The sequence below is a fragment of the Rhodococcus sp. LMD genome (assembly GCF_056108245.1).
The window spans coordinates 1027640-1479284 of record NZ_CM148557.1 but is presented as its reverse complement, the minus strand read 5'-3'; the positions used below and the strand labels follow the sequence as shown (position 1 = coordinate 1479284).

At 71.3% G+C, this 451645-nt stretch carries 430 protein-coding genes, 4 tRNA genes, 6 pseudogenes and 1 riboswitch (1 of these 441 only partly in view); of the genes and pseudogenes, 205 read left to right on the top strand and 235 right to left on the bottom strand.

The window, feature by feature from the left end; genetic code table 11:
* The first annotated feature begins 157 nt into the window (after positions 1-157).
* Together ACWPQI_RS06960 and ACWPQI_RS06955 are read left to right on the top strand one after the other, a co-directional pair.
* The gene (locus ACWPQI_RS06960; protein ID WP_010592497.1) at positions 158-1855 is read left to right on the top strand and encodes a fumarate hydratase; all 1698 of its coding nucleotides are present in this window, start codon (positions 158-160) and stop codon (positions 1853-1855) included.
* Between the two features lie 101 nt (positions 1856-1956).
* Complete coding sequence (locus ACWPQI_RS06955) at positions 1957-2409, top strand: phosphatase domain-containing protein (RefSeq protein ID WP_010592498.1); 453 nt, start codon at positions 1957-1959, stop codon at positions 2407-2409.
* Positions 2410-2418: 9 nt separating this feature from the next.
* Here the strand turns inward: ACWPQI_RS06955 and ACWPQI_RS06950 are convergent, their stop codons facing one another.
* From ACWPQI_RS06950 to ACWPQI_RS06940, 3 genes are all read right to left on the bottom strand, one after another.
* On the bottom strand, positions 2419-2838 hold the full coding sequence (locus tag ACWPQI_RS06950; protein ID WP_010592499.1) for a hypothetical protein: 420 nt from the start codon (positions 2836-2838) through the stop codon (positions 2419-2421).
* A 92-nt stretch (positions 2839-2930) separates the two neighbouring features.
* The gene (locus ACWPQI_RS06945) at positions 2931-3320 is read right to left on the bottom strand and encodes a hypothetical protein (RefSeq protein ID WP_237210994.1); all 390 of its coding nucleotides are present in this window, start codon (positions 3318-3320) and stop codon (positions 2931-2933) included.
* A gap of 96 nt (positions 3321-3416) precedes the next feature.
* Entirely contained in the window at positions 3417-3872 is a 456-nt protein-coding gene (locus ACWPQI_RS06940) for a carboxymuconolactone decarboxylase family protein (RefSeq protein ID WP_026137632.1), read from the bottom strand.
* 75 nt (positions 3873-3947) lie between these two features.
* Between ACWPQI_RS06940 and ACWPQI_RS06935 the strand changes: the two are divergent.
* Positions 3948-4875: pseudogene (locus ACWPQI_RS06935) on the top strand (sigma-70 family RNA polymerase sigma factor).
* Positions 4876-4943: 68 nt separating this feature from the next.
* On the opposite strand, the gene ACWPQI_RS06930 reads toward ACWPQI_RS06935, so the two are convergent.
* Positions 4944-6038 carry a VOC family protein gene (locus ACWPQI_RS06930; RefSeq protein ID WP_010592503.1) on the bottom strand — a complete coding sequence of 365 codons (1095 nt, stop codon included), beginning with the start codon at positions 6036-6038 and terminating at the stop codon, positions 4944-4946.
* 219 nt (positions 6039-6257) lie between these two features.
* Between ACWPQI_RS06930 and ACWPQI_RS06925 the strand changes: the two genes are divergently transcribed.
* The 5 genes from ACWPQI_RS06925 to ACWPQI_RS06905 all read left to right on the top strand — a co-directional run bounded on the left by ACWPQI_RS06925 (position 6258) and on the right by ACWPQI_RS06905 (position 11015).
* Positions 6258-7136 carry an acetaldehyde dehydrogenase (acetylating) gene (locus ACWPQI_RS06925; RefSeq protein ID WP_010592504.1) on the top strand — a complete coding sequence of 293 codons (879 nt, stop codon included), beginning with the start codon at positions 6258-6260 and terminating at the stop codon, positions 7134-7136.
* A 71-nt stretch (positions 7137-7207) separates the two neighbouring features.
* Positions 7208-8194: a 4-hydroxy-2-oxovalerate aldolase gene (gene dmpG, locus ACWPQI_RS06920; protein ID WP_234420198.1), complete on the top strand. Its 987-nt coding sequence runs from the start codon at positions 7208-7210 to the stop codon at positions 8192-8194.
* Between the two features lie 15 nt (positions 8195-8209).
* Positions 8210-9688: an aldehyde dehydrogenase gene (locus ACWPQI_RS06915; RefSeq protein WP_010592506.1), complete on the top strand. Its 1479-nt coding sequence runs from the start codon at positions 8210-8212 to the stop codon at positions 9686-9688.
* A 112-nt stretch (positions 9689-9800) separates the two neighbouring features.
* On the top strand, positions 9801-10553 hold the full coding sequence (locus ACWPQI_RS06910; protein WP_010592507.1) for an SDR family NAD(P)-dependent oxidoreductase: 753 nt from the start codon (positions 9801-9803) through the stop codon (positions 10551-10553).
* A 33-nt stretch (positions 10554-10586) separates the two neighbouring features.
* Positions 10587-11015, top strand: coding sequence for a tautomerase family protein (locus tag ACWPQI_RS06905; protein ID WP_010592508.1), 429 nt, complete (start codon positions 10587-10589; stop codon positions 11013-11015).
* Between the two features lie 447 nt (positions 11016-11462).
* On the opposite strand, the pseudogene ACWPQI_RS06900 reads toward ACWPQI_RS06905, so the two are convergent.
* The 3 genes and pseudogenes from ACWPQI_RS06900 to ACWPQI_RS06890 form a co-directional block, all read right to left on the bottom strand.
* A pseudogene (locus tag ACWPQI_RS06900) lies at positions 11463-11615 on the bottom strand (wax ester/triacylglycerol synthase domain-containing protein); the annotation flags it as partial.
* A 167-nt stretch (positions 11616-11782) separates the two neighbouring features.
* Complete coding sequence (gene nphA / locus ACWPQI_RS06895) at positions 11783-12310, bottom strand: NADH-dependent flavin reductase (RefSeq protein WP_190242367.1); 528 nt, start codon at positions 12308-12310, stop codon at positions 11783-11785.
* Between the two features lie 13 nt (positions 12311-12323).
* Entirely contained in the window at positions 12324-13886 is a 1563-nt protein-coding gene (locus tag ACWPQI_RS06890) for a 4-hydroxyphenylacetate 3-hydroxylase family protein (protein WP_026137634.1), read from the bottom strand.
* A gap of 209 nt (positions 13887-14095) precedes the next feature.
* Here ACWPQI_RS06890 and ACWPQI_RS06885 point away from each other — a divergent pair, with 209 nt between their 5' ends.
* Entirely contained in the window at positions 14096-15118 is a 1023-nt protein-coding gene (locus ACWPQI_RS06885) for an AraC family transcriptional regulator (RefSeq protein ID WP_010592512.1), read from the top strand.
* Between the two features lie 53 nt (positions 15119-15171).
* Here the strand turns inward: ACWPQI_RS06885 and ACWPQI_RS06880 are convergent, their stop codons facing one another.
* Both ACWPQI_RS06880 and ACWPQI_RS06875 read right to left on the bottom strand, forming a co-directional pair.
* The gene (locus ACWPQI_RS06880) at positions 15172-16200 is read right to left on the bottom strand and encodes an NADH:ubiquinone reductase (Na(+)-transporting) subunit F (protein ID WP_010592513.1); all 1029 of its coding nucleotides are present in this window, start codon (positions 16198-16200) and stop codon (positions 15172-15174) included.
* 2 nt (positions 16201-16202) lie between these two features.
* The gene (locus tag ACWPQI_RS06875; RefSeq protein WP_040275355.1) at positions 16203-17417 is read right to left on the bottom strand and encodes a cytochrome P450; all 1215 of its coding nucleotides are present in this window, start codon (positions 17415-17417) and stop codon (positions 16203-16205) included.
* A 132-nt stretch (positions 17418-17549) separates the two neighbouring features.
* Between ACWPQI_RS06875 and ACWPQI_RS06870 the strand changes: the two genes are divergently transcribed.
* Entirely contained in the window at positions 17550-18557 is a 1008-nt protein-coding gene (locus ACWPQI_RS06870; protein WP_010592515.1) for an AraC family transcriptional regulator, read from the top strand.
* Between the two features lie 70 nt (positions 18558-18627).
* Here ACWPQI_RS06870 and ACWPQI_RS06865 read toward each other — a convergent pair whose 3' ends face one another.
* From ACWPQI_RS06865 to ACWPQI_RS06810, 12 genes are all read right to left on the bottom strand, one after another.
* Positions 18628-19893, bottom strand: coding sequence for an acyl-CoA dehydrogenase family protein (locus ACWPQI_RS06865; RefSeq protein ID WP_474738706.1), 1266 nt, complete (start codon positions 19891-19893; stop codon positions 18628-18630).
* A 131-nt stretch (positions 19894-20024) separates the two neighbouring features.
* Positions 20025-20222 carry a tautomerase family protein gene (locus ACWPQI_RS06860; protein ID WP_010592517.1) on the bottom strand — a complete coding sequence of 66 codons (198 nt, stop codon included), beginning with the start codon at positions 20220-20222 and terminating at the stop codon, positions 20025-20027.
* A 2-nt stretch (positions 20223-20224) separates the two neighbouring features.
* A complete protein-coding gene (locus tag ACWPQI_RS06855) occupies positions 20225-21013 on the bottom strand; it encodes a 2-keto-4-pentenoate hydratase (RefSeq protein ID WP_474738705.1) in 789 nt (262 codons plus the stop codon).
* The gene (locus tag ACWPQI_RS06850; protein ID WP_010592519.1) at positions 21010-21804 is read right to left on the bottom strand and encodes a 2-keto-4-pentenoate hydratase; all 795 of its coding nucleotides are present in this window, start codon (positions 21802-21804) and stop codon (positions 21010-21012) included. Before ACWPQI_RS06850 ends, ACWPQI_RS06855 begins: the two co-directional genes overlap by 4 nt.
* A gap of 44 nt (positions 21805-21848) precedes the next feature.
* On the bottom strand, positions 21849-22676 hold the full coding sequence (locus tag ACWPQI_RS06845) for an IclR family transcriptional regulator (RefSeq protein WP_064065824.1): 828 nt from the start codon (positions 22674-22676) through the stop codon (positions 21849-21851).
* A 212-nt stretch (positions 22677-22888) separates the two neighbouring features.
* A complete protein-coding gene (locus ACWPQI_RS06840; RefSeq protein ID WP_255325545.1) occupies positions 22889-23014 on the bottom strand; it encodes a hypothetical protein in 126 nt (41 codons plus the stop codon).
* 64 nt (positions 23015-23078) lie between these two features.
* Positions 23079-24392, bottom strand: coding sequence for an MFS transporter (locus ACWPQI_RS06835; RefSeq protein WP_048771821.1), 1314 nt, complete (start codon positions 24390-24392; stop codon positions 23079-23081).
* Positions 24393-24440: 48 nt separating this feature from the next.
* Complete coding sequence (locus tag ACWPQI_RS06830) at positions 24441-24911, bottom strand: VOC family protein (protein ID WP_010592522.1); 471 nt, start codon at positions 24909-24911, stop codon at positions 24441-24443.
* Between the two features lie 167 nt (positions 24912-25078).
* The gene (xylB, locus tag ACWPQI_RS06825; protein WP_102030857.1) at positions 25079-26500 is read right to left on the bottom strand and encodes a xylulokinase; all 1422 of its coding nucleotides are present in this window, start codon (positions 26498-26500) and stop codon (positions 25079-25081) included.
* Complete coding sequence (locus ACWPQI_RS06820) at positions 26497-27423, bottom strand: carbohydrate kinase family protein (protein ID WP_268965545.1); 927 nt, start codon at positions 27421-27423, stop codon at positions 26497-26499. Before ACWPQI_RS06820 ends, xylB begins: the two co-directional genes overlap by 4 nt.
* Positions 27420-28895 carry a mannitol dehydrogenase family protein gene (locus ACWPQI_RS06815; protein WP_474738704.1) on the bottom strand — a complete coding sequence of 492 codons (1476 nt, stop codon included), beginning with the start codon at positions 28893-28895 and terminating at the stop codon, positions 27420-27422. Before ACWPQI_RS06815 ends, ACWPQI_RS06820 begins: the two co-directional genes overlap by 4 nt.
* Positions 28896-28906: 11 nt before the next feature.
* The gene (locus ACWPQI_RS06810) at positions 28907-29923 is read right to left on the bottom strand and encodes an NAD(P)-dependent alcohol dehydrogenase (protein ID WP_474738839.1); all 1017 of its coding nucleotides are present in this window, start codon (positions 29921-29923) and stop codon (positions 28907-28909) included.
* A gap of 145 nt (positions 29924-30068) precedes the next feature.
* On the opposite strand from ACWPQI_RS06810, the gene ACWPQI_RS06805 reads away from it, so the two are divergent.
* The 6 genes from ACWPQI_RS06805 to ACWPQI_RS06780 all read left to right on the top strand — a co-directional run bounded on the left by ACWPQI_RS06805 (position 30069) and on the right by ACWPQI_RS06780 (position 37053).
* Positions 30069-31073, top strand: a complete 1005-nt coding sequence (locus tag ACWPQI_RS06805) for a sugar-binding transcriptional regulator (RefSeq protein ID WP_010592527.1) — start codon at positions 30069-30071, stop codon at positions 31071-31073.
* Between the two features lie 62 nt (positions 31074-31135).
* Positions 31136-32461 carry an ABC transporter substrate-binding protein gene (locus tag ACWPQI_RS06800; protein ID WP_064065819.1) on the top strand — a complete coding sequence of 442 codons (1326 nt, stop codon included), beginning with the start codon at positions 31136-31138 and terminating at the stop codon, positions 32459-32461.
* On the top strand, positions 32458-33423 hold the full coding sequence (locus ACWPQI_RS06795) for a carbohydrate ABC transporter permease (protein ID WP_040275337.1): 966 nt from the start codon (positions 32458-32460) through the stop codon (positions 33421-33423). Before ACWPQI_RS06800 ends, ACWPQI_RS06795 begins: the two co-directional genes overlap by 4 nt.
* Positions 33423-34304, top strand: coding sequence for a carbohydrate ABC transporter permease (locus ACWPQI_RS06790; protein WP_040275335.1), 882 nt, complete (start codon positions 33423-33425; stop codon positions 34302-34304). The genes ACWPQI_RS06795 and ACWPQI_RS06790 overlap by 1 nt, the downstream gene beginning before the upstream one ends.
* Before the next feature lie 30 nt (positions 34305-34334).
* Positions 34335-35417: an ABC transporter ATP-binding protein gene (locus ACWPQI_RS06785; protein WP_010592531.1), complete on the top strand. Its 1083-nt coding sequence runs from the start codon at positions 34335-34337 to the stop codon at positions 35415-35417.
* Positions 35418-35493: 76 nt separating this feature from the next.
* Positions 35494-37053, top strand: a complete 1560-nt coding sequence (locus ACWPQI_RS06780; RefSeq protein WP_040275330.1) for an ATP-dependent DNA ligase — start codon at positions 35494-35496, stop codon at positions 37051-37053.
* Positions 37054-37057: 4 nt separating this feature from the next.
* On the opposite strand, the gene ACWPQI_RS06775 is transcribed toward ACWPQI_RS06780, so the two are convergent.
* Together ACWPQI_RS06775 and ACWPQI_RS06770 are read right to left on the bottom strand one after the other, a co-directional pair.
* Positions 37058-37717, bottom strand: coding sequence for an enoyl-CoA hydratase-related protein (locus ACWPQI_RS06775; protein WP_010592533.1), 660 nt, complete (start codon positions 37715-37717; stop codon positions 37058-37060).
* Positions 37714-38367 carry a TetR family transcriptional regulator gene (locus tag ACWPQI_RS06770; RefSeq protein ID WP_010592534.1) on the bottom strand — a complete coding sequence of 218 codons (654 nt, stop codon included), beginning with the start codon at positions 38365-38367 and terminating at the stop codon, positions 37714-37716. Before ACWPQI_RS06770 ends, ACWPQI_RS06775 begins: the two co-directional genes overlap by 4 nt.
* 175 nt (positions 38368-38542) lie before the next feature.
* On the opposite strand from ACWPQI_RS06770, the gene ACWPQI_RS06765 reads away from it, so the two are divergent.
* The 4 genes from ACWPQI_RS06765 to ACWPQI_RS06750 all read left to right on the top strand — a co-directional run bounded on the left by ACWPQI_RS06765 (position 38543) and on the right by ACWPQI_RS06750 (position 43176).
* Complete coding sequence (locus ACWPQI_RS06765; protein ID WP_017680253.1) at positions 38543-39358, top strand: mycofactocin-coupled SDR family oxidoreductase; 816 nt, start codon at positions 38543-38545, stop codon at positions 39356-39358.
* A gap of 100 nt (positions 39359-39458) precedes the next feature.
* Entirely contained in the window at positions 39459-40208 is a 750-nt protein-coding gene (locus tag ACWPQI_RS06760; RefSeq protein ID WP_010592536.1) for an ABC transporter permease, read from the top strand.
* A gap of 91 nt (positions 40209-40299) precedes the next feature.
* Positions 40300-41928: a LuxR C-terminal-related transcriptional regulator gene (locus ACWPQI_RS06755; protein ID WP_017680254.1), complete on the top strand. Its 1629-nt coding sequence runs from the start codon at positions 40300-40302 to the stop codon at positions 41926-41928.
* 114 nt (positions 41929-42042) lie between these two features.
* Positions 42043-43176: a flavin-containing monooxygenase gene (locus ACWPQI_RS06750; protein WP_474738703.1), complete on the top strand. Its 1134-nt coding sequence runs from the start codon at positions 42043-42045 to the stop codon at positions 43174-43176.
* A 22-nt stretch (positions 43177-43198) separates the two neighbouring features.
* Here ACWPQI_RS06750 and recD read toward each other — a convergent pair whose 3' ends face one another.
* From recD to ACWPQI_RS06730, 4 genes are all read right to left on the bottom strand, one after another.
* Positions 43199-45067, bottom strand: coding sequence for an exodeoxyribonuclease V subunit alpha (recD, locus tag ACWPQI_RS06745; protein WP_474738702.1), 1869 nt, complete (start codon positions 45065-45067; stop codon positions 43199-43201).
* Positions 45064-48360 (bottom strand): UvrD-helicase domain-containing protein, encoded by a 3297-nt coding sequence (locus tag ACWPQI_RS06740; RefSeq protein ID WP_407040694.1) that lies wholly within the window; start codon positions 48358-48360, stop codon positions 45064-45066. The genes recD and ACWPQI_RS06740 overlap by 4 nt, the downstream gene beginning before the upstream one ends.
* Positions 48357-51650: an exodeoxyribonuclease V subunit gamma gene (recC, locus tag ACWPQI_RS06735; RefSeq protein WP_102030863.1), complete on the bottom strand. Its 3294-nt coding sequence runs from the start codon at positions 51648-51650 to the stop codon at positions 48357-48359. The genes ACWPQI_RS06740 and recC overlap by 4 nt, the downstream gene beginning before the upstream one ends.
* A 114-nt stretch (positions 51651-51764) precedes the next feature.
* A complete protein-coding gene (locus tag ACWPQI_RS06730; protein WP_026137636.1) occupies positions 51765-52262 on the bottom strand; it encodes a DUF2505 domain-containing protein in 498 nt (165 codons plus the stop codon).
* Positions 52263-52328: 66 nt separating this feature from the next.
* Between ACWPQI_RS06730 and ACWPQI_RS06725 the strand changes: the two genes are divergently transcribed.
* Both ACWPQI_RS06725 and ACWPQI_RS06720 read left to right on the top strand, forming a co-directional pair.
* A complete protein-coding gene (locus tag ACWPQI_RS06725) occupies positions 52329-52661 on the top strand; it encodes an ArsR/SmtB family transcription factor (protein ID WP_010592545.1) in 333 nt (110 codons plus the stop codon).
* The gene (locus ACWPQI_RS06720) at positions 52658-53140 is read left to right on the top strand and encodes an SRPBCC family protein (RefSeq protein ID WP_010592546.1); all 483 of its coding nucleotides are present in this window, start codon (positions 52658-52660) and stop codon (positions 53138-53140) included. Before ACWPQI_RS06725 ends, ACWPQI_RS06720 begins: the two co-directional genes overlap by 4 nt.
* A 43-nt stretch (positions 53141-53183) precedes the next feature.
* Here ACWPQI_RS06720 and ACWPQI_RS06715 read toward each other — a convergent pair whose 3' ends face one another.
* Entirely contained in the window at positions 53184-53414 is a 231-nt protein-coding gene (locus ACWPQI_RS06715) for a hypothetical protein (RefSeq protein ID WP_026137637.1), read from the bottom strand.
* A gap of 192 nt (positions 53415-53606) precedes the next feature.
* On the opposite strand from ACWPQI_RS06715, the gene ACWPQI_RS06710 reads away from it, so the two are divergent.
* Both ACWPQI_RS06710 and ACWPQI_RS06705 read left to right on the top strand, forming a co-directional pair.
* Positions 53607-55262, top strand: a complete 1656-nt coding sequence (locus ACWPQI_RS06710) for an alkaline phosphatase D family protein (protein WP_010592548.1) — start codon at positions 53607-53609, stop codon at positions 55260-55262.
* A 25-nt stretch (positions 55263-55287) separates the two neighbouring features.
* Positions 55288-56910, top strand: coding sequence for an FAD-binding oxidoreductase (locus ACWPQI_RS06705; RefSeq protein ID WP_119699544.1), 1623 nt, complete (start codon positions 55288-55290; stop codon positions 56908-56910).
* On the opposite strand, the pseudogene ACWPQI_RS06700 reads toward ACWPQI_RS06705, so the two are convergent.
* The 3 genes and pseudogenes from ACWPQI_RS06700 to ACWPQI_RS06690 all read right to left on the bottom strand — a co-directional run bounded on the left by ACWPQI_RS06700 (position 56897) and on the right by ACWPQI_RS06690 (position 59159).
* A pseudogene (locus tag ACWPQI_RS06700) lies at positions 56897-58120 on the bottom strand (EAL domain-containing protein). The gene ACWPQI_RS06705 and the pseudogene ACWPQI_RS06700 overlap by 14 nt on opposite strands.
* Before the next feature lie 81 nt (positions 58121-58201).
* Positions 58202-58420: a hypothetical protein gene (locus ACWPQI_RS06695; protein WP_244213230.1), complete on the bottom strand. Its 219-nt coding sequence runs from the start codon at positions 58418-58420 to the stop codon at positions 58202-58204.
* Between the two features lie 268 nt (positions 58421-58688).
* On the bottom strand, positions 58689-59159 hold the full coding sequence (locus ACWPQI_RS06690; protein WP_010592551.1) for a nitroreductase family deazaflavin-dependent oxidoreductase: 471 nt from the start codon (positions 59157-59159) through the stop codon (positions 58689-58691).
* Between the two features lie 308 nt (positions 59160-59467).
* Between ACWPQI_RS06690 and ACWPQI_RS06685 the strand changes: the two genes are divergently transcribed.
* The 3 genes from ACWPQI_RS06685 to ACWPQI_RS06675 all read left to right on the top strand — a co-directional run bounded on the left by ACWPQI_RS06685 (position 59468) and on the right by ACWPQI_RS06675 (position 62304).
* Positions 59468-60082 (top strand): class I SAM-dependent methyltransferase, encoded by a 615-nt coding sequence (locus ACWPQI_RS06685; protein ID WP_119699543.1) that lies wholly within the window; start codon positions 59468-59470, stop codon positions 60080-60082.
* A gap of 160 nt (positions 60083-60242) precedes the next feature.
* A complete protein-coding gene (locus ACWPQI_RS06680) occupies positions 60243-61205 on the top strand; it encodes a hypothetical protein (RefSeq protein ID WP_010592553.1) in 963 nt (320 codons plus the stop codon).
* A 121-nt stretch (positions 61206-61326) separates the two neighbouring features.
* The gene (locus tag ACWPQI_RS06675; protein ID WP_474738701.1) at positions 61327-62304 is read left to right on the top strand and encodes a pseudouridine synthase; all 978 of its coding nucleotides are present in this window, start codon (positions 61327-61329) and stop codon (positions 62302-62304) included.
* Between the two features lie 87 nt (positions 62305-62391).
* Here the strand turns inward: ACWPQI_RS06675 and ychF are convergent, their stop codons facing one another.
* From ychF to ACWPQI_RS06660, 3 genes are read right to left on the bottom strand one after another with little or no spacing between them, the layout of a single operon-like run.
* A complete protein-coding gene (gene ychF / locus ACWPQI_RS06670; RefSeq protein ID WP_010592850.1) occupies positions 62392-63471 on the bottom strand; it encodes a redox-regulated ATPase YchF in 1080 nt (359 codons plus the stop codon).
* Between the two features lie 12 nt (positions 63472-63483).
* Entirely contained in the window at positions 63484-64125 is a 642-nt protein-coding gene (locus ACWPQI_RS06665) for a class I SAM-dependent methyltransferase (RefSeq protein ID WP_102030870.1), read from the bottom strand.
* On the bottom strand, positions 64112-64528 hold the full coding sequence (locus ACWPQI_RS06660; protein WP_010592852.1) for a hypothetical protein: 417 nt from the start codon (positions 64526-64528) through the stop codon (positions 64112-64114). Before ACWPQI_RS06660 ends, ACWPQI_RS06665 begins: the two co-directional genes overlap by 14 nt.
* A gap of 130 nt (positions 64529-64658) precedes the next feature.
* On the opposite strand from ACWPQI_RS06660, the gene ACWPQI_RS06655 reads away from it, so the two are divergent.
* Positions 64659-65828 carry an AI-2E family transporter gene (locus tag ACWPQI_RS06655; protein ID WP_010592853.1) on the top strand — a complete coding sequence of 390 codons (1170 nt, stop codon included), beginning with the start codon at positions 64659-64661 and terminating at the stop codon, positions 65826-65828.
* 10 nt (positions 65829-65838) lie between these two features.
* Here the strand turns inward: ACWPQI_RS06655 and ACWPQI_RS06650 are convergent, their stop codons facing one another.
* Together ACWPQI_RS06650 and ACWPQI_RS06645 are read right to left on the bottom strand one after the other, a co-directional pair.
* Positions 65839-68814, bottom strand: coding sequence for an AAA family ATPase (locus ACWPQI_RS06650; RefSeq protein WP_119699542.1), 2976 nt, complete (start codon positions 68812-68814; stop codon positions 65839-65841).
* On the bottom strand, positions 68811-69986 hold the full coding sequence (locus ACWPQI_RS06645; RefSeq protein WP_010592855.1) for an exonuclease SbcCD subunit D: 1176 nt from the start codon (positions 69984-69986) through the stop codon (positions 68811-68813). Before ACWPQI_RS06645 ends, ACWPQI_RS06650 begins: the two co-directional genes overlap by 4 nt.
* An 84-nt stretch (positions 69987-70070) precedes the next feature.
* Between ACWPQI_RS06645 and ACWPQI_RS06640 the strand changes: the two genes are divergently transcribed.
* Together ACWPQI_RS06640 and ACWPQI_RS06635 are read left to right on the top strand one after the other, a co-directional pair.
* On the top strand, positions 70071-71234 hold the full coding sequence (locus ACWPQI_RS06640) for a DNA recombination protein RmuC (protein ID WP_026137639.1): 1164 nt from the start codon (positions 70071-70073) through the stop codon (positions 71232-71234).
* Between the two features lie 53 nt (positions 71235-71287).
* On the top strand, positions 71288-72238 hold the full coding sequence (locus ACWPQI_RS06635; protein WP_474738838.1) for a DUF6542 domain-containing protein: 951 nt from the start codon (positions 71288-71290) through the stop codon (positions 72236-72238).
* Between the two features lie 30 nt (positions 72239-72268).
* Here ACWPQI_RS06635 and ACWPQI_RS06630 read toward each other — a convergent pair whose 3' ends face one another.
* A complete protein-coding gene (locus tag ACWPQI_RS06630; RefSeq protein ID WP_010592858.1) occupies positions 72269-73270 on the bottom strand; it encodes a 4-hydroxy-3-methylbut-2-enyl diphosphate reductase in 1002 nt (333 codons plus the stop codon).
* Between the two features lie 79 nt (positions 73271-73349).
* Between ACWPQI_RS06630 and ACWPQI_RS06625 the strand changes: the two genes are divergently transcribed.
* The 3 genes from ACWPQI_RS06625 to ACWPQI_RS06615 are packed head-to-tail and all read left to right on the top strand — an operon-like array spanning position 73350 to position 75620.
* A complete protein-coding gene (locus tag ACWPQI_RS06625) occupies positions 73350-74105 on the top strand; it encodes a lipid droplet-associated protein (RefSeq protein ID WP_010592859.1) in 756 nt (251 codons plus the stop codon).
* Positions 74102-75349, top strand: coding sequence for an exodeoxyribonuclease VII large subunit (xseA, locus tag ACWPQI_RS06620; RefSeq protein ID WP_017680269.1), 1248 nt, complete (start codon positions 74102-74104; stop codon positions 75347-75349). Before ACWPQI_RS06625 ends, xseA begins: the two co-directional genes overlap by 4 nt.
* 10 nt (positions 75350-75359) lie before the next feature.
* Positions 75360-75620 carry an exodeoxyribonuclease VII small subunit gene (locus ACWPQI_RS06615; RefSeq protein ID WP_010592861.1) on the top strand — a complete coding sequence of 87 codons (261 nt, stop codon included), beginning with the start codon at positions 75360-75362 and terminating at the stop codon, positions 75618-75620.
* 58 nt (positions 75621-75678) lie between these two features.
* Here ACWPQI_RS06615 and ACWPQI_RS06610 read toward each other — a convergent pair whose 3' ends face one another.
* Complete coding sequence (locus ACWPQI_RS06610; protein WP_082170354.1) at positions 75679-76248, bottom strand: DUF4245 domain-containing protein; 570 nt, start codon at positions 76246-76248, stop codon at positions 75679-75681.
* A 178-nt stretch (positions 76249-76426) separates the two neighbouring features.
* Between ACWPQI_RS06610 and glpX the strand changes: the two genes are divergently transcribed.
* The 3 genes from glpX (at position 76427) to ACWPQI_RS06595 (ending at position 80018) form a co-directional block, all read left to right on the top strand.
* Positions 76427-77464, top strand: a complete 1038-nt coding sequence (gene glpX / locus ACWPQI_RS06605) for a class II fructose-bisphosphatase (RefSeq protein WP_010592864.1) — start codon at positions 76427-76429, stop codon at positions 77462-77464.
* Positions 77465-77548: 84 nt separating this feature from the next.
* Positions 77549-78958 (top strand): class II fumarate hydratase, encoded by a 1410-nt coding sequence (locus tag ACWPQI_RS06600; protein WP_342660704.1) that lies wholly within the window; start codon positions 77549-77551, stop codon positions 78956-78958.
* An 85-nt stretch (positions 78959-79043) separates the two neighbouring features.
* Positions 79044-80018, top strand: a complete 975-nt coding sequence (locus ACWPQI_RS06595) for a phosphotriesterase family protein (protein ID WP_124259017.1) — start codon at positions 79044-79046, stop codon at positions 80016-80018.
* A 53-nt stretch (positions 80019-80071) separates the two neighbouring features.
* Here the strand turns inward: ACWPQI_RS06595 and ACWPQI_RS06590 are convergent, their stop codons facing one another.
* On the bottom strand, positions 80072-81589 hold the full coding sequence (locus ACWPQI_RS06590) for an AMP-binding protein (RefSeq protein WP_017680273.1): 1518 nt from the start codon (positions 81587-81589) through the stop codon (positions 80072-80074).
* A gap of 165 nt (positions 81590-81754) precedes the next feature.
* On the opposite strand from ACWPQI_RS06590, the gene ACWPQI_RS06585 reads away from it, so the two are divergent.
* Positions 81755-83122 (top strand): MFS transporter, encoded by a 1368-nt coding sequence (locus ACWPQI_RS06585; RefSeq protein ID WP_010592868.1) that lies wholly within the window; start codon positions 81755-81757, stop codon positions 83120-83122.
* Positions 83123-83188: 66 nt separating this feature from the next.
* On the opposite strand, the gene ACWPQI_RS06580 is transcribed toward ACWPQI_RS06585, so the two are convergent.
* Positions 83189-83665, bottom strand: coding sequence for a MaoC family dehydratase (locus tag ACWPQI_RS06580; RefSeq protein ID WP_010592869.1), 477 nt, complete (start codon positions 83663-83665; stop codon positions 83189-83191).
* A 169-nt stretch (positions 83666-83834) separates the two neighbouring features.
* On the opposite strand from ACWPQI_RS06580, the gene ACWPQI_RS06575 reads away from it, so the two are divergent.
* From ACWPQI_RS06575 to ACWPQI_RS06565, 3 genes are read left to right on the top strand one after another with little or no spacing between them, the layout of a single operon-like run.
* Entirely contained in the window at positions 83835-85085 is a 1251-nt protein-coding gene (locus ACWPQI_RS06575; RefSeq protein ID WP_010592870.1) for an acyl-CoA dehydrogenase family protein, read from the top strand.
* Between the two features lie 2 nt (positions 85086-85087).
* Positions 85088-85885 (top strand): SDR family oxidoreductase, encoded by a 798-nt coding sequence (locus ACWPQI_RS06570; RefSeq protein WP_017680274.1) that lies wholly within the window; start codon positions 85088-85090, stop codon positions 85883-85885.
* A gap of 39 nt (positions 85886-85924) precedes the next feature.
* The gene (locus ACWPQI_RS06565; RefSeq protein WP_010592873.1) at positions 85925-86908 is read left to right on the top strand and encodes an NADPH:quinone oxidoreductase family protein; all 984 of its coding nucleotides are present in this window, start codon (positions 85925-85927) and stop codon (positions 86906-86908) included.
* A gap of 19 nt (positions 86909-86927) precedes the next feature.
* Here the strand turns inward: ACWPQI_RS06565 and ACWPQI_RS06560 are convergent, their stop codons facing one another.
* The gene (locus ACWPQI_RS06560; protein ID WP_010592874.1) at positions 86928-87515 is read right to left on the bottom strand and encodes an LGFP repeat-containing protein; all 588 of its coding nucleotides are present in this window, start codon (positions 87513-87515) and stop codon (positions 86928-86930) included.
* Positions 87516-87769: 254 nt separating this feature from the next.
* Between ACWPQI_RS06560 and ACWPQI_RS06555 the strand changes: the two genes are divergently transcribed.
* From ACWPQI_RS06555 to ACWPQI_RS06545, 3 genes are read left to right on the top strand one after another with little or no spacing between them, the layout of a single operon-like run.
* On the top strand, positions 87770-89383 hold the full coding sequence (locus ACWPQI_RS06555; protein WP_474738700.1) for a serine hydrolase: 1614 nt from the start codon (positions 87770-87772) through the stop codon (positions 89381-89383).
* Positions 89380-89805 carry a limonene-1,2-epoxide hydrolase family protein gene (locus ACWPQI_RS06550; protein WP_474738699.1) on the top strand — a complete coding sequence of 142 codons (426 nt, stop codon included), beginning with the start codon at positions 89380-89382 and terminating at the stop codon, positions 89803-89805. The genes ACWPQI_RS06555 and ACWPQI_RS06550 overlap by 4 nt, the downstream gene beginning before the upstream one ends.
* 52 nt (positions 89806-89857) lie before the next feature.
* Positions 89858-90268 carry a carboxymuconolactone decarboxylase family protein gene (locus ACWPQI_RS06545; protein ID WP_010592877.1) on the top strand — a complete coding sequence of 137 codons (411 nt, stop codon included), beginning with the start codon at positions 89858-89860 and terminating at the stop codon, positions 90266-90268.
* A gap of 102 nt (positions 90269-90370) precedes the next feature.
* Here ACWPQI_RS06545 and ACWPQI_RS06540 read toward each other — a convergent pair whose 3' ends face one another.
* From ACWPQI_RS06540 to ACWPQI_RS06530, 3 genes are all read right to left on the bottom strand, one after another.
* Complete coding sequence (locus ACWPQI_RS06540; RefSeq protein ID WP_172603586.1) at positions 90371-91726, bottom strand: PhoH family protein; 1356 nt, start codon at positions 91724-91726, stop codon at positions 90371-90373.
* A 266-nt stretch (positions 91727-91992) separates the two neighbouring features.
* A complete protein-coding gene (gene glyA, locus ACWPQI_RS06535) occupies positions 91993-93288 on the bottom strand; it encodes a serine hydroxymethyltransferase (RefSeq protein WP_040274567.1) in 1296 nt (431 codons plus the stop codon).
* A gap of 98 nt (positions 93289-93386) precedes the next feature.
* On the bottom strand, positions 93387-94589 hold the full coding sequence (locus tag ACWPQI_RS06530; protein ID WP_010592880.1) for a hypothetical protein: 1203 nt from the start codon (positions 94587-94589) through the stop codon (positions 93387-93389).
* A gap of 172 nt (positions 94590-94761) precedes the next feature.
* On the opposite strand from ACWPQI_RS06530, the gene coaA reads away from it, so the two are divergent.
* On the top strand, positions 94762-95694 hold the full coding sequence (gene coaA, locus ACWPQI_RS06525; protein WP_003935077.1) for a type I pantothenate kinase: 933 nt from the start codon (positions 94762-94764) through the stop codon (positions 95692-95694).
* A gap of 61 nt (positions 95695-95755) precedes the next feature.
* Here coaA and ACWPQI_RS06520 read toward each other — a convergent pair whose 3' ends face one another.
* Complete coding sequence (locus ACWPQI_RS06520) at positions 95756-96523, bottom strand: isoprenyl transferase (protein WP_010592881.1); 768 nt, start codon at positions 96521-96523, stop codon at positions 95756-95758.
* 159 nt (positions 96524-96682) lie between these two features.
* On the opposite strand from ACWPQI_RS06520, the gene trhA reads away from it, so the two are divergent.
* Positions 96683-97351, top strand: a complete 669-nt coding sequence (gene trhA, locus ACWPQI_RS06515; RefSeq protein ID WP_010592882.1) for a PAQR family membrane homeostasis protein TrhA — start codon at positions 96683-96685, stop codon at positions 97349-97351.
* A 62-nt stretch (positions 97352-97413) separates the two neighbouring features.
* The gene (locus tag ACWPQI_RS06510) at positions 97414-98328 is read left to right on the top strand and encodes a mechanosensitive ion channel family protein (RefSeq protein ID WP_010592883.1); all 915 of its coding nucleotides are present in this window, start codon (positions 97414-97416) and stop codon (positions 98326-98328) included.
* A gap of 12 nt (positions 98329-98340) precedes the next feature.
* Here the strand turns inward: ACWPQI_RS06510 and ACWPQI_RS06505 are convergent, their stop codons facing one another.
* Genes ACWPQI_RS06505 through mca form a run of 3 tightly spaced genes read right to left on the bottom strand, consistent with a single transcriptional unit; the run spans position 98341 to position 101529 of the window.
* A complete protein-coding gene (locus ACWPQI_RS06505) occupies positions 98341-100368 on the bottom strand; it encodes a thioredoxin domain-containing protein (protein WP_048771873.1) in 2028 nt (675 codons plus the stop codon).
* A gap of 10 nt (positions 100369-100378) precedes the next feature.
* Entirely contained in the window at positions 100379-100654 is a 276-nt protein-coding gene (locus tag ACWPQI_RS06500; RefSeq protein WP_006940388.1) for a hypothetical protein, read from the bottom strand.
* Positions 100651-101529 (bottom strand): mycothiol conjugate amidase Mca, encoded by an 879-nt coding sequence (gene mca, locus ACWPQI_RS06495; RefSeq protein ID WP_026137642.1) that lies wholly within the window; start codon positions 101527-101529, stop codon positions 100651-100653. The genes ACWPQI_RS06500 and mca overlap by 4 nt, the downstream gene beginning before the upstream one ends.
* Positions 101530-101683: 154 nt before the next feature.
* Between mca and ACWPQI_RS06490 the strand changes: the two genes are divergently transcribed.
* Together ACWPQI_RS06490 and greA are read left to right on the top strand one after the other, a co-directional pair.
* Positions 101684-102115, top strand: coding sequence for a DUF4307 domain-containing protein (locus ACWPQI_RS06490; protein WP_017680284.1), 432 nt, complete (start codon positions 101684-101686; stop codon positions 102113-102115).
* Positions 102116-102338: 223 nt separating this feature from the next.
* On the top strand, positions 102339-102833 hold the full coding sequence (gene greA, locus ACWPQI_RS06485; protein ID WP_003935085.1) for a transcription elongation factor GreA: 495 nt from the start codon (positions 102339-102341) through the stop codon (positions 102831-102833).
* An 87-nt stretch (positions 102834-102920) separates the two neighbouring features.
* Here the strand turns inward: greA and ACWPQI_RS06480 are convergent, their stop codons facing one another.
* The 3 genes from ACWPQI_RS06480 to ACWPQI_RS06470 all read right to left on the bottom strand — a co-directional run bounded on the left by ACWPQI_RS06480 (position 102921) and on the right by ACWPQI_RS06470 (position 107128).
* Positions 102921-104318 carry a bifunctional lytic transglycosylase/C40 family peptidase gene (locus tag ACWPQI_RS06480; RefSeq protein WP_026137643.1) on the bottom strand — a complete coding sequence of 466 codons (1398 nt, stop codon included), beginning with the start codon at positions 104316-104318 and terminating at the stop codon, positions 102921-102923.
* A gap of 198 nt (positions 104319-104516) precedes the next feature.
* Positions 104517-105671, bottom strand: coding sequence for a cystathionine gamma-synthase (locus tag ACWPQI_RS06475; RefSeq protein WP_040274557.1), 1155 nt, complete (start codon positions 105669-105671; stop codon positions 104517-104519).
* 71 nt (positions 105672-105742) lie between these two features.
* Positions 105743-107128 (bottom strand): cystathionine beta-synthase, encoded by a 1386-nt coding sequence (locus tag ACWPQI_RS06470; protein ID WP_040274555.1) that lies wholly within the window; start codon positions 107126-107128, stop codon positions 105743-105745.
* Positions 107129-107261: 133 nt separating this feature from the next.
* Here ACWPQI_RS06470 and ACWPQI_RS06465 point away from each other — a divergent pair, with 133 nt between their 5' ends.
* A complete protein-coding gene (locus ACWPQI_RS06465; protein WP_040274553.1) occupies positions 107262-108224 on the top strand; it encodes an SGNH/GDSL hydrolase family protein in 963 nt (320 codons plus the stop codon).
* On the opposite strand, the gene ACWPQI_RS06460 is transcribed toward ACWPQI_RS06465, so the two are convergent.
* The 3 genes from ACWPQI_RS06460 to ACWPQI_RS06450 form a co-directional block, all read right to left on the bottom strand.
* Positions 108221-109072, bottom strand: coding sequence for a Bax inhibitor-1/YccA family protein (locus ACWPQI_RS06460; RefSeq protein WP_202637511.1), 852 nt, complete (start codon positions 109070-109072; stop codon positions 108221-108223). The two genes, ACWPQI_RS06465 and ACWPQI_RS06460, sit on opposite strands and share 4 nt — an antisense overlap.
* Before the next feature lie 95 nt (positions 109073-109167).
* Complete coding sequence (locus ACWPQI_RS06455) at positions 109168-110313, bottom strand: class I SAM-dependent methyltransferase (protein WP_059174839.1); 1146 nt, start codon at positions 110311-110313, stop codon at positions 109168-109170.
* A complete protein-coding gene (locus ACWPQI_RS06450) occupies positions 110307-110666 on the bottom strand; it encodes a hypothetical protein (protein WP_003935094.1) in 360 nt (119 codons plus the stop codon). The genes ACWPQI_RS06455 and ACWPQI_RS06450 overlap by 7 nt, the downstream gene beginning before the upstream one ends.
* Before the next feature lie 161 nt (positions 110667-110827).
* On the opposite strand from ACWPQI_RS06450, the gene ACWPQI_RS06445 reads away from it, so the two are divergent.
* Both ACWPQI_RS06445 and ACWPQI_RS06440 read left to right on the top strand, forming a co-directional pair.
* Positions 110828-114322, top strand: coding sequence for a protein kinase domain-containing protein (locus tag ACWPQI_RS06445; protein WP_474738837.1), 3495 nt, complete (start codon positions 110828-110830; stop codon positions 114320-114322).
* Between the two features lie 44 nt (positions 114323-114366).
* On the top strand, positions 114367-115383 hold the full coding sequence (locus ACWPQI_RS06440; protein WP_010592899.1) for a magnesium transporter CorA family protein: 1017 nt from the start codon (positions 114367-114369) through the stop codon (positions 115381-115383).
* Positions 115384-115416: 33 nt separating this feature from the next.
* On the opposite strand, the gene ACWPQI_RS06435 is transcribed toward ACWPQI_RS06440, so the two are convergent.
* Positions 115417-115608, bottom strand: a complete 192-nt coding sequence (locus ACWPQI_RS06435) for a hypothetical protein (protein WP_010592900.1) — start codon at positions 115606-115608, stop codon at positions 115417-115419.
* A 111-nt stretch (positions 115609-115719) separates the two neighbouring features.
* Between ACWPQI_RS06435 and ACWPQI_RS06430 the strand changes: the two genes are divergently transcribed.
* The gene (locus tag ACWPQI_RS06430) at positions 115720-115917 is read left to right on the top strand and encodes a CsbD family protein (protein WP_003935098.1); all 198 of its coding nucleotides are present in this window, start codon (positions 115720-115722) and stop codon (positions 115915-115917) included.
* Between the two features lie 66 nt (positions 115918-115983).
* Here ACWPQI_RS06430 and ACWPQI_RS06425 read toward each other — a convergent pair whose 3' ends face one another.
* Positions 115984-117480, bottom strand: a complete 1497-nt coding sequence (locus ACWPQI_RS06425; protein WP_040274540.1) for a DUF4389 domain-containing protein — start codon at positions 117478-117480, stop codon at positions 115984-115986.
* Positions 117481-117838: 358 nt separating this feature from the next.
* Here ACWPQI_RS06425 and ACWPQI_RS06420 point away from each other — a divergent pair, with 358 nt between their 5' ends.
* From ACWPQI_RS06420 to ACWPQI_RS06395, 6 genes and pseudogenes are all read left to right on the top strand, one after another.
* On the top strand, positions 117839-117982 hold the full coding sequence (locus tag ACWPQI_RS06420; RefSeq protein WP_017680289.1) for a hypothetical protein: 144 nt from the start codon (positions 117839-117841) through the stop codon (positions 117980-117982).
* A 331-nt stretch (positions 117983-118313) separates the two neighbouring features.
* A complete protein-coding gene (locus ACWPQI_RS06415; protein WP_010592903.1) occupies positions 118314-119015 on the top strand; it encodes a type 1 glutamine amidotransferase domain-containing protein in 702 nt (233 codons plus the stop codon).
* Positions 119016-119172: 157 nt separating this feature from the next.
* Positions 119173-119721, top strand: a pseudogene (locus ACWPQI_RS06410) (zinc-binding dehydrogenase); the annotation flags it as partial.
* A gap of 16 nt (positions 119722-119737) precedes the next feature.
* The gene (locus ACWPQI_RS06405; protein ID WP_017680291.1) at positions 119738-120313 is read left to right on the top strand and encodes a hypothetical protein; all 576 of its coding nucleotides are present in this window, start codon (positions 119738-119740) and stop codon (positions 120311-120313) included.
* A gap of 54 nt (positions 120314-120367) precedes the next feature.
* A complete protein-coding gene (locus tag ACWPQI_RS06400; protein ID WP_172603545.1) occupies positions 120368-120520 on the top strand; it encodes a hypothetical protein in 153 nt (50 codons plus the stop codon).
* Positions 120521-120647: 127 nt separating this feature from the next.
* Entirely contained in the window at positions 120648-120827 is a 180-nt protein-coding gene (locus ACWPQI_RS06395) for a hypothetical protein (protein ID WP_017680292.1), read from the top strand.
* Positions 120828-120859: 32 nt separating this feature from the next.
* On the opposite strand, the gene ACWPQI_RS06390 is transcribed toward ACWPQI_RS06395, so the two are convergent.
* From ACWPQI_RS06390 to ACWPQI_RS06355, 8 genes are all read right to left on the bottom strand, one after another.
* Positions 120860-121030: a hypothetical protein gene (locus ACWPQI_RS06390; protein ID WP_017680293.1), complete on the bottom strand. Its 171-nt coding sequence runs from the start codon at positions 121028-121030 to the stop codon at positions 120860-120862.
* A 132-nt stretch (positions 121031-121162) separates the two neighbouring features.
* Positions 121163-122002 carry a hypothetical protein gene (locus ACWPQI_RS06385; protein WP_238424125.1) on the bottom strand — a complete coding sequence of 280 codons (840 nt, stop codon included), beginning with the start codon at positions 122000-122002 and terminating at the stop codon, positions 121163-121165.
* A gap of 132 nt (positions 122003-122134) precedes the next feature.
* Positions 122135-122211: transfer RNA gene (locus ACWPQI_RS06380), tRNA-Leu, on the bottom strand.
* A gap of 126 nt (positions 122212-122337) precedes the next feature.
* Entirely contained in the window at positions 122338-123294 is a 957-nt protein-coding gene (locus ACWPQI_RS06375; RefSeq protein ID WP_102030877.1) for a Ppx/GppA phosphatase family protein, read from the bottom strand.
* A complete protein-coding gene (locus ACWPQI_RS06370) occupies positions 123291-123818 on the bottom strand; it encodes a DUF501 domain-containing protein (RefSeq protein ID WP_102030878.1) in 528 nt (175 codons plus the stop codon). The genes ACWPQI_RS06375 and ACWPQI_RS06370 overlap by 4 nt, the downstream gene beginning before the upstream one ends.
* The gene (locus tag ACWPQI_RS06365; protein ID WP_010592909.1) at positions 123815-124477 is read right to left on the bottom strand and encodes an FtsB family cell division protein; all 663 of its coding nucleotides are present in this window, start codon (positions 124475-124477) and stop codon (positions 123815-123817) included. Before ACWPQI_RS06365 ends, ACWPQI_RS06370 begins: the two co-directional genes overlap by 4 nt.
* Before the next feature lie 10 nt (positions 124478-124487).
* On the bottom strand, positions 124488-125774 hold the full coding sequence (gene eno / locus ACWPQI_RS06360) for a phosphopyruvate hydratase (protein ID WP_017679539.1): 1287 nt from the start codon (positions 125772-125774) through the stop codon (positions 124488-124490).
* 152 nt (positions 125775-125926) lie between these two features.
* A complete protein-coding gene (locus tag ACWPQI_RS06355; protein WP_474738698.1) occupies positions 125927-126688 on the bottom strand; it encodes a lytic transglycosylase domain-containing protein in 762 nt (253 codons plus the stop codon).
* A gap of 139 nt (positions 126689-126827) precedes the next feature.
* Between ACWPQI_RS06355 and ACWPQI_RS06350 the strand changes: the two are divergent.
* From ACWPQI_RS06350 to efeB, 3 genes and pseudogenes are all read left to right on the top strand, one after another.
* Positions 126828-126962 (top strand): annotated as a pseudogene (locus ACWPQI_RS06350) (iron transporter); the annotation flags it as partial.
* Between the two features lie 210 nt (positions 126963-127172).
* The gene (efeO, locus tag ACWPQI_RS06345) at positions 127173-128312 is read left to right on the top strand and encodes an iron uptake system protein EfeO (RefSeq protein ID WP_474738697.1); all 1140 of its coding nucleotides are present in this window, start codon (positions 127173-127175) and stop codon (positions 128310-128312) included.
* Positions 128309-129574, top strand: coding sequence for an iron uptake transporter deferrochelatase/peroxidase subunit (gene efeB, locus ACWPQI_RS06340; RefSeq protein WP_342660683.1), 1266 nt, complete (start codon positions 128309-128311; stop codon positions 129572-129574). The genes efeO and efeB overlap by 4 nt, the downstream gene beginning before the upstream one ends.
* Before the next feature lie 16 nt (positions 129575-129590).
* On the opposite strand, the gene ACWPQI_RS06335 is transcribed toward efeB, so the two are convergent.
* The 5 genes from ACWPQI_RS06335 to ACWPQI_RS06315 form a co-directional block, all read right to left on the bottom strand.
* Positions 129591-131447, bottom strand: a complete 1857-nt coding sequence (locus ACWPQI_RS06335; protein WP_010592915.1) for a putative bifunctional diguanylate cyclase/phosphodiesterase — start codon at positions 131445-131447, stop codon at positions 129591-129593.
* A gap of 45 nt (positions 131448-131492) precedes the next feature.
* Complete coding sequence (locus tag ACWPQI_RS06330) at positions 131493-133625, bottom strand: Rv1355c family protein (RefSeq protein WP_010592916.1); 2133 nt, start codon at positions 133623-133625, stop codon at positions 131493-131495.
* Positions 133622-134305, bottom strand: coding sequence for a hypothetical protein (locus ACWPQI_RS06325; RefSeq protein ID WP_474738696.1), 684 nt, complete (start codon positions 134303-134305; stop codon positions 133622-133624). Before ACWPQI_RS06325 ends, ACWPQI_RS06330 begins: the two co-directional genes overlap by 4 nt.
* 174 nt (positions 134306-134479) lie before the next feature.
* Positions 134480-134905, bottom strand: a complete 426-nt coding sequence (locus ACWPQI_RS06320) for a hypothetical protein (RefSeq protein WP_010592918.1) — start codon at positions 134903-134905, stop codon at positions 134480-134482.
* Positions 134902-135363, bottom strand: a complete 462-nt coding sequence (locus tag ACWPQI_RS06315) for a GyrI-like domain-containing protein (RefSeq protein ID WP_064065919.1) — start codon at positions 135361-135363, stop codon at positions 134902-134904. Before ACWPQI_RS06315 ends, ACWPQI_RS06320 begins: the two co-directional genes overlap by 4 nt.
* Positions 135364-135611: 248 nt before the next feature.
* Here ACWPQI_RS06315 and ACWPQI_RS06310 point away from each other — a divergent pair, with 248 nt between their 5' ends.
* The 4 genes from ACWPQI_RS06310 to ACWPQI_RS06295 are packed head-to-tail and all read left to right on the top strand — an operon-like array spanning position 135612 to position 139351.
* A complete protein-coding gene (locus ACWPQI_RS06310) occupies positions 135612-136868 on the top strand; it encodes a class I SAM-dependent methyltransferase (protein ID WP_017679531.1) in 1257 nt (418 codons plus the stop codon).
* The gene (locus ACWPQI_RS06305) at positions 136865-137659 is read left to right on the top strand and encodes a glycosyltransferase family protein (protein ID WP_010592921.1); all 795 of its coding nucleotides are present in this window, start codon (positions 136865-136867) and stop codon (positions 137657-137659) included. Before ACWPQI_RS06310 ends, ACWPQI_RS06305 begins: the two co-directional genes overlap by 4 nt.
* Positions 137656-138309 (top strand): PIG-L deacetylase family protein, encoded by a 654-nt coding sequence (locus ACWPQI_RS06300; RefSeq protein WP_029539901.1) that lies wholly within the window; start codon positions 137656-137658, stop codon positions 138307-138309. The genes ACWPQI_RS06305 and ACWPQI_RS06300 overlap by 4 nt, the downstream gene beginning before the upstream one ends.
* 1 nt (position 138310) lies before the next feature.
* On the top strand, positions 138311-139351 hold the full coding sequence (locus tag ACWPQI_RS06295; protein ID WP_064065918.1) for an NAD-dependent epimerase/dehydratase family protein: 1041 nt from the start codon (positions 138311-138313) through the stop codon (positions 139349-139351).
* Position 139352: 1 nt separating this feature from the next.
* On the opposite strand, the gene rfbC is transcribed toward ACWPQI_RS06295, so the two are convergent.
* Complete coding sequence (gene rfbC, locus ACWPQI_RS06290) at positions 139353-139907, bottom strand: dTDP-4-dehydrorhamnose 3,5-epimerase (protein WP_010592924.1); 555 nt, start codon at positions 139905-139907, stop codon at positions 139353-139355.
* A gap of 62 nt (positions 139908-139969) precedes the next feature.
* Here rfbC and ACWPQI_RS06285 point away from each other — a divergent pair, with 62 nt between their 5' ends.
* Complete coding sequence (locus ACWPQI_RS06285) at positions 139970-141130, top strand: class I SAM-dependent methyltransferase (protein WP_064065917.1); 1161 nt, start codon at positions 139970-139972, stop codon at positions 141128-141130.
* Positions 141127-142581, top strand: coding sequence for a sugar transferase (locus ACWPQI_RS06280; RefSeq protein ID WP_474738695.1), 1455 nt, complete (start codon positions 141127-141129; stop codon positions 142579-142581). The genes ACWPQI_RS06285 and ACWPQI_RS06280 overlap by 4 nt, the downstream gene beginning before the upstream one ends.
* A gap of 24 nt (positions 142582-142605) precedes the next feature.
* Here ACWPQI_RS06280 and ACWPQI_RS06275 read toward each other — a convergent pair whose 3' ends face one another.
* Entirely contained in the window at positions 142606-143436 is an 831-nt protein-coding gene (locus ACWPQI_RS06275; RefSeq protein WP_474738694.1) for a glycosyltransferase family 2 protein, read from the bottom strand.
* A gap of 231 nt (positions 143437-143667) precedes the next feature.
* Between ACWPQI_RS06275 and ACWPQI_RS06270 the strand changes: the two genes are divergently transcribed.
* The 7 genes from ACWPQI_RS06270 to ACWPQI_RS06240 are packed head-to-tail and all read left to right on the top strand — an operon-like array spanning position 143668 to position 152344.
* Positions 143668-144729 (top strand): glycosyltransferase family 4 protein, encoded by a 1062-nt coding sequence (locus ACWPQI_RS06270; protein WP_064065914.1) that lies wholly within the window; start codon positions 143668-143670, stop codon positions 144727-144729.
* Complete coding sequence (locus ACWPQI_RS06265; RefSeq protein ID WP_064065913.1) at positions 144726-145880, top strand: glycosyltransferase family 4 protein; 1155 nt, start codon at positions 144726-144728, stop codon at positions 145878-145880. Before ACWPQI_RS06270 ends, ACWPQI_RS06265 begins: the two co-directional genes overlap by 4 nt.
* Positions 145877-147169, top strand: a complete 1293-nt coding sequence (locus tag ACWPQI_RS06260; RefSeq protein WP_010592930.1) for a lipopolysaccharide biosynthesis protein — start codon at positions 145877-145879, stop codon at positions 147167-147169. Before ACWPQI_RS06265 ends, ACWPQI_RS06260 begins: the two co-directional genes overlap by 4 nt.
* Positions 147166-148257, top strand: coding sequence for a CgeB family protein (locus ACWPQI_RS06255; RefSeq protein ID WP_010592931.1), 1092 nt, complete (start codon positions 147166-147168; stop codon positions 148255-148257). The genes ACWPQI_RS06260 and ACWPQI_RS06255 overlap by 4 nt, the downstream gene beginning before the upstream one ends.
* Positions 148254-149642, top strand: coding sequence for a hypothetical protein (locus ACWPQI_RS06250; protein WP_064065912.1), 1389 nt, complete (start codon positions 148254-148256; stop codon positions 149640-149642). Before ACWPQI_RS06255 ends, ACWPQI_RS06250 begins: the two co-directional genes overlap by 4 nt.
* Positions 149629-150963 (top strand): tyrosine-protein kinase domain-containing protein, encoded by a 1335-nt coding sequence (locus ACWPQI_RS06245; RefSeq protein ID WP_029539903.1) that lies wholly within the window; start codon positions 149629-149631, stop codon positions 150961-150963. The genes ACWPQI_RS06250 and ACWPQI_RS06245 overlap by 14 nt, the downstream gene beginning before the upstream one ends.
* Positions 150964-150988: 25 nt before the next feature.
* Positions 150989-152344 carry a glycosyl hydrolase family 28-related protein gene (locus ACWPQI_RS06240; RefSeq protein ID WP_102030886.1) on the top strand — a complete coding sequence of 452 codons (1356 nt, stop codon included), beginning with the start codon at positions 150989-150991 and terminating at the stop codon, positions 152342-152344.
* 29 nt (positions 152345-152373) lie between these two features.
* Here ACWPQI_RS06240 and ACWPQI_RS06235 read toward each other — a convergent pair whose 3' ends face one another.
* Entirely contained in the window at positions 152374-153483 is a 1110-nt protein-coding gene (locus ACWPQI_RS06235) for a glycosyltransferase (RefSeq protein ID WP_026137483.1), read from the bottom strand.
* Positions 153484-153811: 328 nt separating this feature from the next.
* Between ACWPQI_RS06235 and ACWPQI_RS06230 the strand changes: the two genes are divergently transcribed.
* Complete coding sequence (locus tag ACWPQI_RS06230; protein WP_026137482.1) at positions 153812-154510, top strand: GNAT family N-acetyltransferase; 699 nt, start codon at positions 153812-153814, stop codon at positions 154508-154510.
* Here the strand turns inward: ACWPQI_RS06230 and ACWPQI_RS06225 are convergent.
* Positions 154452-155861, bottom strand: a complete 1410-nt coding sequence (locus ACWPQI_RS06225) for a polysaccharide pyruvyl transferase family protein (RefSeq protein WP_102030887.1) — start codon at positions 155859-155861, stop codon at positions 154452-154454. The genes ACWPQI_RS06230 and ACWPQI_RS06225 overlap by 59 nt on opposite strands.
* Positions 155862-156116: 255 nt before the next feature.
* On the opposite strand from ACWPQI_RS06225, the gene ACWPQI_RS06220 reads away from it, so the two are divergent.
* Entirely contained in the window at positions 156117-157496 is a 1380-nt protein-coding gene (locus ACWPQI_RS06220) for a glutamate-1-semialdehyde 2,1-aminomutase (protein ID WP_017679515.1), read from the top strand.
* On the opposite strand, the gene ACWPQI_RS06215 is transcribed toward ACWPQI_RS06220, so the two are convergent.
* The 6 genes from ACWPQI_RS06215 to ACWPQI_RS06190 all read right to left on the bottom strand — a co-directional run bounded on the left by ACWPQI_RS06215 (position 157481) and on the right by ACWPQI_RS06190 (position 164641).
* Positions 157481-158368, bottom strand: coding sequence for a nucleoside triphosphate pyrophosphohydrolase (locus tag ACWPQI_RS06215; protein WP_029539902.1), 888 nt, complete (start codon positions 158366-158368; stop codon positions 157481-157483). The genes ACWPQI_RS06220 and ACWPQI_RS06215 overlap by 16 nt on opposite strands.
* A 100-nt stretch (positions 158369-158468) precedes the next feature.
* Positions 158469-162101 (bottom strand): transcription-repair coupling factor, encoded by a 3633-nt coding sequence (mfd, locus tag ACWPQI_RS06210; protein WP_010592940.1) that lies wholly within the window; start codon positions 162099-162101, stop codon positions 158469-158471.
* A gap of 186 nt (positions 162102-162287) precedes the next feature.
* On the bottom strand, positions 162288-162857 hold the full coding sequence (locus ACWPQI_RS06205; protein ID WP_010592941.1) for a PIN domain-containing protein: 570 nt from the start codon (positions 162855-162857) through the stop codon (positions 162288-162290).
* 11 nt (positions 162858-162868) lie between these two features.
* Positions 162869-163201 carry a helix-turn-helix domain-containing protein gene (locus ACWPQI_RS06200; protein WP_102030890.1) on the bottom strand — a complete coding sequence of 111 codons (333 nt, stop codon included), beginning with the start codon at positions 163199-163201 and terminating at the stop codon, positions 162869-162871.
* 51 nt (positions 163202-163252) lie between these two features.
* Positions 163253-163888: a ScbR family autoregulator-binding transcription factor gene (locus tag ACWPQI_RS06195; protein WP_140188379.1), complete on the bottom strand. Its 636-nt coding sequence runs from the start codon at positions 163886-163888 to the stop codon at positions 163253-163255.
* Positions 163889-164047: 159 nt separating this feature from the next.
* Positions 164048-164641: a TetR/AcrR family transcriptional regulator gene (locus ACWPQI_RS06190; protein ID WP_010592944.1), complete on the bottom strand. Its 594-nt coding sequence runs from the start codon at positions 164639-164641 to the stop codon at positions 164048-164050.
* Between the two features lie 236 nt (positions 164642-164877).
* Here ACWPQI_RS06190 and ACWPQI_RS06185 point away from each other — a divergent pair.
* The 6 genes from ACWPQI_RS06185 (at position 164878) to ACWPQI_RS06160 (ending at position 171800) form a co-directional block, all read left to right on the top strand.
* Positions 164878-164949: transfer RNA gene (locus ACWPQI_RS06185), tRNA-Gln, on the top strand.
* A gap of 71 nt (positions 164950-165020) precedes the next feature.
* The gene (gene glmU / locus ACWPQI_RS06180) at positions 165021-166499 is read left to right on the top strand and encodes a bifunctional UDP-N-acetylglucosamine diphosphorylase/glucosamine-1-phosphate N-acetyltransferase GlmU (RefSeq protein ID WP_048771927.1); all 1479 of its coding nucleotides are present in this window, start codon (positions 165021-165023) and stop codon (positions 166497-166499) included.
* A gap of 32 nt (positions 166500-166531) precedes the next feature.
* Positions 166532-167476: a ribose-phosphate diphosphokinase gene (locus tag ACWPQI_RS06175; protein ID WP_245339847.1), complete on the top strand. Its 945-nt coding sequence runs from the start codon at positions 166532-166534 to the stop codon at positions 167474-167476.
* Between the two features lie 53 nt (positions 167477-167529).
* The gene (locus tag ACWPQI_RS06170; RefSeq protein ID WP_010592946.1) at positions 167530-168159 is read left to right on the top strand and encodes a DUF2461 domain-containing protein; all 630 of its coding nucleotides are present in this window, start codon (positions 167530-167532) and stop codon (positions 168157-168159) included.
* A 193-nt stretch (positions 168160-168352) separates the two neighbouring features.
* Positions 168353-169006 carry a hypothetical protein gene (locus tag ACWPQI_RS06165; protein ID WP_010592947.1) on the top strand — a complete coding sequence of 218 codons (654 nt, stop codon included), beginning with the start codon at positions 168353-168355 and terminating at the stop codon, positions 169004-169006.
* A 232-nt stretch (positions 169007-169238) separates the two neighbouring features.
* On the top strand, positions 169239-171800 hold the full coding sequence (locus ACWPQI_RS06160; protein ID WP_268965343.1) for a LuxR C-terminal-related transcriptional regulator: 2562 nt from the start codon (positions 169239-169241) through the stop codon (positions 171798-171800).
* Between the two features lie 109 nt (positions 171801-171909).
* On the opposite strand, the gene ACWPQI_RS06155 is transcribed toward ACWPQI_RS06160, so the two are convergent.
* Complete coding sequence (locus ACWPQI_RS06155; RefSeq protein ID WP_010592950.1) at positions 171910-172551, bottom strand: class I SAM-dependent methyltransferase; 642 nt, start codon at positions 172549-172551, stop codon at positions 171910-171912.
* Between the two features lie 54 nt (positions 172552-172605).
* Between ACWPQI_RS06155 and ACWPQI_RS06150 the strand changes: the two genes are divergently transcribed.
* Complete coding sequence (locus ACWPQI_RS06150; protein ID WP_010592951.1) at positions 172606-173835, top strand: MFS transporter; 1230 nt, start codon at positions 172606-172608, stop codon at positions 173833-173835.
* 4 nt (positions 173836-173839) lie between these two features.
* Here ACWPQI_RS06150 and ACWPQI_RS06145 read toward each other — a convergent pair whose 3' ends face one another.
* The 6 genes from ACWPQI_RS06145 to ACWPQI_RS06120 form a co-directional block, all read right to left on the bottom strand.
* A complete protein-coding gene (locus tag ACWPQI_RS06145) occupies positions 173840-175036 on the bottom strand; it encodes an MFS transporter (protein ID WP_029539905.1) in 1197 nt (398 codons plus the stop codon).
* A gap of 71 nt (positions 175037-175107) precedes the next feature.
* Positions 175108-176064: an L-histidine N(alpha)-methyltransferase gene (gene egtD / locus ACWPQI_RS06140; protein ID WP_017679505.1), complete on the bottom strand. Its 957-nt coding sequence runs from the start codon at positions 176062-176064 to the stop codon at positions 175108-175110.
* The gene (gene egtC, locus ACWPQI_RS06135) at positions 176061-176807 is read right to left on the bottom strand and encodes an ergothioneine biosynthesis protein EgtC (RefSeq protein ID WP_124258632.1); all 747 of its coding nucleotides are present in this window, start codon (positions 176805-176807) and stop codon (positions 176061-176063) included. Before egtC ends, egtD begins: the two co-directional genes overlap by 4 nt.
* Positions 176800-178095: an ergothioneine biosynthesis protein EgtB gene (gene egtB / locus ACWPQI_RS06130; protein ID WP_040274471.1), complete on the bottom strand. Its 1296-nt coding sequence runs from the start codon at positions 178093-178095 to the stop codon at positions 176800-176802. The genes egtC and egtB overlap by 8 nt, the downstream gene beginning before the upstream one ends.
* The gene (egtA, locus tag ACWPQI_RS06125) at positions 178092-179324 is read right to left on the bottom strand and encodes an ergothioneine biosynthesis glutamate--cysteine ligase EgtA (protein WP_017679502.1); all 1233 of its coding nucleotides are present in this window, start codon (positions 179322-179324) and stop codon (positions 178092-178094) included. The genes egtB and egtA overlap by 4 nt, the downstream gene beginning before the upstream one ends.
* A 79-nt stretch (positions 179325-179403) precedes the next feature.
* Positions 179404-180645 carry an APC family permease gene (locus ACWPQI_RS06120; protein WP_064065647.1) on the bottom strand — a complete coding sequence of 414 codons (1242 nt, stop codon included), beginning with the start codon at positions 180643-180645 and terminating at the stop codon, positions 179404-179406.
* A gap of 45 nt (positions 180646-180690) precedes the next feature.
* Here ACWPQI_RS06120 and ACWPQI_RS06115 point away from each other — a divergent pair, with 45 nt between their 5' ends.
* The 4 genes from ACWPQI_RS06115 (at position 180691) to pth (ending at position 184915) form a co-directional block, all read left to right on the top strand.
* Positions 180691-181869 (top strand): aminotransferase class V-fold PLP-dependent enzyme, encoded by a 1179-nt coding sequence (locus ACWPQI_RS06115; protein WP_064065648.1) that lies wholly within the window; start codon positions 180691-180693, stop codon positions 181867-181869.
* A gap of 88 nt (positions 181870-181957) precedes the next feature.
* Positions 181958-183427 (top strand): FAD-dependent oxidoreductase, encoded by a 1470-nt coding sequence (locus ACWPQI_RS06110; RefSeq protein ID WP_124258635.1) that lies wholly within the window; start codon positions 181958-181960, stop codon positions 183425-183427.
* 206 nt (positions 183428-183633) lie between these two features.
* Positions 183634-184239, top strand: coding sequence for a 50S ribosomal protein L25/general stress protein Ctc (locus tag ACWPQI_RS06105; protein ID WP_010592961.1), 606 nt, complete (start codon positions 183634-183636; stop codon positions 184237-184239).
* 103 nt (positions 184240-184342) lie between these two features.
* A complete protein-coding gene (gene pth, locus ACWPQI_RS06100; protein WP_010592962.1) occupies positions 184343-184915 on the top strand; it encodes an aminoacyl-tRNA hydrolase in 573 nt (190 codons plus the stop codon).
* 45 nt (positions 184916-184960) lie between these two features.
* On the opposite strand, the gene ACWPQI_RS06095 is transcribed toward pth, so the two are convergent.
* Positions 184961-186595: a fatty acyl-AMP ligase gene (locus ACWPQI_RS06095; protein WP_010592963.1), complete on the bottom strand. Its 1635-nt coding sequence runs from the start codon at positions 186593-186595 to the stop codon at positions 184961-184963.
* Between the two features lie 217 nt (positions 186596-186812).
* Here ACWPQI_RS06095 and ACWPQI_RS06090 point away from each other — a divergent pair, with 217 nt between their 5' ends.
* Together ACWPQI_RS06090 and ACWPQI_RS06085 are read left to right on the top strand one after the other, a co-directional pair.
* Positions 186813-188483, top strand: a complete 1671-nt coding sequence (locus ACWPQI_RS06090; RefSeq protein WP_010592964.1) for a peptide chain release factor 3 — start codon at positions 186813-186815, stop codon at positions 188481-188483.
* Between the two features lie 104 nt (positions 188484-188587).
* Positions 188588-189121, top strand: coding sequence for a hypothetical protein (locus ACWPQI_RS06085; protein WP_048771946.1), 534 nt, complete (start codon positions 188588-188590; stop codon positions 189119-189121).
* A gap of 95 nt (positions 189122-189216) precedes the next feature.
* Here the strand turns inward: ACWPQI_RS06085 and ACWPQI_RS06080 are convergent, their stop codons facing one another.
* From ACWPQI_RS06080 to ACWPQI_RS06065, 4 genes are all read right to left on the bottom strand, one after another.
* Positions 189217-190254: an enoyl-CoA hydratase/isomerase family protein gene (locus tag ACWPQI_RS06080; protein ID WP_017679495.1), complete on the bottom strand. Its 1038-nt coding sequence runs from the start codon at positions 190252-190254 to the stop codon at positions 189217-189219.
* An 83-nt stretch (positions 190255-190337) separates the two neighbouring features.
* Complete coding sequence (locus ACWPQI_RS06075; RefSeq protein WP_017679494.1) at positions 190338-190784, bottom strand: VOC family protein; 447 nt, start codon at positions 190782-190784, stop codon at positions 190338-190340.
* Between the two features lie 44 nt (positions 190785-190828).
* Positions 190829-191308, bottom strand: a complete 480-nt coding sequence (locus ACWPQI_RS06070; RefSeq protein ID WP_017679493.1) for a nuclear transport factor 2 family protein — start codon at positions 191306-191308, stop codon at positions 190829-190831.
* Positions 191309-191405: 97 nt separating this feature from the next.
* Positions 191406-192029, bottom strand: a complete 624-nt coding sequence (locus ACWPQI_RS06065) for a TetR/AcrR family transcriptional regulator (RefSeq protein WP_017679492.1) — start codon at positions 192027-192029, stop codon at positions 191406-191408.
* Between the two features lie 91 nt (positions 192030-192120).
* On the opposite strand from ACWPQI_RS06065, the gene ACWPQI_RS06060 reads away from it, so the two are divergent.
* Entirely contained in the window at positions 192121-193635 is a 1515-nt protein-coding gene (locus ACWPQI_RS06060; RefSeq protein WP_304433569.1) for an acetyl-CoA acetyltransferase, read from the top strand.
* Positions 193632-194426, top strand: coding sequence for an enoyl-CoA hydratase-related protein (locus ACWPQI_RS06055; protein ID WP_017679490.1), 795 nt, complete (start codon positions 193632-193634; stop codon positions 194424-194426). The genes ACWPQI_RS06060 and ACWPQI_RS06055 overlap by 4 nt, the downstream gene beginning before the upstream one ends.
* A gap of 100 nt (positions 194427-194526) precedes the next feature.
* Here ACWPQI_RS06055 and ACWPQI_RS06050 read toward each other — a convergent pair whose 3' ends face one another.
* Positions 194527-196323: an ABC-F family ATP-binding cassette domain-containing protein gene (locus tag ACWPQI_RS06050; protein WP_048771951.1), complete on the bottom strand. Its 1797-nt coding sequence runs from the start codon at positions 196321-196323 to the stop codon at positions 194527-194529.
* A gap of 21 nt (positions 196324-196344) precedes the next feature.
* Positions 196345-197271 (bottom strand): 4-(cytidine 5'-diphospho)-2-C-methyl-D-erythritol kinase, encoded by a 927-nt coding sequence (locus ACWPQI_RS06045; protein WP_040274463.1) that lies wholly within the window; start codon positions 197269-197271, stop codon positions 196345-196347.
* A 75-nt stretch (positions 197272-197346) separates the two neighbouring features.
* Between ACWPQI_RS06045 and ACWPQI_RS06040 the strand changes: the two genes are divergently transcribed.
* On the top strand, positions 197347-198336 hold the full coding sequence (locus tag ACWPQI_RS06040; RefSeq protein ID WP_017679487.1) for a helix-turn-helix transcriptional regulator: 990 nt from the start codon (positions 197347-197349) through the stop codon (positions 198334-198336).
* Between the two features lie 81 nt (positions 198337-198417).
* On the opposite strand, the gene ACWPQI_RS06035 is transcribed toward ACWPQI_RS06040, so the two are convergent.
* The 6 genes from ACWPQI_RS06035 to ACWPQI_RS06010 form a co-directional block, all read right to left on the bottom strand.
* Positions 198418-198624 (bottom strand): cold-shock protein, encoded by a 207-nt coding sequence (locus tag ACWPQI_RS06035; protein WP_003937833.1) that lies wholly within the window; start codon positions 198622-198624, stop codon positions 198418-198420.
* A gap of 411 nt (positions 198625-199035) precedes the next feature.
* Positions 199036-199242 carry a cold-shock protein gene (locus ACWPQI_RS06030; protein ID WP_003937832.1) on the bottom strand — a complete coding sequence of 69 codons (207 nt, stop codon included), beginning with the start codon at positions 199240-199242 and terminating at the stop codon, positions 199036-199038.
* Between the two features lie 240 nt (positions 199243-199482).
* Positions 199483-200349 (bottom strand): 16S rRNA (adenine(1518)-N(6)/adenine(1519)-N(6))-dimethyltransferase RsmA, encoded by an 867-nt coding sequence (rsmA, locus tag ACWPQI_RS06025; protein WP_040274585.1) that lies wholly within the window; start codon positions 200347-200349, stop codon positions 199483-199485.
* 135 nt (positions 200350-200484) lie between these two features.
* Positions 200485-200649, bottom strand: a complete 165-nt coding sequence (locus ACWPQI_RS06020) for a hypothetical protein (RefSeq protein WP_017679484.1) — start codon at positions 200647-200649, stop codon at positions 200485-200487.
* Between the two features lie 242 nt (positions 200650-200891).
* The gene (locus ACWPQI_RS06015; protein WP_010592977.1) at positions 200892-202019 is read right to left on the bottom strand and encodes a resuscitation-promoting factor; all 1128 of its coding nucleotides are present in this window, start codon (positions 202017-202019) and stop codon (positions 200892-200894) included.
* Between the two features lie 708 nt (positions 202020-202727).
* A complete protein-coding gene (locus tag ACWPQI_RS06010; RefSeq protein WP_010592978.1) occupies positions 202728-203153 on the bottom strand; it encodes a DoxX family protein in 426 nt (141 codons plus the stop codon).
* A 193-nt stretch (positions 203154-203346) separates the two neighbouring features.
* Between ACWPQI_RS06010 and ACWPQI_RS06005 the strand changes: the two genes are divergently transcribed.
* Complete coding sequence (locus ACWPQI_RS06005) at positions 203347-203856, top strand: VOC family protein (RefSeq protein WP_040274459.1); 510 nt, start codon at positions 203347-203349, stop codon at positions 203854-203856.
* Positions 203857-204837 carry a pirin family protein gene (locus ACWPQI_RS06000; protein ID WP_010592980.1) on the top strand — a complete coding sequence of 327 codons (981 nt, stop codon included), beginning with the start codon at positions 203857-203859 and terminating at the stop codon, positions 204835-204837.
* A 113-nt stretch (positions 204838-204950) separates the two neighbouring features.
* Here ACWPQI_RS06000 and ACWPQI_RS05995 read toward each other — a convergent pair whose 3' ends face one another.
* Together ACWPQI_RS05995 and ACWPQI_RS05990 are read right to left on the bottom strand one after the other, a co-directional pair.
* Positions 204951-206009: a maleylacetate reductase gene (locus ACWPQI_RS05995; RefSeq protein ID WP_040274583.1), complete on the bottom strand. Its 1059-nt coding sequence runs from the start codon at positions 206007-206009 to the stop codon at positions 204951-204953.
* A gap of 53 nt (positions 206010-206062) precedes the next feature.
* Positions 206063-206893 carry a TatD family hydrolase gene (locus ACWPQI_RS05990; RefSeq protein WP_010592982.1) on the bottom strand — a complete coding sequence of 277 codons (831 nt, stop codon included), beginning with the start codon at positions 206891-206893 and terminating at the stop codon, positions 206063-206065.
* Between the two features lie 36 nt (positions 206894-206929).
* On the opposite strand from ACWPQI_RS05990, the gene metG reads away from it, so the two are divergent.
* From metG to ACWPQI_RS05965, 5 genes are all read left to right on the top strand, one after another.
* Positions 206930-208477, top strand: coding sequence for a methionine--tRNA ligase (gene metG, locus ACWPQI_RS05985; protein ID WP_010592983.1), 1548 nt, complete (start codon positions 206930-206932; stop codon positions 208475-208477).
* 40 nt (positions 208478-208517) lie between these two features.
* A complete protein-coding gene (locus tag ACWPQI_RS05980) occupies positions 208518-209696 on the top strand; it encodes a DUF2786 domain-containing protein (RefSeq protein ID WP_010592984.1) in 1179 nt (392 codons plus the stop codon).
* 93 nt (positions 209697-209789) lie between these two features.
* Complete coding sequence (locus ACWPQI_RS05975) at positions 209790-210935, top strand: NAD(P)/FAD-dependent oxidoreductase (protein WP_230831635.1); 1146 nt, start codon at positions 209790-209792, stop codon at positions 210933-210935.
* Positions 210932-211852: an RNA polymerase sigma-70 factor gene (locus ACWPQI_RS05970; RefSeq protein WP_474738693.1), complete on the top strand. Its 921-nt coding sequence runs from the start codon at positions 210932-210934 to the stop codon at positions 211850-211852. Before ACWPQI_RS05975 ends, ACWPQI_RS05970 begins: the two co-directional genes overlap by 4 nt.
* A gap of 50 nt (positions 211853-211902) precedes the next feature.
* Positions 211903-213201 (top strand): aminodeoxychorismate synthase component I, encoded by a 1299-nt coding sequence (locus tag ACWPQI_RS05965; protein ID WP_010592987.1) that lies wholly within the window; start codon positions 211903-211905, stop codon positions 213199-213201.
* Here ACWPQI_RS05965 and ACWPQI_RS05960 read toward each other — a convergent pair.
* The 3 genes from ACWPQI_RS05960 to rsmI all read right to left on the bottom strand — a co-directional run bounded on the left by ACWPQI_RS05960 (position 213140) and on the right by rsmI (position 219795).
* Positions 213140-217123: an nSTAND1 domain-containing NTPase gene (locus tag ACWPQI_RS05960; protein ID WP_474738692.1), complete on the bottom strand. Its 3984-nt coding sequence runs from the start codon at positions 217121-217123 to the stop codon at positions 213140-213142. The genes ACWPQI_RS05965 and ACWPQI_RS05960 overlap by 62 nt on opposite strands.
* Positions 217124-217506: 383 nt before the next feature.
* Positions 217507-218901, bottom strand: coding sequence for an alanine/glycine:cation symporter family protein (locus ACWPQI_RS05955; protein ID WP_017679474.1), 1395 nt, complete (start codon positions 218899-218901; stop codon positions 217507-217509).
* A 33-nt stretch (positions 218902-218934) separates the two neighbouring features.
* Positions 218935-219795 carry a 16S rRNA (cytidine(1402)-2'-O)-methyltransferase gene (gene rsmI / locus ACWPQI_RS05950; protein ID WP_017679473.1) on the bottom strand — a complete coding sequence of 287 codons (861 nt, stop codon included), beginning with the start codon at positions 219793-219795 and terminating at the stop codon, positions 218935-218937.
* A 71-nt stretch (positions 219796-219866) separates the two neighbouring features.
* Between rsmI and ACWPQI_RS05945 the strand changes: the two genes are divergently transcribed.
* Positions 219867-221375 carry a dolichyl-phosphate-mannose--protein mannosyltransferase gene (locus ACWPQI_RS05945; RefSeq protein WP_174557556.1) on the top strand — a complete coding sequence of 503 codons (1509 nt, stop codon included), beginning with the start codon at positions 219867-219869 and terminating at the stop codon, positions 221373-221375.
* Here the strand turns inward: ACWPQI_RS05945 and ACWPQI_RS05940 are convergent.
* Together ACWPQI_RS05940 and ACWPQI_RS05935 are read right to left on the bottom strand one after the other, a co-directional pair.
* A complete protein-coding gene (locus tag ACWPQI_RS05940; protein WP_017679471.1) occupies positions 221326-221886 on the bottom strand; it encodes an SAM-dependent methyltransferase in 561 nt (186 codons plus the stop codon). The two genes, ACWPQI_RS05945 and ACWPQI_RS05940, sit on opposite strands and share 50 nt — an antisense overlap.
* A 36-nt stretch (positions 221887-221922) precedes the next feature.
* Positions 221923-222285: a GntR family transcriptional regulator gene (locus ACWPQI_RS05935; RefSeq protein WP_017679470.1), complete on the bottom strand. Its 363-nt coding sequence runs from the start codon at positions 222283-222285 to the stop codon at positions 221923-221925.
* Positions 222286-222399: 114 nt separating this feature from the next.
* Between ACWPQI_RS05935 and arsC the strand changes: the two genes are divergently transcribed.
* On the top strand, positions 222400-222747 hold the full coding sequence (gene arsC / locus ACWPQI_RS05930) for an arsenate reductase (glutaredoxin) (protein WP_026137470.1): 348 nt from the start codon (positions 222400-222402) through the stop codon (positions 222745-222747).
* Here arsC and arcA read toward each other — a convergent pair.
* The gene (gene arcA / locus ACWPQI_RS05925; RefSeq protein WP_140188369.1) at positions 222744-223976 is read right to left on the bottom strand and encodes an arginine deiminase; all 1233 of its coding nucleotides are present in this window, start codon (positions 223974-223976) and stop codon (positions 222744-222746) included. The genes arsC and arcA overlap by 4 nt on opposite strands.
* Before the next feature lie 115 nt (positions 223977-224091).
* On the opposite strand from arcA, the gene ACWPQI_RS05920 reads away from it, so the two are divergent.
* Entirely contained in the window at positions 224092-224559 is a 468-nt protein-coding gene (locus ACWPQI_RS05920) for a heme-binding beta-barrel domain-containing protein (RefSeq protein ID WP_010592996.1), read from the top strand.
* A gap of 3 nt (positions 224560-224562) precedes the next feature.
* Here the strand turns inward: ACWPQI_RS05920 and ACWPQI_RS05915 are convergent, their stop codons facing one another.
* A complete protein-coding gene (locus tag ACWPQI_RS05915; protein ID WP_010592997.1) occupies positions 224563-225180 on the bottom strand; it encodes a response regulator in 618 nt (205 codons plus the stop codon).
* Positions 225177-226358, bottom strand: a complete 1182-nt coding sequence (locus tag ACWPQI_RS05910; protein WP_051009366.1) for a sensor histidine kinase — start codon at positions 226356-226358, stop codon at positions 225177-225179. The genes ACWPQI_RS05915 and ACWPQI_RS05910 overlap by 4 nt, the downstream gene beginning before the upstream one ends.
* Before the next feature lie 112 nt (positions 226359-226470).
* Here ACWPQI_RS05910 and ACWPQI_RS05905 point away from each other — a divergent pair, with 112 nt between their 5' ends.
* Both ACWPQI_RS05905 and ACWPQI_RS05900 read left to right on the top strand, forming a co-directional pair.
* On the top strand, positions 226471-227541 hold the full coding sequence (locus ACWPQI_RS05905; RefSeq protein WP_010592999.1) for an ABC transporter permease: 1071 nt from the start codon (positions 226471-226473) through the stop codon (positions 227539-227541).
* Between the two features lie 35 nt (positions 227542-227576).
* Positions 227577-228239 carry an ABC transporter ATP-binding protein gene (locus ACWPQI_RS05900; protein ID WP_010593000.1) on the top strand — a complete coding sequence of 221 codons (663 nt, stop codon included), beginning with the start codon at positions 227577-227579 and terminating at the stop codon, positions 228237-228239.
* A 3-nt stretch (positions 228240-228242) separates the two neighbouring features.
* Here the strand turns inward: ACWPQI_RS05900 and ACWPQI_RS05895 are convergent, their stop codons facing one another.
* The 3 genes from ACWPQI_RS05895 to ACWPQI_RS05885 all read right to left on the bottom strand — a co-directional run bounded on the left by ACWPQI_RS05895 (position 228243) and on the right by ACWPQI_RS05885 (position 229545).
* Positions 228243-229103 carry an SDR family oxidoreductase gene (locus tag ACWPQI_RS05895; protein ID WP_010593001.1) on the bottom strand — a complete coding sequence of 287 codons (861 nt, stop codon included), beginning with the start codon at positions 229101-229103 and terminating at the stop codon, positions 228243-228245.
* A 112-nt stretch (positions 229104-229215) separates the two neighbouring features.
* Positions 229216-229359: a hypothetical protein gene (locus ACWPQI_RS05890; RefSeq protein ID WP_155621893.1), complete on the bottom strand. Its 144-nt coding sequence runs from the start codon at positions 229357-229359 to the stop codon at positions 229216-229218.
* 110 nt (positions 229360-229469) lie between these two features.
* Positions 229470-229545, bottom strand: a tRNA-Ala gene (locus ACWPQI_RS05885).
* A gap of 99 nt (positions 229546-229644) precedes the next feature.
* On the opposite strand from ACWPQI_RS05885, the gene ACWPQI_RS05880 reads away from it, so the two are divergent.
* Together ACWPQI_RS05880 and ACWPQI_RS05875 are read left to right on the top strand one after the other, a co-directional pair.
* Complete coding sequence (locus ACWPQI_RS05880) at positions 229645-231294, top strand: LuxR C-terminal-related transcriptional regulator (RefSeq protein ID WP_474738691.1); 1650 nt, start codon at positions 229645-229647, stop codon at positions 231292-231294.
* Positions 231291-232082, top strand: coding sequence for a class I SAM-dependent methyltransferase (locus ACWPQI_RS05875; RefSeq protein WP_407040678.1), 792 nt, complete (start codon positions 231291-231293; stop codon positions 232080-232082). The genes ACWPQI_RS05880 and ACWPQI_RS05875 overlap by 4 nt, the downstream gene beginning before the upstream one ends.
* A 22-nt stretch (positions 232083-232104) precedes the next feature.
* Here ACWPQI_RS05875 and sepX read toward each other — a convergent pair whose 3' ends face one another.
* The 4 genes from sepX to ACWPQI_RS05855 all read right to left on the bottom strand — a co-directional run bounded on the left by sepX (position 232105) and on the right by ACWPQI_RS05855 (position 236017).
* Positions 232105-232953 (bottom strand): divisome protein SepX/GlpR, encoded by an 849-nt coding sequence (sepX, locus tag ACWPQI_RS05870; protein ID WP_010593004.1) that lies wholly within the window; start codon positions 232951-232953, stop codon positions 232105-232107.
* A gap of 225 nt (positions 232954-233178) precedes the next feature.
* Positions 233179-233814 carry a GNAT family N-acetyltransferase gene (locus ACWPQI_RS05865; protein ID WP_010593005.1) on the bottom strand — a complete coding sequence of 212 codons (636 nt, stop codon included), beginning with the start codon at positions 233812-233814 and terminating at the stop codon, positions 233179-233181.
* Positions 233814-235073, bottom strand: a complete 1260-nt coding sequence (gene glp, locus ACWPQI_RS05860) for a molybdotransferase-like divisome protein Glp (RefSeq protein ID WP_010593006.1) — start codon at positions 235071-235073, stop codon at positions 233814-233816. Before glp ends, ACWPQI_RS05865 begins: the two co-directional genes overlap by 1 nt.
* A 32-nt stretch (positions 235074-235105) precedes the next feature.
* Positions 235106-236017 carry a UTP--glucose-1-phosphate uridylyltransferase gene (locus ACWPQI_RS05855; protein WP_003937797.1) on the bottom strand — a complete coding sequence of 304 codons (912 nt, stop codon included), beginning with the start codon at positions 236015-236017 and terminating at the stop codon, positions 235106-235108.
* A gap of 61 nt (positions 236018-236078) precedes the next feature.
* On the opposite strand from ACWPQI_RS05855, the gene ACWPQI_RS05850 reads away from it, so the two are divergent.
* From ACWPQI_RS05850 to mscL, 4 genes are all read left to right on the top strand, one after another.
* The gene (locus ACWPQI_RS05850; RefSeq protein WP_017679460.1) at positions 236079-236684 is read left to right on the top strand and encodes a 5-formyltetrahydrofolate cyclo-ligase; all 606 of its coding nucleotides are present in this window, start codon (positions 236079-236081) and stop codon (positions 236682-236684) included.
* A 69-nt stretch (positions 236685-236753) separates the two neighbouring features.
* The gene (locus ACWPQI_RS05845) at positions 236754-237077 is read left to right on the top strand and encodes an FmdB family zinc ribbon protein (protein ID WP_102030900.1); all 324 of its coding nucleotides are present in this window, start codon (positions 236754-236756) and stop codon (positions 237075-237077) included.
* Between the two features lie 97 nt (positions 237078-237174).
* Positions 237175-237864 carry an RcpC/CpaB family pilus assembly protein gene (locus ACWPQI_RS05840; protein WP_017679458.1) on the top strand — a complete coding sequence of 230 codons (690 nt, stop codon included), beginning with the start codon at positions 237175-237177 and terminating at the stop codon, positions 237862-237864.
* 165 nt (positions 237865-238029) lie between these two features.
* On the top strand, positions 238030-238461 hold the full coding sequence (gene mscL / locus ACWPQI_RS05835; RefSeq protein WP_040274436.1) for a large-conductance mechanosensitive channel protein MscL: 432 nt from the start codon (positions 238030-238032) through the stop codon (positions 238459-238461).
* A 91-nt stretch (positions 238462-238552) separates the two neighbouring features.
* Here the strand turns inward: mscL and ACWPQI_RS05830 are convergent, their stop codons facing one another.
* From ACWPQI_RS05830 to mrf, 9 genes are all read right to left on the bottom strand, one after another.
* A complete protein-coding gene (locus ACWPQI_RS05830) occupies positions 238553-239185 on the bottom strand; it encodes an MspA family porin (protein WP_304433562.1) in 633 nt (210 codons plus the stop codon).
* 52 nt (positions 239186-239237) lie between these two features.
* A complete protein-coding gene (locus tag ACWPQI_RS05825) occupies positions 239238-240053 on the bottom strand; it encodes an MspA family porin (protein WP_010593011.1) in 816 nt (271 codons plus the stop codon).
* A gap of 784 nt (positions 240054-240837) precedes the next feature.
* On the bottom strand, positions 240838-241335 hold the full coding sequence (locus ACWPQI_RS05820; RefSeq protein WP_026137469.1) for a MogA/MoaB family molybdenum cofactor biosynthesis protein: 498 nt from the start codon (positions 241333-241335) through the stop codon (positions 240838-240840).
* A 74-nt stretch (positions 241336-241409) separates the two neighbouring features.
* Positions 241410-242657, bottom strand: a complete 1248-nt coding sequence (locus ACWPQI_RS05815) for a S1C family serine protease (protein ID WP_010593013.1) — start codon at positions 242655-242657, stop codon at positions 241410-241412.
* Positions 242658-242759: 102 nt separating this feature from the next.
* Positions 242760-244148, bottom strand: a complete 1389-nt coding sequence (locus ACWPQI_RS05810) for a HAMP domain-containing sensor histidine kinase (protein WP_017679453.1) — start codon at positions 244146-244148, stop codon at positions 242760-242762.
* A gap of 38 nt (positions 244149-244186) precedes the next feature.
* Positions 244187-244873, bottom strand: a complete 687-nt coding sequence (locus tag ACWPQI_RS05805) for a response regulator transcription factor (protein ID WP_017679452.1) — start codon at positions 244871-244873, stop codon at positions 244187-244189.
* A gap of 109 nt (positions 244874-244982) precedes the next feature.
* Positions 244983-245156, bottom strand: a complete 174-nt coding sequence (gene rpmF / locus ACWPQI_RS05800) for a 50S ribosomal protein L32 (RefSeq protein WP_026137468.1) — start codon at positions 245154-245156, stop codon at positions 244983-244985.
* 24 nt (positions 245157-245180) lie between these two features.
* Positions 245181-245435: a type B 50S ribosomal protein L31 gene (locus tag ACWPQI_RS05795; RefSeq protein ID WP_040274429.1), complete on the bottom strand. Its 255-nt coding sequence runs from the start codon at positions 245433-245435 to the stop codon at positions 245181-245183.
* Positions 245432-246646, bottom strand: coding sequence for a ribosome hibernation factor-recruiting GTPase MRF (gene mrf, locus ACWPQI_RS05790; RefSeq protein WP_474738690.1), 1215 nt, complete (start codon positions 246644-246646; stop codon positions 245432-245434). The genes ACWPQI_RS05795 and mrf overlap by 4 nt, the downstream gene beginning before the upstream one ends.
* Positions 246647-246763: 117 nt before the next feature.
* Between mrf and rpmB the strand changes: the two genes are divergently transcribed.
* The 5 genes from rpmB (at position 246764) to ACWPQI_RS05765 (ending at position 248804) form a co-directional block, all read left to right on the top strand.
* Positions 246764-247000 carry a 50S ribosomal protein L28 gene (gene rpmB, locus ACWPQI_RS05785; RefSeq protein WP_017679448.1) on the top strand — a complete coding sequence of 79 codons (237 nt, stop codon included), beginning with the start codon at positions 246764-246766 and terminating at the stop codon, positions 246998-247000.
* Complete coding sequence (gene rpmG / locus ACWPQI_RS05780; RefSeq protein WP_003937781.1) at positions 247000-247164, top strand: 50S ribosomal protein L33; 165 nt, start codon at positions 247000-247002, stop codon at positions 247162-247164. The genes rpmB and rpmG overlap by 1 nt, the downstream gene beginning before the upstream one ends.
* A gap of 3 nt (positions 247165-247167) precedes the next feature.
* A complete protein-coding gene (rpsN, locus tag ACWPQI_RS05775) occupies positions 247168-247473 on the top strand; it encodes a 30S ribosomal protein S14 (protein ID WP_017679447.1) in 306 nt (101 codons plus the stop codon).
* A 10-nt stretch (positions 247474-247483) separates the two neighbouring features.
* A complete protein-coding gene (gene rpsR, locus ACWPQI_RS05770; RefSeq protein WP_003937779.1) occupies positions 247484-247744 on the top strand; it encodes a 30S ribosomal protein S18 in 261 nt (86 codons plus the stop codon).
* 193 nt (positions 247745-247937) lie between these two features.
* On the top strand, positions 247938-248804 hold the full coding sequence (locus ACWPQI_RS05765; RefSeq protein ID WP_017679446.1) for a DUF559 domain-containing protein: 867 nt from the start codon (positions 247938-247940) through the stop codon (positions 248802-248804).
* A gap of 73 nt (positions 248805-248877) precedes the next feature.
* Here the strand turns inward: ACWPQI_RS05765 and ACWPQI_RS05760 are convergent, their stop codons facing one another.
* From ACWPQI_RS05760 to ACWPQI_RS05735, 6 genes are read right to left on the bottom strand one after another with little or no spacing between them, the layout of a single operon-like run.
* Positions 248878-249891, bottom strand: a complete 1014-nt coding sequence (locus ACWPQI_RS05760) for a zinc-binding dehydrogenase (RefSeq protein ID WP_010593020.1) — start codon at positions 249889-249891, stop codon at positions 248878-248880.
* Positions 249867-251468, bottom strand: coding sequence for a phosphonate ABC transporter, permease protein PhnE (phnE, locus tag ACWPQI_RS05755; RefSeq protein WP_040274409.1), 1602 nt, complete (start codon positions 251466-251468; stop codon positions 249867-249869). The genes ACWPQI_RS05760 and phnE overlap by 25 nt, the downstream gene beginning before the upstream one ends.
* Positions 251465-252301, bottom strand: coding sequence for a phosphonate ABC transporter ATP-binding protein (gene phnC / locus ACWPQI_RS05750; RefSeq protein ID WP_017679443.1), 837 nt, complete (start codon positions 252299-252301; stop codon positions 251465-251467). Before phnC ends, phnE begins: the two co-directional genes overlap by 4 nt.
* A gap of 1 nt (position 252302) precedes the next feature.
* Positions 252303-253271 carry a phosphate/phosphite/phosphonate ABC transporter substrate-binding protein gene (locus tag ACWPQI_RS05745; protein WP_048771991.1) on the bottom strand — a complete coding sequence of 323 codons (969 nt, stop codon included), beginning with the start codon at positions 253269-253271 and terminating at the stop codon, positions 252303-252305.
* A 30-nt stretch (positions 253272-253301) separates the two neighbouring features.
* Complete coding sequence (locus ACWPQI_RS05740; protein ID WP_010593023.1) at positions 253302-253979, bottom strand: phosphonatase-like hydrolase; 678 nt, start codon at positions 253977-253979, stop codon at positions 253302-253304.
* A gap of 32 nt (positions 253980-254011) precedes the next feature.
* Positions 254012-255142, bottom strand: coding sequence for a TIGR03364 family FAD-dependent oxidoreductase (locus ACWPQI_RS05735; RefSeq protein WP_048771998.1), 1131 nt, complete (start codon positions 255140-255142; stop codon positions 254012-254014).
* A 96-nt stretch (positions 255143-255238) separates the two neighbouring features.
* Here ACWPQI_RS05735 and ACWPQI_RS05730 point away from each other — a divergent pair, with 96 nt between their 5' ends.
* Positions 255239-255955 (top strand): GntR family transcriptional regulator, encoded by a 717-nt coding sequence (locus ACWPQI_RS05730; protein ID WP_010593025.1) that lies wholly within the window; start codon positions 255239-255241, stop codon positions 255953-255955.
* A 24-nt stretch (positions 255956-255979) separates the two neighbouring features.
* Here ACWPQI_RS05730 and ACWPQI_RS05725 read toward each other — a convergent pair whose 3' ends face one another.
* Positions 255980-256138 carry a hypothetical protein gene (locus tag ACWPQI_RS05725; protein ID WP_474738689.1) on the bottom strand — a complete coding sequence of 53 codons (159 nt, stop codon included), beginning with the start codon at positions 256136-256138 and terminating at the stop codon, positions 255980-255982.
* Positions 256139-256307: 169 nt separating this feature from the next.
* Between ACWPQI_RS05725 and ACWPQI_RS05720 the strand changes: the two genes are divergently transcribed.
* From ACWPQI_RS05720 to ACWPQI_RS05710, 3 genes are read left to right on the top strand one after another with little or no spacing between them, the layout of a single operon-like run.
* Positions 256308-257234, top strand: coding sequence for an AEC family transporter (locus tag ACWPQI_RS05720; RefSeq protein WP_029539917.1), 927 nt, complete (start codon positions 256308-256310; stop codon positions 257232-257234).
* Between the two features lie 23 nt (positions 257235-257257).
* Positions 257258-257650 carry a hypothetical protein gene (locus ACWPQI_RS05715; protein WP_010593027.1) on the top strand — a complete coding sequence of 131 codons (393 nt, stop codon included), beginning with the start codon at positions 257258-257260 and terminating at the stop codon, positions 257648-257650.
* Positions 257651-257653: 3 nt separating this feature from the next.
* On the top strand, positions 257654-258820 hold the full coding sequence (locus ACWPQI_RS05710) for an MFS transporter (RefSeq protein ID WP_017679437.1): 1167 nt from the start codon (positions 257654-257656) through the stop codon (positions 258818-258820).
* 51 nt (positions 258821-258871) lie between these two features.
* Here ACWPQI_RS05710 and ACWPQI_RS05705 read toward each other — a convergent pair whose 3' ends face one another.
* Entirely contained in the window at positions 258872-260809 is a 1938-nt protein-coding gene (locus ACWPQI_RS05705) for a vWA domain-containing protein (RefSeq protein WP_010593029.1), read from the bottom strand.
* Positions 260809-262194, bottom strand: coding sequence for a sigma 54-interacting transcriptional regulator (locus tag ACWPQI_RS05700; RefSeq protein ID WP_010593030.1), 1386 nt, complete (start codon positions 262192-262194; stop codon positions 260809-260811). Before ACWPQI_RS05700 ends, ACWPQI_RS05705 begins: the two co-directional genes overlap by 1 nt.
* 143 nt (positions 262195-262337) lie before the next feature.
* Between ACWPQI_RS05700 and ACWPQI_RS05695 the strand changes: the two genes are divergently transcribed.
* The 3 genes from ACWPQI_RS05695 to ACWPQI_RS05685 all read left to right on the top strand — a co-directional run bounded on the left by ACWPQI_RS05695 (position 262338) and on the right by ACWPQI_RS05685 (position 264444).
* Positions 262338-262910: a DUF4126 domain-containing protein gene (locus tag ACWPQI_RS05695; protein ID WP_010593031.1), complete on the top strand. Its 573-nt coding sequence runs from the start codon at positions 262338-262340 to the stop codon at positions 262908-262910.
* A 22-nt stretch (positions 262911-262932) separates the two neighbouring features.
* Complete coding sequence (locus ACWPQI_RS05690; RefSeq protein WP_048774052.1) at positions 262933-263892, top strand: alpha/beta hydrolase family protein; 960 nt, start codon at positions 262933-262935, stop codon at positions 263890-263892.
* 315 nt (positions 263893-264207) lie between these two features.
* Positions 264208-264444 (top strand): hypothetical protein, encoded by a 237-nt coding sequence (locus ACWPQI_RS05685; protein WP_006945013.1) that lies wholly within the window; start codon positions 264208-264210, stop codon positions 264442-264444.
* A 27-nt stretch (positions 264445-264471) separates the two neighbouring features.
* Here ACWPQI_RS05685 and purH read toward each other — a convergent pair whose 3' ends face one another.
* The 4 genes from purH to ACWPQI_RS05665 all read right to left on the bottom strand — a co-directional run bounded on the left by purH (position 264472) and on the right by ACWPQI_RS05665 (position 269800).
* Entirely contained in the window at positions 264472-266037 is a 1566-nt protein-coding gene (gene purH / locus ACWPQI_RS05680; RefSeq protein ID WP_010593033.1) for a bifunctional phosphoribosylaminoimidazolecarboxamide formyltransferase/IMP cyclohydrolase, read from the bottom strand.
* Entirely contained in the window at positions 266024-266671 is a 648-nt protein-coding gene (purN, locus tag ACWPQI_RS05675; RefSeq protein WP_082335532.1) for a phosphoribosylglycinamide formyltransferase, read from the bottom strand. The genes purH and purN overlap by 14 nt, the downstream gene beginning before the upstream one ends.
* 54 nt (positions 266672-266725) lie before the next feature.
* A complete protein-coding gene (locus ACWPQI_RS05670; RefSeq protein WP_474738688.1) occupies positions 266726-268486 on the bottom strand; it encodes a cell division protein PerM in 1761 nt (586 codons plus the stop codon).
* A 66-nt stretch (positions 268487-268552) separates the two neighbouring features.
* Entirely contained in the window at positions 268553-269800 is a 1248-nt protein-coding gene (locus ACWPQI_RS05665; protein ID WP_474738687.1) for a DUF5336 domain-containing protein, read from the bottom strand.
* A 107-nt stretch (positions 269801-269907) separates the two neighbouring features.
* Between ACWPQI_RS05665 and ACWPQI_RS05660 the strand changes: the two genes are divergently transcribed.
* Positions 269908-270531 carry an IMPACT family protein gene (locus ACWPQI_RS05660; protein WP_017679430.1) on the top strand — a complete coding sequence of 208 codons (624 nt, stop codon included), beginning with the start codon at positions 269908-269910 and terminating at the stop codon, positions 270529-270531.
* An 81-nt stretch (positions 270532-270612) separates the two neighbouring features.
* On the opposite strand, the gene sucD is transcribed toward ACWPQI_RS05660, so the two are convergent.
* The 3 genes from sucD to ACWPQI_RS05645 form a co-directional block, all read right to left on the bottom strand.
* Positions 270613-271515, bottom strand: coding sequence for a succinate--CoA ligase subunit alpha (sucD, locus tag ACWPQI_RS05655; RefSeq protein ID WP_010593038.1), 903 nt, complete (start codon positions 271513-271515; stop codon positions 270613-270615).
* A gap of 15 nt (positions 271516-271530) precedes the next feature.
* Positions 271531-272700 (bottom strand): ADP-forming succinate--CoA ligase subunit beta, encoded by a 1170-nt coding sequence (gene sucC, locus ACWPQI_RS05650; RefSeq protein WP_010593039.1) that lies wholly within the window; start codon positions 272698-272700, stop codon positions 271531-271533.
* 143 nt (positions 272701-272843) lie between these two features.
* On the bottom strand, positions 272844-274553 hold the full coding sequence (locus ACWPQI_RS05645; RefSeq protein WP_010593040.1) for a hypothetical protein: 1710 nt from the start codon (positions 274551-274553) through the stop codon (positions 272844-272846).
* A gap of 226 nt (positions 274554-274779) precedes the next feature.
* Between ACWPQI_RS05645 and ACWPQI_RS05640 the strand changes: the two genes are divergently transcribed.
* Positions 274780-275823, top strand: a complete 1044-nt coding sequence (locus ACWPQI_RS05640; RefSeq protein ID WP_010593041.1) for a M23 family metallopeptidase — start codon at positions 274780-274782, stop codon at positions 275821-275823.
* 64 nt (positions 275824-275887) lie between these two features.
* Here the strand turns inward: ACWPQI_RS05640 and pcrA are convergent, their stop codons facing one another.
* Positions 275888-278326, bottom strand: coding sequence for a DNA helicase PcrA (pcrA, locus tag ACWPQI_RS05635; RefSeq protein ID WP_083846930.1), 2439 nt, complete (start codon positions 278324-278326; stop codon positions 275888-275890).
* A gap of 289 nt (positions 278327-278615) precedes the next feature.
* Here pcrA and ACWPQI_RS05630 point away from each other — a divergent pair, with 289 nt between their 5' ends.
* Positions 278616-278924, top strand: coding sequence for a chorismate mutase (locus ACWPQI_RS05630; RefSeq protein ID WP_003937752.1), 309 nt, complete (start codon positions 278616-278618; stop codon positions 278922-278924).
* Between the two features lie 108 nt (positions 278925-279032).
* Here the strand turns inward: ACWPQI_RS05630 and ACWPQI_RS05625 are convergent, their stop codons facing one another.
* A complete protein-coding gene (locus ACWPQI_RS05625; protein WP_010593043.1) occupies positions 279033-280484 on the bottom strand; it encodes an NAD-dependent succinate-semialdehyde dehydrogenase in 1452 nt (483 codons plus the stop codon).
* 79 nt (positions 280485-280563) lie between these two features.
* Between ACWPQI_RS05625 and pgi the strand changes: the two genes are divergently transcribed.
* Positions 280564-282198, top strand: a complete 1635-nt coding sequence (gene pgi / locus ACWPQI_RS05620; RefSeq protein ID WP_458603137.1) for a glucose-6-phosphate isomerase — start codon at positions 280564-280566, stop codon at positions 282196-282198.
* Between the two features lie 87 nt (positions 282199-282285).
* Here pgi and ACWPQI_RS05615 read toward each other — a convergent pair whose 3' ends face one another.
* From ACWPQI_RS05615 to ACWPQI_RS05605, 3 genes are all read right to left on the bottom strand, one after another.
* Positions 282286-283104 carry an FAD:protein FMN transferase gene (locus tag ACWPQI_RS05615; RefSeq protein ID WP_040274347.1) on the bottom strand — a complete coding sequence of 273 codons (819 nt, stop codon included), beginning with the start codon at positions 283102-283104 and terminating at the stop codon, positions 282286-282288.
* A 94-nt stretch (positions 283105-283198) separates the two neighbouring features.
* Positions 283199-284833: an acyl-CoA dehydrogenase family protein gene (locus ACWPQI_RS05610; RefSeq protein ID WP_010593047.1), complete on the bottom strand. Its 1635-nt coding sequence runs from the start codon at positions 284831-284833 to the stop codon at positions 283199-283201.
* Positions 284830-285435 carry a TetR/AcrR family transcriptional regulator gene (locus tag ACWPQI_RS05605; protein WP_010593048.1) on the bottom strand — a complete coding sequence of 202 codons (606 nt, stop codon included), beginning with the start codon at positions 285433-285435 and terminating at the stop codon, positions 284830-284832. The genes ACWPQI_RS05610 and ACWPQI_RS05605 overlap by 4 nt, the downstream gene beginning before the upstream one ends.
* A gap of 58 nt (positions 285436-285493) precedes the next feature.
* On the opposite strand from ACWPQI_RS05605, the gene ACWPQI_RS05600 reads away from it, so the two are divergent.
* Both ACWPQI_RS05600 and ACWPQI_RS05595 read left to right on the top strand, forming a co-directional pair.
* A complete protein-coding gene (locus tag ACWPQI_RS05600; protein ID WP_474738686.1) occupies positions 285494-286729 on the top strand; it encodes a hypothetical protein in 1236 nt (411 codons plus the stop codon).
* Between the two features lie 39 nt (positions 286730-286768).
* Positions 286769-288295, top strand: a complete 1527-nt coding sequence (locus tag ACWPQI_RS05595; RefSeq protein ID WP_040274338.1) for a carboxylesterase/lipase family protein — start codon at positions 286769-286771, stop codon at positions 288293-288295.
* Between the two features lie 4 nt (positions 288296-288299).
* Here ACWPQI_RS05595 and ACWPQI_RS05590 read toward each other — a convergent pair whose 3' ends face one another.
* Genes ACWPQI_RS05590 through ACWPQI_RS05580 form a run of 3 tightly spaced genes read right to left on the bottom strand, consistent with a single transcriptional unit; the run spans position 288300 to position 289974 of the window.
* Positions 288300-288626, bottom strand: a complete 327-nt coding sequence (locus tag ACWPQI_RS05590) for a cupin domain-containing protein (RefSeq protein WP_010593051.1) — start codon at positions 288624-288626, stop codon at positions 288300-288302.
* 59 nt (positions 288627-288685) lie between these two features.
* On the bottom strand, positions 288686-289183 hold the full coding sequence (locus tag ACWPQI_RS05585) for a dihydrofolate reductase (protein ID WP_474738685.1): 498 nt from the start codon (positions 289181-289183) through the stop codon (positions 288686-288688).
* Positions 289180-289974, bottom strand: a complete 795-nt coding sequence (locus tag ACWPQI_RS05580; RefSeq protein WP_010593053.1) for a thymidylate synthase — start codon at positions 289972-289974, stop codon at positions 289180-289182. Before ACWPQI_RS05580 ends, ACWPQI_RS05585 begins: the two co-directional genes overlap by 4 nt.
* A gap of 87 nt (positions 289975-290061) precedes the next feature.
* Here ACWPQI_RS05580 and ACWPQI_RS05575 point away from each other — a divergent pair, with 87 nt between their 5' ends.
* The 4 genes from ACWPQI_RS05575 (at position 290062) to ACWPQI_RS05560 (ending at position 294436) form a co-directional block, all read left to right on the top strand.
* A complete protein-coding gene (locus ACWPQI_RS05575) occupies positions 290062-290928 on the top strand; it encodes an Fpg/Nei family DNA glycosylase (protein WP_010593054.1) in 867 nt (288 codons plus the stop codon).
* Positions 290929-290986: 58 nt separating this feature from the next.
* Positions 290987-292042 (top strand): tellurite resistance/C4-dicarboxylate transporter family protein, encoded by a 1056-nt coding sequence (locus tag ACWPQI_RS05570; protein WP_010593055.1) that lies wholly within the window; start codon positions 290987-290989, stop codon positions 292040-292042.
* The gene (locus ACWPQI_RS05565) at positions 291997-292692 is read left to right on the top strand and encodes an alpha/beta hydrolase family protein (protein ID WP_017679419.1); all 696 of its coding nucleotides are present in this window, start codon (positions 291997-291999) and stop codon (positions 292690-292692) included. Before ACWPQI_RS05570 ends, ACWPQI_RS05565 begins: the two co-directional genes overlap by 46 nt.
* Positions 292693-292909: 217 nt before the next feature.
* Positions 292910-294436: an MFS transporter gene (locus ACWPQI_RS05560; protein ID WP_474738836.1), complete on the top strand. Its 1527-nt coding sequence runs from the start codon at positions 292910-292912 to the stop codon at positions 294434-294436.
* Here ACWPQI_RS05560 and ACWPQI_RS05555 read toward each other — a convergent pair.
* Positions 294399-295157 (bottom strand): 2OG-Fe dioxygenase family protein, encoded by a 759-nt coding sequence (locus ACWPQI_RS05555; RefSeq protein WP_474738684.1) that lies wholly within the window; start codon positions 295155-295157, stop codon positions 294399-294401. The two genes, ACWPQI_RS05560 and ACWPQI_RS05555, sit on opposite strands and share 38 nt — an antisense overlap.
* A gap of 188 nt (positions 295158-295345) precedes the next feature.
* Positions 295346-296638 (bottom strand): nicotinate phosphoribosyltransferase, encoded by a 1293-nt coding sequence (locus ACWPQI_RS05550; protein ID WP_234420196.1) that lies wholly within the window; start codon positions 296636-296638, stop codon positions 295346-295348.
* Between the two features lie 279 nt (positions 296639-296917).
* On the opposite strand from ACWPQI_RS05550, the gene ACWPQI_RS05545 reads away from it, so the two are divergent.
* Complete coding sequence (locus tag ACWPQI_RS05545; RefSeq protein ID WP_026137461.1) at positions 296918-298549, top strand: sensor histidine kinase; 1632 nt, start codon at positions 296918-296920, stop codon at positions 298547-298549.
* Between the two features lie 10 nt (positions 298550-298559).
* On the opposite strand, the gene ACWPQI_RS05540 is transcribed toward ACWPQI_RS05545, so the two are convergent.
* The gene (locus ACWPQI_RS05540) at positions 298560-299198 is read right to left on the bottom strand and encodes a response regulator (RefSeq protein ID WP_003937734.1); all 639 of its coding nucleotides are present in this window, start codon (positions 299196-299198) and stop codon (positions 298560-298562) included.
* A gap of 182 nt (positions 299199-299380) precedes the next feature.
* On the opposite strand from ACWPQI_RS05540, the gene ACWPQI_RS05535 reads away from it, so the two are divergent.
* The 3 genes from ACWPQI_RS05535 to ACWPQI_RS05525 all read left to right on the top strand — a co-directional run bounded on the left by ACWPQI_RS05535 (position 299381) and on the right by ACWPQI_RS05525 (position 301606).
* Positions 299381-300301, top strand: coding sequence for a nitroreductase family protein (locus tag ACWPQI_RS05535; protein ID WP_026137460.1), 921 nt, complete (start codon positions 299381-299383; stop codon positions 300299-300301).
* 61 nt (positions 300302-300362) lie between these two features.
* Entirely contained in the window at positions 300363-301316 is a 954-nt protein-coding gene (locus ACWPQI_RS05530; RefSeq protein ID WP_010593063.1) for an acyl-ACP desaturase, read from the top strand.
* Entirely contained in the window at positions 301313-301606 is a 294-nt protein-coding gene (locus ACWPQI_RS05525) for a hypothetical protein (protein ID WP_172603597.1), read from the top strand. The genes ACWPQI_RS05530 and ACWPQI_RS05525 overlap by 4 nt, the downstream gene beginning before the upstream one ends.
* A gap of 171 nt (positions 301607-301777) precedes the next feature.
* On the opposite strand, the gene ACWPQI_RS05520 is transcribed toward ACWPQI_RS05525, so the two are convergent.
* From ACWPQI_RS05520 to ACWPQI_RS05510, 3 genes are all read right to left on the bottom strand, one after another.
* On the bottom strand, positions 301778-302680 hold the full coding sequence (locus ACWPQI_RS05520) for a universal stress protein (protein ID WP_010593065.1): 903 nt from the start codon (positions 302678-302680) through the stop codon (positions 301778-301780).
* 46 nt (positions 302681-302726) lie between these two features.
* A complete protein-coding gene (locus ACWPQI_RS05515) occupies positions 302727-303767 on the bottom strand; it encodes an LLM class F420-dependent oxidoreductase (RefSeq protein ID WP_474738835.1) in 1041 nt (346 codons plus the stop codon).
* Positions 303768-303858: 91 nt separating this feature from the next.
* Positions 303859-304809: a universal stress protein gene (locus tag ACWPQI_RS05510; protein ID WP_010593067.1), complete on the bottom strand. Its 951-nt coding sequence runs from the start codon at positions 304807-304809 to the stop codon at positions 303859-303861.
* 147 nt (positions 304810-304956) lie between these two features.
* Here ACWPQI_RS05510 and ACWPQI_RS05505 point away from each other — a divergent pair, with 147 nt between their 5' ends.
* The 4 genes from ACWPQI_RS05505 to ACWPQI_RS05490 all read left to right on the top strand — a co-directional run bounded on the left by ACWPQI_RS05505 (position 304957) and on the right by ACWPQI_RS05490 (position 309595).
* Positions 304957-305409 (top strand): CBS domain-containing protein, encoded by a 453-nt coding sequence (locus tag ACWPQI_RS05505; protein ID WP_010593068.1) that lies wholly within the window; start codon positions 304957-304959, stop codon positions 305407-305409.
* Positions 305410-305475: 66 nt separating this feature from the next.
* On the top strand, positions 305476-305916 hold the full coding sequence (locus ACWPQI_RS05500) for an RrF2 family transcriptional regulator (RefSeq protein ID WP_010593069.1): 441 nt from the start codon (positions 305476-305478) through the stop codon (positions 305914-305916).
* Positions 305917-305971: 55 nt separating this feature from the next.
* The gene (locus tag ACWPQI_RS05495; RefSeq protein ID WP_010593070.1) at positions 305972-307195 is read left to right on the top strand and encodes a globin domain-containing protein; all 1224 of its coding nucleotides are present in this window, start codon (positions 305972-305974) and stop codon (positions 307193-307195) included.
* Between the two features lie 114 nt (positions 307196-307309).
* Entirely contained in the window at positions 307310-309595 is a 2286-nt protein-coding gene (locus ACWPQI_RS05490; protein ID WP_432793815.1) for a M28 family peptidase, read from the top strand.
* Here the strand turns inward: ACWPQI_RS05490 and ACWPQI_RS05485 are convergent, their stop codons facing one another.
* The 3 genes from ACWPQI_RS05485 to ACWPQI_RS05475 all read right to left on the bottom strand — a co-directional run bounded on the left by ACWPQI_RS05485 (position 309596) and on the right by ACWPQI_RS05475 (position 313109).
* The gene (locus tag ACWPQI_RS05485; RefSeq protein WP_059174867.1) at positions 309596-311116 is read right to left on the bottom strand and encodes a glutamate-cysteine ligase family protein; all 1521 of its coding nucleotides are present in this window, start codon (positions 311114-311116) and stop codon (positions 309596-309598) included.
* A 76-nt stretch (positions 311117-311192) separates the two neighbouring features.
* The gene (locus ACWPQI_RS05480; protein WP_017679408.1) at positions 311193-312017 is read right to left on the bottom strand and encodes a M23 family metallopeptidase; all 825 of its coding nucleotides are present in this window, start codon (positions 312015-312017) and stop codon (positions 311193-311195) included.
* Positions 312018-312335: 318 nt separating this feature from the next.
* Positions 312336-313109 (bottom strand): neutral zinc metallopeptidase, encoded by a 774-nt coding sequence (locus ACWPQI_RS05475; RefSeq protein WP_010593074.1) that lies wholly within the window; start codon positions 313107-313109, stop codon positions 312336-312338.
* 405 nt (positions 313110-313514) lie between these two features.
* Here ACWPQI_RS05475 and ACWPQI_RS05470 point away from each other — a divergent pair.
* Positions 313515-313587: transfer RNA gene (locus tag ACWPQI_RS05470), tRNA-Arg, on the top strand.
* 38 nt (positions 313588-313625) lie between these two features.
* On the opposite strand, the gene ACWPQI_RS05465 is transcribed toward ACWPQI_RS05470, so the two are convergent.
* The 3 genes from ACWPQI_RS05465 to ACWPQI_RS05455 form a co-directional block, all read right to left on the bottom strand.
* The gene (locus tag ACWPQI_RS05465) at positions 313626-314153 is read right to left on the bottom strand and encodes a nitroreductase family deazaflavin-dependent oxidoreductase (RefSeq protein WP_304434092.1); all 528 of its coding nucleotides are present in this window, start codon (positions 314151-314153) and stop codon (positions 313626-313628) included.
* Complete coding sequence (locus tag ACWPQI_RS05460) at positions 314146-314904, bottom strand: hypothetical protein (RefSeq protein WP_010593076.1); 759 nt, start codon at positions 314902-314904, stop codon at positions 314146-314148. Before ACWPQI_RS05460 ends, ACWPQI_RS05465 begins: the two co-directional genes overlap by 8 nt.
* A gap of 90 nt (positions 314905-314994) precedes the next feature.
* The gene (locus ACWPQI_RS05455) at positions 314995-315738 is read right to left on the bottom strand and encodes a Clp protease N-terminal domain-containing protein (protein ID WP_017679404.1); all 744 of its coding nucleotides are present in this window, start codon (positions 315736-315738) and stop codon (positions 314995-314997) included.
* Between the two features lie 98 nt (positions 315739-315836).
* On the opposite strand from ACWPQI_RS05455, the gene rpe reads away from it, so the two are divergent.
* Positions 315837-316556, top strand: a complete 720-nt coding sequence (gene rpe, locus ACWPQI_RS05450) for a ribulose-phosphate 3-epimerase (protein WP_048774083.1) — start codon at positions 315837-315839, stop codon at positions 316554-316556.
* Positions 316557-316639: 83 nt separating this feature from the next.
* Here rpe and ACWPQI_RS05445 read toward each other — a convergent pair whose 3' ends face one another.
* The 4 genes from ACWPQI_RS05445 to ACWPQI_RS05430 all read right to left on the bottom strand — a co-directional run bounded on the left by ACWPQI_RS05445 (position 316640) and on the right by ACWPQI_RS05430 (position 318134).
* Positions 316640-317038, bottom strand: coding sequence for a DUF302 domain-containing protein (locus ACWPQI_RS05445; RefSeq protein WP_010593079.1), 399 nt, complete (start codon positions 317036-317038; stop codon positions 316640-316642).
* A 25-nt stretch (positions 317039-317063) separates the two neighbouring features.
* Entirely contained in the window at positions 317064-317348 is a 285-nt protein-coding gene (locus ACWPQI_RS05440) for a metal-sensitive transcriptional regulator (RefSeq protein WP_040274363.1), read from the bottom strand.
* A 115-nt stretch (positions 317349-317463) separates the two neighbouring features.
* A complete protein-coding gene (locus tag ACWPQI_RS05435; protein ID WP_010593081.1) occupies positions 317464-317823 on the bottom strand; it encodes a rhodanese-like domain-containing protein in 360 nt (119 codons plus the stop codon).
* Complete coding sequence (locus ACWPQI_RS05430; RefSeq protein WP_010593082.1) at positions 317820-318134, bottom strand: rhodanese-like domain-containing protein; 315 nt, start codon at positions 318132-318134, stop codon at positions 317820-317822. The genes ACWPQI_RS05435 and ACWPQI_RS05430 overlap by 4 nt, the downstream gene beginning before the upstream one ends.
* Before the next feature lie 200 nt (positions 318135-318334).
* Between ACWPQI_RS05430 and ACWPQI_RS05425 the strand changes: the two genes are divergently transcribed.
* The 3 genes from ACWPQI_RS05425 (at position 318335) to ACWPQI_RS05415 (ending at position 320999) form a co-directional block, all read left to right on the top strand.
* The gene (locus ACWPQI_RS05425) at positions 318335-319630 is read left to right on the top strand and encodes a lactate 2-monooxygenase (protein ID WP_010593083.1); all 1296 of its coding nucleotides are present in this window, start codon (positions 318335-318337) and stop codon (positions 319628-319630) included.
* A complete protein-coding gene (locus ACWPQI_RS05420; RefSeq protein WP_017679401.1) occupies positions 319627-320391 on the top strand; it encodes an amidohydrolase family protein in 765 nt (254 codons plus the stop codon). The genes ACWPQI_RS05425 and ACWPQI_RS05420 overlap by 4 nt, the downstream gene beginning before the upstream one ends.
* Positions 320392-320540: 149 nt before the next feature.
* Positions 320541-320999, top strand: a complete 459-nt coding sequence (locus ACWPQI_RS05415; protein ID WP_010593085.1) for a hypothetical protein — start codon at positions 320541-320543, stop codon at positions 320997-320999.
* A 12-nt stretch (positions 321000-321011) separates the two neighbouring features.
* Here the strand turns inward: ACWPQI_RS05415 and ACWPQI_RS05410 are convergent, their stop codons facing one another.
* From ACWPQI_RS05410 to ACWPQI_RS05400, 3 genes are all read right to left on the bottom strand, one after another.
* Complete coding sequence (locus ACWPQI_RS05410; protein ID WP_474738683.1) at positions 321012-321341, bottom strand: YnfA family protein; 330 nt, start codon at positions 321339-321341, stop codon at positions 321012-321014.
* 69 nt (positions 321342-321410) lie between these two features.
* Complete coding sequence (mddA, locus tag ACWPQI_RS05405) at positions 321411-322178, bottom strand: methanethiol S-methyltransferase (RefSeq protein WP_010593087.1); 768 nt, start codon at positions 322176-322178, stop codon at positions 321411-321413.
* A gap of 297 nt (positions 322179-322475) precedes the next feature.
* Entirely contained in the window at positions 322476-323693 is a 1218-nt protein-coding gene (locus tag ACWPQI_RS05400) for an erythromycin esterase family protein (protein WP_474738682.1), read from the bottom strand.
* A 113-nt stretch (positions 323694-323806) separates the two neighbouring features.
* Between ACWPQI_RS05400 and ACWPQI_RS05395 the strand changes: the two genes are divergently transcribed.
* The gene (locus ACWPQI_RS05395) at positions 323807-324511 is read left to right on the top strand and encodes a MerR family transcriptional regulator (protein WP_010593089.1); all 705 of its coding nucleotides are present in this window, start codon (positions 323807-323809) and stop codon (positions 324509-324511) included.
* A 32-nt stretch (positions 324512-324543) separates the two neighbouring features.
* On the opposite strand, the gene ACWPQI_RS05390 is transcribed toward ACWPQI_RS05395, so the two are convergent.
* The 8 genes from ACWPQI_RS05390 to ACWPQI_RS05355 form a co-directional block, all read right to left on the bottom strand.
* On the bottom strand, positions 324544-326805 hold the full coding sequence (locus tag ACWPQI_RS05390) for an ATP-dependent DNA ligase (RefSeq protein ID WP_474738681.1): 2262 nt from the start codon (positions 326803-326805) through the stop codon (positions 324544-324546).
* A gap of 101 nt (positions 326806-326906) precedes the next feature.
* A complete protein-coding gene (locus tag ACWPQI_RS05385; RefSeq protein WP_010593091.1) occupies positions 326907-327338 on the bottom strand; it encodes a type II toxin-antitoxin system Rv0910 family toxin in 432 nt (143 codons plus the stop codon).
* A 71-nt stretch (positions 327339-327409) separates the two neighbouring features.
* Complete coding sequence (locus ACWPQI_RS05380) at positions 327410-329044, bottom strand: solute symporter family protein (RefSeq protein ID WP_010593092.1); 1635 nt, start codon at positions 329042-329044, stop codon at positions 327410-327412.
* A gap of 20 nt (positions 329045-329064) precedes the next feature.
* Positions 329065-329427 (bottom strand): DUF485 domain-containing protein, encoded by a 363-nt coding sequence (locus tag ACWPQI_RS05375; protein ID WP_010593093.1) that lies wholly within the window; start codon positions 329425-329427, stop codon positions 329065-329067.
* 160 nt (positions 329428-329587) lie between these two features.
* On the bottom strand, positions 329588-331399 hold the full coding sequence (locus ACWPQI_RS05370) for a sodium/solute symporter (protein WP_017679398.1): 1812 nt from the start codon (positions 331397-331399) through the stop codon (positions 329588-329590).
* Between the two features lie 7 nt (positions 331400-331406).
* Positions 331407-331712, bottom strand: coding sequence for a hypothetical protein (locus ACWPQI_RS05365; protein ID WP_225222349.1), 306 nt, complete (start codon positions 331710-331712; stop codon positions 331407-331409).
* 146 nt (positions 331713-331858) lie between these two features.
* On the bottom strand, positions 331859-332647 hold the full coding sequence (locus ACWPQI_RS05360; RefSeq protein ID WP_017679397.1) for a LytR/AlgR family response regulator transcription factor: 789 nt from the start codon (positions 332645-332647) through the stop codon (positions 331859-331861).
* Positions 332648-332735: 88 nt separating this feature from the next.
* Positions 332736-333953: a sensor histidine kinase gene (locus ACWPQI_RS05355; RefSeq protein ID WP_026137457.1), complete on the bottom strand. Its 1218-nt coding sequence runs from the start codon at positions 333951-333953 to the stop codon at positions 332736-332738.
* A 174-nt stretch (positions 333954-334127) separates the two neighbouring features.
* Here ACWPQI_RS05355 and ACWPQI_RS05350 point away from each other — a divergent pair, with 174 nt between their 5' ends.
* A complete protein-coding gene (locus tag ACWPQI_RS05350; protein WP_010593098.1) occupies positions 334128-334637 on the top strand; it encodes a DUF4385 domain-containing protein in 510 nt (169 codons plus the stop codon).
* 25 nt (positions 334638-334662) lie between these two features.
* On the opposite strand, the gene ACWPQI_RS05345 is transcribed toward ACWPQI_RS05350, so the two are convergent.
* The 7 genes from ACWPQI_RS05345 to ACWPQI_RS05315 all read right to left on the bottom strand — a co-directional run bounded on the left by ACWPQI_RS05345 (position 334663) and on the right by ACWPQI_RS05315 (position 341196).
* Positions 334663-336300, bottom strand: a complete 1638-nt coding sequence (locus ACWPQI_RS05345; protein WP_010593099.1) for a Na+/H+ antiporter — start codon at positions 336298-336300, stop codon at positions 334663-334665.
* A gap of 94 nt (positions 336301-336394) precedes the next feature.
* Positions 336395-337060, bottom strand: a complete 666-nt coding sequence (locus ACWPQI_RS05340; protein ID WP_225222247.1) for a universal stress protein — start codon at positions 337058-337060, stop codon at positions 336395-336397.
* A gap of 165 nt (positions 337061-337225) precedes the next feature.
* Complete coding sequence (locus ACWPQI_RS05335) at positions 337226-337414, bottom strand: antitoxin (protein WP_010593101.1); 189 nt, start codon at positions 337412-337414, stop codon at positions 337226-337228.
* Between the two features lie 89 nt (positions 337415-337503).
* Entirely contained in the window at positions 337504-337722 is a 219-nt protein-coding gene (locus tag ACWPQI_RS05330; protein WP_225222245.1) for an antitoxin, read from the bottom strand.
* 155 nt (positions 337723-337877) lie between these two features.
* Entirely contained in the window at positions 337878-338162 is a 285-nt protein-coding gene (locus ACWPQI_RS05325) for an antitoxin (RefSeq protein ID WP_010593103.1), read from the bottom strand.
* A gap of 126 nt (positions 338163-338288) precedes the next feature.
* Positions 338289-340766, bottom strand: coding sequence for an HAD-IC family P-type ATPase (locus tag ACWPQI_RS05320; RefSeq protein WP_010593104.1), 2478 nt, complete (start codon positions 340764-340766; stop codon positions 338289-338291).
* Between the two features lie 64 nt (positions 340767-340830).
* Positions 340831-341196 carry a YybH family protein gene (locus ACWPQI_RS05315; RefSeq protein ID WP_048774094.1) on the bottom strand — a complete coding sequence of 122 codons (366 nt, stop codon included), beginning with the start codon at positions 341194-341196 and terminating at the stop codon, positions 340831-340833.
* 98 nt (positions 341197-341294) lie between these two features.
* On the opposite strand from ACWPQI_RS05315, the gene ACWPQI_RS05310 reads away from it, so the two are divergent.
* Positions 341295-342218, top strand: coding sequence for a LysR family transcriptional regulator (locus ACWPQI_RS05310; protein WP_010593106.1), 924 nt, complete (start codon positions 341295-341297; stop codon positions 342216-342218).
* 51 nt (positions 342219-342269) lie between these two features.
* Entirely contained in the window at positions 342270-342614 is a 345-nt protein-coding gene (locus ACWPQI_RS05305) for a sporulation protein (RefSeq protein WP_010593107.1), read from the top strand.
* A 6-nt stretch (positions 342615-342620) separates the two neighbouring features.
* On the opposite strand, the gene ACWPQI_RS05300 is transcribed toward ACWPQI_RS05305, so the two are convergent.
* From ACWPQI_RS05300 to ACWPQI_RS05280, 5 genes are all read right to left on the bottom strand, one after another.
* Positions 342621-343385, bottom strand: coding sequence for a ZIP family metal transporter (locus ACWPQI_RS05300; RefSeq protein WP_017679394.1), 765 nt, complete (start codon positions 343383-343385; stop codon positions 342621-342623).
* A gap of 93 nt (positions 343386-343478) precedes the next feature.
* On the bottom strand, positions 343479-344594 hold the full coding sequence (locus tag ACWPQI_RS05295; RefSeq protein ID WP_010593110.1) for an MBL fold metallo-hydrolase: 1116 nt from the start codon (positions 344592-344594) through the stop codon (positions 343479-343481).
* Between the two features lie 99 nt (positions 344595-344693).
* The gene (locus ACWPQI_RS05290; RefSeq protein ID WP_010593111.1) at positions 344694-345425 is read right to left on the bottom strand and encodes an enoyl-CoA hydratase; all 732 of its coding nucleotides are present in this window, start codon (positions 345423-345425) and stop codon (positions 344694-344696) included.
* A gap of 70 nt (positions 345426-345495) precedes the next feature.
* Positions 345496-345696, bottom strand: coding sequence for a type II toxin-antitoxin system antitoxin (locus ACWPQI_RS05285; protein ID WP_003936370.1), 201 nt, complete (start codon positions 345694-345696; stop codon positions 345496-345498).
* Between the two features lie 15 nt (positions 345697-345711).
* Positions 345712-346599, bottom strand: coding sequence for an SPFH domain-containing protein (locus tag ACWPQI_RS05280; RefSeq protein WP_010593112.1), 888 nt, complete (start codon positions 346597-346599; stop codon positions 345712-345714).
* A 198-nt stretch (positions 346600-346797) separates the two neighbouring features.
* On the opposite strand from ACWPQI_RS05280, the gene ACWPQI_RS05275 reads away from it, so the two are divergent.
* Positions 346798-347898: an NAD(P)-binding domain-containing protein gene (locus ACWPQI_RS05275; protein ID WP_017679391.1), complete on the top strand. Its 1101-nt coding sequence runs from the start codon at positions 346798-346800 to the stop codon at positions 347896-347898.
* Positions 347895-348959, top strand: coding sequence for a S1C family serine protease (locus ACWPQI_RS05270; protein WP_017679390.1), 1065 nt, complete (start codon positions 347895-347897; stop codon positions 348957-348959). Before ACWPQI_RS05275 ends, ACWPQI_RS05270 begins: the two co-directional genes overlap by 4 nt.
* A gap of 76 nt (positions 348960-349035) precedes the next feature.
* Here the strand turns inward: ACWPQI_RS05270 and ACWPQI_RS05265 are convergent, their stop codons facing one another.
* Positions 349036-349542 (bottom strand): pyridoxamine 5'-phosphate oxidase family protein, encoded by a 507-nt coding sequence (locus ACWPQI_RS05265; RefSeq protein WP_010593115.1) that lies wholly within the window; start codon positions 349540-349542, stop codon positions 349036-349038.
* Between the two features lie 180 nt (positions 349543-349722).
* Positions 349723-350547 carry an aldo/keto reductase gene (locus tag ACWPQI_RS05260; protein WP_395704527.1) on the bottom strand — a complete coding sequence of 275 codons (825 nt, stop codon included), beginning with the start codon at positions 350545-350547 and terminating at the stop codon, positions 349723-349725.
* Positions 350548-350633: 86 nt separating this feature from the next.
* Between ACWPQI_RS05260 and ACWPQI_RS05255 the strand changes: the two genes are divergently transcribed.
* The 8 genes from ACWPQI_RS05255 (at position 350634) to ACWPQI_RS05220 (ending at position 359281) form a co-directional block, all read left to right on the top strand.
* Positions 350634-352271: an ABC-F family ATP-binding cassette domain-containing protein gene (locus ACWPQI_RS05255; protein WP_010593117.1), complete on the top strand. Its 1638-nt coding sequence runs from the start codon at positions 350634-350636 to the stop codon at positions 352269-352271.
* Positions 352268-352642: an RNA-binding S4 domain-containing protein gene (locus ACWPQI_RS05250; RefSeq protein ID WP_010593118.1), complete on the top strand. Its 375-nt coding sequence runs from the start codon at positions 352268-352270 to the stop codon at positions 352640-352642. The genes ACWPQI_RS05255 and ACWPQI_RS05250 overlap by 4 nt, the downstream gene beginning before the upstream one ends.
* 112 nt (positions 352643-352754) lie before the next feature.
* A complete protein-coding gene (locus tag ACWPQI_RS05245) occupies positions 352755-353045 on the top strand; it encodes a helix-turn-helix transcriptional regulator (RefSeq protein ID WP_010593119.1) in 291 nt (96 codons plus the stop codon).
* The gene (locus ACWPQI_RS05240) at positions 353042-353587 is read left to right on the top strand and encodes a hypothetical protein (protein ID WP_017679388.1); all 546 of its coding nucleotides are present in this window, start codon (positions 353042-353044) and stop codon (positions 353585-353587) included. Before ACWPQI_RS05245 ends, ACWPQI_RS05240 begins: the two co-directional genes overlap by 4 nt.
* 33 nt (positions 353588-353620) lie before the next feature.
* Positions 353621-354511 (top strand): ABC transporter ATP-binding protein, encoded by an 891-nt coding sequence (locus ACWPQI_RS05235; protein WP_017679387.1) that lies wholly within the window; start codon positions 353621-353623, stop codon positions 354509-354511.
* Complete coding sequence (locus tag ACWPQI_RS05230) at positions 354508-355698, top strand: ABC transporter permease (RefSeq protein ID WP_010593122.1); 1191 nt, start codon at positions 354508-354510, stop codon at positions 355696-355698. The genes ACWPQI_RS05235 and ACWPQI_RS05230 overlap by 4 nt, the downstream gene beginning before the upstream one ends.
* Positions 355699-355758: 60 nt before the next feature.
* Positions 355759-357261, top strand: coding sequence for a carboxyl transferase domain-containing protein (locus tag ACWPQI_RS05225; protein WP_017679386.1), 1503 nt, complete (start codon positions 355759-355761; stop codon positions 357259-357261).
* A 127-nt stretch (positions 357262-357388) separates the two neighbouring features.
* Entirely contained in the window at positions 357389-359281 is a 1893-nt protein-coding gene (locus ACWPQI_RS05220; protein ID WP_010593124.1) for a propionyl-CoA synthetase, read from the top strand.
* 34 nt (positions 359282-359315) lie between these two features.
* On the opposite strand, the gene ACWPQI_RS05215 is transcribed toward ACWPQI_RS05220, so the two are convergent.
* The 3 genes from ACWPQI_RS05215 to ACWPQI_RS05205 all read right to left on the bottom strand — a co-directional run bounded on the left by ACWPQI_RS05215 (position 359316) and on the right by ACWPQI_RS05205 (position 362147).
* Entirely contained in the window at positions 359316-360209 is an 894-nt protein-coding gene (locus ACWPQI_RS05215; protein ID WP_010593125.1) for a hypothetical protein, read from the bottom strand.
* Between the two features lie 157 nt (positions 360210-360366).
* A complete protein-coding gene (locus tag ACWPQI_RS05210) occupies positions 360367-360606 on the bottom strand; it encodes a DUF3618 domain-containing protein (RefSeq protein WP_010593126.1) in 240 nt (79 codons plus the stop codon).
* Positions 360603-362147 carry a YhjD/YihY/BrkB family envelope integrity protein gene (locus ACWPQI_RS05205; RefSeq protein WP_010593127.1) on the bottom strand — a complete coding sequence of 515 codons (1545 nt, stop codon included), beginning with the start codon at positions 362145-362147 and terminating at the stop codon, positions 360603-360605. The genes ACWPQI_RS05210 and ACWPQI_RS05205 overlap by 4 nt, the downstream gene beginning before the upstream one ends.
* A 114-nt stretch (positions 362148-362261) precedes the next feature.
* Between ACWPQI_RS05205 and ACWPQI_RS05200 the strand changes: the two genes are divergently transcribed.
* On the top strand, positions 362262-363014 hold the full coding sequence (locus tag ACWPQI_RS05200; RefSeq protein WP_210062616.1) for a pyrimidine reductase family protein: 753 nt from the start codon (positions 362262-362264) through the stop codon (positions 363012-363014).
* On the opposite strand, the gene ACWPQI_RS05195 is transcribed toward ACWPQI_RS05200, so the two are convergent.
* Positions 362989-364029 (bottom strand): carboxylate-amine ligase, encoded by a 1041-nt coding sequence (locus ACWPQI_RS05195; protein ID WP_010593129.1) that lies wholly within the window; start codon positions 364027-364029, stop codon positions 362989-362991. The two genes, ACWPQI_RS05200 and ACWPQI_RS05195, sit on opposite strands and share 26 nt — an antisense overlap.
* A gap of 80 nt (positions 364030-364109) precedes the next feature.
* Between ACWPQI_RS05195 and ACWPQI_RS05190 the strand changes: the two genes are divergently transcribed.
* A complete protein-coding gene (locus ACWPQI_RS05190) occupies positions 364110-364598 on the top strand; it encodes a CinA family protein (protein ID WP_064065845.1) in 489 nt (162 codons plus the stop codon).
* On the opposite strand, the gene ACWPQI_RS05185 is transcribed toward ACWPQI_RS05190, so the two are convergent.
* On the bottom strand, positions 364567-365181 hold the full coding sequence (locus ACWPQI_RS05185; protein WP_474738680.1) for a TetR/AcrR family transcriptional regulator: 615 nt from the start codon (positions 365179-365181) through the stop codon (positions 364567-364569). The genes ACWPQI_RS05190 and ACWPQI_RS05185 overlap by 32 nt on opposite strands.
* Before the next feature lie 81 nt (positions 365182-365262).
* Between ACWPQI_RS05185 and ACWPQI_RS05180 the strand changes: the two genes are divergently transcribed.
* Positions 365263-365850: a dihydrofolate reductase family protein gene (locus tag ACWPQI_RS05180; RefSeq protein WP_017679381.1), complete on the top strand. Its 588-nt coding sequence runs from the start codon at positions 365263-365265 to the stop codon at positions 365848-365850.
* A 35-nt stretch (positions 365851-365885) separates the two neighbouring features.
* Here ACWPQI_RS05180 and ACWPQI_RS05175 read toward each other — a convergent pair whose 3' ends face one another.
* Positions 365886-367685: an acyl-CoA dehydrogenase gene (locus tag ACWPQI_RS05175; RefSeq protein ID WP_474738679.1), complete on the bottom strand. Its 1800-nt coding sequence runs from the start codon at positions 367683-367685 to the stop codon at positions 365886-365888.
* A gap of 104 nt (positions 367686-367789) precedes the next feature.
* On the opposite strand from ACWPQI_RS05175, the gene ACWPQI_RS05170 reads away from it, so the two are divergent.
* The 4 genes from ACWPQI_RS05170 (at position 367790) to ACWPQI_RS05155 (ending at position 370806) form a co-directional block, all read left to right on the top strand.
* Complete coding sequence (locus tag ACWPQI_RS05170; protein ID WP_048772333.1) at positions 367790-368419, top strand: TetR/AcrR family transcriptional regulator; 630 nt, start codon at positions 367790-367792, stop codon at positions 368417-368419.
* A complete protein-coding gene (locus ACWPQI_RS05165) occupies positions 368416-369111 on the top strand; it encodes a response regulator transcription factor (protein ID WP_017679378.1) in 696 nt (231 codons plus the stop codon). The genes ACWPQI_RS05170 and ACWPQI_RS05165 overlap by 4 nt, the downstream gene beginning before the upstream one ends.
* Positions 369108-370430, top strand: a complete 1323-nt coding sequence (locus ACWPQI_RS05160; protein WP_474738678.1) for a sensor histidine kinase — start codon at positions 369108-369110, stop codon at positions 370428-370430. The genes ACWPQI_RS05165 and ACWPQI_RS05160 overlap by 4 nt, the downstream gene beginning before the upstream one ends.
* A gap of 88 nt (positions 370431-370518) precedes the next feature.
* On the top strand, positions 370519-370806 hold the full coding sequence (locus tag ACWPQI_RS05155) for a hypothetical protein (protein WP_395704531.1): 288 nt from the start codon (positions 370519-370521) through the stop codon (positions 370804-370806).
* Between the two features lie 75 nt (positions 370807-370881).
* Here the strand turns inward: ACWPQI_RS05155 and ACWPQI_RS05150 are convergent, their stop codons facing one another.
* The 4 genes and pseudogenes from ACWPQI_RS05150 to ACWPQI_RS05135 form a co-directional block, all read right to left on the bottom strand.
* On the bottom strand, positions 370882-371235 hold the full coding sequence (locus tag ACWPQI_RS05150; protein ID WP_371851027.1) for an FKBP-type peptidyl-prolyl cis-trans isomerase: 354 nt from the start codon (positions 371233-371235) through the stop codon (positions 370882-370884).
* 21 nt (positions 371236-371256) lie between these two features.
* Positions 371257-371607 (bottom strand): annotated as a pseudogene (locus ACWPQI_RS05145) (FKBP-type peptidyl-prolyl cis-trans isomerase); the annotation flags it as partial.
* Between the two features lie 26 nt (positions 371608-371633).
* Positions 371634-372932 (bottom strand): citrate synthase, encoded by a 1299-nt coding sequence (locus tag ACWPQI_RS05140; protein WP_010593139.1) that lies wholly within the window; start codon positions 372930-372932, stop codon positions 371634-371636.
* A 326-nt stretch (positions 372933-373258) separates the two neighbouring features.
* On the bottom strand, positions 373259-374197 hold the full coding sequence (locus ACWPQI_RS05135; RefSeq protein ID WP_017679374.1) for an aldose 1-epimerase family protein: 939 nt from the start codon (positions 374195-374197) through the stop codon (positions 373259-373261).
* Between the two features lie 129 nt (positions 374198-374326).
* Between ACWPQI_RS05135 and ACWPQI_RS05130 the strand changes: the two genes are divergently transcribed.
* The gene (locus ACWPQI_RS05130; protein ID WP_026137454.1) at positions 374327-375244 is read left to right on the top strand and encodes an MBL fold metallo-hydrolase; all 918 of its coding nucleotides are present in this window, start codon (positions 374327-374329) and stop codon (positions 375242-375244) included.
* A gap of 100 nt (positions 375245-375344) precedes the next feature.
* On the opposite strand, the gene ACWPQI_RS05125 is transcribed toward ACWPQI_RS05130, so the two are convergent.
* The 3 genes from ACWPQI_RS05125 to pdxH form a co-directional block, all read right to left on the bottom strand.
* On the bottom strand, positions 375345-375632 hold the full coding sequence (locus ACWPQI_RS05125; protein WP_017679372.1) for a hypothetical protein: 288 nt from the start codon (positions 375630-375632) through the stop codon (positions 375345-375347).
* Positions 375633-375719: 87 nt separating this feature from the next.
* Positions 375720-376988: an MFS transporter gene (locus tag ACWPQI_RS05120; protein ID WP_040274276.1), complete on the bottom strand. Its 1269-nt coding sequence runs from the start codon at positions 376986-376988 to the stop codon at positions 375720-375722.
* Positions 376985-377638, bottom strand: a complete 654-nt coding sequence (gene pdxH, locus ACWPQI_RS05115; RefSeq protein WP_040274356.1) for a pyridoxamine 5'-phosphate oxidase — start codon at positions 377636-377638, stop codon at positions 376985-376987. The genes ACWPQI_RS05120 and pdxH overlap by 4 nt, the downstream gene beginning before the upstream one ends.
* A gap of 245 nt (positions 377639-377883) precedes the next feature.
* Here pdxH and ACWPQI_RS05110 point away from each other — a divergent pair, with 245 nt between their 5' ends.
* The 4 genes from ACWPQI_RS05110 (at position 377884) to ACWPQI_RS05095 (ending at position 382145) form a co-directional block, all read left to right on the top strand.
* Positions 377884-379011: a citrate synthase 2 gene (locus ACWPQI_RS05110; RefSeq protein ID WP_301914768.1), complete on the top strand. Its 1128-nt coding sequence runs from the start codon at positions 377884-377886 to the stop codon at positions 379009-379011.
* Between the two features lie 116 nt (positions 379012-379127).
* Positions 379128-380249 (top strand): phosphoserine transaminase, encoded by a 1122-nt coding sequence (gene serC, locus ACWPQI_RS05105; RefSeq protein WP_010593989.1) that lies wholly within the window; start codon positions 379128-379130, stop codon positions 380247-380249.
* Positions 380250-380492: 243 nt separating this feature from the next.
* Entirely contained in the window at positions 380493-381380 is an 888-nt protein-coding gene (sepH, locus tag ACWPQI_RS05100; RefSeq protein WP_192811070.1) for a septation protein SepH, read from the top strand.
* A 15-nt stretch (positions 381381-381395) separates the two neighbouring features.
* Positions 381396-382145, top strand: a complete 750-nt coding sequence (locus ACWPQI_RS05095; protein WP_048772342.1) for a DUF6928 family protein — start codon at positions 381396-381398, stop codon at positions 382143-382145.
* 40 nt (positions 382146-382185) lie between these two features.
* Here ACWPQI_RS05095 and ACWPQI_RS05090 read toward each other — a convergent pair whose 3' ends face one another.
* The 4 genes from ACWPQI_RS05090 to ACWPQI_RS05075 form a co-directional block, all read right to left on the bottom strand.
* A complete protein-coding gene (locus ACWPQI_RS05090; RefSeq protein WP_010593986.1) occupies positions 382186-382467 on the bottom strand; it encodes a DUF2537 domain-containing protein in 282 nt (93 codons plus the stop codon).
* Positions 382464-383270 (bottom strand): TrmH family RNA methyltransferase, encoded by an 807-nt coding sequence (locus ACWPQI_RS05085; RefSeq protein WP_010593985.1) that lies wholly within the window; start codon positions 383268-383270, stop codon positions 382464-382466. The genes ACWPQI_RS05090 and ACWPQI_RS05085 overlap by 4 nt, the downstream gene beginning before the upstream one ends.
* An 81-nt stretch (positions 383271-383351) precedes the next feature.
* The gene (locus ACWPQI_RS05080) at positions 383352-383783 is read right to left on the bottom strand and encodes an Rv0880 family HTH-type transcriptional regulator (RefSeq protein WP_010593984.1); all 432 of its coding nucleotides are present in this window, start codon (positions 383781-383783) and stop codon (positions 383352-383354) included.
* A gap of 43 nt (positions 383784-383826) precedes the next feature.
* Positions 383827-385311 carry an NCS2 family permease gene (locus ACWPQI_RS05075; RefSeq protein ID WP_010593983.1) on the bottom strand — a complete coding sequence of 495 codons (1485 nt, stop codon included), beginning with the start codon at positions 385309-385311 and terminating at the stop codon, positions 383827-383829.
* A gap of 75 nt (positions 385312-385386) precedes the next feature.
* On the opposite strand from ACWPQI_RS05075, the gene ACWPQI_RS05070 reads away from it, so the two are divergent.
* Complete coding sequence (locus ACWPQI_RS05070) at positions 385387-385635, top strand: DUF2530 domain-containing protein (protein ID WP_010593982.1); 249 nt, start codon at positions 385387-385389, stop codon at positions 385633-385635.
* Positions 385636-385659: 24 nt separating this feature from the next.
* On the opposite strand, the gene ACWPQI_RS05065 is transcribed toward ACWPQI_RS05070, so the two are convergent.
* From ACWPQI_RS05065 to ACWPQI_RS05055, 3 genes are read right to left on the bottom strand one after another with little or no spacing between them, the layout of a single operon-like run.
* Positions 385660-386295, bottom strand: coding sequence for a phosphatase PAP2 family protein (locus ACWPQI_RS05065; protein WP_010593981.1), 636 nt, complete (start codon positions 386293-386295; stop codon positions 385660-385662).
* Positions 386208-388967, bottom strand: coding sequence for a sacsin N-terminal ATP-binding-like domain-containing protein (locus tag ACWPQI_RS05060; RefSeq protein WP_048772345.1), 2760 nt, complete (start codon positions 388965-388967; stop codon positions 386208-386210). The genes ACWPQI_RS05065 and ACWPQI_RS05060 overlap by 88 nt, the downstream gene beginning before the upstream one ends.
* Before the next feature lie 2 nt (positions 388968-388969).
* On the bottom strand, positions 388970-390091 hold the full coding sequence (locus ACWPQI_RS05055) for a DUF3027 domain-containing protein (RefSeq protein WP_048772348.1): 1122 nt from the start codon (positions 390089-390091) through the stop codon (positions 388970-388972).
* Positions 390092-390140: 49 nt separating this feature from the next.
* Here ACWPQI_RS05055 and ACWPQI_RS05050 point away from each other — a divergent pair, with 49 nt between their 5' ends.
* From ACWPQI_RS05050 to ACWPQI_RS05040, 3 genes are read left to right on the top strand one after another with little or no spacing between them, the layout of a single operon-like run.
* Positions 390141-390947: a glutaminyl-peptide cyclotransferase gene (locus tag ACWPQI_RS05050; RefSeq protein WP_474738677.1), complete on the top strand. Its 807-nt coding sequence runs from the start codon at positions 390141-390143 to the stop codon at positions 390945-390947.
* A 57-nt stretch (positions 390948-391004) separates the two neighbouring features.
* Positions 391005-392696 (top strand): MFS transporter, encoded by a 1692-nt coding sequence (locus tag ACWPQI_RS05045; protein ID WP_017679361.1) that lies wholly within the window; start codon positions 391005-391007, stop codon positions 392694-392696.
* A complete protein-coding gene (locus ACWPQI_RS05040; RefSeq protein ID WP_010593975.1) occupies positions 392693-393160 on the top strand; it encodes a DUF2771 family protein in 468 nt (155 codons plus the stop codon). The genes ACWPQI_RS05045 and ACWPQI_RS05040 overlap by 4 nt, the downstream gene beginning before the upstream one ends.
* A gap of 110 nt (positions 393161-393270) precedes the next feature.
* Here the strand turns inward: ACWPQI_RS05040 and ACWPQI_RS05035 are convergent, their stop codons facing one another.
* Complete coding sequence (locus tag ACWPQI_RS05035) at positions 393271-393681, bottom strand: cold-shock protein (RefSeq protein ID WP_010593974.1); 411 nt, start codon at positions 393679-393681, stop codon at positions 393271-393273.
* A 167-nt stretch (positions 393682-393848) separates the two neighbouring features.
* Between ACWPQI_RS05035 and ACWPQI_RS05030 the strand changes: the two genes are divergently transcribed.
* The 3 genes from ACWPQI_RS05030 (at position 393849) to ACWPQI_RS05020 (ending at position 395510) form a co-directional block, all read left to right on the top strand.
* Positions 393849-394091: a hypothetical protein gene (locus tag ACWPQI_RS05030; RefSeq protein WP_010593973.1), complete on the top strand. Its 243-nt coding sequence runs from the start codon at positions 393849-393851 to the stop codon at positions 394089-394091.
* The gene (locus tag ACWPQI_RS05025) at positions 394088-394480 is read left to right on the top strand and encodes a YccF domain-containing protein (RefSeq protein WP_010593972.1); all 393 of its coding nucleotides are present in this window, start codon (positions 394088-394090) and stop codon (positions 394478-394480) included. Before ACWPQI_RS05030 ends, ACWPQI_RS05025 begins: the two co-directional genes overlap by 4 nt.
* Positions 394481-394691: 211 nt before the next feature.
* Positions 394692-394916: riboswitch (cyclic di-AMP (ydaO/yuaA leader) on the top strand.
* A 9-nt stretch (positions 394917-394925) separates the two neighbouring features.
* Positions 394926-395510, top strand: coding sequence for a resuscitation-promoting factor Rpf1 domain-containing protein (locus tag ACWPQI_RS05020; protein WP_010593971.1), 585 nt, complete (start codon positions 394926-394928; stop codon positions 395508-395510).
* A 64-nt stretch (positions 395511-395574) separates the two neighbouring features.
* Here ACWPQI_RS05020 and ACWPQI_RS05015 read toward each other — a convergent pair whose 3' ends face one another.
* Positions 395575-395763 carry a hypothetical protein gene (locus ACWPQI_RS05015; RefSeq protein WP_003936421.1) on the bottom strand — a complete coding sequence of 63 codons (189 nt, stop codon included), beginning with the start codon at positions 395761-395763 and terminating at the stop codon, positions 395575-395577.
* 60 nt (positions 395764-395823) lie between these two features.
* Here ACWPQI_RS05015 and ACWPQI_RS05010 point away from each other — a divergent pair, with 60 nt between their 5' ends.
* Both ACWPQI_RS05010 and ACWPQI_RS05005 read left to right on the top strand, forming a co-directional pair.
* Entirely contained in the window at positions 395824-398106 is a 2283-nt protein-coding gene (locus ACWPQI_RS05010; RefSeq protein WP_040274158.1) for a helicase-associated domain-containing protein, read from the top strand.
* Between the two features lie 76 nt (positions 398107-398182).
* A complete protein-coding gene (locus ACWPQI_RS05005; protein WP_017682144.1) occupies positions 398183-399841 on the top strand; it encodes a DNA repair helicase XPB in 1659 nt (552 codons plus the stop codon).
* Positions 399842-399848: 7 nt separating this feature from the next.
* Here ACWPQI_RS05005 and ACWPQI_RS05000 read toward each other — a convergent pair whose 3' ends face one another.
* The 3 genes from ACWPQI_RS05000 to ACWPQI_RS04990 all read right to left on the bottom strand — a co-directional run bounded on the left by ACWPQI_RS05000 (position 399849) and on the right by ACWPQI_RS04990 (position 403647).
* A complete protein-coding gene (locus ACWPQI_RS05000) occupies positions 399849-400517 on the bottom strand; it encodes a response regulator (RefSeq protein WP_010593967.1) in 669 nt (222 codons plus the stop codon).
* Entirely contained in the window at positions 400499-402172 is a 1674-nt protein-coding gene (locus ACWPQI_RS04995; protein ID WP_474738676.1) for a sensor histidine kinase, read from the bottom strand. The genes ACWPQI_RS05000 and ACWPQI_RS04995 overlap by 19 nt, the downstream gene beginning before the upstream one ends.
* Before the next feature lie 68 nt (positions 402173-402240).
* Complete coding sequence (locus ACWPQI_RS04990; RefSeq protein WP_474738675.1) at positions 402241-403647, bottom strand: CitMHS family transporter; 1407 nt, start codon at positions 403645-403647, stop codon at positions 402241-402243.
* A gap of 668 nt (positions 403648-404315) precedes the next feature.
* Between ACWPQI_RS04990 and ACWPQI_RS04985 the strand changes: the two genes are divergently transcribed.
* The 3 genes from ACWPQI_RS04985 (at position 404316) to ACWPQI_RS04975 (ending at position 406084) form a co-directional block, all read left to right on the top strand.
* Positions 404316-404744: a hypothetical protein gene (locus ACWPQI_RS04985; RefSeq protein ID WP_010593964.1), complete on the top strand. Its 429-nt coding sequence runs from the start codon at positions 404316-404318 to the stop codon at positions 404742-404744.
* A 105-nt stretch (positions 404745-404849) separates the two neighbouring features.
* Positions 404850-405518 (top strand): DUF3239 domain-containing protein, encoded by a 669-nt coding sequence (locus ACWPQI_RS04980; protein ID WP_026138092.1) that lies wholly within the window; start codon positions 404850-404852, stop codon positions 405516-405518.
* Positions 405519-405520: 2 nt separating this feature from the next.
* Positions 405521-406084, top strand: coding sequence for a GNAT family N-acetyltransferase (locus ACWPQI_RS04975; protein ID WP_010593962.1), 564 nt, complete (start codon positions 405521-405523; stop codon positions 406082-406084).
* 13 nt (positions 406085-406097) lie between these two features.
* Here the strand turns inward: ACWPQI_RS04975 and ACWPQI_RS04970 are convergent, their stop codons facing one another.
* The 5 genes from ACWPQI_RS04970 to ACWPQI_RS04950 form a co-directional block, all read right to left on the bottom strand.
* A complete protein-coding gene (locus ACWPQI_RS04970; RefSeq protein ID WP_010593961.1) occupies positions 406098-407084 on the bottom strand; it encodes an LLM class F420-dependent oxidoreductase in 987 nt (328 codons plus the stop codon).
* Between the two features lie 103 nt (positions 407085-407187).
* Positions 407188-408537, bottom strand: coding sequence for an LLM class flavin-dependent oxidoreductase (locus tag ACWPQI_RS04965; RefSeq protein ID WP_010593960.1), 1350 nt, complete (start codon positions 408535-408537; stop codon positions 407188-407190).
* Positions 408538-408570: 33 nt separating this feature from the next.
* A complete protein-coding gene (locus tag ACWPQI_RS04960) occupies positions 408571-409443 on the bottom strand; it encodes an ABC transporter permease (protein WP_010593959.1) in 873 nt (290 codons plus the stop codon).
* A complete protein-coding gene (locus tag ACWPQI_RS04955) occupies positions 409436-410254 on the bottom strand; it encodes an ABC transporter ATP-binding protein (protein WP_010593958.1) in 819 nt (272 codons plus the stop codon). The genes ACWPQI_RS04960 and ACWPQI_RS04955 overlap by 8 nt, the downstream gene beginning before the upstream one ends.
* Positions 410251-411339, bottom strand: a complete 1089-nt coding sequence (locus ACWPQI_RS04950; protein ID WP_040274144.1) for an ABC transporter substrate-binding protein — start codon at positions 411337-411339, stop codon at positions 410251-410253. Before ACWPQI_RS04950 ends, ACWPQI_RS04955 begins: the two co-directional genes overlap by 4 nt.
* Before the next feature lie 352 nt (positions 411340-411691).
* Between ACWPQI_RS04950 and ACWPQI_RS04945 the strand changes: the two genes are divergently transcribed.
* Together ACWPQI_RS04945 and ACWPQI_RS04940 are read left to right on the top strand one after the other, a co-directional pair.
* Complete coding sequence (locus ACWPQI_RS04945) at positions 411692-412603, top strand: sigma-70 family RNA polymerase sigma factor (RefSeq protein ID WP_040274142.1); 912 nt, start codon at positions 411692-411694, stop codon at positions 412601-412603.
* A gap of 10 nt (positions 412604-412613) precedes the next feature.
* Positions 412614-413027: a VOC family protein gene (locus ACWPQI_RS04940; protein WP_010593955.1), complete on the top strand. Its 414-nt coding sequence runs from the start codon at positions 412614-412616 to the stop codon at positions 413025-413027.
* Here the strand turns inward: ACWPQI_RS04940 and ACWPQI_RS04935 are convergent.
* Positions 413009-413620 (bottom strand): carboxymuconolactone decarboxylase family protein, encoded by a 612-nt coding sequence (locus ACWPQI_RS04935; RefSeq protein ID WP_010593954.1) that lies wholly within the window; start codon positions 413618-413620, stop codon positions 413009-413011. The genes ACWPQI_RS04940 and ACWPQI_RS04935 overlap by 19 nt on opposite strands.
* Before the next feature lie 118 nt (positions 413621-413738).
* Between ACWPQI_RS04935 and ACWPQI_RS04930 the strand changes: the two genes are divergently transcribed.
* A complete protein-coding gene (locus ACWPQI_RS04930; RefSeq protein WP_010593953.1) occupies positions 413739-414932 on the top strand; it encodes a pyridoxal phosphate-dependent aminotransferase in 1194 nt (397 codons plus the stop codon).
* A 2-nt stretch (positions 414933-414934) separates the two neighbouring features.
* The gene (locus tag ACWPQI_RS04925) at positions 414935-415930 is read left to right on the top strand and encodes an AraC family transcriptional regulator (RefSeq protein WP_010593952.1); all 996 of its coding nucleotides are present in this window, start codon (positions 414935-414937) and stop codon (positions 415928-415930) included.
* Between the two features lie 9 nt (positions 415931-415939).
* On the opposite strand, the gene ACWPQI_RS04920 is transcribed toward ACWPQI_RS04925, so the two are convergent.
* Positions 415940-416365, bottom strand: a complete 426-nt coding sequence (locus tag ACWPQI_RS04920) for a VOC family protein (RefSeq protein WP_029539995.1) — start codon at positions 416363-416365, stop codon at positions 415940-415942.
* 30 nt (positions 416366-416395) lie between these two features.
* Positions 416396-417439 (bottom strand): zinc-binding dehydrogenase, encoded by a 1044-nt coding sequence (locus ACWPQI_RS04915; RefSeq protein ID WP_432793800.1) that lies wholly within the window; start codon positions 417437-417439, stop codon positions 416396-416398.
* A 168-nt stretch (positions 417440-417607) separates the two neighbouring features.
* Here ACWPQI_RS04915 and thpD point away from each other — a divergent pair, with 168 nt between their 5' ends.
* A complete protein-coding gene (thpD, locus tag ACWPQI_RS04910; protein WP_059174883.1) occupies positions 417608-418495 on the top strand; it encodes an ectoine hydroxylase in 888 nt (295 codons plus the stop codon).
* 59 nt (positions 418496-418554) lie between these two features.
* Here thpD and ACWPQI_RS04905 read toward each other — a convergent pair whose 3' ends face one another.
* Together ACWPQI_RS04905 and ACWPQI_RS04900 are read right to left on the bottom strand one after the other, a co-directional pair.
* Positions 418555-419436: a glycosyltransferase family 2 protein gene (locus tag ACWPQI_RS04905; protein WP_010593948.1), complete on the bottom strand. Its 882-nt coding sequence runs from the start codon at positions 419434-419436 to the stop codon at positions 418555-418557.
* Positions 419437-419524: 88 nt separating this feature from the next.
* The gene (locus ACWPQI_RS04900) at positions 419525-420607 is read right to left on the bottom strand and encodes a 3-deoxy-7-phosphoheptulonate synthase (RefSeq protein ID WP_010593947.1); all 1083 of its coding nucleotides are present in this window, start codon (positions 420605-420607) and stop codon (positions 419525-419527) included.
* Between the two features lie 600 nt (positions 420608-421207).
* On the opposite strand from ACWPQI_RS04900, the gene treS reads away from it, so the two are divergent.
* A complete protein-coding gene (gene treS / locus ACWPQI_RS04895; RefSeq protein ID WP_010593946.1) occupies positions 421208-422929 on the top strand; it encodes a maltose alpha-D-glucosyltransferase in 1722 nt (573 codons plus the stop codon).
* The gene (locus ACWPQI_RS04890) at positions 422926-424323 is read left to right on the top strand and encodes a maltokinase N-terminal cap-like domain-containing protein (protein ID WP_029539994.1); all 1398 of its coding nucleotides are present in this window, start codon (positions 422926-422928) and stop codon (positions 424321-424323) included. Before treS ends, ACWPQI_RS04890 begins: the two co-directional genes overlap by 4 nt.
* A 67-nt stretch (positions 424324-424390) precedes the next feature.
* Here the strand turns inward: ACWPQI_RS04890 and ACWPQI_RS04885 are convergent, their stop codons facing one another.
* Positions 424391-426817 carry an ATP-dependent Clp protease ATP-binding subunit gene (locus tag ACWPQI_RS04885; protein ID WP_026137798.1) on the bottom strand — a complete coding sequence of 809 codons (2427 nt, stop codon included), beginning with the start codon at positions 426815-426817 and terminating at the stop codon, positions 424391-424393.
* Positions 426818-426966: 149 nt separating this feature from the next.
* On the opposite strand from ACWPQI_RS04885, the gene ACWPQI_RS04880 reads away from it, so the two are divergent.
* Genes ACWPQI_RS04880 through ACWPQI_RS04870 form a run of 3 tightly spaced genes read left to right on the top strand, consistent with a single transcriptional unit; the run spans position 426967 to position 430231 of the window.
* Entirely contained in the window at positions 426967-427425 is a 459-nt protein-coding gene (locus ACWPQI_RS04880; RefSeq protein ID WP_040274127.1) for a MarR family winged helix-turn-helix transcriptional regulator, read from the top strand.
* Positions 427426-427450: 25 nt separating this feature from the next.
* Positions 427451-427873, top strand: a complete 423-nt coding sequence (locus ACWPQI_RS04875) for an organic hydroperoxide resistance protein (RefSeq protein WP_010593941.1) — start codon at positions 427451-427453, stop codon at positions 427871-427873.
* 42 nt (positions 427874-427915) lie between these two features.
* Positions 427916-430231: a DEAD/DEAH box helicase gene (locus ACWPQI_RS04870; RefSeq protein ID WP_304433591.1), complete on the top strand. Its 2316-nt coding sequence runs from the start codon at positions 427916-427918 to the stop codon at positions 430229-430231.
* Here the strand turns inward: ACWPQI_RS04870 and ACWPQI_RS04865 are convergent.
* Positions 430191-431576, bottom strand: coding sequence for a wax ester/triacylglycerol synthase family O-acyltransferase (locus ACWPQI_RS04865; protein ID WP_461874850.1), 1386 nt, complete (start codon positions 431574-431576; stop codon positions 430191-430193). The two genes, ACWPQI_RS04870 and ACWPQI_RS04865, sit on opposite strands and share 41 nt — an antisense overlap.
* Before the next feature lie 361 nt (positions 431577-431937).
* Here ACWPQI_RS04865 and gvpJ point away from each other — a divergent pair, with 361 nt between their 5' ends.
* The 4 genes from gvpJ to ACWPQI_RS04845 all read left to right on the top strand — a co-directional run bounded on the left by gvpJ (position 431938) and on the right by ACWPQI_RS04845 (position 435654).
* Entirely contained in the window at positions 431938-432345 is a 408-nt protein-coding gene (gvpJ, locus tag ACWPQI_RS04860; protein WP_010593938.1) for a gas vesicle protein GvpJ, read from the top strand.
* 105 nt (positions 432346-432450) lie between these two features.
* On the top strand, positions 432451-433827 hold the full coding sequence (locus ACWPQI_RS04855; protein WP_048772382.1) for a TrkH family potassium uptake protein: 1377 nt from the start codon (positions 432451-432453) through the stop codon (positions 433825-433827).
* 19 nt (positions 433828-433846) lie between these two features.
* Positions 433847-434485, top strand: a complete 639-nt coding sequence (locus ACWPQI_RS04850) for a potassium channel family protein (RefSeq protein WP_017680871.1) — start codon at positions 433847-433849, stop codon at positions 434483-434485.
* A gap of 98 nt (positions 434486-434583) precedes the next feature.
* Entirely contained in the window at positions 434584-435654 is a 1071-nt protein-coding gene (locus ACWPQI_RS04845; protein ID WP_010593935.1) for a potassium channel family protein, read from the top strand.
* A 10-nt stretch (positions 435655-435664) separates the two neighbouring features.
* On the opposite strand, the gene ACWPQI_RS04840 is transcribed toward ACWPQI_RS04845, so the two are convergent.
* The 3 genes from ACWPQI_RS04840 to ACWPQI_RS04830 form a co-directional block, all read right to left on the bottom strand.
* Positions 435665-436534 (bottom strand): oxidoreductase, encoded by an 870-nt coding sequence (locus tag ACWPQI_RS04840; RefSeq protein WP_026137799.1) that lies wholly within the window; start codon positions 436532-436534, stop codon positions 435665-435667.
* 176 nt (positions 436535-436710) lie between these two features.
* Positions 436711-437589, bottom strand: coding sequence for an oxidoreductase (locus ACWPQI_RS04835; RefSeq protein WP_048772385.1), 879 nt, complete (start codon positions 437587-437589; stop codon positions 436711-436713).
* Positions 437582-438583 (bottom strand): alpha/beta hydrolase, encoded by a 1002-nt coding sequence (locus tag ACWPQI_RS04830; protein ID WP_225222242.1) that lies wholly within the window; start codon positions 438581-438583, stop codon positions 437582-437584. The genes ACWPQI_RS04835 and ACWPQI_RS04830 overlap by 8 nt, the downstream gene beginning before the upstream one ends.
* Positions 438584-438713: 130 nt before the next feature.
* Between ACWPQI_RS04830 and ACWPQI_RS04825 the strand changes: the two genes are divergently transcribed.
* Together ACWPQI_RS04825 and ACWPQI_RS04820 are read left to right on the top strand one after the other, a co-directional pair.
* The gene (locus tag ACWPQI_RS04825) at positions 438714-439613 is read left to right on the top strand and encodes a universal stress protein (RefSeq protein ID WP_010593930.1); all 900 of its coding nucleotides are present in this window, start codon (positions 438714-438716) and stop codon (positions 439611-439613) included.
* Positions 439580-440788, top strand: coding sequence for a site-2 protease family protein (locus tag ACWPQI_RS04820; RefSeq protein WP_017680876.1), 1209 nt, complete (start codon positions 439580-439582; stop codon positions 440786-440788). Before ACWPQI_RS04825 ends, ACWPQI_RS04820 begins: the two co-directional genes overlap by 34 nt.
* 3 nt (positions 440789-440791) lie before the next feature.
* Here ACWPQI_RS04820 and ACWPQI_RS04815 read toward each other — a convergent pair whose 3' ends face one another.
* Positions 440792-441652 (bottom strand): universal stress protein, encoded by an 861-nt coding sequence (locus ACWPQI_RS04815; protein ID WP_017680877.1) that lies wholly within the window; start codon positions 441650-441652, stop codon positions 440792-440794.
* 97 nt (positions 441653-441749) lie between these two features.
* Here ACWPQI_RS04815 and ACWPQI_RS04810 point away from each other — a divergent pair, with 97 nt between their 5' ends.
* On the top strand, positions 441750-442670 hold the full coding sequence (locus tag ACWPQI_RS04810) for a pseudouridine synthase (protein ID WP_040274106.1): 921 nt from the start codon (positions 441750-441752) through the stop codon (positions 442668-442670).
* A 29-nt stretch (positions 442671-442699) separates the two neighbouring features.
* Complete coding sequence (locus ACWPQI_RS04805) at positions 442700-443206, top strand: SRPBCC domain-containing protein (RefSeq protein ID WP_003936463.1); 507 nt, start codon at positions 442700-442702, stop codon at positions 443204-443206.
* Between the two features lie 15 nt (positions 443207-443221).
* Here the strand turns inward: ACWPQI_RS04805 and ACWPQI_RS04800 are convergent, their stop codons facing one another.
* Together ACWPQI_RS04800 and ACWPQI_RS04795 are read right to left on the bottom strand one after the other, a co-directional pair.
* On the bottom strand, positions 443222-444229 hold the full coding sequence (locus ACWPQI_RS04800; RefSeq protein ID WP_010593924.1) for an Acg family FMN-binding oxidoreductase: 1008 nt from the start codon (positions 444227-444229) through the stop codon (positions 443222-443224).
* Positions 444219-444752: a flavodoxin domain-containing protein gene (locus ACWPQI_RS04795; RefSeq protein ID WP_026137801.1), complete on the bottom strand. Its 534-nt coding sequence runs from the start codon at positions 444750-444752 to the stop codon at positions 444219-444221. Before ACWPQI_RS04795 ends, ACWPQI_RS04800 begins: the two co-directional genes overlap by 11 nt.
* 227 nt (positions 444753-444979) lie before the next feature.
* On the opposite strand from ACWPQI_RS04795, the gene ACWPQI_RS04790 reads away from it, so the two are divergent.
* From ACWPQI_RS04790 to ACWPQI_RS04780, 3 genes are all read left to right on the top strand, one after another.
* Positions 444980-446506, top strand: a complete 1527-nt coding sequence (locus ACWPQI_RS04790) for a CYTH and CHAD domain-containing protein (protein WP_010593922.1) — start codon at positions 444980-444982, stop codon at positions 446504-446506.
* Positions 446507-446608: 102 nt separating this feature from the next.
* The gene (locus tag ACWPQI_RS04785; protein WP_026137802.1) at positions 446609-447601 is read left to right on the top strand and encodes a zinc-binding alcohol dehydrogenase family protein; all 993 of its coding nucleotides are present in this window, start codon (positions 446609-446611) and stop codon (positions 447599-447601) included.
* Between the two features lie 51 nt (positions 447602-447652).
* Positions 447653-448546, top strand: coding sequence for a universal stress protein (locus ACWPQI_RS04780; RefSeq protein ID WP_010593920.1), 894 nt, complete (start codon positions 447653-447655; stop codon positions 448544-448546).
* A 39-nt stretch (positions 448547-448585) separates the two neighbouring features.
* Here ACWPQI_RS04780 and ACWPQI_RS04775 read toward each other — a convergent pair whose 3' ends face one another.
* Together ACWPQI_RS04775 and ACWPQI_RS04770 are read right to left on the bottom strand one after the other, a co-directional pair.
* Positions 448586-449311, bottom strand: a complete 726-nt coding sequence (locus tag ACWPQI_RS04775; RefSeq protein WP_010593919.1) for a VIT1/CCC1 transporter family protein — start codon at positions 449309-449311, stop codon at positions 448586-448588.
* A gap of 52 nt (positions 449312-449363) precedes the next feature.
* A complete protein-coding gene (locus ACWPQI_RS04770) occupies positions 449364-450845 on the bottom strand; it encodes a bifunctional aminoglycoside phosphotransferase/ATP-binding protein (RefSeq protein ID WP_040274103.1) in 1482 nt (493 codons plus the stop codon).
* A 170-nt stretch (positions 450846-451015) separates the two neighbouring features.
* Here ACWPQI_RS04770 and ACWPQI_RS04765 point away from each other — a divergent pair, with 170 nt between their 5' ends.
* Positions 451016-451645, top strand: the 5' end (the start) of a protein-coding gene (locus tag ACWPQI_RS04765) for a glycerol-3-phosphate 1-O-acyltransferase (protein ID WP_010593916.1). Its footprint extends 1722 nt past the window's final position; the window shows 630 of its 2352 coding nt (coding positions 1-630); the start codon lies at positions 451016-451018; its stop codon lies beyond the right edge, outside the window.

Sequence of the window (451645 nt, the reverse complement as noted above, 5' to 3'; positions counted from 1 at the left end):
CCGGCGGCACACCGGCGACCGATTTTGGCAGTGATGCAGGTCACGATGGGCGCGGAGGCGGTTTGCGTCACACGCCCCGGCGTCGGAGCGTCCCGTTGCCGGGACTAACCTTGTCCCGAACATCAGCCCCGCTGTCCAGGACAGTTCAGGAGAAGAAATGGCCGACTTCCTCTACGAGGACCTGCTGCCGATCGGGGAAGACCCCACCGAGTACCGGCTGCTGACCACCGAGGGGGTGTCGACCGTCGAAGGCCCGGGCGGCCGCACCTTCCTGCAGGTCGAGCCCGAGGCGCTGCGCCTGCTCACCGAGACCGCGCTGCACGACATCCAGCACTATCTGCGGGCGGATCACCTGAAGCAGCTCGCGAGCATCCTCGACGACCCGGAGGCGTCGGACAACGACAAGTTCGTCGCCCTGGACCTCCTGAAGAACGCCCACATCGCCGCCGCCGGAGTGCTGCCGATGTGCCAGGACACCGGAACCGCGATCGTCATGGGCAAGCGCGGTCAGCACGTCCTCACCCCCGGCGACGACGAGGAAGCGATCGCCCGCGGCGTGTACGACGCCTACACCCGGCTCAACCTGCGGTACTCGCAGAACGCTCCCCTCACCATGTGGGAGGAGAAGAACACCGGCTCGAACCTGCCGGCGCAGATCGAGCTCTATGCCGACACCGCGGCCGGCCACGAGAACGCCTACAAGTTCCTGTTCATGGCCAAGGGTGGTGGTTCGGCCAACAAGTCGTACCTGTACCAGGAGACGAAGGCGATCCTGAACCCGGACTCGATGATGCAGTTCCTCGAGGCCAAGATCCGCTCGCTCGGCACGGCCGCGTGCCCCCCTTACCACCTCGCCATCGTGGTGGGCGGGACCTCCGCCGAGTTCGCCCTCAAGACCGCGAAGTACGCCTCGGCCCACTACCTCGACGAGCTGCCCACCGAGGGTGCGATCACCGGCCGCGGCTTCCGCGACCTCGAACTCGAGAAGAAGGTCTTCGAGCTGACGCAGAAGATCGGCATCGGTGCGCAGTTCGGCGGCAAGTACTTCTGCCACGACGTGCGCGTGATCCGGCTGCCGCGGCACGGCGCGTCGCTGCCGGTGGCGCTGGCGGTGTCCTGCTCGGCCGACCGGCAGGCGAAGGCCAAGATCACCCCGGAGGGGGTGTTCCTCGAGCAGCTCGAGTTCGATCCGGGCCGCTTCCTGCCCGAGATCACCGACGCGCAGCTCGACGCCGAGACCGAGGGCGTGTCGGGCACCGGCAAGGGCGCCGCGGTGAAGATCGACCTGACGCGGCCGATGCCGGAGATCCTCGCCGAACTGTCCAAGCATCCCGTCAAGACCCGGCTGTCCCTCACGGGCCCGCTCGTCGTCGCCCGCGACATCGCGCACGCGAAGATCAAGGAACGTCTGGACGCGGGCGAGGGCATGCCGCAGTACCTGAAGGACCACCCCGTGTACTACGCCGGCCCGGCCAAGACGCCGGACGGCATGGCCTCCGGTTCGTTCGGTCCCACCACCGCGGGCCGGATGGACTCCTACGTCGAGCAGTTCCAGGCCGCGGGCGGTTCGATGGTCATGCTCGCCAAGGGCAACCGCTCGCAGCAGGTCACCGACGCCTGCAAGAACCACGGCGGTTTCTATCTCGGCTCCATCGGCGGACCCGCCGCGCGCCTCGCCCTGGACTGCATCAAGAAGGTCGAGGTTCTCGAGTACCCGGAACTGGGTATGGAAGCAGTGTGGAAGATCGAGGTCGAGGACTTCCCGGCGTTCATCGTCGTCGACGACAAGGGCAACGACTTCTTCGCCGGCACCGGCGAGGTCACCCTGACGATCGGCAAGCGCCCCGGGCTGTGACAGGCGGCTGCGCCGCCGGTGCGTCCTTTGGGCGGTCCCAGCAGCCCAAAGGACGCACCGGGGCGCGGCGACAGGGGCGGCACCGACCAGGGGCCGAGCCGGTGCCCTACCCGGCGCCGTACGTGCCGGATCCGACGCTGCCCCCGGCGTGGATCGTCGACATCGACGGCACGCTCGCCCACATGAGCGACCGCAGCCCCTACCACTGGCACCGCGTGGGCGAGGATTCGCTCTCCCCCGCCGTGATGGCCGCGGTGACGGCGTTCGCCGCCTCGCCGGAGAAGCCGGCGATCGTGCTCGTCTCCGGGCGCGACGGGGTGTGCCGGCCCGAGACCGAGCAGTGGCTGGCCGAGCATCGGGTGCCCTACACCGAACTGCACATGCGCACGCCCGGCGACAGTCGCAAGGACTCCATCGTCAAGGCCGAGCTGTTCGACCGGTTCGTCCGGCACCGGTACCGGGTCGTCGCCGTCCTCGACGATCGTGACCAGGTGGTGCGGATGTGGCGGCGAATGGGACTGGTGTGTTTCCAGGTGGCCGAGGGTGACTTCTGACCCGGTCCGTCAGGACTTCGGCGGGCCGGTTTCCGGTTCGTCGGTGGGGGGATACCGAAGCAGCGTCTGCTGCAACCGCGCCCACTGGTGGGCCAGCCCCTGCAGGGGCGCCAGCGACTTCTCGACCACCTCCAACTGACGGTCGAACGCCGACAGTTGCGCCTGCAGCGCCTGCACCGACTTCCGCTGCGCGTGCAGCTGCTCGACGAGGGCGTCGAACTCGGTGAAGACGGGCGGGGCCAGCTCCATCACCTCCCGGAGCGACGCGAGCATCCGGTCGGCAGGCCTGGACAGGGGGTCGGGAATCGACCCGAGGGCGTCGCTCCCGATCGATGCGACCTCGTCGGCCACCGCGCGGGTTCTCTCGAGCAACTCCTCCATCGCGGACCCGAGCAGTCCGAATCGACGCGTCTCGCCGTCCTCCGCCATCGTTACCCCTCTCCGCCATCACTACGGTTCGGTCCCGATCCGATCATGCACCCCGGGACGCGACCCGGCAGCCGAACATCGTAGGGGCGCCCTCAGGCAGCGCGGGCGTCGGTGCGCGAGAGGACGGCGGGCGCCTGAGCGACGAGACCCTGCAGGAACCGGACGATGGTGTCGGGCGAGGGATCGGCGGCCGGGGTCAGCATCGCGCACAGCCGCCGGTAGCTGTCGGTGTCGAGTTCGGGCTGCGCCCGGAACTGGGCCGTGAGTGGGACAGTGAGCACGACTGTCCGGTGCTGCGAGCGGATTTCGAGCGTCGGCCCACCCACGGACGCGATCAGCCGGACCTCGAACCGGTTCGCGCCCGTGGTGTGCACGAAGCCCACGGCGCGCACGTTGGCGCGGGCCATCTGCCGGTACAGCGGCCGCAACCCGCCGAGGACCATCGACGGCAGCGCGACGGCACGGGAATCGACGGCATACATGAGCGCACTTCCTTTCGTTCCGGGCGCCGCAGCACGACACTCCGGGATGTTATCTGGAATCATTCCAGAATATCTGCCGGAGGGCAACGCCCGTCGTCACCACTGCGCGCCGGCCACCTGCTCGACCGTCGCGTCGAGCCGGTTCCACACGTTGATCAGCGAGATCTGCAGGATCAGCGCCGCCAGTTGCGGCTCGTCGTAGTGGCGGGCGGCCTCGTCCCAGACGTCGTCGGGCACCGGGTCGGGCCGGTCCGCGAGCCGGGTCACCGCCTCCGTCAGCGCCAGGGCCGCCCGCTCGCCATCGGTGAAGTACGGCGCCTCGCGCCACGCCGCCACCGCGAACAGCCGTTTGTCGGTCTCCCCGTCCTTCTTGGCCAGCCGCGGGTGCATGTCCACACAGACGCTGCATCCGTTGATCTGGCTTGCCCGCAGATGCACGAGGTGGGTGGTGCGCGCCGGCAGTCCGCCACCGTCGGCGGCGTTCCCCAGTGCCTGCAACGCCGTCACCGCGTCGGGCAGAACAAGCGCGGGATTCGTCATTCGAGCCTTCATGATCGTCTCCTTGTCACATCCGGGGTCGTGCGTTCGTCACAGCCATGACGGATCCCGACGACAGAATGTGACGACATGAGCGACGGAAACTTCTCGGCCCACCCCGGCGGCGCCTTCCCCGCCGAACAGTTCGAGGCACATCGGGACCGTCTGCGGGCAGTGGCCTTCCGCATGCTCGGCTCGGCGAGCGAGGCCGACGACGCCGTGCAGGAGGCCTGGCTGCGTCTGCACCGCTCCGGCACCGACGAGGTCGCCAACCTGGGAGGCTGGCTGACGACGGTGGTGAGCCGGGTGTGCCTGGACATGCTGCGCTCGCGGGGCTCGCGCCGGGAGGTCCCCCTCGATGCCCGATCGTCCCGAACCTCGGTCGACGGACCCGCGCGACGTTCCGGAAAGCGCTGCACTGCTGGCCGATTCGGTCGGGGTGGCATTGCTCGTCGTGCTCGACACCCTCGCCCCGGCCGAACGCCTTGCGTTCGTGCTGCACGACCTGTTCGCCGTCCCCTTCGACGAGATCGCCCCGATCGTGGAACGCTCCCCCGCCGCCACCCGCCAGCTCGCGAGCCGAGCGCGGCGGCGCATCCAGGGCGCGACCGCTCCACGGGCCGACCTGATGCGCCGCCGTCGCCTCGTCGATGCGTTCCTCGCCGCGTCGCGGGAGGGGCGGTTCGACGACCTGCTGGCCCTGCTCGATCCGGGTGTGATCCTCCGCGCGGACGACATCGCCGTGGCGACGGCCCGTGCCGGCGCGGCTCACGGCGCACCGGCGCTCGCGCGCGAGCTTCACGGCCCCCACAGCGTCGCAGAGGTTTTCGACGGCCGCGCCCAGGCCGCCCGGGCAGTGCTCGTCGACGGAATGCCCGGCGCCGCATGGGCGCCGGGCGGCCGTCCGCGCACGGTGTTCGCCTTCACGATCGAGGACGACGCGATCGTCGAGATCGAGGTGGTGTCGGATCCCGAGCAGCTCGCGGCGCTCGAGGTGACGTTCCCGGACGCCGGCTGACACGCGGGTGCGCACCTCTCGTCGTGGCACGCCGGAAGACGGTGCAGGAGGTGCGCACCCGCCAGGACTCAGACCGGGGAGCCGGACACCGCGCGGGAGTGATCGATGTCGTCCGGGATCGTCTGCTCCGCGGCGAGCACCTCGGGGTCCTCGACAGGAGCGCCCGGGCCGAAGTGCGAGAACTTCTCGATGTGCTGATCGAGTGCGAGCGGGTTCGGGGTGCCGTAGGTGAAGTAGGTTTCCCACGGCAGCTTGGCCCCACCGACCGCGAGGCCGGTGTCGATGTCGGCCATCTGCCACGTCTTCGTCTCGGCGTCCGGATCGAGATGCAGGTAACCGGCCTCGCCGAACAGCTCGACGCGGTTGCCGCCGGGCTCGAACACGTAGAGGAACTGCCCCTGCGTGATGCCGTGCTTGTCGGGACCTGCCTCGATCTGAATGTCGTAGTCCCGGAACATCTCGACCGCGTCTGCGAGGTGCTGGCCGGTGCCGTAGTAGAACGCGAGGTGGTGGAGCTTGCCGTGTCCGCCGGTCATGTCACGCATGCAGGCGACCTCGTGACCGAGCAGGTTCGAACTCATCCAGGCGCCGATCTCCACGCCGCCGTCCACCACGCGTTCGGTCGTGCGGAATCCGAGGTGCCGCTCGAACGAGTCCTTCACCGCGGTCACGTCGGAGGACATGAGGTTCAGGTGATCGATCCGCTTGACCGGAATACCCTGGAGCGGCTTCTTCGACGGACGCGACAGGATCTTGCTCTGCAGCTCCTGCGGGGCGACGTACTTCTCGACCTCCCACAGCAACTGCAGGTTGTGGCCGTCCGGGGACTGGAATTCGAAGGTCTTTCCGTAGCCGAACTGATCCTCGCTCCATTTGCCCTCCACGTTGCCCTGCTTCAGGGACGCGACGCGGCGTTCGAGAGCTTCCGACGAGCTGGCGCGCAGCGCAGCATGGCCCATGCCGGGCTCCTGAGCCTCGGTGACCTTCAGGCTCCACTGGTAGGGATCCTCGTACCCGCGCAGGTAGACGGACTGTCCTTCCCGGTGCGTGACGTACATGCCGAGGAACTTCGTGAAGAAGTCGAGGGTTTCCTGAGGCCTCGGGGTGAACAGCTCCGCGCGGGCGAGGTGCGCGATGTCGAAACGGGCGGTCGTGTCCGTCATGATCTCTCCTGATCTGCGCTGGCCGGCGAGGATACCGGCTGTGCTCTTCGTCACGAGCGTGCGCGCACCTCGAGTCCGCTGTGCACGTCGTTCGGAATAGCCGAATCGCCACTCGGGGCATCGGTCCCGCGTTCGAGACCTCCGGACGAGGGGCCGACAAGGGGACCTTCCGCCCTAGCGTGGTCCGCATCACCCCCGAGTTGAGGGAAGGCCCCACAGATGAGTCGTTTGAAAGCCGCGATCGTCGGTTCCGGGAACATCGGCACGGATCTGATGTACAAGCTGCTGCGGTCCGAGCATGTCGAGCCGGTGTACATGGTGGGCATCGACCCGTCCAGCGAGGGACTCGAACGGGCCCGGCAGGCGGGCCTGGAAGCGTCCGCCGAGGGCGTGGACTGGCTGCTGAGCCGCCCCGAACTCCCTGACGTCGTGTTCGAGGCCACCTCGGCAAAGGTGCACGCCGCAACGGCGCCCCGCTACGCGGAGGCGGGAATCAAGGCGATCGACCTGACGCCCGCGTCGGTGGGCCCGTACGTCGTGCCGGCCGTCAACCTCACCGAGCACCTGGACGCGCCGAACGTGAACATGGTCAGCTGCGCCGGGCAGGCCACCATCCCGATCCTGTACGCGATCAACGAGGTCGCCGACGCCTCGTACGGCGAGATCGTGGCGGCCATCGCGTCGAAGAGCGCGGGCCCCGGCACCCGTCAGAACCTCAGCGAATTCAGCGAGAAGACCGGCCGGGCACTCGCGCAGGTCGCCGGCGCGGACCGCGCCAAGGCCATCTCGGTGATCAACCCGGCCGAACCGCCGATGAACATGCGCGACACCGTCTACGCCAAGGTCCGCAACCCCGACCCGGACGCGATCGAACGCGCCGTGATCGACATGGTCGCCAGGGTGCAGCAGTACGTCCCCGGTTACACCCTGCGGCTCGTCGACGTCGACGGCGACCTCGTCACCGTCATGCTCGAGGTCGTCGGCGCCGGCGACTTCCTGCCCACCTACGCCGGAAACCTCGACATCATCACCGCCGCCGCCGTACAGGTCGCCGACGTCCTGGCGCAGCGCAACCTCGTCCAGGGAGCAGCCCAGTGAGCACCACCGACGCCGCCACCCACACCGGGCGCCGCAAGGTCACCCTCGTCGACACCACCCTGCGCGACGGCATGTCGTCGGTCTCGCACCGATTCACCCCCGAGAACGTCGCCGACATCGCCCGCGGCCTCGACCGGGCCGGCATCCCCACCATCGAGGTGGCCCACGGCATCGGCCTCGGCGCCTCCTCGATCCAGTACGGCTTCGCCGCCGCCACCGACCCCGAGTACGTACGCGCCGCCGTCGACGCCGTCGACAATGCGGACATCGCAGTGCTGTACGTCCCGGGCATCGCCACCCTCGCCGAACTGAAGTCCGCGATCGACGCCGGCATCAAGACCGTGCGCGTCGCGGTGCACTGCACCGAGGCCGACTGCGCCCAGCAGCCCGTCGAGTGGGCCAAGGAGCAGGGCCTGAACGTGATGACGTTCCTGATGATGAGCCACAAACTCGACCCGGAGCCGCTCGCCGAGCAGGCCGCCAAGCTCGACTCCTACGGCGCCGATGTCGTCTACGTGGTCGACTCCGCTGGCGCGATGGTGCCCCGGCACGCCGGTGAGCGCGTCGCGGCCCTGCGACAGGAGATCTCCGCCGACATCGGTTTCCACGCCCACAACAATCTCGGAGTGGGCATCGCCAACGCGCTCACCGCCGCCGAGAACGGCGCGACGTTCATCGACGGGTCCCTGCGCGGGCTCGGCGCCAGCGCCGGCAACGCACAGACCGAGGTGCTCGCCGCCGCGTTCGAGCGGGCCGGCTGGGATACCGCCGTCGACCTGTTCCCGCTGATCGACACCGCCGAGCACGTCGTCGCGCCGCTGATGACCGACCCGCAGATCATCGACGAGACCGCGCTGATCCTCGGCTACGCCGGGGTGTACTCGACCTTCTTCCACCCCACCAAGCGGGCCGCGAAGAAGTTCGGCATCTCCACCCGCGAGATCCTGCTCGAACTCGGGCGCCGCGGCGTCATCGGCGGCCAGGAGGACATGATCGTCGACGTCGCCTCCGAACTGGCCGGCCGCACCTACGAGCTCCCGGCCCGCGCCGGAGTCTGACACAGGGAGACTGCCATGACACAGACCCAGAACCCGCCATCGGTCACGCAGGTCCGTCACCTGATCGGCGGCGAATGGAAGCAGGCGTCGGACGGGGCCACCTTCGAATCCCGCGACCCGCACGACGGTGCGCTACTCGGGATCGTACCCGCGGGCACGGCCGAGGACGGTGCCGCGGCGATCACCGCCGCCCGCAGTGCGTTCGACGACGGCCCGTGGCCGCTGCTGTCCCCGAAGGAGCGCGCGAAGATCCTGCACGCGGTCGCCGACACGGTCGACGCCCACCGAGAGGAACTCGCCCTGCTCGAGACCCGCGACGGCGGCAAGAGCATCAATCAGTCCCTGCACGCCGAGATCCCGCGGGTGGCACACAATCTGCGCTTCTTCGCCGACTATGTCGCGATGGCCGCGAACGAGGCATACCCGGACGGGGACCTGCTGTCGTACGTGCTCTACCCACCGGCCGGTGTCGTCTCGGCGATCAGCCCGTGGAACGCGCCGCTGATGCTCGCCACGTGGAAGATCGCTCCCGCCTTGGCATTCGGAAATACCGCTGTTCTCAAGCCCGCGCCGCAGACCCCGCTGACCGCGCACCGCTTCGCCGAGCTCGCCCTCGAGGCCGGGCTGCCCGAGGGGGTGCTCAACGTCGTGCACGGGTTCGGCGGTGAGGCCGTCGCCGGGCCGCTGACCTCGGATCCGCGGGTGGATCGGATCACCTTCACCGGCTCGAGCGCCACGGGCGTGAAGATCCTGCAGGCCGCCGCGGCCCATCACACCCCGGTCTCGGCGGAGATGGGCGGCAAGTCCGCGAACATCGTCTTCGCCGACGCCGACCTCGACGTCGCCGTGCCGATGGCGATCCGGGCGATCTTCGGCGGCAACGGGCAGGTGTGCCTGGCCGGTTCCCGCCTTCTGGTGCACAACAGCATCATGGACGAGTTCCTCGCCCGGTTCACCGAGGAGGCGGACAAGCTCACCGTCGGCGACCCGAAGGACCCGGCCAACTTCCTGGGCCCGCTCATCGAGCAGCGCCACCTCGACAAGGTGCACGGCTACGTCGAACTCGCCCAGGAGGAAGGCGGCAAGGTCGTCACCGGTGGTGCCCGCCTGACCGACGACGCCCGCGCCGCCGGGTTCTACTACCCGCCCACCGTCGTCACCGGGCTGACAAACGACTCCCGCACCGCACGGGAGGAGATCTTCGGCCCGGTCGAGACCGTCCTCGGATTCGATACCGAGGAGGAAGCGCTGCGCATCGCCAACGACTCCCCCTACGGTCTCGCCGGAATGCTGTTCACCCAGAACCTCGACCGCGCCCACCGGATGGCCGCCCGCTGGAAGGCCGGCACCGTGTGGATCAACTGCTTCTTCGAGCGCGACCTGCGCCTGCCGTTCGGTGGCGAGGGCGCCAGCGGCCTGGGACGCGAGGGCGGGCAGTACTCCCGCGACTTCTTCACCGAGCCGCGGGCAGTCACCCTCCGGCTGCGCGGCTGAAACGGAGCAACGGATACGCACGCCGAATCGGAATCCGCCCACGACCATGTCTGGGCGAGTTCCGATTTCGCGTCTCGATTGCGGCCACACCCACGAATCAAGGAGCACAGACATGGCCTCACCCGCACTGTGCGTCGTCGTCGGCGCAACCGGCGCGATGGGCACCGAGTTCACCCGGCGCCTGGTCCGGCGCGGGATGCGCGTCGTCGCGGTCGCCCGAAATGCCGAGGACCTCGACAAGCTCGCGACCGAGGGCGATCTGATCGTTCCGTGTGTCGCCGACATCGCCGACGACAGTGCCATCGGCGCGATCGCCGCCCGTCTCGACGCGCCCGTGCGCCTGGCCGTGTTCGCGGCCGGGCTCCCGGTGCGCGGCTCGGCCGACACCATCGCACCGGGGGACCTCGCGGTAGGCGCGAACATCAAGGTGGGCGGACTGGTGCGGCTGCTGCACGCCGTCCGGGACCACCTCGTACCGGGCTCGCGTTTCGTGACGATCGCCGGTTCGCTCGGACTCGAACCCGGCCCGCTCGACGCCGGGCCGGGGACGGTGAACGCCGCAGTCTTCAATCTCATGCGCCAGCTCAGCGCACTCTACGGCCCGAGCGGCGTCACCACCCACACCATCGCACCGGGACCCGTCGACACTCCACGGCTGCGGAAGTTCGTCGAGACCGAGGCCGCCGAGACCGGGCGCGACCCCGGCGAGATCTGGGATCGCTATCGCGCCGCGACCACGCTCGGCCGGCTACCGACGCTCGACGAGATCGGCTGGACTCTGGAGATGCTCCTCGCTCCCGAGGCCGCCGTGCTGCACGGAAGCGTCCTCAACGTCGACGGCGGGACCCGGCACGGAGTCCAGTAATCCTGTACCCCGAAGCGTCACGAAGGAGCATCCATGCCCGTTGCACACTTCCACCTCGTCGACGGCGCCTACACCGCCGGGCAACGACGTCGTCTGCTCGCCGACGCGAGCCGCTGTTATGCGGAGGTCCTCGACTCCCCGATCGAGCGGGTGCGGGCGTTCGTCGTCCGGTACGACCCCGACGACGTCGCGACGTCCGGCACGGTGATCGCCGACGGCGGCACCCCGGCCCCCTACTTCACCGCGATCGTCCTGGCCGGACGCCCCATCGCGCAGCGGCAGGAGCTGGCAGCGCGTTTCACCGATCTGATCGTCGAGATTCTCGGGGCGCCGAGGGAGTCGGTGCGTGGCCGGATCGTGGAGGCGGACCCAGTGAACTGGTTCATCGCAGGCGACCCCGCCGCCGCCGCCCGCGCCGACGAGGTCGCGGCACGGGCGGCAACCACACAGCGGGCGCGCTGATCGCCGCACCTGAGCGAATGTGCCGTCACGTCGGTTACCCGACACCACGGCACATTCGCTCGGGCGTCCGCCGCGAAGCACCCGCAGTGCCTTCTCCATCCCGCGAGCCACCACGTCCACTTCGGGACACACGACACTGTCGCCGACGACGGTGATCGCGAACCGCCCCGCGTACGAGAACGCGCCCGCACCGACGCCGATGTTGCCCACCGGAAGCCGAACGATCATCTGACCGAGCAGGCTTCCGCGGGCCGGCCCCGCTTGCTGCCCGTGGAGTGAGACGGGGACGACCGCCCGCAGCACGACGTCGTCGGCCGGTTCGCCCCGGCGACACAGCAGTTCGCGCAAGCCCTCGGCGAAGACCGAGAGCAGCACATCGTCGATCTTCTCCTCGTGCCGAGGCGGCGCGGGCGTCAGCGGCACGTCCGGGGCGGCGTCGAGGAGCACGCCGAGCATCGCCACCCCCGCCGGGCCGTCGGCGATCACATGGTGGACCCGCAGGTAGACCGCATGTGAATGCTCTCCGAGCCCCGGGATCACCCACAGCTCCCACAGCGGCCGTGACCGGTCGAGCGGGCGCCGCCGGATCGATTCGACCACCGGGAACAACTCCCCGCCCCGTCCCGCTGCGACCGCCCGGATGCGCCCACCTGGCGTCGCGTCCCTCCAGCGAACCAGATGTCCGCAGACAGGGCACGGAGAGATGCCGTCGGATACGCGGGAGGGTGGCCGCGACACCCGCCGCGGCCACCCCCGCTCTACCTCGATCAGAAGCCCCAGGGGTCGTCCCTGCCCTGCAACTCGAGCGACCGGAAACTGCCGGTGTAGAACACCAGGGGGTGCCCGTCGTCGTACCAGAGCTGCTCCACCCGGCCCACGTGCAGCGTGTGGTCACCCGCGGGATGGGAGTCGACCACCGTGCACGCGAGGTGCACCAGCGCGCCCTCGAGGAGGGGCACTTCCTTCCGCCACACGAACCGGACCAGATCCGGCTGGTGTGCCGCACCGGCGAAGTGCAGGGACAACGGTTCCTGGTCCCCGGCGAGGATCGAAACCCCGTACCTACCGGTCTCCCGGATCCGCTCGTTCATCCTGGCGCGGTTGGCGATCGACACGAGCACGAGCGGCGGGTCGAGCGACACCGAGGTGAAGGCGTTGGCGGTCATCCCGTGCACCGAAGCCTCGTCCTCGCACTCGGCGGTGGTGACGATGGTGACGCCGCTCGCGAACCGCCCAAGCGCTTTTCGCATATGTTGTGGAGTGACCTCGAGATCGGCCACAGCAGTGCTCCTCATCGTCTCGCTCCGTTCAGCCCCGGACGATCTTCAGATCGTCGTTGCCGATCAGATCGGGGCGCGTCCAGCCGTCGACGTCGTACTCGGACATGCACTGCTCGGCGAAGCCCTTGAGCTGGTTGTCCAGGCCCTGGGCCTGGTAGGCGAACAGCGTCTGGAAGCGCACGGCCTCGTGGTCACCGCCGTAGTTGCGCTCGTACAACTCGTGCCGGCCGCCGAACTCGGTGCCGACGGCATCCCAGAGCAGCTTGAGCAGCTTGACACGGTCGATGGCCGCGATCCCGTTCGACCCGCGCACGTACCGGTCGAGGTACGGCCGGATGTCGGGGTTGCCCCAGTCGCTCGCATGGGAATTCAGGTAGATCAGACCGCTGCCGAGAGTCTGCTGGATGATCTCCTTGATCCGCGGATAGCCCACACCCATGAAGGTCCGATACGCCAGGCCGTAGTTCAGGTTCGGTTGCACGGCCCCGCCCACCCACGGATCGGGCGTCTTCGCCATCGCGTCGGACAGTCCCCAGAACATGTCGCGCCAGTTGAGGATCTCGCCGACCTGCATCTGCACCCCGCGGAATCCGGCCGAGCCGGTCATCTCCACCGCCTTCATCACACAGCCGGCGATGAAGTCGAGCTTCACGGCGAGACGGGCGCAACCGTGAAACATGAAGCGCGACATGAACCCGGATTTCATGACGAACCCGTTGGTCGTCTCGGCGTCGTAGGCGAAGACGTTCTCCCACGGCACCAGCACCCGGTCGAACACCATGATCGCGTCGTTCTCGTCGAATCGGCTCGACAGCGGGTAGTCGAACGGCGTACCCATGACGGCGGCGTTCATCTCGTAGGACGTACGACAGAACAACTTCAGCCCCGGTGAATCCATCGGGACGGTGAAGATCAGGCCGAACTCCTTCTTGCGGAGCGGCAGGCCGTAGTGCGCGATGAAGTTGGCATTCGTGATCGCCGAACCGGTCGCCACCACCTTCGCGCCCGACACGATCAGACCCGCGTCGGTTTCCTCGACCACGTGCACGCAGATGTCGGCAGTCTCGTCGGCGGGCTTGTCGCGGTCGATCGGCGGGTTGACGATCGCGTGGTTGAGGTAGAGCACCCGCTCCTGGGACTTCTTGTACCAGTCGAGGGCGTTCTGCTTGTACTCGCCGTAGAAGTCGGCGTTGGCTCCGAGGGTGCCGAGGAACGACGCCTTGTAGTCGGGCGAGCGGCCCAGCCAGCCGTACACCTCGCGCTGCCACGTGGCGATCGCGTCGCGGGCGAGGAGCAGGTCGTCGGCGCTGCGTGCCGTCTTGAAGAACGGATGGGTGAAGCCACCGTTGCCGGTGTCGGTCGGCACCGTGAGGATGCCCTTCGCCTCCGGCTTGTGCATCGCGTCGTACATCCGTGCCACCGACCGAACCGAATTTCGGAAGGCCGGGTGCGTGGTGACGTCGTCGACCCGCTCACCACGGAAGTACACCTCGCGACCGTCGCGCAGCGACTCGATGTACTCCTCGCCCGTCATGGGACGGACGGTGTTGGGTGCTCCCACGGCGTCGCCGATGATCGCTGATGTCGTCATGATGTTCACTCCTGGTCTCGGGCGGTGGAGAGTCGTTTCGGGGACCGGCGGGATCGACCGGCGTCGCGCTGCGACGCGGTCGGCACCGATTGCGTTGCCCTGATTGGGGATCCGCTCTCGGATGTCGCCTTCGGCGCGATGTCGGTATATCGTTCCGGACGCCAAGTCCCTGTGATCTGGAACACTAGAAGGCGGAGGTCTGCTGGAACATGGCTGAGCGCGAACAATCGGGTGACTCCGCGCGCAACGGAGCGGCGCCCGCCCTCGTGTCCCTACGCACGCGGGAGCTCGACACCCGCGAAGGCCGCACACAGTGGGCGAGCACCCTCGAGCTGCTGTACGGCGAGATGGACGTGGCGTGGCCCGATCCGCGGCAGCACTTCGACGCCGAGTGGGGTGGACGGCCCTTCGGGGACCTGCACATCAGCACGATCCGCGCCGACGCCCACACCGTGGTGCGGTCCCCCGAGATGATCGCCTCGGACAACTGGGCGGGCTACCTCGTGTGCATCGTGACCGAGGGCCGCGTCGAGGTGCAGCAGTCCGGTCGAGCCACCGTTCTCGAGCGCGGGGGATTCGCGCTGCTGGACTGCTCCGCACCGTTCGTCTTCCACTCCCCCGCGCCGTTCCGGCAGATCGTGGTGCGGTCCCCCGCCGAGCTGCTCACCTCACGTCTACCCGGCCGGATCGTCGAGCACGGCACCGCCCGGTCGATCGGCGGCGACACCGGGGCCGGCGAACTGGTCGGCCGATTCTTCGTCGACCTCTCGACCACGACGGCGCCGATCTCGCCGGGGGCCGCCGTGTCGTTCGCCTCCTCGGCCGTCGACATGCTGGCCACCGCGCTCGCGGAGGGACCGCTCGCGACCAGCGCCTCGCAACTGCATCGCACCGAGGACCTCACCCGCGTCCAGCGGGTCATCGAACAGAAACTGCACGATCCCGAGCTCACGCTGTCGGACGTCGCGGCCGACGCCGGGATGTCGTTGCGTAACGTGCAGAAACTGTTCAGCGCGGCCGGGATCACCCCCCGGGCATGGCTGTACCAGGCCCGCCTCGAACGCGCGCGGAAGTACCTGCTGACGACCGAGATGTCCGTCGCGGAGGTCAGCGAATGCGCGGGTTTCCGGGACGTCTCCCACTTCAGCAGGACGTTCCGCGCCTCCTTCGGCTCCAGCCCCGGTCAGTACCGCAAGGGAAGAACCGACCGCCCACCGGGCCACCGGCACTGACGGCGAACGGCCGGGTGCCCGGGACGAACCCGAACACCCGGCCGCAGAACCGGTCACGTCGGCGACAGCACCGGCGGCGCGGCGCCGACGGTGAACTCCTCCTTGAATATCGACCGGGGCGCCATGCGACGCCGTTTGAGCGCCTTGACCGCCGCGGCGACCATGGCGGGTGGTCCGCACAGGTACGCGCTGCGCCCCCGGCAACTGGCGAAGTCGTCGAGCACGACGTCGGTGACCATGCCGGTCGCGCCGTCCCACTGCTCCTCGCTGAGCACGGGGTGGTAGCGGAATCGGGAATCGGCAGCCTCGAGTGCCCGGAAGAAGTCCACGTCGTACAGATCCGCCTGCCCGCGCCCTCCGTGGTACAGGTCGATGCTCGGGACGAGATCGCTGGAGAGAGCATGGCGCACAATCGACTTCAAGGGGGCTAGTCCCGTCCCGCCGCCGATCAGGATGGCCGGTTCCTCCTGGGGGTGAACCAGGGCGAACTGCCCCAGCGGCCCGCGCAACTCGATCCGGTCTCCCGGGCGAAGCGAGCCGAAGATCCACCCCTCCGTCGCGAGCCCACCGTCGACCTTCTTGATGTGGAACTCGAGCCGGCGCGACTCGGACGGCGGATTGGCCATCGAATATTGGCGTGCCACCACGGAACCCGGCACAACCAGCTCGGCGTACTGGCCGGCGGAGAATTCCATCGGCTCGTCCAGCTCCACGACGAGCCGGCGGGTGCACCGGGCGATGTCGGTCAGCTCGAGCACGGTGCCGGCGTGATCGCGCAACGGATGCCTCGGGCCGACCGGCGCAGTCTCGCTCAACGGCGCGACGGTCAGATCGGTGCGCGGGCTCGCCTGGCAGGCCAGCGCGAGCCCGCTCGCACGCTCCGTCTCGGAAAGGACCGTATCGTCCACCCGCCCGTGGTCCACCTCCCCGCACAGCACGCGGATCTTGCAGGTGCCACACGTGCCCTGCGAGCAGGCATGCGGGAGCCACCGGTTCTCCCGTAGCGCGGATTCGAGGATGGAGCGGTCCGCTGCGGCACGAAAGGGCTGCTCACCGTCCGAGACGGTCACCGAATGTTCCACTGTCACACCTCCCACCGCACACGCAATCCCTGCGGGCCGCGGAAGGTCCAGCCCCAGAAGTCCGGCGTGTGGTCGAGATCGGGCTCGATGTTCGGGATCGTCTCGAACAGCTCCTCGAGCGCGATGCGGACGATCGCGGTGCCGAGGTAGGTTCCGGCACAGGCATGGTTGCCGGAGCCGAACGCGAGATGCGGCATGACCGGCCGATCCACGTCGTAAGCGTCCGGGTTCTCCCAGGCGGTCTCGTCCCGGTTCGCCGAGCCGTAGGCGAGTATCACGGGTGTACCCGCAGGCAGGTCGACACCGCCGATCGTGACATCGTGGTTCGCGACCTTCACCGCAGCGCTCCAGATCGGCGCCACCCACCGAGCGCCCTCGTTGATCGCGCGCGGCACGAGGGTCGGATCGTCGACGACCCGTTCGAGCTGGTCGGGGTGCTCCAGCAGGCCCGCCAGGGTGGTCGTCATGACGTGGCCCGGCTCCTGCAGAGCACCGAGCAGGAACACGTAGATGTTCGGGTAGATCTCGGCGCGATCGCGCACCTGTCCCTCGGGCATCCCGTCGTGCAGCCAGTGCGAGATGAGGGTGTGGTCGGGGTGGGCGGTCCAGTGGTCGAGCATGGGGTCGACCGTCGCGACGATCTCCTCCTTGACCCTGTCACCGGCCTCGAAGGGTGCCGGATCTGCGAAGTTGCCGTGCTCGTCGACCGCGGCGTTGCCGTAGGACAGGGCGAGCGTCTGGAACCAGCGCACGAGCGTCTCGGACGGGACGTCCGTCAGGCCCATGAGGTCGCCGACGGCGCGGACGCTGACCGGCGCGAAGTATGCCTCCTGGATGTCGGCGGCTCCGAGGTCTTCGATGCGCTCGAGGATCCGCTGCGCCTGCGGCCGGACCAGGGCCTCGACATAGGTGTCGACGGCGGCGGGACGCAGTTGCGGATCGATCCACTCCCGGATCCTGCGGTGCTGCTCGCCGTTGGAGTCGAGAACCGTTCCCTTGCCGAACGTCCGGCCTCCCGAGGGGGCGATCACGGTGGACCACGCCTGCGGGTCCTGCGTGATCTGCAGGCACAATTCGCGGGTCGCCACGACGTGCATCCCCACTGCGGGCACATACGCGACCGGGGCTTCACGGCGGAGGCGCTCGTAGATCGGATTCGGGTCGCGATCCAGTTCCTCCATGGTGATCTCGTCGATCCAGGTGTGGGTGGTGGTCATGATGTCGTTCTCCTGTCGTCGGCTCGTCCGGAGGCGACGGTCGGGGGTCGCGCAGACGGTGCGTCTCGCGGTATCGTCCGCCCGCCGAGTTCCTGTGATCTGGAACACTAGGAGGAGGAGGTGAGCAGGAACATGACCGACAGTGCACCGAAGGATGACTCCCCGTGCACCGCGGAGGCCGGTCGACCGGTGGCGCTGAGCGTTCGTGAACTCGAATCCGCCGAAGGCCGTGCGCGGTGGGCGGATACGCTCGACCGGACCTACTGCGAGATGGACGTCGACTGGTCCCGATCGAACGACCGGTTTGCTGCCGATCTGGTCGCTCGCCCGATCGGCGACGTGATCGTGAGCGTGGTGCGCGCCGATCCGCACACGGTGGTGCGGACCCCCGCGATGATCGATTCGGACCCCAACGACGATTTCCTGCTGTGCCTCATCACTCAGGGTTCCGCCACCCTGACGCAGGGGCCGCGGACGGCGATCCTCGAGAACGGCGCCTTCGGCGTCGTGGACTCGTCGACGCCGTTCGTCGTCGACGGCACAACCGAATTCGAGCAGATCGTACTGCGGGCGCCGCGCCGGCAGCTCACGTCCCGACTGCCGCTCGACGCGGTGGAGAGCGTGACGGGCCACGGCATTTCGGGGCAGACCGGCATCGGGCGACTGGTGTCGCGTTTTCTGGTCGACGTGGCCGCCACCGAAACCCCCCTGTCCGGTGGAACCTCGGATTCTGTGGCCGCCGCGGCGCTGGACCTGCTCGTCACCGCGATCAGCGACCGGGTGACTCCGCTGAACGCCACGAAGCGGGCGCACGCGGACGACCTGCGCAAGGTCCAGGCCACCATGGCCCGGTACCTGCACGATCCCGATCACACGCTCGCCGAGATCGGCATGGAACTGGGAATGTCGCTGCGCTACATCCACAAACTGTTCAGCACGGCGGGAACCACTCCCCGCACGTGGCTGTACGAGGTGCGACTCGGCCGCGCCCGAACGATGCTGCTGGAAACCGATCTCACCGTCACTGCGATCAGTGTCCACGTCGGGTTCCGGGACGTATCGCATTTCAGCCGCGCGTTCCGTCGCCGGTTCGGCTCCAGCCCTGCACATTTCCGCCTGAACCCCGCCGTGCGCGGGTAGTCGTCACCGGCGAGGGCCGGCCGTCCACGCTCGCACGAGCGACGACCAGCCCCCACAGAACTGCCGAAACCTATCCGGTGTGGTCCCGCCCGAAAATCTGCCGGGAGAGCACCCATTTCTGAATCTCGTTGGCTACCTCGTAGATCTCGCCGATCTTGCTGTCCCGGTAGATCGCCTCGACCGGGCCTTCGGTGTCGTCGGCACCGAGGGACTGCACGAATCCGAGTCCGCCGAACGCCTGCACGGCATCCCGGGCGATGCGCGCCGCCAGGTCGGTGCCGCGCAGCTTTGCCATCGCCGCTTCGGGCTCGGGAAAGTGTTCCCCCGCGTCGAGCCGGAGCGCCGCTTTCAGGTACAGGCTACGGGCGGACTCGAGATCTGCCGCGTAGTCGGCCATCACGAACTGCCAATGCTGTTTGGAGGCCAGCGAACCACCGAACGCGTGCCGCGACTTCAGATGCGCGACGGTCCGGTCGAAGGCGGCCTGCGCCATGCCGACGCCGGCGGCGCCGATTCCGATGCGGCCGTAGGTGAGTGTCCGGAGCGCGACGCGCAGGCCACCGCCGACCCGCCCGAGCACCGATTCCGGCCCGAGCGGAACACGGTCGAGGATCACGTCGGCCGTGATCTGCCCGCGGTTGCCGAGTTTGCGGTCGGGTGTGCCGACGGTGACGCCCGGTGCGGTGGTGGGAACGATGAAGGTGGTGAGGCTGTCGCCGGTCCGGGCGAGCACGACGACGACACCGGCGACGACCGAATTGGTGATCCACCGCTTGCGGCCGGTGAGCACCCACCCGTCGCCGTCCGGGCTCGCGACGGTCTGCACCGCCTCGGGAGACAGATCGCTCGAGGCACCGGGCTCGCTCGTCGCGAACGATCCGACGATCTCCCCGTCGACGACGGCACGCAGCCATCGGCGCCGTTGCTCCTCGGTGCCCTGGTCCAGTGCCGTGCCGGCGAGGATGCAATGGACGTCGTAGATCGCGGCGACGCTGTTGGAGTAGTACGCCAGTTCCTCGACGGCCACTGCGGTGGCCGTGGCGCGGTGCGTGAGTCCGTCGCCACCGACGTCCGCGGTGAAGGGAAGGCGGAACAGACCGTTCGAGGCCATGGCCTCGAACGCGTCCCGGGGGAACCCGTCGAGGCGCTCGTCCCCGCCGGCGATCCGGCCGGCGATCGGCGAGACAGCCCGAGCGGCGAAGTCCCGGACGCGGTCGCGCACCTGTTGCACCTCCGGTGGCGAAAGCAGGTCGTGGTACATCCGGTCCGCCACCCGTTCGCAGCCGGGCTCGGGCTCGGCAACCAGGGTGAGGGCGCGCTGTGGGTTCGACGTCATCGGGTTCTCCAGGGGACGCAGGGGATGGTGTCTCCCTTGTGTATCCCGCTTCCCCGCCCCGATGCGGCTCGATCACGATGCTCGACGTCGTCGCCGGCCGGCGCTGTCGCAGTCCGGGATATCCGGACCGTTCAGGCCCGTGTCTCACGCTCGGCGATCGTCACATCGCCTGCGGCGAAGTGTGTCTTCGGCGTCTCCCGCAGCACCACCCGGATGTTGGGCAGCGGCGCGTCCAGGGCCCGGTGCGCCGCCTGGGTCAGTTCGTGGATCAGCCTCCGGAGCTCGTCCGGGCTGCGCCCCTCCGCGATCGTCACGTCGATGAGCGGCATCGTCAGCCTCCCGCCACGGTGACGGTGCCGAGGGTGGTGAAGTGCGCGGCGATGCGCGCCCCCGGCTGCACCGGCACGGCGTCGGTCATGCCGCCGGTGAGCACCACCCACCCTGCCTCGATGGCGAGTCCCCGCTCGGCCAGGGTGTTCGCGGCGAAGGCCAGCGCCTCCGCGGGATGTCCGTGTACCGCAGCGCCCGTTGCCGAATCCACCACCTCGCCGTCGATCTCGAGCAGACACGCCTCGAGGGCGAGATCGAGATCCTCCGGCGCGCGGCCGACCGGACCGGTCACGTACCGTCCGGACGAGTTGTTGTCCGCGACGGCGTCCATCATCGAGAACTGGTAGCCGGAGAAGCGGCTGTCGATGATCTCGATCGCGCCGACCACGTGCTCCACCGCGGCCAGTGCGGTCGCGGCCGAGACGCCCGGCCCCTCGAGCCTGCGGCCCATGACGAACGCGATCTCCGGCTCCGCGCGAGCGTGGATCATCTTCTCGCGCGGGACAGGCTCGCCGATCGGCAGGATCATCCTGTCCGTGAGCCACGCGGTGGACGGCGAGTCCACGCCCACCTGCCGTTGCTTTGCCTTAGACGTGACCCCGAGCTTCACGCCGGTGAGCCGCTCGCCGCGGGCGAGCCGCATGCGCAACGCGATGTCCTGCGCGGCGTACGCGGTCCCCAGGTCCAGTCCGTCCCATTCCGCGAGGATCGACGTCTGCGGGGTCGCCGTGTCCTCCGCCCGCAGCAGCACGTCGGCGACGCGGGCCGCGCTCCACGACTGGTCGCTCATTTCTCGTCCTTTCCGCCGAGCACGGCGGTGACGCTGCCGAGCCCGCTGATGTTCGCCACGATGGAGTTGCCCGCCGCCACGGGAAACGCCCTGGTCATGGAGCCGGGAAGCACCACATGCCCCGGTTCGAGGGTGACCCCGAGCGGGCCGACCGTGTTGGCCAGCCACACCAGCGCGTTGAGCGGGGACCCGAGGACGGCTCCGCCGGCTCCCGTCGCCATGAGTTCACCGCCTATGTGGAGTGTGCATCCGATCAGCCTCAGGTCGACGTCACCGAGGGAGACCGGCCGGCTCCCCAGGATCACGCCGCCGGACGAGGCGTTGTCCGCGATGGTGTCGAAGATGCCGATCTTCCAGTCCCGGATCCGCGAGTCGACGATCTCGAGTGCGGGCAACACGAAGTCCACGGCCCGCGCAGCTTCGGCGGCGGTGACGCCCGGACCGGCCAGCGGCCGGCCGAGTACGAACGCCACCTCGGGCTCGATCCGCGGCTGCAGGAAGCGGCCGGCGGGGATCGGCTGATGCTCGAGGTGGAACATGCTCGCGGTCAGATGCCCGAAATCGGGTTGATCGACACCCATCTGCCGCTGGATCGCGCGGGAGGCCAAGCCCACCTTGTGGCCCTTGACGACATCGCCGGCCAGCGTCCACTGCTCGACCTGCAGCTGTTGGATCCGGTAGGCGAGTTCGATCGACGCGTCGGGATGATCGGGGGTGAGCGGATCGATCGGCTCCCCCGTGCGATACACCTCGAGCAGTCGGTCTGCGGCCTTGTGGGCGGCGGTGTCCATGGCTCCTCTTTTTCGCTTGTCGTGTTCGTGCAGTCGGATCGTGATCAGGAGGCGCGCGGACTCGCCTCCACGAGAGCGGCGGCACTCGGGTCGTCCCGCAGCGGTACGGGACTGCAGTCGTGGGCTTCGGCGATCGCCCGGGTGATCTCGTGCGCGGCGCCGACCACGGCCCGCTCGAGCTGCGGTCGCCGCTGGGCGAAGCGCGTCGCGGGCACGCTCACGCTCACGGCCGCCACGACGGAGCCCAGGTCGTCGCGCACCGGGGCGGCGACGCAGTGCACCTCGGAGACGGTCTCCCCGAGGTCCGCAGCGAAGCCGGCCGAGCGCACACCGGCCAGGGCGTCCAGAAGTGCCTGGGGGTTCGTGGTGGTCGACGGTGTCAGCCGCCGCAACGGACGCATGGCCAGGTACCGGCGCACCTCGATCTCCTCGAGTTGCGCAAGCAGCACCTTGCCCACCGCCGTGGAATGCGCGTCCAGGCGCGTCCCGACCCGGGCGCCCTGCACGGTGATGTTGTGATTGCCGAGGATCTTGTCCACGTAGAGGACGTTCCATCGATCCATGACCGCGAGATGAGTTGTCTCTCCGTACTTCTCCACCAGACGCTCGAGGACGGGGGCGGCACAGGACCGGACGTCGACGGTGCCGCGCAGCGTCTCCCCCAGCTCCACGACGCGCCACCCGAGCCGGTAGCGTCCGCGCACGCGGCACTGGAGCAGCCCCGTGTCGACCAGGCTCGACAGCAGAGCGTGCGCGCTCGATCGGGGAACGTCGATCGCCGCCGCGACCTCGGAGACCCCCCACTCGGGTTGCTGCACCGTGAACAGGTCCAGCACCGGTCCGATCCTCTGCACCGTCTGCAGTGACGCCACGTCCAGGTCCGTCCTTTCGGTCGCGGCGGAGGCCTCGGATGCGCACGGCCCGCCGCCGGATGCTTGTGATCTGGAACACTAGGTCCCCGGAGTGCGGGCGAACATGGCTGGGAATGCACAGAAGGATGACTCCACGCGCACCGAGGGCGCACATCCCGTGGCGCTGCCTTCGGAATCGGTGCGAGACGTGCGCACGCGCGGGGGCCGGCGGGCTACGCGCCCGACGACATCCGCAGGTGCGACACGACGTGCGCGAGGGTCGGGTCGTCGAGCTGACCGGTGCGCCGCATGGCGACGCCCCCGCGGGCCGTGCGGACCCAGCGCCTCGTCACGGGCACGGCCCTCGGGACCTTCGCGGTGGCGGCGGCCTGCGGCCCGGCGCCGGCCGCCCGGGCGTAGGGCTCAGGCCTCGAGCACGTGCCCCTTGCGCTCCGGCAGCGTGAAGGCGGCGACGGCGGCGAGCGCGAACGCCGCCGCGAACACCCCGAACACGAGGGCGTTGCCGCCGCCGGTGAGCAGCCAGGGCACGAGCAGCGGCGCCACGATCGACGCAATGCGCCCGAACGCGGCCGCCGCGCCGGTCCCGGCGGCGCGCACCGACGTCGGATACAGCTCCGGTCCGATCGCGTAGAGCGCCCCCCAGGCGCCGAGGTTGAAGAACGACAATGCCATTCCGGCGGCGACGATCTCGGTGGGCGTGTCGGCCAGCCCGAACAGGCCCGCGGCCGCGGCCGAGCCGACGAGGAAGCTCGCCAGGGTTGCGCGGCGCCCCCACACCTCGATCAGCCACGCCGCGACGGCGTATCCCGGCAGCTGCGCGAGCGTGATGATCAGCGTGTACTGGAAGGACTTCACCAGGTCGAAGCCCTGGTTCACCAGCAGGCTCGGCAGCCAGATGAAGGCCCCGTAGTACGAGAGGTTGATGCAGAACCACACCGTCCACAGGGCGGCGGTGCGCCGCCGCAACCGCGGCGACCAGATCGACTCGGCGCTCGTCTCCGTGAGCACCGGACGCGACGTCTCCTCCGCGTCCGTCGGCGCCGCGATGCCGGCGGACATCTCGAAGGACCGCACGGCCTTCTCCGCCTCGGCGTAGCGGCCCCGGCGCTCGAGGTATCGCACGGATTCGGGTAGTCCGAACCGCACGACCACCGCGTACAGGGTGGGGACGATTCCCACGGCCAGCGCCCAGCGCCAGCCGTCGTCGCCGAGGGGGATCACGAAGTAGCCGATGAGGGCCGCGAGGATCCATCCGGCCGCCCAGAACGCCTCGAGCGCGACGACCATGCGACCCCGCTGCCGGCGCGGCGCGTACTCACTGACGAGGGTCGACGCGACGGGAAGCTCGGCGCCGAGACCCAGGCCGACGACGAACCGCAACACGATCAGCACCGCGACGGAGCCGGCGAGCGCCGCCGCGCCGGTGGCCAGGCCGTACACCAGCAGTGTCACCGCGAACACCTGGCGCCGGCCGATCCGGTCGGCGAGCAGCCCACCGACCGCGGCTCCGACTGCCATTCCGACGAAGCCGATCGACCCGATCCACGACAGCTGGGTCGTGCTCAGATTCCACTGCACGGCCAGGGCGGCCATCACGAAGGAGATGAGCCCGACATCCATGGCGTCGAGTGCCCAGCCCACACCGGAGCCGAGCAGCAGCCTGCCGTGTCTGCGGGTCAGCGGCAGCTCGTCGAGCCGCTCGGTGCGCGTGGTCATCGACCGAAAGCTATCACCGCCGCCGCGGTGCCCGCTGGGCTCGCCGGTTCAGCCGCGGGCGGCCTCCTCGAGCGGTGCGATCTCGATCCTGCGCATCTGCAGCATCGCCTCGGTGACCCGCCGCCCCACCTCGGGGCCGGTGTCGGAGAGCAGCTCGAAGAGCCGTCGCGGCACCACCTGCCAGGACAGCCCGAACCGATCCTTCAGCCAGCCGCACTGGCTCTCTTCCCCGCCCTCGGTGAGAGCGTTCCAGTAGTGGTCGACCTCGTCCTGGTCGGCGCAGTCGATCTGGAACGACACCGCCTCGGTGAACGAGAACTCCGGGCCGCCGTTGAGCGCGACGTAGCGCTGGCCGTCGAGTTCGAAGTCGACGGTCATGACGGTGCCGGCCGGCTTGGGCCCGGTGTCCTGGTAGTACGTGGTGCTCAGGATGCGCGAGCGGGGAAACACGCTGGTGTAGAACTTGGCGGCCTCTTCGGCCTCGGTGTCGAACCACAGGAACGGGGTGATCTTCGGCATCGCCTTCTCCTTGCTCGGTGGATGACGGCGCCCTGTCGGCGTCACAGATATCGACCCGGGCCGACGCCGGAACTCATCGCGGCCGCGGTCCGGAGCGTGCATCCGTTTCGGGATGCCGACAGCCTTTCCGGCCGGCCGGAACCGGTGTCAGGTTCCGGAAAGAGGTGTCAGGTTCCGGAAAGAGGTGTCAGGTCGCTGCCGTCCGTGAGGTCACGGACCTCCGCGTACCGGGCGCGCACGGCCGGGACCGGGTCCGCCTCGTAGCGCCGCACGCCGCCACCCTCCCACCGGGGTGGTTCGGTGCCGCCGGCCAGCACCCAGGCGGCCTGCCGGGCCGCGCCGACGGCGACGTACTCGCCCGGCTCCGGCACCTCCACCGGGACCCCGAGGATGCCCGGCGCGAGTTCGCGCAGCGCCCGGGAACGGGCGCCGCCGCCGACGAGCAGCACCCGCCGCACCGGCACGCCCTGCGCGGTGATGTGGTCGAGACCGTCCGCGAGCGAGCACAGCAGTCCCTCCACGGCCGCGCGCGCCAGGTGTTCCCGTGTCGAATTCGTCAGGCGCAGGCCGTGGATCGCGCCCGTGGCGCCGGGCCGGTTGGGGGTGCGCTCGCCCTCGAGGTACGGCACCAGCACGAGACCGCCGGCGCCGGGCGGGGCCGACAGCGCGAGCCGCGACAGTTCGTCGTGGTCGACCCCGAGCAGCGCGGCCGTGGCGTCGAGGACCCGCGCCGCGTTGAGGGTGCACACGAGCGGCAGGTGCCGGCCGGTGGCGTCGGCGAATCCGGCGACGAGCCCGGACGGATCGCGGCTCGGGGTGGCCGAGACGGCCGAGACCACGCCCGAGGTGCCGACGGAGACGATCACGTCGCCCTCGTGCGCGCCGAGGGCGAGGGCCGCGGCGGCGTTGTCCCCGGCACCGGGTCCGAGGGCGGCGCCCGCGACCGTCTCCCCGACCCGTTCGGCCGGTCCGGCCACCCGGGGCAGCACGGGCCGGCGGCCACGCAGCGCGAGGTCGAGGAGGTCGGTGCGGTAGGAGCCGTCGGCGGCGCTGTAGTAGCCGGTGCCGCTGGCGTCGCTGCGGTCGGTGACGAGCGCGCCGACGCCGGAGGCTCCCGCGAGCTGCCACGTGAGCCAGTCGTGCGGCAGGCACAGTGCCGCAGCGCGGTCGGCGTGGCCCGGTTCGTGGTCGGCGAGCCAGCGCACCTTGGCGACGGTGATCGCGGCGAGCGGCACCACCCCCACGGCGTCGGCCCACGCCTGCCCGCCGCCGAGGTCGGCGACGAGGTCGGCGGCGGCCGCGGCCGAGCGGGTGTCGTTCCACAGCAGCGCCGGGCGCACCACCGTCCCGGTCTCGTCGAGGGTCACCAGCCCGTGCTGCTGGCCGCCGACCGACACCGCGGCGACGTCGTCGAGCCCGCCCGCGGCGGCAACGGCGCGGTCGAGGGCGTCCGCCCAGGCGCGCGGGTCGACCTCGGTGCCGTCGGGATGCGGGGCACGGCCCTCCCGCACGACGTGACCGGTGCGCGCGTCGCAGACGAGGACCTTGCAGGACTGGGTGGACGAATCGATCCCGGCGACGAGCGTCACCTCTGCTCCTTCGGGTCGGCGTCCCGCTCCCCGCGGGTCGGCAGGTCCGCACCCGGGCGCGCGACGGTGAGCGCCGCGGTGCGCGCGGCGACGTCGAGGGCCGCGCGCAGCGCGTCCGGTTCGATTCCGCGCAGGCCCTCGCGGTCGCCGAGCAGTTCCTGCGTCCACAGGGCGTCGAGCAGACCGGCCATGAATGCGTCGCCGGCGCCGACGGTGTCGACGACCTCGACGGGGTGCGCGGCGACGTCGACGGCGCCGGACCGCGCGACGGCGACGGCACCGCCCGCGCCGAGGGTCACCGCGACGAGCGCCGGGCCGAGGGCGAGCCACTCCTGCGCGACGTCGCGGGGGTCGCGGTCGGGGGCGAACCAGCGCAGGTCCTCGTCGCTGGCCTTGACGACGTCGGCGCCCGCGACGAAGCGGGTGATGCGGTCGCGGGTGCGCGGGTCGTCGCCGACCAGGGCAGGCCGGACGTTGGGGTCGTAGCTGATGGTCGCGGTGGGCACGTGCCGGTCGAGCAGCGCGGCGACGGCCTCGCAGCCGGGTTCGAGCAGGGCCGCGATCGACCCGGTGTGCACGTGCCCTGCGCCGGGCTCCGGGCGTGGATCCGGCAGTTGCCACTCGAGGTCGAACTCGTAGGTGGCGGCGCCGTTCTCGTCCAGGGTGGCGGTCGCCGTGGGGGTCCGCGGCGCGGTGCTGCTGCCGGCGGCGAGCCGCACCGAGGAGTCGGCGAGGTGGCAGATGATGCGGCGGCCCCGGTCGTCGTCGCCGATGTGGGTGACGAATTCGACGTCGCGGCCCAGGCGGCCGAGGCCGACGGCGACGTTGAGCGGGCTGCCGCCGACGTGTTCGACGGGCCGGGCCGGGCCGCGCCGGACGATGTCGACCAGGGCCTCGCCGAGGACGAGGACGTGCCCGTTCACGATCCGACCCTGCTGCGGAGGGCCTCGAGCGTGGCGCGGGCGCCGTCGCGGTGCAGGGAGTCGAGCGCCCACCGGTAGGCGTCCACGAACCGCGGCTCGTCGGCGAGATCACCGAAGACGGAGCGGTTCTCGAGGAAGGCGGTCGGATTCCCGCGCTGGCTGCGGGCGAGGGGTCCGAGGGTGCCGGCGAGCCGGTCGACGACCTCGATGCGTTCGCCGGCCTCGTCGGTGCCCTCGGCGTAGCGGGCCCAGCTGGCCACGACGGCGGCGGCCAGGCGCACCGACCCGCCCGTCGCGAGGTTCTCCCGCACGACGGGCAGCAGCCATTTCGGGATGCGGTCGGAGGATTCGGCGCACAGCCGGGCGACGGTGTCGCGGATCTCGGGGTTGGCGAAGCGCTCGATCAAGGTGCGCTTGTACTGCGCGAGATCGATGCCGGGCACCGGCCGCAAGGTGGGGGTGGCCTCGGCGTCCATGTACTCGAGCAGGAACTCCGCGAACAACGGGTCCTGCGCGGCCTCGTGCACGTAGCGGTAGCCGCACAGGTGCGCGAAGTAGGCCAGTGCCTGGTGACTCGCGTTGAGCAGGCGCAGTTTCATCAGTTCGTACGGGGCGACGTCGTCGACGAGTTGCACCCCCGCCTCGTCGAATGCCGGCCGGCCGCAGGAGAAGTCGTCCTCGAGCACCCAGGAGGTGAACGGCTCGGCGACGACGGGCCAGCGATCGCGGACGCCGAAGCGGGCGTCGAGTTCGGGGGCGATGTCGTCGGTCGTGACCGGGGTGATGCGGTCGACCATCGAGTTGGGGAACCGGGTGTGCTCGCGCATCCAGTCGGCGAGACCGGGGTCGACGAGCGCGGCGAAGGACGTGAAGGCCCGCCGCGCGACGGTGCCGTTGCCCTCGATGTTGTCGCAGGACATGATCGTCGGCGACGGCAGCCCGCGTTCGCGCCGGCGCCCGAGGGCGGCGGTGACGAGCCCGAAGACGGTGGTGGGCGCATCGGGGTGCTCGACGTCGCGGCGGACGGCGGGGTCGTCGACGTCGAACTCGCCGGTGTCGTGGCGGATGTTGTAGCCGCCCTCGGTGACGGTGAGCGAGACGATGCGGGTGGTGGGCGCTGCGATCAGCTCGATCACCGCCTCGGGATCCTCGGGTGCGTAACGGTAGTCGACGATCGAGCCGATCACCCGCGGTTCCCACTTGCCGTCGGGGTGGCGCAGGATCAGGGTGTAGAGGCCGTCCTGGGCCGCGAGGGCGTGGCGCATGCGGCGGTCGCCGGGCATGACGCCGACACCGCAGATGCCCCAGTTGCGGGCGTCCCCGCCTTCGAGCAGCCGGTCGACGTACATCGCCTGATGGGCACGATGGAAGCCACCGACCCCGAAATGCACGATGCCGACGCCGATGTCGCGCCGCGAGTACGTCGGGCCGGGGACGGGCAGGGCGGTCAGGGTGTTCTCCCCCAGGTCCACTTCGGGGCTCCTTACGTGTCGTCGCCGGGGTGTACCCGCACGACGGTCTTGATGTTGCCGGGTGTCCGGTCGGATTCGAGTGCTTCGGCCGCCCGCTCGAGCGGAAAGCGGGCGGTGACCATCGCGTCGAGGTCGACGCGGCCGGCGGCGGCGAGGGCGACGGCCGTCGGCCAGGTGTGGGCGTACCGGAAGACGCCGGTGAGGACCAGCTCACGGTTCTGGATCAGCTGGACCGGCAGGTTCATCGTCTCGGCGCCGGAGCCGACGAGGACGACGGTGCCGGCGGGCCGCACGGCCCGCATCGCGGTGGCGACCGCGGCGGGGGCGCCGGAGGCGTCGATGTAGGCGTCGACGTGCAGGTCGGTGACGTCGTCGGTGCGCGGGTCGAGGGCGGCGGTCGCCCCGAACTTCCGGGCCAGCGCGCGACGGTCCGCGTCGAGGTCGGTGACGACGACGTCGGTGGCGCCGAAGGCGCGGGCGACCTGCGCGGTGACGATGCCGATGGGGCCGGCGCCGGTGACGAGCACCCGGGATCCGGCGGTGACGCCCGCCTTGCGGACGGCGGCGATGCCCACGGACAGCGGTTCGCAGAGGGCGGCCGCGTCGTCGGAGACGGCGTCGGGGACGGGATGGGCGAATTCCGCCCCGATGGTGACGTAGTCGCAGAAGGCGCCGTCGACGGGCGGGGTGGCGTAGAACCGCATGTGCGGGCAGAGGTTGTAGCGCCCGCGCCGGGTTTCCTCGGTGGTCGGGTCGGGTCGCTGCGGCTCGATCGACACGCGCTGCCCGATCCGTTCGGCGGGGACGCCGGCACCGACCGCGGCGATCGTGCCGGAGGCCTCGTGGCCGAGGACGAGCGGGGCCTCGACGACGAATTCACCGATGCGGCCCTCGCGGTAGTAGTGCGTGTCCGATCCGCACACGCCGACCGTGGTGACCCGGACGAGCACGTCGCCGGGTGCGGGTTCGGGGACCGGGCGCTCGCGCATCTCGATCCGTCCGGGTTCGACCAGAACGGCGGCGCGCATGCGCTCCGGGATCGACGGGGGTGTTGTGTGGGTCACAGTGCCGATGCTAGCGTACTGAGCAGATGAACGCACCCATGAGCATTTGCTCACGCTCCACCGACTTCGCCGGTTCCCCGGCCCGAGTCCCTCCGACCCAGGAGATGACGTGACCGTCCCCCACGCGACGAACCCGCCCGCGGCCACCGCGGCACCGGAGGATCTGCGCCTGGCGTTGCGCGCCGCGACGCTGTACTACCTCGACGGCCTCACCCAGGCCGAGGTCGCGACGCGCCTGGGCGTCTCCCGCCCGACGGCGGGACGGCTCGTCGCCCGGGCCCGGGCCCAGGGCCTGGTGCGCATCGAGGTGAACGTGCCGGCCAACCTGCGCGACGACCTGCACGCCGACGAGGAACGCGCGCTCGAGGAGCGTTTCGGCCTGCTCGAGGCCGTCGTCGTCGGCGACGGGGTGGACGCAGCCGGCCCGCTCGACGAGGCCGCCAGCTTCGCGGGCGTCGGACGGGCCGCCGCCGCCCTGATCAGCCGGCGGATCCGCGCGACCGACACCCTCGGGTTCACGTGGGGGCCGGAGACCGTGGCCGTCGCGCAGGCCCTCCCGCCGGGCGGGGCCGCATGCGCGACGATCGTCCAGCTCGACGGCGCCGTCACCACCTCCGACTACCAGACCGGCGCCGAGTACGTGCTCGGGCGCTGCGCGGAACAGTTGCAGGCCAAGATGGTCCGGCTCCCGGTCCCCCTGTACGCCGACCCCGCGACGGTCGCGTCCCTGCGGGCCGACTCCATGATCTCCCGCGCCCTGGACGTCGGCCGCCGCGCCGACATGATGATGTTCGGTGTGGGGGCGGTGTCCACGTCGACCACCTTGTTCGAGGGCAGCTATCTCGACACCGCCATGCTCGACACCCTCACCGACCTCGGCGCGGTCGGGGAGATCGCGGGACGGTTCTTCCACGCCGACGGCACGGCCGTGGGCGGGGATCTCGACCGTCGCGCCGTGTCGGTCTCGCTCGACGACATCCGCGCCTGCCCGGCCGCGGTCCTCGTCACCGGCGGGGCCGCCAAACACCAGGCCGCGCTGGGAGCGCTGCGCGGCGGCCTGGTCACCATGCTCGTATGCGACATCGAGTGCGCACGTTGGCTACTCGACCGATGACACCACCGGAGAGACCGGAGAAGAGGCGACGATCGGTGAACAGATCCAGAAGAACCACCCGCATGCTGGCGGCCGGGGCCGGGGCGCTCAGCCTCACGCTCAGCGGCTGCGCCGGCGCCGGCTCGCTCGGCGCCTCCGACCAGACCGTCACCATCGCGATGGTGTCGAACTCCCAGATGCAGGACGCCCAGCAACTCGCCGCCCAGTTCGAGGCCGAGAACCCGGACATCGACCTGCGGTTCGTCACCCTCTCGGAGAACCAGGCCCGCGCGAAGATCACGGCCTCCACCGCGATGGGCGGCGGCGAGTTCGACGTGGTGATGATCAGCAACTACGAGACACCGCAGTGGGCGGCGAACGGGTGGCTGACCAACCTCTCCGAGTACGCCCGGCAGACGGAGGGCTACGACGAGGACGACTTCATTCCCACCCTGCGCGACTCGCTGTCCTACGAGGGCGACATGTACTCGGTGCCGTTCTACGGCGAGTCGTCGTTCCTGATGTACCGCAAGGACCTGTTCGAGCAGGCCGGGATCGTCCTGTCCCCCACCCCCACCTGGGACGAGGTTGCCGCCGCCGCCCGGCTCGACACCCCCGACACCGCCGGGATCTGCCTGCGCGGCAAGCCCGGCTGGGGTGAGGTGCTCGCCCCGCTGAACACCGTGATCAACACCTTCGGCGGCCGCTGGTACGACGAGGACTGGAACGCGCAGCTCACCAGCCCCGAGGTCGTCGAGGCGGTGCAGTTCTACGTCGACCTGGTCCGCGAGCACGGCCAGCCCGGCGCCGCCACGAGCGGTTTCAGCGAATGCGCCACGCAGCTTGCGCAGGGCCGGGTCGCGATGTGGTACGACTCCACCTCGGCGGTCTCCACCCTCGAGGACCCGGCGTCGAGCAACGTCGTCGGAAAGATCGGGTACGCCCCGGCACCGATCCGGGTCAAGGACGACGCGGGCTGGCTCTACAGCTGGTCGCTCGGCATCCCCGTCGACAGCGACAACGCGGACTCCGCGTGGCGGTTCGTCTCGTGGATGACGAGCAAGGAGTACCTGCGCACCGTCGGGGAGACCCTCGGCTGGGAGCGGGTGCCCCCCGGCAGCCGGCTGTCGACCTACGAGATCCCCGAATACCGCGAGGCCGCAGCAGCATACGGGCCGCTCACCCTCGAGTCCATCGAGAGCGCGACGCCGGACGCCCCGACGGTCGAGCCGGTGCCCTACACCGGTGTCCAGTTCCTGGCCATCCCCGAGTTCCAGGACCTCGGAACCCGGGTGAGCCAGCAGATCAGCGCCGCGATCGCGGGCCAGAAGACCGTCACCGAGGCACTGGAACAGGCGCAGGAGTACGCCGACGTGGTCGGCGCCACCTACCGAGAGGATCAGCGATGACAACCCTGGCGGTCGGCGCCTCCACCGCCGACGACTCGGAGCGCATCCGCCGGGTGCGCGACGCCAAGAGCGACGCGGTCTCCCGCGCGGAGGGCTGGCGCCGACGCGGGCCCCTGCTGCCTGCCCTGATCTTCATGATCGTGGTGACCCAGATCCCGTTCGCGTTCACCCTTTACTACTCGACGCAGTCGTGGAACCTGGTGCGCCCGGGCTCACGCAGCTTCGTCGGCCTGCAGAACTACGCGGACGTCTTCCGCGACAGTCAGTTCCGCGAGGTGGCGGTCAACACCGTGATCCTCATCGTCGGCACGGTGCTGATCTCCGTCGTGCTGGGCCTGCTGCTCGCGCTGCTGCTCGACCGGGTCTTCCTCGGCCGCGGCATCGTTCGCACCCTGCTCATCACCCCGTTTCTCGTCACCCCCGTCGCCGGCGCACTGATCTGGAAGACCGCGATGTTCGACCCGGTGTTCGGCATCGTCAACTTCGTGCTCTCCCCGTTCGGCGTGGGGCAGATCGACTGGGTCAGCCGCTACCCGCTCGCCGCGGTGATGGCGAACCTGGTGTGGCAGTGGACCCCGTTCATGATGCTGCTCATCCTGGCCGGTCTGCAGTCGATGCCGCGGGACATCCTCGAGGCCGGGCGGGTCGACGGGGCGGGCGCCTTCGCCCTGTTCCGCGAGCTGACGCTGCCGCACCTGCGGCGGTTCATCGAACTCGGCGCCGTGCTCGGCGCGATCCACCTGGTCAACACGTTCGACGCCATCTACATGATGACCCAGGGCGGACCGGGCACCGCGAGTTCCAACCTGCCCTTCTACATCTATCAGCGCGCGTTCCTCGGCTTCGACATCGGCCAGGCCGCCGCCATGGGCGTGGTGGTCGTCGTCGCCACCATCGTCGTGGCCACCGTCGCGCTGCGGCTGATCTTCACATCGTTCACCGGCAAGGAGGAGGCCGCCTGATGAGCACCACCGCCCCCACCGCACAACAGGTTCCCACACCGGAGACCGTCCCGGTTCGAACCCGGAAACGCAAGCACCGCAGGGCCAATCCGTGGGGCGTCGTCGCCTGGATCGCCGCCCTGGGGTTCTTCTTCCCGGTGTTCTGGATGGTGCTCACCGCCTTCAAGCAGGAGGCCGACGCCTATTCCGATCCGCCGAAGTTCTTCTTCACGCCCACCCTCGACCAGTTCCGCGCCGTGTTCGACACCGGAGTCGGTGTCAGCCTGCTCAACTCGGCGTTCGCCACGGGCGTGTCGACGATCCTCGTCCTGCTGCTCGGCGTGCCCGCCGCGTTCGCCCTGTCGCTGCGGCCGGTGCGCAAGACCAAGGACGCCCTGTTCTTCTTCATCAGCACGAAGATGCTGCCGATCGTCGCCGCGATCATCCCGCTGTACGTGATCGTCGCGAACATCGGTCTGCTCGACAACATCTGGGCACTGATCATCCTCTACACCGCGATGAATCTGCCGATCGCGGTGTGGATGATGCGCTCGTTCTTCCTCGAGGTGCCGGGCGAGCTGCTCGAGGCCGCGAGCATGGACGGCGCGAACCTGTGGACGTCGGTGCGGGAGGTGATCCTGCCGCTCGTCTCGCCCGGCATCGCCGCCACCGCCCTGATCTGCGTCATCTTCTCCTGGAACGAGTTCTTCTTCGCCGTGAACCTCACGGCGGTGCAGGCGCAGACCATTCCCGTGTTCCTCGTCGGCTTCATCACCGGCGAGGGCCTGTACTGGGCCCGCCTGTCCGCGGCCGCCACGATGGCGGCGCTGCCCGTCGTCCTGGCCGGCTGGCTCGCCCAGAACAAGCTCGTGCGCGGCCTGTCGTTCGGCGCGATCAAGTAACTCCCCCACTCACTTTCCGAAGGAACCGTCATGGCCGAGATCACCTACCGCAACGCGTCGTGCCTCTACGAGAACTCCGACACCCTCGCCGTCGACTCCCTGAACCTGGACATCCAGGACGGAGAATTCGTCGTCCTGGTCGGGCCGTCCGGCTCCGGCAAGAGCACCGCCCTGCGGATGCTCGCCGGGCTCGAGGACATCGACGAGGGCTCGATCAGCATCGGCGGCCGCGACATGGTCGGCGTGCCGTCGAAGGATCGTGACATCGCGATGGTCTTCCAGAACTACGCCCTCTACCCGAACAAGACCGTCGCCGAGAACATGGGCTTCGCGCTGAAGATGCGCGGCGTCGGCGCCGACGAGCGGCGCCGCAAGGTCGAACAGGCGGCGAAGCTGCTCGACCTCACCGACTACCTGGACCGCAAACCCGCCAAGCTCTCCGGCGGGCAGCGGCAGCGCGTCGCGATGGGCCGCGCGATCGTCCGCGAACCGCAGGTGTTCTGCATGGACGAACCGCTGTCCAACCTCGACGCCAAGCTGCGCGTGCAGACCCGCACCCAGATCGCCGCGCTGCAGCGGCGTCTCGGCACCACCACCGTGTACGTCACGCACGATCAGGTCGAGGCGATGACCATGGGCGACCGGGTGGCGGTGCTGCGCGGCGGCAAGCTCCAGCAGTTCTCCTCCCCCACCGAGCTGTACGACCGGCCCGCCAACGCATTCGTCGCCGGGTTCATCGGCTCGCCCGCAATGAACCTGCTCGACGCCCGGATCGTCGACGGCGGCGTGCAGATCGGCAGCACCGTCGTCGATGTCGAACGCGACCGCATCGCCTCGCTGCACCGCGCCGGACTCGAGACCGTCACCGTCGGGATCCGGCCCGAACAGCTCGAGATCACGGACGGCGACGGCGTCGAGACCATCGTCGAACTCGTCGAGGAACTCGGCAGCGAGTCGTACGTGTACACCCGCGTCGCGCGCAGCGACACCCCCCTCGTCGCACGCTCGCTCACCCGCACCCCGGCCCGGCTGGCGGACACGATCCGGCTGCGCAAGCGGGAGGGCACGGTGCACCTGTTCCATCCGGCGACCGGTGAACGCGTCGGCGACTGACCCTCCGGCTGTACACCCGCGCCGGAACCGGCGGTACACCCGCGCCGAAACCGGCGGTGGTCGGTACGGTCGGGGCGTGCTCTTCTCGACGATCGTTGCCACCTCGCAGGCCGTCGGTGCCACCCGGTCGCGGCGGGCCAAGGTGGAGGAACTGCGCGCCCTCCTCGCCGTCCTCGACCCCGGGGAGGTCGAGCCCGTGGTGTCGTGGCTGGCGGGTGAGCCACGTCAGGGCCGGATCGGCGTGGGATGGCGCACCCTCGCCGGATCCCGCATCGACCCGTCCGAGGAGCCGTCGCTGACCGTCGTCGACGTCGACCGGGCCTTCACCGAGCTCGCCGGTCTGTCCGGGACCGGCTCGACGGGGCGGCGGCGCGAACTGCTCGCCGGTCTGCTCGGCGCGGCCACCGCCGAGGAGCAGGATTTCCTGGTGCGGCTGCTGACCGGCGACCTGCGGCAGGGCGCGCTCGACGGGGTGATGACCGACGCGGTGGCCGCCGCGGCCGGGCTGCCGGCCGAGACGGTGCGCCGGGCGTTCATGCTCTCCGGCCGGCTGCCCGCAACCGCGGCGGCCGGGCTCGGCGGCGGCGCGGACGCGCTCGCCGCCTTCCGGCTGGAGGTGGGCCGGCCGATCCGGCCCATGCTCGCCGCCCCGGCCCAGTCCCTCGCCGGTGCCCACAGCGAGTTCGGCGGCGAGGTCAGCGTCGAGTACAAGCTCGACGGCGCCCGCATCCAGGTGCACCGCCGGGGCGGGACGGTGCGGGTGTTCACCCGCACGTTGCGGGAGATCACCCGCAGCGTCCCCGAACTCGTGGAGCTGGTCGCGACGCTGCCCTGCACGTCGGTCGTGCTCGACGGCGAGACCCTGGCACTCGACCCTGCGGGCCGGCCCCGGCCGTTCCAGGAGACGATGAGCCGGTTCGGTGCCGAGTCCGCGCACGAGCTGATGCTGCACCCGTACTTCTTCGACTGCCTGCACCTCGACGGCACCGACCTGCTCGACGCGCCGCTCACCGAGCGTCTCGACGCTCTGCGGCGGGTCGCGCCGAACCATCGGATCCCGGGCGTGCTGCGGCCGGACGCGGCCACCGCCGACGCCCAGTTCGACGCCGCCCTCGCCGCCGGGCACGAGGGCGTCGTCGTCAAGGACCTCACCGCGCCCTACGCGGCGGGCCGGCGCGGCCGCGCCTGGCAGAAGGTCAAACCGGAGCACACCCTGGACCTGGTGGTACTCGGCGCCGAGTGGGGTTACGGCCGTCGCACCGGCTACCTGTCCAATCTCCATCTGGGCGCGCGGGATCCGGACGGCGGCGAGCCGATCATGGTCGGCAAGACGTTCAAGGGACTGACCGACGCCCTGCTGCAATGGCAGACCGAGGAGCTCCCGCGACACGAACGCAGCCGCGACGCGCACACCGTGTACCTGCGTCCGGAGCTGGTCGTGGAGATCGAACTCGACGGCGTACAGGTCAGCCCCCGCTACCCCGGCGGGGTGGCGCTGCGCTTCGCCCGTGTGCTGCGCTACCGCCCCGACAAGACCGCCGCCGAGGCGGACACCGTCGACGCGGTGCGCGCACTGTTACCGGGGACGGATTCCGTTCCGCAGCAACCACTTCCGTCCCATCACGGAAGTTCGTGACCGGTCAGGCCCGACCCTGGGCGAGTGCGTCGACCGCGGCCGCGTACATGGTGGACTTGATGGCACCGAGGGTGCCGGGGTCCTTCCCCGCGAGCGGGGTGACGAGTTCGACGGCGGCGTCGAGGACGCCGTCCGCGCCCGCCGTGCGGTCGACCAGACCGGCGGCCTCGGCCTCGAGACCGCCGTAGCGGCGACCGGTGGTCATCGCCGTGACCGCGGTCTGCGGGGTCAGCTTGGCCTGGATCAGCGCGGCCATGCCCGGCGTGAACGGGATGTGGATGTCGACCTCGGGGAAGCAGTAGTAGCCCCGGTCCGCGCGCATCACCCGGTAGTCGTGCGCGATCGCGAGCATGGCACCCGCCCCGAACGCGTGCCCGACCACGGCGGCGACCGTCGGCAGCGGGAAGGTGAGGATGCGGCCGAAGAGCGCCTGCACCCGGCCGACGTACCACTGCGCCCGATCACCGTGAGCTGTCAGCCATTCCAGGTCCAGGCCGTTGGAGTAGAACTTCCCCGTCGCCGTGGTGACGAGTGCGTGCGCGTTCTGCTGCACTTCGTCGAGGAGCCGGTCGACGGTGTCGAGCCAGTCGGGAGAGAACCGGTTCTCGTCGTCGCCGAGGTCGAGGACGGCGATCTTGTCCCGGTAGGTCAGAGTGACGGTCATCGCGAGCCTTTCGTGTGGCCGCCGCGCCCGGATGGCGCGGGCGGAGGATCGAGGGCGAGCACCGCGCGGACCGCGGCCTCGAGACGGTGGCGCATGGCCGCGTCGGGGACACGCCCGCGCCGGAGCAACAGACCTGTCGGCAGACCGACGACACAGTCCTCGACGACCGCGACCGCGCGCGCGTCGCCGCGGCCCCACAACGCCCGGGACAGGCGGACGAGCAGCGCGACCACAATCGAATCGAGCCGCCCCAGCTCTGCGGCGACGTCCGCCGGCGGGTCGGACCCGAGCAACTCCTCGCGCCGGACGGTGAGCAGGAGGCGCGAGGACTCGGGGAACAGGGCGGCGAACGCCGCGGGGGCATCGGCGGCGGCGACGACGGCGTCGATCCCCCGGTCCGGCGTCGACGCGGAGCCGAGAACCTCGTCGACCGCCGCGCGCTGCAGGTCGAGGAAGCGGTGGGCCGCGCGCAACCAGGCCCGGCCGACCAGCCCACCGCGGGAGCCGAAGGCGTGATACAGAGCCCCGTTCGACATCCCCGTGGCCGCGGCGACCGCACGCAGCGTCACCGCGCTCGCACCACCGGCCACCACCAGATTCTCGGTGGCGTCGAGAACCTCGTCGAGGTCGTGGATGCGGGGCCGGGGCACAGCGGGACCATAACAGAACGCATGCTCTATTACCAGCGGGTAACCGAACGGGGCGCCCGGCCGGACACGGGACACCGTGCGCCTTCCGGACCGCGGTCCCGGTGAGCGGAACCCGCGCTGCCGTCCCCGCTTCGGACCGGGAGAATCCGCGTCCGACACCACCGAGGAGGCAAGCATGGAGACCGCCGGCCGTTTCGAGAACAAGGTCGCCTTCGTCACCGGCGCGGCGCGCGGTCAGGGCCGCGCCGAGGCCGTGCAGTTCGCCCGCGAGGGCGCCGACATCATCGCGGTCGACGCGTGCACCGACTTCGCCTCGACCGCCTACCCGGGCGCCACGGAGGAGGATCTCGCGGAGACGGTGCGGTTGGTCGAGAAGACGGGCCGTCGCATCGTCGCCACGACCGCGGACGTGCGGGACTTCGACGCGCTGTCGCGGGCGCTGGCCGACGGCGTCGAGCAGCTCGGCCGCCTCGACGTGGTGGTCGCGAACGCCGGCATCTGCTCGGGCGCGCTGTCGTGGGAGATCACCCTCGAGCAGTGGCGGGAGACCGTCGACGTCAACCTCACCGGCGTGTTCCACACCGCGAAGGCCGCCGTGCCCTACCTGATCGAGCAGGGCGAGGGCGGGGCGGTCGTCTTCACCAGCTCCGTCTCGGGGCTCAAGGGCACCCCCTTCACCGGCCACTACGTCGCGACCAAGCACGGCATCACCGGCCTGGCGAAGACGATGGCGAACGAACTGGGCGAGCACCGGATCCGGGTCAACACCGTCCACCCGGCCGGCGTGGAGACCGGCATGAAGGTCAGCGACCTGCACCCGCTCATCGCGAAGTACGCGACCACCCTGGGCCCGATCTACATGAACTCGCTGCCCTACGAGATCCTGCAGCCCGAGGACGTCGCGGCCGTCGTCGCGTGGGTGTGCTCCGACGAGGCGAAATACATCACCGGCGCGCAGATCCCCGTCGACCTGGGGAACCTGATCCGCTGAGCGCCCCCACCCTGTGTGGCCGAATGTCACACCGCTTCGATCTGATCGAACGCATGTCACATTCGGCCACCCCCGTCCCCCGGCGGATACCCTCCGGAGGGTGACCTGGTCCCTGGAGTTGGTTCCCACCGCCGTCGGGGTGACCCTGCTCGTCGGGACGACGACCGCGGTGCTGTGGGGCTACCGCGCCCCGCATCACTTCGCGCCGGCGGTCGCGGTGCTGCGGGGCGCCGTGCAACTCGCCCTGATCAGTGTGGTGCTGTCCGGGGTGATCACGAGTCCCGTCTGGGTGGGGGCCGCGCTGCTGGTCATGTTCACCGTCGCCGCTGCCACCGCATCCCGCCGGATCGGCTGGAGCCCGGGGCACGTGGCCCTCGTATCCGGTGCGATGGCGCTCGGGATCGCCGTGACGCTCACGATCGTCTTCGTCACCGGCGCCATCGAGTTCTCCCCGCGGTACGTGCTGGCCATCGGCGGCATCGTCGTCGGCAACGCGATGACCATCGCGACCCTCGCGGGGCGGCGCTTCACGGAACTGACCGGGGACAACTGGGACACGGTCGAGGGCTGGCTCGCGCTCGGTGCGACGCCGCGGCAGTCCACCCGCGAGCTCACGCGACTGGCCGTCCACTCGGCGCTGATCCCGTCGACCGACCAGACCAAGACCACCGGGCTGGTGACGCTGCCGGGTGCCTTCGTCGGCGCGATCTTCGGAGGTGTGTCCCCGCTCGAGGCCGGACGCTTCCAGATCGTGGTGCTCGCCGCGATCATGGCCGCCGGAACGATCACCGCCGTCGTCCTCGTCTCCGGTCTGGCACCGGTCCGTACCCGGCCCGGCCTGCCGGACTGACCTCCCACTGCGCACCCCGGAACCGGAGGCCGGTGGGCGTAGGATCGCAGGCAACCACTCGGTGCACGTTCGGTCGCCGCAGGGAGCGAGGATGGGCACGTCGACGGTGCTCGACCACGCGCGGGCAGCGTTCCACGCGCGGGACTGGACGCGGGCGTTCGACGCGTTCCGCACCGCCGACGCGCACGAGCCCCTCACCGCCGACGACCTCGACCTGTTCGCACGGTCGGCGTATCTGGTCGGCCGGGACGACGACTGCGCGACGCTGTGCGAGCGTGCGTTCTCGGCGCATCTCGACGCCGACGACCCCGAGCGGGCCGGACTCAGTGCGTTCTGGCTCTGCTTCCTGCTGATGAACCGTGGGGAGGTGGCGCGCGCCGGCGGCTGGCTCGCCCGGGCCCAGCACCTGACCGAGCCCGGGCGCCCGGACTGCGCGACACGCGGCCTCCTGATGCTGCCGGCGGCGGTGCAGGACATGCATGCGAACCGGCCGGCCGACGCCCTGCCCTCGTTCACCGCCGCCCAGGCGATCGGCCGAGCCTGCGGCGACGCCGACCTCGTCGCGCTGAGCACCCTCGGCATCGGGCAGTGCCGCATCCTGCTCGGCGACGTCGCCGGCGGTCTCGGCACCCTGGACGAGGTGATGGTCGGCGTGAGCCTCGACGAGGTCTCGCCGGTCGTGGCCGGACTGGTGTACTGCGCGGTCATCGAGGCCTGCCAGGGCACGTTCGAGCTGCAGCGGGCCAGGGAATGGACGCGGGCACTCGGCCGCTGGTGCGACGCCCAGCCCGGCCTCGTTCCCTTCCGGGGACAGTGCCTCGTACACCGCGCGGAGATCCTGCAACTCGAGGGCGCCTGGACGGAGGCCATGGACCTGGCCCGGCTCGCGTTCCGGCGGCTGTCGGACCCACCGGGTCAACCGGCCGTCGGCATGGCCCTGTACGAACAGGGCGAACTGCACCGGTTGCGCGGCGAGTTCGACGAGGCCGAGGACGCCTACCGCCGCGCCGGCCGGCTCGGCCGCGAGATCCAGCCGGGCATGGCGCTGCTGCGTCTGCGCCAGGGCGACACCGACGCGGCGCTCGCCGGGATCCGGCGGGCGCTCGGCGAATCGCTTCCGCTCTATCGTCCGCGGCTGCTGGCGGGCCACGCGGAGATCGCGCTCGCCGTCGGCGACGTCGCGGCCGCGCGCCGCAGCGCCGACGAACTCGCGGCGCTGGCCGGGGAACAGGACGCTCCGGCGTTGAGTGCGATCGCCGAGCAGGTCACCGGCGCCGTCCTGCTCGCCGAGGGCGCACCGCGCGCCGCCCTCGACCGGCTGCGCCGCTCGTGCGGGCTCTGGCGCGGCTTCGAGGCGCCCTACGAGTGCGCGCGGGTGCGGGTGCTGCAGGGCCGGTGCTGTGACGCGCTCGGCGACGCCGAGACGGCGCGGCTCGAGTACGAGGCCGCGGCGGCGACGTTCCGGGACCTGCACGCCGAGCCGGACCTGCGGGACCTCGCGCGGAGGCCGGGGCGCCCGGCCGCGCGGGGCCGGCTGACCACCCGCGAGATCGAGGTGCTGCGGGCCGTCGCCACGGGGAAGACCAACCGCGCCGTGGCCCGTGAACTCGTGTTGAGCGAGAAGACCGTGGCGCGGCACCTGAGCAACATCTTCACCAAGCTCGACGTGTCGTCCCGGGCGGCCGCGACGGCATACGCGTACGAGCACCACCTGCTCTGAGCTGCACAGAACTACCCATCCGGGTCCGCGGACGGCTGCGTACTTCGCCCGACGCGGCCGATGCCGGCGGCGCCTAACGTCATCCGTCCAGTCCCCTCGAGCCCGGGAGTTCCGATGACCACCGACAGTGCACCCCGACGGATCGACACCGTCGTGATCGGCGCAGGCCAGGCGGGGCTGTCCGCCGGCTACCACCTCGCCCGGCACGGGCGCCCCTTCCTGATCGTCGACGCGAACCGGCGGATCGGCGACAACTGGCGCAGCCACTGGGATTCGCTGCGCCTGTACAGCCCCGCCGGATACGACGGCCTGCCCGGCATGCCGTTCCCCGGCGATCCGCACCGCTTCCCGACGAAGGACGACGTCGCCGACTACCTCGAGGCGTACGCCGCGCGGTTCGAGCTGCCCGTTCGCGGCGGCACCCGCGTGCGACGGCTGTCGCGCGAGGACGGCCGCTTCGTCCTCGACTGCGGCGAGATGCGGATCGAGGCCGGCAACGTCGTCGTCGCCACCGGCACGTTCGGCCGCACCCCCAGCATCCCGGACTTCGCGGCCGAGCTGGACCCGCGGATCGTGCAGCTGCACTCGAGCGAGTACCGCAATCCGGCGCAGCTGACCGACGGCCCGGTGCTCGTGGTGGGCGCGTCCCACTCCGGCGGCGACCTCGCCTACGAGGTGGCGACGTCCCATCCGACGATCCTGTGCGGCCGCGACACCGGACAGCTCCCGGTGCGGCTCGAGAGCCGCCGGATGCGGGTGCTCTTCCCGATCGTGTGGTTCGCGTGGGGCCACGTGCTCTCCGTACGCACCCCGCTCGGCCGGAAGGTACGTGAACTCGAACGCCGCCACGGCGCACCGCTGTTGCGGGTCAAGCGGGAGGACCTCGCCGCGCTCGGCGTCGAACGGATCACCGAACGGGTCACCGGGGTCGTCGACGGCCGCCCAGTCCTCGCCGGCGGGCGCGTCCTCGACGTGACGAACGTGTTGTGGTGCACCGGCTTCCGTCAGGCCTACGACTGGATCGAGCTGCCGGTGCTCGGCCCGGACGGCTGGCCGCTCGAGGAGCACGGGGTGGTGACCACCATTCCCGGCCTGTACTTCACCGGGCTGTGCTTCCAGTCGTCGTTCCGCTCGATGCTCGTCGGCGGGGCCGGCGCGGACGCCGGGCACGTCGTCCGGCACCTCGTCGAGCACCGCGCGCCGGTCGGCCCGATGTCACATCGCTTCGATCCGATCGAACCGATGTGACATTCGGCCACCCGCGCGGGAGTCAGGCGCGCGGCTGCCGGCGCAGTCCGCTGGCTCGCAACACCCGCCGCCCGACCCCGGCGCGGACCGCCTCCTCGGTGCCGATCAGGCGCACGTGACCGCGCGCCCGGGTGATCGCGGTGTACAGCAATTCGCGGGTCAGCAGCGAGGATTCGGGTGGGGGCAGGATCACCGAGACCGTGCCGTACTGGCTGCCCTGGCTGCGGTGGATCGTCATGGCGTACACCGTCTGCACGGCCGACAGCCGACTGGGGTGGAGCCGGAACGGCTCCCTGCCGCGCGCGAACGCCGCGACGGGTTCGCCGTCCGCATCGACGACCACGACGCCGGTGTCGCCGTTGTAGATGCGGGTCTCGTGGTCGTTGGCGGTGACGAGCAGCGGCTGCCCCGGGTACCAGCGCTCGGTGTCGAGCCGCCGGCCGGTGTCGGCGGCGATCCACTCCATCGCCCGCCGCGCCCACCACTGCACCCCGTACGGCCCCTCCCGGTGCGCGCACAGCAGGCGGTGCGTCTCGAACTTCTCGAGCGCGGTCACGTCGTCGCCCGCGACGGCGGCGGCGGTGACGGTCGCGGCGGTGGAGACGACGTCGCGCCGCAGGGCCTCGAGGTCGTCCGGCGCGTGGAAGGACACCTCGGGGCCACCACCGTCGAGGATCCGCATCACCGCGTCGGCGTCGCCCTCCCGCACGGCGACGGCGAGGTGCGCGATGTCGCCGCCGAACCGCCGGCCGCGGCTGAGCCGGATCACGCCGCCGCGCAACCGGTTCCGCTCACCCGCGGAGAGCGACGCCTCGGCGGGGTCGTCGCCGGCATCGAGGTCGGCTGCGACGACGCGCCCGAGGACGGGGTTTCCCGCCGCGGTCACGGGACGGGCGACGAGGTCGGCCAGGACGGCGCCGGCGTCGACCGACGTCAGCTGGTCCGGGTCGCCCACCAGGATCAGCCGGGTGCCGGAGCGGACGGCCTCGAGCAGCCGGCACATCATGGTCAGCGACACCATCGACGTCTCGTCGACGACCACGACGTCGTAGGGCAGGTGGTTGCCGGCGTGGTAGCGGTACCGGGTGCGGCCGCGCTGCCAGCCGAGCATGCGGTGCAGGGTCATCGCGGTCAGGTCGGCGCGCAGGCCCAACGGCCCGGCCTGCTCGCGGACGGATTCCTGCAGCCGGGCCGCGGCCTTGCCGGTGGGCGCGGCCAGTCCGATCCGCAGGGCGGGACCGTGCAGCGCGGTCAGCAGCGCGAGTATCCGGGCGACGGTGTGGGTCTTGCCGGTGCCCGGCCCGCCCGCGATCACCGTGGTCCACCCGGTGGCGGCCAGCGCCGCGGCGATGCGCTGCCGGTCCGGTGCGGCGGACGGACGACCGGGGTCGTGCTGGTCGCGGAACAACTCGCGCAGTCCCCGCTCGAGCGCCGGCTCGTCGACGACGGGATGACCGAGCCCGCGGGCGTCGAGGATCCGCCGGACCGCCTCCTCCTGACGGAAGTAGCGGTCGAGGTACAGCAGCGGACCGTCGGCAGTCTCGACCAGGCGCAGCGGACGCAGCGGGCCGCGGTCGCCGCCGACGACGAGCGGGCTGCGCCGCAAGCCGGCGACGACGGCGTCGTCCTCCGGCCACGGCAGCGCCGCGAGATCCACCTCGGCGGACTCGTCGACGGTGATCTCGCGCAGCCGGGTCAGGTCCAGGCACACCGAACCGGCGCGCACGGCGCGCACGGCCAGCGCAGTGGCGAGGTGCACCTCCTCGGCGGTCTCCCCCGCCAGCTGGGCGAGCCGCAGCGCGACGTGCACGTCGGCGGCCGCGAGCACCCCGGCCTCGTTGAAGACCCGCAGGGCACCCTTGCCGCGCTGGGCCACCTGGGCGTTGGTCACGGAATCTCCTTGCCTGCCAACAGATCGGACAGTGCGGCGACGAGGGCGGGCGGCGGCGTCCAGTCGAACACACCGCAGCCCGCCGGGGTCTCCGGACCGACCATGCCGCGCACGAACAGGTACTGCACGCCGCCGAGATGCACCGCCGGGTCGTAGCCGGGCAGCCGCCACCGCAGGTACCGGTGCAGGGCGGCGGCGTACAGCAGCGCCTGCATCGGATAGTGGGCGCGCAGCATCTCCTGCGCCATCCGGTCCCGGGTGTAGTGGGCGGTGGTGAGCTCCTCCGGCCCGAGGCGGTTCGTCTTGTAGTCGACGATCACGAACCGCGGCTCGGTGCCGCGGATCCGCAGCACCGAATCGATGCTGCCGGTGAGATAGCCGCGCAGCGGGGTGGGCTCGAGGGTGCCGACGAGATCGGCGTACGAGGCGAACGGGTCGTCGGCGGGCAGGTGCGCACGCAGCAACCGGGCGACACCGTCGAGGGTGACGGTGGTGGCGACTGGATCGTCCCCGCCGGCGAGGGGCAGCTCGAAGTCGAGTTCGGCGAGGCGGTCGGCCGGGGCGATGTCGGCGAGTGTGCCCGCGTCCCCACCGAGCGGGGTCCGCAGGACCGGCAGCAGTGCCGTCGCCAGCTCCTCGGGGTCGACGTCGGAGAACTGTTCGGCGACGGTGTCGCGGCAACAGCGCAGCAGTTCCGCGCCGAGGTCGGCGGCGGCGGTGTCGACGACCTCGAGCACCGCGTGCACGAGGGTGCCGAACACCGCCCCACCGGGCAGGGCGTTCATCGGGGACTCGATGCCCTCGCCCGCGTCGGCCGGCAGCAGCGGCGGCTCCTCCGGTTCGTCGATGTTCACCGGCTGCTCGGTCTCCGCCCGCACCTGGTGGGGTTCGTCGTGGGCGGCGGCGGTGAGGGCGGTGTACGAGGTGCGCCGCCAGGCGTCGTCGAGCTCGCGGTCGAAACGCGCCGCCTCGAGGTCCACGACGGCCTCACGCGGGCGCACCCACGTCACGGTGGGGATCGGCGCCGAGCCGACGGCCTCGACGGACACCGAGCCGGCGGCTCGGTCGGCCCACGCGGCGAGCTGCTGCGCCACGATCGGATCCTCGGGCACGCGGGCCTTGGGGGCGACGTCGGACGTGCCGGGTGCCCGGCCGAACAACAGGCGGTGCAGCGGCGCGCCGGGGGTGCTGTATCCGGGAGCCCACCACAGCACCAGGTGACAGCGGGCGCGGGTCAGCGCGACGTACAGCAGCCGCAGTTCCTCACCGGCCACCTCGTCGTCGTGGCGCCGGCGACGTTCCCCGTATCCGGGGCTGCCCTCGCCGCCGACGTCGAGGATCCGGCGTCCGGAGTCGTCGTGGAGCAGGAGCCGGTCCGGTTTCGACCGCACGCCCGACTCCCACGCGAACGGCACGTAGACCACGGGGAATTCGAGTCCCTTGCTGGCGTGGACGGTCAGCACCTGCACCGCGGCGGCGTCGCTGTCGAGCCGGCGGCTGCGGTCGGCGCGGGCCGTGCCCGCCTCGGCGATCCGTTCGGTCAGCCAGCGGGTCAGCGCCGTGACACCGAGCGCGCCGGCCGCCGCGGTCTCGTCGAGCAGTTGCGCGAGGTGGCGCAGATCGGTCAGTTCCCGTTCGCCGCCCGGCCAGCCCAGCAGTCGCGGCTCGAGGGCGCAGGACGCGGCGAGGCGCTCGAAGAGCGCGGCGAAGCCGGACCGCTCGAACACGAGGTCCAGCTCGCGCAGCAGGGTGCCGACCGCGGCCACGAGCTCGTCGCCGCGGGTGTCGACGTCCCCGGCGGTGTGCCCCATCAGGGAGGTCAGGGCGGCCAGACGCACCCGGTCGGGACGGTGCGGCTGCTCGAGTGCCTGCAGCACCCGCAGCCATTCCCGCGCGGCGGGGGTCGCGAAGACGCTGGTTCCGCCCGCGAGCACGGCCGGGATCCCGGCGCGGGTGAGGGCTCCGTGCACGAGGGCGACCTGCGCGTTGGTCCGGACCAGAACCGCGACGTCGCCGGGTTCGACGGGTCGCCGGCCACCGCCGAGGTCGACGGTGACCTCGCCGCCGAGCAGTGCCGCGATGTCCGCCGCGACGTCGCGTGCCACCCGGGCCTGCAACGCCGGTGCCTTCGGGAAACCGGAGGCCCCGCACGGACCGGCCCCGGCACGCGGCAGGTGCCGCAGCCGCAGCGGCACCGCCCCGGCGATCCGGGACGGCGGCTGCGCGGCCTCGACCCGATGCGCCACGATTCGCGGATCCCCCAGGGCCGCACCGCCGTACAGGTGGTCGAGGGCCGCGAGCAGGTTCCCGTCGCTGCGCCAGTTGCGGACGAGTTCCTGGTGCTCGTCGGCGAACTCCATCGCGCCGAGATAGCTGAGCACCTCGGCGCCGCGGAACGCGTAGATGGCCTGTTTCGGGTCGCCGACGAGGACGAGGGTCGTGCGCCGGTGGAACGCGCTGCGCAGGATCTCCCACTGCAGCGGGTCGGTGTCCTGGAACTCGTCGACGAGCACGACCCGGAATCGGGAGCCGATGCGGCGGCACGCGGCCTCGCCGTGCCCGGGATCGGTCAGCACCGCGTGCAGCAGCGAGAGCTGGTCGTCGTAGTCCCGCAGACCCGCGAGGCGTTTGCGGCGGTCGACCTCGGCCCGCACGGCCCGGGCGAACTCGACGCGTTCACCCGCGGGCGTGCCGTCGGCGCCCTCGGGGGCGAGCGTGGCCTGCGGGTCGAAGATCGCGGCACGCGCGGCCTCCGCCGCCTCCGCGTGTGAGATCGGTGCCGCATCCGCGCGGCCGTACCGCCGCAGGTACAGGTCCGCGACGACCTCGGCGGTCAGGTCGTCGACGTCCTCGACGAGTACCGCGGCGGAGTCGCGTTCCCCGGCGGTGCCGAGCTCGTCGAGCATGCGCTGGCAGAACCCGTGCGTGGTGGCGATGGTGGCGGCATCGAAGTCGGACAGCGCCCGCAGCAGCCGGCGCCGGTGCGTGGCCACGTCGCCGGCGGCGAGGTGCCGGATCAGCTCGTCGGGATGGCGGCGGGCGGCGTCCGGATCGGCCAGCGCCCGCGCGGCGGCGGCGAACCGGTCCCGGGTGCGTTCGCGCAGCTCCTGCGTCGCGGCGCGGCTGAACGTCACCAGCAGCAACTCCGACAACTCCGCCGTGCCCTCGGCGACGAACCGGGTGGCCAGGCCGACGAGGGCGTAGGTCTTGCCGGTTCCCGCGCTGGCCTCGAGCACGGTGGTGCCCGTGGGAAGCGTCCCCAGCAGGTCGAACTCGGACACGGTTCGGGTCACGGCCGCCCCTGGATCTCGTTGGACAGCAACGGCTCCCACAGGCGTCGCGCGAGGGCGCCGAATCGGGTGGGCTCGCCGTGCCACGTCTGTTCGTCGTCGCGGGCGGCGACGGAGGTCAGGTCCCGCAGCGTCACGTCGGGGCCGTACAGGTAGGCGAGGTGGCGGTCGGTGCGTTCGCCGTAGGTGGATCCGAACTCCTGGGCGGCGGCGTCGAGTCCCATCTCGACGGAGTCGCCGCGGTGGCGGCGCTCGGCGTACTCCGCGGCGGCGGCGGTGGCGGTCGGCAGCGGCTCGTGCAACCCGCGGTCGCGCAGGTCCACGAGGCGGGCGAGTTGCTCCACGGGGTCGGCCGGGGCGTTGATCGTGGACCGCCAGGCCGGGGTGCTGCGGAAGCGCCCACGGCCGGTGGTGACGGCCTGCCACGGCCCCGGCCGGTCCGACGCGGCGACGGCGAGCAGGTGCACCCAGGCGGTGAGGCGGTGTTTCGGCGCCAGGCGGGAGAAGGTGCTGCGGGCGACGACGGCGCCGTGGACCCCGCCGACCGTCCCGGTCAGGCGCCGGCCGTCCCCGAGGTCGACGTTCACGTCGACTGTGTCGGCCGGTCCCGTGTAGATCGGCCGACACACCGCCACCAAGGTGCCCACGGTGGCGGCGACGTCGTCGAGCGCGAGTTCACCGAGCCGGTACGGCGGCAGGGTACCGCGCCGCCATTCGGCGGCCCGGAAGTCCGCGGGGTCCGTGCCGGCGAGCAGCGCCTCGAGCATGCGGTCGCCGAGGTCCCACCGGGCGAGCGGGTCGAGGCCGACATCGAGGGCGTCGGCGATGTCCTCGTCGCGATCGGGCACCCGCACCCCGAGGCGCTGCCGCAGGAACGCCTGGGTGGGGTGGGTGACGAACGCGACGAGGTCGGCCAGGTCGACGTCGGTGCGCGCGGCCGGCGTGAGCGGCCGCTGCAGCAGTCCGGGACGCTGTTTCGCCGGGTGCTGCGCGGCGCGCGCCCCCGCGAGTGCGGCCCGGTCGAAGCTCAGCGGGCGGTCGGGCCGGAAGTTGCGCGGATCGAACGGTTGCAACGGATGCCGGGTGAGGAGCTCGGCCATGCCGTCGGGACCGACCATCGTCTCGACCACGTCGCGCAGTTCGCTCAGCGGGATCGCCGGGGGGCGGCGGGCACCGGTGACCGGGTCCGCACCGGTGTAGAACAGCAGCAGCGTCTCCCCCGCCGACATGACGGCGTCGAGCAGCAACTGCCGGTCCTCGCTGCGCGGATCACGTTCCCCCAGGCAGGGATTCACTGCCAGCACGTCGTCGCCGTCGATGTGGGCGGAGCGGGGGAAGCTCTCGTCGTCGAGGCCGAGCAGGACCACGACGCGGTGCGGCACCGACCGCATCGGCACCATCGTGCACACGGTCAGCTCGCCGGTCCGGAAGTTCGCGCGCGTCGGGCGTGCCGCGAGCCGGGCTGTCAGCATGGCCCGCACGTCGGCCAGCCGCAGCGGCGCCGGCCCGGCGTGCTCGACGGCGGCGGCGAGTTCCCGGTGAGCCTGGGTGAGCTGCCAGGCGTCGGCGGGATCGACATCGGTCAGCAGATCCAGTGCGCGGGTGAGGGCGTCGGCCCACTGCGCGGCCGGCTGGGGACCGCGCAGGCCGTGCAGTGCCACCGTGAGCCGGTCGATGTACTCGGCGAACCGTCCCGTCAGGTCGATGTCGTTGCTCTCGACGTCGTCGAGCGGGAGCGTGAGTCCGAGCCACTCGCTCTGCGACTCGTCGGCGGCCGTGCCGAGGAGGATCCGGTCCAGGGCCGTGCCGAACGTGTTCTGCGGGAAGTCCCCGAGGCCGAAGGCGTTCCGCTGCCCTTTGCCGATGCCCCAGCGGGCCCCGGCAGCGGCGGTCCATTCCTGCAGCCGTTCGAGGTCGTCGTCGACGAAGCCGAACCGCCGGCGCACCGGCGCGGCCCCGGCGAGGTCGAGGACCTCGCTGGCGGTCACCCGTGCGTCGGCGAGCCCCACGAGCGTCGCGACGACCGCCAGCACCGGGTTGGTGCGGCGCAGGCCGCGGTCGGCGAGACGCACCCGTAGCCGGTGTCCCGGGTGCCCGGAGGTGTCGTGCCGGGCGGCACCCTGGCCGAATGCGGCCTGCACGAGCGGCGCGTAGGTCTCCACATCCGGGCACATGACGACCACGTCGCGGGGTTCGAGACTCGGATCGTCCGCGAACAGGTGCAGCAGGCACTCGCGCAGCACCTCCACCTGCCGCGCCGGACCGTGACAGGCGTGGATGCGGATCGTGCCGTCGGCGGCGGCGGAGCGGGCCGGGGGCCGGTCGGCCCGGAGGTCGTCCTGCAGGCGCCCCAGGAGCGTGTCGGGGCCGGTCCCGCCGGGGTGGTGCACGTCGGCGACTCCGGGACCGGCGAGGTGCGCGCGTAGTTCGCGCACGTCCCGGGCCAGGCTCGCCAGGAGGGGGTGCTGCACCGCGAGGGCACTGCGGTCGTCGGCGCGACGACGAACCGGCGCCGCGGCCGCCTGCCCTTCCCACATCGCCGGACTCGGATGCGGAATCCACAGGTGCACATCACGGTTCGCGGCAACCGCGGACAGCACCGCGCACTGGGCGACGGTGAGCCGGGTGGGGCCGAACAGCGACAGCCGAGCCGGCCAGTCCACGAGCTCCGGGTCGGTGCGCAACCGCGTGCAGGCGGCGGTGAGCCGCTCGGCGGGACTGTCGTCGCCGAGGCGCTCGCGCAGCCGCCGCCACAGCCGGGCCTGCCACACGAGGTGTTCGGCGAGGTCGTGGCCGGTGCCGTCGGTGTCGCGCCCGGCGGCCCAGTCGACGAGCATCTCCGGGCGCTGCGACGCGTAGCTGCGGAACAGGTCGGCCAGGTGGGCGGCGGTGGCGTAGCGTCGACCGGCGCGGTGATCGACGCCGTCGCGGCCGAGGTGCCGGGCGAGGACGGTGCACCACGGTTCGTCGAGGCAGTCGTCGACGACGTCGAGCAGCGTCCACCGCATCCGGTCGGGGTGCCAGGGGTCGTCCGCCGCCGTCCGGCCGGTGGCAGCGGCCAGCGCCTCGTCCACCAGCCGTGCCGGCGACGGGTGGTCGATGTTGGCGGCGACACCGTCACCGCAGGTGCCGCCGAGCACCGTCGACAGCCGCTGCGTCAGCCACCGCTCGACCCCCTTGGCGGGGACGGCGACGATCTCGCGGGCGAACGGGTCGGCGAGGGGCACGACGAGCAACTCGGCGAGAGCGGCGGCCAGGGTGTCGGCGCGCTCGGCGCGGTGCAGCGTCAGCACGCGGGTCCCCTCGTCGCTCGGTGTGTTCCGGTCCTGCACCGGCTTATCACATCCCGGCGACAGCGCTCGCCGCGGCGGCCGCGCGACGCGCGCTGCCGGACCGGTCGGGGCAGGTCAGCGCGACAGCCACGCCGCGATCGCGATCCGATCGTGCTCGACGATCTGCTGGACCATCCCGTGCACCATCGACTCGATCCGGCCGCCGAGGAGCGGGACCCGGACGACGACCTGCCCCTGCACGTCGACGTACGTCCCACCGGTGCGGCTCGTCCGCAGCCGGGATCGTCCTTCGAGGGCGACCGGCAGGCCGGTGGCGCCTCCGGACAGCAGCCCGTCGGCGACGTCGTCGACCAGCGGACCCCATTCGTCGGTGCGCTCGACGATCAGCGGCCCGCGCAGCACGCCGCGCACGATCGACGGCAGATCCGAGGGTTCGGACCGGTCCGTGACGGTCACCCGCACACTGCCCGGACCGTGCGGTTCCTCGACGATCGCGGTGGCACTCGCCCGGTCCGCCACCCGGTCGAGCCAGTACCGCTCGTCGAGCAGCACCGCGTGCACGTCGCGGACGTGGTGGTCCAGCTCGGTGGTGAAGGCGAAGGACTTCGGCATGAACTGCACAGTATCGGCCGGTCGGGACCGTTGACAGGGCTCCGCAGCCCTGCAACACTGAACCTGATGGTTCAGTATTCGAGTCTCGATGCCACGTTCGCGGCGCTGTCGGACCCGACCCGGCGCGGGATCCTCCAGGATCTGCGCGCCGGACCGGCCTCGATCAGCGACCTGGCCGCCCGGTACCGGATGACACCGACCGGGATCACGAAACACGTCCGGCTCCTCGAGGAGGCAGGTCTCGTCGTCACCGAGAAGAAGGGCCGCGTGCGCCACTGCCGGCTCGGCATCAACCGACTCGAGCACGAAGCGGACTGGATCCGCGACCACCAGCAGATGATCGAGGGCCGCATGGACCGCCTTGCGGAGTTCCTCGACCGAACGAAAGGAACGCCATGACAACCACGAATCCCTCTGCCCCGCTTACGGTCACGACTCCCCACGAGCGGGAGATCCGGGTCGAGCGCGTCTTCGACGCCGACCGCGACCGCGTCTGGGCCGCCTACACCGACCCCGAGCTGCTCGCCCGGTGGTGGGGCCGGGGCAACCGCCTCGACGTCGAACGCTTCGAGTTCGAACGGGGTGGACACTGGCGGTTCGTCGAGCACAGCGACGGTGAAGCCCACGGATTCGAAGGGCGATTCCGGGAGATCACCCCCAAGGACCGCATCGTCCAGTCCTTCGAATGGGACGGCATGCCGGCGTACGTTGCCATCGACACCGCGACGTTCGAAGACCTCGGCGACGGCCGCACCCGCGTGGTCACCGTCTCGCAGTTCCACACCTCCGAGGAACGCGACGGCATGCTGAACTCCGGCATGGCCGAGGGTCTCGGCCAGAGCTACGCGGCACTGGACGCACTGCTCGCCCGGACGTGACCGCGCCCGGCACCCGCAGTGCGGGTGCCACGGCCTGCGGGCATCACCGGCCGGGGGCGGTGTCGCCCTCCTCGTCGACCTCGTCGCTCCCCGTCTCGACGATGTCGGCGAACGCCGTGCCCGACACCGTCCCCCCGGTTCCGGGCAGCGTCACCGTGGGGCGCGCCCCCGGCTCGTACCGGCGCTGCATCTCCTCCGCCTGCTCCGATGCCCGGCGCTTCGTGTCCTCGTCGATGTTCTCCAGTGGGTCCTCGGACCTGGGCTGAGTACTCAACTGCTCCGCTCCGTTCCCCTCGCAGTGCGCATCTGTCCGCCGGTCACCCGGCACCCCTCACCATCCTCCGCATCGGCACCCGGCACCACCCCCGACGACGAATCGGCCGAGCCGGACCGCGCAGACCCCGCGCGCCAGTAGGCTCGTGCGCATGGCTGTAACGCCGAGCCGAACTCCGATGTAGGTGGCGCCATGGCAGAACTCGTCCTGGGTCCGGTCCTGCGGCACGTCGGTCGCCGCGACGCCACCGTGTGGGTGGAGACGTCGGACCCGTGCACCGTCGAGATCCTCGGCCACCGGGAACACACCTGGACCGTTGCCGGTCACCACTACGCACTGGTGGTGATCGACGACCTCGAGTCCGGCTCGACCACTCCGTACGAGGTCCGCCTCGACGGACATCCGGTCTGGCCGCCCCCCGACTTCCCGGCGTCCGTCGTCCGCACCCTCGGCACCGGCCGCCCCCTCGAACTGATCTTCGGTTCGTGCCGGTTCGCCACCACGGCCGCCACCGAGAACGACGACAAGCTCGGCGCCGACGCGCTCGACGCGTACGCGCAGCGCATGACGACCCGGGCACCGGACCGCTGGCCCGACGCGCTGCTGCTCCTCGGCGACCAGGTCTACGCCGACGAACTGTCCGCCCAGACCCTCGAGCGGGTCCGCGAGCGCCACGACCTCGACGAGCCTCCCGGCCCGCAGGTCCGCAACTACGAGGAGTACACCTGGCTCTACGCCGAGTCGTGGTCCGACCCCCACGTGCGCTGGCTGCTGTCCACCGTCCCCACCTCGATGATCTTCGACGACCACGACGTGCACGACGACTGGAACACCTCGCAGTCCTGGCGCGACGAGGTCGAAGCCACCTCGTGGTGGGAGGAACGCATCGTCGGCGCCCTCGCGTCGTACTGGGTGTACCAGCACCTCGGCAACCTCGATCCCGCCGAGCTCGCGGGCAACGAGCTGTACCAGCGCGTCCGCAAGTGCGACGGGGATGCTGAGCCGCTGCTGCGGGAATTCGCGTCGGCCGCGGACGAGGAGGCCGACGGCGCGAAGGGCACCCTGTGGTCCTTCCGGCGCGACCTCGGGAACGTCCGGTTGCTGGTGATCGACTCGCGCTGCGGCCGGATCCTGGCCGGCGGGCGTCGCGAGATGGTCTCGGACCCGGAGTTCTCCTGGATCGAGCGGCAGACGGAGGGCGACTACGACCACCTGCTCGTCGGGACGTCGCTGCCCTGGCTGCTGCCGCGGGCGCTGCACGACCTCGAGTCCTGGGACGAGCGGCTCGCCGCCGGGGTGCGCGGAAAACGGGTCGCCGGCTGGGCGGAGATCGTCCGCCGCGGCGCGGACCTCGAGCACTGGGCGGCGTTCCGCGACTCGTTCGACCGGCTCGCCCGGCTCTTCGCGGAGATCGGCCGGGGCCGCTGCACCGGACCGTCCGGCCGTCCGCCGGCCACGATCTGCGTGCTCTCGGGCGACGTGCACCACGCCTACGTCGCGCAGGCACGGTTCCCGGATCCGATGTCGACCCGGGTGTTCCAGCTGACCTGCTCGCCGTTGCACAACTATGTGCCCGCCGCGGTCCGGGCGGTGTTCCGCGTCTCCTGGAGCCGGGCGATGGAACGGGCCGTGCGTTTCGTGCTCGGACGGGTGTCGGAGGTGCCCCCGGTACCGATCGAGTGGACCCGCGCGACCGGGCCGTTCTTCGGCAACCAGATCGCGACGCTGCGCCTGGCCGGCCGCGCCGCCCATCTGCTGCTGGAACGTTCCGAACGGGTCCCGCGCGGGCCCGTCGGCTTCACCACCACCGCCGACCTGGTGCTGTCGGCACCGGAGGGCGCCCCGTGAGACCGCGCACGCCGGTGCGGGCGTCGTGACCCGAACGCGTTCGTGGTGGGGCTGGGGCACCGTCGAGGACGCCGTACGCGGCGGGGAACTGCGGGAGCTGATCGCACGCGCCTCGGCTCTGCTGCCCGGCGCCGACCTGACCGACCACCCGCCACCGGACATCGCGTCGCTCGGACTACCGCCCGCACGCATCGCGGCGCCCGATTCCCTTGCGCCGCTGTGTTCCTCCGACCCGGTGGATCGGGCAGCCCACACCCACGGTCGCGCGTTCCGGGATGTGGTGCGGAACCTGCTCGGCGACCTGCGCCATCCGCCCGATCTCGTCGTGCGGCCGACCACCGAAACCGAGATCGTGGACGTGCTGGACTGGTGCGCCGGGGCGCGCGTCGCCGTGATCCCGTTCGGCGGCGGCAGTTCCGTCGTCGGTGGTGTCGAGCCACGGCTCGACGGCGACTTCACCGGTGTGGTGAGCATGGATCTCACCGGCCTCGCCGGGGTCCGGGAGATCGACGCCACGAGCCGGGCGGCCCGCATCGGAGCGGGCACCCTGGGCCCGGCACTCGAGGACGGCCTGCGCCCGTCCGGTCTGACGCTGCGGCACTTCCCCCAGTCCTTCGAGTTCTCCACACTGGGCGGCTGGCTGGCCACGCGGTCGGGAGGCCACTTCGCGACCGGGTACACCCACATCGACGATCTCGTCGAGTCGATGCGGGTCGTCACCCCCGCCGGCACGTGCGAGTCGAGACGACTGCCCGGCTCGGGAGCGGGCCCCTCACCGGATCGCCTGTTCCTCGGCTCCGAGGGGACGCTCGGAATCGTGACCGAGGCCTGGATGCGGCTGCAGCCTCGCCCCCGTCGGCGAGCCGACGCCTCGGTGCACTTCGCCGACTACGGCGCGGCGGTGGCCGCGACGCGCGCCGTCGCCCAGTCGGGGCTGCGTCCCGCCAACTGCCGGCTGCTGGACCCCGTCGAGGCGTTCGTCAACGCGGCCACGTCGTCCCCCGGCGGCGTCCTCCTGCTCGCCTTCGAGTCCGCCGATCACCCGGTGGACGCGTGGTTGGACCGGGCTGTCGACCTGTGCCGCGGGCACGGCGGCACCCTGCCGGAGCCGCCGCGGCACACGGCCGGGGACGGGACCGACACGGGCGCCGCGGCACGGTGGCGGTCGTCGTTCCTGCGCATGCCGTACCTGCGCGATGCCCTGGCCGCCCGATCGATGATCGTCGAGACCTTCGAAACCGCGTGCACCTGGGACGTTTTCGACACCCTGCGGGAGGCGGTGCACGACGCCGCGAACGAGGCGCTGCGCCGGGCGGGCGCGACGGGGGTGGTCGCATGCCGGTTCAGCCACGTGTACCCGGACGGCCCCGCCCCCTACTTCGGCATCTACGCCGCGGGCCGGTGGGGCAGCACGGTGGCGCAGTGGGACGACATCAAGGCCGCCGTGTCGGAGGCACTCCTGAGCGCCGGCGGCACGATCACCCACCACCACGCGATCGGCCGCGATCACCGGCCCTGGTACGACCGTCAACGGCCCGGCCCGTTCGCCGCGGTCCTGCAGGCGGCCAAGGCGGCGCTCGATCCGGCGGGCATCCTGAATCCGGGGGTGCTGATCGGTCCCGTGCCGGACCGTCCTACGCCGTCGTGAACCGGTCCAGGATCGAACGGGCACACCGCACCACGGTGCCGCGGTCGTACGAGACGACGTAGTCGAACTCGCGATCGAGGTCGTCGGTGCCCCGATGCCGGTCCACGGCCGACAGGACACACGCGAAGTACGGGCCGAGGACGACGACGTTCCACTCCTCGACGAGCGGGTCGTCCGGGTCCAGCGACGCGTGGTGAATGCGTGCCTCCGCGCAGGGTCCGAGGCCCACGCCGTACACCCCGGCGTACGCGACCCGATCCGCCAGGTACTGCCAGCGCGCTCGGGTGCGCTCCCCGAAGTTGCGGGCGTACTGGAAGGTGCCGAGCACGATGGTCTCCGGGCCCGCGGCGCCAGCCTGATTCTCGAGACTCGTGCTCATCGCGACGAGCAGACGCTTGACGCTGTGCACGGGCCGGCGCCCGTCCGAGGCGATCGCGAACGGTGTGCTCGTCTCCGCGGAGGGTGCGCCGCGGACGGGGATGGGCGGGGAGGGGTCGACCCTGTCCCCCGCGAGCTGTTCCGGGGTGTCGACTGCGGGATAGAGCGCCCCGAGCCCGTAGGTGGCCCCGAGGGCCAGGGCCCGTCGCCGGCACAGTTCCGTATCGACGCCGTCCGCGATCACCAGCGCACCGGTCCGTTCGACCTGTGCGGCCACGGCGTGCGCGGTACGGGCCGTGGCATCGTCCGCGCGGTGGGCCGACAGCCGCGGCGCCAGGACGATCACGTCCGGCTCGACGAGCGGCAGCAGGGCCAGGGACTGCGGCCGCGACCCGACGTCGTCGACGGCGACGACCTTGCCGCGGCGACGGGCGTCGGCCACCGCGCGCAACGTCCGCGACGGGTCGGCGATCAGGGACTCCTCGGTGATCACCACGACATCGCGCCGCTACCCTTCCACGTCGGGGACGTCCAGGGTCTCGACCGATTCGATGTCCATCGCCACCAGCGCGGGAACGGTCCGGACCGGCCGCGACTGCGCGACCGACCATTTGAGGCGGTCGAGGTGCCGCTTCTCGCTCATCGTCCGTGCCGCGGCCCGCAGCGCCTCCGCGGTGGCGAGCGGCCCGTCTGCGGGTCCGCGCAGCTGGACCTCCACCGCGGCGAGCGCACCCGAGTCGAGGCGGCGCACCGGCGCGCAGAACGGCGTCACCTGCAGACCCGCGGCCCCGGGAACCGCGGGCCGGGAGGGATCGGCGAGGACGAACACCATGTGCCCAGCGTCGCACGGGCGACCTGCCCGGCAAAGGCCGGACGAGGGACCGGTCCCGACCTTCCCCAGCCGGGACCGGGGTCAGACGGCGGCGACGAGCACCGCGGCGAGGCCTCCGACGAGCACCACCACCGACACCCCGATCAGGAGCGACCCGGCGATCGACGCCGCCACCAGGCCACCGCCGAGACCGAAGAGCGCGAGCAGGATCCACCCGACTCTCGGACTCTCGACGAGCGATGCAGCCCGTTCGCCGAGATCTCGGGGATTGCCGGTGTGGTCGCCATGGTCACGTCCCAACCTCGTGCGCACCGCACGGCCGCGCTCGACCGTTGCTGCTGATACTCGTGAGCCTGCCGTGCACGAGCATTCCTCCCTCCGGTGACGTTCCCACCCTCACTCACATCACCGAACGGCAACATTCGATCACGAACGAATAACAGGGCCGGTAGTGGCGCTTCGGCGACCGCATCTCCGCGCGGGCGCAGTCCCTCTTCGAGAACTGCGGGCACCTCCCCGTCGGGAATCGGGGCCGACGCAGCCGAGCGCGTCCGTCGTCCGTCGTCGTTCAGTTCTCGGGCCGGCGGTCCGGGGTGAGTTCGAATACCGGGTGGCGGTCGGCCTCCGCCTCGAATTCCTCCGTCGAGGCGTCGCGGCCGGCCCGGAAGTAGTCCCGGGTGGCGGACGCGACGCCGACGTACGTCCGCAGGACCGGGCCGGCCTCGTGCGCCGGCACCTCTCGGATCGTGTAGTGGCGGGTGCGGAAGCGGCGGGTGAGGCCCACGCGGCCGGAGGCGCGCGCGTTGAGCACCCACGGCACCGCACCGTAGGGCGCCACCAGCCAGCGCCGGCCCGCATGCTCGACGACGGTGACGGGGTTGGCGCGGGTGCGGCCGGTGCGACGCCCTCGCGTGGTCAGCAGGTACGAATGCGGGACGACGCCGGCCCGCACCAACGCGCTCATCACGACGTTCTCCAGGCGGTGGGTGCGGCCCCTGCGATACCGGCGGGGCTCGCCGGGCCGGGAGTCGGACTTCACATCGCACTCCTCTGTACGGAGGACAGGTGAGCCGGACTCGCGCACCCGCGCAGCGTCTGCCGGACTCGTCCACTGCACGTTCGCGGTCGGGCACACGGATGTCAACCGGTCCCGGCAGGTGACCGGTCATCGAACGGGTCTGCGCAGCCGGAGCGCCGGCGGGTGCGCTCGACAGACCGGCACCCCGAGTGCCTAAGGTGACCGCATACGGTGACTGCGGCCCGCCGTGCCGGCTCTACGGCCGCCCCGCGGGGTCCACGGCCGCCGCACGGGGGACCGCAGCCCCGCCGAATCGAGGAGGAACGACGATGAGCGATCGCACCCCGAGCCAGTGGGAAGAGATCACCGCGGCCGACCCCGCACATTCCACCTGGTACGTCGAGCGGTTCCGGACGATGGCGTCGGAAGGCAAGGACATCGTCGGCGAAGCCCGGCTGGTCGACGCCATGCTCGACCGCGGCGGACGAGTCCTCGACGCGGGCTGCGGCCCGGGACGGATCGGTGGCTATCTGCACGATGCCGGTCACGTGGTGGTCGGCGTCGACGTGGATCCGGTCCTGATCGCCGCTGCGGAACAGGACCATCCCGGCCCGACCTGGCTCGTCGGCGATCTCGCCGAACTGGATCTGCCGGCCCGCGGTGTCGCGGCCGATTTCGATGTCATCGTCTGCGCGGGCAACGTGATGACCTTCGTGGCGCCCTCCACTCGCGGTGCGGTCCTGGCGGGCTTCGCCCGCCATCTCGCCCCGACGGGTCGGGCGGTCGTGGGGTTCGGCGCGGACCGGGGCTACGAGTTCCCGCAGTTCCTCGCCGACGCCGCGGCCGGCGGTCTCGCGGTGGACCTGAAGCTCTCGACCTGGGATCTGCGCCCGTTCACCGACGGGTCCGGGTTCCTGGTCGCGGTGCTGTCGCGCGCGGACTGATCCCCGTCCCTTCTGCCGGTGCCGGACCCGGACGCAGGTCACGCGCCCCTCGGATGTGTTCTCCCTCACACAGTGTTACCCGCCAGTAGGTGCCGGGTAGCCGAACGATGTCACGTCGGTGAGCCCCATCGATGACATCGACCGAAGGAGCGAACGCACGATGACCAAGACCGACACCGCCACGCTGCTCACCCAGCTGCGAGCACTGCTCGACCTGACCAACACCGAGATCCAGGTCGCCGAGACCCGGATCGCCCAGGCCCGCACCGAGGCGGTCCGCCGCGAACTGACCGAGAACGCAGCCAACGGCCGCGACCGCGCCGAGGCCATCGAACGCACCATCCGCGAACTGGGCGGCCTGCCCGACGTCATCGGCCCGTTCGTCGGCCGCGCCGCCGCCGCGGTGAAGGCCATGGCCGAACAGGCCCAGCCGTTCGACGAGGCGCTCCTGGGCGACCTCGCGCTCGAGCACCAGCTTCTCGACCGCGCCCGCTACCTCAAGGCCCTCGCCACGGCCGCCCAGACCCCCGCGGTCGTCGGCCTGGCCGATCGTCTGATCACCGCCCACAGCGCGACCGTGGAGTGGTTGACCACCGTCCTGGCCGAGGACGCCCTCGGCGGGCCCGCCGCGCTGCGACGGACCCCGCTGCAGGCCGCCGCCGGCGCGGCCGTGCGCATCGTCAACGTCCCGCTGATGTGGTCCACGCGCGGCATCGACCGCGCGATCGACGCCGCCCGCTCGACCCGGCCCGCCCTGGGGTCGCTGCTGGCCCGTGGCGCACATGCCGGCGACGTCGCCACCAAGACCCTCACGGCCAGCCGGGACGCGGCGCTCGAGACCGCCGAACGGATCACCCGCCGCGAAGGCGCGGACGGGACCGCCCGGGCCATCCACACGGCGCGCAGCGCCACCGGCATCCTCTCCGCCGAGGAACTTCCGATCGCCGACTACGACAGCCTCAACGTCTCCCAGGCGGTCGCCGAGGTCAAGGAACTGACCGAACCGGCCGACGTGCGCACGATCGTCGCATACGAGGAGGCCCACAAGAACCGGCACGGCGTCGTGTCGGCCGCCCAGACCCGCCTGGCCGCCATCGCCCAGGAGGTCGTCGGGCTCCACTGATCGACCGTCGCAGCAGATCGCCGGGTTCCGCGCCGCGGGGCCCGGCGATCGCTTGTGGGCCGGACCGTCCCACCCACGTCTCGGCCCGACCCGCGGCGCGGACGAGCCGGCAGGCGGTGGGATGATGACGGGCGTGCCGATGCCCTCACCGCTTCCCGTCAAGGACGGGATCGGACCGACGCGCCTGCGCGTCCCGGCGTCGGGTCCGTGGGCAACGATCGCCGCCTACGTCGTCGCGAGGTTCGACCACCTGGACGCCGACGACCTGTACCGGCGGTTCGACGCCGGCGAGATCGTGGGTTCCGACGGCAGTCCGATCGGTCGTGGCACCGCGCTGGGCGCGCACCGGTTCATCTGGTACTACCGCGATCTGCCGGTGGAGGAACCGATGCCGTTCCAGGAGGAGATCCTGTATGTCGACGACGATCTCGTCGTGATCGACAAACCGCACTTCCTCCCGACCACCCCGGGCGGACGATACCTGCGCGAGTCCGCGCTCGTCCGGTTGCGAACCCGCCTCGACAACCCGTACCTGACGCCGATCCATCGACTCGACCGAGCGACCGCCGGCCTGGTGATGTTCTCGGCCCGCCCCGCGACGCGCGGCGCCTACCAGTCGCTGTTCGAAAAGCGGCGGGTCGTCAAGGTTTACGAGGCGGTGTCGGCGCGACCGCCCGGGTGGGACCCGGACGCACCGGCGCTTGCCGGTCGCGCCCTGCCCACCGTCTACCGCAACCATATCGAGGCGCGGCGCGGCGAACTACGGGTGGTCGTCGACAACCTCCGTGAGCCCAATGCCGAGACGGTGGTGGAGGTGTGCGGGACCGGCGTGAGCGCCTCCGGACGTGCTGTGCTGCACACGGTTCTGCGTCCACACACCGGACGGATGCACCAGTTGCGGGTGCATCTGGCAGCGCTCGGCGCCGGGATCCTGGGCGACCGTTGGTATCCCGACCTGCTGCCCGAGGCCCCGGACGATCATTCCCTCCCACTCCAATTGCTCGCGCGGGAACTGGAATTCAGAGATCCGCTGTCGGAGACGCCGCGGAGGTTCGTCACCCGCCGGACGCTGGGCGAGGCACCCGTGCCGGGGTGCTGAGCGCAGCGTGCGCGGTGGCGTCGCGCTCGGCAACCTGGGGGAGGCGACGGCAGACACCGAGCCGGTCTCCCCGACGTCGGGGCCCCACTACACGTTGAAGCGGAACTCCACGACGTCTCCGTCCGCCATGACGTAGTCCTTGCCCTCCATGCGGACCTTGCCGCGAGCCTTCGCCTCGGCCATCGATCCGGCCGAGTCGAGGTCCTCGAAGGAGACGACCTCGGCTTTGATGAAGCCCCGCTCGAAGTCGGAGTGGATGACACCGGCGGCCTGCGGGGCGGTCGCGCCCTGCGGGATGGTCCAGGCCCGGGCCTCTTTCGGACCGGCGGTGAGGTAGGTCTGCAGGCCGAGAGTGTGGAAGCCGACGCGGGCGAGCGAGTGCAGGCCCGGCTCGGTCTGTCCGATGGACTCGAGCAGTTCCTGGGCCTCGTCGGCCTCGAGCTCGATCAGCTCGGATTCGACCTTCGCGTCGAGGAACACGCAGTCGGCCGGCGCGACGGCCGCACGGAGCTCCTGCTGCTTCGCCTCGTCGGTGAGCACCGATTCGTCCGCGTTGAACACGTAGAGGAACGGCTTGGTCGTCATCATGTTCAGCTCGCGCAGCAGACCGAAGTCGAGCGAGTCCTTCGCCGCGAACAGAGTCTTGCCCTCGTTGAGCACGCCCTGAGCCTTGACGGCCTCGTCGAACTGCGGCTTGAGTTCCTTGTTCTTCTTCGCCTCCTTCTCGAGGCGCGGCAGGGCCTTCTCCAGGGTCTGCAGGTCGGCGAGGATCAGCTCCGTCTCGATGATCTCGATGTCCGCGAGCGGGTCGACGCGGCCGTCGACGTGGACGACGTCGTCGTCGGCGAACACCCGCACGACCTGGCAGATGGCGTCGGCCTCGCGGATGTTGGCGAGGAACTTGTTGCCGAGCCCGGCGCCCTCGGAGGCGCCCTTGACGATGCCGGCGATATCGACGAACGACACGGTCGCGGGCAGGATGCGCTGCGACCCGAAGATCTCGGCGAGCCGCTCCAGCCGCGGATCGGGCAGCTCGACGACGCCGACGTTCGGCTCGATGGTGGCGAACGGGTAGTTCGCGGCAAGCACTTCGTTCTTGGTCAGCGCGTTGAACAGCGTCGACTTTCCGACGTTGGGAAGACCGACGATTCCGAGGGTTAGGCTCACGGAATCGATATTCTACGGGGTCGCGGTCACGCCCCCGTCATCCGCACGGCGCGCGACGGCCACCAGCCAGTCGGCGTCGTCGTGCCACGGCCGCAGGTCCCAGGTGGCGAAACGCTGCTCGAGTACCAGGCCGGCGGCCGCGAGGTCGGCGACGAACTGCGACGGACGGTATGCCGCGCCGGTGGTGAACCCGGCGACGAACACCCCGCCCGGGCGCAGGTGCGCGGCGATCCGCCCGAGCACGGACCGCTCGGAGCCGGGCGCGAGGAACACCATCACGTTGCCGGCCGAGACCACCGCATCGAACCTCGGGCCCGGCAGATCCAGCTGCGCCAGGTCGGCGAGATGCACGGTCAGCTCCGAGTGTGACCGGGCCGCCTCCACGAGCACCGGGTCGAGATCGACCGCGGTCACCCGATGGCCCCGCCGGGCCAGCTCGAGCCCGACGCGGCCGGTGCCGCAGCCGGCGTCGAGGATCCGCGCGCCACGCGGGACGAGCACGTCGACGAACCGGGCCTCGCCGTGCAGATCCGTCCCCGCGTGCGCGAGTTCGGCGAACCGCTCGATGTAGGCGCGGGAGTCGTCGGCGCTACGCTCGGACTGCCATCGCGTCGCGGAGCTCGACCCGATGCCCCGGTCGTCAGCAGGCGACACGGACGAGTTGCGAGATCCGGCCGGCCTGCTCCTCGGTGGGCGCGGTGTCCCCGTTCTGCGCCAGCTCGCCGACCTTGGCGATCACCTCCTGATCGCTCGCGCCGGAGTCGATCAGCGGGCACGTCTCGATGACGATCGCCTCGATGGAGGCGTCGTCGCGGTCGGCGGCGAGGTTGGGGTAGCCGGTGCGGAACGCGGCCACGAACGTCGCGAGCTTCGCCTCGTCGAAGGCGCCGCGCGCCCGCTCGGCGACGCTCGACGCGGCCGAGGCGAGGCTCGAGGCGGCCCCGCCGATCGTTGTGCGCGCCGCATCGGACTCGTTCGACGCGTCGTCACCGGAACTGCAGGACACGAGCACGACAGCCGCGGCACTCGCGGCCAGCACGGCGGTGAACTTCTTCATGGCCGAAAGCCTGCCACGATCCGTGGGTTTCGCGCCGGTGAACCGCCCCCCGAGCCGCCGTTCCCGTAGATTGCAGACGGAGCCCGATCCGCGGCGTCGAGAGCATCGGAAGGACCGTCCGTTGAGCGATGTGCAGAGCACCGAGCGCAAGCCACCGGCACCGAAACCGGACCGCACCACGCTGATCGCCTCCGGCGGGCTGGCGCTGGCGAAGTGGTCGGCGGCGCTGGTCGTGATCGCGGCGGGCGCGCTGGTCATCGGCTGGATCATCGAGAAGATGTGGGTGATCGTCCTGCCCGTGGCACTGGCGATCGTCGTCGCCACCATGCTGTGGCCGCCCACCCGCGGCATGATGAAGCGCGGCGTGCCGCCCGCGGCCTCCGCCGGCCTGACGCTGTTCCTGTTCTTCGCGATCGTCGGCGGCATCATCGCGGGCATCGTCCCGTCGGTGGTGGCGCAGGCACCGGAACTCGCGAACAAGACCACCGACGGCATCAACAAGGTGCTGGACTGGGTGCAGGGCCCCCCGTTCAACCTGAAGGACGAGCAGCTCGAGAACGCGACCCAGGTCGTGATCGACAAGGTCCAGGAGAGCGGCGCCACCATCGCCAGCGGCGTGTTCACCGGCGTCAGCACGGCCGGTTCCCTGCTGGTGACGATCGGCCTGGTCCTCGTCCTGGTGTTCTTCTTCATCAAGGACGGGCCGCGATTCATCCCGTGGGTGCACGCCGTCGGTGGCGGTCGTGCCGGGCGGCACCTGGAAGAGGTGCTGATCCGGATGTGGAACACCCTCGGCGGGTTCATCCGCACGCAGGCGCTCGTCAGCTTCATCGACGCGTTCTTCATCGGTCTGGGCCTGGTCATCCTCGGGGTGCCGCTGGCGCCGGTGCTGGCGATCCTCACCTTCATCGGTGGGTTCATCCCGATCGTCGGTGCCTTCGTCGCCGGAGCGCTCGCCGTCCTCGTGGCGCTCGTCGCGAACGGGCTGACCACCGCGATCATCGTTCTCGTCATCATCATCGCGGTGCAGCAGCTCGAGGGGAACGTGCTCCAGCCCGTGCTGCAGTCGCGCAGCATGCATCTGCATGCGGTGGTCGTGCTGCTCGCCGTCACCGCAGGATCGTCGCTGTTCGGCATCATCGGCGCGTTCCTCGCCGTCCCCGTCGCGGCCGTCGCCGCGGTGGTGCTGCGTTACGTCGGCGAGCAGATCGACGAGCGCAGCGCTGCGACGGACGAACTCGAGACGACCGAGGAGACCCCGGCACTGCCACCGGCACCGGCCGAGCCCGGCCCGGCCTGATCGGCCGGGCTCAGCCGGCGATTTCCACCGTGGACCCGGCGCGGCCGCGCACGACGTGCAGGCGGCTGGGGATACGCTGACGCATTTCGTCGACGTGGCTGACCACGCCGACCACCCGGCCGCCGGCGCGCAGTTCGTCGAGCACGCCCATCACCGCGTCGAGCGCGTCGGCGTCGAGCGTGCCGAACCCCTCGTCGATGAACATCGTGTCGAGCACCAGTCCCCCGGATTCGGCGGCGACGACATCTGCGAGCCCGAGCGCCAGCGCCAGCGACGCCTGGAACGACTCGCCGCCCGAGAGGGTCTTCGTGGACCGCACCACACCGGTGTATTCGTCGTGGATGTCGAGCCCGAGGCCACCGCGCTTGCCGTGCGTGCCTGCCGCATCGGAGTGCACGAACTCGTAGCGGCCACCGGACATGCGCCGCAGCCGCACCGAGGCCGATTCGGCGACCTCCTCGAGGCGGGCCGCGAGGACGTACGAGCGCAGCGACATCTTGCGCGCATTCTGCCCGGTGCCCGCGACGACTTCGGCGAGGGCTGCGAGTTCGGCCTGCTCGTCCCGCAGCGGCACCAGCTTCGCGTACTCGTCTTCGAGGCGCGTCGCGAACTTCTCGATGTCGGCGTGGCGTCGCTCGGCCTCGGAGGCTGCGGAGACGGCCGCGGCCAGTGCGGCCGCACTGCGCGCGACCGCGCCCTCCGGTTCGGCCAGGTCCACCGGGTCGTCGCCGACCCGTGCCGTATCCGGGTCGTCGAGCACGCCCTGCGCCGCCGCGCGCCGGTCGGCCGCCGCGCGCAGCACCTGGTCGATCTCGCGCAGACGCGCCTCGGGACGGACGGCCGCCAGGGCCTGCTCGACGCTCGCGAATCCCGCCCGTTCCGCGGCTGCGGCCGCCTCCCGGGCACGTTCGCGCGCGCTCGTCGCCGCGTTCGCGGCCCGAACCCGGGCGTCGAGCAGGTTCGCCGCGGCGGCGGCGAGCGTCGCGATCCGACGCCGGCGGGTGGCGAGGGAGTCTGCGTCCCCGGCTGCCGCGGTGATGCGGGCACGGATCTCGTCGGCCTCCGCGGCGGTGCTCTCCTCGCGGTGCGCAGCCTGGGCGGCCTCGACATCCACCGCGTGCGCCTGCTCGCGCAGGTCGGCGTCGAGTTGGCGCAGCCGCGCGATCTCACCGCGGCGGCGCTCGCATTCGGCCGCGGTGGCCGCCGCCGCGGCGTGCGCGGCGGCGGCCCCGGCCCGCGCCTCGGTGAGTTCTTCGAGACCGGCGTCGCCGCAGCGCTGCCGCAGCACCGCGACGGTGTTGGCGACGTCCGCGACGGCCGCCTGCGCCCGCGTCAGTTCCGCGCCGGCTCGCTGCTCGGCGTCCCGGGCCGCGTCCTCGTCCGCCTTGGTGGCGGTGTCCGGCGCCGGCCGGGCCGGGGACGGATGAGCGGTGGCTCCGCACACCACGCACGGATGCCCGTCGACCAGATCGGTGGCCAGTTCGGCGGCCATCCCGGCGATGCGGCGCTCACGCACGTCGAGCAGGGCGGTGCGCGCGTCGAGGTGTGCGTCGCGACGGGCGACGACCTCGTCCTCGAGCCGGTGCAGCTGCGGGGCCAGGTTCTGCAGTTCGGTGGCGGCGGCGAGGGCGTCGCTGGTTCGCGTGAGGTCGGCCTCGAGCCGGGGCAGCGTGGCGGCGGCCTGCTCGGACTCGCGCGCGGCCTTCTCCGCAGCGTCGCGGCGACCGGGGAGTTCGTCCAGTTCCTCGGCGATCCGTTCGGCGCGCACCGCCAGATCGCGGCGCTGCTCCTGCAGGGCGGCGCGGTCGGTCTCGAGCCGGATCAGCCGCTGCTCCTGCTCGAGCAGGCCGTCGAGGCGGACCACCTCCGCCGACCAACGCTGTTCGTGGGGCCGGATCAGTCCGCGGTCGGCGTCGGCGGGGGAACCGTCGAGCTGCGCGACGAGGGCCCGACCCTCCCGGTCGGCGGCGAGGGGCGCGGCCGCGTCCACCGCGGCGGCATGGGCGGTGGCGGCGGCTTCGGCGGCGCGGTGCGCGTCCCGGGCGATCTCGACGACCGGCGCCGCCCGCCGGGCCGTGTCGAGTTCGGCGGTCAAAGTCTGCAGCTCGGCGGCCGCGGCATCCAGCTCGGCGAGCTCGGCGACCGCGCGGGCGCGGCGTTCCTGGCACCGTCGCAGCTCGGTCGCCTCCGCGAGGGCCGCCCGATCGCGGATGTCGTCGGCGCGCGCACGGTCGAGTGCCGCCAGCGCGAGGTCCCGGTTCTCGGCGGCGTCGTCGCGCAGTCGATGCGCCCACACGACCGGTTCGGAGTCGGCGCCCGCCTCGAGGCCGGCGGCCGCGCTGACCTTGGCGAGGAGCAGGTCGACGGCACGCTGCTGTTCCTCGAGGCGGGTGGCTGCGGCACTGCGCCGGTCCTTGAACCAGCGTTCGACGGAGCCGAATCGGGTGGTGTCGAACAGCCGCTCGAGCAGCTTGCCGCGGTCCTCGCTGTCGGCGCGCAGGAACTTCGCGAACTCGCCCTGCGGCAGCAGCACGACCTGGAAGAACTGCTCGGCGCTCATCCCGAGCAGCCGCCGGACGGCCTCCCCGATGTCGGGCAGCCGGGAGAGGTGCTCACCCGAGCCGTCGAGCCAGGTCAGGCTCGCTTTGGCGTTCTGCTTGACGGTCCCGGTCCCGCGCAGCTTCGGACGCTCGTAGTCGGGGCTGCGCACGATCCGCAACCGCCGGCCGGCGACGGTCGCCTCGAGGCTCACCTGGGGTGCGGTGCCGGCGGGGGCGTGATCGGACAGCAGCCGGCGCCCGTCGGCGCGGGCCCCGGGCACCGTGCCGTACAGGGCGAACGCCACCGCATCGAGGATGGAGGTCTTGCCGGCGCCGGTGCGGCCGTGCAGCAGGAACAGTCCGTCGGCGCCGAGTTCGTCGAAGTCCACCCGCACGGTGTCGGCGAACGGGCCGAACGCGGTGACCTCCAGCTGGTGCAGCCTCACGCGGACGCCTCCCCCGGTGCGACGGTCTGCTCGGTTCCGACACCCGCGGCGCGGTCGACGTCGCGCAGCGCCTGCTGTACCCAGCGCAACTCCCGCGCGGACGGCTCGGAGCGCACGTCGGTGAGGAACTCCCGGGCGATGTCGAGGTCGGTCCGGCCACGCACCTTCTGCCGATAGGTGCCGGTCGAGGTCGCGACGGGCGGGTCCCACTCGACGTGGACGGCCCGGGGGAAACGGGCCTGCAGCCGACGCATCGCGTCGAGGGGGCGCACGGCGTCGGTGAGAACGGCCGAGACGTAGTGCTCCTCCGCCGCGGCGTGCGCGTCGTCGGTGAGCAGCTCGTCGAGGACGCCGGTGAGACGGCTCAGGCCCCGCACGACTGGCAGGTCGACACGCTCGACGCCCGCCCGCCCGGCCGCATCCAGCTCGACGAGCCACACGGCTTTGCGATGGGTGCGCTCCCCGAACGAGTACGGCAGCGGCGAACCCGAGTAACGGACGTGCTCGGCGACGGTCTGCGGGGAGTGCAGATGACCGAGCGCGACGTAGTCGACGCCGTCGAACGCCGACGCCGGGACGGTTTCGACGCCGCCGACCGAGATGGACCGCTCGGAACCGGAGGCTTCGGCGCCGACGACGAAGGCGTGCGCGAGAACCACGGCGCGGACGCCGCGGGCGCGGGCGTCGGCGCGGACCCGGTTCATCGCCGCGCCGAGGATCTCCGCGTGTGAGCGCGCCTCGGGCACGCCCAGGTCGGCGCGGGTGATCTCCGGCTCCAGGTAGGGGATGCCGTAGAAGGCGACGGTGCCGTGGGCATCGTCGAGCAGGACGGGCCGGTCGATCTGGGAGACCCGGGTGATCAGATGCAGCCCGCCCTCGGCGGCGAACGCCGCGCCCGCGCCCAGGCGGACGGGCGAGTCGTGGTTGCCGGACGTCGCGACGATGACGGCACCGGCCGCGCGGATCGCTTCGAGCCCCGCGTTGCACACCGCGACGGCATCGGCACTCGGGATGGAGCGGTCGTAGACGTCCCCGGCCACCACGACCACGTCGACGTGCCGCTCGGCGACGAGGTCGGCGAGGGCGGCGAGGGCCTGGGCCTGGTCGGACAGCAGATCCACACCGTGGAAGGTACGCCCGATGTGCCAGTCCGAGGTGTGCAGGATCCGCATGCCGTCAGACCGTAGAGCAGCGCACCGACACGCCGTCGCCCGGTCCGGGTGAGCCTGTCGGTCCACTCGGGCATCATGCGCACCATGACGGCACTCACGGCACTGGCGTTGCTCGCGGCCCTCGCGCTCGGCGTGGTTGTCGGCTGGTTGCTGCACGCCGCCCGCAGCGGCGACCGCGCCGCGCGGGCGGAGGCCCAGCTCGCGGCCCTGCGCGAGAACGAGGGGCAGCTGCGGCAAGCGCTCGGCGCCGTGAGCGAGGACTCCGCCCGCCGCCATTCGGGCGCGATCGGTGAACAGGTCTCACGTCTCGTCGGACCCTTGCAGGAGGCAGTGGGGGCGCTCGCCCGGCAGGTGGAGCACGTCGAGCGCAACCGGGTGCACGCGTACGCCGGTCTCACCGAGCAGGTCGAAGGCATGCACCGCGCCTCGCAGCTGCTCTCGACGCAGACGCAGCAGCTGGTGACGGCCCTGCGCGCCCCGCAGGTGCGCGGACGGTGGGGCGAGATCCAGCTCGAACGCGTCGTCGAGCTCGCCGGCATGGTGCGGCACTGCGACTTCGACACCCAGGTCACCCGGGACGGGGTCCGCCCGGATCTGCTGGTGTATCTCGCCGGTGGCAAGCAGATCGTCGTGGATGCGAAGGTGCCGTTCGCCGCCTATCTCGACGCCGCCCAGGAGGAGGACGTCGCTCGGCGTGACCAGCACCTGGTGCGGCACGCCCGTCAGGTACGCACGCATGTCGACCAGCTCTCGGCGAAGGCCTACTGGGAATCGTTCGATCCGACGCCCGAGTTCGTGGTGCTGTTCGTTCCCGGCGACCCGTTTCTCGATGCGGCGCTGGCCGCGGATTCGGACCTGCTCGAGTACGCGTTCGCGCGGAACGTGATCCTGGCCACCCCCACCACCCTCGTGGCGCTGCTGCGCACCATCGCGCACACCTGGCGCCAGGAGGCCCTGTCGAAGGAGGCCGCGACGATCCACCAGCTCGGCCGGGAGCTGTATCAGCGGATCGGGGTCGTCGGCGGACACCTCGATCGGCTCGGGTCCCAGCTGGGCAAGGCCGTCGACTCGTTCAACCTGACCGTCGCGTCGATGGAGTCCCGGGTCGGGGTGACGGCCCGGAAGCTGAGCGAACTGGAGATCTTCGACGGCGAACACCCGGAGGTGCGACCGGTCGATGCGTGGCCGCGCCGCGTGACGCCGACGGATACTTCCGAGTCCGACGGTCCTGTCGACGAAGCAAGTTGACCCGAGGGGTCTAGTGTCGACATGTGTCTGCAACGCAACGTGCTCGCTCGGCGGTGCCGCTCGACATGCGGTCGGTGGCGCCCACTGTGCCTGGCGTCCCGTGGTGGGGCGCGGTCCTCGTCGCGGCGGGCTCGACCCTGCTCGGCTTCCTCATCGATGCGGCACGCGGTAACGAACTGGGTTCGGCGTTCTCCGCGTTCTACGTGCTCGGTTGCGTCGCGGCGGTAGCGGCCGTGCAGCATCGGGCGCTGTTCACCGCGATGGCCCAGCCGCCGCTGCTGCTGCTCGTCGCCGTTCCGATCGCGCAGGAGTTCCTCGTCGAATCCGGTGGTGGGGGCCTGAAGGACCTGGCGCTCAACGTGGCGTATCCGCTGGTGAACCGGTTCCCGGTGATGCTCACCGCCACGGTGGCGGTCCTGGTCGTCGGCGGGCTGCGGATCTTCCTGAGCCGGTCGCAGGTACCGGCCCCGGCCCGTCCGCGCCGGCGGGGCGCACGCGCCGCCGGGGCCCCGTCACGCGACTCGCAGCTGGACCGCGACGGTGGTGGGGCTGCGAAGCCGGCGCGGGGACGTCGCGCCCGTGCGGCCGCCCGACCCCCGGCCTCCACAAAGGCCAGCGTGCGACAGGTTGCAGACACGCGCGACAACCCGGTGGTGCGGCGCCGCACCACCGCCCCGGCTCCGGACGCGGCGCGCCGCGGCGCCAGCGAGCCGCCCGCGGCACCCGATGTCGCCTACCGGACCCGGCGAGCCGAGCCGGCCCCACGGCGGGCCGAACCCGCCCCACGACGGGCCGAACCGGCCCCACGGCGAGCCGAACCGGCCCCACGGCGGGCCGCCGAGAGCCGCCGGGACTACGACCGGCGCGGCGATCACCGCTCCCGCCCCGACCGTCCCTACGAGCGGGGAGAGGTGCCCCCGCCGTCCCGTCGGCGGGCGCCGGGACCGGAGACCCCGGACTACCGGCAGCCCCGGGTGCGCTATCGGGACCGGTACGAGGACTGACCGAGTCCGCGCCGGATCACGCGCGCCGGATTACGCGCGACGCGCGGAGCGCAGTTCGCGCGGCAGCGCGAACACCAGGGTCTCGTTGGCTGTGGTGACCGACTGCACGTCGGCGAAACCGTGCTCGGCGAGCAGGTCGATCACGCCGCGTACGAGGACCTCCGGCACCGAGGCGCCGGAGGTGATGCCCACGGTCCGGACGCCGTCGAGCCATGCCGGGTCGACCTCGCGGGCGTAGTCGACGAGATGCGCGGCCCGGGCACCGGCCCCCAGAGCCACCTCCACGAGCCGGACCGAGTTCGACGAATTGCGGGACCCCACGACGATGACCAGGTCGCATTCGGGCGCCATCGCCTTGACCGCCACCTGCCGATTCTGGGTGGCGTAGCAGATGTCGTCGCTCGGGGGATCCTGCAGCAGCGGGAACTTCGCGCGCAGCCGCTGGACCGTCTCCATGGTCTCGTCGACGCTGAGGGTGGTCTGCGAGAGCCAGATGACCTTCGCCTCGTCGCGCACGGTGACCTGGTCGACCGCGTCCGGACCGTCGACGAGCTGGACGTGGTCGGGGGCCTCGCCGGCAGTGCCCTCCACCTCCTCGTGGCCTTCGTGACCGATGAGCAGGATGTCGTAGTCGTCGCGGGCGAAGCGCTTCGCCTCCTGATGCACCTTCGTCACCAGGGGGCACGTGGCATCGATGGTGCGCAGGCTGCGTTCGGCGGCGGAGGCGTGCACCGCAGGGGAGACACCGTGCGCCGAGAACACGAGCACCGCGCCCTCGGGTACCTCGTCGGTCTCCTCGACGAAGACGACACCTCGCTCGGCGAGGGTCTCGACCACGTGCCGGTTGTGGACGATCTCCTTGCGGACGTAGATCGGGGCACCATGCTTCTCGAGTGCCTTCTCCACCGTTTCGACGGCCCGGTCGACACCGGCGCAGTACCCGCGCGGCTCGGCGAGCAGGACGCGCTTGCCGGCAGCCGGTGAACCGGCCGACCGAGTGATTCCGACTTCGAGGGGAACAGGCGCAGACATGCCTCCAGGGTACGGGCCGTCCGCGGGGCCGGCCGTCCTCGGCTACCAATCGGGCGGCACGTGAGGCAGTCTGTTTCCCATGATCCGTCCACCGTTCATGGCGCGGGTGGCGGCCGGGCTGGCCGTCACCGCGTACGAAGAGACCCTCAAGCTGCCGTCCACCGCGGTCGCCCTGCCGATGACCACGGTCAGCCAGATCCTTCAGACGACGATGCGGATCCAGCAGACGATGACGTCGCTCGCGATCAAGGGCGACCAGTTGTTCGAGCTGCTCGGCGCTGCCCCCGCCGAGGCGCCGTCGTGGGCCACCTTCGACGACGACGCCGAACCGGTGGGCATTGCCGAGCCGTCGACCGCGGGGGCACCGGGACGCTTCGCCCTCTACTCGATGCCGCCCGCGACGGAGGCGGCGGTGCCGGTCCCCACCGATTCGAGGGCCGGGAAGTCCGCCGGCGCCGGGACGGAGGGGTCCGGGCCCCGCGCCGGAGCCGAGTCGACCGCCGAGTCCACCGCCGCCAAGATCAGTGCCGGCACGACCGCAGCCGGCGGCGACGCCGACACGACCGCGACGAAGCCGGCGAAGAAGGCAGCGAAGGCACCGGCGAAGAAGACCGCGAAGAAGGCTGCCGCCGGGAGCGCGGCCGGGGCCGAGCTTCCCGAGATCGTCGAACTGCTCGACTACCCGTCGCTGACCCTGGCGCAACTGCGGGCGCGGATGCGCACCCTGTCGGTCGAGGACCTGCGGGCGCTGCTCGAGTACGAAAGCGCCACCCGCGCGCGAGACCCGTTCGAGACCATGCTGTCCAACCGGATCGCGAACGCAAGCACCAAGTGACCTCCGCGCCCACGGCCACCCCGTCCAACTCCGCGGAACATCCGTGGCCCGTCCGGACCGTCTCGCAGAAGGTCGCGAGCTGGATCGACCGGCTCGGCTCGGTCTGGGTGGAGGGACAGATCACCCAGCTCAACGTGCGTCCCGGCACCCGCACCGCCTTCCTCACGCTGCGGGACCCGTCGGCGGACATGTCGCTGTCGGTGACGTGCTCGCCGCAGCTGGTGCAGAACTCCCCTGTGCCGCTCACCGAGGGCAGCCGGGTGGTGATGTTCGGGAAGCTGTCGTTCTGGACCGGCCGCGGCACCCTGGCCCTGCGGGTCACCGAGATCCGGGCCGTCGGAATCGGCGAACTCCTCGCTCGGATCGAGCGGCTACGGGCGCTGCTCGCGGCCGAGGGGCTGTTCGACCCGCGGCTCAAACGGCCCCTGCCGTTCCTGCCGCACCGGATCGGTCTGATCACCGGCCGGGCGAGCGCCGCCGAACGGGACGTGCTCAGCGTCGCGCAGCGCCGGTGGCCGGCGGTCCGTTTCGAGATCCGCAACACCGCCGTCCAGGGGCCCACCGCGGTCCCGCAGATCCTCGAGGCGCTCGAGGAACTCGACGCGGACCCGTCCGTCGACGTGATCGTGCTCGCGCGCGGCGGCGGCAGCGTGGAGGACCTGCTGCCGTTCTCCGACGAGGCGCTGTGCCGCGCGATCGTCCGGTGCACGACGCCGGTGGTCAGCGCGATCGGGCACGAACCGGACAGCCCGCTGTCCGACTACGTCGCCGATCTGCGGGCGGCCACCCCCACGGACGCGGCGAAACGGATCGTGCCGGACGCGGTGGCCGAGCAGGACCTGGTGGACGAGCTGCGAGAGCGGGCGGCGGCGGCGCTGCGCAACTGGGTGCGCAGGGAGGAGCACGTGATCGAACAGCTGCGCAGCCGGCCGGTGCTCGCAGACCCGCTGCGCACCGTCGACCAGCGGCGCGAGGAGATCGAGCGGCTGCGGCAGTGCGCCCGACGCGACGTGGCCCGGGCGATCGCCGCCGAGGCCACCCGGATCGAACATCTCGGGGCGCGACTCGGGACGCTCGGTCCCGCCGCCACCCTGGCCCGCGGCTACGCGGTGGTGCAGCGGATGGTCCCGGACGGGGACGCGGAGGTGCTGCGGTCCGTCGACGACGCACCGCCCGGCACCCAGCTGCGGGTGCGGGTCGCCGACGGTGCGGTGCGCGCGGCCGTCATCGGACGAGAGAAGTGACGAGGAACGGATGAGCGAGACGAAGGACACGCCCGTGAGCGGCCCGAACGACGACGTTGCGGAGTTCGGCTACGAGCGGGCGCGCGACGAGCTGGTCAACGTGGTCAAGATGCTCGAACAGGGTGGCCTGGACCTGGACGAGTCGCTGACGCTGTGGGAGCGGGGCGAGGCGCTCGCGCGCCGCTGCGAGGAGCATCTCGCCGGCGCCCGGCAGCGCGTGGAGGCCGCGCTGGCGCACAGCGACGACGAGGTGGACGAAGACGACGAGTGAGCGGCGCGCCCGTCAGGGCTGTAGCGGCGCGCCCGTCAGGGCTGTAGCGGCGCGCCCGTCAGGGCTGTAGCGGCTCAGCCGCCCCCGCTGCGGCCGCGAGCTCGCGGAACTCGGCCTCGTCGCCGGAACCACCGACGAGGATCCGGACGTCGCCGAAGTCGGACACCCACAGCGGTTCGACACCCTGCCCGCCGTAGACCACCCAGTCGCGGCCGGCGATGTCCTGCGCCCCCGTCGCGGTGCGCGGCTCCCCGGCGACGAACCGCACCAGCTCGTCCTCCCCCGCGTTCGACTGGGTGAACCGCACGTACCGGCCGGCGGGGGTGATGTACCCGACGGTGCTCGAGTCGCCGCCCTGTTCGCCGGTGATGATGCTGCGGCTGCCGGAGTTCGCCTGCCAGTCCTCGGGCACCTTCGGCTGCCGGATCGGGAAGTCCAGCTCACGCGCGTCGTACTTCAGGCCCGCGTCGACGTCGAAGCTGGGCACGGGTCCCGCGGTGGGGCCGCCGGGGCTGAAGGAGCACTGGCTGGCGATGGCGGCCACGACGACCATGATCAGCAGCAGCGGAATCAGCGACCACGCCATGTCGCGCGTGTCGTGGAGAATGCGGGGTTTCTGGGGGGCCACGCCTCCAGTCTGACAGCCGTCGGCACCGATACCCGCACGTGGCCGGGTCCGAGCCGCGCTCACGGGGCGGTGATGAGAGAATTACCACTCGAAACCATCGGAACCCGACGGTCGTCCCTTCGACGTCCGTCTCGCGTCGGCAACCACGTCGACCGACCGCACCAGGAGGCAGTAGCCCATGACGGCCAGCACCCCGACCCGCCGCCAGGCCCCGGACCGCAATCTCGCCCTCGAGCTGGTGCGTGTCACCGAGGCCGCGGCGATGGCTGCGGGCCGTTGGGTCGGCCGTGGCGACAAGGAAGGTGGCGACGGCGCCGCCGTCGACGCCATGCGTCACATGGTCAGTTCGGTGTCCATGCGCGGCGTCGTCGTGATCGGCGAGGGCGAGAAGGACGAGGCGCCCATGCTCTACAACGGCGAGGAGGTCGGCAACGGCGACGGACCGCTGTGCGACGTGGCGGTCGACCCGATCGACGGCACCACTTTGATGGCGAAGGGCGCACCCGGCTCCATCGCGGTGCTCGCCGTCGCCGAGCGCGGCGCCATGTTCGACCCGTCCGCCGTGTTCTACATGGACAAGATCGCTGTCGGCCCGGAGGCCGCGGACGTCATCGACATCACCGCGCCGGTCGCCGAGAACATCAGCCGCGTTGCGAAGGCGAAGCACTCGGAGATCTCCGACATCACCGTCACGATCCTGGACCGCCCCCGGCACGCGCAGCTCATCAGCGATGTGCGCGCGACCGGCGCCCGTATCCGGCTGATCTCCGACGGTGACGTCGCCGGTGCGATCGCCGCGGCGCGCCCGGGTTCGGGTGTCGACATGCTGCTGGGCATCGGCGGCACCCCGGAGGGCATCATCGCCGCGGCCGCGATGCGGTGCATGGGCGGCGCGCTGCAGGGTCGCCTGGCGCCGAAGGACGACGAGGAGCGGCAGAAGGCGATCGACGCGGGTCACGAGCCGGGCCGCGTGCTGACCACCACCGACCTGGTCAAGGGTGAGAACATCTTCTTCTGCGCGACCGGCGTCACCGACGGTGAGCTGGTGAAGGGTGTCCGCTACTACGGCGGCGGCGCGACGACGCAGTCGATCGTGATGCGCAGCAAGTCCGGCACCGTCCGGATGGTCGAGGCGTACCACCGGCTGAAGAAGCTCAGCGAGTTCACCTCGATCGATTTCCACGGCGTCGCGGGGGCCGTTCCTCCCATGCCGTGACCCGGTTCGCGGTCGTGGCGCCCTTTCGGATCTCCGCCGGTCCGAAGGGGCGCCGCTGCGGCTCGAGCGGCCTACTGTGAAGCCATGGCCGACAATTCCGAGCAGCAGTTCCGAATCGAACACGACACCATGGGCGAGGTCCGGGTCCCGGCCGACGCCTTGTGGCGCGCTCAGACCCAGCGGGCCGTGGAGAACTTCCCGATCTCCGGCCGCGGTCTCGAGCGCACCCAGATCCGCGCGATGGGCCTGCTCAAGGCGGCGTGCGCTCAGGTGAACAAGGATCTGGATCTGCTCGACGCGGAGAAGGCCGACGCGATCGTCGCCGCCGCTACCGAGATCGCCGAGGGTCTGCACGACGACCAGTTCCCCATCGACGTGTTCCAGACCGGTTCGGGCACGAGCTCGAACATGAATGCCAACGAGGTCATCGCGAGCATCGCCGCGCAGCGCGGGGTGACCGTACATCCCAACGATCACGTCAACATGTCGCAGTCGTCGAACGACACCTTCCCGACCGCGACGCATGTCGCCGCCACCGAGGCGGCGGTGAAGGATCTCGTCCCGGCCCTCGACCAGCTGCGGGCCTCGCTCGCGGCGAAGGCGAAGGAGTGGAGACGCGTCGTCAAGTCCGGGCGGACGCACTTGATGGATGCCGTGCCGGTCACCCTCGGCCAGGAGTTCGGGGGCTACGCCCGGCAGATCGAGGCCGGCATCGAGCGGGTGCAGGCGACCCTGCCACGGCTGGGTGAGCTGGCCATCGGGGGCACGGCGGTCGGCACGGGCCTGAACGCCCCCGAGGGATTCGGTCCCCGCGTCGTCGCCGAACTGGTGCGGGTGACCGGGGTGGAGGCGCTGACGCCGGCGAAGAACAGCTTCGAGGCGCAAGCCGCGCGGGACGGTCTCGTCGAGGCGTCCGGGGCGCTGCGGACCGTCGCGGTGTCGTTGACGAAGATCGCCAACGACATCCGGTGGATGGGGTCCGGCCCGCTGACGGGTCTCGCCGAGATCCAGCTGCCGGATCTGCAGCCCGGCAGCTCGATCATGCCGGGGAAGGTGAATCCCGTGCTGCCGGAGGCGGTGACCCAGGTGGCGGCGCAGGTCGTGGGCAACGACGCGGCCGTGGCGTGGGGTGGTGCCGCGGGCGCGTTCGAGCTCAACGTCTACATCCCGATGATGGCCCGCAACCTGCTCGAGTCGCTGCGCCTGCTGGCCAACGTCTCGCGCCTGTTCGCCGAGCGGTGCGTCGACGGGCTCGTAGCGAACACCGAACATCTGCGTACCCTCGCCGAATCGTCTCCCTCGATCGTGACGCCGCTGAACTCGGCGATCGGGTACGAGGAGGCCGCTGCGGTCGCGAAAGAGGCGCTGCGGGAGAAGAAGACCATCCGGCAGACGGTCGTCGACCGGGGGCTGATCGGTGACGGCCTGAGCGAGGAGGAGCTGGATCGGCGGCTCGACGTGCTCGCGATGACACGGGTGGAGCCGCGAGACTGACGACACCCGGGGTCTTGTGATGAGCGTCTCATCATGATCTGATACGAAGCTGAATTCTAATTCAGGTCGTAGGAAGCGAGACGTCATGACCACCGTCCCCACCGTCACCGGCACCGTCGACAGCGGCAGCCTCGGCCGGACACTGATGCACGAGCACCTGTTCGTCCTCTCCCCCGAACTGCACGGCAACTGGGACATCGGCGTCGACCTGGAGGCGGCGGTCGCCGAGGCGATCACGCGCGTCCAGGAGGTGCACGCGGCCGGTTTCGACACGTTCGTCGACCTCACCGTGGTCGGCACCGGCCGCAACATCGACCTCATCCGACGGGTCGCCGAGGCCACCGACATGAACATCGTCGTGGCGACCGGTCTCTACACCTACATGGACCTGCCGCACTACTTCCACTACCGCGGCCCCGACACCCTGTTCGGCGGCCCGGAACCGATGGTGGACTTCTTCGTCCGCGACATCGAGGAAGGCATCCTCGACTCCGGAGTGCGGGCGGGAATGCTCAAGTGCGCCATCGACGCCCCGGGCCTGACCGCGGGAGTCGAGCGGACGGCCCGGGCCGTGGCGGTCGCCCACCGACGCACCGGCGTACCGATCACGGTGCACACCCACGCCCACTCCGAGTCGGGACGGGTGATGCAGCGCCTGTTCACCGAGGAGGGCGTCGACCTCTCGCGCGTGATCGTCGGCCACAGCGGCGATTCCGACGACATCGGCTATCTCACGGCGCTGATGGACGCCGGCTCGTACATCGGTATGGATCGCTGCGGCGTGGACGTCTATCTCGGCTTCGAGCAGCGGGTGAAGACCATCGCCGCCCTCGTCGAGCGCGGCTATGCCGGCCGGATGCTGCTCTCGCAGGACTACGCCACCCTCAACGACTGGCTCGACCCGCAGATGCTCGCCGTCGCGACGCCGCGATGGAGCTATATGCACCTGCACAACGACGTGCTGCCCGCGTTGCGGGAGGCCGGGGTCGGCGACACGGACATCGACCGGATGCTGATCGACAACCCGCGCGAGATCTTCGAACGTCGCTACACGTACTGAGCCCGGCGGGCCGTCCGCGGCCGGGCACGCCACCCGGCCGCGGACGGCACCGGTCACACCGCCGACTCGGAACGGCGAACGACGAACCGGGACAACTCGTCCCGGTCGATGGCCCGCTTGAGGATCTTCCCGGACGCCCCCTTCGGCAGGGCGTCCACGAAGCGGACGATGCGGGGCGCCTTGTAGGCGGACAACCGTTCCCGGCACCAGCGCACGACGTCCTCGGCACCGGCGCCGGCGTCGTCGCGCAGCACGACCACCGCGGCGATCTCCTCGCCGTAGTGGCGGTCCGGCACGCCCACCACGGCGGCCTCGACCACGTCGGGATGCTCGTAGAGCACCTCCTCCACCTCGCTGGGATACACGTTGTAGCCGCCCCGGATGACGAGGTCCTTGACCCGGTCGACGATGCGCAACCGGCCCTGCTCGTCGAATTCCCCGAGATCGCCGGTGCGGAACCAGCCCTCGTCGTCGAGCACGGCCGCGGTGTCGGCCGGTCGCTGCCAGTAGCCGGCCATGACGACGGGTCCGCGGACGAACACCTCGCCCACCTCCCCCGGGCCGCACGCGACGCCGTCCGGCCCGTAGACCTCGACCTCGATGTCCGGGGCCGCGGTGCCGCTGTACCCGATGCGCGCCGGGACGTCCCCCCACGAGAAGGTCGCCATGGCCGTGGTCTCGGTCAGGCCGTATCCCTCCCGGATGGTGCAGCCGAAGCGGTGCTCGAAGTCACGAGCCACCTCCCCCGGCAGCGACGCACCCCCCGATACCGCCAGCCGGAGTCCCGCGAAGTCCGCTGGTCCGTAGGGAGATTCGGCATGCAGCATCGCGTTCCACATGGTCGGCACCCCGCACACCACCGTCAGCCGGTCCCGGACGACGAGGTCGAGCATCGCCGCCGGATCGAACGGGGACAGCAGGGACAGGGAGGCCCCCGCGGTGAAGGCCGACATCATCACCGACGCCTGGCCGAAGATGTGGAACAGCGGCAGCCCGGTCCCGACTCGATCCTCGGGTCCCGATTCGGACAATCGGCACGAAATGCGTCCTGCAGACAGCAGATTCGAGACGGTGAGCTGAGCCCCCTTCGGGCGGCCGGTGGTGCCCGAGGTGTACAGCACCGCCGCGGTGTCACCGTCGGCACGGTCGACGGGATCGACGGGCTCCTGTTCGACCGCGGCGCCGGGCTCCAGCGACAGCCACGGCACACCGAGCCCCTCCGCGGCCTCGGCCACCGAGCCGGAGGCGGCATGCCAGGCGATCGCGAGCACGGCCCGCGAATCCCCGAGGGTGTAGCGCAGTTCGGCCGCGGTGGACATGGTGTTCACCGGCACCACCACGGCACCGAGCGCCTGGATGCCGAGGTAGGCCACCACGAACTCGGGCACGGAGGGAGCGAGCAGGAGCACCCGGTCGCCGGCGGCGACGCCGCGGCTGCGGAGCAGCGCGCCGTAGCGCAGCGCGTCGTCGCGCAGCTCGCGGTAGCTCCGCTGCCCGTCCCGCGTGCGCAGGGCGATGCGTTCCGGCGCCGCGTCCGCGTGGGCGAGGACGGGGTCGAGAACACTGGCCATGAGTGGTTTCCCTTCGTCGAGAGACATAGTGGAGGAGAGCGGCTCGTGATTGACATCACATGACCGATGCCCCAGACTAGCACCACAGCCTGAACCCGAATTCATGTTTGAGTGCTGTTTCTCGGCCCGTCCGACCGGAGGAATTGATCTGTGACATCGCCATCCGTGAGTCCGACCGGCATCACGACCGCCGGCACGTCGCACCACACGCGCGCTCATCGTAAACTGCTCGCCGCCGGGCTCATCGGCAGCTCGATCGAGTGGTACGACTTCTTTCTGTACGGCACCGCCGCGGCGCTGGTGTTCCCGCACGTGTTCTTCCCCGACAGCTCCCCCCTGATGGGAACGCTGTTGTCCTTCAGCACCTTCTGGGCCGGGTTCGTCGCCCGGCCCCTCGGCGGGCTCGTGGCCGGCCACTTCGGTGACCGCTACGGCCGCAAACCCGTCGTCGTGGTCTGCCTGCTGCTCATGGGTCTGGCGACGTTCCTGATCGGCTGCCTGCCCTCCGCCGCCGCCATCGGGGTCCTCGCCCCCATCCTGCTGGTGACGCTCCGCTTCCTGCAGGGCCTCGCCTGCGGCGGGCAGTGGGGTGGAATCGTCCTGCTGCTCACCGAGTCCGCCGATCCCAAACGTCGAGGCTTCGCCGGCACGTTCGGGCAGATGGGCGTGCCGTGCGGCGTCATCCTGGGCAACGTCGCGTTCCTCACGGCGACGGCCGCGATGTCGAACGAGGTGTTCCTCGACTGGGGCTGGCGGATTCCGTTCCTCGCCAGTGCCGCGCTGTTCCCCGTCGTCCTCTACATCCAGACCAAGGTGGAGGACACCCCCGAATTCCGGGAACTGCAGGCCGAAGTCGCGGCCAAGCGGCCCGAGCAGCAGGTCGTCCAGGCCCCGCTCGCCGAGGCGATCCGCACCCACTGGCGCAAGATCCTGCTGGGCTGCGGTCTGCTCGCCGCAACCAACTCGCTGTTCTACATCAGCATCGCCGGCGTCCTGAGCTACGGCACAACCGAACTCGGCATGGACCGCAATTCGATCCTGGCCATCTCGCTGGCGAGCTCGCTGGTGGGCCTCGGGTTCATCCTGTGGTCGGGGTGGATCTCCGACCGCATCGGCCGCCGGCCGATGATCATGATCGGGGCCGCGGCACTCGTGCTGTGGGCATTCCCCTACTTCTGGCTCGTCAATACCGCGAACCTCGCGTTGTTCGCGGTGGCCGTCACGGTCGGGTCGATCTTCCAGTCCATGACCTACGGCCCGCTGGCGGCGTACCTGGGCGAGCTCTTCGAGCCCAACGTCCGGCTCTCCGGCGCGTCGCTCGCCTACCAGCTCGCCGCCGTCACCGTCAGCGGCGGCACGCCGTTCATCATGACCGCCCTGATCGCCAACACCGGCACGACCACCCTGGTCTCGGTGTTCGTGGCCCTCATGGGCGCCCTCACGCTGTTCTCGGCGTGGGTGCTCAAGGAGACCAACCCCGCGGAGGTGCGCCGCGACCCGAAGGCCGTCCCGGGCATCGCCCACGCACGGTAACCGAACGGGTGCTGCCGGCCTCCACGATCGCTCGTGGAGGCCGGCAGCATCTGTGCCGTACGCAGCTCAGGCGACGACGCGGGCGAGCGACTCGGCCACCGCGACCGGCTTCTCCTGCCCCTCGCGCTCGAACGTCTGCAGCGTCCGGATCTGGATGCCGCCACCGGCGGCCTCGGCCCCGAGCACCTGCATGCGCATCCGGATGCGGGAACCGACCGGCAGCGGCGAGACGAAGCGCACCTTGTCGTAGCCGTAGTTGAGGCCGTGGGCGAACCCGTCGAAGCTCATGAGCTTGTAGGACAGGCCCGGCCCCAGCGAGAGCACGAGCAGACCGTGCGCGATCGTCGTCCCCAGCGGACTCGTCGCGGCGCGCTCGGGGTCGACATGGATCCACTGGTGGTCGTCGGTGACCTCGGCGAAGGCGTTCACGAGTTCCTGGGTCACGGTCACCCAGTCCGTCGGTCCGATGTCCCGTCCCACCAGGTCCCGGAGGTCGTCGAGGCCCGTGGGTCGCACGGGCAGGGTGCTGATGTCGTCGGTCATGGATGCTTCCTCTCCGCGCGGCCGGAGCGACTCGCGCCGAATCAAAACTTGAAGTTGAAACCGCGTTCAACTATACAGGGAGGGAGACGTCCGTCACCATCCTGTTCGCGACGTACCTCGACGACGGGCGATCCCCAGCCCTGCCCCTCCCCTTCCGCCAGGAGTGACCATGTCGGTCTACGAAATGTCCGAACGCACCGTGCAGTACCGCGACGCCCTCCTCGCCTTCATGGACGAGCACGTCTACCCCGCCGAGTCGGTGTACGAGGAACAGATGCGCGCCTCCGGGGACCCGCACTTCCAGCCCCCGATCCTCGAGGAGCTCAAGGCCGAGGCCCGCCGGCGCGGCCTGTGGAACCTCTTCCACCCCCACCCCGACTGGGGCCCGGGCCTGACCAACCTCGAGTACGCGCCCCTCGCCGAGATCATGGGCCGCAGCCACATCGCCTCCGAGGCGTGCAACTGCAACGCACCCGACACCGGCAACATGGAGGTGCTCACCCTCTTCGGGACCGACGAGCACAAGGAGAAGTACCTGCGCCCGCTGCTCGACGGCACGATGGCCTCGGCGTTCGCGATGACCGAACCCGCCGTCGCCAGCTCCGACGCCACCAACATCGAGCTGTCCATGGTCCGGGACGGCGACGAGTACGTCCTCAACGGGCGCAAGTGGTTCGCCTCCAACGCGATGCACAAGAACTGCAAGGTCCTCATCGTCATGGGCAAGACCGACCCCACGGCGGCCCCGCACCGCCAGCAGTCGATGATGGTGGTGCCCATCGACGCTCCCGGCGTGACCGTCGTGCGCAACCTCCCGGTCTTCGGTTACGCCGACCGCGAGGGCCACGCCGAGATCACCTTCGAGAACGTGCGGGTGCCGAGCAAGGACGTGCTCGCCGGCGAGGGCGAGGGCTTCGCGATCAGCCAGGCCCGCCTCGGCCCCGGCCGCATCCACCACTGCATGCGCGCCATCGGCATGGCCGAGCGAGCCCTCGAACTGCTGTGCCGGCGCGCGTCGAGCCGGGTCACGTTCGGTCAGCCCGTGAGCGAGCGCGCCAACATCCAGGACTGGATCGCCGAGGCCCGGATCGAGATCGAGATGACACGGCTGCTCACGCTCAAGGCTGCCCACCTGATGGACACCGTCGGCAACAAGCAGGCCCGGATGGAGATCGCCGCGATCAAGGTCGCCGCCCCGGCGATGGCGCTGAAGATCATCGACCGCGCCATCCAGGTGCACGGCGGCGGAGGCGTCACCGACGACTTCCCGCTCGCCATGATGTACGCGCACATGCGCACCCTGCGCCTGGCCGACGGCCCCGACGAGGTGCACAAGCGGTCCATCGCCGTCGCCGAACTGCGCAAGTACCGCACCGCTCCCGCCGCCTCGGTCAACGGCCACAAGGTGACGGTGGGCTGACGATGACCGGACTCGATCTGACCGGCCGCACCGCGATCGTCACCGGCGCCTCCCGCGGTATCGGGCTGGCCGTCGCCCGGGACCTCGCAGCGGCCGGCGCGAACGTGGTGCTCACCTCCCGCAAGCAGGACGCGGCCGACGCCGCGGCCGCCCAGGTCACCGCGGCCGGGGTGCGCGGCACGGCACTCGGCGTCGGCGCGCATGCGGTCGACGAGGACGCGGCCCGGAGGTGCGTCGACCTCACCGTCGAGCGGTTCGGGCGCCTGGACATCCTGGTCAACAATGCCGGCACCAACCCCGCGTTCGGTCCGGTGCTCGCCCAGGACCACGCACGTTTCGCCAAGACCTTCGACGTCAACCTCTGGGGTCCGGTGCTGTGGACCTCACTGGCCGTGCAGGCGTGGATGGGCGAGCACGGCGGAGCAGTGGTCAACACCGCCTCCATCGGAGGGATGGCACCCGAGGCGAACATCGGCCTGTACAACGCCTCGAAGGCGGCACTGATCCACCTCACCCGCCAGCTCGCCCTGGAACTGGCGCCGCGGGTGCGGGTCAACGCCGTCGCCCCGGGTGTCGTGCGCACCCGTCTCGCCGAAGCCCTCTGGAAGGACCACGAGGACCGGCTCGAGGCGGCCCTGCCGCTCGGCAGGATCGGCGAGCCGGCCGACATCGCCTCGGCGGTGGCCTTTCTCGCCTCCGACGCCGCGAGCTGGATCACCGGCGAGACCCTCGTCGTCGACGGCGGCGCGATGCTCGGCACCGCCGCCGCAGCGGAGGCCGGCGTCGCCGTCGCCCCGTGAGCGCACCCCGCACACCGAACTCGATGGAAAGGTAATCCCATGAAGGCCTGGCGAATTCACGAAGTGGGCGAGCCCAAGGAAGCGCTGCAACTCGTCGACGTCCCCGATCCGGAGGCAGGCCCCGGACGGCTCGTGGTGCGCGTCGCCGCGACGCCGGCCAACTTCCCCGACGTGCTGCTGTGCCGCGGGCAGTACCAGATGAAGCCGGAACTGCCCTTCACCCCCGGCGTCGAACTGGCCGGGACGGTCGTCGCGGTCGGCGAGGGCGTCACCCGCTTCGCCGTCGGCGACCGGATCATCGGCAATCCCGAGTTCCCCTTCGGCGGTTTCGCCGAGCTCGCCGTGGTTCCGGAGGAGGACGCCTACCGCGCCCCGGCGTCCCTCGACGACGCCGAAGCGTCGGCGTTGTCGATCGGATACCAGACGTCGTGGTTCGCCCTGCACCGGCGCACCCAGCTGCGGGCCGGGGAGACCCTGCTCGTGCACGCCGCGGCCGGCGGCGTCGGCAGTGCCGCAGTGCAACTCGGCAAGGCCGCCGGCGCCACCGTCATCGGTGTCGTCGGCGGCGCCGAGAAGGCCGACTACTGCCGGGCCCTCGGCGCCGACGTCGTCGTCGACCGGCACCGCGAAGACTTCGTCGACGTCGTCAAGGACGTCACCGCGGGTCGCGGTGCGGACGTGGTCTACGACCCGGTCGGCGGCGACTCGTACAGCCGCTCCACCAAGTGCATCGCGTTCGAGGGCCGCATCCTGGTGATCGGGTTCGCCGGTGGCACCATCCCGCAACCGGCGCTGAACCACGCGCTCATCAAGAACTACTCGATCATCGGCCTGCACTGGGGCCTGTACCGGCAGTACAACCGTGCCGCGATCGAGGCCTGCCACGAGGAACTGTGCCGCCTCGCCGACGACGGCGCCATCCGGCCCCTGATCAGCGAGCGACTCTCCCTCGACGACGTCGCCGACGGCGTGGCCCGCCTCGGCGACGGGCACACCGTGGGCCGGCTCGTCTTCCAGCCGTGACCGGCCGCATCCGGACGGGCTACTTCGGGATCACCTGCGTCGCACCGTCGACATAGGTGATGGTGCCCATCTCGAACTCGCTCTCGAGCCCGTTCGGGATGGGCCGCTCGTCGCTGATGGGGAATCCGAGTTCGCCACCCGCACCGCCCTGGGCCTCCCAGGCGGTGCGGATCTCGCCCCACACCACGTGCGCGTCGGTGTCGGGGCTCCAGGCGACGATGCCGCCCTCGAACTCCGCGACGTAGCCGTCGCCGACATCCTGCTGATCCGCGGTCGGTGCGCCCAGCGGGCTGTCGGCACCGCCGATCTCGTTGTACTTCGCCAGAATCGGCCCGCTGATGGTGTACTCGCCGCCGCCCGCACCCGGCAGGGTCGTCGTCTCCTCGACGGAGGCGCCCGGCTCCGTGTTCTCGGCCCCGGTGGCGCCCTCGACCGCGGACTCCGCGGCGGACGTCGCGCGCTCGACTGCCGATTCCGCCGCGCTGGTCACGCCGGCCACGGCGTCCTCGGCGCTGGTGCCGTCGTCGCTGCTGCAGCCGGCCAGGACCAGTCCCGCGGCAGCGGCGGCCGCGGCCACGGTGGCGGTGCGACGGGCTCGTCTGTTCATGGCATCCTCCTCGGAGATCGGGCACCGGTGTCTCGACGCTAGCGAGTGGCCCCGGGCCCCGGGCGGTTTCCGTCCGGACCTGCCCGCGGCCCTGCGCCGCACGCCGGCGTCGGCGCTGGTCGTCGCGGTGACCCCGGTCCCGCGCCCGGACGTCACGGTTGCACAACGATCGTCGTTGCGGGGCCCGAGGCTTCGAGAGTCTTCCGCGCGCCGAGCCGGGGGCATACCATGCGACGGACGAGAAAGGCCGTGACATGCGCGCACCCCGTCGTCGCCGGATCGGCGCCGCCCTCGCCCTCGTGGCGATCCTGTCGGCCGCCTGCGTCTCGGTCGACACCGCCGACTCTCCGGCGTCCTCGGCGCCGGCCTCGCCGGAAGCCCAGTCCCTCTCTCCCCCGCAGGTCGCCGGCATCGACATCCCGGACGGACAGGTCGACGACGCTGTCGCCCGCCTCGACGACCTCGCCCGGGAGCTGATGGATCGGACCGGCATTCCCGGAATGGCGGTGGCGGTCGTGCACCGCGGTGAGATCGTGTACGCGGAGGGGTTCGGGGTGCGCGAGGCCGGCCGCGACGGTGCGGTGGACGCCGACACCGTCTTCCAGCTGGCCTCGATGTCCAAGCCGCTCGGCGCCACCGTCGTCGCCCGCCAGGTCGGCGAGGGCGTGATCGGCTGGGACACTCCGGTGGTCGAACGCCTGCCGGGGTTCGCGCTCGCGGACCCGTACGTGACCAGCCGGGTGACCGTCGGCGATCTCTACGCCCATCGTTCCGGACTTCCCGACCACGCCGGCGACGAACTCGAGGACCTCGGTTTCGAGCGCGAGCAGGTGTTCGACCGATTCCGCCTGCTGCCGCTCGGGCCGTTCCGTGATTCGTACGAGTACACCAACTTCGGGCTCACCGCCGCGGCACAGGCGGTCGCCGACGCGTCCGGCGCCGAGTGGGCGGACCTGTCGCAGCGGGTGTTGTACGAGCCTCTCGGAATGACTTCCACCAGTTCCCGATTCGAGGACTACGCGGCCCGGCCCAATCGGGCCGTCGGCCATCAGCTCGTCGACGGCGACTACGTCGCGCGCGCCGTCCGCGATCCCGACGCGCAGTCCCCGGCCGGCGGGGTGAGCGCCTCGGTCACCGATGTCGCGCAGTGGCTGACGATGCTGCTCGGCGACGGCGAGTACCAGGGCCGCCGCATCGTCGACGCGGACGCCCTGCTCCCGGCGGTGTCCCCGCAGGCCGTGGCGAGCCCGCCGGGCACCGTCGACAGCCGGGCGGGGTTCTACGGGTACGGATTCAACGTGGGCACGAGCCCAGCCGGGCGCGTGACGCTGAGCCACTCCGGGGCGTTCGCGCTGGGCGCCGCGACCGCGTTCACCGCGATCCCGTCGGCGGACGTCGCGATCGTCGCGCTCACCAACGCCGCCCCGATCGGGGTGCCGGAAACCCTCGCCGCCGAGTTCACCGATCTCGTGCAGTTCGGGGAGATCCGGGAGGACTGGACCGACCTGTACGAGCAGCGCTTCGCCACGTTCGACGACCCGAAGGGCTCGCTCGTCGGGCGCACCGCCCCGACGAACCCCACCCCCGCCCGTCCGCTCGGGCAGTACACCGGCGCCTACACCAGCGAGTACTACGGTCCCGCGCGGATCGACGAACGCGAGGGCGCCCTGGTGCTCACCATCGGTCCCGCCGAACAGACCTACCGGCTCGACCACTGGGACGGCGACGTGTTCACCTTCCCGATCGAGGGCGGTGAGAACGCCCCGGACGGGACGGTCTCCACCGCCACCTTCACCCCGGACGGCGTCACGTTCGAATACTGGAACGAGAACGGCCTGGGAACCTTCACCCGAACAGGAGCGTCATGACCGCACCCGAAACCGTCGCGGACGAGAAGTCCGTCGCCGTCGTCCGCGAATTCCTCGACGCGATGGTCGCCGAGGACATGGAACGAGCCACCGCCCTCCTCGACCCGGACATCGCCTGGCACAACACGTCGCTGCCGACCGTGCGGGGCCTGCCCCGGGTGCGGCGCATCCTCGAGGGCCTGCGCCGGCCGTCGCTGGGCTTCGACGTCGTCGTCCACCACATCGCCGCGACCGGAAACGTGGTGCTCACCGAGCGCACCGACGTCATGCGCGTCGGCCCGGTGTCCGTCCGGTTCTGGGTGTGCGGCACCTTCGAGCTGCGCGACGGGAAGATCACGGTGTGGGACGACCACTACAACGTCGGCACACTCGTCGGCGCCGCGGGTGCCGGCGTCCTCCGGGCGGTGCTGCGCCGGTCGTAGAATCTCCTCGGCCGTCGAACCGTTCGACGGCGACGACGCAGGGAGCACGACGATGACCGACGCCGACCGGACGCCCGCGTTCGAGGCCGGAGTCCGGGTCCGCAGCGAGGTGATGGGCGCCGACTTCGTCGAGCGAGCCTTCGACCGCGCCCGCGGCACCGACGCCGAGGAGATGCAGGAGTTCGTCACCGAGCACGTATGGGGCTCGGTGTGGACCCGGCCGGGACTCGACCGTCGCAGCCGCAGCCTGCTCAACCTCGGCATGCTGATCGCGCTGCGCGCGGAGAACGAGCTGCGCGGGCACGTGCGCGGCGCCCTGCGGAACGGATTGACCCGCACCGAGATCGTCGAGGCGGTCATCCACGCGGGCGCCTACTGCGGCGCCCCGGCCGGCCTGGCCGCGATGCGCGTCGTCCAGGAAGTCCTCGAGGCCGAACTCGGTCCGCGCCCCGAGCAGGACTGACCCGCCGCCGCGGTGTGAACGGCGTTGGTGGTGGGCCGAATGTCACATTGCGTCGATGACATCGACGCAATGTGACATTCGGTCACCACCGGGCAGCCGGCCTCAGGCGCCGGGTGCGAACTCCTCGAGCATCTCCGTCACGAGCGCCGCGATCGGCGAACGCTCACTGCGGGTCAAGGTGACATGCGCGAAAAGCGGGTGCCCCTTGAGCTTCTCGATCACCGCAGCGACGCCGTCGTAGCGGCCCACCCTGAGGTTGTCGCGCTGGGCGACGTCGTGGGTGAGCACCACCCGTGACCCGGCGCCGAGGCGGGAGAGCACGGTGAGCAGCACGTTGCGCTCGAGGGACTGCGCCTCGTCGACGATCACGAACGAGTCGTGCAGCGACCGGCCCCGGATATGGGTCAGCGGAAGCACTTCGAGCATGCCCCGGCTGATGACCTCGTCCATCACCTCCGGGCTCGCAAGGCCGTCGAGGGTGTCGAACACGGCCTGCGCCCACGGCCCCATCTTCTCGCTCTCGCTGCCGGGGAGATAGCCGAGTTCCTGTCCTCCGACGGCGTACAGCGGCCGGAACACCACGACCTTGCGCTGGGTGCGCCGCTCCAGCACGGCCTCGAGACCCGCGGTCAGGGCCAGTGCCGACTTACCCGTGCCCGCCTTACCGCCGAGCGAGACGATGCCGACGGACTCGTCGAGCAGCAGGTCCAGCGCCACCCGTTGCTCCGCGGAACGCCCGTGCAACCCGAACGCCTCCCGGTCTCCGCGCACCAGCTGCACCCGCTTGTCCGGCGTGACCCGGCCCAGCGCGCTGGACGAGCCGCCCAGCAGACGGATCCCGGTGTGGCACGGCAGATCCCTCGCGGTGTCGAGGTCGACGATGCCCTCGGCGAACAGGTCGTCGATCAGCGTCCGGTCCACCTCGAGTTCGGTCATGCCGGTCCAGCCCGACGTCACCACGTCCTGGGCGTGGTACTCGTCGGCGCTGAGCCCGACGGCGCCGGCCTTGACCCGGAGCGGGATGTCCTTGCTGACCAGCACCACGTCGTGCCCGTCGCCGGCGAGGTTCAGCGCGCACGCCAGGATCCGGGAATCGTTGGTCTCGGTGCGGAATCCGGCCGGCAGCACCTGCGGGTCGGTGTGGTTGAGCTCGACGTGCAGGGTGCCTCCCGCGTCCCCGATGGGAATGGGCTGATCGAGCCGCCCGTGCTGCAGGCGCAGGTCGTCGAGCAGCCGCAACGATTCCCTCGCGAACCAACCCAGTTCGTGATGGTGCCGCTTGCCTTCGAGTTCGCCGATCACGACGAGGGGTAGCACCACTTCGTGCTCGGCGAAGCGGGTCACCGCCCACGGATCGGAGAGCAACACGGAGGTGTCCAGCACGTAGGTGCGCACATCGGGTTTCTTCGCCGGGGTCCGGCCGGAGCGGCGGGCGGGGACGGAGCGTGTTGCAGTCACGTGAGGCTCCTAGGCCTGTGTAGCACCACACAGACTTCGTTCGATGGGCCGGTCGAACCTGGTGTCCACGAGGGACACGAGGGCCGGGTGCCGGCCCCTCGCTCTGTCTGTCACAGTCACGATCAGGACCTCCCGCGTAGCCGGCAACTGCGCCGTCTACACCCCCGACGCTAACGCCGACACGCCCCGTTCGCTCGACGAGCGAAGAGGCGTGTCGGTGAAGATTGGGTAAACGTGGCAATCCCGGCACGTGCCGGGCGCCGCGCCTAGATCAGTTTCCAGTCCTCGAGACCCTGGTACAGCGGCGCGGCGGCGGCGAGCGCGCTCACCCGGCCGCGCAGCGTCGCGGCGTCGGATGCACCCGTCAGTGCGGCCGCGATGATGTCGGCGACCTCGGTGAACTGCTCGTCCCCGAAGCCGCGGGTGGCCAGCGCAGGGGTGCCGATGCGCAGGCCGGAGGTGACCATCGGGGGACGCGGATCGAACGGCACCGCGTTGCGGTTGACGGTGATGCCGATCTCGTGCAGCAGGTCCTCGCCCTGCTGGCCGTCGAGCTGCGAATTACGCAGGTCGACGAGGACGAGGTGCACATCGGTGCCGCCGGTCAGCACGGTGATGCCCTTGTCGGTGACGTCGGACTGCATCAGCCGCTCGGCGAGGATCTGCGCGCCGGAGACGGTCCGGCGCTGCCGGTCCTTGAACTCCTCGCTCGCGGCGATCTTCAGCGCGGCGGCCTTCGCGGCGATGACGTGCATGAGCGGGCCGCCCTGCTGGCCCGGGAACACCGCGGAGTTGATCTTCTTGGCCCACTCCTGCTTTGCGAGGATCAGACCCGAGCGCGGACCGCCGAGGGTCTTGTGGACGGTGGTGGACACGACGTCCGCGTACGGCACCGGCGACGGGTGCAGCCCGGCGGCGACGAGACCGGCGAAGTGCGCCATGTCGACCCACAGGTAGGCACCGACCTCGTCGGCGATGGAGCGGAACGCCGCGAAGTCCTCGTGCCGCGGGTACGCGGACCATCCGGCGACGATGACCTTCGGCTTCTCGGCCAGCGCGATCGAGCGGACCTCGTCCATGTCGACGCGGTGGTCCTCCTTGCTGACCCCGTAGGAGGCGACGTCGTACAGCTTGCCGGAGAAGTTCAGCTTCATGCCGTGGGTCAGGTGCCCGCCGTGGGCGAGGTCGAGCCCCAGCAGCTTCTCGCCCGGGTTCATCAGCGCCATCAGCACGGCCGCATTGGCCTGCGCGCCCGAGTGGGGCTGGACGTTCGCGAACTCGGCGCCGAACAGTTCCTTGGCGCGGGTGCGGGCGAGGTCCTCGACGATGTCGACGTTCTCGCAGCCGCCGTAGTAGCGGCGTCCCGGGTATCCCTCGGCGTACTTGTTGGTGAGCACGCTGCCCTGCGCCTGGAGCACCGCGCGCGGCACGAAGTTCTCCGACGCGATCATCTCGAGCGTGTCACGCTGGCGCGACAGCTCGCCGGCCATGGCCTGCGCCAGCTCGGGGTCGAGATCTGCGAGCGAGGCGGTGTTGACGTCGGTGCCGGGCACAACGGTCATCGAGGTTTCTCCAAGCTGGGGACGGCGGGAATTCACCTACCAGTCTACGAACCCGACCCCCGGTCCAGGAACCCGGTCCCCTCGGGCGACGGCGCAGGTCACGACTGCTCGCACCGCAGGACGCCGGGCACCAGGGGTTCGTCGAGCAGGCGACGGAACCGTTCGACGCGTTCCGGGCCCGCCGGGGCCTGCGCCAGCCAGCCGCCGAGCAGGCGGTACCCCTCGACGTAGGTGCTGATGTAGGCGCGCCACAACGGCGACGACAGGAAGCGGAGCGACTGCCGGGCCCGTTCCGGACTCGACAACGACCACCGCTGCAGGAAGGCGACGACCTCGTCGCCGGTGCGTCCCCGGTCGTGCAGGAGCAGAGCGGCGTCCTGGCGGACGCTCAGCAACCCGGCCGACGCCTCGTGCAGCTTCTCGGCGAGCTCACCGTCGAACCGCAGGCCCAGGTCGGCGTAGATGTCCTGCGCCCACCGCCCCCAGCCCGGTCCGACGATCGTCTCCAGCGCGAGGTCTGCCAGTCCCTCGGCCATGAGGCACTGCGGGGTGTTCACGACGAAGAGGGTCTGCTCGTCGTGCCCCCCGGCGACCAGTCCGGCCTCCTTGCGGCAATGTTCGGTGTGGTGGCCGGGATAGGACTCGTGCGCGATCAGCCGCGGCAGGTGCGACATGTGCTGGTCGAGATCGGAGTTGATCGCGACGCGGGAGCGGTAGCGGCCCAGGTAGTAGTTGAACCCGGACCACGGCTTGTCGCCGACCACCTCGTACTCGACGGTTTCGGTCTCGGGTAGCGGGAACACCGCGCGGACCTTGTCGCGCAGGGCGCTCGAGAATGCGTCCACGCACTCGGCGAGGCGGTCGGCAGGGACGACCTCGGACTTGCGGTGGGCCTGCAGCCGCTCGGCCAGCGGGCCAGTGCCGGGCAGCAGCGCGTCGATCCGCCGGTGGGCGTCGCGGTACGCGTCCTCGTCGCCCAGGCCGATACGCACGTCGAAGTAGGCCTCGACCTCCTCGACGAAGGCGATGTCCTCGCCGGCGAACTTGCGGGCCGAGCAGTCGAGGGCGCGCAGGTGCACGTCGAGGAAGCGGGTGCGCTCACCCGAGAGCCCCGTCGCGGGCAGCTCGGCACGCAGCCGCCGTGCGGTGTGGGACAAGTCACGAGGGTCCGGGGCCGGCGCGTTCTCCACCCGGCGACGCAGCTCCGGGTCGCCGGTGAAGGCGTCGACGAAACCCTCCTCGAGCCGGTCGAACGCCAAGCCGAGCAGGAGGTATTCACGCACCAGCGAGTCCGGGTCCATGCCCTCGCACCCTAGTCCCCCGAACCGGCCCCCGGCCCGTCGGCGACCCCGGAAACCGGACCCCGCGCAGCGAGCGGATGTGTCAGCGAGCACAATCGGCCGATATGGACATCCTTCGCTGCGAGCCATACCCGGGGTGTGCCGCCGGGCCCGTCGAGTCGGGAGTGTGCCGGTGGCGCGTCTGAGCGAGCCGAGTCCGTACGTCGAGTTCGACCGCAAGCAGTGGCGGACGCTGCGCAAGTCGACGCCGCTGGTGCTGACCGAGGAGGAGCTGCGCGGCCTGCGGGGCCTCGGCGAGCAGATCGATCTGGCGGAGGTGGCGGAGGTGTACCTTCCGCTGGCCCGTCTGATCCATCTGCAGGTCGCCGCGCGACAGCGACTGTTCGCCGCGACCGCCACGTTCCTCGGCGAGAAGCATCCGGACCAGCAGGTGCCGTTCGTGATCGGAGTGGCCGGCTCGGTCGCGGTCGGCAAGTCGACCACGGCGCGCGTGCTGCAGGCACTGCTGGCGCGCTGGGAACACCACCCTCGGGTGGACCTGGTGACCACCGACGGCTTCCTGTACTCGTCCCGGGAGCTGATGCGACGGAACATCATGCATCGCAAGGGGTTTCCGGAGAGTTACGATCGGCGCAAACTGCTCCGGTTCGTCACCGAGGTCAAGTCCGGCGCCGCGGAGGTGGCGGCCCCGGTGTACTCGCACATCTCCTACGACATCATCCCGGGCCAGTATCACGTGGTGCGGCAACCGGACATCCTCATCATCGAGGGCCTGAACGTCCTGCAGACCGGTCCGCGGCTGATGGTGTCGGACCTGTTCGACTTCTCGATCTACGTCGACGCCCGCCTCGAGGACATCGAGAAATGGTATGTGGAGCGGTTTCTCGCGCTCCGCAAGACGGCATTCTCCGATCCCGAGGCGCATTTCCACCACTACGCGAACCTGTCGGACCGCGACGCCGTGGGCGCCGCGAAGGAGATCTGGCACTCGATCAACCGGCCGAACCTGGTGGAGAACATCCTGCCGACGCGGCCGCGCGCAACGCTGGTCCTGCGCAAGGACTCCGACCATTCGATCAACCGTCTGCGCCTGCGCAAGCTGTAGGCGGCTTCGCCGCCGGTGCGTCCTTTGGGCTGCGGGGACAGCCCAAAGGACGCACCGGCGGTTAGGCGCCGAAGCGGCGGTGCCGCGCCGCGAAGTCGCGCAGCGCGCGCAGGAAGTCGACGCGCCGGAACTCCGGCCAGTAGGCCTCGGTGAACCAGATCTCGGAGTACGCGCTCTGCCACAGCAGGAAGCCCGAGAGCCGTTGCTCGCCGGAGGTCCGGATGACCAGGTCGGGGTCGGGCTGCCCCGAGGTGTAGAGATGATCGCTGATGGCCTCGACCGTGACGGCCTCGACCAGGCCCTCGCCGTCGAGCCCCTCGCGCTGCTTGGCCCGCAGCAGGGCCTGCACGGCGTCGGCGATCTCCTGCCGGCCGCCGTAGCCGACCGCGACGTTGACGTGGGTGCCGGTCCGGCCCTGCGTGCGCTCGGCGGCCTCGCTCAGGCGCCGGCTCAGTTCGTCCGGCAGCAGGTCGAGCGTGCCGACGATCTTCACGCTCCAGTTCTGTTCCGGGCCGGAGATCTCCTCGACGACGTCGGTGATGATCTCGAGCAGCGCCTCGAGCTCCTCGGGTTCACGCTGCAGATTTTCCGTGGAGAGCAGGTAGATGGTGGCCCGCTCGATGCCGGCGGCATCGCACCAGCTCAGCAGTTCGGCGATCTTGAGTGCGCCCATCCGGTGCCCGTGACTGACGTCGGTGAACCCGTTCTCGCGGGCCCAGCGACGGTTGCCGTCGCACATCACGGCGACGTGCCGGGGGTGCTGGGCGCCGTCCAGCTTGCTCAGCAGCCGTCGTTCGTAGAGCTGGTACAGCAGGCCGCGCGCGTTCACCCCGAGATCACCACGCGGGTCACATTACGCTCACGATGTCCTCCGGGCGCGACGGCGGTCGGGTGCGTCCCTCGAACGCGGCTCCCCGCCCCCGCCCCGACACGCCGAGAAAGTTACGGAAGCGTAGGTTACTCTTCGGTACCGAAGGGAGGCCCGGCCATGACGGTATTCGGGATCGACGAACTGCCCGTGAAGCCGCGGATGCGCGGCTGGATCCATCTGTGGGCGTTCGGCGTGGCCGTGGTGGCCGGCGCCGTGCTGGTGGTCCTGTCGCAGACCGTGGCCGATCCGCCCGCGGGCTGGTCGACGGTGATCTACAGCCTCACCGTGTGCGGGGTGTTCGGCGTGAGCGCCCTCTACCACCGGGTCCACTGGCACGACCCGCGGGCGCGCACGTGGATGAAACGCGCGGACCATTCGATGATCTTCCTGTTCATCGCCGGCAGCTACACCCCCTTCGCGACGCTGGCGCTGCCCCCGGACACCGGCCGCACGCTGCTGACGGTGGTGTGGACCGGGGCCCTCGCCGGCGTGGCCCTGAAGATGCTCTGGCCCACCGCGCCCCGCTGGGTGGGTGTCCCGCTGTACCTGTTGCTCGGCTGGGCGATCGTCCCCGTCGCCGGCCAGCTGATCGACGAGGCGGGCATCGCCGCGATGGTGCTGCTGCTGGTAGGGGGGATCCTCTACAGCATCGGCGCGATCCTCTACGCCACCAAGTGGCCCGACCCCTGGCCGCACGTCTTCGGCTACCACGAGTTCTTCCACGCGGCGACCGTGCTCGCCGCCCTCTGTCACGCCGTCGCCGTGTGGCTGGTGGTGTTCGGGTAAACCCGATCGGACGAAGATCACATCGGTGGCAGCCGCGTCGCGGATCCGTAGACTCGGCCGGGATGACTGTTCAGCGACTGGCATTCGAACTGACCGACACCAACCGGGAGTGGCTCGTCGAGCGGCCGCTGGCGATCGCGGGATACGTCCTGGCGGCGCTGATCCTGAGGTTTGTGCTGCACCGGTTCATCGACCGGATGACGAAGCCGCGACACCAGAGCAGCAAGCCCGGCCTGCTCCGCCCCTTCCAGGAGCGCGCCCCGAAGGGTCTGCCGGGGGTGCTGGTCAACGAGCGGCGCACGCAGCGCGCCGAGACGATCGGCTCGGTGCTCGAGTCCGGCGTCTCCGTCGTGCTGCTCGTCTGGTGCGTCCTGCAGATACTCGGCACCCTCGGACTCAACGTCGCACCGTTCATCGCCTCCGCCGGCATCGTCGGCGTCGCGCTCGGTTTCGGTGCGCAGAACCTGGTGCGTGACTTCATCTCCGGGATGTTCATGCTGCTCGAGGACCAGTACGGCGTCGGCGACGTCGTCGACCTGGGCGACGCGGTCGGCACCGTGGAATCGGTCGGCCTGCGGGTCACCACCGTCCGCGACATCAGCGGCACCCTCTGGTACTGCCGCAACGGCGAGATCCTGCGCGTGGGGAACATGAGCCAGGGTTACGCCGTCGCCGTCGTCGACGCCCCCATCGCGCACGCCGCCAACGTGCACCGGGCGTGCGAGGTGGCGCTGCGCGCCGCGCTCGAGACCGTCGAACGCGACGACCTGGCCCGCGACATCCTCGAGCCGCCCGAGATGCTCGGCGTCAACTCCGTCACCCCCGAATCGGTGACGCTGCGGATCACCGTGCGCACCCGTGCCGGCAAGCAGTGGGCCGTGCAGCGCGCGATCGCCCGCGCCGTGCTCGAGGCGTTCGACGACAACAGCATCGATGCCCCGCTGCCGGCACTGCTGACCTCGTCCCGCGCCGGCTGAGACCCGGATCGCTCAGGCCGAGAGCGCCGCGCGCAGTTCGGCCGCCGTCGTGACGGGCCGGTCGCACACGTATCCGCGGCACACGTACGCCGCCGGACGTCCGTCGACCAGCGGTCGGTCGGCCAGCAACGGTGACGAGTCCGGATCCCCGCCGACCACGACGGCGCCGCCGGGAGCTGCCTGCCGCGCGACGGCGAGCAGTTCGCCGCCGCCGACCGCCGCCACCTGGACGGGTCCGCGCACCGCCGCCTCGGCGACGGCCAGCCAGTGCCCGGCCGAACGCGGCGCCCGTTCGAGCAGCACCACCGCGGACCGCAGCGACGCGTCCGCCGCATCCGTGTACCGCGGGTCCTCGGGCACGACCGCGGCGAGGGTGAGCAGGGCTTCGCAGATCAGCGCCGCCCCCGACGGGGTGGCGCTGTCGATCGGATCCCGCGGCCGCGCCACCAGGGTTTCGGCATCGTCGGCGGTGTCGAACCAACTACCGGGCCGTGCCGGATCCTGGAAATGGGTCAGCGCCACGTCGGCGAGCTCCCGGGCCGGGCTCAGCCACGCGGCGTCACCCGTCGCCTGGTACACCGCGAGCAGGGCGGTGACGAGGGCGCCGTAGTCCTCGAGCACACCCGCCGGGGCACCGACCGTGCCGCCGAGGGAGGCCCGTCGCAGCCGTCCGTCCACCACGTGCAGGTCGAGCAGTGCCCGCGCGCAGTCGACGGCCGCCTCGACCCAGTCGGCCCGACCGGACGCGGCGCCGGCCTCGGCCAGCGCGGTGATCGCGAAACCGTTCCACGCCGTGACGACCTTGTCGTCGCGGCCGGGTTGCGGACGCTGCAGCCGGGCGGCGAACAGCTCGGCCCGCACCCGCTCGTAGCGTTCGGCATCGTCCGGCTCGGCGAGCAGCTGCAGCACCGACGAGCCGTGTTCGAAGGTGCCGGCGCCGGTCACGGTGAACAGCTCGGCCGCCCACTGCGCGTCGTCGTCACCGAGGACCTCGGCCAGCTGCGCGGGTGTCCACACGTAGGTCAGGCCCTCGACCCCGTCGGTGTCGGCGTCGAGCGCCGAGGCGAAGCATCGTCCGGCGGTGCGCAGGTCCCGCAGCAGGAACTCGACGGTCTCCTCGGTGACCCGTCGCACCCAGGGCGCCGACGTCCGTCGCGCGAGGTGCGCGTACATCCGCAACAGCAGCGCGTTGTCGTAGAGCATCTTCTCGAAGTGCGGAACCACCCACCCGGCGTCGACGCTGTAGCGGGCGAAACCGCCGGCCAGCTGGTCATAGATGCCGCCGCGCGCCATCGCCTCGGCCGTCCGTTCGACGAGGGAGAGCACGGCCGGGTTCCCGCTGCGCTCGTATCCGCGCAGCAGGCCCTCGAGCAGCGCGGACGGCGGAAACTTCGGGGCGCCCCCGAACCCGCCGTGCACCGCGTCCTCGTCGGCGGCGACGGAGGCGTCGGCGGCATCGAGCAGGGCGGCGTCCACCGGCCGCTCGCCGGGCGCGAGCCCGCCGCTGCCGCGGCGCAGTTCCGAGACGATCGCCACGGCGGAGCGGTGCACGTCTGCGCGACGGTTGCGCCAGGTGTCGGAGATCGCCTCGAGCAGCTGGGCGAACGACGGCATGCCGCCGCGCGGCATCTTCGGGTAGTAGGTGCCGCAGTAGAACGGAGCGCCGTCCGGGGTGAGGAAGCACGTCATCGGCCAGCCGCCCTGCCCGGTCATCGCGACGGTGGCGTTCATGTAGATCGCGTCGATGTCCGGGCGTTCCTCCCGGTCGACCTTGATGCACACGAAGTGCTCGTTCATCGACGCGGCGGTGGCCTCGTCCTCGAACGACTCGTGCGCCATCACGTGGCACCAGTGGCACGCCGCGTACCCCACGGAGAGCAGAACCGGCACGTCCCGCTCGCGGGCCCAGCTCAGCGCCTCCTCGCCCCACTGGTGCCAGTGCACCGGATTGTCGGCGTGCTGCCGCAGGTAGGGGCTGGTCGCCTCGCCGAGGGTGTTCCGGTGGCGGGTGTCGGGCGCCGAGGCCTCCGGGGGTGTCACGACGCGTCCGTCAGTTCGTGGCCATCGGGGGCTGGGGGTGGTCGGGTTTGCGGCTCTCCGCGGCCCCGCGATCGGTCCCCTCGTCCGCGGCCTGGTCCGGCTCGGGGTGCTCGGGCTCGAACGTCTCCGGCAGCTTGCCGAGCCGCTTGTTCATCGAGCGGATCAGCAGGGCGGTGGCCACGAGCAGGATCACGATGAGCGCGAGACCGAGCGGCGACGCCTTGCCGAATTCGGGGCCGGTGGGGTCCTGGGCCAGGACCTCGGCCGCCAGCATGCCTACCGTCATCTCACCTGTCCGTCCTCGATGCCCGCGAACAGATCCGTTTCGGGGATCGCCGTGTGCACGCGGGTCTTGGCCAATTCGAATTCTTCCGTCGGCCACACCTTCTGCTGGATGTCCAGCGGCACGGCGAAGAAGGAGCCGTTGGGATCGATCTGCGTCGCGTGGGCGCGGAGCGCGTCGTCCCGCTTCGGGAAGTAGTCGCTGCAGGTGATCTGCGTGGTCACCCGCGCCATGATGTCGCCCTGCTCGGTGCGCCACCGCTTGAGCCATTCCTCCATCGGGAACGGCTCGCCCCGCCGCTCGTACTCCTCGCGGAACAGCTCCAGGCGCTTGCGGATGAACCCGTGCGAGTAGTACAGCTTCTGCACCTTCCACGCCGGTCCGGCCTCGGGGAAGCGGTCCGGGTCACCGGCCGCCTCGTACGCCGCGACGGACACCTCGTGGCACCGGATGTGGTCGGGGTGCGGGTAGCCGCCGTTCTCGTCGTACGTGGTCATCACGTGCGGCCGGAACTCCCGGATCACCTCGACGAGCTTGCGGGTCGGTTCCTCGAGCGGCACCAGCGCGAAGCAACCCTCGGGCAGCGGCGGCTTCGGGTCGCCCTCCGGCAGCCCCGAGTCGACGAACCCGAGCCACCGCTGCTGCACCCCCAGGATGCGGGCGGCCGCGGCCATCTCCTCGCGCCGGACCTCGGGCATGCGGTCCCGGATCCCGGGGATGTCCATCGCGGGGTTGAGAATGTCGCCGCGTTCACCCCCGGTCAGGGTGACCACCAGCACCTCGTGCCCTTCCGCGGCATAGCGGGCCGTCGTGGCGGCACCCTTGCTCGACTCGTCATCGGGATGGGCATGCACGGCCATGAGCCGTAGTCCGCTCACGTCTTTCCTCCACCTCGCCGTCGGCTGCATCGTCGCTACCCGGACCACCGGCACTGCGGGCCGGTGTCCTAGGTTCCTCCCCTATAGTTCCACCTGACACGTCCCTCGTCAGCCACGCCCCCGCTGCGCCCGCGGGTGCACGAAAGTAAGTGTGATGACCGACACCACCCCGACCGACCGCTACCCGACCGACCGCTACCCGGCGACGGGCGGATCCCGCCGCACCTGGCTGTGGGCACTGGTCGCCGTCGGGCTCGTCGCCGGGGTGCTCGCGGCGTTCCTGCTCTACCAGAAGTTCGGCACCCCGGACATCGAGAGCGAGGTCGTCACCTACACCGTCGTCGACGACTCGACCGTGCAGGTGCAGTTCACCGTGACGCGGAAGGACCCGTCGCAGGAGGCGGTGTGCATCATCCGCTCGCGGTCGAAGGACGGATCCGAGACGGGCCGGCGCGAGGTGCTGATCCCGTCGTCCGAGTCCGGCACCCTGCTGATGGACGCGCCGGTGGTCACGTCGCAGCGGCCGGGCATGGCGGACATGTACGGCTGCAGCTTCGAGGTGCCCGAATACCTGCGCGCGCACTGACCGCACGCTGCGGATTCCGTGGTCGCGACCACGTTGGTGCTAGAATTGCCTGATACACGGTTCCACCCTTTGGGGCCGTGTATTGCTGCATAGGAAGCAGTGCGGTCCTGTTCGCCACTGGCTTGGGGGGAACGTTCGAGGGATCCGCGTTGCCGTCGTCGCTGCGAGTTGCGGCGACCAGTCGACGGAGCCGGGAGCTCCAACCCGAAGGAAGTGATCGAGGATGACCGAGACCCAGGTGACCTGGCTGACACAGGAGTCGTACGACCGACTCAAGGCAGAACTCGACCAGCTCATCGCGAATCGTCCCGTCATCGCGGCCGAGATCAACGAGCGCCGCGAGGAGGGCGACCTCAAGGAGAACGGTGGATACCACGCCGCTCGCGAGGAGCAGGGTCAGCAAGAGGCCCGGATTCGTCAGCTGCAGGAACTGCTGAACAACGCGAAGGTCGGTGTCGCGCCCACGCAGTCCGGCGTCGCGCTGCCCGGCTCGGTCGTCACGGTCTACTACGACGGCGACGAAAGCGACAAGGAGACGTTCCTCATCGCCACCCGCGAGGAGGGCGCCCGGGGCAACGAGATCGAGATCTACTCCCCCAGCTCCCCGCTGGGCGGTGCCCTGATCGACGCGAAGGTCGGCGAGACCCGCGAGTACACGCTCCCCAACGGCAGCACCATGAAGGTGACGCTCGTCAGCGCGGAGCCGTACCACAGCTGACCGACGGCGAGCCGTCGTGCGGCTCGACCGACATGCGAGAAGGGTCCGACCGGCGCCTCCGGTCGGACCCTTCTCGCGTACGTCACCTCAGATCAGACGGCGGGCCTTCATGCCGGGGAAGACCGCGCCGACGCGCACCACGTCTCCGAACGTCGGGGCATGCACCATCTGGCCGCCGCCGATGTAGATGCCCACGTGCCCGGGTCCGTCGGACTGCCAGTTTCCGAACACCAGATCTCCCGGCCGGGCCAGTTCGATCGGAATCTCGGTTCCGACCCGCCACTGCGTCTGCGACGTACGCGGCAACGTCACCCCCGTCGCCGCGTACACCGCGTACGACGTCAGGCCCGAACAGTCGAACCCGCCGCCGGACGGACCGTTGATGTTGCCGCCGCCCCACACATACGGCAGCCCCAGATACCGGAACGCCAGATCCACCACCCGGTTGCCGGTCTCGGTCATCCCCGGCAACCCGAGCCCGAAGAACGGGGAGAGCAGCCGCGCGAACACCATCTCGGTCGCCCGGATCTTCGCCACGTACGGCTTGGTCTGGTTCTCGTAGTCCGGTAGGCCGGACGGCATGCCCCCGGATCGGCGCACGGCCCCGAGACCGGCGTTGTACGCCGCGAGCGTGAGGTCGAGGGTGTCGCCGCGCACCACTCCCTGTGCCTTCCACTGCTCGATCTGCCGGTAGTTGTCGCACAGCAGATTCCCGGACGCCATCACCGGGTCGGCGATGCCGAGCACGTCGGCCCGCCCGTCCCCGTCGGCGTCCTTGCCGTAGGCATCCCACGTACCGGGCATGAACTGCCCCGGCCCCTTCGCACCCACCGGCGAGACGGGGGCGCTCGGTCCGTACCGGAAACCGTTCTCCGCCGAATACAACGCCGCCAGCACCGGCGCCCCGACCCCCTCGCACAACTTCCCGGCCTTGCGCAGCCACGGCGCGAACACCGCGATCGCCCCGATCGGCGCCAGGTTCGTGCCGGGCAGGATCGCCGGGATCGACGGCAACGTCACCGCCGCGCCGCCGGTCCCCACCCCGCCCGGTGCCGACCCCCACGCACCGCTGCCCGTCGCAGCGCCGGGGGCGGGGGCGCCGAACACGGACGGCCGCCCCGCCGGCGCGGCCGGGGCCAGCACCGACGGCGCCTGCGGGGGCGCGGCCTGTACCGGATTCTCGGCCGGTGGTTCGAGCACCGCGACCGCCTCCGGCGGCAGATGCGGCATCAGCGCGTCCTTCGCGGCCGACGTCGCATCCGCCACGGCCTGCTCGGCGGCCGGGCGCATCGGCTCGGGCAGCGCCGCGACGAGGTCGGTGACCTGCTGATCGGTGGCCGCGGCCGACGATTCGGCGGACGCCTGGAACGACTCGATCACCTGCGTGACCTGTTCCTCCAGATGCTCCGGGATGTCCACTCCCTGTACCAGGGCGCTCGCCGCCGTGGCTACCGCCACAATCACCGCCGACGGGTCAACTGACATTCGCGAACTCCCCATCCCTCTGACGAACGACTTCACCGTACTGTGTGATCTCGATCACCGATGCGGTTCGTTACATCCATATCATATATATGCGAGAACGCGTTCTAGTTCCGGACTTGTGACGCGCCACACACACGGGACTTGAAGTTACAGCAACATGGTCGTCGCCGCTCGCACACCCGGCCGGCCGACGCCCCGTCAGGCCGTGAGCGCCTGCTCGACGTCCGCGAGGAGGTCGGCGGCATCCTCGATACCCACCGACAGGCGCACCAGATCGTCCGGAACCTCGAGCAGCGACCCGGCCGTCGAGGCGTGCGTCATCGCGCCCGGGTGCTCGATCAGCGACTCCACACCCCCGAGGGACTCCGCGAGCGTGAAGATCTCGGTGCGTGCGCAGAAGTCGAGGGCGGCCTGCTTGCCCCCGGCCAGACGCAGCGAGATCATGCCGCCGAACCGGCGCATCTGCTTCGAGGCGACGGCGTGATCCGGATGCGACTCGTGGCCGGGGTAGATCACCCGGGTGACGGCGGGATGCCCGTCGAGCAACTCGACGATCTTCTCGGCGTTGTCGCTGTGCCGTTCCATGCGCAGGGCCAGCGTCTTGATACCGCGCATCGTCAGGTACGCGTCGAACGGGCCCGGGACGGCGCCCGCGCCGTTCTGCAGGAACGCGAACTTCGCGTCCAGCTCCTCGTCGTTCGTCACCAGCGCACCACCGACGACGTCGGAGTGGCCGCCGAGGTACTTGGTGGTCGAGTGCAGCGCGACGTCGGCACCCAGGGTCAGCGGCTGCTGCAGGTACGGCGACGCGAACGTGTTGTCGACGACGATCTTCGCCCCACCGGTGTGCGCGACGTCGGCGAGTGCCGCGATGTCGCCGATGTTGAGCAGGGGGTTCGTCGGGGTCTCGACCCACACCAGTTTGGTGGTGGGCCGCATCGCCTCTCGCACGGCGTCGACGTCGGAGATCGGCGCCGGCGTGTACTCGATGCCCCACTGCGTGAACACCTTGTCGATCAGCCGGAAGGTGCCGCCGTAGGCGTCGTTGGGGATGACGAGATGATCGCCGGGGCGCAGCACCGAACGCAGCAGGCAGTCGGTGGCGGCCATGCCGGAACTGAAGGCCCGGCCGAACGTTCCCGCCTCGATGGCCGCGAGATTCGCCTCGAGCGGCTTGCGGGTGGGGTTGCCGGTGCGGGCGTACTCGAAGCCGCCGCGCATCCCACCGACGCCGTCCTGCGCGAACGTCGAACTCGCATAGATGGGGACGTTGACGGCACCGGTGGCCGGGTCGGGATCGTATCCGGCGTGGATCGCTCGGGTGGAGAATCCGTGGCTGCGCTGCTCACTCATGCGGCTCAGCCTAGCCGCGGGACGGAAGGACGGCGGGCCGGGGAAGGCTCCCCGGCCCGCCGCCGCAGCCGTTACGAACCGGCGCTGATGAACCCGAGCAGGTCGTGGCGGGTGATCACGCCCACGGGCTTGCCGTCGTCGATGACCAGCAGCGCGTCGGTATCGCCGAACGCCTTCGTGGCGGCGGCGATCGACTCGCCGACCCCGATCAGCGGCAGGGTCGGGCTCATGTGCTTCGCGACGGGGTCGGCCAGCCGCGCGCGGCCCTCGAAGACGGCGCTGAGCAGTTCCCGCTCGCTGACGCTGCCCGCGACCTCACCGGCGGTGACGGGCGGCTCGGCGCCCACGACCGGCATCTGCGAGACACCGTATTCGCGCAGGATCTCGATGGCGTCGCGGACCGTCTCGGACGGATGCGTGTGCACCAGCGCGGGCAGCTCGCCGGACTTGCTGCGCAGGACGTCGCCGACGGTCGAATCGTCGGGCTTGCCGTCGAGCGGGGCCCGCAGGAAGCCGTACGAGGCCATCCACTTGTCGTTGAAGATCTTCGACATGTAGCCGCGGCCACCGTCGGGCAGCAGCACCACGACGAGGGCGTCCGGCCCCTCACGCTCGGCGACCCGCAGGGCGGCGACGACGGCCATGCCGCACGACCCGCCGACGAGCAGGCCCTCCTCGCGGGCGAGCCGGCGGGTCATGTCGAACGAGTCGGCGTCGGAGACGGCGATGATCTCGTCGGGGATCGACGGGTCGTAGGCGCTGGGCCAGAAGTCCTCGCCGACGCCCTCGACGAGGTACGGACGGCCGGTGCCGCCGGAGTACACGGAGCCCTCCGGGTCGGCGCCGATCACCTTGACCTTGCCGCCCGAGACCTCCTTGAGGTAGCGGCCGGTGCCGGTGATGGTGCCACCGGTGCCGACGCCGGCGACGAAATGGGTCACCTTGCCGTCCGTGTCGCGCCAGATCTCCGGGCCGGTGGTCTCGTAGTGGCTCTCCGGACCGGCCGGGTTGGAGTACTGGTCCGGCTTCCAGCCACCCGGCAGTTCACGGGCGAGACGATCGGAGACGGTGTAGTAGCTGTCGGGGTGCTCCGGGGGCACCGCGGTCGGGCACACCACGACCTCGGCACCGTACGCGCGCAGCACGTTGCGCTTGTCCTCGCTGACCTTGTCGGGGCACACGAACACGCACTTGTAGCCGCGCTGCTGGGCGACGAGCGCGAGACCGATTCCGGTGTTGCCGGACGTCGGTTCGACGATGGTGCCGCCCGGCTTCAGTGCACCGGACTTCTCGGCGGCATCGACCATCTTGACGGCGATGCGGTCCTTCGAGCTGCCGCCCGGGTTGAGGTACTCGATCTTTGCCGCGACCACGCCCGAACCCGGTGTCGTCACCGAGTTGAGCTTGACCAGCGGGGTGTTTCCGATGAGGTCGACGACGGAATCCGCGATGCGCATTCCTCCATGCTCTCAGATGCCGGCGCACGACGGCGTTCCGGCTGCTCGAGCGGCGGATTCGACGCACACTGGACACGGCAACCTCAGGGCCGTCTGCAACTCCAGGGCCGTCTGCTCGGAAAGGTGATCTCCCGTGCCCCGAACCTCGTGGCGCACCGCGGCGTTGGCCGGCGCGACGGCCGTCGCCGCCGGCTCCGGCGCCGGCGGCGCCTCCTGGCTCACGTACACGTACCTGATGCGCCAGGCGACGGTAGCGAGAGGTGTCATCGGCCGTACCTGGGCGAAGCCGCCCGAGGCGGACGGGGTGTACCTGCCCGGAGCGCAGTCCCCGGTGCCGTGGCGCCGCGGCGTGCCGTTCGACCTGCACCTGATGATCTTCGGGGATTCGACGGCGGCCGGCCTGGGCTGCGCGAGCGCGGCGGAGGTGCCGGGAGTGCTGCTGGCCAGGGCGCTGGCCGACGAGTCGGGCCGCAGCGTCCGGCTCGGTACGAAGGCCATCGCCGGCGCCACGTCGCGGGGACTGGCCGGGCAGGTCGACGCGATGTACGTGGCGGGTCCGCCGCCCGACGCGGCCGTGATCCTGGTCGGGGCCAACGACGTGACCGCGAAACTGTCGCTGCACCGCTCGGCACAGCGACTGGGCTCGGCGGTGCGGCGTCTGCGCACGAGCGGCGCCGTCGTCGTCGTCGGTACGTGTCCCGATCTGGGGGTGGTCGGTGCGATTCCCCAGCCGCTGCGAACCGTGGTACGGACGTGGGGGCGGCAACTGGCCCGCGCGCAGGCCGCGGCGACGCGCGCGGCCGGCGGGCAGCCGGTGCCGCTGGCCGACCTGCTGACGCCCGAGTTCCTGTCCGCGCCCGACCACCTGTTCTCCGCGGACGGATTTCATCCCTCGGCCGCGGGATACGAGCTTGCAGCCGGTCACCTGCTGCCGGTGCTGGCCGCCGGGCTCGGTCTCTGGTCCGGCGGCCCGGTGCCGGTGCCGCCGCAGACGTCGGCGGCCGCGCGGCTGTGGCTGCCCCGGACACGCCGCGGGCCCCGGGAACGGGTGTTCCCGGGGCCCGCGGTCGGCACGGTGGCCGGAGAGCTGGGCTAGTCGTTCTGGAAGTACGACAGCAGGCGCAGGATCTCGACGTACAGCCAGACCAGGGTGACGGTCAGACCGAAGGCGACGCCCCATGCGGCCTTCTCCGGCGCCTGGGCGCGGATGAGCTGATCGGCGGCGTCGAAGTCCAGCAGGAAGCTGAACGCGGCGATGCCGATGCAGACGAGGCTGAAGACGATCGCCAGGGTGCCGCCGTCGCGCAGGCCGAGGCCGCCGTCGATGAAGAAGCTCGCAACGAGGTTGCCCAGCGCCAGGACGAGGACGCCGATCAGGGCGCCGATGATCATGCGGGTCAGGCGCGGGGTCACGCGGATCGCCCCGGTGCGGTAGACGACGAGCATGCCGAAGAACACGCCGAACGTGCCGAGCACCGCCTGGACGATCAGGGTTCCGCCACCGGCGCCACCGAAGGTGATGTCGGTGAACATGAACGAGAGCGCGCCGAGGAAGAAGCCCTCGGCCACGGCATAGGCCAAGACGATGGCCGGGTTGTCCATCTTGCGGCCGAAGGTGGCCACGAGGACCAGGACCAGGCCGATGAGACCGCCGCCGATGACGAACGGCGCGGCGAGGTTCACGTTGCCGTTGACGAGGACGTAGGAGATCAGCGCGGAGACCGCCAGCACACCGAGTGTGATGCCGGTCTTGGTGACGACGTCGTCGATCGTCATCGACCGCTCGGTGGTGGGCCGGGCCCACGGATCCGTCGGCGCGTACTGCGGCTGGCCGAATTGCTGGGTGACCTGCGCGGCGCCCGCCGTCGCAGAGCCGAACGTGGCGTATCCGCCGCCCTCTTGCTTGGGCAGGTTGCGGAACACCGGGTTACTGGTGGTGCGCACCGTGCACATCCCTTCTGGTGGTCGGTTCTGTCCGTTCAACGATCCGCGGACGCCGGGGGTTCCCGGACCCGAGCCGAGCACGGACAAACCGGACTCTACCGGGTGCGCACGGACCTGGTCACGGTGAACTTACGGTTGCGTCCTGCAACTTCCGTGCGGCCGATCGTCCGCTGCAGGATCCCACGGTAGTTCAGGTGGGTGTTGTAGACGGCCCACAGTTCACCGCCCGGACGCAGCAGCCGGGCCGCCGCGTCGAACATTTTCACGGCGGCACCGGTGTGCACCGCGGCGCCGACGTGGAACGGCGGATTGCACAGCACCACGTCCACGGAGGCATCCGGCAGCGTCCCGGCGACGTCGTCGCGCAGTACCTCGACCCGGTCGGCGACGTCGTTCGCGGCGGCGGTGGCGGCGGCCGAGGCGACCGCCGCAGCGGACTGGTCGGTGGCGGTCACCCGCAGGCCGGGGAACTGCCGGGCCGCGGCGACGGCCAGGATGCCCGTGCCGCAGCCGAGGTCGACGGCGGTCCTCGCGTCACGCGGCAGCCGGGGCACGAAGTCCAGCAGGAAGCGGGTGCCGATGTCCAGGCGAGGGCCGGCGAACGCCGCTCCGTGCGCGACGACGGTCAGCCCGGCCTCGGGCACCGTGCCGGTCACCGGGTAGGTCGGCTCGGTCGCGATCGGGCCGCGGGCGGTGAGCACCCGCGACTTCTGCCGGCCGCGGGAGGCGCGTACCTCCGTGAAGCAGCGGGCCAATACCTCGTTCATCGCGGGCGTGATGTGTTTGTCGCGGCCACCGGCGAACACCGTGACGCCGGGGTCGGCGTACCGGGCGACGGTCTCGGCGATCTCGGTGAGCGCGGCGAGCGACCGCGGCAACTGCAGCAGCACCACCCGGGCCCCGGTGAGCAGATCGCTACCGAGGTCGTGCGTGGTGTAACGATCGGTCAGTCCTTCGCGGGCGGCGTTCGCGGCCAGGGCCCGCTCCCCCACCACCGAGTCCTGGTGAACCCGGATCCCTGACGCGGAGTGCCGCACGGCGACGCCGAGGGTGAGGGCTCCGTAGTGGTCGTCGATCACCGCGACGGTCCCGGCCGGCGCCGCGGCGAGCGCGGCGCCGGCCTCGTCGAGAATCAACCTGTCGGCGGCGTCGACGGCCACCAGATTGGGCGCCTCCACATCGGGGAGGCGCCGCAACCGGGCGAACAGCTCGTCGCCGGCAGCGGGGTCGCCGGTCAGCACTGCCCCTTGCCGGCATTCTCGATGGCGCGCAGGGTGTCGGCCTGCTGCTCCTCGCTCAGCTCCGCCCACCCCGGCAGCGACTTCTGCGCGTCGGCGACGGAGGCGGCGGCCTGGGTACGGTCCTGCCCCCAGGATTCGAGCTGGTCGAAGTACGGCACCATGGCACTGCAGATCTCGTCGTAGCTCTGGCCCAGCTCGATGCCGGTGCTTCCGGTGACCTGGCTCGTGCTCGGCGCGGCGGTGGTGGACTCGGTGGTCCCCTCGGCTGCGGAGCCGGAGTCACCGGACGATCCGCAGGCCGCCGCGAGCAGCACCGCACCCGTACCGAACAGCGCCGCGAGAGTCTTCTTCATCGTTTCCCAATTCCGATCGCAGTGTCGTTTCCCGGAAGATCCGGCCGTCGTTGCCGGGAGCCCCGGCCGGACAACGGTAATGGAGAACCGGCGATCCATCCGTGTCGTGCCCGCCACACCCGGGACTATCCTGGAGGAATCCACGTGAGGTGAGTGCCCCGATGGCCGAGAACGATCCCCTCGCCACCCAGCGAGCCACGGTCTCCCACGCCGCCGCGGCGGAGGACGAGACCGTCGAGGATCTGCGCCTCGCGGGGTTCGCCGACGCAACCGAGATCGGCCGTGGTGGTTTCGGGGTGGTGTACCGGTGCCGGGAGACGGCGCTCGACCGCACCGTCGCGGTGAAGGTGCTCACCGCCCCGCTCGACGCCGACAACCTCGACCGGTTCCTCCGCGAGCAACGCGCGATGGGCCGGCTCTCCGGGCATCCGCACATCGTCACCGTCCTGCAGGTCGGCACCACCGGCAGCGGCCGGCCCTACCTGGTCATGCACTACCACCCCCACGACTCGCTCGAGGCGCGCATCCGCCGCTACGGGCCGCTGCCGTGGCCGGACGTGCTGCGCATCGGCGTCAAACTCGCCGGCGCGCTCGAGACGGCGCACCGGACCGACGTGCTGCACCGCGACGTCAAACCCGCGAACATCCTGCTCACCCAGTACGGCGAACCGCAGCTCACCGACTTCGGCATCGCCCGAATCGCGGACGGCTTCCGCACCTCGTCGGGCGCGATCACGGGCTCCCCCGCCTTCACCGCGCCCGAGATCCTGGCCGGCGCGCCGCCGACCCCGGCCGCCGACGTCTACGGTCTGGCCGCCACCCTGTTCTGCGCACTGACCGGGCATGCGGCCTTCGAGCGGCGACGCGGGGAACAGGTGGTCACGCAGTTCCTGCGGATCACCACCGAACCGGTCCCGGACCTGCGGGGCACCGGTGTCCCCGAGGAGGTGTGCTCTGCCCTGGAACGCGGCATGGCCACCGATCCGGATGCCCGTCCGCAGTCCGCCGCGGAGTTCGGGGAGTTGCTGCAGCGGGCCCAGGAGCGGGGCGGCTGCGACGTGGACGAGATGGCGCTGCCCGCGGATCCGGACGGACCCGGGCCGCTGCCCGTCCCGGGAACCCCGCACACCACCGGACCCCACCTCACGCCCACCTCGATCACCACGCCGCCGGTGCCGGTGACCCGGTTCCGGCCGCACGCCGCCAGCCGACCGCTGGTCCCGCGCACCCACCTCATCGACCGGCTGCGCCTCGCCCGCCGCCGCCGCCTCGTCGCGATCCATGCCCCGACCGGATTCGGGAAGTCGACGCTGGCCGCACAGTGGCGGGAGGTCCTCACCGCCGAGGGCGTCGCGGTGGCCTGGCTCGCGGTCGACCGGGACGACAACGACGTCGTGTGGTTCCTCACCCATCTGATCGAGGCGTTCCGGCAGGTGCGTCCGCAGTTCGCCCGCCAGCTGCGGCAGGTGCTCGAGGCCCACGGCGACGACGCCGAACGGTACGTCCTGTCCACCCTCATCGACGAGATCCATCACGAGGAGACCCCGATGGCCTTGGTGATCGAGGACTGGCACCTCGTCACCGCACCGGGAACCGTCGCGGCACTGGACTTCCTCCTCGACCGAGGATGTCATCACCTGCAGCTCGTGGTGACCAGCCGAAGCCGGGCCGGGCTGCCGCTCAGCCGGATGCGGGTCCTCGACGAGCTCGTCGAGATCGACTCCGAGGCTTTGCGGTTCGACGCCGAGGAAGCCGAGGGCTTCCTACGCGACGTGAGCGGCCTCGACCTCGGACTCGAGGACATCCGGGGCCTGACCGAAGTCACCGACGGCTGGGTCGCCGCGCTGCAACTGGTGTCCCTGTCCCTGCGCGACAGCGAGGACCCGACCGATCTGATCGAGAACCTCTCGGGCCGCCACCACGCCATCGGCGAGTTCCTCGCAGACAACGTGCTCGACACCCTCGAGCCGGAGGTGTACGAGTTCCTGCTCGCGACGTCCGTCACCGACGAGATCACCGGCAGCCTCGCCACCGCGCTCACCGGCGACCTGCACGGACAGGCGATGCTCGAGCAGATCGAGGCCCGGGATCTGTTCCTGCGCCGGGTCGACGACGAGGGCAGCTGGTTCCGCTACCACCGGCTGTTCGCGGATTTCCTGCGCCGTCGGCTCGAGCGTGATCATCCCGAACGCGTGGAGCCGCTCCATCGTGCCGCTGCGCAATGGTTCGCACACCAGCACATGCTGCGCGAGGCCGTGGACCACGCGCTCAGCGCCGACGACCAGGAACTCGCCGTCGACATCATCGCCGCCGACGGGATGTTCCTGATCGAGCACTCCCACATGACGACCCTGCTGGCGCTGGTCGCGAAGCTACCGCCCCGCGTGGTGGCCACGCACCCGCGGCTGCAGATGACGGTGGCGTGGGCGAACGCGTTGCTGCAGCGGGCCAACCAGACCCGCACCGCACTCGCGGCGGCGCGGGGATGTTTCAGCTGCTGCAATGCGGCGGCGGAGGACATCGCGGTCCTGCAGGTCGAGGCCGACGTCGTCGAGGGTGTCGTCGCAGTCTCCACCGACCGCATCGCCGACGTGGCGGACAAGGTCGCGCCGTGCCTGGACGATCCGGACGCCTTCCGGCCGTGGGTGGTGTCCGTCGCGGCGAACGTGGCGACCTTCGTGGACATCTACCGGTTCGACTTCGAAGCCGCCCGGCGGCGGCAGCGGTGGGCCGAGCCCTACCACCGCGCCTCCAACGGCCCCTTCAGCCGCGTGTACGGGCAGTGCCTGCTCGGCATCGCGGCCAACGAGCAGCTCGACGTCGCCGCGGCCGAGGGACATTTCCGTGCGGGACTGCGGGCCGCGCGCAAAGTGGGCGGCATCCACACCCACGCCGCGCGGCTGGCCGCCGCCATGCTCGGGGAGCTGCTCTACGAACAGGGCCGGATCACCGAGGCCGAGGCCTTGCTCGACGAAAGTCACGAGCTCGGAACCGAGGGCGGCGTACCGGACTTCATGATCGCCCGGTTCGTCACGGCCGCGCGGCTCAAGTCCCTGCGCGGTGACCGCGTCGCCGCGGCGGCCCTGCTCGACGAGGGAGCGCGGGCCGCCGACGACTATCGGCTGCCGCGACTGCGTGCCCGGGTGGTCAACGAACGCGTGCGGCTCGGCCTGCCGGGGCCGCAGCCCGCCCCGCGACAGATGCCCGATTCCGATGCCCCCGACCCCGACGGCGTCGCCGAGATCACCGCGCAGGTGGAGGACGCCACCGCCATCCGGCTGCTCTACGGCAGCGGCAGGCCCGAGGACGCCGCCGTGGCATGCGAGTGGGCCCGGCTGTGGCACCGCCGCGTCTCCGGACGCGGCCGCCGTCGCGCCGAACTGCAGGCGCTGCGGCTGCTGGTGGCGTGCCTGCACGCCGCCGGACGGATCGAGGAGGCCCAGCACGTGCTGGCCCCCGCCGTGGCGACGTGCGGGCGCCTGGGCATGCTCCGCTACCTCGTCGACGGCGGGGCCCACGTGGTGCCGCTCCTGCCCCTGCTACGCGATCGGCTGCGCACCCTGTTGTGGCCCCCGGACTGGCCGGCCGTGGACGAGGCCTTCCTCGACGAGATGGTGCGGCTGGCGGAGGCCGGCGGCGCGAGCATCGCGCTGTGAACCCGGGCCGCCCCGAACACCCCGGGGTAGGGCAGACTGCGAGCGTGACCGCTGCCGTCCCCGACCACATCCGCACCAGGCTCTGGCGCGACGGACGGCTCGTCGCCGAGAACTACCCGCTGGCGGACGTCTCCGAGTACCTCCAGGACGAGACCGCCCTGGTGTGGGTGGACCTGCACGATCCGACGCACCGCGAACTGACCGACATCGCGGAGGAGCTGGCGTTCGATCCGCACGCCGTCGAGGACGTGGTGGCGCACGGGGAACGCACGAAGGTCACCCGTTACTCCACTCACACCTTCCTCACCGTCTACGCCACGTCGCTGGCGGACGGGAGTGAGCCGGCCGACACGCTCGGGTCCCGGCTCAGGACCACGCGGGTCTCGGTGTTCGTGGTCCCCCGCGGCCTGGTCACGGTGCACCGGGGCACCGGCCTGGACGTCGACGAGGTGGTGCGGCGGTGGGACGACAACGCCGATCTGCTCCGGCACGGCACCGCCGCGCTGCTGCACGGGCTGCTCGACGTCGTCGTCGACGGCCAGTTCGAGACCATTCAGGGGCTCGACGACGCGATCGAGGAACTGGAGGACCGGTTGTTCGACGAGCGCGCGCACATTCGCGCGCTCCAGCGTCACACCTACCGGGTACGCAAGGAACTCGTCCAGTTGCGCCGTGTCGTCCTGCCGATGCGTGAGGTGGTCGCCGCGGTGATGCGGCACCGGGCCGAGCGGGGCAACTCCGTCGAACTCGACGGCTGGTACAGCGACCTGTACGACCACGTCATCCGCGCGACGGAATGGACCGAATCCCTGCGCGACATGATCACCACCGTCTTCGAAACCAACCTGTCGCTGCAGGACGCGCGTCTGAACACCGTGATGAAGAAGCTCACGGGGTGGGCCGCGATCATCGCCGTGCCCACCGCGGTGACGGGCTGGTACGGGCAGAACGTGCCGTACCCCGGCTTCGGGCAGTGGAGCGGGGTGCTGTCGAGCACCGCCGTCATCGCCGCGTCCGCGGGAACCCTCTACATCGTGTTCAAGCAACGCAACTGGTTGTGACGCACGCCCGGGTACGGCACGTGCCCGCTCGGGCTACGTGGTGCCTTCGGAGTCGTCGAAGAACCGCCAGTCGTCGTCGCCCTCGACCCTGACCTCCATCCGCCAGCCCAGCTCGCTGTTGTCGGCCTTGGAGTCCACGAACCAGGCGTGCGCGTCGTCCGCGCTCTCGATGTCCTTGGTCGCCACCACTTCGCCCTTGGGGTCGATCACTCGGTATGTAGCCATGCCGGGTGCTTTCCCCGGCAGTCCGGCGCCCAAACCCGCGCCGCGCAGGATTGGCGCGGCCGGGGGCGGGGTATCCGGTTCCGGAAGAGACCACGGACGAAGGAGGATGAAGTGGCTGATTTCATCGACAAGGCCAAGCACAAGGCGGAGGACGTCACCGGTCAGGCCAAGGAGGGCGCCGGACGCGCGACCGGTGACCGCGACCTCGAGGCCGAGGGCCGCGGCGACCAGGCGTCGAGCGGTCTGAAGCAGGCGGGCGACAAGATTTCCGATGCCGCCGGCAAGGTCAAGGACTCGTTCAAGAAGTAGCCGCGGCACGCACGCGCGTGGCCCCGTCGACCCCGTCGACGGGGCCACGGCTCGTGTCCGGGGCCGTCAGCGTCCCTCTCCGGGCCGGGCCTGCTCCCCGGAGGTCGCGTCGCCGTACTGCTCCTTCGACAGCGGGATCTGTGTTCGACCGGGTCCGGGCGAGAGGTCGTCGCGCGGACCGGCCGCCGGCGCGTATTCGTGCAGTTCCCGGGGGCCCTGGTCGAGCCGGAACGGCGGGTACTCGTCGCGCAGCAGCGCCGCGTAGGCCCACACCCGGAAGCGCCAGCGGTTGATGCCCACGACGAGATCGAACAACCCGCTCGGGTAGCGAGCGGTGAACAGCAGGGCGATCGCCGCGACGAGCACGAGAATGCCGAGCAGGGACCACGAGTAGATCCAGACGGCGTCGTCCCAGTTGTCGGAGGTCGCGGTGGCCCCGCCCCCGACGAGCACGCCGAGGACCAGGTAGTGCGGGATGGCGAGCAGCCACCACTTGACCAGCACCAGTCCCCGGGAGAGACGTTCCGGGTAGGGGACGTCGAAGTCGGCGGGATAGTCCGTGCGGTGCAGCGTGAAGGGCGGATACCGGTCGGTGCCCAGGGCCGCGTACGTGTAGAACCCGACGCGCCACCACCACCGCATCACGCCGACGTTGAAGTCGAACAGCGCCCGCGGATAGCGGCCGGTGAACAGGATCGCGAAGCCCGCGACGATCGTCGTGACGAAATGTGCGATCGCGAGGAAGAAGAGCACGATGTAGTGCGGGATCGCCAAGAGCCACTTCACGAGCCACAGCCCGCGCGACGGCGCGTCCGGGTCGCCGCGCAGCATCACCGGGTAGGTGCCCGGGGCGACGGCGGCCGGCGGCGGCGCGTGCGCCGAGGGCGGGCCGTGCCGGCCGAGTCCCACCGCGCCGAGGACGAGCAGCGGCACCCCGATCACCAGCAGGACGAGCCCGCCGACGAGCAGCCACAGCGCGAGCGGTCCCAGGAACGGGAACTGGGCACCCGCCTGCAGGTCCACAGCGACGCCCGGGGTGGCGTCGGCGTTCATCACGACGATCGACCACACCCCTTCCTGGAAGTCCCAGCGCAATTCCTGCGTTCCAGGTCCGGCAGCCGAGGCGGCCCAGAAGTCCTCGTCACCGGGCACCCGGGCGGGATCGTCGCCGGGGATCTCGCGGTACTCGGCGCGGAACGGCTCGAACCGGACGTCGGTGAGTTCGGCGTGTGCGACTCCGGACAGGAAGGCGTCGACCTCCCGCTGCGGGCCGATACCGACGAACACCGGGCGTCCGGGATCCTCCGATGCCGCACGCAACCTGAGCCGGCCGAAGTCCTCGGCGCCGAAACCGGTGGGCGTGTCGTCGAAGACCAGGTCGATGCGTTCGGAGACGAGCGCGCTCGAGTCGGTGCGGTAGCGCTCGGTGGGACCGGTGAACCAGCCGTCGTCACGCTGGACGAAGTACCCCCAGCCGAGCACCCCCGCGGCGGCGAGCAACGCCAGTCCGAGCATCGAGAGCAGGACACCAACCACGAACATGACGATCTTGCCGGCCTTCATAGCGGCCTCCGATTCGGAGTGTCGTACACGCGGTCTGCACTCACCGTAGACGCGACCGAACCGGACGAACAAGGCTTTGCCCCACCTCGTCCGCACCGCACCCCGCGACACGTCACGCACAGGTTCCGTGCGCGTAACGCATCGGCCATCCGACGGCGTGTAGGGTGAGGGCATCGACGACACGTCTCGGTCGATCGCTTCCGATCGGGCGAGTACAGCGTGATTTCGGTCGAGCACCACCCACCGAGCCCTGCCCCGGAACTGCCGTACCCGCATACCGGGTGCGGGTGTAGCGGCGGCAGCGTCGGGGTACCACAGCTACGCTGCCCGACACGGTTCGCCGGCCCGAAAGGACATCATGCACAACGAAACCGAGTTCCAGACGCCGCTCTTCGTCGAGCCCACCACTCCCGGCGACGAGGGCAGCACCGAGCCCGTCGCGACCTCGCAGCCGCCGAGCGGTCCGTACGACTACACCACCATCTTCTCCGCGCGCGCCTGAACGCCAGCCGTATCGTTCCGGACCGCGGGATGGCATGCCCGCCAGACGATCCCGGCACCGCGCCCGCACCGGACGACCCGTGCGGCCGGACCGCCACCCGGTGGCGTAGGGTGGACCTCGGCCGGAGGGGAAGACCCGGCCACGCGAACGCCCCGGCTCCGTGCCGGGGCGTTCGTCATTCCGGGCGCCGCCCGCGGTGACGAACGGGACGGGCGCCGCCCGCAGTGACGAACAGGACGGGCGCCGCCCGCAGTGATTGGAACCGGCCGGGAACGGGAACGCACCCTGCGGGTCGCCCCACGGCCCGCTCCCGACCGGAAGGATTGATCACATGACCGAGGTGCTGTTCGTCGTGACCGGAGCCGATCACTGGACGCTCGCCGACGGGACGCGCCACCCGACGGGATTCTGGGCCGAGGAACTGATCGAGCCGTACCGGGTGTTCACCGATGCCGGCTTCCGTCTCACGTTCGCCACGCCGGGCGGCCGCAGCCCGGCCGTGGACGAGGCCAGCCTCGCGCCCGACGCCACCGGCGGCGAAGACCGCAGCGACGAGCTGCGGCGGGCCCTCACGGAGCTGAAGCCGGTCCTCGATTCGCCCGCCGTGCTCGAGGACGTGCGCGCCGAGGACTACGACCTCGTCTTCGTCCCGGGCGGACACGGTCCGATGGAGGACCTCGCCGCGTCCGAACCGTTCGGCAGGCTGCTCGCGGAGTTCGTGGCCGCCGGCAAGCTCGTCTCCGTCGTATGCCACGCTCCCGCAGCGCTGTTGCCCGCACGGGGCGCCGACGGCGGCTGGCTCTTCGACGGGTACCGGATGACCGGCTTCACCAACGAGGAGGAGACGCAGGCCGGGCTCGCCGAGAAGGCGCCGTGGCTGCTCGAGGACCGCCTCCGCGAGAGCGGTGCCCGATTCGACGCGGGACCGGCGTGGGAATCGCACGTGGTCGTCGACCGCCGCCTCTACACCGGGCAGAACCCGGCGTCGTCGCGTGCGGTGGCCGAGCGAGTGGTCGAGGCGACGAGGGGATAGCCTGCCCGGCACTCGAGGACTCCCAGAAGGCGGATTCGACACCCTCGGCCCACGGTGCCCGTTTCGACGCTGCGCCACCGGGTATCTGTCGTAGGCAACCCGAGGAGGCGCGGATGCGAGCGATGGTGTACCGCGGACCGTACAAGGTACGCGTGGAGGTGCCGGACGTGTGATCGTGATCGATCACCTCGACTACCGGCTCGAGAAGGCGCGTACGTTCGCGCACGCCGAGACGTACAACTTCGCCGAGTACGACGACATCGTCGTGCACATGAAGAAGGTCACCGACCACCTCGGCGCCGACGTGGCCATCGACGCGGTCGGCGCCGAGGCCGACGGCAATCTCCTGCAGCACGTCACCGCAGCCAAGTTCAAACTGCAGGGCGGCTCTCCGGTCGCCCTGAACTGGGCGATCGACTCGGTTCGCAAGGGCGGGACGATCTCGGTGATGGGCGCGTACGGCCCGATGTTCAGCGCCGTGAAGTTCGGTGACGCCATGAACAAGGGACTGACCCTGCGGATGAACCAGTGCCCGGTCAAGCGGCAGTGGCCACGCCTGTTCGAGCACATCCGAAACGGCTACCTCGATCCCAAAGAGATTGTCACGCACAGGATCCCACTCGAACACATCGCGGAGGCCTATCACATCTTCTCGGCCAAGTTGGACGACTGCATCAAGCCGGTCGTCGTGCCGAGCGGCAACTGAGGAGGAACCGGCGACCATGCCCTACACAGCGGACAAGCCCGGACGCAGGAAGTCGAGCGACGAACTGCGCGCGACCATCCCGGGGTGGGGCGTGGACCTCGACCCGAAGGATCGGCCGGCCGTGCCGAAGGAACGGTTCGATCCGGGTGCGAGCGGTGCCCACTGGGATTTCCCGGAACGCCAGGAAGAGCGATGGCCCCGCGAACGCTCGATCGAGCATGCGTTCCTCCCCCCGGTCTTCGGCACCTCCTGCCCGCCCCGGGGATTGTCGGGGGTCCTGCGCAAGTATGCCTACCGCCGGTTCAGCGAGGGCCGCGCCGCGCACCGGCTCATCCTCCTCGGTGCGGATCGGGTCGACGCCGCCGAGTCCCACCTTCGCTCCTTCGCCACGGGACGTCCGGACAATCCGATCACCGAGACGGGGATCCGGAGCGAGTTCACACACCACGGGATGAGATCCCGAGCCGGGCGCAAGCGAGTCGACGTCGCACACGAGTGGATGGATCCGATCATCGTCGGCGCACCGTGGGTCGTGGCCGGCGCCGCCACGGCCACCGCGGTGCAGACACTGCGGAGACGTCGCTTCCGGTGACCAGCGGCGCGACTACATCTTGCAGACATACCGGGCATCCGGTTTCCTGTAGGTGTGCGCCGCCGGTGGAAGTGGGACAGGGAAGAACCGCTCTTCGGTGACCCCGAGTCCCCGCGCGGCATGGTGGCGATCGTCGCAGTCGTCGCCGCGGTGGTCGTCTCGGCGACAGTGCTGTTGCTCCTGACCTCGGGCGGGACGCTGCGCTGACGTTGCCAGGGAAGACTCACCGGCGGCAACGACGGCTGCCGGCGTGTTGCTCCTCCCCCGGCCTTCCGGGCGCCGTATTCGGCCGAATGCGACCCGGAGGGTGTGCTCGCCTGGAACGATCCGGAGTGTGAAGCACTTTCGGATAGTCGACCGAGACGGTGCCGTCATCGACCAGCAGTCGTTCGAGACCGAGGACGAAGCCCTCGCATGGGCGCACACCCACCCGCGGTCGGGAACCCCGGAATGGACGCTGGAGGAACAGGTCGGGCACGACTGGGAGAAACGGGAGAAGCGGGAGCGGCCCTGACCACGGCCGGTCGGGACCGCCCCGGCCGTGGATCACCCCTCCTGACGCTGCGCCCAGGTCAGCACGAGCTTCGGCTCTCCGGGATCGGAGGAATCGAGTTCCAGCGTGGCGTCTTCCGGAGCGCCCGCGAGGAAGGCCCGGACGATGCTCATCGTGACCGGGGTACCCAGGGACAGAACGGCACTTTCGGTTTCGTTCGACATTCTCCGAACGTATCGTCATCGCGGATCCTGCGCTGGGCGAGACGAGTGGACCGGACGTCCGGTGAGCGGTCGGCGCGATGTCGTGAACCGATCACCGTCCGGGCAGGGTCATCGCTCGACGGGGGCGCGATGTCAGGGAGTCAGCGCCCGGCAATCGTCGAGCTGAGCAGGTGGCTGTCCACCACCCCGCTCCCGGCTGTCGTCCTGGATGACCGTGCCGACGTACCGATTCGTGAACGGGATCTCGTCGGCCTCCACGGTGCCCTGCAGCACGATCCTGCCGTTGACCCGGGCCGTGTACCGATTCCCGTCGGCACGCAGCTCGACGACCGCGCCTTCGGGAAACTTCGACGTGGACGCGTACTGCGGCGTCCCCGCGGCGGGGGCGAATCCGTTCGGGCTGGAAGAATCTTCGTAGTACAACGCCATCATGCTCTCGGTGAAGGCGAACTGCACACCGGTGTCGACACCGGGATTGGCGCGCACCACCGGACCGATCGACGAGTGCTCCGGGTCGTGACCGTTCCAGCGGACCACACACCGCATCACCTGCGTCTCGCTCGGCATCGGCTCACTCCAGAACGCGAGACTCAGCGGAGTCGACGGAGTTCCCCGGCCGTCGAGATGACCGTTCGTGATCCTCAGGGTGCCGCCCCCTCGGGTGATCCAGTTCGGGCCGAGCGGGCCGTCCGGACGATCGAAGTCGTCGGCCGCACGCACCACCAGCGGAGCCGGCGCGCGGCGGATGCCCCCTTCGTCGTCGGCGGTGGCCACGAGCGGGGAGCCGGCCGTCCCCGGAATCGGAGCGAATTCGGGCGCGGAGGCGCGGACCTGTTCGTCTGCGGTACCCGGATCCGCGGAGGCAAAAGGGGAGAGTCCGGTTGCGAGGGCCAGCGACCCACACACGATGCCGAGCCGCACTGCACCCCTGCGGACGGACGCTCCCAGGCGATCGTTTGGTTCGGTAAGCACACAGGGCATTGTAGGGACGGAAGTCGCGGCTGCCAGTGATGCCCGTCACGGCCCCCGCCCTCGGCCCCGCGGGTGGCGGGCCGGAAGCCGCGGCGGACGCGCTGGTCGAGTCGCTCCCGGACAGCCGTTCTGTGGTGCCCCCAGTCGGACTCGAACCGACACTCGGCGGATTTTAAGTCCGCTGCCTCTGCCAATTGGGCTATGGGGGCGCAGAAAGAGAGTAAAGCGTGGCGCATCGGCGCCCGCAGCCGCGTCGCGCCCAGTCATCCGCGGCGACGATCGTCGCCGCGCACGGCTGGGCGCGGAGCGGCTGTCGGCTGAGGTGCCGCGGCTGCCTACGCGATCGACAGGGCGATTCCGTCGAGGATGTCGTGCTCGCTCACGACCAGCTCGCCGATGCCCGCGCGACGAGCGAGTTCGTCGGCCAGCACCGTCGTGACGACGGCTCCGCCGCCGATGACGTCGACCCGTCCGGGGTGCATCGGGCCGAGCGCAGCGCGTTCGTCGTGCGTGGCGGCGAGCAGGCCGTCGCACACCTGGCGCAACCGGTCGAAGCCGACGGTGGACAGGTGCACCCGCTCGGGGTCGTACTCCTCGAGCTCGTTCGCGAGCGCCGCGATCGTGGTCATGGTGCCGGCGACGCCGACCCAGGTGCGGGCCTGCTCCACCGGCACGTGGGCGAGCGCCTCGGTGATCTTCTCCCCCGCGAACGTGCGGGCCGCCGCGACCTGCTCGGCCGTGGGCGGATCGTCGTGCAGGCACCGCTCGGTCAGGCGCACGCATCCGATGTCCGTGGAGTAGGCGGCATGCACGCCGTCCGCGTCGCCGAGCACCACCTCGGTGGATCCGCCGCCGAGGTCGACGACGACGAACGGCCCTCGTGACGGATCGAGTTCGCCGACGGCACCGGTGAAGGACAGCCGCGCTTCCTCGTCGCCGGAGATGACTTCGGCCTCGGCACCGGTGATCACCGCGCCGAGGACCTCGCGGGTCATGGCGAAGAAGTCGTCCCGGTTGGCGGCGTCGCGGGTGGCGGACGTGGCCACCATCCGCACCGCCTGCGCCCCGGTCTCGCGGACGAGCCCGGCGTATTCGACGAGGGCGACGCGGGTGCGTTCGATCGCCTCGGGAGCGAGGCGGCCGGTCGCATCGACGCCCTGCCCGAGCCGCACGACCCGCATCAACCGGGTGACGTCCGTGAGCCGGCCGTCGTCGTCGAGATCGGCGATGAGCAGACGGATGGAGTTGGTGCCGCAGTCGATCGCCGCGACGCGGCGGGTACCCGCGGTCACTCGCTCTGCCCTCGCAGTTCGGCGTAGGTGGGCCAGTCGACGGGGATCGCGGTGCCGCGTAGGCCGGCGTCGGCGGCAAGGGCGACGGCCTCGTCACCGAACGGGTTCACGCCCGGTCCCTTGGCGAGGGAGTGCGCGATGAGTACGTGCAGGCATTTGACGCGGTCGGGCATGCCGCCGCCGCTGAAGTCGGTGCCGAGCGATTCGATCGCGTCGCGTTCGGCGAGGTAGGACTCGTGGGCACGGCGGTACGCGGCCGCGATCGCCGGGTCCGCGGCGATCCGATCGGTCATCTCCTTCATGACCCCACCGGATTCCTGCCGGCTGGCCTCGGCGGTGAGCCGCGGATCGGTGAGGTAGAACAGCGTCGGGAACGGCGTGCCGTCCGGCAGCTTGGGCGCGGTCTTCACCACGCCGGGGGCGCCGTCCGGGCAGCGGTAGGCGATCGCGAGAACGCCACGCGGAGCCCGCCCGAGCTGGGCGGCGACGGCGTCGAGGTCTTCCTGTGCGACGGGATCGGTCACCCGGTCGGTTCTCCTGGTTCTGGGGGCGCCACCGGCATCTGCCGCGGCACCGGGGCGGGTTCGGGTTCTGGCGCGGGTACGGACACCGACTGCCACAGGTCGCTGTACCAGGCGCCGGTGGAGGGCAGCTCCTCGGCCTGTTCGGCGACCGGTTCCTGGTAGTCGCCGGGCAGTTGCACCTGGTAGGGAGTCTCGCCGGGCATGACGAACCGCAGCCGTTCGCGGGCCTGGGCGCGGATCCACGCCGGGTCCTCGATCTGCGCCTTCTGTTCGCGCAGCGCCGCGATCTCCTGCTCGAGCTGCGCCCGTTCCGCGGCGACCCGCTCGGCCTCGGAGCGCTGGCTGACGTACGTGCGCAGCGGAACCGCGAGGGTCAGGGCGAGGCCGCACACCACGAGGGCGAGGACGACGGCACGGCCGGTGGACAGGCCGAAGAAGGTGCGCTCGGGGCGGGCGGCCCGGGATTCGCGCGGCGTCCCGACCCGGGTGGGCCGGGCCCGGCCCCCGGTGCCTCCGGCGCGGGCGCCTGCGGCGTCGGCGGGTGGTTCCGTCGAGGCGGTCGGTCCGGCCGGGCGGGCCCGGCTGGGCCGCCGAGCGCCCGGCGCACCCTCGGTGCGGGTGCGCCGGGCGCCGGGCCGGGACCTACCGCGCTGGCTCATGCGGGTGCGCTCAGCCCTCGATGCTGAAGCGCGGGAACGCCAGTTCGCCGGCGTACCGGGCGGCGTCGCCGAGCGACTCCTCGATGCGCAGCAGCTGGTTGTACTTGGCGACGCGCTCGGAGCGGGCCGGGGCACCGGTCTTGATCTGGCCGCTGCCCACGGCGACGGCGAGGTCCGCGATGGTGGTGTCCTCGGTTTCGCCGGAGCGGTGGCTCATCATCGACTTGTACCCGTTGCGGTGCGCGAGATCGACCGCGTCGAGGGTTTCGGTGAGGGTGCCGATCTGGTTCACCTTCACGAGCAGCGCGTTGGCGGCGCCCTTGACGATGCCTTCCTCGAGACGCTCGGGGTTGGTGACGAACAGGTCGTCGCCGACCAGCTGCACCTTGTTGCCGATCTTGTCGGTCAGCGCGACCCAGCCGTCCCAGTCGTCCTCGCTCAGCGGATCCTCGATGGACACGAGCGGGTAGGCGGAGAGCAGCTCGTCGTAGAAGTCGGCGAGCTCGTCCGCGGTGCGGTCCTTGCCCTCGAACTTGTAGCCGGTGCCCGCGGTGTAGAACTCGGTGGCGGCGACGTCGAGCGCCAGCGCGACATCCGTTCCGAGCTTCAGGCCGGTCTTGGCGACGGCCTCGCTGATGAGGTCGAGGGCCTCCTTGGTGCCGGCGACGTCGGGCGCGAATCCACCCTCGTCACCGAGGCCGGTGGCCAGGCCGCGGCTCTTGAGCACGGACTTGAGGGCGTGGTACACCTCGGCGCCCCAGCGCAGGGACTCCTTGAAGGTGGGGGCGCCGATCGGGGCGACCATGAACTCCTGCACGTCGACACCGGTGTCGGCGTGGGCGCCGCCGTTGAGGATGTTCATCATCGGCACGGGCAGGATGTGGGCGTTCGGGCCGCCGAGGTAGCGGAACAGCTCGAGGCCGGAGGACTCGGCCGCGGCCTTGGCGACGGCGAGGGAGGCACCGAGGAGCGCGTTGGCTCCGAGCCGGCCCTTGTCGGGGGTGCCGTCGGTGTCGAGGAGGGCCTGGTCGACGGTGCGCTGTTCGGTCGCATCGAGGCCGATGATCGCCGGCGCGATCTCGCCGAGGACGCCCTCGACGGCCTGCTCGACGCCCTTGCCCAGGTAGCGCTCGCCGCCGTCGCGCAGCTCGACGGCCTCGTGCTCACCGGTGGAAGCACCGGAGGGCACCGCAGCGCGGGCGAAACTTCCGTCGTCGAGCAGCACCTCGACCTCGACCGTGGGGTTACCACGCGAATCGAGGATCTCGCGGGCTCCTACCTGCTCAATGATGGCCACTGGCTGATTCTCCTTCGATGGACTTCACGCTGCGGGGTCTGCACGCTGGGGACAGCCTAACCGCCCCGACCTGCGCCCGAAGCACGGCGCGCCCCGCGGTGGCGGCCACCGGCGGGTTGCCGGTGGCGAGGCGGACGGATCGGACAGTCGCGTCAGGGCTGACGGCCCACCCCGTACGCGGCGGCGCGGTCGCGCACCAGGGCGAGGTACTCACCGGAAAGGTTGTAGGCCATGAGGGCGCGCGTCCACCCCTCGGCGGTGGTGAGGTCGCCTCCGCGGTCGCACAGGTAGCGCCCGGCGGACAGGGCCGCGTCGTCGATGTTGTCGGGATCGGCGACGCCGTCGCCGTTCGCGTCCACGCCCCAACGGGACCAGGTCTCGGGAATGAACTGCATGGGCCCGACGGCCCGGTCGAGAACCGGATCACCGTCGAGGCGGCCCCCGTCGGTGTCGCGGATCTCGGCCAGTCCGGGCCCGCCGTCGAGGGGCACGCCGCGGATCGGCGGGTCGACGCGGCCGTCGGGGGCGATGGCGGCGCCGTTGTACCGGCCGTGCCGGCTCTCGACGCTTCCGATGCCGGCGAGGGTCGTCCAGGCGAGACCGCAGTCGGGGCGTGCGGCGGCGAGGACGGCGGCGGCATGACCGTAGGCCTCGAGCGCGGTGCGGGGTATGCCGAGTGCCTCGGCCTGCGGCGCGGCCCAGTCCCGCAACTGATCGGCGGTGCGGCCGGGGGCGTCGACGTCGATCGCCGGGACGGCGGTGCCGGGTGCGGGTGGGACGCCGTTGGGAATCGGGATGCGCGGCTCGCGTGGGCTCCAGACCGCAACACCGACGACCACGAGGATCACCGCGGCGACGGCGCCGAACAGGACGCGCGGCCACGGGGAGCGTCGCGGCGAGGCGGCAGGGGGCATGGTTCCCATCATCCATATCTCCGGCAAAGCGCAGGTAAAGGGACCAAGGTCCCTGTTGCCGATATTCCGGCCGGGTGTATGTTTTTGGCTTGCGTCACCTAATAAAGGTTCGCCTCACCTAACTAATGGAGTCGTATCGATGTCCGTGCTCGCCGCGAGGTCCGGGGGGCCGTCGACCGCCACCCAGCCGAGGGGGTCCGGTCTCATCGGTCTCCGCCAGCGCCTCGAAGCGGGCATCGTCGTGCTGATCCTGGTCGCCTTCCTCGCCTCGGCACCACCACTCGCACCGGGCCCGCCGCCGAAGTCGCCGCGATCCTCGCCTCGCTCGTCGCGGACCTCCGCCCGGATCCCACCGTCCTGCACGTCGTCGCCTGGGTGAGCTGTCTCGCCGTCGTCCTGTACCCGCGTCCCGTCGCACCGGCGCGCACGGCCGAACCCGCCGTCGCCGCCTGACTCCCCCTCCTGTTCGAAAGGCACCGATCACATGCGCCGATCCACGTACGCCCTCGCGGCGGCAGCGGCCCTGCCGCTCGCTCTGGCGGGCTGCACCGAGAAGTCGACCGCAGGCGACGACACGATCGCCGTCACCGCCACCGACGACGCGTGCGAGGTGGCGGCGTCGGAGGCCGCGACCGGGCTCGCCACCTTCAGCATCACCAACGACGGAACCAAGGTCACCGAGTTCTACGTGTTCGCCGCCGGCGACCGGGTGATGGGCGAGATCGAGAACATCGGCCCCGGCCTCACCCGGCAGCTGATGGTGAACCTGCCCGAGGCCGGTACCTACGAACTGTCCTGCCGCCCCGGGATGGTCGGCGACGGCATCCGACAGGAATTCGTGGTCACGGGGGACTCCCGAGCCGCCGCCGACGCCGACGGCAAACTCGCCGAGGCCGGGGACGGTTACCGCCGGTACATCCGCAGCCAGACCGAGGCACTCGTCTCCGCGACCGGCGAGTTCGTCGCCGCCGTGAAGGCGGGCAACGTCGACGAGGCCAAGCGGCTGTTCCCGATCAGCCGCACCTACTTCGAGCGAATCGAACCCGAGGCGGAGAGCTTCGGCGACCTCGACCCCCGGATCGACCTGCGCGAGGCCGACCTCGAGCCCGGTCAGGCGTGGACCGGCTTCCACCGGCTCGAGAAGGACCTGTGGGTGCAGGGCGCCCAGCCCGACACGGCTGCGATCGCCGATCAACTCGCCGCCGACGTCCGGGAGCTGGCCGAGCTGGTGAACGCCGACGACTACACGGTCGATCCGACCAGGATCGCCGGCAACGCGCAGGGTCTGCTCGACGAGGTCTCGACCTCGAAGATCACCGGCGAGGAGGACATCTTCTCGCACACCGACCTGTGGGACTTCCAGGGCAACGTGGACGGCTCCCAGGCCGCGGTCGCGGCCCTGCGCCCGATTCTCGACGCGAACGACCCGCAGCTGGCGCAGGCCATCGACGCCCGCTTCGCCGATCTGGACGCCGCGCTCGCGCAGTACCGGCAGGGCGACGGCTTCGTCTCCTACGACACCGTGACCGAGCCGCAGCGCCAGGAGCTGTCCCGCCTGCTCGACGCACTGTCGGCCGAGGTGAGCAAGGTGCAGGGCGTCGTCGCGGGGGCAGCGGGCGCATGAGCGAGACGCCGACCTCCGCGCCCGCGTCCCGCGCGGGCATCTCCCGCCGGCGCCTGTTCGGTGCCGTCGGTGCCGGAGCCGCGCTCGCCGGGGCGGGCGCGGTGGTCGGCCGGGTCACCGCCCCCGGTACGGACGCCGGCACCGCCGGCACCGTCCCGTTCCGGGGTGCGCATCAGGCCGGGATCGTCACGCCGGCCCAGGACCGCATGCACTTCGTCGCCTTCGACGTCACCACCGACGACCGGGACGAGGTGATCGCGCTGCTGAGGACGTGGACCGAGATGGCCGAGCGGATGACTGCCGGTCGCGAGGCCACCGAGGACGGCGCCACCGGAGACGGCCCCTACCATCCGCCCACCGACACCGGCGAGGCCCTGGACCTCGACGCCTCGCAGCTGACCCTGACCATCGGGTTCGGGCCGTCGTTCTTCGACCGGTTCGGACTGTCCGAGCGCAGACCTGCTGCGCTGCAAGATCTTCCGCACTTCCCGGCGGACAACCTCGATCCCGCGCGCAGCGGCGGTGACATCGCGATCCAGGCATGCGCCAACGATCCACAGGTGGCGGTGCACGCCGTCCGCAATCTGGCCCGGGTCGCGTTCGGCACCGCGTCGGTGCGCTGGTCGCAGCTCGGCTTCGGGCGCACCTCGTCCACTTCCACGTCGCAGCAGACACCGCGGAACCTGTTCGGGTTCAAGGACGGAACGAACAATCTCAAGGCCGAGGATCCCGCGGCGCTCGCCGAATCGGTCTGGGTGGACGCCGGCGACGACCAGGCCTGGCTCGCCGGCGGCACCTACCTGGTGGCGCGACGGATCCGGATGCTCATCGAGCAGTGGGACCGGGCGGTGCTGCAAGAGCAGGAACAGGTGATCGGCCGCACCAAGCGCGAGGGCGCTCCGCTCGGGAAGACCGGCGAATTCGACGAACTCGATCTCGAGTCCAAGGGGCCGGACGGGCCGTTCGTCCCCGTCGACGCGCACGTGCGGCTCGCGTCGGCCCAGCACCTCGGCGGGCTGAAGATCCTGCGCCGGGGATACAACTTCACCGACGGCTCCGACGGCCTCGGCCACCTGGACGCGGGCCTGTTCTTCATCGCGTTCTGCCGCAACCCGCTCGAGCAGTTCGTGCCGATGCAGCGCGAACTGGCGCGACGGGACGCACTCAACGAGTACATCCAGCATGTCGGGTCGGCGGTGTTCGCGTGCCCGGCCGGGCCGGCGCCGGGCGAGTACTGGGGGCAGGCGCTCTTCGAAGCGTGAGGGACGACGGGCCGGTTCAGGCCCGGTCCCCCACCGGCGTCTGCCACGGGAGCTCGATCCGCTGCCGGTGCAGCAGTTGCTCGACCGCCTCCGCCGACTTCGGACGGCTCAGCAGGAAGCCCTGCGCCCGGTGGCATCCGAGTTCGAGCAGCTTCGTCGCCGCCGCGACGGACTCGAGCCCTTCGGCCACCACGTCCAGCCCGAACGCGGAGGCCAGCCCCATGATCGACTCGACGATGACGCGGTCGCTCTCGCTGCGCTGCAGATTCAGCACGAACGCCTTGTCGATCTTGAGGGTGTGGACCGGAAGGGACTTCAGGTGCGCGAGCGAGCTGTAGCCGGTGCCGAAGTCGTCGATCGCGCAGCACACTCCGAGGCGCTCGAGCCGGCGCAGTGTCTTACGCGAACGTTCGAGATCGCTGACGACCACGTACTCGGTGATCTCCAGACACAGGCACGAGCTGCCGAGGCCGAACTCCTCCAGAGCGCTCTCCACCGTCTCCACGAAGTCGAGGCTCACCAGCTGCACGGGCGAGACGTTCACACTCATCGTCAGGTTCAGGCCCGGGATACGCCGCCGCCACTCGGCCAACTGTTCGCACGCCGTCCGCAGCACCCAGCGCCCGAGTTCGCCCGCCAGATTCGTCGACTCGGCCACCTCGATGAATTCGGCCGGCTGCAGCTTGCCCAGCACCGGGTGATTCCACCGCACCAGGGCCTCGACCCCGAGAATGCTGCCGTCACGCAGGTCGAACTCGGGTTGATAGTCCAGGGTGAGATGCTCGTCGTCGATCGACGTCCGCAGGCTCAGTTCGATGAGGTTGCGGCGCTCGCTCGCGCCCCGCATGTCCTCGGTGTATGCGACGACGCTGTTGCCGCCCTTGCTCTTGGCCATCAGCATCGCCTCGTCGACACGCCCGAGCAGCGCCACCGGGGTGATCCGTCCGGGCTCACCGACGGCGACGCCGAGGCTGCCGCCGCGGCCCACGACCTGGCTGCCCAGCTGCACCGACATCCCGACCGCCCACCGCAGTGCCTCGGCACGTTCCCGGGCCGCCTCGAGCGATACGGCACCGTCGAGCACGACGACGAACTCGTCACCGCCGAGGCGGGCCACCATGTCCTTCGGATCGCACACGCGCGACAACCGCTGCGCGGTGCGGCACAGGAACACGTCGACGGCGGCGTGACCGAGAAAATCGTTGAGCGGCTTGAGGCGGTCCAGATCGAGAAACAGGACGGCGACCGGTCCCGGCTGCCCCCGCTTCAGCCGTTCCTCGAGGTGTTCGAGGAGGGCGCGCCGGCTCGCGAGACCGGTGAGGTCGTCGTGATAGGCCGCGTCGCGCAGGTCCTGTTCGGCGCGGACACGGGCCTGCACCTGCGCCAATAGGGCCGCGATCATCATCAAGGTGTTGATCTCGTTCTCACTCCAGTCGCGATCACCGGCCTTGATGAAGCCCAGGGTGCCGGTGGTGACGTTTCCGGAGATCAGCGGCACCGCCGCGACCGAGACCTCGGGCACTCCCGAACCCAGGCGCACGCGGTTCGCGTATTCGGCCCCTGACTGTCCGGGACGACTGACCGCTGGTTCCTTCATGGTCTCCGTCATGGCGAAGATCGGGTCGGCGTCGCGGAAGTGCACCACCCCCAGAGGATCCGGGTCCGGCACGAATTCCCGCGGGGGCCACTCGGCGACGAGCACGGTCGCGTGGATCTCGTGGTCGTTGTAACGAAGAAAGCAGTTGTCGACCTCGAAGTGCTCGACGAGGTCCTGGAGCACTTGCTCGATCACCGAGTGATGAGACACGGCGTCCGCCGGCATGAGGCGGGAAGCGACACGGGTGACAATGTTCTCGAAGCTCTTCTCCACCATCTCAAACCCCTTGGGAACAGCACATTCGACGCACACGGGACCGCATCAGGGATGTCTTCGAACCCTATCCGAGCGGCGCGCGCTGCGAACCCGTTCCGGCCGCGCCCGCGCCACCCGGAGCAGGAGGGCGAAACGCAGGCCGGTCGGTCTGTCGAACGCGTCGTCGAGCGCCGACTGCAGCTTTCCGAGCGCGCCGAATCGGACCTCGGAGAGTCGGACGAGGTCGGTGTCGTCCTCGGCGTAGAGGAACACCGGGGAGGCCGGCTGGACTGCAAGACCCATGCCGTGGGCGCGGATCCACACGCTCTCGGCGGTCATCCCCGCCCGGACGTAGTCGGCGGGCTGTGGCCCCGGCGCGAAAACCGCCACGAGAGCCGAACTGCTGCGCACCCGCATTCCGGTCAGCCGACCCAGCCCGTGCCCCAGGTCCCACTCTCCGAGTTGGTCGAGGACATCGTTTCGCACCGCCAGGTCGAGCATCGTGCGTTCCGCGTCGTCCATCCCGAGTGTTCCGACGTCGATGCCGCTGGCGGTGTCCTCGGAGTGCGGCCACCGCAGTTCCGCGAGCATCTCCCGGCGCAGAACGGGCGTCAGGTAGCGGATCCTGTCGGATTCTGCGAGCAACTCCGCGGTCTCGGCGAGGCGATCGGCGCCGGTGACGACCCGGATCCGGCCGCCCTCCTGCTCGGCCGCCTCGTACAGGGCAGCCGTCTCGGCCTCGGAAAGCGGCGATCCGTCGCCGGGTCGCCGATTGGTGCCGCGCGAGAGCATGGGCTCGTACTGGGCGGCCAGGACCGAATCGGTTCCGTCCGAGAACTGCATCGTCGCGAGCACTTCGCGCGGCGGCTCGGCGGCGTCCCGCTCGAGCACCCGGACCGCACCGAGTATCCGGTGCGCCGCCGCGGCGATGCGCGCGTTCTGCAGGGCTGCGCCCAGCGCCACGTAGCTGCCTCGGGCGTGGATGTCGATCGCGGTCGGCGTGAAGTCGTCGGCGGCGGCGACCTCGAGCCGCTCGCCGTCGGCCGTGATGGACCACGGCTGGCTGTTGCCTCCCGAGGGGGCCCGGCTTGCGGCGTGCAGCACCCGGTCGATCGGATCATCCGATTCCGCGGGCGGAGGTACGTCTGTGCCGGCCCGGCGTCCGGGATCCGCGGGGAGTGCCAGGGCGTCGAGACAGGCTTCGACGTCCACGCGGCCTCGTCCCGCATTCAGGGGTTGGCCGAGGCCGAGCCGTCGCACCACCGCGGCGACCGTCGCGCCGCCGAGCATCACCTCGCTGCCGAGCTGAGGCCAGGTGGCCAGCGTCTGCTCCACCTCCAGCAGGGACGCGGCCATCCGGGTCGAGATCCGCTCCGGTCCGAGCAGGCGCAGCGCGTACGGGATCTTCTCCCGGCCCGACAGGGCGGCGAGGCGATCCGGCTCGATCTCGCCGAGCAGTCCGTGGAACGGCCGTCCCGGCAGCAGATCGTAGCGTTCGACGTCGATCAATCCCCGGTCACTCGTTTCCATCACCACCGGCACGGCCCGTCGGGCCGCCTCCGCACGCAGTGCGACCTTCACGTCCAGCGAGTCGCACTCGTCCACGACGATGTCGAGGCCGTCCAGGAACTCGCCGACCGTCTCCGGTCCGATCCCGTCGGGCCACACCGACAGGGGCAGGTACGGATCCAGCTCCGAGAGTCGTCGCGCGGCCACGACCGCCTTGTTCGTGCCCAGGTCCACGAGGGAGGCCGGCACCCGGTTGAGATTCGACAGCTCGATCGGGTCGAAGTCGGCGAGCCGCAGTTCCCCGCACACCCCGTCGAGCACCAGCGCCTGTGCGACCGAGAAGCCGACGCTCAGGCCGACGATTCCCACAGTCGTTCCGCGCAGCCGGTCCTGTTCGGCGGAGGTCACCTTGTTCCGATTGCGGTCCAGCCGCAACCGCCGGAACGAGTGCGGTCCGAGCACACGGACCACGGTCCGGCGCCACGGGTAGTGGACCCACCGGGCCGGCTCGTCGAGCACGTCACTCCCGGCCGGCGGGAGCACTTCGCGCAGTCCCCGCACCTGATCGGAGAGACGATCGACGACGACAAGTCCGGGTTCGGAGCGCAGGCGGTCGAGCCCCTCCATGTCCTCCGGCCGGTCCTCCGCGAACACCGACGGCGTCCATCCGGCCTCGCCGTCGGACCTCACGCGGGCTCCCCGCCGACGGGAAACCCGTCCACTTCTCGTCGGAGTTCGTCGCCGAGTGGATCTGCACGCAGGCGGTCCCACCACATGAGCCGGGTCCGGTAGCGGGCGTCCGGATACGGGGTGGGCGGCATGCTCTCGTCGACCGCTCCCCCGCAGGTCCGCCACAGATCGAGGAGGTTGTCGGCGGCGGTGGCCATCATGTAGCGGGACTGGAGGAGGTCCATGAACTTGGCGCCCATCCGGGCGATCGCAAGAGTGAGTTCCCGGCGCTGGGGCACGTCCTCGGACACCCATGCGGCCTTCGCCTCGATCAGACCGAAGGGGATCCGGCTCTCGATCATGCGACGGAGCCGCTCGACGTGCTCCGGAGCGTTCCACTCGGTCAAGGCATGGGACTCGTCCGCGCGGCGGAACGGCCCCTGGGCTCGTACCCCTCCCACCACGACTCCCCGTCGATCCACCCCCGCGCAGAACATCGCCGTGCTGTCGCCGCTTCGCACCGTCTCGTAATCCAGTGCGGACTCGACCCCGAATCGGCGGTAGGCCCCCAACGCCCGGGCAAGATATTCGTTCCACAGGTCCGGCGCCGCGGCGGGCACGGCGGCGACGAACGAATATCCCGAGGCCGGATCGCTGTAGGTCGAGACACGCTCGCGCACCGAGTCCGATGCGACGCGCACTGCTCGATCCACTGTCGGCCTCCGACCTTGCGGATGACCCCGCACGGAGTCACCCGGTGGACCACATCAGGCCCTCTCGCTCACCGTCATGCTCCTCGACCGGGACAGCACGGGTCATACATGTGGCTGTATGGAATCGAGTATGCAGTATCGGGGTGTTCGCCACAGCCTTCTTCAAGCCAGAGATATGTAGAGTTCCGTCTCTCCCGACGGGCCGATGACAGCCACCTCCTCCCGGTAGGCCCGCTCGATCCGCCCCTCCTTCTCGGCGATCTCGACCTGGTGCCACACGTCCTCGACGGGATCGGAGTGGTCGCTGTCCGGAACGAAGCGGGCGAAGTATCCGGTGGGGACCCGGACCAGCGAGTCCCCGGCCGTCAGGTCGGACAGTCCGTCGCAGCGACGGCCGACCACCGCATTCCAGCCGACCTCGGGGTGCCAGATGTAGACCACGACCACCGCGCCGATGCCGCGCGCGCGAATGCGGTCCTCGGTGAAGGTCAGCAGTTCGGACCGCTGACCGGACGACCCCGGCTCGAGCCCCGGCAGAACCAGCCCCCCCACATAGTGGTCGTGCAGCTTGGTGAGTTCGAAACTCATTGCGCACCAGCCTTTTCCGGAGTCCGGATCGCTACGTACATATCGATGCGGTACGCGTGGGGATAGAACTCGAAGTCACCGGTGAACGACCGGACGACCTCCCCCGCCTCCTCGGCGGCACGGATCTGGTTCCACAGATCGATGAAGACGCCGGGAAACGTGCCGGTCGAGGAGAACTTCGCGTACGTCCCGGCGGGCAGACAGGCCACGAGATGACCTTCGGTCACCTGATCCAGCGACTCGCACTGGTATCCGACCGTCTGGGTGTAGTAGGAGTCGATGTCGACCGCGTGATCGGTGTAGGCCGAGGCCAGCGGCCCACCGAGCTCCTGCTTGAGCACCGCCGACCAGGCCCGTTCGAGCGCCCGGTCGCGAACCTTGCCGAGAGCCCGGCGCGGGCTCCGCACGGGCAGGCCGGCGACGAGGGTCTGTTCACGCTGCACGATCTGAAACGACATCGGGCGACCTCCCCAGGATCTCACGGTACGCCTCGACACCCCTGCGTGCCCGACCCACGAGTGAGGGTGTGAGTGGTTCCGAGTCTAGGGGTGTCTACCAACTGGCGCCAAACAGCAAGCAAAACAATCTTTCGGTTTGTTACAGGCTTTCATTCATCCTCCAGGTATGATTACCTTGTCTAGTCGGACCTGATGTTGCGAAAATTCTCGTCGCACGGTCCCGGCCGACTGCCCGAGGGGTGTGATCAATGAAGTGCCGCCTGTGCGAATCGGACCGGCTCCTCAGCGTGCTCGATCTCGGCGCCACGCCGCCGTGTGAGCGCTTCCTGGCCGCCGACGAGCTGGACCTGCCCGAAAACACCTACCCCCTGCACCTGCGATTGTGTGAGGAGTGCCTGCTGCTGCAGATCCCGGCACTCATCACACCCGAGGACACCTTCACCGAGTACGCCTACTACGCGTCGTTCTCCGACTCGTGGGTGGACCACGCCCGGCAGTTCGTCGAGACCGCCGTCCGCGACCTGCAGCTCGGACCGGACTCGTCGATCGTGGAGGTCGCCAGCAACGACGGCTACCTGCTGCGGCACGCGGTCGCGGCCGGCATCCCGTGCCTGGGCATCGAACCGTCGGTGAACGTCGGCGCCGCGGCACGTGGGATCGGCGTCCCCACCGTCACCGCATTCCTCGACGAGGGACTCGCCGAGGACATCCGCGAAGAGTACGGGCCGGCCGACCTGGTCGTGGCGAACAACGTCTACGCCCACATCCCCGACCTGCTCGGCTTCACCCGATCGCTGCGCACCCTCGTCGCCGACGACGGCTGGATTTCCATCGAGGTGCACCACGCGCTGAACCTGGTCCGCGAAGCGCAGTTCGACACCGTCTACCACGAGCACTTCCAGTACTACACAGTGCTGTCCGCGATGCGGGCGCTGGCCACCGGCGGTCTGTCGGTCGTGGACGTCGAACTGCTCGGCACCCACGGCGGATCGATCCGGCTCTGGGCCCGGCCGGACGAGGTCGCAGGTCCCCCCGGGACACGGGTGGAAGCCGTGCTCGAGGAAGAGCGCCGGGCCGGTCTCCACACGACGGCGGGCTACCGAGAACTCGAAGCCCGCGCCCGTTCCGTTCGCCGAACCCTCCTGCGCTTCCTCCTCGACTGCCACGATCAGGGCCTGTCCGTCGTCGGTTACGGCGCACCGGGAAAGGGAAACACCCTCCTCAACTACTGCGGTATCCGCCCGGACCTGATGGCGTACACCGTCGACCGCAACCCGTATAAGCACGGGCGTTACACCCCCGGCGCCCGGATCCCGATCCTGCCGCCGGAACAGCTCGAGAAGGACCGGCCCGACGTGGTCGTCGGCCTGCCGTGGAATCTGGCGGCTGAACTGACGACCCAGTTGCAGTACATCTCCGCCTGGGGCGGCCGGCTCGTCTTCCCGCTCCCCGAACTGCACACCACCATCGGCCCCGCCGACTTCGTCAGGAGGATCACGGTATGAAAGTCGTTCTGTTCTGCGGCGGCTACGGCATGCGGATGCGCAACGACCGGACCGACGAAATTCCCAAGCCCATGCAGATGGTGGGCCCGCGGCCGCTCCTGTGGCACATCATGAAGTACTACGCCCACTACGGTCACACCGAGTTCGTCCTGTGCCTCGGCTACGGCGCGGCCAAGATCAAGGACTTCTTCCTCGACTACCACGAGGAACAGTCCAACGACTTCGTGCTCCACGACAACCGGGTCGAGTTGCTCAACACCGACATCAGCGACTGGTCGATCACCTTCGTCGACACCGGTCTCGAATCCGCGATCGGCGAGCGCCTGCGCCGCGTGCGCGAGCACCTCGGCGACGACTCGCACTTCCTCGCCAACTACGCGGACGTGCTCACCGACGCTCCCCTCGACGTGATGATCGAGCGGTACCACCGGTCCGGCGCGACGGCGTCGATGCTCGTCGTCCCCCCGCAGTCGTCGTTCCACTGCGTCGATGTGGCGGAGAACGGCGAGATCAAGGAGATCGTTCCGGTCAGCCGTTTCCCGATCTGGGAGAACGGCGGGTACTTCGTGCTGAGTCAGGAGATCTTCGATCTGCTCCCACCCGGGGGCGACCTCGTCGCCGACGTCTGCGGCACCCTAGCCGGGCAGGGTCGGCTGTACGGCTATCGGCACAACGGCTTCTGGAAGCCGGCGGACACGTTCAAGGAACGCGCCGAGCTCGACGACAACTACGCCCGCGGCATCCATCCCTGGACCGTGTGGGAGACGGCGCGGGCGGTGGTGACATCGTGATCGACCTGCACGTCCTCGACGTCCGCGAGATCGCGGTGCTCGGCGCGCACTGCGACGACATCGCGATCGGGATGGGTGGCACGCTGCTGAGCTTGATCGCATCGGCGCCGATCCCCCCACGGGTGCACGCGTTCGTGCTGTCGGGTGAGGACTCGCGACGCGAGATCGAAGAACGCCACGCGCTGGCCGCACTGTGCCCCGGGGCCGACGTCGAGCTCACGGTCCTCGACGTTCCGGACGGCCGAGCCCCCGCGTACTGGGACGCGATCAAGACCGCCCTCGAATCCTTCCGGCACACCTGCGAGCCGGACGTGGTGTTCACACCACAGCGCGGTGACGCCCACCAGGACCACCGGTTGCTGTCGGAACTGGTCCCCACGGTCTTCCGTGACCACCTCGTGCTCGGCTACGAGATCCTCAAGTGGGAGGCCGATACCCCGCACCCGGCGATCTACCACCCGCTGACCCGCAAGGTCGCCGAGGAGAAGGCCCGGATCCTCCTCAAGTACTACCCATCCCAGGCCGGTCACGACTGGTTCGACGAACAGGCGTTCCTGGGCCTGTCCCGCCTCCGCGGTGTGCAGTGCCGACGTCCGCACGCCGAGGCATTCGTCCTGGAGAAGGCCACCCTCCGCTTCGGAAAGGCATGACATGCGCGTCCTCGTCACGGGTCATCAGGGGTATCTCGGGTCGATCATGGTGCCGGTTCTCCGCTCCCACGGTCACGAGGTGACCGGCCTGGACTCGGGTCTGTTCGCGGACTGCCTGCTCGGCCCCGCGCCCGACGAGCCGCCGGCCCTGCGCCTCGACCTGCGAGACGTCACCGCGTCCCACCTCTCGGGTTTCGACGCCGTGATCCACCTCGCCGCGCTGTCGAACGACCCGCTGGGCTTCCTCGAACCCCGGATCACCTACGAGATCAACCATCAGGCATCAGTGCAGCTGGCCCGGTGTTCGAAAGCCGCGGGTGTGCGCCGGTTCCTCTACGCCTCGACCTGCTCGGTCTACGGTTCCGCCGGCGACGACCTGGTCGGCGAGAACGCACCGCTCCGCCCGCTCACGCCCTACGCGGAAAGCAAGGTGCGGGTGGAGGACGACGTCGCCGCGATGGCCGATTCCGGCTTCTCCCCCGTGTTCCTGCGCAACGCGACCGCATTCGGGTTCTCGCCACGGCTACGCGCCGACATCGTCCTGAACAACCTCACCGGTTCGGCGTACCTCACCGGCGAGGTCCGCGTGCTCTCCGACGGAACGCCGTGGCGGCCGCTCGTGCACGCACAGGACATCGCGGAGGCCTTCGCGCACGCCCTCGTCGCACCCACCGAGCGCGTGCACTGCGCGGCCTTCAACGTGGGCACCGAGGCCAACAACGTCACCGTCGCCCAGATCGCCGAGGCCGTGGCCGACACCGTTCCCGGCGCCATCGTTGCCATCACCGGCGAGAGCGGCCCCGACCCCCGGTCGTACCGCGTCGACTTCTCCGCTGTCCGTAGAGCTTTCGACGGGTACGAGGCTCGATGGACGGTGCGCGACGGCGCGGCGGAGCTGTACCACAGCTATCGCCGATACGGCCTCACCGCCGACGCGTTCGCCGCGCGCTTCACCCGGCTCGCGCATCTGAGCCGCCTCCAGGAGACGGGCGAGCTCGATTCGACGCTGCGATTCCAGCGGATCGGGGTCTCGGATGCGTGAACTAGAGCGAGGCGAGAAGATCGGACCAGGTGCCTGCGGCGTCGTCCCGCGCACTGATCACGCTGACCGGCAGCGGCCAGGCGATCGCGAGGGTCGGATCGTCGTAACGCACCGCGACATCCTCGGCCGGATCGTGCGCCCGGTCGATCCGGTAGCACACGTCGGCAATGTCCGTCAGCGCCTGGAAACCGTGCAGGAATCCCGGTGGGACGAACAGGTTCGCGAACTCGACGTCGTCGAGCCGGAACGCTTGGTGCCGACCGAAGGTGGACGATCCGGGGCGGACGTCGACGAGCACGTCGTGGACCGCGCCGTGGGCACACCGCACCAGCTTCGCCTCGCCGCGCCCGGATCGACCGTGCATGCCACGCATCACCCCGCGCACGGATCGGGACTGCGAATCCTGCAGGAAGTCGGAAGCACGTACGCCGGTCGATCCGGCCTGTTCGTCGAAGAGCCGGGCATCGAATGTGCGGGTGAACAGGCCTCGTCCGTCCCGGAACGGCTCGGGACGGAACACCAGGACGTCGCGCAACTCCGTCGTTTCGACACGCACCCGACGATTCTCCCGCACCTTCCGTGGCCCCGGCACCCGAATGGACCCGAAGGGGTGCCGACATGACGACCTGCCGCGGCTGCGGCGGCGCCGACGTCGAACAGGTTCTCGATCTCGGTGCGATGCCCGCAGCAGACCACTTCCCCCTCGCCGGGACCCTCGTCACCCCGGCCGAGACGTCGCATCCGCTGGCGATGGCCCTGTGCCGGGGCTGCGGCCTCGCGCAGCTCGCCGACGACGACACCGTCCCCGACGAACCCCGCGGTGTCGAACCGCACGCCCTGCGCGAGCAGGCCGCCGCCGCGGTCCGCGACGTCGCGGACGCCGGTTGGCTCACGGGCCGCACGGTCGCCGAGTTCGGAAGCCCCCACGGCGGCACCTGGTTGCCGCTGCTCACCGACCGCGGATACGAGATCGTGCCCACCCGGCGTCCGGCCTCGCTCGTACTCGACTGCTTCGGGATCATGCACGAACCCGACCAGCACGCCGCCTTCCGGCAACGCACCCGTGCCCTCACCGCCGACGGCGTCCTGCTGCTCCAGTTCCACTCGCTCGCCACGATCGTGCGGCAACGGCAGTGGACGGCGCTGCGGCACGGCCACTTCGCGTACTACTCGCTGACCGCACTGCGACATCTGCTCGCCGACGTCGGCCTCCACGTCGCCGACGCCTGGACCTTCGACCTCTACGGAGGCACCGTCCTCGTCGCCGCGACCCACGCGCGCCGGCCGTTGTCCCTCGCCGCCCGCCGGATCCTGACCGACGAGAAGGCCGTCGGCGTCACCGAACCCGTCGCCGTGCACGCGCTGCAGCGGGCCGCCGACGAGCAGGCCGTTGCCTTGCGCACCTGCCTGCAGGCGATGGCGCGGCAGGGACGGCGTGTCTACGCCTACGGCGCGGCGTCCCGCGCGGTCGCGCTGTTCGCCCGGGCCGGCCTCGATCAGCACCTGGTGGCGGGGGTCGCAGACGCCTCCCCCGCCAAGCAGGGCCGGCGGATGCCCGGCACCGACGTGCCGATCATCTCTCCCGAGCAGTTGCTGCGCCTACGGCCGGATCGCGTGCTCCTGACCCTGCCCGACCTGCTGCCAGAGGTGCGGCGGCGTTATCCGGAACTCGACGGACGGTGGATGATCCCGGCCGACCATGCGGCGCCGCGACGCGGGACGCACGGCCTGCGAGCCGCGCGGGTGACCACCGGCGCCGGAAGCGAGGTGCAATCGTGACCACCAACGCGCGCCGCGGCCCACGGGCCGTGTTCCTCCACCGGCCGCAGGCCGTGCAGCCCCGCGGCGCCCTGCCGGCCTCCGGTTCGGACGCCGCGGCGGGGCCGATCACCCCACGGCACTTCGCCGCTCGGTTGCGGGCGCACATCGACTTCTTCCCACTGACCGCGGACCTGGTGGTGCTCTCGGTGGTCTTCGCGCTCACCGCGGCCGGCGGACCGGTCGCGAGCGCCGCGCTGCTCGTCCTGCTCATGACGATCCTGGGCACCTACCGGGCACACCTGACGCTCTCGGTGCTCGACGACCTGCCACGCATGCTCGCCGCCGTCACCCTCGCCGGGGTGGTCACGGCGCTGACACTCGCACCCTACGGACCGTCCTTCGGCGCCGTGAAGGTGACCGCCGTCGCCTTCACGGTCGTGACGCTCTCCCGTACCGCCGCCTACGCCGCCGAGCGGCGTGTCCGGCGGAACGCGCGTCACCGGCGCCGCACCGTGATCGTCGGGGGCGGTGAGATCGCCGCGATGCTGGCGGACGAGATCGCCGGCGAGCCGTCGTGCGGACTCGAACTGGTGGGTCTTCTCGACGACGACCCCCGGCCCGATACCGTGCGCCGCCTCGACGTACCCGTCCTGCCACTGAGTGGAAACCTGCGAGAATTTCTCACCGCCGAGCAGATCAGCACGGCCATCCTCGCCTTCTCCCTCGTTCGCGACTGCGACATGCTGAAGATCCTGCGCGAGTGCGACCGCCTCGACTGCGAGATCTACGTCGTGCCCCGACTGTGGGAGATGGCGGCCGTGAGCGGGGACATGGAGCGCATCGGGGCGATGCCCCTCACGCGGGTCCGCCGTGCGGCGCACCGTTCGCTCACATGGGGAATCAAGTTGTGGACGAGCCGGGTCCTCAGCGCCGTCGCGCTCGTCGTGCTGGCGCCGCTGCTGGTGGTGACCGCTGCCGCCGTCTGGTTCTCCGACAGATCGGCACCGATCCTGTTCCGGCAGCGACGCATCGGCCTGGACGGCCGGGATTTCGAGCTGTTGAAGTTCCGCACCCTGAAGCCTGCGAACGAGGACGAATCCGCCACGAACTGGTGCATCGCCGGTGACGCCCGCCTCGGCCGCGTGGGCAAGGTACTGCGCGCGACGTCGCTGGACGAGCTGCCGCAACTGTGGAACGTCGTCCGCGGCGACATGACTCTCGTCGGGCCCCGGCCCGAGCGGCCGCACTTCGTCGACAAGTTCGGTGCGACGATCCCCAGCTACACGGCACGACACCGGGTTCCGGCCGGCCTGACCGGCTGGGCGGCCGTGAACGGGCTGCGTGGTGACACGTCGATCGTCTCGCGGGCCCGGTACGACAACTTCTACATCGAGAACTGGGGGCTGTGGTTCGACCTCAAGATCATGCTGCGCACCGTCTCGGCGGTCCTCTCGATGAAGGGACGATGATGGACACCCGGAGCGGCCGTGCCGTCAACGTCGCAGTGTCGCCAGCATTCCCCGGGACCGCGCCGACAACCGTTCGAACGCGGCCCGCACGAGGCGCGAGTCCCCGGCGATCACGTCCTTCCGGGACACCAGGTCCGGGTAGTCCTTCGCGATTCGGTGGTGAAAACGCATCATGTCCGTGAGCTTGCTGAGCGAGGACGTCCGGCTGCACAGGTTGAACGTCGAGTCACGCCATGCCGCAACACGTTCGGACATCCCGAAGAACATCCCGAAGGTCGAGACCCGGGCGAACAGGTCCACGTCCATCGGGAACACCAGGTCACCCCGGAAGCCGCCCACCCGGTCGAAGTGCTCACGCCGGAACATCGCGGCGGCGGTGGGACCGAAGTCGGCCGGCCCGCGGCGCACGATCGTGCCGATGAGGGCGCGCGGGGTGTGCAGGCCCTCGAGTCCGGGGATGCCCAGCCCGCTCTCCCGGATGTCGCCGGCTTCGTCGATGACGTCGAACCGTGCGGAGGTGAGCGCGACGGTCGGATCGGCCATCACCCTCGCCTGTGCCTCGATCGACCCGGGACGCAACAGGTCGTCGGCGCACACGATCTTCACGAGCGTCCCGCCGGACAGGGACACGGCCTTGTTCCAGTTGTCGCCGATCGAGAGCACCGCGTCGTTGCGGATCACCCGGACGCGGGAGTCGTCGAACGAGCGCGCGATGTCCGCGGTGCCGTCCTCGGTCGCGTTGTCCAGCACCAGGACGTCGAGGTCGGCGTCCTGTTCGAGGATCGAGCGCATGGTCGCGTCGAGAGTGCGGACTGCGTTGTACGCGGGGACGCAGACAGAGATCGAAGCGGTCATGAGAACCCTCCGTGACGTTCGAGTTCCGTCGCCGGAAGGGCGTCACCACCCAGGCGGCGGATCGTGCGGGGTGCCGGCTCGGACCTGCGTCGGAGCGTACCCGCATTCGAATCGGGATCGCACCGCATTCCCTCGACCCCTCACGGACGCCGGGCAGCCGACGGCGGTGTCGCCGTGACACCCTCCGCCCCTACCTCCGATCGTCGGCCCGGCCCGCCGCTGCGGATCCACATGACCGGATCCGAGTGGTTCGCCACGGCACCCGGCGGGCTGAACCGGTACTTCACCGACCTGTACCGCGCCCTGCGCCACCGGCCGGGCGTCGACGTGTCCGCGATCGCGTTCGGCGACCCGGAAACGGGCGGGCAGAGCTGGGGCCCGACGGGCGGATCGACGCTGCGCCGAGCCTGCGCCGCCTTCCGGGACCGCACCGCGCTGCCCCGCCAGGCGATCATCGACCGGCATTTCAGCCTCTACGGGCGTCCGTCCGTCGGCCGGCGCGGCCCGCACCCGCTCGTGGTGCATTTCCACGGGCCGTGGGCAGCGGAGAGCCGCCTGGCCGGATCCAGCGAGATCGCCGCACGCGCCAAGTACCAGCTCGAGCGCGCGCGATATGCCGGCGCCGACCGGTACGTGGTGTTGTCCGGACACTTCCGGGACGTACTCGTCCACTCGTACCGCGTCCCACAGGACCGCATCCGGGTCCTCCCGCCCGGGGTCGACCTCGACCGCTTCCGTGCGACGGACGTCCCGGGTTCCGCACGCACGGTGCTGTGTGTGCGCCGGCTCGAGCGGCGGATGGGCGTGCACGTCCTTCTCCGCGCCTGGCCGGGCGTCGTCGCCGCACATCCGGACGCCCGCCTGGTGATCGTCGGCACCGGCACCGAGGAGGCCGCGCTGCGGGCTCAGGCCGCCGAGTCCGCGGTAGGCGATTCCGTCGTATTCGAGGGCCGCACCGACGATGCGCGGCTGGCACACCTGTACGAGCAGGCCGCCGCGACGGTCGTGCCGTCGGTGGCACTCGAGGGCTTCGGGTTGATCGCGCTCGAGTCGCTGGCTGCGGGCCGCGCCCCTGTCGTCACCGACTGCGGCGGTCTGCCCGACGCCGTGCGCGGACTCGACCCGTCGCTGATCGTGCCCGCAGGCGACGCCGAGGCCCTGGCCGACCGGATCGCCGGTGCGCTCTCGGGCCGGGTGCCGGGGCGACGGGGATGCCGCATCCACGCCGAAACCTACTCCTGGGACGTGGCCGCCCAGCGGCACGTCGCGCTGTACGCGGAGCTGGTGTCGTGACCAGCGCGCTCTTCGTGACCCACACGGCCGCACCGTCCGGCGCCGAGATCGCCACCGCCCGGTTGGCGAAGGCGCTACGGGACCTCGGTGTCGACGTGGCCGTGGCCTTCGCCCAGGACGGTCCGATGGCAGAGCGGTTGCGAGCGGTCGGCGTCGGCACCACGATCCTGCAGGGCACGTTCGACAGCCGGGCGATGACGGTCACCGATCCCACCCTGCCCGGGTTGCTCGCCGGTGCCGCTCGGCTGGTCCGGCTCGGATGGGAGCTGGGAGCCGTGGCTGCCGAGCGGGGTGCCACGGTGGTGATCGCCGAGAGCTCGAAGGCACTGATCATGGGCGCCGTGGCGGCGCGCCGAGCGCGAGTTCCCCTGATCTGGCACGTGCACGACCGGGTCTCCGCCGAGTACTTCGGTCCGGTGCTCGCCACGATCGTCCGGGGTCTGGGCCGCTCGCTCAGCCGCGGTTACATCGCCAACAGCAGATCGACGATGTCCTCGTTGATCCCGCGCCGGTGCGCCCTCGTGGCGTATCCCGGCGTCGAGCCGGCACGGAGTGCACCGCGGCCGCCGCAACGGGAACCGGCGGAGACGGTCGTCGCGGTCGTCGGACGGCTGACGCCGTGGAAGGGACAGGACGTGTTCCTGCGTGCCGTCGCGGAAACGGCAGTGCGTCCGGCGCACATCTACCTGGTCGGCGGCACGTTCTTCGACGAGGAACCGTACCGCGAGCGACTCGAACGCCTCGCCTCCGACCTCGACCTACCCGTGACCTTCACCGGGCATGTGGACGACCCCGAGGGCTACATGCGGGCCGCAGACATCCTCGTGCACTGCTCGGTCATCGCAGAGCCGTTCGGCCAGGTGGTGGTGGAGGGGATGCGGGCCGGATGCGCGGTGATCGCCTCCCGCCCGGGTGGCCCCACCGAGATCGTCGATCCCGGAGTGAACGGACTGCTGGTCGACGCCGGTGACCGACACGGGCTCACCGCAGCGCTGGACACCCTGATCGGCGACCCGGACCTGCGCAGCCGGTTGGCGGTCGCGGCCCGGCAGCGCGCCGAGAGCTTCGACATCACCGAATCCGCGCGGGCGGTGGCGCGTTTCCTGGACACGCTCGGAGTCCCCTCCCACGCGGAGGTGGACGCCACATGATCGAGGAACGCGGAATGAACAAGGCCGTCGCGCTGGTGCGGGACATCGGCTTCGTCAGCTTCGGCAAGTACGGTCAGTACGTCGTCACGGCCGTGACCCTCCCCCTCATCGCGCGCGTCCTCGGGCCGGAAGGGCTGGGACTGCTCGCGATCGGAATGTCGGCCTACTTCATCGGATCACTCCTCGTCGATCTCGGGATCACCCAGTTCCTGGCGGCGAAAGTCCCCAACTCGGACGTCAACCAGATCCGCGGCGACTATCTCACCATCCGCCTCACTGTTCTCGGCACCCTCGGCACGGCGCTCGTCGCCGGCCTGATGCTGGGCGTCGACCCCCACGTCCACATGATCCTGCTCGGCTTGTTCGCCGGAGGCTTCTGGTCGGTGTCGGAGGACTGGGTGTTGATCGGGCAGGGCAGGTTCGTCGCCTCGACGGTCTACCAAGGGGCCGGCCGGCTCGCGTACCTCGCGCTGTTGCTGGTGGTGCTCCCGCGCTTCCCGAGCGCCTCGGTGGCATTGCTCTGCATGCTCGTCTCGTCGATCCTCACCGTGGCGCTCACCTGGCGGGATTCGCTGCGCAAGTACGGACGTCCCGCGCGGCCGCGCCGGATCGTTCCCACCGTCCGGATGGCCGCACCCGTGTTCACCTCCCGCCTGCTCGTGGTCAGCTACGGGCAGGGGGCCGCGGCCATCTACTCGGCCGTGCTCGACGCGGCATCGCTCGGCCTGTACTCGGCCGGCGACCGCCTGGTGCGGGCCGTGCAGTCCATGCTGGATCCGATCGGTTTCGCGCTCCTGCCGCGCATGGCCCGTAGCAGCGGCGGCGCTCGGTTCTGGCGGCGCGCGACCCTCGCGATGCTCGCGTGCGTCGGCATCGCCGTCCTCGTCACCGCGGCATTGTGGATCGCCGCGCCGCTCGCGGTGCGACTCGTCTTCGGCAGCGACTTCGCCGACGCCGTCCCGCTCCTTCGCGTCGAGGTCCTCATCCTGCCGGCGACCGCACTGAGTTCCTTCGTCACGACGGCGGTACTGCCGGTGCGGGAGGACACCTCCGGCGTCCTGATCGGCGCGATCATCGGCACCTGCATCGCGGCCGTCGCGCTCTACATGGCCTTCCGGACCCATTCGGTGTGGGCGCTCGTGTACGGCACCGTCGCCTGCGAGTTCGGCGTGGCCCTGTGGTACGTCCTGCGGACACGGCACCTGGCTCTGCGCGAACGGCGACCCGCGCCGTCCGAAGCGGACGTCGACGCCGCCGACGTCCCCGTTCCCCGGGGGGAGAAACGATGAGAATCCTCTACATCGGCGACGACTGGGTCGGCAGCAACGCCCGCTCGCTGGCCGACGGCTTCCGGCAGGCGGGACACGACGTGGTCGTCGTGGACACGACCTCCGTGACGCTCCCGGCGCGGTTCTCGCCGCCGTGGATCTACTCGAAGACCCGAGGACAGCGCGCACCGTGGGACCTCGACGCCGTGCACCACCGGATCGAGTCGATTGCGGCGGACTTCCGGCCCGATCTCCTGTTCTGTTTCCGCACAGTACATCTCGACCAGCGCCGGTTGCTCGACACACCGGCCCGCCTGCACGTGCACTACAGCCCCGACGATGCCTCGAATCCGTACAACACGTCACCGGGTTACCTCCGGTGCGAACGCGAGTGGGATCTGGTGGTCACCACGAAACGGCACAACGTGCCGGAACTGATCGATCGCGGAGCCCGCGCGGTGAAATTCGTCCCGAGCGCCTACGATCCGGCCTGGCACCACCTCTCGGCGCGTCGGGACCCGCGCCGGTACCTGGTCGGATTCGTCGGCAACTGCCGGCCCGACCGCCGCGACACCGCCGTCGCCCTGGCCCGCCGTTACGGCGAGCGGATGCTCGTCCGTGGCCCCGGCTGGCGACGCGTGCCGGCACTGCGTCGCACCCACGCCGTCGTCGGCGGGCCGGTGTACGGGGAGCACTTCTCCGTGTCGGTCGCCTCGATCACGGCCAATCTGGTGTTCCTCAACTCCGACAACCGCGACACCCACACGTGCCGCACGTTCGAGGTGCCGGCGGCCGGCGGGTTGTTCGTCGGGCAGCGCACGAACGAGCACGCGGCGCTGCTCGCGGAAGGCCGCGAGTGCCTGCTCTTCTCCGACGACGACGAGCTGCTCGAGATCCTGCAATGGTGCGAACAGCATCCCGAGCAAGCCCGCGCGATCGCCGAGGCCGGACACCGACGGATCGTCACCGGTCACCATCGGTACGTCGACCGGGCGGCGGAGATCGTCGCGGTGCTGGAGGACGGAGAGAGCTCGCCCGGCGCGGGCATCGCCGGGCTCGCACCCGCCGTGGTGGACCGCGACCGCGGAGTGCAGGAGGGGGCACGGTGACCGGCCCCGGCATCGAACTCGTCCTCGTGGGCACCGCGCTGATCACGATCGTCGTCGCGGCCGCCTACATCCGCGGCGTCGCGCGGGTGTTCCTGATCGCGCAGGCCGTCTACTGGACCCTGTCGTACATCGCGCGTCCGCTCGTGTTGCTCGCGGTGCAGCCGCGACCACGGTACGCGGACAACATCGCCGACCCGCGGCTGGCCACGATGGGCTACGACCGTGGCATCGCGGAGGTCCTGCAGCCGGTGGCGTTCGGCCTGTGGGTGTACGCCGGTGCCGTGGTGGCCTACGCGATCTGGGCTCGCCGGCACCACCCCGCACCGCGGCCGGCCGCCGGTGACTTCGTCCCCACCCTGGCGGCCGTGTACGCCCTCGGTCTCCTCGGACGCGCGGTCACGTACCTCACCGGATCGACGGGGCAGGCCGGTGACGTCCAGAGTTCCAATCCCATACTGGGATTCGTCGCCCAGCTCGCCACTGTCGGGGCGATCGGCCTGATCATCTTCATCCGGCCTGCGGACCGCCGGACGACCGTCGCACTGCTCGCAGCGCTGCTGACGGTGGAGTTGCTGTGGACCGTCGTGGTCGAATCGAAGACGCCGATCATGAGCGCCGCGATGGCCGTGGCCGTCCGCTTCGCCATGTACGGCTGGACGCGACTGCGCGTGGTGTACGTCGCCGTGATCTCCGTGGTGGGCATCGGCGGGTTCGGGTGGCTGCAGTCGATCAAGCAGCCCGACTACATACAATCCGAAGTCCTGGCCCGAGATTCGGCGTATCCGCCGTGGGTGCAGCCGTATCTGAGCATCCTGCGGCGGTTCGATCTGCTCGAGGCGGCCACGGACAGCTACTACATGACCATGCGCCCGTGGATGACCCCGTTCGAGGTAGTTCAGCACGGTCTCCAGAGCCTGATTCCCGCGCAACTCCTCGGCACCGAGAAGCTGCGATCCGGCACGGCGTGGGCCACCGAGGTACGGGGGTCGTCCATGGACATGAGCCGGGTGTCGGTATCCCTCGCCGACGGGAACATCAACGAGGGCTTCGTCATCGCCGGCTACGCGGGCGTGGCGGCCGGGGTGCTGTTCACCTTCGGCCTGCTCCTGCTCGGCGTGCGGGCGCTGCAGGCGCGGCACATCGTGGTCGTCGGCCTGGGCCTGGCGATCACGGCATCCCCGATCCTCTTCGAACGGGGAATTCTCGGCAGCATGGAGGTCATCGGCAAGTCCCTCCAGCTCGTAGTGCTGATCTGGCTCGTCGACATGACGGTGCGCGAATACCGCACACGCACCGGCGCGGCGAAAGACCCGGTCTCGGCACCACACGAAATCGGCACAGTCGTCGGGGTACGAACAAAGGGGTGGAGCAATGGCACTGAGTGACTACACGGGCATAATCCGGCGCAGATGGTTGACGGTGGTGGCGACGGTCCTCGCCTGCACGGCCCTGGCGTGGGCGTACGCGTCGACCATTCCGACCGCGTACGTGTCGACGACCCGGATGTACGTGTCGATGGCGACCGGAACGTCGGTCAACGACTCGTACCAGGGCGGTCTCGCGGCGCAGCAGCGCATCACGTCGTACCCGTACGTCGCGACGGGCGCCACCGTCGCGGACCGGGTGGTCGACAGGCTCGGGCTGACCATCTCCCCGGGCGAGCTCCAGGGCAAGGTGTCGGCGACGTTCCCGCCGGCCACGACCCTGCTGGACATCACGGTCACCGAGACCACCCCCGAAGCCGCGCGGCAGCTCTCCCGGGCCGTCGCGGACGAGTTCGCGCAGCTCGTCGCGGAGATGGAGACCACGGTGATCGGAGCGGCACCCGCCGCCCGGGCCTCCGTGATCGATCCGGCCCCGCTGCCCAGCGCACCCGTCGGCCCCGACACGAAGCGCATCCTCGCACTCGGCGTCCTCGCCGGTCTCGGACTCGGATTCCTCCTCGCGTTCCTCCGGGACCGGTTCGACCCGACGATCCGGACACCGGAGCAGCTCGGCCGCACCGTCGGCCTGCCGATCCTCGGGACGATCTCGCGCAGCAACACCGACGCGGCGAAGGACATCGGGCGCCTGCGGGCCCACATCACCGCCGCCCGCGGTGACCGGGACCGGATGGTGGTGATGCTGACGAGCTTCACCGAGCGCTCGAAGCCGTGCGTCGCGGCCCGGCTCGCGAAAGCACTGGCGGACACGGGTGCCCGCGTGGCGCTGATCGACGCCGACACCTCCGGGGACGGAGTCACGGGCCGGCTCGACATGCAGTCCTACGCCGGTATCGCGGAATGGCTGCGCGACCAGTACCCGCCGCTGACCGAGCTGCCGACGTGGTCGGAGGCCGGAGTTTCGGTCCTGCCCCTCGGCGCCGCCGACGAACGCACGCCGGACCTGCTGACGTCCGAGCGGTTCGCCGACATCCTGTCCGGGCTCGGGGAGCATTTCGACTACGTCCTCGTCGCCACCGCCCCCGTGCTCACGGACTCGGCCGCCCTGAGCCTGTCCGCGCACTGCGACGCGACGATCGCCGTGGTCGAACTCGGGACGACGAAGGCACCCCGGGTACGGGCTGCCGCGGACAGCTTCGCCGCGTCCGGGACCGGCCTCGTCGGTGCGGTGGCGACCGTCCCGGCACGCGCGCGCCGGTTCCCCCAGCCGAAGAAGCGGCGCACGCAGGCGGAACCGGACCTCGGTCTCGTCTACTCCCCCTAGTCCCGAGGGTCCCGGAGGTGAATGCATGGCCGACGAGGTGGTGAGCCGCCGGCGACTGCTGGCCGCGTCGCTGGGCGCGGCCGCAGTGCTGCCACTGGCGGCGTGCCCGTCACAGCAGGCGCCACCGAACGTCGAAAGGGAGGTCCCCGAGGTGTCGAGAGTGTCGCCAGGGCGCAACGTACGGGACTTCGGGGCGGTCGGCGACGGCATGGCCGACGACACCGAGTCCATCGCCCGCGCGGCGGCGGCCGGGGAGGGTCCCGCAGTGCTGTACCTGCCGGCCGGGTACTACCGTGTCACCGCGTGGCCGGATCTGCCCGACTTCTCGACGGTCACCGGCGACGGTGGCGACGTCACCATCGTCTTCTACGAGGGCGACGGCACCCTGGTCTCCCTCCGCGACCGGCACCGCGTGCGGTTCGCGCGGATCGGGTTCTATCTCACGGGCCCGGAAGCGGTGGCCGTGTCGCTCTCGGGCTCGTTCCGGTGTTCGTTCGATTCCGTCGTGCTGCGGGGCAGTCACCTCAGCGAGAACTTTCCGCAGTACCGGGCGCAACAGGGTGTCGTCCTCGAGAGGAACACCGGCGGAACGTCCTTCGTCGACTGCGACATCAACAACTTCGGCATAGGGATCGTCACCTCGTGCATCCAGAACTACCTGACGGCGTCGAAGTTGACGAACAACTACGTCGGCGTCCTGGGTACCGGCAACGACAACAATGCGGGATTGTCGTTGACCAACGTGGAGTTCGTCTCCGACAACGACCCGAGGACGACCGACAGACACGTGCGGGTCGACGGCGCGGCCAACAACTGGTGGCTGACCAACGTGTGGTTCGAGGGCGCCGACATCGCCCTCTCGATCGGCGAACGCGGCCGCGGCGGCCCGTCTCAGCTCGGTCTCGTCAACTGCAAGATTGCGGCCCGAACCGTGTGCCTGGACCTGGTCCATTGCCGGCAGCCGTATCTCGCGAACGTCCGCTTCGATCCGGACACCGAGGTCTTCCCCACCGAGTTGCGGATAGACCCGGAGGGCTGCCCGGAGGGGACGGCCGTCAACCTCGTCTCCAGCGCGTCGACCGACATCGATCTCGCGGTGTTTCCGGAGGGCTGGAACGTGACCGGACGCGGAATCGTCTCGGGCGCGGTGTTCGCGGGACCCGTCGTGGCCCGCGCGGTCGACGAGACCGATCTGCTGCAGGCGCAGAACCGGGACGGGGAAACCCTTTCCGCGATTCTGTCCGACGGGTCGTGGCTGTCGGACCGGCCCGGCTCTGCTCCGATCCTCAGGGACGACGGCGGAAACTACTGGCGGTTGCGGGTCACCGCCGACGGCAGGCTCGGAACGGATCCGCTGGGTGACCGACGGCCGTCGGGATGAACGCAAGCGCACCGCCCGTGCGGCCGCGGTCAGGACAGCACGTCGTCGACGACCTGCTGCATCCGCTCCCGGAACACGGCGTGCGAGAACGTCTCGGCATGCGCGCGGATCACGGCGGCGTCGTAGTCCGACCCATCGAAGTCCTGCATGGCGGCGGCGAAGTTGTCCACCAGCTCGGCGTCCCTGCCGCCTGGAACGAGCCGCCCGGTCACCCCCGGCACGACACTGTCGAGGGCCCCGCCCGCGCCGAGGGCGAGCACCGGCGTGCCGCAGGCCATGGCCTCGACCGGCACGATCCCGAAGTCCTCGAGCCCGGGCATCACCAGAGCCATGGCACGCCGGTACATGTCGACCAGCTGCTCGTGCGGCGCCCGCCCGACGAACGTCACCGTCGGCCCCGCGATACTGCGACAGTGGTCGAGGCTGCGGCCGTCGCCGACGACCACGAGACGCACCCCGGCCGCGTTGGCGGCCAGGATCGCCAGATCGGGTCGCTTGTACGGCACCAGGCGCCCCGCGAGCAGGAAGAAGTCCTCCCGGGGAAGACAGGGATCGGGGGTGAACGACTCCGTGTCGACCGGCGGATGCACGACGACGGCGTCGCGGTGCCACCACCGGTTGATGCGGTCGGCGACGGCCGTGGAGTTCGCCACGATCCGGCGCAACCGTGGCGCGGCGGCGAGTTCGGCGCGCCGGGCGGACGAGGCGAGCATCGTCAGCGCCGCCCCGCCGAGCCGGCCACCGGCCTCGCCCTTGCGCAGCGAGGCGTCCCACGCCCACCGGGCCGGGCTGTGCACATACGCGATCGCCGGCGCGGTCGTGGCGAACACGGCCTGCGTGGCGAACGCATGATGGCTGACGAGCACGACATCCGCGTCGTCGAGGTGCATCCCTCGAAAAGCTCTGGGCATCAACGGGAGAAGCGGCGCGTACGACCGTTCCCCGCCCAGGTGGTACAGCCGGTCGAGCCACGTCGTGTCGGTCCGGGAGCGCAGGAGGGGCGGCGTTCCCGACGGGCGCGCGATCGGCACGTGCGCTCGCGCGTCCGGCCACTGCACGGCCAGCTGCTCCACGACGTGTTCCGAGCCGGCGATTTCGGTGAACCGTTCGTGGACGAGGGCGACGCGGGCGGCGTTCACGGCGCGGGACGGCCGGCGTCGGCGCAGGGCGATGCACTCGGGGAACTTCGTTCCGGACGGATCATGAACCACCCCTTTCGGTCCGGACAGTTCGGACGACCTCCACCCCTCCTCGGACGGTACCAGCACGCCACGTCCGCGTCAGAGGCTTCGGGCAGCTCGTGCCGACTCCGCGCACGATCACGTCCCGGCCCGGTTCCGCCATCGATTCGACCGTTCCGGCCGAAGCCGGACGGGAACTACGGGTACGCTTGGCACACACCCTCGACCGCTGATACCGGCGTCGTCTCGTTTCATCCCAGCCGGCACGCTGAGCAGAGGTGACCGCGTGAAACGTCCCAGGCCGTCGGTCGTGCTGGCGACAGCCGGCCGGCTCTATACCCGTCCCCTCCGGCACCGGTTCCGCCGCCGGCAGGGGCGCACCCTGTGCGTGCGGATCGGTCCCGTCGACGTGTCCGGGCACGCTGTCTCCCTGCGGTCGCCGCGGTTGTCCGATTGGCCGCAGTGGCAGGCCATCCGGTTGCGGGATCAGGAGTTCATCGAACCGTTCTGGACATCGTCCTCACGGCCCTGGGCGGAACGACACACCGAACGGGACTGGGTCGACGAGTTCCTGCACGCCCGTCGCGAGGCGCTCGCCGGGCGAGCGTTGCCCCTCGTCATCGAGGTCGACGGCCGGCTCGCCGGGCAGTTCAACCTCGAGCGCATCGATCGCTGGGCAGGTCTCGCGGAAGCCGGAGTGTGGATCGATTCGACTCTCGCCGGCAAGGGAATCGCCCTCGCTGCCGCCCGAATGCTCGCCGAGTACGGGTTCGGCACCCTCGGACTGCACCGCATCACCGCGCCCGTGTGCGTCGGCAACGTGCCGGCGGCACACTGCGCCGAGCAGGTCGGGATGCGCCGGGAAGGCACCATGGTCAGCTATCTCGACGTGGGGGGCCGACGCAGGGACCACGACCTGTGGGCGATCACCGCGGAGATGTGGGCGGCGCGGAAGGACCGGATTCCAGATCGCGCCGCTCGGTGATCCCGGCCTCCACGAGCCCTGCGATGCGGTCGAAGACCGCCCTGCTCGCCCGGATCTGGTCCTCGGCCCGGGCCAGCAACGCGGTACGCGACTCGGGCGCACCGGCCCACCTGCTCCGGATCGCATCGCGGAGCCGGTCCTCCATCCCGTCCCGGTCGAGCCGCACCGTCTCGATACCGGTCCCGAACATGGAATTCAGTCCGGCGAACTTGTCGTCGTAGTACCGCGACGTCGACAGTCCCACCACGGATATCCCTTGGGACAGCGCAAAGACCGCGACGTGATAGGCGCCGGTGACGATGATCCGGCACCGGCCGACCTGCTGCGAGAGGGCGCGCGCACCGGCGAACCGGCGGAGGGGCGGCACCGCATCGGGATATCCGTCCAGGAGCGGCATCGTGGACCGCCTGTCCTCCGCATCGTGCTCGGACACGATCAGCGGAACCAGTCCGCTACCGTGTTCGGCTGCCGCCTCGCGCACGACGCGGCCGACGACGTCCTGGATCGCGGCCCCGACCGGCGAATACTCGGCGACCCGCAGACACACTCCCAGATCCGTGCCGAGCTCGTCCCGGCGCGTGGAATAGCCCAAGTCGACCGCGTCGTCGCCGGTCACCACGACGCGGTCCGGCGGAACCCCCAGAGCACGCAGAAGTTCCGGTCCCCGCACATCCTCGCGCAGTGCGATCAGATCGACCCGCGGCAGCACGCGCGCCGCCCGCTCGAGCAGGTCCGGTTCCGTCAACGGACCCAGACCCTGACCCGTCATCGCAGTGGGGATCCCACGCTCGGTGGCGTATTCGAGCAGATCCAGAGTACGTTCGGTCTGGAACCGATCGACGTCGGTCATGTATCCACCGCCGATCGCCACCACGACCGAGGCCGTGTCCACCGCGTTCGGCACGCATCCACCGTCCCTGCTGAGTGCAGCGCGGCCCGGAACGACTGTCCTCGACGCGGGCTCGTTGCTCGCGGCGCCGCGGCCGACAACTCGCCACACCCGCCGCGCGACCCTCCCCGGAAGAGCGACGGCGGCGTCCCAGCCGTTCATCGGCACACCCGCGACCTCGGGGCCGATCCGGCTCATCGGACCCGGCCGCCGGCGCCACCGCGGCCAGTTCCCGCCCCGCTGGTAGCAAATCGGATCGACACGCGATTCGTAGGCGCGCAACAACGCCGGGGCGGAGGTGAGAACCCCGATCCGTGCATCCGGCCACCGTTCGGCGAACCGCCGGACGGTCACGTCGAGAATCGCCAGATCGCCCCTGTTGTTGAGCCAGTACTCCCCGTTCTCGAGGAGGACGCGGACTTCGGACCGGGGGGACGCCGCGCGTGGAATGCGATTCGCCATGTCAACACCTTCGGGCATTCGCAGAGTCGGGGATCTCGGGCCGCAAGCCACACGCGCCTGCCCGAATTGTCCGGGCCGGCAAGGTAGGTCGAGTCGACTCGAACAATACCCGATTCCGTGCGGCCGCGTCCGTACCGTGGGCGCTGCCGGTCGGGGCGGGCCGGGTACGCAACACCGAATTCACCCGTTCACCACGACGATCGTCGCCGCGGATGAAACAATCGAAGCCCGCGCAAGTTCTCCGGGGGTTCGCGCATGAGTCACCCGTCCGAACATCTCCGTCGATCGTTCACCCGGTCGACCGCACTGCAGGCCCGGCTCCACGAGATCGTGCCCGGCGGTGCGCACACGTATGCCCGGGGCTCCGACCAGTATCCGGAATCCATGGCGCCCGTCCTCGAGCGCGGGGCGGGTGCCCGCGTGTGGGATGCCGACGGAAACAGCTACGTCGAGTACGGGATGGGCCTGCGGTCGGTGACGCTCGGGCACGGCTACCGTCCCGTCGTCGACGCCGTCGCCGCCGCGATCGCCGACGGCACCAACTTCAGCCGGCCCACCACTCTCGAGGTGGCCGCGGCCGAGGACTTCCTCGCCCTGGTGCCCGGCGCCGACATGGTGAAGTTCGCCAAGAACGGCTCCGACGCCACGACCGCCGCGGTGCGCCTGGCCCGGGCCGTCACCGGCCGCCGGCACGTGGTGGCGTGCGACCAGCCGTTCTTCTCCGTCGACGACTGGTTCATCGGCACCACCCCGATGAACGCAGGGATCCCCGAGGAGATCACCGAGCACACCCACCGGTTCCGGTACAACGACCTCGACTCGCTCGACCGGGCGCTGTCGGCCAGGCCGACCGCGTGCGTGATCCTCGAGGCCGCCACCGCCCTCGCCGAACCCGATCCCGGCTTCCTACCCGGCGTGCGCCGACTGTGCGACCGGCACGGGGCCCTGCTGATCTTCGACGAGATGATCACCGGATTCCGCTGGTCCGAGCACGGGGCACAGGGCGTGTACGGCGTGCGGCCGGATCTGTCGTGCTGGGGCAAGGCGATGGGGAACGGCTTCCCCGTCGCCGCGCTCGCCGGCCGGCGCGAATTCATGGAGCTCGGCGGCCTGCGCACCGACGAGGACCGGGTGTTCCTCCTGTCGACCACGCACGGACCGGAGTCCGGCGGACTGGCCGCGTTCCGCGCGGTGGTGCGTGCCTATGCGACCGAGGACCCGATCGGGCGGATGGAAGCGGCGGGCCGCAAACTGGCCGACGCCGTCAACGCCGCGGCCGCGGACCTCGGCATGGACCGGTACGTCCAGGTGATCGGTCGACCGTCCTGCCTGATCTTCGTCACCCGCGACCCGAACCTGCAGCCGTCTCAGGAATTCCGCACGCTGTTCCTGCAGGAGATGCTCCTCCGGGGTGTACTCGGGCAGTCGTTCGTGATCTCGGCGGCCCACACCGACGCCGACCTCGAAGAGACGGTGGAGGCGGCGCGCGGCGCCCTCGCGGTGTACCGGCAGGCGCTCGACGCGGGCGGGGTCGCCGGCTTCCTGCACGGCCGGCCCGTCGCCCCGGCTCTGCGCGCCCGTGCGGAGCCGCGGCGGCTCGGCGAGGCGCCGGTCGGAACTCACTTCTCCCAGTAACGCACCCATGCGTCCGCGTCGAGACCGCCGTACGGCACGCCGTCGGCGTGAGCGGCCTTCTCCGTCGCGCGCACCGTCGCGACGAACTGCAGCGTCGCGCTGCGCAGCGCGTCCTCCGCGCCACCGTCGCCGGTGACGTACACCGTCCGGAGTTCGGGCGGGACGAGGTGCGCGGGAAGCCCCGCCCGGGTGGCCCGGGCGATCACCTTGTCGGTCAGCGCCAGCGCCGGCTGCGCCGTCGCGATGCCGTCGAGGCAGGAGGGCCGGGCCTTCTCCGCCGCCTTCGCCACCTCCCACGCCGCCTCCTGCTCGGCCACGTCGATCGGGCCGGTGTGACCGTTGGTCAGGTGCGGACTGCGCGACGCGAGCTTGGCGACGAGCGTGTCGGCGACGTCGTCGACGGTGAACGGGTCGGTGCCGGACTCCTCGGCGATCCGCGAGTGGAACAGCACCTGGAGCAGCAGGTCTCCCAGTTCCTCGCGCAGCCCGTGCGGGTCGCCCTCCTCGATCGCGTCCAGCAGCTCGTACGTCTCCTCGAGCAGGTAGCGGCGCAACGAGTCGTGTGTCTGGGTGACCTCCCAGCCGCCGAAGCCCCACAGCCGGTCCATCACGTCCACGGCACGCAGCAGGCGCTCCCCCGGCGCGGGCGGGGCGGCGATCACCCGCTCTCCCCGCCGTACGCGGTCGCGCACCGCCTCGTGTCCCGCGTCGACGGCGATCAGCGTCTCGGCGCCGGATCCCACGGTGGCGCCGAGGGTTTCGCGCACCGACACCGGCACGTCGTCGGTGCAGTCGAGCGGCCCGGTCAGCAGCGGCACCGCCTCGAACGGCACCGATCCGGGCCGGTACGGGTCGAGCAGAATCACCGTCACCGCCGTCGCCTCACATTCCCCGTCGCTGCGCTCGCCCCGGTCGTCTTCCCCGTCGCTGCGCTCGCCCCGGTCGTCTTCCCCGTCGCTGCGCTCGCCCCGGTCACACGCTCGCGGCGGTCGGCACGCGCACATCCACCGATCCCTGCGCCTTGCCGTCCAGGGCGAGCAGGAAGTCCGCGATGTACTGCAGCAACTCGACGTCGCGCACCCGCTCGGAACCCACGCCGCCGGTCCGCGGCAACGGCAGTTGCACGATGCCGCTCGTGGCGCGGTACTGCGCCGCCGGATAGAGCCGCTTGAGCCGCATCTGCTTCGAATCCGGCAGGTGCATCGGCGAGATCTTCAACTGGGTGCCGGAGACCGCGACCTCCTCGAGGTCGTACTCGCGGCACAGCAGGCGCAGCTTGGCCACCGACACGAGCCGGCCGACCTCCTCGGGCAGCGGACCGTACCGGTCGACGAGTTCCTCGACCACCGCGGCGATCGCGTCGTCGTCGTGCGCCGCCGCGAGCTTGCGGTAGGCCTCGAGCCGCAGCCGGTCGGAGGTCACGTAGTCCGGCGGGATGTGGGCGTCGACCGGAAGATCCACGCGCACCTCCTTGGCGGCCTCCTCCGTGGCGACGGGGCGGCCGTCCGCGGCGGCCCGGAACGCCTCCACCGCTTCGCCGACGAGACGCACATACAGATCGAATCCGACGCCGGCGACGTGACCTGACTGCTCCGCGCCCAGAACGTTTCCCGCGCCGCGGATCTCGAGGTCCTTCATGGCCACGGCCATGCCCGCGCCGAGATCGGAGTTCTGGGAGATCGTGGCGAGCCGGTCGTACGCCGTCTCGGTCAGCGGCTTCTCGGGCGGGTACAGGAAGTACGCGTAACCCCGCTCGCGGGAACGGCCGACGCGTCCGCGTAGCTGGTGCAGCTGCGACAGCCCGAGCGAGTCGGCGCGTTCGACGACGAGGGTGTTGGCGTTGGAGATGTCGAGGCCCGTCTCGACGATGGTGGTGCACACCAGGACGTCGTACTGACGCTCCCAGAAGCCCTGCACGGTCTTTTCGAGGGTGTCCTCGTTCATCTGTCCGTGCGCGACCGCGACCCGCGCCTCGGGGACGAGGTCGCGAATTCGCTTGGCGGCCTTGTCGATCGAGCTCACGCGGTTGTGCACGTAGAACACCTGTCCGTCGCGCAGCAGCTCGCGGCGGATGGCGGCGGCGACCTGCTTGTCCGCGTAGGCGCCCACGTAGGTGAGCACCGGGTGCCGCTCCTCGGGCGGGGTGAGGATCGTCGACATCTCGCGGATGCCGGCCATGCTCATCTCCAGGGTGCGCGGAATCGGCGTAGCGGACATGGTCAGCACGTCGACGTGCGTGCGCAGGGCCTTGATGTGCTCCTTGTGCTCGACGCCGAATCGCTGCTCCTCGTCGACGATCACGAGACCGAGGTCCTTCCATCGCACGCCGGTCTGCAGCAGCCGGTGGGTGCCGACGACGATGTCGACCTCGCCGTCGGCGAGGGCGGCGATCGTCTCCTTCGCCTCGGCGGAATCGGTGAAGCGGCTCAAGCCCTTGACGGTGACGGGGAACGACGCCATCCGCTCCGTGAAGGTCTGCAGATGCTGCTGCGCCAGCAGCGTGGTGGGCACCAGCACCGCGACCTGTTTGCCGTCCTGCACGGCCTTGAACGCGGCACGCACCGCGATCTCGGTCTTGCCGTAGCCGACGTCGCCGATGACGACGCGATCCATCGGGACCGCCTTCTCCATGTCGGCCTTGACCTCGGAGATGACGGTGAGCTGATCCTGGGTCTCGGTGAACGCGAACGCGTCCTCCATCTCCTTCTGCCACGGGGTGTCCGGCGCGAACGCGTGCCCCGGGGCGGCCTGGCGGGCCGCGTACAGCTGCACCAGCTCCCCCGCGATCTCGCGGACGGCCTTGCGCGCCTTGCGTTTCGTGTTGGCCCAGTCGGAGCCGCCGAGCTTGCTCAAGGCGGGCATCTCGCCGCCGACGTAGCGGGAGAGCTGGTCGAGGGACTCCATCGGCACGAACAGCCGGTCACCCGGCTGCCCGCGTTTGCCCGGCGCGTACTCGATGACCAGGTACTCGCGGCGGGCGCCGCCCACGGTCCGCTCCACCATCTCCACGAACCGGCCGATGCCGTGCTGATCGTGGACCACCATGTCTCCGGCGGTGAGTGCCAGCGGATCCACCTGGTTGCGGCGCTTGACCGGCGTGCGCCGGCCCTCGGCGGCGGTCACCCGGTTGCCCGTGAGATCGGACTCGGTGACGAGCACCAGTCCGGGCACGTCCGCGCCGTCGCCCGGCAGCACCAGGCCGTCGTGCAGCGCGCCGCACAGCACCCCGACCGTGCCGCGAACCGGTTCGGCCCCCGGATCGAGCCGCGCTGCGGGTACGTCGTTCTCCTGAAGCCGCTCGAGCACCCGCTGCCCGGTGCCGGCACCTGCAACGACGATCGCCGCCCGCCCGCCGGTGGTTACGTGCGCGCGCAGGTTCGCGAAGAGCATCGTCAGCAGTTCCTCGGACCCGCGCACCTCCGGCGCCGACTGCACGTCGAGCACGACCTCGGTGTCGGCGCCCGACGCCAGCGGGCTCAGCGTCCACCACGGCCGGCCCGCGGCTTCCGCCGTCTCCCGCACCCCGGTCAGCGGCCGGTACGCGGAGGCGGCCAGATCCACACCCTTCATGTTCGCGGTGTCCAGCGGCGCGGCCCCGCCGAGCGAGGCCGCGGTCCACGACGCCTCGAGGAACTCCTGGCCGGTACGCATCAGGTCCGCCGCGCGGGTCCGGACCTTCTCCGGATCGCACAGCAGCACGTGCGTACCGTCCGGCACGACGTCGGTCAGCAACTGCAGCTCGCCGGTCTGCAGCACCGGCAGCAGCGCCTCCATGCCCTCGACCGGGATGCCGGAGGCCATCTTGTCGAGCATCTCCACCAGGGCCGCGTCGGCCGGGTTGTCCTGGGCGAGGCGCGCCGCGCGTTCCTTGACCTGCTCGGTCAGCAGCAGTTCCCGGCAGGGCGGGGCGATGAGGGTGCTCACCTCGAGTTCGGGGATGGACCGCTGGTCGGCGACGGAGAACGGGCGCAGCTCGGTGACCTCGTCACCCCAGAACTCGACTCGCACCGGGTGGTCCGCGGTCGGCGGGAAGACGTCGAGGATGCCGCCGCGCACCGCGAACTCGCCGCGCTTGCCGACCATGTCGGCACGGGTGTAGGCCAGCTCGACGAGCCGCTCGATCAGCTCGTCGAAGTCGTGCTCCGCGCCGACACGCAGGGTGACGGGCTCGATGTCGCCCAGACCGGGGGCCATCGGCTGCACCAGCGAGCGCACGGTCGCGACGATCACCCGCAACTCGGGTCCGTAGTCGCGGTCCTCGGGGTGCGCGAGCCGGCGCAGCACCTGTAACCGGCGGCCGACGGTGTCGGCGCTGGGCGAGAGCCGCTCGTGCGGCAGCGTCTCCCACGAGGGGAACTGCGCGACGACGTCGCCGAGCATTTCGCGCAGCTCCGCCGTGAGATCGTCCGCCTCACGGCCGGTCGCGGTCACCACGAGCAGCGGCGTCTTCGCGGCGAGCGCGGCAGCGACGAACGGCCGGGCCGCGGGCGGGGCCACCAGGGCCTGTGCGGCGGTCCCGGCGAGGGCGGCCACACGCTCGAGCTGCGCGTCGGCCAGCGCGATCCGCGCCAATCCGGACAGGGGGGTGACGGACACGTCGGACACGGGAAGGGCGCTCCTGGGGTTCGAGAAGAGGACCGTCCGAGTCTATGCGGTGTCCGGTTCGAGCGGCCAGGACCACTGCCGCGGGCGGCACGGCAACACAGCCGCGGGCGGCACGGCAACACAGCCGCGGGCGGCACGGCAACACAGCCGCGGGCGGCACGGCAACACAGCCGCGGGCGGGACGGTTCAGGGCGGGTCCGCTGCCAGTAGGTCGGCGCTGTTGTCGCCGAGCGCTGCGCGCGCCCACGCGGCCAGCCGCGACCGCAGAGCGGCGTCGGCGAGCTCCTCGCCGGGCCCGAGCCATCGCCGTCGCGCCATCTGGTGCAGCACACGCACGGCCCGCCGGGGATCGGCGTCGAGGACGTACGCGACGAAGGCGTCGGGTGTCTGTGGCTCGACCCCGGACCGCTCGAGCGAGCGCGCGAGACCGGCGTCCGTGGTGACGACGACGTCGGCCTGTGCGAACAGCGCCACCGCCGTCAGGTGCGCGTCGCGGGGATCGCTGACGTACGGCACCTCGCGCAGCACCGTGGCGGGCCAGCTCACCCGTGCCTCGGGGAAGGCCGTGTCGAGTTCGGAGAACAGGAAGTCCCGCGCCGGGCGCGACATGTGCGCCGGCAGCCTCCGCTCCACCTCGGCGACGATGCCGTCGCTCCAGTAGGGCCGGTACAGCGCGTCCTCGGCGAGGGCGAGCAGCACGTCGCGCACGCGCGGCGGCGTCAGTGCCGGCGCGTCGAGTACCGCCCGGATCGGCACGATCGTTCCCCCTAGAAGTCGTCGTCGTACAGGCCGTCGCGCCGGCTCAGGTCGGCGACGGCGTCCAGGGCCCGGCTCCGGGCTTCGGCCCTCCGGGCGGCACAGGCGAGGACGTCGGCGCGGCGGATGCGACGGTGCAGACCGTGGAACCGGGAGGGCAGGGTGCCGTCGTCGACGAGACGGGCCACGTACGCCCGGCCGACACCGAGCACGTCCGCCGCCTGTGCGGTGGTCAGCAGCGCGGGCACCGGGACGATGGTCACCGCGGCGTCGGCTCCGGACTCGTCGAGGGTGCGGGCGAGTGCCACGCAGGCCGCAGCCGCGTCGAAGGGTCCCAGGGTCACGGCGGCGATCGTGTCAGGCGAGGGCGGCCGGCGCAACGATTGCCTCCGGGATCAGACCCGGAGCCGGCGCGAGGCGAACTGCTTGAAGTACTCGGCCTTGGCGGGCGGCACCAGGGCCGGCAGCATCAGTCCCCACGCGTTCTCGAGGTATTCGACGAGGGCCTCACGACAGTCGAGCGCCGCCGCGACCATGCGTACCCCGGTGAGCACCTGCAGGAGGAACAGACCGACCATGTCGGGGTCCACGTCCTCGTTCAGGTCACCTTCGGCCAGGGCGCGCTTCGCGAGGTCGCGCATCGTCGCCAGCCAGGTGTCGAACAGGCGGTCGCCGGTCCCCCGGTAGTCCCCGATCTCCACGGCCAGGCGGAACATCGCCCGGACGACCGGATCGTTCCGGGACAGGTCGACGGTGAGGACGGACAGCTCGATCAGTGTCTCGAGGGCCGGGGTGCGGTCGTTGATGGTCGTCACCGCGGCCTCGGCGAGACGCGCGAAGCCCGCGTCGACGACGCCGCGGGCGAGCTCTTCCTTGGACGCGAAGTGGAAGTACAACGCACCTTTGGTGACGCCGGACTCCTGGATGATCTCGCTGAGGCTGGCGTTCGCGTAGCCGAGGTTCATGAAGATCTCCGCGGCACCGCGGACCACGGATTCGCGGGTGACTTCCGCGCGGACCTGCCGAGCCATTCACGGCCTCCCGGACGGACTCGTACGCAGGAGACGATCCGGGCGATCGGCGCCGATCGCCGCTCGGTTGATCACCGCGATCACCTGGCATCCCTTCTCGAGTCGGCTGGGCAACGATACCACCTGGTAGAGGGACGATCGGGGGACTGCGCCACCGGCTCAGGAGGTCCCGAGCTGCGGGTCCGCCTCGAGGTGCGTAAGTCCGTTCCAGCACAGGTTCACCAGGTGGGCGGCCACGACCTCCTTCGACGGGCTGCGCTCGTCCAGCCACCAGGTCGCGGCCGTCGCGACCATGCCCACCAGTGCCTGCGCGTAGAGCGGAGCCAGGTCCGGGTCGAAGCCGCGGCGGGAGAAGTCGCCGGCGAGGATGTGCGCCACCTGCCGCACCGCCTCGTTCAGCAGGGACGAGTACGTGCCCTCCTCCGCGGTGACCGGGGAGTCCCGCACGAGGATGCGGAAGCCGTCGGTGCGTTCCTCGACGTAGGTGAGCAGGGCCAGCGCCACCCGCTCGACCCGGACGCGCGAGCGGTTCTGCGTCAGGCTCGCGCTGATCATCGACATCAGGGTCGACATCTCCCGGTCCACGACGACGGCGTACAGCCCCTCCTTGCCACCGAAGTGCTCGTAGACCACCGGCTTGGAGACCTGGGCCCGATGGGCGATCTCCTCGATCGACGCCGCCTCGTAGCCGCGCTCGGCGAAGATCGCCCGGCCGATCTCGATGAGCTGTTCCCGGCGCTGGGTGCCCGTCATCCGGACCCGCGGGCTGCGGTCGGCGTGGTTCTGCGACGGTTTCGACACGTAGTACATCCTTTCCGGCACCCGGCCGGACCCCGGGGCCACCGGAAAACCCCGGGGACGACGCGCGGCGGGTTGCGCTCAGCCTATCCGGGACGACGACGCGCCCGGCCCCGCGTTCGACTCCGGGCGTGGCGGCATGCGAGGATCACAGACGCATGACCGGGGCGTCGGCGCCGGGAATGCGGCAGTCCGCCGTGGTGTAATCGGCAGCACCTCTGATTTTGGTTCAGATAGTTCAGGTTCGAGTCCTGGCGGCGGAGCAGGGCAGTCGGGGCCCGTGAGCTCCCCTGCCGGTGCCGAACCTGCGCATGTCGAACGTCGAGGGAGCTTCATGCAAGTGCAGACCGCAGTTGTCGTCCTGGCGGCCGGAGCGGGTACGCGAATGCGGTCCAAGACCCCGAAGGTGCTGCACACCCTCGGGGGCCGCACGATGCTCGCCCATTCGCTGCACGCGGCCGCGGAGCTGGACCCGGACCACCTCGTGGTGGTCGTCGGGCACGAGCGCGAGCGGGTGTCCGCCGCGACCGCCGACATCGCCGAGACGCTCGACCGCAAGGTGTCGATCGCGGTCCAGGACCGGCAGCTCGGCACCGGCCATGCGGTGCAGTGCGGGCTCGACGCCCTGCCCGGCGACTTCTCCGGCGTGGTCGTCGTCACCAACGCCGACGTCCCGCTGCTCGACGGCCACACCCTCGAGGCGCTCGAAGCCGAGCACCTCGCCGAGCCGATGCAGTCCGCGGTGACCGTCCTGACGTTCCTCGCCGACGATCCCACCGGGTACGGCCGCATCGTCCGGAACGGCCACGGCGAGATCCGCGAGATCGTCGAGGAGGCCGACGCCGACGCCGAACAGGCCGCCATCGACGAGGTCAACGCCGGCATCTACGCCTTCGACGCCGAGTTCCTCCGCGGCGCACTGACCCGGCTGCGGGCCCACAACGCCCAGGGCGAGCTGTACCTGACGGACGTGGTCACGATCGCGCGGCAGGACGGCCGGGCGGTGTTCGCCGCCCAGCTCGCCGACGCGACGAAGGTCGCGGGCGCGAACGACCGGGTGCAGCTCGCCGCGCTCGCGGCGCAGCTGAACCGGCGCACCCTCGAGCACTGGATGCGCTCGGGCGTGACCGTCGTCGACCCGGCCAGCACCTGGGTGGACGTGGACGTCGTCCTCGCCCGGGACGTGACCCTGCTCCCCGGGGTGCAGCTGCACGGCCGGACCGTGGTCGGCGAGGACGCGGTGATCGGCCCGGACACCACGCTGACGAACGTGCGGGTCGGTGCCGGAGCGTCGGTGGTGCGCACCCACGGTTCGGACTCCGTGATCGGCGACGGGGCGACCGTCGGTCCGTTCGCCTACCTGCGTCCGGGCACCGACCTCGGCGAATCCGGCAAGATCGGCACCTTCGTGGAGACGAAGAACGCCGAGATCGGGCCGCACTCGAAGGTGCCGCACCTGACCTACGTCGGCGACGCCACCATCGGCGAGCACTCGAACATCGGGGCTTCGAGCGTGTTCGTCAACTACGACGGCGTGCACAAGTCGCACACGGTCGTCGGATCCCACGTCCGGACCGGATCGGACACCATGTTCGTGGCGCCCGTGACGGTCGGCGACGGCGCCTACACCGGCGCCGGCACGGTCCTGCGCCGCAACGTTCCACCGGGGGCGCTTGCGGTGTCGGGTGCGCCACAGCGCAATATTGAAGGCTGGGTCCAGCGGAACCGCCCCGGGACCCCCGCGGCCGAGGCAGCGACTGCAGCACGGCAGCAGCAAGAGATCGAACGGCAAAAGGACGGCCAGGACCAGTGACCTCCAATTGGATCGACAACCAGAAGAACTTGATGCTCTTCTCCGGCCGGGCCCACCCCGAGCTGGCGGAGCAGGTGGCGAAGGAGCTCGACGTCCAGGTCACCCCGCAGACCGCGCGGGACTTCGCCAACGGCGAGATCTTCGTGCGGTTCGAGGAGTCCGTCCGCGGCTCCGACGCGTTCGTGCTGCAGAGTCACCCGTTCCCGCTCAACCAGTGGGTGATGGAACAGCTCATCATGATCGACGCGCTCAAGCGAGGATCGGCCAAGCGCATCACCGCCGTTCTGCCGTTCTACCCCTATGCCCGCCAGGACAAGAAGCACCGCGGCCGTGAGCCCATCTCCGCTCGCCTGATCGCCGATCTGCTCAAGACCGCCGGCGCGGACCGCATCATCACCGTCGACCTGCACACCGACCAGATCCAGGGCTTCTTCGACGGCCCCGTCGACCACATGCACGCCCAGGGCCAGCTCGCCGAGTACATCCGCGACAAGTACGGCGTCGAGAACATCGCCGTGGTCTCCCCCGACTCCGGTCGCGTCCGCGTCGCCGAGAAGTGGGCCGACACCCTCGGCGGTGCCCCGCTGGCGTTCATCCACAAGACCCGCGACCCGCTCGTGCCGAACCAGGTCAAGTCCAACCGTGTCGTCGGCGAGGTCGAGGGACGCACCTGCATCCTCATCGACGACATGATCGACACCGGCGGCACGATCGCCGGCGCCGTGAAGATCCTGAAGGAGGCCGGCGCGGGCGACGTCGTCATCGCCGCCACCCACGGTGTGCTCTCGCATCCGGCCTCCGAGCGCCTGGCGTCGTGCGGCGCCAAGGAGGTCATCGTCACCAACACGCTGCCGATCGACGACGAGAAGCGTTTCCCGACGCTCACCGTCCTGTCGATCGCACCGCTGCTCGCGCGCACCATCCAGGAGGTGTTCGAGAACGGCTCGGTGACGTCGCTGTTCAACGGTTCCGCGTAGCCGCGGGAGGCGGTGTACTTTCGGACCGTCACCGGACCGAAAGGACACCCGGCATGTTCACCGGCTTCCCCGTTGCCGCCCTCGACTTCTACGAGGATCTCGAGGCGGACAACAGCAAGCCGTTCTGGGCCGCGCACAAGGCCGTCTACGACGACTGCGTGCGCGGCCCGATGCTTGCGCTGCTCGCGGAGCTCGAACCGGAGTTCGGAGCGGGCAAGGCGTTCCGCCCGCACCGCGACGTGCGCTTCAGCACGGACAAGTCGCCGTACAAGACCCATCAGGGCGGCTTCGTGCAGACCGGGCCCGGCGTCGGCTTCTACGTGCAGATCGACGCGGCCGGGCTGCGGGTCGCCGGCGGCTTCTACCGGGGCTCGTCCGACCAGGTCGCCGCATACCGTGCCGCCGTGGACGATTCGCGCCGCGGACCGCGACTCGAACCGCTCGTCCGGCGGCTGCACCGGGCCGGGTACGAGATCGGCGGCGAACGGCTGAAGACCCGTCCGCGCGGTGTCGCCGAGGACCACCCCCGACTCGACCTGCTGCGGCACAAGTCCCTCACCGCCGCGCGGGCACACCCCTCGCCCGAGTGGATCGACACCCCGCGCACCCTCGACGAGGTGCGCTCCGCCTGGCGCGACGTCCGGCCCCTCGTGGAGTGGCTGACCGCCGCCACCGCCACCTGAAAAGCGTTCGCATCGCGGACGATCCGAGGGTTTGCGTGCCGTACCGATCGGTACGGAAAGTGCTGTGGCACAAGAGTTTGCCGCCCGTACACCTGCCGTCGGCATGATCTTCGTCACGCCGACACCTTCAGTCGCAGGTCGCGCCGGACCCGCCCGAGCGGACCCCACCGGTCTTCACTTAAGGTGGCTCCTCGTGATCGACGCGCGAACCCTCGAGGCCCCCACCGAAAACGCGAAACTCGAGACCGTCCGACGGTGGAAACCCGGAGCCTGCGTCTGGTGCGGCGACACCGAGTCCGTCGAGCCGTTCCGTAACGAACCCCGTTGCGGCACTTGCCGCACGCACGAATCCATCATCGACGAGGCCCGCAAGTTCGTCGGTATGTACGGTCTGCGCCCCATCGGCGGCACACTGCAGTCGGACGACGAGGAGGAGTACGAGCACCGCAAGGCCGCCCGCGACTCGCGCCGCGTCCTCAACGACATCCGGCTCGCCGAACAACCCGATCCCGCCCTCGTGCGCAAGGCTCTGCGTCCCCGCGCCGCCGCCGTCGTCGCCGAGACCGTGCGCCGGCCCGCCACCCCGCGCACGCCCTCGGTGCGCCCGTCGCAGCGCGCCGCCGAACCGGCGCCGGTACGCACCGGCGGCGTCGACGTCGACGAGATCCAGAACCGCGCCCTCGCGCTGCTCGATCAGCTCTCCGCGATCGATGCGCAGCTCGCGCTCGTCGCCGAGCAGTCCGGCCTCGCCGCCCGCGCCCGCCGCGGCGACCTCGAGAAGCAGAAGGCCACCATCCTGCGCACCCTGGCCGCCCTGGAGAAGGCGCGGCTCAGCGCGACGAGGTAGGAGCTCTCGCCCCCAGGGGAGGTTGTCGCGGCACCGTCCGGTGCCGCAGTCGACAACCTCCCCTCGTCGTCTGTAACGCCTGGTCGGACTACGCAAACCGGACATCCCTCTCCTCGGTCCGGAAGAGACCGGGTAGTCTGCCCGTGCCGAGGGGTCTGTCGGGGACACCGGGGACAACGGTGGAGACCGCACATGCCGGCGTGCGTCGACAGACCGAGCGAGAGGAGTTGCCGTGAGTGTCCCCGGCGCCGTCCGTACCGGGGTACCGACGTGGCGGACGCTGGCCACCGCCGTGCCCCGCGCCCGCCTGTTCGACATGCTCGACCGCGGGTCCGCGCTCACGGTGGTCCACGCACCGGGCGGATTCGGCAAGAGCACGCTCCTGGCCACGTGGCTGCACCGGGGCGGCGCACCCGAACGCGACATCGCGTGGGTGCCGGTGGCGGACGACGCGGCACCGGACCGCATCTGGTCCGACGTCTGCACGGTGCTGGGTGAACACGTCGCGCCCGGTGACCCGGCCGAACGGCTCGCCGAGGTCCTCCGATCCCGTCCGGCGCCGTCCCTGCTCGTCCTCGACGGGCTCCCCGCCACCGCGCTCGACGACCTGCTGCCGGCGATCCGGCACCTGCTCGACCGCTGCCCGTCCGTCGACGTCGCCGTCTGCGTACGGGGCAGCGCCGCATCGGCGGCCGTAGCCACGGCCGGCGTGGACTGCACGTTCGTCTCCGCCCACGATCTGCGGTTCACGCCGCGCGAGACCGCGGAGTTCTTCCGCGCCGCCGGGGTGGAGCTCGCGGCCGACGAGTACGGCGACCTCTGCCGCGCGCTGGGCGGGTTGCCGCAGTTGATCTCGGGTGCGCTGAACGTCGCGCGGCTGCACCGGGGCGCACCGGTCGACCAGGAGGGCCGGCCGTCGCCCGAACTGGCCGTCGCCATCGCCGGGTCCGCATCGGTTCTGCTCGACACGCTGACCGCCGAGGAGCGCGCGTTCGCGCTGCGCGTGGTCGCCGCCCGTGCTCTCGACGCGGAACTCGCCGCCGAGCTCACCGGTCGGTCGGACGCGGCCGGACTTCTCGACCGGCTCGAAGCGCGGGGCCTGCTCGTCGTCGACGAGGCAGCCGAGACCCGGACGTGGGCGTGGCCGTCGGCCCTGCGGCTCGCGGTGCTCGACCAGGCCCGGCAGGAGGAACCCGGGCGGGTCGACGAGCTGATGACCGCGCTCGCGCGCCGCCATCGGGACGCGGGCCGGCCGGCGCCGGCCGCGACCTATGCGGCCGAGGCCCGCAACTGGGCGATGGCCGCGGGCATCGTCGAACGCAGCTGGGGTCAGATGGTCGCCGAGCATCTCGAGGAACTCATTCTCGTGCTGCGGACGATTCCCGAGGACTTTCTGCAGGACTACCCGGCCGTGCTCGCCGGGCGGGCACTGTTCGTGCAGATGCTCGCCGACCATCCCATCCTGCGGGCGTCGCTGCCCGGCGAGCCCGACGAACTGCACGCACTCGGCGCCGGGCCGGACGCCGCGAACGTCCTGCACCTGGCGACGGTGCAGTCGCTCGCGCTGCGGGTCGCCGGCGATTTCGTCCAGGGTGCCGCGTGCACGCGGCGGCTCGAACCGCTGGTGCAGAGCATGCTCGCGCACCAGCCGGACAACATCACCCCGCAGTTGCCGCTGCTGCGCGTCCAGTGGGCGATCACCTTCCAGCTCGCCGCGGATCTCGCCGAATCCAACCGGCAGTTCGAATCGGCCTACCGGGGCGGCGTCGCCGCGGGCACCCCGTACATCGTCCAGAACGCCGCCGGCAGTTCGGCGCTGAACTGGGCACTGGTCGGCGACGTGCCGCGTGCCCGCCGGTGGCTCGCCCGGGAGGCGACGGCGGAACCGTCCGACGGGCTCTTCGGCGAACTCGTCAAGGTCGGCGGCCGGGTCGCCACTGCCCTGACCCATCTCGACGCCCTCGACGTCGGCGCGGCCGAGGCGATGATCGACCTGCTCGGCGCGCCCAGCGACCGGGAGGAGCTGTGGGGATTCGTCGCCTACGCCCACGCCCAGCACGCGCTGCTCACCGTCGAGGCGTACGCGGGTCTGACGTGGTTGCACCACACCGTCGCCGGCCACGCCCATCGGCACGGCGACGGCGCGTTCTCCCGGACGCTGCTCACCGCGACGGAGATCGACCTGCACCTGGCTCTCGGCAACGGCAACCTGGCGCGCGCCGTGGCAGACCTCGAGCCCCGGCACCACCCGATCCTCGTCGTGCCGGACGCTCGGGTGGATCTGCTCGGCGGGAATCCCGGCCGGGCCGTCAAGAAGCTCGCGCGGGTGTCCTGGCCGGACTGCGGCTTCCCGCGGGCCCACCTCGAGGCGCTGCTGCTCGAGGCCGCCGCCCAGCTCGACCTGGGTAATCCGAGGGCCGCGGCCGTGTGCTGGGAACGCGCCTGCGCCCTCGGGCAGACGCTGGGCAATCGGCGCGCGTTCACCACCGTGCCGGACCGGCACCGGCGCGAACTCGAAGAGCGCAGCGGAATTGCGGTGCCCGGCGGTCCCGTCGGGGCGGTGTTCCCGGACGAGGTCGCACGGGTCGAGCTGTCCCCGCGGGAGAGGGAGGTGCTCGCGCTACTGGCCGAGGGATGCCCGCAGAGCGAGATCGCCCGCCTCCTGTTCGTCTCTCCGAACACGGTCAAGACGCAGCTGCGCAGCATCTATCGCAAGCTCGGGGTTCACACACGGGTCGAGGCGATCACCCGCGCGCGCGAGCTGCGGCTGCTGCCCGTCACCAGCGATCTCTAGACCCGCCCCACGGGCGGTAGGTCTCGCCGCCGCCCGCCCGACTTGAGCGGAGGTATCGCTCACCCGCTCGGACCGACGCAACGGCACAGGCGCTCGGCTCCGGGGAAGGTCAGGCCGGCTTGTGGGCGAGCACCCGGAACACGATGCCCATCCGCCCGGTGCGGTGCACGTCGTCGACGACGAACCCGGCCTCGGTGAGATAGGGCGCCGGGTCGCGGAGCAGGTGGTCGGCGCCGAAGCGGATGCTGAGCGGCTCGATGCCCCGCTGCAGGGCACGCAGCACCCGGTTCGTCGACGGCCCGTGCTCGGCGAGCACGATCCTGCCCCCGGGGACGAGCACGCGGTACGCCTGGGCCGCAGCGCGGGCCGGGTCGGGCACGGTGCAGAACGTGAAGGTCGAGAGCACGGTGTCCGCGCTCGCGTCGGGCAGGTCGAGGGCCTGCACGTCGCCCTCGCGCAGTTCGACGCGCGGGTCGGCGGCGGCCTTCGTCCGGGCGAGGTCGAGCATCCTCGGCGAGATGTCGACGCCGACGACGTGTTCGACCTCGGGTCCGTAGAGCGGCAGGTTGAGGCCCGTGCCGACGGCGAGTTCGACGACGCGGCCGCGAGCCTGCGCGGCCGCCCAGTGCCGGGCGGGGCCGAGTATCAACCGCTCGACCAGGCTCATGCCGCGGTCGTAGTTCTTCGACATCTCGTCGAAGATCCGCGAGACGCGGGCGTTCTCGTTCTCGACCTGCTCCGAATCGGTCACTGTGTCTCCTCACCGAAGTGTCACCGCCGACGGTACCGGCGTACCGTCCCGGCTGTGACCGAACCGATCCCGGAACAGCGCCGCGTCCTGACCGTACTGGTGGCCGCGCAGATTCTCAGCGGCGCGGGCCTGGCGGCCGGCGTGACCGTCGGCGCGCTCCTCGCGCAGGACATGCTGGGCAGCACGAGTCTCGCCGGGGTGCCCAGCGCCCTGTTCACGATCGGGTCGGCGGCGGCGGCCGTCGCCGTGGGGCGGATCTCGCAGCGCGCCGGGCGCCGTGGCGGGCTGACGTTCGGGTACGCCACCGGCGCGCTCGGCAGCGCGGGTGTGGTGGCCGCCGCGGCGCTCGACACCGCGGTGCTGCTGTTCGCGGCCCTGTTCGTCTACGGAGCGGGCACCGCGACGAGCCTGCAGGCGCGCTACGCCGGCGCCGACCTGGCCGCTCCGGAGCGCCGGGGGCGCGCGGTGAGCACGGTGCTGGTGGCGACGACGCTCGGGGCGGTGGTCGGCCCGAACCTGACCGCCGTCATGGGCGACGCCGCCGAATCCTGGGGCATTCCCCGGCTGTCCGGGCCGTTCGTGCTCTCCGGCGTCGCCTACGGGCTCGCCGCGGTCGTCCTGTGGGTCCTGCTGCGTCCGGATCCGCTCCTGCTCGCCCGCAGCCGCGCGGCGGCCGCGGAGCCGGCGCCGGACGGCGAGCGGCCGGCCGTGGCCCGGCAGTGGTCGCCCGCGGTGACCGCCGGGGTGGTGGTGATGATCGTGACACAGCTCGTGATGGTGGCGGTGATGACGATGACGCCGATCCACATGCGCGACCACGGGCACGACGTCGGGGCGACGGGCGTGGTCATCGCGATCCACGTCGCGGCGATGTTCCTGCCGTCCCCGATCGCGGGGATGCTCGTGGACCGGGTCGGGCCCTACCGGGTCGCGGCCGCCGCGGGACTCGTCCTGCTGGCCTCCGGGGTGTCGGCGGCGCTGGCCCCGCCGCATTCGGTGCCCGCCCTCGCGTTCGCGCTGGGCCTGCTCGGTTTCGGGTGGAGCCTGGGCCTGGTGAGCGGCACCGCGCTCGTCACCGATGCGGTGCCGCTCGAGTCCCGCGCGGCCACGCAAGGCACCGCGGACCTGTTCGTCGCGCTGGCGGGGGCGGGCGGCGGTCTGGGTTCGGGTCTGGTCGTCGCGGCGGCGGGGTTCCCGGCGCTGGCGCTGACCGGTGCGGCGGTGTCGCTGGTGATCCTTCCGGTCCTCGCGCGACGGTCCGCCGCGCAGCCCGCCCTCCGCTAGCGGGTCAGGCCGGCACCGCGACCGCTCGTCGCGCCACCCGCAGATCCACCAGCCACACCAGGGCGGTCGCGGCGGCCGCCGCGACACCGAACAGGCACACCCCGGTCCAGCCGGCGCTCGTCCACGCGAGCGCGCCGAGCGCCGAACCGGCCGCGGCACCGATGAAGTACGTCGTCATGTACACCGCGTTGATGCGGGAGCGGGCCGCGGGCGCCAGCGCGTAGACGATGCTCTGGTTGCTGATGTGGACGGCCTGCAGTGCCAGGTCGACCGCGACCATCCCGATCAGGAACCACGCCAGCGAGTGCGCTCCGGCCGCCAGCGCGGCCCAGGACACGACGAGCACCGCCGCGCCGGCGCCGGAGGCGAGCTGCGCGAGGCCACGGTCGGCGAGGCGGCCGGTGAGGTTGGCCATCACCGCGCCGGCGACCCCGGCCAGGCCCACCAGCCCGATCTGCACCTCGTCGAATCCGTAGGGTTCGCCGGACAGCAGGAACGCCATCGTGGAGAACAGGGCGCTCACGGATGCGAAGGACAGGGCGCCGAGCACCGACCGGGTCCGCAGCCGCGGCTGGGTGCGCACGAGGGTGCCGAGCGAACGCAGGGTGGTCCCGTAGCCGATGCGCTCGGCAGGGCGCGACGTCGGCAGCGCTCGCCACAGGGCGAGCGCGACGAGGACCATCACGGCGGCGCTCACCCGGTAGACGGTGGCCCACCCGCCGAGGCCGGCGAGCAGCCCGGCGACGCTGCGGGCGAGCAGGATGCCGAGCACCAGGCCGCTCATCACCGTCCCGACGGCCTGCCCACTGCGCTCCGGTTCGGCCAGGGTGGCGGCGAACGGCACCAGCACCTGCGCGGCCACCGAGAACAATCCCGCGATCGCCGTGCCGACGGCCAGCACCGCGATGGTCGGAGCGAAACCGCTCAGCGCCTGGCCGGCCGCGGCGGCGAGCATGAGCCCCACCGTGAGGCGGCGCTTGTCGAACATGTCGCCGAGCGGCACCAGGAACAGCAGCCCGAGGCCGTAGGAGACCTGGGCGACGGTGACGGTGGCCGCGGCGGCGGAGTGGGAGGTGCCCAGGGCGACGGCGATCGAGTCGAGCAGCGGCTGGTTGAAGTAGTTGCCGCCCACGCACAGGCCGGTGGCCGCCGCCATCAACAGCAGGACGGGGGTGGTCAGCACGGGTCGCGGGGACGTCACGTCTGCCAGCCTCGCGCGGCCGGGACCGCGCTGTCCAACCGGCGTCGCGTCGGCGGCCGGGACCGCGCGGGTCAGCTGCGGCTCGCGCCGATCAGCGCGAACCGGCCGTCGGGATCGATCCACTCGCGCCGTACGACGAACCCGGCCTCGGTCAGTTCGCGGCCCATGCCGTCGAGCCGGAACTTGGCGGAGATCTCGGTGCGCAGATGCTCGCCCTCCTCGAACGCGATCTCGAGGTCGAGGCCGGGAATCCGGACCGTCATGGGCTCGGTGGCCTCGAGTCGCATCTCGATCCACTCGTTGATCGGGTCCCACACCGCGACGTGCCGGAACTTCCCGGGTTCGAAGTCCGCGCCGAGCCGGGCATTGAGCACGTTCAGCACGTTGCGGTCGAACTCCGCGGTGACCCCGGCGGCGTCGTCGTAGGCCGGCACCAGCACGTCGGGATCGGTGACGAGGCCGATTCCGAGCAGTAGCCACTCCCCCGGCTCGAGCACCGCGGCGAGGTCGGTGAGGAACGCGGCGCGCTCGGTGGGCGCCAGGTTGCCGATGGTGCCGCCGAGGAATGCGATCAGGCGGCGTCCGCCGCCGGGCAGATGCGTGAGCGATCCGGTGAAGTCGCCGACGACGCCCCGCACGGTCAGGTCCGGGTATTCGACGGAGAGCCGGGTCACCGCGGACTGCAGGGCGACCTCGGAGACGTCCTGCGGTACGTACGTATGGATGTACGGTCGCAGCGCGTCGAGCAGGATCTCCGTCTTCTCCGAGGATCCCGATCCGAGCTCGACGAGCATCTCGGGCCGCGCCTCGTCGGCGAGCTCCGACGAATGTTGTTGCAGCAGAGACCGTTCGGTGCGGGTGGGATAGTACTCCGGCAGCCGGGTGATCTGATCGAACAGCTCGCCGCCGCGCTCGTCGTAGAGCCACGTCGGCGAGAGCCACTTCGGCGACGACGTCAGCCCGCGGCGCGCGTCGGCCCGCAGCGACTCGTCGAGTTGCTCCGGCGTCAGGTACACGTCCACCGTCATGAGACGGCCACCTCCATGGGGGACACGATGAGGTGCCCCGGTCGGGCGCTGACCAGGTGCCGGTCCGGCACCTGGCGCCAGCGCGGATCGTCGTCGTACGGTTCCGAGGACACCACGGCGACGTCCTCGTCGACGAGGGTCCACAGCGAGTGGTACCAGGCCGTCGCCCACAGCCCGGAACCGTTGCCCAGCAACAGGTTCAGCCGCGAAGCCGGGGCGACGTCGAGCACGTCGTGCACGAGCCGCATCAACGCCTGCTCGGGCCGCGAGGAACGCAGCCGCGAATACAACAGCAGCCACAGCGCGGCGGCGTCGGTGGGCGACTCGAGCCGCAGCAGTTCGGCCACCGGCAGGCGCTCGGCCAGCGAGACGAGCGACCCGGGCCAGCCGCGGACGACGCCGTTGAGGCTGAACGCCCAGCCGTCGCGGGTGAACGGGGCGCACGCCGAGCGCTCCACCGGCATGCCTTCCGTCGCCGAACGCAGCGACGCCATGACGGCTCCGGCGCTGATATGCGAAAGACCTTCGGCGACAAAGGGATCGGACCAGATGGGGGCGGGGTTCCGATAGCGGCCGAAGCCGTCCGCACCCCACCATGCCACCCCGAACCCGTCGGCGTTGATCGTGCCGCCGCCACGCATGTCCTTCGGCGCCCACGACTGGCGCACCAGCGACCGGGGTCCCTCGGTCACCAGGGAACTCACCGAGCGGACCGGCCCGAGGTATCCCAGGTGTCTACACATCCGGCACGTCCCGCGCGCAGCGGAAGCCGGCGAAGATCTGCCGCCGGATCGGCAGGTCCCAGTTGCGGAAGGTGCCGCGGCAGGCTGCAGGGTCGGTGCCGAAGGAGCCGCCGCGCAGCACCCGGAAGTCGCCCCCGAAGAACACCTCCGAGTACTCCCGGTACGGGAAGGCCGCGAATCCGGGGTACGGCTCGAACCCGGACGCCGTCCATTCCCACACGTCCCCGATCAGCTGGTGCACCCCGAGACGCGACGCACCCGCGGGGTACGCCCCGACGACGGCCGGCTCGAGGTGCCGCTGGCCGAGGTTGGCGTGGGCCTCGGTCGGTTCCTCGTCGCCCCACGGGTAGCGCCGGCTCTGCCCGGTCAGCGGGTCCCAGCGGGCGGCCTTCTCCCACTCGGCCTCGCTGGGCAACCGGCGTCCGGCCCAGCGGGCGAACGCCTCGGCCTCGTGGAAGCACACGTGCACGACGGGCTCGTCGGGGTCGAGCGGCACCGTCACCCCGAACCGGCGGCGCCACCACGTGCCCGCGTCGTCGCGGGTCCAGAACTGGGGAGCCTCGAGTCCCGCCTGCTCGCGGTGCAGCCACCCCTGCGGGCTCCACAGTTCCCGGCGGGCGTAGCCGCCGTCGGCGAGGAACTCGAGATAGCGCCCGTTGGTGACCGGCACGGTGTCGATTGCGAAGGCCGGCACGTACACCCGGTGCGCGGACCGCTCGTTGTCCAACGCCCACGGATCCGTCGACGTCCCCATCTCGAACTCCCCGCCCGGGATCAGCACCTCCGCCGCGGCCGGTGCTTCGGCGCGCCGCGGCGCCGGCGGCGCGTCGAGGACCGGGGGCCCCGCCCGCAGCTGGTGTGTCGCGAGCATCGTCTCCGCGTGCTGCACCTCGTGCTGGACACTCATCGCGAACACGAAACCCTCGCGGGTGAGGTCGGTGTCGAAGCGGCACCGCGCCAGCACGTCCGCCGTGTGCGCGCGGACCTCCGCCGCGTAGTCGCGGGCCGCCCGCGGCCCGAGCAGCGGCAGCGCGGGCCGGTCCGCCCGCGGATGGCGGAAGGCGTCGTAGAGGTCGTCGACGTCCGGGCGCACACCGGCGTGACCGCCGGCCGCCCGGAGCAGCCAGCGTTCCTCCTGGTTGGCGATGTGCGCGAGGTCCCACACGAGGGGACTCATCAGCGGTGAATGCTGGGCCGTGAGTTCCGCGTCGTCGATGTCGGTCAGCGCGAGCACCCGCGCCCGCGCCCGCGCGAGGTCCCGGTCGAGCCGGGCATGCAGACCGCTCACCGATCCTGGACCTCCGGGGTGCGACCGCGGCAGCACCGCTCCGCCGCCGCGTCCAGCGCCGCGGTGAACCGCATGTCCGGCGACGCCTCCGCGGCGAGGGCGAGCAGTCCGACCGCCGCGGCCCGGATCTCGAGATCCGCGAGTCCGAACTCGGCCGCCTCCTGCCAGCGATCCACGACGGGGGCGGCGACGGCCAGGGCCTCGTCCATGACGGCCGGCGAGGTGAGCAGTGCCTCGACCGCGGCGACCGGGACCTGCCACAGGGCCCCCGGCTGCGCGTCGATGTACCGGACCTCGAGGTGCCCGGCGGGACGCACCGGCGGGAACAGGGTGGTCAGGTGGTAGTCCAGGTCGGCGACGGTGGGCCGGCGCCCGATCTCGTCGTCCAGGTCGCCACCCAGCCAGTCCGCGAACGACGCGCCGGGCGGCGCATGCCAGTCCCCGCCGGTCGCGCGCACACACAGCAGCGGCGCGTCCAGCGCCCACGCCGGGTAGCGCGCCGGATCGGGCACGGGGGTGGTGCGGTCGGCGTCCAGCGCCAGCCAGGTGCGCATCCGCTGCGACGCCCAGTTCCCGTCCGGTGCCCCACGCAGCGAAGGCGAACACGCGAACGCGGCCACCAGCGCCGGTCCGACGGCGTGCAGTACCCGCCACCGCCGGGCCAGCTCGTCGTCGTCGGCGCCGGCGTCGACGCTCACCTGGGTGGCGGCGGTGCTGTTCATCATCAGCCGGCCCAGCGGCCCGATCCGATCGAACCGCAGTTCCATCGCGCTGTAGCGGGGAGTGCGCAGCAGCCGCTGCGGTGGGCGCAGCCCGTCGGCCGCCGCGTCGACCAGGTCCACCGACCGGCGCGCCAGCAACGCACCCAGCATGCGGGCGTCGGCGGTGAGACGATCGCAGACCTGCCGCGCCGAGACACACGGCACGCTCGACAGTTCCACCTGCCCACCCGGCTCGAGGGTCACGGCGCTGCCCGACGGCAACGGCCGCGCCGAGGAGCCGGGAGCCAGCTGCCGGGGGGCGTGCGGACCGAGGGCCTCGAGGATGGCCTGCAACTCCGGCCGGGCGCGAGTGCCGTCGGCCCGGGCGGTGAGCCATTCCAGTTCCACGCCGATCAGCCGGGGCGGCCCGAAGCGGAAGCTCACCCGGCGCACGTGCAGCTCGGCGGCGGTTCGTGAGGCGATGCCGGCGTCCGCGCGCGGCACCGCCGGGTCGACTGTGATCACCACTCGGTCCGCCCCTCCCTCGCCTGTGGGCCAGCTCACGGACGAGCCTAACGTCAACCGGCGACAGGAGGCGGCTGAACGCTCACGCCGCGGCCCGGCGCGTCGCCCGGACGACGACACCGGCCGCGAGCACCACGATGCCGGCCACGACCGCACTCGGCGGCAGCGTCAGCACCAGGACGACGCATCCGACGGCGCCGACGACCTGCAGGAACCGGGGGTAGCGCCGGTTCTCGTCCCGCTGGGTGAAGGCGGCCAGATTCGCGACGAGGTAGTACACGAGAACACCGAAGGATGAGAATCCGATCACTCCGCGCAGATCGACGGTCGCGACGAGCACGCACACCGCCGCCGCGACGGCGAGTTCGGCCCGGTACGGCACCGCGAATCGCGGATGCACCGCGGCGAGCGGCCGGGGCAGATCACCCTGCCGCGCCATCGCGAGCGCGGTGCGGCCGACGCCTGTGACGAGGGCGAGCAGAGCCCCCAGCGACGCCGCCGCGGCCCCGGCGACCACGACGGGCGCCGCCCACGCCCAGCCACCCACGCGGACCGCGTCGAGCAGCGGCGCGCTGCTCGACGCGAGCCGGTCCGGGCCGAGGCATGCGAGCAGGGTCACGCCGACGACGGCGTAGAGCAGCACCACGAAGCCGAGGGCACCGACGATCGCCCGCGGGATGGTCCGGCGCGGCTCGCGCACCTCCTCACCGAGGGTCGCGATCCGCGCGTAGCCCGCGAAGGCGAAGAACAGCAGGCCGGCCGCCTGCAGCACCCCGTAGGCACCGCCGACGGGACCGAACGGATCGGCGGGTTGCGCCCCGGGACCGGCCCAGCTCGCCGTGATCGCGACGGCCAGCGCCACGAGCACGAGGGTCACGATGATGCGGGCGAGCCGGGCCGTGCGCGTGATGCCGCGGTAGTTCACGGCGGTCAGGGCGAGGACCGCGGCGACGGCGACGGGCCGCCGCCACGGTTCCGGCACGACGTAGGAGGCGAACGTCGCGGCCATCGCCGCACAACTGGCGGTCTTGCCGATCACGAAGCCCCAGCCCGCCACGAAACCCCACCACGGCCCGAGCCGTTCCCGCCCGTACACGTAGGTGCCACCGGACGTCGGGTACTGCGCGGCGAGCTGCGCCGACGAGGTGGCGTTGCAGTACGCCACGACCGCGGCGAGGGCCAGGCCGACGAGCAGGCCCGCGCCGGCGGCTGCCGCGGCCGGCGCGAACGCCGAGAACACCCCCGCCCCGATCATCGCGCCGAGCCCGATGGCGACGGCGTCGCCGGTGCCGAGCCGGCGTTGCAGGGATTTCGATTCGCTCACGTATACATTCCAAGCACGAAGACATGAACGGGAGGTGCGTCCTCGATGCTCGACCTGCAGCGCGCCCGTCGCGACACGCCCGGCTGCTTCGACCGGGTCTTCCTCGACAGCGCGGGCTCGTCGCTGCCGCCGACCCCGGTGCTGGAGACGACCGTCGCGCACCTGCGACGCGAGGCCGAGGTCGGCGGGTACGTCGCCGCCGCGGAACGCGCCGACGACCTCGCCGCGGTGAAGACCTCGATCGCGCGGCTGATCGGCGCGGAGGCGCCGTCGATCGCCCTCGTCGAGAGCGCCACCCGGGCGTGGGCGAGCTTCTTCTACTCGGTGCCGCTCCGCGCGGGCGACCGGATCCTGCTCACCCGTTCCGAATACGCCAGCAATGCGGTCTCCGCGCTGCAACGGGCCCGGGCGACCGGCGCGACGGTGGAGACGATGCCGACGGACGCGCTCGGCCGCATCGACGTCGACGCCCTCACCCGCACGCTCGACGAGCGGGTCAAACTGGTGTCCGTCGTGCACGCCCCCACCAACGGCGGGCTCGTCAACCCCGTGCGGGAGGTCGCCGACGCGGCGCACGCCGTCGGCGCGCTGGTGCTGCTCGACGCGTGCCAGTCCGTCGGGCAGCTGCCGGTGAGCGTGCCCGAGTTCGACGTCGACGCCCTTTCCGCGACCGGACGCAAGTGGCTGCGCGGACCCCGCGGCACGGGCTTCCTGTACGTCCGCCCCCGGCTGGTCACCGAGCTCGAACCGGCCGTCCTCGATCTGCACAGCGCGCAGTGGACGGCCCCGGGCGAGTACCGCCTCGCCGACGACGCGACGCGGTTCGAGCTGTGGGAGACGAACGTCGCCGCCCGCCTCGGGCTCGGTGCCGCCGTCGACTACCTGCTCGACCTCGGGGTCGACGCGGTGACCGAGGCGGTCGCCTACCGCGCCGAACACCTGCGCGAGGGCCTGGGCCGGATCCCCGGCGTGGCCGTGCGCGACCTCGGGAAGGAGCACAGCGGCATCGTCTCGTTCACCGTCGACGGCTGGGAGCCGCCGCGGCTGCGGGAGGCGCTGGCCGCCGAGGCGATCACGGTCACGGTCAGCGGGCGCGGGTCGACGCTGCTCGAGATGTCGGCGCGACGGCTCGAGTCGGTGGTGCGCGCCTCCCCGCACTACTTCGTCTCCCCCGCCGACGTGGACCGGTTCCTGGCGGCCGTGCGGTCGCTGACCCGGTCCTGACCGTCCCGGCGACCGGGACGACCGGTTCCGTCCGGCGGCTCACGCGGTCAAGGTGTGCGAATCCCCGCACCACTTCGAGAGGATCGCGATGACCGAGACCAGTCCCGTCCGTCCTGTTCCCGTCGACCGGATCTCCGCCTGGGATCTCGAGGCCGACGTCGTGATCGCCGGGTACGGCATCGCCGGGGTCTGCGCGGCCGTCGGCGCTGCCGACGCCGGAGCCGACGTGCTGGTGCTCGAACGCACCGGCGGGTGGGGCGGCGCCGCCGCCCTCGCGGGCGGATTCGTCTACCTCGGCGGCGGCACGGCCGTGCAGAAAGCCTGCGGATTCGAGGACTCGGTGGACGACATGCGCGCGTTCCTCACCGCGGCACTCGGACCGGGCGTGGACGAGGAGAAGATCGCCGCCTACTGTGCGGGCTCCGTCGAGCACTTCGACTGGCTCGTCGGCTGCGGTGTGCCGTTCAAGCACGAATTCTGGGGCGAGCCCGGCTGGGAGCCTCCCACCGACGCGGGCCTGCAGTACACCGGCGGGGAGAACTCGGCGCCGTACGCCGCCGTCGCCCGGCCCGCGCCGCGCGGCCACGTGCCGCAGATGAGCAACAAGCGGACCGGTGAGCAGGGCGGCGGCTACATGCTCGTGAAGCCGCTCGCCGAGAAGGCCGAAGCCCTCGGGGTCCGCGCCGAGTACGACGTCCGGGTGCAGGCCCTCGTCACCGACGCGTCCGGCCGGGTCGTCGGGGTCCTGGCCAAGCGGTACGGCACCGACCTGGCGATCCGGGCCCGCCGCGGGGTCGTTCTCGCCACGGGCAGCTTCGCCTACAACGACGACATGGTGCGGGCCCACGCCCCGCACCTGGTGGGTCGTCCCGCCGCGTCGATCGAGGAACACGACGGTCGCGCGATCCGGATGGCGCAGGCGCTCGGCGCCGACTTGGCCCACATGAACGCCACCGAGGTGGCGTTCTTCTGCGATCCCCAGCTGATCGCGCGGGGCATTCTCGTCAACGGTCGCGGCCAGCGGTACGTGCCCGAGGACACCTACCCGGGCCGCATCGGGCAGCTGACCCTGCTGAAGAACGACAACGAGGCGTTCCTCGTCATCGACGAGGAGTCGTACGAGGCCGGGGTCGCCGCCCCGACGTCGTCGGCGCAGCTGCGCCACCAGCCGAAGTGGGTGTGCGAGACCGTCGCGGAACTCGAGGCCGAGATGGGTCTGCCCGAGCGGGCGCTGCAGTCCACGGTGGAGGTGTACAACCTGCACGCCGAACGGGGCGCCGACCCGCTGCTGGGCAAGAAGCGCGAATGGGTGAAGCCGATCGGGTCGCCCGTCGCGGCGATCGACCTGCGCGGCATGACCGGCGGGTTCACGCTCGGCGGCCTGCGTACGAGCCTGCACGCGGAGGTCCTGCACGTCGACGGTGCCCCGATTCCGGGGCTGTATGCGGCGGGACGCGCGGCGGCCGGACTGTCGGCGTGGGGGTACTGCAGCGGCGTCTCCCTCGGCGACGGCAGTTTCTTCGGACGGCGGGCGGGCATCGCCGCCGCGGGCGGCTGAGCGCAGGGGTGGCATTCGACCCGCTCGGGCGGATCCGGTAGAGTCGATCGAGTTGTCTCGGCGAGGGTGAACCGCGAAATCGCTGGCTCACCGTGATCGACGCGGCTGCGGCTCCGCTCGAGCGTGCCCACGCTCCTGGCCGCGCGCGTCGCCCCTCGCCGGGAAGACCGCCCCAGTTCGAGCCATATGCGTAGGAGCCTTTCAGCATGTCCGAGGAAAACCGTATCGCCGCCGTCGTCCGCACCGAGTTCGGCAAGGGTGCCGCCCGCCGCGCCCGCCGCGACGGGCAGGTGCCCGCCGTCCTGTACGGCCACGGCACCGATCCCCAGCACCTGTCGCTGCCGGCCCGCGAGTTCGCGGCCGTGCTGCGCGCCCACGGCACCAACGCCGTGCTGACCCTCGACGTCGACGGCTCGGAGGAGCTGGCGCTGACCAAGTCGGTCGTGGTCCACCCGATCCGCAACTACATCGAGCACGCCGACCTGCTCGTCGTGAAGAAGGGCGAGAAGGTCACCGTCGAGGTCCCGCTCGTGGTCACCGGTGAGGCCGCCTCCGGCACCCTGGTCGTCAACGAGGTCAGCACCGTCCAGCTCGAGGCCGACGCCCTGAACCTGCCCGAGCAGGTCGAGGTGTCCATCGACGGTGTCGAGGCCGGTACCCAGATCCTCGCGAACGACGTGCAGCTGCCCGCCGGTGCGACCCTGCAGGGCGACCCGGAGCTGCTGCTGGTGAACGTGGTTGCCGCACCGACCGCCGCCGCGATGGAGGGCGAATCCGCGGAGGGTGAGGCCGCCGAGGCCGAAGAGGCCTGAGCCCCCACCGGCTCCGCGTGACACGGGCGAGCGGCGCGTCATCCCCTCGGGGTGACGCGCCGTCGTCGTAGCACTACCCGCCGCAACGGAAGGACACCGCCAGGTGAGCGACGCCACCGCACTCGTCGTCGGGCTGGGCAATCCCGGCCCGCAGTACGAGAAGACCCGCCACAACATCGGCTTCATGGTGGCCGACACGCTCGCCGCCCGCGTCGGCGGGAAGTTCAGCGCGCACAAGCGCAGCAACGCCGAGATCGTCCAGGCCCGCCTCGACGGCCGGCAGGTGATCATCGCCAAGCCGCGCACCTTCATGAATCTCTCGGGCGGACCCGTCGCGGGTCTCGCCCGCTTCTTCTCGGTCGAGCCCGCCGACATCGTCGTCGTGCACGACGAACTGGATCTGGACTTCGGCACGGTCCGGCTCAAGCTCGGCGGCGGGGAGAACGGCCACAACGGGCTGCGGTCGATCTCGAGTGCCCTCGGCACCAAGCTCTACCTGCGTACCCGGGTCGGGATCGGCCGCCCGCCGGGCCGCATGGACCCGGCCGACTACGTGCTCAAACCGTTCTCGTCGACCGAACGCAAGGAACTCGACCTGATCCGCGAGCAGGCCGCGGACGCGGTGGAGCTGCTGCTGCGGGTCGGCCTGGAGGACGCCCAGAACCGGGTCCATTGACGTGTGCCCTTCCGGACCGGCCGCGGTCCGGAAGGACACCCCGCGCTACCCGCCGAGCAGGTGGACGGAACTGCCGCGCCGCAGCTTGCCCGACGACGTCTTCGGGATGCTGCCCGGGCCGAGCACCGCGACGGTGCGCGGCCGCACCCCCACCTCCGCGACGACCGCGTGCACGACGTCGCGTTCGATGCGGCGCACCTCCTCCGGGTCGTCGATCCGGTTGGTCTCGACGGCGACCGCGAACGACTCCCGCTTCTCGCCGGAATCGAGCCGGATCGCGACGGCGTTGCCGGGGCGCACGCCGTCGACGCTGCACGCGGCTCGTTCGATGTCGGTGGGATAGACGTTGCGGCCACCCATGATGATGACGTCCTTGACGCGCCCGCACACCACGACCAGGCCGTCCTCGGTGAAGTAGCCGACGTCGCCGGTGTCGAACCAGCCCTGCGGGTCCTGCGCGGGCACCGGACCGTCGACGGTGAGGTAACCGTGGGTGACGGCCTTGCCGCGCAGCTGGATGATGCCGACGCCGCGGGGCGGCAGTACCTGCCCGTCCTCCCCGACGACGCGGCCCTCGAGGCCGGGCACGAGATGCCCGAGGGTGGGCAGGCGCCGGGCGTTGGACCGGGTCGACGGGACCGCCATCCCGCCGGCCTCGAGCAGGTCGGGGTCGACGAGATCGAGGATCTGCCCGCGTCCCGGATCCGGCACCGAGACCGCCAGGGTGGTCTCGGCCATGCCGTAGACCGGCGCGAGCGCCGCCGGATCGAGCCCGAACCGGGCGCCGGCGGCGGCGAGGGCCTCCATGGTGTCCGGGTCGACCGGTTCGGCACCGTTCCACATCCACCGCACCGACGACAGGTCGACGGCGCCGTCGGGCGCCTGTGCGAGCTTGCGAGCCAGGAGTGAGTACGCGAAGTTCGGTGCGGCCGTCACGGTTCCGCGGTACTTGCTCATCAGCTCGGCCCACAGCAGCGGGGAGCGCAGGAAGTCGAGCGGGGTCACGGAGACGACCTCGGCGCCGACCTGCATGGGCACGCTCAGGAAGCCGACCATCCCCATGTCGTGGAACAGCGGCAGCCAGCTGACCATCACGTCGTCGTCGAGGGAGAACTTGATCCGCTCGATCATCGCGTACGCGTTGACGTAGAAGTTCTCGTGCGTGATCTGCACGGCCTTCGGGGAGCCCGTGGACCCGGAGGTCAGCTGCTGCAGCGCGATGTCCTGCTCGTCGGTGGGCAGCGGGTCGACCGGCGTGCCGGCATCCATCTCGGCGATCGTGACGACGGGAATTCCCCGCTCGGCCAGGAGCGGCGCGGCGATCTCGAACGGCGCGCCGAGCACCACCGCGCGGGCGCCGATCATGCCGATGACGACCTCGGTGTCCCGTGCCCACAGCGCCAGGTCGGTGCGCGGGGTGGGCTGGTGCAGCATCGTCACCGAGGCGCCGCGCATCCACACCGCCTGACAGGCGGGTGCGATGTCCACCGGATTCCCCGCGAGGATGCCCACGGCGTCGCCGTGACCGATGTCGGCCGCGGCGAGGGCACCGGCCATGCGCCGGGCCTGCTCGTGAATCTGCCCCCAGCTCTGGCGCCGGGGAGCGTCGGGCTCGCCGGTGACCAGACCGTGCGGGGAACGATCCGCGGTCTCGTACATCTCGTCGGTGAATCTGCTCACGAACCACTCCTCACGTCGATTCGCCCCCGGGCACCGGGTACGACGTTGCCCAGGGTGCCCCCGATCCGTCCCGGGAGTAAGTCTCTTCGGAGAATGTGACCGAATCTCACGGAAATCGACATTCGATTGCCGAGTAACATGGACGAGTTGTCTGCGATGCGCGAGCCGCCCGCGTGCATCGACGAGCCGCACATCCGCTTCGAGAGGTACTTCCGCGTTGACTACCCCGCCCGTTTCCACCGGCAACGACGCCGGCACCACCGCCGTGTCGTCGAAGGAAGTGCTCGCGGAGGCGGGTCGCCGCCGCACCTTCGCGGTGATCTCCCATCCGGACGCCGGCAAGTCCACGCTGACCGAGGCGCTGGCCCTGCATGCGAAGGTCATCGCCGAGGCCGGTGCGGTGCACGGCAAGGCCGGACGCAAGTCCACGGTGTCCGACTGGATGGAGATGGAGAAGGCCCGCGGCATCTCCGTCAGCTCCACGGCGTTGCAGTTCAACTACCGCTCCGAGGAGTCCGACGACGACGTCGTCAACGTGATCAACCTCGTCGACACACCCGGTCACTCCGACTTCTCCGAGGACACCTACCGGGTGCTCACCGCCGTGGACGCGGCGGTGATGCTGATCGACGCCGCCAAGGGCCTCGAGCCGCAGACACTCAAGCTGTTCCAGGTGTGCCGTCACCGGGGCATCCCGGTCATCACCGTGATCAACAAGTGGGACCGGCCCGGCCGGACCCCGCTGGAACTGCTCGACGAGATCGACGAGCGGATCGGCCTGACTCCCACCCCCCTGTTCTGGCCCGTCGGCATCGCCGGGGACTTCCGTGGCCTGCTGCGGCGCGGGGAGGACGGGGCACCCGTCGAGTACGTCAAGTTCACCCGCACCGCCGGCGGCGCGCGGATCGCTCCCGAGGACCGGCTCTCCCCCGCGGAGGCCGAGGACCGGGAGGGCGGGACGTGGACCGAGGCGGTGGAGGAGTCGGAACTGCTGTCGGCCAGCGGTCAGGACCACGACCAGGAGCTGTTCCTGGCCGGACAGACGTCGCCGGTGATCTTCGCGTCGGCCATGCTCAACTTCGGCGTCCGGCAGATCCTCGACACCCTCGTCGCGCTGGCGCCGCCGCCGCGCGCCCGGCTCGACGTGAACGACGCTCCCCGCAACGTCGACGACCCGTTCAGCGCCGTGGTGTTCAAGGTGCAGGCGGGGATGGACACCGCGCACCGCGACCGCCTGGCGTTCATGCGGGTGGTGTCCGGGGTGTTCGAGCGCGGCATGGTCGTCACCCACGCGCAGACGGGCAAGCCGTTCGCCACCAAGTACGCGCTGACGGTGTTCGGCCGGGAACGGTCCACGGTGGAGAACGCGTACCCCGGCGACGTGGTCGGGCTGGTCAACGCCACGGCCCTCGCCCCCGGGCACACCCTGTACGTGGACCGGAAGGTGGAGTTCCCGCCGATCCCGTCGTTCGCGCCCGAGCACTTCTCGATCCTGCGCGCCGAGAGCGCCTCGAAATACAAGCAGTTCCGCAAGGCCGTCGATCAGCTCGACTCCGAGGGCGTGGTGCAGATCCTGCGCAACGACATCCGCGGCGACGCGTCCCCGGTGATGGCCGCCGTCGGTCCCATGCAGTTCGAGGTGGTGGCGGCCCGGATGAAGGCCGAGTACAACGTCGAGCCGCGGATGGAACCGCTGGGCTACGCGCTGGCCCGCCGCACCGACGCGGCCTCGGTGGACGAACTGAACCGGCAGCGCGGCGTCGAGGTGTTCACCCGGTCCGACGGTGTGCTGCTGGCGCTGGTCAGCGACAAGTGGCGATTGCAGTACCTCCTCAAGGAACTGCCCGACCTCACCCTCGAGCCGCTGGTGGCCGCCGCCGACCAGTGACACCTGTGGTGGGTGGGACCGGTGTGGCTGTGCGTGGGACCGGTGTTGCTGGTAGTTTGCTGTGCCGTCGAGCCGACCCGGGCTCGCGGATGTCAGGAGCGTTCATGGACGACGACTCGACCGCACCGACCGACGGCACGCCGCTGCGCGGCCGTTCCGAGCCGGCGGACGAGTCGCCCGGACCCAAGCGGGCGGGCACCTTCGTCTATCCCCTGCCGGGAACCCTGACCGGCAACGGCGCGTCCGCCCCGCACGCGGTGGGAAGCCACGCGGCGGACCACGACGTCGCCGACGAGGCCGGAGGCAACGGCAGCGATCCGCTCTCGCTGCCGAGCTTCGACGAGATCGTCGCCGGCACGAACGGCGTCGCCGCGGACAGCACGCCGACCGCCGCGTCGCGCCGCAACTCGATGGGAGTGGCATCCGTGCGGATCGCGGCGCGACTGGCGCACACCGAGCTCGCCGCCCGCGCGCAGCGTCCCCACGCCTCCGATCCGACGGTCGAGACCGACGAACTGCTCACCCTGCTCGGTGAGTACCTCGTCGCGGGCGGATTCGAGAAGCCGGAGATCCGCGCCGTGCTGGGCGGGCAGGAGATCGTCGTCGACCTGCTCGCCCCGCGGCGCACCGCGCTCTGACGTCCGCATCCGCGCACCCCCTGGTCGAACGCGCACGAAATTACCTGTGCAGCTGACTATTTCGTGCGCGGATGGTCGTCCGGCTGGCCGGGTGCCTACTCCCGGAACAGTCCCGCCACGACGGCCGGGTCCACGTCGCCGATCCCCCGCGGCGACCACGACGGGTTGCGGTCCTTGTCGACGAGCACCGCGCGCACCCCTTCGGCGAAGTCCGGCTCGGCGGTGATGCGGACCGCGACCTCGAGTTCCCGCGCGAAGCACTCGCGCAGCGGGCTCTCGGCGCCGCGGCGCAGCAGCTCCGCGGTGACCCAGAGGCTCGTCGGGGATGCCGCACCGAGCGCCGCCCGGGTGGTGACGGCCCACGTCTCGTCGATGTCGTGGTTGCCGGACAGGCGCTCGACGACGTCGGCGACGGTGCCGTCACCGAATACCGCATCGATGTCCGGGTACCGGTCCGCGATCGCCGACGCGGGGGCCGCCTCGGCGAACTCGTCGAGCGCCGGCTGCCAGTGGCCCTCGCGGATCCGGTCGGCGAGGGCGTCGATCCGGTGACTGGGAACGAAGTGCGTCGCGAGGCCGACGGCGATGGCATCGCCGGCGTCGACGCGGGCGCCGGTCAGCGCCAGGTACAGGCCGACCGCGTCGCAACGGGCCGTGGTGCCGCGCAGCCGCGGCAGGAAATGACTGGCGCCGACGTCGGGGATGAAGCCGATCGCCGTCTCCGGCATCGCCAGCACGGCCCTCTCCGTCACGACACGGACCGCGCCGTGCACCGAGATGCCCAGCCCGCCGCCCATCGTGACTCCGTCGAGGAGCGCGAGATACGGCTTGGGGTAGGTGGCGACCAGTTCGTCGAGCCGGTACTCGTTCGCGAAGTAGTCCCGGACCGTGGCGGTGTCCCCGGCCACGGCGGCGTCCCGCACCGACTTGATGTCGCCACCGGCGCAGAACGCGCGGTCGGATGCGCTGGTGACCAGGACCGCGGTGATCTCCGGGTCGTCGCGCCATGCCAGCAGGGCCTCGTACATGTCGCGGATCATCGACGAGTCGAGGGCGTTGAGGGCCACCGGCCGGTCGAGCACCACCTCGCCGATGCCGTTGGCGACGCGGGTGCGGATGAAGGTGTCGGTCACGCGCCGGAGCCTACCGGCCCCTGCCCCGGCAGCCGATCATGTGGGAGCCCCGATCGCGCACGTGTCTGCGCGGGGCGCCGGACCTACCTGCCGGTACCGGTGGCGGCGCCCTGCCGGCGGCCGGTCAGGGGCCCGACGAGCAGCCATCGGTGTCCGAACGGATCGAGCAGCGTGGCGTTGCGGTGACCGTGACTCTCGGCGATCCAGCGTTCGACGGTGCCGCCGGCGTCGCGGGCCTTGGTGAGCACGGCGTCGGTGTCGTCGACCGGGAGCATCAGGCTCACCGACGTCGCGCCGGCCTCGGGCGCGGACAGGCCCATCTCGGGGAACTCCTCCGCCAGATACACCATCCCGGTGGGAAAGACCAACTCGGCGTGGCCGATCCGGCCGTCCTCGAGCACCACGGGGTCCCCCGCCAGCGTCGCGTCGAACACCTGCCGGTACCAGTCGATGGCACTGCGGGCGCGACCCACGATGAGGTACGGGAGCGCACCGGCCCGGGGGAAGACTTCGGTGTCGGTCGCGGTCATCGGACGGGTCCCCTCCTCTCGGCCGGTACGGGTTCGCGGCCGGTTCAGGACGCGCGGGGCGGCTGCTGCAGCAGCGACCACCGGTTCGAGGTGAGCCGGAAACTGGGCATGTCGGCAACGGACGTGACTGTCTCCCAGTTCCTTTCGTAACCGGTGTGGGAGATGCGCCAGAGCCCGTCCGTGCCGCGCACGTAGCGGTCGTGGTAGTAGGCGGACCCGCGCATCACGAGCCCGTCCTCGGGCACCACCACCGTGTCGGCGAGGAACCAGATACCCGTGGCCGTGTCCCCCTCGACGTCGATCTCGGGGTGGCCGCAGTGGTGTTCGGTGATGACGTGGGATCCGAGGGTGTTCTCGAGGAAGTTCAGGAACGCGTCGCGCGATTCGAAACTCAGGTGTTCGCCGTAGACGGCGGTGGCCTCGGGAACCATGGTGTCGGCCAGTTCGATCCACGACTTCGTGTCGAGCGCCCGCGCGTAGCGGTACTTCAGCCGCTCGATCTCACGTATCGCCTGCAGGTCCATTCTCGCGCCTCCCACCACAGGGCCTGTCTGCCAGGCTAGCCGGGATCCCCCTTGGGGGGTATCGATTCCGGCGGCTCGCCGGGCAATTGGATTGCAGTTAGGTCACGGGACCTGGATCGTGTTCCCGTTTCGCGATCAGGGCGCGGATCGCGGCGTCGACGAGCGTGCGGGCGTAGGCGTCGTCGTCCGCCGCCGGTCCGGCGAGGGAGAACAGCACGTGGCTGAGCGCCGCACCGGTGACCATCTCGAGCAGGAGGGTCACCGAGACCTGCGGCGGCAGCTCACCGCGTTCGACCGCCCGCAACACGATGGTGCGGGCCGCGACGAGGCGGCTCCGATTGAGCGTGGTGGTCAGGTGGGCCAGCAGGTCCGGGTGCACGCGCGCGTCGAGCGCGACGCGCAGGCTCACCAGCCCAGGTGTGGTGCGGTAGCCGCGCAGCAGCTGGGTGACCAGTTCGACCAGGTCCGAGCGCAACGCCCCGGTGTCGATCGGCACCGGCAGCGGGCTGCGCGCCTCGAGCGCCTGCACGAGCAGTTCGTCCTTGGTGGCCCAGCGGCGGTACAGCGCCGCCCGTCCCACCCGGGCGCGCCGGCCGACCGCGTCGAGCGTGAAGCCGCGCCAGCTCGTCTCGGAGTAGACCTCGATCACGGCGTCGTAGACGCGATCCTCGAGGTCGGCATCGCGGGGTCGGCCACGGCGACGCACGATCGGCTCGGTCACGGTGAGCAGTGTGCCAGACCATTTACAGACTGAATCAGTCCGTATTACTGTGCGGGTGACCGTTGCCCCGACCACTCCCCCGAGGCCGCACATGACCGACCCTGCCCGGACACCCGTCGTCGTCGGCGTGGGCGACCTGCGCTCCGGACGCGCCGGCGCCCCCGCCGACCCCCGCGAACCGCTCGACCTGATCCACGACGCCGCCGGGGCGGCCCTCGCCGACACCGGCGTCGACGGCATCGCGCGGCGCATCGACGCCGTGTACGCCGTCAAGACCGCGAGCTGGGCGTACGACGACCTCCCGGCGCTCCTCGCCGCACGCCTCGGCGCCGCGGCGGCCCGCACCCACACCAGTCCCCTCGGGGGGCACTGGCCGGCAGCGCTGCTCGACCGCATCGGCCACGAGATCGCCACCGGCACGACCGGCGTCGCGCTCCTCGTCGGCGGCGAATGCCAGGCCTCGGTCACCGCCGCGACGAAGGCCGGCACCGACCCCGCCGCACTCGGCTGGACCACCGACCCCGGCGGCCCGCCCGCCTTCGACCCGGACGACCTCGGCAGCCCCGCGATGCAACGCGCCGGGATGCTCGCCCCCACCCGCGTCTACCCGCTGTTCGAGACCCGGCTCAGCCACGAACTCGGGCACTCCCACGACGAATCGCTGGCCTGGTCCGCGCAGCTGTACGCCGCGTTCTCCGAGATCGCCGGACGCAACCCCACCGCCTGGAACCCCGATCTGCGCACCGCCGAGGACATCACCACCGTGGGCCCGCGCAACCGGATGGTCACCGCTCCGTACCCGCTGCTGCTCAACGCGATGCCGTTCGTCGACCAGGCGGCCGCCGTCGTCGTCACCTCCCTCGCCACCGCCCGCGAACTCGGCGTCGCCGAGGACCGGATCGTGTACGTGTGGGGCGGGGCGGGCGCGACCGAACCGGCCGACATCCTCGCCCGCGCCGGCCTCGGCCGGTCCGCGGCACTCGCCGACGCCCTCGCCCGGACGCTCGAACGCACCGACCTGCGGCCGGCCGACCTGGACATCGTCGACGCCTACAGCTGCTTCCCCGTGGTGCCGAAGCTGCTCGTCGAACACCTCGGCCTGCCCCGCGAGACCGTCCCGAGCGTCACCGGCGGCCACTCCTTCTTCGGCGGACCGCTCAACAGCTACACGCTGCACTCCCTCGTCGCCGTCACCCGCCGGCTGCGCACCGACGGCGAGATCGCCCTCGTCCACGGCAACGGCGGCTACCTGACCTACCAGCACACCGTCGTGCTCGCCGCCGCCCCGCACACGCGCGGGTACGTCGGCGATCCCGAGCCACACGTACTGCCCGCCACCGGACCCGATCCCGCCGTCGGCTACAGCGGTGACGTCGAGATCCATACGGCAACCGCGGAATACGGACGCGACGGCCATCCGGCGATCGGGTTCCTGGTGGGCACCACCCCCGACGGCCGTCGAGTCTCCGGCTACACCGACGCCGCCGGCGCGCAGGTGCTCGCCGCGGGTGCGGACATCGTCGGGCGCACCGTCCACGTCGTCGACCGCGGCGGCGCCCTGACCGTCACCCTGACCGATCCCGTCACCGAGGAGTCCCCCGCATGACCGAGCCCGTCGTCCTGGTCGAACAGCGCGGCCACACGCTACTCGTCACCATCAACCGGCCCGGGGCCGCCAACAGCATCGACGCCGAGGTGCACACCGGCCTCGGCGAGGCGTGGGAACGCGCCGACAGGGACCCGGACGTGCGCGTCGTCGTCCTCACCGGTGCCGGAGAGCGGGTGTTCTGCGGCGGCGCCGACCTCGAGGCCCTCGGGACCGCCGGACCGGGTGGGGTCACCCCGCCCGAGACCGCGCACTGGGGGTTCGCCGGCGTCGTCAGGCACCCGATCGCCAAGCCGATCGTCGCGGCGGTCAACGGCACCGCCCTCGGCGGCGGTACCGAACTCGCCCTCGCGAGCGACCTCGTCGTCGCCGCCGACACCGCCGAGTTCGGGTTGCCCGAGGTCCACCGCGGCCTCATCGCCGGCGCCGGCGGGGTGTTCCGCATCGTGCAGGCCATCCCGCGGTCCGTCGCGATGGAACTCGTGCTCACCGGCAGGCCGATGTCCGCGGCCGACGCTCTGCGCTGGGGCCTGGTCAACCGCGTCGTCCCCCGGACCGACGTCCTCACCACCGCGCTCGAGCTCGCCGACCTCGTCGCGACCGGCGCGCCCCTGGCCGTGCAGGCGAGCAAGACGATCGCCCGCGGCATCGTCGACGGCATCGTCCCGTCCGAGGAACCGGCCTGGGACGCGACCGAGGCCGCCCTGGCCCGGCTGACCACCAGCGCCGACACCGTCGAGGGCGTCATGGCTTTCATGCAGAAGCGCGCACCCGTCTGGAGCGGACGATGACCACCGCACTGGATCGGGAGACCTGGGACACCCCCGAGCGGGCGGCTCCGCCGCCGGTGTGTCCTTTGGGCTGCTACCGCCGCCCAAAGGACACACCGGTCTACAAGTTCTCGGCGAGCTCCATCCACTGCTCCTCGGCGGCTTCCTTCTCCGCGACCACGCCGCGCAGCTCGGCGTCGAGCTTCTGCAGGCGATCGGGATCGGTGGCCGCGTCGGCGAGGTCGTGGTGCAGCTTCTCCTCCCGCTCGGTCAGCTTCGCCACGCTCCGCTCGAGCCGCGCCAGCTCCTTGCGGGCGGCCCGCTCGGCGGCGCCGTCGCGCTTCGGTTGTTCCGCACCCTGTTCGGGCATCGACGTCTTCGCGACCGTGGAGGCCGACGACGGGATGTCCCCGTCACCGAGCGCCGCACGACGGCGCAGGTACTCGTCGATCCCGCCCGGCAGGTTGGTGAGCGCGCCGTCGCCGAACAGCGCCCACGTCGAGTCACAGATCCGCTCGATCAGATAGCGGTCGTGCGAGATGACCACGAGGGTGCCCGCCCACCCGTCCAGCAGGTCCTCGAGCTGCTGCAGGGTGTCGATGTCCAGGTCGTTGGTGGGTTCATCAAGCAGCAGCACGTTCGGCTCGGCCATGAGCACCCGGGTCAGCTGCAGCCGTCGACGCTCGCCACCGGAGAGATCGCCGACGGGTGTGCGCTGCCGCGCCGGGGTGAACCCGAGCCGCTCGGCGAGCTGGCCGGCCGAGATCTCCTTGTCCCCCAGTGTGATCCGTTCGGCCACGTCCTTCACCGCGTCGAGCACCCTCAGGTCGGTGGGCAGGTCGTCGAGTTCCTGCCGCAGCCAGCCGATCTCGACGGTCTTGCCCTGGATGCGACGACCGGACGCCGGTTCGATCTCCCCGGCGAGGGTGCGCAGCAGCGTCGTCTTGCCGGAGCCGTTGACCCCGACCAGGCCGATCCGCTCCCCCGGGCCGAGCCGCCACGTCAGGTCGCGCACCAGCTCGCGGCCGTCGGGGGTGGTCAGTGTCGCGTCCTCGAGCTCGATGACCACCCGGCCCAGACGGCGTTTGGCGAACGACGCCAGCGCCACCGTGTCCCGCGGCGGCGGCACGTTCGCGATCAGCGATTCCGCCGCCTCGATGCGGTAGCGCGGCTTCGAGGTGCGGGCCGGGGCCCCGCGCCGCAGCCAGGCGAGTTCCTTGCGCGCGAGGTTGCGGCGCCGTTCCTCCATCGCGTCGGCCTGCCGGGCCCGCTCGGCACGAGCGAAGATCCAGTCGTTGTAGCCGCCCTCGTAGCTTTCCACCTGCCCGTTGACGACCTCCCACGTGCGGGTCGCGACGGTGTCGAGGAACCACCGGTCGTGGGTGACGACGACCAGGGCGCTGCGCCGGGCGAGCAGGTGCTCGGCCAGCCACTGCACACCCTCGACGTCGAGGTGGTTGGTGGGCTCGTCGAGGACGAGCAGGTCGAGGTCCTGCACGAGGGCGGCGGCCAGCGCGACGCGTCGGCGTTCGCCGCCGGAGAGCCCGTCGACGAGGGCGTCGAGGCCGAGCCGGTCGACACCGATACCCGCGAGGACGGAGCGGATCCGGGCGTCGCCGGCCCATTCGTGCTCGGCCACCCCCAGCGGTCCCAGCACGACCTGTCCGACCGTGGATCCGGCCGGCAGGACGCCGCGCTGGGTGACGACCGCCATGCGCAGCCCGCCGACCCGGCTGACCCGGCCCGAGTCGGGCTCCTCGAGGCCGGTGAGGACCTCGAGGAGGGTGGTCTTGCCGCCGCCGTTGAGGCCGACGACGCCGATGCGCTCGCCCTCCTGCACACCGAGCGACACCGAGTCCAGCAGCGGTTTGATGCCGAAGGACTTCGAGACCTGTTCGAGGTTGATCAGATTCGCCACGCGGAGCAATGCCTTCCGAGATCAGGGGTGGGAGTTGTCGACGACGCGCGCGCCGGGGACCGGGCCGGAGGCCACGCGCACCGTCCGGCACACGCCGGCCCCGGCCAGTTCGGCGCTCACCGTCACCGCCGCGGCGGCGTCGGCGCACAGGAATGCACACGTGGGGCCGGACCCGGAGACGATGCCGGCCAGCGCGCCGGCCTCCACGCCCGCCCGCAGGGTACGGCGCAGTGCGGGCGCGAGCGAGAGGGCCGCGGACTGCAGATCGTTGCCCAGCAGCGGTGCCAGCGCGTGCGCGTCACCGGCGGCGAGGGCCTGCAGCAGGTCGTCGAGGCCGCGGACCCGGGGCGGGGAACCTTCCGCCCGGAGACGGTCGAGTTCGCGGAACACCACCGGAGTCGACAGGCCACCCTTCGCGAGGGCCAGCACCCAGTGGAAGGTGCCACGGGAGAGGACCGGCACCAGCTGCTCGCCGCGGCCGGTGCCGATGGCGGTGCCGCCGTGCAGGCAGAACGGCACGTCGCTGCCCAGTTCCGCCGCGAGGTCGTCCAGGTCGTCGCGGGCGAGACCGAGTCCCCACAGGGCGTCGAGTGCGACGAGGGTGGCGGCGGCGTCGGCGCTGCCACCGGCCATCCCGCCGGCCACGGGGATGCCCTTGTCGATCGTGATGGCGACCTCGGGTGCGCGCCCGGCGCGTTCGGCCAGCAGCGTCGCGGCCCGCCAGGCGAGATTGGTGGCGTCCGCGGGGACGGCCGCGGCGTCCGCTCCGCGTACCCGCAGGCTCAACACGTCGGCTCGCACGACCGACACCTCGTCGCTCAGGGACAGCGCGTGGAAGACCGTGCGCAGCTCGTGGTACCCGTCCTCGCGCAGGTCACCGACGGCGAGATGCAGGTTCACCTTGGACGGTGCTCGCACGGTGACGGGGCTCGGGACGACGGACAGCACGGATATACAGCTTACGCACCCCTGCGGTCCCGAATGCGGACGGCGGCTGTCCTCGTTCGCTGGCATGCTCGGACCATGCGCGAAACGTCCGCTCGCCTGTTGCGGCTGCTGTCGCTCCTGCAGACCCGGCGGGACTGGTCGGGTGCCGAGCTGGCCGACCGCCTGCAGATCACGACCCGCACGGTGCGCCGGGACGTGGACAAACTCCGCGACCTCGGTTACCCCGTGGACGCCACCGTCGGGGTCGGCGGCGGATACCGCCTCGGCGCCGGCGCGGAGATGCCGCCGCTGCTGCTCGACGACGAGGAGGTCGTCGCGGTGGCCGTCGCCCTGCAGTCCGGCGCGACCGGCTCGGTGACGGGGATCGGCGAGGCGTCGGGGCGTGCCCTCGCCAAGTTGCGGCACGTGATGCCCTCGCGGCTGCGGCACCGCCTCGAGGCGCTGCGTGTGGAGGTCGTCGAGCGGGCGCCCGCCGCGTCCGCAGTCGACGCGGCGCTGCTGTCCGCCGTCGCCGCGGTGTGCCACGCGCACGAGCGGCTGCGGTTCGACTATCGCGCGCACGACGGCGGCTGCTCGCGGCGGGAGGTGGAGCCGTACCGGCTGGTGCGGTCGGGTGCACGCTGGTATCTGATGGCGTGGGATCTGCATCGGCAAGACTGGCGGTCGTTCCGGGTCGACCGGATGGAGCCGAAGATCCCCACCGGTCCCCGGTTCGTCCCGCGCGAGCTGCCGCCGGGCGGGGCGGCGGAGTTCGTGAGCCGGGGCATCGCCCGCGGCATCGTCCGGACGCGGGCCCGGGTGCTGCTGCACGCGCCGTTCGACTCGATCGTGCCGATGGTCGACGAGCAGTGGGGAACTCTCGAGCCGGTCGACGAGAATCACTGTGCGGTCGCGCTCGGCGGCTCGTCGCTCGGGTCGATCGCGAGCTGGCTCGCGGAGTTCGACGTCGACTTCACGGTGCTGGATCCGCCGGAACTGCGGGAGGCGTGCCTGCAGGCAGGCCGCCGGCACGAGCTGCTCGCCCGGAGATACGAACGCGCCGGCTCCGTCGCGGGAAGCGACTGAGCCGGCGCGTGCGGTGACCGAATGTCACATCGGTTCGGTTCGATCGAGTGCGTGTGACATTCGGTCGGTGAGGCAGGTGGGTCAGCCGATGACGGTGACGCCGGTGGCCTGCGGGCCCTTCTGGCCCTGGCCGACCTCGAAGCTCACGCGCTGGTTCTCCTCGAGGGTGCGGAAGCCGCCGCCCTGGATCTCGGAGAAGTGCACGAAGACGTCCGCGGAGCCGTCGGCGGGGGCAATGAAGCCGAAGCCCTTCTCGCCGTTGAACCACTTCACGGTACCTTCAACCATGTTCATTCCTAAGAAGATTCGGGAAGCGCCGGGCTTCCCCACTCGTCGAGCGACACTTCGCCGCTCGGGTCTGTCACTCGACGGTAGAGAACGATTCCGTGTGGGCTATCGCATCCGCTCGCAACCAGAAATGTGCGAGGGGTGAACCACGAACACAACCTAACGACCGAGAGCCAGTAGATCACATCGACGCCCGCACCGCCAGCGAAACGCCCGGAAAGAACTCGAAAGCGCATTGTGCGAGCCCTTTTTCGCGGAGCACACGCGGGGTCCGGAGACGGAAGAAGGACCGGTCCGTGCGGACCGGTCCCTCTTCACTGCTTGTCACACCTCTGCCGGCGGCACTTCCGCGGCGACCTCACGAGGCCGTCGGGGAATGCGCGCGTCCGGAAGAACGCGCAGCGAGCTACGTCAGCCGATGACGGTGACGCCGGTGGCCTGCGGGCCCTTCTGGCCCTGGCCGACCTCGAAGCTCACGCGCTGGTTCTCCTCGAGGGTGCGGAAGCCGCGGCCCTGGATCTCGGAGAAGTGCACGAAGACGTCCGCGGAGCCGTCGGCGGGGGCAATGAAGCCGAAGCCCTTCTCGCCGTTGAACCACTTCACGGTACCTTCAACCATTTTCAACCTCATACATCTCGGAAAGCCTCGAGGCCTTCACGTTTCGTCGAACGACACGACGTCGCCCGGGCCTGTCACTCGACGGCTGAGAAGGATTCCGTGGGAATTTCGCATCCGCTCGCAACTAGAGAAATGTGCGAGGGGTAAACCACGAACACACTACCTAACGACCGTGTACCAGTAGAGCACAGATCCGCCGGTCTGCCAAGCGTTGCGCGGGCACCGGTCTGCGCGCCGCCGTCACGACGTGCCGGCGATCCGCACGAAGGCGGCGGCATCGAGTTTCTCGCCCCGCGTCGACGGATCGATTCCGGCGGCGAGCAGGCGGCGCTCGGCTTCGGCGGCCGAGCCGGCCCAGCCGCTCAGCGCTGCGCGCAGCGTCTTGCGGCGCTGCGCGAAGGCGGCATCGACGACGGCGAACACCGTGCGGCGGTGCGCCTCGTCCGTGGGCCAGGGCGGTTCGGTGTAGCGGTCGATGCGCACCAGGCCCGATTCCACCTGGGGCACCGGCCAGAACACGGCCCGGCCGACCGAGCCGGCGCGACGGACATGGCCGAAGAAGCCGGCCTTGACGCTGGGCACGCCGTAGACGCGGCTGCCGGGCGCGGCGGCGAGCCGATCGGCCACTTCGGCCTGCACCATCACCAGAGCCGTACGCAGCGAGTCGAATTCGGCGAAAAGGTGAAGCAGCACGGGGACCGCGACGTTGTAGGGCAGGTTCGCAACGAGGGCCGTCGGGGCAACCGGCAGGTCGGCGGGGTGCACCCGCATGGCGTCTTTCAGGACGACGTCGAGCCGGTCGGCGAGGTCGGGGGCGCGGTCGGCGACCGTCGCGGGCAGTCGCTCGGCGAGCCTGGGGTCGATCTCGACGGCGACGACGCGGTCGACCACGTCGAGCAGGGCGAGCGTCAGCGAGCCGAGACCCGGGCCCACCTCGAGGACCACGTCGTCGCGGCCGACACCGGCGACGGAGACGATGCGGCGCACCGTGTTGGCGTCGTGCACGAAGTTCTGGCCGAGCTGTTTCGTCGGCCGGACACCGAACTCCTCCGCGAGGGCGCGCACCTCGGCGGGGCCGAGGAGGGCGGCACGACCGCGAGCGGTCACGTCGGAACCGTCGCGAGCGGTCCCGTCGGAACCGTCGCGAGCGGTCCCGTCGGAACCGTCGCGGGCGGTCCCGTCGGAACCGTCGCGGGGGGCCGAGCCGGGATCGCCGGAGGAGTGGTCTGGCACGTGCCGAACCTAGCGCACGCCGCTGCGGGACGAGTAGGACGGCCACGCTCCCCGGCGCTTCGGTCGACCCTTCCGGTCCACCTGTGGGCGGCCGTAGGCGCCGGTGACGGTGACCGCGACGAGGGCGTCGACCGGTTCGCGACGGGTCTCGACTCCGTCGATACTCGACGGCACCTCACGCGCCCTCCGCGGCACTCCGTGTACCCGGCCGTCACGTCGGTGCGCACGGTGGCCGGCGAGCGCTGTCCCCGGCCGACGTCGACCGGCGGGGTCGTGCCGGAGGAAGGTCTCGTGCCGGAAGAGCGTCGTCGCGGCGCCCCGGCGACGGATGTCGCCAGGAGCGCCGCGACGACGGTGTGCTGCAGCACGAAACGCGTGTCGGCGATCCTCGTCCGCGAGGACGTGAGGCGGAGTTCCTACCGCAGGCCCATCTTGCTGGTGCACGACGGCCAGGCTCCCCAGCCCTGTGCGGCCTGGACCTTCTCGGCGACGGCGATCTGCTGCTCGCGGCTGGCCAGGTCGGCGCGCGGCGCGTACTGGGTGCCGCCGAACGCGGCCCAGGTCTGCTGGGTGAACTGCAGGCCGCCGTAGAAGCCGTTGCCGGTGTTGATGGCCCAGTTGCCGGTGGCCTCGCACTGCGCGAGGGCGTCCCAGGTGGAGGCACGGCCGGAAGCGGGCACGGCCGGCTTGGGCTTGGTGCCGACGCGGACGACGGCCGGGGCCGGCTCGCGGAGGGTCGTCGAGGCCTTCTCGGTGCGGCCGACCTCGACGCCGTCGATCGTGTGCACCTCGAAGGTCACGGTGCGCTCACCGGGAGCACCCGGGGTGTCGACGGCGGTCTCGCCCTCGGTCATGTTCGGGTCGTCGACGCGCTGTTCGGGGGCCGGCACCGGCTGGTTCTCGATGCGGGTCTCGATGCGGTCGCGGGTGACGCGGATCTCGAGGCCCTCGGTCAGCGCCGCATCGACCGGGGGCATCACCGAATCGGCCTGCTCGAGCGCCACACCGTGCGCGGTCAGGAACTCCCCGACCGTCGGCGCCGCCATCCGCACCTCGACCGGCGGGGCACCACCGTCGAGCAACCGCACCGTCTTCGGGCTCACCACGTCGAGCTCGGCACCCTCGAGCGGCAACCGGTGCGACCGGGACGCCGAGGTGTACACGTCCGCGGCCAGCTCGAACTGCGCCAGCGCCTCGTCCACCGTCGACGCCGTCGTCCACACGGTGCGCTCGACACCGTCGACGCTCAGCTGCACCTCACGTGCCCGCCGCAGCACCACCGTGTCCCCGTCCGAGACCGCGGCGTCGACGGCCGGGGCCACCACGTCGTGCTCGCCGACCGGGTAGCCGGCGCCGGCGAGCACGTCACCGACCTCGGAGCTCATGGTGCTGAGCGCGACCCGCTCGCCGTCCACGTCGAGGGTGAGTTCCTTGTGCTGGATCAGCGCGGCGACTCCGCCGGCCGCGAGGGTGAGGAAGAGCGCGGCGACGACCACGTACAGCGTCGGCGATTTCGCTCTGTTGATCTTGGTGAAAGGTGACACGGTAATTCCTGGACTGTCGACAACTTCGATCACAGCACGGTAACGAATCGGCATTGATACGGCAACTGCAGTGGGTCTACCTGCGAATTTCCCGTAAGGAAGTAGGTGACGATTCGTAATTTTCGATCAATGACCGAGTCGTGTCCGAGCCGGAACCGCGTCGATTCGACGCCCGGAAAATCACCCCACGCGAAGCGTGAATTACCGCTGTGGAATTTGCGCGAGTGACCCACCGTCCGGGGCCGCGGCGGGGGGCGGTTCCACGCGCCCCGGACATCGTCGCGCTCTCGACGCGTGGACCCACGGTGCCGCGATCCGGGCCAGGGGGCGACGCGGAACTGCGCACAGCCGCGGCTGTCGGCTCGCGCAAGGCGGGAGGCACGGCACCGTCACAACGGACGGCCGTTCTGCGAAGGGCCGCAGACGAGGAGCGGCCGAAAAGTCCGACGCGCGGCGGGGACTCTGCCCGGCGGGCGAACGGCGACGCGCCGGGGCGAACGACGACCGCCCGGCGGCGACAGGCGACGGAGGAGGCGGTCGGGATCCGCGCGGCGAAAAACGCGACGGGTTGCGCGGGAGCGCCGCCGGGAGCTGCTCCCGGCCGACGGTTACGCCACGAGGGAGCCGTTCGGCGGGAACGGATGCGCGATCTTCGCGCGAAAGTGCTCCGAAGGCCGGCGCCCGGTCTCCCGGACGCCGGCCCTCGGCCTACGCGGTCTGCAGGAACCGCACCCGGCGGCCGAGCAGGGCGTCGACGCTGTACGCGCCGGCGCCGACGACCGCGAGAACCAGCGCTCCGGCGCCGAGTGCTCCGACGAGCTCCCATCCACCGTCGGTGACGTAGATGCCGTTGCCGATGTGGACGAAGAAGAACGCGCCGAGCATGTTCACCAGCAGCAGGACACCGAAGACCGGCACGAGCAGGCCGATGATCAGGGCGATGCCGCCGAGTGTCTCCACCCAGGTGGCGTAGAAGGCGGACAGCGCGGGCACGGGCACGTCCATGCCCTCGAATCCGGCCTTGGTGGCGGAGTATCCCTGGTTCACCTTCTGCAGCCCGTGGGCCAGGAAGACGATCCCGATGACCACTCGGGCGACGAGCAGCCCGACGTTGCGCAGGACGGGGTTGTTCATGGGGGTGACCTTTCGGTGCGGGCGGTGGGGGCTCGTCCTTCGATCGAAGCCGCCCCTACGGTAGCGACGCAAGGTTGAAGGTTCAACTTAATCGGCCACCCGCCGCCGGACGGCATCCGAAAAGTAGTTGATCGATCAATCACATGGGGTATGCTTTCGTCGAAGGCGCAACCACCGGCCGAAGGAGCCCCCCGTGAGCACCAGCGTGGAAGAGGAACGCAGCCGCCGCTCCGCGACGTTGCGGGAGGAACTCCGTACCCGCTACCTCCGGCCCGTCGGCGAACGACCCGCGTCGTCGGCGCGCGGGTTGCACCACACCGCACTCGTCAGCAGCGACGTCGAGCGCACGGTGCGCTTCTACCAGGACGTGCTCGAGTTCCCGCTCACCGAACTGGTCGAGAACCGCGACTACCCCGGTTCGTCGCACTTCTTCTTCGACATCGGAAACGGAAACCTGCTGGCCTTCTTCGACTTTCCCGGCCTCGACGTCGGTCCCTACCAGGAGGTCCTCGGCGGGCTGCACCACATCGCGATCAGCGTCGAGCAGAGCCGCTGGGAACGCCTGCGCACCAAACTGACCGAAGCGGGCGTCGACCTCGTCGAGCACAGCGAGGTCTCCCTGTACTTCCGCGACCCCGACGGCGCCCGCATCGAACTCATCGCCGATCCCCTCGGCGAGATGTACGGAAGCAAGGTCTTGTAGATGAGCAACGTCGACGCCGAGCCCACCGAGATCGTCTGCGAATCCGAGCCCGCGCCCACCCGGGTACAGATCATCACTTCCCGTGAGGTGCCGCTCGGCGGCCCGCGCGCGATGCCGGTCCGCCGCACGCTGCCGCAGCGCGCCCGGTCCCTCGTCGGAGCCTGGTGCTTCGCCGACCACTACGGGCCCGACGACGTCGCCGCGACCGGCGGAATGGACGTCGCGCCGCACCCGCACACCGGCCTGCAGACGGTGAGCTGGCTGTTCGCCGGCGAGATCGAGCACCGCGACAGCCTCGGCAAGCACGCATTCGTCCGCCCCGGCGAACTCAACCTCATGACGGGCGGCCACGGCATCGCGCACTCGGAGGTCTCCACACCGGCCACGACGGTCCTGCACGGCGTCCAGCTGTGGGTGGCCCTGCCCGACGCACACCGGGACGCTCCTCGTGACTTCCGGCACCACGTGCCCGAACCGGTCCGGCTCGCGGGCGCGACCGTCGCCGTCTTCCTCGGCTCCCTCGCCGGCTCCACGTCGCCGGTGCCCACCTTCACCCCGCTGCTCGGGGCCGAGATCACCCTCGACCCGGGCGCGAGCGTCGAACTGACCGTCGATCCCGCGTTCGAGCACGGCCTGCTGGTCGACACCGGCAGCATCCGGCTCGCCGGCACCGTCCTGTCCCGCTCCGCGCTCGGCTACGTCGGCACCGGCGTCTCCACGCTCCCCCTGACGAATCTCACCGACGAACCCGCACGTGCCGTGCTGCTCGGCGGGACGCCGTTCGGGGAGGAGATCGTCATGTGGTGGAACTTCGTCGGTCGCAGCCACGACGAGATCGTCGCGTTCCGCGACGAGTGGCAGCGCGAGGGAGAACGCTTCGGCCGGGTCGAGGGCTACACCGGGAAGGTCGCGCGGCTACCCGCACCGGCGCTGCCCAACGCGCAGATCCGGCCGCGCCGCAATCCCCCCACCGCCCACTGAGGGGGCACCCTCACCAGGAACACCGAAGGGGCACCCTCACCAGGAACACCGAAGGGGCACCCTCACCAGGAACACCGAGGGGGCACCCTCACCAGGAACACCGAGGGGCACCCTCACTCGGGACGGATTCCGGCATAGGCATCGCCCAGCAGTCGCCGCACCCCCACCCGGGTCACCTCGCGGGGGTTGGGGTACTGCCGTTCGGTGGCCAGGTGTGCCGCCTCGTCCAGGTCGCCCTCGGACATGCCCAGTTCGGCGAGCGTCGTCGGACCACCCGCGGCCGCCACCAGGTCGAAGACCCCGGCCGGGGCGGTGGGCGTGCCGAGCGCATCGGCGATACGGCTCATCACGGCCGGTACCGACGGCGCGTTGAACGCCATCACGTGCGGCAGCATCACGGTGTGCGTCGCCGCGTGCGGCAGGTCGAAACTGCCGCCCAGGACGTGGCACAGCTTGTGGTGCAAGCCCATTCCTCCCGCGCTCAGGCACGTGCCGGCCAGCCATGCCGCGAGCAGCAGGTCCGAGCGGCCCTCGCGGTCCGCGGCGTCGGCACCGAGGACCGGCACACCCCGGGCGATCGCGCGGATCGCCTCGAGCGCCAGCGTGTCGATGATCGGGTTGGCGTGCTCGGCGTACAACGCCTCCACGGCATGCGCCATCGCGTTGATCGCGCTGGTCAGTGCCATCGGGATCGGCATCGACAGGGTGAACTCGACGTCGTAGATGACGGTCTCGGGCAGGATGGCCGGCGACGAGTGCGTGGTCTTCACCCCGTCCGCGGTCTCCCCGAGGACGGGCGTGACCTCGGATCCGGCGTAGGTGGTCGGCAGGATCACCTGGTCCACGCCGGTGCGCACCGCGATCGCCTTCGACAGCCCCGTCGTCGACCCTCCGCCCACGGCGACGACGGCGTCGATGTCGTGCTCGGAGACCAGACCCAGCACCTTCTCGGTGACCGCGACGGGGGTGTGCATGACGGCCCCGTCGAACCGGGCGACCTGGAGGCTCCCGAGGGCCTTCTCGACGAGCTCGGCCTGCGGACGGACGTGTTCGCCGCCGAGCAGCAGGACCCGGGAGCGATCCAGGCGGCGCACCTCGTCGGCGACCCGCGCCGCGGTTCCCGGACCGAAGACCACCCGTGACGGCTGAGCGTTGTAGACGAAACTGTGCATGTCACCCATTGTCCCCGGCCACCCGCTCCGGCCGCCTCGGAACGGGGACACCGTTACGAAAGTCCGTATACCCGTTCGGCATTCGCGGTGGTCGTGGCGGCCAGCTCGGCCGGGTCCGCGCCGCGCACCTCCGCGAGCGCCCGCACCGTGTAGGGCAGGCAGTACGGCTCGTTGGGGGCGCCGCGGAACGGATGGGGCGTCAGGAAGGGGGCATCGGTCTCCACGAGCACCAGCTCGGGCGGCACCAACGGGGCTGCGGCACGGAGCGCCTTCGCGTTCTTGAAGCTCACCGTCCCGGAGAAGCTGAGCAGGTAGCCGGCGTCGACGCAGGCCCGCGCCATGTCTGCGTCCGACGAGAAGCAGTGGAAGATCACCGTCTCCGGCGCACCCTCGTCGTGCAGGACGCGCAGCAACTCGGCATCGGCGTCACGATTGTGGATCATCAGGGTCTTGCCGAGCCGTTTGGCCAGGTCGATGTGCCAGCGGAACGCGTCCTCCTGCTCGAGCGGGTCGGCGCAGCCGTCGAGCTTGCCGGGCCAGTACAGGTCGAGGCCGGTCTCCCCCACGGCGACGACGCGCGGGTCGGCGGCGAGCTTCTCGATCTCGGCGCGCGTGACGTCGTCGAGCGCGTTCGCACGGGTGGGGTGGAGCGCCACGGCGGCGTAGACCCGTGCGTCCCAGTGCGCGGCGTCGACGGCGAAGCGGGCTGCGGCGATGTCGTCGGCCACGGTGACGACCCGTCCGACACCCACCGCGGCCGCCCGGTCGAGGACGGCCGCCACCGATTCGGCATCGTGGGCTCCGCACGCGTCGAGGTGCGTGTGGGCGTCGACGAGAGGCGAGAGCGGCTGCGGAGGCTCGGGCGCGGGACGGGTTCGGCTCACGGCCCATACACTATCTACCTATAAAGTGGACGCACCATGACTGCTCCTGCCGCCTCCCGCCCGCCGTTCTACCTGACGACCGCGATCGCTTATCCGAACGGCGCCCCGCACATCGGCCACGCCTACGAGTACATCTCCTCGGACGCGATCGCCCGGTTCAAGCGCCTCGACGGCTTCGACGTGTACTTCCTGACCGGTACCGACGAGCACGGCCTGAAGATGCAGCAGACGGCAGCGAAGGAGGGCCTGGACGTGCGGGACCTCGCGGCCCGCAACTCCGGCGTGTTCGAGGCCATGGACAAGTCGCTGAACATCTCCTTCGACCGGTTCATCCGCACCACGGACGCCGACCATCTCGAGGCGAGCAAGGCGATCTGGCAGCGGATGGCCGACAACGGGGACATCTACCTCGACACCTACTCGGGGTGGTACTCCGTGCGCGACGAGGCGTTCTACGCCGAGGCCGAGACGACCGCGCTCGACGACGGCTCGCGCATCGCCACCGAGTCCGGCACCCCCGTGGAGTGGACGGAGGAGTCGACGTACTTCTTCCGGCTCTCGGCGTATCAGGACAAGCTGCTGAAGCTGTACGAGGAGCGCCCGGACTTCATCGCGCCGGCCACCCGCCGCAACGAGATCGTCAGCTTCGTCTCGGGCGGGCTGAAGGATCTGTCGATCTCCCGCACCACCTTCGACTGGGGCGTGCCGGTGCCGGATCATCCCGAGCACGTGATGTACGTGTGGGTCGACGCGCTCACCAACTACCTGACCGGTGCGGGTTTTCCCGACACCGGGTCGGAGTCGTTCCGCCGCTACTGGCCCGCGAACCTGCACATCATCGGCAAGGACATCACCCGCTTCCACACCGTGTACTGGCCGGCGTTCCTGATGTCGGCGGGAATCGAGCTGCCCGAGCGGGTGTTCGTACACGGCTTCCTGTTCAACAAGGGCGAGAAGATGTCCAAGTCGGTCGGCAACGTCGTCGACCCGCTCGAGATGGTCGAGCAGTACGGCCTCGATCCGCTGCGCTTCTTCCTGCTGCGGGAGATCTCCTACGGTCAGGACGGCAGCTACAGCCACGAGGCGATCGTGACCCGCATCAACGCGGACCTGGCGAACGAACTCGGCAACCTCGCGCAGCGCTCGCTGACGATGGTCGCCAAGAACCTCGACGGTGTGGTCCCGGAGCCCGGTGAGTTCACCGAGGACGACCGAGCGTTGCTCGCGCAGGCCGACGCGCTGCTCGACAAGGTCCGGGCGGAGTTCGACGTGCAGGCGCTGCACCTCGCGCTCGAGTCGATCTGGCACGTCCTCGGCGAGACCAACCGGTACTTCTCCGCACAGGCGCCGTGGGTGCTGCGCAAGACCGATCCCGCCCGGATGGCCACGGTGCTGTACGTGACGCTCGAAGTCGTGCGGATCGTCGGCCTGCTCGTGCAGCCGGTGATGCCGGACTCCGCCGCCAAGATCCTGGATCTGGTGGGGCAGGATCCGCAGGCGCGGCAGTTCGCGGACATCGCCACGCGCCTCGCGCCGGGCACGCAGTTGCCGGCCCCGGCCCCGGTGTTCCCGCGCTACGAATAGCGCCACGCCGCCTGTCGGTGGCCTCGTGCACACTCCGCGCATGGGGCGAGATAGAACACACTTTCGACAGGCGGCGACCGGGTCCGGCGCATCCGAGGAGGTCTTCCACCTCGGAATCCGGCCGCTACTCGACGAACTGGGCGCCGCGTACGAGCGCGGCTGGCAACCGGTCGACGTCCTGCACGTGACGGCCCGTTCCGGCGACACCACGGACGTCCCACTGGCGGCCGCCGCGGTGCTTTTCGACGCCCGCCGCAGCGGCGCGGCCGACCGGGCACCCCTCGACTGGGTGCGCCAGCTCGGTGCGATCGCGCAACGCTGTCCCGCCGCCGCGCGGATCGCCGACCGGGTGCCACCCGACGCGCCCGCCCGCCAGTTGGGCGCGGAACTGCTGCGCGAGCTGCCCGGCCTGTCCCGCTTCCAGGTGATGGGGCTGGCGTTCGCCTGGAAGTACCTGCCGCAGTTCTCCCCACTCCTGCCGCTGCCCTCGCAGTGGCCGCCGCTGCGACCGGTCCCTGCGGCCGGCGAGGCCGCGACCCCGGATCCGCGGGTGCTCGCCCGGATCCGCGGCCTCCTGGCGAAGGCCGAGTCCACGGACTATCCGGAAGAGGCCGAGACCCTCACCGCCAAGGCCCAGGAACTGATGACCCGGTACGCGATCGGCACGGCCCTGGTCACTCGTGCGGGCGCGGACACTGCGCGAGGACGCCGCGTGCACGTCGACAATCCGTACGCGAAGGAGAAGGTTCTGCTGCTCACCGCGATCGGGAACGCGAACCGCACGCGCACGGTGTGGTTCACCAAGGTCGGAATCGCCACGATCGTCGGCGCCGACGTCGACCTGCAGCAGGTGGAGCTGCTGTTCGCGTCGCTCTCGGTGCAGGCCGCCCGGGCCGTGCGTGCCGCCGGGACGGGTGGCCGCACCGGCGGCGCGGCGACGGCGTTCCGCCGTGCCTTCCTGACCGGATACGCATATCGGGTCGGCGAACGGCTGCGGCAGGCGGACGCATGCGCGACCGCGACCGCCGCGGCCGACGCGAGCATGTCCGTCACACAACTCGCGCCGCTGCTGGCCCGTCGCTCCGAGGCCGTGGACTCGGAGTTCCGCCGCCTGTTCCCGACGACCCGGTCGACCCGTACACGCAGCGTCGATGCCGAGGGATGGTTCGCCGGCCGCGACGCCGCCGAGACCGCCTTCCTCGCATCCCCGCCCGGGTGAGCACTGCCCCGGTCGCCGCCTGTCACGTTCGGGGGCCGAGCGGTGTCCCATGTGCGACCGCGGACATCGTCGACAACAGAAGGGGTGGTCAGGATGACAACCGATGTGGTGGTGCTCGGAGCCGGGTACGCGGGAGTGATGGCAGCGAACCGTCTGCTCGCCACGCATCCGGGGGTATCGGTGACGGTCGTCGCGCCGCGACCGGTGTTCGTCGAGAGGGTGCGGTTGCATCAGGTCGCCGCCGGCTCCGGTGCGGCCACACACGACCTCGCCGACGTGCTGCATCCGGCGGCGGCCGTGCACGTCGGCACCGCAGTGCACATCGGAGCGGACCGGGTGCTGCTCGCCGACGGGACGACGTTGCCGTTCCGCGTCGCGATCTACGCCGTCGGCAGCGGCGCCGCCGTACCCGCGATCCCGGGCGCCGACCGGCTGCACTCGACGGCCGAGCTCGAACGCGCCCTGGACACGGCCGCCGCGCTCGGGGAACTCGGCGACGGGGCGGGCGTGGTGGTCGTCGGCGGCGGGCTCACCGGCGTCGAGTCGGCCGCCGAGATCGCCGAGGCGCATCCCCGCCTGTCGGTCACCCTCGTCGGGGATCCCGTCGCACACCTGCCCGGGTCCACCCGGCGGTTCGTCGCCGCGCGGCTGCGACGGCTCGGTGTCCGGATCCGGCCGGGCCGGGTCGTCGCCGTCGAGGACGGCGCGGTGCTGCTCGCCGACGGCGACGCGGTACCGGCCGAGCTCGTCGTCTGGGCGGGCGGATTCACGGTGCCGGACCTGGCCCGGCGCAGTGCTCTGCCCGTCGACGAGACGGGCCGGCTGCGGGTCGACGCGACCCTGCGGAGCGCGGACGGAGCGAACGTCGTGGGCGTGGGCGACGCCGTGACCGTCGCGGGCCAGGATCACATCCGGATGAGCTGCCAGGCGGCGCTGCCGCTCGGCGCCCACGGCGCCGACACCACCTGGGCGCTGCTGACGGGTACGGATCCGCGGCCGCTGTCGCTGGGGTTCGCGGCGCAGTGCATCTCGCTGGGCCGCTCCTCCGGCGTCGTGCAGCGCACCCGTCCCGACGACACGCCCCGCTCCCTCGCGCTGCGCGGTACGTTGGGGTCGTTCGGCAAGGAGGCGGTGGTGCGCGGGACGGTCTGGATGCTGCGACGGCAGGCGCGAGGGCACAGCTACCCGTTCCCCGCGGGTCCGGCCCCCGCGTCCGAGCCGATCGCGGTCCGTCGATGACCCCCGACGACACGCCTCGCGACGAGACGACGCACGACAAGACGACCCACGATGAACTGTTCACCCGGCACCGAGGCCTGCTGTTCGGCATCGCGTACGAGATCACCGGCAGCGTCGCCGACAGCGAGGACATCCTGCAGGACAGCTACCTGCGCTGGGCCGAGGTGGAGCTCGACGAGGTGGCGAACCCGCGTGCTTATCTGAGCCGCGTGGTCACCCGGCAGGCGCTGAACTCGCTGCGCACGGCGCAGCGGCGCCGGGAGGACTACGTCGGGCCGTGGCTGCCCGAACCGGTGCGGACCGCCCCCGACGCCGCCGAGGACGTGCTGCTCGCCGAATCGGTGTCGATGGCGATGATGCTGGTGCTCGAGACACTCGGCCCGCTCGAACGAGCGGTGTTCGTGCTGCGCGAGGTGTTCGGCTTCGACCACGCCCAGATCGCCGCGGCCGTCGGCAGGCAGGAGGCGACGGTGCGGCAGATCGCGCACCGCGCCCGCAGCCACGTGCAGGCGCGGCGCCGGCGGTACGCCGCGTCCGACGAGCAGGCGCGCCGGGTCGTGACGGAGCTGCTGTCCGCCGCTGCCGGCGGGGACGTGGAGGCACTCATGGCGGTACTCGCACCGGACGTCGTCTACGTCGCCGACGGCGGCGGCAAGGTGACGGCCGCGCGGGTCCCGGTGAGCGGAGCGCGGAAGGTCGCACGCATGCTGAGCGGCCTGAGCCGCCGGCCGCTGCCCGACATGCGAGTGGAGTTCGCCGCGTTCAACGGCCTGCCCGCGCTGGCCGTGTACTCGGGCGAGCGACTCGATCTGGTCATGCTGATCGAGATGGACGCGGGCCTGGTCACCGGCCTGTATGTGGTGCGGAACCCGGACAAGCTCGGTGCGGCGGACCGGGTGATGCCGCTCGTCCGCTGACCGCCCGGCGGGATTCGGTCCGTTCCGGGGCCGCGTGGGAAGCTGTGCCCATGCGGATGGAACGGCTCGGCACCGGGGGCAGCCCGGCGCAGGTGCTGCGACTGCTGGGCGCCCGGGCCGAGGCGGCGGGCGCCCCGCCACCGGCTGCACTGACCGGAACGTGGTTCGGCGCAGCTGCGGTCCTCGCGCCCCACGTGCGTGCCGTCGCCACCCCACCGGCCGACGCCTTCGTCCTGCGCGGCCGCTCGGCCCCGGGCCGCGGCGAACCGGTCGTCGGCGGGGGGTGGATCGGCTATCTCGCATATCCGGACCGCACGCCCACCCACCCGGCGCTGCCTCGCGCGGCCGGAGGATGGACGGACACCGTCCTGCGGCTCGACCACGACGGCTGCTGGTGGTACGAGAGCCTCACCGACGCGGCGTGCCCGGCCGGGCTCGCCGCCGCCGTCCGCGAGGCGCCCGACGCCTCCGCTCGGGCACCGTGGCGCATCGACTGGACACCGCCCGATCGCGACGCCCACCGCCGCGGCGTGCGGCAATGCCTCGAGGCGATCCGCGCCGGCGAGGTCTACCAGGCGTGCGTGTGCACTCGTTTCACCGGTGCCTGGTCCGGCAGTCCGCTGCACTTCTTCGCCGACGGGATCGAGCGCACCGCCCCGGCCCGGGCGGCGTACGTCGCGGGCGACTGGGGTGCGGTCGCGTCCCTGTCACCGGAGTTGTTCCTCGCGCGCCACGGCGACCGGGTGACGTCGAGCCCGATCAAGGGCACGCTCCCGATCGGCGCCGATCCGGCCCGGTTGCGCGCGTCCGTCAAGGACGTCGCGGAGAACGTGATGATCGTGGACCTCGTGCGCAACGACCTGGGGCGCGTTGCCGAGACGGGGAGCGTCACCGTGCCGGACCTGCTCGGGGTGCATCCGGCCCCCGGGGTCTGGCACCTGGTGTCCACCGTCGCGGCCTCGTTGCGGATCGGGGTGGACACCGCGCGGTTGCTCGATGCGGCATTCCCCCCGGCGTCGGTGACCGGCTGCCCCAAGATCCGGGCGCGGGAGTTCCTGCAGGTCTGGGAGCCGCACCCGCGGGGCGTGTACTGCGGCACGGTGGGCATGGCCAGTCCCGTCGCCGGGGTGGAACTGAACGTGGCGATCCGCACCGTCGAGTTCGGCCGCGGGGACGCGGACACGCCGGGCTCGTGCGGGCTCGGCGTCGGCGGCGGCATCACCATCGATTCCGATCCGGACGCCGAATGGCAGGAGTGCCTCGACAAGGCCGCCAGCATCCTGGGGCTCAGCCCTCGCACACCGTCCGGCCGGCCACCGGCAGATCGGACTGTGGCAGCGTCTCGGTGATCCGGCCCGTCGTCGAGGCGCAGATCCGCGCGACGATCGACTCGACGTCCAGGCTCCAGGTGCGCACCGTCCCGTCGCCGCCCGCCGCGATCACGGCGTTGCGGCCCGGCAGGAAGCCGACCTGCCACCGTCCGACACCGATCTCGGTGATCGGGCCGCCCACCGGGTGCATGTGCTCCGAGTCGGCGACGTGCCACAGTCGTACCGTGCCGTCGTCACTGCCGCTGACCACCTCGCTGCCGTTCGGGGTGACGGACACCGAGTAGACGGTGCCGGTGTGGCCGCGCAGCGCGTCGGGCCGGACGGTGAACGATCCGTCGGGTCCGCGGTCCCACACGCGGACCGTGTGGTCGTCGCCGCCGGTGGCGAGGACGTTGCCGTCGGCGCTGAACGCGAGGGCGTTGACGCCGGCGGTGTGACCGTCCGACACCGGCAGCGCGACGGGGGCGGACGGATCGGTGACGTCCCACGCATAGAGCGAGCCGTCCGCGCTGGTCACGACCAGATGCCGGCCGTCCGGCGTGAACGCGGCCGCCCGCACGAGATTCGTCGGGCCCCGCAGCGGTGCTCCCCGGCGCACCGGACGCGCCGGATCCGACACGTCCCACAGCACGAGAGAGTGGTCGTCGTGGCCGGTGACGAGGGTGGTGCCCCCGGGGCCGAAGTCGAGTTCGGACGTGAACCGGGTCTCGGTCACGATCGGGTCCACCCACAGCCGCGGGGCCGTGGGGTCGCGGACATCCCACAGGTGGATCTCGCCGTCGGTCGTCGAGGCGGTGACCAGAGTCGCGGCGGAGGGCGACAGGGCGGTGGTCACCGCGCCGCCCACCGGTCTGGGACGATCCACGACGCCGAGCGGCGCCCAGTGCCCGTCGGAGCCGATCCGCCACAGCGGCACGGAGGAGTTGTACCCGCCGGTGGCGACGAACGAGCCGGAGCGATCGATCGCGGGCAGCGTCAGCGCAGAGTCCGCGACCGCGACGCGTCCGCGCGGCAGCGTCCAGATCCGGATGTTGCCGTCGTGCCCGCCGGTGACCAACGCGGCGCCGTCGGGGGTGAACGCGAGCGCGGGGACGCCGCCGCCGTTGCCTGCGAGAGCCGGCCGCATCTCGTCGATCGTCCGCGTCTTCGGGTCGACCGCCCACAGCTTCGCGGTCCCGTCCCACGACGCGCTCGCCAGGGTGCGGCCGTCGGGTGCGAACGCGACGGTCCACACCCCGCCGGTGTGCGCCTGCACGGGAGGGCCGGTCGGGCGCACCGCCGCCGGGTCCGTGGTGTCGAACATCGTGACGACACCGTCGTCGCTGCTGACCGCGAGGGTCCGGCCGTCGGGGGCGAACGCGACGGAGTGCGCCACGTCGCGGAAACCGGTCAGCGCAGCGCCGACGGGCACGGCGGCGGCCGGGTCGGTCACATCCCACAGCCGGACCGACCGATCGTCGCTCGACGTGGCCAGCACGGTACCGCCGGGGTGGAACGCCACGGTGCGCACCGCCGCGCCGTGCGCGGGCAGGACGGTGCGGGGAAATCCCCGCGTCCGGGGCTCGCTCGTGTCGACGAGCACGACCGATCCGTTGTCGTACGGCACCGCGAGCGACCGGCCGTCCGGGCCGAACCGCACATTGTGGACGACCTCCGGCACGAACACCTCGCCGGTCAGCAGCGCGACGGGCCGGTCCCGGTCGGTGACGTCCCAGATCCACACCGCACCTGTTGCACCACCCGCCGCGAGCAGGGTGCCGTCCGGGCTGAAGGCGACCGAGGCCAGATACTCGGGCTCGTCGGACACCAGCGCTCCGAGCGGCCGCGGCGCGCCCCGGTCGGACAGATCCCACAGGCGGACACTGCCGTCGTCGCTCGCCGAGGCCAGGGTCGTGCCGTCCGGGGCGATCGCCAGCCCGTAGACCGGACCGCTGTGACCCTCCACGCGCAGTGCCAGCGGCATCTGCTCGGTCGCGACGAGCCGCGAATACGCGACCTCGCTGTCCGGACGCAGGCGCCACGCCGCGAGCGCCAGCTGGGCCGCGGTGGACGGGTCCCGCTCCTGCATGGAGTCGGCGAGCGCGACGACCTGCTGGAACTGGGCGGCACTGCGCTCGGCCTCGGCGCGGCTCTTGCCGGCCCAGGCCAGCGTCCCCATCACCACCGCGACGACGGTGGAGAGCACGAGGGCGGCGATGGCACCGTTGCGGACGCGGGTCCGGCGACGGATCTGCCGTCGCGACTCCCGGAGAAAGGCCACCGCTGTCGGGCTGAGCGCGGTCTCGACACCGCCGGCCGGGGCCCGCCCCACGAGCTCCCGATCCTCGTGCTCGGCGACGAGGTCCATCCGGCCCCGTTGGTACAGCAGGTCCGCGTGCCGGCGGCCCGCGACCCAGCCTGCCGCGTCCGCCTCGATCTGCTGGCGCAGCGCAGCGTACGAGCGGTCGGCCCGGATCCACGACTTCAGGCGCGGCCAGGCGTCGATGACCGTGTCGTGAACCAGCTCGACGCTGCCGTCGTCGACGACGAGGACGCGGGCGGTGACGAAGTGGTCGACCACCCGGCGTCCCGCCTCGGCGTCGTCGCCGGCGGCGGCGAGCAGCCGATCCAGCGGGCGCCGGATCTTCACGTCGGTGCCGGTGCCGGTCACGTAGACCAGGTGGACGAGCATCGCGCGCGCGAGTCGGCGGCCGCGGTCGTCGAGCTCTTCCCACGCACGTTCCGCGCTCGCCGCGATCGATCCGCGTACCCCGCCGGTAGCGCGGTACCCGGCCACGGTCAGGTGACCGCCGCGCCGGCGTTCCCACAGGGCGTCGAGCAGGTGTGACAGCAGGGGCAGTTCGGCCCCGCCGACGTCGTCGTCGGTCAGCACTCCGAGGTCGTGCAGGATCAGTTCGACCAGGCCCGGCTCGAACCGCAGACCGAGCAACCGCGCCGGCGCGGTGATCACCTCGACCAGGTCGTCCCGGGTCAGGGGCTGGACCGTCTTGCTGTGCCGCTCCAGCGCCCGGGCCAGCACGGGATAGGTCACGGCCCGCTCGTAGAAGTCCGATCTCAGCGTGGCCACCACCGAGACCGGTGTGTCGCCGTCACCGACGGTCGCGGCCTGATCGAGCAGCGCGAGGAACGCCGAGCGTTCGGCCGCGTCCTCGCAGTGGGTGAACAGCTCCTCGATCTGGTCGACGACGATCAGCAGGCCCGCGCCGCCCTCTCGGGCGGCGGCGGCGTGCAGCCGCGCCACCGCGGTCGGCTCGTCCGCATCCGAGATGTCGGCGAGTTCGGGTACGCACTCGACGAGCTGCGCCACCGGGTGCCGTCCCGGGGTCAGGACCACCGGCCGCCAACGGTCGTCACGGCACAGTTCCGGGACCAGGCCGGCCTGCACGAGGGAGGACTTGCCGACGCCGGAGGCACCGGTCACCACCACGATGCCGTGACCGTGGGCGGCGACGACGGTCTCGGCGAGTTCGCGCACGCTCCGGGCCCGCCCGAAGAACAGCTGCGCGTCCCGATCGCGGTACGCCTCGAGACCGCGGTAGGGCCGCACGCCGGGGGGCAGTGCCGTGGCGGGCGGCTCGGTGGGCTCCGTCCGGGCCCGCCCGGCCGGTCCCCGGGCGTGTTCCCACCACCGCTCCCACTGCTTGATCGAGTAGAGGCCGGGCGTCGGCGGCTGCGCGTGCAGAGCCCGGGCGGAGCGGATCAGCACCACCAGGACCGGACGGATCGTCTCGAACGTGGCGGGTACCCGGGCACCGGATCGCCAGTCGCTGATCCGCTGCACGGACACGGTGCGCTCGCTGCCCACGGAGCGGGCGACGGCCGACGCCTCGGAGGCGACCTTCTTGAGCGCGGGACGTCCCGCCGCCGCGAACAGCGTCCGGAGCTGGTCGGCGAACAGCTGCCGGGGCTCCGCCGCGGTTCGCTCGTCGACCGGTTCCATCTCCCGCATCCTCCCTGCTCCGCACCCCCCGAGGGCCCGGATCGTCCGCTGCGGAAAAACTCCTCACCGGTCCTGACCTGGGATGATATCGCGAGCGGGACGCGAACCGGTTGGTCACCCGGGATATCCCCGACAGAGTTGTTCCCGAGCGGGAAGACCCCGCGACGCGCTGCACCTCCACACCGGCCGGAACCCGACGAGGGGTGGTTCCGCCCGGTGCGGAGGGAAGGCGGCGCGCGACCCGAACCGAGGGACCGTGTACAAGCTCGTCGACCGGATCGTCCACGGCGTTCCGCCCACGTTGGTCGCGGCCCTGATCGTCGCGGTCGCCGTGCTGCTGATCGTCGCGCTCTCCTCGGCCGCGCCGTAACGCCCGGCCGCGGCTACCGCGTCGGCGTGCGGCTGTCCTTCGCGCCGAGCAGGTACGGATCCCGGGCGAGGTACTCCTTCGTCTCGCGGGCGATGAGTCCCGAGAGGATGAGCAGCCCGATCAGGTTGGGCAGTGCCATCAGGCCGTTCATCACATCGGAGAAGTTCCACACCACCTCGAGCTCGGTGGTGGCGCCGACGTAGACGACGAGTACGAAGATCGCCCGGTACGGGAGGACGCCGCCGCGGCCGACGAGACGTTCGACGCAGCGGTCGCCGTAGTACGACCACCCGAGAATCGTCGAGAAGGCGAAGAACACCACGGAGATCGTGACGATCCAGCTGCCCCAGTCACCGCCGAGGCCGTCCGAGAAGGCGAGGGAGGTCATCGCCGCGCCCTGCTCCCCGGATGTCCAGGCTCCGGTGGTGATGATGACCATGCCCGTGAAGGTCACGACGATGATCGTGTCGATGAAGGTCTGGGTCATCGACACCAGGCCCTGCCGGACCGGGTGGGTGGTCTGCGCGGCGGCAGCGGCGATCGCGGCGCTGCCCATGCCGGACTCGTTGGAGAAGATGCCGCGGGCCACGCCGTAGCGCAGGGCGATCATGAACACCGAACCGATGAAGCCGCCGGTCGCGGCGGTGCCGGTGAATGCGTCGGTGAACACGAGGGCGAACGCCTCGGGGATGTCGGTGATGTTGACCGCGAGGACGATGATCCCGGCGCCGACGTACAGCAGGATCATCGCGGGCACGAATCCGGCGGTGACCCTGCCGATGGACTTGATGCCGCCGAGCAGCACCGCGGCGGCGAGCACCGTCATGACGATCCCGGACAGCCAGGTCGGTACCCCGAACGTGGAGTCCATCTGGGTGGCGACGGTGTTGGCCTGCGTCATGTTGCCGATGCCGAAGCTGGCGAGCACCGCGAACACCGCGAACATCAGGCTCAGCACCAGACCGAACTTGTTGGGGATGGCGCGGGCCAGGTAGTACTGCGGGCCGCCGGACTGCTCGCCCTTGGCGTCGGTGACGCGATACTTGACACCGAGGAACGCCTCGGAGTACTTGCTGGCCATGCCGACGAGGCCGGTGATCCACATCCAGAACAGAGCCCCCGGCCCGCCGAAGTAGATGGCGGTGGCGACACCGGCGATGTTGCCGACGCCCACGGTGGCGGCCAGGGCGGTCGTCAGTGCCTGGTACTGAGAGATGTCACCTTCGGTGGCGTCCGGGTCCTTCCGGATGATCAGCCCCAGCCGCAGGGCCGGCCACAGCTTGCGGAACTGCACCCCCCGCAGCCGCACCGTCAGGATCACGCCGGTGCCCAGCAGCAGCGGTATGAGCATGTACGGGCCCCATACCACCGACGCGACCTCGACGAGGAATTCGTTCACCGACTCCATCCGTACCTCCTGCTGCGCGGTAAGGGGCAGAGTCTACGACGACGACTCGTCCTGCCGCGCGGCCAGTACCGCGTCGTACAGTTCGCGTTTGGAGACCCCGGCGGTCGCGACCTGGGCGCACGCGTCCTTCAGCCGCACCCCGTCCGCCACGAGCTGTTCGACCGCGTCGACCAGGTCGGCAGGCTCCGCCACCTGCGCCGAGGCGCCCTCGAGCACGACGGTGATCTCGCCGCGGGCACTCTCGGCGGCCCACTGCGCCAGCTCCGCGAGCGTGCCGCGACGCACCTCCTCGTAGGTCTTGGTCAGTTCCCGGCACACCGCGGCGCGTCGCTGCCCGCCGAGCACGTCGACCGCGTCGGCCAGGCACGCGGCGAGGCGGTGCGGGGCCTCGAAGAACACCACCGCGCGCGGCTCGGCGGTCAGGGTCTGCAGCCACGCGCGACGCGCGCCGGCCTTGCGGGGCGGGAAGCCCTCGAAGCAGAACCGCTCGACCGGCAGACCGGACAGCGCGAGCGCGGTGGTCACCGCGGAGGGACCGGGCAGGCACGTGACGGGCAGCCCGGCCGCGACGCACGCCGCCACCAGCCGGTAGCCGGGATCGCTGACGGACGGCATCCCGGCGTCGGTGACCAGCAGCACCGTCCGGCCCGCCTCGATGTCGGCGACCAGCGCCGGGGTCCGGGCGGACTCCACCTGGTCGTAGAAGCTGACCACCCGCCCGGTGACGGTGACCCCCAGCGCGGCGGCGAGCGACCGGGTCCGACGGGTGTCCTCGGCCGCGACGACGTCGGCGGTGCCGAGCGCGTCGCAGAGCCGTTTGGAGGCGTCGCCGATGTCGCCCATGGGGGTGGCGGCGAGCACGAGCCGGCCCTGTCCCGGATTGTCTGGCTGCATGCGCCTCAGCCTACGATCGGGACGTGACCGTGACGGACGAGCGCCCTGCCGAGGCATCGGACCGTCGCCGGATGCACAGCCCGGGTCCGACGGTGCCGGCATCGGATTTCGGTCCGGTCGACCGCGGCCGGGGCTGGGTGGTGACGCTGTTCGTCACCGCGATCGCGGCGATCACCCGGTTCACGATGCTGCACTACCCCACCGACGCGAAGACACCGGTGTTCGACGAGAAGCACTACGCCCCGCAGGGCTGGCAGGTGCTCACCGGCGGCGGGATCGAGGACAACCCCGGCTACGGCCTCGTCGTGCACCCACCGGTGGGCAAGCAGCTCATCGCGCTCGGCGAGGCGTTGTTCGGTTACAACGGGTGGGGATGGCGGTTCTCGGCCGCCGTCGCCGGGACGTTGCTGGTCCTGCTGGTGGTGCGGATCGTGCGGCGGTTGACCCGCTCGACCCTGCTCGGCGGTCTGGCCGGGATTCTCCTGATCGCCGACGGCGTCACCTTCGTCTCGTCGCGCCTCGGGATGCTGGACATCTTCCTGGCGCTGTTCGCGGTCGCCGCGTTCGGGTGCCTGATCGTCGACCGGGACGAGGTGCGGGCGCGGATGGCGCGCGTGCACGCCGAGGGACGCATCGCCGACACGGTGTGGGGTCCCCGGCTGGGCGTGCGGTGGTGGCGGTTCGGGGCCGGTGTGCTGCTGGGCCTGGCGGTGGGCACGAAGTGGTCGGGGCTGTATCTGATCGCGTTCTTCGGGTTGATGTCGGTGGCGTTCGACGTCGCCGCGCGCCGCGCCTACGGCGTGCGACGACCGTGGCTCGGGACCGGTCTGCGTGACGTCGGCCCGGCCCTCTACGCGCTCGTGGTGGTGCCGCTGGCCGTGTATCTGGCGACGTTCTGGGCGTGGTTCGCGGGCGAGACCGGGGTGTACCGGCATGCGGTGGGCCGGCAGATCGGCACGGACGGGGCGTTCTCGTTCGTGCCGGACGCGCTGCGCTCGCTGTGGTACTACAGCGCCTCCGTGCTCGAGTTCCACTCGGGTCTGACGAACTCGGCCGGCAACGTGCATCCGTGGGAGTCCAAGCCGTGGACGTGGCCGATGGGGTTGCGTCCGATGCTGTACTACTTCGCCGACGGCGAGCAGATCCGTGGGTGCGGCGGTGAGCAGTGCGTCAAGGCCGTCATGCTGGTGGGCACCCCGGCGATGTGGTGGCTGGCACTGCCGATGCTCGTGTGGGGCGGATGGCAACTGCTGGTGCGGCGGGACTGGCGGTGGGCCGCGGTGCTCACCGGGTACGCGGCGACGTTGCTGCCGTGGTTCGCCACGCTCGACCGGCAGATGTACTACTTCTACGCGGTTCCGCTCGCGCCGTTCCTGGTCATGGGGCTGACACTGGTGCTCGGCGACGTGCTCGGATCGCCGCGGGCCTCGACCGAGCGGCGGTCGACCGGTCTGCTGGTCGTGTGCCTCTACGTCGGCCTGGTGGTGGCGAACTTCGTGTGGCTGTGGCCGATCCTGACGGCCGCGCCGATCACCGTGGAGACGTGGCACCAGCAGCTGTGGCTGCCGAGCTGGCGGTGACGTCCGCGGGCGCGGCCCGCACGCCGACGGTCCGGCCGCCCTCGACGATGTCGACGATCGCGTAACCGCAGCGCGAGAGCAGCGCGCTGATCCGCATCGACACCGGTCCGACGGCCAGCCCCGGAGGGGGTTCGTCGAACACCCACAGCTCGCCGGTGGGTCGCAACAGCGACGCGACAGCCGTCGGCGCGGCGGGGTCGTCGCTGCGGAAACTGGGGACGTTGACGGCGAAGACGAGATCGAACGACCCCGGCAGGTCGACGCCGGGGAACTCGCCGACACGCAGTTCGGCGAGCCCGGCGTCGAGGCCGTCCCGGATGCGGCGACGCGCCCGGTCGATCTGCGTCGCCGAGCGGTCCACCCCCACGACGCAGCCGCGGCGGCGCAGCCGCTCGCACACGAGCGCGAGCGCGACGCCCCCTCCGCAGCCGATCTCGAGCACGTCGCTGCCCGGTTGCGGATCCATGGCCTCGACCGCGAACGCGATGCGCGCCGGCACGGTGCCACTCATGGGAAACTCCTCGTTGACGGGTGGGTGTCGGTGGTTTCAGGCGCCGCGCAGCGCCGCGACGACGAACTCGAGCACCTCGTCGTCGGACATGCCGAGGGTGCGCAGTTCGCGGACGTAGCCGGTGGCGGCGCGCTGGGCGAGCGTGCGGGTCGGGTCACCGGAATCCGCGACGAACGTGCCCGCCCGGCCCCGCGTCTCGATGATGCCGAGTTGCTCGAGCTCACGGTAGGTCTTGGCCACGGTGTTCGGGGCGATGCCGAGGTGTTCGGCCAGCCCGCGGACGGTGGGCAGCTTGGTGCCGGCGATCAGTTCGTCGCGCCGCACCATCGTGACGATCCGCTGGCGCAACTGCTCGTACGGTGGGACCGGCGAGCCGGGGTCGATGACGATGTCGAGCATCGGGGCGTCCTCAGGTGGGCTGATGGTGCGTCGAGGCTAACAGTGCCGGCCGACCGTTCCCGAATGCGCCGCGGCACCCCCGCACTCGCCCGTGCCGCACGGCAGAATGTGGCCATGGCAACGACCGCGACGATCTACCACAACCCCCGGTGCAGCACGTCCCGCAACACCCTGAAGGTGTTGCAGGAGGCGGGCCTCGAACCGACCGTCGTCAAGTACCTCGAGACCCCGCCGTCGCGCGACGGGCTGCGCAAGCTGCTCGACGACGCCGGCCTGGTCCCGAGCCAGGCGATCCGGCGGAAGGAGTCGCTGTTCGGCGAGCTGAACCTGGCGGACGCCTCCGAGGACGAGTTGCTCGACGCGATGGTGGCCCATCCGATCCTCATCGAGCGCCCGATCGTGGTCACCGACAAGGGCACCGTCCTGGCCCGGCCCGTCGAGAAGGTGCGCGAGATCCTCTAGGTCCCCGCCTCGCCCGCGGTCGGTCGGCCGCGGGCGAGCGGGCAGGACATGCAGCGGGGCCCGCCGCGTCCGGAGCCCAGCTCGGACCCGGCGATGCGCAGCACCTCGATGCCCGCGTCCTCGAGGCGCGTGTTGGTCTCGAGGTTGCGTTCGTAGGCCACCACCACGCCGGGCGCGAGGGCCAGGGTGTTGTTGCCGTCGTCCCACTGTTCCCGTTCGGCGACGACCGGATCGAGGCCGGTGTCAATGACGCGGAGCTTCTCGATACCCATCGCGTCGGCGGCCGCCTCGAGGAACCCGCGCGGCCCACTGATCCGGACGTCACCGTTCTCCCGGCGGAGAGTGAAGGCCTGCAACGTCTCCCGCACCGCCGGGTACATCACCACGGCATCGACGTCCACCATCGTGCACACGGTGTCCAGATGCATCGAGGCCCGCTGCTGCGCGATCGGCACCGCCAGCACGGTGTGCGCGAGACCGTCCTCGAAGACGCTCCGGGCCAGCGCTTCCGCACCCGCCGGGGTCGTGCGCTCCCCCACGCCCACGGCCACGACGCCCGGAGCGAGCAGCAGCACGTCCCCGCCCTCGACCGGCGCGGTGTGCGATTCGTAGGCCCGCCGCACCCCCAGGAACCGCGGGTGGAACGCGTAGATCAGGTCGGTGAGCGCCGCCTCCCGGCGCCGGGCCGGCAGGGCCAGGGTGGGGATCGCGACCCGGGGACCGACCCAGAACGACGAGTCGCGGGTGAACAGCAGGTTCGGCAGCGGCTCGATCACGAAGTCGGCACCGTGGTGCATCAACCGCACCAGCGACGGCGCGGCCCCGAGTCCCGCGGCGGGCAGTTCGTCGAACGTCATGCCCGCGACGAGGACGCGGGTGAGGTCCGCGGCGGACATCGCGCGCAGGTGGGCGGCGAGTTCGTGCGCCAGCCCGTGCCCGAGCCGGCGCGGGTCCACCGCGGACGACACCCCCTGGACGCGGGCGGCGCCGCTGACCTCGAGGGTCTCGGTGAGCAGGTCGGACAGGAGCAGCACCTCCACGCCCCGCCCCCGCAGCAGCTCGACGAACGCGTCGTGTTCCTCCTGCGCCCGCGCCACCCAGGGCAGCGCGTCGAACAGCAACTGGTCGTTGTTGCGGGGAGTCAGGCGTTCGAGTTCCGCGCCCGGCCGGTGCATGAGCACCGCTTTCAGCGCCCCCACCTCGGAGTCCACACCCAGCGCAGCGTTCATGGAATAGACCGTAATGCCGCGGGCCGCCTCACGGTGCGCCGAAACTCCCCGAACCCGACCCGGCGTCCATCCGCGGTGGCAGGATCGGCGGTGCCCGACGACCGAGGAGACATTCATGACCGACACCGACCCGCTCGGTGACCTCGCCGACTTCGCCGGCCGCTGGGTGGGCGGCGGCGAAGGCCACTACCCCACCATCGAGGACTTCACCTACGACGAGACCATCGACTTCACCGCCGTCCCGGGGAAGCCGTTCCTGATGTACGTCAGCCGCACGAAGAACCCCGGCACCGGTCAGCCCATGCACACCGAGAACGGCTACCTCCGTCTCGCCGACCACGACGTGGAGCTGCTGGTCTCCCAGCCGACCGGATTCGTCGAGATCCAGCGCTCCCGGCTCACCCAGGGCGTCCTCGACTTCACGCCCGTCCACCTCGAGCGCTCTCCGCACGCCAAGCCGGTGCACGAGCTGCGGCGGCGGTTCGTACTCGACGGCGACGACCTGTCCTACGACCTGTGGATGGCGCACGCGCAGACCCCGCTCACGCACCATCTGCACGCGACGCTGCGACGCGCCGGCTGACCCTCAGAGCAGGCCGCGCTCGCGTGCCGCGGCGACCGCCGCGGTGCGCGAGTCCACACCCAGCTTCGAGAACGCGTGCACCAGATGGGACTTGACGGTGGCTTCGCTCACGAACAGTTCCTTGGCGACGGCCCGGTTGGACAGGCCGCGCGCCACCGCGGCGAGCACCTCGATCTCGCGGGCGCTCAGCTCCACCCGGGGTGTCTGCATGCTGCGGTAGAGACGTTGCGCCACACCGGGATCCAGCACGGTTTCGCCCCGCGCCGCCCGGGTCACCGCGTCGACGAGCACGGCGGGGTCGGCGTCCTTGAGCAGGTAGCCGGCCGCCCCCGCCTCGACTGCGCGCAGGATGTCGGAGTCGGTGTCGTACGTGGTCAGCACCAGCACCTTCGGCGGATCCGGCGCGGCCGCGAGTTCGGCCGTCGCGTCCGCCCCGTCCATCCCGGGTCCGAGCCGCAGGTCCATCAGCACCACGTCCGGGCGGTGCGCGGCGCTCTGGGCGACGGCCTCCCGCCCGGACGCGGCCTCGGCCACCACCTCGAGGCCGGGCTCCGACGCGAGCAGCGCGCGCAGGCCCGCCCGCACGACGGGATGGTCGTCGACGAGCAGCACCCGGATCACGGCAGCATCCGCACGGGCAGCGTTGCGGCCACGGCGGTTCCGTCGCCGGGCGCCGACTCGACGACGACCGCGCCGCCGAGTTCGGCGAGCCGATCCCGCATGGCGGTGAGCCCGAAGCCCCCGCCCGAACCGGCCGCGTCGACGTCGAAACCGGCTCCGTCGTCGACCACGTCGAGCCGGACCTCGTCCGGGGCGTAGGCGAGGGTCACCCGCACGCGGCGGGCCCGCGCATGCAGCCGGACGTTCGCCAGCGCGCTCTGCGCCACCCGCAGCAACGCCACGTCGAATCCCGTGGGCAGCGGCAGCGGTTCACCGTCCACGCGCAGTTCGGCGTCGATGCCGGTGTCGCCGCGCAACCGGTCCAGGACGCGGCCGAGGGCTGCCGCCAGCGGCGCGTCGTCGAGGTCGGACGGACGCAGCTTGTCCACGACCCGGCGGGCCTCGACGAGATTGCGCCGCGCGGTCTCCTCGATCCGGCCGAGCAGCGCCGCGGTGTCGCCGCCGGTCCGCAACCCGGCGCGGGCGAGCAGCAGGATCGACGAGAAGCCCTGGGCCAGCGTGTCGTGGATGTCGCGGGCGAGGCGGGCCCGTTCGGCGGTGGCGCCGGTCTCCCGCTGCAACCGCACCAGCTCGTCCTGGGCGTCGAGCAGTTCGCGGTGCGCCGCGGTGAGTTCGGTGAGCAGCGCGTCGCGTTGCTCCGCGTCGCGCACGAGCTGGCGGTAGATCAGGGCCGTGCCGGACGCCACGAGCGCCCCGAACAGGGGCCCGAGCACGGCGGCCGTCGGGTTGGCGGTGCCGTGCCCGATGCTCGCGGCGATCGCGACCGCCGTCAGTGCCGCGGTCGCCGCGATCGCGGCGACCGTGGGCAGCAGATGGAAGCACAGGAAGAACAGCGCGAAGGCGAGCCACACGAAATCCGGCGCGAGCAGCACCAGCGCCAGCCACCCGGCCAGCAGCACCGCCAGCCAGATTCCGCCGCGGGATCCGCGCCGGGCGAACCACAGCCCCGAGACGTACCAGGCGAATTCGGCGCCCGCGAGGACCAGCACCCCCGCCGAGCCGGCACCGCGCAGTGCCCCGACCAGCAGCAGCAGCACGAACAGCGCGTGCTGGCCCAGCTGCATCGCACGCAGCACCGGGACCGTCCCCTCGGGAGGGTGCGGTCGGGCGGTCTGCATTGCACCGACGCTAACACCGCCGACCACGCCGCCGCCTCCTACTTTCGATTGATCCGCGAACCCATCCGCCGAGCGATGCGCGGGCACCGTCGCGCCGGGCACGGTGGAACTCATGTTCCTCGCACTGCGCGATCTGCGCTTCGCCACGGGGCGCTTCGCCGTCATGACGGCGGTGCTCGTCCTGATTTCGTTCCTCGTCGTCATGCTCTCCGGCCTCACCGCGGGCCTGGGCAACCAGTCGATCGCCGCGATCCGCGGCATCGGCGCCGAGCACTTCGCCCTCGACGGCGGCGGCACCGATCCGTCCGACGTGTCGTTCGGCGAGTCCACCGTCACCGACTCGCAACGCGCCGCACTCGCCGCGCAGCCCGGTGTGGCCGACACCGCCGTGCTCGGGGTCGCGCCCGGCCGCGTCGGGTCGGGCGGACGCGAGGTGGCGGCGGCCCTGTTCGGGGTCGCTCCCGGGTCCTTCGCGGCACCGGCAGGCCTGCGCCCGGCGACGGCGGCCGTCGACGCGCAACTCGCCGCAGACAACGGCTGGTCGCCGGGCACGATCCTGACCGTCGGCGGCCGGGAGGTCACCGTCGCCGCCCTCGTCGAGGACTCCTACTACAGCCATCAGCCCGTCGTGTGGCTCGACCTCGGCACCTGGCGCGACCTGCCCGCGACGGCCGGCGCCGACGGGACGGTGATCGCGCTGCGGACCGGACCCGGGTTCGACGCGCCCACGGTCGCGACCGCGACCGGCACGAGCGTGCTCGACACCTCCGCGACCCTGGACACCATCGGGTCGTACACCTCCGAACGCGGGTCGCTGCTGCTGATGCAGGCCATGCTGCTCGTCGTCGGCGCCCTCGTCGTGGGGGCGTTCTTCACGGTGTGGACCGTCCAGCGCAGCCGGGACATCGCGGTGCTGCGCGCGATCGGTGCCTCCACCTCCTACCTGCTGCGCGACGCCCTCGGACAGGCCGCCGTGGTGCTCGTGCTCGGAACCGGGCTGGGCACCGTCGCCGCCACCGCCGCCGGGGCGGCCGCCGCCACCGTCGTTCCGTTCACGCTGAGCGCGGCCACGACCGTCCTGCCGTTCGTCGCGCTGGTCGGGATCGGCCTCCTCGGTGCCGCGGCGGCCGTCGCCCGCATCGGCTCCGTCGACCCGCTGACCGCGCTCGCCGCGGCCCACTGAGCTGTTCGAGAGATCCGTTCGAGAAAGGCACCACCATGAGCGTGCGGCTCACCGACATCGTCCTCACCTATCCCGACGGAGACGCCACCCTGCGCGTCCTCGACGGCCTGAACTTCCACGCCGAGGCCGGCGAGACGGTCGCCGTCACCGGCCCGTCCGGATCCGGCAAGTCGAGCCTGCTCGCCGTCGCGGGACTGCTCACCGTGCCCGATTCCGGCCGAGTGGTCCTCGACGGCGTGGACACCACGGATCTCGACGCGGCGACGCGGACCCGGCTGCGGCGGGACCGGATCGGCTTCGTGTTCCAGCAGGCGAACCTGCTGCCCTCGCTGACCGCTACGGAGCAGCTCGCGCTGGTCGCGCACCTGAGCGGGCGCCGGATCGACCGGGCCCGCGCCCGCGACCTGCTCGCGGCGGTGGGGCTGACGCAGCAGGCCGACCGCCGTCCCCACCAGCTCTCCGGCGGGCAGCGGCAGCGGGTCGCGATCGCCCGCAGTCTCGTCAACGATCCTGCGGTCCTGCTGGTCGACGAACCGACGTCGGCGCTGGACGCCGACCGCAGCCGCGAGATCGTCGAACTGCTCGAACGCACGGCGCGCGAGCGCGACGTCGCCGTCGTGATGGTCACGCACGATCGGGAAGCGCTGCGGGCGGGAACGCGGTTACGCGAGTTCGCCCTCGACAAGACCTCGGCCTGAGCGTCACCGGCGGGTGCGGACGGCCTCGAGGGTGCGGGAGAAGTAGTTGTTGGCCAGTTGCATCACCACGTTGTACGGCGGGGCGAACTTGCGGGCCCACCAGTAGCCGAAACGCACGTCGAACGACGTGTACACCAGGAAGCGGTTCTTCCGGATCCCGGCGAGGATGCACCCGGCGACCTTCTCCGGCGACGCGGCGTGCCGCTCGAACCGGGCGGTGAGCTTGCGGGCGGCCGGATGGTCGCGGTCCACGCCGACGATCTGCACGGAGTTCACCAGCGGGGTGCGGACCGCACCGGGCACGACGAGCGAGACCCCGATGCGATGCCGGTGCAGGTCGAACCGCAGCACCTCGGACACGCCGCGCAGACCGAACTTGCTCGCGCTGTACGCCGCGTGCCACGGCAGGGCCAGCAGTCCCGCCGCGGAGGAGACGTTGACGAGATGCCCACCGCGGCCGGCCTCGATCATCGGCGGCACGAAGTTCTCGATGACGTGGATCGGGCCCATGAGGTTGACGTCGACCATCTGCTTCCAGTGCCGGTGCTCGAGCGCGTCGACCGTGCCCCACACCGACGTTCCGGCGACGTTGGCGACGACGTCGAGGGCCCCGGCGCGCTCGTGGACGTCGGCGGCGAAGGCGGTGACGGCGTCGTAGTCGGAGACGTCGAGCGCCGCGGCGTGCAGCACCGAGCCCCCACGTTCGCGCACGGTGCGGACCGTGTCGTCGAGACCGTCGGCGGCGAGGTCGGTGAGCACCAGTTCGGCGCCCTCCGCGGCGGCGGCCAGGGCCAGTGCCCGGCCGATACCGCTGGCCGCTCCGGTCACGAGGAACTTCCTGTCCCGCAGGTCCTTGATCGCCATGCCCGCCCCCGCTCTCGTCGTCTGCGGGCCACCTTAGCGCGACGTCGACCGCCGCGGCGCCGCGCAGGTGCCGTGGTGCAAGGAGCGTTCGTCCTCCCGTCCGCGGGGTGAGTCAGAGGCGCTGGGCCATTTCCTCCTGGTACTTGCGGATCGTCTCCTCGATGCCGTCGGCGTCGGCGTCGCGGCCTTCGCTGCGGGCGCTGTCGGCACGTTCGCGGAGCACTCGAATAGCGCGCCGCAACTCGTCGTCACTCATCCTGTGTTCCATGTCACACAGTCTCCCCGACCGCGCGGCTGTTCGGCCCGCAATCGGCGGCACGACATCGACGACGAAAGGCGCCTCCCGGCCCGGGAGACGCCCTTCGGTGGTGGAGCTGAGGGGAATCGAACCCCTGACCTCTTCGATGCGAACGAAGCGCGCTACCAACTGCGCCACAGCCCCGCGGGTTCCGTTCGGAACCGCCCGCAAACTGTAGCAAACGTGCGCGCCGGAGACGAAATTGAGGTATCGGCACAGGTCACGGCGGCGGACAATCGACCTGTGGATGCAGTGCGCCTACGTGGGGACCAGGCCCTGCGGGAGGGTCGGTGGGCCGCCGCGCTGGCCGACCTGACGTCGGTGGCGGCCGCGACCGACGATCCGGCGGCGTGGCTCGGCATCGGCGAGGCGTCGTGGTGGCTCGGGCGCCTCGACGACAGCGTCGCCGCCTGTCGCAGGGCCTACACGACGGCTCTCCGGAGCGGCGACCGGGAGAGCGCGGTTCGCTGCGCGGCGTGGCTGAGCATCAGCTACACGTCCGATTTCGGCAATCGGTCGGCGGCCCACGGTTGGGTCCGCCGGGCGCAGCGACTGCTGCCCGAGGGGGCACCGGGCGCGTTGCACGCCCTGGTGTGGGTGGCACACGCCCACCGCCTGCTCCCGGACGCCGCGGCGGCCGCGCCGTGGGTGGCGCGCGCCCTGGACGCCGCACGCCGATGCGGCGACCGGGATCTCGAACTGGTGGCACTCGCCCAGTCCGGACACGTGGCTGTGGCCCGGGGCGACCTGGAACCCGGATTCGCGCTGCTGGACGAGGCCGCGGCGGCCGCCCTGGGCGATGCGGACCGCCGATTCGACACCGTCGTGTTCGTCTGCTGCGACATGCTCGGCGCGTGTGCGCTCGCCGGCGACACCCGTCGCGCCGGCGAGTGGTGCCGCGTCGCCGAGGACTTCACCTCCCGCCGGGGGTGCCCCTTCCTGTACGTCGAGTGCCGCACCCTCTACGGGGCACTGCTGCTCACCGCGGGCCGCTGGGCGGAGGCGGACCGTCTGCTGACGGCGGTGCTCACGCTCGACGAGAAGGTCTGCCCCGCTGTCCACGCGCGCGCCGTCGCGGCCCTCGCCACGCTCCGGGTCCGGCAGGGGCGGCTCGACGAGGCCCGGGCGATGCTGGACCGATCCCCCCGCCCGACCGCGGAGTTGGACACCGCCCGCGCCGAGGTCGCCCTCGCCGACGGTGACCCCGCAACCGCCCGGCGGCTGCTCGAACGTCGCGGCACCACGTCCCTGCTGTGCGCCCGGGCCCAGGCGGCCACGGGCGACCTGGACGCGGCGACGGCCACCGCGGCGGCGCTCGACCCCGACGGTCCCGAGGCGGTGGAGGCGGCGGGGCTGACCGCCGCGGCGCGGGGCCGCGTGGTGGCCGCAGTCGATGCCTTCGAGACGGCCGCTGCTCGCTGGGCGGACCGCGCGGCGCCGTTCGAGGCGGCCCGCTGCCTGCTCGAACTGGCCGAATCGGCGATGAACGACGACCCCACCCTCGCGGCCGCACGGGGGCGAACGGCGGTGACGATCTTCCGGGAACTCGGAGCCGTCGCCGCCGCGGACCGCTCCGCGGCCCTGTTGCGGCGTCTCGGGGTGCGCGGCCCCGGCATCCGCGCCACCGCTCGCACCGCCCCGGGCCTCGACAGCGGCCTCACCGCCCGCGAACGCGAGGTGCTGGACCTGCTCGCGGTGGGCCTGACGAATCCGGAGATCGCCGGCCGGCTGTTCGTCTCCCGCAAGACGGTGGCGCACCACGTGAGCCACATCCTCCGCAAGCTCGGCGTGCGGAACCGCTCGGAGGCCGCCGCGTATGCCGCCGCCCACCCGGAAGATGGGTCACCTGCCCGATGCGCCGCACCCGGGCGCGGCGCCACCCTCGGGACATGACGAACACGACCGAGAACTTCGGGATTTCACCGGCGGCCGCGGAGGTGTACGAGTCACGCTTCGTACCCGCGCTCTTCGCGCAGTGGGCGCCACGGCTGCTGGACCAGGCTGCGATCACGACGGGCACACGGGTGCTGGACGTGGCATGCGGAACCGGGATCGTCGCGCGCGTGGCCGCCGACCGGGTAGGGCCGTCGGGCCGGGTCGTCGGTGTCGATGTCAGCGAGGCCATGCTGGCGGTGGCACGCCGGATGTGTCCCGACGTCGAATGGCGCCGGGGTGACGCCGGCGCGCTGCCGTTCGCGGACGGTTCGTTCGATGCGGCGCTGTGCCAGATGGCGCTGATGTTCTTTCCCGATCGTGCCCGGGCGCTGCGCGAGATGCGACGCGTGGCGACGGCGGTGGTCGCCGTGTGTGTGCCGGCCGCGTTGGACGAGCAGCCGGCCTACCGGGACTTCGTCGACGTCGCGGTCCGGCACGCCGGCCCGCCCGCGGCGTCTCTCCTGGGCACCTACTGGAGTTGTGGGGACCGCGACGAACTGCGGGGATGGTTCCGCGACGCCGGACTCACCGTCGATCGGTTCACCACGCACACCGGAAGCGCGCGGTTCCCGTCCGTGGATGCGATGGTGGCGACCGAGGTCGAGGGCAGCCCGTTGATCGAACGGATCGACGCCGGCACGTACGAGGCGATCACCTCGGAGGCCCGATCGGTGCTGGCCCGGTTCACCGACCCGGACGGCTCGGTGTCGGCGCCTCTCGTGGCACACATCGTCACCGGGCGCTGAATACTCCCGAGCGGACCGACGGCTACTCGCCGGATGCCCGGCGCACCGGGTAGTCGTCGGCGTCGTAGCGGGGTTCGTACGCCTCGTAGGCGGGTTCGTCGTCCGCGTAGCGGTCCAGGTGCTCGAACACCGGGTCCTCGTCGTCGGCCTCGAGCACGACCGCGCCGGGACGGCGCAGCCGCGCCGGGACGAGACGTAACTCGTCGTCGCTGTGCGACTCGACGCCCAGGCGCGAGCGGTTCAGGCGGGCCATGCGACGACGACGGATCTCCTGTTCGACGCGCACCTGACGACGAAGGTAGACGAGGTAGCCCGCGAGGGCGGCCGTCGCGACCGCGCACAGCCACCACAGCGCCGACGAGACGACGAGGGCGAGGGCGGCGGTCATGATCGCTGCGAACAGCAGGCCGAGCACGGTGCGCTGCCGGAACTCGTAGCGCGCGGCGCGGGCCATGGCGTCGGCCTGGGGATCGAATCCGCCGCGTCCGCGGCGCTGAGGCACGAACTCCCGGGCGGGAGCACGTTCGGGACGGTCGTCGAAGTCGGTGTCGTGGTCGGTGTCGAGCTGTGTGTCCATGCGGTCCTCCGCTGGGTGGCGGTGTCTGCGGTCGTCCACCGTGCGGACGCGACCGGAGTCGTCGCCGGCAGTGGGACGGGCGGAATCCCGACTCGGACGCCAGTGGGGATCGCGGCGATGACCTGCGGCCGGCCCGCGCGGGGCGAGTGGCTCGTCGTCACCTCGGTGCAGAACCCGGGTTGCGAGTGCGGCGTCGGTCGTCTGACGGATACGGGGGCGCTTCGTGACCAGCATCGGCACCAGAACGAACAACCACACGGCGACCAACCCGATCCACAGGAGCGAGTTCGGCATTCGGCGGCCCTCCTCCCAGTCGTCGCCTACCAGTCCGTCGACGCCACTGACCCCGTCAGGTTAGCGGCCCCGAGGCCGTCACCAGGACAGAAACGCCGACTCAGATGACTACAGCTGTCACACGAGTCACGCGAACCATGTGGCACTCTCTTCACTCTAGTCACACGCATATACCCACGTGTGGGTATTACTACGCATCGCTACACGTAATCTGCGTTACAGCCGTCAGGCCCAGCCGGCCCGGCCGCCCCGGATCAGCACGTCGGACACGCTGCCGGGTACCTCCTCGACCGTCATGGCGACCAGCAGATGGTCGCGGAAGCGCCCGTCGACGTCGAGGTAGCGCCGCAGCAGGCCCTCCTCGCGGAAACCCACATTGCGCAGCACCGCGCGGCTCGCGACGTTCTCCGGCCGCACCGTGGCCTCGACCCGGTGCAACCCGGCCGGGCCGAAGCAGTGGTCCAACCCGAGCGCCACCGCGGCCGTGGCCACACCCAGGCCGTTGACGTGCTTGGCCACCCAGTAGCCGATCCACGCCGACCGCAGCGCACCGCGCACGACGTTGCCCACGGTGATCTGTCCACAGAACTCCCCGTCGAGCTCGATCGCCATCGGCAGCATGTGACCCCGGCGGGCCTCCGCCCGCAGGCTGCGGTACAGCCCGGGCCACACCGTGATGTGATGGCGCATCTCCCAGGGCACGTCCCCGGTGGGCTCCCACGGCTCGAGGTGCGCCCGGTCCCGGATCCGCAGCCGGCTCCACACCGCCGCGTCGCGCAACCGGATCGGCCGCACCGTGACCAGTCCACCGGCAACCCGCAGCGGACCCAGCTCCGCCGGCCATCCCGGATGACGGCTCATCAGCCGCGCTGTCCGAGGAAGGCGACGTCCACCGGATCGCCGGTGCGCACCTCGGTCACCTCCGGATCGATCAGCACCAGACAGTTCGCCTCGGCCAGCGTCGCCAGCAGGTGCGACGACGCGCCCGCCGCACCACCGAGCGCCTGGACCATGTACTCGCCCGTCGCCTCGTCGCGCATCAGCTGCCCCCGCAGGAATCCCTTGCGATCCGGGATCGAGGTGATCGGCGTGACGGTGCGGGCCGTGACGACGCGTCGCATCGGCTGCCGGCGCCCGAGCGCGATACGGATCAGCGGCCGCACCATCACCTCGAACACGACCAGCGCGCTGACCGGATTCCCCGGGAGCAGGAAGGTGGGCACCTCGTCGCGGCCGAGCTGGCCGAATCCCTGCACCGAGCCGGGGTGCATCGCCACCCGCTCCACCTCGAGCTTGCCGAGGTCGGCCAGCGCCTCGCGCACCTCCTCGAGCGCACCACCGCCGACGGCTCCCGCGACCACGACGATCTCGGACCGGATCAGCTGGCCCTCGACCACCTCCCGCAGGCGCTTCGGGTCGGTGCTGGCGATCCCCACGCGGTTGACGTCCGCGCCTGCGTCGCGGGCGGCCGCCGCCAGGGCGTACGAGTTGACGTCGTACACCTGGCCGGGACCCGGGGTGCGGTCCACGTCCACGAGCTCGCCGCCGACGGAGATCACCGACAGCCGGGGACGCGGATGGACCAGCACCTTGTCGCGGCCGACCGCCGCGAGCAGACCGACCTGGGCGGCGCCGATGATCGTGCCGGCCCGGACCGCGACATCGCCGGGCTGGACGTCGTCGCCCGCCCGGCGGACGTACTCACCCGACCGGACGGGACGCAGGACCTTGATACGCGCGCGGCCACCGTCGGTGCGGTCGAGCGGAAGGACGGCGTCGGCGAGGGTCGGCAGCGGCGCCCCGGTGTCCACCCGCACCGCCTGCCGCGGCTGCAGCCGGATCGGCTGACGCGACCCGGCCGAGACCTCGCCCACCACGGGCAGCGTCAACTCGATCGGTTCGCCGTCGTCGCCGATCGCATCGGTGCCCGCACCCTGGACGTCGACGCTGCGCACCGCGTAGCCGTCGATCGCGGCCTGATCGAAGCCGGGCAGGGGCCGCTCGGTGACGACCTCCTCCGCACAGAGCAGGCCCTGCGCCTCGGAGATGGCGACCCGGACCGGCCGGGGCGCCACCGCTGCCGCCGTGACCCTGGCCTGTTGATCCTCGACCGACCGCATACCGCTTCTCGTCCTCCCGACCTGTCGCGCCGTCAGTGCTTCAGGCGCTCGACGAGCCACTCCCGCAGGGAGGGGCCGTACTCCTCGCTGTTCAACGCAGAGTCAACCGCAGCGCGCAGATAGCCGCCGGGATTTCCGAGGTCGTGTCGAGTGCCCCGATGGACCACCACGTGCACGGGGTGACCCTCCTCGATGAGCAGGGCGATTGCGTCGGTGAGCTGCAGTTCACCGCCCGCACCGGGAGTGATCCGGCGCAGCGCGTCGAAGATCGCCCGATCGAGCAGATAGCGCCCGGCGGCGGCGAACGTGGACGGCGCATTCTCGGGCGCCGGCTTCTCGACCATGCCCACGACCTTCAGCACGTCCGGGTTCACGGCGTCGGGCACCTCTTCGACGTCGAAGACACCGTAGGCGCTCACCTGGTCCTTGGGCACGTCGATCGCGCACAGCACCGTGCCGCCGCGCTTGGCCCGCACCCGCTGCATGGTCTCGAGGACTCCGCGCGGCAACACGAGGTCGTCCGGCAGGAGGACGGCGACGGAGTCCTCGTCGGGATCGAGGGCGGCCTCGGCGCACGCGACGGCGTGCCCGAGTCCGAGCGGCTGCTCCTGCACCACCGACTCCACCTCGAGCAGCCCCGGCGCCTTGCGGACCTTCTCGAGCAGGTGGTACTTGCCGCTCTCCTTCAGTTTCGACTCGAGGACCAGGTCCTCGACGAAATGCGCGACGACGCCGTCCTTGCCCGGCGCCGTCACGATCACCAGTCGCTCGGCACCCGAGTCCGCGGCCTCCCCCGCCACGAGCTCGATTCCCGGCGTGTCCACCACCGGGAGGAGTTCCTTCGGCACGGTCTTGGTCGCGGGCAGAAAGCGCGTACCGAGGCCGGCCGCGGGAACCACTGCCGTGCGGAAGTGGCCCGCTGCACCGGTCGCATTGTTCGTCATAGATCCCACCCTAACTTTCGGCTACCACCCGGTAGATAGGTCAGATCCTAAGGTGACGGGTATGAGCGCACTCTCCAAGTCACAATGGCGGGCCCGAATCGTTGCCGCGCGACGGGCCCGTGACGACGAGGAGCGCCGCGGGGAGGACGCCGCCCTCGCCGCGGCGGCACGGTCCCTGGCCCCCGACCGGGCGACGGTGTGCGCCTACGTCCCGGTCGGGTCCGAGCCCGGCGCGCTGTCCCTGCTCGACGCGCTCTGCGAGGCCGGAAACCGGGTGCTGCTGCCGCTCACCCGGGCGGACAGCACCCTGGACTGGGCGCAGTACACCGGGGCCGGTGGGCTCGCACCGGCCGGGTACGGACTGCTCGAACCCACCGGGCCGGCCCTGGGACCGGAGGAGGTGCGCCGCGCGCACACCGTGCTGGTGCCGGCGCTCGCAGTGGACGAGCGCGGCGTGCGACTCGGCCGCGGGGCCGGCTTCTACGATCGGACGCTGCATCTGGCGGCCGCCGACACCGTCCTCGTGGCAGTGGTCCGGGACGAGGAACTCGTACCGGAACTGCCCGAGGATCCCCACGACATCCGGATGGGCTGGGCCCTGACGCCCGGCCGCGGCCTGGTGCCGCTGAACGGGTCGGCCGGGACGGGGAATAGGGAACCCCAGTAGCGATGTTGGCACTGTCGGCTGTAGAGTGCTAACGCTGCGGTCGCCAACCAACTCGCGGAGGATCCACCGGTGCCCACTTACTCCTATGCCTGTACGTCCTGCGACAACCGTTTCGACATCGTGCAGTCGTTCACCGACGACGCCCTGACGGAATGCAACGAGTGCTCGGGCAAGCTGCGCAAGCTGTTCAATTCGGTCGGCATCGTCTTCAAGGGCAGCGGCTTCTACCGCACCGATTCCCGCAGCGGCGGCAGCACCGCCAGCGAGCCGGCGAAGTCCGACTCGTCGCCGGCCGCATCGTCGAGCACGTCGTCGTCGGGCACGTCGTCGTCGAGCAGCTCGTCCTCCAGCACGTCGTCGAGCACCGCGGCTCCGGCCGCAGCCGCGAGCTGACACCGTTCATCCACAAGCGGACGATTCATCCACAGTCCGCCCCTGATCGGCGCTTCGACGGGCCGGCGGGTACGACCGAACCCCTAGGGTTCGGGCCATGCCCGCCGGCCCGTTCTCGTTCCTGCCCCTGCGCAATCCGCTCGACCCCACCCTGGCCGACCGGCTCACGGCGCTGACGCGACCCGGCTGGGCGCGCACCGTCGCCGTGCGCCGCGCGATCGCGGCCGGTCTCGTCGGGGTCGCGGCGGTCTCCGCCGTCACCGGCGGCGCGTCGGACGACCGGACCCGCACGGTCGTCGCCGCCCGCGACCTGCGGCCCGGGCAGACCCTCACCGTCGACGACGTCACCGTCGTCGAGCGCGACGCGTCCCAGCTCCCGTCCGGGGCCCTCACCGATCCCGCCGAGGCCCTCGGTCACACCCTGGCCGGACCGGTGCCCGCCGGCGAAGTCCTCGTCGGGGTGCGGATGCTCGGGCCGCGCCTCGCGGCGGCCACCACCGGCGACAGCGCGGCCCGCGTGGTGCCGGTCCGCCTGGCCGACCCCGGCGTCGGGGATCTGCTCCGCGAAGGCGACCTCGTCGACGTCCTCACCGTCGCCGAGGCCTCTGCCCCGTCGGCACCGGAGGTACGGGTGCTGGCGACGGGGGCGACGGTCGTGCTGGCTCAGGGAACGGACGAGACGAACAACCGCGGAGAGAAGGTGGTGCTGCTCGCGCTGCCGCCCGAGCCGGCGACAGCCGTGGCCGCGGCCTCACTCGTCAGCGCACTGACGGTGACCTTGCACTGAGCGGGACGGTGACCTTGCACTGGGCCGGACAGTGACCTTGCACCGGGCCGGACAGTCACCTTGCACTGGGCCGGACGACGTCTCGTATTTCGGTCTGAGCCGCACACCTGCTGGTTTATGGTGCGACTGCGAGCACGACGACAACACCTGTCAAGGAGACGCACCATGCTGAAGGGCTTCAAGGATTTCCTGCTCCGCGGAAACGTGCTCGACCTCGCCGTCGCGGTCGTCATCGGCACCGCGTTCACGGCCATCGTCACCGCCTTCACCAGCAACATCATCGAACCGCTCATCGCGGCGATCGGCGGTGACAACGAGATGGGCTGGGGCGTCCAGATCCTGCCCGACAACCCCGAGACCTTCCTCAACTTCGGCGCTGTGGTGTCGGCGATCATCAACTTCCTCATCATCGCCGCCGTCGTCTACTTCGTGCTGATCGTCCCGGCGAACGTCGCCAAGAAGAAGTTCGCCACCGAGAAGGACGACACCAAGGCGAGCGCCGAAGACCTGCTCATCCAGATCCGCGACATCCTCGAGCTGCAGGCCGGCCAGAGCGGCGCACACGCCAAGCCCAGCCTCGAGGAGCGGGAGCGGTAGGCACGGCCACCCCGCTGCACCGAAAAAGGTTGGGCCCGCTCGGAATTCCGAGCGGGCCCAACCCGTTTCAGCCTGTGGCCGGAACGTCGTGTCAGACGGTCCAGGGCTTGCCGTAGGTGGTCACGTTGTCGCCGTTCGCGGTGATGGCGCGGACGAACGGACGGACCTGGACGGCGCCGATGACGCCGGAGGCGGTGCCGTGGACGTTGGAGAACTGGACGGTCTTGAAATCACCGTCGAACTCGCCCTCGGCGACGACGAGCTCCTCGATGCCCGGAGCCGGGGTCAGCTCGAGCTCGGCGTAGGCCTGCGGGAGGATGTCGGTCACGGTGGCAGTGACGTCGCCGCCGACCTCCAGCTCGAGCTGCGGGGTGGAGTAGGTGACGCCGATGGCGCCGTCGATGCTGCCGGCCCACGCGAACTGGTAGCCGAACTGGAACGTGGTGCCCTCGGCGTCGGCGGCGTCCGCGCCGATCAGGTTCGCGGTGCCGCGGCCGTTGTGGAACCACTCACGGTTGAAGGGGCTGCCACCCAGGGCCGGCACGCCGTGGATGTGGGTATCCTCCTGGGTCACGACGACCTCGAGGCCGTCCGAGACGATCCGGTTCTGATCGTCGACCGCAGCCTGCGCGGAGCCGGTCGCACCGAGGACCAGGCCCAGGACGGCGGCACCGGACACCGCGGCGTTACGTGCGGCCTTGAAGCCACGCGACTTGATTCCCATGATTTCTCCGTATTTCTTGGTGGGGATTACTGCGGGGTGAGGCGGAGCAGGACTAGATCGTCCAGACCTTGCCGTAGGTGGTGACGTTGTCGCCGTTCGCGGTGATCACACGGACGAAGGGGCGGACCGAGACCGCGCCGATGACGCCGGTGGCGGCGCCGTGCACGTTGGCGAACTGCACGTGCTTGTAATCGCCGTCGAACTCGCCCTCGGCGACGACGAGCTCCTCGATGCCCGGGGCCGGGGTCAGCTCGATGCCGGCGGTGAACTGGGGCAGGATGCTGTCGACGGTGAGAACGTCCTCTGCATACGGCGCTGGGCTCGTCTCGCCGTTGGGGATGTAAAGCGGGTTGCCGTCGGCGGTGTCGTCGTCGGTCGCAGGAACACGATTTTCCTCTTCGACGACATTGCCTTCGTAGTCGATGTACTCACCCGCGTCATTGGTGTTCCAGACCGGATCGAACTGGTCGACGTTCTCCACACCACGGGTGGCCTCGAGCTCAGCCTGCGGGCTCGACCACGCGATGCCGATCGAGCCGTCGACCGCGGCCGACCACGCGAACTGGTAGCCGAACTGGAACGTCGAGCCCTCGAAGTCCGCGGCGTCGGGGCCGACGATGTTGGCGATGCCACGACCGTTGTGGAACCACTCACGGCTGAGCGGGCTACCGCCGATCGGGGGGACACCCTGGATGAAGGTGTCCTCCTGGGTCACGACGACCTCGTGACCGTCCGACACGATCCGGTTCTGGTCGTCGACCACAGCGCCGGCGGTCCCGGTCGATCCCAGAACCAGGCCGAACACGGCGGCGGCGGCCACCGTGACGTTGCGGGCGGCCTTCACACCGCGTCGCGTCTGCATCTTCATGAATGCCTCATCCATTCTCTGCGTGCCGGGTCACGCACACGCGTCCGACAACTGCCCTGTCGCCCGCGAGGCATGCCACACCATGAACACCGGCGGGCACCCGCCCGCCGGTGCGACGTGTGCGTCATCCGCACGGTTGCGTTTCCGATTCGTGATGAAGACCGCGACGTGTGCCGTTGATCTTGACCTCAGCGAACCACGACAGAGACTAGACCGTGACCTCGAACCCCAGCAACGGCTACGTCGGCGCGCAGAGCCCCGCCGGGACGGAAATGTTTCGGCCCAGTGAAACAACGGGTGACCAGCACCCACGGCGGCACACAGAGGCCGCGCGATGTCAAATCTTAGGTTCGGCTTATCCGCATTCGTGCATACCCACAGGTGACACCCGCAAACCGGGGTGTGATGCGGTGCATCCGCCCGGTGCGACGGTGATCGACCTCACCTGAAAGGGTGCCGATGATCAAGGTGAAACGCCGAGCGGAAGGGTTACGAAGAGATTTCGAACGGTCGGCCGAGAAATGAACGACCGCCCCTCGGGAAACAACTGTAAGTGGGGTAGATCACACACTGCCGTGGTGGGGCGGGACCTGCCGTCGCAGCCACTCGTCCGAGTCGGACGACTCGTCGCCCGGCGAGCGCTCGTCGCGAGTCGTCTCGGGGAGCACGTCACCGAAGACGCGGCGGAGCCGGGCCCGGTCGATCCGGGCCCGGCCGGCGTCGCCGCGCTGCGGTGCGTCGTCCGGCGACGCACCGGCAGCACTCTCGTCCGTGCCTGTGATGGCTATCCCTCCACTCGCGACAGTTCCTCGATCACGTGCGAGGCGAGCGGCAACAGTGTGGCCATGCCGTCGCGGATCGCGGCGCGCGACGACGCCAGGTTGGCGACCAGCGTGGACCCCGACAGCCCGACCAGACCGCGGGACAGGCCGGCATCCATCGCGCCGGCGGAGAAACCCGAGGAGCGCAACGCCTCGCCGATCCCCTGGAGCTCCCGGTCGAGCACGTCGGACGTGGCGTCCGGCGTCACGTCGCGCGGCGACACCCCGGTCCCACCGACGGAGATCACCAGGTCCACACCGCCGATGACGGCGGTGTTGAGGGCGTTGCGGATCTCCACCTCGTCGGCCGACACGGTGACGACACCGTCGACGGCGAACCCCGCCTCGGCGAGCAGTTCGGTCACCAGCGGTCCGGCGGAGTCCGGGTTGTCGCCGTGCGCTACCCGGTCGTCCACGATCACCACGAGGGCTCGTCCGGTCCTGGGGGTTTCGAATTCCATGATGCCCACCGTAGTTCCCCTGTCCGTCGAACGAGCTGTATGTCCGAGAATGAACCCGGCGGTCGATTCTGCTCTCATCGGCCACCCGCCTCCGCCTCCGCGAGCTGCACCTCGACGGTCTTCTCGCCGCCACCCTGAGCGTCGGTGTAGGTGATGCGGACGGTATCGCCGGGCGCGTACGAGCGCACGGCCGCGATCAGGGAGTCCCCGTCCGTGACGAGCCGGTCGTCGACCTTGGTGATGACCACGCCACTCGGAATTCCGGCCCGTTCCGCCGGTCCGCCCGCGGTGACCTCCATGACCCGGGCGCCACGCACGTCGCTCTGCGACGGCACCTGCACGCCGATGATGGCGTGGGTGGCCTTCCCGGTGTCGACGAGCTGGTCGGCGATGCGACGGGCCTGATCGACCGGGATGGCGAAGCCGAGACCGATGGATCCGGACTGTCCACCGGCGGTGGCGATCGCCGTGTTGACGCCGATCAGCCGGCCGTCCATGTCCACGAGCGCGCCACCGGAGTTGCCGGGGTTGATCGCGGCGTCGGTCTGCAGCGCGTCGATGACGGTGTTCTGGTTCCCGGTCTCCCCGCTGGTCGACACCGGCCGGTCGAGGGCCGAGACGATCCCCGTGGTCACCGTGCTCTCGAGCCCGAGCGGTGAGCCGACCGCGACGACCTGCTGGCCCACCTGCACGGCGGCGGAATCGCCGAGCTCGATCGGCGTGAGGTCGGTGCGGCCCTCGGCCCGGATCACGGCGATGTCGGAGATCGGATCGGTCCCCACGACGGTCGCCGGAGCGGAACTTCCGTCGGAGAAGTATGCGGTGAGCTGCGCGCCGGCGCCGCCGCCGGCGACGACGTGGTTGTTGGTGAGGATCAGGCCGTCGGAGGACAGGATCACCCCCGAGCCCTCGCCCTGTGCCGTGCGGCCGACCACCTCGATGCGCACGACGCTCGGCACGACCTTCTGCGCGACGGCCTGCACCGACCCCGCGGGCGCGGCGGCGACCGTCGTCGTGGACGGCCTCGGCGCGTCGAGAGCATTGGTGACGGACGCACCGCCGGTCGACTGTTGCGTGGTCCACGCGCCGACCGCGCCGCCGATGCCGCCGCTGACCAGTGCCAGCGCGACGGCGCCGAGGGCGAGCAGGCCCCGCGCGGACCGCGGTGCGCCCTGGGGTCCCGGCGCGGGCTGGGGCGGGGCGCCGAACGGCGCGGTGTGCCCGTACCCCGGACCGGAGGGGGCTTGGTAGGGATTCGGCTGGGGCGGTATCGGCTGGTGGGGCTCTCGGTGGCCGCCACCCTGGGTGGGGTCCTCGCTCATCTCATCGCTTTCGTGTACACGGCCGCCGGGTCGGTGGCTCGTCGGCTTCCAGCATGCCCGCGGCGGCTGAGAGTCCGCTTAGACCCGACGCCGATTTTCCTGTCAATCCGCCGGGTGTTCGAGGTGCGGCGCGCCGGGCAGCACGATCCGGACGAGGGCGCCCCCGCGCGACGAGGCGTCGACCGCGATGGTGCCGCCGTGCTTCATCACGACCTGCCGCACGATCGCGAGGCCCAGGCCGGATCCGGGCATCGACCGCGACGCGGTCGAACGGTAGAACCGCTCGAACACCAGCTCGCGGTCCTCCTCCGGGATGCCGGGGCCGGCGTCGTCGACGGTCAGTTCCATCAGGCCGGGCCCGAGCTGGCGCATCGACACGAGCACCTCGGCGTCGGCGGGACTCCATTTGGCGGCGTTGTCGAGGACGTTGAGCACCGCCCGCGACAGCGCGGCCTGGTCGCCGTAGACGAACCACGGTTCCGTGTGGGCCGTGAAGTCGAGGTCGGAGCGGCGCCGCCGGGCCCGTTCGAGGCTGCGCTCGACGACGTCGGAGATGTCGACCGGCTCGAACACCGTCTCGGGTGCGTCCTCGCGGGCGAGGTCGACGAGGTCCCCCACCAGGGTGGACAGCTCCTCTATCTGCGCCACGACGTCGGCGCGCAGTTCCGCCATGTCCTCCTCGGGCAGGTTCGGGGCGTCCGGCCGGCTCGCCGCGATGAGCAGTTCCATGTTCGTGCGCAACGACGTCAGCGGGGTGCGCAGCTCGTGGCCGGCATCGGCGACGAGCCGGCTCTGCCGCTCCCGCGACTCGGCGAGCGCGCGCAGCATCGTGTTGAAGCTCTCGGTGAGGCGGGCCAGCTCGTCGTGCCCGGTCACGCGGATCGGCCGCAGGTCGTCGGTGCGGGCGACCCGCTCGGCCGCCGCGGTGAGCCGCGCGACGGGGCGCAGACCGGTGCGTCCGACCGTCGCACCGGCGGCCGCGGCGAGCACCACCCCGCACCCGCCGACAACGAACAGCACGCTCGCGAGCCGTTTCAGGATGTCCGCGGTGGGCTGCAGTCGCTGCGAGATGACGATGGTGCTGCCGTCGGGGATGCGCTGCGCGAGCACCCGCTGATGACCGACGGTGCGCAGCGACGACTCCCGTTCGCCCTTCGCGACGGCGAACTCGGCGCTGCCGATCGGGACGGAGGATCCGGGTGGCACGTACTGCCCCAGGTCGGGATAGACGAGCGCCACGCTGATGTCGGAGCTGTAGAGCTGGGCGCCACCGATGTAGCGGGGGTCGTAGGTGATGAGGGTGCTGCTCTCGACGAGCGCGGCGGCGCGCGCCCGCAACTGCTTGTCGACGTCGGCGTAGAGAGCGCGCGCGACCACCGCATACGCCGCGATCGAGGTGACCGCGACGGCGATCGCCACGGCGCCGGCCGCCAGCAGCGTGACACGACGGCGCAGCGGCACCGACCGGGTCAGCAGCAGCGGGGGCCGCATCGGGCGCCCGGAATCCGGGTCGGCGCCTTCGAGTCGGGTCACGGCGGGGTTTCCCGCAGGACGTAGCCGACGCCGCGCACCGTGTGGATCAGGCGCGGCTCACCCTCGGCCTCGGTCTTGCGGCGCAGGTACCCCACGTAGACCTCGAGGGCGTTGCCCGAGGTGGGAAAGTCGTAGCCCCACACCTCCTCGAGGATCCGGCTGCGGCTCAGGACGCGGCGGGGGTTCGCCATGAGCATTTCCATGAGGGCGAACTCGGTGCGGGTGAGACTGATCGAGCGGGCACCGCGGGTGACCTCACGGGTGGACGGGTTCAGGGTCAGGTCCGCGAACCGCAGCGTCTCCTCCGACTCGGCCGGGTCGGGTGAGGCGCGGCGGAGCAGCGCGCGCAGCCGGGCGAGCAGTTCCTCGAGCGCGAACGGCTTGGGCAGGTAGTCGTCGGCGCCGGCGTCCAGGCCCGCGACGCGCTCGGAGACGGAATCCCGGGCGGTGAGCACGAGGATGGGGAGGTCGTCGCCGGTGCTGCGCAGTCGGCGGCACACCTCGAGGCCGTCGACGCGCGGCATCATCACGTCGAGGACCATCGCGTCGGGCCGTTCGGCCGCGACGTGTTCGAGGGCGTCCTGCCCGTCCGTGGCGAGCTCGACGCTGTATCCGTTGAAGCTCAGTGATCGGCGCAGGGACTCCCGCACCGCCCGGTCGTCGTCGACCACCAGAATGCGCATGGCTTCCAGTGTGGACCCGACCGCTGAGAGGTGTCTGAGAGGACGGCGGCGTGTCCGGCGAGGGAATCCGGGGGTGCTGCGATCCCCTCGGCGATCCCCTCGCCGGCCGTCACACCTCGTCGGGGTCGATCACTCCGAGCCGCACGGCCTTGACGAGCCGTCGCGGCACGTGGTGGGTGACACCGGCGACGGTGACCGGCACCAGGGCCGGGGCCTGCGCGTTCCACTGCGAGCGTCGGCTGCGGGTGTTGGACCGGGACATCCGGCGCTTGGGTACTGCCATCGTGGTTCTCCTCGGGTGGGTCGGTCAGGGACGGCGGCGCTTGCCGTACTTGCGTTCGAACTTCTCGACGCGGCCGGCGGCGTCGAGCACCCGGGCAGTTCCCGTCCAGAAGGGGTGGGACTCGCTGGTGACGTCCACGACGATCAGCGGGTAGGTGTTGCCGTCGGACCATTCGACCGTGCGGTCGGAGGTGACGGTGGAGCGGGTGAGGAACGTCGATCCGGTGTTCGCGTCCTGGAACACCACGGGGCGGTAGTCGGGGTGGATGCCGGGCTTCATGCTCGTCCTTCTCCTTCTGTCGGTGCGGCGTCGGCTGTGGGTGCCGGGAGGTCGTCGCACGGGTCTTCGTGGTAGTCGCCGAACGGGTCGTCCCATGTCGGCCAGGCCGCCGGGTCGGCGAACTCCTCGTCGGTGAGCAGCGCCCACTCCAGGGCGCGACGGATCTCGTCGGGGTCGGCGTCGTGGGTGAGAATCACCATCGAGGTGTCGCGGTCTCCGTAGGTGTCGTCCCAGCGCAGCGCCGCCATGACGCGCCGTTCGCCGGAGACTCGTTGCTGCTGCTCTGGAGTCATCGCGGCGAGCCACGGTCCGGCGTGGGCGACGCGCAGCCCTTCCCCGGCGGACTCGATCAGCAGCGCGGTGTCCGGTTGTGTCGCGACCCAGGCCCGCCCGCGAGCCCGGACGACGCCGTCGAGGAGGACGTCGATCGCCTCGTGCAGGCGCTGCGGGTGGAAGGGCCGGCGGGCACCGAACTCGAGCAGCCGCACGCCGCAATCCTCGCCGAGCGGTGGCTGGCCGCGCAGCAGCGGCGAGTGGGCGTCGGAGACCGTCCCGCGCCGCGCCCCGGCGGGGATCTGCCGGAGCAGGTGTTCGACGTCGACGTCCTCACCCCACGCGACGGGGGCGTCGGGCGCGAGCCGGGCGAGCACCGCATGCAGCTTCGCCTGGTGCCAGCCGTCGGCGCCGGGCCGGACGACGAGAGCGTCGGCGAATTCGACCTGGCCCACGACGACCTGGGCGACGGTGCGGTCGTCGTCGAGTTCCTCGTCGCCGGTGGCGTCGGCGAGCCACGTGGCGGCGTCGATGCAGGTGACGGTGGCCTCGATCCGCACGTCGTGGGCGGCGGGCCCGTCGATCTGCCCGACGATGCCGGAGACGACGACGTGCTCGACGGCCCAGCACAACGCCTCGGGTTCGAGCAGCGGGTCGAGCAGCAGGACGATGCGGTCGACGTTGCTGCGGGCATGCAGGCGGCGCAGCAGCGGGAGCAGATCCTCGCGGAGGGTGCAGGACACGCAGCCGTGGGCCAGTTCGAGCACGTCGAGGCGGTGATCGTGCTCGGTGGTGAGGGTGCGGCGCACGACGCCCTCACCGACGTGGACGAGGTCGTGATGCACCATGACGGTCCCCGGACGCAGCAGGGCCCGCGCGGTCCGTTCGGTGGGTCCGCGCCGGCCGGAGACGACGATCAGCGGCGTTCTGGTGTCCACCGGAGCCCCTTTCGATAACGATTGTCATTAGCTCGCCGAGAGCGTACAGTCGCTCGGGCCATTTGTCGAAAACGATTGTCGTTACGCCCACGGGGCGCCGACAGAAGGGAGCCCGCCGTGTCGGCGCACTGCCAGGTGACCGGACGCAAGCCCGGCTTCGGGAAATCCGTCTCCCATTCCCACGTCCGCACCAACCGGCGCTGGGACCCGAACATCCAGCGCAAGACCTACTACCTGCCGTCCGAGGGACGCCGCGTCACCCTGACGCTCTCCGCGAAGGGCATCAAGACCGTCGACCGCGACGGCATCGAGGCCGTCGTCGCCCGTCTCCGCGCCCGGGGAGTGAAGCTCTGATGGCCCGCAACGAGATCCGGCCCATCGTCAAGCTCCGCTCCACCGGCGGCACCGGCTACACGTACGTCACCCGCAAGAACCGGCGCAACGATCCCGACCGGCTCGTCCTGCGCAAGTACGATCCCGTGCTGCGCCGCCACATCGACTTCCGCGAGGAGAAGTAGGTCATGGCCAAGAAGTCGAAGATCGCACGCAACGAGCAGCGGGCGCTCGTCGTCGCCCGCTACGCCGAACGTCGCGCGGAGCTGAAGGAGATCGTGCGGCGACCGTCGAGCACCGACGCGCAGCGCCTCGCCGCACAGACCGCCCTGCAGCGTCTGCCGCGCGACGCCAGTCCGGTACGATTGCGCAATCGAGACGCTGCGGATGGACGTCCGCGCGGCCACCTGCGGAAGTTCGGGCTCTCACGCGTGCGCGTGAGGGAGCTCGCGCACCGCGGCGAGCTGCCCGGCGTCCACAAGTCGAGCTGGTGAGGAGCGAGTCATGGCAGTCAAGAGGGGCCCGTCGAAGAAGTCGCGTGCCGTGGAAGGCCGCAAGCCCAAGAAGAACCCGCTGTTCGCGGCGAAGATCGAGTACGTCGACTACAAGGACGTGAACCTGCTCCGCACGTTCATCTCCGATCGCGGCAAGATCCGCAGCCGTCGCGTGACCGGCCTGACCCCGCAGCAGCAGCGTCAGGTGGCCACCGCGGTGAAGAACGCCCGCGAGATGGCCCTGCTGCCCTTCACCACCACCAGCAAGTAGAGCTCCACTCGCGGCGAGGGCCGCGCGGGCACGTGCCCGCGCGGCCCTCGCCGCATTCGTGGACCGTCGAGTGCGCAGTTCTCGTGCCACTGCCCGGCGTGTCGCCACGAGAAGTGCACACTCGCGCGAGTTGTCCACAGGCCCCCGTGACCTCGGTTCCCTCCGGTACGGCCACCGGGCATTCTCGGCGATCATGGGGGAATTCGACGAACCGTTCCTGGGGACGCACGCCGTCCAGGCGGGCATTCTGACGCCGCATCAGCTCCGGCGATTCCGGCGCGTCCATCGGAATGTGTACATCCACCGGGACGCGGCCGTCACACCGAGCGGCCGCGCGCGAGCGGCATGGCTCTGGGCAGGGGGCGACGGAGTGCTGGCCGGCTACTCGGCTGCGGCCCTGTTCGGCAGCCGGTGGATCGATGCGACCGCGCCCGCGGAGCTGATCCGGCGCGGTAGCCGCCGGGGCACCGCAGGGGTCGTCGTGCACGCCGGGACGCTCCCCGACGACGAGGTGTGCGAGTTGGCAGACATGCGAGTGACGTCACCGGCTCGCACCGCGTTCGACCTCGGCCGTCGCCTCGCCCTGGATGCCGCGGTCGAACAGCTCGACGCACTGTGTCGTGCCACCCGCTCGGATCCTGCGTGTGTCGCCGAACTGGCCGATCGGCACAGCGGCGCCCGTGGCGTGCGGCGGTTGCGGGAGGCCCTGGCGCTGGTGGACCCAGGAGCCGAGTCGCTTCCGGAAACGCGGGTGCGGCTGCTTCTCGTGCGCGGCGGCCTCCCCCGCCCCAGCACCCAGGTCCCGGTCGTAGGGGTGGACGGACGCATTCTGGGCTGGGCCGACCTGGGCTGGAAGCAATGGCGCACCGTCGTCGAGTACGACGGCATCCATCACTGGACGGACGAGCGCCAGCGCACCAAGGACATCGAACGATACGAGGCCTTCGCGGCGCTGGGCTGGTCCGTCGTCCGCGTCAACTCCGAGCAGCTTCGCCTGCGCCCCGCGTCGATCGTCGCGCGCGTGCGGGCGCGACTTCGATCGGCGGGCGCGCCGGTCTGACCGCCGAGTGCGCACTTCTCGTGCCACTGCCCGGCGTGTCGCCACGAGAAGTGCGCGCTCACGGGGCTTGACCTCACGGGGCGGCGGACGCCCGCAGGGCGGGCGCGGCGGGCCGACGCAGGGCGTGCGCGACGTCGTCGAGCCGGACCGGTGCCGCGACGAGCTCGTCCCACGGGTACGTACCCGCGGTGCGGGTCAGGAAGGCCACGGCACGACGCAGGTGGGCGGGCTCGTAGTTGTGGACTCCGGTGACGGTGAGCCACCCGCGCACGACGGCCTCGGGGTCGAGGGATACCGAAGGGCCGGGCGTCACGGATCCCGCCAGGACGAGGCGGCCGCCGACGTCGAGCCGGTGCAGGCACTCCCCCACCGCGACGACGGATCCCGAGAAGTCGAGCGCGACGTCGACGGAGCCGCCTTCGTCGCCGACGCCTCCGAACCGCTCGGCGACCGCGACCCGCTCCGCGTCCGGGTCGGCGACGCGCACATCGGCGCCGGCCTCCGCGCACAACGCGGTCGCGGTGACCCCGAGCATGCCCGCGCCGCACACCAGGACCCGCCGTCCGGCGACGTCACCGGCCGCCTCGACGGCGGCGACCGCCGTCGCCGTCGCACATGCCGCCGGGGCCGCGACGACGTCCGGCACCGTGTCCGGCACCCGGACCACGCCCACTCCGGCCGGCAGCACGATGTGCCGGGCGTAGGTGCCGGACAACCCCCAGGCGCCGTCGAAAGGTTCATGACCCACCTTGCGCAGGGTCCGGCACTTGGCGGTCCGGCCGGACCCGCACCTGTCGCACGCACCGCACGAGGCCGTGACGGTCCACACGACCCGCGTGCCGACGACGGTCCCCGCACCGGGTCCGGCCGCGACGACCTCGCCGACGGCCTCGTGTCCGAGCACCGACGGCTGTGGCCCGGGCCGTCGTCCGGCGACGGTGTGCAGGTCGCTGCCGCACACCGTCGCGAGCCGGATCCGTACCAGCAGTTCCCGGTCACCGAGGCGCGGGACGGGCACGTCGCGCACGTCGACGCCGGTGCCCGTCCACACGGCCGCGCGCGTCAGACCACCAGCGACCGGATCCATCCCGACACCCTTTCGATCAGGTAGACGACGGCGAACACGACGAGCACGATCGCTCCGGCGAACTCGAAGTTCAGGGTCCGGATCGCCTCGAAGAGCAGGAAGCCGACGCCGCCGGCGCCGACGATGCCGAGCACCGTCGAGGTGCGGATGTTGACGTCGAGCAGGTAGAGGCTCGAGCCGATCACGGACGGCACCGCCTGCGGAATCACCGCCGCGAACAACGTCTTCCACCAACCGCAGCCCACGGCCCGCGCCGCCTCGACGGGACCGGGGTCGATCTCCTCGACGGCGTCCGCCACGAGCTTGCCGAGGAATCCCACGGATCCGAGAGCGAGCGCGCACGCCCCGGCGACGGGGCCGAGTCCGATCGCGGCGACGAAGATCACCGCGAGGATCAGTTCGGGCACCGCGCGGACGAACAGGATCACCGAGCGCGCCGACCAGTACACGGCCGGATGCGGGGACACGTTGCGGGCGGCGAGTATCCCGAACGGCAGCGAGAGCACGATGCCGGCGGCCGTGGCGACCGCACCGATCGCGAGGGTTTGGAGCACGGCGTCGACCAGCTTGCCGCCGACCGCGGTGAAGTCCGGCGGGAGCAGACGGGTGAACACCTCGAGCGAGGGGCCGATCCACGTGAGCAGCGCGCGCGGGTCGATACGCAGGCTGATCAGCGCACCGACGGTGGCGGCGGCGACCGCGCCGGAGAAGATGAGTCGCGCGGCCTTCTCGCGGCGCGGATCCGGATCGGTGGGTGCCAGCAGGGTCCGCCGGACGAGGACCGCGAGCACCTCCATCGCGGCGATGATCGCGAGGATCACGCACACGATGCCCAGCGCCCGCGGATACACCAGACCGCGCAGGGCGTCCTGGAGCGCGAACCCGATGCCGCCGGCGCCGACGAATCCGAGCACGACGGAGGTACGCAGGTTGATGTCGATGCGGTAGACGAACGTCCCCAGCCAGGCGGGAACCACCTGGGGCAACACGGCATTGATCATCTCGCGGACGTACCCGGCCCCCGTGCTGCGGACCGCCTCCCGGGGCCCGGGCTCGGTCTGCTCGACGGCGTCGGCGAACAGCTTGCCGAGCATGCCGATGGAGTGCAGGGCGAGCGCGAGCACGCCGGGTAGGACGCCGATCCCGAGGGCGCGGACGAACAGCACCGCGAACAGCAGGTCCGGCACCGCCCGGCAGAAGGTGATCATCGCGCGCGCCACCGTGTACACGGCGGGGTGCGGGGTGGTGTTGCGGGCGGCCAGGAAGGCCAGCGGCACCGACGCGACGGTCGCGAGCACCGTGCCGAGCACCGCCATCAGCAGGGTGTCGAGGGCGAGCTTCCAGATCCGGCCCGGATCGTCGAGGGTGGGGGGCAGCATGCGGCCGAGCAGGCCGGCGACGTCGTCGAGCCCGTCGAGCAGCGCCGCGGGGGCGAAGTCGATGTAGCGGGCGGAGGCCAGGACGGCGAGGAACGCGACAGCCCCGCACGTCCCCAGCAGACGCCGGCGGCGGACGGCCGACCCCGGCAGGTGCCGCCCGACGCGGTCGGGCGGCGCGGGCGCGAGGGCGGTGCTCACGACGGTCCCGTCGGCGCCGAGGCCGGCTGGGCGGCCGGGTCGACCCGTCGATAGATGTCCATGGCGTCGGCCCGGCTCAGTTCCACGGCGGGCCGGTCGAGCACCTTCCGCCCGCCGCGCAGGCCGACGATCCGATGGGCCCAGCCCAGCGCAAGGTCCACCTGGTGCAGGGTGCACACGACGGTGAGCGTGTCCTCCATGCACACCCGGAAGAGCAGGTCCATCACCACCCCGGCGTTCTCGGGGTCGAGGGACGCGACCGGTTCGTCGGCGAGCAGGACGGTGGGGCGCTGCATCAGCGTCCGCGCGATCGCGACTCGCTGCTGCTGCCCACCGGAGAGGGTGTCGGCGCGACGGTCCGCGAGGTCGGCCAACCCGACGCGGTCGAGATGGGCGAGGGCCTCGGTGCGCATCCGCCTCGGGTACGTCGCGGCGCCGTAGCGGGGAACGCGCAGCCGTCCGAGTCCGCCGACGAGGACGTTCTCGAGGCAGCTGAGCCGGCCGACGAGGTTGAAGTGCTGGAAGACGAACCCCACGTCCCGGCGCAGGTTGCGCAGCTCGGCGCGCGACGCCAGATCGACGCGGGTGCCGGCCACCTCCACGGCCCCGTCGGTGACGCTGTGCAGGCCGTTGAGGCAGCGCAGCAGCGTCGACTTGCCGGAGCCGGACAGGCCCAGCAGCACGACGAGTTCGCTGCGGTGCACGGCGAGGTCGACACCGTCGAGAGCCACGGTGCCGCCGAACTTCTTCGTGACGCGACGGGCGGAGACGACGACGTCGTCGCCCGCGACGGTCGGGGCGTCGTCGCCCACGACGGTGTGATCGCTGTTCAATTCAGCCCTTGCACTTGTCGGATTCGGTCAGGGCGCACACCTCGCGCACGCCCTCGTAGTCGGCGTCGGTCGCGGGGACGACGCCCCATGCCCGTTCGTCGGTGATACGGCACTCGCCCTCGCACAGTCCCGCGCCGCGCATGTGATCGGCGTTGGCCTTGTCGACGAAGATCGCGCGGAGCCGGTCGACGACGTCGGCACCGAGCGAGTTGCTCGCCACGAACAGCGAGCCGGCGATCGTCTCGGACTCCCAGACCTTCTTCAGTTCGCCTTCCTCCAGGTCACCGCTGGCGATCATGGTCTCGTCGACCATGGTGTCGAAGGCGAAGCCCGCATCGCAGTCGCCGGCGGCGATCGCGAGGGCCGACGCGTCGTGGCCGCCCGCGTAGACCGGGTTCACACCGGCGGCGACGGCCTGCTCGGTGCCGGATTCGACGACGCCGGCCTCGATGAGTCCCGCGGAGGGGTACAGGAATCCGGACGTGGAGCCCGGATCCACGAAGCACACGTCCTTGCCGGCGAAGTCGTCGATGCCGTCGATCTCGGTGTTGTCGGAGCGGGTGAGGCCGTAGGACCGGTAACCCGGCTCTCCGCCGGGTTCCTGGACGACGGCGCCGAGCGGGCTGACGGCGGCGCCGTTGACGCCGGCCACGACGTAGGCGAACGGACCGAAGAAGGCGAGGTCGACGTTGTCGGCGATGATGCCCTCGACCACGCCGGCGTAGTCGGAGGCCTGCACGAACTCGACCTCGGCGCCGGTCTCGCGCTCGAGGAGCGCGAGGAGCGGATCGTAACTGGCCTGCAGATCCGCCGAGTTCTCCGCGGGAATCGCGGCCAGGGTGAGCTTCTCGGGGAAGCCCTGAGCATTGACGGCGTCGGGATCGGAGCCGCCGCAGGCGGTGAGGGTGAGAGCGAGGCCGGTCGCGAGCGCGGTCGCGGCGACCGTGCGGCGGGAGAAGTACGGGTGCATGTCGGGAGTCCTCGGGGTCGGAGGTGTCGGTCAGGACTGCAGGAGCAGATCGGGCAGGTCGGCGACGGAACCGACGATGTGGGTGGCCCCGGCGTCGCGCAGCGTCTGTTCGTCGTGGGCGCCGGTGCGGGTGCCGACGACGACGGAGGCGCCGGCGCGGCGCCCGGAGAGAATGTCGCCCACGGTGTCGCCGACCACGGCGACCTCGCGCACGTCGTCGATCTCGGCGCGCAGCAGCGCGGTGAGCACCAGGTCGGGGTACGGCCGGCCGCGACCGGCGTCGGACGGTGCGAGGGTGAGGTCGGCGAGGTCCTGCCAGCCGAGCGCCGAAAGCAGCCGGTCCTGGGTGGCGCGGCTGAAGCCGGTGGTGAGCGCCACGACGAGCCCGGCGTCGCGCAGCCGGGTGATCGCGTCCGCGGCTCCGGGGATCGGCTCGACCTCGCCGGCGTCGACGAAGTCGTCGTAGGCACGTTCGAAGGCGGCGTTGGCGGCGCGGGCGCGCTCCTCGGAGCCGAACAGGGACCGGAAGACGACGATCTTGGACCGGCCCATCGTGTCGAGTACGTAGCGCCGGGCGGCGTCGCGTTCGGGTCCGTCGGTGGGCAGTCCGACGCTGGTGGCGGCCGCGTCGAAGGCGCGCAGGACGAGGCCACCGTCGGCGACGGTGGTGCCGGCCATGTCGAGCACGGCCAGTCGGATGACAGTCATCGGTACTCCGGAATGGTTGCGAGAGAGGATGTTCAGAGACTCAGGAGGTCGGCGGTGCACTCACCGAGGTAGGGGCCGAGGGTCATGCCGCGGCCGCCCGGTCCGGCGATGATCCAGACGTCGTCGTCGACGCGGGCACGGTGGACGAGTTCGGTGGGATCGAGGCACTGGCTGTAGACCCCGGCCCACCGGCGCACCACGGGCGGGAGCCGGCGTCCGAGCAGCTCCTCGGTGACGGTGACGAGGTGCTCGTACGGGGCCTCGTCGACGTCGAACGCGAACGGTTCGTCGTACTCGTGCGTGTCGCCGAGGGTCAGCCCGCCGTCGAGTCGCTGCACGCACAGCAACTGCATGCGGTGCTGCTCGGCGGTGAGCGCCTGCGGTTCGCGCGCCTTCAGCTCGTCCAGCGCGGCCCCGGCGAATCCCGGGTAGTAGCGCAGGCTGTCGCCGTCGGCGACGGACGTGGTGAGCTTCTCGCCCAGCGGTGCGGTCTGCATCATCTGCAGGCGCACGCGGCGCAGGGGCAGGTCGCCGCCGAGTTCACGGGCGAGACCGGACAGGGTCGCCCCGGGGCACACGAGCACGAGGTCGGTCTCGTGGACGGTGCCGTGGTCGTCGCGCACCTGCACCGTGCCGTGGGCGGTGCGGGTCACGCTGCGGGCCTCGGTCTCCGGCCGGAAACGGTACCGCCCGGAGGTGGCGAGGTGCCACCGGATCGCGGGCAGGGCGACGCGGGATTCGACGGCGGCGTCGGTGCTGCAGTGCAGGCCGGCGGCGAACTTGCCCCGGAGGGCGGGATTGAGCCGGCGGATCGCTTCGGCCTCGAGCAGGGTGAAACCCCGGTCGCGGGCGTCGGCGCGGTCGGCGGCCGCCCGGGCGACGACCACCTCCGCGTCGCTGCGGAGAAGGGTGATCGAACCGTTCGCCCGGAAACCGATGCCGGGGACGCGGGCGCCGAGGTCGGCCCACAGCTCGCGGGAGCGCAGGGTGGCGGCCAGTTCGTCCTCGGTGCGCCCGGAGACCCACACGAGGCCGAAGTTGCGGACGGTGGCGCCCCGGGCTTCCGGCTCGCGTTCGAGGTGGACGACGTCGTGTCCGCGGCGGACGGCGGCGTCGGCGTGGGCGGTGCCCAGGATGCCGCCGCCGATGATCAGGACTCGCATGACCCGAGCCTGAGTGATGGTCTAGACCAATAATGGGACGGCAGGCGAACGCCCGGTGAACAATTGGTATAGACCAGAATCCGGTACGATTCGACCGTGCCAGAAACCGCTCGCGAGACCCGGGTCCCCAAGCACCAGATCGTGCGGCATCAGGTCACCGCCCTGCTCGACGAGCTCTCCGTCGGCGACCCGGTGCCCTCCGAGCGTGAACTCGCCAGCCGGTTCGACGTGGCCCGGGAAACCGTCCGCCAGGCGCTGCGCGAGCTCCTCGTCGACGGCCGCATCGAACGCCGCGGCCGGGGCACCGTCGTCGCGAAGCCCAAGATCCTGCAACCGCTGATCATCGGTTCCTACACCGAGGCGGCCCTCGCGGAGGGCCGGAGCGCGGGACGCATCCTCGTCGGCTGGACCGACCTCGCCGCCGACCCCGACCTCGCCGCGGTCCTCGCGATCGCCGTCGGCGATCCCGTCCTCGAACTCGAACGCGTCCTGCTCACCGACGGCGTCCGCGTCGGACTGGAACGGACCCGCCTGCCCGCCGCCCGCTTTCCGGGACTCGCCGACAGCTTCGACGCCACGTCGTCGCTGTACGCGGCGATCCGCGCACGCGGCATCACCTTCGCGCGCGCGGTCGAGTACATCGAGACCACCCTGCCCGACGCACGCGAGGCGGCGCTCCTCGACGCCGACATCCGCACGCCCATGCTCCTGCTCAACCGCGTTTCCTACGATCGGCACGAGGCACCGATCGAGCAGCGGCGCTCGCTCTACCGTGGGGACCGGATGACGTTCGTCGCCACGGTGACGCCCTGAGCCGTTCCCGGGGCCCGGCAGACCTCACGAACCGTCGTCGCCCCAGACGCCGAGATGCTGCAGGACCAGTTCCTGCCGCCGTACGAGCCGCTCCGAGAGCGTCCAGTCCGCGTACTGATACCGCGGATGCTGGGCCAGCGCGATGACGTTGGCCGGGGGATGAACAATCGGGTCGGTCGGCATTTTTTCAGCATCGCAGATTCCCGGCCCCGGTGCCCGGTCGGCGTCCGTTCGCGGCGTCTCACCGGACGGGGCGACAAGGGCGGGATGTGCCCCGTGCCGTTACCGCCGGTAAGGTTCTCGGTCTGGCGTGCAGCGCCTGCATATCGTGTGCTTTCGAAGGGTTGTGTCGGTGTCGGGCGTGATCGCGGGATTCAGCGTCATCTTCGTGATCATCGCGATCGGATTCGTACTCGGCCGGACGGGCACGCTCGGACCCGAGGCCCAGTTCGTGCTCAGCCGGATGGTGTTCTTCGTCGCCACCCCCGCGCTGCTGTTCGACTCGCTGGCCACCTCCGACCTGTCGGTGATCTTCTCCCCCACCCTGTACGTCGCCGCAGCCACTGCGTTCGCCGTCGCCGCGCTCTACCTCGTCGTCGCGAAGCTGTGGCTGCGCCGGCCCCTGCCGGAGCTGACGATCGGCGCGCTTGCCGCCTCGTACGTCAACTCCGCCAATCTCGGCATTCCGATCGCTGTGTTCGTCCTCGGCGACGCCTCGTTCGTCGCGCCGCTGCTGCTGTTCCAGATCGTGCTGTTCTCCCCCATCGCCTTGACGATGCTGGACCTGTCGACGATGCGCCCCGGCGCGTCACGACGGGAGACGATCACCGCCCCGTTCAAGAACCCGATCGTGCTGGCGGGCGCGGCCGGACTCGCCGTCGCCGTCGCCGGCTGGACGCCGCCTGCCGCGCTGATGCAGCCGTTCCACCTCCTCGGTGGCGCCTCCGTACCGGGTGCCCTGCTCGCATTCGGCCTGTCGCTCCAGGGGGTGCGGGTGCTCGAGAAGGGCACCAGCCCGCGCCGCGACGTCGCGCTCGCATCGGTGCTCAAGATCGTGGTGCAGCCCGTCCTCGCCTACGTCATGGCCCGGCACCTGATGGGCCTGGACGGGCACGAACTCTTCGCGATCGTCGTGGTGGCGACGCTGCCGACCGCACAGAACGTGTTCGTCTACGCGAGCCGCTACGGCCGCGGCATGGTGCTCGCCCGCGACGCCGCGCTGGTCACCACCCTCGCCTCGATCCCCGCGATCGGCGTCGTCGCCGCGCTCCTCGCATGACGGGCGCGGCTAGGTTGAGAGCCATGCGATTGCCGGTGCTCGCCGTGTGCTGCGTCCTGGCCGGCGCGTGCGGTCCGGGCGGCGCCGACGTCCCCGCCCTACCGGAGGAACCGACACCGGTGGGGGCGACGGTCTTCACCGCCCGCGACGACCTCGTCGAGCCGCACCCGATCCCGCTGCGCTCGTGGACCCGAGTGGACGACGACCGCATCGCCGTCCACTTCGAGACCGGCACACCCGCGTGTTTCGGAGTCGACGCCACCGTCGGCGAGTCCGACTCCGCCGTGACGGTGGCGTTGCGTGGCGGCACCCTGCCGGAGGCGGTGGACCGGGCGTGCATCATGATCGCCGTCACCGGTGTGCTCGAGCTGACGCTGCAGGCACCGCTGGCCGACCGGATCGTGACGGCCGGCTGACCGATGTCCCGCATCCCCCGGCACTGGCTGCTGCTCCTGTGCACGGCGACGGCGCTGCTGCATGCGACGTTCCAGTCGGTGCGCGTCCTCGTCTCCTACCGCGTGCTCGCCCTCGGCGGCGACGCGGCCGTGATCGGCGTGGTGACGGCCCTGTTCGCCCTCGTCCCGCTGGTCCTGGCGGTGCAGCTGGGCCGGGCCGTCGACCGCCGGCACGCGGCGGGGATTCTCCGGGGCGGTGTCGTGGTGTCGGTGGCCGGTGCGCTGATCATCGCGGTCAGCCCGGACCTGTGGGTCCTCGGCCTCGGCAACACCGTCCTGGGTCTCGGTCAGCTTCTGGTGACGGTGTCCGGACAGGCGTTCGTGTCGATCCTGTCGCCACCGGGTGAACTCGACCGCGGCTTCGCGGGCATCACCCTGGGAGTGTCGGTGGGTCAGGCGATCGGGGTGCCGCTCGCCGGCGTGATCGCCGCGGCGAGCAACGGGGACACCGTCGAGACCACCCCGGCGTTGCTGGTGATGACGGTCCTCGCCGCGGCAGCCCTGCCGTTCGTCGTCGGCCTGCGCGAACCGCCCGGCTCCGGTCGCGCCCCGGGCGACGCGCCACCGCAGTCGGTGCGGTCGATGCTGGGCACGCGCGGGATGAAGCCCGCGATGTTCTCGAGCCTCGTCGTGCTGGCGTCCGTCGACATCGTGGTCGCGTACCTGCCGCTGCTCGGGGAGGAGTTCGGCTTCGGGGTGCTGTTGGTGTCGGCCCTGCTCACCGCCCGCACCGTCGCGTCGATCGTCTCGCGTGCGGTGCTGCCGTGGGCACTGCGGACGATTCCGCGGCGACGTCTGCTGCTGTCGGCGACGGCGTGCACGGCCCTGCCCGTCGCGGCGCTGCCGTTCCTGCCGAACCCGTGGGCGCTGGGGATACTCCTGGCGATCTGCGGTGCCTTCTGGGGGTTCGGGCAGCCACTGACCATGACGTGGGTCGTCGAGCTGGTGGCACCGGCGGACCGGGCGTCGGCGCTGGCCGTGCGCCTCACCGGCAACCGTCTCGGCCAGGTGTCGGTGCCGTTGGCAGCCGGCGCGATCGCCGGCGTCGCCGGCACGGCGTCGGTGTTCCTGGTGACCGCGGGACTGCTCTCGACCGCCGCGGTGAGCACCTGGCGGGCGCTGCGCCGGTAGCCCGTGCGCGTTTCCGGTAGTTCCCGCTACCAGAATCGCGCACGGGGTGGGTCAGCGGCGGCGCAGCCGCACGTAGTCGCCTACGACGGCGGCCCCGAGGCCGTCGACGTCCGGCGCGACGACCCGGCCACCGACCCGGCGGGCCATCCGGTCGACGATCCGCGCCAGCCCGGGATCGTCGCCGAGCCGGAAGATCGTCACGTGCGCCCCGACGCGGGCGAGATGGTCGAGCTCACGGACCGTCATGCCGAGCGTGCGGGCGCTGGGCGGATAGTCGAACGCCGCGTAGCCGTCCGCCTCGAGATGCGCGGTGGGCTCACCGTCGGTGACCACCAGCACCACCGGCTGGGCATTGGAATGCCGGCGCAGGTGCCGGCCGGCCAGCATGAGCGCGTGGTGCAGGTTCGTGCCCTGCTCGTACACCCCGTCCAGCCCGGCGAGTTCGGAGGCGGTGACGACGCGGGCGTGCCGGCCGAACGCGATCAGCTGCAGCGCGTCGCCGCGGAACCGGGTCGAGACCAGGTGGTTGAGGGCCAGGGCCGTGCGCTTCATCGGCACCCACCGGCCGTCCATCACCATCGAGAACGACGTGTCCACCAGCAGCGCCACCGCCGCCTGGGTGCGCTGCTCGGTCTCGACGACCTCGACGTCGGTGACATCCATCCGCACCGGGATCCGCGCGGGGGCGCGCAGGGTCGCGTTGGTGAGGGTGCGCACCACGTCCCACGGCTCGGTGTCGCCGAACTCCCACGGGCGCGACGCCCCGGTGGGCTCACCGGTGGCCCCCGCCCGGCGGGTCTCGCGCTGCCCGCCCCGGGTGGACAGCTGGTCCATGACGTCGCGCAGCGCGGTCCGGCCGAGTTCGCGCATCGCCTTGGGCGACAGGCGCCAGTGCCCGTCGGCGCCCCGGTCGAAGAACCCCTGCCGCTGCAGTTCCTTCTCGAGCTGGGCGAGCGTGCGCGCATCGGCCGCGGCGTCGTCGCCGAGCTGGCGGGCCAGCGCGTCGAGGTCGATGTCGTCGAGGGAGGCGCCGGCGTACTGCTGGGAGAGCTGCTCGGCGAGTGCGTCGAGTTCGGCGACGTCCTGCAGCGCCCCCGTCGCTTCGCCCAGGCCCATTCCCCGGTCCCCTCGGAACCGCTCCGACCCGGTCCAGTCCTCCCCCGGGCGGGCGGCACGCAGGTGCGAGTCGAGACGGTCGAGCTGCGACATCAGGCTCGGCGAACCGAACGCCTGCTGAGCGAGGGCGTCGAGCTCGTCGCGCTGTTCCTGGCTGAGCGAGTTGCGCAGGCGCTGCGCCGCCGCCGCGCGCTGGGCCAGCGAGTCGAGCAGTTCCTCCACGTTGCCGGGATTCTCCGGGAAGAAGTCGCCGTGTTCGGCCATGAACCGCTCGAAGTCCTCCTGGGTGTCCTCCCCGCGGGAATGCTTGTCCAGCAGATCGTTCAGATCCTCGAGCATGCGGTTCACGCGCTCACGGTCCTCGTCGGTGGCACCTTCGAGGGCCTGCTTCATCCCGGCGAACCGCTGGTCGAGCACCTCGCGGCCCAGCAGGTCACGGATCTTCTCGTAGTCCTCCCGGGCCTGCGGGCTGCGCCAGTCGTAGTCGGCGAGCTCCTGCACGGCCTGCGCGGTGGAGGCGGGCAGTTCCTCGATCCGCATCTCCGCGAACCGGGCGTCGTCGTCGAGTGCGCGTGCGAGGGCCTTGCGTTCCTCGAGGACGGCCCGGTCGAGCAGCTCACGCACCTCGCGCAGCGTGCCGTCGAGGTTCGTCCGGTCCAGCAGCTCCCGCCGACGCCGATTCGCCTGCGCCGCAAGGCGGTCCAGCCCGCGCATCGAGCCGTGACCGCGGCGCAGCAGTTCCCGCAGCGCACGTCGCGGCGAACTGCCGGCCAGCACGTCCTCGCCGATCGCGGCGAGGGCCTCACGCAGATCCACCGGCGGGGCGAGGGGGTCGCCGCCGTCGTAGGGCCCGTACCGCGCGCCCCGGCTCATCAGGAGTACACCGCGGCGCCGTCGTCGTCGGCGTGCTTGGCGATCCGCCGCGCGAGGTAGAGGCCCTCGAGCGCGAGTTCGGCGGCGGCAGCCCGCGTTCCGATGTCCTCCGCGCCGAGCCGCTCGGCGACGACGTCGAGGACGGGCAGGTCGGGCAGTTCGTCCAGCAGCGCCTTGGCGGTGATCCGTTCCCCGGTCACCACCGGCTGTCCCTGCTCGACGGCGGTGACGAGCGGGCCGAGGTTCACCCCGGCGAGCCGGGTGCGGGCGGCGTCCGCGGTGGCCCGCCTCAGGAGGTGATCGAGGACCTCGAATTCCCTTCCCTCCTCGCCGGATTCGAACTCGACCTTGCCCCGCAGCACCTCCACGACGGTGCCGAGGTCGACGGGACGTGCGACGGGGTCGGCCTCGCCGAGCACGGCGCCGCGACGCATCGCCGCGGCGGCGACGGTCTCGGCGCCGGCGACGGCGAAGCGCGCCGACACACCGGAACGCTGGTCCACCGAGGTGGATTCACGCAGCAGGCGGGTGAAGCGGGCGAGGATCTCGAGCAGGAAGTCCGGGACCCGGGCCTGCAGCTGCGCCTCCTGCTCGATGACGGCAATCTCGTCGTCGAGCTGCGTCGGGTAGTGGGTGCGGATCTCGGCGCCGAACCGGTCCTTGAGCGGGGTGATGATCCGGCCGCGGTTGGTGTAGTCCTCCGGATTGGCGCTGGCGACGAGCAGGACGTCGAGCGGGAGCCGCAGCGTGTACCCGCGCACCTGGATGTCGCGTTCCTCCATGACGTTGAGCAGCGAGACCTGGATGCGCTCGGCGAGGTCTGGCAGCTCGTTGACTGCGACGATGCCGCGGTGGGCGCGCGGCACGAGACCGAAGTGGATGGTCTCGGGGTCGCCGAGGCTGCGGCCCTCGGCGACCTTGACGGGGTCGACGTCGCCGACCAGGTCGGCGACGGAGGTGTCGGGGGTGGCGAGTTTCTCGGCGTAGCGTTCGCTGCGGTGCCGCCAGGCGACGGGCAGGTCGTCGCCGAGTTCGGCGGCGCGGCGGATCGAGGCGGGGGTGATCGGGTCGTAGGGGTGCTCGCCGAGTTCGGAACCGGCGATCACCGGTGTCCACTCGTCGAGCAGCAGCGGCAGGGTGCGCAGCAACCGGGTCTTGCCCTGCCCGCGTTCACCGAGCAGCACCACGTCGTGGCCCGCGAGCAGCGCACGTTCGAGTTGCGGAACGACGGTGTCGTCGAATCCGACGATGCCCGGCCACGGGTCGAGGCCGTCGCGCAGGGCGGCGAGCAGGTTCTGCCGGATCTCGTCCTTGACGGAGCGGTGCTCGTGTCCCGAGGCACGCAGCTCTCCGACGGTGGACGGCCTGAGTGTGGGTGACGTCACCCCTCCCAAGGTACGAGCGTTCGGTGATTTCGGCACCTGCAGCCGCGGCGGTGCCCCACCCGGAACCGGCGCCGTACCGGCAGCTCTTCCCGGATCGGGCCGTGCCGGAGCGCGCTGTCGGCACCGATCCCTAGACTCCCGCCATGGACACCTGGCTCCTCGCGGCACTGCTGGGCATCGGGCTGGCCGCCGCCACCGGCCTGCGCACCTTTCTCCCGCTGCTGATGCTCGGCACCGCAGTGCACTTCGGCCTGTTCGGAATCGCGCTCAACGAGTCGATGCAGTGGGTCGGGTCGACGGGCGCGCTCGTCGCCCTGGCGATCGCCACCGTCGTCGAGGTCGGCGCCGACCTCGTCCCCTTCGTCGACAACGTCCTCTCGGCCGTCGCGACCGTCGTGCGGCCCGTCGCGGGCGCGCTGGCCGCCTGGGCGGCGTTCGCCGATCTCGACCCGGCGATGGCCGCTCTCGCCGGCATCGTCGTCGGCGCCCCGACCGCGATGGCGGTGAGCACTGTGCAGACCGGCACCCGCGCGGCGAGCACGGTCACCACCGCGGGACTCGGCAACCCGGCGCTGTCGCTGCTCGACGACCTGCTGTCGTTCGTCACGTCGCTGATCGCGCTCGTCGTCCCGCTGCTCGTCGTGCCCCTGCTCGCGGGCTTCGTGTGGGCCGTCCACCGCGGGTATCGACGGCTGAGCCGCCTGCGGACGGTCTGACCGGTTCTGATAGACACGACGCATGGCGGACACCGACATCTCCTTCTCCAGCGGCGACGTGACCCTGCACGGCAGCCTGCGCGTGCCCGCCGCGAGCGACGGAAACGTCCCCGCCGTGCTGCTGCTCGCCGGCAGCGGTCCCACCGATCGCAACGGCGACAGTGCGCTGCTGCCCGGCCCGATCGGCACGCTGCGCCACCTCGCCGACGTGCTCGAGCGCAACGGCTTCGCGAGCCTGCGCTACGACAAGCTCGGCAGCGGTGTGACCGGCCTCGGCCCGTACGACGTCGCCGACGTCGCCGACCTCGGGTTCTCCACGTTCATCGACGCCGCCACGGACGGCCTCCGGTTCCTCGCCGCGCAGCCGGGCATCGACGCCGAGCGGCTCTACGTGGTCGGGCACAGCGAGGGCGCCCTCATCGCCCTCACCCTCGCCGACGCCGGTGCCCCGGTCGCAGGCATCGCGCTGCTCGAGCCCTTGGCCGTGCGGTTGCTGGACCTGCTCACCGCCCAGATCGACGCCCAGCTCGACGCGGTCGTCGACGCCGGTCAGCTCCCGATCCAGGTCGCCGACGAACTGCGCCTGGCCCTCGCCGGCGCCGTGGAATCGCTGCGCGCCGACGGCACCCTCAGCGACACCCTGCCCGAGCCGCTGCGCAACGCCGGTCTGGTCTCGGCCAACGCCAAGGCCCTCGCCGAGGAGGACGCGCTCGATCCGCGGATGCTCGCGGCTCAGCTCGAGGGCGGGCTGCCGGTGCTGACCAGCGTCTCGGCGAAGGACATCCAGGTGCGGGTCGAGGACGTCGACGCCCTCGACTCGGCGCTCGTGCACACGAACCTGACGTCCCTGCGCCTGTACCGGTCCAACCACGTGCTCAAGGACATCGGCGACCAGCAGTCCACCGGTGCCGACTACATCGCCGATCTGCCCTTCTCCGACGAGTTCACCCGCGGTTTCGAGGCGTGGCTCGCCAAGCTCTGACCCCTCGCCCGAGACGGGCGGAACACAAGAGATGTCAGATTCGCTTTACTCGGGTATGGTGTCCGGTTAACCCGTAGGAACACACGAGAAAGGTACGGTCCGATGCGAGACGACAAGGTCATCGCGGCGAAGTCGATGCGCGTTGCCGTACCCAGCTGGTGCCGACACACCTACGCGTACTTCCACTTCGCCAAGTGGCGACCCCGGGAATGAGTCGACGACTCGATCGATTCCTTCTCGGGCACCCGGGCACATCGCCTCGGGTGCCCTTTCTTTTCCCCGCATACCGATCTTGTCCAGTAAGAGGAGAACACGATGAAACTGCGACTCGGCGCCACCGGCGCCGTCCCCAAGGACCTGCCCGACGATCTCACCGGTCACGCGATCACGATCGACCTGAGCCACGTCGGCACCGAACAGGCTGCGGCCGCTGCGGACCTCATCCGCGAACTGCTCGACCGCGGTGCCGCCCGGCTGGTCATCTCCGACGCCCGCGACGCCGCGCCGCGGACGGTGACCCGCCCGGCGACCGGGCACCCGCACGCGGCCTGACCGGCGCGTGCGGGCGGCCGGCGTCGCTCAGTGCGCGAAGTGGCGTGCGCCGGTGAGGTACAGGGTCACGCCGGCCTCGCGAGCGGCCTCGATGACCTCGTTGTCGCGCACCGAACCGCCCGGCTGCACGACGGCCCGGACACCGGCCTCGGTGAGCACCTGCAGGCCGTCCGCGAACGGGAAGAACGCGTCGGATGCGGCGACGGATCCGACGACCCGGTCCCCGGCGCGGGAGACCGCGAGCCGGGCGGAGTCCACACGATTGACCTGCCCCATGCCGACACCGACGGTGGCGCCGCCCGCGGCGAGCAGGATCGCGTTGGACTTCACGGCCCGGCAGGCACGCCACGCGAACTCGAGATCCGCGAGGGTCTCGGCGTCGGCGGCCTCGCCGCAGGCCAGCTCCCAGTTCGCGGCCGAATCGCCCGGCGCGGTGAGGGTGTCGCGCTCCTGCAGCAGCATTCCGCCGGAGATCTGCCGCAGTTCGATCTGCGCCGCCTGCGGCGAGTCGGCCCGCAGAATGCGGATGTTCTTCTTGCGGCTGAGCACCTCGACCGCGCCGTCCGCGTAGCCGGGGGCGATGATCACCTCGGTGAAGATCTCGGCGACCTGCTCGGCCATCGCCACGCTCACTTCACGGTTGACGGCGATCACGCCGCCGAACGCACTCACCGGATCGCACTCGTGTGCCTTGCGGTGCGCCTCGGCGACGGACTCCGCGACCGCGATCCCACACGGGTTGGCGTGCTTGATGATCGCGACGCACGGCCGGTCGTGGTCGTGTGCGGCGCGCCAGGCCGCGTCGGCGTCCTGATAGTTGTTGTACGACATCTCCTTGCCGTGGAACTGCTCGGCCCGCGCCAGACCCGGCTCGCCCGCCTCGTTCACGTACAGCGCCGCCGCCTGGTGCGGGTTCTCGCCGTAGCGCAGCACGGCCGCGCGCTCCCACGTCGCACCGGCCCACGCCGGGAACTGCTCGGCGGTGTCGGACTCCCCGGCGGCGTAGCCGGCGTTCATCCAGCTCGCCACCGCCACGTCGTAGGCGGCGGTGTGCTGGAATGCCTGGGCGGCAAGGGCTTTGCGCTGAGACAGGGTGAAACCGCCGCCCTTGACGGCGTCGAGCACGTCGTCGTAGCGGGCCGGGTCGACGACCACCGCGACCGACGGGTGGTTCTTCGCGGCGGCACGCACCATGGACGGGCCGCCGATGTCGATCTGCTCGACGCACTCGTCGGCGGTGGCGCCGGAGGCGACGGTCTGCGTGAACGGGTACAGGTTCACCACGACCAGTTCGAACGCCTCGACACCGAGTTCGGCGAGCTGATCGAGATGATCCTGCTTGCGCGTGTCGGCGAGGATGCCGGCGTGCACCCGCGGGTGCAGCGTCTTGACCCGGCCCTCGAGACATTCGGGGAATCCGGTGAGGTCCTCCACCTTGGTGACGGGGATTCCGGCGCCGGCGATGGTGGCCGCCGTGGACCCGGTGGAGACCAGCGCGACACCCGCCTCGTGCAGGCCCGTCGCCAGTTCGACCAAACCGGTCTTGTCGTAGACGCTGACGAGTGCGCGTCGCACAGCCTTACGTTCGGTCACTGGGGATCACGGCCTTTCGTCCATCGGATACAACTCCACGGGTGGCGACGGCGGCGACCACGTCGGCCAGCAGTCGTCGCTCCACAACCTTGATGCGTTCGTGCAGGGTGGCCTCGTCGTCGTCGTCGAGGACCGGCACGGGTTCCTGCGCCAGGATGGGACCGGTGTCGACACCCGCGTCGACCAGGTGCACGGTCGAGCCGGTGACCTTCACCCCGTAGGCGAGGGCGTCCGGCACGGCGTGTGCGCCGGGGAACGCGGGCAGCAGCGCCGGATGGGTGTTGACGATGCGGCCCCCGAACCGGTCCAGGAAGACCGGCCCCAGGATCTTCATGAAACCGGCCGAGACCACCAGGTCCGGCTCGTGCGCAGCGACGGCGTCGGTCAGGGCGCGGTCCCACGCGGCCCGGTCCGGGTGCTCGCGCAGAGCGACACGGACATGGGGAATACCGGCGGCCTCCGCATGCCCCTCGGCGGCACACTCGCGGTCCACTCCGACGGCGACGATCCGGGCGGGATATCCGTCCGTGTGCGTCGCGTCGATCAGCGACCGCAGCAGGCTGCCGGTGCCCGAAGCGAGGACGACGACCCGTGCCGGCGCAGTGGGCGGCAGCTGGTCACGCGAGGCAGTCAGCGCTCTACTCCTGGAACTCGAGAGGGGGCGGCCGGAGGCTCGGCCGGGTAGAGCCTAGCCCTTGGGGGGTGTGGCACCCTCCGGCAGGTCGCCGTTGGGCTCCGGTGGCGCGCCGGCATCCCGGTCCCTCTCGACGGGCCGGGCCGGCTCGTCGGCCGCGTCCTCGATCGTCGCGTCGACGACGTCCGTACGTTCGGCCACAGGGTCCTCGGTGTCCGGGTCCTCGGTGTCCGGGTCCTCGGTGTCCGGGTCCTCGGTGTCCGGGTCCTTGGTGTCCGGGTCCTTGGTGTCCGGGTCCTCGGTGTCCGGGTCCTCGGTGTCCGGGTCCTCGGTGTCCGGGTCCGCGGCGACGGCCGCATCGTCGGCGGCCGAGGGGTCGTCCTCGACGATCTCGGCGTCGAGCACGGCGGCGACCGGTGCCGCCTCGAGCGCCCGGACGTCGTCGACGAGCGGGGCGGCGACGTCCTCCTCGGCCGGCTCGTCGTCGGGGCCCTCGGCCGCCTCGTCGCCGGGCTCCTCGTCGGCGAGCTGCTCTCCGGCGACCTCGTCATCGGTGAGCTTCTCCTCGGCGGCCGACTGCCGGGCGGCTTCCACCGCAGCCAGGCGGTGCTCGCGCCACAGCAGCAGCTGCGAGGTGACGAGGCCGAGCAGTCCCGTCCACGCGAACACCAGCACCCCGGCCAGCCACCAGTTTCCGCCGACCACACCGAAGACCCCCAGCGGGCCACCGGCAGCCCACGTGGCCAGCGCGGTCGTCGCACCGGCGAGCGCCGCCGCAGCAACCACCGTGAGGGCGGCGTCGGTGGACGACACGCGTTCCCCTCGGGCGCGTGCCTCGAGGTGGCACCGGGCGACGTACCGCCCGAGCAGCGCGCCCACCGTCGCGGGGACGGCGAGCAGCACGGGCCAGAACGGCGCGGCCGGTCCCGGTGGGATCACGGCAAGCACCGGCAGGGCAGGCAGGTCCCCGCCGGTCGCCTCGAACAGGCTCACGCGCACGTCGCCGAACTGCACCGTGCTGCCGGTCACCACGGCGGCGGCCCCGATCAGCACGTTGGGCAGGTACAGCACCGACAACACCGTCAGTCCGAGGGCGCCGACCGCTCCCCCGCCGCGGCCGATAAGGTCACCGACCACGGTCCACGACCACAGCAGCGCGAGCACGGTCACCGCCCCGCCCGCGGCGAACATCCCCAGCACCGTCCGGGCCGCGGGACGCACGGCGGCGACCAGCCAGTTCGGCACGCCGTAGCGGGACGCCAGCGGCCGCCACGTCCGGGAACCGATGCCGAGCCCGGCCCCGATCAGGTACAGCGCGGTCACCCACGCCAGCGCGGACGCGGGATTGGGGGTGACGACAGGCAGGACACTTGCCGCATCCTGGATCACGATCAGTGCCGCCACCGTGATCACCGTCGGACCGGCGAGGGTGGCCGCCGCGATGCGGGAGGCGTTGCGGCGATCGAGCGGACGGCCACCGAGGGCGACGACCCCGTCGGTGGCCGACCGTGCGGCCCGAGCGGTCAGCCACACCAGCACCGCTGTCGGCAGCAACGGCAGCACCCCCAGCGGTACCCCGTCGATCGTCAATGTCACCTGGTGCAGGGCCAGCCAGCTGCCCGCGATGGCCGCGTAGATGCCGGTCAGGTCGCTGCTCGCGGCCACCATCGTGGTCACCACCAGCGTGGCGATCAACGCGAGGGTCACCGCCGGCACCTTGGCCGCCGTGCCGAGCAGGATCCGCAACTGCTCCGGTTCGACCGGGGTGCCTTCCGGGGTCGTGTGCCGGTCGGACCGGCCTAGCGTCGAGGTCATCGTGTCGAGAGTGTCACCCGGCGACGATCGGGACGGTCAGGCGCGCCGCAGCATGTGCGGGAGCCCTCACCGCGGTTCGTCGCCGGGACGGAATGCCTGCGTCGGCGCCGGATCCGACGTCCGCTCGGTGTCCCCCTCCGAGGAACGGCCGGTGGCCTCCCGCTCGGAGTCTGCGTCCCGGGGGGCGAGCACCGTCGGCTCGTCGACGTCGCCGCCGGCAGACTCGCCCGTCCGACCGGCGGGACCCGGAGTCCCCGCACCGTACGGCGCCTGCGCGCCCGTCGGGGTGTAGGCCTGCTGTCCGGGGTGCTGGCCCTCGGAGTGCTGCCGGTCGACGCGCAGCGGCTGGCTCAGGTGTTCGGTCTGGGCGCCGGCGTCCGGGCTGGGGTAGTGCTCGCGCGGCTGCGCCCCCGAGTACTGGGTGCCGGGGTACTGGCCCCCGGCGTACTGGCCGGAGGGGTACTGGCCGGACGGGTACTGGCCCGACGGGTACTGACCGGACGGGTACTGACCCGAGGGGTACTGCGCCTGCTGGTAGCCGGGGTACTGCGCCGAGGTCCCGGACGGGTAGGCCGAGGTCCCGGAGGGGTAGGCCGAGGATCCGGAAGGGTACCCGGAGCCCGGCGTTCCGTATCCGCTCGCCGTCGCGCCGGGAGCGTAACCCTGCCCCCCACCGGCACCCTGCGCACCGTAGCCCTGCGCACCGTAGCCCTGCGCACCGTAGCCCTGCGCTCCGGCACCCTGCGCTCCGTAACCCTGCCCGCCGTAACCCTGGCCGCCGCCCTGGCCGCCGAACGACTGCGCGGGCGAACGACGCTGGCCGGGCACCAAAATCCCGATCCCGAAGAGCAGCGCCATGAGCGCGAGCGCGGTCTGCAGGAAACCGAGGACGAGGATCGACACCCCACCCCAGGAGATGCCGGTGTCGTCCGGGAGGTGGAAGAGCTGGAACAGCGACACCACGAAGCCGACCGCGGAGGCCGCCACCGCGACGGAGCGCAGGTCCTGACCCGGCAGCAGCGACAGCGCAGCGGCCGCGCCGCCGAAGAGCAGGAAGGCCAGCGGGACGACCGCGAACCCGAAGTCGAACGACGACAGCGCGACCTGGGTGCCGAAGGAGATGCGCACGTACGGCGCCAGGCCGAGCAGGAAGTTCAGCACCGCCAGCACCGCGACGGCGATCGGCAGGAGCAGCGGCACCACCTTGTCGGAGACGCCGCGGGCGGCGGACCCGGGTCCTGCCCCGGTCGACGACCCCGAGGGGCCTGCCGGGTTGTCGGACCGGCCCGTTCCCGAGCCTGCTGGGTAGGTCATCGCTCCTCCTGATGTCGTCGGCTGCTCTGCGACCAGCCTAGGCACGATCACCGTGGGCGGCAGGAGTCCCGCGAATCCGGCGAATCCCCACCGGCGAGAATGTGCCCATGCCCAGCACCCTCGAGCCCGGACCGGACGTCGTCGCCGAGACGGAGATCAAGCACTCCCGCTTCCTCGCCGTGCTGCGCCGCGTCGACTCGGACACCGCCGCGCTCGCCTTCGTCGAAGAACAGCGGCGGCTGTATCCCGATGCGCGGCATCATTGCTGGGCCTTCGTGGTGGGCGACGAGCCGGCGCACCGGGCGGAGCGGTCGAGCGACGACGGGGAGCCGGGTGGCACGGCCGGGGTGCCGATGCTGCAGGTGCTGCACCACCGCGACCTGGTGAACGTCGCGGTGGTGGTCACCCGATGGTTCGGGGGCATCAAGCTCGGCGCGGGCGGACTGGTCCGAGCGTATTCGGGTGCGGTGGCGGTTGCGGTCGACGCGGCGACGCTGGTGCCGCGGGAGCGGCGGGAGGTGTTCACGCTGGCGGTGGGGCACGGTGATGCCGGACGCGTGGAGTCGGAACTACGGGGCCGCGGAGTGAGCGTGCTCGACGTGTCCTACACGGAGCGTGTCGTCTTCACCGTCGCGGCGCGGGATGCGACCGACCTACAGAGCGTGGTGGCGTCGGTGACGGCCGGTGCGGGGGAACTCGTGCCCGTCGGCACCGAATGGGTCGACGGGTAGGCAGCGGAGCCGCCGGTGTGTCCTTTGGGCTGCCTGGACCGCCCAAAGGACACACCGGCGGCGAAGCCGCTCCGCTCTGTTCTAGAGCGACTGCAGGATCTCGCGCGCGAGAGCGGCGGTCTCGGACGGCGTCTTGCCGACCTTCACGCCGGCCGCCTCGAGGGCGTCCTTCTTGGCCTGCGCGGTGCCCGAGGAGCCGGAGACGATGGCGCCGGCGTGGCCCATGGTCTTGCCCTCGGGAGCGGTGAACCCGGCGACGTAGCCGACGACCGGCTTGGTCACGTTCGCCTTGATGTAGTCGGCCGCGCGCTCCTCGGCGTCGCCGCCGATCTCGCCGATCATGACGATGAGCTTGGTCTCGGGATCCTTCTCGAACGCCTCGATGGCGTCGATGTGGGTGGTGCCGATGACCGGGTCGCCGCCGATGCCGATGGCGGTCGAGAAGCCGAAGTCACGCAGCTCGAACATCATCTGGTAGGTCAGCGTGCCGGACTTCGACACCAGGCCGACCGGGCCCTTGCCGGAGATGTTGGCCGGGGTGATGCCGACCAGCGACTCGCCGGGGGTGATGATGCCGGGGCAGTTGGGGCCGATGATCCGGGTCTTGCTGCCCTTCTCGACGTTGTAGGCCCACGCGTACGCGGTGTCCTGCACCGGGATGCCCTCGGTGATGACCACGAGCAGCGGGATCTCCGCGTCGATGGCCTCGATGATGGCGTCCTTGGCGAACTTGGGGGGAACGAACGCGATCGAGACGTCCGCGCCGGTCTCCTTCATCGCCTCGGCGACGGTGCCGAAGACGGGCAGCTCGACGGCGGAACCGTCGGCCGCGGTGTGGGACACCGTGGTGCCGGCCTTACGGGCGTTGACGCCGCCGACGACCTGGGTCCCGGCCTTGAGCATCAGGGCGGTGTGCTTGGTGCCCTCGCCGCCGGTGATGCCCTGGACGATGACCTTCGAGTCCTTGTTGAGGAAGATAGACATGTTCTCCGTGTGTCCTTACTTCGCGGCGTACGCCAGCTCGGCGGCCTTGTCAGCGGCCTCGTCCATGGTTCCGACCAGCGTGACCAGCGGGTGGTTGGCGTCGGCCAGGATCTTGCGGCCGGCCTCGACATTGTTGCCGTCCAGACGGACGACCAGCGGCTTGTTGGCCTCGTCGCCGAGGATCTCGAGCGCCTTGACGATGCCGTTGGCGACGGCGTCGCACGCGGTGATGCCACCGAACACGTTGACGAACACGCTCTGGACCTGGGAGTCGTTCAGGATCACGTCCAGGCCGGCGGCCATGACCTCGGCCGAGGCGCCACCGCCGATGTCGAGGAAGTTGGCGGGCTTGACGCCGCCGTGCTTCTCACCGGCGTACGCGACGACGTCGAGGGTCGACATGACCAGACCCGCGCCGTTGCCGATGATGCCGACCTGACCGTCGAGCTTGACGTAGTTCAGGTCGTGCTCCTTGGCCTTGGCCTCGAGCGGATCGGTGGAGTCCTTGTCCTCGAGCTCGGCGTGCTCGGGGTGACGGAAGCCCGCGTTCTCGTCGATGGTGACCTTGCCGTCCAGGGCGAGGATCTGATCGTCGGGGGTACGCACGAGGGGGTTGACCTCGACCAGGGTGGCGTCCTCGGCGACGAAGACCTCCCACAGCTTCTGGATGGTCACGGCCGCGGCGTCGAGCACCTCGGCGGGCAGGTGGCCCTGCTCGGCGATGCTGCGCGCGAACGCGAGGTCGACACCCTTGACGGCGTCCACGGACACCTTGGCGAGACGCTCGGGCTTGGTTGCCGCGACCTCTTCGATCTCCATGCCGCCCTCGACCGAGCACATGGCCAGGTAGGTGCGGTTGGCACGGTCGAGCAGGAAGGAGATGTAGTACTCCTCCGCGATGTCGCTGGCCTCGGCGACCAGCAGCTTCTTGACGATGTGACCCTTGATGTCGAGGCCGAGGATGTTCTCGGCGTGGGTCTTCGCATCCTCGGGGGTGGCGGCGTACTTCACGCCGCCGGCCTTGCCACGACCACCGGTCTTGACCTGGGCCTTGACCATCACAGGCTTACCGATTTCCTCGGCGATAGCCTTGGCATCGTCGGCCGTGTCGGTCACACGACCCAGCGACGTCGGCACACCATGCTTGGCGAAGAGTTCCTTCGCCTGGTATTCGAAGAGATCCATCTGCTCACCGTCTCGTCTGCGTTGACGCCCGCTCGAGGGGTATGAGCGGGTCCGTTCGGACTGTAACTAGTCGGAAGTCCCACCAAACGCCCGCACTCCTGGTATGTGTCGCATGTCACCGGAGTGGGGCCCCGAGGGGTACCTCACGGATTTTCCTCCCGGATTGTGAGCCACGCCGCAGCCAGGAGGAGCACCACCCCCAGGATTGCAGGCAGCGTGAGGACTCCGTTCACCGGCTCCTGCTCCGGGGTCCGTACGAGCACCCACGAGGCCGCGTACAGGGCCACCGAGGCCGCCGCACCGAGCAACAGCACACTGCCGCGGGCCGGCCGCGCACGCGCTGCGACCAGCACCGCGGCGACCACCGCGACGGCGAGCACCGCCCGCCCCCACACGTCGTACCCCCAGGGGTAGCTCAGCACCGAGCCGGCGCCGGGCTGCAACGGCAGCAGCACCCCGGCACCGGCAGTGAGCGCCGCCGCCGCGCCCACCGTGCGCGCGACGGGCCCGGCGATCCGTTCGACGGAGGTGTCGATGCCGTCGCGTTCCGCACCTCCCGCGAGGACGACGAACACGCCCGTCACCGCCGCCCCCAGGATGGCGGCCCCGGCCAGCCAGGTGCCCGGCCCGGCGCCGACACCGGGCAGGCCCGCGGCGAGCACCCAGGACTGCAGCACCGCCCCGGCGGCGGTGACCACCCCGGCGGCCGGCACCACGACGGCGGGTCGCAGCGGAGCAGCGAACTCGGAGAGCAGCAGCCACACGCTCAGTGCCAGCACGAGCAGACCCGCGGCGAACAGCATGCGGGCGGCAGGCAGTTCGGGCGCCGCACCGGCGGGCACCGACAGCGCCGGCAGCAGCGAACCCACTGTCGCGACGGCGCCGGTGACGAGCCCCGCGACACCCGCCTGCCGATGCCGCGCCGCGGGAGCGGACGGCAGCACCCTGGGCACCGGCCCGGCGGCGTGATCGGACCGTGCGACGAGCCGGGGCAGCGCGGCCGCGGCCGCGACGAGCAGGACGGCAGCGAGCACGCCGACGGCGGCCGCGGACGACGGCGTCAGCCGCGCACCGCTCAGTCCCGCCGCCAGCCGGGGCCCCAGGATGCCCAGCGCACCGAGCCCCGCACCGGCCAACGCCCCGGCTGCGGCGGCCGACGACGAGGTCACCAGCGCCCACGTCGCCGCCAGCAGCACCGCGACCGCCGCCACCAGGGCGCCGATCGCCGCAGCCGGCGTGGCGTCGAGGACGCCGGAACCGAGCAGGACCGGGTCGTTCGACACGAAGGGCGGGGCGAGCAGCGCACCGGCCGCGGCAAGTGCAGCTCCCGCCACACCGGCCGCCGCCGGAGCCCCGGTGCGGGCAACCGCGGGCCGGTCCTCGCCGGGGAGGTGGGCGTCGGGCTCGGCTTCCAGTTGCCGGACCGCGACGGCTCCGAGGGCCCCGGCGAGGACCGAGGCGAGATGACCGGCGAGGACGACGCCCGCGCCGGGACCTGCCGCGAGTCCCGCGGCGGTGACGGGCCGGAACAGCTCGAGGCGGTCCGCGTCGAGGGCGTCGGTGAACAGCGCGACGTCGAGCAGGGCCGCGCCGAGTGCGACGAACCCCGCTCCAGCGAGAAGCGCGGCGGCCCGGACGGCGGGGAGGGGGCCGCGCCGGCGGGCAAGACTCACCGCACCGGCGGGAACCGCGAGCGCGACGACGGCAGCGACGAGGGACGCGGCGCCCGAGGCGGCGCCGACCGGTCCCGTGTCGGCACGGACCACGGGCAGGAGCGGCGCGACCGCCACCGCGGTGGCTCCGAGCGCGGCCAGGACGAGCGCAGCGAGAAGTACGGGCGGGCGGCTCGGCACGATCCGACGCTACGACGGCCTTCCGGTACATCCCGGCGTGACACACCGTAAGTCTTCGGTATCGCCCCGTAACCAGGGAAATGTTTCCAGATTTGCCCAGCTCAAACTGTGATGCCGGTCACAAGGTCCGATTTCCTGCCCGTTTAGGTTGCCACGCTTGCGATCGTTTCGTTACCGTCGCTTCGGTCCGAGTAACGGTCAGGTCACGAACGGAGGACGGCAGTCGATGCACACTTGCACTCCCCGCGCCGACAGCCGTCCCGACAGCGAGTTCGACGATATCGACTTCGCAGGGGCGACCGACCGCCTCTACCCGGGCCACTGGCAGCCGCACGAGCACTACTTCGACGAGGGCCCTGCGGACGATCCGGACGTCTCGAGCATTGTGAATTTCCGTAACACCAGCACCACCGAGCAGTACGAATTCTACGGCGACGAGCCGGCCCGCCCGCTCACCGCCCCCGCAGTGTCCGACGGTGATCCGGCCGCCCCGCCTCGTCGCGGCGGCGCCCACCGCGTTCCCACTCCGCCCGCCGCCCTCAAGGGCCGTGCCGCGGTCCTCGCGGTCGCCGCCGGCGCCGTCGTCGCCGCGGGTCAGGCCGCCACCAGCGGCCCCGCTCAGAACTCCGAGCATTCCGAGGTCGCCCTCGCCGCCGACACCACCGGCTCGAACGTCATCACCGCCACCGCGGTGCCGCAGGCCGCCCAGTTCGCCGCGGAGACCGAGTCCGAGAGCGCGACTCCCTCCCAGGCCCCTCAGGTCCTCAACATCGCGGACCCGAACGACCTGTCCCAGTTCTCCAATCTGCTCGCCAAGGGCCAGCGCTTCAGCGAGGAGCGCGCCGCCCGCGAGGCCGCCGCCCGTCGCCCCCTGTTCGTCCTGCCGGCCGCGGGCGTCTTCACCTCCAGCTACGGCGCCCGCTGGGGAACCCTGCACGCCGGTGTGGACATCGCCGGTCCCATCGGAACCCCGATCCTCGCGGTCGCCGACGGCACCGTCATCGACTCCGGTCCGGCGTCCGGGTTCGGCATGTGGGTGCGTCTGCGCCACGCCGACGGCACCGTCACCGTCTACGGTCACATCGACCAGTCCTTCGTGACCGTCGGTCAGCAGGTCATGGCGGGTGACCAGATCGCCACCATGGGCAACCGTGGCCAGTCCACCGGCCCGCACCTGCACTTCGAGGTCCACCTCAACGGCATCGACAAGATCGATCCGCTGCCCTGGCTCGCGACTCGCGGCATCTCCCTCGGCATCCGGAACGACTGACCGCCGACCGCATTCGCGATACGGGCCCCGCACCGGCTGGTGCGGGGCCCGTATCGCGTCCGGCTCAGAGTTTGACCATCGGCACGCCGCCGACGAGCATCAACCGCACCTTCCCGGCGCTGCCGAAGTCGACGACCACCGTCGCGGTCGGCCCGGAGCCGCGGGTTTCGAGGACCGTGCCGAGGCCGTACTTGTCGTGGCTGACCCGATCGCCGACGGCGAGCACGAGATGGTTGTTGCGCGAACGCCCGGAACTCGGCATCGACGGCCGGTCGCCGCCGAACCGGGAAGTCCCGCCCCCGAAGCCGGAACCGATTCCGCCGTAACCGCTCCGGCCCCGCCCGGCACCGATGGCGTGCCCACCGGCGACCCCCGGATCCTCCCGGCGCCATTCCACGAGTTCCTGCGGGATCTCCTGGAGGAAACGCGATTCCGGATTGGTCACGGGCTGCCCCCAGGCCGAGCGCAGCACCGCGCGGCTCAGATACAGGCGGTGCCGCGCACGGGTGAGGCCGACATAGGCCAGGCGCCGTTCCTCCGAGAGTTCGGCAGGGTCGCCGAGAGCGCGCATGTGCGGGAACTGCCCGTCCTCCCACCCGGTGACGAACACCACCGGGAATTCGAGCCCCTTGGCGGTGTGCAGCGTCATCAGGGTGACGACCCCGTCGCCCTCCTCGGGGATCTGATCGGCGTCGGCCACCAGCGACACCCGCTCGAGGAACGCCGCCAGGGAACCGGGCTCGGGCTCCCCCTCCGGCACCTCGCGTTCGTCCTCGAGACCTGCGGCGTTACGCGCGTCCGAACTGAATTCTCTTGCGACGCTGACCAACTCGTTGAGGTTGTCGAGCCTCGTGCCGTCCTGCGGGTCGTCGCTGGCCTCGAGCTCGGCGCGATACCCGGTGCGATCGAGCACCGCTTCGACGATGTCGCCGATGTCGACGAGGTCGTTGCCGTCGGCGTCGGTCTCGGTGAGCATCGCCCGTAGTTCGTCCATGAGGTCGACGAACGCGGCGACGGCCTTCTGCGAGCGGGAATTCAGCAGCGGCACGGTTCCCTCGGCGGCATCGCGCAGGGCCCGGCCGAACCCGACGCCCGTGCGTTCGGCGTGCACCGCCACGCAGGCCTCGGCGCGGTCGCCGATGCCGCGACGGGGGGTGTTGAGGATCCGGCGCAGGCTGACCGTGTCGTCCGGGTTGGCCAGTACCCGCAGGTACGCGACGAGGTCCCGCACCTCCTTGCGCTCGTAGAAGCGCACGCCGCCGACCACCCGGTAGGGCACGCCGTGCCGGATGAACACGTCCTCGAGGGCGCGCGAGGAGTTGTTGGTGCGGTAGAAGACGGCGATGTCGGCGAATTTCGCGTCCCCGGCGTCGACGAGCCGGTCGATCTCCGCGGCGACGAACTGCGCCTCGTCGTGCTCGTTGTCGGCGACGTACCCGGTGATCGGCTCCCCCGCACCGGAGTCAGTCCACAGCCGTTTCTCCCGACGCCCGGTGTTGCGGGCGATCACCGCGTTCGCCGCGGAGAGGATGGTCTGGGTGGAACGGTAGTTCTGCTCGAGCAGGATCGTGCGAGCCTCGGGATAGTCGCGTTCGAACTCCTCGATGTTGCGGATCGTCGCGCCGCGGAACGCGTAGATGGACTGGTCGGCGTCGCCGACGACACACAGTTCCGCCGGCGCGACCGCGTCGTCCGACACGGTGTCGTCCGCCCCGCCGACGAGCGTGCGCACGAGCACGTACTGCGCGTGGTTGGTGTCCTGGTACTCGTCGACGAGAACGTGGCGGAACCGTCGGCGGTAGTACTCCGCCACCGGCGGATGCGCCTGCAACAGCGCCACCGTCTCCCCGATCAGGTCGTCGAAGTCGAAGGCGTTGGCCGCACGCAGCCGCTGCTGGTAGTGGGCGTAGACCGTCGCGACGATCCGCGGCAGGTCCGCCGCCTCGCGATCCGCGGCGGCCGCGGCCTCCTCGGGACCGATCAGCTCGTTCTTGAGATTGGAGATGTGCGTAGCCAGCAGCCGCGCGGAGTACCGCTTGACGTCGAGGTCGAGATCCTTGGCGATCATGGTGAGCAGCCGCCGGGAGTCGTCGGCGTCGTAGATGGTGAAGTTCGAGTTCATCCCCGACAGCAGCGCCGACTGCGCGCGCAGGATCCGCACGCAGCTCGAGTGGAACGTCGACACCCACATGCTGTTCGCCCGCGGGCCGACCAGGTGGGCGACGCGCTCGCGCATCTCGGCGGCCGCCTTGTTGGTGAACGTGATGGCCAGGATCTGGCCCGGCGTCACCCTCCGCTCCCCCAGCAGGTACGCGATGCGCCGCGTCAGCACCGCCGTCTTCCCCGAGCCGGCGCCCGCGACGATGAGCAGCGGAGAACCCGTGTGGGTCACCGCCTCCCGCTGCTGTGGGTTGAGGCCCTCGAGCAGAGCGTCGGAGGTCGTCGCTCGCACCCCCGGGTTCGGGGCGGGGACGGGACGGCCGGAGGCAACGGGAGTGTTCATCGTGGTACCAAACTACCGGCGATCGCCGACAGCCGTGCCGGCCGGGCGGGGGCGATTCGACAGGTATGCCTTACTTGGCCGGTTCGGGGACGGGTGGCAAACTGAACGTCATGTCATGTGCTCCACGTCGCCGCTACCGGCGACACTGCCATCGGTGTGAGAGCCGATGACCGAGGCCTGACCGCACCCCGAGGCTTCGGCTGCCGCGCCACCGAAGCCCGAGCCGACGGCCGGACCGGTAACGCCCGCAGAATCCGAAGCGATCCCAGAGCTGACGCGAGGAGACGACATGAGCACCAACACCGAGGCCACCGGTTCCGGAGCCAGCGCATCCGATGCTGCCCTGCCCACCACCGAGGCGGAGATCGACGAGCTCCGCAAGGAGATCGATCGGCTCGACGCCGAGATCCTGGCGGCGGTCAAGCGCCGCACCGAGGTCTCGCGCATCATCGGCCAGACCCGGATGGCATCCGGCGGCACCCGCCTGGTCCACAGCCGGGAGATGAAGGTCCTCGAGCGCTTCAGCGAGCTGGGCCAGGAGGGTCACACGCTGGCCATGCTGCTGCTGCGACTCGGCCGCGGCCGCCTGGGTCACTGAGGCCGCGGCCGCCTGGACCCACCGAGGCTGCGGCCGGGGTCACCGAGGCACCCCGGCCCCGGTACGCCCCCGAGCACGCGACGGTCGGGGGCGTAGCCGTCGCGCAGGTCACTGCAGCGCGATGTACTTCGTCTCGAGGTACTCCTCGATGCCTTCGCTGCCGCCCTCGCGGCCCAGCCCGGAGGCCTTGACGCCGCCGAAGGGCGCCGCGACGTCGGAGATCACGCCCCGGTTGACGCCCACCATGCCGGATTCGAGGGCCTCGGACACCCGCAGCGCCCGGTCCAGGTTCTGCGTGTAGATGTACGCGGCCAGTCCGTATTCGGTGGCGTTGGCCGCGTCGATCGCCTCCTGCTCGGTGTCGAATCCGGTCACGGCGGCGACGGGACCGAACACCTCCTCGCGCAGGATCCGGGCGTCGGCCGTCACTCCGTCGAGCACGGTCGCGGGGTAGAACCACCCCCGACCGTCGGGGACGTCCCCGCCGAGCCGCACGCTCGCACCGGCCGCGACCGCGTCCTGCACCAGCGTGCCGACGGTCTCCCGCTGGCCCGCGTTGATCAGCGGACCGAGCGTGGTGCCGGGGTCGGTACCCGGCCCGAGCCGGTACTGCGCCATGCGCTCGGTGAGCTTCTTCACGAACTCCTCCCGCACCGGGTTGGCGACGTGGAAGCGGTTCGCGGCCGTGCACGCCTCGCCCCCGTTGCGCAGCTTGGCGGCCAGTGCTCCCTCCACCGCGGCGTCGAGGTCGGCGTCGTCGAACACCAGGAACGGCGCGTTGCCACCCAGTTCCATCGACGTGCGCAGCATCGCCTTCCCGGCCCGTTCGGACAGGGTCCGGCCCACCTCGGTGGAACCGGTGAAGGTCAGCTTGCGCAGGCGGGGATCGTCGATCAGCGGGCCGGTGACCGCGCCGGCACGCGAGGTCGGCAGCACCGACAGCACCCCCTTCGGAAGCCCGGCCTCGGCGAACAGCTGGGCGAGCAGCAGCATCGTCAGGGGGGTCTCCGACGCGGGCTTCATCAGGATCGTGCAGCCCGCGGCGAGGGCGGGACCGATCTTGCGGGTGCCCATCGCGAGCGGGAAGTTCCACGGCGTGATCGCCAGGCACGGTCCCACCGCTTGCTTGGTCACCAGGATCCGTCCGTTGCCGGCGGGTGCGTGCGTGTAGCGCCCCGAGATCCGCACCGCCTCCTCGGCGAACCAGCGGAAGAACTCGGCCCCGTACTTGGCCTCGGCCCGGCTCTCCGGCAGGGCCTTGCCCATTTCGAGAGTCATCAGGAGCGCGAAGTCCTCGGCCCGTTCGGTGATCCTCGCGAACACCGAACGCAGCAGTTCACCCCGCTCGCGCGGCGCGGTCGCCGCCCACTCGTGCTGGGCGGCCACCGCGGCGTCGAGGGCGCGGACGGCGTCGGCGGGGCTCGCGTCGGCGACGTCGGTGAGGATGTCGCCGGTGGCGGGATCGTGGACGGTGAAGGTGGCGCCGTTCTCGGCGGCCACCCATTCCCCGCCGAGGAACAGTTCTGTCGGTACGGTCCGGATCAGTTCGTCGGTGTCCATGTCCCACATCATGCGCTCCGGGACCCGGACGGGTTCCGAACCCGCCGGTAACTACGGGCCCGCACTAGGCTCTGAATTCATGAGCGACGTGACTCGAACCGCACCGTGGCAGCAGCTGTCCCAGCACCGTTCGGAGCTCGAGGCGGTGGATCTGCGAGGGTTGTTCGCGGCGGATCCGGGTCGGGCGCAGCGGTTGTCGGTGACCGCGGGCGACTGGTACATCGACTACAGCAAGCACCGCATCACCGACACCACCGTCGCGTTGCTGCTGGATCTGGCCCGGGCCGCCGGGGTCGAATCCCGCCGCGACGCGATGCTCGCCGGGGAACGCATCAACAGCACCGAGGACCGGGCGGTGCTGCACACCGCGCTGCGGCTGCCGCGGTCGGCGACGCTGCCCGTGGACGGCGCCGACGTGGTCCCCGACGTCCACACCGTGCTCGACGCGATGGCCGGCTTCGCCGAGCAGGTCCGCTCCGGCACCTGGCGCGGCGCCACCGGGGAGACGATCACCACGGTGATCAACATCGGCATCGGCGGCTCGGACCTGGGCCCAGCGATGGTGGCGCGGGCGTTGCGGCACTACGCCGACGGCCCGGACGCCCGGTTCGTCGCCAACATCGATCCGGCGGATCTGACCGCGCAGCTGTCCGGCCTGGATCCGGCCCGGACGCTGTTCGTGGTGGCGTCGAAGACGTTCACCACCATCGAAACGCTCACCAACGCCACCGCTGCGCGGCGCTGGCTGGTCGCCGCCCTCGGTGAGGACGCCGTCGCGGCGCACTTCGTGGCGGTGTCCACCAACGCGACCAAGGTCGCCGAGTTCGGTATCGACCCGGCGAACATGTTCGGGTTCTGGGACTGGGTGGGCGGGCGGTACTCGGTGGGTTCGGCGATCGGCCTGTCGGTGATGTGCTCGATCGGCCCGGTGCGGTTCGCCGAGTTCCTGGCCGGGATGCACACCGTCGACGAGCACTTCGCCACCGCGCCGCTCGAGGCGAACGCGCCGGTGCTGCTCGGGCTGCTGGGGGTGTGGTACGCGTCGGTGCTGGGGGCGCAGACGCGGGCGGTGCTGCCCTACAGCCAGGACCTGGCGCGGCTGCCGGCGTATCTGCAGCAGCTGACCATGGAGTCGAACGGCAAGTCGGTGCGACTCGACGGCAGCCCCGTCGACCACGACACCGGGGAGATCTTCTGGGGTGAGCCGGGCACGAACGGTCAGCACGCGTTCTTCCAGCTGCTGCACCAGGGCACCCGGCTGATCCCGGCCGACTTCGTCGGGTTCGCCACCGCGCTCGAGGATCTGCCCACCATCGACGGGACCGGGAGCATGCAGCAGGTGCTGCTGGCGAACATGCTCGCCCAGGCCAAGGTGCTCGCGTTCGGCAAGACCGCGGCCGAGGTCGCCGCCGACGGCACCGACCCGGCGCTGGTGGCGCACAAGGTGATGCCCGGCAACCGGCCCTCGACCACCCTGCTCGCCCCGGCGCTGACGCCGGCGACGCTGGGCCAGTTGATCGCCCTGTACGAGCATCAGGTGTTCGTCCAGGGCGTGATCTGGGGCATCGACTCGTTCGACCAGTGGGGCGTCGAACTCGGCAAGACCCAGGCCCTGCAACTGGCCCCCGCGCTGACCGGCGCGGCGGACCCCGAGACCGGCGACACCTCCACCGACACCCTCGTCCGCACCATCCGGCGGTGGCGTAAGAACTAGAGCAGACACCCGTTGTGGCGGGCTTGCACCGGTTTCCGACTGCGGAAACCGGGGCAAGCCCGCCGATTCGGGCGCAAGCTCTGCCGCTCAGGCGGCGTGCGGGCGGGACCAGCGGCGGGTCGTGTGCACCCGGTCGCCGCCGTCGACGAGGCGGGCGGCCAGGTCGTACTGCTCGAGCCACCGCACCGCGGGCGCTCCGCGGCGCAGAGCTGCCGCGGCGGCGGCGTCGGCCCACAACGCGTCCTCGGCGATGACGGTGACCTGTGCCCACCGTCCGGAGACGTCGTTCCCGCCGTCCTGCTCTGCGTCGGATTCCTCGCGCACGCGCGTCGCTATGGCGCTTCCGGCCGGGAGCTCGACGGTCCCGGCGCCGGGGACGGACACCTGCCACCCGCCGGCGGGACTGTGACCGGCGGTGGCCGTCACGTCGCCCATCCGCACCAGGACACCGCATTCGAGGCTGCGGGCCACGGTCGCGGCGGCCCGATCCGCGGTGTCGGCCCTGGCCGTCTCGGTGATGTCGAGGTTGACGCCGAACGGGGCCAGCACGGTCTCGCCGTCGAGGTGGATGTCGCTGTAGTCGGGGAGCGGATGGATGGGCGGGGTGGCGTCCTCGTCGATCCCTGCGTCGTCGGCCGCCAAGGGACTCACCGTCCCGTCGGTCATCCGGGCGACCCAGAGCGCCGAGCGCAGCAACGCCGACAGCCGCGGGCTGACCTGGACGGGAATGCCCTGGGCGAGGTTGACCTCGTGGATCTCCGCGTCGCCGCGCTGCGGGTTGCACGCCGCCTCGGATTCCGCGATCGCGGCGCGCACCCGCGTTTCGGCCTCCGCCAGGACGGCGTACTCGGTGACGGCCACCGTCACCGGGACCCCCCATTCCCGCCATTCGCTGCTTCTGATCATGAGGGGCTCCGGGCTCGCTCGACGATCGTTGTCGTTACCTCCAGTATGCCCTGTGGATCGTCGCAGGTCCGGGTCGCGCAGGGATCGCCGCAGATCAGACGCGCGCGAGGATCGCCGCGGTGTCCACGCCGGTGGGCATGGTCCCCAGGGCGATGCCCCAGTCGTCGCCCAGCCGGGTGGCGCAGAAGGCGTCCGCGACGGCCGGATGCCCGTGCCGCACGAGCTGTGCACCCTGCAGGACCAGCGCCATCAGTTCCACGATCCGGCGGGCCCGGTACTCGACGTTCTCGAGATCGGCGAGTTCCTTGCCGACGCGCGCCACGGCGTCGTCGAGCCGGGAGTCGGCGCCCTCGGCCAGGCGTACCTCGGCGAAGAACGCGTCCACGGTCTCGGGCTGCTTGACCATCGCCCGTAGCGCGTCGAGGGCGGCGACATTGCCCGAGCCCTCCCAGATCGACATGAGCGGTGCCTCGCGGTACAGCCGCGGCATCCCGGATTCCTCGGCGTAGCCGTTGCCGCCGAGGCATTCGAGGGCCTCCGCGGCGTGGGCGGGGGCGCGCTTGCACACCCAGTACTTGGTGACCGCGAGGGCGATGCGGCGCAGCGCCGCCTCCTGCGGATCCGTCGATGCGCGGTCCGTCGCACCGGCCAGCCGCATCATCATGGTCGTCGCGGCTTCCGACTCGACGATCAGGTCGGCGAGCACGTTCCGCATGAGCGGCTGGTCGACGAGCAGGGCGCCGAACGCCTTCCGGTGGCGGGCGTGGTGGACGGCGCGCAGCGTCGCCGCGCGCATTCCGGTCGCCGAGCCGATCACGCAGTCCAGGCGCGTCATGTTCACCATCTCGATGATGGTGTTGACGCCGCGGCCCTCCGCGCCGACGAGCCAGCCGGTTGCGCCCTCGTACTCGATCTCGGAGGACGCGTTCGACTTGTTCCCGAGCTTGTCCTTGAGCCGCTGGATGCGGATGCGGTTGCGGCTGCCGTCGGGAAGCACCCACGGCAGCAGGAAGCACGAGAGGCCGCTGGTGGTCTGCGCCAGCGTGAGGAACATGTCCGACATCGGTGCGGAGGTGAACCACTTGTGTCCGACGATGCGGTAACTGCCGTCCGCCTGAGGGGTCGCGGTCGTCGTGTTGGCCCGCACGTCCGATCCGCCCTGCTTCTCGGTCATGGACATGCCGGCGATCAGGCCGCGCTTGGTGGACGGTTCCCGGAGCCCGAAGTCGTAGTGCGGGGCGGTGAGCAGCGGCTCGTACGTCGCGGCGAGTTCGGGATTGTGCCGCAGCGCCGGTATCACCGCGTACGTCATGGAGATCGGGCACATGTGTCCCGCTTCGGCCTGGCCCCACACGTAGAACTTGGCGGCCCGGGCGACGTGCGCCCCGGCCCGGGGGTCGCGCCACGGTGCCGCGTGCATGCCGTGCTCGACGGCCACCGTCATGAGGTCGTGCCAGTGCGGATGGAACTCCACCTCGTCGACGCGGTGCCCGTAGCGATCGTGGGTGTGCAGCACGGGCGGGTACTCGTCGACGAGCCTGCCCCATTCCTGCGCACGCGTCCCTCCGGCGAGCGCGCCGATCTCCCGGACTTCGTCCTCGGCCCAGGCGGCTCCTTCGCGGCGCAGGCCCTCGAGCAGTGCCGCGTCGTCGGCCGCCTGGTACGGCACGAGGTCGGGCACCTGGTTGAACACCTCGTGGGTGGCGGGAAACGTGGGTGATTCGGTCATGGCCGGGCTCCTAGTGCGCGTAGGGCGAATGCGACGAGTTCGGGGACGGTGTCGGTGGCGGCCACGCCGGACTGCAGCGGGCCGGTGAGAACCTCGCCGACCGCCCCGACGAGGGCGGCGGCGGACAGCGCCGGGTTGCGAGAGGTGAGATCGCCCGAGTCGACACCGCGGCGCAGGGCGTCCTCGAACGCCGCCGCGAAGGCGCGGCGCAGCACCAGGCGTTCGGCGTCGACGGCCGCGTCGACGGGTTCGGCGAGCAGGGCGTAGGCGAGGGTGGGGTTGCGCAGGGCGCGGCGGGCGAAGGTCTCGACGACGGCGGCCACCTGTGCGGCCGCACCGTCCGGCCGGGCCGCGTCGGCGGCCGCGACGACGGCGTCGACCTCCCGGCCGCACAGGCTGCGGAAGATGCGCACCATCAGTTCGGACTTGTCGGCGTAGTGCCGGTAGACGCTGCCGGTGGCGACGCCGGCGCGCTCGGCGACCGCCGCGATGGACAGTCCCTGGTAGCCGCGCTCGGACAGCAGGCTCACGGCGGCGTCGGCGATCGCCTCGCGTTGCGCGTCGAGCCGCTGCTGCACGGCGGGGGTCCGGCGGTAGGCCACGAAAGAATTGAACCTCGATTCACAGCTTGGGTCAAGGACGGCGGCTACCGTCGGGACCGTGAACCGGCTCAGCGTGGTGGACGAGATCTTCCTGTACAGACATCGCGGCCTCGGCCTGCCCGTCGCACTGCAGGGACTGTGGCGCACCGGCGACACCGTGGGCGCCCCCCTGCTGATCTCGCTGCACGACGCACTCGGCCGCGGCCCCCTCGGCCGCCGCGTGGTTCGCCCGCACGTCCCGGGCGCCCGCCCCCGGCTCGAGCCGGGCCTGCGCAGCTACCCGCTGCGCTACCCACCCGAGCCGATCCCCACCACCGACGTCCTCACCTGGGCGGACCAGCAGGCGGAAGTGGACGTCGACCCCGAACTCGGACCGGGCTGGGCGCTGACCGCCACCCGCGTCGAGGGCGGCGGAACGGTCGTCTCGCTGGTGTGCTCGCACGTGCTCGCCGACGCGCGCGGTCTGATCGACGCCGTCGCCGACGCGCTGGCCGAGCGGATCCGTCCGTCCGACCCGGAGCGCGTCTCCGACCTCCGCGACGCCGCACGCCTGGTCCGTCGCGTCGCCCGCGGCCTGCGCCGGGCCCGCTGGTCCCCCACGACCGGCAAGCCCCCGCGTCCCCGTCCGATCCGCTCACCGGCGCGGACGGCACTGCTCGACGTGGACGCGCTCGCCTGGGACACCGCCGCCGACACGGCCGGCGGCACCCCCAACTCGCTCTTCCTCGCCCTCGCCACGGGCGTCGCGCACCGCGCCGGGCTCGACTGGCCGGTGCGGATCGCGGTGCCCGTCGACGGCCGCACCGCCGCGCCCGGGCTCCCCGGCGCCGGCAACGGGGTGACGATGACCGAGGTGGTGGTCGACGCCTCCGATACCCCGGCGTCGATCCGCCACCACGCCCGGGCGGCGTACACCCGCGGCCGGGAGGGGGCCCCGCACGGCCTGCCGGACGAGGCGCTGCAACTGCTGCCCGACCGGCTCGCCGCGCGCCTCGCCGCCGGGGCCGGTGAGCGGGACCTGCTGTGCTCCAATATCGGACCGTTGCCCGCGGTGCTCGACGGCTTCGGGCCGCACCGCACCACCGGCGTCGCGACCCGCGCCGTCCACCCGGGTCTCGCGACCGCCCGGGCCGCGACGTCCACCCGGCTCGCCGCATACCTGTGCCGTCAGGGCGAGCGCTACACCCTGGCCCTCGTCGCACTCGACGACGAGTGCTTCCCCACCCGGGCCGCCCTGCGTGCCCACACCGACGCCGAACTCGCCGCCCACGGCCTGCACGGCCGGCACTGGTAACCGCGGCACCTATGACCGGCCGTCACGTACAGTTCGAGCATGGCGGCCGAGACCCTTGTCACAGTTTCCGACGGTGCCCTGCGGGGCACCCGCATCGGCGACCTGCTCGCCTGGCGCGGAGTCCCCTACGCAGCTCCTCCGGTCGGCCCGCTGCGACTGCGCGCCCCGCAACCGGTGCAGCCGTGGACCGGCGAGCGCGACGCCACGCACTTCGGTGCCGCGGCGAGCCAGCACCCACGGGGCCTGACCATCGGCTTCCGGAAACAGCAGCCCGCGAGCGAGGACTGCCTGACGCTCAACGTGCTGGCACCCGCGGCCCCCGCCGCGGCACCCCGACCGGTGATGGTGTTCATCCACGGCGGCGCCTACACGCTGGGCACTACGGCGCTGCCGCTCTACGGCGGGGAATCGCTGGTACGCCGCGGTGACCTGATCTACGTGTCGATCAACTACCGGCTCGGCAGCCTCGGCTATCTCGACTTCACCGAATTCTCCACGGCCGAAAGACCGTTCGACTCCAATCTCGGACTACGCGACCAGGTTGCCGCGCTGGCGTGGGTGCGCCGCAACATCGCCGCCTTCGGCGGCGACCCCGACAACATCACGATCTTCGGCGAGTCCGCCGGCGGCAATGCCGTGACCACGCTGCTCGCCACCCCGGCGGCCGAAGGACTGTTCGCCCGCGCCGTCGCCCAGAGTTCGGCACCCAACCTCGTCGTCGACGCCGAGCATGCGGCCGAGTGGGCGCGACGTTTCGTCGAACTGCTCGGCGCAGACCGGGATTCCGCGGTCGAGGCACTCGGGTCCGCCACTCCGGTCGACTTCGGCCGTGCCGCCCGGCGGCTCAGCGGGCGCATCCTGCACGAGACTCCCGGCCTGCACGCGTTCGGTCCCGTCGTCGACGGCGACTACCTCCCCACCACCCCCGTCGAGGCCTACGAAACCGGTGCCGCACATCGGGTTCCGCTCGTCATCGGCACCAATGCCCGGGAGGGGACGCTGTTCCCGCGGGTCCTCGACGCGCTGCCGACCAATCAACTCCGCATCGAGCAGATGTTCGGGCTCACCGATCCCACGGCGCAGGAACGCGTCGTCGCGGCCTATCCCGGGTATCCGGACGCCCGGGCGGCCGTCGACCTCGGCGGCGACCTCACGTTCTGGCATCCCTCGATCGAGATCGCCCAGGCCCACTCCCGCCACGCCCCCACCTACAGCTACCGGTTCGACTACGCGCCGCCGCTGCTGCGCTGGACCGGCTTCCACGCCACCCACGCCTTCGAACTGCTCTCCGTGTTCGGCCAGGCCGACACCGCCCTGGGACGGGTGGTCACCGCCGCCGGGGGCCGGCGTGCGCTGCGCACGGTGAGCGACGCGGTGCAGCGCCAATGGCTGCACTTCGCGCACGTGGGAGAGCCGCTGCCGTCGTGGCCGCGCTACGACGAACACGACCGCGCCACCGTCGTCTTCGACGACCCGACGCACGTGGAGTACGACCCGTGGCGGGAGCGGCGACTCGCCTGGGCCGGGTACCGCGGCTACCGCGGAGTGGCGCTGCCGCAGCGGTGAGCGCTCACTTGACCACGGTCAGCAGGAACACGACGTCCTCGAGCGCGGTGACGCTGTGCCGGACGGTGGGCAGCACCAGATAGTCGCCGGTCGAACCCTTCCAGGAATCGTCCCCGGCGATCAGGGACAGGCGCCCGCTGAGCACCTGCAGGGACCCCTCGCCGGGGCCGTCGTGCTCGGCGAGTTCGTGTCCGGCGAGCAGCGCGACCATCGTCTGCCGCAGATGCCTGGCGTGCCCGCCGAAGATGGTCTGCGAGCTGCGGCCGCTGCTCGATGCCGCCGCCAGCTTCAGTTGCTGTCGCGCCAGAGCCGTGAGGGATAGCTTGTCCATGGCTGCCCTTCCTGGTCGGGGTACGCCCTCGCAGTATGGCCCACCGGACGCGCCACCGGTCAGGTTCGCGTGTACCGGACGAAACGGAACCCGATTCCGTCGCCGGATTCCTGCCGCTCACCGACGTCCACGGCCGTCCACTCGGAACCGATCGACGGGGCGAAGGCATCCGCTCCGGTGTCCAGGTCCACCTCCGTGACGAGCAGCTGCGTCGCGTGCGGTACGGCCTGCGCGTAGATCTGTCCGCCACCTATGACGCAGACGTCGCCGTCCCCGGCGAGCGCCAGGGCCTGCGGCACCCCGTGGGCCACCTCGGCGCCCGCGTCCGACCAGGCCGGGTCGCGGGTGACGACGATGTTGCGCCGGCCCGGCAGCGGCCGGAAGCGCGGCGGCAGCGACTCCCACGTCAACCGGCCCATGATCACCGGCTTTCCCCGCGTCGCGGCCCGGAAGTGCGCCATGTCCTCGGGGATGTGCCACGGGATCGCACCGTCGCGGCCGATGCCCCCGGCGCGGTCCTGCGCCCAGATCAGGACGACGTCCCCCGCCGCCGTCATACCGCGACCGGGGCCTTGATGGGCGGGTGGTGCCGGTAGCCGGTGACCTGCACGTCCTCGTACTCGTACTCGAAGATCGACCCGCGCCGGTTCAGCTCCAGGGTGGGGTACGGATAGGGCTCCCGGGCGAGCTGCTCGGTGACCTGCTCGACGTGGTTGTCGTAGATGTGGCAGTCCCCGCCCGTCCACACGAACTCGCCCGGCTCGAGATCGGTCTGCTGAGCGACCATGTGGGTGAGCAGCGCATAGCTGGCGATGTTGAACGGCACGCCGAGGAACAGGTCGGCGCTGCGCTGGTACAGCTGGCAGCTGAGCCTGCCGCCGGCGACGTGGAACTGGAAGAACGCGTGGCACGGCGCGAGCGCCATCTTGTCGATCTCGCCGACGTTCCACGCGGAGACCACGATGCGCCGCGAGTCGGGGTCGGTGCGGATGGTGTCGATCGCCTTGGTGATCTGGTCGATGTGCCCGCCGTCGGGGGCCGGCCAGGACCGCCACTGCACCCCGTAGACGGGACCGAGCTCGCCGTCGGCGTCGGCCCACTCGTCCCAGATGGTCACGCCGTGCTCCTGCAGCCACTTGACGTTCGAGTCGCCGCGCAGGAACCACAGCAGCTCGTACACGATCGACTTCAGGTGCACCTTCTTGGTGGTGATCAGCGGAAAGCCCTGCGCGAGGTCGAAACGCATCTGGTGCCCGAACAGGCTGCGCGTACCGGTGCCCGTCCGGTCCGCCTTCGGCGTGCCGGTCTCGAGCACCAAGCGGAGGAGGTCTTCGTACGGGGTGGGCACGGCAGTCACCCCGACAGGCTATCGCCCGTGCGTGGTTGTGGTCGTCGGGGCAGCCCGAAGCACGCACGAGCGCGATAGCCTGGCACCATGCCCGAGCTGCCCGAGGTGGAAGCCCTGGCGGTGTTCCTGCGCGAGCACGCCGTCGGTGCCGTCGTCGGCCGGATCGACGTGGCGGCGCTCAGCGTCCTGCAGACCGCCGACCCGCCGGTCACCGCGCTGCAGGGCCGCGACGTCACCGGCGTGTCCCGCTTCGGGAAGTTCCTCGCGGTCGACTGCGCCGGGCTGTGGCTCGTCGTGCACCTCTCACGCGCCGGGTGGCTGCGCTGGCAGGACAACCCGTCGCCGGCCCCGCCGAAGCTGGGCCGCGGCCCACTCGCGCTGCGGGTACATCTGTTCACCCCCGAGGCCGCCACCCCCGCCTTCGACCTCACCGAGGCCGGCACCCGCAAACGTCTGGCCGTGTGGATCGTCGACCGCCCGCAGCAGGTGCCCGGCATCGCCCGGCTCGGTCCCGACGCCCTGGCCGTCACCGCCGACGAGCTGGCCGCGCGACTGGCCGGCAGCACCGCACGCCTGAAGACCGCCCTCACCGACCAGCAGGTGCTCGCCGGGATCGGCAACGCCTACTCCGACGAGATCCTGCACGTCGCCCGGCTGTCGCCGTTCGCGCCGGCGGGCCGGCTCGGCGAAGAGCAACGACAGGCGCTGTACGACGCGATGCGCACGGTGCTGCTCGACGCCGTCACCCGTTCCGTGGGGCAGGACGCCGCACGGCTCAAAGGCGAGAAGCGGTCGGGGATGCGGGTCCACGCCCGCGCCGGGCTGCCCTGCCCGGAGTGCGGCGACACCGTCCGCGAGGTCGCCTACGCCGAGCGCTCCTTCCAGTACTGCCCCACGTGTCAGACCGGCGGCAGGATCCTCGCGGACCGGCGGCTGTCGCGGCTGGTCAAGTGAGCGGTGCCGTGCGGACCCGCGCCGATCCGGACGGGCACCCCGGCGGTAGCGTGCGGCTGTGACGGTTCTCGACGGTCTCCGCGGGTGCGCCCGCACGCTCGACCCCGGCTACTTCGCGCTCGTGATGGCGACCGGCATCGTGTCGATCGGCATGCATCTGCACGGCCTGACGACGGTGTCGGCCGCGTTGCTGCTGGTCTCTGCCGTCGCCTACGTCGTCCTGCTCGCGCTGACCGGGTGGCGGCTCGTGCGGTTCCGCGACGAGGTCCGCACCGACCTCACCGACGCGAGCCGCGCATTCGGATTCTTCACGTTCGTCGCGGGCAGCAACGTGCTGGGGATCCGCCTGACCATGGACGGGTGGCACTCGACGGCCGCGGTCCTGCTCGCCGCCGCGGCCGCGACGTGGCTCGTGCTCGGCTACGTCATCCCGTGGACGGCGGTGCTCGGCACCCGCCGGCGCCCGGTGATCGCCAAGGCCAACGGCAGCTGGTTCGTGTGGGTGGTCGCAGCCCAGTCGGTCGCACTCGCCGCGGCGACCCTCGAGCCGGTCTACGACGACCTGCGCCGGCCGCTGTCGCTGGTGGCGGTGTTCGCGTGGTCGGTGGGCCTGTTCCTCTACGCCGCGGCGGGCGTGTTCGTCGCGGCACGGATGATGCAGTATCCGCTGCGGCCGGTGGACCTCACGCCGTCGTACTGGGTGTCGATGGGGGCCGCGGCGATCACCGTGGTGGCCGGTTCCCGCATCGTGGCCATGGAGTCGGCCCCGATGGTCGACGCCACCCGCGGACTCGTCGCCGGGCTGGTCGTGGTGTTCTGGGCGTTCGCGACGTGGCTGCTGCCCGCCCTCGTCGCCGCCGGATGGTGGCGGCACCGCACCCACCGCATCCGGCTGCGCTACGAACCGGGCCTGTGGTCGATCGTGTTCCCGCTCGGGATGTACGGCGTCGCCGGGATCTACCTCGCCGAGGCCGACGAGCTGCCGTGGGTCGGTGTCGTCGGCCGGACGGAACTGTGGGTGGCCGTGACGGTGTGGGCGGCGGTGTTCGCCGCGATGCTCGTGCACCTGTGGCGCACGGTGCTGCGTCCGCGTCCGGCTACCGTGGGCCGGTGACGACCGAGGCCCTCGACGACGATTCGGTGCACGGCGTGCTGCATCACCCCGACGGCGCTCCGCGCGGTGCGGTGGCCCTGACCCACGGGGCGGGCGGCAACTGCGACGCGGCGATCCTGCGGCAGCTGTGCGGCGCGTTCGCCGACGCGGGGTTCCTCGCGTTGCGCTTCGACCTGCCGTTCCGGCGCCGACGCCCGAAGGGGCCGCCGCAGCCGTCGCGGGCCGCGGAGGACCGGGCCGGGATCGCGGCGGCGGCCGAGGCGATGCGGGCCCGCACAGTCGGCCGACTCGTGCTCGGCGGCGTCTCGTACGGCGGCCGGCAGACGTCGATGCTCGCGGCCGAACGGCCCGGCGTCGCGGACGCGCTCGTCCTGCTGTCCTATCCGCTGCATCCGCCGGGCAAGCCCGAGAAAGCGCGCACCGAGCACCTGCCCGCGCTCGCCGTGCCGGCGGTGTTCGCCCACGGTGACCGCGACCCGTTCGGCACCCTGGACGAGATGCGCGACGCGGTGCCGCTGATCCCAGCGCCCGTCGTGCTGCTCCCGGTGACGGGCGCGGCCCACGACCTCGGCAAGTCGAGGACCGATCCGGCACCGTCGATCGTGCACGCCGTGTCCGGGCTGCTCTCGGACACGGCGTCCCGGGCGTAGCACCCCCGACCGCGGGCGGGGCGTCGGTGGCCGGGTCTCGGGTGGATCCTCCCCGACGACGGCCGGGGCGGTCTCTCGCATCCAGCCGAACCGCCGTTGCAGCCGGTGTCCGGCAGTCGATTCGGCCCTCCAACCTCCGACGGGACGCGGAATCCGGGGGTTAGAGTCGATCACGTCGGACCTGGGAGCAGGGAGGTGGGCGGTGCCTACGTCTCGGTTGCAGACCCCCGCGAGGACCCTGCCGATCATCCTGGCCCTGTCCCTCGCCTTCACGATCACGGTCGTCGACCCGCTGGTGCTGAGCCTGAACATGCCCCAGGTGAGCCGTGCCCTCGATGTGCCACCGCAGCTCGTCGGATTGCTCGGCGGCACGGCGACACTGGTGATGGCCGCAGCCGTCCTCGCCGCGGGCAACCTCGGCGACGCGTTCGGGCTTCGACGCCTGCTGATGTCGGGACTGGTCGTCGTCACCGTCGCCGATCTGCTCTCCATGCTCTCGCCCCACTACGCCTTCCTGCTTGCGATGCGGGTCGTGGCCGGATTGGGAATGACGGCGCTGCTCGGAGTGCCGCTGGCACTGCTCAAGACGTCCGTGACGGACAAGCAGCGGCCGACGGCCATCGGCGTCTTCGTGGCCGTCGAGATGATTCTCTGTGGGGTACTCCCTGCGTTGACGGGCTGGGCGGTGGCGGCCGCCGGCTGGCAAGTGGTGTTCCTGGTCGCACCGCTGCTGGCCGTGATCTCGCTTCTGCTGACGGCGAGGTTCGTCCCGGAGACGCCCGTTCAGCATCGCGCTCGGCTGGACGTGGCCGGCGTCGTCCTGGTCGGTACGGCGCTCCTGGCACTCGTCATCGGGCTGGCAGCCGCGCAGAACGGCATCCTCCGGCCCCAGACATGGCTCCCGTTGGCTGTCAGCGTGGTCGCCGCCGTGCTGTTCGTTCGCCACGAACGTCGCACCCCCGTACCGGCACTGGACCTGGCGCTGTTCGGAAGCCGGGCCTTCAGCGTGGCCCTGGCGGCGACCTTCACGCTGAATTTCCTCATGGCCGGGCTCGGCATCGTCCTGGGGCAGTTCGGCAGTGTGGTGCTCGCGCTGTCGCCGGAGACCGTCGGCCTGCTGTTCCTCCCCGGCACGCTGCTGATCGCCGGTTTCGTGGTCTGGTCCGGGAGCCTGGTGGGGAGGTTCTCGCCGAGACCGGTGATGGTCGTCGGCCTCCTGTTCATGGCAGCCGGCGGACTGCTGATGGCGGGCACGATCGATCCGGCAATGGCGCTGTGGTTGCTCGTCTCGGCCGTGTGGCTGTACAACCTGGGCTCGATGGTGACCTCCACCTCCGTGTCCGAGACGGTGCTCTCGCAGGCGCCGAGCGGGCAGTCCGGAACGGTGGCTTCCGTGCAGCTGGCCTTCGGGATGACCGGCTATGCGTTCGGGCCCACCGTGTACCTGCTGCTTCTCAACGTGTTCTTCCAGCGAGAATGGCTGGCCGACACCGAGGCACGCGGGCTGACGGCGACCCAGGGCGAGCAGGCCGTGGATGCCGCGCGTAGCGCGGTGGCGCAGAGCCTCGGTGGCGCCGGGTACGACCCGAACCTGCTCCGGCAGGCGGGCGGTCTCGATCTCGGCGCGGACCTGGCCGACGCGGTGCGCCTCACCATGCTGACGGTCAGCGTCCTGCCCGTCGCCGTGGCGGTGGCGGCCTTCGTGCTCATGTCCCGCCGCACGGGGCCGACGGCGCGAAGGTGACCACCAGCACGTCCCTCCGCGCCGGTTTTCCGGGGTCGACGGGCCGGATCGGCGAAACACCGTGCCAGGTGCAACGGTCGTCGCCCAGGAGGAAGGTGCCGGGTTCGCGCAGGGTCGTCGTCACGAGTCGCTCGCCGTCCGGGCCGACCACCGAGCTTTCGCCCCCGGCGGCGTTGTCGACGCCGATCAACAGGGAACCGACCAGCGTGACACCGTCGCGGTGCACGCCCTCGGGTGTGGGCCGGCCCTCGTTGTCGGCCGAGGCGACCACGCGGAACGGATGCACCCACACCGTCCATTCGGGAGCTTCGTCGAGGACCGGCGCGATCCGGCCCACGAGCTTCACCGTGCGCTCGAACAGCGGATCTTCGAGGAACGCGGCCCTCAGCGGTTCGAAACGGCGGTCCCGGGCGAGGTAGAGGACGTTGGAGCCGTCCGGCTGGACGAAGTCCCGGTGCGCCGCGGGCTCCAGCGCGCCGTCGGCCGTCCGGTACCGGAATCGGCCGTAGCGCCGCAGCCGGTGCACACCCTGTTCTGCCGCGTACGGGTCGGGCTCGAGCTCCTCCCAATGCGCGGAGAACCGGACCCACGCATCGGCGTCGGCACCGAGGGATCGCCACAGGTCTGCCGCCGGCATCAGGAACGTACCCACGGAGGCGAGCGCACGCCGTGCGGCGTCGACCGGATCCGTGCCGGACTCCGCACCCCCCGCAACCGTCATCGACTCAGAATCGGCGAGGACGGCCCCCAGCGCAACCGTCGCCGGTGCAGACCACGCCGCTGCCCACAACGCCGCTGCCCACCGAAGAGCCGCCGAAGGAAACCCATGGGGTCGACGAGCGCGAACGCCACCGTCGGCACGGCGAGCTGCCCAGGAAGCGGCCTCCGCCCGCCGCGGCAGTCAACCGGTCAGGGAGCCTGCCGAGCACCGCGCAACCGATCCAGATCGTCCTGCACCCGTGCACTCACCGCCACGGGATACGGCGCCCCCGCCTCGTCGAGGGAACGAAGCGCCGTCGGAAGGGCGTCGATCTGCTGCCGTGCACGCCGTCGCGCGTCGTCGAGTCCTGTGTCGTACTGCGGCAGCCGCCGGCCGGCTCTCATGACGGGCACCAGCAGCGGCTCACCCGGGAGGTCCTCGTCCGGCCGGCCGATGGTGTCGCCGGCGAATACGCCGCCGTCGGTCCGCCGGAACACCTGCTTGCGCCCGGGATGGAGCACCTTGCCGCTCGACAGCTTCGTACGTCCGACGCCGGCGTACTCGACCAGCTTGTACGCCATGTCGAGGGTCGGCGCGTCCTGGGCGATCGACAGGTGGGTGCCCACACCGAAGCCGTCGACGGGGCAACCGGCGTCGAGCAGTGCCGCGATGCTGTACTCGTCGAGGCCCGACGAGGCGAAGATCCGGACGTCGTGCAGCCCCGCTGCGTCGAGCCGGGCGCGCGCGGCCTTCGACAGGGCACCGAGATCACCGGAATCCAGCCGGATCGCGCGCACGTCGAACCGATCGCCCAGCCTCCCGGCCAGGTCGACGACGAGGTCCACGCCGCGCAGGGTGTCGTAGGTGTCGACCAGCAGCGTCGTACCCGGATACAGCCGGGCGAACGCCTCGAAGGCCTCGGCCTCGTCGTCGAAGGCCTGGACGAAGCTGTGCGCCATCGTGCCGAACGCCGGAATCCCGTACTCCCTGGCGGCGAGCAGATTCGACGTTCCGGCGGCTCCCGCGAGGTATCCGGCGCGGGCGACTTCGAGCGCGGCGTCCGTGCCGTGCGCCCGGCGTGCGCCGAAATCCACCACCGGGCGCCCCTGCGCGGCCTCGACGATGCGCGCGGCCTTGCTGGCGAGGACGCTCTGCAGGTGGATCCGGTTCAGCACGAACGTCTCGACGAGCTGTGCCTCCAGGATCGGCGCGACGACCTGCACGATCGGTTCGTTCGGGAAGACCACCGTGCCCTCCGGCACCGCCCACACGTCGCCGGTGAAGCGCACCGCAGCGAGCTGTCCGAGGAACTCGTCGGAGAACAATCCGAGCCCGCGCAGGTATCGCAGGTCGTCGTCCTCGAACCGGAACGCCTCGAGGAAGTCGAGCACATCGGGCAGGCCGGCGGCCACCACGTACGACCTTCCGGGCGGCAGCTTCCGGAAGAACGTCTCGAACACGGCCGTCTCCGACATGCCCCGGACCGCGTAGGCCTGCGCCATCGTGACCTCGTACAGGTCGGTGAACAGCGCGGCGCCCGGGAATCGCACGGCGACCGTCACCCGAGCCCGGTCCGGGCCGGTGTGTTCTCCATACCCGAATTCTCACACGCCGGCGAGGCGCCGGCGGCCGGTTGCGTCCGGTGCACGAGAGGGGCCGTCTTCGACGGCACCTATGCTGACGGTGTGAGCACTACCGGTGACGCTACGACCGCCGGCACCGCCGTCGGTCGCCCCGGTGACGGCACCGCCGTCGGTCGCCCCGGCGACCGCACCGCCGACATCGACGGACTGCTCGCCGAGATCCGGGATCGGCTGACCGACACCGTCACCACCCGCGCGAGCCTGCAGAGCCTGCTCGAGGCGGTGCTCGTCGTCGGGTCGGGTCTCGAACTCGACTCGATGCTCCAGCGCATCGTCTCCGCGGCCGTCACGCTGCTCGACGCCCGCTACGGCGCGCTGGGCGTGCGGGCTCCCGACGGTGGACTCTCGGAGTTCGTCTACGTGGGTATCGCCCCCGAGGCGCGCGGCCGCATGGGGCATCTGCCGGAGGGCCGCGGCCTCCTCGGTCTGCTCATCAACGACCCGAGGCCGGTCCGCATCGCGGACCTGTCCCGGCATCCCGCATCGATCGGCTTCCCTCCGGGACATCCGCCGATGAAGAGCTTCCTCGGGACCCCGATCATGGTGCGCGGCAAGGTGTTCGGCAGTATCTACCTCACGGAGAAGGTCGGTTCCCCGGCGTTCACCGAAGAGGACGAGGTGATCCTGAAGGTGCTCGCGACCTCCGCGGGCGTCGCGATCGACAACGCGCGCCTGTTCGAGGGCTCCGTCACCCGCGAACGCTGGCTCGAGGCGGTGGCGACGATCAACTCCCGGCTGCTGGTCGGCGGCTCGGTCGACGAAACGCTGGAACTGCTGGTCGACCGCGTGCGCGACCTCGCCCACACCGACGGCAGCTACGTCGTGCTCGTCGACGGCACCCAGGGCACGGTCCGGGCCGCCGCCGCACCCGGCCCGCCGTCGGTCGGCACTCGCCTCGACCTCACCGGTTCTCCTGTGCTCGAGGCGATCCGGACGCGGCGCACCCTGCTCACCGACAGTCTCGAGGGCATCCCGGACGCGGCGGGCACCGACGGCCGCGCCGTCGTCCTGCCGTTGTCCGCCACCTCCGGCGCGAGCGGCGCCCTGATCGTCACCCGGGCGGCCCGATCCGACGCGTGGGACGACGAGGACGTCACGCGGCTCGAATCCATGGCCGATCTCGTCACCGTCGCGCTGGAGTTCGCCACGCAGCAACGCAAGAAGCGGTTGCTGGACGTGCTCGCGGACCGCGACCGCATCGCGCAGGATCTGCACGACAACGTGATCCAGCGGTTGTTCGCCACCGGGATGAGCCTGCAGAGCACGCTGGTTCCCGGCACCGACCCCGACCGGGTCGCGAACGTGGTCCAGCACGCCGTCGAGCAACTCGACCGCACCGTCCGCGAGATCCGCACCACCATCTTCGATCTGCACACCACCGGCGCCGCGGCATCGACCAGCCTGCGGCGGCGGCTGCTGGACGTGGTCGGCGACCTGACCGCCCAGTCGCCGGTGGCGCCGAACGTCCAGTTCTCCGGGCCGATAGACACTCTGGTCCCCGCCCGCATCCATCCGCACGCCGAAGCGGTGCTGCGGGAAGGACTCAGCAACGCGTTGCGTCACTCGCAGTCGGAGAAGATCTCCGTATCCGTCTCAGCGGGAGACGAATTCACGATCGAGATCGTCGACGACGGCATCGGGCTGCCGGACGCCCCGCGCCGCAGCGGCCTCACCAACCTCGAGCGTCGCGCCCAGCAGTGCGGCGGCCGCTGCAGCATCGGCCCCGGTGCGACGGGCGGCACGCGCGTGGTGTGGCAGGCGCCGCTCTGACGGGTCGGCGTCAGACCTCGCGCTGCTTGCGCAACTCGGTGGCGAGCACCGCGGCCTGCGTGCGACGCTGCATCCCGAGCTTGGCCAGCAGCCGCGAGACGTAGTTCTTGATCGTCTTCTCCGCCAGGAACAACCGCTCGGCGATCTCGCGATTGGTCAGGCCCTCCCCGATCAGCTCGAACACGGCCCGTTCCTGGTCGGACAGTTCGGCGAGCGGATCCGCCGTGCGGGACGCGCGGATGCGTTCCATGAGCGCGGCCGTGGCCCGGCTGTCGAGCAGCGAGCCGCCGGCCGCGACGGTCCGGATCGCCGACACCAGGTCGGTGCCGAGGATCTGCTTGAGCACGAATCCGGACGCACCCGCCATGATCGCGTCGAACAGGGCCTCGTCGTCGGCGTAGGAGGTGAGCATGAGAGCGCGCAGCTCCGGCATGCGGGCCCGCAGCTCACGGCACAGTTCCACGCCGTTGCCGTCGGGCAGGCGCACGTCGAGGACCGCGACTTCGGCTCCGCTCCCCGGGATGCGGGCCAGCGCCTCGCCGACCGACGCGGCCTCCCCGACGACCGTGAAGTCGGGCACGCTGTCGAGCAGGTCGACCAACCCGCGCCGCACGATCTCGTGGTCGTCGACGAGAAATACCCGAGGCATCGTCCCTCACCTTTCCTGGCACCGGTGTTGCGGTGACCATGCTCGCACACCACCTGCCGCGGGCCGTTCGACGGCAGTTTCGGGACCTTCGGCACATGCGCCCGGCACAGTCCACGGGCGATGCTCGGAACGTCGCCCCGATGAGCCGTGCGGGGGTGACCGACCAGGACGAGGAGGCTGCGATGTCCACGGTGCCCGACACCTGGTCCACGAGCGACACCGAGGTCATCGCGCGTGCCGTGATCGAGGCCCCCTCCATCCACGACACCCAGCCGTGGAATCTGCGTCTCCCGGCGCGCACCGCCGAACTGGAGGAGCGGGTCGAGTTCGCCGCGCCCGGTCCGGACCCGCTGCGCCCGGATCGCCTCATCTCGTGCGGGGCCGCCGTCGCCAATCTCGAACTCGGCATCCGGGCGCTCGGCTGGAGCACCCGGACCCTGCTGCTACCGGAGCCGGAGCGGCCCGAGCTGATCGCGCGGATCGAGGCGGCGGCTCCGGCCACCCCGTCGAGCACCGATCTGGGGTCCTTCGCCGCGATCTCGCACCGGCGCAGCCACCGCGAGTCGTTCGCCCGGATCCCGGTGCCGGCCACCACCATCGCCGACGTGATGGCGGCCGCCGACATCCCCGGTGTCCGGGTTCGCCTGCTGGCCTCGGACGAGGCACCGGCCCTCGCCGACATGCTCACGTACTCGGCCGAGGCGATGCGCCGCAACCCGCACTACCAGCGCGAGATGTTCCGGTGGACGTCGCACTGGCATCCGGAGGGCAACGCCGAGGTGGTGACCGACTGGGGCGCCGACCTGGACGCCGGCGGAGCGGCCGGGCGCGCACTGATCACCACCGGCGTGCCGGACACCGCCGAACTCGCGGCGGCCATCGACCGGGAGACCGTGCTGGTCTTCTCGGTACAGTCCGCCGATCCGATCGACCTGGTGCGGGTGGGCATCGCATCCGAGCGGGCGTGGCTGGCGGCGGTCGATGCCCGGCTGTCCGCCTCCGTGCTCACCTATCCACTGCGCGTGGAGGACTCCGCGGCCCGGCTCGCCGAACGGATGGACCTCGACGGTCTTCCGCAACTGATCATGCGTATCGGGTTCTGACCGGACCGAACGGGGCGTCGCAGGGGGGCGCCCCGACCAATCAGAGAGGGAACACATCACTGTGACAAGGGAACTCACGGACCTGCAGTTGCTCCGGGAGCTCGAGCCGATCGCCGAGGACAACGTCCACCGCCACCTGGCGATGGCGAAGGACTGGCATCCGCACGACTATGTTCCGTGGGACGAGGGCCGCAACTTCGCCGCCCTCGGCGGCACCGACTGGGATCCCGCCCAGTCCGCGTTGTCCGACACCGCCCAGGCAGCGATGATCACCAATCTGCTCACCGAGGACAACCTGCCCTCCTACCACCGTGAGATCGCCGAGCACTTCAGCCTCGACGGCGCGTGGGGCACGTGGGTGGGACGTTGGACGGCCGAGGAGAACAAGCACTCCGTCGTCATGCGGGACTACCTCGTGGTCACCCGCGGGGTGGACCCCGTCGCACTCGAGAACGCGCGCATGGCGCACATGACCACCGGCTTCGACCCGGGGTCGACATCGATGCTCGAGTCCGTGTCGTACGTGACCTTCCAGGAACTGGCGACCCGGGTCTCGCACCGCAACACCGGCAGGGCGTGCGGCGACCCGATCGCGGACCGCATGCTCGCCCGCGTCGCCGCGGACGAGAACCTGCACATGATGTTCTATCGCAACATCGTCGACGGCGCCCTCGACATCGCCCCCGACCAGACGTTGGCCGCGATCATGAGCGTGCTGACCCGGTTCCGGATGCCCGGTGCGTCGATGGCGAACTTCCGGCGCAACGCCGTCCTGATCGCCAAGGGCGGCATCTACGACCTGCGCCAGCACCTCGACGACGTGGTGCTGCCGGTGCTCCGCAAGTGGCGCGTGTTCGAGCGCACCGACTTCGGCGGCCGCGGCGAACAGCTGCGCGAGGACCTCGACGCCTTCCTCACCGATCTGCAGACGAAGGCCGAGCGGTTCGAGGAAGCCCGGGACCGCGCGCTCGCACGTCAGGCCCACCGCGACGAGCACGCGGGGGCGAGCGCATGACCAGCGTGCGTGAGCCCGGGACCGGAACCCCCCGGACCGGAACCCCCCGGACCGGAACCACCGACAGCAAGCTGTTCGGCTCGGTTCTGGACATGGCGCGCGCCGCGAAGCGCGGCGACGTGTCCGGCTGGCTGACCGCCAAGAGCAGTACCCACCGCCCGGAGGACGTCGCCTACCTGAGCTCGGTGCTGCTGGGCGTCCTCATCGAGAACGACGCGGTCCGTCGCGGCATCCATCCCGCCGACGTCTGGCGCGAACTGCGCGAGCGTGGCCTCGACGACTTCGGCTGACTCGCGCACCGAGGAGACCACCGTGCGACGATGCCCGGCACCCGCTTCCGGGTGCCGGGCATCGAGCGTCCGGGTACGGTCGCGCGGTGCGGTGCTTCTCGCGCGCGTGAGAACGCGCGCGAGAAGCACCCAGCCGCGCAACCACATGCGGCGCAGGCCGGGACGGGAGGGCTACTTCTCGCCGTCGGGCCGGACGATCAGCACGGGGCAGTCGGCGGTCTGCATCAGCGCATTGCTGGTCGATCCGAGCAGCAGGCCCTTGAAGCCGCCGCGGCCTCGGGAGCCGACGACGATCAGCTGGGCGCGTTCGGCGTACTCGCTCAGCACCCGCACCGGCCGGTCCCGCGCGACGACGCGTTCGACGACGACGTCCGGGTAGCGCTCCTGGAACCCGGCGAGGTTCTCGGCGAGCACGACCTCCTCGCCCGTCTGGATCCGGCTCCACTGCGGATCCTCGGGCACCGCGCCCAGCGACGGCTGCACGCTCACGTCGCTCCACACGTTCACCGCGACGAGCGTGGCCTTGCGGGCGGCCGCCTCGGCGAACGCCACCTCGACGGCGCGCACCGACGCCTCGGAGCCGTCGACGCCCACCACGACCGGGCCGTCGGAGGGGGGTGCCCCGTCGAGGGTGCGGCCGCGCACGATCGCGACCGGGCAGTGGGCGTGCGAGGCGAGACCGAGGGTGACGGAGCCGACGAGCAGCCCCTTGACCTCGCCGAGGCCGCGGGAGCCGAGCACGACGGTGTCGGCACGGCGCGAAACCTCGACGAGGGTGGGGACGACCTTGCCCTCGATCTGCTCGGTGGTGATCTCGACCGGGCCCTGCTCGTCGGCGATGCGCTTGGCGAGCACCACGGCGCTGTCGAGCCGGGCCCGCGCCGTCTCCTTCATCTCCTCGTGGAAGCTCTCCGCGAGGTAGGGCTCGGAGTAGTAGAAGGCGGGGATGTGCACGACGGTGACGATGTGCAGCGGCAACGCACGGGCCGCGGCGGCGCGGGCCGCCCAGATCACCGCGGTGGCCGCCGCGTCGGATCCGTCGACCGCGACGACGATCGGTTGGGTATCGGTCATAGGTGTCCCCTCTGTCGGCGGGCCGGCGGCCCGGTTCTCGCGAGCGTCAGTTGCAGATCTCCCGCAGCTGTTCGATCAGTCGGACCCGGCCGGCGGTGTTCTCCGCGATCGGGGTGACGGTGAGGGTGGTGACGCCGGCTTCGGCGAACGCGGCGACCCGCTCCCGGACGTAACTCTCGGGGCCGATCAGCGAGACGGCCCGCACGAGGTCGTCGGGCACTGCGGCGGCCGCCTCCTCCTTGCGGCCGGCGAGGTACAGGTCCCGAATGGTCTCTGCTTCCTTCGCGTAGCCGTAGCGGACGGCGAGATCGTTGTAGAAGTTCTTCCCCTTCGCACCCATGCCGCCGATGTACAACGCCAGGTGCGGGCGCACGAAGTCGAGGAGGAAGTCGACGTCGTCACCGATCGCGAGGGCGGCCCCGACGTAGACCTGCAGGTCGCCCAGCGAGGGGTCGCGCTTGGCCTTGCCGCGCGCGAGGGAATCGCCCCAGACGTCGGCGGCCTTCTCCGGATGGAAGAAGATCGGCTCCCAGCCCTCGGCGATCTCGGCGGTCATCTCGACGTTCTTGGGGCCGATCGCGGCGATCAGGACGGGGATGCGTTCCCGCACCGGGTGGTTGATGAGCTTGAGCGGTTTGCCGAGCCCGGTGCCCTTCTCCGGCGGCAGCGGGATCTGGTAGTACTTGCCCTGGTATTCGACCTTTTCCCGGCGCCACACCTGACGGCAGATGTCGACGAGCTCCCGGGTGCGGCCGAGCGGCGCGTCGTACTTGACGCCGTGGAATCCCTCGATGACCTGCGGGCCGGACGCACCGATCCCCAGGACGAAACGGCCGTCGGAGACGTAGTCCAGTCCTGCGGCGGTCATCGCGGTCAGGCTCGGCGTGCGGGTGTAGATCTGGAAGATGCCCGAGGCCAGCTCGAGTCGTTCGGTCTTGGCCGCGAGGTAGCCGAGCTGACTGACCGCGTCGAACGAGTACGCCTCCGGCACGAAGATGATGTCGAGGCCGGCCCGTTCCAGATCGGCCACCTCCGCCGCCGTCTCGGCGAAGCCGCCGCTGTAGTTCAGTCCCATCCCGATGCGCATCGGCATACCCCGTGATCCGTTGGTGCGTGCCCGGACGGGCACGCTCGTACCGTTTTCCCGGTACCCTACCGCCGGGGCGCGGCACCGATCCTCAGGACTCGTCGGGGCGCACGACCATCACGGGGCAGTGGGCGTCCCGGATCAGCGAGTTGCTGGTGGAACCGAGCAGCATGCCGGTGAATCCGCCGCGTCCGCGGCTGCCGACCACCAGCAGCTGCGCCTTCTCGGACCAGGCGAGCAGGTGAGCGCGCGGCCCGTCGACGTACACCTCGCGGCGCACGTTCACGTCGGGGTAGCGGTCGTGGAATCCGGCGAGACGCTCGGCGAGCAGGGCCTGCTCGGATTCCGCGAACGCGTCGGGATCGATCGAGACCTCGACGGCCTCGTCGAACGTCCCGCGCCGCATGTCGCTCCACACGTGGACCGCGACCAGGTCGACACCCCGCAGACCGGCCTCCTCGAACGCCGCGTGCACGGCCTTCTCGCTGAGGGTGCTGCCGTCGACCCCGACGACGACGGGCCGGGTGTCGGGCAGGGACTCCGGTGCCTCGCCGCGAACGACGACGACGGGGCACCGGCCGTGGCTGGCCACGGAAACGGGGGTGGAGCCGAGCAGGGCCTCGCCCACCCGGCCGGTGCCGGAGGAACCGAGCACGAGCATGCGCGCGTGGGCGGACAGGTCGATGAGCCAGCGGGCGCTGCCGGTGGCGGCGAGTCGGGTGGTGATCTCGAGCGCCGGCGCGACGGTGCGGGCGACCTCCTCGGCCCGTTGCAGCAGCGTCTTGCCCTCGTCCTCGACCCATTCGAAGACCTGCGCGGTCTGGATGAACGGCGCCCCGCTGTACCCGCTGGGGGCGAAGTCCAGAGCGTGCACGATGTGCAGCGGCAACCCGCGGTCGGCGGCGGTCGCGGCGGCCCACCGGACGGCGTCGTCGGAGGCCGGAGAGCCGTCGATCCCGACCACCACGGTGTTCGACCGCACCGCCTCGTCGTGCGCGGGTTCGTGGTGCGTCTTGCTGCCGGGGAACTTCACGTCGGTCACCGCTCTCGTCGCAGGGATCGTCCTCGGCCTCGAGGTTAACCCGCTCCCCCTGGGCCAGGAATGGTCTTTGGTCCTTCTCCGGGAAGTCCGGAGCCACTGGTCCGGCGGGGAGGATGCGGCCACAATCGTGGGGAGAGGAGGCGCGTCATGTCCGGTGGTCCGATCCGCGTGACGGATGCCGCGGCCCGCAAGGTCCGCGCGGCGGACGTGATGAGCACGCCGGTGCTGGCGGTGACGGTGGACGCCACCTTGGAGCGGGCCGGGGAGGTGCTGGCGCGCAACGGTTTCACCACACTTCCGGTGGTGGACGAGTACGGCCGGTTGTGCGGCCTGATCACCGAGGAGGCCCTGGCGGGGGCGCACCTGGCGCGGCTGTCGGTGTATGCCGATCTGCCCGAGCCGATCGTGAGCGCGATCCGCCGGCCGCTGACGGTGCGGGCGGTGGCGCTGCCGCCCGTCGCCCTCGACGCGGACGCGGAGCTGTTCGACATCGCGCGAGCGATGCTGCAGATGCGGCTGCGGTCCGTGCCGGTGGTGCGCGACGGCCGGCCGATCGGAATCGTCAGCTGGCGCAATATCCTTCCCCTGCTCGAGCACTGAAGACCGGAAAGCGATCTGCGTCACATTAAATTGTCATTTGGGATGACAATTATCTAGTCTCGGTTCATGCAACTCACCCAGTTCACCGATCTCGGACTGAGAGTTGTCATGTACCTGGCGGCCGCCGCGCCCGACAGCTCCCCCAGTACCAGAAGCGTTGCCGAGCAACTGGAGTTGTCGTACGCCCACACCACCAAGGTGGTCGCACGACTGAGCGAACTCGGCGTCGTCACGACCCGCCGCGGCCGCGGCGGCGGACTGGCCATCACCGAACTCGGCCGGTCCGCCACCGTCGGATGGCTCGCCCGGCAACTCGAAGGCGACAACGAGGTCGTCGCCTGCGAGGGCGACAAGCCGTGTCCGCTGCGCGCCGGGTGCAGCCTCCGGGGCGCACTGCGACGTGCCCAGGAGGCGTTCTACACCGCCCTCGACGCCGTCACCGTCGCCGACCTCGCCCGCCCGCCCACCCGCACCGTCCTGCTCGAACTCACCCGCCCCGCCGTCTGACCGCAGGGTTCCACAGCCCGCGAACCCGCCCAGCCCGATCGAAACGGAGTCCACGATGCCGCTCTCAGCCGAGTCCAAGGAAGTCATCCGCGCCACCCTCCCCGCCGTGGGTGCCGCCATCGGCGACATCACCCCCCTGTTCTACAAGAAGATGTTCGCCGCGCACCCCGAGCTCGAGCGGAACCTGTTCAACCGCGGCAACCAGAAGCAGGGCGAACAGCAGAAGGCCCTCGCCGGCTCCATCGCCGCGTTCGCGACCCTGCAACTCGACCCCGATCCCGCCCGGGTCGAGGCCATCCTGTCCCGCATCGCGCACAAGCATGCCTCCCTCGGCATCAAGCCCGACGAGTACTGGATCGTCCACAAGCACCTGTTCGAGGCCATCGTGGAGGTCCTCGGCGAAGCCGTCACCCCCGAGGTCGCCGCGGCCTGGGACGAGCTGTACTGGCTGATGGCCAACACCCTCATCAAGCTCGAGGACGACCTGTACAAGGCCGCGGGCGTCGCACCGGGCGACGTGTGGCGCACCGTCCGCGTCGCCGAGCGCCGGCACCAGTCCGCCGACACGGTCTCGTTCGTCCTGACCTCGCTCGACGGCGCCCCGCTGCCTGCTTTCCGCCCGGGCCAGTACCTCTCGGTGGGCGTCGTGCTCCCCGACGGCGCCCGCCAGATCCGCCAGTACAGCCTGACCAACGCGCCGTCGCAGGGAGACTGGCGCATCACCGTCAAGCGGATCCTGGCGACCACCACCCCCGACGGCGCCGTCGCGCCGGCCGGTGAAGTGTCGAACTTCCTGTACGACAACGTCTTCGAAGGCGACGATCTGCAGGTGACCACGCCGTTCGGCGACCTGGTGCTGCCCGACGACGGCGCCCCGCTGCTGCTGGCCTCCGCCGGCATCGGCTGCACCCCGATGATCGGCATGCTCGCGCATCTGGCGGAAACCGGTGACGAGCGCAAGGTTTCGGTGCTGCACGCCGACCGCTCCGTCGCCAACCACGCCCACCGGCACGAACTCGCCACCCTCGTCGAGCGCATCCCGTCCGCCGAGGTGCACCGCTGGTACGAGGATCTCGGTGCCCGCGAACCGCTCGAGACCGTGCGCGTGGGCCGGGCCGACGTGTCGGACCTGCCGCTCGACCCGAACACCAAGGCGTACCTGTGCGGTCCGCTGCCGTTCATGCTCTCGCTGCGCGAGGCCCTGATCGAGCGCAACGTGCCCGCCGAGAACATCCACTACGAGGTGTTCGGCCCGGACAGCTGGGCCCCCAGCGCCTGAGTCCCAGCGCCTGAGTCCCAGCGCCTGAGTCCCAGCGCCTGAGTTCCCTGCGACCGTGCCCCGGCCCCGGCCGGGGCACGGTCGTCTCCACGATCCGGCGCTAGGCTCGCTCGCATGGACGACGTCGCGGTCCCCGCCCGTGCGGACACGCCCCGCGGTCCCGCCCGGATCGGACTGCTCGTGCTGCTCCTCGTCGCGCTCACGGCCACGCTGCGGACCCCGGTGGCGCCCGCGCCGGCCGACACCCCACCGACCGAGTTCAGCGCCGCCCGCGCGACGGCGCACGTCGAGGCGGTGGCCGCGCAGCCGCGCCCGCCCGGCTCGGCCGGCCATGCCGCGGCGCGGGACTACCTGGTCCGCGTCCTCGACGGACTCGGCTGGGCCGCCCGCGTCGACGACGGCGTCGGCTGGTCGACCACCGCCGTGCAGGGCACCCAGCGCGGCGGCCGGGTCGCCAACGTGGTCGCCACCCTCCCGGGCACCGACCCCACCGGTTCCGTCGTGCTCGCCGCGCACTACGACACGGTCCCCGCTTCCCCCGGCGCGGGCGACGACGGGATCGGAATCGCCACGGTCCTCGAGGCCGCCCGGGCCCTGTCCGCCGGCCCCCGTCCCCGGAACGACGTGACGGTGCTCGTCACCGACGGCGAGGAACGCGGCCTGCTCGGCGCCGAGGAGTACACGAGGCGGCAGCCGGCCGACGCGCGGCCGACCGTGGTGCTCAACCACGAGGCCCGCGGCAACGGCGGCGTCCCCGTCACCTTCCGGATCTCCTCACCCAACGCCGGTCTCGTGGGTGTGCTGTCCGACGTGCCGGGCACGACCGCGGACTCGTTCACCCAGACGGCGTTCGAGTTGCTGCCCAACGACACCGACTTCCGCCGCCTCACCGAGGCCGGCCTGCACGCCGCGGACACCGCGGTCGCCGGCGGCGGCGCCTACTATCACAGCCCCGTCGACACCGCGGACCGGCTCGACACCTCGTCGCTGCAGCGCATGGGCGAAACGACCCTCGCTGCGGCACAGCGATTCTCGTCCATCGACCTGGCCGAACTCGGTTCCGGCGGCGACGACGTCGTCGTCACCCTGCCCTGGGGACCGGTGCACTTCCCCCGCTGGCTCGAGATCGCCCTGACCGCGCTGCTCGCCGCCGTCACCGGTGCCCTCGTGGCCCGGCGGATCCGGGACGGCACCGCCTCGGCGGGCCGGCTCGCGGCATCGGGCGGGATCTCGATCGCCGTGGCGGCCGCGGCGGCGGGTGCGGCGTTCGTCCCGTGGTGGCTCGCGCTGCGGATCGCCCCCGGGCAGGCCTCGGCGGTCCTGCGGGAACCGTACCGGCCGGTGCCCTATCAGGTTGCCGCGGTGGCCGCGGCCGTCGCCGTCCTGCTCGCGGCGTACCCGGCGGTGCGCCGCCGCGTCGGCCCGGCGGCGTTCGCGACGGGCGCGCTGCTCGCCGTCGCGGTCACCGCCGTGGCCGCGCTGCCCTTCCTGGGCGTCGCGACCGTCCTGGTCCTGCCGGCGCTGCCGGCCGCGGTCGCCGCGCTCGTCGTGGACCGGCTGCCGGCCGACCGGCGCGGGTGGCGGACGCCCGTGACGGTGGCCGGGACCGTGCCGGCGGTCGTGGTGCTCGTGCCCGGCGCGGTCGCGTCGTTCGACGCCGGTCTGCTCACCGGAGCGCCGCTCGCGGGCGTGTTCGTCGCGGTGCTGTTCGCGCTGGCGCTGCCGCTCGTCGACGCCGCCGGCGACCCGTCGCAGCTGCGGCTCGCCGCGATCGCCGCCGCGGCGGTCGTGGTGGTGGCCGCGCCGACCGGGGGTTGGGTCAACCGCGACGGCGCCACCCCGCCGCGGCAGGAACAGCTCCTCTACGCACTGAACGCCGACACCGGCGCCGCCGTGTGGGCCTCGCCGCGCGCCCCCGCGTCGGACTGGAGCCGCGCCCTGTTGACCGAGGCGCCGGCCACCCTGCCGGACGCGTTCCCGTGGCGCAGCGAGACCAGGTTCGCCCACGGCCGGGCACCGGCCGCGCCGCTGCCCGCGCCCGGGCTCGACGTCGTCGCGGACGTCACCGACGGCGACGAGCGGACGCTGACGTTGCGGCTGACGTCGCCGCGCGGGGCGCCCACGGTCGGGCTGTGGGTGGACGAGACGACCGCGGAGGTGCGCGAGGCCGCGGTGGCCGGCCGGAACGCCGCACCGGCCGCGCCGTTCGGGTTCCTGTTCTCGGGGACGCCGGCCGAGGGCATCGAGGTGCGGCTGACCGTCGTTCCGCGCTCCGGTGCGACCGTGCTGCACGTCGCCGATGTCACCGACGAGCTGACCGTGGTCCCGGGATACCGCGCTCCGGACGACCGGGTCGTGGTCACCCCGGCGGTCGCGGTGACCCGGACCGTCCGGTTGTGATCACACCTCGCTGAGCGGCCACTCGTGAACGGGCTTGCCACCGAGCATGTTCCGGATGTAGTCGCGCATCATTCCGTGGAGGGCGGTGCGCCGGTCGGCGCCGGCGTCCTCCCGTTCGACGACCTGCGCGCGCTGCCACGCCGCACCGGTCTGCCGGTTCAGGCACCGGCCCTCGATGATGCCCAGGTACCTGTCCCGCGCCTGCTGCGACAGGCCGAAGGCGGTCAGCCCCGCGTCCGCCATCGGCAGCAGCCGGCGCAGCACGAGTTCGTCGGCTCCGACCCACCCCAGTCCGGGCCAGTACAGCCGCGCGTCGAGACCGTACTTGGCCCCGATCCCGAGGTTCTCGCGGGCGGCGTCGAAGCTCATGAACCGGCACAGCGGCACGTCGGCGTCGACGAGAGCCCGCAGCGCCCCGTAGTAGAACGCGGCGTTGGCCATGACGTCGAGCACCGTCGGCCCCGCCGGCAGCACCCGGTTCTCGAGCCGCAGGTGCGGGTGGTCGTCGGCGACGTCGTAGACGGGCCGGTTCCAGCGGTAGATGGTGCCGTTGTGCATCTGCAGCTCGCGCAGGCCCGGAGTCCGTCCGGCGTCGAGTTCGGCGAGCGGGTCGACCTCGGAGACCTCGGGAAGCAGTGCCGGAAAGTACCGCGAGTTCTCCTCGAACAGGTCGGTCACCGAGTCGATCCAGCGCTCGCCGAACCACACCCGCGGGCGCACCCCCTGGTTCTTCAGCTCCTGAGTGCGGGTGTCGGTGGCCTGCGCGAACAGCGGAATCCGGCTCTCGTGCCACAGCGCCTTGCCGGCGAGGAACGGGGAGTTGGCGGCGAGCGCCACCTGCACCCCGGCCAGGCACTGGGCGGCGTTCCAGTGTTCGGCGAAGTCTTCCGGAGCCACCCGCAGATGCAGTTGCAGCGACGTGCACGCCGCCTCCGGCACGACCGAGTTGGCATCGGCCCGCAGTTGTTCGGCACCGTCGCGGCCGGGCAGGGGCACGCCGTCGAGATCGAGTTCGATGTCTTCGCCGCGCGCGGCGAAGATCTGCTCGTTGAGGGCCTCGTAGCGCGGATTGGCGGTGATGCGTTCCCGGTCGAGGTGGGCGAGCTCGAGCGTCGGCAGCATGCCGATCATGACGAGCTGGGCGTCCTGCCGGTGCATCCGCGTGTCGGCGCGGCGCAGCGACTCGCGCAGGGAGTTCTCGATGTCGAGGACGGCGTCGCCGGCGAACGGCCCGGGGTCGACGTTCATCTCGACGTTGAACTGGCCGAGCTCGGTCTGGAACACGGCGTGATCGTCGATCGCCTGCAACACCTCGAGGTTGCACATGGCCGGTTCCATGTCGTCCTGGACGAGGTTGAACTCGATCTCCATGCCCAGGAGCGGCTCCGGGCGTTCGCGCGCATCGGTGAAGGCGCCTTCGCGCAGCATCCGCTCCAGGGCGGCCAGGCAGGCCTGCACCTTGGTGCGGAACTCGCGCCGGTCGGCGCGAGTGAAGGACCGAGCCTTGATCTGCGTGCCCATGGAGCCGTGTCCCTCTCCCCCGCTAGGTGATGATTCGTCAGCCTAGCGGCCGAGCGACCGCAGGTGGGGGCGAGCGTCAGACGGCGCGGTAGCTGCTCCAGTCGGCGACGACGCCGCGTGTGCTGAGCCAGGCGTTGGGGTCGGTCTTGCCGCCGGCCTGATCCCACACCTCGAAGTGCAGGTGCGGTCCGGTGGACCAGCCCCGGTTGCCGACGGTGGCGATCTGCTGACCGGCGGTGACCCGCTGGCCGGCGCTGACCTGGTAGGTGTCCACGTGGCCGTAGACCGCGGTGGTGCCGTCGTCGTTGAGGACGCGCACCCACTGGCCGTAGCCGGAAGCGGCGCCCGCGTCGAGCACGGTGCCGTCGGCGGCGGACTTGATGGGGGTGCCGATGGGGGCGGCGATGTCGATGCCGCCGTGGTGGCTGCCCCAGCGGGGGCCGAAGTCCGAGGTGAGCGTGCCCGAGACGGGCTGCACGGTGGCGGGCTTGGCCGGGTTGAGGTTGTTCAGCCAGCCCTGACCCGTGGCGAACTGGTCGACCAGGGCGTCGAGCTCCGGCGGCAGGGCGGGAGCGGCGGCATGCCCGTGGCCGTGTTCGTCGGCGGGGGCGGGCGCTCCGGGCAGCTGCGGGAGCTCGAAGCCCTCGGGCAGCAGACCCTGGGGCACCTCGAAGGGCAGCGTGCCGGTCTGAGCGGGGGCGGGGGCGGCACTGGCCGTGCCGGCGGTGAGCTGCGCGCCGACGGCGAAGAAGGCGCCGGTGGCGGCGGCGACGGTGGCGGCCTTCACGGGCGCCGACGGGCCGGCGGGCTCGACGCGGTGCCGGCCGCGGCCGGAGGACGCACCGGACAGGTCCATCTCGAAGGTGGTCGCCTCGTCGCCTGCCCGCTGGTGCCGTCCCACAGTTGCTACCTCATCCGTCGTCCGTTGCGCGCCGGGTGACCCCCGGCCGTTTCTGGCGACTCAAAGTAACAAAACGATATAGGCCAGCGCCAGCGTTACGTTTCGGACACCGTCGCGGTGGGTAGGGCGGCCGACGCCGCGGCGCCGTCGTCGGCTGTCGCGCTTCCCGTGCCCTCGTGAACAGCGGAAACCCGTCCTGCGGTGGGCACGACACGACGGAAGCGTCCACCGGACCCCGACGCCGCGTCCCACTCCCGCACAACCGGCCGGAGCCGCCTCCGGTTATGTGATTGTGATCACAGCGGTTCGCCTGCCGCCTCAGCCGACATACGCGAGGGGCGCGTCGGGGACATAGTCGACGCACGAGAGCAACGGCGTCGGCGACGGGCTGAGGTAGCCGGTATCGAATGCCTGGATGCGCTGCTCGACGGTGCCGTGGGTGCGCTCCGGCCCCTTGTCCTCCCCCACCGCGGCGAACGCCCGCCCCAGTGATGCCAGGTCGGCCTGCTCGATCGTGACGCCGAGATCCCGTTCGGAGTACGCGACGAAGGCGCCCGATCCGCAGTCGGCCTGGTTCTCGTACGGGATTGCGCTGTTGGGTTCTGCCGGGTCGGGCTGCGGCAGCCCCAGCATCGTCTGGAAGTGATGCGTCACCTCATGGCTCAGCACCGCGGCAACGGCGATCTCCCCGTAGTCACTCACCAGTTCCCTCGCCGCCTTCTCGCCGATGTAGAGGCTGCGGTCGGCCGCGCAGTACATCAGCGAGTTCTCGTCGTAGGCGCAGCCGGGCGCCGCCTCCCCCGGCTTCCCGGCCGATACCGCGTAGTAGGCGTTCGGATGCGGCATGTCCGTATAGGTGGCGTCGATCCACGACTCGATCGACGGAAGGAAGCACTGCACATACGGTCCCATCATCTCCGTCGTGTACTGCCCGGTGGGCCCGGCGGCGAACGGACACTCCGCCGTGGGCGAAAGCTGTTGCAGTGCAGCCTCGTCCTCCGCGGCGGCCGGAGCGACGGCACCGAGGGCGGGCACCACGGCGACGACGGCCACGGCGGCGAGGCGGATCGTGCACGAAACGGAACGAGGCATGAGCACTCCCGGGGGACGAGGATTCGGCTTGCGGATCCACCCTCCGGCGTGCGGGGGTCTCGATCCAGGGCTCTTCGGGCTGCGCCCCGTCACCCCGAGGGGGACGTTTCCCACCCCCGGGATCACTGGCCGCACCGCCGCCGGGATGCGCCCGACCGCCGTCGCCGGGGTGCGCCCGACTGCCGCCGCCGGGGTGCGCCCGACTGCCGTCGCCGGGGTGCGCCCGACCGAATGTCACATGCGTTCGGCTGGATCGACGGCGTGTGACATTCGGTCGGGCGGAGTGGCCGGGCGGAGTGGGCGGGTACAACCGCTGCGCCCCAGGTCCGCGACCGTTTCACACCGGTACCCCGATCCCGGCTACACTCACACCGCGCATCGAATCGAACCGGTTCACCGCGCGCCGCCCTCGTAGCTCAGGGGATAGAGCACGGCTCTCCTAAAGCCGGTGTCGCAGGTTCGAATCCTGCCGGGGGCACACGGGAACGCCGGCCGAGTTCCGCTGCCGGCCCTGGATCAGTCGACCTTCGCTTCAGGGGCGACGTCGAGCCGCAGGTACGACCGGACGCCGAACAGGCGGTGCATCCTTCTCGATGCCGGTGTCAGATGCGGTTCCGCTTCCGCTGCGGGCACGATCACGGGAGCGACGACGTCGTAGCGCACGCCGGCCTGCTCGAGGGTGCAGCCCCCACCGGCCAGGACGTTGCGGCACCAGTCGACGTCGGTGCCGTAGGGCAGATGGACGAAGAACGACTGTCCGGCTCGTTCCGCCCAGACCGGGGTGACGTACGGCTTCCCGGATCGGCGGCCGACGTGGTGCACCGCGGTGACCGTCGCCCCTCTCCTCTTCAGGATCACCGGGTTGAGGACGGACTTGTTGTACCGGCGCACGGCAGTCAGGGCGGGCTTCCAACGCGAGCGCCACACGGCGACACGCACCACCGTGAAGGCTGTGTCGACGACGAGCACGGCGTCGTCGTACACCCGCTCGGCCAGTCGCCGGAGCACGGACCGGCCGGTCGCAGCTCCACCCTCGTCACTCACGGGGGATATCGGCCCGGCTCGCCGTGTCGGCCGAGCGGCCGTCGGCATCCGGTCCGTCCGCGGAGTTCGCCCACCGGAGGAACCTCGCTGCGAGGTCGGCACGTAGTTCAGCGAAGAGGTCGCCGTCCCGCGCGGGGTCCAGGTGCTCGACGGTGTCCAAGTGCGCCCGTACCGTCACGGATTCGTCGCCGCGAAGGCTGGCGATCCACCGCTCCACCGGGCCGGGCGGAGCGGGAACCGGACGGGGCACCACCACGTACTTCTCGAAGACCTTCCGAAACCGCTCCCAGCATTCCTGTTCCTGCTGCAGGAGGTACCACGGCCACTCGACGACCCGCCCCCGGAGGCACACCCTCGTCGAGGGGCCGTACTCGAGCGGATTCCACTGTGGCGGACGCGTGAACACCACCTGCAGGTCCACACAGCCCCGGTCGCTGCCGGGTGTACTCATCAGCGACAGGGTGTGCAGGTTCCGACCGTCCCCGGGACACCGGTACCGGATCGCCGGCGCACCCTGGCACGGCGCGTAGTAGCTTGCCGGCACGATCGCCGCGCCGTCGACGATCCAGCCGACGGACAGATCCTCGTGGCCGTGCTCGAAGGAGATCAGCACGGTTTCGGAGAAGTCGATCTGCCGGCCGACCCACACCCCGCGTCGGCAGAGCGACGGCGTCTTCGTGTAGTCCTCGGTCACGAGATGCCGCCCGGTTTCCGAGCGTTCCCGGGTCTTCTCGACGAGCGGGTAGGTCATTGCTCCCCCTCTCGGCTTACTCGACTCCACGGTAGACCGAAGAGCAGGCGGCGGAGCCGGTTTCCTGCTGCGGAGCGGACAGCTACCTGCTCAGTCCGATCGTCCGTGCGACTCGTACGCGGCCTGTTCCGCCGCCACGGCCTCGGCGACATGCGCTTCGGCGGCGGCGGCGTCCACCCCGAGACCGCCGAGAACGCCGCTGCCGTTCTCGTGGTCGAGCAGGGCGAGGAGGATGTGCTCGGTGCCGATGTAGTTGTGCCCGAGCCGCAGCGCCTGCCGGAAGGTCAGTTCCAGCACTTTCCGGGCGCGCGCGTCGTAGGGGATCAGGTCGGGCACATCCCCCGTCGCCGGCGGGAGCGTCGCCGCCACGGCGCGACGGACCGCGTCCGGCGACACATCCTGCGCGACGAGCGCGCGCATCGCGAGGGCTTCGGGTTCGCTCAGCAGACCGAGCACGAGATGCTCCGGGGCGATCTCGGCATTGCCGGCCGCCCGGGCCTCGTTCTGTGCCGCCACGACGACGTTCCGGGCACGTTCGGTGAATCGGCTGAAGCCTTGTTCGGAATCGAGATCGGCGGAACCCTTGGGCACGAAACGTTTCTGGGCCGCCTGCTTGGTGACGCCCATACTGCGGCCGATGTCGGTCCAGGACGCGCCGGAGCGACGGGCCCGGTCGACGAAGTGGCCGATCAGGTGGTCGGCGACCTCTCCGAGATGCTCGGCGGCGAGAACGGCGTCCGTCAGTTGTTCGAGGGCATCGGAGTGGACCTTCTCGATGGCGTCGATGAGGTCGTCCAGCCGCACGGGATTGCTCATGGGGATCGGATTCGTCATTCGTCAACCATAGGTTGACGCATGACGCTCGTCAACGCTCGGTTGACGACGATTCCGGCGTGCCTCCCACGTGCGCCGACTCCGGGTACCGTCGTCGCATGGACCCCGATGTCCGCACCGGCCCCGGCCGCCGCCGCGAGCCCCTCATCGCACCCAGCCTGGCCTCGGGCGACCTGGCGCGTCTCGCGGACGAGGCGCGGATCGTGGCCGGTGGATCCGACCGCGGAGCCGACTGGCTGCACATCGACGTGATGGACGGGCACTTCGTCCCCAACCTCACCTTCGGGCTGCCGGTCGTGCGGTCCCTCGCCCGGCACACGCCGCTGCCGCTCGACTGTCACCTGATGATCGAGGACCCCGACCGGTGGGCAGTCGACTACGCCGAGGCCGGCGCGTACAACGTCTCCGTGCACATCGAGGCGACCCGCGACCCGATCGCCCTCGCCGGTCGCCTGCGAGCCGCCGGCGCCCGTGCCGGTCTCGCGTTCGCACCGCAGACCCCGCTCGAACCGCACCTCGGCACGCTCGCGCACTTCGGCACGCTCCTGGTGATGAGCGTGCCGCCGGGTTTCAACGGTCAACGGTTCATTCCCGAGATGCTCCACAAGGTGCGCACGGCGCGACGCCTGGTCGACGCAGGTGAACTCGACCTGCTCATCGAGGTCGACGGAGGGGTGAACCTCGACACCATCGGGGCTGCGGCGACGGCCGGTGCCGACTGCTTCGTGGCCGGCACGGCCGTCTACGGCACGGACGACCCGGCCCGCGCCGTGCGCCTGCTGCGCGAGAAGGCCCGGGCGGCGTACGGGAGACCGTGACACACGGGAGACCGTGGCACACGGGAGGCAGCGACGAACGCGAAACGGGCGCCGAGAGACATCCCGGCGCCCGTCGTGACGGCTCAGCTACCCAGCGCGTCGATCGCCGCCTGCAACCGCCGCGCGGCCTCGTCGGCGACCGGCTGCAGCTCGGGGTCTTCGGCCACCTGCACCATCAACTGCGGATTCATGGCTTCGACGTGGACCGTGCCGGAGTCCTCCGGATCGCGCCGGACGACGACGTTGCACGGCAGCAGCAGCCCGATCTGCCGGTTGGCCGACACGGCCCGGTGCGCGAGCGGCGGGTTGCACGCCCCGAGAATGACGTACGGCTCCATGTCGACGTCGATCTTGGTCTTCAGGGTGGCCTGCATGTCGATCTCGGTGAGCACCCCGAAGCCTTGCTCCTTCAGTGCCGCACGAGTGCGCTCGACGACGTCGTCGAGCGGGGCGCGCAGCGTGGTGGCGAGGGCGAGTGTCATAGCGCTCCTTCGTGATTCGCTGATGTCAGGCGAGCGCGAGGAAGAGCTTCTCGAGTTCCTCCTCGGTCAGCTTGTCGACGCAGGTGTCGTCCTGCTCGTCGAGGACGCACTGCCGCAACCGGGTGGCGACGATCTTGAAGCCGGCCCGGTCCAGGGCACGCGAGACCGCGGCGAGCTGGGTGACCACCTCGCGGCACTCGCGCCCGCTCTCGATCATGGAGATGACCCCGGCGAGCTGGCCCTGCGCGCGACGCAGCCGGTTGAGAACCTGGGTGGTGGATTCTGCGGCATTCACGGTGTTAACTGTCATGGTCGGCCCCTTCATACTGAAGATGAACACATCATACCCCGTGGGGTATTCCCGCGCCCACCTTCCGACTCGATGCCGCCTCCCGGATCACGGGCCGCTCGATCCGGCGTCGCCTTCAGCGGCGACCGCCCCTGACCACCCGCTCCCCGGCCCGTTCCCAGGCGATCATGCCGCCACGCAGCGAGGCCACGGGCGCCTGCGCCTCCGGGGCGAACATCCGCGCGGCGCTGGCCGACCGCATGCCGGAGTGACAGACGAACACCACCGGCCGGTTGCGGACGATCCGCGCCGCGCGCGTGGGGACCTGGGACAGCTCGCAGTGCTGTGCGACGGGCGCGTGCCCGGACCGGTACTCGGCGGCGGACCGCACGTCGACGAGGACCGCCCCGGCCTCGAGCAGCTCGCGTGCGCGACGGACGTCGACCGTCTCGTAGGGTTTGGCGAAGCGCGCCTTGACCTTCTCGAGCAGGCTCATCGGGTGCCACCCTGCTCGACCGGGTGACCGGCCCGCAGCCAGCCCTTGGTGCCGCCGGCGACCGAGACCGCAGGCCGCCCGGACGCGGACACGATGTCCGCCCCGCGCAGGCTGCGATTACCGGAGGCGCAGACGACGTAGACGAGGTCGGCTCCCGGGATCTCGGCGAGTCGGGACCCGAGTTCGCCGAGCGGAATCCACTGGGCGCCGGGCACGTGCGCCTGCTCGTACTCGTAGTCCTCGCGCACGTCCACCACGGTCGCGCCGGACTTCCACGCGTCGGCGAATGCGGTGATGTCGATTTCCCTCATGTCCACTCCTCGGCCCACACCGGTGGGCATCGTGCCGTCGTTCGAGGTTCATACCCCGAGGGGTACTACATACCCTAGGGGGTATATGCAGATCTGTCCACCGTCCCCGCCCGGGCGACGGCCGCCCGGGTCCGGCGCCGCGACCGTTCCGGTAGCGTCCGAGACGATCCCCGACCCGATGCACCTGGGAGGAATCGCCGATGAGCGAGGGACCCGTGGCGCCGCAGCCCGGCGCGGGCCGTGCCCGTCAGAACGTCATCTACCGGGCCGGAGTGCTCGGGCGTACTCCCCCGGTGCCGACCGACTTCGCCGGGCTGGAACGTCTGGCGCGACGGAAGACGAGCCGCCGCGGCTGGGCCTACATCGCCGGGGGCGCCGGTGAAGGCGCGACGATGCGCGCCAACCGGGAGGCGTTCGACCGCTGGAAGATCGTCCCCCGCGTCCTGCGCGACGTCTCCCACCGCGACCTGAGCGTCGAACTGTTCGGCCGCACCCTGCCCGCCCCGGTCCTGCTGGCGCCGGTCGGCGCCGCCGAACTCGCGCATCCCGACGCCGACGTCGCGATCGGTGGCGCGGCGGCCGAACTCGGTGTGCCCTACATCCTCTCCAACCAGGGCTGCGCGCCGATGGAGGCCACCGCGGCGGCGATGGGAGATGCCCCACGCTGGTTCCAGTTGTACTGGAGCAGCGACGACGACCTCGTCGACAGCCTGCTCGCCCGCGCGAAGGCGATCGGCGCGGACGCCGTGGTCGTCACGTTGGACACCACCCTGCTGGGCTGGCGGCCGCAGGATCTCAACCTCGGTTCCCTGCCGTTCGCCCGCGGCGAGGGGATCGCCCAGTACACCTCGGACCCGACGTTCGTGCGCATCGTCCGCGACCGCATCGCGGCGGCCGCCGGTGCCCGTCCCGAGGTGGAGGTGACCCTCGGCGCGATCAGGTCACTGCTCTCGATGAGCCGGCGCTACCCCGGCCGCCTCCTCGACAACCTCCGCTCCCCCGAACCCCGGGCCGCGGTCGAGACGTTCCTCGACATCTACTCGCGACCCTCCCTGACGTGGACGGAGATCGAGTCGCTGCGCGAACGCACCGATCTCCCCGTGCTGCTCAAGGGCATCCTCCATCCGGACGACGCCCGCCGTGCCCTCGACGCCGGGGCCGACGGCATCATCGTCTCCAACCACGGCGGCCGCCAGGTCGACGGCGCGATCGCCGCCCTCGATGCCCTGGTCGGCATCGTCCCCGCCGTCGACAGCCGGGTGCCGGTACTGCTCGACAGCGGAATCCGCACCGGATCGGATGTGTTCAAGGCGCTCGCGCTCGGCGCCGACGCGGTCACCGTCGGCCGCCCCCACCTGTACGGCCTGGCCGTCGGCGGCCGGGACGGAGCCCGCGACGCCGTCGCGAACATCATTGCCGAGTTCGACCTGACGCTCGGGCTCAGCGGGCTGACGTCGGTGAAGGAGATCACCGCGGACGCGGTGACCCGCACGTGACCGGTGCACACCGGATGCCGATCTTCGACGCCCACTTCCACATCGTCGATCCCCGCTTCCCGGTGATCCCGAACCAGGGATACGTGCCCCCGCCGTTCACGGTGACCGACTATCTCGAGCGGGTCCGCGGGCTCGGCGTCACCGGTGGCGTCGTCGTGTCCGGCTCCTTCCACGGCTTCGACCAGAGCTACCTGCTGGACGCCCTCGCGCTGCTCGGACCCGGCTTCGTGGGAGTCACCCAGCTGCCGGCGACCGTGACCGACGACGAGATCACGCGGCTGAACGACGCCGGGGTGCGGGGCATCCGGTTCAACCTGCGCCGCGGCGGTTCGGAATCCGCCGACCACCTCGGCACGCTCGCCCGCCGGGTGCACGACGTCGCCGGCTGGCACACCGAGTTGTACGTCGACGCGCGCACACTGCCCACCCTGACCGGGACGATCGCCGCCCTCCCCGCGGTCAGCATCGACCACCTGGGCCTGTCCGCCGCCGGACTTCCCCACCTGGCGGCACTCGTCGACCGCGGGGTCCGGGTCAAGGCGACCGGTTTCGGCCGAGTCGACTTCGACGTCGCCCCCGTGCTGCGCGCCGTGGCCGACCGGAATCCCCACGCCCTGATGTTCGGCACCGATCTACCGTCCACCCGGGCCCCGCGGCCGTTCCTCGACGCGGACGTCGAGATCGTCACCGACACCCTGGGCCCGGAACTCGCCGCGCGGGCACTCCACGACAATGCCGCGCAGTTCTACCGCGTGCGTTGACATCCCCGGCAACCAAGATCTGCGAAACGTCGTCTGCTCCGCCGTCCGCGATCTACACTCGGGGGCGTCATTCGGTGCGCGGGGCGCGCCGCCGGCGGGGCGCGGCGGTCGGCACCCGGACGTGACATTCCGATCCCAGGAGCATCAGCATGAGCGCCGCCCGAACCACCCGAGCAATCCTCGCCACCGCCGCGCCGATCGCGGCCGCCGTCCTGTTCGCCGGCAGCGCCGGCGCCGCACCGCCCCAATCCCTCGGCACGGCACTGACCTTCGGATGCCTCAACCAGGGCAGCCTGGCCTCGATCACGGCGGTCACCGCGCAGGCCGGACCGGAGGCGAATCCCGGGATCCCACCCGGGCACGTACTGTTCTCCACCGCACCGGGACTGGGTCCCATGCCTGCCGCCGGGCAGGTGTCGGTCGCGTGGCTCAATCAGAGCACCGGCCAGGCGGGGATCGTCGACCTCGAGGGGACGTACCCGAACCTGGCGAAGGTGGTGAACACCGGTCCGGGCACCGTGCTCACCACCGTGTTCGGTTCGGTGAACCTGAGCAGCGGCCCGATCTGCAATTCGACACCGGCCGTGGGGACGGTGACCGTCGGCTGACTTCGTCGGAATTCAGCGCGGGTTGTACATGATCAGCGCCACGCCGAGCAGACAGACGAGCGCCCCGGCCACGTCCCACCGGTCGGGGCGGAAGCCGTCGACGATCATCGCCCACCCGAGGGATCCGGCGACGAACACTCCGCCGTAGGCGGCCAGGATGCGGCCGAAGTTCGCATCCGGCTGCAGCGTTGCCACCATCCCGTACGCGCCGAGCGCGATCACCCCGGCCCCGACCCAGATCCAGCCGCGCTGTTCCCGGATCCCCTGCCACACGAGCCAGGCGCCGCCGATCTCGAACAGCGCCGCCACGGCGAACAGGGCGAGGGACTTCGCGATACTCACGCGAAGCACCCTACGGCGTTGCACGGCTCCGGTGCGGGGCGCCCGCACCGGAGCCGGCCCGGAACATGGTCAGGTTCGGCTCACCGCGCGCGGGCGCGGTACCAGCCGGGGCACGCGGGCGCTGTAGTCGCGGTACCGGTCGCCGAACGTCTCGGTCAGATCGTGTTCCTCGAACCGCAGTGCGACGAGGATGTATCCGGTGGTGACGGCGGCGAACAGCAGGTGCCCCACGCTCATCGTCGGCGCCACCCAGAACGCGATCAGGAAACCCAGATACAGCGGATGGCGCACCACCCGGTACAGCATCGGGGTGCGGAACTCGGCTTCGGCCGGCGACTTCCCGGCGAAGTTCCGCAGCACCTGGCGCAGGCCGAACAGGTCGAAGTGGTCGATCGCGAACGTCGATGCGAGCACGAGACCCCATCCGGCGAACGACACCGCGTACAGGGCCACGCGCACCGGGGTCGCGTCCACGTCCCAGACCTCCTGTGGCAGCGGACGCCACTGCCACATCACCAGCGCGAGGGCGGCGGTGGCGAACAGTACGAACGTGGAGCGTTCGATCGGTTGCGGGACGATGCGGGTCCACCGGCGCTTGAACCACGGCCGGGCCATCACCGAATGCTGAACGGCGAACACGGACAACAGGGCCAGGTTCACCATCACGGCCACGACGACGGGCGTCTGCGGCCCCTCGTCGATGGTGCGGGGCACCACGAGACCTTCGACCCACCCGATCGAGTACAGGAACACCGCGAAGAACACGGCGTAGGCGACCGCGCCGTACGCGGTCATCAGGGTACGGCTCAGGCCACCCCTGTCGGTCGTCTGCAACATCGTGAACCTTCCTCCTCCGGGCGCGGCGCCCGTGCCACAGTCGGCGGATGTGCCGTGTGACCACGGTGCGCCGACGCGGCGGAGGAGGACAGGCACCCCGGGGTGAGTTTTCCGGCACCCCGGCGGTCGTCCACCGCCCGGACTTGCTCGCACTTTCGGTATCTGCCCACGCCGTGGCCTGGGCGAATTCCGAAGATGCGAGCGAGTTCTTCCCCGTGCGGGCGCGCCGGAGCCTGTGCGCGAGACGCTCTGCCGCGCAGGGTGTCCGGACGGCGTGCCGCAGGCCCGCTGCGATGGCTACCAGTACCGGTGCCGCTTTCCGTCGGTGTCGGCGACGAAGACGATCGCGTCGGCGCAGTCCAGGTCGGCCGGGCCCAGCGGGATGTGGCCGGGCACGATCGGTGGGCCCGGGACGATCGACGGGTCGAGCGCGGCGCGCAGAGCCGGCGCCGGGAACAGGGCGCGTCGGGTCGTCGCCTCGGTCAGCACACGCTGAAGGGTGCCCGGCTCGCTGTGCGGGGCGGCGTCGGTCGCCACGACGAGGTAGCGCTCGCCGAGGGCGAGCCCGACGTGCGCGCCGGCGCTTCCCCACTGCGCCCCGTCCTCGCCGGCCTGCATGCGGGACTGCGCGCGTTGCAGGTGCGCATTGTGCGCGAACACCAGGACGGGTCCGCGTCGCCGCTCCTGCGCGACGATCGCGAGCAGATTCTCGGCCATCATCTCGGCGCGCACGCCGAGCAGGGTGGCGATGCGATCGGGGGCGGGATGGGCCATGGCCGCGTGATAGCGCAACAGGCCCTGGGCGGTGCGCGCGTGCGCGACGGCCCGGTCGTAACCGGCCGGGTCGGCGGCACGCAGGGCCGGTGCCGCGCGCCGCAGCGCGCCGGCGATGTCGTCGGCGACGACGCGCAGAGCGCGGGCACGATCGGAATCGCCGACGGACGCCGCCGGGTCGAACATGGCCGCCTGGTCGGTCCAGTCCGCGTCCTCGCCGAGGAGGGCGTCGAGGTCGTGGACCGATCGGGGGCGCAGCGCCGCGGGCAGGTAGTCCCCGGCCCGGACCAGGGTGTGTCGCGGGCTCGGTGCACCGGAGTACTCCACCGGCGCATCGAAGCCGTGGAAGCGAACCCGATCCTGCGGCGCGCACCCGGCGTTGTGCGCGCGGAGCCACTCCACGAGTTCCCGGTTTCCCGGCACGGCGCCGAACCCGTGGCTGAATCCGGTCGCGAGCACCGTGTCGATCTCTCCTGGCGCCCCGGCCGCGTAGTCGTCGACGACGGAGGCGGCGAAGAAGTCGGTCTCCAGAACGATCGACCGGAACCCCCGTTCGACGAGGTGAGCGAGCAGTTCGTTACGCAGCAGCGGGAACGCCTCGATCCCGTGGGTCGGCTCACCGAGGGCCAACAGGACCGGCGGCTCGCTCCGCGCGGCGAGCAGGTCGTCGAGGGCACGGTCCACGCCGGCCGGGTCGTCGAGCGGACGGCCGATCCCGCGCAGTGATACGGCAGATGACATGACACTCCTTTACGGAAGGAACTGCCCTCGACGCTATCGTTGAAGAATCGAGTGAAGCTTCTGCGAACTCGACCTGCGATCGGCAGATCGAACCTTCAAACCGGAGGTGCGCGGTGCGACCCGTCGACCTGGCCCGGCAACACGGGTTGTCCGCACAGGCGATCCGCAACTACGACGACGCGGGAGTCTTCCCCCCGACCGAGCGCAGCGAGGCCGGCTACCGGCGCTACACGCCCCTGCATGCACAGGCGCTGCGCACCTTCCTCGCGTTGCGCGGGGGCCACGGACACCGGCCGGCGACGGAGATCATGCACGCGACCAATCGCGGCGACACCGAATCCGCCTACCGGCTCGTCGATGCCGCGCACGCCGCGCTGCTCGCCGAACGTGACACCCGCATCGAGGTGGCGACCGCTCTGGACGCCCTGGCCACCGCGACATCGACCCCCGTGCGCGGTCGACCGCTGACGGTGGGTGAGCTCGCGCGCCGGCTCCGCGTGCACCCGGCCACGTTGCGCACCTGGGAATCCCACGGCATTCTGCGGCCCGACCGCGACCGGGCCACGGGCTACCGCGAATACGGGCCGGAGTGCGTGCGCGATGCCGAGATCGCACGGCAGCTGCGGCGGGGCGGCTATCCGCTGACCCAGGTCGCCCGGTTCGTCGACTCCCTGCGCACGGCAGACGGCGCCGCCGCGTCGACGGCTTTTCTCGACGCCTGGCAGGACCGGCTGACCACGCGCAGCCGCGCTCTTCTCGCCGGCGCGGCCCAGCTCGACACCTACCTCACGATGCTCGAGCGGGCACGGCAGACGTAGCCGACGACCCCGCGCGGCCACGGATCCGGTTTCTACTGCGCGGGCCTCTTCACGTCCTGGGGGTCGATGTCGTCGCGCAGCCCGCGCCAGCTCGGATGCCAGAGCTTGCCGGCGTCGGTCCATTCCCGGAACCGCACCTCCCCCACCAGTTTCGGGGTCACCCACACAGCGTCCCGCGCGTCCTCGCGCGGAACGTCACCGGCGAAGGGGGTGGTGCGGCGCCGCAGACCGGCCAGGGCGACCGACAGATCGGCGAGCTCGGGTTCGTCGAAGCCGGTGCCGACACGGCCGACGTACTCCAGCCCGGCCTCGCCGTGCACGCCGACCAGCAGCGAGCCGAAGGTGCCGGCACGAGCCCCCTTCCCGAGGCGCCAGCCACCGATGACGACGTCCTGAGTGAGCCAGTTCTTCGACTTCACCCAGTCGGGGCTGCGCCGGCCCGGCACGTACACCGAGTTCCGCCGCTTGGCCACCACGCCTTCCCAGCCGCGCCGGGTGCTCTCCTCGAGCGCCTCGGATCCGTTGCCGCGCAGCACGTCCGGCACGATCAATCCGTCGGTCGCGGCCGCGAGCGCGTCGAGCACGCGTCGCCGGTCGGCGTAGGGCTTGCGGTACAGGGTCACCCCGTCGAGGTAGAGGACGTCGAACACGAAGTACTGCGGGGTGCCGCCGGTCCGCAGCAACGGAAAGCTCGTGACTCCGCCGGGGTCGCACGCGACCACCTCCCCGTCGAGGACGACGTCGTGTCCGTCGAGGACGCGGGTGAGGTCGGCGAGGGCGGGGTAGTCGCCGGTGATGTCGCGGCCGGAGCGCGAATGCAGCCGCAGCTGCCCGTTCTCGATCTCGGCCACGGCGCGGTAGCCGTCCCACTTCCCTTCGAAGGCCCATTCGTCGGCGTCGAGACCGGTCACCTCACCCGGTGTCGCGAGCATGGGCTCGAGGTCGCGCGGAAATCCCGAGGGCGGACCCGCCTGTCCGCCCTGGTCTTTCATGCGGTGGGCGAGCCACTGGTTGCCCGCCGTGCGGATCAGCGCGTACCGGCCCCGCACCCGCGCGCCGTGCAGGCGCACGATCACCTCGTCGTCGCGCCACTTCTCGGTCTCGTAGCTGCCGGTGTCCCAGATCGTCATGCTGCCGGCGCCGTACTCCCCCTTGGGGATGACGCCGTGGAAGGTGAGGTACTCGAGCGGATGATCCTCGGTGCGCACCGCGAGGTTGTTGCGGCCCGGGTCGTCCGGCAGGTTCTTCGGTACCGCCCACGACGCGAGCACCCCGTCGCGTTCGAGCCTCAGGTCGTAGTGCAGCCGGCGGGCATGGTGTTCCTGGATGACGAAGGCGTTGCCCGGCCCGGAACCCACGGCGGCGGGAACGGGTTCGGGCGTGCGGGACGGGTCGCGTTTGCCCCGGTACTCGGTCAGGGCGTCGGGCTCGGGCCGCGGCGGGTCGAGGTCGGCGAGCGGGTCGGGAGCGGTGTCCAGTCGCGCGAGCACCTCGTCGAACCGCAACTGGCGCAGCCCGGGATCGTCGAGTTCGTCCCAGGTGCGGGGCGCGGCGACCCACGGTTGCTCGCGGCCGCGCAGGGAATACGGGGCGATGGTCGTCTTGGCCTGGTTGTTCTGGCTCCAGTCGAGGAACACCCGCCCGCCGCGTGCGGCCTTGGCCATCGTCGCGGTGACCAGGTCCGGATGCAGAGTCTCGAGGTTGATCGCCACCTGCTTCGCCACGGCCGACGCCCCACCCGGGGCGAGTTCGCGGTCGAGCGGAACATACAGGTGTATCCCCTTGCTGCCGCTGGTGACCGGGTAGGCCGGCCAGCCCAGCCCGCCGACCATGTCGCGCACCAGCCGGGCCACCTCGGCGCACTGGACCAGGGTGACCCCCTCCCCGGGGTCGAGGTCGAACACGATCCGCGTCGCAGGGCCCGGAACGGAACCCGCGAACCGCCACTGCGGCACGTGCAATTCGAGTGCCGCCTGCTGCCCGAGCCAGGCCAGCGCCGCGACGGAGTCGAAGACCGGATAGGTGACCGAACGCTGCTTGTGGTGAACCGTCTTACGGGTGAGCCACTTCGGCGCGTGGGAGGCGACGCTCTTCTCGAAGAACGACTCGCCGCCGACACCTTCGGGCCAGCGCTTGCGGGTGCCGGGCCGGCCCGCGACGTGCGGCAGCATCACCGGGGCCACGGCCACGTAGTAGTCGACCACGTCGGCCTTCGTGGTGCCCGTCTCCGGGTAGAGCACCTTGTCGAGGTTCGTCAGGTTCAGACGACGGCCTTCGAACGTGCGGGTCGTCATCGCCTCATTGTGCCGAGCGCGGCCGGCGAGCGTGCAGTTCTCGCGCCGGCCTCCGCGTGTCGCCCGCGAAAAGTGCATCCTCGGCGCAGCTCATGGGCGGCTCAGCCGTACAGTTCGGCGAATCGGCGCAGTGAGGCTTCGATGTCGCCGTGCAGGGCCCGCGCGACACCCGAGCCGATCGGCCCGAACAGCGGCGCCCCGCCCAGGTCGATGTTCAGGCTGAGCACGGAACCGACCCCGACGGCCCGGACCGTCATCCGCAACTTGAAGCGGGTGCCGCCCTTGCCGGAACCGTGCAGGACGAGGTGGTGCGGCGAGTCGATCTCGCGGACGGTCCACGCGACCCGGTTGCGCATCCCCTTCACCGACACGACCGACTCTGCGGTGGTGCCGACGACGAGTTCGCTCGGCAGGTCGCTGCGCCACCCGTCGTGGATGGTCAGCCACTCGTCGAATCCGTGCAGGTCCGACGCGCGCACCCAGGTGAGGTGCGGTTCGAGCGGAAGGTCGGTCGATACCTCGAGTTTGGCCATGCCCGGCAGCGTAGACGCCGAAGCGCGGGCCCGGGGTGATCGACCCCGAACCCGCGCTCCGTGGGTGTTGCCTAGTGGGCGACAGCCTTTTCGACACCGACACCGGTGAGGGAACGGACCTCCATCTCGGCCTGCTTGGCCGGATCCTCCAGCTTGCGGCGCCCGATGAAGGTGCCGACGATGCCGAGGACGAAGGCCAGCGGGATCGACACGATGCCGGGGTTGGCGAGCGGGAAGAGGGCGAAGTCCGCGTCCGGGAACATCGAGGACGGCTTGCCGGAGACCGCCGGGGAGAGGGCGATGAGCAGCAGGCAGCTGATCAGGCCGCCGTAGATGCTGAACAGGGCGCCGGTGGTGTTGAACTTCTTCCAGAACAGCGAGTACAGCAGCGTCGGCAGGTTGGCGGACGCGGCGACCGCGAAGGCCAGGGCCACGAGGAAGGCGATGTTCTGGCCCATCGCGAGGATGCCCAGCACGATCGAGACCAATCCGATCACCACGACGGTGATGCGGGAGACCCGCACCTGGTCCTCCTCGGAGGCGTTGCCGCGCTTGATCACGCTGGCGTAGATGTCGTGGGCGAAGGACGCGGACGCGGTGATCGCGAGGCCGGCGACGACCGCAAGGATCGTGGCGAACGCGACGGCGGAGATGATGCCGAGGAAGATGGTGCCGCCGAGTTCGAAGGCGAGCAGCGGCGCGGCCGAATTCTCCTTGCCGGGGGCGCCGAGGATGACGTCCGGTCCGACCAGCTTGGCGGCGCCGTAGCCGAGCACCAGGGTGAACAGGTAGAACCCGCCGATGAGGGCGATGGCCCAGGTCACCGAGCGACGTGCTTCCTTGGCCGTGGGCACGGTGTAGAAGCGCATCAGCACGTGCGGCAGGCCGGCGGTGCCGAGCACCAGGGCGATGCCGAGCGAGACGAAGTCGAGACGGGTCATGTCGCTGATGCCGTACTTGGCGCCCGGAGCGAGCACGTCGCGACCGGCGACGGCCTCGTTGGTGGAGCTGTTGACCATGGCCTGCGCGTCGGCCAGCAGCTGCGAGAAGTTGCCGCGGACAGCCAGCAGGACGAGCACGAACATGATGCCGGCGCCGGCGACGAGCAGCACGGCCTTGACCATCTGCACGTAGGTGGTGCCCTTCATGCCGCCGACGAGCACGTACACGATCATCAGGACGCCGACCACGGCGACGACGATGCCCTGGCCGAGCTGGCCGTCGATGTTGAGCAGCAGCGCGACGAGGCCACCGGCACCGGCCATCTGGGCGAGCAGGTAGAACAGCGACACCGCGAGGGTGGACAGCGCGGCGGCCATGCGCACGGGCCGCTGCTTGAGCCGGAAGCTCAGCACGTCGGCCATGGTGAACCGACCGGTGTTGCGGAGCAGTTCGGCGACGAGCAGCAGGGCGACGAGCCAGGCGACGAGGAAGCCGATGGAGTACAGGAAGCCGTCGTACCCGTAGACCGCGATGGCGCCGGCGATGCCGAGGAACGACGCCGCCGACAGGTAGTCGCCGGCGATCGCGAAGCCGTTCTGCGGGCCCGAGAACTGCCCGCCGCCGGTGTAGAAGTCGGAGGCCTTCTTGGTCGAGCGGCTGGCCCGGATGACCAGGCTCATCGTCACGACGACGAACGCGACGAAGATCGCGATGTTGAACAGCGGGTTGCCGACGTCGGTGGCACCCTGAGCCAGAACTGTCACATGCGCGAGCGCATTCGTTGTCACTGGGCCGGTCCTTCCAGCTCTTCGCGGATCGCGGCGGACCGCGGATCCAGGTCACGATTGGCGAACCGCACGTAGAGCGCGGTGATGACGAACGTCGAGACGAACTGGCCGAGTCCGAGGATCAGGCCGAGGTTGATGTTGCCGAGCACCTTGGTCGCCATGAAGTCGGCGGCGTAGGTGGCCAGCAGGACGTACACGAAGTACCAGGTGAGGAAGAGCCCCGTCATCGGGAAGACGAACCGCCGGAGCCGGCGGCGCAAGTCCTGGAACTCCGGACTCGCCTGCATGTCGACGAAGTCCTGCGCATCGGGCGTGCGGCGTTCGAGCGCCCCGCCCTTGCCGAGGTGAGCTGTGGTCACTGCCGACTCCTTGGTCGTGGCTTCAGGGATCGCCCCTGTGAGGCGTACTACCAGTAGACCGTAGTGAGACCGGAGTCACACGAAAAGAAGGTGGCACCGGTCACACGGTGAGCTGTCGCCCGGTGCGGCGAACGGTCTGCCGGGCGCGACGAGTGGCAGCTCAGTGCTCCCCACGCGGGGACGGCTGGCCCGGTCCGCGGGGCTCTGCGGGAACGCCGGTGTCCTCGAACGCCCCGAGTTCCCGGTCCCGGCCCATCCCGAGCCGCTCGGGCACGTGCATGCGGGAGAAGACCCGCCCGACGTCCGCCGGGACGCGAGCGCGGGTGGCGAGGCTGACCACGATCATGGTGGCGAACGCGAGCGGCACACTCACGGCGGCCGGGTAGCCGACGACGGCGGCGACCCAGCCGCCACCGGCCTCGGGATCGATCCGCACCAGCACGACGACCAGGGCCGCGCCCCCGGCCACCACCGCGCCGGTCACCATGCCGGCGGCCGCGCCGACCGCGGTCAGCCCACGCCACCAGATGCCGAGCATCAGCAGCGGGCACAGCGTGGAGGCGGCCACCGCGAACACCAGGCCCACGGCCCGCGACAGGTCCAGCGACGTCACCGCCAGCGACAGGCCGAGGGGCACCAGGCCCGCGAGGACGGCCGCGATCCGGAAGTCGCGCACGCGTCCGCGCAGCACGTCGGTGGACAGCACACCGGCGACGCTGACCAGCAACCCCGAGGACGTGGACAGGAACGCCGCGATCGCCCCCGCGGCGACGAGCGCGGCGAGCAGCTGGCCACCCAGTCCGGAGAGCACCGACCCCGGCAGCAGCAGCACGGCCGCATCGGAGCGGCCCGTGATGAGCAGTTGCGGCACGTACAGGCGTGCGAACACCCCGAGCAGCGTCGGGAACAGATAGAACACGCCGAGCAGGGCGATCACCGCGAGCGACGTCATGCGGGCCGCTCGCCCGTCCGGGTTGGTGTAGAAGCGCACCAGCACGTGCGGCAAGCCCATCGTGCCGAGGAAGGTGGCGAGGATCAGCGAATACACCTGGAACATGGGGTGGGCGCCCCCGATCCCACCGCCGGGAGCGACCCAGTCGTCGTTGGTGGCGGGTGCCCCGGCCACCACCGGCACGGCCGCGCCGGGCTCGAGCACCAGCGCCGTGCCGGCGGCCACCTCGTGCTCACCGGGCGCGAGCAGCACGGTGCCGTCCACGGTCCGTCCGTCGACCCGTCCGGTCGCCGTGACCGCGAGGGGCTCGCCGACCTGGACGACGACATCGGTGGTGACGTCGACGGTGGTGCGCTCGGTGACCGTCGGGGGCGCCGGCCGGCCGACGGCGCGATCGTCGTCGAAGAAGTGGACGACGAGCACGAGGGCGGGCACCGCGACGGCGGTGAGCTTGAGCCAGTACTGGAACGCCTGGACGAAGGTGATCGAGCGCATGCCGCCGCCGACGACGTTGCCGACGACGATGACGGCGACCGCGACGACGCCGACCCAGTCGGGAACCCCGAGCAGGATGTTCAGCGTCAGTCCCGCGCCTTGGAACTGGGGGACGAGGTAGAGCACGCAGACGACGGCGACGATCACCATCGACAGGGTGCGCAGCCATCGCGCAGCGAGCCGGAACTCCGCGAAGTCCGGCACGGTGTAGGCGCCGGACCGGCGCAGCGGGGCGGCGACGAACAGCAGCAGACCCAGGTAGCCCGCGGTGAAGCCCACCGGGTACCACAGGGCGTCGGCGCCGTACTTGGCGATGAGTCCGGCTACGCCGAGAAAGGAGGCAGCGGAAAGGTATTCACCGGAGATCGCGGCGGCGTTCCAGCGGGGTCCGACGCTGCGGGAGGCGATGAGGAAGTCGGAGGTGGTGCGGGCCAGCCGGACTCCGTAGATGCCGATCGCGACGGTGGCGGCGGCGGCGAAGACGAGACCGACGACGGTGGCGACGGGGATCGAACCGGTGTCCATGGGCCGCTCAGTCGTCGACCAGGTCGGTGAAGTCCTGCTCGTTGCGTTCGGCCAGGCGGACGTAGAGCCGGCCGATGCCGAGCAGCAGCGGGTACCCGACGAAGCCGAGCAGCAGCCACGGCAACCGGATGCCGAGCACGGTCACGTCCGTCAGGTGCGGCACGAAGTGGAACAGCACGGGCAGGGCGCACAGCAGGCACACCGCGACGAGCGCGAGCCGCGTGGCGAGGCCGAGCTGGGCGCGGACCAGGCCGCGCACCATCGCCTCCCCGACCTCGGTCTGTTCCTGGACCTCCACGCGGGTGCGCACCATGCGGGCACCGCGGCGCTGGGCGAGCACCACCCGTTCCCGCGGCGGCGGGCCGCCCGAACCACGCGGCGGCGGGCCGCCCGAACCACGCGGCGGCGGGCCGCCCGAACCACTCCCCGAGCTGCGCGACGGTGAGCCGCCGGACGGACTCATCTGCTCGTCCAGGTCTGCATCGGGCCGCGGATCAGGCGGTCCTTGAGTTCGCGGGTGTGACGACGGCTCACCGGCAGTTCGACGGCCGGCTTGCCCTCCTCGGCGCGCAGGCACACCACGAGGCCGGAACCGACGCTGCGGATGCCGGTCACCAGGGGCAACGCCACCAGATAGGAGCGGTGCACCCGCAGGAACCCGGCGTCGGCCCAGCGGCTCTCGAGCGTGGAGATGGGGATGCGCACGAGGTGGGAGCCGGTGCCGGTGTGCAGGCGTGCGTAGTCGCCGTCGGCCTCGACCCACTGCACGGACGACCGCGGCACCAGCGTGGTCACGCCGCCGAGTTCGACGGGGATCACCTCGTCCGAGGCCGCGGCACCCGCGGCAGCGGATTCGGTTTCGCGGGTGCGGCGGCGCTCGGCGATGCGGCGCACCGCCTCGGCGAGCCGCTCCTCGCGCAGGGGTTTGAGGAGGTAGTCGACGGCCCCGAGGTCGAACGCCGCCACCGCCCGGTCGTCGTGCGCGGTCACGAACACGACGGCGGGCGGGTTCGCGAAGTTGCGCAGGATGCCGGCGAGCTCGAGGCCGTCGAGGCCGGGCATGTTGATGTCGAGGAACACCGCGTCGATTCCGCCGTCGCGCAGCAGCCGCAGGGCGGTGGTCGCCTCGCCCGCGGTGTGGACGTGGCCGATCTCCTCGCGCCGCCGCAGCAGGTACGCGAGTTCGTCGAGGGCCGGCGGTTCGTCGTCGACGGCCAGCACGGTGAGGGTGTCGGTGGTCTCGTTCACAGCCGGTCCATCGTGCCATGCCGGACCGTCCGAGCGGAGCGGACCGGGCCACTCGCGCCCAGGGTGACCGGGTAGCGGAAGGGTCGCGTCATGCCCGGATCCCGGGACGGAACTTCGGTACCCGCATGCTGACCTTCGTCCCGGCCCCGGGGGCAGTCTCGACGACGAGGCCGTAGTCGTTGCCGAACGCCGCGCGCAGGCGGTCGTCGACGTTGGCGAGTCCCACGTGCGCCGCCTCCTTGGCGCTGGTGCGACCTTGTCCCTCGGCGACCGCATCGAGGTCGCCCGAGCGCAGGAGTTCGGGGTCCATTCCGACGCCGTCGTCCTCGACGCTGATGACGCAGTCGGTGCCCTCGTCCGCGGCGACGATGCTGATGGTGCCGGTGCGGGTGCTCTTGCCGGCGATGCCGTGCCGCACCGCGTTCTCGACGAGGGGCTGCAGGGCGAGGAACGGCAGCACCACGTTGAGGACCTCCGGCGCGACCTGCAGCCGCACCTCGAGGGCATTGCCGAAGCGGGCCCGTTCGAGCGTGAGGTAGCGGTCGATGTTGCGCAGTTCGTCGGCGAGCAGCGTGTACTCCCCGGCCGCCCGGAAGGAGTACCGGGTGAAGTCGGCGAATTCGAGGAGCAGTTCGCGGGCGCGTTCGGGGTCGGTGCGCACGAAGGACGCGACGGTGCCGAGGGCGTTGTAGATGAAGTGCGGGCTGATCTGCGCGCGCAGGGCCCGTACCTCGGCGCGGTCGAGACGGGCGCGGGAGGCGTCGAGTTCGGCGAGTTCGATCTGGCTGCAGGCGTAGCGGGCGACTTCGGTCAGCACGCCGAGCAGGGCCGGCCCGGGTTCGGTGGTCGTGACGACGCCGAGCGCGCCGACGACGCCGACACCGTCGATGACGAGCGGCTGCACGATCACGGCCCGTGCCGCCTGATCGTCGGCACCGCGCACGAGGTCGCCGTGACCGACGAGGACGCGCCGATCCTCGGCGACGGCGCGGTGGGCGGCGGCGAGCAACTGCTCGGACAGCCCCTCGAAGGGACCGCTCCACGCCAGGCAGGTGCCGTCCGCGTCGACGAGCGCGACGGAGGGTGTGCCGGTGAGGGAGCGCAGGTGCGGGGCGGCCTCCTGCGCGGACGTCGCGTCGAGGCCCCGCCGCAGCGGCCGGGCGGCGAGCGATGCGGTGTGCAGGGTGGCGTGCACGGCGCGTTCGGCGGGGGTGGTCAGGCCGCGCCGGGTGCGCAGCCACAGGGCGGCGACGCCGGCGAGGACGAGCACCGCGACGGCGAGGAGGGCGACGACCGTGCCGTTCACCGCGTCACCGGTTCCGGCCGATGCTCGCACCCGGCCGGCGGCGGAGGCGACGGGTGGACGCATGCACGGTCGAGCGGGTCGGTCATGGCTCCACGCTACGAGTTGCCGATTCGCGGCGCGGGCAGAGCACCGAAGGCGGCGCGGCGCCGAATCGGCCGTGGGAGACTCCCGGGGGTGACCGCTCGACGTGGGCCCCGCCCGTTCGACTACTCGCTCGACTACGCGAATCTCGACCTGCGTCGGCAGCCGCACCTCTACCGTGTCGGCCGCGGGGAGCAGGGCGTGCTGAAGGTCGAGCCGTACAAGTCGGAGTTGCTGCCGCACTGGCGGTTCGCGACGGTCGAGCAGGCCCGGACGAGTGCCGGCACGATCCTGACGATGTTCTTCTCGTATCTCGACGAGGGGGATTTCGTGGGCGCGGACATGGCCCGCAAGTTCCTCCAGATGGGGTACACGCGGGCACGCCGGTACGCCGCTCGTCCGGGTGGTCGCAAGTACGACGGGCCCGTCCCGCAGGACCGCCGGGGTCGCAGCGGCGCGCACGGCCGCGCGGAGCTCCCCCGGGGTCCCGAGGACGCGGAGAAGGCTGCGGCCGCAGCGGTGTTCAAGCAGGCGTGGGACCGGGCCGCGGCGGAGCCCCGGTACGTGGAACAGCGGCGGCGGCACCGGGAGCTGTACGGCTGATGGTCCACCCGTCCGGGCCGAACGGTCAGCGACGCCGACGGTTGATCCGTTCCTCCGCGGCCGCCTCCTCGATGTCGAGTCCCTCCAGCACCGTGCGCAAGGTCTCGTCGTCGAGGTCGCCGTCGTCGCGCGCAGCGATCAGAGCCTGCCGCTGGGCGCGCAGCACCGAGCGGCGGAACGTTTCGAACAGCGCCGCCGCGTGCAGCACGGACGGATCGCGCTCCCCCGCGTCCTCCGCCTGTTGCGCCTCGGCGCGGGACTGCATCGACCGGTTCACCCGGTCGAGGATGCGCTGCAGGTCGTCGGCGTCCACGCCGTCCGGTGGATTCGCCGCGAGTTCGGTGAGGTGCTGTCGTGCCGCCGCGGCCGAGATGGTGCGCGCGAGTTCAGTCTGTTGCTCGGTGTAGAGCCGCTCGTACGGGTCGGCGACGTTCAGCGCGCGGATGAGCGCCGGCATCGTGGCGCCCTGGACGAGCAGGGTGCCCACGGCTACGACGAAGGCGATCACCTGGACGATCTCGCGTCCGGGAAACGGCTCACCGGAGGCGAGGACGAACGGGATGCCGCCGGCAGCGGCGAGGGTCACGACCCCGCGCATCCCGGCCCAGGAGATGACCAGGTACTCGCGTCCGCTGAACTGATCCCGGCCCAGCCGGTCCAGCCCGATGCTCCGCGTGAGACGTCGTCGCGCCCAGTGCAGCAGCACCCACAGGGGGCGCACGGCGATCACCACGCCGAGGATCGCGAAGCCGTAGAGGAAGGCGACGTGGACGTCGAGACCGTTGTCGCGGACCTCGTCGATGACGAACTTCAGCTGCAGACCCATGTAGGCGAAGACGAACATCTCGAGCAGAATGTCGAGGCTCTCCCACACGGCCCGCTCCTGGATCCGCGTGGCCACCGACGCGTCGGTGGCGCGGTGCCCCATGTACAGCCCGGCCGCGACGACGGCGAGCACACCGGAGGCCCCGATCTCCTCGGCGGCGAGGTAGGCGGTGAACGGAAGGACCAGTCCGAGCACGGTTTCCAGCGGAGAGTCGTACATTCGGCCCCGAATCAGGTGCACCACCGTGGCAAGCAGCAGGCCGATCGCCACGCCGCCGATCACCTCGTACCCGAAGAACGCCAGCGGGGAATCCGTCGCGAACACCCGGGTGCCGGCGACCGCCGACACCGCGACGGCGAACAGTGTCAGTGCGGTCGCGTCGTTGACCAGGCCCTCACCGGTGAGCACCGCGATCACCCGCTTGGGCAGGCCGAGCTTCCGCCCTACGGCGACGGCACTGACCGCGTCGGTCGGCGCCACCACCGCACCGAGCACCAGCGCCGCCCCGAGGGTCAACTCCGGGACCAGCCAGGACGCGGAGAGCGCGACGGCGAACGCCGTCGCGAGAACCGTGAAGATGCCGAGCCGCAGGATCGGGGTGAGGTGCCTGCGGAACGTCGCGACGGAGAAGCGCAGTGCCGCGGAGTAGAGCAGAGGGGGCAGCACCACCCCGAGGATGACGTGCGGGTGGAGCTCGAGCCGCGGCATTCCGGGAATGAAGGACGCGAGCGAGCCGATGGTCACGAGGACGAGTGGGGCCTGCAGGTTGCTCCGGTTGGCGAGACCGGTGACGGCGATGGCGGCGATGACGACGAGCAGAATCCAGGTCCCGTTCACCCGTCGATTGTGACGTGGGTGGGGGTTCGACGGCGTCGGACGAGCCGGTGGCCGGGCGTAGGCGTCGTCCACGTGTGTGCGTCAGGAGTGCGCGTCAGGGGTGCGACGGGGCCTCTCGGCCGGACGGTCGCGCGGACGGCGACTCGAGTGCGTCCGGTTCGACGACGAGCACCGGCACCCGGGCGTGCTCGACGAGGTGCGCGGAGACGCTGCCCAGCAGTCGCCGCGACATGCCGCGGCCGCGTCGGCCGACGACGATCACGTCCGCCTTGCCGTCGGCGGCGTACCAGCACAGCGTCTCCCCCGGCGGCCCGGCCAGCACTTCGTGGCGGACCTCGACGCCGGTGACGTCCGCGGTTGCCGCCGCGAGCCGGCCGGACACCTCGTCCGTCGCCTCGGCGCAGTCCTCGTCCGCCGTGTCGAACGAGACCACCTGCGCCAGGCTCAGCGTGCCGAGCCGGGAACCGAAGATCGCCCGGGCCTCCCGCAGCGCCTGCTCCGCGTGGGGCGATCCGTCGAACCCGATCAGCACCCGCAGGCCGTCCGGCTCCGAGAGGACCGGCGCTGTCGGAGACTCGGGACGGGCGGAGCGTGGCTGCCGCTCGACGCGTTCGTAGGCGATCGGCACGAACAGCGGCCCCAGAGCAACCGCGATCAGGGTCCATCTCGGGTCGTGCCCGCGCCTGGCCATCCACAGACCGGTCGCCAGGCCGATCAGCACCCACACGATCAGGAAGACGACGAGAATTACCGGCCGCATCGTCCCATGATCACACATTCCAGCCGGGAGTCCGACCTTGCGGACGAATCGGGCGATATACACACGTGCCTGCCGCGATCGCGATCCGGCAGCCATGAGGACCGGATTCGCCGTCGTGCCGACCATCCGCTGCGATCCACCTGGTCAGCACTCGGTCAGCGCGGTCTATTCGGGGCGCAGCGCCTTCCGGGCCGCGTCCTGCACCTTGTCGACCTGGCCGGCGTACTTGCCGTCGGTCTTGCGGTCCGCGAGGTCCCCGGCCTTCTCGATCGCGTCGTCGATCTTGTCGGGGTTCTGTGCCGCGAACTCCTTGCCCTTGTCGACGATCCCCTTGACCGAATCCATGAAGCCCACGTCGCATCCCTTTCGTCCGAATGAGCGAGCGGGCCCAGCCTGCCACACAGCAAGGCCGCGACCGGACGTGGGCCGTGTCCGCCGAGTCGCTATCGGACGCCGGGTCCAGGATCCGGGCCGGGCCCGTGATGTTCGGTGCCGAGGGTCTTCTTCACCGCGTCCTGCGCCTTGCCGACATGCCGGGAGTACTTGCGCGGTCCCTTGGTCCGGGCGACATCGCCGGCCTTGTCGATGGCGCGATTCACCGTGCCCGGGTTCTTCCGGGCATAGTCCTTGCCCTTGTCGACCAACCCCTTGACCGAATCCATGAATCGCATCGCAGGCTCACCCCTTCTCCGTGTGCATTCGTGGGTCGTCACCAGCGTGCCACCGGCCGAGGCGGTCGTGCCACCAGCCGAGGCGGCCGTGCCACCGGCCGAGCGGGAGACCCCCGGCCGGGATCTCCCGCCGAGCACGTGCGCACCTACGGCGTGCGCGGGCCCGGTTGCGCCTGCGGACCGGGATCCGACTCCGGCCCGGGTTGTCCGCCGGGGGCCGGCGTCGTTCCGGGGACGGGATTGTCCGCGGTACCGAGGTGCTTCTTCGCGGCGTCCTGAACCTTGTCCACGTGCTGGGCGTACTTGCCGCCCGTCCGGGCATCGGCGGCGTCGCCTGCCTTGTCGACGAACCGGTCGGCCTTGTCCGGGTTCTTCTCCGCGTAGGCCTTGCCCTTGTCGACGAGACCCTTGATGGAATCCTTCAGGCCCATCGGCCTGCTCCTTCCGCTCGGGGGATCGATGCCTCAGCGTGCCACCGCAGGCCCGATCCCAAACCTGCCGCGGCCGGGGCAGTGATCTCGTCCCCGGCCGCGGCCGGGCAGTGATCTCGTCCCCGGTCAGTGCTCGCCCGGCAACAGGTCTTCACTGGCGGCGAACAACCGACGGTGCTCACCGTGGATCCGCCCGGTCACCCACCATGAGACCTCCACGAGGACCACGCCGATCGCCCCGCACGTGAACGCCGTGACCATGGCGCCGACGTTGGAGATGTCGAGCGCGAAGAACTCGCGGACGGCCGGGAACGCGAACAGGACGACGTAGCCGAGCACCGAGCCGCCCAGCAGCACCAGTTTCCACCACACGTACGGCCGCGCCACCACGGCGAGCACCCACAACGCGATCATGATCAGGGTGATCAGCGCCGCGGTGCCGGCCTGCATCTTCTGCGCCTCGGTCTGCTCGGGCCCCGCGTACACCAGCAGGTAGCAGACGAAGGTGCTGATCCCGATGATCACACCCGACGGGATCGCCAGGCGCATCACGCGCGAGACGAATCCGGAACGGGCCCGTTCGTTGTTGGGAGCGAGCGACAGGATGAACGCGGGGACTCCGATGGTGAACCAGGCCGCGATCGTCACGTGCCGCGGCAGGAACGGATACGGCAGCGGCTCGTAGTCGAACACCTGGGACAACGCACCCGACAGTCCGACGAGGAAGGCCAGCAGCACGGAGTACACGGTCTTGGTGAGGAACAGGTTCGAGACCCGCTCGATGTTGCCGATCACCCGGCGGCCCTCGGCGACGACGTAGGGCAGGGTCGCGAACTTGTTGTCCAGCAACACGATCTGCGCGACCGCGCGGGTGGCCGGGCTCCCGGAGCCCATCGCGACCCCGATGTCGGCGTCCTTGAGCGCCAGCACGTCGTTGACCCCGTCGCCGGTCATGGCGACGGTGTGCCCGCGCGATTGCAGCGCACCGACCATCGCGCGTTTCTGGTCCGGCCGCACGCGACCGAACGTGGTGGCCGAGTCGAGGGTGTCGGCGAGCCGGTCGCGGTCCTCCGGCAGGGCGCGGGCATCGACGGGATGCTCGGCGTGCGGCAGGCCGAGCGACGTCGCGACAGCGCCGACCGAGACGGCGTTGTCGCCGGAGATGACCTTGACGTCGACGTGCTGGCTCGCGAAGTACTCGAGGGTGGGCTTGGCGTCGGGCCGCACCCGCTGTTCGAGCACGACGAGGGCCTGCGCGGTGACGGCGCCGGGGGCCTGCGGGTCGTCGACGGCCCGGTCGCATCGGCCCAGCAGCAGCACCCGCAGTCCCTGTGCGCCGAGTTCCTCCGCGCGCCGGGCCGTCGCCGAGGCCGGATCGAGAAGCACGTCGGGGGCGCCGAGCACCCAGTTGCCGTGAGTGCCGTAGGACTGGCCGCTCCACTTCTTCGCCGACGAGAACGGGGCGACGGCGGTGGCCTCTCCCCAGCCGGGGTCGTCGGGCAGGGCCTCGCGTACGGCGAGGACGCTGGCGTTGGGACGCGGATCGTCGGCCGCCATCGCCGCGAGGGCGGCACGGACGGCGGCCTCGTCGCTGCCGTCGACGCACACGAGGTCGGCCAGGCGCATGCCGTTCTCGGTGAGCGTGCCGGTCTTGTCGGCGCACACCACGTCGACGCGGGCGAGTCCCTCGATGGCCGGCAGTTCCTGCACGAGGCACTGCCGGTGACCGAGACGGATCACGCCCACGGCGAACGCGATCGACGTCATCAGTACCAGCCCCTCGGGGACCATCGGCACGAGCGCGGCGACCATGCCGCTGAGCGCGGGACCGAGGGGCTGGCCGCTCGAGAACAGCTGGTTGTAGATGATGAGCAGGCCCGCCGGAATCATCAGGTAGGTGATGAATTTCAGGATCTTGTCGATCCCGGCGCGCAGTTCCGAGTGCACGAGCGTGAACTTGCTGGCCTCCTCGGCGAGCCGGGCCGCGTACGCATCGCGGCCGACCTTCGTGGCGCGATAGGAGCCGCTGCCCGCCGCGACGAAACTGCCGGAGAGGACCCGCGCGCCGAGTTCCTTGTGCACGGGGTCGGCCTCGCCGGTGAGCAGCGATTCGTCGAGTTCAAGTCCCTCGGTCTCGACGACGACGCCGTCGACCACCGCCTGGTCGCCGGGTCCGAGTTCGATGATGTCGTCGAGCACCACGTCGTGCGGCGGCAGCTCGGCCACCACCCCGTCGCGGCGGACGAGCGGCTTGGCCTGGCTGACGATCGCGAGCCGGTCGAGGGTCCACTTGGCGCGGATCTCCTGCACGATGCCGATGGCGCTGTTGAGGATGATCAGCAGGCCGAACATGCCGTCGATGATCGATCCGGTGGCCAGGACGATGGCCAGCAGGACGCCGAGGATCGCGTTGATGCGGGTGAAGACGTTGGCGCGGACGATCTCTCCGACCGACCGCGACGCCCGGTCCGGCACGTCGTTGGTGGCGCCCCGGGCCACCCGTTCGGCGACCTGCTCGGTGGTCAGGCCCAGCGCGACGTGCCGCGCGTCGGTCGGGGGCACAGCTGCCTGGTCGGCGACCGCGGTGGGCTCCTCTGCTGCCATGGGAAACAGGCTAAGCCACCCGTTGCGATCCACCCCCACACCGTGACGCGGCTCGCGACCCGGCTCAGCGGTCCGGGCGGACGAACTCGGGCTGGTCGAGCACCCGCAGCCAGCTGCCGTCGGGCTGGCGGCGGGCCACCTGGGCCCGGGCGCCGGCGCCGTCCTTCGGCGGTGTGGCGGTCAGCGCGAGGTCACCACTGATGAGGGTCGGCAGCGACGGCTCGGGCTCGAATCGGGGCGCGTGCTCGAGCACCTGCTCCCACAGGCGGCGGATGGCCTCGCGTCCCACCGTGCGACTACCCGGCGGGTAGGCCATCACGGCGTCCTCCTCGTACAGGGCGGCGACGCCCGCCGCGTCGCCGGCGTTGGAGCGCTCGACGAACAGGCGGGTGAGATCCTCGGGCTGCCAGGCCTTCTCTGCATCGGACACGGCGATCCTCTCTACGGACGGGTGGGACTCCTCCAGCCTCCGACTCCTGCAATGAGAAGTCCAACAGATTGTTCTGATCGAAACTAGAATCCGAGCTTATGGAACTGCGGCAGCTCGCGTACTTCGTCGCGGTGGCCGAGGAGGCGAACTTCACCCGGGCCGCCCACCGCGTCCACATCAGCCAGTCCGGGATCAGCGCCCAGATCCGCCAGCTCGAGCACGACCTCGGCGCCGCCCTGTTCGACCGCTCCACCCGCGCCGCCACCCTGACCGCGGCCGGGCAGGCGGCGCTGCCGCACGCCCGGGCGGCGTTGGCCTCCGCCGCGGCCGCCCGGCAGGCTGTCGAGGAGGTGACGACCCTGATCCGGGGACGGCTGGTGGTCGGCATGGTCACCGCCTGCACCGTCACCGGGCTGTTCGACGCGCTCGCCGCGTTCCACCGCGCGCACCCGGGGGTCGAGATCACCCTCGTCGAGGATGCCTCCGACCGGCTCGTCGAGCGGGTACGTGCCGCCACCGTGGACCTCGCCCTCGTCGGCACCGCCGCCGCCCCGCCCCCGGGCCTCGAGGCGCTCACCCTCGTCAGCGAACCGATCGTCGCCGCCGTGCCGCCCGGTCACCCCCTGACCGGACGCGCACCTCTCACCCTCGCGGACGTGTGCGCCCATCCCGTCGTGTCCATGCCCCCGGGCACCGGGATCCGGACCGTGTTCGACCGGGCGTGCGCCGCCGCCGGCCTGCGCCCCGACATCGCCCTGCAGGCCAGTTCCCCTGACACCGTCGCCGACCTGGCCGCCCGTGGACTGGGCGTGGCGATCCTCAGCCGCTCGATGGCCGCGCACGTCGAGGGCCGGTTGTGCGGGCTCGCCGTGGACGACGCCACCGCGCCCGCGGTGCTGTCGCTGATCTGGTCCGATACCGGCGCGCCGGCACTGCGCGAACTCGTCCGGCACAGTCGCCGCGCCTTCGCGCTCGCAGGGACCTTGGGCACTTCCCCGGCGCCCGGTCACGGCCGAGAATGAGGGGCGCGGCCGGCCGGCCGGAGTCGAATCCACGACGGACAGGGGGCGGAAGTGAATCTCGAGGACCTGATGGCCAAGGCGCGCGACACGGTGACCGTCAAGCGCGTGTACTCGGAACCGATCGAGAAGGACGGCCTGACCGTCATTACCGCGGCCGTGGTCTCCGGCGGTGCCGGCGGCGGCGGAGGCTACTCACCCGACGGGGAGAACGGCGAAGGCGGCGGCTTCGGGGTGGGTGCTCGCCCGGTGGGCGCGTACGTCATCAGCGGCGGCAAGCTGTCGTGGCAGCCGGCCGTGGATGTCAATCGGCTGGTGCGCACCGTCGCGAGTGTGGCGATCGCCTTCTTCGTCACGCGGGCACTCGTCGAACGCAGGCGGGCCGCCGCGGCGAGCTGACGTCGCTCACAGCGTCGCGAGGACGAACGAGAGCACGAATCCCGCGGCGGTGCTCAGCGCCACCGTGGGACCGCCCTTCTCGTAGGCCTCCGGCATCAGGGTGTCGGCCAGCGAGGCCAGCACCGCGCCCGCCGCGAACGCCAACGGCAGGGAGATCGTCTCGGGCGGGGTCACCGCGAGCGGCCCGGCCCCGACGACGACGGCGACGGTCAGCAGTGCGGCGCACGCCACCCACATCCCGACGATGTACCTCCGGGACCGGCCCTGGGCGCGCATGGAGGCGCTGCCGACGAGCGACTCCGGGAAGTTGGACACGAAGATCGCGACCAGCAGAGCGAGACCGCCGGTGCCCTCCCCCAGGGACACGCCCAGCGCCACGTTCTCGGGCACCCCGTCGAGGGTGACCGCCGCCAGCAGCGCCAGACCGGCCGCCCCGCTGACCGAGGACGACGACGGCGCGGTTCCCTCGGCGGCGGCATCGACGTCGAGTTTCTCACTGCCGTGGTCCTTTTCGCGCCGCCCCTCGGCCACCCGGTCCAACCACGCGCTGAGCGCGGTGAACACGATCGCGCCGACCGCGAGGCCGATCGCCGCGCGCCAGATGCCGCCCTTCTCGTACGAATCCTCGAACAACTCGAACGACAGGGCGGTGATGAGCGCGCCGGCGGCGAACGCCAGCATCGCCGCGAGAACGCGTTTGGGGATCTCTACCCAGCCGCCCACCAACGCCCCGAGCACCAGTGCGCTCGACGCGACGATCCCGAAGATCAACGATTCGACGATGACCGGCCTCCCTCCGACTCGCCCCGACGGACGGCCGGATACCCCGTGTGGCAGGCCGGAAACCCTACCGGCGCACCGAAGTCAGCCGAGCGGAACCCACCACGGAACCTGCGAGCCCGGCCGCAGCACGTCGATCCGCTGCCCCGGCATCGGTACGGCCGTGGGTACCCCTTCCGCGCGCGCGGCCGGCAGGAGCCGCGCGATCGGCTCGGACCATGCGTGAAACGCCAGATTGAAGGTGCCCCAGTGTACGGGGACGAGCAGGCTGGGATGGTCACCGCCGCCGAGGTCGGTGTGGGTGCGCACCGCCTCCTCCGGGTTCATGTGCACGTCGGGCCAGCGCGGGTCGTACGCGCCTACCGGCAGCAGCGTCAGGTCGAAGGGCCCGTAGCGGTCCCCCAGGTCGGCGAACCGGGGTGTGTAGCCGCTGTCGCCGCCGAAGAACACCCGTCGCGTCGGCCCGGCGATCACCCACGAGGACCACAACGTGATGTTGCGGATCAGGCCGCGGCCGGAGAAGTGCCGCGCCTCGGTGCAGGTGACGGTGAGCGCACCCACCTCGGTGTGCTGGTCCCAGTCCAGCTCGACGATCCGGTCGGCGGGGATCCGCCACCGGCGCAGGTGCGCGCCCACACCGAGCGGGACCAGGAACCGGGCCTCGGGCTGCGTGGCCGCCAGCGCCTCGACGGTCTCGCGGTCGAGGTGGTCGTAGTGGTCGTGGGAGATCACGACGGCGTCGATCGGCGGCAGTTCCGTGAGTTCGACCGGCGACGGGTGCAGCCGGGCCGGGCCCACGGCGGCCGACGGCGAGACCCGCTCGCTCCACACCGGGTCGGCGAGGATCCGGTGGCCGTCGATCTCGAGGAGGGCGCTCGAGTGTCCGTACCAGGTCACCGCAAGCTCCGCGGCCTGCACCGGCGCGAGCGGCGGCGCGAGCGGCACCGCGTCGCGCGGCACACCCGAGGACCGGCGGGTGAGCATGTCCTTGACAAGGCTGCCGCCGGCCTCGGGCAGCACGGTGCTGCTCGGCTCCGAGTTGTGGAAGCGCCCGTTCCGATACCGGGGTGAGCCGGCGGCGTACGGACGGATGTCCGCCGGGGTCGCGCCGATCGAGCCCGGGACGCCGCGGGCGGCCCGCGCCACCCACAGCAAGCCGGCACCGGCAAGGGCGGACGAGGCGGTCTGCTTGACGCTCACCCCACCACTGTAGGGGCGCGGGCGCGCACGGCTGCACGAGCGCGGGCGCGCACGGCTGCACGAGCGCGGGCGCGCTCAGCTGCACGAGCGCGGGCGCGCTCAGCGACCGCGGAAGACCGGCGCCCGGCGTTCCGAGCGGGCCTGGCGCGCCTCCTGGGCGTCCTCGCTGAGCCACGCCGCGGCGAGCGCGGCCGTCTGCTCGGGCGACGGCTCGTCGCGCGTGCCGTCGTCGTTGAGGAACAGCTTCATCGCGTGCAGCGACAACGGGGCGAGTTCGGCGATCTCGCGTGCCCAGGACTGCGCGGCGACGAGGTCGCCGATCCGGTTGGCCAGACCGCGGTCGACCGCCTCGTGGGCGTCGACCGGTTCGGCGGCGAGCAACACGGCCCGCGCGGGGCCGCCGCCGAGCAGGGAGACCAGCCGCCGGACCGTCCACCGGTCCACCGAGATACCGAGACGCGCCGCCGGAATCGCGAATCGGGCGCCCGGGGCGACGACCCGCAGGTCCGCCGCGAGAGCGAGCTGGGTGCCCGCACCGATCGCGGGGCCGTTGATCGCGGCGATCACCGGGACGGGCGCCTCCTGGATCGCACGGAGCATCTCCCCTAGGCTGTCGAGGAATCCTTCCGCGTAGACGTCGCCCGACAGGTCGGCGCCGGCACAGAAGCTCGAGCCGCGCCCGGTGATCACGACCGCACGCGCACCCCCGTCGAGGGCCTCCTCGAGCCCCTCCCGGACCTGGACGCACAGCTCGGTGTTGAGCGCGTTGCGGCGCTCCTCGCGCCGCAGTTCGAGCGTGACCACGTCGCCGTCACGGCTGATCCCCATCATGTGTGCTTCACCTTTCGTCGACGGCACGCATCATCGCACCCGCCGGGGGCGGGCGCGAGGGCGCTCCGCGTCAGTCCTCGTCCGCGCGCGGCCGGCCGGGCTTGCGGATGCGCCCGGCCTCGCGTGGCATGCGTCCGGCCTCGCTCAGCGCACGACGGAGCAGGAACTCGATCTGGGCGTTGGTGCTGCGCAACTCGTCGGCGGCCCAGCGTGCGAGGGCGTCGTGGACCGCAGGGTCGAGCCGGAGCAGCAGCTTCTTGCGTTCGGCCATCGTGTCGACGACGCGTCAGGCGTAGAGCGATCCGGTGTTGAGCACCGGTTGCGCGCTCTGGTCGCCGCACAGGACCACGAGCAGGTTGCTCACCATCGCGGCCCTGCGCTCCTCGTCGAGTTCGATGGTGTGTTCCTTCTCGAGCTGTTCGAGGGCGGTTGCGACCATGCCGACCGCGCCCTTGACGATCTGCTCACGCGCGGCGATGACCGCACCCGCCTGCTGCCGGCGCAACATGGCCTGCGCGATCTCGGGCGCGTACGCGAGCCGGTTGATCCGGGATTCGACGACCCGCACGCCGGCGGATCCGACCCGCTCGTCGACTTCGGCGGACAGCCTCGTGGTGATCTCGTCGGCGTTCTGCCGCAGCGACAACGTCTCCGGGCCCGCGTCGTACGGGTAGCTGCCGGCGATGTGACGGACGGCCGCCTCGGTCTGCACGGCGACGAACTCCTCGAAGTCGTCGACATCGAACACGGCCCGGGCGGTGTCCTCGACCTGCCACACGATGACCGCCGAGATCTCGATGGGGTTGCCGTCGGCGTCGTTGACCTTCGCGATCCCGGTCTCGTGGTTGCGGATCCGGGTCGAAACCTTGCGGCGGGTGTTGAGCGGGTTCATCCACCGCAACCCGTCCTTCCGGAGGGTGCCCGAGTACGAGCTGCCGAGCAACTGCAGCACCCGCGCCTCGTTGGGCTCGACGAGGACCAGGCCGGCGAGCGCGACGGTGGCCGGGACGACCAGCACCGCGCCGACCACGACGAGCGCGACGTTGTGGTTCAGCGCGCCGAACACGGCGAGCGCCACGGCCGCGATGTCCACGGTGAGCGCGATCGCGAGGACGGACCAGCCGTTGACGGACCTTCCGGGCCGCTCCGTGACGACGGAGGAGGTGGCGGACATGGCGGGACTCCCTTTCCGGAGACTCCAATGAGATATTAAAGTGATATCACATTATCGGCCGGCCGGACAGCGGCGACGGACACGTCGGTGCATCATGCGACGGACACGTCGGTGCATCATGCGACGGACACGTCGGTGCATCATGCGACGGACACGTCGGTGCATCATGAAGACGGACCCACGGAAGGGAGAGCGGTGATGACGACGGACACACCGGCCACCACCGTCGACGTCGTCGTGATCGGCGCGGGTCAGGCCGGGCTGTCCACCGCCTACTTCCTGCGACGATTCGGCATCGAACCGCAGTCCGGGTTCGTCGTCCTGGACCGGTCGTTCGGCCCCGGCGGCGCATGGCAGCAGCGGTGGCCCTCCCTGACACTGAGCACCGTCAACGGAGTGCACGACCTGCCGGGGTGGCCGTTCTCCGAGGCGGTCGACACCACCGCAGGACAGGTCCCGGCCTCCTCCGCGGTGCCCGAGTACTACCGCGCCTACGAGGCGCGCTTTCACCTGCCGGTGCACCGCCCCGTCCAGGTCGGCGTGGTGTGCGACCGCGGCGAGCGCCTGCGGGTGGAGACCGACCACGGGGTGTATTCCGCCCGCGGGCTGGTCAACGCCACCGGCACGTGGGAACACCCCTTCGTGCCCTGGTACCCGGGGGCGATGCGCTTCCGCGGACGACAGCTGCACACCCGGGACTACCGCAGCGCCGACGAGTTCGCCGGCCGGCACGTCCTCGTCGTCGGGGGCGGCATCTCGGCGGTGCAGCTGCTCGACGAGATCTCCCGCGTCACCGACACCACCTGGGTCACCCGCCGCGAACCTGCTTGGCGTGACGAGGATTTCACGCCGGAGCTCGGGCGGTCCGCCGTCGCACTCGTCGAGGACCGGGTCCGGCGGGGCCTGCCGCCCGGATCGGTGGTGTCGGTGACCGGTCTGCCGGTCACGCCCGCGATCCGCGCGGCGCGTGAACGCGGCGCACTCGACCGCCTCCCGATGTTCGACGAGATCACCGAGACCGGCGTCCGATGGTCCGACGGCACCACGCTCGACGTGGACGTCATCCTCTGGTGCACCGGTTTTCGCAGTTCCCTCGACCACCTCGCCCCCCTCGGCCTGCGCAATCCCGGCGGCGGCATCACCATGACGGGCAAGCTGGCGACGCAGGTCGCCGCGGACCCGCGGATCCATCTCGTCGGATACGGGCCCTCGGCGTCGACCATCGGCGCGAACCGCGCCGGTCGCGCCGCCGCCCGCGAACTCGTCGACCACCTCGCGGCCACCGCGCCGGGGCCGTGATCCGCCGCCTCGGCGCCGTTCTGGCGATGGTGGCCGCCGGCCTGGTGCTCACCGCACCGGCGACGGTCGAGATCGCTGTGCCGCCACCACCGCCCGCGGCGCCCGCTCTGCCGATCGTGCCGCCGACGGCGGAGGAGGTTTCGGCACGGATCGCTCCGGCCGTCGTCACCCTCACCGCGAACCGCGGCTGGCGCGGCATCTCGGGCACCGGCATCGTCCTCACGGCCGACGGCACGGTGCTCACCAACCACCATGTCGTCACCGGAGCCACCGACATCAGCGCGGTGAGCCCCCACACCGGCGCGAGCTACGACGTCGCGGTGCTCGGCTACGACTCCACCCTCGACATCGCCGTACTGCAACTCGGCTCCGCCGCCGGTCTGCCCGTCGCGGCCGTGACCGAGACGCCCCTTCCCCAACCGGGCTCGCCCGTGACGGCCTTCGGCAACGCGGACGGCGGCGGCGTCGTCGTGCCGGCACCCGGCACGATCGTCGCCGTCGACAAGACGGTGTCGGTGCGCGACTCGATGGACGGATCGCTACGTCGGTTGCGCGGAATGCTGCAGGTCAGCGCGGCGATCCGGCCCGGAGACTCCGGTGGTCCGCTCGTCGACGCGTTCGGCACCGTCGTGGGGGTCAACACCGCCGGGGCGGTCGAACCGGACCCGGCCGCCGTCCCCGATCCACCCGAGGCGTACGCAGTGCCCATCGGAACCGCCCTCGACGTGGTGGACCAGGTCCGTACCGGGACGAGCGCGGGGACGGTGCACGTCGGCCCGACCCCGCTGCTCGGCGTGAGCGTCACCACCGACCGGACCGGCAACGAGGAAACGGGCGCCGAAGTGCTGTGGGTCGGCTACGGCACCCCCGCCGCCGGCACCGGCCTCGAGATCGGCGACGTCATCGTCGCGTTCGACGGGCGCCCCGTCTCGACCACGGTGGACCTCGAGGACATGCTGATGGCGCGCCGTCCGGGCGACAGCGTGGAGATCGGCTGGCTCGACGTCACCGGCCGGCACCGCACCGCCCGCGTCGTCCTGGACGTCGGCCCGCCGCGCTGACCCCCGAACCCCTTTGGCCGAATGTCACATTCAGTCGATCACATCGACCGGATGTGACATTCGGCCCACGGGCAGCTCAGGCGAACCGGTGCGTGGTCTGGCCGAACGGGCCCTTGGCGAAGACGAGCACCTTGCTCGGCACGACGCGGAAGACCCAGCCCGGATCGTCCACCGGACCGACGGCGTCACCGTGGACCTCGAAACGCCACTGCTGGCCGTACTTGACGTAGTACGCCTCGGCGACGGCGTGTAGCGCGTCGCCGTCGGTGACCCGGTGGGCGCGGCCCTCGACGACGACGTCCGTGCCGGCCGCCCAGGTCGCGACACCCGTGGTGACCGCGACGGCATCGTTGTGCCGCAGGTTGTGGGTCTTCTGCTCACCCGGACCCGTGCAGAAGACGAATCCGCCCGCATGCCACAGTCCGATCAGCGGCGTCACATGCGGGACGCCGTCGCGCCGGACCGTGCTGAGCCAGTACAGCTGTGCGGACTCGAGCAGCTCCTCGGTGTCGGACCACGGCAGGGGCGGCTCCCCGTCGTCCCCGAAACGCGCATCGACGGTGGTGGTGACCGGTGTACTCACGACGACTCCTCTCCCGGCTCCGGCCGGAGCCCGTATCGATACGGACCGGCCAGACCGGGAGAACTCATCGTGCAGGCCGCACGTGCAGGCCGAACGCGGTGACCGAATGTCACATTGCGTCGATCAGATCGAACGCGTGTCACATTCGGTCACCACCACCACCGCCGCCGCCGCCGCCGATCAGGAGAACGTGCTGGGGTCGCCGCCGATGCGGCCGCTGTCGTCGTGCAGCCCGCGGATCCGGTCGAGGTCGTCCGCGGTCAGCTCGAAGCCGAAGACGTCGAAGTTGCTCGCGATGCGCTCGGGGGTGACGGACTTGGGGATGACGATGTTGCCGAGCTGGATGTGCCAGCGCAGGATCACCTGCGCGACGCTGCGGCCGTGAGCCTGCGCGATCGAGGCCAGCGTGGGGTCGTCGAGCACGGTGCCCTGGCCGAGGGGACTCCACGCCTCCGTGGCGATGCCCTTGCCGGTGTGGTAGGCCCGCAGCTCGGCCTGGTTGAACCGCGGATGCAGCTCGATCTGGTTGACGGCCGGGACCTCGCCGACGGTGTCGATCAGCCGGTCGAGGTCCTCGATCCGGAAGTTGGAGACACCGATCGAACGGGCCCGGCCTTCGGCCTTGATCTTCTGGAAGGCGCGGAAGGTGTCGATGTAGCGGTCCTGGCCCGGTGCCGGCCAGTGGATCAGGTACAGGTCGACGTAGTCGAGGCCGAGCCGATCGAGGCTCGTGTCGAAGGCGCGCAGCGTCGAGTCGTAGCCCTGGTCGCTGTTCCACAGCTTGGTGGTGACGAACAGCTCGTCGCGGGGGACGCCCGAGTCGCGCAGCGCGCGGCCCGTGCCCGCCTCGTTGCCGTAGATCGCCGCGGTGTCGATGCTGCGGTAGCCCACCCGCAGCGCCTCGGTCACCGCGTCGTAGCTCTGCTCGTCCTCGACCTGCCACAGGCCGAAGCCGAGCTGCGGAATCGTGTTGCCGTCGTTGAGGGTGATCGTGGGAACGGTCATGATCGACGCAACCGGATCCGGCCGCCCGGTGTTCCCCGCATCCCACCATCCGGAAACCCCGCGGCGGGCGTGGGGATAATCGAGAGGTGACTGCAACACTGCGCATCAGCGGCCTGTCCGCCTCCCGGGGCGAACGCACCCTGTTCACCGACCTGAACCTGACCGTCGCGCCCGGCGACGTGATCGGTCTGGTCGGCGCGAACGGCGCAGGCAAGTCCACCCTGCTCGCGACGCTCGCCGGGGTCGGCACCGCCGACGTCACCGGCACGGTCGCGTTCGGTCCGCCCGACGCCACGGTCGGGTATCTCGCCCAGGAACCCGAGCGCGTCCCGGGCGAGACGATCCTCGGCTTCCTCGGCCGTCGAACGGGTGTCACCGCGGCCGAGCACGCGATGAACGCGGCGGCCGAGGCGCTGGGGAGCACCGACGTCGACGACTACACCCCCGCCCTGGAGCGGTGGCTCGCGCTCGGCGGCGCGGATCTCGCCGAACGCGCCGAGAAGGTCGTCGCCGACCTGGGCCTCGACGTCGGGCTGGACGCGCCCATGACGGGGCTGTCGGGAGGGCAGGCGGCGCGGGCCGGGCTGGCGGCCCTGCTGCTCTCGCGGTACGACGTGCTGCTGCTCGACGAGCCCACCAACGACCTCGATCTGGCCGGGCTCGATCAGCTCGAGCGGTTCGTCGCCGAGACCCGCACCGCGCTGATGGTGATCAGCCACGATCGCGAGTTCCTGGCCCGCACGGTCACCGGGATCGTCGAACTGGATCCGGTCCAGCAACAGATCGCGGTGTACGACGGCGGCTACGAGGCGTACCTGGTCGAGCGGGAGGTGGCACGGCGGCACGCCCGCGAGACGTACGAGGAGTACGCGGACACCAAGCAGGAGCTCGAGGATCGCGCCCGGATGCAACGCAACTGGCTCGAGCACGGGGTTCGCAACGCCCGGCGCAAGTCCAAGGACAACGACAAGGTCGGCAGGAAGTTCCGCGCCGAGGCCACCGAGAAGCAGGCGGCGAAGGCGCGGCAGACGCAGCGCCGCATCGAGCGCCTCGACGTGGTCGAGGAACCGCGCAAGGAGTGGGAGCTGCGCATGTCGATCGCCGCGGCACCGCGCAGCGGCACGGTGGTGGCCACCCTCGACGGCGCCTGCGTCGACCGCGGCGACTTCGTGCTCGGGCCCGTCACCACGCAGGTGCAGTGGGGCGACCGGATCGTTCTCACCGGTCCGAACGGCGCCGGGAAGACGACCCTGCTGCGCACGCTGCTGGGCCGCATCCGCCCCGACGCCGGCACCGCGACCCTCGGGTCGGGCGTGAAGATCGGCGAGGTCGATCAGGCACGCGCGCTGTTCGAGGGCGACGAGCCGCTCGTCGACGCGTTCGCCGCGCAGGTGCCGGACTGGCCGGACGCGGACGTGCGGACGCTGCTCGCCAAGTTCGGGCTCAGGGGTCACCACGTGCTGCGGTCCGCGTCGTCCCTGTCGCCGGGGGAACGCACCCGGGCCGGACTCGCCCTGCTCCAAGCCCGCGGGGTGAACCTGCTGGTGCTCGACGAACCGACGAACCATCTGGACCTGCCCGCGATCGAGCAGCTCGAGCAGGCCGTCGACAGCTTCGAGGGCACGCTGATGCTGGTCACCCACGACCGCCGGATGCTCGCGACCACCCGTTCGACCCGCCGATGGCACCTCGACGGCGGGCGGCTGACGGAGGAACCGGCATGACGCCGGGCAGTGTGCGGGTGGACAGCTGGACCTGGGCGGTACGCCTGTTCAAGACGCGCTCCGCGGCTGCGGCCGCGTGCCGGGGCGGGCACGTACGGGTCAACGACACCCCCGCGAAGCCGTCGCAGGCGGTGAAGGTCGGCGACGAGGTGCGGGTCCGGGTCGCCGGGGCGGAACGGATCGTGCGGGTGACGCAGCTGCTCACCAAGCGGGTGGGTGCACCGATCGCAGCACAGGCCTACGAGGACCACAGTCCCCCACCCCCGCCCAAGGAGATCCTCGCCTCCCTCCCCCGCCGCGACCGCGGCACGGGCCGGCCCACCAAGCGGGACCGGCGCGAGATCGACCGGCTCCGCGGGCTGCTCGAGTAGCCTCACCCGTCTCGGACATCACGAACATACCGAGGGTTGTCGATGTCCGTTTCGCGCACTCTGCGGCAACTTCCACTTGACGAAACATTGGGTTTTTACAACAATTCGTTGTATGAGCCCGGTACGTCGGGGGGAAACCCTGCCGATCCACAACCGCATCCGCGTCCTGCGCGCGGAACGCGGAATGAGCCGCGCGCAACTCGCGGAACTCGTCGAGGTCAATCCCCAGACCGTCGGCGCCCTCGAACGCGGCGACCACTACCCGAGCCTCGACCTCGCCTTCCGCATCTGCGACGTCTTCGGCCTCCCGGTCGAAGCCGTGTTCTCCCGCACCGAGTTCGGGCCGCTGTCCACCGAGGTGTACCGAATCCGCACCGCAACCGAAGGACGTGACGCACAGTGACCGAGATGCCCGTCCACGATGCCACTCTCCTCGAACGGTACGAGGCCTACCGCACCCGGCGCTTCCTGAGGAACGAGGAGAAGTTCCGGAACATGTTGCCGCGCTGGCGCACTCGACGACGCCGTCGCATCCTCGTCGTGGCCCTCGCCGCCACGTTCGTCCTCATGTTCACCGTGGGCGTGCTGTGCCACTTCTTCGAACGGGGACCACTGCTGTGGCTGCCGGCGTGCCTGGCGTTCTTCCCCCTGTGGATCTCACTGCAGATCGTCTCCGGCAGGCAGGGCGACGCCCCGCGCGCGGCACTCGACGAACGAGAGATCCAGGAACGCAACAGTGCTCGCTCGATCGCCCTGACCGTGACCCAGTCGCTGGTGATGATTCCGGTGCTCTATCTCGTCGTCGGCAGCGTACAGACCGACGGCATGCATCCCAGGATGGCCTATGCGGGCGGGCTCATGACGCTGACCGCGACGCTGATCGGCGGGTGCCTGCCCGCGATGATCCTCGCCTGGAACAGTCCCGATCCCGACGAAACCGACTGACGCAGAGAACGACCCGAGGAAGACGGAGGAAACGTGACGCTCACGATCAACGGTGTCTCGAAACGATACGGCGACGTCGTCGCACTCGACGACGTCACCTTCGATGTGCGACCCGGGGAGTTGTTCGGCTTCGTCGGCAGCAACGGCGCCGGGAAGACCACCACCATGCGGATCGTCCTCGGTGTCCTCGCCGCCGACTCCGGCGAGGTGCGGCTCGGCGGCCGGCCCGTCGACCTCGACGTGCGCCGCACCATCGGGTACATGCCGGAGGAACGCGGGCTGTACCCGAAGATGAAGGTCGGAGCGCAACTGTCGTACCTTGCTCGCCTGCACGGACTGTCACGATCCGAGGCCGACGCCGCCGTCGCACGATGGACGAGCCGGCTGGGCATCGCCGAGCGCGTGGACGACGCCGTCGACGCGCTCTCCCTCGGCAACCAGCAGCGGGTCCAGCTCGCGGCCGCCCTGGTGCACGATCCGAAGGTGCTGGTCCTCGACGAGCCGTTCTCGGGCCTGGACCCCGTCGCCGTCGACGTCATGAGCGACGTGCTGATCGAGAAGGCCGAAACCGGAGTGCCGGTGATCTTCTCGAGCCACCAACTCGACCTCGTGCAGCGGCTCTGCCACCGGGTCGGGATCATCTCCAAGGGAACGATGCGCGCCGTCGGCACCGTCGACGAGCTGCGCGGCCACGGCGCGGCCCGGCTCGAGGTGCACGCCCCGCACGCCCCCGAGGGCTGGGCCGCCGACCTGCCCGGCGTCACCACCGTCGCCCACGGCGGTGGCCGCACCGTTCTGCTGCTCGGGAAGGGCGCCGACGACCAGCAGATCCTCCGGGCCGCCCTCGCCACCGGTCCCGTGCACGAATTCTCCGTCCATCGCCCGACGCTGACCGACCTGTTCCGAGAGGTGGTGGCCGCGTGAGCGCCCCGCTGAGTCCCGTCCACGCCGTGGCCCTGGTGGCCCGCCGCGAGTTCCTCACCCAGGTCCGCAAGAAGAGCTTCCTGATCAGCAACGCGATCGTCCTGCTCGCCATCGTCGGCGGCATCGTCGCCGTGTCGCTGTTCGCCGGCGACGACGAAGCCGCCACCGTCGGCGTCGTCGGCGACCCGGCGCTCGGCGCAACGATCAGCGCGATCGGGGACGCCACCGGCAGCTCCGTCGACGTCTCCGAGGTCCCCGACGCCGGGGACGGTCGCGACCGGGTGCGCGACGGCGAACTCGACGTCGCGCTGATCCCGGGCCCGGGAGGTTCGGTCACGGCCGTCGCCGAATCGGAGATCGATCCGGCCCTGCGCGCGACGATCGACACGGCCGTCGCGCAGCAGGCCCAGGTCGACGCCCTCACCGCGCGCGGCGTCGACCCGTCGGCGCTGGCGGCGGACACCGCCCGCGCCACCGTGACCGTCGAAGCGCTCGATCCCCCGGACCCGGAGCAGGGGCAGCGCACCACCCTGGCGATCGCCGCGGTCGTGCTGCTGTACATGCAGATCATGATGTTCGGCATGTACGTGGCGATGGGCGTGGTCGAGGAGAAGTCGTCGCGCGTGGTGGAACTGCTGCTGTCGACGCTGCGCCCGCTGCAGCTGCTGTGGGGCAAGATCGTCGGCATCGGCGCCGTGGGGCTGCTGCAACTCACCGCATACGGAGTGGCCGGGGTCGGTGCCGGTCTCGCGACCGGGACGCTCACCGTGACCGGCACGGCCCTGGGCACGCTCGCCGGCACCCTGGGCTGGTTCGTCCTCGGGTTCGCGTTCTTCGCGGTCCTCTACGCCGCTGCCGGGTCGATGGTGTCCCGGCAGGAGGACGTGAACGCCACGGCGTCGCCGCTGATGGTGCTCATCGTCGCGATGTTCTTCGCGGCCTTCTCCTCGGTCGACGACCCCGAGTCGACGTGGAGCACCGTGCTGAGCTGGATCCCGCCGTTCTCGGCGATCCTGATGCCGCTGCGCATCGCTGCCGGCGTGGCGACACCGCTGCAGATCGTCGGCACCATCGTGCTGATGCTGCTCGTGACCGCCGCCCTGAGCGTGCTCGGGGCGCGGATCTACCGCCGGTCCATCCTGCGCATCGGCCGCGTCGTCACGTGGAAGGAAGCCGTGGGCGCGTAGCGGCGGTGTGTCCTTCGGGAGGCTGGAGGCGCCCGAAGGACACACCGCTAGGGTCGTGCCATGGCCCCCAGGATCTCGGCGCAGGAGTTCATCGACAGCGTGCTCGACGCAGGCAGCTTCCACTCCTGGGACACCGCCCCCGTCGACGTGCACCCCGACGAGCAGTACCGTGCGGAGCTCGAGGCCGCGGCGGCGAAGTCCGGGGTGGACGAGTCCGTGATCACCGGCGTCGGAACCGTGCACGGCCGGCGCATCGCGGTGATCGCCTGCGAGTTCGCCTTTCTCGCCGGATCGATCGGGGTGGCGGCGGCCGAGCGCATCGTCCTCGCCGTGGAACGCGCCACGCGGGAGAAGCTGCCGCTGCTCGCCTCCCCCACGTCCGGCGGCACCCGGATGCAGGAGGGCACCCTCGCGTTCGTGCAGATGGTCAAGATCGCAGCGGCCGTCACCGCCCACAAGGCCGCGCACCTCGGCTATCTCGTGTACCTGCGCAACCCCACCACCGGCGGGGTGTTCGCCTCGTGGGGTTCGCTCGGGCACGTCACCGCCGCCGAACCCGGTGCCCTCGTCGGTTTCCTGGGACCCCGCGTCTATCAGGCGCTCTACCACGAGGACTTCCCGGAGGGCGTGCAGACCGCCGAGAACCTGTCCCAGAAGGGCGTGATCGACGGGGTGGTGCCCCTCGCCGCGGTCCGCCAGCTCGTGCACCGGATGCTCCGCGTGCTCACCGAGCCGACGACCGTCGACGCGTCGGCGGGTCCCGCGGTCACCTCCGCCGCCGCCGTGCCCGACGTTCCGGCGTGGCAGTCGGTGATGCTCTCCCGCCGGCGGGATCGTCCCGGCATCCGGCAGTTGCTGCGGCATGCGGCATCCGCGCAGGTTCCGCTGTCGGGCACCGGGCAGGGCGAGTCCGACCGCACCGTGCTGGTCTCGCTCGCCCGGTTCCGCGGCGCGTCGTGCGTGCTGTTCGGTCAGGACCGCAGCGGCCAGTCCGCGGCCCGGACGATGGGTCCGGGCGCGCTGCGTGAGGCGCGGCGCGCGATGCGGCTGGCCGACGAGCTCCGCCTTCCGCTGGTGCTGGTGATCGACACGCTCGGAGCCTCGTTGTCGAAGGAGGCAGAGGAGCGCGGACTCGCGCCGGAGATCGCCCGCTGCCTGGCCGACCTGGTGACTCTGCCGACCCCTACGGTGTCGGTGCTCCTCGGACAGGGCACCGGCGGCGGCGCCCTGGCGCTGCTGCCCGCCGACCGGGTGCTGTGCGCCCAGAACGGCTGGCTCGCCCCGCTGCCGCCCGAAGGCGCCAGCGCGATCGTGCACCGCGACACCGCGCACGCCCCGCAGATGGCAGCGGCCCAGGGCATCCGCTCCCGGGATCTGCTGCGCGACGGTGTCGTCGACGGTGTGATCCCCGAGTTCCCCGACGCCGCGGAGGAGCCCACCGAGTTCGCCAAACGCGTCGGGGCCGCCGTCGCCCGCGAACTCGGCGTGCTGGTCGGTCAGGACGCGACGCTGCGGTACCGGCGGCGGCTCGAGCGCTACCGGAAGCTGGGCCTGCCCCGGTAGCTGCCACCCCGCTCACCGACGCCGAGGCGCCGCCCGGCGCACCGGCCGAACGGGCAGTGCCTTCCGGCGGGGAATCTCGAATAGGGTGGTCGGCGTCACAAGCTGTGGTCAGAGAGGATGCGAATCGATGAGCTCGTACGCGGAGGCCTTCCGGCAGAGCGTGGAGGATCCCGAGGGATTCTGGCTCGAGGCGGCCCGCGCCGTGGACTGGGTGGCCGCGCCGACGCGGGCCCTCGACGGCTCGCAGGCACCGTCGTTCCGCTGGTTCCCCGACGCCACGCTCAACACCAGCTTCAACGCCCTCGACCGGCACGTGCAGGCCGGGCACGGCGACCGGCCCGCTCTGATCTGGGATTCGGCGATGGTCCCCGCCAAGCACACCTACACCTACGCCGAGCTGCTGGACGAGGTCGCGGCATTCGCCGGGGTGCTGCGCGATCAGGGCGTCGTCGCCGGGGATCGCGTCGTGATCTACATGCCGATGATCCCGGAGGCGGCGATCGCGATGCTCGCGTGCGCCCGCATCGGCGCCGTGCACTCGGTGGTGTTCGGCGGGTTCGCCGCCAAGGAGCTCGCCACCCGCATCGACGACGCCCGGCCCGTTCTGCTCGTCACCGCCTCCGGCGGACTCGAACCGGGTCGCACCGTCGAATACCTGCCGATGGTCGACCAGGCGCTGTCGCTGTCGCAGACCCCGCCGCACACCGTGATCGTCAAGAACCGGGAGATGATCCCGGGCACGGCGGCCGACTACAAGACCTCCCTGGCCACGTGGTTCGACTGGGACGAGCTCGTCGCCGACGCGGCCCCCGCCGAACCGGTGACCGTCGCCGCCACCGACCCGCTGTACATCCTCTACACCTCCGGCACCACGGGGAAGCCGAAGGGCGTGGTGCGCGACAACGGCGGGCACGCGGTGGCCCTGACCTGGTCGATGCGCAACATCTACGACATCTCCCCCGGCGACGTGTGGTGGACGGCCTCCGACGTGGGCTGGGTCGTCGGCCACTCGTACATCGTCTACGGCCCGCTGCTGATCGGCGCGACCACCGTGATGTACGAGGGCAAACCGGTGGGCACGCCGGATGCCGGTGCGTTCTGGCGGATCATCAACGAGAACGACGTCGTCGCGTTGTTCACCGCCCCCACCGCGATCCGCGCGGTCCGCAAGGCGGACCCCGAGGCGAAGGAGCTGGAGAACTACGACATCTCCTCCCTGCGGACGCTGTTCGCGGCGGGCGAGCGGCTCGACCCGGACACCTACGAGTGGGCGACGAAGGTGCTCGACCGGCCCGTCGTCGATCACTGGTGGCAGACCGAGACCGGATGGGCGATCGCGGCGAACCTGCGCGGACTCGAGCCCCTGCCGATCAAGGCCGGCTCGCCGACGGTGCCGGTGCCCGGCTACCGCCTCGACATCGTCGACGCGGAGGGTAAGCCGGTCGGACCGAACACCGAGGGCAACATCGTGATCGCGCTGCCGCTGCCGCCGGGCACCCTGACCGGACTGTGGCAGGACGAGGACCGCTACCGGCGCTCGTACCTGGAGACGTTCCCGGGCTACTACCTCACCGGCGATTCCGGCTACGTCGACGAGGACGGCTACGTGTTCGTCCTGGGCAGGTCGGACGACGTCATCAACGTCGCCGGTCACCGCCTGTCGACCGGAAGCATGGAGGCCGTCGTCGCGTCGCATCCGGCCGTCGCCGAGTGCGCGGTCGTCGGCATCCGCGACGAGCTCAAGGGTCAGCGTCCGTCCGGTTACGTGGTGCTCAAGTCCGGTGTCGAGATCGATCCGGAGACGCTGCGGCAGGAACTCGTGGCGATGGTGCGCGAGCAGATCGGCGCGGTGGCGACGTTCCGGGACGTCACCGTGGTGCAGGCCCTGCCGAAGACCCGCTCCGGCAAGATCCTCCGCAAGACGATGCGGCAGATCGCCGACCACGAGCAGTACACGGTGCCGTCGACGATCGAGGACCCGTCCGTGCTCGAGGCGCTCGAGCAGCAACTGCGCGGATAACCGCTCTCCCGCCGGTCATCCGCTTTTCCGATCGTCACAGCGGATGACTGGGGGCCGAGCGGCTGCGATGGACGGCTCGCCGGAGTCGCTCCACGACCACGTCGAACCGGAACAGTTCCGGCCACGTCCACCGCACCACCTGCAGCCCCAGGTCACGCAGCGCGTCCTCGCGGTGCTTCTCGGCGCGCACGTCGTCGACGGTGCCGTACTTGACCATCCCGTCGAATTCGCCGACGAGGCCCCACTGCTCCCAGAAGAAGTCGACGCGCGCGACGAACACACCGCCCGGGGTGTGGATCGTCCGCTGCAGGACCGGGACCGGGAGACCCGCGTCGCGCAGGCGCAGCCGGCTCAGGGACTCGCCGGGGCTTTCGCTCCGGGCGTCGAGGAACCCGACGACGCGTCGCGCCGCGGCGATCCCCGCGCGCGGCGCGTCGAAGTGAGCTCGGAAGTCGAGGTCGGGATATCGGCGCAGCGCGCTGTCCCCGACGACGACGGCCTCCTCCACGGGCAGCGTTCGCGCCAGGTCGACGACGGTGCGCGCCGGTGAGGTGACCCGCACGCCGTCGAGCTGCACGACGTCGCCGCCGAGCACCGCCGCGTGCACGTAGCGCGTTGGGCCCCGGCGCCCACCGGCGGAGCGCCCGTTGGTGGTGTGGATCAGAGCGAGATCGGTCTGCCACACGTCGAATTCGTGCAGGACCGCCGCGGAGATGTGGCTGATCGCGGCGGCCGGACGGAGTCCGGTGCCGACGGTCCGCGCCAGCAGTCGGTGCCGCCCGACGTCGTCGAGGAGCTGCACGCCGTCGGCGTCGAGATACACGCCCGGGGTCAGGCGCTGGAGTTCCCCGCGTCGCACCGCGCGCCGCAGCTCGGCGTCGGTGTGTCCCGCGGCCAGTGCGGAACGTCGCAGCAATGGTTCGGTCACCGCTTCAGCGTGCCGCGACGGTGACGGGAACGGGCCGCTCGTGCCACCGAACGGCCGAATCTGTGGATGGAACGCCCACCTGTGGACAACACCCGCTTCGCACACAGTCATCCGCTGCGACCGTCGTCGCAGCGGATGACTGTGTAGTGAGCGGATGTCAGCGTCGGCGACGGCGCCGCACCACCGCCCGCACCGCGAGCGCGGCCACCACGCTGCCGACGACAGCGGCGACGATCTGCGGTTTCTCGGCAGCGGTCTGCTTGGCGGCTTCGACCTTCTCGTGGGCGGCGGCCTTGGTGCGTGCCGGCACGTCCACGCGCTGCGCGAGTTCGTCGACGGTTGCGGCGAGCTCGGCGCGCTGCTGCTCGACGGACGGTACGGGTTCGGGACCGGTCATCGCACATGCTCCTTCACGGTGTTCACGTCCTTGCGGACACTCTCCGCCGTCTCGCTGGGCACCGGTGGGGCCGAGTTCTTGGCCCGCGACGCGCCGACGGCGGCCAGGGTGCCGCCGACCGCCAGGACGATCAACGAGACGATCAACGCGGCCAGCCACGGGGAGAGCACGGTGGCGAGCCCCAGGATCGCGGTCGCGATGAGGGCGCCGACGCCGAGGTAGATCAACATCAGCCCGGCGCCGGCGACGCCGACGCCCACGCCGACGCGGGTACCCTTGGCTTTCACCTCGTCGAGGGCGTGGGTGACCTCGGTGCGCACGAGGGTCGGCACCTGAATGCTGAGCCGCTCGATCAGTTGCGCGGTGGACAGTTCGCTCGGGTCCGTGGCACTGTGCGTGCCGCCGGGGGACGCGGTCATCGTCGAGTCCTTTCCGTGTCGTGCGACGTCTGGGGCCGGTCTGTCGCCCTCCGCATCGTCGGCGCCTTCGCGGCCCGACGCGGCGTGCGCGAGCCGGAGTTCGCGGCCGCGCTCGATGTCTTCCTGCCGCTTCTCCTCGTTCTTCTCGATGTTGCGGGTGTCCCGGGGCGGCAGCTGCAGCGTCTCCTCCGCCTCGATACCGGCCTGCAACTGACGTCCGCGCTCGAGCTCGGCGTCGAACTCCGCGCCGAACAGCAGCGCGAGGTTGGTGATCCACAACCACAGGAGGAAGACGATCGCGCCGGCGAGCGAGCCGTACGTCTTGTTGTAGCTACCGAAGTTGGAAACGTAGAAGGCGAACGCGAGGGACGCCACGATCCACGTGACGATCGCGATGGTCGCGCCCATGCTGATCCAGCGGAACTTGGGCTGCGACACGTTCGGCGTCGCGTAGTACAGAACCGCGATGATCATGATCACGAGCAGCAGGATGACCGGCCACTTCGCGATGTTCCAGATCATCACCGAAGTCTCGCCGAGCCCGATCACGTCTCCCACGGCCCGGGCGATGGGACCGCTGACGACGAGCATGAGCGCCGTCGCGCCCATTGCGATCAGGGCGAGCGCGGTGATGAGGAGCATCCAGGGCCGCAACTTCCAGATCGGTCGCCCCTCCTCGATCTCGTAGATGCGGTTCATGGCCCGGCCGAACGCACCGACGTAGCCGGAGGCCGACCACAGGGCGCCGGCGATACCGAGGATCAGAGCCAGGCCCGCGGTCGGTGCCTGGACCAACTGTTCGACGGGGCCGCGCAGCGTGTTCACCGCGTCGGTGGGCCCGAGGTCCTCGACCAGTTGCAGCACCGTGTCCACCGTCGTCCCCCCCTGGCCGAACACGCCGAGGAGCGACACGACCACGAGGAGAGCGGGGAACAGCGACAGGACGGCGTAGTAGGTGAGGCCGGCGGCGAGGTCGGTGCACTGATCGTGACTGAACTCGCGAGCGGTCTTGCGCAGCACGTACTTCCACGACGGTGTGGTCAGGTCGGTCGGCGAGTCGGGCTTGCGCGAATCGTCGGCCGGGGCCTCCGACCCGTCGCGGACCCGGTGATCTGCGGTCATGGTTCCCGATGTACCCGTGGCACGGACGGACCAAACGCCACGGCCGGCACGCGACCGCCGCCGGTGCGGTGTGCCGGGCCCCCGGGCCGCGGCGGACCGTGGTGTGATCGAGCGATGCGGCGCCTCGACGATCCGACCTGCCCGGCCCGTCCACTCGACGACGACGAGCTGCGGGCCCTCTACGCCTACCCGCCGGACCTGTCCTCCCCGTGGCTGCGGGTGAACTTCGTGTCGTCCCTCGACGGTGCCGTCGCCGTGGAGGGACGCTCGGGTGGGCTCGGCACGCCGTCGGACAAGAAGGTGTTCGGTCTGTTGCGGGCGCTGGCCGAGGTGATCGTCGTCGGCGCGGGCACGGTCCGCAGCGAGAACTACGGCGGCGCCCGCACGAGCGCGGGACTGCGCGCGCGGCGCGCCGAGGCGGGGCTGCCGGAGATTCCGCCGGTCGCGGTCGTCACCGCGACGTGCGACCTCGACCCCGACTGCCGCTTGTTCACCGACACCACCGTCGCGCCGGTCGTCCTCACGTGCGATACGGCACCGGAGGAACGCCGCCGGGCCCTCGCCGCCGCCGGTGCGGACGTGCGACTGGTCGCCGAGCACTCGATCGACGGGCACGCGGTGCGGGACGCCCTCTCGGCGGCGGGCTGGAGTCGTGCGCTGTGCGAGGGCGGGCCACGGCTGTTCGGTCAGCTGATCGCCGACGGCGTGGTCGACGACCTGTGCCTGACGTTGGCGCCGCTGCTCGCCGCCGGCCCGGCGGGCCGGATCGCCACCGCCCCGCGGACGGCGCCGACGTCGATGCGGCCCGCCCACATCCTCGCCGACGACGACGGCACCGTGCTCACGCGGTGGGTACGCGGGACGTGACAGGCAGGAGTGTGCGCACCACGTCGAGGTCACCGTGGGTCCGCAGCACCGGTGCGACGCGGTCCAGCAGACGGGTGAGCAGGTCCCGAGCCGGGATCCGGGCGCCGGTGTGCACATCCACCGCCGGACCCTCGAGACCGTACCGGGCGGCACTCCACACCGCCGCCGCACCGACCTCCGGTTCGACGGCCTGCGCCTCGACACCACGGCGCAGATCGTCGAGCGCCGCGCCGACCAGACCCCGGACCAGGGCGGCCTGCACGACCGTGCCGTCCACCGTGGCCGCGGTGTCGGCCGCGCGGATCTCCACCGTCGGCACGTGCACCGACGGCCGGGCAAGCCAGAAGGTCATCCGCGAGTCGAGCAGCACCCCGGCGCCGACCAGGCGTGCGACAAGGTCCGCGGCGTGCTGGGCCGAACGCAGGTACGGGGGCAGGCCGAAACCGGGAAACCGGCTCTGTTGCACGATGCGCCAGCTCGCGTATCCCGTGTCACGCCCGTCGTGCCGCCGGGAGTTGGCCCCGAGCGCGACGAGGGTGGGCAGCCACGGGGTCAGATGGTTCACCACGGCGGCCGCGGTGTCCCGGTCGGCGACGCCGACGTGCACGTGGCAGCCGCAGGCATGGTAGTCGTCGACCAGCGCGCGGTACCGGTCGGCGATGGCGGCCCGGCGCCCCGTCCCGACGACGGTGCCGGGGCCGGCGTCGCGTTCGGGCACCCCGGTGGCGGCAATGCGCATCCCGCAGCGGAGGGCGGCACCGTGGAGGGCGGACCGGGACGCGGTCAGCTGGGCCCGCAGGTCGTCGAGGGTTCGGCACACCCCGCCCACCGCCTCGATCTGGGTCGGGTGCAACTCGCCGACGAAGTTCACCCCGGGCACCTGCGGAAGCTGTTCGTACAGGGCGTCGAACCCCGGTGTGGGACGGCCCGACGCCGGGTCCACGAGCAGGAACTCCTCCTCCACGCCCATGGTGACGCCGTCGCCCGGATCCGGGCGGGAGGTTTCGGAGTTCATGGTTGCGGGCTACCCGTTGCCGCCGGCGACGACACGCCGGCCGGTACAGTCCGGACAGCATCCGGCGGAAGGAGTTCCCCATGCCCGACGACGTTCCCGAAGGTTCGGCGCGGTCCAGCGCCACCGCGGAGCGGATCGGCGGACTCGCCGCCGACCGCGGCCTGACCGTCGCGTGCGCCGAGTCGCTCACCTCCGGCGCCCTGGCCGCGCGGCTCGGCGCGGCGCCGGGCAGCGCCGAGTGGTTCCGGGGCGGGGTCGTCGCCTACTCGCGGGACGTGAAGCACTCGCTGCTGCGGGTGCCGGAGGGTCCGGTGGTGTGCGAGTCCGCGGCGCGCGCCATGGCCGAGTCGACGGTCGACCTGCTCGGTGCCGACGTCGCGGTGGCGGTGACGGGCGCGGGCGGCCCGGACAGCCAGGACGGGCAGGAGCCGGGGACGGTGTGGTTCGGGGTGGCCGGGCGCGGGCCTACGCACGCCGAGGAGAAGTTCTTCCCGGGCGAGCCCGAGGAGGTGCTGGCCGAGACGGTCTTCCGTGCGCTCACTCTGCTCGCGGAGCGGGTGGGGCGCTGAGGGGGCCGGTGCCCGGCCGGGCGAGCAGCCGGGTGACGAGCGCGGTGACGAGTTGGTCCGGGGTGGCGTCGGCGCCGATCGAGGTGGTCAGCAGATCCAGCAGGAGCCCGTCGATCGCGAAGTGCAGCAGGGCGACGTCGAGCGCGGTGGCGGGTAGTCCTGCCGCGTCGTTGAACTCGACGTCGAGCCGGTAGTTGCGGGAGAGCGTCGCGCCGAGCACCTCGGCGAGTCCGGGACTTCGGCGGGATTCGAGGCGCAGTTCCATCAGGGCGACGGTCAGGTCCGGCTGGGCGGTCGTGCGCTCGACGAGGTAGCGCATGTAGTCGACGTAGAGGTCGACATCCGGGGTCCGGCCGGCGAGCGACTCGAGCCGGTCCGGCTCGGGGGCGAGCCACTCGAAGATCCGCGCGCCGAGGGCGCCGAGGAGTTCGTCCCGTGTCGGAAAGTAGTTCGCGCAGGTGCCCAGGGGCACCCCGGCTTCCCGGTCGACGGCGCGGTGGGTCAGCTTGCGGGCACCGTCCGCGCCGAGTACGCGCAGACCGGCGTCCGCGAGCTGGGCTCGGCGCTCCGGATTCGCTGCCACGGAAAAACCCTAGCACCGAACACAACACCTGTTGTAGTTTGACCACCACAGGTGTTGTAGTCGACGACGCGAGGAGCTTCCGTGCGAAAACTGACCTACTACGTGGCGACCACGCTCGACGGCTTCATCGCCGACCCGGCCGGGGGCTACGACTTCTTCCCCCTCGAAGGTGACCACGCGCACTACCAGGTGCAGGAGTTCCCCGAGACGATCCCGACGCCCGCCCGCGGGCCGCTCGGCATCGAGGGGCCGCCGAAACACTTCGACGCCGTCGTGATGGGCCGGCGCACGTGGGAGCCGGCCCGGGACGCCGGCTGGACGAGCGGCTACCGGCACCTGCAGCAGTACGTGTTCACCACGACGATGACGCAGGCGCCGGACGAGACGGTGACCCTCGTCGCGACCGACCCGCTCGAGTACGTGCGCGACCTCAAACAGCAAGACGGGCTGGGCATCTGGCTCTGCGGCGGCGGTTCGCTCGCCGGCGCGCTGCTGCCCGCGATCGACGAGCTGGTGCTCAAGGTCCACCCGATCGTCGCCGGGGACGGAATCCCGTTGTTCCGGCACGGTTTCGAGCCGCACCGCTTCGACCGTCTCGAGACGAGAACCTTCGACAGCGGAGTGACGGTGTGCCGCTTCGCGGCCGGTGTGCCTTTTGGGCGGTCCTGACCGCCCAAAAGGCACACCGGCGGCGCAGCCGCCTCCTAGAACCAGGTGGGCAGTACGTCGAGCGTGGTTCGGTCGAGGCTGTCGAGCAGGTCGAACTGCGGACCGGTCTTCGGCAGTTCGAACGCGAAGAAGTACCGGGCGGCGGCGCGCTTACCGTCGTAGAAGTCGCCCTCCCGGGACCCGGCCGCGAGGAGCTGCTCGAGCCACATCCACGCGACGACCACGTGCCCGACGGCCTCGAGGTACACCGACGAATTGGCCAGCGCCAGTTCGGGATCGCCGGTCCCCCACAGCCGGGCGGTGGTGGCTCCCACCCGCGTCACCGCCGCCTGCAACTGCTCGGCGTAGCGAGCGGCGTCGCCGCCGGCCTGCGTGCCACGCGCGACGGTGCGTCCGATCGTCTCGCCGAGCAGCGCCAGTCCCGCCCCGCCCTGCATGACCACCTTGCGCCCGAGCAGGTCCAGCCCCTGGATGCCGTGCGTGCCTTCGTGAATGGGGTTGAGGCGGTTGTCCCGGTAGTACTGCTCGACGTCGAACTCGCGGGTGTAGCCGTAGCCCCCGTGCACCTGGATCGCCAGGCTGTTCGCCTCGAGGCACCACTGCGACGGCCAGGACTTCGCGACGGGCGTGAGCATGTCCAGCAACAGCCCGGCTCGGGCGCGCGCGTCCTCGTCCTCGGCGGTCTGCTGCTCGTCGACGAGCTGCGAGCAGTACAGCCCCAGCGCCAGTGCGCCCTCGACGTAGGCCTTCTGGGCGAGCAGCATCCGGCGCACGTCGGCGTGCTCGATCAGCGGTACGGGCGGGGACGACCGGTCCTTGTCGCCGAGGGGGCGGCCCTGGGTGCGGGTGCGGGCGTACTCGAGGGACTGCAGGTAGCCGGCGTAGCCGAGCGAGGTGGCGAGGAATCCGACGCCGATGCGGGCCTCGTTCATCATGTGGAACATGTACGACAGGCCCTTGTGCGGCTCGCCGAGCAGGTAGCCGACGGCGCCGGCGCGGCCCGCGGGGGTGAAGGTGCCGTCGCCGAAGTTCAGCAGCGTGTTGGTGGTGCCGCGGTTGCCCATCTTGTGGTTGAGGCCGACGAGGGCGACGTCGTTGCGCTCACCGAGCTGCCCGTCCGCGCCGACGAGGATCTTCGGGACGATGAACAGCGAGATGCCCTTGACCCCCGCCGGGCCGCCGGGGATCTTCGCGAGCACGAGGTGGACGATGTTCTCGGACAGTTCGTGGTCGCCGCCGGAGATCCACATCTTGGTGCCGGTGAGCCGGTAGCTGCCGTCGTCCTGCGGCACGGCCCTGGTGGTGATGTCCGCCAGCGACGAGCCGGCCTGCGGCTCGGACAGGCACATGGTGCCGAAGAACCGGCCCTCGAGCAGCGACGGCACGTACGTGGCGATCTGCTCCTCGCTGCCGTGGGTGGCGATGAGGTTGGCGTTGCCGACGGTGAGGAACGGATACGACGAGGTGCCTGCGTTGGCGGCCTGGAACCAGGCCATCGCCGCCCGCAGCACGGTGACCGGCAACTGCATGCCGCCGAGTTCCTCGTCGAAGGAGGAGCCGATGAGCCCGGCCTTGGCGAACAGCTCCAGGGCCGCTTTGACCTCGGGGATGATCTCGACCCTGCCGTCGGCGCCGATCCGAGGCTCCTGGGCGTCCGCCTTCTTGTTGTGCGGCGCGAAGTGCTTGGTAGCCAAGTCCGCACTGAGGTCGAGGACGGCGTCGAACGTCTCCCGCGAGTGCTCGGCGAACCGGCCGCGTGCGGTGAGCGACTCGACGTCCAGCCATTCGTAGAGCAGGAAGTCGAGGTCACGCCGGGACAGGACGGGAGCGGGCATGGAGGTTCCTTTCACAGGGCCGCAGATTCACTAAGCGCTCACTTAGTAGAGCAACGACGGTGCATGATGTCAACGGACCAGCACGGCGACGGAGAGAACCCAGCATGATCGACACGCCCATCACCGACGACCTCGCCGGCATCTTCACCGAGGTCGAATCCGACGTCGCGCGTCGTCTCATCGGCTCGGCCGTGGAGTCCTTCGCCCGCCGCGGCTACCACGCCACCACCACCCGTGACATCTCCGTCGGCGCCGGCCTGAGCCCGGCTGCGCTGTACGTGCACTTCAAGTCCAAGGAGGAGGTGCTGTTCGAGGTCAGCCGCATCGGGCACCAGCACGTCCTCGACGCCGTCGTCGCCGCCGCCACCTCCGCCACCGATCCGGCCGGCCGGATGCGGGCGATCGTGGACGGCTTCGTCCGCACCCACGCGGTGCACCACACCGTCTGCCGGGTGTCGCAGTACGAACTGCACGCCCTCACCCCGGAGCACTACCGGACGATCGCCGCGATCCGCCGCGACACCGATGCGGTGATCCGCGCCGAGATCGAGCACGGCATCGCGGCCGGGGCCTTCGCCGTCCGGGACGTGCCGACCACCGCCCTGGCGATCCTGTCGCTCGGCATCGACGTCGCCCGCTGGTACCAGCCCGGCCGCATCGACGTCGACGCCCTGGCCGGCAACTACGTCGAGCTCGTCCTCGGCATGCTCGGCGCGGGCACAATGCAGGAGTGATCGAACCAGCCACCGTCCTCGTCGTCGACGACGACGAGGACGTCCTGTCCTCCCTGCAGCGGGGGCTGCGCCTGTCCGGCTTCGACGTGCTCACCGCCGCGACCGGGACACAGGCGCTCGAGGTCGTCGCGCGCCGGCGGCCGGACGCGATGGTGCTCGACATGAACATGCCGGTCCTCGACGGCACCGGGGTGGTCACCGCTCTGCGCTCGAACGGCAACGACATCCCGATCTGTGTGCTCAGCGCCCGCAGCACCGTCGGCGACCGCATCGCGGGACTCGAGTCCGGCGCCGACGACTACCTGACGAAGCCGTTCGTGCTCGCCGAGCTCGTGGCACGGATCCGGGCGATGCTGCGGCGCAGCGCGCCCGGCACCCCCGGCGCCGGCTCCGTCGTCCGGGCCGGCGGGCTCGAGCTCGACACCGCGGGCCGCCGGGCGCGCATCGACGGCACCGAGGTGGAGCTGACCAAGCGCGAGTTCGAACTGCTCGAGGTGCTCGCCCGCAACGCGGGCATCGTCCTGAGCCGCGACCGGCTGCTGGCCCTCGTGTGGGGCTACGACTTCGACGCGGACACCAACGTCGTCGACGTGTTCGTCGGGTACCTGCGCCGCAAACTCGAGGCCGGGGGGCGGCCGCGGCTGCTGCACACCGTGCGCGGGGTGGGCTTCGTGCTGCGGGATGCGGCGTGACGCACCGCTTCTCGCTGCGGGCGCGGGTCGCCGCGGCCACCGCGCTCGGCACCACGCTCGTCGTCGCGGTGCTGGGTGTGCTCGTCGCCCTGGCCATCACCCGGAACAACCTCGCGCAGCTCGACCGCCGCCTCGAGACGGCCACGCAGGTACTGGTCGCCAATGCCGGGACCGCCGGCCTGTTCCTGCCCGCGCTGGGTGACGCCGGAGCCTTCGCCGTCACCATCCGCACCGAATCCGGAGGGCTGCTCAGCAGCACCCCGACCGAACTACCCGCCCTCTCCCCCGGCGCCCACACCGTCGATCTCGGCGGCACCGCCTACCGGACGTACACCGCGCCGACCGACCGGCTGCCCTCGCTCCTGTCCGTCGCGGTGCCCTATGCCGAGGCGCAGGACATCACGACCGAGCAGCACCGGCAGCTCGCCGTCGCCGGTGCGATCGCCGTCGCGGTCGCGACGGCCCTCGGCTGGATCTTCGGGGGCCGCGCCGTGCGACCCCTGGTCGACCTCACCCGCCGGATCGTGGCCCGCGCACCCACCCTCGAGCCGCGGCGCTCCGGCATCCGCGAGGCCGACGAACTCGCTGCCGCAGCCGGCGACATGCTCAGCGACGTCGCCCGCGCCCAGGCCGCCACCGACGCCGCTCTCGCCACGGCGCGGGACTTCGCGGCCGCCGCCGCTCACGAGCTGCGGACCCCGCTGACCGCGATGCGCACCGACCTCGAGGTCCTCTCCACCCTGGACCCGGCCGGTGACGTCCTGAGCGCCGAGGAACGCACCGAGATCCTCGGCGACCTCACCCGGATGCAGAGCCGTGTCGAATCCACGCTCGACGACCTCGAGCGGCTCGCCCGCGGTGATCTGTCCACCTCGCGGGACTTCGTGCCCACCGACCCGGTGGAGATCTGCGACGCCGCGGTCGCCGACGCGACGAGCCGGCATCCCGGCGTGCAGATCGAGGTGGTCGGCGAGACGGGGCGCGAGATCCGGGCGCTGCCGAGCGGACTGCGGCTCGTCGTCGACAATGCCGTGGCCAACTCGGTACGGCACGGCCGCGCCCGCCGGATCCGGCTGGCGGTCACCGCCGACGGCACCGACACCGTGCTCACCGTCGACGACGACGGCCGCGGGGTGCCGGCCGGTGAGCGCGGCGCGGTGTTCGAACGGTTCCGCCGGGGCAGCGGCGCCGCCCGGGGCGGTTCGGGTCTGGGTCTGGCGCTCGTGGCTCAGCAGGCGGCGTTGCACGGCGGTACGGCGCGGCTGGAGGAGAGCCCGCTCGGCGGGGCCCGGCTGACGGTGCGGTTCGCGGCGGGGTGACCGTATTCCACCCCTCGGGTCCCTACGACACGGGACGGGGCGGGCGCAGGATCGTATGCATCCTCTCCACCGATCCCAGGAGATCCGAATGCCGAAGAGCCGCAAGCTGATCGTCACCGCCGCGCTGATCGCCCTGCCCGTCCTCGGCGGCGCCGGGACGGCGGCCGCGTCCTCGGACCACCACGACGACCACGATCGCCACGACCGTCGCGACCGTGGTTGCGCGATCACGCATTTCGACCGGAACGGCAAATTCCTGCGCACCGAGTTCCGCAGCCCCGGGTCCCGGTTCGACGGGCGGATCTGCCGCAGCGACGATCAGTGGCACTTCCTCGACAGCGGCGACATCGCCCCCACTCCCTTCGTCCGGCACTGATCCACCGGGACCACCCGGATGCGACGGAGCCCCGCAGCGCGAAAAGCGGTGCGGGGCTCCGGCCGTGCGCGGGACCTACTCGGTGCCGAGGAGGTCGATGACGAAGACGAGGGTCTTGCCGCCGAGCGGGTGCCCGGACCCGGCCGGGCCGTAGGCGAGCTGCGGGGGCACCGTCAGCTTGCGGCGACCGCCGACCTTCATGCCGGGGATGCCCTCCTGCCAGCCGGGAATGAGGCGGCCGAGCGGGAACTTGACGGACTCGCCGCGGGCGAACGACGAGTCGAACACGTCGTTCGTGTCGTACTCGACGCCGTGGTAGTGCACGTCGACGACCGCACCGGGCTGCGCCTCGGTGCCGTCACCGACGGTGATGTCCTCGATCACGAGTTCGGCGGGAGCCGGCCCGGTGGCCGGTTCGATCTCCGGCACCTCGGGCTTGGCCTCCACGCCGAGCAGGTCGATGACGAACACCAGGGTCTTGCCGGCGAGGCGGTGCCCCGAACCGGCCGGGCCGTACGCCATCTCCGGCGGGATCGTCAGCTGACGGCGGCCACCGACCCGCATGCCGGGGATGCCCTCCTGCCAGCCGGCGATCAGGCCGCTGAGCGGGAAGGTGATGGACTCGCCCCGGCTCCACGACGAGTCGAACTCCTCGCCGGAGTCGAACTCGACGCCGACGTAGTGGACCTCGACCTTGGCCCCGGGCGTCGCCTCGGCGCCGTCGCCGACGGTGAGGTCCTTGACGACCAGACCGGTCGGGGCGGGGCCTTCCTGGAATTCGATCTCGGGCTTGCTACTCATGTATCGGTCTTCCGGTAGGGGACGGGTCAGCGCGCGTCGATGCTGCTGTAGTCGCGCTCGGTGTAACCGGTGTAGATCTGCCGCGGGCGGCCGATCTTGAGGGTCGGGTCGGAGTGCATCTCGCGCCAGTGCGCGATCCAGCCCGGGAGGCGGCCGAGCGCGAACAGCACCGTGAACATCCGGGTGGGGAAGCCCATCGCCCGGTAGATCAGGCCGGTGTAGAAGTCGACGTTCGGGTACAGCTTGCGCTCGATGAAGTAGTCGTCGGTGAGCGCGGCCTCCTCGAGGGCCTGCGCGATCTGCAGCAGATCGTCGTCGCCACCCAGCTTGGCGAGCAGGCTGTCGGCGGTCTTCTTCACGATCGCCGCGCGCGGGTCGTAGTTCCGGTAGACGCGGTGTCCGAAGCCCATGAGCTTGACGCCGTCTTCCTTGTTCTTGACCTTGCGGACGAACTCCTTGACGTCGCCGCCGCCGGTCTTGATCGCGTCGAGCATCTCGAGCACGGCCTGGTTGGCGCCGCCGTGCAGCGGGCCCCACAGCGCGTTGATGCCGCCGGAGATGGAGGTGAACAGGTTGGCGTCGGACGAACCGACGAGGCGCACCGTGGAGGTCGAGCAGTTCTGCTCGTGGTCGGCATGCAGGATCAGCAGCATGTCGAGGGCCTGGGCGATCTCGGGATCGACCTGGTACGGCTCGGCCGGGAAACCGAAGGTCATGCGCAGGAAGTTCTCGACCAGGTTCAGCGAGTTGTCCGGGTACAGGAACGGCTGGCCGACCGACTTCTTGTAGGCGTAGGCCGCGATGGTCGGCAGCTTGGCCATCAGCCGGATGGTGGACAGCTCCACCTGCTCCGGGTCGTCGGGATCGAGCGCATCCTGGTAGTACGCCGAGAGCGCGTTGACGGCGCTGGAGACGACGGGCATCGGGTGCGCGTTGCGCGGGAAGCCGTCGAAGAAGCGCTTGAGATCCTCGTGCAGCAGCGTGTGCCGGCGGATCTTGTCGGTGAAGACCTCGAGCTGCTCCGCGGTGGGCAGCTCGCCGTAGATCAGCAGGTAGCTGACCTCGATGAAGGTGGACTTCTCCGCCAGCTGCTCGATGGGGTATCCGCGGTAGCGCAGGATGCCTTTCTCCCCGTCGATGAAGGTGATGGCCGACGTGGTGGAGGCGGTGTTGACGAAACCGGGGTCAAGGGTGGTGTACCCGGTCTCTGCAAGGAGCTTGCCCAGCTCGATGCCGTCGTTGCCTTCCGTCGCCTTGGCGATAGACATTGTGTGCTCGCCACCGGGGTAGCTGAGGGTGGGTCGGGTGTCATTCTCAGCGGGCACGAAGGATCCCTCTCAAGCTCAGATCAACGCGATTCTTCCGAACATTCACGTAGAACCTAGCCCTTGCGCAGGCCATGTGCCCAGGGAGGGTCCGTCGAAGGTCCCCGATCGGGCCGGCGCGGTGACGCGCCGCCAGCACGCCGGGGCGTCCGAATGCCCCCTCCGGCACGGCGCTCACCTGCGTCGATATTGCATATCACGTTCCCGCCGCCGGCGCGGTGAGCACCCGTCCGCGTATCCGGGCAGCGGCGCACCGGCGGTGCAGGATCCCGTCCTGCGGACGGCGGTGCAGGATCCCGTCCTGCGGACGGCGGTGCAGGATCCCGTCATGCGGACGGCAGGGCGGTCAGGCCCCACCGACCCGTCCACGTCTGCCCGGGTTGCAGCACGACGAGATCGATGCCGAGGTTGAAGGCGTCCGGCGGGCACGTCATCGGTTCGAGCGCCAGCGCACGCCCCCGTCCCGGATACTCGAGTTCGGGGACGGCGCCGGCGGTGAACACCTGCAGCCAGCCGAACTCGCGCCCGGCCCACAACCGCACCCCCCGCCCGTCCGGGCCCCGCAGGTCGTGCCGGGACCGGCCGTCCACGTCCACGTCCAGCGCGCTGTACGGAAGGTCGAGCTCGACTCCGCGCAGCGGCCGCGGCGAGGTGAAGTCGAACTCGGTGCCCTCGACCGGCTGCGAGTACGCGTTCGGCAGTCCGCGCCCGGGATCGAGCGGCAGCCGGGTGCCGGCGGCCAGGCGGAGCGTGCACTCGTCGAGCGGCGCGGCGCCTGCCCGGACGTACGGATGCACGCCGAGCCCGAACGGCGAGTGGTAGCCGCCGATGTTGGTGGCGGTGTGCGTGACGGTGAGGCCGTCGTCGCCCACCTCGTGGGTCACGGTGAGCCGCAGCTGGTACGGCCACCCCTTGTGCAGTCCCACGTCCAGCTTCTGCTCGACGCGGAAGTCGTTGTGGGAAACCAGGACCCAGTCTCGATGCCAGGCGAATCCGTGCACCGCGTTGCCGCGTTCGGGTTCGGTGAGCGCGAGCTGATGCTCGATGCCGTCGAAGTAGAAGTGCCCGTCCCGGATGCGGTTCGGCCACGGGGCGAGCACCGTGCCGGAGCGCAGCGGGGGCCGCTCGTTCGCCGGCCAGCTCTCCGTCAGCGGGTACGGCCCGTCCGGCGATTCGTGCTCGAGTGCCCGCAGCGCCGCCCCCGAGCTGGACACCTCCGCGCGGTACCCGCCCCTTCGGATCCGGTAGTTCGTCGGATCGGACATGGGCCCAGTGTCCCGCGGACGGGCGCGGCGGGTCGGGGATTCGCCGATCACGGCGGCGACCTCGCCGATCGCGGTGGTGTCACCGGGCGGATCGGGCCGCCGGTGCGCCTCCGCGCCTACGATGACCGGATGCGACTGCGCCTCGGCCGCCCGGACCTCGCCGCCTACGCCGACCGGTTCGACGTCCCCGCCGCGACGGCGGCGTCCCGCCCGGCCGTGACGTTCCTCGGGGTGTCCACCCTGCTCGTCGACGACGGCACCGACGCGCTGCTGACCGACGGCTTCTTCACCCGCCCGGGTCTCGGCGCCGTCGCGCTGGGTCGGCTCGCACCCGACCCGGCCCGGATCGACGCGTGCCTGACCCGGGCCGGCGCGACGCGGCTCGCGGCCGTCCTGCCCGTCCACAGCCACTTCGACCACGTGCTCGACTCCGCGGCCGTCGCCGAGCGGACGGGCGCGGTGCTCGTCGGCGGCGAATCGACGGCGAACGTCGGGCGCGGGCACGGCCTCCCGCCGGAGCGGATAGTCGTCGCCACGCCCGGCGAGCCGCTGCGGTTCGGCGGGTTCACCGTCACGCTCGTCGCGTCCGAGCACTGTCCGCCGGACCGGTACCCGGGCACGATCGACGCGCCCGTCGTCCCGCCCGCGCGGGCCGGGAGCTATCGGTGCGGCGAGGCGTGGTCGACGTTCGTCGCGCACGCCGACGGCCGGTCCCTGCTGATCCAGGGCAGCGCCGGTTTCCGGCCCGGGGCGCTGGCCGGCCGGCGCGCGGAGGTCGTCTATCTCGGCGTCGGCCAACTCGGGGTGCAGAGCGAGGAGTACATCCGCAGCTACTGGGCGGAGACCGTCGGCACGGTCGGAGCGCGACGGGTGGTGCTCGTGCACTGGGACGACTTCTTCCGCCCGCTCGACCGGCCGCTGCGCGCGCTGCCCTACGCCGGGGACGATCTCGACGTCACCATGCGGGTCCTCGGCCGGCTCGCCGAGCGCGACGGGGTGGAGCTGCATCTGCCGCAGGTGTGGCGGCGCGAGGATCCGTGGCGGTGACGGATTTCCGTACCCGAGACCATCCGGGCACCCCGAGGGAGCAGGCGGTCCGGCCCCGATCGGTGAGAGGTGGGGACGGGTTCCGCGAATGTGCCGGTGGTCATCCGCCCGCAGTGTGAGTGGCCGCGAAGACGATGAACACCACGAACAGCGCCGCGATACCCAGGACCGCGCCCGCCAGGGCCTCCCCGTGGTTCGTCGCCGACCCCTTGTCCACCCGGTCCAGGCCGACCCAGCCGCACACCACCGCAGCCAGTCCCGCGGGGATCGTGACCAGATCACCGAGGAAGGGGACGAAGGCGCACCCTGCGGCGACGATGCCCGCGACGAGGGCTGCGGTCCCCGCTCCGTTGCGGTCCGGCGATCGGACGAAACGATTCGATGGCATACCGGCTCCCGCGTCAGGGTGTGCGATCACGTCCGTCCATCGTGCCCTGCCCGCGTGGATACCGCATGTGCCCCGTCGGTGGACGGGTCAGTGGATCGTGCGGTCCACCCGGTACCGCACGAAGGCGGGGAAGGCGAGCACACACACCAGCACACCGGCCACGACGAGGACCCCGCCGCCCGCCGCGGCGACCGCGGTGCCCACCAGCGCCGCCGCCCCGCCGTGCAGGACGTCGCCGATGCGGGGTCCGCCGGCGACGACGACGATGAACACGCCCTGCAGCCGGCCCCGCATCTCGTCGGTGGCGACGGACTGCAGCATCGTCGAGCGGAACGCCGCGGAGACCATGTCGACCGCGCCGCCGAACGCGAGGAACGCCAGGGCGATCCACAGCCACACCGCGGTGCCGCCCGGTTCGGCGAGGCCCACCGCGACGCCGAAGCCGACCATCGCCAGACCCCAGGCGACGATGCACACGATCACCGCGAGCCCCTGCCGGCGCACCCGTGGCAACCAGCCGGAGAACACCCCGCCGAGCACCGCACCGGCCGACATCGCGGCGAACAGCAGCCCGAGCGCGAACCCGCCCTCGGCGGGGTCACCGAACGAGTCGTGCGCGATCTGCGGGAACAGGGCCCGCGGCATGCCGAACACCATCGCGACGATGTCGACGACGAACGAGGCGAGCAGGATCTTCTGGGTGGAGAGGTAACGGAACCCGTCGAGCACCTCGCGCAGGCCGGCACGCCGGGCCTGCCCGGTCGGCGGGATCGGCGGCAGCGCGAGCACCGCCCACAGGGTCGCGAGCAGTGCGACGGTGTCGATCAGGTACAGGGTGGGCAGACCGAGCACGGGGATCAGGGCGCCCGCGAGCAGCGGCCCGGCGATCGCCCCGAACTGCATCACCGTCATGTTCAGCGAATTGGCGGCGGCCAGTTGACCTTTCGGGATGAGCCGCGGGATCACCGCGCCGCGGGTCGGCTGATTGACCGCGAAGCAGGCCTGCTGCAGCGACAACAGCACCAGCACCAGCCACACGTTCGCCAGGCCCGCGGCGGCCTGCGCCCACAGCAGCAGCGACGTCACACCCATGCCGAGCGTGGTGAAGGTGAGCAGCCGGCGCCGGTCCATCACGTCGGCCAGCGCCCCGCCCCACAGCCCGAACACCACGAGCGGGACGAGGGCGAACACACCGGTCAGACCCACGTACGCCGAGCTGCGGGTGATCTCGTAGATCTGTTGCGGCACCGCGACGACGCTGAGCTGGGCGCCGACGACCGTGACGATGCCGGCGGTCCACAACCGGCGGTAGTCGCGGTTCTCGAGCGGCGTGGTGTCGGCGAGCAGCCGCCTCACGGCTGCAGACGCTCGGTGAGCCACCGCCCGTCGACCAGCCGGGTCCGCACCCGGTTGTGCAGACGGTTGGGCCGGCCCTGCCAGAACTCGACCGACTCGGGGCGGATCCGCAGTCCACCCCAGTGCGGCGGCACCGGGATCTCGGCGTCCATGCCGTAGCGCTCGGCGACCTCGACGAGCGCATGCTCGAGCGCCGCCCGGGACTCGATCGGCCGGGACTGCTGCGAGGCCCACGCGCCGAGGCGGGAGCCGCGAGGCCGCGAGTGCCAGTACTCGGCGGTCTCCTGCGCGCCGACCCGCTCGACGGGCCCGCGGACGGTGACCTGGCGGAAGATCGGGACCCAGGTGAACGTGGCCGACGCATAGGGCGTCGCGGCGAGTTGCCGGCCCTTGTCGGAGTCGTAGTTGGTGAAGAAGGCGACCCCGTCCGCGTCGACTCCCTTGCACAGCACGGTGCGGGTCACGGGCCGACCGTGCTCGTCGACGGTGCCGAGGACCATCGCATTCGGTTCGGGCAGTCCTGCCGCGGCGGCGTCGCGGAGCCAGCGGCGCAGCACCGGCAGCCAGCCGTCGGTGAGCCACTCGGGTTCGAGATCCTCGTCGACGGCGGACGCGCCCTGAGGGCCCGCGGGGGTGTAGTCGACACGCATCGACGCCAGATCGGCGTGCTCGGCCGCACTCGGAGGCAGCCCCTCGGCGTTCTCGGCGCCGGGCCGTGGATCGGTGGACACGATGCTGGACACTACTCCCGGGTATCCGGGCGCCGATCCTCCCGCCCGGGGGACTACAGTCGCACCGACGAACGGAGTGGGGCGCCGATCACATCCGCCGAGTCCCGCTTCACCGGCAGTGCTGCCCGGACCGGGTTGCACCGAACGAGGAGAGCCCAACCGTCATGGCATCGCGCGCGTCTGTACCCGAGGATTTCGTCGCCGGCCTCGAAGGCGTGGTCGCCTTCACCAGTGATATCGCCGAACCCGACAAGGACGGCGGCTCGCTGCGCTACCGCGGCGTCGACATCGAGGATCTCGTCACGCGCGGGGTGACATTCGGGGACGTGTGGGCCCTGCTGGTCGACGGCAGGTTCGGCCAGGGCCTGCCCCCCGCCGAGCCGTTCCCGCTGCCGATCCACACCGGCGACGTCCGTGTCGACGTCCAGGCCGGCCTGGCGATGCTCGCCCCCATCTGGGGCTTCGAGCCGCTGCTCGACATCGACGACGCCACCGCGCGGGAGAACCTCGCCCGCGCCGCCGTGATGGCCCTGTCGTACGTCGCGCAGTCCGCGCGCGGCATCTACCAGCCCGCCGTGCCCCAGAAGCGCATCGACGAGGCCGCGACCGTCACCGAGCGGTTCATGGTCCGCTGGAAGGGCGAACCCGACCCCGCCCACGTCGCCGCGATCGACGCGTACTGGGTCTCGGCCGCCGAGCACGGCATGAACGCCTCCACCTTCACCGCCCGCGTCATCGCCTCCACCGGCGCCGACGTCGCCGCCGCGCTGTCCGGTGCGGTCGGCGCGATGTCCGGCCCGCTGCACGGCGGCGCCCCGGCGCGCGTGCTGCCGATGATCGAGGAGACCGAACGCACCGGCGACGCCCGCGCGCTGGTCAAGGGCATCCTCGACCGCAAGGAGAAGCTGATGGGCTTCGGGCACCGCGTCTACCGCGCCGAGGACCCGCGGGCGCGGGTGCTGCGCGACACCGCGAAGCGACTGAACGCGCCCCGCTACGAGGTCGCCGCGGCGCTCGAGCAGGCCGCCCTCGCCGAGCTGCGCGAGCGTCGCCCCGACCGGGCCATCGAGACCAACGTCGAGTTCTGGGCCGCGGTGATCCTCGACTTCGCCGAGGTCCCGGCCGCGATGATGCCGGCGATGTTCACCTGCGGCCGCACCGCCGGCTGGTGCGCGCACATCCTCGAGCAGAAGCGCCTGGGCAAGCTGGTGCGCCCGGCCGCGATCTACACCGGCCCGGACGCCCGCAGCCCGGAGAGCGTCGAGGGTTGGGATTCGATCACCCACAACTGATCCACCGAGCCGGACGGACGGGTCCCCGCACCGGGTGCCCGTCCGTCCGGCCGACCGGCGGGGGCCGTCTAGACTACCGGTGCACTCGTTCCTCGACGTTTAGGACACGCATACCGATGGCTGACGCTACACCGATCATTCCCGCCGATCTCAAGCCCGCCGACGGCCGCTTCGGCTGCGGTCCCTCCAAGGTTCGCCCCGAGCAGCTGCAGTCCCTGGTCGAGGTCGGTGCCTCGGTGTTCGGTACCAGCCACCGGCAGAAGCCCGTCAAGGACGTCGTCGCCCGCATCCGCTCGGGACTGCGCGAGCTGTTCGCCCTGCCCGACGGCTACGAGGTGGTGCTCGGCAACGGCGGCACCACCGCGTTCTGGGACGCCGCGGCGTTCGGCCTGATCCGGGAGAAGTCGCAGCACTTCACCTACGGCGAGTTCTCGTCGAAGTTCGCCACGGTCGCCAAGAAGAACCCGCTGATCGGTGACCCGATCGTGGTGGACAGCGCGCCGGGAACCGCACCGGAGATCGTCGCCGACGGATCGGCCGACCTCATCGGCTGGGCCCACAACGAGACCTCGACCGGTGTCGCGGTGCCGGTCACCCGCCCGGCCGGCTCCGAGAACGCCTTGATCGCCATCGACGCGACGTCCGGCGCCGGCGGCCTGCCCGTCGCCGCGGAGGACTTCGACGTCTACTACTTCGCGCCGCAGAAGTGCTTCGCCGCCGACGGTGGCCTGTGGATCGCCCTGATGAGCCCGGCCGCGCTGGCGCGGGTGGACGAGATCAAGGCCTCGGGCCGCTTCACTCCCGAGTTCCTGTCGCTGCCGATCGCCGTCGACAACAGCACGAAGGATCAGACGTACAACACCCCCGCGGTGGGCACGCTGCTGCTGCTGGCCGACCAGATCGAGTGGATGAACGGCAACGGCGGCCTGGCCTGGACGACGGCCCGGACCGCGGACTCGTCGTCGCGGCTGTACGCGTGGGCCGAGGCCTCCGAGTACGCCACCCCGTTCGTCGCCGATCCGGCGCTGCGCTCCCAGGTGGTCGGCACCGTCGACTTCGCCGACTCGGTCGATGCCGCACAGGTTGCGAAGATCCTGCGCGCCAACGGGATCGTCGACACCGAGCCCTACCGCAAGCTGGGCCGCAACCAGCTGCGCGTCGGCATGTTCCCGGCAATCGACCCCGACGACGTCACCGCGCTGACCAAGTGCATCGACTGGGTGGTCGACCGGATGTAGATCGGTCGCGCGACCGTGAGGGCGGGGTCGGATCCGGGTCGGGTCCGGCCCCGTTCGCCGTCCCGGAGCCGTCTCGAACTCTCGACAACGAGTCGAGACTTTCGGGGAAACCTTGGACAATAGCGCCACGTCGGCGGATTCGTGCCACCGGGCCCCCGGCGTGTCGGCGTGTCCTGCTCCGCAGGCATCACGAGTCCGTTACAGTCGGGCGGGTCAATCGCGATTCCCCGCGAGGAGGTCATGGTGCGAGAGCTTCGAGTGGTCGGCCTCGAGCCCGACGGAACGCACGTCGTGCTCGCCGATCCCGAAAACGGCGACAGATTCCGCATCCCGATCGACGACACGCTCCGCGCCGCCTCCCGTGGTGACCTCGCCCGCCTCGGGCAGATCCAGATCGAGACCGCCAGTCAGCTGCGACCCCGCGAGATCCAGGCCCGCATCCGCTCCGGCGCATCCGTCGAGCAGGTCGCCGAGGAGGCCGGGATCCCGCTCGCGAAGGTGGAGCGGTTCGCCTACCCGGTGCTGCTCGAGCGCTCCCGCGCGGCGGAGATGGCTCAGCAGGGTCATCCGGTGCGTCCGGACGGCCCGGCCGTGCACACCCTCGCCGAGATCGTCGCCCAGGCCTTCCGGGCACGCGGGCACAGCATCGACGCCGCCACCTGGGACGCGTGGCGCGACGACGAGGGTCACTGGGTGGCCCAATTGCAGTGGGACGCCGGCCGGTCCACCAACGCCGCGCACTGGCGCTACCAGCCCGACGCCCACGGCGGGACGATCCTCCCGCTCGACGACACCGCCACCGAGCTGATCGATCCGGACTGCGGGCGGCCGCTGCGCTGCCTCACACCGGTGTACACGGCGCGCGATGTCGACGACACCGGCGACAACGACGGGTCCGAGCGGGAGGACGTCGTCGCCGAGACGATCACCCTCGATCCGCCGCCCGCGGTCATCGACGCCGAGGTCGAGGAGGTCCGTCCCGCGGCGGCGCGTCTGCCCGAGCCCGACGTGGAGGAGGACCGGCCGAAGCTGGCGCCGCAGCAGAATCCGGGTAAGGACAAGCGCGGCAAGCCCGCCCTCCCCTCGTGGGACGACGTGCTGCTCGGCGTGCGCAGCAACGGGCGCGGCTGAGGACCGGACCCACCGATGGCGGCCGCGACGGTGTCGACCATCTGGTACGTCGACGCCCCCGACCCCGGCGAGGTGCTGCGCGATGCCCGGGCCGACTGCACGACCGCCCACGCTCTCGTCGGACGGCTGCATCCGGGACTGTCGTCCGAGCCGCTGGGCCGGGTGCCGCTCGCGCAGGCCGCAGCCGGGGCGGCCGGCCGGGTCTACGTGGGCAGCTTCCCCGGGGTGACGGTGGTGTGCAGCCCGGACCTTGCGGCGACGCGTCCGTCGCAGCTGCCCGAACGCTGGAGGCACACCGTCGCGTCCGAGAACACCTATCTCGTCGTGTCGGATCCCACCGGGGCGCGCGGCGCCGTCGGTGCCTGGCGGCGCGGCACGCCGCGACGAGCGTTCGACGCCACGCCCGTCGCGATCACCGAGGACGACGGGCTGCCGTTCGTGTGGGAGCGGCCGTTCTGGGGCGGGGAGTTCCCGATCCGCTGGCCGCTGGACGTACTGCCCCACCCCGAGGCGTTGCCGTTCCACCCCCGCCGGTTCGCCGAGGCCGCCAACGCCGCGTGGCTCGGGTTCCGTTACACGGCCCGCGCCGCCGGCGAGCTCGACCCCCACGAGATCGAGGTGTGGGACTTCGCGTTGTACCGCGACGGCGAGCGGCCACCCGCCGACCGGGACGCACCGGGCGCCCGGCCCGCGCGACGGCGGTGGTGGCCGCGGCGGATCTCCGCGCCCGGCCGCGCACTGCCCGGCCGTACGCGCGCGGAATAACCGGTGCGCCTGGCAGATTCGTTCGCGGCCGTGGATCCGCTCAGAACGCCGCCGCGGCGAGCAGGACGATCCAGCCGACCGGGACACCGGCGGCGACGCCGGCGGCGATCCACCGCCACAGCGGCACCCGACGCCACCACCACAGGGTGGGGGCGATCCCGGCCGCGGCGACGAGGTTGACGATCACCACGAGCAGGGGGTGCACGCGCCCGAGTTCGAGCCCGAACGCCACGATCGTCACCACCGTGACGGCGAGGGCGAAACCCGTCAGCGTCAGTCCCGTCGACCACGGTGTCGACGGGGCGCGCGGGGGCGCGATCACCGCGGGATCCGTACCCGCTCGTAGAACGCCATCGCCGCGGCCGTGGCGACGTTGAGCGAGTCGGTGCCCGGGGCCATCGGAATGCGGGCCCGCACGTCCGTCGCGCGCATCGCGTGCTCGGTCAGCCCCGGACCCTCGGCACCGAGGAGCAGCGCGACCTTCTCCCCCGTCATCGCCTCGGCCAGCGGCACGGCCTCGGGATTCGGAGTGAGCGAGATGAGCTGGAAGCCGCGCGCCCGCAGCAGGTCCAGATCGTCCGGCCACGTTTCGACGTGCGCGAACGGCACTCGCAGGACATGACCCATCGAGACCCGCACCGACCGCCGGTACAGCGGGTCGGCGCAGCCCTTGCCGAACACGACGGCGTCGACACCGAGGCCGGCGGCGTTGCGGAACATCGAGCCGAGGTTCTCGTGGTCGTTGACACCCTCGAGCACCGCCACCGTGGTGGCCTTCTCGAGGACGTCGTCGAGGGCGAGCGCCGGCGGCCGGTGCGCCACGGCGAGCACCCCGCGGTTGAGGTGGAAGCCGACGACCTCGGCCATGACCTCGGCCGAGGTGCGGTAGAACGGTACGTCGACGTCGCGCAGGTCGTCGGCGAGTTCACCGAGACGACGATCCACCCCGAGCAGGCTGCCGGGTGTGAATCGCGAATCGAGCATCCGCTGGACGACGAGCACGCCCTCCGCGATCACCAACCCCTTGCCGGCCGGCAGGTCGGGCCGGCGATCCGCCGAGTTGAGGTCTCGGAAGTCGTTCAGCCGGGGGTCGGCGGGATCCTCGATGTCGACGATGTGCACCACGCCGTCGATTCTCCCAGGCCACGTCCCGGGCTCGTCGGCGGGTTCGCCGGGCACATCCCGGCCACGAGGACCGGGATCGGCTCACTCCGCTTCGCTGACCAGCTTGTTGATGATCTCCACCGCGTCCCCGAGCGTGGCGAGGCTGGCCTCGTCCAAGGTGGCGAGGCGTTCGGTCAGCCACGCCTCCCGGGCCTGCTGCTCGTCGATCAGCAGTGCCCGGCCCGCGTCCGAGAGCGAGACGATGACCTGCCGGCCGTCCGTGGGATGCGGGGTCCGTTCGACGAGCCCGATCTCGTCGAGCGAGGCGATCACCCGCGTCATGGACGGCGGCTGGACCTTCTCGCGTGCGGCCAGCGCACCGGGGGTCATCGCTCCCTCCTGCCTCAGCGTGGTCATGGCCGACAGCTGAGTCAGGGACACCCGGGAATCGGAGCGCCGCCCCCGCAAATGGCGCGTCAGGCGCACGACTGCCAACGAGAGGTCGCCGGCGAGCGTGCGATGTTCCGATGTCATGGCGTGCACAATACGGGACCGACCGGACACATCGCGCCGCATGTCAGGTGAGCAGTTCGGTGATCGGGTCCACCGCGAAGTAGGCGACGAACAAGCCTGCCACCACCCACAGCAGCGGATGCACCGTCCGCGCCTTTCCGGCCGCGGCGTGCAGGACGACCCACGTGATGAAGCCGACGCCGATGCCGTTGGCGATCGAGTAGGTGAACGGCATGACGACGATCGTGAGGAACGCGGGCAGTGCGATGGCGAACTGGGTGAAGTCGATGTCGCGGACCTGCCCGATCATGAGGGCGCCGACCACCACGAGAGCCGGGGCGGCGGCCTCGACCGGCACCATCTCGTAGAGCGGGGTGAGGAACATCGCGGCGAGGAACAGCACGCCGGTCACCACGTTCGCGAGACCGGTGCGCGCACCCTCGGCGATGCCGGAGGCGGACTCGACGAACACCGTGTTCGACGACGCGGATCCCACACCACCGGCGACGGCACCGGTGCCCTCGACGACGAGGGCACGGCCGATGCCGGGCAGGTTGCCGTTCTTGTCGGTGAGCCCGGCTTCCTTGCCGAGGCCGGTCATCGTGCCCATCGCGTCGAAGAAGTTGGCCAGGACGAGTGTGAACACGAGCAGTGTCGCGGCGATCACGCCGATCCGGGTGAACGCGCCGAAGAGGTCGACGTTGCCCACCAGGCTCAGATCCGGCACGCCGGCCACCTTGTCGGGCACCTCCGGGGTGCTCAGGTTCCAGCCCTTCGGGTCGGTGCCCTGCGACGGCCCGACGCCGGCGACCGCCTCGACGATCGCGGCCACCACCGTGGTCGCGACGATGCCGATGAGCAGACCGCCGGGCACCCGGCGCACGACGAGCACCCCCATCAGCAGCACGCCGAACACGAACACCGCGGTCGGCCACGACGCGATCGAACCGTCGATGCCCAGCCCGACGGGGACGGTGGTGCCGGCCGCGTCCGGCAGGCGGCGCACGAATCCGGCGTCGACCATGCCGATCAGGGCGATGAACGCACCGATACCGGCCGCAATGGCCGCCTTCAGCTCGGGCGGGATCGCGTTGAACACGGCGGTGCGGAAACCGGTGACGGCGAGGATCACGATGATGATGCCGTCGATCACCACGAGGCCCATCGCCTCGGGCCAGGTGACCTGGGGCGCGATGGTGACCGCCAGCAGGGTGTTGATGCCCAGGCCGGCCGCGATGGCGAACGGATAGTTGGCGACGATGCCGAAGACGATGCTCATCAGTCCGGCCACCAGCGCGGTGACGGCCGCGACCTGGTTGACCGGCAGGATGTTGCCGAGCACGTCGACCTTGGCCGTGGCGTCGTCCGGGGAGAAGCTGCCCAGGATCAGCGGATTGAGCACCACGATGTAGGCCATCGCGACGAACGTGACGACACCACCGCGCACCTCCCGCGAGACCGTCGATCCCCGTTCGGTGATCTTGAAGTAGGTGTCGAGGAAGGAGGTGCCGACCGCCGTGCCGGACTTCCGCTCTGAGGATTGGGCCATATCGACTTCCGCTCTGGGGTGGGGGCTGCGTCGCAACGGGAGATTATTGCAACCGGGCTGGACTAGCCTGAAATCGTGAACGACGCACGCACGATCGCCGAGCGGACCCGGCGCCTCGCCGATCCCCGCGCCGCACTGGCGATCGGCACGGCGCTGTGGACGGTGGCGACGATCGTCGTGCTCGTCGCGGACGAGCGGTGGTCGGCCGCACTGCCCGTGTGTGTAGCCGGAATCATCGTGGGACTCTTGGGATTCACCCTGTTCCTCGTGCAGCGCCGGGCCGCACGGCTGGGCCGGCGCGGCGCTCAGGTCGGACTGGACTGACGAGAGGGCGCGTGCCGCCCGGCGTCACGGCCGTGGTGACAGCCGGGACTGCACCCGCGTGATCAACCCCACCCACAGCAACGCCCACAACGACCCCAGCACCCACCCGGCGACGACGTCGGTCAGCCAGTGCGCCGCGAGGTAGACCCGCGAGAGCCCGACCGCGAGCGTGTAGGCGCCGAGAGCGCAGTACGCCACGAGGGCCCCGTGGCTGCCGGGCGGCGACCGCCGGGCGATCACGACGGCGAGCACCGTCGCCAGCATCGCGGTCATCATGGCGTGACCGGACGGGAACGAGTGGGTGGTCAGTTCGACGAGGCGTTCGGGCTGCGGGGGGCGTTCCCGGCCGAACTGCAGCTTGAGCAGGCTCATCAGCGGCCAGCCCGTGAGGATCGTCGCGGACAGCAGCAGCGCATCGTCGCGGCGGCCCGCGCGCAGCATCAGCACCGTCAGCACCGCCGTGACGACGGCGATCGCGGTCATGCCTCCCGAGTGGGTGACGACGGTGACCAGGGCGGTCAACGCGGGTTCGCGCAGGTCCACCACCCCCTCGAGGGTCGTCGTGTCGATACTCATCGCGGCTCCGCCGGCGCGAGCGCCGCGACGGCGGCGGCCAGTCCCGATGCGGTGCAGTGCGTCGTGCCGCTGCCGTCCACCCACCACGCGACCTCGTGCTCGCCGGTGACCGCGCCCGAGCAGCGCACGGTCAGCCGCTCGTGCACGACGAGCGGTCCGCGCGGCACCGTCCGCCCCGCGACGGCCGCGGCGAGCACCGCGGCCGGCTCGTTCCGCCATTCGGTCGCGCGCCCCGGGCCGGTGACATGGCCGGACACCTCGGCCGAGGCGAGGGGCACGTCGAGGAGGTCGGCGAGGACCGGCGCGGCCGGCAGGGTGCCGAGCACGAGCCGGTCGGCGGGGATCACGGCGGCGAGCCAGGGCCGGTCCAGGACCAGTGCGTGCGCGGCATCGACGGTCGTCCCGGCGAGGCTGCGGACGGCGTCGGGCAGGTGCAGGTCGTCGAGGTCGAGTACGCCGGCGGCGCTCGCCGCGGCCAGGGCGGCGTGGGTGTGGACGGTGACGACCGGGACGGGGATGCGGTCGGGATCGGCCAGGAGGTCGAGGAGCAGCGCGGCCGCCTCCGTGCTCTCGACGTCCGTCGCGGCCAGACACGCCCGCAGACGGTCCGCGTCCGGGTGCGGGCAGGGGTCGAGCAGCCCGGCGAACGCGTCGTCGTCGGGGGCGCGCAGGTGCCCGAGCGTCCGGCCGTCCAGCGTCGCGAAGGTGCGCAGCCACCAGGCGGTGTAGCCACGGCGATCGTCGAGGACCGCGGCGGTGCCGGGATCGGCGACGAGGAGCGACAGGGCCCGGTCCCAGCACGCGTCGTCGACCAGGTCGAGATCGCGCACGGCCACGAGCAGGTCGGGGTCCCCGTCGAGGGTTTCCCACCACTGTTCCTCGTCGGGCAGGTCGTGATCGGGACCGGTGGGCAGTTCGGCGCGCAGCACGGTGAAACCCCATCCGACACCGACCGCCCGCAGCGCGTCGGCGTCGTACCGTTCGACCACCTGCGGGTCGAGGGTGGCGAACGGCGCGTCCGGCACCAGCACCTCGGCGAGGGGTGCCCCCGGCAGCAGCAGTTCGTCGGCGGGCACGAGTTCACCGTCGACGTCGGGCAGCAGCAGCGCTCCGAGCTCCCGGGGCACCGCCGCGGCCGGTACCTGTGCGGCCAGCCGGAGTACGACGTCCGCCAGTTCGGTCGTCGCCTCGCAGTCCGCGGCGTCGACGTCCTCGACCGCCGCGAGCAGGGCCGGATCCGCGAGCAGATCCGCCGCCGTGACCGTGCCGGCGCCGAGCCGGGTGAGCAGCGGATGTGCGGCGTCGGGATGCACGAGACGCACCCACGGCAGCCGCAGATGCCCGACGTCCGTGCCCAGCACGGTGGTCCGCGGCCCGGTCACGGTGCGCCCGTCCGACAGCGGGACCGGGATCGCGGCGAGTTCCTCGGCGACCACGGCGTCGACGACCAACGGGGTGAGCGCCTCGTACAGCCGGTACCACCATGCGGGTTCACGCTCGACGCCGGCGAGCAGTTCGGCGATCCGCGCCGGCCCGAGCCGGTGCACGTCGACGGCGCCGAGCGCCGCCGCGTGCCGCGGCCCGCACAGATCGGGCCGGATCAGGCCGGGCACGACGTCGGCGAGGACACCGGCGAGCTCGTCGGTCAGACCGGTCAGTGCGGTGGCGCGGTCCGGGAGCAGATCGTCGCCGCCGTCGGCGGGGGGCAGCCACGGATGCGCGCGCAGCTCCTGCAGCACGGCCTCCCGCAGCAGCGCGTCGACCTCGCTGCGCGCGAAACCGGGAACCGGAACCATCGACGGCCGGTGCCGCGGGGGCAGGGCCGCGACGAAGTCGGCGTAACCGCGGACGAGCCCGGCCACCGGGGCGCCGGGGAGCAGGCGGCGCCGGTCGGGTTGCATCGGCACGTCGGCGATCACCAGCGCGGGCAGCGAGAGTTCCTCGTCCGAGCGGGTGGGGGCACGCAGCACGTCCTGGGACACCGGCACCGGCACCCCGTCGACGACCGGAACGAGCCAGCGGGCGTGCGGGCCCGTGTACTCCCACCAGGTCCGCTCGCCGACGGCGACGACACGCAGCCCGGACTCGGTGTCGGTGCAGGTGCGGGTGAACGTGCGAGCGCCGACCGTGACGGTGGTCAGGGCGGGCAGTTCGAGGAGCAGGTCGACGGCCTCCGCGGCGAACCCGTCGAGCAGCGCGTCGGCGTCGATGCCGGCACGCAGCCGCAGCACCACCTCGGTGTCCCAGCCCGGCGCGGGTGGTGCGGGAACCGGCCAGGCGAGACGCAGCACCGGGATGCCGGATTCCGGGACGGGCAGGTCGCGGTCGGCGAGGGCGTCCCGGGTGCGTGCGGCGGAGAAGCGGATCGAGCCGGAACGCGAACGGATCTCGATGTCCGCGCTGACCGCCGCGACGGCGGTGAACCCGACCCCGAACCGGCCGACCCCGCCCGTCTTGCTCGACGCGCGCAGGGCCGTCAGCGCCTGCACGCCGGCCTCGTCGAGCACCGCGCCGGTGTTCGCGACGTGCAGGTCGTCGCCGTCGCGCCACAGGCACAGCACCCCCGGCACGCCCGCGCGCGCGGCCGCGTCGGCCGCGTTCTGCGCGAGTTCGGTCAGCACCCGGTCCCGGTAGCCGGCCCGGACGAGGTCGGCCTCGGTGGCGGCGTCCTCCCGCAGCCGGGTCGGGGACGATGCCCAGGCCAGCAGGGTGCCCTCGCGCAGCCCCGCTGTCCCGAAGGGGTCGGGGCGCGGCATCGTCAGTCGGTCTGTTCCGGCGGCTCGGCCCCGGCCGGCTCGGCGGCCACGGTCTCGGTGCTCTCCGCGGTCTCGGTGTTCGCTGCAGTCTCGGTGCTCTCCGCCGTCTCGGTGTTCGCTGCAGTCTCGGCGCTCTCCGCCGTCTCGGTGCTCTCCGCCGTCTCGGTGTTCGCTGCAGTCTCGGCGCTCTCCGCAGTCTCGGCGCTCTCCGCGGTCTCGGAGCTCTCCGCCGTCTCGGTGCCAACGGTCCCGTTCTCCATCGCGGCCTCGTCGACCACTGCGGCGGCGGCGTCCCGGTCGTCCGCGCCGGGACGGTCCTGCTCTCCTTCGGCGGCGGGCGGCAGGGCGACGACCTCGACAGCGGAGTCGTCGTACGGCTCGTGGACCGGGGAGCCGGCGCCGGTCGGCAGGGTGGTGTCCGAGTGGGCTCCGCACCCGTACGCCGAATGCACCACGTGGCCGTCGGCGGCGAATTCGTTGCCGCACACGCCGAACGCCGCGCGCAGGGAACCCGCGAGGGGCAGGTAGAACCCGCACAGCCGGCACGTCGAGGGCGCCGCCTTGGCCATCTCCGACTCCGGACCGTAGTCGCCGTCGTACCAGCGCTGGGCCGCCTCGAGACGTCCCTCGAGGCTCATGACCTGTTTGCGGCCCAGGCCGATCTCGCGGGCCGTCTCGTCGATCTCGGGGTCGCCGGTGGCGACATAGCCCGGCACGAGGCGCGGATCCCCGGCCGGAGGGGCGAGCAGATCACCGGGGCCGAGGTCGCCGGGCCGGATCCGCTCGTTCCACGGCACCCACCGGGGCGCGACCAGGGCGTCCGGTCCGGGCAGCAGCGCCATCTCGCTCACGGTCACCCGATCCGAGCCGGGCGCGGCGGCGACGACGACGGCCCACTGCCAGCCCCGGTACCCGGGCAGTTCCGCGGCGAACCGGTGGGTGGCGGCGCAGTCGTCCTCGGCGGCGACGCCCAGGTACGCGCCGACGCCGGTCTCTCCGGCGTCCAGCAGCGCGGCCCGCGCGACGTCGACGGCGTCGGCCAGCAGAGGCTGTACGAGCTGTTCGGTAGAGGCGGACGCGGAGCCGGACGCAACTGAGGAAGGCACACCACTCACGGAGCCCATTCTGCCGCACGGAACCGTCGCCGCGAGCCTCGGCTGCCATCATGTGGGCATGCGCCGACGTCCGCTCTCCGTCGTGGCCGGTGTCGCGGCCGCGATCGTGGCCGGTGTCGCGGCCGCCGCGTGCGACTCCGCCCCGGCGGATCCGGGTCCGCCGGCCGAGCGCCTGCGCACAAAGATCGTGGCCGTCTACCCGCACGATCCTGCCGCGTTCACCCAGGGGCTCGAGGTGTCCGGCGACGAGCTCCTCGAGGGCACCGGCCTGTCCGGCCGGTCGTGGATCGCGGCGCGATCGCCGGCCACCGGCGCCGAACGGGTCCGGGTCCCGGTGCCGGACGACATGTTCGGCGAGGGCATCACGGTCGCCGGCGCCACCGTGTGGCAGCTGACGTGGCAGGACGGGGTCGCGATCGCCCGCGACCGGGACACCCTGGCCGAACGCGGCCGCGCCGGCTACGACGGGGAGGGCTGGGGACTGTGCGCCCAGGACGACCGGCTGGTGATGAGCGACGGCACGGCGGAGCTGACGTTCCGGCACCCCGGGACCTTCGCCGAGACGGGCCGGGTCACGGTACGGCGCGAGGGCCGCGCCGCCACCCGGCTCAACGAACTCGAGTGCACCGACGACGGCGCGGTGTACGCGAACGTGTGGAAGACGGACGAGATCCTGCGCATCGACCCGGACGCGGGCCGGGTGACCGCCGTGATCGACGCGGGGGCACTGCGCGAACACCTCCCCGAAGACCGGCGCGAGCGCATCGACGTGCTCAACGGAATCGCCCACCTGCCCGGTACCGATCGCTTCCTCGTCACCGGCAAGTACTGGCCGTCGATGTTCGAGGTGCGGTTCGTGCCGTGAACGCGGCACCGGGTACGCCACCGAACGCCGATCCGGCCGGTGCGACAGAATTGTTCCGTGACCGATTCGGACGAGGAACGCGCGCACGACGACGCGGACCGTCGTGCCGACGTCGGCGGTCGTCCCCGCCCGTCGGCCCGGGCCCCGCACCCCGGCAACGGCAACTATCCGCCGCCGCGGCGCACGTCCGCGCGGCGTACCCCCCTGCCGCCGCTGCACCCGGTCGAGGACGTCCGCCGGCACCGGGGCGACGACACGCCCCGCGGCGAGCGCGCCGGCGCCCCGCGGGCCCCGCGGATGCCGCGGAAACTGACGGTCACCCGTGTCGCGGCGCTGCGCAGCCGTGAGCTCACGAGCAAGGGCATCGCGACGTTCCGCCGCGCCGCCACGGCGGACGGCGCGGACCGCTCGGGCCTGACGGCCCTGACCTACGCGACGATGGCGAACTTCGCGAGCGACGCCGCGGTCGCCGTGGCTCTGGCGAACACCCTGTTCTTCTCCGCGGCGACGGGTGAGGACAAGACCAAGGTCGCCCTGTATCTGCTCATCACGATCGCCCCCTTCGCGGTGATCGCCCCGCTGATCGGCCCGCTGCTCGACCGGTTGCAGCACGGCCGCCGGCTGGCACTGGCCACGTCGTTCGCGGCCCGCACCGTGCTCGCCGTGGTGCTGGTGTTCAACTTCGACAGCTGGGGCCTGTACCCCGCGGCCCTGGCGATGATGGTGCTGTCCAAGTCGTTCGCCGTGCTCAAATCGGCGGTGACGCCACGAGTGCTGCCACCCGAGATCGACCTGGTCCGGGTGAACTCGCGGTTGACGGTCTTCGGCCTGGTGGGCGGCACGATGGGCGCCGGGGCGGTTGCCGCCGCCGCGGCCTGGCTGTTCGGCTCGTCGGGGGCCCTGTGGCTGTGCGCCGTCATCACCGCGTTCGGCGCGTACCTGAGCATGCGGATTCCCTCGTGGGTGGAGGTCACCGAGGGTGAGGTGCCGGCCACGCTGTCGTACCACGGCGCCGAGCCCCGCGTCGGAACCCGCACCGAGGTGGTCGCGGCACCCGGGCGCGCCGCCGGCGGGAAGGGCCGTCGCCAGCCGCTGGGACGGGCCGTGCTCACCGGACTGTGGGGTAACGGCACGATCCGGGTACTCACCGGTTTCCTGACCTTGTTCATCGCCTTCGTCGCCAAGTCGAGGACCGAGCACGAGCCCTTGGTCCAGGCCGCCATGCTGGGCCTGGTCGGCGCGGCTGCCGCCGTCGGCAACTTCACCGGCAACGCGACCGGCGCGCGGCTCACCCTGGGCCGGCCGGCCCTGATCGTGGTGCGCTGCACCGCGGCCGTGACGGTGGTGGCGGCGCTGGCCGCTGCGACCGGCAGCCTGTTCACCGCGGCACTGGTGGCGCTGGTGGGGTCCTGCGCGAGCGCACTGGCCAAGGTGTCGCTGGATGCGTCGCTGCAGCAGGACCTCCCGGAGGAGTCCATCGCGTCCGGGTTCGGTCGTTCGGAGACGGTGCTGCAACTGAGCTGGGTGTTCGGTGGGGCGCTGGGGGTGCTGCTGCCCACCGAGTACTGGCTCGGGTTCACCGTGATCACGGTCGTGCTGGCCCTCGGGCTGACGCAGACGATCCTCACCTACCGTGGAGGCACCGTCGTTCCGGGCTTCGGTGGCAAACGCCCGGAACACGCCACCCAGGAGACCACCGGTCGCAGCCCGCGGCCAGGCGGACGTACGACGAGAAACGGAACCCGATGAGACTGCAGCCCCGGACGAAGAAGACGATCGCGATCCTGGTGGTCGTGGCGCTGATCACGATCGGCGGGCTCACCGCGGTCGTGGTCTCCCTCGTCCGGTCGGCACCGCCGAGCCTGCCCACGGTGACGGCGTATGCGCAGGGCCGTGCGGTCACGGTCGAACCCGGCCTGTGCAGCGCCGACGGCACGTGCGCCGGTCTCGAGGCGGTGATGCTCGAGGTTCCGGCCGGCCGGCCGCTGCAGCTGTCGCTGCCGTCGGAGATCGCGGACTCCGACTGGCGGCTCAACGTCACCTACGGTGATCCGCGCACCGGCGAGATCTTCGAGGGGTTCCGCGACTACACGCCCGGGCAGGCCCGGGCCGTGACGGTGCCGTCCGACCCCGGGGCGCAGTTGCTGAACGTGGTGCTGCAGCTGCCCGCGACCGGGGAGCAGGCGCCGGTCTGGGCGATCCAGACGTTCTGAGCACCAGCGCGCACGCGCTCCGGGCCACAGCGCGCACGCGCTCCGGGCCACAGCGCGCACGCGAGAGGGGCCTTCCGGTGCAGCACCGGAAGGCCCCTCTCGCTCGGGTGTCAGGAGTCGAGCTCGCGCGCGACGGCGCGCATGACCTCGGAGATCCGCTGGGCGGTCTTGCGCTCGGGATGACGGCCCTTGCGCAGCTCGGGCTGCACGGTGGCCTCGAGCAGCTTGATCATGTCCTCGACCATGCCGTGCAGTTCGTCGGGGGTGTGCCGCTTCTGGGGAGCCGCCTCGCGCCGGCCACCCTGGCGGACCGAGGGCAACGGATCGAGCAGTTTCAGACTGAGGGCCTGCGGCCCACGACGCCCCGCGGCCATGCCGAACTCGACCCGCTGACCCGGCTTGAGGCCCTCGACCCCGGCCGGGAGCGCGGACGCGCGTACGTAGACGTCCTCGCCCTCCTCCTGGGACAGGAAGCCGAAGCCCTTCTCCACGTCGTACCACTTCACCTTGCCGGTAGGCACTGCGTTCACCCGCTCCTCGACAGCCGTGCCCCGCGGGGCACGAGTGGATATGCAAAACAACGCGCCCCGCTTCGAGTGCGGGACGCGCAGACTTGCGTCAGTGTACCCGGGGCGCAGTCCGCTTCCGAAAGTCCGGCGACGGCGTGCCGGGCCGCGGAAGCACTACGGTGGAACGCGTGGGTACCTCCAGTTCTTCCGTACCGGGCAACGGCCTGCTCAAGGCCGCACTGGCCTGCTTCGCGGTCGGGGTCGTCGCCGTCGTGGCGATCTTCCTGACCCCCGTCGTCACCGACGGCCGGCCGGGCCTGGTCCTGTATCTGCTGACTCTCGCCTGGCCGCTCGGTTTCGTGCTGGCCTTGACCTTCGCGCTGCGCTCCGGCCGGCGCGCCCGCGGAAGGGACCGCACGTGAGGATTCTGCTCAACATCATCTGGCTGGTCTTCGGCGGCCTGTGGCTGGCGCTGGGGTACTTCGTGGCGGGCCTGATCTGCTTCGTGCTGATCATCACCATCCCGTTCGGGATCGCGGCGTTCCGCATCGGTGTGTACGCGCTGTGGCCGTTCGGCAAGACGGTGGTGGACAAGCCCACGGCGGGGGCGGGTTCGCTGATCGGCAACGTGATCTGGGTGATCGTCGCCGGCATCTGGCTCGCCCTGGGGCATGTCGTGACGGCGATCGCGATGGCGATCACAATCATCGGCATCCCGTTGGCGGTCGCGAACCTGAAGATGGTGCCGATCTCGCTGCTGCCGCTCGGGAAGGACATCGTCCCGGTGGACAACCGGCCCAGTTACATGTGACGTTCCTCACATAACGCGGGCATAACGAGGGGGTCGCGGACCGGGACCGGCGATGGACTTTCGGCCCTACCTGCGACTTCATCGCGTCACACCGGGCACCCCTGCACCGCCGGCGCGACGCTCGGCGTTATCAATTGGTGACAATCACCGTCTCGAGCCGTTACCGTCGTGTCCGGCCGGTTGGTTCGGCCACCCCGGGTCCGTCGCGCCAAATCCTGCTCCGCGGATTCCGGGTGTCCCGACGAACGATCCACGGGAGCAGGAAGCGGGGGACCCAACGGTCTCCCAGGGAACACCGATTCCCAGGAGGCACCCGGATCGCCGCCCCGGCGACGGTCCTTGGGGTGAAGCCGAATCGCCCACCGGCGAGGAGGCCGGGCTACCTCTTCAGCCCGAACCCGACAGCTGACCTCGTAGGCGCGTACGGAGAGGAATCGGAACCGACATGAGCGGACGCCATCGCAAACCCACCAACACCGGCCGCACCGTCGCCAAGTTCGCGCTGACCAGCGCTGTTCTCGGCGTCACGGGCGTCGCCTTCAGCGGCACCGCCAACGCCGCTCCCGACTCCGACTGGGATCGCCTCGCGCAGTGCGAGTCCGGCGGCAACTGGGGCATCAACACCGGCAACGGCTACCAGGGTGGCCTGCAGTTCTCCCCCAGCACGTGGAACGCCTACGGCGGCGGCGAGTATGCCGCGACCGCCAACCAGGCCAGCCGTGAAGAGCAGATCGTCGTCGCCGAGCGCGTGCTGGCCGGCCAGGGCTGGGGCGCATGGCCGTCCTGCTCCTCGAGCCTCGGCCTGAGCAGCGCGCCGACGCAGCGCAGCGCGCCGTCCACGAGCGCCGGCACCGTCCAGAACACCCCGGTCGTCGAGGCCGCCCCCGAGGCGCCCGAGCTTCCTGCCCTGCCCGCCGAGGCCCAGGGCCTGCGGGCCGGCTTCGAACAGGGCCTCGAGGCCCTGCGCCAGGCCGGCATCGCCGTCGACCAGAACCTCGTCGACGCGGTCAACGCCGCACTGCCGAACTGACACCCGGCACAGCCGCACGAAAGAGCCCCGCACCTGCAGGTGCGGGGCTCTTCTGCAATCCGGGTCAGCGGTTGATGACGGTGCGGGGGTGGGTGTACGGCAGGGCGTCGACGGGCAGCGGGAACTCCATCTCCTCGCCGTACGGGGACAGCGGGCCGGAACGAGTCGAGGACAACTCGGTGACGGCGTGGTCCCCGTCCGCCACCTTGGGCCACCCCGGATCGACGTACTGCTTCTTCGAATTGTCAGCCATGCGCTCATTTTGGCAGGCACGTTCACGGACAGCCACTTCAGGTCTCTAATCTTGGTGTCGATGACCGCCACCGACCCCGCCGCGCCGGAGACCGGCCCGGAGTCACTCGCCCGCTGGCTCGCCGACCGCCGCGACGCCGACCTCGGCGAGCTCCTGCGCGCCCGCCCCGACCTGGTGGTCCCGCCACCCGCCACGATGACCGTCCTGGCCGGCCGCGCACAACAGCGCGCGTCGGTGTTCCGCGCCGCCGACGAGCTCTCCGTCCTCGACTTCGGGGTGGTCGAGGCCCTGACCCGGCTGGGTGCCGACCGGGTGCCCGTCACGCGCCGCGCTCTGCTCGACTCCCTCTCCGGTCGGGTCACGGCCAAGAACGTCGACCGGTCGCTCGAGGCCCTGCGCCGGCTCTCCCTCGTATGGGGCCCGGCCGAGGGGCTGCGGGTCGTCGAGGCCGCCGCCGCGACCGTGCCGTGGCGCCTCGGGCGCGGCCCCGACCCCGATCCCGACCCACAGGACCTCGGCGCCGTCCTCGCCGACCTCGACCCGGCCCGGCGCAGCCTGCTCGACACGCTGGCGCGCACCTCCCCCGTCGGCCGGACCCGCGACGCCGCACCGGACACACCCGCCGACCGGCCCGTGCAGCGCCTGATCGCGGCCGGCCTGCTGATCCGGCTCGACGACGAGACCGTCGAACTGCCGCACCGCGTCGGTCAGGCACTGCGCGACGAGGCGCCGTTCGACCCCGCCGCCCTGACCCCGCCCCGGCCGCTGCCCGCGACGCACGTCGTCGCCGACGTCAACGCCACCGCGGCGGGTGCCGCCCTCGAGCTGCTGCGGCACTGCGAGAACCTGATCGACGCGCTCGGCGCCCTCCCCGCTCCCGCGCTCAAGTCCGGGGGTCTCGGGGTACGGGAGCTGCGTCGCCTCGCCAAGACCGTCGACGTGGACGAGCAGCTCGCCGCGCTGCTCGTCGAGGTGCTCGCCGCCGCCGGACTGATCGCACGGGGCATGCCGCAGCCGGCGCCGACCACGGACATCGACGACTACTGGGCGCCGACCACCGCCGCCGACGGCTGGTCGAACGCGCCGCCCGCGCAGCGCTGGGCCGTGCTCGCCGGCGCGTGGCTCGACGCGCCGCGCCGCATGTGGCTCGTCGGGCGTCGCGACGCCACCGACAAGCCGATCGCCGCACTCTCCGACGAGGCCCGGTCCACCGCCGCACCCCGTGAGCGGCGCCTGCTGCTCGAGCTGCTCGCCGAGGTACCCGGGTCGGCGCCCGACGCGGACGCGGCTCGAGCCGTGCTGGCCTGGCGGCGGCCGCGGTGGGCGGCCCGGCTCGGCGGTGACACGGTGGCCGAGACGCTGCGCGAAGCGACGGCCCTGGCCGTCGTCGCGCACGGTGCTCTCGCCTCTCCCGGCAAGGCACTGCTGCACGGCGGCGACCCCGACGCCGAGATGGCCGCGGTCCTGCCCGAGCCGGTCGACTACGTGCTCGTCCAGGCCGACCTGACGGTGGTCGCGCCCGGCCCCCTGGTACCGGAACTCGCGGACCGCATCGCTCTCGTCGCCGACGTCGAGTCGGCGGGCGCCGCGACCGTGTACCGGGTGACCGAGGCGGGCGTGCGCCGCGCCCTGGACGCCGGCACCGGCGCCGCCGACCTGCACGCCCTGTTCGCCACGCATTCGCGAACGCCCGTCCCCCAGGCGCTGACCTACCTGATCGACGACGTCGCCCGCCGTCACGGCCGGCTCCGCGCCGGGGTCGCCGCCTCGTTCGTCCGCTCCGACGACCCCGCGCTGCTGGCCGAGGTGCTCGGGCACCCCGTCGCCGCCCGCCTCGCCCTGCGGGCCGTCGCGCCCACGGTCGCGATCTCGCAGGCGCCGCTGGCCGAGGTGCTCGCCGAGCTGCGCGGTGCCGGATTCGCGCCGGCCGGCGAGGACGCCACCGGCGCGGTGCTGGACCTGCGGCCGCGAGGCGCCCGGGTGTCGGTGCCGCGGGCACGGCCCCGCTACGCCGGCCCGATGCCGCCCACCGGGGAGCAACTCGACACCCTGATCCGCACGCTGCGCGCCGGGGACCGGGCCGCGGCCGCCCCGCGCGGGGCCACGGTCCGCGGGGACGGCTCCCGCACCGGTGGTGCCGCGACGATGGCGCTGCTGCAGCTCGCCGCGCACGACAAGCGCAGCGTCCGGATCGGCTACGTCGATGCGCAGGGTGTCGCCACCCATCGCATCGTCGATCCCGTCGCCGTCGGCGGCGGACAGCTCGAGGCCTTCGACCCGGCCGCGGGCACGGTCCGCAGTTTCGTGCTGCACCGCATCACCACGGTCGCCCTCGTCGACTGACGGCGGCGGTGGCGGCCCGGCCGTCCCGCCTGGAGAATAGAGAGGTTGTTCTCTGTTCCCGTGCTAGGAGGCGTCCGTGCCCGACGGACCGTTGATCGTCCAGTCCGACAAGACCCTGCTCCTCGAGGTCGACCACGCGCTCGCGAACGAGGCCCGGCAGGCGATCGCCCCGTTCGCCGAACTCGAACGCGCCCCCGAGCATGTGCACACCTACCGCGTCACCCCGCTGGCGTTGTGGAACGCCCGGGCCGCGGGGCACGACGCCGAGCAGGTCGTCGACGCCCTCGTCAGCCACTCCCGGTTCGCCGTCCCGCAGCCGCTGCTCGTCGACATCGTCGACACCATGGCCCGCTACGGACGGCTGCAGCTGGTGAAGAATCCCGCGCACGGCCTGACCCTGGTCAGTCTCGACCGGGCGGTGCTCGAGGAGGTGATGCGCAACAAGAAGATCGCCCCGATGCTCGGCGCGCGGCTCGACGACGACACCGTGATCGTGCATCCGAGCGAGCGTGGCCGGCTCAAGCAGATGCTGCTCAAGGTGGGCTGGCCGGCCGAGGACCTCGCCGGCTACGTCGACGGGGAGGCGCACGCGATCAGCCTCGACTTCGAGTCCCACCCCTGGCATCTACGGGACTACCAGGAGATGGCCGCGGACTCGTTCTGGGCCGGCGGCTCCGGCGTGGTCGTGCTGCCCTGCGGGGCGGGCAAGACGATGGTGGGTGCGGCCGCGATGGCCAAGGCCGGTGCCACCACCCTGATCCTGGTGACCAACACCGTCGCGGGGCGGCAGTGGAAGCGCGAACTGATCGCACGCACGTCGCTCACCGAGGACGAGATCGGCGAGTACTCCGGGGAGAAGAAGGAGATCCGCCCGGTCACCATCGCCACCTACCAGGTGATCACCCGCAAGTCGAAGGGCGAGTACCGCAACCTCGAACTGTTCGACTCCCGCGACTGGGGGCTGATGATCTACGACGAGGTGCACCTGCTGCCCGCACCGGTGTTCCGGATGACGGCCGATCTGCAGTCCCGGCGCCGGCTCGGCCTCACCGCGACGCTCGTGCGCGAGGACGGCCGCGAGGGCGACGTGTTCTCGCTCATCGGTCCCAAGCGCTACGACGCGCCGTGGAAGGACATCGAGGCGCAGGGCTGGATCGCGCCCGCGGAGTGCGTGGAGGTGCGGGTGACCCTGACCGACGCGGAACGGATGGCGTACGCGGTCGCCGAGCCCGAGGAACGGTACAAGCTGTGCTCGACCGCGCACACGAAGATCGCGGTGGTGAAGTCGATCCTCGCCCGGCACCGCGACTCCCCCACCCTGATCATCGGCGCGTACCTCGATCAGCTCGACGAACTCGGCGCGGCGCTCGACGCCCCGGTGATCAAGGGCTCGACCCGGAACAAGGAGCGCGAGGAGCTGTTCGACCGCTTCCGCGCCGGCGAGCTGAAGGTGCTCGTCGTGTCCAAGGTCGCGAACTTCTCGATCGACCTGCCCGAGGCCTCGGTGGCGGTGCAGGTGTCCGGCACGTTCGGCTCGCGTCAGGAAGAGGCGCAGCGTCTCGGCCGGTTGCTGCGTCCCAAGCACGACGGCGGGCAGGCGCACTTCTACTCGGTCGTCGCGCGTGACACCCTCGACGCCGAGTACGCCGCGCACCGGCAGCGGTTCCTCGCCGAACAGGGCTACGCGTACCGGATCACCGACGCCGACGATCTGCTCGGGCCCGCCATCGGCTGATCGCGGTTCAGCCGGCCGGGAGGCGATACTCCTGTTCCGGTCGTCCCGTGCTGCCGTACCGCAGCTGCATCCGCAGCTGCCCCTTGGTGACGAGCGCGGCGAGATAACGCTGAGCCGTCGCGCGGGACACCCCGATCGTCACCGCCACCTCCCCTGCCGACATGGGCGTCGCCGACGACGAGAGAGCCTGCAGAACAAGCTCTTTGGTCACCGAACGGGGAGCCCGGTCTGCGGCGCCCGACGGGGCGGGCCGCAGCGCGGCCAGCGCCGAGTCGATCTCGGCCTGGCTGAGTTCGGCTCCGGCGACCAGACGCCGGTACTGCGCGTACGCCGACAACCGCCGCGCGAGTTCGGTATTGGGAAACGGCTTGACCAGATACCCCGAGGCGCCGGCGGCCAGCGCGGCCCGCACCGTCGTGCCCTCGGCGGCCGCGCCGAGTACGAATGCGTCGCAGTCGAGTTCGCGGATCAGATCGATGCCGGAGCCGTCGGGCAGGTACACGTCCACGAGCGCGAGATCGATCGCGGTCTCGCGAACCGCGGCCCGGGCGGCCGCGAGGGTGCCGGCGACCGCCGCCACCCGGAACCCGGCGACCGCGGCCACCACGCTCGCGTGCAGCTCCGCGACCCGGAAGTCGTCGTCGACGACGAGCACCGTCAGATCGGATCCGCCCATCCGGTGTCTCCTTCGTCGAGTACGTCGATCAGGGTGGCGACGAACACCGCGCCGCCCGTGGGATTGTCCGGGGTGCGCCGCCCGCCGGGATCGGCGACGGTCACATCGCCCCCGTGCTGCCGGGCCACCTGCCGCGCCAGGGCCAGGCCCATGCCGCGACCACCCGGGACGGCGCCGTCGGCGTGGGTGGTGACGCCCTCCCCGAAGATCTCCTCGGCCCGCCCGGCGGCGACCCCGGCACCGGTGTCCGCGACGGCCACATGCAGGTCGCGCCCGGCCTCGACGAGTTCTACCTCCACCTCGGCGGGGTCGTGCCCGCGCTCGCGAGCCGCCTCGATCGCGTTGTCGAGCAGATTGCCCAGCACGGTCGTGACGTCCACGGGGCATCGGACGGTGCCTCGCACCCAGGTGTTCTCGCCGAGAACCAGCGTCACCCCGCTCTCCCGCGCGTGGGCAGCCTTGGCGGTGAGAAAGGCGTGCAGGTACGGATCGGCGACGGCGTCGAGCCCGTCGAGTGGCCGGCCCGCCGGTCCGGCTCCGAGGAGCTGCTCGAGGTACTCGGTGGCCTGCGCGCTGCGCCCCTGCTGCAGCAGGCCGTAGAGCAGATGCAGACGATTGGCCGTCTCGTGGCGCTGGGCCCGCAGCGCGGTGGTCAGCGACTGCACGGCGTCCAGCTCGCGGGTGAGCTTCTCGACGTCGGTCCGGTCGCGCACCGACATCACGGTGCCCAGGTCGCGCCCGTCCCGCCGGACGCGACGCGCCACGGCGAGGACGATCCGGTCCCCCACGGCCGCAGCCACCGGCTCGTCGCGGGGGCTGCGTGCGACGTCGAGCAGGCGCGGGGTCAGGCCGACGTCCTCGAGCCGGTCCCCCGCCCCGCCCCGCAGGTCGAGCAGCCGGCGGGCCTCGGCGTTGACGACGGTGACCGTGCCCTCCGTGTCGGCACCGATCACCCCTTCCCCGATGCCGTGGAGCACCACCTCCTGCTCGCGGACCAGCTCGGCCAGCTGCTCGGGTTCGAGGCCGAGGGTCAGCCGCTTCCACCGCCGGGCCAGCAGCGCCGAGCCCGCGGCACCGCAGGCCAGGGCGCCGGCTGCGACGAGAGACGCCTGTACGACGTCCTCGCGTAGTTCCGACCGGATGCGGTCCGTGGCGATCCCGACACTGACCTCGCCGACGACCCGATCCGAGCCGGGCGCGACGACCGGCACCTTGGCCCGGACGGAGTCGCCCAGGGTGCCGCGCTCGCTGCGCACCACCTCGCGGCCGGCCAGGGCCTCGTCCGGGTCGGTACTGACGCGTAGTCCGAGCAAGTCGGGGTCGGGGTGGGCCAGGCGCAGCCCCTGCTCGTCCGTGACCACCACGAACAGCGCACCCGTGGCGTCGCGGACCGCCTCGGCGGCCTGCTGGACGGTGCCGGAGGCGAGTTCCGGGTTGCCGGGGGCGACGACCCCGTCGTCGGCGGCGGCGAGCCGGGCCACCTCGGCCCGGACCGTGGCATCGACTGCCACGGTCCGGGCGACGGCGAGGGCTCGTTGTCCGTGCTCATCGGTGACGCGGTGCTCGGTGGTGGTGACGAACGCCGCGAACCCCAGCCCGAGGGCCGCCGCGACCACGGCGGACTGCAACAGCAGCACCTGGGTCCGCAGCCTCACGACGCCTCCGGTGGTTCCGGGTCCGACACGATCGATCCGTTTCCCGCGACGGTACGTCGCCGCCGGGCTCAGCCGAGCGGGATCTGACCCAGTGCGACGCCCACGACCAGCATCGTGAGCGAGACGATCGTCGCACGCCACAGCACCTTGCGGTGGTGGTCGGCGAGCTGCACGCCGGCGAGGGTGACGAGCAGCAGGATCGCGGGTACGAGGGGGCTCTGCATGTGTACGGGCTGGCCGGTGATCGACGCGCGGGCCATCTCGACCGGTTCGATCCCGTACTGGGCGGCGGTCTCGGCGAGCACCGGTAGCACCCCGAAGTAGAAGGCGTCGTTGGTCATGAAGAACGTGAACGGAATGCTGAGCACCCCCGTGATCACCGCGAGGAACGGGCCGAGCGCGTCCGGGATCACCCCGGTCAGCCACAGCGCCATCGACTCCACCATGCCGGTGCCCTGGAACACCCCGGTCAGGACGGCCGCGGCGAACACCATGGCGACCACCGACACGATGCTCGACGAGTGCCGGACGATCGCCTCGGACTGGTCGGTCACGCGCGGGAAGTTCACCGCCAGCGCCAGACCGGCGGCGATCATGAACAGCACGGGGATGGGCAGGACGTCGAGGCCGAGGACGACGAGCAGCGCGACGGTGAGCAGGGCGTTGAACGGCAGCAGCTTCGGTCGCAGGGTTGCGCGGTTCGGATCGAGGGCGGCGGCGAATCCGCCGGTCTGGTCGTCGCTGTCGCCGGCGTCGGCCCCCGGGCCGGTCCCGGTCGCTCGGGATCCGCCCGATCCGCCGGAGCCGGTCGATCCGCCGCGGCCGACACCCGCGAGGACCGGTTCCGCGGTCCACACCAGCTTGCCGAGTCGCCGGCGCTCCATGACACCGAGGTGCAGCGCGAAGCCGAGCACGACGACCAGGCCCACGAGCAGCGAGGGGATCATCGGCACGAACACGTCCGACGGGGACAGGCCCAGGGCGCTGGCGGCACGGACCGTCGGCCCGCCCCACGGGATGATGTTCATCGTCGCGTTCGCCAGGCCCGCGACGACCGTCAGGATCACGGGGCTCACCCGCAGCTTCAGGTACAGCGGCAGCATCGCCGACGTGGTGATGATGAACGTGGTCGAGCCGTCGCCGTCCAGGGAGACGATCATCGCGAGCACCGCGGTGCCGACGACGAGCCGCGCCGGGTCGTCGCGCACGAGCCGCAGGATCAACCGCACCAGCGGGTCGAACAGTCCGACGTCGATCATGATCCCGAAGAAGATGATCGCGAAGAACAGCAGCGCCGCGGTCGGGGCCAGGTCGGTGACGCCGTCGACGATCATGTCGCCGAGATCGAGACCGGCGCCGGCGAACAGCCCGAAGGCGACCGGGACGAGGATGAGACCGACGACGGGCGTGGCCCTCTTGGAGAGGATCAAGTACATGAAGACGGCGACCATGAGGAAGCCGAGGAAGACAAGCACGATCTGCTCGCTTTCGTCTGGGGACGGTGCGGAGGGGGTTCGAGAAACCGGGCCGCCGCCCGGTGTGATCCCTGCTACACCGAAGTGTGAGGCCGCCCACTCCGAGTGGTCACCGTTGCGTGCGATAGCCCCGTTGTGCGCATTCTGCTCGAGTTGAGGCCGGAGCCTCACGACAGGTTTCCCCGGCACCGCCGGGGGTAGCCGTAGGTATGGGTGCACGGGGCACAGCAGAGGGTCGGACCGCACGCGGCGCCGGCCGAACGGCCGGGGGCAGGGAACGCACATCTCGCAGACGGGCAGCCGCCCCGAAGTCGACGACCGCGGCCACGACGACGTCGGCCACGACGCGGTCGGACACCGCGAAGTCGACGACCGCGCGATCCGGCACCGCGAAATCCACCACCGCGAAATCCACCACCGGGAAATCGACCACCGCGCGGTCGGCCACGGCTGCGCCACGGCGGACGGACCCGGATCTGCGAGCCGGACGCGCCGCCGCCGGAACCCGTACGGCGCCGGACGCCCCACGGCGCGCCCGGACGCAGGACACCGCTACGCGCCGGACCCGTCCGCGGACGCAGACCGCCGACGAGCAAGCTCGGTCGCGGACCCGTGAGAGGCCGCGCACGTCCACCGGCTCCCGGCCCCGGTCGTCCGAGCGCCCACCGGTGGCGACATCGGAACGTCCCGGACCGGGGCTCGACGACCGCGCTCCGCGTCGCAAGCGCCGGCCCTTCGCGGCCGCCGTCGAGTGGCTGAAGACCCACGTTCGCCGGCTCGCCCGGGCGGTGCGGAAGCGCCGGGACGCGGTGCTGCGCGATGCCCCCGCCTCGACGGACCAGCTCATCGATACCGTCACCGAGGGCAGTGCGAGCACAAGAGCCGTCCTCAAAGGCGCCGGGGCCGCCCTGACCGGCAAGAACCCCGTGTGGGCCGCCGTCAAGGGCCTGATCTCCGGCCTGAGCACCAGGACGAAGATCCTGTTGGCCCTCCTCGTCGTCCTGGTCGCGCTGCTGGCTCCGGTCCTGCTCGTGGTCGCGCTGCTGGCCCTGCTCGTCGCGTGGCTGGTCGCGGCGGTACGGGCCGCCACCCGGTGAGCGCCCCTCGGCACCACGCCCCTCGACACCACGCCCCTCGACACCAGGCCACGGCCAGCCCCGGCAGGACTCCACCACGGCGGGCCGGTCGCATAAGCTGACGTCGTGCGTCGTTTCGACTTTCCCGTGGACCTGCCCCACGCCAAGGCCGTCAATCAGACCGTCGCCGAGGTGCGACGACTACGGGTGTCGGCGATCGTGCTGGCGGTGCTGTTCACCGTAGCCGCCGTATGGCTGATCGCGGTCGGCCGGGCGTGGTCCTTCGTCGTCGCGGCCGTGGTCGTCGTCGCCGCGCTCACTTCCGCGTGGGTCGCGGTGTGGGCTCCGCGCAAGGTGGGCACGATCCAGGATCTGTACCGGGACAGCCCGCTGGTTCCGGCCGTGGTCTCCGAAATCCGGCCGCGCGGGATGACGCTGCTCGCGCTCGTCGACATCGCCAAGCCGCAGACCGACGGTCACCGTTACGCCCTGGTCGCCCGGGACGTCACGGCCGTACCGGGGCACCGGGTGCGGGTCGGCGAGCGCGTGCCGTCCGTCGCGGTGCTGTCGGACCGCACCACCCGCAACACGAGCGGCGTGTGGCAGATGGTCAGCCCGATGCCGATCGCATGGGGCACCCGGGACGCTTCGGTGCTGCGCGAGGCCGCCGCCGCGATCGACGAGACCGAGTGGAAGGTGCTCGAAGGCAAGCTTTCCCGCTCGGACGAGGTCGCGGCCAGCGAGGAGCGCCGGCTCGTGCTGGACCCGAAGGACCTGCCCGCCGACCTGCGCTGACCATGCGCCCCGTCGTCCTCACCGGAAGCACCGTCGTTCTCACGGTGCCCCGGGCGGGCGACGTCGACGCGATCACGGCCGCCTGCCGGGACCGGTCGATCGTGCGGTGGACGACGGTCCCGGACCCCTACACGCGGGCGGACGCGCAACGGTTCGTCGGCGACGTGGTGCCCGCGGGCTGGGCGGCGCACAGCCCGGTATGGGCGGTGCGGACGTCCGCCGACGGTCCGCTGTTGGGGACCGTCGGGTTGATCGAGCGGGACGCGTCGGCGGCGGAGATCGGGTACTGGATTGCCCCGGCTGCCCGCGCCCGCGGACTCGCGACGGAGTCGGTGAACCTGCTGTGCGACTATGCTTTCCGCTCGGACGGATTGAAACTGGACCGCATCGAGTGGCGGGCGCTGGCCGGGCACCGCGCGTCGGCGGCGGTGGCCCGCCGGGTCGGCTTCCGCTTCGAAGGCGTGCAGCGGCGCGGGATACTGCAGCGCGGGTCCCGGCACGACGCGTGGGTCGCGGGCCTGTTGCCCGACGACCCACGCGTACCGGCCGACGGATGGCCGATGTGATCGACGGGGCCGGTCAGAGCAGTTCGGGCAGGACCTCCTTCTCGAACAGCTCGATGCCCGAGGTGTCGTAGGCGGCCTCGGGGAAGTAGAGGATCGCGTACGTCATGCCCTGCTTCTTCAGCGCCCTGAAGTTCTCGACGATCTGCTCGGGTGTTCCCACGGCGGGCAGACCCCGGAAGGCGTCGAGCGCACCGTCGGCCTTCTCGGGCCCGACGTACGGTTCGAGCCGGGCCCGCAGCGTGCCGAGACGCTCCTGCACCTCGGCCTCGGTGCGGCCGATGGCGACGTTGTAGTTCGCCGAGCGCACGATGGCGTCGAAATCGGTGCCCACCTCGGCGCAGTGCCCCCGCAGGATCTCCGACTTGTGGGCGAAACCCTCCGGGGTGCCGTCGAAGTTGGTGTACTGCGCGTACTTCGCGGCGATCTTCAGCGTCACCTTCTCCCCGCCCCCGGCGATCCACAACGGGATGCCGCCCTCCTGCAGCGGCAGCGGCCGCACGACGGCACCGTCCACCTGGTAGTGCCGGCCGTGCAGGGTGGCCGTGCCGGTGGTCCAGGCCTGACGGAAGATCTGCACACCCTCGTCGAGGCGGCGCAACCGTTCCGGCGCGGACGGGAAGCCGTATCCGTAGGCGCGCCACTCGTGCTCGTACCATCCGCCGCCGATGCCCATCTCGATGCGGCCGCCCGAAACGATGTCCGCGGTCGCGGCGACCTTCGCCAGGTAGGCGGGGTTGCGGTAGCCCATGGCGGTGCACATCTGCCCGATCCGCACCCTCTCGGTGACCGCGGCGAACGCCGACACCAGCGACCACGCCTCGTGGGTGGCCTCCTCGGTGGGCACCGGCACGGTGTGGAAGTGGTCGTACACCCAGATCGACTCCCACGGTCCGCTGTCGGCGCGCTGAGCCAGGTCACGCATCACCCGCCACTGCTCGGCGGGTTCGATGCCGACGAGGTCGAGCCGCCAGCCCTGGGGGACGAACATTCCGAATCGCATGTGGGATTCCTGTCTTCGAGATCGGGGCCTGCGTGCCGATCCCCAGTATCGCGGACCGGCCCCGGTCGCGCGGGGTTCCCTCCGCGCGACTGGGCCCGTGCACTCAGGCCGTCGCCGCCCGAGCCGGCACAGCGTCGAACCGGCCGGCCGGGCGGTCGAGCCCGTAGTGGCCGCGCAACGTCGTCGAGGTGTATTCGGTGCGGAACAGTCCCCGATCCCGGAGGATCGGCACGACCTGCTCGACGAAGTCCTCGAGACCACCGGGCAGGTAGGGCGGCATGACGTTGAAGCCGTCCGCGGCTCCGCCCTCGAACCACAGCTGCAGGTCGTCGGCGATCTGCTCGGCGGTGCCCGCGAACGTGCGGTGCCCCCGTCCGCCGCCGAGCTTGCCGATGAGCTGGCGCACGGTCAGGTGCTCGTTCTCGGCGAGGTTCTTCACCAGCTCGTAGCGGCTCTTGTTGCCCTGGATCCGGTCGAGGGGCGGCAGCGGGGGCAGCGGCGCGTCGAGGGCATGGTCGGTGAGGTCCACCCCCACCATCCCGGAGAGCTGACGCAGCGAGTAGGCCGGCGAGATCAGGTCGGTGAACTCCTGCTCGAGCGCCTTCGCCGCGACCTCGGTGTCGCCGATGAACGGCACGATCCCGGGGAGCACCTTCAGCGAGTGCGGATCGCGTCCCACCGCGGCCACCCGCGCCTTCAGATCGCGGTAGAACGCCTGTCCCTCGGCCAGGGTGCGCTGCGCGGTGAACACGGCCTCGGCGTACCGGGCGGCGAAGTCCTTCCCGCTCTCCGACGATCCGGCCTGCACCAGGACGGGACGGCCCTGCGGGGAGCGCGGGGTGTTGAGCGGTCCGCGTACCGAGAACCGCGGGCCGTCGTGGTCGACGGGGTGGACCTTGCCCGGGTCCGCGAAACGACCGCTCTCGACGTCGAGTTCGACGGCGTCGTCCTCCCAGCTGTCCCACAGACCGGTCGCCACATCGACGAACTCGGCGGCGCGGTCGTAACGACCGGCGTGGTCGGGGGTCTCGTCGTATCCGAAGTTGCGGGCTTCGTCGGCACCTCCGGAGGTGACGATGTTCCAGCCGGCGCGGCCGTGGCTGATGTGGTCGAGCGAGGCGAACTTGCGGGCGAGGTTGAACGGTTCGTTGAAGCCGGTGGACGCGGTGGCGATGAGGCCGATGCGCTCGGTGACGACGGCCATCGCCGAGAGCAGGGTGATCGGTTCGAAGATCGCCTGAGCGTTGTGCTCGACGCGCGGCCCCACTGCGAGACCGTCGGCGAAGAACACCGAATCGAGCGTGCCGCGTTCGGCGATCTGCGCGAGCTCCTGGAAGTGTGCGACGTCGAGGACGCGGCGCGCGTCGGTGCGCGGGTGCCGCCAGGCGGCCTCGTGATGACCGACTCCCATCAGGAAGGCGTTGAGGTGGAACTGCTTCGGGGACTGCGACATGACAACCTCTCCAGGTGTGGGGGAACGAGGGGACTACCGGTCTGCGCGCCAGCGGGAGAGCCGGCGCTCGACCGCGACGAGGATCCCGTTGAAGGTCAGACCGACGAGAGAGATGGCGACGATGCCGGCGTACATGTTCGGGATCTGGAAGTTGAGTTGCGAAGCGGTGACGAGATAGCCGAGACCCGCCTTGGCGCCGACCATCTCGGCCGCGATGAGCACGAGGATGGACGAGGCCGCGGCCATCCGGATGCCGGTGAAGATCGTCGGCACCGCGGCCGGCAGGATCACCTTCTGGAACAGGCGGTACGAAGGCAGACCGAGGGAGCGGGCCGATTTCACCAGGAGCGGATCCACGGTGCGCACGCCGGAGACGGTGTTGAGCAGGATCGGGAAGGTGCTCGCGTAGGTCACCAGCGCCACCTTCGAGGTCTCGCCGATGCCCAGGATCAGGATGAACACCGGCAGCAGCGCGAGCGCGGCGGTGTTGCGGAACAACTCGAGGATCGGATCGAGGAACTCGGCCACCGGCCGGTACCAGCCGATCGCCACACCGAGCGGGATCGCGACGAGCACCGCGATCCCGAAGCCGGTGACGGCCCGGGACAGGCTGGCACCGAGGTGCTCGGCGAGCCGGCCGTCGCCGATCAGCTGGGCGAAGGCGTCCGCGACCACGGTGAAGGGCGGCAGGAACACCTCGTCGACGAGTCCGAGCCGGGGCGCGATCTCCCAGACCGCGAGGAAGGCGAGGATCGCGACGGCCGGCTTGAGCCCGCGCCACACGAAGGCACCGATCCAGGGGCCGGTCCCGGCGCCTCGAGCCGGCGGGGCCGGTGCGGGTCGTTGCTCCGCCAGGGCCCCGTCGAGCGCGACGGGGTGGATCAACGTGGCGCTCGGACTAGACATGGTGGACCTCCTGGATTGCGGCACCGTGGTTCTGCGCGCGCTCGACGTCCGAGTGCAGCAAGGACCAGATCCGGTGTCGATAGTGTCGGAACGCCTCGCCGGAGCGGACGTCGTCGACGGTGCGATCGATGTCGATGTCCACGACGGCCTCGACCCGTCCGGGCCGGGACGTCAGGACGGCCACGCGCTGTCCGAGGTAGACCGCCTCGTCGATGCCGTGGGTGATGAACAGAATCGTCTTGCCGGTCTCGTGGCGGATCCGTAACAGCTCGTCCTGCAACGATTCCCGGGTCTGTGCGTCGAGCGCGGCGAACGGCTCGTCCATGAGGAGCACCTCGGGGTCGAACGCCAGGCTCCGGGCGATCGCGACGCGCTGTTTCATGCCACCGGACAGCTCGTGCGGATAACGATCTCCGAATCCACGCAGCCCCACGAGCTCGAGGTAGTGCTCGGCGCGCTCACGCCGCTGCCGCCGGGGCAGCCCCTTCGCCTCGAGGCCGAATTCGATGTTGTGCCGCGCGGTGCGCCACGGCAGGAGTGCGTACTGCTGGAAGACGATGCCCCGGTCCAGGCCCGGCCCGGAGATCGGCTGTCCGTCGAGCAGGATCCGGCCGGACGTCGGGCTGCTCAGCCCACCGAGCAGGTCGAGCAGGGTGGACTTGCCGCAGCCGCTGGGGCCGACGAGGACGAGGAACTCACCGTCGGCGACGTCGAGGCTGACGTCGTCGAGGGCTGTGAACGCGGTGTCCGTACCGCGGACCGGGAACCGCTTGGTCACGTGCTCGAGACGGAGCTTCGGGGTGGTGCTCATTTCGCCTCCTCGACGGGTTCACCGTTCGGACCGCTCGACGGTTCGTAGGTGCCGTTGGCGTAGGGGTTGAACTCGTTGGTGTAGATGTCGGATGGGGTGAACGTGCCGTCGGGCAGTTCGCCGTTCCGGGCGAGCCAGTCGAGCCAGGTCCGGATCTCCTGTTCCGTGATCGTCCCGCCCGGTCCGGCGACGCCGGGGCTCTGGTAGAACTCGACCAGGTCGGTGCTCTCGTTGCGGCCGCGGCTGCCGATGATCTCCTTGAACTCGGCAATGACCGTGTCGCGCGGGGTGGTCTGCGCCCAGCGGATCGCACGTGCGGTGCCCTGCACGAAATCCGCCACCGCATCCCGGTTCTCGGCGATGAAGTCGTCGCGGAAGACGTACGTGCCGTAGCTGAACGCCCCGAACAGGGACTCGTCGGTGAACAGCGGTCGGATTCCGCCGCGCGCGACCGCGGTCTCGCGGAACACGCTGCCGAGGGTGCCCACGTCGATCTGTCCCTCCCGCAATGCCTGTTCGGTGTTCACCGGCGGCACGACGATCAGTTCGACCTGCCCGATCTCGTCCGGGGTCAACCCCTGCCGGGCGAGCCATTCGCGGACGAGGAACTCGTGGTGCGCACCGAGCGTGTTCATCCCCACCTTCTTGCCGATCAGATCCCGGGCGGTGCGGATCGGGCTGTCCTCGAGCACGTAGTAGCCGTTGAACGACTGCTCGTCGGAGCCGTAGTAGCTGATGACCGATGTGATCGGCGAGTCGGCGGCGGCGAGCTTGATGACGGCACCGTTGAATGCGCCGCCGAATTCGGTCTGCCCGGTGGCCGCGGACTGGATGTCCTGCGGACCGCTGGTGGTGTCACCCACCCAGTCCAGCGCGACGTTCTCGTAGTAGCCGAGGCTCTCCGCGAGTTCGGGGTAGGTGACCTGGCCGGCCGAGCCCTGGTAGCGCAGAACGGTGCGCCCGTCGTCGGTGGTGGCGGTCCCCGACCCCGGGGAGCACGCCGCGACCCCCGCGGCGAGGGTGACGAGGGTGGCTGCGACCGCAACCGGCCGGGCCAGCCGGCTGCGCAGCATGGAATACGACATCGCGAGAGTTGTCCCTTACGTTCGGCGAGGAGGCCCGGCACAGCGGGCACGGAGAAGTGCGGTGCGGCGACGGCGAGGCGTCCACGGCACCGGGATTCGCGGTGCAGCAACAGAAGATCGAGTGCCGGCGTCCGGACGGGCCGGACGGGCGGGGCTACACCGGGAGGGTCAGCGACAACAGTCCGGACACTCGTACACGGTGGACTCCTTCTGCGGCGATCGGACTCCGGAAGTCTGGCCCGGGCCGCGGCGACGGGGCAACGCTTCGGCGCATCCGTGTGCGAATCCCTTGACTTGTCCGATCCGCTACCGTACCGGCCGCGAACCGGATGCCGGTCGGTACGATCGGCCCATGCGCACCGCCGTGCTCGCCGACGCCTTCGAGCAGCATCGGCCGCACCTGCTCTCCGTCGCCTACCGGCTGACCGGCAGCGTCGCCGACGCCGAGGACGCGGTCCAGGACGCCTGGCTGCGACTCGACCGCGCGGACGCGGACGGGATCGACGATCTGCGGGCGTGGCTGACCACCGTGGTCGGACGTCTGTGCCTGGACCGGCTGCGGTCGGCCGCGGTACGTCGCGAGAACTACGTCGGCCAGTGGCTGCCCGAACCGATCGTCACTCCGGTCGGCGGACCGCCCTCCCCCGATCCGCTGGAAGCCGTTGTGCGGCAGGAGGACAGCCGGATGGCGGCGATGGTCGTGCTGGACACGCTCACCCCGGCCCAGCGCGTCGCCTTCGTCCTGCACGACGGCTTCGCGGTGCCGTTCGACGAGATCGCCGCCATTCTCGACGTCACGCCGGCGTCCGCGCGCCAGCTCGCCTCCCGCGGCCGGCGGGCCGTCGCGGCCGCGCCGCCGCCCGTGCCGGCCGCCGAGCACGTCGAGGCGGTACAGCGGCTGATGACGGCCCTCGCCTCCGGGGACCTCGCGGCGGTGGTCGCGGCGCTCGACCCCGACGCCCGGGTGATCGGGGACGCGGGCGGCACCACCCGCACCGCGATCAACGTCGTCGTCGGCGCCGACCGGTTCGCCCGGTTCTTCCTGGGCCTGATGCAGCGCTACGGCGCCGAGGCGTTCCTGGCCGGCACGCCGGCGCTCGTCAACGGCGAACTGGGGTTCGTCAGCGCCGGTTCCCCCGGCGACGGGACCCGCCGCGCGTTCGCCGGGCGGGTCGTCGGCTGCACCGTCCGTGACGGGCGGGTATGGGCGGCCTACGACATGGCCAATCCCGACAAGCTCCGCGGCGTCCGCCTCGACGGTTAGAGTCGCGGTCATGGAGCCCCGACTGAGCTTCGTCACCCTTGCCGTCGCGGACCTCGAGCGCACCCGGCGCTTCTACGTCGACGGGCTCGGCTGGACGCCCGTCGTCGATGTGCCCGGCGAGGTGCTGATGATCCAGGTCGGACCGCACCTCGTCCTGTCCCTGTGGGACGAACAGCACTTCGCAGCCGAGGTCGGGCCCGTTCGCCGGAGCGGCGTCCCGCCCGTGACGCTCGCCCACAACGTCGCCGACCGAGCGGATGTCGACCGGGTACTGGACACCGCCCGACGCGCCGGAGCCGATCCGGTCTCCGACGCGGTCGAACGCGAGTGGGGCGGCTACACAGGATATTTCGCGGACCCCGACGGATTCCGGTGGGAGATCGCCTGGAATCCGGGTCCCATCGGTCAGCTCGTGCTGCCCTGAGCCGCGTCGTCCTGCAGCCACGGCACCCGGCACGCATCGGTGCTGAAACCCTGCTCGTGGATGCCCAGGGCCGAGTTCATCCGGGCCCGCATGTTCTCGAGCGCGATCTGGTAGGTCAGTTCGACCACCCCGGCCCGTCCGAAGCGCCGCTCGAGGTCGGCGACCTGCTCGTCCGTCACCGTGACGGCCGCACCGCCGTCGCCGCCGGCTCCCGTCATCGCGTCGGCGTACGCGATCGCCGCACGCTCGTCGTCGCTGTAGGCGTCGGAGGTCGCATAGTCGGCGATGTGCTCGAGGCGGTCCACGTCGAGGCCGTCGAGCCGCTGCAGCATCGTGCCGAAGTCGACGCACCAGGAGCACCCGACGCTCCAGGCCACCCGGTACACCGCGAGTTCGCGCACGTGCGGCGGCAGCACCGTCGACGCGCGCTCGACGAGCGTCTCGTGCACGGCGCTCGCCCGCATCAGCGCCGGATGGTGTGCGTAGACGGCGAACGGCTCGGGCACCTCCCCGAAGCGGCGCCGGGCCATCCGATAGGCGATCTTCGTCGCGACACCGGCCTCGGCCGGTGTCACCGCGGGAATGCGCGCCATGATCTACTCCGTTCCCCGGGTCCCGGACGGGACCGTTCACCTCTTCGGACGAGACAGCCCCGCCGGATGTGACACGACCGCTGCCGGGGGTCGCGAAGGACGCGGCTAAGCTGCCGAAATGGCAGAAATCGCGTCCTCACGCCGGGTCCGCACGGTCGAAAGGCTGCGGCCGTTCGCCTCCACGATCTTCGCCGAGATGACCGCTCTGGCCGTGACGCACGACGCCGTGAACCTCGGCCAGGGCTTTCCCGACACGGACGGCCCCCGCGCGATGCTCGACGTCGCGCGCCAGGCCATCGCCGACGGCGTCAACCAGTATCCGCCCGGGCCGGGCACGCCCGAACTGCGGCGGGCGATCGCAGCGGACCGGGCGGCCCGGTACGGACTCGAACACGACCCCGACGGCGAGGTCCTCGTCACCGTCGGTGCCACCGAAGCGATCAGCGCCGCCGTCCTCGGTCTCGTCGAGCCCGGTGAGGAGGTGTTGCTCACCGAGCCCTACTACGACTCCTACGCCGCGTCCGTCGCACTCGCCGGGGCTACCCGCCGCACCGTTCCGCTCACTCGTGCCGGATCGGGGTTCGTCCTGGACGTCGACGCGCTGCGCGCCGCGGTCACCGACCGCACCCGGATGCTGGTGGTCAACACCCCGCACAATCCGACGGGGACGGTCTACGACGACGAGGCGCTTCGCGCGCTCGCGGAACTGGCGTGCGAACGCGACCTGCTGGTGCTGTCCGACGAGGTGTACGAGCATCTGGTGTTCGACGGCCGGCAGCACCGGCCGATCGCGTCCCTGCCCGGCATGGCCGAACGCACCGTCACCGTGTCCAGCGCCGCGAAGATGTTCAACGTCACCGGCTGGAAGATCGGGTGGGCGCTCGGGCCCCGCGAACTGATCGACGGGGTGCGCACGGCGAAACAGTTCATGTCCTTCGTCGCCGGAGCGCCGTTCCAGCCCGCCGTCACGTACGCGCTGACCCACGAGCAGCCCTGGGTCGCCGCCCAGCGCGACGATCTGCAGCGCAGGCGCGACCTGCTCTCCGCTGCGCTCACCGACGCCGGATTCGGCGTGCTGGACTCGGCCGGAACGTATTTCGTGTGCGCGGACGTCACCCCTGTCGGTGTGACGGACGGTGTCGCCTTCTGCAGAACCCTGCCCGAGCGCATCGGCGTGGCCGCGGTCCCGGTGAGCGCCTTCGTCGACGACCCCCGGCAATGGAATCACCTGGTGCGGTTCGCCTTCTGCAAGCGCGACGACGTCCTCCTCGAGGGTGTCCGGCGGCTGCGCAGCCTGCGGGAGCACGGCTGACTATGACCGCCCCCGCCACCATTCCCTCCGACTTCGTGCGCCGTTCGGTGGTGCTGGCCGAGGCGAACGGGGTGGATCTGGCCCCGGCCCTGAACGCGGCACGGATCAGCCGCGCGGTGCTCGCCCACCCGCACGCGCGCCTGACCCCCGAGCAGGTCACCCGGTTCACCCAGAAGACCTGGGAACTCACCGGTGACGAACTGTTCGGGCTCGGACCGGGACCGGTACCCCGCGGCACGTTCCGGGTGGTGTGCCTGACGCTGATCCACTGCCGGGACCTCGCGCAGGCCCTCGAGCGGATGATCCAGGTCAACCAGGTGCTGCCGACGCTGCCGCGGCTACGGCTCACCCCGGGGCCGCGGACGACCCGGCTCGAGGTGGTGCTGGAGTCGTACGACGACAGGACCCGCGTCATCATCGACTTCCTGCTCATCCTGCTGCACCGCTTCGCGGCCTGGCTCGTCGGGGGCCGGGTACGGCTGGCGTCGGTCTCGGTCCCCTACGGCGAGCCGGATCCGGTGCTGGCGAAGAACTACGACGCGATCTTCGGGGTGCCGGTCACCTTCGAGGCCGCCGGCGCGGTGCTCGAGATCGACAACGCGGCCCTGCGGTCGCCCATCGTCCAGACCGAGGAGACCCTCGAGGACTATCTGCGCGAATCACCGAATCTGATGATGTCGGAACGCGACTACGACTCCACCGCCGCGTCGCAGGTGCGGCGGATCCTCGAGTCGGGCATCGAGGGTCGCACGGCGACCGCCGAGGACGTCGCGGAGATGCTGTCGGTGAGCGCCCCGCATCTGCGGCGTCTGCTCAGGCAGGAGGGCACCTCGCTCGGGCAGTTGCGCGAGGAGGTGCTGCGCGACACGGCGATCGCCGGGTTGCGGCGCGGCGAGGCGGTGGACGCCCTGTCGGCCCGGCTCGGCTTCTCCGAGCCGAGTGCGTTCCGGCGCGCCTTCAAGCGATGGACGGGCAAGACCCCCCGCGCGTACCGGTAGGTCGCCGGTTCACGCGACGCAGAACTCGTTGCCCTCCGGATCGGACATCGTGATCCACTCGTTCGGCCCCTGCCGGCCCCGGTGCAGGACGGTCGCGCCCGCCTCGGCGAGCCGGCCGGCCAGCGCCTCGCGGTCCTCCCCCGCCCGGATGTCGAAGTGCAGCCGGTTCTTCACCGTCTTGCCTTCGGGCACCAGCTGGAACAGCACGCGCGGACGCGCGGGCACCTCGGGATCGGAGATCGCGGCGCCCGCCTTCCACACGAGGACGCCCTCGAAGATCTCGGTGTCCTCCTCCCGGGCGTGCCCGGCCGCGACCAGGCCGCGGATGAAGTCCTCGTTGCTCGGCTCCACCCGCCAGCCCAGCGCCGCCGCCCACCATTTCGCCAGCGTGTGCGGGCTGCTCGAATCGACCGTCACCTGGAATCCGTAACCCATGCGGTGACGGTACGACGGCACCCCGACACGTCAGGGCTGTACGAGGATCCGGATCGGATCCCCGACGTGGTCGCGCAGCTTCGCGATGCCCTCGGCGATGTTCTCGAGCGGGACGATCTCGCTGACGGAGCGGGAGATGTCCAGGCGCCCGCGGGAGACGAGTGCCGCGAGCGTCTCGATGTCGACGTTCTTGTACCCGAGGTGGCCCATGACGTGCTTGCGCGACAGGCCGAACGTGGCCGTGGGGCCGAGGGAGGCCTCCTGCCCGCTCAGCCCCACCACCACCACGCGGCCACCCGTCATGACGCACTGCAGGGCCTGGTCGAAGGTGACCTTCAGGCCCGCAGAGTCGAAGGCCACGTCGAGCATCTTCCCGCCCGTCGCCTCGGCGACCTTCCGGACCAGGTCCGGGTCGCGGGAATCGAACACGTGGTCGGCGCCGAGTTCGAGGGCCCGCTCCCGCACCGCGGGGTTGATGTCGAACGCGAGGATCGGCACGGCGCCGACCAGCCGGGCGAGCTGCACGATGTGGGTGCCCACCCCGCCGACTCCCCACACGCCGACGGCCTCGCCCACCGCGACCTGGCCGGTGCGCACGACCGCACCGAACGGGGTCGACACCGCGTCGGCGAGAATCGCCGCCTGCTCGAGCGGGACGTTGTCGGGCACGCGGGTGAGACCGCCCGCCTGGGCGACGGTGTACTCGGCCCACGCCCCGTCGTACGCGAACGCCATCAGCTGGATGTTCGGGCAGTTGGTCAGGTCGCCCCGCCGGCAGAAGCGGCACTGCAGGCACGGTCGGCCCGCGGCGGGGACGACGCGGTCCCCGACCGCCCAGCCCGTCACGCCGTCCCCGACGGCGGCGATGGTCCCGGCGGCTTCGTGCCCCTGGGTGACCACGGGCAGCAGGGCCGGGAACGTACCGTCCAGCAGGCTCAGATCCGAGTGGCAGATCCCGCAGAACGCCACCTTCACGAGCACCTCGCCGGGGTCCGGCGACGGAATCGGAACATCTTCCAGCACATTGGTTCCGGTGTCGGCATGAAAGCGCGCGGCGCGCATCGTCCCGGTCATGGTCCCCTCATCCTGTTGTGCGGCGGCAGCCAGGGGCGACCCTACTCCCGCCGCATGCGCGAGTGCGCATGTTCGTGCTGCGGATCTCCGCGACGGGTTGCATCCGCCGACGGTGAGTGAGAGCGTCGAGGAGAACCGTCATCGACTTCGAGAGGGTGATTCGCAACAATGCAGACGGCCGTCATCGACGCCTACCCGACCCGGAACCGCACGAAGTGCGTGAGCGTGTCCCGGCCGGATCCGGTGGTGTGGGGATCAGCCGCGGGGCCGCTGGACGCGTCGGCCGTCGCCGAGTACGACCGGCGCGGGTTCCACACCGTGGACGCGCTCCTGCCGGCGCACGACGTCGGAAATCTGCTCGACGAGACAGCACGTCTGGGCCGGGAGCTGGCCGACGACAATCGGGTCGTGCGGGAGGCCGGCAGCGGGGACGTGCGCTCCGTGTTCGACGTGCACCGCCTCTCCGACACCGTCGGCGAGATCATCCGGCGACCGGAGATCGCCGGGATCGCCCGCCAGCTCCTCGGCTCGGAGGTCTACATCCACCAGTCGAGGCTGAACGTCAAGCCGGGATTCCGCGGCGGACCGTTCTACTGGCACTCGGACTTCGAGACCTGGCACGCCGAGGACGGCATGCCGCGGCCGCGGGCGCTGAGCATCTCGGTCGCGCTGACCGAGAACTACGGTTACAACGGCGGTTTGATGATCATGCCCGGTTCGCACCGGACCTTCGTCTCGTGCGCCGGCACGACGCCCGACGACTACTACCAGCAGTCGCTGGTCACGCACGTCCCGCCCACGGGTTCACCCGACGAGGACACGCTGACCTCGATGGCCGCCGAGCACGGCATCGCCACGTTCACCGGCTCGGCCGGTTCCGCGACGGTGTTCGACTCGAACTGCATGCACGGCTCGAACGGCAACATCACCCCGTTCCCCCGGTCGAACCTGTTCGTGGTGTTCAACAGCGTCGAGAACACGCTCGGCGAGCCGTTCTCGGCACCGAAGCCGCGCCCCGACTACCTCGGCAGCCGCGACTTCACGCCGCTGCGCTGACACGAACGGATGCGGGGGTGCGCCCGGGACGAGTCGGGCGGACCCCCGCATCGCAGGACTCATACGCGGACGGTGTCCGCCACGTCGATCGGCAGCGTGCGGGCACGCGGTGTGCGCAGCAGCCGGGTGAGCGTGAATCGGCCCTGCTCCGGATCGTAGGGCCGATAGGCTAGATACACGAGCACGTGGAACGCCCAGTGCGCCCTCAGAATCCGGCGAAGCACCGGATTCATCCGGCCGTGCAGTTCGAACGTGGCGGTTCCGGAGCGGATGTACTTGGTGTACTCCCGCGGCGGCGTCAGCGCACGCCGGGGGGAGATGTCGACGAACAAGTCGGAGAGCTGGGCGATCTCGATGTCGGCCTCACGCAGGCACAAGGCCAGGTCGAGGTCTTCGTGGATCCCGGCATCCGTGCTGACCGCGTCGCGGACGCGCTGCCACGCCGACCGGCGCACGGCCATGTTGGCACCGTGCAGATTGTCGATTCGGCGCTCACCGCCGAAGAACCCCTTGCGCACGCGCTGCTCGATATACCGGCGCTTGAGCTCCCGGTACGGCGAGTCGTAGGAGTTGCTGAGTCCACTGACGGCTCCGACGCTCGCGGTGTCTGCACGCGCGAAGAAGTCGAGGATCGTGTGGGCCCATCCGGGACGGACCCGCGTGTCGGCATCGATCCTGCCGAGAAGATCTCCTGTCGCCCAGTCGAACCCGGCATTTCGAGCGAATGCGACACCTGGGCGGGGCTCGAAGATCCGGCGGACGATCGGAGACCGCTCGGCAATCGCATCGACGATCTCGCCCGTCCTGTCCGTCGAGTTGTTGTCCACCACCGCGATTTCGTGGATATCCGCCTCCTGCTCCAGCAGGGCCGCAAGACACTGACCGATGTACTGTTCCTCGTTGTACGCCGGCACGACCACCGACAGCGTGTGCTGATGCATGCCTCCGACGCTACCGCGACCGTCCGCGTGCCTCGGAACGCCGAAGGCAGGAACCGTGGCGGGACACCCCGACACGGTTCCCGCACCCTCAGGAGCGACGGCGGCGCACGGCGTCGGCCAGCCGATCGAGCTGGGCGGAGGTGGTCGCCCAGTCGAGGCACGCATCGGTGATGGACTTGCCGTACTCGAGCTCGTCCGCCCGGCCGAGCGTGAGGTCCTGCCGGCCGGCCTCGAGGAAGCTCTCCAGCATGACTCCGGCGATGCCCTGCTCGCCGGCCTCGAGCCGCTCGGCGATGTCGGTGACGACGTCGACCTGCTTTTCGTGGTCCTTGCTGCTGTTGCCGTGGCTGGCGTCGATCACGACGCGTTCGGGCAGACCGGCCTTGCGCAGGCGGGCCATCGTGTCCGCGACGGTCTCGGCATCGTAGTTCGGGCCCGCGGAGCCGCCACGCAGGATGACGTGGCAGTCCGGGTTGCCGACGGTCTCGATGAGGGCGGCCTGGCCGTCGAGGTCGGTGCCGGGGAACACGTGACTCGCGGCGGCGGCGCGGGTGCCGTCGACGGCCACCTGCACGTCACCCTCGGTGGAGTTCTTGATGCCCACCGGCATGGACAGCGCGCTGCACAGCTGCCGGTGCACCTGGCTGGCCGCGGTGCGGGCACCGATCGCGCCGTAGGTCACCAGGTCCGCGTAGTACTGCGGCAGGATCGGATCGAGGAACTCGCACCCCACGGGCAGACCGAGGCCGGAGACGTCGAGCAGCAGTTTGCGGCCGATGCGCAGTCCGGTGTTGATGTCGTAGGTGCCGTCGAGATGCGGGTCGTTGAGCAGGCCCTTCCACCCGAGGGTGGTGCGCGGCTTCTCGAAGTACACCCGCATCACCACGTGCAGGTCGTCACGCAGCTCGTCGGCCTTCGCGGCGAGACGTCGCGCGTAGTCCATCGCGGCGGCGGGATCGTGCACCGAGCACGGCCCGACCACGACGAGCAGGCGGTCGTCGGTGCCGTCGAGGATCGCCACGGTGTCGGCGCGGCCCGAGCGCACGGTCGCGGCGGCGACCTCGTCGGGGGCGTGTTCGCCGCGGACGACGGCCGGAGCGACGAGCGGGCTGATCCGCACGGTCCGCTGTTCGTCGAGATTCGCGGTGGAGATGGAGGTGCTGGTGGTCATCGGGGTTCGGTTCCTGTTCCCGGGCCGACCCTGGCTGAACCTTCGGTGATTCCAGCGAGCCGGTCCGTGTCCGGCTCGTAGGTGGAAGAAGTCAGCGCGCGGTTACGCCGACCGACCCACCCCGGGCCGGCCTGCTAAACCAGAAATATGCGCGCTGCATGCGGACCACCGTAACAGGCCGCCCTCCCCCGCGCCACGGCGCCCCCCGTGCGCGGTTTCGGTAGCGGGGGCTACCGAAACCGCGCACGGGGGGCGGGCACGCACCCCTTCGGCACGCCGATCAGGTTCGGGTTCCGACATCGGTGCGCAGCCGGAATCCGGACGGAACGCAACACCACGACAACGGTCGATAGTCGGCCGCTTCGGGTGTGGAAACGCGCGAACCGGGGCACCCTTGGAGAGTCTGTCCCGCGAAGCGACGAGCACGGAGGTGCCATGCCAGACCTGGACGGCGGAACTGCCGCCCCATCCCTGGGCGTCAGCCCGCCCGGAGCGAATCCACCCGACGAGAACGCTCGGGGGACAGGACCGGAACACACCGCCGACGGACACCTGGTCGAGGCCCAGTCCGAGGACTTCTCCCATGCCAGAAATCTCGCGGTGGATCCGGACTGGTTCAAGACCGCGGTGTTCTACGAGGTCCTGGTGCGCGCGTTCAACGACTCGAACCACGACGGGACGGGTGATCTGCGCGGGCTGACCGAGAAGCTCGACTACATCGCCTGGCTGGGCGCCGACTGCATCTGGCTGCCCCCGTTCTACGACTCCCCCCTGCGCGACGGCGGGTACGACATCCGGGACTTCCGGGCGGTGCTGCCGGAGTTCGGCACGGTCGACGACTTCGTCCTGTTTCTCGACGAGGCGCACAAGCGCGGCATCCGGGTCATCACCGATCTGGTCATGAACCACACGTCGGACACGCACGCGTGGTTCCAGGAGTCGAGGACCGACCCGGAGGGCCCGTACGGCGACTTCTACGTGTGGTCCGACACCGACGAGCGTTACCCGGATGCGCGCATCATCTTCGTCGACACCGAATCGTCGAACTGGACATGGGATCCGGTGCGCAAGCAGTACTACTGGCACCGCTTCTTCTCGCATCAGCCGGACCTGAACTACGACAATCCCGAGGTGCAGGACGCGATGATCGACGTCCTGCGCTTCTGGCTCGACCTGGGTATCGACGGGTTCCGGCTCGATGCGGTGCCCTACCTGTTCGAACGCGAAGGCACCAACTGCGAGAACCTGCCCGAGACGCACGCGTTCCTGAAGAAGTGCCGCGCGGTGATCGACGCGGAGTACCCGGGCCGCGTGCTGCTCGCCGAGGCGAACCAGTGGCCCAGCGACGTGGTGGAGTACTTCGGCGAACCGGAGGTCGGCGACGAGTGCCACATGGCCTTCCACTTCCCGCTCATGCCGCGCATCTTCATGGCGGTGCGTCGCCAGAACCGGTTCCCGATCTCCGAGATCCTCGCCCAGACACCGCCGATCCCGAGCAGTGCGCAGTGGGGCATCTTCCTGCGCAACCACGACGAGCTGACCCTCGAGATGGTCACGGACGAAGAACGTGACTACATGTACGCCGAGTACGTGACCGACCCGCGGATGCGGGCGAACATCGGTATCCGCCGCCGGCTGGCGCCGCTGCTCGAGAACGACCGCAACCAGCTCGAACTGTTCACGGCGCTGCTGTTGAGCCTGCCCGGGTCGCCGGTGCTCTACTACGGCGACGAGATCGGGATGGGCGACAACATCTGGCTCGGTGACCGCGACGCGGTGCGCACGCCGATGCAGTGGACCCCGGACCGCAACGCGGGCTTCTCGCGAGCGGATCCCGCGCGGTTGTACCTGCCGACGATCATGGATCCGACCTACGGTTACCAGTCCGTGAACGTCGAGCGGCAGATGAACTCGACGAACACCCTGCTGCACTGGACGCGGCGGATGATCCAGGTCCGCAAGCAACATCCGGCGTTCGGCAAGGCCGCGTTCACCGAACTCGGCAGCGCCAACCCGGCCGTCCTGTCCTACCTGCGGGAGATGCCGCTCGGACCGGACCGCAACTACAGCGACGTCATCCTGTGCGTGAACAATCTGTCCCGGTATCCGCAGGCCGTCATCCTGGACCTGTCGCGGTTCGCGGGGTGGATTCCGGTGGAGCTCACCGGTTCCGTCCCGTTCCCACCGATCACGGAGGAGGGGTACATGGTCACCCTGCCCGGTCACGGCTTCTACTGGTTTGCGCTGCAACCGGATCCGACGAAGGAAGGCGTCGGCGAACATCCGGTGAGCAGCGAGGCCGAGGCGGCGGTACAGCCATGACGGAGCCACACGTGCAGCATTATTCCGACGCGGAGCTCGAGGCCCTGCTGGCCGAGTGGCTCCCCCACCAGCGCTGGTTCGCCGCCAAGGGCCGGACCGTCGCCGCCGTACGCATCAAGCTGCGGGAACACCTCACCGACACTCCCGCATTCGGGGCGGACCACCTGCTGGTGACCGTCGAGTTCGAGTCCGGCGACGAGCAGATCTATCAGGTGCCGCTCGGCTACCGCCTCCACCTGCCCGACGAGCTGGCGCCCTGGGCGCTGCCGCGGCCCGACGGCAGCGGCGACGATCGCACCCACGCCTACGACGGCCTGCGCGATCAGGAGATCATCGACCTGTACGCGCACTCGATCGCCACCGGGCAGGTGTACGGCCCGGTCGAGTTGCACACCGTGCCCGGCACGGTCATCGAGGAGGGTCTGCGGGGGCGGGCGCTCAGCGCCGAGCAGTCCAACACCTCCGTCGTGCTCGGCGAGCAGTTGCTGCTCAAGCTGTTCCGCCGGATCACTCCGGGGGTCAACCCGGATGTGGAGCTGCATCTCGCGCTCGGGGCGGCGGGCTGCCGGTCGGTGGCCCCGGTGCGGGCGTGGATCGACGCCGAGATCGGTGGGGTGCGCACGACCCTGGCGATGGTGCAGGACTTCGCCGCCAACTCCGCCGACGGCTGGTCGATGGCGCTGGGCAGTGTGCGGGACCTGCTGCTCGAGGCGGACCTGCGGGCGGACGAGGTGGGCACGGATTTCGCCGGGGAATCGCAGCGGATGGGCGCCGCGGTGGCCGAGGTGCACGCGCTGCTGGCGCAGTCCCTCGGGACGTCCCAGCGAGCCGTGGGCGACATCGTCGACGGGATGCTGCGCCGCCTGGATGCCGCCGGCGCCGTCGTACCCGAACTGGCGGAGATCGCCCCGGGGGTGCGGGCGCGGTTCGCGGAGGCTGCGGCCACCGGCACGACGACGGTCCAGCGGATCCACGGGGACCTGCACCTCGGGCAGGTGCTGCGCACCCCCGAGCACTGGCTGCTCATCGATTTCGAGGGCGAGCCCGCCAAGTCCCTCGACGAACGTCGGGAACCGGACAGCGCCCTGCGCGACGTCGCGGGGATGCTCCGCTCGTTCGACTACGCGGCCCACCACTCCCTGCACGATGCGACGTCGGAGGCCGCTGCCGCGCAGCGCGAGTTCCGGGCGCAGGAATGGGCACAGCGCAACTCCGCGGCGTTCTGTGACGGTTACGCGAGCGAGTCCGGCGTGGATCCGCGCGAGTTCGCCGCGCTGCTGCGCGCGTACGAGCTGGACAAGGCCGTGTACGAGGTCGTGTACGAGGCCCGTCACCGTCCCCAATGGATCCGTTTGCCCCTGAACGCGATTCGCCGGATGACGCAGGCCGGCTGACGTGGCCGCAGACGCGGACGGGCGGTGACCGGATGCCGGTCACCGCCCGCGCTTCGCGTGCCGGTGTCTAGCCCACCGAGAGCTCGAGCTCGTCGTCGGCCACGTCGACGCGGATCTGACCGCCCTCGACGAGCACGTCGTCGAGCAGCAGATCGGCGATGCGGTCGTCCACCGCGCGCTGGATGGACCGGCGCAGCGGCCGCGCCCCGAACTCGGGCTGATGCCCGTGCTCGGCGATCCAGTCGACGGCGGCCTCGGTGAACTCGACCTCGATGCCCTTGGCCTGCAGACGCTTGCGGCTGTCGTTCAGCAGCAGATCGGTGATCCGGTGCAGCTGCTCGGTGTCGAGCTTGCGGAAGATCACGATCTCGTCGATGCGGTTGAGGAACTCGGGCCGCATCGACTCGCGCAGCCGGCCCATCACCCGGTCCCGCAGCGGCTTCTCCGCCGCCTCGGCATCGCCGGTGCTGAAGCCCAGCGCCCCGCCGCGGCTCGAGATGATGTCCGAGCCGAGGTTGCTGGTCATGATCACCACCGTGTTGGTGAAGTCGACCGTGCGTCCCTGACCGTCGGTGAGCCGGCCGTCGTCGAGCACCTGCAGCAGGGTGTTGAACACGTCCGGGTGCGCCTTCTCGATCTCGTCGAGCAGCACCACCGAGTAGGGGTTGCGCCGCACCTGCTCGGTGAGCTGGCCGGCTTCGCCGTAGCCGACGTAGCCGGGGGGCGCTCCCACGAGACGGCTGACGGTGTGCCGCTCGCCGAACTCGCTCATGTCCACCCGCAGCATCTTGCGTTCGTCGCCGAACAGCACCTCCGCCAGCGCCTTCGCCAGCTCGGTCTTGCCCACGCCGGTGGGTCCGAGGAACAGGAAGCTGCCGACCGGCCGGTGCGGGTCGCTCATGCCGGCGCGGCTGCGTCGCACGGCCCGGGCCACGGCCCGGACGGCTTCGTCCTGCCCGACGACCCGCCGGTGCAGTTCGTCCTCGAGGCCGCGCAGCCGCTCCTTCTCGGCCTGGGTCATCCGCGTCGCGGGGATGCCGGTGGCGCGGGAGACGACCTCGGCGATCAGTTCGGCGGTCACCTCGGGCACCTCGGTGTCGGCGGGCGCCCCGGCGTCGAGACGGGCCTGCACCTCGGTGATCTGGTCGCGCAGTCGCGAGGCCTGCTCGTAGCGTTCCTCGGCGACGGCACGGTCCTTGTCGGCTTCGAGCCGGGACAGCTGCTCGCGCAGCGCCGTCTCGTCGACGCGCGGGCTGCGCAGCCGCAGCCGGGCACCGGCCTGGTCGATCAGGTCGATCGCCTTGTCCGGCAGGTGCCGGTCCGGCAGGTACCGCACCGACAGGTCGACGGCGGCGTCGAGCGCGTCGTCGGTGTATCGCACGCCGTGGTGTTCGGCGTACCGGTCCCGGAGGCCGCGCAGGATCGCGACCGCGTCGTCGTGGCCGGGTTCGCCGACGGTGACGGGCTGGAAGCGCCGCTCGAGCGCCGGATCCTTCTCGATGTGCTTGCGGTACTCGTCGAGCGTGGTGGCGCCGACGATGTGCAGTTCCCCGCGGGCGAGCTTGGGCTTGAGGATGTTTCCGGCATCCATCGCGCCCTCGTTGCCGCCGCCCGCGCCGACGACGGTGTGGATTTCGTCGACGAAGACGATCAGCTCGTCCGAGTGCGCGGTGATCTCGTCGAGCACCTTGGTCAGCCGCTCCTCGAAGTCGCCGCGGTACCGCGTACCGGCGACCATGCCGGTCAGGTCGAGCTGCACGATCCGCTTGCCGCGCAGGCTGTCCGGGACGTCGCCGTCGACGACGCGCTGGGCGAGGCCCTCGACGATCGCGGTCTTGCCGACCCCGGCCTCGCCGACCAGCACCGGGTTGTTCTTGGTGCGGCGGGAGAGGATCTCGACGGTCTGCTCGATTTCGTCGGCACGGCCGATGACGGGGTCGATGCCGCCGCCGCGGGCCCGCTCGGTCAGGTCGACACCGAACTTGTCCAGGGTGGGGGTGGCGGACTGCTCCTGCGTCGCCTCGGTCGCCGCACCGGGTTGCAGCGCGGCCTGGAGCGACTGCGCGGTGATCCCGGCCGAGACGAGCAGGCCCCCGACCCCGTGCTCCTGGTCGGCGGCGAGAGCCACGAACAGATGCTGCGGTTCGATGTAGGTCGCGCCGAGGGCACGGGTGAGCTGGTGCGCCTCGAGCAGCACCGTCTTGATCGCGCCGGTGAGGGCGGGTGCGGTGACCGCGCTGCGGCCCTGTTCCTGCGGGAGTCGCTGCTCCACCGCAGCCAGGACCTCGGCGGGATCGGCTCCGGCGCGGGTCATGACCGACCGGACCGGGTCCTGCTCCGCCATCACGTGCAGGACGTGGAGCGCGTCGAGGTCCGTGTCACCGCGTTCGGCGGCGAATCGGGCCGCGGCGGCCATGAGTTCCTGGGTGCCACGGCTCAGGTAGCGGGTGATGTCGATACGCCCAGGGCCACCAGGCCCGAAGAATGCCGGCATTCCGAAGCCTTTCTCTCGGACTTGAGTCTTTCTCACTCAACTAACGTGGCGGGCCGCCTGTCAATTCCACTCGGAGCGTGAGGTGCGTCACGTCGGAGCCCCGCCGATTTCAGTTGTGCACAACATAGCGGTGCGCTACTTTATTTCTCGTGTCCGATGATCTCGCGCTCGACCGGCAGGTCTGCTTCGCGCTCTACTCCGCCTCCCGGGCCACCACCGCCGCCTACCGCGGCATGCTCGACCGGCTCGGCGTCACCTACCCGCAGTACCTCGTGCTGCTGGCCCTGTGGGAACGCGACGGTCGCGGGGTGCGCGAGCTGTGCGACGCCCTGCACCTCGACACCGGCACCCTCTCGCCGCTCCTCAAGCGGCTCGAGGCCGCCGGTCTCGTCGAACGCCGCCGGCAGAGCACGGACGAGCGCCGCGTGCGCATCCACCTCACCGACGCCGGGAGCGCGCTGCGCTCACAGGCAGAGGACATTCCGGCGCGGCTGGCCTGCGCCATCGGTCTCGACACCGGCGAACTCGCCGGCCTGCGCGACACGCTCCACCGCCTGACCGCCGCCCTGCACGGCATCACCGACGACACACACCGCCGGGCCGACTGACCCACACCACCGACAGGAGAAACACATGCACGTGCTCTACACCGCCGAAGCCCTCGCCACCGGGGAGGGCCGCAACGGCCGCGCCCGCACCTCGGACGGCAAGGTCGACGTGAACCTGTCCGTCCCCACCGAGATGGGTGGCGACGGCAAGGGCACCAACCCCGAACAGCTCTTTGCCGCCGGGTACGCGGCGTGCTTCCACTCGGCGCTGCAGCTCGTCGCCCGGCAGGACAAGGCCGACGTCGCCGACTCGGCGGTCGGGGCACGCGTGGGCATCGGCCGCACCGACGGCGGCGGCTTCGGCCTGAAGGTCACCCTCGAGGTGTCCCTCCCCCACGTGCCGCGCGCCCAGGCCCTCGAACTGACCGACAAGGCCCACCAAGTGTGCCCGTACTCGAACGCCACCCGCGGCAACATCGAGGTCGAGCTCGAGGTCACCGAGGACTGACACCCGCGCGGCCCACCGTCGGGCGCGCGTAGCGTGGAGTGCGTGTGCAGGCAGGACGGGCCGCGGCTCGCGCAGTTCACCGCGGGACTCGGATTCACCCTCGACGACTTCCAGGTCCGCGCCTGCCGCGCCCTCGACGAGGATCGGGACGTGCTCGTGTGCGCTCCCACCGGAGCCGGCAAGACGGTCGTCGGCGAGTTCGCCGTCCACCTCGCGCGCGCCGCAGGCGGCAAGTGCTTCTACACCACCCCGATCAAGGCCCTGAGCAACCAGAAGTACGCCGATCTGGTCGCGCGGCTCGGGGACGAGCAGGTGGGGCTGCTCACGGGCGACGTCTCCCTCGACCCGCACGCACCCGTCGTGGTGATGACCACCGAGGTGCTGCGCAGCATGCTGCACGGCCGCTCGCCCCTGCTCGACGGGCTCACCCACGTCGTGATGGACGAGGTGCACTTCCTCGCCGACCGTGAACGCGGGGCGGTGTGGGAGGAGGCCATCCTCTACCTCCCCGCCCCCGTGCGGCTGGTGAGCCTGTCGGCGACGGTCAGCAACGCCGAGGAGTTCGGCGCGTGGCTGGGCCTCGTCCGCGGAGCGACCACCGTCGTCGTCGAGGAGACCCGGCCGGTGCCGCTGCACCAGCACGTGCTCGCCGGTGGACGGCTGTTCGACCTGTTCTCCCCCACCACCGGGGCGATCGACGAGAATCTCGTGCGGTACGTCGCGCACCGCCAGCTCGTCGACGCCGCCCCCGCGGTTCCGTCCCGGCGCCGGCGTCGCCGCTCCGCCACACCCGGCCCGGCCGGCGTCGACCGGCCCGAACTCGTGGCGCGGCTCGAAGCCGAGTCGCTGCTGCCGGCGATCTGGTTCCGCTTCAGCCGCAGCGGCTGCGACGAGGCCGTCGCCGAATGCCTGCGTTCGTCGTTGCGGCTCACCGAGGCCGCCGACGTCACCCGCATCCGCCGCATCGTCGATCGGCACACGGCCGGGGTCTCCCCCGCCGACCTCGATGCGCTCGGATTCGCCGACTGGCTCGACGGACTCGAGCGTGGCTTCGCCGCCCACCACGCGGGCATGGTGCCGGTCTTCCGGCACGCCGTGGAGGAACTGTTCGGCCTCGGCCTCGTCCGGATCGTCTTCGCCACGGAGACCCTCGCCGTGGGCGTCAACATGCCTGCCCGGACCGTCGTGCTCGAACGCCTCGTCAAGCACACCGCCGCCGGACCGGTCCGGCTCACCGCCGGCGAGTACACCCAGTTGACGGGACGGGCCGGTCGTCGCGGCGTCGACCGGGAGGGTCACGCGGTCGTGCTGTGGAGTCCGGAGGTGCAGCCGGCCACCGTCGCCGGACTCGCCTCCACCCGCACCTATCCGCTGAACAGCTCGCTGCGGGTGGGCTACAACACGGCCGTCAACCTCGTCGACAGGCTCGGGGTCGCCGGAGCCCGGGACCTGCTCGGACGGTCCTTCGCCCAGTTCCAGGCGGAGCATTCGGTGGCCGCGCTCGCCTCCGCCGCGACGACGAACGCCGCGACGCTGCGTCTGCTCGACGCCGAACTCGGGGACGCCGAGGGTTTCGCCGAGTACCAGCAGTTGCGGGAGCGGTTGGCCGTCGCGCGTACCACCGGAACCGCCGACGCGGTGACCGCGCTCGCGCGGGCCGTGCGTTCGCACCCCGGTCACCGGTACCCCGATCGGGAACGCCTGATCGCCGTCGCCGAGCGCCGGCGGGCACTGGCCGCCGACACCGAGGTGCTGCGCGGACAGGTCGCCGCCGCCACCGGTCGGCTGGTGGGCACATTCGACCGAGTCCTCGGCCTGCTCGACGAACGCGGATACCTGCTGTCCGATCCGTATTCCGGCGAGGCGGTGGTCACCGACCACGGCCGGATCCTGGGCCGGATCTATTGCGGCAGCGACCTTCTCGTCGCCGAGTGTCTGCGGACCGGCGTGTGGGCGGGCCTGGATCCGGCGGAGCTGGCCGCCGTCGTGTCGAGCGTGCTCGGCGAAGCGCGCCGTCCGGCTCCCGGCGGCGGGGCCCTCACGGCCGGCGTCGACGCCGCCTACCGCGCGACGGTCCGGCTGTGGCGGGAGGTGTCGGACGCCGAGCGCCGGCACGGCCTGCCCGCGGGCCCCGAACCGGATCCGGTGGCGATGCGGGCGATCCACCGGTGGGCCCGGGGCGACGGGGTGCCCGCGGCCCTGCGCGAGGCCGCGGAGTCGGATCTGTCGGCCGGCGATCTCGTCCGTCGCTATCTGCGCACCCTGGACCTGCTCGGGCAGATCGGCAGGGGCGGGCACCCCGTCGAGCCCGCCGGCTTCACCGCGGCCGGGTACCCACAGCGCTCTCCAGTTCGCTGAGTGCGCCCTCGAGGAGTTCGACCAGCCGGTCGAGGGCGGGCACGGCATGACGGTCGCCGACCACCCCGAGATCGAGCCGGCCGTCGTTCCCCGTGAGGGTGATGCTCAGCGCCTGTCCGTTCAGCACCGCAGGCACGGGGTAGATGCCGGTCAGCCGCGCACCGTTCCAGTAACGGGTGCGCGCGGGCCCGGGAAGATACGAGATCAGCACGTTGAACGGCGGCGGGATCTCGTCGACGAACCGCCGCACCGGCTCGAGCGCGAGCGGGCTCAGCGACAGCGCGCTGAGCATCAGGAACTGGGTTCCGCTGAGCGCGGTGACCACCCGGTCGGTGTGGACGAGCGAGTCGGCGATCCGGGCGAGCCGCACCGCGGGATCGGGTTCGTCGGTGGCCAGGCCGATCACCATCGCTCCCACGCCGGGCTCACGACCGCCGGGACCGACCGCGGCCCCACCGAGGTTCATCGGCACCGGGAGCATCGCGGTCAGCGGTGACTCCGGGAGCGCGTACCGCTCGGACAGATAGGCGCGCAAGCCGCCGGCGCACATCGTGAGCGCGACGGCGTCGATCGTGGTGCCGGACGCGGTCGCGACCGCGTGGAGCCGCTCGATCTGCCAGGAACGCGCCGCGAAGGTCCGGCCCCGGCCCACCGCGACGTTGAAGATCGTGGGCGGTGTCTGCCACGGCAGCGCCACCCGGTGCCGGCGCACGCCGTCGGTGACCAGCCTGCCGATCTCCGGGGTCATCGCGAACACTTCCGTGCCCGCCCGCAGTCCGGCGCGCAGCCACGACGTGGGCAGTGTCGACAGCCGAGCCCGGGGGGCGACCACCTCCGGGCTCCACGGGGCGGGACAGTCGCGGGCCTCGGGGTCGGTGGACATGCTCCGGTGCAGCAGGCGCAGGCCGGCCGGACCGTCGGCGAGGGACAGATGGATCTTCGCGTACATCGCGGTGCGCCCGTCGTCGAGTCCCTCGATGACGTATACCTCCCACATCGGGCGGAGCGGGTCGAGTGGGGACCCGTGGATCCGGGAGACGAGGGCCAGCAGGTCGGTCATCGAACCCGAGCCGGGAACGGCGGTGTGGCGCACGTGGAATCCCAGGTCGACGTTCTCGGGACGCGACCACAACGGGTAACCGGCTCCGCGCAGGGTCCGGACGGGACGCCGCCGTAGCGGGTCCGCCACCTCGTCGTGGGTGAGCAGGATCTCGTACATGCGGCGGGCGTGATCGCCCCCGGCCTCCGGCGGCGGTTCGAACAATACGAGAGCACCGAGGTGCAGTGGACGCGACGGAGTTTCGAGCAGTACGAACAGCGCCTCGGGAAGGCTCATCACCTGCATTCCCCCATCGTGGCGCCGAAACGTCCCGCGTGTGCGGTAACCCTGCCATCTCCGCACAAGAGGCGCACGTGCTGCGCCGGACGCCGTGACGTCTCCGCATCGTCCCGGACTACCCCTCGTCCAATCCCGGACGACGCGGAGACGTCGAGGCCGGGCTCCCGGATCCGGCCTGCGACGACGCTATCAACAAACCGGTCGAACGGTATCTGTTTTGCTCGACTTTGACCGCGCTTCCGTCGACGGGCGGGTTTCGACCGGGGGGTGCGCGGCTATAGCCCTTGTACGCGCACCGCCCCACGAGTGCTCTCCCCGCGCGGCCGGCGGCACGCGAACCGCCGAGCGACAGCAAGGAGCGCGGATCATGACCATCCAATCCGGAGGCGGAGGCGGCGGCACGATGGCGAGGCCGAACTCGTCCGGCCTCGCCGACGTCATCGACACCATTCTCGACAAGGGCCTCGTCATCGACGCATTCGTCCGCGTCTCGCTCGTGGGCATCGAGATCATCACCATCGACGCCCGGGTGGTGGTGGCGAGCGTGGACACCTACCTGCGTTTCGCCGAGGCGGTCAACAGGCTCGAGATCTCCACCACCGAGCCGAAAGGCCTGACGGACATCGTCGGCGGCCCGGCCGGGAAACTCACCGAGAAGGCCGCCGCGCACAAGACGAGAGGTGCCCTGGACTCCGCGGGCGAACGGGTCAGCGGCCTGCTCGCCGGCGGTCAGGACGAACGCGAGGCGGCGCCACGCCGGTCCCGGGACGGGTGACGTTCGTCGGCGGCGGCCGGTGGCACGAGCCGACGGCGGGAGCCCGAATTCCGGTCATCTCTACCCGGTTCCCCGGCGACCCGGAGCGGGTCTAGTCTCCTCCGGGTGAGAACACCCGCCGGCGCATCCGCGCCGTCCCTGCTGCGGCGACTGGCAGCGCGGGCGACCCTGACCCCGGTCAGGGTCGTGGCGCTGAGCTTCGCCGCGGCGATCGCCGTCGGCACGGCCGCGCTCCTCACCCCCGCGGCGCGCCGGCCCGACGCCACGGCCTCCGTCGTCGACGCCCTGTTCACCGCCACCTCGGCGATGTGCCTGACCGGGCTGGTCGTCGTCGACACGCCCACCCACTGGTCCGGTTTCGGCCAGGGCGTCATCCTCGCCCTGATCCAGGCCGGGGGGTTCGGGATCATGACCATGGCTTCGCTCGTGGGCCTGCTGCTCGCGAACCGGATCGGCCTCAAGGCCCGACTGAACACCGCCGCCGAGGCGCGTGCATCCGGACTCGGCGACGTCCGCTCGGTCGTCGTCGGCGTCGTGCGGATGAGCGTGCTCATCGAAGCGGTCACTGCGGTGGCGCTCGCAGCGCGGTTCGCGCTCGGCTACGAGGAACCACCCCTGCGGGCGGTGTGGCTGGGGGTGTTCCACTCCGTCTCGGCGTTCAACAACGCCGGCTTCGCCCTCTACAGCGACAACATGATCGGCTTCGCCGAAGATCCCTGGATCTGCGTGCCGCTCATGGCCGCGGTGATCCTCGGCGGAATCGGGTTCCCGGTCCTGTTCGAAGTGACCCGGCACCTACGGGGCCGCAGCACTCGATGGAGCCTGCACACCCGGCTGACCGTGACCGTCACCGCGGTGCTGCTGGTGGTGGGACCGGCGCTCGTGCTGATCCTCGAATGGACCCGCACCCTGCAGCACTACCACTTCGGCCAGAAATTGCTCGTCGCCACATTCCAGGGCGTCATGCCCCGCACGGCCGGGTTCAACAGCGTCGACTACGCGCAGGTGGACGACGCGACGCTGCTCGTGACCGACGTGCTGATGTTCATCGGCGGCGGCAGCGGCGGCACCGCAGGCGGGATCAAGGTGACCACCTTCGTGCTGCTGCTGTTCGTCATCGCGGCCGAGGCCCGTGGTGAGCGTTCGGTGACCGTGTTCGACCGGCGCATCGACACCCGGGTGCAGCGCCAGGCGCTGTCGGTAGCGTTGATCGGCGTCGGTCTGGTGGCGGTGCCGACCATCGTCCTGCTCGCCGGCACCGGATTCGATCTCGACGTGCTGCTGTTCGAGGTCACCTCCGCGTTCGCCACGGTCGGGCTGTCCACGGGAATCACCGCTCAGCTTCCGGCCTGGGGACAGCTCGTCCTGGTACTGCTGATGTACCTCGGCCGGATCGGCTCGATCACCCTGGTCAGCGCCCTCGCCGCCCGCGAACGCGGACGGCGCTACGAACTTCCCACCGAAAGGCCCTTCATTGGCTAGGAAACCTGCCTCCGACGTCGTGGTCGTGCTCGGACTCGGCCGCTTCGGCAAATCACTGGCGCTGGAGTTGATGGCCCAGGGCACGGAAGTGCTCGGCATCGACTCGAGCGAGGCGGTCGTGCAGAAGGTCGCCCACCGCCTCACCCATGCCGTGGTCGCCGACACCACCGACGAGGAATCGCTGCGGCAACTGTCGGTGCACGAGTACGGGCGCGCCGTCGTGGGCATCGGTTCCGACCTCGAGGCCAGCCTGCTGACGGCCTCGGCGTTGATCAACATGGCGGTGCCGAACGTGTGGGCCAAGGCCATCAGCAACGCGCACGCGAAGATCCTCAGCCAGATCGGCGTGCACCACGTCGTCCGGCCCGAACACGACATGGGCAAGCGCGTCGCCCACCTGGTCCGCGGCCGGATGATGGACTACATCGAGTTCGACGACGGTTTCGCGATGGTCAAGACCACCCCGCCCGCATTCGCGATCGGCCGGCGTCTCGGCGACACCGCCGTCCGCTCCGATTTCGGTGTCACCGTCGTGGCGATCAAACGCCCCGGCGAAGGCTTCACCTACGCCACCGCCGACACCGTGCTCGCTCCGGGCGACACCATCATCGTCTCCGGCCAGGTCCGCAACACCGAGCGCTTCAGCGAACTGACCTGACGGCCGTCGGAACGACGTAGGCTGCTGACGATGTCTCCGACAGCGCACCAGGCGCCCCCGGGCCCCCGGCCGGGCCGCGGCACCGAACGAAGCCGGCCGTGCCCGGTAGCACGCTCCGGGCCCGGTTCAGCCGCTCCGACACCCTGACCGAGCGACCCGATTTCACACTGGTGGGCATCCTGCGGGTGCCGCAGTTGCAGACCAGTCCGGGCCGCGCGATCGTGCGCCGAATCGGGTACGCCCTGATCGCCCTGACCCTGGTGGTGCTCGTCGTCTACCTGGACCGCGACGGCTACTCCGACAACCAGGACAACGAGCTGTCGCTGCTGGACTGCATCTACTACGCGACAGTATCGCTCTCGACCACCGGCTACGGCGACATCACTCCCATCACGCCCGCGGCCCGTCTGGTCAACGTCCTGGTCATCACCCCGCTTCGGATCTTCTTCCTCATCATCCTGGTCGGCACCACCCTCTCCGCCCTGACCGAGAGTTCCCGGCAAACCTTCCGCATCCAACGCTGGCGACACGGGGTGCGCAACCACACTGTGGTCGTCGGCTACGGCACCAAGGGCCGCACCGCGGTCGATGCGATGCTCGGCGACGGCGCCGCGCCCTCGGACATCGTCGTCGTCGACACCGACCCGGTGGTGCTCGACGCCGCCAACGGCCGGGGCCTGGTCACCGTGCAGGGCTCGGCGACCAAATCGGATGTGCTGCGTCTGGCCGGGGTGCCGCACTGCAACTCGATCGTCGTCGCCGCCAACCGCGACGACTCCGCTGTACTCGTCACCCTCACCGCCCGCGAACTCGCCCCCGCCGCCAAGATCGTCGTGGCCATCCGCGAATCGGAGAACACCCACCTGCTGCGCCAGTCGGGCGCCGACACGGTGGTGATCTCGTCCGAGACGGCGGGCCGGTTGCTCGGAGCCGCCACCATCACCCCGAACGTCGTGGAAATGATCGAGGATCTGCTCACTCCGGAGGAAGGCTTCGCGATCGCCGAACGCGACGTCGAAGCCGACGAGGTCGGCGACTCACCGCGGCACCTGCCGGATATCGTCCTGGGCATCGAACGCAACGGCCGCCTGCTGCGTGTCGGGTCCCCGGAGGTGGAGACGGTCATGACCGGCGACCGGTTGCTCTACATCCGGCGCGTCTCGGACTGACGTGCTGCCGCTATCCGGCGGGCGCGCACAGCTTCGCCGACAGCTCCCAGAGCCCACGGGCGACAGCCTCGTCGTGCGAGCGGGAGTTGGATTCGACACGCTCGGGACTGCCGCGCATCTCGAACAGTCCGCCCGGCCCGTAGTACCCGCCGGGTTCGACGCCGGGCGCGGTGGCCGCATACAGCAGTGGTAGCGCGCCGGTCTGGGCGGACTGCCCCACCAGCTTGTTCGCCACGCCCAGGAACAGGTCCTGGATCGACTCGGTGTGCGACTGCAGGTTCGTCGACGAGTACCCCGGGTGGGCGGCCACCGCCACGACCGCGGACCGCCGCTCGGTGAGCCTGCGCTGCAGCTCCTGGGTGAACAGCAGGTTGGCCAGCTTCGACTGCCCGTACGCCAGCCACCGGTCGTAGCGGCGGTACACCCAGTTCAGGTCGTCGAGGTCGATGCGACCGATCCGGTGCATGGTGCTCGACATCGTCACCACGCGGTCCGTGACGCGGTCGAGGAGCAGGTCGGTGAGGGCGAAGTGGCCGAGGTGGTTGGTCCCGATCTGCATCTCGAATCCGTCGACGGTGCGACGCAGCGGCACCGCCATCACACCTGCGTTGTTGACCAGCACGTCGACCTCGTCGATACCCGCTGCGAACTCCCGCACCGACGCCAGGTCGGCCAGATCGAGGCGCCGGACCTGCGCGGCGGGCCCGATCTCCCGGGCGACGGCCTCGCCCGCGGCCACGTTCCGGCACGCCAGCACCACCCGCGCCCCCGCGGCCCCGAGGGCACGGGCGGCCACCGCGCCCAGCCCGCTGTTCGCGCCGGTCACCACGAAGGTGCGGCCGTCCTGCTTCGGGATGTCGCGTGTGGTCCAAGCCGTCATGTCGGCCACCCTACGGTGAGCGGACTACGCGGGGGAAGGAACGCGTCCCGGGTCGGCGCCCCGGCCGGACGCAGCGCGGCGCCCCCGGGACCGTGACCTTCCACCCCGACGGGTCACGACATCACGGCGTCCCCGTCGACGCCGCAGGCCGGCGCCGTTCGCTACAGGCGCGTTCGCTACAGGTCGAACCGCACGCCCGTGAGCTGCTCCGACAGCTCCCACAGTCGCCGGGCGGTCTCCGGATCCGCGGCGTGTCGGCTGTAGGCGGCCACGGTCGGCGGGCCGTACAACTCGAAGAAGCGGTCCGGTCCGATGTAGCCGCCGGTCACCTCCGGATCGGTGGCGGCGACCACGACGGATTCCGCACCCTCGGCGGGGGTGCGTCCGAGCACCTTCTTCCCGAGTCGGAACAGCTGGTCGAACCACGTCCCGGTGTGCGTGCCGACCTCGGTGGCCGCGTACCCCGGGTGCGCGGCCACGGCCTTCAGCGGCGAGCCGGCGGCCGCCAGCCGCCGGCCGAGTTCGAGGCTGAACATCAGGTTCGCCAGCTTGGACTCCGCGTACGCCAGGGAACGGCTGTAGTGCCGCCGGCGCTCCCAGTTCAGGTCGTCGAGGTGGATCCGGCCGAACCGGTGACTCGTGCTCGAGACCGTCACCACCCGATCGGTGAGCCGATCGAGCAGCAGCCCGGTCAGCGCGAAGTGCCCGAGGTGGTTGGTGCCCATCTGCATCTCGAAACCGTCCGCCGTGCGGCTCAGCGGCACGGCCATCACGCCCGCGTTGTTGACGAGCACGTCGGCGGTCTCGATGCCCGCCGCGAACTCCCGCACCGACGCCAGGTCGGCGAGATCGAGCCGTCGCACCTGCGCACGGGGACCGATCTCCGCCGCGACCGCTTCACCTCGGGCGACGTTCCGGCACGCAAGCACCACGTCGGCACCGGCGGCGCCGAGGGCCCGGGCGGTGGCCTCACCGAGGCCACTGTTCGCCCCGGTCACCACGAAGGCGCGGCCCTGCAGGACGCCCGGTGCCGGCGGGGAGAACCGTTCAGGCACCGATGGAGGACTTCATCATGGGCAGCATCGCCCACAGCTGGTCCTGCCAGTAGCCCCACGTGTGGGTACCGGCGGCCGGGAAATCGAAGTGGGCGGAGTTGATGCCCAACGTCGCCAACCGCACCTGGAACGCGCGGTTCTGCGCCAGGGCGAGCGCCTCGAGTCCCATCGCGTTGCCCGTGTTGAACACGCCGATCGCGGAGTTCGGCCGATCGTGCTGGCCGGGCAGGCCGCTGCCCGCGGAGATCCACATCGGCAGCCCCCGCATGCTGGGCGCGGCGACGAACGGATCGTTGCGCAGCCACGCCGAGTTCCACGGCGGGCCCCACATCGAGTCGGCGTTGTAGCCACCGGAGTCGAGCATCGCCAGGCGGATCGCCTCACGCATGCCCGGCGCGGACAGGTTCAGGTAACCGGACATCGAGCCGGCGAACCGGAACTGGTCCCGGTGATAGGCCGCGAGAATCAGCGCCGCGTTGCCGCCCATCGACAGACCCACGACGGCGTTGCTGGACCGGTCGATGCCGTACGTACCGGCGAGGAAGTCCGGCAGGTTCTCGGTGAGGAAGGACTCCCACTTGTAGGTGTAACGCTGACCGTTGAGGTTGCTCGGCGCATACCAGTCCGTGTAGAAGCTGGACTGGCCGCCCACCGGCATCACGACGTTGACGCCGTGGTCGGACAGCCACGCGGCGTTCGTCTCGTGCTCCCACCCGCTCACGTCGTCGGTGGCGCGCAGACCGTCGAGCAGATACATGGCCTTGTTGCTGCCGTTGTTCGCCAGCCAGATACGGACCTTGATCTGGCCGACACCGCCCGGCGCGGGCACCCAGTGCTCCCGCAGGCGGGAGTACGGGTCCGCCGACGCGGTGCCCGCGCCGGCGAAGGCCACGGCGAGCGGTAGCACGAGCGCCGCGATCAGGAATCGGACGAGCGCCCGAGCCCCCCGAGGTCCGGCCTTGGTTCTGGAAGTATGAGTCACACCAGGCTCCATCAGCACATCATGTATCAACAACAACTGGGGCCCCGACAGTTACGCAACAACACGGTAGAGGTCCACGTCGGCCCGTACGAGGCTTGCACATAATCGTTATCGAGCAAAGCCGAACCGAAAGGCAGACGCAATGAGCAGCGACCGCGGCAGGCCGCCCGTCACCGCCGGAATCGACGGCTCGGACGCCGCGAAACAGGCCGCCACCTGGGCCGCGGCCGTCGCCGAGCGGCTCGGCACGGACCTGCAGCTCGTCCACGCGCTGCCCGGCCCCCGGAATTATTTCAGTGACGCCGCGCTGCGCGCGCGGGCCGAATACAGCCAGCGTCTCGCCGAGTGGGGCCGCGAACTGCTCGACGACACCGCGGCCGAGCTGCGCCGGCAGCGCCCGCATCTCGAGGTGGTCACGACCGTCCACCCGGGCCCGGCCGATCTGGCGCTGCTCGAACACGGCGACCGCAGCCGGATGCTGGTGCTCGGCGCCACCGGCTCGGGTGCGCTCGGGTCGCTGCTCGCCGGTTCGACCGCACTGCGCGTCGCCCACCGGTCCACGTGCCCGGTCGTCCTCTGGCGGGGCGATCCGGCACCCGAACCGGGCACGGACCGCCGGCCGGTGCTGGTCGGCATCGACGGCAGCGCGGACGCCGGCCCACTGGTCACCGCTGCGTTCGACATGGCGGCGGCGCTCGGGGTCGGCGTCCTCGCCGCCCACGCGTGGGGCGCCGGCGACGTCGCGGACCGCACCGCGGCGCTGGAGCTGATCGACTGGGCGGTCGTCGAGGCCGAAGAGACGGCCTTGCTGTCCGAGTGTCTCGCCGGGCAGCGCGAGCGGTACCCGGACGTGCCGGTCACCGAGATCGTCGAGCAGATCGGCGCCCGGCACCTGCTGCTGAGACTGGCGAAACGGGCCCAGCTGAGCGTCGTCGGCAGCCACGGCCGGGGCCTGCTCGGCGGCCTGCTCCTGGGCTCGACGAGTCAGGCGCTGCTGCACCACGCGCCGTGCCCGACCATGATCTGCCGACCGGGGGTCTGACGATGCTGCGCGGATCGGTCCGGCTCGGCCGGGTCGCGGGGATAGAGATCCGGGCCCACTGGTCGCTGCTCGCGACGCTCGGGCTGCTGTCGTGGCTGCTGGCCGCGACGATCCTGCCGGCGCGGATCAGCGGTCCGAGCACCACGCAGTTCTGGATCGCGGGCGTCGCCGCGGCGCTGGGCCTGCTGGTATCGCTGCTCGCCCACGAGCTTGCGCACTCGGTGGTGGCGGGCCGCTACGGAGTGGGGGTGGACGGGATCACCCTGTGGCTGCTCGGCGGGGTGTCCGAACTGCGCGACGAGCCGCCGAGCCCGAAGGCCGATCTGCGGATCGCGCTGGCCGGGCCGCTCGCGAGCGTCGTGATCGGCATCGTGGCGCTGGCGGCGGCCTCGTTCCTCGGTCCGCCCGTCCCGGCGCTGGTGACCGCGACGATCGGCTGGCTGGGCGCGACCAACCTGGTACTCGCCGTGTTCAACCTGCTGCCGGGTGCGCCGCTGGACGGTGGGCGGGTCGTGCGGGCGGTGTTGTGGCGCCGCACCGGCGACCGGCTCGCCGCCGCGAGCGGCGCCGCCCGCGCCGGCCGCGCGGTGGGGTTGGCGCTGATCGTGCTCGGCGCCGCCGAGACGCTCGCCCTCGGCAGCGCGGGCGGCCTGTGGATGATGCTCCTCGGCTGGTTCCTGCGGACCGCAGCCAACGCCGAGCTGGCGAACGCCTCGCTGGGGCACCAGCTCGGCGACACCCGGGTCGGTGACGTCATGACGGCGTCGCCGGTGACCGCACCCGGGAGTGCGAGCGTGGCGCAGCTCCTCACCGTCGCGGCCCGCGGCACGCACCACCGGGTGTTTCCTGTGGTCGACGACGGGAACCGGCCCATCGGCGTGGTGTCGCTGGCCGACCTGACCCCCGTCCCGGAGGGCGAGCGCACGGTCGTCACCGTCGCGGACCGGGCCCGGCCGCTGCCCGCGGCGGCGCGAGTACCGGCCGACGCCTCGCTCGCCGAGGTCGCGAGCCGGGTGCTGCTGCGGCCGGGGCTCGACCTCGTGGCCGTCGTGTCGGGAGACCGCCTCGTCGGCATCGTCACGGCAACCGACCTGGTGCGGGCCTGCGATCGCAGCGCCCTCGGCCTGCCCGTCCGCCGCACTCCGCCGCCGGACGAGCAGCCCCGGCCGGAGTAGTCCCTAGCTGCGCCGGACGACGAGCAGCGGGCACGGCGTCGTGTGCAGCAGTGCCCGGCTGGTCGAGCCGAGCAGCATGCCCTCGAAGCCGCCGCGGCCGCGGCTGCCGACGACCAGCAACCGGGCGTTCTCCGCCCGTTCGAGCAGGTGGCGCACGGGCCGGTCCCGCACCACGACCCGTTCCACCTCGACGTTCGGATAGTCCTGCGCGCGTCCGGCGAGGGACTCGGCCAGCACGACGCTCTCCTGCTGGTCGACGTCGTCCCACGTCGCTCCGGGCGTGCCGGCCACCACGTCGACGAGGTCACGGTCCGACCAGGCGTGCACCGCCACCAGCGGCGCCCCGTAGCGGTCGGCGGCCTCGAAAGCGACGTCGAGGGCGTGCAGGCTCGCCCGCGAACCGTCGACGCCGACCACGACGGGACCGTCCGCACCGCGTCCGGCCTCGTCGGGGCCGGGGATCACCGCGACGGGGCAGCGTGCATGCGCGACCACCGCCGAGGTCACCGATCCGACCAGACCGCCGGTGAACTCGCCGAGCCCACGTCGGCCGAGGACGAGCATCCGTGCCCGGCCGGAGTGCCCGAGCAGCGCCTGTGCGGCCACCAGACTCGACTGCTCGGTGCGGACGGACAGGTCCGGGTGCTCCCGCTGCACGGACTCGGCGGCGGACGCCAGGTTCCGTCGCGCGGTGAAGCGCAGTTCGTCGACGAACGGCGACGAGGCGCCGATTCCGCCGGCGTTCGCGCTGGAGACGAGCAGCAGCGGCACGTCCGTGGCGGCGGCCTCGGCGGCTGCCCACTGCAGCGCGGCGCGCGCGGGCGCCGATCCGTCGATACCGACCACGATCGGCGCATCGTCCATTGCCCGCTCCTCAGTCTCGTCCCGGTTGTTCCGACACCAGTGTCGCCATACCCCGGTCGCTGCGCGGACGGTTGACGGAAACAGTTACCGTGCGGGGGTGCGCCGCGCTCCGCTGCCCGTCCGCGACGGCCTGAATCCGACCCGCCTGCGGCTGCCCGACGGCGGCTCCTGGGCGACGGTGGCGGAGTTCCTGTCGGCGCGGTTCCCCGCCGACGTCGCACGCGTGCGGGAGAAGGTCGCAGGCGGCGAGGTCGTCGACGGCGCGGGCACGGCGATCACCGAGGACACCCCGTACGCGGCGGGCCGATTCGTGTACCTGTACCGCGATCCGCCGGTCGAGGAGCGGGTGCCGTTCGAGATCGACGTGCTGCACCGCGACGAGCACCTGCTGGTGGTGGACAAGCCGCATTTCCTGGCGACGACGCCGCGCGGGTCGTGGGTGGCCGAGACCGCGCTGGTGCGGTTGCGCCGCGAACTCGACCTGCCGGAACTGAGTCCGGCGCACCGGCTCGACAGGCTGACGGCGGGCGTGCTGGTGTTCACCGTCCACGCCGGCGCGCGCCGGGCCTACCAGTCGCTCTTCGATGCGCGGCGGGTGGACAAGGAGTACGAGGCCGTCTCGCGGCACGTGCCCGGTATGCGGTTTCCGCGGGAGGTGCGCAGCCGCATCGTCAAGGAACGGGGCGTGCTGCAGGCGCGTGAGGTGCCGGGCGAGGTCAATGCCCTCAGCCGGGTCGAGCTGCTCGACACGGACGCCGGCCTGGGCCGTTACCGCCTGCTGCCACGCACCGGCAAGACGCACCAGCTGCGCGTCCACATGAATTCCCTCGGTCTGCCGATCCTCGGCGACAACCTCTACCCGAACGCATACGACGTTGCGCCCCAAGACTATTCGAACCCCCTGCAGCTGCTGGCCCGCGCGGTGGAGTTCGACGATCCGTACACAGGTCGGCGGACCCGCTTCGTCAGCGCACGAAACCTGGCAGCATGGAGGCACAGCACACCAGGACCCCGTTGATCGCGCGGGCTCACGTCTTGGAGGACCCCATGGATAACGGCATCGTTTCGCGCACCTACGACGGTCGCGTCGCCCTGCGCTTCCAGCATGCCTTCGCCCATCCCCCGGACCGCGTATGGCGGGTCATCACCGACCCCGAGTATCTGCGCGCCTGGTTCCCGGCCCGAGTGGAACTGGATCTGACCCCCGGTGCCCAGCTCGTCTTCCATGCCACCGAGCAGCAGGCCGAGCGCCTCGGGCTGCCCGCCGACCACACCGCCACGGGCACCGTCATCGCCGTGCACCCCGGACGCATTCTCGAATACATGTGGGACGCCGAGGTGCTGCACTGGGAACTGGTGCCGGACGGTTCCGGCGGCTGCTGGCTGACGCTCACGCACACCGTCGAGGACGAGGACTCTGCCTACGCACACGGTGCCGACTGGCACGCCGGATTCGAGGTCCTCGAAGCCCAGCTGGAAGGTCGCGACGTGGACTGGTCACCGGGAGATCGTGCCCGGGAACTCGCCGAGATGTACCGCAACCCGTCCGACTGACCTGCCCGCCCGGGACTATCCGGCCCCTCCGCTCCGGTCGACGAAGACCTCGTCGACCGGACGCCGCGACGTGGTCGGCAGCCCGCGGGCGCTGCGTGCCCCCAGCCGGATCACCACCTGAGGGAATCCTGCGACCTCCCCGGTCCGTGCCGTCGCCGTGCGCACGATGCCCCGGCTGGCCTCGATCTCCGTCACGTGGGTGAGCGGGCACGTCGCCAAGTGCGCCGCGGTGGCTTCGAGCAGCACCGCAGACATCGCCTCCCCGGCCCGCAGCCAGTCGATCCGTTCGTCGCTCCGGGTGCTCAGGACCGCCAGCGCCGACGCGTCCACCTTCGGCTGCACGGTGTCCAAATTCCCTGCGCCCGTGGGAAATCGACGCGCAACGTCGACGTCCCCGGCGGCTTCGTCGTCGAGCAGTGCGGATGCCGGAACGCCGGTGTCGCCGGGTTCCGCGCGACCGGTCCACCAGGCCAGCTCCTGCCGGTAGGCGTCGTCGCCCTCGCGGATCGCCGTACTCAGTTCCGACGCCCGCGCGAGATCCGAGCGGGCACCGGCGTCGAGGATCGACAGCGATGCACCCTCCCGGCGGGCGGCGTTCTCCAGGTCCACCAGGCTCTCGCGCAGGGTCGTGGGCGCCGCGAACGGCCGCCGGTCGGTGTGCCGGGCGTCGATCGCGAGGGCGAGGGCTGCGTCACGGGCGTCGACCGTGTGCGGCCGGTCGAAGTCGAGCACGGCCAGCAGGTCCGGCCGCGACGGATCCGGAAGCCGGGTCACCGTGGGGATCCACGACGCGGCGGACAGCGCCACGCGGACGTGGTGCAGCGCCGCACCGCAGCCGAGGAGCAGCTGCCGGCCGCCGGGATCGGTGCGACCGAGCATCCGCTCGGCCACGGCATACAGTTCGAGTCGTCCGCCCGTCCACTCCCAGCGCCACGGCTGGCTGTTGTGCAGGGACGGCGCCCGGCACGCCGACTCGACCGCATCGCGGATCGTGGCGACGTCCGGCCGGATCTCAGTGACCATCGCTGTCTCTCCCCCAGCCGCTCGACTCGACCGCCTGCCGCCCCACGGACTCGACGATCTGCGCCGCCCAGTTTCCGATCGCGTCCCAGTCCCGGAAGTCCCCGGTACGCCCTCCGGTCATGCGGGCGACCACGCGTTCGCCGGCACCGAGGACCTCCGGATCCAGCTTCCCGGCGAACATCCGGTGTTCCCGCGCGCCGGTGCGCTCCGACGCGTGCGACGCGTCGTACGGCCTGTTCACGGGCCGGTCCTGATCGCCGATGGGGCCCGAGGAGAACAGGAAGACCGCGCGCTCCCGCAGGGCGCCGGCATGCCGATCGACGAAGGTCTTCGCGGGGTGCAGCCAGTGCCCGAGGTAGACGGCGCTGCCGAGGACCACCGCGTCGTAGCCGTCCACGGCGTCGACCTGCTCGGGGGCGACGACGTCGACGCGCGCTCCCTTGTCGCGCAGGGCGGCCGCGAGAGCCGTGGCGATCTCCGTGGTCGAGCCGTGCCTGCTCGCCGCCGTGACCAAAATCCTCATCTGCGTCCTCCCCGGCCCAGGTTATTCGATGATCGCCCGGCGGGCACGCGGTCGGCCAGAGTCGAAGGACCCGCGCACAGGCCCCGCAGCGGCGTCCGGCGGCGGGGGCGCTGCGCCGATCGCCGGCGACAGGCACAGGGGGGCGACCGGGTGGCAGAGTGGTCTGACGGACGCCGCCGACGCGCGCGGAGAACACCAGGGAACCTGCCGGAACAGGAGTCGGACGCATGACCATGCCGCCCAGGATCGACACGGTCGAGGAATCGGAACGCAAGTACACGGTCGGGCACGGGCAGCAGCTGCCGGACCTGTCGGGCCTGCCCGGCGTCGACGCTCACCCCGAACCCGAACTGCAGCAGCTGTCCGCGCGGTACTACGACACCGACGACCTGCGGTTGCTGCGCGCCGGGATCACCCTGCGCCGCCGTGAGGGAGGGCACGACGCCGGCTGGCACACGAAGCTCCCCGCCGGCACCGACACCCGGACGGAGGTGCGCTTCCCGCTGGGCGACGACACCGACCGGCCCCCGGCCGAACTGCTCGCCCTGTTGCGCGGGGTGCGCCGTGCGCGTCCCGTCACGCTCGCGGCGGCGCTGAACACGCAGCGGTGGCGCCATCGCCTGATCGACGAGGAGGGCCGGGTCCTCGCGGAAGTCGTCGTCGACGACGTCTCGGCGACGCGGGAGGAGGGCAGCGAACCGCAGCAATGGCGCGAGATCGAGGTCGAGCTCGCGTCGGGCGGCACCGAGCTGCTCGACGCCGTCGAGGAGCGGCTGACCGAAGCCGGAATCACGCGGGCACCGAGTCCTTCCAAGTTGCATCGGGCGCTGGCCGATCTGCTGCCGGCCGAGGAGCAGGTGCCCGGTCCGGCCGGACACCTGCGCGATTACCTGCGCGGCGAGCTGCGCACCCTCGAACTCGCCGAGATCGGCGTGCGCCGGGACGCTCCGGACTCCGTCCACAGCATGCGCAAGGCCCTGCGCCGGATCCGCAGCGCGCTGCAGACGTATGCGGGAACGTTCGCGATCGACGACGGCCTGGTCGAAGAACTGCGTTGGACGGGAAGGAAACTCAGCCCCTCGCGGGACCTGGAGGTGCAGTGGGAACGCCTCGTGGGCCGCATCGCGGAGGTGCCCGTGGAGGCGCAGCGTGAGGCCATCCGCGCCCGCGTCGACGAGTACTTCTCCGCCCGGTCGGACGCGGCGCGACTCGAGGCCGTCGCCGCCCTCGACTCGGACCGTTACGCGGCTCTGCTCGAGGCGCTCGACACACTGATCGACGGGCTCGCGGCGGGGACGGTCGGGTCCGGCGCCGGCCGGGAGGCACGGCAGGTCCGCCCGAAGGATCTCGACCGCGCGCTCGCGCGTCTCGCGAAGAAGGTCTCGCGCCGGGTGCGTCACGCCGGGGAGGCCGCGACGCACGCCGAGCGGGACGAAATCGTCCATCGGGCCCGCAAGGGCGCCAAGCGGATGCGCTACGCCATCGAGGTGCTGCGGCCGCTGCACCGCAAGCGCGCCGAACGCGCCCTCGATCACTTCGACGACTTCCAGGATCTGCTCGGCGAGTTCCAGGACTCGGTGGTCGCGCGCGAGCACCTGCTCGAGATGGTGTCCGAGCAGGAGCACACCGCCGAGTCGAGCTTCGGTCTCGGGATCGTCTACCAGCGCGAACTCGAGGTCGGCGAGGAGCAGGTCGCGCACCTCGAACGTGCCTGGAAACGGGCGCGGCGAGCATCGAAACCCCTGTGGAGGTGAACCACCCGCGTCCGGGTCCTTCTCCCCTGGCCGACCACCGCCGCGAGGGGGCATGCTGAGCCCGGACGACGGAAGGAGACGCCCGTGAGCACCCACGGAGAGATGCGGGCATGGCGGGTCGACCGGCCGCGGCCCGCGGCGGAACACCCGCTGCGGCCGGTTCGGGAACCGATCCCCGAACCCGCTTCCGGGGAACTGCTGGTGCGAGTCCTCGCGTGCGGGGTGTGCCGGACCGACCTGCACGTGAGCGAGGGTGACCTGCCGGTGCACCGGCCGCACGTCGTCCCCGGCCACGAGATCGTCGGCGAGGTGGTCGGCGGCGACGTCGGCACACACCGGGTCGGCGACCGGGTGGGCATCCCGTGGCTGCGCAGTACGTGCGGCCGGTGCCGGTACTGCCTGCGCGGGGACGAGAACCTGTGCCCGAACTCCACCTACACGGGCTGGGACGCGGACGGCGGATACGCCGAATATGCCACCGTTCCTGCCGCTTTCGCCCTCCCCCTACCGTCCGGGTACTCGGACGCCGAACTCGCCCCGCTGCTGTGCGCCGGCATCATCGGCTATCGGGCTCTGGAGCGTGCCGACGTTCCGGAAGGCGGCGTGCTCGGTCTGTACGGCTTCGGCGGCAGCGCCCACCTCGCCGCGCAGGTCGCTCTGGCCCGGGGTGCGCGCGTGCACGTCATGACCCGCGGCGAGACCGCCCGGCGGCTCGCTCTGGACCTCGGTGCGGCCTCGGCTCAGGGCGCATACGACGCGCCGCCCGAGCCGTTGAACTCGGCGATCCTGTTCGCCCCCGCCGGGGAACTGGTGCCCACCGCGCTCGCCGCACTGGACGCCGGCGGCACCCTCGCGGTCGCCGGCATCCACCTCAGCGACGTGCCGCCGCTGAACTATCAGCAGCATCTGTTCCGCGAACGGCAGGTGCGCAGCGTCACGGCCAACACCCGCTCCGACGCACGCGAATTCCTCGGCTTCGCGAACGAACACCACCTGCACGTCACCACCACCGCGTACGGGCTCGACCGGGCCGACCGCGCGCTCGAGGACCTGTCCGCGGGCCGTTTCGGCGGCGCGGCGGTCCTGGTTCCGTGAAACACTCGTCCTGCGCCCCGAGCGCGGAGAACGCACCGAGAAGGAGAACGAATGAGCACACTTGCCAACCGGAATGCCGTCGTAGCGGGCGTGGACGGTTCCGCCGTCGCCACGAGTGCGGCCCGGTGGGCGGCCGCCCTCGCCGCGCGGCTGGGAGCGCCCCTGCACCTGGTGCACTCGCTGCCCAGTGAAGGGATCTTCTACAGCGAGGCCGCGGTGCTCATCCAGTCGCAGATGGTCGACCAGCTCCGGGAGGACGGCGAAGCGATCCTGGCGAGCGTCACCGACGTGATCCGCTCCGACCATCCGGATCTCGAGGTGCAGGGCTTCATGGGGCCGGGCCCCGCCGCCAACTCCCTGCTCGAGGCCGCCGAGGACGCCCGGCTCGTGGTGATGGGCGCCACCGGCGCCAACGCCGTGGAGAACTTCCTGCTCGGCTCGACCGTGCTGCGCGTGGCCAACCACGCCCCGTGCCCGGTGGTGGTGTGGCGCGGCGACACCGAACGTCCGTTGCCGGACACCCGTCCCATCGTCGTCGGCGTCGACGGCAGTGAGCTGTCGACGGCGGCGGTCGGGCACGCCTTCGAGTACGCAGCCCTGTTCGGTGTACCGCTGGTCGCGGTGCACTCGTGGATCGGCGACGCGGCACTCGGCGTCGGCACGGTCGCGACGCTCGTGGACTGGGAGGCGGTGGGCGAGTCCGAATCCGCGGTCCTGGCCGAGACTCTCGCCGGCTGGCACGAGAAGTTCCCCGACGTGGAGGTCCGCCGCGTCGTGGACCGGGGTCCCGTCGCCAAGGTGATCCTGCGGCAGCTCGAGGACGCGCAGCTCGTCGTGGTGGGCAGTCACGGTCGCAGCCAGTTCACCGGGGCGCTGCTCGGGTCGGTGAGCCAGAATCTTCTGCACAACGCGCCCTGCCCGATCATGATCAGCCGCAAGAAGTGACGACCGTCCGGTGCCGCCCGTCCCGGGGCGGCGCCGGGCTCAGGCCGTCGCGGTCCCGAATGCCAGACCCACCGCGTACGTCACGATCATCGCGAGCGCACCGCCGATCACGACGCGGGACATCGCCCGCCCGCGCCGCGCCCCACCGAGCCACGCGCTGACCGAGCCCGTCAGGGCCAGCGCCACGAGCACCGACACGAAGGTGACGGGAACCCGCAGGTCCGCCGGCGGCAGCACGATCACGAGCAGCGGCACGAGTGCGCCGACGGTGAACGCGACCGCCGACGAGAGCGCCGCGGCCCACGGATTCGCCAGCGCCCCGGGGTCGATACCGAGTTCGACCTCGGCGTGTGCAGACAGCGCGTCGCGCTCGGTCATCTCCTTCGCCGCGGTGCGCGCCGTCACCCTCGACATCCCCTTGCCTTCGAGCAGCGCGGTCAGCTCCTCGAGCTCGGCGTCCGGCATCTCCTCGAGCTCGCGGCGTTCCTTGTGCAGCAGCGCCCGCTCGGTGTCCCGCTGCGCGCTGACCGACACGTACTCCCCCAGGGCCATCGACACCGCACCCGCCGCGAGGCCGGCGAAACCCGCTGTGAGAATGGTCGATTCGTCGGTGGTGGCGGCAGCGACACCGACGACGAGACCGGCCGTGGAGACGATGCCGTCGTTCGCGCCCATGACGCCGGCGCGCAGCCAGTTCAGTTTCGCCGAGATGCCGCCGGAATGCGGTTCGACGTCGGCGTGGCTGAGCGAGGGATCGGTCGACATGCCCTCAGGCTAGGGCGATTCCACCCGTCGCGGTAGCAATGCGAGCCTGTCCTTACCACGGCCGGGGGCCGAGTTCCCGTTCGAGCCACGCGCCGTCGGGAAGGCTGTCGCCGCTCGTGTCCACGACGCGCGCCGTGGGCCATTCGTCGCGCACGTGGAGCTGGTCGTCCAGGACCGCGGGCGTGGCATCCGACGCGTCGCCGCCCCGCTCACGCCGGGCCACGATGCGGCGGACCAGCACTGCCGGGTCCGCCCGGCACTCGATCTCGACGAGGTCGGCGGTCGCGGCGGCGGCGACCGCCCGCGCCGCCTCCCGCCGGGGCTCGGTGAGCCACGTCGCGTCCAGGACGACCGACTCGCCGTGACCGAGGGCGACGGCGGCGCGGCGCAGCAGCTCGTCGTAGGTCTCGTCGGTGTGGGCGGCGCTGTAGAGCCCGGCACCGACGGCGGCGGTGGCATCGGCGGTCGGGGCGAGACCGGCCAGTTCCTTTCGGACCACATCGCTGCGCAGCACGGTCGCGCCCAGGTGCTGCCCCGCCAGGTGCGCCACGGTCGTCTTGCCGGTGGCGGACAGACCCCCGACGACGACGAGCCGGACGCGGCCCCGATCGAGGTTGCGCCGGGTCTGGTCCAGCAGCGCGAGCGCGCTGCCCCGGGAGTGCTCGTCGCCCTGCTCGTGCCGCAGCGCGGCGACCTTCGCCCGGACCACGGCCCGGTACGCGATGTAGTGGTGCATCAGCGACGACGGGAACGCGTCGGCAGAGAACTCGGCGTAGGCGGGCAGCAGTTGCCGCGCCGCCGCCTCACCGCCGAGCCGTTCGAGGTCCATCGCGAGGAAGGCGATGTCGAGAGCGGCGTCGCCGTAGCGCAACCGGTCGTCGAACTCGAGACAGTCGATGATCCGGGGGCCGTCGTCGAGGCAGAAGATGTCGTCGGCGAGCAGATCCCCGTGCCCGTCGACGGCGCGCCCCGCGGCGATCCGCTCGTCGAGCAACCGCTCGCGGCCCGCGAGATAGCGGCCGGCCATGTCCCGGATCGCGGTGAGCAGGTCCGTCGCCTCCGCCCCGACGGGCAGCCGGTCGAGGTGATCCAGGCTCTCCCGCCACAGTCCGCCGAGGAACTGCGCCGTGGCACACTGGTCGATCGCCGGCTCGTGCGGCGACGCGGCGTGCAGGGCGGCGACCTGCCGCGCGACGGCGGTGACGACCGCGGCGACGGGCTCGCCGCGCTGCACCAGGGCGGCGAGGCGACGGTCGTCGGGCAACCGGCGCATCTCGACGAGGTGCTCGCACACCAGACCGTCGGGCCCGTGCACGTCGGCGACGCCGAGGTAGACGTCGGGGGCGAGACGCCGGTTGAGTTCGACCTCACGGTGGCAGGCCCGCTCCCGCGCCTGCCGGGTCCGGTTGTCGAGGAACCCGAGGTCGAGCGGCTTCTTGAGCTTGTGCACGCGGCCCCCGACGAAGAACACCACGGAGGTGTGGGTCTCCCGGATCGCCGCGTACGCCGGTTCGGATCGGTCGGTGCCGGTCACGGAGTTCCTCCCCGATGAAGCCTGTCGAACTTCGGTACGTTGCCCACCTTGCCTCAGCGTGGACCGGATCGCGCGCCGGCAGAAGTGCCGAAGGTCTCTCGTGTGGTTGCGCCGGAGCGGGCGGCCGATCCGCGGTACGTTTCATTCGGACTATCCGGGAATGGGGAGACATGAGCACGAACGGGCGGGACTCGGACATCGGCGGGCACCCGACGGTGGTTCTCACCGAGACGACGACACCGATCGAGCGCAGGTTGATCTCGCACTGGCTGCGGTCGGACGAGGTGCCGGCAGAGTACCGCGCGGACGGGCCGGTCGAGGAGATGGACCTCGACCCACGTCGTCTCGCGCAGGATCTCGTCGGCCGGGACGACGATCCCCTGGTGCTGCCCGTGGGAGTGGTGTGGTTGCCGGAGGCCCGCGACGGCGAGCGGCGGGTCCGGTTCTCCGACATCGTGGCGCTGACCAACCCGCGCAATCCGAACCGGTTCCTGCAGAAGTGGCTGGTCGGGCGTTCCCCCGACCGATTCCGGATCGTCCTCGCCGAGCCGGCACGGCTGAGCGAGTTGCGGTCCCGGCACCTCGCCGAGGACGGCGATCCGGCACCCGAGTCGTTCGCCCGGTTCGTGACCCACCGCGCGGTGGTGGGTCTCGATCGCGCCGAGCGGGCCGTCATCGGCGACCGGTACAAGGTGCCGAAGCTGGTGGCGGAGCAGATCATGGATTCGGCGTCGTTCCGGCGCCGGCTCGACGCGATCGGCACCGAGCACAACATCGCGCCCGAGGAGGTGCGGGCACGC

Excerpts from the sequence above, each read along its gene's own strand:
- ACWPQI_RS05155 (WP_395704531.1), top strand. The coding sequence starts at position 370,519 with ATGCCGAAGAGCCGCAAGCTGATCGTCACCGCCGCGCTGATCGCCCTG.
- ACWPQI_RS05975 (WP_230831635.1), top strand. The coding sequence starts at position 209,790 with ATGACAACCGATGTGGTGGTGCTCGGAGCCGGGTACGCGGGAGTGATG.
- ACWPQI_RS06530 (WP_010592880.1), bottom strand. The coding sequence starts at position 94,589 with ATGGACCCGGACTCGCTGGTGCGTGAATACCTCCTGCTCGGCTTGGCG.
- ACWPQI_RS05495 (WP_010593070.1), top strand. The coding sequence starts at position 305,972 with ATGCCGCTCTCAGCCGAGTCCAAGGAAGTCATCCGCGCCACCCTCCCC.
- ACWPQI_RS05445 (WP_010593079.1), bottom strand. The coding sequence starts at position 317,038 with ATGACACTCGCCCTCGCCACCACGCTGCGCGCCCCGCTCGACGACGTC.
- ACWPQI_RS05715 (WP_010593027.1), top strand. The coding sequence starts at position 257,258 with ATGCGATTGCCGGTGCTCGCCGTGTGCTGCGTCCTGGCCGGCGCGTGC.
- ACWPQI_RS06310 (WP_017679531.1), top strand. The coding sequence starts at position 135,612 with ATGAAGTGCCGCCTGTGCGAATCGGACCGGCTCCTCAGCGTGCTCGAT.
- ACWPQI_RS06915 (WP_010592506.1), top strand. The coding sequence starts at position 8,210 with ATGACACAGACCCAGAACCCGCCATCGGTCACGCAGGTCCGTCACCTG.
- ACWPQI_RS04950 (WP_040274144.1), bottom strand. The coding sequence starts at position 411,339 with ATGTCGTATTCCATGCTGCGCAGCCGGCTGGCCCGGCCGGTTGCGGTC.
- ACWPQI_RS05475 (WP_010593074.1), bottom strand. The coding sequence starts at position 313,109 with ATGCCTCGTTCCGTTTCGTGCACGATCCGCCTCGCCGCCGTGGCCGTC.
- ACWPQI_RS05400 (WP_474738682.1), bottom strand. The coding sequence starts at position 323,693 with ATGTCATCTGCCGTATCACTGCGCGGGATCGGCCGTCCGCTCGACGAC.
- ACWPQI_RS05520 (WP_010593065.1), bottom strand. The coding sequence starts at position 302,680 with ATGACCGATACCCAACCGATCGTCGTCGCGGTCGACGGATCCGACGCG.
- mddA (WP_010593087.1), bottom strand. The coding sequence starts at position 322,178 with ATGTTGCAGACGACCGACAGGGGTGGCCTGAGCCGTACCCTGATGACC.
- ACWPQI_RS05765 (WP_017679446.1), top strand. The coding sequence starts at position 247,938 with ATGGGGGAATTCGACGAACCGTTCCTGGGGACGCACGCCGTCCAGGCG.
- ACWPQI_RS06450 (WP_003935094.1), bottom strand. The coding sequence starts at position 110,666 with ATGAAGAAGACTCTCGCGGCGCTGTTCGGTACGGGTGCGGTGCTGCTC.
- ACWPQI_RS04785 (WP_026137802.1), top strand. The coding sequence starts at position 446,609 with ATGCGGGCATGGCGGGTCGACCGGCCGCGGCCCGCGGCGGAACACCCG.
- ACWPQI_RS06275 (WP_474738694.1), bottom strand. The coding sequence starts at position 143,436 with ATGACCGCTTCGATCTCTGTCTGCGTCCCCGCGTACAACGCAGTCCGC.
- ACWPQI_RS05895 (WP_010593001.1), bottom strand. The coding sequence starts at position 229,103 with ATGGCGATCAAGGACCTGCGGGACAGGAAGTTCCTCGTGACCGGAGCG.
- ACWPQI_RS05660 (WP_017679430.1), top strand. The coding sequence starts at position 269,908 with ATGCCCAGCACCCTCGAGCCCGGACCGGACGTCGTCGCCGAGACGGAG.
- ACWPQI_RS06685 (WP_119699543.1), top strand. The coding sequence starts at position 59,468 with ATGAGCGATCGCACCCCGAGCCAGTGGGAAGAGATCACCGCGGCCGAC.
- ACWPQI_RS05555 (WP_474738684.1), bottom strand. The coding sequence starts at position 295,157 with ATGACGGTTGCGGGGGGTGCGGAGTCCGGCACGGATCCGGTCGACGCC.
- ACWPQI_RS05515 (WP_474738835.1), bottom strand. The coding sequence starts at position 303,767 with ATGCGCATCGGGATGGGACTGAACTACAGCGGCGGCTTCGCCGAGACG.
- ACWPQI_RS06565 (WP_010592873.1), top strand. The coding sequence starts at position 85,925 with ATGAAGGCCTGGCGAATTCACGAAGTGGGCGAGCCCAAGGAAGCGCTG.
- ACWPQI_RS06905 (WP_010592508.1), top strand. The coding sequence starts at position 10,587 with ATGCCCGTTGCACACTTCCACCTCGTCGACGGCGCCTACACCGCCGGG.
- ACWPQI_RS06730 (WP_026137636.1), bottom strand. The coding sequence starts at position 52,262 with ATGCCGAAGTCCTTCGCCTTCACCACCGAGCTGGACCACCACGTCCGC.
- ACWPQI_RS06055 (WP_017679490.1), top strand. The coding sequence starts at position 193,632 with ATGACCGAGCCCGTCGTCCTGGTCGAACAGCGCGGCCACACGCTACTC.
- nphA (WP_190242367.1), bottom strand. The coding sequence starts at position 12,310 with ATGAGGAGCACTGCTGTGGCCGATCTCGAGGTCACTCCACAACATATG.
- ACWPQI_RS05825 (WP_010593011.1), bottom strand. The coding sequence starts at position 240,053 with ATGAAGATGCAGACGCGACGCGGTGTGAAGGCCGCCCGCAACGTCACG.
- ACWPQI_RS05500 (WP_010593069.1), top strand. The coding sequence starts at position 305,476 with ATGCAACTCACCCAGTTCACCGATCTCGGACTGAGAGTTGTCATGTAC.
- ACWPQI_RS05615 (WP_040274347.1), bottom strand. The coding sequence starts at position 283,104 with ATGATCAGAAGCAGCGAATGGCGGGAATGGGGGGTCCCGGTGACGGTG.
- ACWPQI_RS05365 (WP_225222349.1), bottom strand. The coding sequence starts at position 331,712 with ATGGTGCGCACCCGCGTGGAGGTCCAGGAACAGACCGAGGTCGGGGAG.
- ACWPQI_RS05945 (WP_174557556.1), top strand. The coding sequence starts at position 219,867 with ATGCACAGCCCGGGTCCGACGGTGCCGGCATCGGATTTCGGTCCGGTC.
- ACWPQI_RS05910 (WP_051009366.1), bottom strand. The coding sequence starts at position 226,358 with ATGCAGACCGCCCGACCGCACCCTCCCGAGGGGACGGTCCCGGTGCTG.
- ACWPQI_RS05195 (WP_010593129.1), bottom strand. The coding sequence starts at position 364,029 with ATGAACTCCGAAACCTCCCGCCCGGATCCGGGCGACGGCGTCACCATG.
- ACWPQI_RS06415 (WP_010592903.1), top strand. The coding sequence starts at position 118,314 with ATGACCGAGGTGCTGTTCGTCGTGACCGGAGCCGATCACTGGACGCTC.
- ACWPQI_RS05020 (WP_010593971.1), top strand. The coding sequence starts at position 394,926 with ATGAGCGGACGCCATCGCAAACCCACCAACACCGGCCGCACCGTCGCC.
- ACWPQI_RS05685 (WP_006945013.1), top strand. The coding sequence starts at position 264,208 with ATGAAACTGCGACTCGGCGCCACCGGCGCCGTCCCCAAGGACCTGCCC.
- greA (WP_003935085.1), top strand. The coding sequence starts at position 102,339 with ATGACCGAGACCCAGGTGACCTGGCTGACACAGGAGTCGTACGACCGA.
- ACWPQI_RS05170 (WP_048772333.1), top strand. The coding sequence starts at position 367,790 with ATGATCGACACGCCCATCACCGACGACCTCGCCGGCATCTTCACCGAG.
- ACWPQI_RS05435 (WP_010593081.1), bottom strand. The coding sequence starts at position 317,823 with ATGAGCCTGCTCGAGAAGGTCAAGGCGCGCTTCGCCAAACCCTACGAG.
- ACWPQI_RS06070 (WP_017679493.1), bottom strand. The coding sequence starts at position 191,308 with ATGGACCTGCAGGCGATACGTGAGATCGAGCGGCTGAAGTACCGCTAC.
- ACWPQI_RS05330 (WP_225222245.1), bottom strand. The coding sequence starts at position 337,722 with ATGGATTCGGTCAAGGGGTTGGTCGACAAGGGCAAGGACTATGCCCGG.
- ACWPQI_RS05385 (WP_010593091.1), bottom strand. The coding sequence starts at position 327,338 with ATGGCCAAACTCGAGGTATCGACCGACCTTCCGCTCGAACCGCACCTC.
- ACWPQI_RS06105 (WP_010592961.1), top strand. The coding sequence starts at position 183,634 with ATGTCCGAGGAAAACCGTATCGCCGCCGTCGTCCGCACCGAGTTCGGC.
- rpsN (WP_017679447.1), top strand. The coding sequence starts at position 247,168 with ATGGCCAAGAAGTCGAAGATCGCACGCAACGAGCAGCGGGCGCTCGTC.
- ACWPQI_RS06855 (WP_474738705.1), bottom strand. The coding sequence starts at position 21,013 with ATGAGCGACCAGTCGTGGAGCGCGGCCCGCGTCGCCGACGTGCTGCTG.
- ACWPQI_RS05890 (WP_155621893.1), bottom strand. The coding sequence starts at position 229,359 with ATGAGTGACGACGAGTTGCGGCGCGCTATTCGAGTGCTCCGCGAACGT.
- ACWPQI_RS05525 (WP_172603597.1), top strand. The coding sequence starts at position 301,313 with ATGACCAGCGTGCGTGAGCCCGGGACCGGAACCCCCCGGACCGGAACC.
- ACWPQI_RS06960 (WP_010592497.1), top strand. The coding sequence starts at position 158 with ATGGCCGACTTCCTCTACGAGGACCTGCTGCCGATCGGGGAAGACCCC.
- sucD (WP_010593038.1), bottom strand. The coding sequence starts at position 271,515 with ATGTCTATCTTCCTCAACAAGGACTCGAAGGTCATCGTCCAGGGCATC.
- ACWPQI_RS05830 (WP_304433562.1), bottom strand. The coding sequence starts at position 239,185 with ATGGGAATCAAGTCGCGTGGCTTCAAGGCCGCACGTAACGCCGCGGTG.
- ACWPQI_RS04815 (WP_017680877.1), bottom strand. The coding sequence starts at position 441,652 with ATGGACGATGCGCCGATCGTGGTCGGTATCGACGGATCGGCGCCCGCG.
- ACWPQI_RS05370 (WP_017679398.1), bottom strand. The coding sequence starts at position 331,399 with ATGGACACCGGTTCGATCCCCGTCGCCACCGTCGTCGGTCTCGTCTTC.
- ACWPQI_RS05125 (WP_017679372.1), bottom strand. The coding sequence starts at position 375,632 with ATGCCATCGAATCGTTTCGTCCGATCGCCGGACCGCAACGGAGCGGGG.
- ACWPQI_RS06580 (WP_010592869.1), bottom strand. The coding sequence starts at position 83,665 with ATGACCGACGACATCAGCACCCTGCCCGTGCGACCCACGGGCCTCGAC.
- ACWPQI_RS05745 (WP_048771991.1), bottom strand. The coding sequence starts at position 253,271 with ATGCACCCGTACTTCTCCCGCCGCACGGTCGCCGCGACCGCGCTCGCG.
- ACWPQI_RS05485 (WP_059174867.1), bottom strand. The coding sequence starts at position 311,116 with ATGGGCACGCAGATCAAGGCTCGGTCCTTCACTCGCGCCGACCGGCGC.
- ACWPQI_RS04865 (WP_461874850.1), bottom strand. The coding sequence starts at position 431,576 with ATGCAGGTGATGAGCCTTCCCGAGGCGCTGTTCGTACTGCTCGAAACT.
- ACWPQI_RS04775 (WP_010593919.1), bottom strand. The coding sequence starts at position 449,311 with ATGTCGACCGATCCCTCGCTCAGCCACGCCGACGTCGAACCGCATTCC.
- ACWPQI_RS05540 (WP_003937734.1), bottom strand. The coding sequence starts at position 299,198 with ATGCCTCGGGTATTTCTCGTCGACGACCACGAGATCGTGCGGCGCGGG.
- ACWPQI_RS04955 (WP_010593958.1), bottom strand. The coding sequence starts at position 410,254 with ATGAGCACCACCCCGAAGCTCCGTCTCGAGCACGTGACCAAGCGGTTC.
- ACWPQI_RS05320 (WP_010593104.1), bottom strand. The coding sequence starts at position 340,766 with ATGGCAGCAGAGGAGCCCACCGCGGTCGCCGACCAGGCAGCTGTGCCC.
- glyA (WP_040274567.1), bottom strand. The coding sequence starts at position 93,288 with ATGACCGTTGTGCCCGGCACCGACGTCAACACCGCCTCGCTCGCAGAT.
- ACWPQI_RS06240 (WP_102030886.1), top strand. The coding sequence starts at position 150,989 with ATGGCCGACGAGGTGGTGAGCCGCCGGCGACTGCTGGCCGCGTCGCTG.
- ACWPQI_RS06950 (WP_010592499.1), bottom strand. The coding sequence starts at position 2,838 with ATGGCGGAGGACGGCGAGACGCGTCGATTCGGACTGCTCGGGTCCGCG.
- rpmF (WP_026137468.1), bottom strand. The coding sequence starts at position 245,156 with ATGGCAGTACCCAAGCGCCGGATGTCCCGGTCCAACACCCGCAGCCGA.
- ACWPQI_RS05290 (WP_010593111.1), bottom strand. The coding sequence starts at position 345,425 with ATGATGGGGATCAGCCGTGACGGCGACGTGGTCACGCTCGAACTGCGG.
- ACWPQI_RS05205 (WP_010593127.1), bottom strand. The coding sequence starts at position 362,147 with ATGACCGCAGATCACCGGGTCCGCGACGGGTCGGAGGCCCCGGCCGAC.
- ACWPQI_RS06405 (WP_017680291.1), top strand. The coding sequence starts at position 119,738 with ATGCCCTACACAGCGGACAAGCCCGGACGCAGGAAGTCGAGCGACGAA.
- ACWPQI_RS04780 (WP_010593920.1), top strand. The coding sequence starts at position 447,653 with ATGAGCACACTTGCCAACCGGAATGCCGTCGTAGCGGGCGTGGACGGT.
- ACWPQI_RS04925 (WP_010593952.1), top strand. The coding sequence starts at position 414,935 with ATGACCGCCCCCGCCACCATTCCCTCCGACTTCGTGCGCCGTTCGGTG.
- ACWPQI_RS05690 (WP_048774052.1), top strand. The coding sequence starts at position 262,933 with ATGGCGGACACCGACATCTCCTTCTCCAGCGGCGACGTGACCCTGCAC.
- ACWPQI_RS06060 (WP_304433569.1), top strand. The coding sequence starts at position 192,121 with ATGACCGACCCTGCCCGGACACCCGTCGTCGTCGGCGTGGGCGACCTG.
- gvpJ (WP_010593938.1), top strand. The coding sequence starts at position 431,938 with ATGACCATCCAATCCGGAGGCGGAGGCGGCGGCACGATGGCGAGGCCG.
- ACWPQI_RS05955 (WP_017679474.1), bottom strand. The coding sequence starts at position 218,901 with ATGGAGTCGGTGAACGAATTCCTCGTCGAGGTCGCGTCGGTGGTATGG.
- ACWPQI_RS06355 (WP_474738698.1), bottom strand. The coding sequence starts at position 126,688 with ATGCCCCCTGCCGCCTCGCCGCGACGCTCCCCGTGGCCGCGCGTCCTG.
- ACWPQI_RS05550 (WP_234420196.1), bottom strand. The coding sequence starts at position 296,638 with ATGGCGCAGGCCTACGCGGTCCGGGGCATGTCGGAGACGGCCGTGTTC.
- ACWPQI_RS06195 (WP_140188379.1), bottom strand. The coding sequence starts at position 163,888 with ATGGCTCGGCAGGTCCGCGCGGAAGTCACCCGCGAATCCGTGGTCCGC.
- ACWPQI_RS04890 (WP_029539994.1), top strand. The coding sequence starts at position 422,926 with ATGACGGAGCCACACGTGCAGCATTATTCCGACGCGGAGCTCGAGGCC.
- ACWPQI_RS06500 (WP_006940388.1), bottom strand. The coding sequence starts at position 100,654 with ATGACGGTAGGCATGCTGGCGGCCGAGGTCCTGGCCCAGGACCCCACC.
- ACWPQI_RS06785 (WP_010592531.1), top strand. The coding sequence starts at position 34,335 with ATGGCCGAGATCACCTACCGCAACGCGTCGTGCCTCTACGAGAACTCC.
- ACWPQI_RS06930 (WP_010592503.1), bottom strand. The coding sequence starts at position 6,038 with ATGACGGACACGACCGCCCGTTTCGACATCGCGCACCTCGCCCGCGCG.
- ACWPQI_RS05610 (WP_010593047.1), bottom strand. The coding sequence starts at position 284,833 with ATGACCGAATCACCCACGTTTCCCGCCACCCACGAGGTGTTCAACCAG.
- ACWPQI_RS06810 (WP_474738839.1), bottom strand. The coding sequence starts at position 29,923 with ATGCGCGCCGCCGTTCTGGTCGAACCCGGACGGATCGAGATGCGCGAG.
- ACWPQI_RS06575 (WP_010592870.1), top strand. The coding sequence starts at position 83,835 with ATGTCGGTCTACGAAATGTCCGAACGCACCGTGCAGTACCGCGACGCC.
- ACWPQI_RS05855 (WP_003937797.1), bottom strand. The coding sequence starts at position 236,017 with ATGACGAACAATGCGACCGGTGCAGCGGGCCACTTCCGCACGGCAGTG.
- ACWPQI_RS06940 (WP_026137632.1), bottom strand. The coding sequence starts at position 3,872 with ATGAAGGCTCGAATGACGAATCCCGCGCTTGTTCTGCCCGACGCGGTG.
- ACWPQI_RS05390 (WP_474738681.1), bottom strand. The coding sequence starts at position 326,805 with ATGACGACCCGCACGTTCGAAGGCCGTCGTCTGAACCTGACGAACCTC.
- ACWPQI_RS04975 (WP_010593962.1), top strand. The coding sequence starts at position 405,521 with ATGCGCCCCGTCGTCCTCACCGGAAGCACCGTCGTTCTCACGGTGCCC.
- ACWPQI_RS05665 (WP_474738687.1), bottom strand. The coding sequence starts at position 269,800 with ATGACCTACCCAGCAGGCTCGGGAACGGGCCGGTCCGACAACCCGGCA.
- ACWPQI_RS04970 (WP_010593961.1), bottom strand. The coding sequence starts at position 407,084 with ATGCGATTCGGAATGTTCGTCCCCCAGGGCTGGCGGCTCGACCTCGTC.
- ACWPQI_RS06425 (WP_040274540.1), bottom strand. The coding sequence starts at position 117,480 with ATGAAGGCCGGCAAGATCGTCATGTTCGTGGTTGGTGTCCTGCTCTCG.
- ACWPQI_RS06260 (WP_010592930.1), top strand. The coding sequence starts at position 145,877 with ATGATCGAGGAACGCGGAATGAACAAGGCCGTCGCGCTGGTGCGGGAC.
- ACWPQI_RS05110 (WP_301914768.1), top strand. The coding sequence starts at position 377,884 with ATGGCATCGCGCGCGTCTGTACCCGAGGATTTCGTCGCCGGCCTCGAA.
- ACWPQI_RS05705 (WP_010593029.1), bottom strand. The coding sequence starts at position 260,809 with ATGAGCCGGGGCGCGCGGTACGGGCCCTACGACGGCGGCGACCCCCTC.
- ACWPQI_RS06545 (WP_010592877.1), top strand. The coding sequence starts at position 89,858 with ATGACCGACGCCGACCGGACGCCCGCGTTCGAGGCCGGAGTCCGGGTC.
- efeB (WP_342660683.1), top strand. The coding sequence starts at position 128,309 with ATGAGCGAGACGCCGACCTCCGCGCCCGCGTCCCGCGCGGGCATCTCC.
- ACWPQI_RS06775 (WP_010592533.1), bottom strand. The coding sequence starts at position 37,717 with ATGACCGTCACTCTGACCTACCGGGACAAGATCGCCGTCCTCGACCTC.
- ACWPQI_RS05425 (WP_010593083.1), top strand. The coding sequence starts at position 318,335 with ATGAGCGAGGGACCCGTGGCGCCGCAGCCCGGCGCGGGCCGTGCCCGT.
- pdxH (WP_040274356.1), bottom strand. The coding sequence starts at position 377,638 with ATGCGTGTCGACTACACCCCCGCGGGCCCTCAGGGCGCGTCCGCCGTC.
- ACWPQI_RS04800 (WP_010593924.1), bottom strand. The coding sequence starts at position 444,229 with ATGGTCACTGAGATCCGGCCGGACGTCGCCACGATCCGCGATGCGGTC.
- rpmG (WP_003937781.1), top strand. The coding sequence starts at position 247,000 with ATGGCCCGCAACGAGATCCGGCCCATCGTCAAGCTCCGCTCCACCGGC.
- ACWPQI_RS06860 (WP_010592517.1), bottom strand. The coding sequence starts at position 20,222 with ATGCCGCTCATCGACGTGACGATCGCGGAGGGGCGCAGCCCGGACGAG.
- ACWPQI_RS06305 (WP_010592921.1), top strand. The coding sequence starts at position 136,865 with ATGAAAGTCGTTCTGTTCTGCGGCGGCTACGGCATGCGGATGCGCAAC.
- glmU (WP_048771927.1), top strand. The coding sequence starts at position 165,021 with ATGCAAGTGCAGACCGCAGTTGTCGTCCTGGCGGCCGGAGCGGGTACG.
- ACWPQI_RS06560 (WP_010592874.1), bottom strand. The coding sequence starts at position 87,515 with ATGAACAGACGAGCCCGTCGCACCGCCACCGTGGCCGCGGCCGCCGCT.
- ACWPQI_RS06285 (WP_064065917.1), top strand. The coding sequence starts at position 139,970 with ATGACGACCTGCCGCGGCTGCGGCGGCGCCGACGTCGAACAGGTTCTC.
- ACWPQI_RS04915 (WP_432793800.1), bottom strand. The coding sequence starts at position 417,439 with ATGACCGGGACGATGCGCGCCGCGCGCTTTCATGCCGACACCGGAACC.
- ACWPQI_RS04840 (WP_026137799.1), bottom strand. The coding sequence starts at position 436,534 with ATGACGGCTTGGACCACACGCGACATCCCGAAGCAGGACGGCCGCACC.
- ACWPQI_RS06600 (WP_342660704.1), top strand. The coding sequence starts at position 77,549 with ATGGCCGACAATTCCGAGCAGCAGTTCCGAATCGAACACGACACCATG.
- thpD (WP_059174883.1), top strand. The coding sequence starts at position 417,608 with ATGCAGACGGCCGTCATCGACGCCTACCCGACCCGGAACCGCACGAAG.
- ACWPQI_RS06890 (WP_026137634.1), bottom strand. The coding sequence starts at position 13,886 with ATGACGACATCAGCGATCATCGGCGACGCCGTGGGAGCACCCAACACC.
- arsC (WP_026137470.1), top strand. The coding sequence starts at position 222,400 with ATGGCAACGACCGCGACGATCTACCACAACCCCCGGTGCAGCACGTCC.
- ACWPQI_RS06910 (WP_010592507.1), top strand. The coding sequence starts at position 9,801 with ATGGCCTCACCCGCACTGTGCGTCGTCGTCGGCGCAACCGGCGCGATG.
- ACWPQI_RS05325 (WP_010593103.1), bottom strand. The coding sequence starts at position 338,162 with ATGGGCCTGAAGGATTCCATCAAGGGTCTCGTCGACAAGGGCAAGGCC.
- ACWPQI_RS04960 (WP_010593959.1), bottom strand. The coding sequence starts at position 409,443 with ATGTCTAGTCCGAGCGCCACGTTGATCCACCCCGTCGCGCTCGACGGG.
- ACWPQI_RS05630 (WP_003937752.1), top strand. The coding sequence starts at position 278,616 with ATGAGCACCAACACCGAGGCCACCGGTTCCGGAGCCAGCGCATCCGAT.
- ACWPQI_RS05970 (WP_474738693.1), top strand. The coding sequence starts at position 210,932 with ATGACCCCCGACGACACGCCTCGCGACGAGACGACGCACGACAAGACG.
- ACWPQI_RS05840 (WP_017679458.1), top strand. The coding sequence starts at position 237,175 with ATGCCCGCCGGCCCGTTCTCGTTCCTGCCCCTGCGCAATCCGCTCGAC.
- ACWPQI_RS06170 (WP_010592946.1), top strand. The coding sequence starts at position 167,530 with ATGTTCACCGGCTTCCCCGTTGCCGCCCTCGACTTCTACGAGGATCTC.
- ACWPQI_RS05460 (WP_010593076.1), bottom strand. The coding sequence starts at position 314,904 with ATGACCTACCCGCTCGTCGAGAAGACCCGGGAACGCTCGGAAACCGGG.
- ACWPQI_RS05220 (WP_010593124.1), top strand. The coding sequence starts at position 357,389 with ATGAGCTCGTACGCGGAGGCCTTCCGGCAGAGCGTGGAGGATCCCGAG.
- ACWPQI_RS06645 (WP_010592855.1), bottom strand. The coding sequence starts at position 69,986 with ATGCGGATCCTGCACACCTCGGACTGGCACATCGGGCGTACCTTCCAC.
- ACWPQI_RS06640 (WP_026137639.1), top strand. The coding sequence starts at position 70,071 with ATGACGGCACTCACGGCACTGGCGTTGCTCGCGGCCCTCGCGCTCGGC.
- ACWPQI_RS06725 (WP_010592545.1), top strand. The coding sequence starts at position 52,329 with ATGGTTCAGTATTCGAGTCTCGATGCCACGTTCGCGGCGCTGTCGGAC.
- ACWPQI_RS05310 (WP_010593106.1), top strand. The coding sequence starts at position 341,295 with ATGGAACTGCGGCAGCTCGCGTACTTCGTCGCGGTGGCCGAGGAGGCG.
- ACWPQI_RS06190 (WP_010592944.1), bottom strand. The coding sequence starts at position 164,641 with ATGACGGGCACCCAGCGCCGGGAACAGCTCATCGAGATCGGCCGGGCG.
- ACWPQI_RS05190 (WP_064065845.1), top strand. The coding sequence starts at position 364,110 with ATGCCCGACGACGTTCCCGAAGGTTCGGCGCGGTCCAGCGCCACCGCG.
- ACWPQI_RS06010 (WP_010592978.1), bottom strand. The coding sequence starts at position 203,153 with ATGAACAACCCCGTCCTGCGCAACGTCGGGCTGCTCGTCGCCCGAGTG.
- ACWPQI_RS06555 (WP_474738700.1), top strand. The coding sequence starts at position 87,770 with ATGCGCGCACCCCGTCGTCGCCGGATCGGCGCCGCCCTCGCCCTCGTG.
- ACWPQI_RS06795 (WP_040275337.1), top strand. The coding sequence starts at position 32,458 with ATGACAACCCTGGCGGTCGGCGCCTCCACCGCCGACGACTCGGAGCGC.
- ACWPQI_RS05695 (WP_010593031.1), top strand. The coding sequence starts at position 262,338 with ATGGACACCTGGCTCCTCGCGGCACTGCTGGGCATCGGGCTGGCCGCC.
- ACWPQI_RS04830 (WP_225222242.1), bottom strand. The coding sequence starts at position 438,583 with ATGGAGCCTGGTGTGACTCATACTTCCAGAACCAAGGCCGGACCTCGG.
- ACWPQI_RS06630 (WP_010592858.1), bottom strand. The coding sequence starts at position 73,270 with ATGTCTGCGCCTGTTCCCCTCGAAGTCGGAATCACTCGGTCGGCCGGT.
- ACWPQI_RS05285 (WP_003936370.1), bottom strand. The coding sequence starts at position 345,696 with ATGGCCGAACGCAAGAAGCTGCTGCTCCGGCTCGACCCTGCGGTCCAC.
- ACWPQI_RS05595 (WP_040274338.1), top strand. The coding sequence starts at position 286,769 with ATGGCGGCCGAGACCCTTGTCACAGTTTCCGACGGTGCCCTGCGGGGC.
- ACWPQI_RS04905 (WP_010593948.1), bottom strand. The coding sequence starts at position 419,436 with ATGCATCAGCACACGCTGTCGGTGGTCGTGCCGGCGTACAACGAGGAA.
- ACWPQI_RS06750 (WP_474738703.1), top strand. The coding sequence starts at position 42,043 with ATGACCACCGACAGTGCACCCCGACGGATCGACACCGTCGTGATCGGC.
- ACWPQI_RS05440 (WP_040274363.1), bottom strand. The coding sequence starts at position 317,348 with ATGACAGTTAACACCGTGAATGCCGCAGAATCCACCACCCAGGTTCTC.
- ACWPQI_RS05415 (WP_010593085.1), top strand. The coding sequence starts at position 320,541 with ATGAGCGCCGCCCGAACCACCCGAGCAATCCTCGCCACCGCCGCGCCG.
- pgi (WP_458603137.1), top strand. The coding sequence starts at position 280,564 with ATGAGCGACGTGACTCGAACCGCACCGTGGCAGCAGCTGTCCCAGCAC.
- ACWPQI_RS04900 (WP_010593947.1), bottom strand. The coding sequence starts at position 420,607 with ATGACCACCAGCACCTCCATCTCCACCGCGAATCTCGACGAACAGCGG.
- ACWPQI_RS06000 (WP_010592980.1), top strand. The coding sequence starts at position 203,857 with ATGAGCAACGTCGACGCCGAGCCCACCGAGATCGTCTGCGAATCCGAG.
- ACWPQI_RS05760 (WP_010593020.1), bottom strand. The coding sequence starts at position 249,891 with ATGGATCCGGTCGCTGGTGGTCTGACGCGCGCGGCCGTGTGGACGGGC.
- ACWPQI_RS06755 (WP_017680254.1), top strand. The coding sequence starts at position 40,300 with ATGGGCACGTCGACGGTGCTCGACCACGCGCGGGCAGCGTTCCACGCG.
- ACWPQI_RS06850 (WP_010592519.1), bottom strand. The coding sequence starts at position 21,804 with ATGGACACCGCCGCCCACAAGGCCGCAGACCGACTGCTCGAGGTGTAT.
- ACWPQI_RS05175 (WP_474738679.1), bottom strand. The coding sequence starts at position 367,685 with ATGCCCGCTCCCGTCCTGTCCCGGCGTGACCTCGACTTCCTGCTCTAC.
- ACWPQI_RS06870 (WP_010592515.1), top strand. The coding sequence starts at position 17,550 with ATGACCGACAGTGCACCGAAGGATGACTCCCCGTGCACCGCGGAGGCC.
- ACWPQI_RS05590 (WP_010593051.1), bottom strand. The coding sequence starts at position 288,626 with ATGGACAAGCTATCCCTCACGGCTCTGGCGCGACAGCAACTGAAGCTG.
- ACWPQI_RS05430 (WP_010593082.1), bottom strand. The coding sequence starts at position 318,134 with ATGAGGGAAATCGACATCACCGCATTCGCCGACGCGTGGAAGTCCGGC.
- ACWPQI_RS05905 (WP_010592999.1), top strand. The coding sequence starts at position 226,471 with ATGTTCCTCGCACTGCGCGATCTGCGCTTCGCCACGGGGCGCTTCGCC.
- ACWPQI_RS05280 (WP_010593112.1), bottom strand. The coding sequence starts at position 346,599 with ATGTCCGCCACCTCCTCCGTCGTCACGGAGCGGCCCGGAAGGTCCGTC.
- ACWPQI_RS05225 (WP_017679386.1), top strand. The coding sequence starts at position 355,759 with ATGGCCCCCAGGATCTCGGCGCAGGAGTTCATCGACAGCGTGCTCGAC.
- egtC (WP_124258632.1), bottom strand. The coding sequence starts at position 176,807 with ATGTGTAGACACCTGGGATACCTCGGGCCGGTCCGCTCGGTGAGTTCC.
- ACWPQI_RS05710 (WP_017679437.1), top strand. The coding sequence starts at position 257,654 with ATGTCCCGCATCCCCCGGCACTGGCTGCTGCTCCTGTGCACGGCGACG.
- pcrA (WP_083846930.1), bottom strand. The coding sequence starts at position 278,326 with ATGAACACTCCCGTTGCCTCCGGCCGTCCCGTCCCCGCCCCGAACCCG.
- ACWPQI_RS05640 (WP_010593041.1), top strand. The coding sequence starts at position 274,780 with ATGCACACTTGCACTCCCCGCGCCGACAGCCGTCCCGACAGCGAGTTC.
- ACWPQI_RS05010 (WP_040274158.1), top strand. The coding sequence starts at position 395,824 with ATGACCGCCACCGACCCCGCCGCGCCGGAGACCGGCCCGGAGTCACTC.
- trhA (WP_010592882.1), top strand. The coding sequence starts at position 96,683 with ATGACGGTATTCGGGATCGACGAACTGCCCGTGAAGCCGCGGATGCGC.
- ACWPQI_RS05670 (WP_474738688.1), bottom strand. The coding sequence starts at position 268,486 with ATGACCTCGACGCTAGGCCGGTCCGACCGGCACACGACCCCGGAAGGC.
- ACWPQI_RS06255 (WP_010592931.1), top strand. The coding sequence starts at position 147,166 with ATGAGAATCCTCTACATCGGCGACGACTGGGTCGGCAGCAACGCCCGC.
- ACWPQI_RS05865 (WP_010593005.1), bottom strand. The coding sequence starts at position 233,814 with ATGAGCCGTCATCCGGGATGGCCGGCGGAGCTGGGTCCGCTGCGGGTT.
- ACWPQI_RS05575 (WP_010593054.1), top strand. The coding sequence starts at position 290,062 with ATGCCCGAGCTGCCCGAGGTGGAAGCCCTGGCGGTGTTCCTGCGCGAG.
- ACWPQI_RS05000 (WP_010593967.1), bottom strand. The coding sequence starts at position 400,517 with ATGGGCGGATCCGATCTGACGGTGCTCGTCGTCGACGACGACTTCCGG.
- ACWPQI_RS05075 (WP_010593983.1), bottom strand. The coding sequence starts at position 385,311 with ATGGCCCAATCCTCAGAGCGGAAGTCCGGCACGGCGGTCGGCACCTCC.
- ACWPQI_RS06490 (WP_017680284.1), top strand. The coding sequence starts at position 101,684 with ATGACCGACACCACCCCGACCGACCGCTACCCGACCGACCGCTACCCG.
- ACWPQI_RS05735 (WP_048771998.1), bottom strand. The coding sequence starts at position 255,142 with ATGCGAGTCCTGATCATCGGCGGCGGCATCCTGGGCACCGCCCACGCC.
- ACWPQI_RS06220 (WP_017679515.1), top strand. The coding sequence starts at position 156,117 with ATGAGTCACCCGTCCGAACATCTCCGTCGATCGTTCACCCGGTCGACC.
- ACWPQI_RS06615 (WP_010592861.1), top strand. The coding sequence starts at position 75,360 with ATGAGCGAGACGAAGGACACGCCCGTGAGCGGCCCGAACGACGACGTT.
- dmpG (WP_234420198.1), top strand. The coding sequence starts at position 7,208 with ATGTCGTCGGTCTCGCACCGATTCACCCCCGAGAACGTCGCCGACATC.
- ACWPQI_RS06295 (WP_064065918.1), top strand. The coding sequence starts at position 138,311 with ATGCGCGTCCTCGTCACGGGTCATCAGGGGTATCTCGGGTCGATCATG.
- ACWPQI_RS06800 (WP_064065819.1), top strand. The coding sequence starts at position 31,136 with ATGCTGGCGGCCGGGGCCGGGGCGCTCAGCCTCACGCTCAGCGGCTGC.
- ACWPQI_RS05810 (WP_017679453.1), bottom strand. The coding sequence starts at position 244,148 with ATGCGGCCCCCGCTGCTGCTGACCCGGTCGGTGCCGCTGCGCCGTCGT.
- ACWPQI_RS06550 (WP_474738699.1), top strand. The coding sequence starts at position 89,380 with ATGACCGCACCCGAAACCGTCGCGGACGAGAAGTCCGTCGCCGTCGTC.
- ACWPQI_RS04945 (WP_040274142.1), top strand. The coding sequence starts at position 411,692 with ATGCGCACCGCCGTGCTCGCCGACGCCTTCGAGCAGCATCGGCCGCAC.
- ACWPQI_RS06510 (WP_010592883.1), top strand. The coding sequence starts at position 97,414 with ATGACTGTTCAGCGACTGGCATTCGAACTGACCGACACCAACCGGGAG.
- ACWPQI_RS04920 (WP_029539995.1), bottom strand. The coding sequence starts at position 416,365 with ATGGGTTACGGATTCCAGGTGACGGTCGATTCGAGCAGCCCGCACACG.
- ACWPQI_RS06390 (WP_017680293.1), bottom strand. The coding sequence starts at position 121,030 with ATGTCGAACGAAACCGAAAGTGCCGTTCTGTCCCTGGGTACCCCGGTC.
- ACWPQI_RS05455 (WP_017679404.1), bottom strand. The coding sequence starts at position 315,738 with ATGACGAATCCGATCCCCATGAGCAATCCCGTGCGGCTGGACGACCTC.
- ACWPQI_RS05875 (WP_407040678.1), top strand. The coding sequence starts at position 231,291 with ATGACGAACACGACCGAGAACTTCGGGATTTCACCGGCGGCCGCGGAG.
- ACWPQI_RS05050 (WP_474738677.1), top strand. The coding sequence starts at position 390,141 with ATGCGCCGACGTCCGCTCTCCGTCGTGGCCGGTGTCGCGGCCGCGATC.
- egtD (WP_017679505.1), bottom strand. The coding sequence starts at position 176,064 with ATGACGGTGGACGTGTACCTGACGCCGGAGCAACTCGACGAGTCGCTG.
- ACWPQI_RS04825 (WP_010593930.1), top strand. The coding sequence starts at position 438,714 with ATGAGCAGCGACCGCGGCAGGCCGCCCGTCACCGCCGGAATCGACGGC.
- ACWPQI_RS04930 (WP_010593953.1), top strand. The coding sequence starts at position 413,739 with ATGGCAGAAATCGCGTCCTCACGCCGGGTCCGCACGGTCGAAAGGCTG.
- ACWPQI_RS05725 (WP_474738689.1), bottom strand. The coding sequence starts at position 256,138 with ATGCCGACCGACCCGATTGTTCATCCCCCGGCCAACGTCATCGCGCTG.
- ACWPQI_RS06875 (WP_040275355.1), bottom strand. The coding sequence starts at position 17,417 with ATGACCACCACCCACACCTGGATCGACGAGATCACCATGGAGGAACTG.
- glpX (WP_010592864.1), top strand. The coding sequence starts at position 76,427 with ATGACGGCCAGCACCCCGACCCGCCGCCAGGCCCCGGACCGCAATCTC.
- ACWPQI_RS05260 (WP_395704527.1), bottom strand. The coding sequence starts at position 350,547 with ATGACCGTTCCCACGATCACCCTCAACGACGGCAACACGATTCCGCAG.
- ACWPQI_RS06945 (WP_237210994.1), bottom strand. The coding sequence starts at position 3,320 with ATGTATGCCGTCGATTCCCGTGCCGTCGCGCTGCCGTCGATGGTCCTC.
- glp (WP_010593006.1), bottom strand. The coding sequence starts at position 235,073 with ATGCGGTCGGTCGAGGATCAACAGGCCAGGGTCACGGCGGCAGCGGTG.
- ACWPQI_RS06680 (WP_010592553.1), top strand. The coding sequence starts at position 60,243 with ATGACCAAGACCGACACCGCCACGCTGCTCACCCAGCTGCGAGCACTG.
- ACWPQI_RS06035 (WP_003937833.1), bottom strand. The coding sequence starts at position 198,624 with ATGGTTGAAGGTACCGTGAAGTGGTTCAACGGCGAGAAGGGCTTCGGC.
- ACWPQI_RS04805 (WP_003936463.1), top strand. The coding sequence starts at position 442,700 with ATGGATAACGGCATCGTTTCGCGCACCTACGACGGTCGCGTCGCCCTG.
- rsmI (WP_017679473.1), bottom strand. The coding sequence starts at position 219,795 with ATGCAGCCAGACAATCCGGGACAGGGCCGGCTCGTGCTCGCCGCCACC.
- ACWPQI_RS06365 (WP_010592909.1), bottom strand. The coding sequence starts at position 124,477 with ATGAGCCAGCGCGGTAGGTCCCGGCCCGGCGCCCGGCGCACCCGCACC.
- ACWPQI_RS05535 (WP_026137460.1), top strand. The coding sequence starts at position 299,381 with ATGTCCACGGTGCCCGACACCTGGTCCACGAGCGACACCGAGGTCATC.
- ACWPQI_RS06040 (WP_017679487.1), top strand. The coding sequence starts at position 197,347 with ATGCGCGAAACGTCCGCTCGCCTGTTGCGGCTGCTGTCGCTCCTGCAG.
- ACWPQI_RS06835 (WP_048771821.1), bottom strand. The coding sequence starts at position 24,392 with ATGACCACGCGCACCGAGCGGCTCGACGAGCTGCCGCTGACCCGCAGA.
- ACWPQI_RS05940 (WP_017679471.1), bottom strand. The coding sequence starts at position 221,886 with ATGAGTGGCACCGTGCCGGCGCGCATCGCGTTCGCGGTCGAGGCCATG.
- ACWPQI_RS05625 (WP_010593043.1), bottom strand. The coding sequence starts at position 280,484 with ATGGACACCGACGAACTGATCCGGACCGTACCGACAGAACTGTTCCTC.
- ACWPQI_RS06320 (WP_010592918.1), bottom strand. The coding sequence starts at position 134,905 with ATGAGTTTCGAACTCACCAAGCTGCACGACCACTATGTGGGGGGGCTG.
- ACWPQI_RS05200 (WP_210062616.1), top strand. The coding sequence starts at position 362,262 with ATGCGGCGCCTCGACGATCCGACCTGCCCGGCCCGTCCACTCGACGAC.
- ACWPQI_RS05060 (WP_048772345.1), bottom strand. The coding sequence starts at position 388,967 with ATGCCGCGCCCCGACCCCTTCGGGACAGCGGGGCTGCGCGAGGGCACC.
- ACWPQI_RS06270 (WP_064065914.1), top strand. The coding sequence starts at position 143,668 with ATGACCGGATCCGAGTGGTTCGCCACGGCACCCGGCGGGCTGAACCGG.
- ACWPQI_RS06660 (WP_010592852.1), bottom strand. The coding sequence starts at position 64,528 with ATGAAGAAGTTCACCGCCGTGCTGGCCGCGAGTGCCGCGGCTGTCGTG.
- ACWPQI_RS06720 (WP_010592546.1), top strand. The coding sequence starts at position 52,658 with ATGACAACCACGAATCCCTCTGCCCCGCTTACGGTCACGACTCCCCAC.
- ACWPQI_RS05850 (WP_017679460.1), top strand. The coding sequence starts at position 236,079 with ATGAGCGCACTCTCCAAGTCACAATGGCGGGCCCGAATCGTTGCCGCG.
- mscL (WP_040274436.1), top strand. The coding sequence starts at position 238,030 with ATGCTGAAGGGCTTCAAGGATTTCCTGCTCCGCGGAAACGTGCTCGAC.
- ACWPQI_RS06110 (WP_124258635.1), top strand. The coding sequence starts at position 181,958 with ATGACCGAGACCAGTCCCGTCCGTCCTGTTCCCGTCGACCGGATCTCC.
- ACWPQI_RS04795 (WP_026137801.1), bottom strand. The coding sequence starts at position 444,752 with ATGAGGATTTTGGTCACGGCGGCGAGCAGGCACGGCTCGACCACGGAG.
- ACWPQI_RS06595 (WP_124259017.1), top strand. The coding sequence starts at position 79,044 with ATGACCACCGTCCCCACCGTCACCGGCACCGTCGACAGCGGCAGCCTC.
- ACWPQI_RS05250 (WP_010593118.1), top strand. The coding sequence starts at position 352,268 with ATGACGCCGGGCAGTGTGCGGGTGGACAGCTGGACCTGGGCGGTACGC.
- ACWPQI_RS04940 (WP_010593955.1), top strand. The coding sequence starts at position 412,614 with ATGGAGCCCCGACTGAGCTTCGTCACCCTTGCCGTCGCGGACCTCGAG.
- ACWPQI_RS05015 (WP_003936421.1), bottom strand. The coding sequence starts at position 395,763 with ATGGCTGACAATTCGAAGAAGCAGTACGTCGATCCGGGGTGGCCCAAG.
- ACWPQI_RS06925 (WP_010592504.1), top strand. The coding sequence starts at position 6,258 with ATGAGTCGTTTGAAAGCCGCGATCGTCGGTTCCGGGAACATCGGCACG.
- ACWPQI_RS05965 (WP_010592987.1), top strand. The coding sequence starts at position 211,903 with ATGCGGATGGAACGGCTCGGCACCGGGGGCAGCCCGGCGCAGGTGCTG.
- ACWPQI_RS06710 (WP_010592548.1), top strand. The coding sequence starts at position 53,607 with ATGGCAGAACTCGTCCTGGGTCCGGTCCTGCGGCACGTCGGTCGCCGC.
- arcA (WP_140188369.1), bottom strand. The coding sequence starts at position 223,976 with ATGAACGCTGCGCTGGGTGTGGACTCCGAGGTGGGGGCGCTGAAAGCG.
- ACWPQI_RS05740 (WP_010593023.1), bottom strand. The coding sequence starts at position 253,979 with ATGACTGTCATCCGACTGGCCGTGCTCGACATGGCCGGCACCACCGTC.
- ACWPQI_RS05275 (WP_017679391.1), top strand. The coding sequence starts at position 346,798 with ATGACGACGGACACACCGGCCACCACCGTCGACGTCGTCGTGATCGGC.
- ACWPQI_RS05095 (WP_048772342.1), top strand. The coding sequence starts at position 381,396 with ATGGCGGCCGCGACGGTGTCGACCATCTGGTACGTCGACGCCCCCGAC.
- ACWPQI_RS06445 (WP_474738837.1), top strand. The coding sequence starts at position 110,828 with ATGGCCGAGAACGATCCCCTCGCCACCCAGCGAGCCACGGTCTCCCAC.
- ACWPQI_RS06075 (WP_017679494.1), bottom strand. The coding sequence starts at position 190,784 with ATGACCGCGACCGACACCGAAGTCTTCCCCCGGGCCGGTGCGCTCCCG.
- ACWPQI_RS05920 (WP_010592996.1), top strand. The coding sequence starts at position 224,092 with ATGACCGACACCGACCCGCTCGGTGACCTCGCCGACTTCGCCGGCCGC.
- ACWPQI_RS05490 (WP_432793815.1), top strand. The coding sequence starts at position 307,310 with ATGGACGACGTCGCGGTCCCCGCCCGTGCGGACACGCCCCGCGGTCCC.
- rpsR (WP_003937779.1), top strand. The coding sequence starts at position 247,484 with ATGGCAGTCAAGAGGGGCCCGTCGAAGAAGTCGCGTGCCGTGGAAGGC.
- ACWPQI_RS05585 (WP_474738685.1), bottom strand. The coding sequence starts at position 289,183 with ATGACGGCGGCGGGGGACGTCGTCCTGATCTGGGCGCAGGACCGCGCC.
- ACWPQI_RS06225 (WP_102030887.1), bottom strand. The coding sequence starts at position 155,861 with ATGGCGAATCGCATTCCACGCGCGGCGTCCCCCCGGTCCGAAGTCCGC.
- ACWPQI_RS06435 (WP_010592900.1), bottom strand. The coding sequence starts at position 115,608 with ATGGCTACATACCGAGTGATCGACCCCAAGGGCGAAGTGGTGGCGACC.
- ACWPQI_RS06480 (WP_026137643.1), bottom strand. The coding sequence starts at position 104,318 with ATGTCAGTTGACCCGTCGGCGGTGATTGTGGCGGTAGCCACGGCGGCG.
- ACWPQI_RS05040 (WP_010593975.1), top strand. The coding sequence starts at position 392,693 with ATGAGACTGCAGCCCCGGACGAAGAAGACGATCGCGATCCTGGTGGTC.
- ACWPQI_RS04885 (WP_026137798.1), bottom strand. The coding sequence starts at position 426,817 with ATGCCGGCATTCTTCGGGCCTGGTGGCCCTGGGCGTATCGACATCACC.
- ACWPQI_RS06335 (WP_010592915.1), bottom strand. The coding sequence starts at position 131,447 with ATGGTGGAGAAGAGCTTCGAGAACATTGTCACCCGTGTCGCTTCCCGC.
- ACWPQI_RS04875 (WP_010593941.1), top strand. The coding sequence starts at position 427,451 with ATGCACGTGCTCTACACCGCCGAAGCCCTCGCCACCGGGGAGGGCCGC.
- ACWPQI_RS05820 (WP_026137469.1), bottom strand. The coding sequence starts at position 241,335 with ATGGAATTCGAAACCCCCAGGACCGGACGAGCCCTCGTGGTGATCGTG.
- ACWPQI_RS04935 (WP_010593954.1), bottom strand. The coding sequence starts at position 413,620 with ATGGCGCGCATTCCCGCGGTGACACCGGCCGAGGCCGGTGTCGCGACG.
- ACWPQI_RS06475 (WP_040274557.1), bottom strand. The coding sequence starts at position 105,671 with ATGAGTGAGCAGCGCAGCCACGGATTCTCCACCCGAGCGATCCACGCC.
- sepX (WP_010593004.1), bottom strand. The coding sequence starts at position 232,953 with ATGCCGAACTCGCTCCTGTGGATCGGGTTGGTCGCCGTGTGGTTGTTC.
- ACWPQI_RS06885 (WP_010592512.1), top strand. The coding sequence starts at position 14,096 with ATGGCTGAGCGCGAACAATCGGGTGACTCCGCGCGCAACGGAGCGGCG.
- ACWPQI_RS04790 (WP_010593922.1), top strand. The coding sequence starts at position 444,980 with ATGACCATGCCGCCCAGGATCGACACGGTCGAGGAATCGGAACGCAAG.
- ACWPQI_RS05960 (WP_474738692.1), bottom strand. The coding sequence starts at position 217,123 with ATGGAACCGGTCGACGAGCGAACCGCGGCGGAGCCCCGGCAGCTGTTC.
- ACWPQI_RS06470 (WP_040274555.1), bottom strand. The coding sequence starts at position 107,128 with ATGCGCATCGCGGATTCCGTCGTCGACCTCATCGGAAACACCCCGCTG.
- ACWPQI_RS06765 (WP_017680253.1), top strand. The coding sequence starts at position 38,543 with ATGGAGACCGCCGGCCGTTTCGAGAACAAGGTCGCCTTCGTCACCGGC.
- ACWPQI_RS05805 (WP_017679452.1), bottom strand. The coding sequence starts at position 244,873 with ATGCGCATTCTGGTGGTCGACGACGACCGGGCGGTGCGGGAGTCCCTG.
- ACWPQI_RS05900 (WP_010593000.1), top strand. The coding sequence starts at position 227,577 with ATGAGCGTGCGGCTCACCGACATCGTCCTCACCTATCCCGACGGAGAC.
- ACWPQI_RS05210 (WP_010593126.1), bottom strand. The coding sequence starts at position 360,606 with ATGACCGGTCCCGAACCCGTACCGTCCGTCGAGCAGCAGCGCGCCGAG.
- ACWPQI_RS05245 (WP_010593119.1), top strand. The coding sequence starts at position 352,755 with ATGAGCCCGGTACGTCGGGGGGAAACCCTGCCGATCCACAACCGCATC.
- ACWPQI_RS05995 (WP_040274583.1), bottom strand. The coding sequence starts at position 206,009 with ATGCACAGTTTCGTCTACAACGCTCAGCCGTCACGGGTGGTCTTCGGT.
- efeO (WP_474738697.1), top strand. The coding sequence starts at position 127,173 with ATGCGCCGATCCACGTACGCCCTCGCGGCGGCAGCGGCCCTGCCGCTC.
- ACWPQI_RS05055 (WP_048772348.1), bottom strand. The coding sequence starts at position 390,091 with ATGGGCTCCGTGAGTGGTGTGCCTTCCTCAGTTGCGTCCGGCTCCGCG.
- ACWPQI_RS06175 (WP_245339847.1), top strand. The coding sequence starts at position 166,532 with ATGCTCTTCTCCGGCCGGGCCCACCCCGAGCTGGCGGAGCAGGTGGCG.
- ACWPQI_RS06315 (WP_064065919.1), bottom strand. The coding sequence starts at position 135,363 with ATGTCGTTTCAGATCGTGCAGCGTGAACAGACCCTCGTCGCCGGCCTG.
- ACWPQI_RS06590 (WP_017680273.1), bottom strand. The coding sequence starts at position 81,589 with ATGGCCAGTGTTCTCGACCCCGTCCTCGCCCACGCGGACGCGGCGCCG.
- ACWPQI_RS06570 (WP_017680274.1), top strand. The coding sequence starts at position 85,088 with ATGACCGGACTCGATCTGACCGGCCGCACCGCGATCGTCACCGGCGCC.
- ACWPQI_RS06085 (WP_048771946.1), top strand. The coding sequence starts at position 188,588 with ATGGACGACGACTCGACCGCACCGACCGACGGCACGCCGCTGCGCGGC.
- ACWPQI_RS06420 (WP_017680289.1), top strand. The coding sequence starts at position 117,839 with ATGCACAACGAAACCGAGTTCCAGACGCCGCTCTTCGTCGAGCCCACC.
- ACWPQI_RS06675 (WP_474738701.1), top strand. The coding sequence starts at position 61,327 with ATGATGACGGGCGTGCCGATGCCCTCACCGCTTCCCGTCAAGGACGGG.
- ACWPQI_RS04965 (WP_010593960.1), bottom strand. The coding sequence starts at position 408,537 with ATGTCGCAGTCCCCGAAGCAGTTCCACCTCAACGCCTTCCTGATGGGA.
- ACWPQI_RS06245 (WP_029539903.1), top strand. The coding sequence starts at position 149,629 with ATGGCACTGAGTGACTACACGGGCATAATCCGGCGCAGATGGTTGACG.
- ACWPQI_RS05935 (WP_017679470.1), bottom strand. The coding sequence starts at position 222,285 with ATGCTCGACATCGTCATCGACCCCGGCTCGCCGGTCCCACCGTACGAG.
- ACWPQI_RS06790 (WP_040275335.1), top strand. The coding sequence starts at position 33,423 with ATGAGCACCACCGCCCCCACCGCACAACAGGTTCCCACACCGGAGACC.
- ACWPQI_RS06830 (WP_010592522.1), bottom strand. The coding sequence starts at position 24,911 with ATGCCGAAGATCACCCCGTTCCTGTGGTTCGACACCGAGGCCGAAGAG.
- ACWPQI_RS05340 (WP_225222247.1), bottom strand. The coding sequence starts at position 337,060 with ATGCGGCCGGTAATTCTCGTCGTCTTCCTGATCGTGTGGGTGCTGATC.
- ACWPQI_RS06625 (WP_010592859.1), top strand. The coding sequence starts at position 73,350 with ATGATCCGTCCACCGTTCATGGCGCGGGTGGCGGCCGGGCTGGCCGTC.
- ACWPQI_RS05135 (WP_017679374.1), bottom strand. The coding sequence starts at position 374,197 with ATGTCCGATCCGACGAACTACCGGATCCGAAGGGGCGGGTACCGCGCG.
- ACWPQI_RS06865 (WP_474738706.1), bottom strand. The coding sequence starts at position 19,893 with ATGACGTCGAACCCACAGCGCGCCCTCACCCTGGTTGCCGAGCCCGAG.
- sucC (WP_010593039.1), bottom strand. The coding sequence starts at position 272,700 with ATGGATCTCTTCGAATACCAGGCGAAGGAACTCTTCGCCAAGCATGGT.
- ACWPQI_RS05815 (WP_010593013.1), bottom strand. The coding sequence starts at position 242,657 with ATGAGCGAGGACCCCACCCAGGGTGGCGGCCACCGAGAGCCCCACCAG.
- ACWPQI_RS05795 (WP_040274429.1), bottom strand. The coding sequence starts at position 245,435 with ATGAAGCCCGGCATCCACCCCGACTACCGCCCCGTGGTGTTCCAGGAC.
- metG (WP_010592983.1), top strand. The coding sequence starts at position 206,930 with ATGACTGCTCCTGCCGCCTCCCGCCCGCCGTTCTACCTGACGACCGCG.
- ACWPQI_RS05080 (WP_010593984.1), bottom strand. The coding sequence starts at position 383,783 with ATGACATCGGAACATCGCACGCTCGCCGGCGACCTCTCGTTGGCAGTC.
- serC (WP_010593989.1), top strand. The coding sequence starts at position 379,128 with ATGGCTGACGCTACACCGATCATTCCCGCCGATCTCAAGCCCGCCGAC.
- ACWPQI_RS05130 (WP_026137454.1), top strand. The coding sequence starts at position 374,327 with ATGCGACTGCGCCTCGGCCGCCCGGACCTCGCCGCCTACGCCGACCGG.
- ACWPQI_RS06115 (WP_064065648.1), top strand. The coding sequence starts at position 180,691 with ATGCTCGACCTGCAGCGCGCCCGTCGCGACACGCCCGGCTGCTTCGAC.
- ACWPQI_RS06030 (WP_003937832.1), bottom strand. The coding sequence starts at position 199,242 with ATGGTTGAAGGTACCGTGAAGTGGTTCAACGGCGAGAAGGGCTTCGGC.
- ACWPQI_RS05505 (WP_010593068.1), top strand. The coding sequence starts at position 304,957 with ATGTCCGGTGGTCCGATCCGCGTGACGGATGCCGCGGCCCGCAAGGTC.
- ACWPQI_RS05980 (WP_010592984.1), top strand. The coding sequence starts at position 208,518 with ATGGGGCGAGATAGAACACACTTTCGACAGGCGGCGACCGGGTCCGGC.
- rpe (WP_048774083.1), top strand. The coding sequence starts at position 315,837 with ATGGACCCCGATGTCCGCACCGGCCCCGGCCGCCGCCGCGAGCCCCTC.